The 461,373-nt window shown below is 70.7% G+C and carries 377 protein-coding genes and 5 pseudogenes (2 of these 382 running past the window's edge); 170 read left to right on the top strand and 212 right to left on the bottom strand.

Going from position 1 to position 461,373, the window contains the following annotated elements; all coding sequences use genetic code 11:
* Positions 1-560, top strand: the 3' portion of a protein-coding gene (locus tag ACZ60E_RS11150; RefSeq protein ID WP_469439580.1) for a family 78 glycoside hydrolase catalytic domain. It extends 2,725 nt beyond the left edge of the window; 560 of the gene's 3,285 nt are visible here — the last part of the coding sequence; its start codon lies beyond the left edge, outside the window; the stop codon is at positions 558-560.
* A gap of 49 nt (positions 561-609) precedes the next feature.
* Here the strand turns inward: ACZ60E_RS11150 and ACZ60E_RS11145 are convergent, their stop codons facing one another.
* The 3 genes from ACZ60E_RS11145 to ACZ60E_RS11135 all read right to left on the bottom strand — a co-directional run bounded on the left by ACZ60E_RS11145 (position 610) and on the right by ACZ60E_RS11135 (position 8,231).
* Entirely contained in the window at positions 610-2,055 is a 1,446-nt protein-coding gene (locus ACZ60E_RS11145; protein WP_384808218.1) for a glyceraldehyde-3-phosphate dehydrogenase, read from the bottom strand.
* 133 nt (positions 2,056-2,188) lie between these two features.
* Positions 2,189-4,411 (bottom strand): discoidin domain-containing protein, encoded by a 2,223-nt coding sequence (locus ACZ60E_RS11140; protein ID WP_469439578.1) that lies wholly within the window; start codon positions 4,409-4,411, stop codon positions 2,189-2,191.
* Positions 4,412-5,060: 649 nt separating this feature from the next.
* A complete protein-coding gene (locus ACZ60E_RS11135; protein WP_469439576.1) occupies positions 5,061-8,231 on the bottom strand; it encodes an AfsR/SARP family transcriptional regulator in 3,171 nt (1,056 codons plus the stop codon).
* A 279-nt stretch (positions 8,232-8,510) separates the two neighbouring features.
* Between ACZ60E_RS11135 and ACZ60E_RS11130 the strand changes: the two genes are divergently transcribed.
* Positions 8,511-9,767 (top strand): hypothetical protein, encoded by a 1,257-nt coding sequence (locus ACZ60E_RS11130; RefSeq protein WP_469439575.1) that lies wholly within the window; start codon positions 8,511-8,513, stop codon positions 9,765-9,767.
* Positions 9,764-10,339 (top strand): transcriptional regulator, encoded by a 576-nt coding sequence (locus tag ACZ60E_RS11125; protein WP_469439573.1) that lies wholly within the window; start codon positions 9,764-9,766, stop codon positions 10,337-10,339. The genes ACZ60E_RS11130 and ACZ60E_RS11125 overlap by 4 nt, the downstream gene beginning before the upstream one ends.
* Here ACZ60E_RS11125 and ACZ60E_RS11120 read toward each other — a convergent pair.
* Positions 10,246-12,390: an ATP-binding protein gene (locus ACZ60E_RS11120; protein ID WP_469439571.1), complete on the bottom strand. Its 2,145-nt coding sequence runs from the start codon at positions 12,388-12,390 to the stop codon at positions 10,246-10,248. The genes ACZ60E_RS11125 and ACZ60E_RS11120 overlap by 94 nt on opposite strands.
* 215 nt (positions 12,391-12,605) lie before the next feature.
* Between ACZ60E_RS11120 and ACZ60E_RS11115 the strand changes: the two genes are divergently transcribed.
* Positions 12,606-13,817, top strand: coding sequence for an aminotransferase class V-fold PLP-dependent enzyme (locus tag ACZ60E_RS11115; protein WP_469439569.1), 1,212 nt, complete (start codon positions 12,606-12,608; stop codon positions 13,815-13,817).
* Positions 13,818-13,860: 43 nt separating this feature from the next.
* Here ACZ60E_RS11115 and ACZ60E_RS11110 read toward each other — a convergent pair whose 3' ends face one another.
* The 11 genes from ACZ60E_RS11110 to ACZ60E_RS11060 form a co-directional block, all read right to left on the bottom strand.
* Positions 13,861-14,868: a YihY/virulence factor BrkB family protein gene (locus ACZ60E_RS11110; RefSeq protein ID WP_384808206.1), complete on the bottom strand. Its 1,008-nt coding sequence runs from the start codon at positions 14,866-14,868 to the stop codon at positions 13,861-13,863.
* Between the two features lie 202 nt (positions 14,869-15,070).
* Entirely contained in the window at positions 15,071-15,997 is a 927-nt protein-coding gene (locus ACZ60E_RS11105; protein WP_469439566.1) for an anti-sigma factor RsbA family regulatory protein, read from the bottom strand.
* Positions 15,994-16,368 carry an STAS domain-containing protein gene (locus ACZ60E_RS11100; RefSeq protein ID WP_469439565.1) on the bottom strand — a complete coding sequence of 125 codons (375 nt, stop codon included), beginning with the start codon at positions 16,366-16,368 and terminating at the stop codon, positions 15,994-15,996. Before ACZ60E_RS11100 ends, ACZ60E_RS11105 begins: the two co-directional genes overlap by 4 nt.
* Positions 16,369-16,553: 185 nt before the next feature.
* Complete coding sequence (locus tag ACZ60E_RS11095) at positions 16,554-17,612, bottom strand: glycoside hydrolase family 5 protein (protein WP_469439672.1); 1,059 nt, start codon at positions 17,610-17,612, stop codon at positions 16,554-16,556.
* A 337-nt stretch (positions 17,613-17,949) separates the two neighbouring features.
* Positions 17,950-18,234: a zinc-ribbon domain-containing protein gene (locus ACZ60E_RS11090; RefSeq protein WP_383935676.1), complete on the bottom strand. Its 285-nt coding sequence runs from the start codon at positions 18,232-18,234 to the stop codon at positions 17,950-17,952.
* Positions 18,235-18,388: 154 nt separating this feature from the next.
* The gene (locus ACZ60E_RS11085) at positions 18,389-18,862 is read right to left on the bottom strand and encodes a hypothetical protein (RefSeq protein ID WP_469439562.1); all 474 of its coding nucleotides are present in this window, start codon (positions 18,860-18,862) and stop codon (positions 18,389-18,391) included.
* A 169-nt stretch (positions 18,863-19,031) separates the two neighbouring features.
* Positions 19,032-19,922, bottom strand: a complete 891-nt coding sequence (locus ACZ60E_RS11080; protein ID WP_469439561.1) for an STM4011 family radical SAM protein — start codon at positions 19,920-19,922, stop codon at positions 19,032-19,034.
* Between the two features lie 6 nt (positions 19,923-19,928).
* Positions 19,929-21,299: an STM4012 family radical SAM protein gene (locus ACZ60E_RS11075; RefSeq protein WP_469439559.1), complete on the bottom strand. Its 1,371-nt coding sequence runs from the start codon at positions 21,297-21,299 to the stop codon at positions 19,929-19,931.
* A complete protein-coding gene (locus ACZ60E_RS11070; RefSeq protein WP_385831294.1) occupies positions 21,296-22,102 on the bottom strand; it encodes an STM4013/SEN3800 family hydrolase in 807 nt (268 codons plus the stop codon). Before ACZ60E_RS11070 ends, ACZ60E_RS11075 begins: the two co-directional genes overlap by 4 nt.
* A gap of 67 nt (positions 22,103-22,169) precedes the next feature.
* Positions 22,170-23,363, bottom strand: coding sequence for an STM4014 family protein (locus ACZ60E_RS11065; protein WP_469439557.1), 1,194 nt, complete (start codon positions 23,361-23,363; stop codon positions 22,170-22,172).
* A 36-nt stretch (positions 23,364-23,399) separates the two neighbouring features.
* Positions 23,400-24,368: an STM4015 family protein gene (locus ACZ60E_RS11060; protein ID WP_453790782.1), complete on the bottom strand. Its 969-nt coding sequence runs from the start codon at positions 24,366-24,368 to the stop codon at positions 23,400-23,402.
* Between the two features lie 245 nt (positions 24,369-24,613).
* On the opposite strand from ACZ60E_RS11060, the gene ACZ60E_RS11055 reads away from it, so the two are divergent.
* Positions 24,614-24,940, top strand: coding sequence for a hypothetical protein (locus ACZ60E_RS11055; protein WP_190854525.1), 327 nt, complete (start codon positions 24,614-24,616; stop codon positions 24,938-24,940).
* A 155-nt stretch (positions 24,941-25,095) separates the two neighbouring features.
* The gene (locus ACZ60E_RS11050; protein ID WP_469439554.1) at positions 25,096-26,121 is read left to right on the top strand and encodes a DUF6745 domain-containing protein; all 1,026 of its coding nucleotides are present in this window, start codon (positions 25,096-25,098) and stop codon (positions 26,119-26,121) included.
* Positions 26,122-26,161: 40 nt separating this feature from the next.
* On the opposite strand, the gene ACZ60E_RS11045 is transcribed toward ACZ60E_RS11050, so the two are convergent.
* From ACZ60E_RS11045 to ligA, 5 genes are all read right to left on the bottom strand, one after another.
* Positions 26,162-27,103 (bottom strand): endonuclease/exonuclease/phosphatase family protein, encoded by a 942-nt coding sequence (locus tag ACZ60E_RS11045; RefSeq protein ID WP_469439670.1) that lies wholly within the window; start codon positions 27,101-27,103, stop codon positions 26,162-26,164.
* Between the two features lie 433 nt (positions 27,104-27,536).
* A complete protein-coding gene (locus ACZ60E_RS11040; RefSeq protein WP_384808190.1) occupies positions 27,537-27,977 on the bottom strand; it encodes a hypothetical protein in 441 nt (146 codons plus the stop codon).
* Between the two features lie 294 nt (positions 27,978-28,271).
* Positions 28,272-28,418, bottom strand: a complete 147-nt coding sequence (locus ACZ60E_RS11035) for a hypothetical protein (RefSeq protein ID WP_469439552.1) — start codon at positions 28,416-28,418, stop codon at positions 28,272-28,274.
* A 137-nt stretch (positions 28,419-28,555) separates the two neighbouring features.
* Complete coding sequence (locus ACZ60E_RS11030) at positions 28,556-29,173, bottom strand: hypothetical protein (protein ID WP_469439548.1); 618 nt, start codon at positions 29,171-29,173, stop codon at positions 28,556-28,558.
* Between the two features lie 116 nt (positions 29,174-29,289).
* Positions 29,290-31,446 carry an NAD-dependent DNA ligase LigA gene (gene ligA, locus ACZ60E_RS11025; protein WP_469439546.1) on the bottom strand — a complete coding sequence of 719 codons (2,157 nt, stop codon included), beginning with the start codon at positions 31,444-31,446 and terminating at the stop codon, positions 29,290-29,292.
* Positions 31,447-31,519: 73 nt separating this feature from the next.
* Here ligA and ACZ60E_RS11020 point away from each other — a divergent pair, with 73 nt between their 5' ends.
* Positions 31,520-32,083 (top strand): GNAT family N-acetyltransferase, encoded by a 564-nt coding sequence (locus tag ACZ60E_RS11020; protein WP_469439669.1) that lies wholly within the window; start codon positions 31,520-31,522, stop codon positions 32,081-32,083.
* Between the two features lie 109 nt (positions 32,084-32,192).
* On the opposite strand, the gene ACZ60E_RS11015 is transcribed toward ACZ60E_RS11020, so the two are convergent.
* Positions 32,193-32,825 (bottom strand): hypothetical protein, encoded by a 633-nt coding sequence (locus tag ACZ60E_RS11015; RefSeq protein ID WP_469439543.1) that lies wholly within the window; start codon positions 32,823-32,825, stop codon positions 32,193-32,195.
* 247 nt (positions 32,826-33,072) lie between these two features.
* Positions 33,073-34,275, bottom strand: coding sequence for an FAD-dependent oxidoreductase (locus ACZ60E_RS11010; protein WP_469439541.1), 1,203 nt, complete (start codon positions 34,273-34,275; stop codon positions 33,073-33,075).
* 299 nt (positions 34,276-34,574) lie between these two features.
* Between ACZ60E_RS11010 and ACZ60E_RS11005 the strand changes: the two genes are divergently transcribed.
* Positions 34,575-36,389 (top strand): ABC transporter ATP-binding protein, encoded by a 1,815-nt coding sequence (locus ACZ60E_RS11005; RefSeq protein ID WP_384808179.1) that lies wholly within the window; start codon positions 34,575-34,577, stop codon positions 36,387-36,389.
* Positions 36,390-36,407: 18 nt separating this feature from the next.
* Here the strand turns inward: ACZ60E_RS11005 and ACZ60E_RS11000 are convergent, their stop codons facing one another.
* From ACZ60E_RS11000 to ACZ60E_RS10975, 6 genes are all read right to left on the bottom strand, one after another.
* Positions 36,408-37,496 (bottom strand): glutamate--cysteine ligase 2, encoded by a 1,089-nt coding sequence (locus tag ACZ60E_RS11000; RefSeq protein WP_469439539.1) that lies wholly within the window; start codon positions 37,494-37,496, stop codon positions 36,408-36,410.
* Between the two features lie 253 nt (positions 37,497-37,749).
* Complete coding sequence (locus tag ACZ60E_RS10995; protein ID WP_384802319.1) at positions 37,750-38,781, bottom strand: ABC transporter permease; 1,032 nt, start codon at positions 38,779-38,781, stop codon at positions 37,750-37,752.
* Positions 38,778-39,740, bottom strand: a complete 963-nt coding sequence (locus ACZ60E_RS10990; RefSeq protein ID WP_107017290.1) for an ABC transporter permease — start codon at positions 39,738-39,740, stop codon at positions 38,778-38,780. Before ACZ60E_RS10990 ends, ACZ60E_RS10995 begins: the two co-directional genes overlap by 4 nt.
* Complete coding sequence (locus tag ACZ60E_RS10985) at positions 39,733-41,331, bottom strand: sugar ABC transporter ATP-binding protein (protein ID WP_469439536.1); 1,599 nt, start codon at positions 41,329-41,331, stop codon at positions 39,733-39,735. The genes ACZ60E_RS10990 and ACZ60E_RS10985 overlap by 8 nt, the downstream gene beginning before the upstream one ends.
* 1 nt (position 41,332) lies before the next feature.
* Positions 41,333-42,424, bottom strand: coding sequence for an ABC transporter substrate-binding protein (locus tag ACZ60E_RS10980; protein WP_384802312.1), 1,092 nt, complete (start codon positions 42,422-42,424; stop codon positions 41,333-41,335).
* Positions 42,425-42,589: 165 nt separating this feature from the next.
* Complete coding sequence (locus ACZ60E_RS10975) at positions 42,590-43,603, bottom strand: LacI family DNA-binding transcriptional regulator (protein ID WP_107017287.1); 1,014 nt, start codon at positions 43,601-43,603, stop codon at positions 42,590-42,592.
* Between the two features lie 410 nt (positions 43,604-44,013).
* Here ACZ60E_RS10975 and ACZ60E_RS10970 point away from each other — a divergent pair, with 410 nt between their 5' ends.
* Positions 44,014-46,653, top strand: a complete 2,640-nt coding sequence (locus ACZ60E_RS10970) for a PA14 domain-containing protein (protein ID WP_469439533.1) — start codon at positions 44,014-44,016, stop codon at positions 46,651-46,653.
* A gap of 109 nt (positions 46,654-46,762) precedes the next feature.
* Here ACZ60E_RS10970 and ACZ60E_RS10965 read toward each other — a convergent pair whose 3' ends face one another.
* Both ACZ60E_RS10965 and ACZ60E_RS10960 read right to left on the bottom strand, forming a co-directional pair.
* Complete coding sequence (locus tag ACZ60E_RS10965) at positions 46,763-47,137, bottom strand: toxin Doc (protein ID WP_210894310.1); 375 nt, start codon at positions 47,135-47,137, stop codon at positions 46,763-46,765.
* Complete coding sequence (locus ACZ60E_RS10960; protein ID WP_107017285.1) at positions 47,134-47,373, bottom strand: hypothetical protein; 240 nt, start codon at positions 47,371-47,373, stop codon at positions 47,134-47,136. The genes ACZ60E_RS10965 and ACZ60E_RS10960 overlap by 4 nt, the downstream gene beginning before the upstream one ends.
* 237 nt (positions 47,374-47,610) lie before the next feature.
* Between ACZ60E_RS10960 and uvrA the strand changes: the two genes are divergently transcribed.
* Together uvrA and ACZ60E_RS10950 are read left to right on the top strand one after the other, a co-directional pair.
* Entirely contained in the window at positions 47,611-50,109 is a 2,499-nt protein-coding gene (gene uvrA, locus ACZ60E_RS10955; RefSeq protein ID WP_469439530.1) for an excinuclease ABC subunit UvrA, read from the top strand.
* A gap of 135 nt (positions 50,110-50,244) precedes the next feature.
* Positions 50,245-50,904 carry a hypothetical protein gene (locus ACZ60E_RS10950; RefSeq protein ID WP_469439528.1) on the top strand — a complete coding sequence of 220 codons (660 nt, stop codon included), beginning with the start codon at positions 50,245-50,247 and terminating at the stop codon, positions 50,902-50,904.
* A gap of 7 nt (positions 50,905-50,911) precedes the next feature.
* On the opposite strand, the gene ACZ60E_RS10945 is transcribed toward ACZ60E_RS10950, so the two are convergent.
* Positions 50,912-51,247 (bottom strand): ArsR/SmtB family transcription factor, encoded by a 336-nt coding sequence (locus ACZ60E_RS10945; protein ID WP_469439526.1) that lies wholly within the window; start codon positions 51,245-51,247, stop codon positions 50,912-50,914.
* Positions 51,248-51,318: 71 nt separating this feature from the next.
* Here ACZ60E_RS10945 and ACZ60E_RS10940 point away from each other — a divergent pair, with 71 nt between their 5' ends.
* Positions 51,319-51,672 carry a putative quinol monooxygenase gene (locus tag ACZ60E_RS10940; protein WP_469439524.1) on the top strand — a complete coding sequence of 118 codons (354 nt, stop codon included), beginning with the start codon at positions 51,319-51,321 and terminating at the stop codon, positions 51,670-51,672.
* Between the two features lie 73 nt (positions 51,673-51,745).
* Here the strand turns inward: ACZ60E_RS10940 and ACZ60E_RS10935 are convergent, their stop codons facing one another.
* The 3 genes from ACZ60E_RS10935 to ACZ60E_RS10925 form a co-directional block, all read right to left on the bottom strand.
* Entirely contained in the window at positions 51,746-52,405 is a 660-nt protein-coding gene (locus ACZ60E_RS10935; RefSeq protein WP_469439523.1) for a class I SAM-dependent methyltransferase, read from the bottom strand.
* Between the two features lie 88 nt (positions 52,406-52,493).
* Positions 52,494-53,561: a phospho-N-acetylmuramoyl-pentapeptide-transferase gene (gene mraY, locus ACZ60E_RS10930; RefSeq protein WP_384802288.1), complete on the bottom strand. Its 1,068-nt coding sequence runs from the start codon at positions 53,559-53,561 to the stop codon at positions 52,494-52,496.
* A gap of 143 nt (positions 53,562-53,704) precedes the next feature.
* A complete protein-coding gene (locus ACZ60E_RS10925) occupies positions 53,705-54,742 on the bottom strand; it encodes a saccharopine dehydrogenase family protein (protein ID WP_469439521.1) in 1,038 nt (345 codons plus the stop codon).
* 144 nt (positions 54,743-54,886) lie between these two features.
* Here ACZ60E_RS10925 and ACZ60E_RS10920 point away from each other — a divergent pair, with 144 nt between their 5' ends.
* A complete protein-coding gene (locus ACZ60E_RS10920; protein WP_469439519.1) occupies positions 54,887-55,831 on the top strand; it encodes a helix-turn-helix domain-containing protein in 945 nt (314 codons plus the stop codon).
* A gap of 46 nt (positions 55,832-55,877) precedes the next feature.
* On the opposite strand, the gene ACZ60E_RS10915 is transcribed toward ACZ60E_RS10920, so the two are convergent.
* The 12 genes from ACZ60E_RS10915 to ACZ60E_RS10860 all read right to left on the bottom strand — a co-directional run bounded on the left by ACZ60E_RS10915 (position 55,878) and on the right by ACZ60E_RS10860 (position 77,175).
* Positions 55,878-56,795 (bottom strand): lysophospholipid acyltransferase family protein, encoded by a 918-nt coding sequence (locus ACZ60E_RS10915; RefSeq protein ID WP_469439517.1) that lies wholly within the window; start codon positions 56,793-56,795, stop codon positions 55,878-55,880.
* Positions 56,796-56,867: 72 nt separating this feature from the next.
* Positions 56,868-57,521 (bottom strand): methyltransferase family protein, encoded by a 654-nt coding sequence (locus ACZ60E_RS10910; RefSeq protein WP_469439516.1) that lies wholly within the window; start codon positions 57,519-57,521, stop codon positions 56,868-56,870.
* Positions 57,521-58,777, bottom strand: a complete 1,257-nt coding sequence (locus ACZ60E_RS10905) for a Rieske 2Fe-2S domain-containing protein (RefSeq protein WP_469439514.1) — start codon at positions 58,775-58,777, stop codon at positions 57,521-57,523. The genes ACZ60E_RS10910 and ACZ60E_RS10905 overlap by 1 nt, the downstream gene beginning before the upstream one ends.
* A gap of 52 nt (positions 58,778-58,829) precedes the next feature.
* Positions 58,830-61,580 (bottom strand): undecylprodigiosin ligase RedH, encoded by a 2,751-nt coding sequence (gene redH / locus ACZ60E_RS10900; protein ID WP_469439512.1) that lies wholly within the window; start codon positions 61,578-61,580, stop codon positions 58,830-58,832.
* Between the two features lie 19 nt (positions 61,581-61,599).
* Positions 61,600-62,715, bottom strand: coding sequence for an SAM-dependent methyltransferase (locus ACZ60E_RS10895; protein ID WP_469439510.1), 1,116 nt, complete (start codon positions 62,713-62,715; stop codon positions 61,600-61,602).
* Positions 62,716-62,728: 13 nt separating this feature from the next.
* Entirely contained in the window at positions 62,729-63,613 is an 885-nt protein-coding gene (locus tag ACZ60E_RS10890; RefSeq protein WP_469439508.1) for a thioesterase II family protein, read from the bottom strand.
* Between the two features lie 22 nt (positions 63,614-63,635).
* A complete protein-coding gene (locus ACZ60E_RS10885; RefSeq protein WP_469439506.1) occupies positions 63,636-71,747 on the bottom strand; it encodes an aminotransferase class I/II-fold pyridoxal phosphate-dependent enzyme in 8,112 nt (2,703 codons plus the stop codon).
* Between the two features lie 11 nt (positions 71,748-71,758).
* On the bottom strand, positions 71,759-73,540 hold the full coding sequence (locus ACZ60E_RS10880; protein ID WP_469439504.1) for an amino acid adenylation domain-containing protein: 1,782 nt from the start codon (positions 73,538-73,540) through the stop codon (positions 71,759-71,761).
* A 7-nt stretch (positions 73,541-73,547) separates the two neighbouring features.
* On the bottom strand, positions 73,548-75,491 hold the full coding sequence (locus ACZ60E_RS10875) for an aminotransferase class I/II-fold pyridoxal phosphate-dependent enzyme (RefSeq protein ID WP_469439501.1): 1,944 nt from the start codon (positions 75,489-75,491) through the stop codon (positions 73,548-73,550).
* A complete protein-coding gene (locus tag ACZ60E_RS10870; protein WP_398290875.1) occupies positions 75,488-75,748 on the bottom strand; it encodes an acyl carrier protein in 261 nt (86 codons plus the stop codon). Before ACZ60E_RS10870 ends, ACZ60E_RS10875 begins: the two co-directional genes overlap by 4 nt.
* 75 nt (positions 75,749-75,823) lie before the next feature.
* Entirely contained in the window at positions 75,824-76,078 is a 255-nt protein-coding gene (locus ACZ60E_RS10865; protein ID WP_210893200.1) for an acyl carrier protein, read from the bottom strand.
* Positions 76,079-76,167: 89 nt separating this feature from the next.
* Positions 76,168-77,175 (bottom strand): beta-ketoacyl-ACP synthase III, encoded by a 1,008-nt coding sequence (locus tag ACZ60E_RS10860; protein WP_384802247.1) that lies wholly within the window; start codon positions 77,173-77,175, stop codon positions 76,168-76,170.
* 429 nt (positions 77,176-77,604) lie between these two features.
* On the opposite strand from ACZ60E_RS10860, the gene ACZ60E_RS10855 reads away from it, so the two are divergent.
* The 7 genes from ACZ60E_RS10855 (at position 77,605) to ACZ60E_RS10825 (ending at position 83,736) form a co-directional block, all read left to right on the top strand.
* On the top strand, positions 77,605-77,853 hold the full coding sequence (locus ACZ60E_RS10855; protein WP_469439498.1) for an acyl carrier protein: 249 nt from the start codon (positions 77,605-77,607) through the stop codon (positions 77,851-77,853).
* Entirely contained in the window at positions 77,850-79,088 is a 1,239-nt protein-coding gene (locus ACZ60E_RS10850) for a beta-ketoacyl-[acyl-carrier-protein] synthase family protein (protein ID WP_469439496.1), read from the top strand. Before ACZ60E_RS10855 ends, ACZ60E_RS10850 begins: the two co-directional genes overlap by 4 nt.
* A gap of 94 nt (positions 79,089-79,182) precedes the next feature.
* Positions 79,183-79,626, top strand: coding sequence for a DUF6041 domain-containing protein (locus ACZ60E_RS10845; RefSeq protein ID WP_453790810.1), 444 nt, complete (start codon positions 79,183-79,185; stop codon positions 79,624-79,626).
* 10 nt (positions 79,627-79,636) lie between these two features.
* A complete protein-coding gene (locus ACZ60E_RS10840) occupies positions 79,637-80,527 on the top strand; it encodes a DUF6206 family protein (RefSeq protein ID WP_469439494.1) in 891 nt (296 codons plus the stop codon).
* A gap of 10 nt (positions 80,528-80,537) precedes the next feature.
* The gene (locus tag ACZ60E_RS10835; protein ID WP_469439493.1) at positions 80,538-81,320 is read left to right on the top strand and encodes a 4'-phosphopantetheinyl transferase family protein; all 783 of its coding nucleotides are present in this window, start codon (positions 80,538-80,540) and stop codon (positions 81,318-81,320) included.
* Positions 81,321-81,334: 14 nt separating this feature from the next.
* The gene (locus tag ACZ60E_RS10830; RefSeq protein ID WP_469439492.1) at positions 81,335-82,651 is read left to right on the top strand and encodes a RedV protein; all 1,317 of its coding nucleotides are present in this window, start codon (positions 81,335-81,337) and stop codon (positions 82,649-82,651) included.
* Between the two features lie 353 nt (positions 82,652-83,004).
* Complete coding sequence (locus ACZ60E_RS10825; RefSeq protein WP_469439490.1) at positions 83,005-83,736, top strand: response regulator transcription factor; 732 nt, start codon at positions 83,005-83,007, stop codon at positions 83,734-83,736.
* Positions 83,737-83,783: 47 nt separating this feature from the next.
* On the opposite strand, the gene ACZ60E_RS10820 is transcribed toward ACZ60E_RS10825, so the two are convergent.
* From ACZ60E_RS10820 to ACZ60E_RS10805, 4 genes are all read right to left on the bottom strand, one after another.
* Positions 83,784-84,116 carry a RedY protein gene (locus ACZ60E_RS10820; protein ID WP_469439488.1) on the bottom strand — a complete coding sequence of 111 codons (333 nt, stop codon included), beginning with the start codon at positions 84,114-84,116 and terminating at the stop codon, positions 83,784-83,786.
* Between the two features lie 88 nt (positions 84,117-84,204).
* Entirely contained in the window at positions 84,205-85,401 is a 1,197-nt protein-coding gene (redW, locus tag ACZ60E_RS10815) for an L-prolyl-[peptidyl-carrier protein] dehydrogenase (RefSeq protein ID WP_469439486.1), read from the bottom strand.
* Complete coding sequence (locus ACZ60E_RS10810) at positions 85,398-88,355, bottom strand: beta-ketoacyl [acyl carrier protein] synthase domain-containing protein (protein WP_469439483.1); 2,958 nt, start codon at positions 88,353-88,355, stop codon at positions 85,398-85,400. The genes redW and ACZ60E_RS10810 overlap by 4 nt, the downstream gene beginning before the upstream one ends.
* A gap of 127 nt (positions 88,356-88,482) precedes the next feature.
* Positions 88,483-89,271 carry an AfsR/SARP family transcriptional regulator gene (locus tag ACZ60E_RS10805; protein WP_453790818.1) on the bottom strand — a complete coding sequence of 263 codons (789 nt, stop codon included), beginning with the start codon at positions 89,269-89,271 and terminating at the stop codon, positions 88,483-88,485.
* Positions 89,272-89,281: 10 nt separating this feature from the next.
* Between ACZ60E_RS10805 and ACZ60E_RS10800 the strand changes: the two genes are divergently transcribed.
* Positions 89,282-89,416, top strand: coding sequence for a hypothetical protein (locus ACZ60E_RS10800; protein WP_384802213.1), 135 nt, complete (start codon positions 89,282-89,284; stop codon positions 89,414-89,416).
* 369 nt (positions 89,417-89,785) lie between these two features.
* Positions 89,786-91,423 carry an amidase gene (locus ACZ60E_RS10795; RefSeq protein WP_469439480.1) on the top strand — a complete coding sequence of 546 codons (1,638 nt, stop codon included), beginning with the start codon at positions 89,786-89,788 and terminating at the stop codon, positions 91,421-91,423.
* Positions 91,424-91,467: 44 nt separating this feature from the next.
* On the opposite strand, the gene ACZ60E_RS10790 is transcribed toward ACZ60E_RS10795, so the two are convergent.
* On the bottom strand, positions 91,468-92,328 hold the full coding sequence (locus ACZ60E_RS10790) for an SDR family oxidoreductase (protein WP_469439478.1): 861 nt from the start codon (positions 92,326-92,328) through the stop codon (positions 91,468-91,470).
* 114 nt (positions 92,329-92,442) lie between these two features.
* On the opposite strand from ACZ60E_RS10790, the gene ACZ60E_RS10785 reads away from it, so the two are divergent.
* Positions 92,443-93,156 carry a TetR/AcrR family transcriptional regulator gene (locus tag ACZ60E_RS10785; RefSeq protein ID WP_385831135.1) on the top strand — a complete coding sequence of 238 codons (714 nt, stop codon included), beginning with the start codon at positions 92,443-92,445 and terminating at the stop codon, positions 93,154-93,156.
* Positions 93,157-93,214: 58 nt separating this feature from the next.
* Here ACZ60E_RS10785 and ACZ60E_RS10780 read toward each other — a convergent pair whose 3' ends face one another.
* From ACZ60E_RS10780 to ACZ60E_RS10760, 5 genes are all read right to left on the bottom strand, one after another.
* The gene (locus ACZ60E_RS10780) at positions 93,215-94,642 is read right to left on the bottom strand and encodes a cellulose binding domain-containing protein (protein WP_469439477.1); all 1,428 of its coding nucleotides are present in this window, start codon (positions 94,640-94,642) and stop codon (positions 93,215-93,217) included.
* A 90-nt stretch (positions 94,643-94,732) separates the two neighbouring features.
* Complete coding sequence (locus ACZ60E_RS10775; protein ID WP_469439476.1) at positions 94,733-96,367, bottom strand: beta-N-acetylhexosaminidase; 1,635 nt, start codon at positions 96,365-96,367, stop codon at positions 94,733-94,735.
* Positions 96,368-96,432: 65 nt separating this feature from the next.
* A complete protein-coding gene (locus ACZ60E_RS10770) occupies positions 96,433-97,272 on the bottom strand; it encodes a carbohydrate ABC transporter permease (protein WP_384804401.1) in 840 nt (279 codons plus the stop codon).
* Positions 97,269-98,258, bottom strand: coding sequence for a carbohydrate ABC transporter permease (locus tag ACZ60E_RS10765; RefSeq protein ID WP_469439474.1), 990 nt, complete (start codon positions 98,256-98,258; stop codon positions 97,269-97,271). The genes ACZ60E_RS10770 and ACZ60E_RS10765 overlap by 4 nt, the downstream gene beginning before the upstream one ends.
* Before the next feature lie 69 nt (positions 98,259-98,327).
* A complete protein-coding gene (locus ACZ60E_RS10760) occupies positions 98,328-99,584 on the bottom strand; it encodes an extracellular solute-binding protein (protein WP_469439472.1) in 1,257 nt (418 codons plus the stop codon).
* A gap of 312 nt (positions 99,585-99,896) precedes the next feature.
* Here ACZ60E_RS10760 and ACZ60E_RS10755 point away from each other — a divergent pair, with 312 nt between their 5' ends.
* From ACZ60E_RS10755 to ACZ60E_RS10725, 7 genes are all read left to right on the top strand, one after another.
* Complete coding sequence (locus ACZ60E_RS10755) at positions 99,897-100,736, top strand: GntR family transcriptional regulator (RefSeq protein ID WP_469439470.1); 840 nt, start codon at positions 99,897-99,899, stop codon at positions 100,734-100,736.
* Positions 100,737-100,916: 180 nt separating this feature from the next.
* Positions 100,917-101,501, top strand: coding sequence for a TerD family protein (locus ACZ60E_RS10750; protein ID WP_384804393.1), 585 nt, complete (start codon positions 100,917-100,919; stop codon positions 101,499-101,501).
* Positions 101,502-101,671: 170 nt separating this feature from the next.
* Positions 101,672-102,961 (top strand): MFS transporter, encoded by a 1,290-nt coding sequence (locus ACZ60E_RS10745; protein ID WP_469439468.1) that lies wholly within the window; start codon positions 101,672-101,674, stop codon positions 102,959-102,961.
* Positions 102,962-103,027: 66 nt separating this feature from the next.
* A complete protein-coding gene (locus ACZ60E_RS10740) occupies positions 103,028-103,609 on the top strand; it encodes a sugar O-acetyltransferase (protein WP_384804389.1) in 582 nt (193 codons plus the stop codon).
* Between the two features lie 11 nt (positions 103,610-103,620).
* On the top strand, positions 103,621-104,235 hold the full coding sequence (locus ACZ60E_RS10735; protein WP_469439466.1) for a TetR/AcrR family transcriptional regulator: 615 nt from the start codon (positions 103,621-103,623) through the stop codon (positions 104,233-104,235).
* 10 nt (positions 104,236-104,245) lie between these two features.
* The gene (locus ACZ60E_RS10730; RefSeq protein ID WP_469439465.1) at positions 104,246-104,659 is read left to right on the top strand and encodes a VOC family protein; all 414 of its coding nucleotides are present in this window, start codon (positions 104,246-104,248) and stop codon (positions 104,657-104,659) included.
* Between the two features lie 92 nt (positions 104,660-104,751).
* Complete coding sequence (locus tag ACZ60E_RS10725) at positions 104,752-107,142, top strand: ATP-binding cassette domain-containing protein (RefSeq protein ID WP_384804413.1); 2,391 nt, start codon at positions 104,752-104,754, stop codon at positions 107,140-107,142.
* A gap of 49 nt (positions 107,143-107,191) precedes the next feature.
* Here ACZ60E_RS10725 and ACZ60E_RS10720 read toward each other — a convergent pair whose 3' ends face one another.
* Positions 107,192-108,709: an FAD-dependent monooxygenase gene (locus ACZ60E_RS10720; RefSeq protein ID WP_469439464.1), complete on the bottom strand. Its 1,518-nt coding sequence runs from the start codon at positions 108,707-108,709 to the stop codon at positions 107,192-107,194.
* 50 nt (positions 108,710-108,759) lie between these two features.
* Here ACZ60E_RS10720 and ACZ60E_RS10715 point away from each other — a divergent pair, with 50 nt between their 5' ends.
* Positions 108,760-109,398, top strand: coding sequence for a TetR/AcrR family transcriptional regulator C-terminal domain-containing protein (locus tag ACZ60E_RS10715; RefSeq protein ID WP_469439462.1), 639 nt, complete (start codon positions 108,760-108,762; stop codon positions 109,396-109,398).
* Complete coding sequence (locus tag ACZ60E_RS10710; RefSeq protein ID WP_469439460.1) at positions 109,395-110,024, top strand: DinB family protein; 630 nt, start codon at positions 109,395-109,397, stop codon at positions 110,022-110,024. The genes ACZ60E_RS10715 and ACZ60E_RS10710 overlap by 4 nt, the downstream gene beginning before the upstream one ends.
* Positions 110,025-110,037: 13 nt before the next feature.
* Here ACZ60E_RS10710 and ACZ60E_RS10705 read toward each other — a convergent pair whose 3' ends face one another.
* The 5 genes from ACZ60E_RS10705 to ACZ60E_RS10685 all read right to left on the bottom strand — a co-directional run bounded on the left by ACZ60E_RS10705 (position 110,038) and on the right by ACZ60E_RS10685 (position 115,127).
* Positions 110,038-111,294: a saccharopine dehydrogenase family protein gene (locus tag ACZ60E_RS10705; RefSeq protein ID WP_469439458.1), complete on the bottom strand. Its 1,257-nt coding sequence runs from the start codon at positions 111,292-111,294 to the stop codon at positions 110,038-110,040.
* 76 nt (positions 111,295-111,370) lie between these two features.
* The gene (gene secD / locus ACZ60E_RS10700) at positions 111,371-113,725 is read right to left on the bottom strand and encodes a protein translocase subunit SecD (protein WP_469439456.1); all 2,355 of its coding nucleotides are present in this window, start codon (positions 113,723-113,725) and stop codon (positions 111,371-111,373) included.
* Between the two features lie 70 nt (positions 113,726-113,795).
* Complete coding sequence (locus ACZ60E_RS10695) at positions 113,796-114,251, bottom strand: hypothetical protein (RefSeq protein ID WP_469439454.1); 456 nt, start codon at positions 114,249-114,251, stop codon at positions 113,796-113,798.
* 151 nt (positions 114,252-114,402) lie between these two features.
* The gene (locus tag ACZ60E_RS10690) at positions 114,403-114,630 is read right to left on the bottom strand and encodes a helix-turn-helix domain-containing protein (RefSeq protein WP_384804372.1); all 228 of its coding nucleotides are present in this window, start codon (positions 114,628-114,630) and stop codon (positions 114,403-114,405) included.
* Positions 114,630-115,127, bottom strand: coding sequence for a DUF2975 domain-containing protein (locus ACZ60E_RS10685; protein ID WP_384804370.1), 498 nt, complete (start codon positions 115,125-115,127; stop codon positions 114,630-114,632). The genes ACZ60E_RS10690 and ACZ60E_RS10685 overlap by 1 nt, the downstream gene beginning before the upstream one ends.
* A 219-nt stretch (positions 115,128-115,346) precedes the next feature.
* Between ACZ60E_RS10685 and ACZ60E_RS10680 the strand changes: the two genes are divergently transcribed.
* Positions 115,347-116,552: a cysteine desulfurase-like protein gene (locus ACZ60E_RS10680; RefSeq protein WP_469439453.1), complete on the top strand. Its 1,206-nt coding sequence runs from the start codon at positions 115,347-115,349 to the stop codon at positions 116,550-116,552.
* Between the two features lie 22 nt (positions 116,553-116,574).
* Here ACZ60E_RS10680 and ACZ60E_RS10675 read toward each other — a convergent pair whose 3' ends face one another.
* From ACZ60E_RS10675 to ACZ60E_RS10650, 6 genes are all read right to left on the bottom strand, one after another.
* Positions 116,575-118,377 (bottom strand): hypothetical protein, encoded by a 1,803-nt coding sequence (locus ACZ60E_RS10675; protein ID WP_469439451.1) that lies wholly within the window; start codon positions 118,375-118,377, stop codon positions 116,575-116,577.
* On the bottom strand, positions 118,374-122,021 hold the full coding sequence (locus tag ACZ60E_RS10670; protein ID WP_469439450.1) for a vWA domain-containing protein: 3,648 nt from the start codon (positions 122,019-122,021) through the stop codon (positions 118,374-118,376). The genes ACZ60E_RS10675 and ACZ60E_RS10670 overlap by 4 nt, the downstream gene beginning before the upstream one ends.
* A gap of 5 nt (positions 122,022-122,026) precedes the next feature.
* Positions 122,027-123,196: an ATP-binding protein gene (locus ACZ60E_RS10665; RefSeq protein WP_469439448.1), complete on the bottom strand. Its 1,170-nt coding sequence runs from the start codon at positions 123,194-123,196 to the stop codon at positions 122,027-122,029.
* 61 nt (positions 123,197-123,257) lie between these two features.
* Positions 123,258-128,318 (bottom strand): hypothetical protein, encoded by a 5,061-nt coding sequence (locus ACZ60E_RS10660; RefSeq protein ID WP_469439446.1) that lies wholly within the window; start codon positions 128,316-128,318, stop codon positions 123,258-123,260.
* Positions 128,315-129,172: a DUF4132 domain-containing protein gene (locus ACZ60E_RS10655; protein WP_384804359.1), complete on the bottom strand. Its 858-nt coding sequence runs from the start codon at positions 129,170-129,172 to the stop codon at positions 128,315-128,317. Before ACZ60E_RS10655 ends, ACZ60E_RS10660 begins: the two co-directional genes overlap by 4 nt.
* Positions 129,173-129,340: 168 nt before the next feature.
* A complete protein-coding gene (locus ACZ60E_RS10650; RefSeq protein WP_469439443.1) occupies positions 129,341-129,931 on the bottom strand; it encodes a TetR/AcrR family transcriptional regulator in 591 nt (196 codons plus the stop codon).
* A gap of 325 nt (positions 129,932-130,256) precedes the next feature.
* On the opposite strand from ACZ60E_RS10650, the gene ACZ60E_RS10645 reads away from it, so the two are divergent.
* On the top strand, positions 130,257-131,153 hold the full coding sequence (locus tag ACZ60E_RS10645) for an alpha/beta hydrolase family protein (protein WP_469439441.1): 897 nt from the start codon (positions 130,257-130,259) through the stop codon (positions 131,151-131,153).
* A gap of 87 nt (positions 131,154-131,240) precedes the next feature.
* Here the strand turns inward: ACZ60E_RS10645 and ACZ60E_RS10640 are convergent, their stop codons facing one another.
* Positions 131,241-131,624, bottom strand: a complete 384-nt coding sequence (locus tag ACZ60E_RS10640; protein WP_384804353.1) for a MerR family transcriptional regulator — start codon at positions 131,622-131,624, stop codon at positions 131,241-131,243.
* A 129-nt stretch (positions 131,625-131,753) separates the two neighbouring features.
* Here ACZ60E_RS10640 and ACZ60E_RS10635 point away from each other — a divergent pair, with 129 nt between their 5' ends.
* Positions 131,754-132,827, top strand: a complete 1,074-nt coding sequence (locus tag ACZ60E_RS10635; RefSeq protein WP_469439439.1) for an alkene reductase — start codon at positions 131,754-131,756, stop codon at positions 132,825-132,827.
* Between the two features lie 45 nt (positions 132,828-132,872).
* Here the strand turns inward: ACZ60E_RS10635 and ACZ60E_RS10630 are convergent, their stop codons facing one another.
* Complete coding sequence (locus ACZ60E_RS10630) at positions 132,873-133,298, bottom strand: SRPBCC family protein (protein ID WP_385831180.1); 426 nt, start codon at positions 133,296-133,298, stop codon at positions 132,873-132,875.
* Positions 133,299-133,525: 227 nt separating this feature from the next.
* On the opposite strand from ACZ60E_RS10630, the gene ACZ60E_RS10625 reads away from it, so the two are divergent.
* The gene (locus ACZ60E_RS10625) at positions 133,526-134,062 is read left to right on the top strand and encodes a DUF6328 family protein (RefSeq protein ID WP_469439437.1); all 537 of its coding nucleotides are present in this window, start codon (positions 133,526-133,528) and stop codon (positions 134,060-134,062) included.
* A 6-nt stretch (positions 134,063-134,068) separates the two neighbouring features.
* Here the strand turns inward: ACZ60E_RS10625 and ACZ60E_RS10620 are convergent, their stop codons facing one another.
* The 8 genes from ACZ60E_RS10620 to ACZ60E_RS10585 all read right to left on the bottom strand — a co-directional run bounded on the left by ACZ60E_RS10620 (position 134,069) and on the right by ACZ60E_RS10585 (position 143,009).
* Positions 134,069-134,578 (bottom strand): SRPBCC family protein, encoded by a 510-nt coding sequence (locus ACZ60E_RS10620; RefSeq protein WP_469439435.1) that lies wholly within the window; start codon positions 134,576-134,578, stop codon positions 134,069-134,071.
* A gap of 38 nt (positions 134,579-134,616) precedes the next feature.
* Positions 134,617-135,111 (bottom strand): GNAT family N-acetyltransferase, encoded by a 495-nt coding sequence (locus ACZ60E_RS10615; RefSeq protein WP_469439433.1) that lies wholly within the window; start codon positions 135,109-135,111, stop codon positions 134,617-134,619.
* A gap of 94 nt (positions 135,112-135,205) precedes the next feature.
* On the bottom strand, positions 135,206-136,399 hold the full coding sequence (locus tag ACZ60E_RS10610; protein WP_469439432.1) for an acyl-CoA dehydrogenase family protein: 1,194 nt from the start codon (positions 136,397-136,399) through the stop codon (positions 135,206-135,208).
* A 79-nt stretch (positions 136,400-136,478) separates the two neighbouring features.
* On the bottom strand, positions 136,479-137,456 hold the full coding sequence (locus tag ACZ60E_RS10605) for a ThuA domain-containing protein (protein WP_469439430.1): 978 nt from the start codon (positions 137,454-137,456) through the stop codon (positions 136,479-136,481).
* A 98-nt stretch (positions 137,457-137,554) separates the two neighbouring features.
* Positions 137,555-139,702 carry an outer membrane protein assembly factor BamB family protein gene (locus tag ACZ60E_RS10600; RefSeq protein WP_469439428.1) on the bottom strand — a complete coding sequence of 716 codons (2,148 nt, stop codon included), beginning with the start codon at positions 139,700-139,702 and terminating at the stop codon, positions 137,555-137,557.
* Between the two features lie 347 nt (positions 139,703-140,049).
* Positions 140,050-140,916, bottom strand: a complete 867-nt coding sequence (locus ACZ60E_RS10595) for a citryl-CoA lyase (RefSeq protein ID WP_469439426.1) — start codon at positions 140,914-140,916, stop codon at positions 140,050-140,052.
* Positions 140,913-142,115, bottom strand: a complete 1,203-nt coding sequence (locus ACZ60E_RS10590) for a CaiB/BaiF CoA transferase family protein (protein WP_469439424.1) — start codon at positions 142,113-142,115, stop codon at positions 140,913-140,915. Before ACZ60E_RS10590 ends, ACZ60E_RS10595 begins: the two co-directional genes overlap by 4 nt.
* A gap of 108 nt (positions 142,116-142,223) precedes the next feature.
* A complete protein-coding gene (locus tag ACZ60E_RS10585; protein ID WP_469439422.1) occupies positions 142,224-143,009 on the bottom strand; it encodes an IclR family transcriptional regulator in 786 nt (261 codons plus the stop codon).
* Between the two features lie 129 nt (positions 143,010-143,138).
* Between ACZ60E_RS10585 and ACZ60E_RS10580 the strand changes: the two genes are divergently transcribed.
* From ACZ60E_RS10580 to ACZ60E_RS10555, 6 genes are read left to right on the top strand one after another with little or no spacing between them, the layout of a single operon-like run.
* Complete coding sequence (locus ACZ60E_RS10580) at positions 143,139-144,644, top strand: aldehyde dehydrogenase family protein (RefSeq protein ID WP_469439421.1); 1,506 nt, start codon at positions 143,139-143,141, stop codon at positions 144,642-144,644.
* Positions 144,641-146,437, top strand: coding sequence for a thiamine pyrophosphate-binding protein (locus ACZ60E_RS10575; protein ID WP_469439420.1), 1,797 nt, complete (start codon positions 144,641-144,643; stop codon positions 146,435-146,437). Before ACZ60E_RS10580 ends, ACZ60E_RS10575 begins: the two co-directional genes overlap by 4 nt.
* 55 nt (positions 146,438-146,492) lie before the next feature.
* Positions 146,493-147,674 (top strand): ABC transporter substrate-binding protein, encoded by a 1,182-nt coding sequence (locus ACZ60E_RS10570; protein ID WP_469439418.1) that lies wholly within the window; start codon positions 146,493-146,495, stop codon positions 147,672-147,674.
* Between the two features lie 35 nt (positions 147,675-147,709).
* Positions 147,710-148,579, top strand: a complete 870-nt coding sequence (locus ACZ60E_RS10565) for a branched-chain amino acid ABC transporter permease (protein WP_469439416.1) — start codon at positions 147,710-147,712, stop codon at positions 148,577-148,579.
* On the top strand, positions 148,576-150,444 hold the full coding sequence (locus ACZ60E_RS10560) for a branched-chain amino acid ABC transporter ATP-binding protein/permease (RefSeq protein ID WP_469439414.1): 1,869 nt from the start codon (positions 148,576-148,578) through the stop codon (positions 150,442-150,444). Before ACZ60E_RS10565 ends, ACZ60E_RS10560 begins: the two co-directional genes overlap by 4 nt.
* The gene (locus ACZ60E_RS10555; protein ID WP_469439411.1) at positions 150,441-151,226 is read left to right on the top strand and encodes an ABC transporter ATP-binding protein; all 786 of its coding nucleotides are present in this window, start codon (positions 150,441-150,443) and stop codon (positions 151,224-151,226) included. The genes ACZ60E_RS10560 and ACZ60E_RS10555 overlap by 4 nt, the downstream gene beginning before the upstream one ends.
* A gap of 21 nt (positions 151,227-151,247) precedes the next feature.
* Here ACZ60E_RS10555 and ACZ60E_RS10550 read toward each other — a convergent pair whose 3' ends face one another.
* Positions 151,248-152,111: a helix-turn-helix transcriptional regulator gene (locus ACZ60E_RS10550; RefSeq protein WP_469439409.1), complete on the bottom strand. Its 864-nt coding sequence runs from the start codon at positions 152,109-152,111 to the stop codon at positions 151,248-151,250.
* Positions 152,112-152,293: 182 nt separating this feature from the next.
* Here ACZ60E_RS10550 and ACZ60E_RS10545 point away from each other — a divergent pair, with 182 nt between their 5' ends.
* Both ACZ60E_RS10545 and ACZ60E_RS10540 read left to right on the top strand, forming a co-directional pair.
* Positions 152,294-153,160: an SDR family NAD(P)-dependent oxidoreductase gene (locus ACZ60E_RS10545; RefSeq protein ID WP_469439407.1), complete on the top strand. Its 867-nt coding sequence runs from the start codon at positions 152,294-152,296 to the stop codon at positions 153,158-153,160.
* 44 nt (positions 153,161-153,204) lie between these two features.
* A complete protein-coding gene (locus ACZ60E_RS10540) occupies positions 153,205-154,203 on the top strand; it encodes an aldo/keto reductase (protein ID WP_469439405.1) in 999 nt (332 codons plus the stop codon).
* 58 nt (positions 154,204-154,261) lie between these two features.
* Here ACZ60E_RS10540 and ACZ60E_RS10535 read toward each other — a convergent pair whose 3' ends face one another.
* Genes ACZ60E_RS10535 through ACZ60E_RS10525 form a run of 3 tightly spaced genes read right to left on the bottom strand, consistent with a single transcriptional unit; the run spans position 154,262 to position 156,776 of the window.
* A complete protein-coding gene (locus tag ACZ60E_RS10535) occupies positions 154,262-154,621 on the bottom strand; it encodes an STAS domain-containing protein (protein WP_384804311.1) in 360 nt (119 codons plus the stop codon).
* On the bottom strand, positions 154,618-155,967 hold the full coding sequence (locus ACZ60E_RS10530) for a SpoIIE family protein phosphatase (RefSeq protein WP_469439404.1): 1,350 nt from the start codon (positions 155,965-155,967) through the stop codon (positions 154,618-154,620). Before ACZ60E_RS10530 ends, ACZ60E_RS10535 begins: the two co-directional genes overlap by 4 nt.
* On the bottom strand, positions 155,967-156,776 hold the full coding sequence (locus tag ACZ60E_RS10525; protein WP_469439402.1) for an alpha/beta fold hydrolase: 810 nt from the start codon (positions 156,774-156,776) through the stop codon (positions 155,967-155,969). Before ACZ60E_RS10525 ends, ACZ60E_RS10530 begins: the two co-directional genes overlap by 1 nt.
* A gap of 488 nt (positions 156,777-157,264) precedes the next feature.
* Here ACZ60E_RS10525 and ACZ60E_RS10520 point away from each other — a divergent pair, with 488 nt between their 5' ends.
* Positions 157,265-157,522 (top strand): hypothetical protein, encoded by a 258-nt coding sequence (locus tag ACZ60E_RS10520; RefSeq protein WP_469439400.1) that lies wholly within the window; start codon positions 157,265-157,267, stop codon positions 157,520-157,522.
* A gap of 28 nt (positions 157,523-157,550) precedes the next feature.
* On the opposite strand, the gene ACZ60E_RS10515 is transcribed toward ACZ60E_RS10520, so the two are convergent.
* Together ACZ60E_RS10515 and ACZ60E_RS10510 are read right to left on the bottom strand one after the other, a co-directional pair.
* A complete protein-coding gene (locus ACZ60E_RS10515; RefSeq protein WP_469439399.1) occupies positions 157,551-159,995 on the bottom strand; it encodes an ABC transporter permease in 2,445 nt (814 codons plus the stop codon).
* A gap of 152 nt (positions 159,996-160,147) precedes the next feature.
* Positions 160,148-160,876, bottom strand: a pseudogene (locus tag ACZ60E_RS10510) (ABC transporter ATP-binding protein); the annotation flags it as partial.
* A 211-nt stretch (positions 160,877-161,087) separates the two neighbouring features.
* On the opposite strand from ACZ60E_RS10510, the gene ACZ60E_RS10505 reads away from it, so the two are divergent.
* A complete protein-coding gene (locus ACZ60E_RS10505) occupies positions 161,088-162,473 on the top strand; it encodes a sensor histidine kinase (protein ID WP_469439397.1) in 1,386 nt (461 codons plus the stop codon).
* Positions 162,474-162,478: 5 nt separating this feature from the next.
* Complete coding sequence (locus ACZ60E_RS10500; protein WP_469439668.1) at positions 162,479-163,288, top strand: response regulator; 810 nt, start codon at positions 162,479-162,481, stop codon at positions 163,286-163,288.
* On the opposite strand, the gene rox is transcribed toward ACZ60E_RS10500, so the two are convergent.
* Both rox and ACZ60E_RS10490 read right to left on the bottom strand, forming a co-directional pair.
* A complete protein-coding gene (gene rox, locus ACZ60E_RS10495; RefSeq protein WP_469439395.1) occupies positions 163,252-164,691 on the bottom strand; it encodes a rifampin monooxygenase in 1,440 nt (479 codons plus the stop codon). The two genes, ACZ60E_RS10500 and rox, sit on opposite strands and share 37 nt — an antisense overlap.
* A 213-nt stretch (positions 164,692-164,904) precedes the next feature.
* Positions 164,905-166,980 (bottom strand): MMPL family transporter, encoded by a 2,076-nt coding sequence (locus ACZ60E_RS10490; protein ID WP_384804295.1) that lies wholly within the window; start codon positions 166,978-166,980, stop codon positions 164,905-164,907.
* A 120-nt stretch (positions 166,981-167,100) separates the two neighbouring features.
* Here ACZ60E_RS10490 and ACZ60E_RS10485 point away from each other — a divergent pair, with 120 nt between their 5' ends.
* Complete coding sequence (locus tag ACZ60E_RS10485) at positions 167,101-167,580, top strand: MarR family winged helix-turn-helix transcriptional regulator (RefSeq protein WP_384804293.1); 480 nt, start codon at positions 167,101-167,103, stop codon at positions 167,578-167,580.
* Between the two features lie 16 nt (positions 167,581-167,596).
* On the opposite strand, the gene ACZ60E_RS10480 is transcribed toward ACZ60E_RS10485, so the two are convergent.
* A complete protein-coding gene (locus ACZ60E_RS10480) occupies positions 167,597-169,630 on the bottom strand; it encodes a hypothetical protein (RefSeq protein WP_469439392.1) in 2,034 nt (677 codons plus the stop codon).
* Between the two features lie 135 nt (positions 169,631-169,765).
* A complete protein-coding gene (locus ACZ60E_RS10475; protein WP_469439390.1) occupies positions 169,766-171,010 on the bottom strand; it encodes a DUF418 domain-containing protein in 1,245 nt (414 codons plus the stop codon).
* 176 nt (positions 171,011-171,186) lie between these two features.
* On the opposite strand from ACZ60E_RS10475, the gene ACZ60E_RS10470 reads away from it, so the two are divergent.
* Both ACZ60E_RS10470 and ACZ60E_RS10465 read left to right on the top strand, forming a co-directional pair.
* Positions 171,187-171,852 carry a response regulator gene (locus tag ACZ60E_RS10470; protein WP_384804287.1) on the top strand — a complete coding sequence of 222 codons (666 nt, stop codon included), beginning with the start codon at positions 171,187-171,189 and terminating at the stop codon, positions 171,850-171,852.
* A 116-nt stretch (positions 171,853-171,968) separates the two neighbouring features.
* Entirely contained in the window at positions 171,969-173,051 is a 1,083-nt protein-coding gene (locus ACZ60E_RS10465) for a sensor histidine kinase (protein WP_453790932.1), read from the top strand.
* Positions 173,052-173,070: 19 nt separating this feature from the next.
* On the opposite strand, the gene ACZ60E_RS10460 is transcribed toward ACZ60E_RS10465, so the two are convergent.
* The gene (locus ACZ60E_RS10460; protein WP_384804283.1) at positions 173,071-173,736 is read right to left on the bottom strand and encodes a lytic polysaccharide monooxygenase auxiliary activity family 9 protein; all 666 of its coding nucleotides are present in this window, start codon (positions 173,734-173,736) and stop codon (positions 173,071-173,073) included.
* A gap of 136 nt (positions 173,737-173,872) precedes the next feature.
* The gene (locus ACZ60E_RS10455; RefSeq protein WP_469439386.1) at positions 173,873-174,463 is read right to left on the bottom strand and encodes a TetR family transcriptional regulator; all 591 of its coding nucleotides are present in this window, start codon (positions 174,461-174,463) and stop codon (positions 173,873-173,875) included.
* Positions 174,464-174,601: 138 nt separating this feature from the next.
* On the opposite strand from ACZ60E_RS10455, the gene ACZ60E_RS10450 reads away from it, so the two are divergent.
* Positions 174,602-175,357 carry a dienelactone hydrolase family protein gene (locus ACZ60E_RS10450; RefSeq protein ID WP_469439385.1) on the top strand — a complete coding sequence of 252 codons (756 nt, stop codon included), beginning with the start codon at positions 174,602-174,604 and terminating at the stop codon, positions 175,355-175,357.
* 54 nt (positions 175,358-175,411) lie between these two features.
* On the opposite strand, the gene ACZ60E_RS10445 is transcribed toward ACZ60E_RS10450, so the two are convergent.
* Together ACZ60E_RS10445 and otnK are read right to left on the bottom strand one after the other, a co-directional pair.
* The gene (locus ACZ60E_RS10445) at positions 175,412-176,083 is read right to left on the bottom strand and encodes a class II aldolase/adducin family protein (RefSeq protein ID WP_384804277.1); all 672 of its coding nucleotides are present in this window, start codon (positions 176,081-176,083) and stop codon (positions 175,412-175,414) included.
* Positions 176,080-177,384: a 3-oxo-tetronate kinase gene (gene otnK / locus ACZ60E_RS10440; protein ID WP_469439382.1), complete on the bottom strand. Its 1,305-nt coding sequence runs from the start codon at positions 177,382-177,384 to the stop codon at positions 176,080-176,082. The genes ACZ60E_RS10445 and otnK overlap by 4 nt, the downstream gene beginning before the upstream one ends.
* Positions 177,385-177,539: 155 nt before the next feature.
* On the opposite strand from otnK, the gene ACZ60E_RS10435 reads away from it, so the two are divergent.
* From ACZ60E_RS10435 to ACZ60E_RS10425, 3 genes are read left to right on the top strand one after another with little or no spacing between them, the layout of a single operon-like run.
* Positions 177,540-178,964 (top strand): homoserine dehydrogenase, encoded by a 1,425-nt coding sequence (locus ACZ60E_RS10435; protein WP_469439380.1) that lies wholly within the window; start codon positions 177,540-177,542, stop codon positions 178,962-178,964.
* Positions 178,964-180,322, top strand: coding sequence for a GntT/GntP/DsdX family permease (locus ACZ60E_RS10430; protein ID WP_107017198.1), 1,359 nt, complete (start codon positions 178,964-178,966; stop codon positions 180,320-180,322). Before ACZ60E_RS10435 ends, ACZ60E_RS10430 begins: the two co-directional genes overlap by 1 nt.
* Before the next feature lie 52 nt (positions 180,323-180,374).
* Positions 180,375-181,169, top strand: coding sequence for a DeoR/GlpR family DNA-binding transcription regulator (locus tag ACZ60E_RS10425; RefSeq protein WP_469439379.1), 795 nt, complete (start codon positions 180,375-180,377; stop codon positions 181,167-181,169).
* Between the two features lie 68 nt (positions 181,170-181,237).
* Here ACZ60E_RS10425 and ACZ60E_RS10420 read toward each other — a convergent pair whose 3' ends face one another.
* Positions 181,238-181,981 (bottom strand): class I SAM-dependent DNA methyltransferase, encoded by a 744-nt coding sequence (locus tag ACZ60E_RS10420; RefSeq protein ID WP_469439377.1) that lies wholly within the window; start codon positions 181,979-181,981, stop codon positions 181,238-181,240.
* Between the two features lie 126 nt (positions 181,982-182,107).
* Between ACZ60E_RS10420 and ACZ60E_RS10415 the strand changes: the two genes are divergently transcribed.
* Positions 182,108-183,295: an FAD-dependent monooxygenase gene (locus ACZ60E_RS10415; RefSeq protein WP_469439375.1), complete on the top strand. Its 1,188-nt coding sequence runs from the start codon at positions 182,108-182,110 to the stop codon at positions 183,293-183,295.
* On the opposite strand, the gene ACZ60E_RS10410 is transcribed toward ACZ60E_RS10415, so the two are convergent.
* From ACZ60E_RS10410 to ACZ60E_RS10390, 5 genes are all read right to left on the bottom strand, one after another.
* Positions 183,284-184,186: an alpha/beta hydrolase fold domain-containing protein gene (locus ACZ60E_RS10410; protein ID WP_469439374.1), complete on the bottom strand. Its 903-nt coding sequence runs from the start codon at positions 184,184-184,186 to the stop codon at positions 183,284-183,286. The two genes, ACZ60E_RS10415 and ACZ60E_RS10410, sit on opposite strands and share 12 nt — an antisense overlap.
* 95 nt (positions 184,187-184,281) lie before the next feature.
* The gene (locus ACZ60E_RS10405) at positions 184,282-185,280 is read right to left on the bottom strand and encodes an amidohydrolase family protein (RefSeq protein WP_469439372.1); all 999 of its coding nucleotides are present in this window, start codon (positions 185,278-185,280) and stop codon (positions 184,282-184,284) included.
* On the bottom strand, positions 185,267-185,644 hold the full coding sequence (locus tag ACZ60E_RS10400) for a XapX domain-containing protein (RefSeq protein WP_469439370.1): 378 nt from the start codon (positions 185,642-185,644) through the stop codon (positions 185,267-185,269). Before ACZ60E_RS10400 ends, ACZ60E_RS10405 begins: the two co-directional genes overlap by 14 nt.
* Entirely contained in the window at positions 185,641-185,796 is a 156-nt protein-coding gene (locus ACZ60E_RS10395; RefSeq protein WP_469439368.1) for a DUF1427 family protein, read from the bottom strand. The genes ACZ60E_RS10400 and ACZ60E_RS10395 overlap by 4 nt, the downstream gene beginning before the upstream one ends.
* Positions 185,793-186,353, bottom strand: coding sequence for a quercetin 2,3-dioxygenase (locus ACZ60E_RS10390; RefSeq protein ID WP_384804257.1), 561 nt, complete (start codon positions 186,351-186,353; stop codon positions 185,793-185,795). Before ACZ60E_RS10390 ends, ACZ60E_RS10395 begins: the two co-directional genes overlap by 4 nt.
* A gap of 130 nt (positions 186,354-186,483) precedes the next feature.
* Between ACZ60E_RS10390 and ACZ60E_RS10385 the strand changes: the two genes are divergently transcribed.
* Positions 186,484-186,963, top strand: coding sequence for a MarR family winged helix-turn-helix transcriptional regulator (locus ACZ60E_RS10385; protein ID WP_469439366.1), 480 nt, complete (start codon positions 186,484-186,486; stop codon positions 186,961-186,963).
* A 58-nt stretch (positions 186,964-187,021) separates the two neighbouring features.
* Here ACZ60E_RS10385 and ACZ60E_RS10380 read toward each other — a convergent pair whose 3' ends face one another.
* From ACZ60E_RS10380 to ACZ60E_RS10370, 3 genes are all read right to left on the bottom strand, one after another.
* Positions 187,022-187,780, bottom strand: coding sequence for a hypothetical protein (locus tag ACZ60E_RS10380; RefSeq protein WP_469439666.1), 759 nt, complete (start codon positions 187,778-187,780; stop codon positions 187,022-187,024).
* Between the two features lie 543 nt (positions 187,781-188,323).
* A complete protein-coding gene (locus tag ACZ60E_RS10375) occupies positions 188,324-188,944 on the bottom strand; it encodes a hypothetical protein (RefSeq protein ID WP_469439364.1) in 621 nt (206 codons plus the stop codon).
* A 151-nt stretch (positions 188,945-189,095) separates the two neighbouring features.
* Positions 189,096-191,537, bottom strand: a complete 2,442-nt coding sequence (locus tag ACZ60E_RS10370) for an RICIN domain-containing protein (RefSeq protein WP_469439362.1) — start codon at positions 191,535-191,537, stop codon at positions 189,096-189,098.
* 297 nt (positions 191,538-191,834) lie between these two features.
* Between ACZ60E_RS10370 and ACZ60E_RS10365 the strand changes: the two genes are divergently transcribed.
* Together ACZ60E_RS10365 and ACZ60E_RS10360 are read left to right on the top strand one after the other, a co-directional pair.
* Positions 191,835-192,281 carry an SRPBCC family protein gene (locus ACZ60E_RS10365; protein ID WP_469439361.1) on the top strand — a complete coding sequence of 149 codons (447 nt, stop codon included), beginning with the start codon at positions 191,835-191,837 and terminating at the stop codon, positions 192,279-192,281.
* Between the two features lie 93 nt (positions 192,282-192,374).
* Positions 192,375-192,734 carry a DUF6204 family protein gene (locus ACZ60E_RS10360; RefSeq protein WP_384804247.1) on the top strand — a complete coding sequence of 120 codons (360 nt, stop codon included), beginning with the start codon at positions 192,375-192,377 and terminating at the stop codon, positions 192,732-192,734.
* A 20-nt stretch (positions 192,735-192,754) separates the two neighbouring features.
* On the opposite strand, the gene ACZ60E_RS10355 is transcribed toward ACZ60E_RS10360, so the two are convergent.
* Positions 192,755-193,309: a hypothetical protein gene (locus ACZ60E_RS10355; RefSeq protein ID WP_469439358.1), complete on the bottom strand. Its 555-nt coding sequence runs from the start codon at positions 193,307-193,309 to the stop codon at positions 192,755-192,757.
* 444 nt (positions 193,310-193,753) lie between these two features.
* On the opposite strand from ACZ60E_RS10355, the gene ACZ60E_RS10350 reads away from it, so the two are divergent.
* Together ACZ60E_RS10350 and ACZ60E_RS10345 are read left to right on the top strand one after the other, a co-directional pair.
* Positions 193,754-193,981 carry a DUF397 domain-containing protein gene (locus tag ACZ60E_RS10350; RefSeq protein WP_107017185.1) on the top strand — a complete coding sequence of 76 codons (228 nt, stop codon included), beginning with the start codon at positions 193,754-193,756 and terminating at the stop codon, positions 193,979-193,981.
* A 108-nt stretch (positions 193,982-194,089) separates the two neighbouring features.
* Positions 194,090-195,010 carry a helix-turn-helix domain-containing protein gene (locus ACZ60E_RS10345; protein WP_453790880.1) on the top strand — a complete coding sequence of 307 codons (921 nt, stop codon included), beginning with the start codon at positions 194,090-194,092 and terminating at the stop codon, positions 195,008-195,010.
* A gap of 42 nt (positions 195,011-195,052) precedes the next feature.
* Here the strand turns inward: ACZ60E_RS10345 and ACZ60E_RS10340 are convergent, their stop codons facing one another.
* Positions 195,053-195,871: an SAM-dependent methyltransferase gene (locus tag ACZ60E_RS10340; protein WP_469439356.1), complete on the bottom strand. Its 819-nt coding sequence runs from the start codon at positions 195,869-195,871 to the stop codon at positions 195,053-195,055.
* A 259-nt stretch (positions 195,872-196,130) separates the two neighbouring features.
* On the opposite strand from ACZ60E_RS10340, the gene ACZ60E_RS10335 reads away from it, so the two are divergent.
* Positions 196,131-196,862, top strand: coding sequence for a helix-turn-helix domain-containing protein (locus tag ACZ60E_RS10335; protein ID WP_469439355.1), 732 nt, complete (start codon positions 196,131-196,133; stop codon positions 196,860-196,862).
* On the opposite strand, the gene ACZ60E_RS10330 is transcribed toward ACZ60E_RS10335, so the two are convergent.
* Positions 196,763-197,698, bottom strand: coding sequence for a MerR family transcriptional regulator (locus tag ACZ60E_RS10330; protein ID WP_469439354.1), 936 nt, complete (start codon positions 197,696-197,698; stop codon positions 196,763-196,765). The two genes, ACZ60E_RS10335 and ACZ60E_RS10330, sit on opposite strands and share 100 nt — an antisense overlap.
* A gap of 95 nt (positions 197,699-197,793) precedes the next feature.
* Between ACZ60E_RS10330 and ACZ60E_RS10325 the strand changes: the two genes are divergently transcribed.
* Positions 197,794-199,317: an alpha/beta hydrolase gene (locus ACZ60E_RS10325; protein ID WP_469439352.1), complete on the top strand. Its 1,524-nt coding sequence runs from the start codon at positions 197,794-197,796 to the stop codon at positions 199,315-199,317.
* A gap of 13 nt (positions 199,318-199,330) precedes the next feature.
* Here the strand turns inward: ACZ60E_RS10325 and ACZ60E_RS10320 are convergent, their stop codons facing one another.
* On the bottom strand, positions 199,331-200,101 hold the full coding sequence (locus ACZ60E_RS10320) for a response regulator (protein WP_469439351.1): 771 nt from the start codon (positions 200,099-200,101) through the stop codon (positions 199,331-199,333).
* A gap of 108 nt (positions 200,102-200,209) precedes the next feature.
* Between ACZ60E_RS10320 and ACZ60E_RS10315 the strand changes: the two genes are divergently transcribed.
* From ACZ60E_RS10315 to ACZ60E_RS10305, 3 genes are all read left to right on the top strand, one after another.
* Entirely contained in the window at positions 200,210-201,817 is a 1,608-nt protein-coding gene (locus ACZ60E_RS10315) for a sensor histidine kinase (protein ID WP_469439349.1), read from the top strand.
* Positions 201,814-203,019 (top strand): PP2C family protein-serine/threonine phosphatase, encoded by a 1,206-nt coding sequence (locus tag ACZ60E_RS10310; protein WP_469439348.1) that lies wholly within the window; start codon positions 201,814-201,816, stop codon positions 203,017-203,019. Before ACZ60E_RS10315 ends, ACZ60E_RS10310 begins: the two co-directional genes overlap by 4 nt.
* Before the next feature lie 170 nt (positions 203,020-203,189).
* Positions 203,190-203,888 (top strand): LamG domain-containing protein, encoded by a 699-nt coding sequence (locus tag ACZ60E_RS10305; protein ID WP_384804226.1) that lies wholly within the window; start codon positions 203,190-203,192, stop codon positions 203,886-203,888.
* 61 nt (positions 203,889-203,949) lie between these two features.
* Here ACZ60E_RS10305 and ACZ60E_RS10300 read toward each other — a convergent pair whose 3' ends face one another.
* The 5 genes from ACZ60E_RS10300 to ACZ60E_RS10280 form a co-directional block, all read right to left on the bottom strand.
* Positions 203,950-206,316, bottom strand: coding sequence for an AbfB domain-containing protein (locus ACZ60E_RS10300; protein ID WP_469439346.1), 2,367 nt, complete (start codon positions 206,314-206,316; stop codon positions 203,950-203,952).
* Between the two features lie 259 nt (positions 206,317-206,575).
* Positions 206,576-207,517 carry a TauD/TfdA dioxygenase family protein gene (locus ACZ60E_RS10295; RefSeq protein ID WP_469439345.1) on the bottom strand — a complete coding sequence of 314 codons (942 nt, stop codon included), beginning with the start codon at positions 207,515-207,517 and terminating at the stop codon, positions 206,576-206,578.
* A 292-nt stretch (positions 207,518-207,809) separates the two neighbouring features.
* Positions 207,810-210,911, bottom strand: coding sequence for an AfsR/SARP family transcriptional regulator (locus ACZ60E_RS10290; RefSeq protein ID WP_469439343.1), 3,102 nt, complete (start codon positions 210,909-210,911; stop codon positions 207,810-207,812).
* Between the two features lie 390 nt (positions 210,912-211,301).
* Positions 211,302-212,819: a glycerol kinase GlpK gene (gene glpK, locus ACZ60E_RS10285; protein ID WP_469439342.1), complete on the bottom strand. Its 1,518-nt coding sequence runs from the start codon at positions 212,817-212,819 to the stop codon at positions 211,302-211,304.
* Positions 212,820-212,852: 33 nt separating this feature from the next.
* The gene (locus ACZ60E_RS10280; protein ID WP_469439340.1) at positions 212,853-213,692 is read right to left on the bottom strand and encodes an MIP/aquaporin family protein; all 840 of its coding nucleotides are present in this window, start codon (positions 213,690-213,692) and stop codon (positions 212,853-212,855) included.
* A 242-nt stretch (positions 213,693-213,934) separates the two neighbouring features.
* Here ACZ60E_RS10280 and ACZ60E_RS10275 point away from each other — a divergent pair, with 242 nt between their 5' ends.
* The gene (locus ACZ60E_RS10275) at positions 213,935-214,462 is read left to right on the top strand and encodes a DinB family protein (RefSeq protein ID WP_469439338.1); all 528 of its coding nucleotides are present in this window, start codon (positions 213,935-213,937) and stop codon (positions 214,460-214,462) included.
* 37 nt (positions 214,463-214,499) lie between these two features.
* Here ACZ60E_RS10275 and ACZ60E_RS10270 read toward each other — a convergent pair whose 3' ends face one another.
* Positions 214,500-215,300 carry an SCO4651 family lipoprotein gene (locus ACZ60E_RS10270; protein ID WP_469439337.1) on the bottom strand — a complete coding sequence of 267 codons (801 nt, stop codon included), beginning with the start codon at positions 215,298-215,300 and terminating at the stop codon, positions 214,500-214,502.
* 136 nt (positions 215,301-215,436) lie between these two features.
* Positions 215,437-216,486, bottom strand: a complete 1,050-nt coding sequence (locus tag ACZ60E_RS10265; protein WP_469439336.1) for an alpha/beta hydrolase — start codon at positions 216,484-216,486, stop codon at positions 215,437-215,439.
* A gap of 192 nt (positions 216,487-216,678) precedes the next feature.
* Here ACZ60E_RS10265 and ACZ60E_RS10260 point away from each other — a divergent pair, with 192 nt between their 5' ends.
* Positions 216,679-217,659, top strand: coding sequence for a TIGR01777 family oxidoreductase (locus ACZ60E_RS10260; protein WP_469439335.1), 981 nt, complete (start codon positions 216,679-216,681; stop codon positions 217,657-217,659).
* Between the two features lie 221 nt (positions 217,660-217,880).
* Here ACZ60E_RS10260 and ACZ60E_RS10255 read toward each other — a convergent pair whose 3' ends face one another.
* Positions 217,881-218,897 (bottom strand): LacI family DNA-binding transcriptional regulator, encoded by a 1,017-nt coding sequence (locus ACZ60E_RS10255; protein ID WP_469439334.1) that lies wholly within the window; start codon positions 218,895-218,897, stop codon positions 217,881-217,883.
* Between the two features lie 283 nt (positions 218,898-219,180).
* Here ACZ60E_RS10255 and ACZ60E_RS10250 point away from each other — a divergent pair, with 283 nt between their 5' ends.
* The 5 genes from ACZ60E_RS10250 to ACZ60E_RS10230 all read left to right on the top strand — a co-directional run bounded on the left by ACZ60E_RS10250 (position 219,181) and on the right by ACZ60E_RS10230 (position 224,645).
* Positions 219,181-220,494 carry an extracellular solute-binding protein gene (locus ACZ60E_RS10250; RefSeq protein ID WP_384804204.1) on the top strand — a complete coding sequence of 438 codons (1,314 nt, stop codon included), beginning with the start codon at positions 219,181-219,183 and terminating at the stop codon, positions 220,492-220,494.
* A 202-nt stretch (positions 220,495-220,696) separates the two neighbouring features.
* Positions 220,697-221,686, top strand: a complete 990-nt coding sequence (locus ACZ60E_RS10245) for a carbohydrate ABC transporter permease (protein ID WP_469439333.1) — start codon at positions 220,697-220,699, stop codon at positions 221,684-221,686.
* A 13-nt stretch (positions 221,687-221,699) separates the two neighbouring features.
* On the top strand, positions 221,700-222,644 hold the full coding sequence (locus ACZ60E_RS10240; RefSeq protein ID WP_384804200.1) for a carbohydrate ABC transporter permease: 945 nt from the start codon (positions 221,700-221,702) through the stop codon (positions 222,642-222,644).
* A gap of 90 nt (positions 222,645-222,734) precedes the next feature.
* Positions 222,735-224,189, top strand: coding sequence for a GH1 family beta-glucosidase (locus ACZ60E_RS10235; protein ID WP_469439332.1), 1,455 nt, complete (start codon positions 222,735-222,737; stop codon positions 224,187-224,189).
* Positions 224,190-224,399: 210 nt separating this feature from the next.
* A complete protein-coding gene (locus ACZ60E_RS10230; protein WP_384804196.1) occupies positions 224,400-224,645 on the top strand; it encodes a DUF5133 domain-containing protein in 246 nt (81 codons plus the stop codon).
* 425 nt (positions 224,646-225,070) lie between these two features.
* Here ACZ60E_RS10230 and ACZ60E_RS10225 read toward each other — a convergent pair whose 3' ends face one another.
* Positions 225,071-225,988, bottom strand: coding sequence for a LysR family transcriptional regulator (locus ACZ60E_RS10225; protein ID WP_469439331.1), 918 nt, complete (start codon positions 225,986-225,988; stop codon positions 225,071-225,073).
* A gap of 89 nt (positions 225,989-226,077) precedes the next feature.
* Between ACZ60E_RS10225 and hisD the strand changes: the two genes are divergently transcribed.
* The 9 genes from hisD (at position 226,078) to ACZ60E_RS10180 (ending at position 236,412) form a co-directional block, all read left to right on the top strand.
* Positions 226,078-227,397, top strand: a complete 1,320-nt coding sequence (gene hisD, locus ACZ60E_RS10220; protein ID WP_469439330.1) for a histidinol dehydrogenase — start codon at positions 226,078-226,080, stop codon at positions 227,395-227,397.
* Between the two features lie 68 nt (positions 227,398-227,465).
* Positions 227,466-228,863: an ABC transporter substrate-binding protein gene (locus ACZ60E_RS10215; RefSeq protein ID WP_469439329.1), complete on the top strand. Its 1,398-nt coding sequence runs from the start codon at positions 227,466-227,468 to the stop codon at positions 228,861-228,863.
* Positions 228,860-229,867, top strand: coding sequence for a carbohydrate ABC transporter permease (locus ACZ60E_RS10210; RefSeq protein ID WP_469439328.1), 1,008 nt, complete (start codon positions 228,860-228,862; stop codon positions 229,865-229,867). Before ACZ60E_RS10215 ends, ACZ60E_RS10210 begins: the two co-directional genes overlap by 4 nt.
* Positions 229,864-230,664 (top strand): carbohydrate ABC transporter permease, encoded by an 801-nt coding sequence (locus ACZ60E_RS10205; RefSeq protein ID WP_453790899.1) that lies wholly within the window; start codon positions 229,864-229,866, stop codon positions 230,662-230,664. The genes ACZ60E_RS10210 and ACZ60E_RS10205 overlap by 4 nt, the downstream gene beginning before the upstream one ends.
* Positions 230,661-231,554: a nitrilase-related carbon-nitrogen hydrolase gene (locus ACZ60E_RS10200; protein ID WP_469439327.1), complete on the top strand. Its 894-nt coding sequence runs from the start codon at positions 230,661-230,663 to the stop codon at positions 231,552-231,554. The genes ACZ60E_RS10205 and ACZ60E_RS10200 overlap by 4 nt, the downstream gene beginning before the upstream one ends.
* Complete coding sequence (locus ACZ60E_RS10195) at positions 231,551-233,263, top strand: glycoside hydrolase family 13 protein (RefSeq protein WP_469439326.1); 1,713 nt, start codon at positions 231,551-231,553, stop codon at positions 233,261-233,263. The genes ACZ60E_RS10200 and ACZ60E_RS10195 overlap by 4 nt, the downstream gene beginning before the upstream one ends.
* Positions 233,264-233,285: 22 nt before the next feature.
* Positions 233,286-234,230, top strand: coding sequence for an RNA polymerase sigma factor SigJ (gene sigJ, locus ACZ60E_RS10190; protein WP_469439325.1), 945 nt, complete (start codon positions 233,286-233,288; stop codon positions 234,228-234,230).
* Between the two features lie 115 nt (positions 234,231-234,345).
* The gene (locus ACZ60E_RS10185) at positions 234,346-235,563 is read left to right on the top strand and encodes an NAD(P)/FAD-dependent oxidoreductase (RefSeq protein ID WP_469439324.1); all 1,218 of its coding nucleotides are present in this window, start codon (positions 234,346-234,348) and stop codon (positions 235,561-235,563) included.
* A 69-nt stretch (positions 235,564-235,632) separates the two neighbouring features.
* Entirely contained in the window at positions 235,633-236,412 is a 780-nt protein-coding gene (locus ACZ60E_RS10180; protein WP_469439323.1) for a DUF4097 family beta strand repeat-containing protein, read from the top strand.
* 24 nt (positions 236,413-236,436) lie between these two features.
* On the opposite strand, the gene ACZ60E_RS10175 is transcribed toward ACZ60E_RS10180, so the two are convergent.
* From ACZ60E_RS10175 to ACZ60E_RS10145, 7 genes are all read right to left on the bottom strand, one after another.
* The gene (locus ACZ60E_RS10175; RefSeq protein WP_469439322.1) at positions 236,437-238,710 is read right to left on the bottom strand and encodes a glycoside hydrolase family 3 N-terminal domain-containing protein; all 2,274 of its coding nucleotides are present in this window, start codon (positions 238,708-238,710) and stop codon (positions 236,437-236,439) included.
* The gene (locus ACZ60E_RS10170) at positions 238,707-240,641 is read right to left on the bottom strand and encodes a glycoside hydrolase 5 family protein (protein WP_469439321.1); all 1,935 of its coding nucleotides are present in this window, start codon (positions 240,639-240,641) and stop codon (positions 238,707-238,709) included. Before ACZ60E_RS10170 ends, ACZ60E_RS10175 begins: the two co-directional genes overlap by 4 nt.
* A 71-nt stretch (positions 240,642-240,712) precedes the next feature.
* On the bottom strand, positions 240,713-241,786 hold the full coding sequence (locus ACZ60E_RS10165) for a LacI family DNA-binding transcriptional regulator (protein WP_469439320.1): 1,074 nt from the start codon (positions 241,784-241,786) through the stop codon (positions 240,713-240,715).
* On the bottom strand, positions 241,783-242,610 hold the full coding sequence (locus ACZ60E_RS10160) for a carbohydrate ABC transporter permease (RefSeq protein ID WP_210892972.1): 828 nt from the start codon (positions 242,608-242,610) through the stop codon (positions 241,783-241,785). Before ACZ60E_RS10160 ends, ACZ60E_RS10165 begins: the two co-directional genes overlap by 4 nt.
* Positions 242,611-242,625: 15 nt before the next feature.
* A complete protein-coding gene (locus ACZ60E_RS10155) occupies positions 242,626-243,564 on the bottom strand; it encodes a carbohydrate ABC transporter permease (RefSeq protein WP_384804168.1) in 939 nt (312 codons plus the stop codon).
* 64 nt (positions 243,565-243,628) lie between these two features.
* The gene (locus tag ACZ60E_RS10150; RefSeq protein WP_469439319.1) at positions 243,629-244,921 is read right to left on the bottom strand and encodes an ABC transporter substrate-binding protein; all 1,293 of its coding nucleotides are present in this window, start codon (positions 244,919-244,921) and stop codon (positions 243,629-243,631) included.
* 503 nt (positions 244,922-245,424) lie between these two features.
* On the bottom strand, positions 245,425-249,237 hold the full coding sequence (locus ACZ60E_RS10145; RefSeq protein ID WP_469439664.1) for a S8 family peptidase: 3,813 nt from the start codon (positions 249,235-249,237) through the stop codon (positions 245,425-245,427).
* Between the two features lie 676 nt (positions 249,238-249,913).
* On the opposite strand from ACZ60E_RS10145, the gene ACZ60E_RS10140 reads away from it, so the two are divergent.
* Positions 249,914-251,233, top strand: a complete 1,320-nt coding sequence (locus tag ACZ60E_RS10140; RefSeq protein ID WP_469439318.1) for an NtaA/DmoA family FMN-dependent monooxygenase — start codon at positions 249,914-249,916, stop codon at positions 251,231-251,233.
* Between the two features lie 213 nt (positions 251,234-251,446).
* Here the strand turns inward: ACZ60E_RS10140 and ACZ60E_RS10135 are convergent, their stop codons facing one another.
* The 3 genes from ACZ60E_RS10135 to ACZ60E_RS10125 form a co-directional block, all read right to left on the bottom strand.
* Positions 251,447-251,998, bottom strand: coding sequence for a PepSY domain-containing protein (locus ACZ60E_RS10135; RefSeq protein ID WP_469439317.1), 552 nt, complete (start codon positions 251,996-251,998; stop codon positions 251,447-251,449).
* Positions 251,999-252,091: 93 nt separating this feature from the next.
* Entirely contained in the window at positions 252,092-253,408 is a 1,317-nt protein-coding gene (locus tag ACZ60E_RS10130; protein ID WP_469439316.1) for a sensor histidine kinase, read from the bottom strand.
* On the bottom strand, positions 253,405-254,097 hold the full coding sequence (locus ACZ60E_RS10125) for a response regulator transcription factor (protein WP_384804159.1): 693 nt from the start codon (positions 254,095-254,097) through the stop codon (positions 253,405-253,407). The genes ACZ60E_RS10130 and ACZ60E_RS10125 overlap by 4 nt, the downstream gene beginning before the upstream one ends.
* A gap of 102 nt (positions 254,098-254,199) precedes the next feature.
* On the opposite strand from ACZ60E_RS10125, the gene ACZ60E_RS10120 reads away from it, so the two are divergent.
* The gene (locus ACZ60E_RS10120; RefSeq protein ID WP_385838388.1) at positions 254,200-254,727 is read left to right on the top strand and encodes a hypothetical protein; all 528 of its coding nucleotides are present in this window, start codon (positions 254,200-254,202) and stop codon (positions 254,725-254,727) included.
* Between the two features lie 36 nt (positions 254,728-254,763).
* On the opposite strand, the gene ACZ60E_RS10115 is transcribed toward ACZ60E_RS10120, so the two are convergent.
* Entirely contained in the window at positions 254,764-255,231 is a 468-nt protein-coding gene (locus ACZ60E_RS10115; protein ID WP_469439315.1) for an excalibur calcium-binding protein, read from the bottom strand.
* 214 nt (positions 255,232-255,445) lie between these two features.
* Here ACZ60E_RS10115 and ACZ60E_RS10110 point away from each other — a divergent pair, with 214 nt between their 5' ends.
* Genes ACZ60E_RS10110 through ACZ60E_RS10100 form a run of 3 tightly spaced genes read left to right on the top strand, consistent with a single transcriptional unit; the run spans position 255,446 to position 257,891 of the window.
* Entirely contained in the window at positions 255,446-255,991 is a 546-nt protein-coding gene (locus ACZ60E_RS10110) for a hypothetical protein (protein WP_453790915.1), read from the top strand.
* Between the two features lie 2 nt (positions 255,992-255,993).
* Positions 255,994-257,205, top strand: coding sequence for a sensor histidine kinase (locus ACZ60E_RS10105; protein ID WP_469439314.1), 1,212 nt, complete (start codon positions 255,994-255,996; stop codon positions 257,203-257,205).
* Complete coding sequence (locus tag ACZ60E_RS10100) at positions 257,202-257,891, top strand: response regulator (protein WP_469439313.1); 690 nt, start codon at positions 257,202-257,204, stop codon at positions 257,889-257,891. Before ACZ60E_RS10105 ends, ACZ60E_RS10100 begins: the two co-directional genes overlap by 4 nt.
* A 59-nt stretch (positions 257,892-257,950) precedes the next feature.
* Here ACZ60E_RS10100 and ACZ60E_RS10095 read toward each other — a convergent pair whose 3' ends face one another.
* Positions 257,951-258,565, bottom strand: a complete 615-nt coding sequence (locus tag ACZ60E_RS10095; RefSeq protein ID WP_384804147.1) for a helix-turn-helix domain-containing protein — start codon at positions 258,563-258,565, stop codon at positions 257,951-257,953.
* 151 nt (positions 258,566-258,716) lie between these two features.
* Between ACZ60E_RS10095 and ACZ60E_RS10090 the strand changes: the two genes are divergently transcribed.
* On the top strand, positions 258,717-259,355 hold the full coding sequence (locus ACZ60E_RS10090) for a class I SAM-dependent methyltransferase (RefSeq protein WP_469439312.1): 639 nt from the start codon (positions 258,717-258,719) through the stop codon (positions 259,353-259,355).
* Between the two features lie 176 nt (positions 259,356-259,531).
* Entirely contained in the window at positions 259,532-261,088 is a 1,557-nt protein-coding gene (locus ACZ60E_RS10085) for an MFS transporter (protein ID WP_469439311.1), read from the top strand.
* 116 nt (positions 261,089-261,204) lie between these two features.
* Here ACZ60E_RS10085 and ACZ60E_RS10080 read toward each other — a convergent pair whose 3' ends face one another.
* Positions 261,205-261,603, bottom strand: coding sequence for an STAS domain-containing protein (locus tag ACZ60E_RS10080; protein ID WP_469439310.1), 399 nt, complete (start codon positions 261,601-261,603; stop codon positions 261,205-261,207).
* A 320-nt stretch (positions 261,604-261,923) separates the two neighbouring features.
* Here ACZ60E_RS10080 and ACZ60E_RS10075 point away from each other — a divergent pair.
* From ACZ60E_RS10075 to ACZ60E_RS10055, 5 genes and pseudogenes are all read left to right on the top strand, one after another.
* Positions 261,924-262,476 (top strand): annotated as a pseudogene (locus tag ACZ60E_RS10075) (SigE family RNA polymerase sigma factor).
* Positions 262,473-263,843 (top strand): outer membrane protein assembly factor BamB family protein, encoded by a 1,371-nt coding sequence (locus ACZ60E_RS10070; protein ID WP_469439309.1) that lies wholly within the window; start codon positions 262,473-262,475, stop codon positions 263,841-263,843. Before ACZ60E_RS10075 ends, ACZ60E_RS10070 begins: the two are co-directional and overlap by 4 nt.
* 214 nt (positions 263,844-264,057) lie before the next feature.
* Entirely contained in the window at positions 264,058-264,699 is a 642-nt protein-coding gene (locus ACZ60E_RS10065; RefSeq protein ID WP_469439308.1) for a DUF1707 SHOCT-like domain-containing protein, read from the top strand.
* A 17-nt stretch (positions 264,700-264,716) separates the two neighbouring features.
* A complete protein-coding gene (locus ACZ60E_RS10060; RefSeq protein WP_469439307.1) occupies positions 264,717-265,562 on the top strand; it encodes an SDR family oxidoreductase in 846 nt (281 codons plus the stop codon).
* Positions 265,563-265,839: 277 nt separating this feature from the next.
* Positions 265,840-266,043: a cold-shock protein gene (locus ACZ60E_RS10055; RefSeq protein WP_107014587.1), complete on the top strand. Its 204-nt coding sequence runs from the start codon at positions 265,840-265,842 to the stop codon at positions 266,041-266,043.
* A gap of 128 nt (positions 266,044-266,171) precedes the next feature.
* On the opposite strand, the gene ACZ60E_RS10050 is transcribed toward ACZ60E_RS10055, so the two are convergent.
* Complete coding sequence (locus ACZ60E_RS10050) at positions 266,172-268,244, bottom strand: CASTOR/POLLUX-related putative ion channel (protein WP_469439306.1); 2,073 nt, start codon at positions 268,242-268,244, stop codon at positions 266,172-266,174.
* 279 nt (positions 268,245-268,523) lie between these two features.
* A complete protein-coding gene (locus ACZ60E_RS10045) occupies positions 268,524-268,853 on the bottom strand; it encodes an antibiotic biosynthesis monooxygenase family protein (protein ID WP_384816514.1) in 330 nt (109 codons plus the stop codon).
* Positions 268,854-268,958: 105 nt separating this feature from the next.
* Between ACZ60E_RS10045 and ACZ60E_RS10040 the strand changes: the two genes are divergently transcribed.
* From ACZ60E_RS10040 to ACZ60E_RS10005, 8 genes are all read left to right on the top strand, one after another.
* Positions 268,959-269,357 carry a hypothetical protein gene (locus ACZ60E_RS10040; RefSeq protein WP_469439305.1) on the top strand — a complete coding sequence of 133 codons (399 nt, stop codon included), beginning with the start codon at positions 268,959-268,961 and terminating at the stop codon, positions 269,355-269,357.
* Positions 269,358-269,503: 146 nt separating this feature from the next.
* Complete coding sequence (locus ACZ60E_RS10035; protein WP_453791138.1) at positions 269,504-270,952, top strand: WGR domain-containing protein; 1,449 nt, start codon at positions 269,504-269,506, stop codon at positions 270,950-270,952.
* A gap of 130 nt (positions 270,953-271,082) precedes the next feature.
* Positions 271,083-271,661 (top strand): dihydrofolate reductase family protein, encoded by a 579-nt coding sequence (locus ACZ60E_RS10030; protein ID WP_469439304.1) that lies wholly within the window; start codon positions 271,083-271,085, stop codon positions 271,659-271,661.
* 168 nt (positions 271,662-271,829) lie between these two features.
* On the top strand, positions 271,830-272,528 hold the full coding sequence (locus ACZ60E_RS10025; RefSeq protein ID WP_469439303.1) for an HAD-IA family hydrolase: 699 nt from the start codon (positions 271,830-271,832) through the stop codon (positions 272,526-272,528).
* A 31-nt stretch (positions 272,529-272,559) separates the two neighbouring features.
* The gene (locus ACZ60E_RS10020) at positions 272,560-273,198 is read left to right on the top strand and encodes a dihydrofolate reductase family protein (RefSeq protein WP_469439302.1); all 639 of its coding nucleotides are present in this window, start codon (positions 272,560-272,562) and stop codon (positions 273,196-273,198) included.
* Positions 273,199-273,388: 190 nt separating this feature from the next.
* Positions 273,389-273,955 carry an RNA polymerase sigma factor gene (locus ACZ60E_RS10015; RefSeq protein WP_469439663.1) on the top strand — a complete coding sequence of 189 codons (567 nt, stop codon included), beginning with the start codon at positions 273,389-273,391 and terminating at the stop codon, positions 273,953-273,955.
* Positions 273,952-274,536 carry a hypothetical protein gene (locus ACZ60E_RS10010; RefSeq protein WP_469439301.1) on the top strand — a complete coding sequence of 195 codons (585 nt, stop codon included), beginning with the start codon at positions 273,952-273,954 and terminating at the stop codon, positions 274,534-274,536. The genes ACZ60E_RS10015 and ACZ60E_RS10010 overlap by 4 nt, the downstream gene beginning before the upstream one ends.
* Before the next feature lie 90 nt (positions 274,537-274,626).
* Positions 274,627-275,049, top strand: a complete 423-nt coding sequence (locus ACZ60E_RS10005) for a hypothetical protein (RefSeq protein ID WP_469439300.1) — start codon at positions 274,627-274,629, stop codon at positions 275,047-275,049.
* Between the two features lie 113 nt (positions 275,050-275,162).
* On the opposite strand, the gene ACZ60E_RS10000 is transcribed toward ACZ60E_RS10005, so the two are convergent.
* A complete protein-coding gene (locus ACZ60E_RS10000) occupies positions 275,163-275,660 on the bottom strand; it encodes a peptidylprolyl isomerase (protein WP_384806853.1) in 498 nt (165 codons plus the stop codon).
* Between the two features lie 246 nt (positions 275,661-275,906).
* Between ACZ60E_RS10000 and ACZ60E_RS09995 the strand changes: the two genes are divergently transcribed.
* A complete protein-coding gene (locus ACZ60E_RS09995) occupies positions 275,907-276,968 on the top strand; it encodes a hypothetical protein (protein ID WP_469439299.1) in 1,062 nt (353 codons plus the stop codon).
* A gap of 38 nt (positions 276,969-277,006) precedes the next feature.
* The gene (locus tag ACZ60E_RS09990) at positions 277,007-278,116 is read left to right on the top strand and encodes a beta propeller repeat protein (protein WP_469439298.1); all 1,110 of its coding nucleotides are present in this window, start codon (positions 277,007-277,009) and stop codon (positions 278,114-278,116) included.
* Positions 278,117-278,209: 93 nt separating this feature from the next.
* Here the strand turns inward: ACZ60E_RS09990 and ACZ60E_RS09985 are convergent, their stop codons facing one another.
* The 4 genes from ACZ60E_RS09985 to ACZ60E_RS09970 all read right to left on the bottom strand — a co-directional run bounded on the left by ACZ60E_RS09985 (position 278,210) and on the right by ACZ60E_RS09970 (position 283,551).
* On the bottom strand, positions 278,210-279,118 hold the full coding sequence (locus ACZ60E_RS09985; RefSeq protein WP_469439297.1) for a glycoside hydrolase family 16 protein: 909 nt from the start codon (positions 279,116-279,118) through the stop codon (positions 278,210-278,212).
* Between the two features lie 353 nt (positions 279,119-279,471).
* Positions 279,472-280,512 carry a LacI family DNA-binding transcriptional regulator gene (locus tag ACZ60E_RS09980; protein WP_469439296.1) on the bottom strand — a complete coding sequence of 347 codons (1,041 nt, stop codon included), beginning with the start codon at positions 280,510-280,512 and terminating at the stop codon, positions 279,472-279,474.
* An 87-nt stretch (positions 280,513-280,599) separates the two neighbouring features.
* Positions 280,600-282,348 carry a discoidin domain-containing protein gene (locus ACZ60E_RS09975; protein ID WP_469439295.1) on the bottom strand — a complete coding sequence of 583 codons (1,749 nt, stop codon included), beginning with the start codon at positions 282,346-282,348 and terminating at the stop codon, positions 280,600-280,602.
* Positions 282,349-282,438: 90 nt separating this feature from the next.
* Entirely contained in the window at positions 282,439-283,551 is a 1,113-nt protein-coding gene (locus ACZ60E_RS09970) for a DUF1996 domain-containing protein (RefSeq protein ID WP_469439294.1), read from the bottom strand.
* A gap of 312 nt (positions 283,552-283,863) precedes the next feature.
* Here ACZ60E_RS09970 and ACZ60E_RS09965 point away from each other — a divergent pair, with 312 nt between their 5' ends.
* Entirely contained in the window at positions 283,864-285,186 is a 1,323-nt protein-coding gene (locus ACZ60E_RS09965; protein WP_469439293.1) for an alginate lyase family protein, read from the top strand.
* A gap of 19 nt (positions 285,187-285,205) precedes the next feature.
* Here ACZ60E_RS09965 and ACZ60E_RS09960 read toward each other — a convergent pair whose 3' ends face one another.
* Positions 285,206-286,435, bottom strand: coding sequence for a nuclear transport factor 2 family protein (locus ACZ60E_RS09960; protein ID WP_469439292.1), 1,230 nt, complete (start codon positions 286,433-286,435; stop codon positions 285,206-285,208).
* Between the two features lie 95 nt (positions 286,436-286,530).
* Between ACZ60E_RS09960 and ACZ60E_RS09955 the strand changes: the two genes are divergently transcribed.
* A complete protein-coding gene (locus ACZ60E_RS09955; RefSeq protein WP_469439291.1) occupies positions 286,531-287,451 on the top strand; it encodes a LysR family transcriptional regulator in 921 nt (306 codons plus the stop codon).
* 20 nt (positions 287,452-287,471) lie between these two features.
* Here the strand turns inward: ACZ60E_RS09955 and ACZ60E_RS09950 are convergent, their stop codons facing one another.
* From ACZ60E_RS09950 to ACZ60E_RS09885, 14 genes are all read right to left on the bottom strand, one after another.
* Positions 287,472-290,504 (bottom strand): glycoside hydrolase family 2 TIM barrel-domain containing protein, encoded by a 3,033-nt coding sequence (locus ACZ60E_RS09950; protein ID WP_469439290.1) that lies wholly within the window; start codon positions 290,502-290,504, stop codon positions 287,472-287,474.
* A gap of 49 nt (positions 290,505-290,553) precedes the next feature.
* Positions 290,554-293,298, bottom strand: coding sequence for a glycoside hydrolase family 38 N-terminal domain-containing protein (locus tag ACZ60E_RS09945; protein WP_469439289.1), 2,745 nt, complete (start codon positions 293,296-293,298; stop codon positions 290,554-290,556).
* Between the two features lie 48 nt (positions 293,299-293,346).
* Complete coding sequence (locus tag ACZ60E_RS09940; RefSeq protein ID WP_469439662.1) at positions 293,347-294,153, bottom strand: carbohydrate ABC transporter permease; 807 nt, start codon at positions 294,151-294,153, stop codon at positions 293,347-293,349.
* 47 nt (positions 294,154-294,200) lie between these two features.
* Complete coding sequence (locus tag ACZ60E_RS09935; RefSeq protein WP_469439288.1) at positions 294,201-295,151, bottom strand: carbohydrate ABC transporter permease; 951 nt, start codon at positions 295,149-295,151, stop codon at positions 294,201-294,203.
* A gap of 7 nt (positions 295,152-295,158) precedes the next feature.
* Positions 295,159-296,493 (bottom strand): ABC transporter substrate-binding protein, encoded by a 1,335-nt coding sequence (locus ACZ60E_RS09930; RefSeq protein ID WP_469439287.1) that lies wholly within the window; start codon positions 296,491-296,493, stop codon positions 295,159-295,161.
* A 268-nt stretch (positions 296,494-296,761) separates the two neighbouring features.
* Positions 296,762-297,775 (bottom strand): LacI family DNA-binding transcriptional regulator, encoded by a 1,014-nt coding sequence (locus ACZ60E_RS09925; protein ID WP_469439286.1) that lies wholly within the window; start codon positions 297,773-297,775, stop codon positions 296,762-296,764.
* A gap of 405 nt (positions 297,776-298,180) precedes the next feature.
* A complete protein-coding gene (locus ACZ60E_RS09920; RefSeq protein ID WP_384806811.1) occupies positions 298,181-298,798 on the bottom strand; it encodes a hypothetical protein in 618 nt (205 codons plus the stop codon).
* A gap of 218 nt (positions 298,799-299,016) precedes the next feature.
* A complete protein-coding gene (locus ACZ60E_RS09915) occupies positions 299,017-300,906 on the bottom strand; it encodes a DUF2264 domain-containing protein (protein WP_469439660.1) in 1,890 nt (629 codons plus the stop codon).
* Between the two features lie 2 nt (positions 300,907-300,908).
* Positions 300,909-301,940 (bottom strand): hydroxyacid dehydrogenase, encoded by a 1,032-nt coding sequence (locus ACZ60E_RS09910; protein WP_469439285.1) that lies wholly within the window; start codon positions 301,938-301,940, stop codon positions 300,909-300,911.
* Positions 301,937-302,800 carry a carbohydrate ABC transporter permease gene (locus tag ACZ60E_RS09905; RefSeq protein ID WP_384806805.1) on the bottom strand — a complete coding sequence of 288 codons (864 nt, stop codon included), beginning with the start codon at positions 302,798-302,800 and terminating at the stop codon, positions 301,937-301,939. The genes ACZ60E_RS09910 and ACZ60E_RS09905 overlap by 4 nt, the downstream gene beginning before the upstream one ends.
* A complete protein-coding gene (locus tag ACZ60E_RS09900; protein ID WP_384806802.1) occupies positions 302,797-303,783 on the bottom strand; it encodes a carbohydrate ABC transporter permease in 987 nt (328 codons plus the stop codon). Before ACZ60E_RS09900 ends, ACZ60E_RS09905 begins: the two co-directional genes overlap by 4 nt.
* A 26-nt stretch (positions 303,784-303,809) precedes the next feature.
* Positions 303,810-305,141 carry an ABC transporter substrate-binding protein gene (locus ACZ60E_RS09895; protein WP_384806799.1) on the bottom strand — a complete coding sequence of 444 codons (1,332 nt, stop codon included), beginning with the start codon at positions 305,139-305,141 and terminating at the stop codon, positions 303,810-303,812.
* A gap of 142 nt (positions 305,142-305,283) precedes the next feature.
* On the bottom strand, positions 305,284-306,405 hold the full coding sequence (locus ACZ60E_RS09890) for a substrate-binding domain-containing protein (protein WP_469439284.1): 1,122 nt from the start codon (positions 306,403-306,405) through the stop codon (positions 305,284-305,286).
* 32 nt (positions 306,406-306,437) lie between these two features.
* Positions 306,438-307,415 (bottom strand): NADP-dependent oxidoreductase, encoded by a 978-nt coding sequence (locus tag ACZ60E_RS09885; RefSeq protein ID WP_469439283.1) that lies wholly within the window; start codon positions 307,413-307,415, stop codon positions 306,438-306,440.
* Between the two features lie 104 nt (positions 307,416-307,519).
* On the opposite strand from ACZ60E_RS09885, the gene ACZ60E_RS09880 reads away from it, so the two are divergent.
* Positions 307,520-308,092, top strand: coding sequence for a TetR/AcrR family transcriptional regulator (locus ACZ60E_RS09880; protein ID WP_469439282.1), 573 nt, complete (start codon positions 307,520-307,522; stop codon positions 308,090-308,092).
* Between the two features lie 125 nt (positions 308,093-308,217).
* Here ACZ60E_RS09880 and ACZ60E_RS09875 read toward each other — a convergent pair whose 3' ends face one another.
* Complete coding sequence (locus tag ACZ60E_RS09875) at positions 308,218-308,883, bottom strand: TetR/AcrR family transcriptional regulator (RefSeq protein ID WP_469439281.1); 666 nt, start codon at positions 308,881-308,883, stop codon at positions 308,218-308,220.
* A 58-nt stretch (positions 308,884-308,941) separates the two neighbouring features.
* Between ACZ60E_RS09875 and ACZ60E_RS09870 the strand changes: the two genes are divergently transcribed.
* Complete coding sequence (locus ACZ60E_RS09870; RefSeq protein ID WP_469439280.1) at positions 308,942-309,814, top strand: SDR family NAD(P)-dependent oxidoreductase; 873 nt, start codon at positions 308,942-308,944, stop codon at positions 309,812-309,814.
* Positions 309,815-309,913: 99 nt separating this feature from the next.
* Here the strand turns inward: ACZ60E_RS09870 and ACZ60E_RS09865 are convergent, their stop codons facing one another.
* Together ACZ60E_RS09865 and ACZ60E_RS09860 are read right to left on the bottom strand one after the other, a co-directional pair.
* Positions 309,914-311,494: a DUF4139 domain-containing protein gene (locus ACZ60E_RS09865; protein ID WP_469439279.1), complete on the bottom strand. Its 1,581-nt coding sequence runs from the start codon at positions 311,492-311,494 to the stop codon at positions 309,914-309,916.
* A gap of 8 nt (positions 311,495-311,502) precedes the next feature.
* Positions 311,503-313,638, bottom strand: a complete 2,136-nt coding sequence (locus tag ACZ60E_RS09860) for a DUF4139 domain-containing protein (protein WP_469439278.1) — start codon at positions 313,636-313,638, stop codon at positions 311,503-311,505.
* A 276-nt stretch (positions 313,639-313,914) separates the two neighbouring features.
* Between ACZ60E_RS09860 and ACZ60E_RS09855 the strand changes: the two genes are divergently transcribed.
* Positions 313,915-314,574: a lysophospholipid acyltransferase family protein gene (locus tag ACZ60E_RS09855; RefSeq protein ID WP_469439277.1), complete on the top strand. Its 660-nt coding sequence runs from the start codon at positions 313,915-313,917 to the stop codon at positions 314,572-314,574.
* Here the strand turns inward: ACZ60E_RS09855 and ACZ60E_RS09850 are convergent.
* Positions 314,564-314,908, bottom strand: a complete 345-nt coding sequence (locus ACZ60E_RS09850) for a hypothetical protein (protein WP_469439276.1) — start codon at positions 314,906-314,908, stop codon at positions 314,564-314,566. The two genes, ACZ60E_RS09855 and ACZ60E_RS09850, sit on opposite strands and share 11 nt — an antisense overlap.
* A 282-nt stretch (positions 314,909-315,190) precedes the next feature.
* Between ACZ60E_RS09850 and ACZ60E_RS09845 the strand changes: the two genes are divergently transcribed.
* Positions 315,191-315,730, top strand: a complete 540-nt coding sequence (locus tag ACZ60E_RS09845) for an EF-hand domain-containing protein (RefSeq protein ID WP_453791107.1) — start codon at positions 315,191-315,193, stop codon at positions 315,728-315,730.
* Positions 315,731-315,939: 209 nt separating this feature from the next.
* Here ACZ60E_RS09845 and ACZ60E_RS09840 read toward each other — a convergent pair whose 3' ends face one another.
* The 5 genes from ACZ60E_RS09840 to ACZ60E_RS09820 all read right to left on the bottom strand — a co-directional run bounded on the left by ACZ60E_RS09840 (position 315,940) and on the right by ACZ60E_RS09820 (position 324,758).
* Complete coding sequence (locus ACZ60E_RS09840) at positions 315,940-316,824, bottom strand: C40 family peptidase (RefSeq protein ID WP_469439275.1); 885 nt, start codon at positions 316,822-316,824, stop codon at positions 315,940-315,942.
* Between the two features lie 162 nt (positions 316,825-316,986).
* Positions 316,987-320,904 (bottom strand): nSTAND1 domain-containing NTPase, encoded by a 3,918-nt coding sequence (locus tag ACZ60E_RS09835; protein WP_469439274.1) that lies wholly within the window; start codon positions 320,902-320,904, stop codon positions 316,987-316,989.
* 168 nt (positions 320,905-321,072) lie between these two features.
* Positions 321,073-321,516 carry a hypothetical protein gene (locus tag ACZ60E_RS09830; RefSeq protein WP_469439273.1) on the bottom strand — a complete coding sequence of 148 codons (444 nt, stop codon included), beginning with the start codon at positions 321,514-321,516 and terminating at the stop codon, positions 321,073-321,075.
* 119 nt (positions 321,517-321,635) lie between these two features.
* Positions 321,636-322,541 carry a hypothetical protein gene (locus ACZ60E_RS09825; protein ID WP_469439272.1) on the bottom strand — a complete coding sequence of 302 codons (906 nt, stop codon included), beginning with the start codon at positions 322,539-322,541 and terminating at the stop codon, positions 321,636-321,638.
* A 333-nt stretch (positions 322,542-322,874) separates the two neighbouring features.
* Positions 322,875-324,758 carry an RICIN domain-containing protein gene (locus tag ACZ60E_RS09820; protein WP_469439271.1) on the bottom strand — a complete coding sequence of 628 codons (1,884 nt, stop codon included), beginning with the start codon at positions 324,756-324,758 and terminating at the stop codon, positions 322,875-322,877.
* Between the two features lie 249 nt (positions 324,759-325,007).
* Between ACZ60E_RS09820 and ACZ60E_RS09815 the strand changes: the two genes are divergently transcribed.
* Positions 325,008-325,652, top strand: a complete 645-nt coding sequence (locus ACZ60E_RS09815; RefSeq protein ID WP_469439270.1) for a TetR/AcrR family transcriptional regulator — start codon at positions 325,008-325,010, stop codon at positions 325,650-325,652.
* A gap of 159 nt (positions 325,653-325,811) precedes the next feature.
* On the opposite strand, the gene ACZ60E_RS09810 is transcribed toward ACZ60E_RS09815, so the two are convergent.
* The gene (locus tag ACZ60E_RS09810) at positions 325,812-326,390 is read right to left on the bottom strand and encodes a TetR/AcrR family transcriptional regulator (protein WP_469439269.1); all 579 of its coding nucleotides are present in this window, start codon (positions 326,388-326,390) and stop codon (positions 325,812-325,814) included.
* 84 nt (positions 326,391-326,474) lie between these two features.
* On the opposite strand from ACZ60E_RS09810, the gene ACZ60E_RS09805 reads away from it, so the two are divergent.
* Positions 326,475-327,356 (top strand): SDR family oxidoreductase, encoded by an 882-nt coding sequence (locus tag ACZ60E_RS09805; RefSeq protein ID WP_469439268.1) that lies wholly within the window; start codon positions 326,475-326,477, stop codon positions 327,354-327,356.
* Positions 327,357-327,400: 44 nt separating this feature from the next.
* Here ACZ60E_RS09805 and ACZ60E_RS09800 read toward each other — a convergent pair whose 3' ends face one another.
* The 3 genes from ACZ60E_RS09800 to ACZ60E_RS09790 all read right to left on the bottom strand — a co-directional run bounded on the left by ACZ60E_RS09800 (position 327,401) and on the right by ACZ60E_RS09790 (position 340,640).
* Positions 327,401-327,754, bottom strand: a complete 354-nt coding sequence (locus ACZ60E_RS09800) for a VOC family protein (protein WP_469439267.1) — start codon at positions 327,752-327,754, stop codon at positions 327,401-327,403.
* Positions 327,755-327,838: 84 nt separating this feature from the next.
* Entirely contained in the window at positions 327,839-333,154 is a 5,316-nt protein-coding gene (locus ACZ60E_RS09795; RefSeq protein WP_469439266.1) for a Tc toxin subunit A-related protein, read from the bottom strand.
* Between the two features lie 100 nt (positions 333,155-333,254).
* On the bottom strand, positions 333,255-340,640 hold the full coding sequence (locus tag ACZ60E_RS09790; RefSeq protein ID WP_469439265.1) for a SpvB/TcaC N-terminal domain-containing protein: 7,386 nt from the start codon (positions 340,638-340,640) through the stop codon (positions 333,255-333,257).
* Positions 340,641-340,813: 173 nt separating this feature from the next.
* Between ACZ60E_RS09790 and ACZ60E_RS09785 the strand changes: the two genes are divergently transcribed.
* Positions 340,814-343,801 carry an AfsR/SARP family transcriptional regulator gene (locus ACZ60E_RS09785; RefSeq protein WP_469439264.1) on the top strand — a complete coding sequence of 996 codons (2,988 nt, stop codon included), beginning with the start codon at positions 340,814-340,816 and terminating at the stop codon, positions 343,799-343,801.
* Between the two features lie 99 nt (positions 343,802-343,900).
* On the opposite strand, the gene ACZ60E_RS09780 is transcribed toward ACZ60E_RS09785, so the two are convergent.
* Positions 343,901-344,689, bottom strand: a complete 789-nt coding sequence (locus tag ACZ60E_RS09780) for an IclR family transcriptional regulator domain-containing protein (RefSeq protein ID WP_384806749.1) — start codon at positions 344,687-344,689, stop codon at positions 343,901-343,903.
* Positions 344,690-344,902: 213 nt separating this feature from the next.
* On the opposite strand from ACZ60E_RS09780, the gene ACZ60E_RS09775 reads away from it, so the two are divergent.
* Genes ACZ60E_RS09775 through ACZ60E_RS09730 form a run of 10 tightly spaced genes read left to right on the top strand, consistent with a single transcriptional unit; the run spans position 344,903 to position 354,744 of the window.
* Positions 344,903-345,886, top strand: coding sequence for an ABC transporter substrate-binding protein (locus tag ACZ60E_RS09775; RefSeq protein ID WP_469439263.1), 984 nt, complete (start codon positions 344,903-344,905; stop codon positions 345,884-345,886).
* A gap of 1 nt (position 345,887) precedes the next feature.
* Positions 345,888-347,681 (top strand): dihydroxy-acid dehydratase domain-containing protein, encoded by a 1,794-nt coding sequence (locus tag ACZ60E_RS09770; protein ID WP_469439262.1) that lies wholly within the window; start codon positions 345,888-345,890, stop codon positions 347,679-347,681.
* Positions 347,678-348,514 carry an ABC transporter permease gene (locus tag ACZ60E_RS09765; RefSeq protein WP_469439261.1) on the top strand — a complete coding sequence of 279 codons (837 nt, stop codon included), beginning with the start codon at positions 347,678-347,680 and terminating at the stop codon, positions 348,512-348,514. The genes ACZ60E_RS09770 and ACZ60E_RS09765 overlap by 4 nt, the downstream gene beginning before the upstream one ends.
* Positions 348,511-349,287: an ABC transporter permease gene (locus ACZ60E_RS09760; protein ID WP_384806741.1), complete on the top strand. Its 777-nt coding sequence runs from the start codon at positions 348,511-348,513 to the stop codon at positions 349,285-349,287. The genes ACZ60E_RS09765 and ACZ60E_RS09760 overlap by 4 nt, the downstream gene beginning before the upstream one ends.
* An 8-nt stretch (positions 349,288-349,295) precedes the next feature.
* Entirely contained in the window at positions 349,296-350,084 is a 789-nt protein-coding gene (locus ACZ60E_RS09755; RefSeq protein WP_469439658.1) for an ABC transporter ATP-binding protein, read from the top strand.
* Positions 350,081-350,869 carry an alpha/beta fold hydrolase gene (locus ACZ60E_RS09750; protein ID WP_469439260.1) on the top strand — a complete coding sequence of 263 codons (789 nt, stop codon included), beginning with the start codon at positions 350,081-350,083 and terminating at the stop codon, positions 350,867-350,869. The genes ACZ60E_RS09755 and ACZ60E_RS09750 overlap by 4 nt, the downstream gene beginning before the upstream one ends.
* Positions 350,866-352,209 (top strand): FAD-dependent oxidoreductase, encoded by a 1,344-nt coding sequence (locus tag ACZ60E_RS09745; protein ID WP_469439259.1) that lies wholly within the window; start codon positions 350,866-350,868, stop codon positions 352,207-352,209. The genes ACZ60E_RS09750 and ACZ60E_RS09745 overlap by 4 nt, the downstream gene beginning before the upstream one ends.
* 7 nt (positions 352,210-352,216) lie before the next feature.
* Complete coding sequence (locus ACZ60E_RS09740) at positions 352,217-353,497, top strand: aconitase X (protein ID WP_469439258.1); 1,281 nt, start codon at positions 352,217-352,219, stop codon at positions 353,495-353,497.
* On the top strand, positions 353,490-353,897 hold the full coding sequence (locus tag ACZ60E_RS09735) for an aconitase X swivel domain-containing protein (protein ID WP_384806733.1): 408 nt from the start codon (positions 353,490-353,492) through the stop codon (positions 353,895-353,897). The genes ACZ60E_RS09740 and ACZ60E_RS09735 overlap by 8 nt, the downstream gene beginning before the upstream one ends.
* A 4-nt stretch (positions 353,898-353,901) precedes the next feature.
* On the top strand, positions 353,902-354,744 hold the full coding sequence (locus ACZ60E_RS09730; protein ID WP_469439257.1) for an SDR family NAD(P)-dependent oxidoreductase: 843 nt from the start codon (positions 353,902-353,904) through the stop codon (positions 354,742-354,744).
* Here ACZ60E_RS09730 and ACZ60E_RS09725 read toward each other — a convergent pair.
* The 3 genes from ACZ60E_RS09725 to ACZ60E_RS09715 are packed head-to-tail and all read right to left on the bottom strand — an operon-like array spanning position 354,738 to position 357,245.
* Positions 354,738-355,901 carry an oxygenase MpaB family protein gene (locus tag ACZ60E_RS09725; RefSeq protein ID WP_469439256.1) on the bottom strand — a complete coding sequence of 388 codons (1,164 nt, stop codon included), beginning with the start codon at positions 355,899-355,901 and terminating at the stop codon, positions 354,738-354,740. The two genes, ACZ60E_RS09730 and ACZ60E_RS09725, sit on opposite strands and share 7 nt — an antisense overlap.
* A 20-nt stretch (positions 355,902-355,921) precedes the next feature.
* Positions 355,922-356,977: a polyprenyl synthetase family protein gene (locus tag ACZ60E_RS09720; protein WP_469439255.1), complete on the bottom strand. Its 1,056-nt coding sequence runs from the start codon at positions 356,975-356,977 to the stop codon at positions 355,922-355,924.
* Positions 356,967-357,245, bottom strand: coding sequence for a polyprenyl synthetase (locus tag ACZ60E_RS09715; protein WP_469439254.1), 279 nt, complete (start codon positions 357,243-357,245; stop codon positions 356,967-356,969). Before ACZ60E_RS09715 ends, ACZ60E_RS09720 begins: the two co-directional genes overlap by 11 nt.
* Positions 357,246-357,461: 216 nt before the next feature.
* On the opposite strand from ACZ60E_RS09715, the gene ACZ60E_RS09710 reads away from it, so the two are divergent.
* A complete protein-coding gene (locus ACZ60E_RS09710; RefSeq protein WP_469439253.1) occupies positions 357,462-358,337 on the top strand; it encodes a DUF3592 domain-containing protein in 876 nt (291 codons plus the stop codon).
* A 54-nt stretch (positions 358,338-358,391) separates the two neighbouring features.
* Here the strand turns inward: ACZ60E_RS09710 and ACZ60E_RS09705 are convergent, their stop codons facing one another.
* From ACZ60E_RS09705 to ACZ60E_RS09690, 4 genes are read right to left on the bottom strand one after another with little or no spacing between them, the layout of a single operon-like run.
* The gene (locus ACZ60E_RS09705; RefSeq protein WP_469439252.1) at positions 358,392-359,690 is read right to left on the bottom strand and encodes a CHAT domain-containing protein; all 1,299 of its coding nucleotides are present in this window, start codon (positions 359,688-359,690) and stop codon (positions 358,392-358,394) included.
* 56 nt (positions 359,691-359,746) lie between these two features.
* Positions 359,747-361,432, bottom strand: a complete 1,686-nt coding sequence (locus ACZ60E_RS09700) for a hypothetical protein (RefSeq protein WP_469439251.1) — start codon at positions 361,430-361,432, stop codon at positions 359,747-359,749.
* Positions 361,433-361,435: 3 nt separating this feature from the next.
* Positions 361,436-362,794: a hypothetical protein gene (locus ACZ60E_RS09695; protein ID WP_469439250.1), complete on the bottom strand. Its 1,359-nt coding sequence runs from the start codon at positions 362,792-362,794 to the stop codon at positions 361,436-361,438.
* Positions 362,794-364,287 (bottom strand): hypothetical protein, encoded by a 1,494-nt coding sequence (locus ACZ60E_RS09690; RefSeq protein ID WP_469439249.1) that lies wholly within the window; start codon positions 364,285-364,287, stop codon positions 362,794-362,796. Before ACZ60E_RS09690 ends, ACZ60E_RS09695 begins: the two co-directional genes overlap by 1 nt.
* 108 nt (positions 364,288-364,395) lie before the next feature.
* Here ACZ60E_RS09690 and ACZ60E_RS09685 point away from each other — a divergent pair, with 108 nt between their 5' ends.
* Positions 364,396-364,824 carry a hypothetical protein gene (locus ACZ60E_RS09685; protein WP_384806713.1) on the top strand — a complete coding sequence of 143 codons (429 nt, stop codon included), beginning with the start codon at positions 364,396-364,398 and terminating at the stop codon, positions 364,822-364,824.
* Between the two features lie 154 nt (positions 364,825-364,978).
* Here the strand turns inward: ACZ60E_RS09685 and ACZ60E_RS09680 are convergent, their stop codons facing one another.
* A complete protein-coding gene (locus tag ACZ60E_RS09680; protein WP_469439248.1) occupies positions 364,979-368,272 on the bottom strand; it encodes a LamG-like jellyroll fold domain-containing protein in 3,294 nt (1,097 codons plus the stop codon).
* Between the two features lie 408 nt (positions 368,273-368,680).
* Between ACZ60E_RS09680 and ACZ60E_RS09675 the strand changes: the two genes are divergently transcribed.
* From ACZ60E_RS09675 to ACZ60E_RS09665, 3 genes are all read left to right on the top strand, one after another.
* Positions 368,681-368,962: a hypothetical protein gene (locus tag ACZ60E_RS09675; RefSeq protein WP_469439247.1), complete on the top strand. Its 282-nt coding sequence runs from the start codon at positions 368,681-368,683 to the stop codon at positions 368,960-368,962.
* Between the two features lie 580 nt (positions 368,963-369,542).
* Positions 369,543-370,379: an endonuclease/exonuclease/phosphatase family protein gene (locus ACZ60E_RS09670; protein WP_469439656.1), complete on the top strand. Its 837-nt coding sequence runs from the start codon at positions 369,543-369,545 to the stop codon at positions 370,377-370,379.
* 172 nt (positions 370,380-370,551) lie between these two features.
* The gene (locus ACZ60E_RS09665; protein WP_469439246.1) at positions 370,552-373,335 is read left to right on the top strand and encodes a glycosyl hydrolase; all 2,784 of its coding nucleotides are present in this window, start codon (positions 370,552-370,554) and stop codon (positions 373,333-373,335) included.
* Positions 373,336-373,393: 58 nt separating this feature from the next.
* Here the strand turns inward: ACZ60E_RS09665 and ACZ60E_RS09660 are convergent, their stop codons facing one another.
* Positions 373,394-373,978 (bottom strand): hypothetical protein, encoded by a 585-nt coding sequence (locus ACZ60E_RS09660; RefSeq protein WP_469439245.1) that lies wholly within the window; start codon positions 373,976-373,978, stop codon positions 373,394-373,396.
* 439 nt (positions 373,979-374,417) lie between these two features.
* Here ACZ60E_RS09660 and ACZ60E_RS09655 point away from each other — a divergent pair, with 439 nt between their 5' ends.
* Positions 374,418-375,623 carry a glycosyltransferase gene (locus ACZ60E_RS09655; protein ID WP_469439244.1) on the top strand — a complete coding sequence of 402 codons (1,206 nt, stop codon included), beginning with the start codon at positions 374,418-374,420 and terminating at the stop codon, positions 375,621-375,623.
* Positions 375,624-375,688: 65 nt separating this feature from the next.
* Entirely contained in the window at positions 375,689-376,081 is a 393-nt protein-coding gene (locus ACZ60E_RS09650; protein WP_469439243.1) for a cupin domain-containing protein, read from the top strand.
* Positions 376,082-376,116: 35 nt separating this feature from the next.
* Here the strand turns inward: ACZ60E_RS09650 and ACZ60E_RS09645 are convergent, their stop codons facing one another.
* A complete protein-coding gene (locus ACZ60E_RS09645; protein ID WP_469439655.1) occupies positions 376,117-377,034 on the bottom strand; it encodes an AraC family transcriptional regulator in 918 nt (305 codons plus the stop codon).
* Positions 377,035-377,129: 95 nt separating this feature from the next.
* Here ACZ60E_RS09645 and ACZ60E_RS09640 point away from each other — a divergent pair, with 95 nt between their 5' ends.
* The 3 genes from ACZ60E_RS09640 (at position 377,130) to ACZ60E_RS09630 (ending at position 382,060) form a co-directional block, all read left to right on the top strand.
* On the top strand, positions 377,130-378,062 hold the full coding sequence (locus ACZ60E_RS09640; protein WP_469439242.1) for an NAD(P)/FAD-dependent oxidoreductase: 933 nt from the start codon (positions 377,130-377,132) through the stop codon (positions 378,060-378,062).
* 111 nt (positions 378,063-378,173) lie between these two features.
* Positions 378,174-380,348, top strand: a complete 2,175-nt coding sequence (locus ACZ60E_RS09635) for an eCIS core domain-containing protein (protein WP_469439241.1) — start codon at positions 378,174-378,176, stop codon at positions 380,346-380,348.
* A 236-nt stretch (positions 380,349-380,584) separates the two neighbouring features.
* Positions 380,585-382,060: an FG-GAP and VCBS repeat-containing protein gene (locus ACZ60E_RS09630; RefSeq protein ID WP_384806697.1), complete on the top strand. Its 1,476-nt coding sequence runs from the start codon at positions 380,585-380,587 to the stop codon at positions 382,058-382,060.
* 96 nt (positions 382,061-382,156) lie between these two features.
* On the opposite strand, the gene ACZ60E_RS09625 is transcribed toward ACZ60E_RS09630, so the two are convergent.
* The 5 genes from ACZ60E_RS09625 to ACZ60E_RS09605 all read right to left on the bottom strand — a co-directional run bounded on the left by ACZ60E_RS09625 (position 382,157) and on the right by ACZ60E_RS09605 (position 386,482).
* Positions 382,157-383,167: a GlxA family transcriptional regulator gene (locus ACZ60E_RS09625; protein WP_469439240.1), complete on the bottom strand. Its 1,011-nt coding sequence runs from the start codon at positions 383,165-383,167 to the stop codon at positions 382,157-382,159.
* The gene (locus ACZ60E_RS09620; protein ID WP_469439239.1) at positions 383,155-383,802 is read right to left on the bottom strand and encodes an HD domain-containing protein; all 648 of its coding nucleotides are present in this window, start codon (positions 383,800-383,802) and stop codon (positions 383,155-383,157) included. Before ACZ60E_RS09620 ends, ACZ60E_RS09625 begins: the two co-directional genes overlap by 13 nt.
* A 133-nt stretch (positions 383,803-383,935) precedes the next feature.
* On the bottom strand, positions 383,936-384,451 hold the full coding sequence (locus ACZ60E_RS09615) for a GNAT family N-acetyltransferase (RefSeq protein ID WP_469439238.1): 516 nt from the start codon (positions 384,449-384,451) through the stop codon (positions 383,936-383,938).
* A 94-nt stretch (positions 384,452-384,545) separates the two neighbouring features.
* Positions 384,546-385,706, bottom strand: coding sequence for a hypothetical protein (locus tag ACZ60E_RS09610; RefSeq protein WP_469439237.1), 1,161 nt, complete (start codon positions 385,704-385,706; stop codon positions 384,546-384,548).
* A gap of 92 nt (positions 385,707-385,798) precedes the next feature.
* Positions 385,799-386,482, bottom strand: a complete 684-nt coding sequence (locus tag ACZ60E_RS09605) for a TetR/AcrR family transcriptional regulator (RefSeq protein ID WP_469439236.1) — start codon at positions 386,480-386,482, stop codon at positions 385,799-385,801.
* Between the two features lie 130 nt (positions 386,483-386,612).
* Here ACZ60E_RS09605 and ACZ60E_RS09600 point away from each other — a divergent pair, with 130 nt between their 5' ends.
* Complete coding sequence (locus ACZ60E_RS09600; RefSeq protein WP_469439235.1) at positions 386,613-388,232, top strand: aldehyde dehydrogenase family protein; 1,620 nt, start codon at positions 386,613-386,615, stop codon at positions 388,230-388,232.
* A 125-nt stretch (positions 388,233-388,357) separates the two neighbouring features.
* On the opposite strand, the gene ACZ60E_RS09595 is transcribed toward ACZ60E_RS09600, so the two are convergent.
* Positions 388,358-389,530 carry a serine hydrolase domain-containing protein gene (locus tag ACZ60E_RS09595; protein WP_469439234.1) on the bottom strand — a complete coding sequence of 391 codons (1,173 nt, stop codon included), beginning with the start codon at positions 389,528-389,530 and terminating at the stop codon, positions 388,358-388,360.
* A 382-nt stretch (positions 389,531-389,912) separates the two neighbouring features.
* Between ACZ60E_RS09595 and ACZ60E_RS09590 the strand changes: the two genes are divergently transcribed.
* Positions 389,913-390,212, top strand: a complete 300-nt coding sequence (locus ACZ60E_RS09590; RefSeq protein WP_469439233.1) for a hypothetical protein — start codon at positions 389,913-389,915, stop codon at positions 390,210-390,212.
* Between the two features lie 51 nt (positions 390,213-390,263).
* Here ACZ60E_RS09590 and ACZ60E_RS09585 read toward each other — a convergent pair whose 3' ends face one another.
* Together ACZ60E_RS09585 and ACZ60E_RS09580 are read right to left on the bottom strand one after the other, a co-directional pair.
* Positions 390,264-390,572, bottom strand: coding sequence for an immunity 53 family protein (locus ACZ60E_RS09585; RefSeq protein WP_469439232.1), 309 nt, complete (start codon positions 390,570-390,572; stop codon positions 390,264-390,266).
* A 292-nt stretch (positions 390,573-390,864) separates the two neighbouring features.
* On the bottom strand, positions 390,865-391,497 hold the full coding sequence (locus tag ACZ60E_RS09580; RefSeq protein WP_469439231.1) for a TetR/AcrR family transcriptional regulator: 633 nt from the start codon (positions 391,495-391,497) through the stop codon (positions 390,865-390,867).
* An 80-nt stretch (positions 391,498-391,577) separates the two neighbouring features.
* Between ACZ60E_RS09580 and ACZ60E_RS09575 the strand changes: the two genes are divergently transcribed.
* The gene (locus ACZ60E_RS09575) at positions 391,578-392,282 is read left to right on the top strand and encodes an alpha/beta fold hydrolase (RefSeq protein WP_469439230.1); all 705 of its coding nucleotides are present in this window, start codon (positions 391,578-391,580) and stop codon (positions 392,280-392,282) included.
* Between the two features lie 69 nt (positions 392,283-392,351).
* Positions 392,352-393,386, top strand: coding sequence for a GNAT family N-acetyltransferase (locus ACZ60E_RS09570; protein WP_469439229.1), 1,035 nt, complete (start codon positions 392,352-392,354; stop codon positions 393,384-393,386).
* A 42-nt stretch (positions 393,387-393,428) separates the two neighbouring features.
* Here the strand turns inward: ACZ60E_RS09570 and ACZ60E_RS09565 are convergent, their stop codons facing one another.
* Positions 393,429-394,154, bottom strand: a complete 726-nt coding sequence (locus ACZ60E_RS09565; protein WP_469439228.1) for a DUF3626 domain-containing protein — start codon at positions 394,152-394,154, stop codon at positions 393,429-393,431.
* Between the two features lie 284 nt (positions 394,155-394,438).
* Here ACZ60E_RS09565 and ACZ60E_RS09560 point away from each other — a divergent pair, with 284 nt between their 5' ends.
* Positions 394,439-394,840 (top strand): hypothetical protein, encoded by a 402-nt coding sequence (locus ACZ60E_RS09560; RefSeq protein WP_469439227.1) that lies wholly within the window; start codon positions 394,439-394,441, stop codon positions 394,838-394,840.
* 142 nt (positions 394,841-394,982) lie between these two features.
* On the opposite strand, the gene ACZ60E_RS09555 is transcribed toward ACZ60E_RS09560, so the two are convergent.
* Positions 394,983-395,996: an RNA polymerase subunit sigma-70 gene (locus ACZ60E_RS09555; RefSeq protein WP_469439226.1), complete on the bottom strand. Its 1,014-nt coding sequence runs from the start codon at positions 395,994-395,996 to the stop codon at positions 394,983-394,985.
* 153 nt (positions 395,997-396,149) lie between these two features.
* Between ACZ60E_RS09555 and ACZ60E_RS09550 the strand changes: the two genes are divergently transcribed.
* The 3 genes from ACZ60E_RS09550 to ACZ60E_RS09540 all read left to right on the top strand — a co-directional run bounded on the left by ACZ60E_RS09550 (position 396,150) and on the right by ACZ60E_RS09540 (position 398,431).
* On the top strand, positions 396,150-396,758 hold the full coding sequence (locus tag ACZ60E_RS09550) for an NAD(P)-dependent oxidoreductase (protein WP_469439225.1): 609 nt from the start codon (positions 396,150-396,152) through the stop codon (positions 396,756-396,758).
* Positions 396,759-396,987: 229 nt separating this feature from the next.
* A complete protein-coding gene (locus tag ACZ60E_RS09545) occupies positions 396,988-397,767 on the top strand; it encodes an inositol monophosphatase family protein (protein ID WP_469439224.1) in 780 nt (259 codons plus the stop codon).
* A 136-nt stretch (positions 397,768-397,903) separates the two neighbouring features.
* The gene (locus ACZ60E_RS09540) at positions 397,904-398,431 is read left to right on the top strand and encodes a hypothetical protein (protein ID WP_469439223.1); all 528 of its coding nucleotides are present in this window, start codon (positions 397,904-397,906) and stop codon (positions 398,429-398,431) included.
* 130 nt (positions 398,432-398,561) lie between these two features.
* Here the strand turns inward: ACZ60E_RS09540 and ACZ60E_RS09535 are convergent, their stop codons facing one another.
* Complete coding sequence (locus ACZ60E_RS09535) at positions 398,562-399,836, bottom strand: prolyl oligopeptidase family serine peptidase (protein WP_469439222.1); 1,275 nt, start codon at positions 399,834-399,836, stop codon at positions 398,562-398,564.
* Between the two features lie 752 nt (positions 399,837-400,588).
* On the opposite strand from ACZ60E_RS09535, the gene ACZ60E_RS09530 reads away from it, so the two are divergent.
* The 6 genes from ACZ60E_RS09530 to ACZ60E_RS09505 all read left to right on the top strand — a co-directional run bounded on the left by ACZ60E_RS09530 (position 400,589) and on the right by ACZ60E_RS09505 (position 405,089).
* Positions 400,589-401,062 (top strand): RNA polymerase sigma factor, encoded by a 474-nt coding sequence (locus ACZ60E_RS09530; protein ID WP_469439221.1) that lies wholly within the window; start codon positions 400,589-400,591, stop codon positions 401,060-401,062.
* Positions 401,063-401,779 (top strand): hypothetical protein, encoded by a 717-nt coding sequence (locus tag ACZ60E_RS09525; protein ID WP_469439220.1) that lies wholly within the window; start codon positions 401,063-401,065, stop codon positions 401,777-401,779. It abuts the gene before it with no gap.
* A gap of 96 nt (positions 401,780-401,875) precedes the next feature.
* Positions 401,876-402,037 (top strand): hypothetical protein, encoded by a 162-nt coding sequence (locus ACZ60E_RS09520; RefSeq protein WP_384810331.1) that lies wholly within the window; start codon positions 401,876-401,878, stop codon positions 402,035-402,037.
* A gap of 506 nt (positions 402,038-402,543) precedes the next feature.
* Positions 402,544-403,572, top strand: coding sequence for an ArsR/SmtB family transcription factor (locus tag ACZ60E_RS09515; protein WP_469439219.1), 1,029 nt, complete (start codon positions 402,544-402,546; stop codon positions 403,570-403,572).
* Positions 403,573-403,713: 141 nt separating this feature from the next.
* Positions 403,714-404,145 (top strand): hypothetical protein, encoded by a 432-nt coding sequence (locus ACZ60E_RS09510; protein ID WP_384810337.1) that lies wholly within the window; start codon positions 403,714-403,716, stop codon positions 404,143-404,145.
* Positions 404,146-404,213: 68 nt separating this feature from the next.
* Positions 404,214-405,089 carry a hypothetical protein gene (locus ACZ60E_RS09505; protein WP_469439218.1) on the top strand — a complete coding sequence of 292 codons (876 nt, stop codon included), beginning with the start codon at positions 404,214-404,216 and terminating at the stop codon, positions 405,087-405,089.
* Positions 405,090-405,136: 47 nt separating this feature from the next.
* Here the strand turns inward: ACZ60E_RS09505 and ACZ60E_RS09500 are convergent, their stop codons facing one another.
* The 6 genes from ACZ60E_RS09500 to ACZ60E_RS09475 form a co-directional block, all read right to left on the bottom strand.
* Entirely contained in the window at positions 405,137-405,859 is a 723-nt protein-coding gene (locus tag ACZ60E_RS09500; protein WP_469439217.1) for a GNAT family N-acetyltransferase, read from the bottom strand.
* Between the two features lie 59 nt (positions 405,860-405,918).
* Positions 405,919-406,476 carry a GtrA domain-containing protein gene (locus ACZ60E_RS09495; protein ID WP_469439216.1) on the bottom strand — a complete coding sequence of 186 codons (558 nt, stop codon included), beginning with the start codon at positions 406,474-406,476 and terminating at the stop codon, positions 405,919-405,921.
* 172 nt (positions 406,477-406,648) lie between these two features.
* Positions 406,649-407,491 (bottom strand): DUF6461 domain-containing protein, encoded by an 843-nt coding sequence (locus ACZ60E_RS09490; protein ID WP_469439215.1) that lies wholly within the window; start codon positions 407,489-407,491, stop codon positions 406,649-406,651.
* 52 nt (positions 407,492-407,543) lie between these two features.
* Entirely contained in the window at positions 407,544-407,702 is a 159-nt protein-coding gene (locus ACZ60E_RS09485; protein WP_469439214.1) for a hypothetical protein, read from the bottom strand.
* A 368-nt stretch (positions 407,703-408,070) separates the two neighbouring features.
* Entirely contained in the window at positions 408,071-408,676 is a 606-nt protein-coding gene (locus ACZ60E_RS09480) for an SMI1/KNR4 family protein (protein WP_469439213.1), read from the bottom strand.
* A 69-nt stretch (positions 408,677-408,745) separates the two neighbouring features.
* Positions 408,746-409,513 (bottom strand): class I SAM-dependent methyltransferase, encoded by a 768-nt coding sequence (locus tag ACZ60E_RS09475; RefSeq protein WP_469439212.1) that lies wholly within the window; start codon positions 409,511-409,513, stop codon positions 408,746-408,748.
* A gap of 248 nt (positions 409,514-409,761) precedes the next feature.
* Here ACZ60E_RS09475 and ACZ60E_RS09470 point away from each other — a divergent pair, with 248 nt between their 5' ends.
* Both ACZ60E_RS09470 and ACZ60E_RS09465 read left to right on the top strand, forming a co-directional pair.
* Entirely contained in the window at positions 409,762-410,586 is an 825-nt protein-coding gene (locus ACZ60E_RS09470) for an SDR family oxidoreductase (RefSeq protein ID WP_469439211.1), read from the top strand.
* Between the two features lie 211 nt (positions 410,587-410,797).
* Positions 410,798-411,475 (top strand): hypothetical protein, encoded by a 678-nt coding sequence (locus ACZ60E_RS09465; RefSeq protein ID WP_469439210.1) that lies wholly within the window; start codon positions 410,798-410,800, stop codon positions 411,473-411,475.
* 32 nt (positions 411,476-411,507) lie between these two features.
* Here ACZ60E_RS09465 and denD read toward each other — a convergent pair whose 3' ends face one another.
* Positions 411,508-412,602, bottom strand: coding sequence for a D-erythronate dehydrogenase (gene denD / locus ACZ60E_RS09460; RefSeq protein WP_469439209.1), 1,095 nt, complete (start codon positions 412,600-412,602; stop codon positions 411,508-411,510).
* A gap of 149 nt (positions 412,603-412,751) precedes the next feature.
* Here denD and ACZ60E_RS09455 point away from each other — a divergent pair, with 149 nt between their 5' ends.
* A complete protein-coding gene (locus ACZ60E_RS09455) occupies positions 412,752-413,582 on the top strand; it encodes a siderophore-interacting protein (protein ID WP_384810363.1) in 831 nt (276 codons plus the stop codon).
* Between the two features lie 75 nt (positions 413,583-413,657).
* On the opposite strand, the gene ACZ60E_RS09450 is transcribed toward ACZ60E_RS09455, so the two are convergent.
* The 5 genes from ACZ60E_RS09450 to ACZ60E_RS09430 all read right to left on the bottom strand — a co-directional run bounded on the left by ACZ60E_RS09450 (position 413,658) and on the right by ACZ60E_RS09430 (position 421,361).
* Complete coding sequence (locus ACZ60E_RS09450; protein ID WP_469439208.1) at positions 413,658-416,900, bottom strand: glycoside hydrolase family 38 N-terminal domain-containing protein; 3,243 nt, start codon at positions 416,898-416,900, stop codon at positions 413,658-413,660.
* A 61-nt stretch (positions 416,901-416,961) separates the two neighbouring features.
* The gene (locus ACZ60E_RS09445) at positions 416,962-418,203 is read right to left on the bottom strand and encodes a glycoside hydrolase family 76 protein (protein ID WP_469439207.1); all 1,242 of its coding nucleotides are present in this window, start codon (positions 418,201-418,203) and stop codon (positions 416,962-416,964) included.
* A gap of 73 nt (positions 418,204-418,276) precedes the next feature.
* A complete protein-coding gene (locus ACZ60E_RS09440; protein WP_385834363.1) occupies positions 418,277-419,098 on the bottom strand; it encodes a carbohydrate ABC transporter permease in 822 nt (273 codons plus the stop codon).
* Positions 419,095-420,051, bottom strand: a complete 957-nt coding sequence (locus tag ACZ60E_RS09435) for a carbohydrate ABC transporter permease (protein WP_469439206.1) — start codon at positions 420,049-420,051, stop codon at positions 419,095-419,097. The genes ACZ60E_RS09440 and ACZ60E_RS09435 overlap by 4 nt, the downstream gene beginning before the upstream one ends.
* Positions 420,048-421,361 carry an ABC transporter substrate-binding protein gene (locus ACZ60E_RS09430; protein WP_469439205.1) on the bottom strand — a complete coding sequence of 438 codons (1,314 nt, stop codon included), beginning with the start codon at positions 421,359-421,361 and terminating at the stop codon, positions 420,048-420,050. Before ACZ60E_RS09430 ends, ACZ60E_RS09435 begins: the two co-directional genes overlap by 4 nt.
* A gap of 292 nt (positions 421,362-421,653) precedes the next feature.
* Between ACZ60E_RS09430 and ACZ60E_RS09425 the strand changes: the two genes are divergently transcribed.
* From ACZ60E_RS09425 to ACZ60E_RS09400, 6 genes are all read left to right on the top strand, one after another.
* Entirely contained in the window at positions 421,654-423,375 is a 1,722-nt protein-coding gene (locus tag ACZ60E_RS09425; protein ID WP_469439204.1) for a class I mannose-6-phosphate isomerase, read from the top strand.
* Positions 423,376-423,428: 53 nt separating this feature from the next.
* On the top strand, positions 423,429-424,358 hold the full coding sequence (locus ACZ60E_RS09420) for an ROK family protein (RefSeq protein WP_469439203.1): 930 nt from the start codon (positions 423,429-423,431) through the stop codon (positions 424,356-424,358).
* 55 nt (positions 424,359-424,413) lie between these two features.
* The gene (locus tag ACZ60E_RS09415; RefSeq protein WP_384810384.1) at positions 424,414-425,457 is read left to right on the top strand and encodes a LacI family DNA-binding transcriptional regulator; all 1,044 of its coding nucleotides are present in this window, start codon (positions 424,414-424,416) and stop codon (positions 425,455-425,457) included.
* A 100-nt stretch (positions 425,458-425,557) separates the two neighbouring features.
* A complete protein-coding gene (locus tag ACZ60E_RS09410) occupies positions 425,558-426,886 on the top strand; it encodes a glycoside hydrolase family 125 protein (RefSeq protein ID WP_469439202.1) in 1,329 nt (442 codons plus the stop codon).
* A 144-nt stretch (positions 426,887-427,030) separates the two neighbouring features.
* A complete protein-coding gene (locus tag ACZ60E_RS09405; RefSeq protein WP_469439201.1) occupies positions 427,031-427,792 on the top strand; it encodes an isocitrate lyase/PEP mutase family protein in 762 nt (253 codons plus the stop codon).
* Between the two features lie 183 nt (positions 427,793-427,975).
* A complete protein-coding gene (locus ACZ60E_RS09400) occupies positions 427,976-429,199 on the top strand; it encodes a glycosyltransferase (protein WP_469439653.1) in 1,224 nt (407 codons plus the stop codon).
* A 48-nt stretch (positions 429,200-429,247) separates the two neighbouring features.
* Here ACZ60E_RS09400 and ACZ60E_RS09395 read toward each other — a convergent pair whose 3' ends face one another.
* Positions 429,248-429,691, bottom strand: a complete 444-nt coding sequence (locus tag ACZ60E_RS09395) for a MarR family winged helix-turn-helix transcriptional regulator (protein ID WP_469439200.1) — start codon at positions 429,689-429,691, stop codon at positions 429,248-429,250.
* 110 nt (positions 429,692-429,801) lie between these two features.
* Here ACZ60E_RS09395 and ACZ60E_RS09390 point away from each other — a divergent pair, with 110 nt between their 5' ends.
* Both ACZ60E_RS09390 and ACZ60E_RS09385 read left to right on the top strand, forming a co-directional pair.
* The gene (locus ACZ60E_RS09390) at positions 429,802-430,530 is read left to right on the top strand and encodes a dioxygenase family protein (protein WP_469439199.1); all 729 of its coding nucleotides are present in this window, start codon (positions 429,802-429,804) and stop codon (positions 430,528-430,530) included.
* Between the two features lie 16 nt (positions 430,531-430,546).
* Complete coding sequence (locus ACZ60E_RS09385; protein WP_469439198.1) at positions 430,547-431,425, top strand: SDR family NAD(P)-dependent oxidoreductase; 879 nt, start codon at positions 430,547-430,549, stop codon at positions 431,423-431,425.
* Between the two features lie 62 nt (positions 431,426-431,487).
* On the opposite strand, the gene ACZ60E_RS09380 is transcribed toward ACZ60E_RS09385, so the two are convergent.
* Positions 431,488-431,991 carry a MarR family winged helix-turn-helix transcriptional regulator gene (locus ACZ60E_RS09380; protein ID WP_384810401.1) on the bottom strand — a complete coding sequence of 168 codons (504 nt, stop codon included), beginning with the start codon at positions 431,989-431,991 and terminating at the stop codon, positions 431,488-431,490.
* A gap of 148 nt (positions 431,992-432,139) precedes the next feature.
* Here ACZ60E_RS09380 and ACZ60E_RS09375 point away from each other — a divergent pair, with 148 nt between their 5' ends.
* From ACZ60E_RS09375 to ACZ60E_RS09365, 3 genes and pseudogenes are all read left to right on the top strand, one after another.
* Positions 432,140-432,565, top strand: a complete 426-nt coding sequence (locus ACZ60E_RS09375) for a Rid family hydrolase (RefSeq protein ID WP_469439197.1) — start codon at positions 432,140-432,142, stop codon at positions 432,563-432,565.
* A 542-nt stretch (positions 432,566-433,107) separates the two neighbouring features.
* A pseudogene (locus ACZ60E_RS09370) lies at positions 433,108-433,971 on the top strand (chitinase); the annotation flags it as partial.
* A 33-nt stretch (positions 433,972-434,004) separates the two neighbouring features.
* The gene (locus ACZ60E_RS09365; protein WP_469439196.1) at positions 434,005-434,781 is read left to right on the top strand and encodes a polysaccharide lyase family 7 protein; all 777 of its coding nucleotides are present in this window, start codon (positions 434,005-434,007) and stop codon (positions 434,779-434,781) included.
* Between the two features lie 205 nt (positions 434,782-434,986).
* Here ACZ60E_RS09365 and ACZ60E_RS09360 read toward each other — a convergent pair whose 3' ends face one another.
* The 3 genes and pseudogenes from ACZ60E_RS09360 to ACZ60E_RS09350 form a co-directional block, all read right to left on the bottom strand.
* On the bottom strand, positions 434,987-435,982 hold the full coding sequence (locus ACZ60E_RS09360; RefSeq protein WP_469439195.1) for a pentapeptide repeat-containing protein: 996 nt from the start codon (positions 435,980-435,982) through the stop codon (positions 434,987-434,989).
* Positions 435,983-436,217: 235 nt separating this feature from the next.
* Positions 436,218-437,186: pseudogene (locus ACZ60E_RS09355) on the bottom strand (ADP-ribosylglycohydrolase family protein).
* Between the two features lie 380 nt (positions 437,187-437,566).
* Entirely contained in the window at positions 437,567-438,103 is a 537-nt protein-coding gene (locus ACZ60E_RS09350; protein WP_469439194.1) for a P-loop nucleotide/nucleoside kinase family protein, read from the bottom strand.
* Between the two features lie 365 nt (positions 438,104-438,468).
* Here ACZ60E_RS09350 and ACZ60E_RS09345 point away from each other — a divergent pair, with 365 nt between their 5' ends.
* The 4 genes from ACZ60E_RS09345 (at position 438,469) to ACZ60E_RS09330 (ending at position 442,999) form a co-directional block, all read left to right on the top strand.
* Positions 438,469-439,575 carry a sugar ABC transporter substrate-binding protein gene (locus ACZ60E_RS09345; RefSeq protein ID WP_384810415.1) on the top strand — a complete coding sequence of 369 codons (1,107 nt, stop codon included), beginning with the start codon at positions 438,469-438,471 and terminating at the stop codon, positions 439,573-439,575.
* A gap of 142 nt (positions 439,576-439,717) precedes the next feature.
* The gene (locus ACZ60E_RS09340; RefSeq protein ID WP_384810416.1) at positions 439,718-440,503 is read left to right on the top strand and encodes an ATP-binding cassette domain-containing protein; all 786 of its coding nucleotides are present in this window, start codon (positions 439,718-439,720) and stop codon (positions 440,501-440,503) included.
* Entirely contained in the window at positions 440,500-441,780 is a 1,281-nt protein-coding gene (locus ACZ60E_RS09335; RefSeq protein ID WP_469439193.1) for a sugar ABC transporter permease, read from the top strand. Before ACZ60E_RS09340 ends, ACZ60E_RS09335 begins: the two co-directional genes overlap by 4 nt.
* A 13-nt stretch (positions 441,781-441,793) precedes the next feature.
* Positions 441,794-442,999 (top strand): ROK family protein, encoded by a 1,206-nt coding sequence (locus ACZ60E_RS09330; RefSeq protein ID WP_469439192.1) that lies wholly within the window; start codon positions 441,794-441,796, stop codon positions 442,997-442,999.
* 95 nt (positions 443,000-443,094) lie between these two features.
* Here ACZ60E_RS09330 and ACZ60E_RS09325 read toward each other — a convergent pair whose 3' ends face one another.
* Entirely contained in the window at positions 443,095-443,913 is an 819-nt protein-coding gene (locus ACZ60E_RS09325; RefSeq protein ID WP_469439191.1) for an endo alpha-1,4 polygalactosaminidase, read from the bottom strand.
* Between the two features lie 431 nt (positions 443,914-444,344).
* Between ACZ60E_RS09325 and ACZ60E_RS09320 the strand changes: the two genes are divergently transcribed.
* Positions 444,345-445,736, top strand: a complete 1,392-nt coding sequence (locus ACZ60E_RS09320; RefSeq protein ID WP_469439190.1) for a M1 family metallopeptidase — start codon at positions 444,345-444,347, stop codon at positions 445,734-445,736.
* 255 nt (positions 445,737-445,991) lie between these two features.
* A complete protein-coding gene (locus ACZ60E_RS09315) occupies positions 445,992-446,915 on the top strand; it encodes an alpha/beta fold hydrolase (protein WP_469439189.1) in 924 nt (307 codons plus the stop codon).
* 48 nt (positions 446,916-446,963) lie between these two features.
* On the opposite strand, the gene ACZ60E_RS09310 is transcribed toward ACZ60E_RS09315, so the two are convergent.
* Together ACZ60E_RS09310 and ctaD are read right to left on the bottom strand one after the other, a co-directional pair.
* Positions 446,964-447,428, bottom strand: a complete 465-nt coding sequence (locus ACZ60E_RS09310; RefSeq protein WP_469439188.1) for a hypothetical protein — start codon at positions 447,426-447,428, stop codon at positions 446,964-446,966.
* Positions 447,425-449,260, bottom strand: a complete 1,836-nt coding sequence (ctaD, locus tag ACZ60E_RS09305) for an aa3-type cytochrome oxidase subunit I (RefSeq protein ID WP_469439187.1) — start codon at positions 449,258-449,260, stop codon at positions 447,425-447,427. Before ctaD ends, ACZ60E_RS09310 begins: the two co-directional genes overlap by 4 nt.
* 580 nt (positions 449,261-449,840) lie before the next feature.
* Here ctaD and ACZ60E_RS09300 point away from each other — a divergent pair.
* Positions 449,841-450,641: a DUF4142 domain-containing protein gene (locus ACZ60E_RS09300; protein WP_469439186.1), complete on the top strand. Its 801-nt coding sequence runs from the start codon at positions 449,841-449,843 to the stop codon at positions 450,639-450,641.
* Positions 450,642-450,726: 85 nt separating this feature from the next.
* Here the strand turns inward: ACZ60E_RS09300 and ACZ60E_RS09295 are convergent, their stop codons facing one another.
* From ACZ60E_RS09295 to ACZ60E_RS09285, 3 genes and pseudogenes are all read right to left on the bottom strand, one after another.
* A complete protein-coding gene (locus ACZ60E_RS09295) occupies positions 450,727-451,344 on the bottom strand; it encodes a vitamin K epoxide reductase family protein (protein ID WP_384810436.1) in 618 nt (205 codons plus the stop codon).
* A gap of 92 nt (positions 451,345-451,436) precedes the next feature.
* A pseudogene (locus ACZ60E_RS09290) lies at positions 451,437-451,934 on the bottom strand (hypothetical protein); the annotation flags it as partial.
* A 230-nt stretch (positions 451,935-452,164) separates the two neighbouring features.
* A complete protein-coding gene (locus ACZ60E_RS09285) occupies positions 452,165-452,743 on the bottom strand; it encodes a dihydrofolate reductase family protein (protein WP_469439185.1) in 579 nt (192 codons plus the stop codon).
* A 206-nt stretch (positions 452,744-452,949) separates the two neighbouring features.
* On the opposite strand from ACZ60E_RS09285, the gene ACZ60E_RS09280 reads away from it, so the two are divergent.
* Complete coding sequence (locus ACZ60E_RS09280; RefSeq protein WP_469439184.1) at positions 452,950-453,753, top strand: GAF domain-containing protein; 804 nt, start codon at positions 452,950-452,952, stop codon at positions 453,751-453,753.
* Between the two features lie 10 nt (positions 453,754-453,763).
* On the opposite strand, the gene ACZ60E_RS09275 is transcribed toward ACZ60E_RS09280, so the two are convergent.
* The 5 genes from ACZ60E_RS09275 to ACZ60E_RS09255 all read right to left on the bottom strand — a co-directional run bounded on the left by ACZ60E_RS09275 (position 453,764) and on the right by ACZ60E_RS09255 (position 458,783).
* On the bottom strand, positions 453,764-454,180 hold the full coding sequence (locus ACZ60E_RS09275; RefSeq protein WP_469439183.1) for a hypothetical protein: 417 nt from the start codon (positions 454,178-454,180) through the stop codon (positions 453,764-453,766).
* Positions 454,181-454,461: 281 nt separating this feature from the next.
* The gene (locus ACZ60E_RS09270; protein WP_384810448.1) at positions 454,462-455,544 is read right to left on the bottom strand and encodes a LacI family DNA-binding transcriptional regulator; all 1,083 of its coding nucleotides are present in this window, start codon (positions 455,542-455,544) and stop codon (positions 454,462-454,464) included.
* A gap of 66 nt (positions 455,545-455,610) precedes the next feature.
* Positions 455,611-456,477, bottom strand: a complete 867-nt coding sequence (locus ACZ60E_RS09265; RefSeq protein ID WP_469439182.1) for a carbohydrate ABC transporter permease — start codon at positions 456,475-456,477, stop codon at positions 455,611-455,613.
* Complete coding sequence (locus ACZ60E_RS09260; protein ID WP_469439181.1) at positions 456,474-457,298, bottom strand: carbohydrate ABC transporter permease; 825 nt, start codon at positions 457,296-457,298, stop codon at positions 456,474-456,476. Before ACZ60E_RS09260 ends, ACZ60E_RS09265 begins: the two co-directional genes overlap by 4 nt.
* A 147-nt stretch (positions 457,299-457,445) precedes the next feature.
* Positions 457,446-458,783 (bottom strand): ABC transporter substrate-binding protein, encoded by a 1,338-nt coding sequence (locus tag ACZ60E_RS09255; protein ID WP_469439180.1) that lies wholly within the window; start codon positions 458,781-458,783, stop codon positions 457,446-457,448.
* A gap of 181 nt (positions 458,784-458,964) precedes the next feature.
* Here ACZ60E_RS09255 and ACZ60E_RS09250 point away from each other — a divergent pair, with 181 nt between their 5' ends.
* Both ACZ60E_RS09250 and ACZ60E_RS09245 read left to right on the top strand, forming a co-directional pair.
* Positions 458,965-460,974, top strand: a complete 2,010-nt coding sequence (locus ACZ60E_RS09250) for a glucosidase family protein (protein WP_469439179.1) — start codon at positions 458,965-458,967, stop codon at positions 460,972-460,974.
* On the top strand, positions 460,971-461,373 hold the beginning of the coding sequence (locus tag ACZ60E_RS09245) for an amylo-alpha-1,6-glucosidase (protein ID WP_469439178.1). 1,331 nt of this gene lie beyond the right edge of the window; 403 of the gene's 1,734 nt are visible here — the first part of the coding sequence; its start codon is at positions 460,971-460,973; its stop codon lies off the right edge, out of view. The genes ACZ60E_RS09250 and ACZ60E_RS09245 overlap by 4 nt, the downstream gene beginning before the upstream one ends.

Below are 461,373 nucleotides of genomic sequence, written 5' to 3'. Positions count from 1 at the left end.
AGGACGCCGGCTACCACCTGACGCTCGGCGAGATCTCGCTGCCCGCCGCGTTCCGGGTGCTGTCCACCCACGGCCGCGACGACATCGTGCACGAGATCGCCACGCAGACGACCAGTCCCAGTTACGGCCACCAGGTGCGGGCGGGCAACACCACGCTCGGCGAGTCCTGGGACGGCGGGCCCGGCCAGTCGCAGAACCACTTCATGCTCGGCGCCATCGACTCCTGGTTCACCACCCGGGTCGCGGGCATCGGGCAGACCGCCGACTCGGTCGGCTACTCCGAGCTGCTCATCGACCCGGCCGTCGAGGGTGACCTGACCTCGGCGACCGGCTCGTACCGCACTCCGTACGGGGTCGCGCGGACCGGGTGGAAGCGGGACGGCGGCCGGTTCCGCCTCACCGTGGACGTGCCGGCGGGGAGCACGGCGGAGGTGCATGTGCCGCTGTTCGGCGGCAGGGCCACCCCGCCCGCCGGAGTACGTCCGGTGCGTACGGAGCAGGGCGAGACGGTGTACGAGGTCGGCTCCGGCAGCTGGACCTTCCGCTCGACCGCGGCGTAGTCCGACTGCCGGGTGCCCCGGGATTCCGTCCCGGGGCACCCGGGTGCGGTCAGACCGCGGGCGCCGGGTACGTCGGGTACTCGACCCCCGTCACATGCTGGACGACCCGGACGACCTGGCAGGAGTAGCCGAACTCGTTGTCGTACCAGAGGTAGAGGATCGCGTTGTCGCCGTCGACCTTGGTGGCACCGGCGTCGACGATCGAGGCGTGGCGCGAGCCCATGAAGTCGCTGGAGACCGCGTCGGGGGCGGTGGTGAAGTCGATCTGCCGCTTCAGCGGCGAGGTCAGCGACACGTTCCGCAGGTAGGTGAGGACTTCCTCGCGGGTGGTCTCGCGGCCGAGCCGCAGGCTGAGGATCGCGATCGAGACGTCCGGCACCGGCACCCGGATCGAGCTGCCGGTGATCGGCGCGTCGAGGTCGGGCAGCGCCTTCGCCACGGCGGAGGCCGCGCCCGTCTCCGTGATCACCATGTTGAGCGGCGCCGAGCGGCCACGACGGTCGGCCTTGTGGTAATTGTCCAGCAGGTTCTGGTCGTTGGTGAACGAGTGGACGGTCTCCACGTGCCCGCGCAGCACCCCGTACTCGTCGGCCATCGCCTTCAGCGGCGGGACGATCGCGTTCGTGGTGCAGGACGCGCAGGACAGGATCTGCTCGTCCGGCTTGATCATGTCGTGGTTGACGCCGTGCACGATGTTGGGCACGTCACCCTTGCCCGGCGCGGTCAGCACGACCTTGTCGATGCCGGGTCGCAGATGCTGCGACAGGCCCTCACGGTCACGCCAGATGCCGGTGTTGTCGATGAGGACGGCGTCCTTGATGCCGTACGCCGTGTAGTCGACCTCCGAGGGGTCGTTCGCGTAGATCACCTTGATCGCGTTGCCGTTGGCGAAGATCGTGCTGCTCGCCTCGTCGACGGTGATCGTGCCCTGGAACTGGCCGTGGATCGAGTCGCGGCGCAGCAGCGAGGCGCGCTTCACGATGTCCTGCTCGCCGCCCCGGCGGACGACGACGGCACGCAGACGCAGACCGTTCCCGGAACCCGCCTTCTCGATGAGCAGGCGGGCGACCAGGCGCCCGATGCGGCCGAAGCCGTACAGGACGACATCGCGTCCCTCGCGGCTCTCGATCTTGTTGGCGCCCGTGGCACCGGCGACGGCCTCGGCGGTGAAGGCCTCGACCGTGAGGCCGCGGTCGTCGCCGCGGTGCGTGGCGGCGAGCATCCCGATGTCGATCTGGGAGGGGCCGAGGTCGAGCGTGGTCAGAGCCCGCAGATAGGGCAGGGTCTCGGTGACCGACAGTTCCACTCCGGCGATCTGCCGGGCGAACCGGTGGGTCTTGAGGATGCTGACCACCGACTTGTTCACCAAGGAGCGGCTGTGCAGCAGGACGGTGACGTCCTGCTCGCGGTGCAGCTTCCCGATGATCGGGATCATCGACTCCGCGATCTCCTCGCGGTTCTTCCAATTGGTGAACGAGTCGTCATTGACAGTCACAGGTTTATCTTTCGAGCTAGGCGGTGCTCATATGATAAACGGTCGATGATCTCGCTCCGCACGCGGCCCGCCCTCCCGGTGGGAGGACGGGCCGCGGACGCTGTTCAGCCGGCTGTCACTGTCACCGTCACTGTCACGGGAAGCTGGTGATCTTCGAGGGGATGGTGTCGGAGCCCGAGGTCGGCGCACCCGTGTTGTTCACGACGTGCGCGTACTGGCCCTTCCCTCCCAGCGAGATCACCTGGATGCTGTGCAGCTTGACGCCCGACTTGACCGGCACCTGGAACCCGTGGTGCTGGACGATGGTCGAGTCGGACGTGAAGTTGCAGTAGCTGCCCAGGCCCCACGCCTCATGGGTGTTGACGCTGTCGGCCACCTTGTAGGCGGCGTACCCGACGATGCCGTCATGGGTGATGGCGGCGGAGTTCGGGACGTCGTAGGCCTTCTCGTTCTGGAAGAAGATCGTCCGGCCGCGTTCGCCGCTCCAGACCACGTCGTACTTGTTGAAGTGCTCGACGAACAGGCCCGTCGCGAGGACGTCGTCGCCGTTGACCTCAAGCCCGTAGTCGGCGCGGTTGGTCTCCCAGCCGACGCCCGCGCCGTGGTCCGCCCGCCAGATCCACGTGTGGTCGACGATGGCGTCGTCGCTGTTGATGACCATGGAGTGGGTGGCCAGTCCGGGGCCCGCCCCGCCGATCCGGACGAACACGTCCTGCACGGTGGTCGGGTTGGCGGCGTGGTCGGCCGAGGAGCCGGGCGCGCCGACCTGGAGCAGGGTGTCGGACTTGGCGGCACCGGCGTCGATGAGGAAGCCCGCCAGCCTGACCCCGTCGACGTCGGCGACATGCATGGCGTCCACGCCGTTGTCGGGGACGATCGTGGCGAGGCCGAGTCCGAGGACGACGGTGTTGGCACGGTTCACGTTGATCGTCTGGTCGAGGTGGTAGACGCCGGGCGTGAACAGCAGGTTGAGGCCCTGCGCCAGTGCCGCGTTGATGGTGGCGGCGGTCGCGCCGGGCTTCACGACGTAGAACTGGCTGAGCGGGAGCGACGTGCCGCCCGCGTTCGCCGGCCAGGACACACCACGGGCGTTGGTCCGCTTGGCGGGCACGAACACCTTGTAGTCATTGCCGTCCAGGTACAGGAACGGCTTCTCGCGCGAGACCGGAGTGGTGTCCAGCGTCGTGTACGGACCGGTGTCGAAGTTCGTCGCCGGGGCGCCCTGCACACCGGAGAACGTCATGTTCCAGACGCCGTTGGTCCAGCCGCCGACCGAGCTCTCGCGGGTGTACCACTGCTGCTGCGAGTACGGGCCGACCGTGCCGTCGATCTTCGAGTCGGCGATGTAGCCGCCGGAGGCCCAGCCGTAGCCCGCGGGTGCGAGGTTGAGGCCGCCCTCGACATGGATCCGGCGGAACGGCGCGGCCTGGGCCACCGCCCAGCGGTCCGTGCCGTTGACGGGCCTGATCGACAGGTTCTCCGCCGAACGCCAGAAGTTCTGGGTGGCGTTGCCGTTGAACCAGCCCGCGTCCACGGTGATGTCACCGTTGATCTTCACGTCGTCGGGGTTGAGACCGAGCCCGGAGATCGAGGTGTAGAAGCCCAGTTGCGCGTTGATGCCGTTGTACGTGCCCGGCTTCATCAGGAACTGGTAGCGGCCGGAGCCGAACTGGTTGGACTCCTGCTGGGTGAAGACCTGGTCGAACTTGGCCTGCAGATTGGGGGTGTTCGGGTCCACGACGATGACGTTGGGACCGAGGTCGCCGCCGCCCTCGACGGGCGGGGTGCCGCCGCCGGTGCCGGTGTGCACCGCGACCTCCCACAACGAGTAGCCGTAACCGGTGCCGCGGGCCGTCCCGTTGATCCGGACGTAGCGTCCCGAGCCGCTGACGTCGTAGGAGGCGGTGCCGCCGGTGCCGCCTGTGACGGACTTCAGTGTCGTCCAGTCCTGGCCGTTGGCCGAGGTCTGGATGGTGAAGTCCTTGCCGTAGGCGGCCTCCCAGTTGAGGTCGACCTTGCAGATGTCCTGGACCGAGCCGAGGTCGACCCGTACCCACTGGGGGTCGGACGCCTGGCTGGACCAGCGGGTGCCGTTGTTGCCGTCGAAGGCGGACGCGGCGGGGGTGCCCGCGTTCTCCGTGGAGGACGCGGTGGCCGGCTTGCCCTGGGCGGCGTTGGCGGTCGAACAGGCAGCGGCGGCCCTGGAGTTGCCCTCGGCCGAGGTGGTGGCAGTTCTGTCGGGGGTGAGGGGGGCTTGGGCCGCGGCGGCCGGCAGCTGGGCGGGGAGGGTGATGAGCGCGGCCGTGGTGGCGAGCGCGAACCCCAGGGATCTGAGTCGCAAACGTTGACGTCTCATACGTTGACTCCGTGCGGGTGTGGAGGGCGAGGAGCGGGCGGGGGGAACCCGAACCAGTGCGGTGGGGAACCCGATACCAGTGCGGTGACGCTTAGTTCAGGTGTTGATTTAAGTAATGAATCAACTACTCGGCAACCCGTCGGACACGACTTCTTTCCGACACTGTTCGCGGGCGGGGCGTCCGGGGGGAGGGCTTCGCCCGGGCGGAGCGGCAACGTCAGGACATGAAAACTGTCCGGGAACGACACCGGCCGCCGACGCGGGGCCGACGGCCGGTGAGGGGGTGGTCTCGGGGCGCTGGAGGCCCGTGGCCAGGCGGTTCGAGTGGCTGTCGGGAGGCCCGGGGGTGTGACGGCGAACGATCATTCGCACGTGCAGGCGAGTCTCGAAAAGCGGAACCATCGGGTTCGCCGGGGCGGTAGGTTACGCCTGCCGCGTGATCGTTTCGCGTCGGCCTGGCGTAGTTCGAACTGCAAGGAGAGCCGTGCTTCACAAGGTCTACACCGCTGCCCTGCCGGTCATGCTCGCCGCTCTCACAGCGCCGGTGGTGCTCCGCTGGATGTGGTGATCCCACCGCGGACCGTCGGCGGCGGAGGTCGAGGCTGACCGGGGCCGACGGAGTGGCAAGGACCGGCTCCTGGGCCACCGCTCAGGAGCCGGTCGACCTGTGGTTCTTCAAGAACTGGAGCAGTCTCACGGCCTCCGCCTCCGCGCCCAACTCGCGGTACAGGGCGACAGCCCGTTCGCCGTGGTCGACGGCCCGGTCGGCCGGGCGAGGGGACAGGGACGCGATCCGCGCGAGCCCCGCGAGCGCGTGGGCGGAACCCATGGGGAACTCGATCCGCTCGGCCACCTCAAGGGCCTGCTCGTAGCCCTTGGCCGCGGTGTCGAGCCGGCCCGACTCGCGCTGGACGTCCGCCGCGGCGATCAACGCCCGCATTCGCTCGTACGGGTTGTCGATACGGGTGGCCACCTGCTCCGCCATCGTGAGATGCAGCAGCGCCTCGCCCCGGCGTCCCGACCGGGCATAGGCCGTACCCATGCTGATCAACACGTCGGCCTCGCCCAGCGCGTCCCCGCTGAACCGGTGGGCGGCGAGAGCGCTCTTGAAGCAGCGGAGTGCCTGGTCCGTCTCCCCGACGGCCTGGTGCACCCCGCCGAGGTTGGTGTCGAGAATCGCCAGATCGACACGGCCGCCGTGCTGCCGCATCAGAACGCGCGACCTTTCGTAGCACTCCTGGGCATCGGCGTAACGCCCCTGGAGGAAAGCCAGTTCGCCACGGTTGTTGAGCGCCTGTGCCAGCCCGTAGGGGTCGGGCAGCTCCTCGTAGATGGCTTCCATGGCCTGGACCTTGTGCAGGGCCTCGTCGTAGCGCCCCGCGTAGTACAGGACCACTCCCTGCACGTTGAGGCACTCGGCCTCGCCGGAGCGGTCGCCCACCACGCGGTACAGCTTCAGCGCCTGTTCCAGAACGCGCAACGACGTGTCGCCATGACCCGCTGCGAGGTGCGCACGGCCCGACTGGAAGAGTGCGTCGGCGCGGCCGTGTGCCTGGTCCAGGTCCTCGTGGATCGCCAGCGCCTCGGTCGCGCAGCGCAGGGCCGCGCCATGGTTGCGCTGCGCGAGCAGGTCCGCGTGGTCGGTGAGGGTCCGGGCCAGCGCGGCACGATCGCCGGACGCGCGCAGGACCGGTAGGGCCGCGTCGAAGAGTTCGGTCTCGACGTCCCACGCGCCCCACAGCTTGAGGGATCTGGCCAGCACATGCGGGAACAGGGCCGCGTACTCCGGATGTCCGGCGGCGGCCGTGCGCGCGATCGCCACGAGATTGGCGCGCTCCACGGTCAGCCACACCGAAGCCCCGTCCGCGTCCGCGAACATCGGCGCGGACGGCCGGGCCTGTGCGGGCAGCTTCAGGTCGAGCACCCGGCGATGGGGGTGGCAGAGCCGGTCGGCCTGGTATGCGGTGCTGAGGTGGTGGGCGACGAGACGGCCGACCGCGGCATGCCGGACCGCTTCCGGGTCCGTGTCGAGGCACACCTGCAGGGCGTAGGCCCGGGTGAGGTCGTGCAGCCGGTAGCGTCCGCGGACCGGCTCCTCCAGGAGGCTGGAGTCGATGAGTTCCTCGACGCATCGCTCCAGTGCTTCGGGCTCGCTCCCGAGATCCGGTCCGGCCAGCGCCTCGGCCGCCCGGAGGGTGATGTCGGAGCCGGGGTGCAGGGCGAGGCGCCGGAACAACTCCTGTGCGGGGGCGCCGAGTTCCGTGTACGAGAACCGGAACACCGCGCTGATCACCGTGTCGAACTCCTGGAGCGGGCTCGTCGCCTGTGCCAGCCGGTCGAGCAGATGCTGCAGGTCCCAGGAGTCCCGGTGCCGGAAGCGGCTCGCCAGGACCTGAGTGGCCAGCGGGTGACAGGCGGAGGCTTCCACGATCCTCCGCAGGCACTCCGGATCGCCGGACACCCTCGACGCACCGACGATCCGGGTGAAGAGAGCCACGGCCTCCTCCCGGGACAGGGTGTCCACGAACAGGTGGGCGGCGCCGTCCAGTCCGGCCAGCCGGCCCCGTGTGGTCACGAGGACCCGGCAGGTGGGGGAGCCGGGCAGCAGAGGGCCGACCTGAGCGGCGTCCCGCACGTTGTCCAGGACCACGAGCACCCGGCGCCCGGCGGTCCACTCGCGCCATCTGGTCGCCCGCTCGTCCAGCGCCGCGGGCAGTTCACCGGGCCCGCCGGTGGCGTGCAGCAGATGGGCCAGGGCGTCCGCCGGATCGAGCGGCTGCTGCCCGCTGTGGCCCCGCATGTCCACGTAGAACTGGGAGTCCGGGTAGGCCGCGGACATCAGGTGCGAAGCGTGCACCGCGAGCGCTGTCTTGCCGATGCCGGGCATTCCGTGGATCACGGTGACCGGCAGAGCGGTCGCCGTGCGCTGCCCGGCCGCGGAATCGGCGAGCAGGATGCGCAGTTCACCCGCCCGCCCGGTGAAGTCGGGGATGTCCCGGGGCAGACAGTTGCGGGGCTCCGCACGCGGGGCCGGGTCGCGCGGGCCCGGCTCCGTCCGCAGGAGGTCCCGGTCCTGTTCGAGCATGCGCAGGTGGAGCTGCTGCAGTTCCGCGGTCGGCTCGATGCCCTGGCTCTCGTGTAATCGCGTGCGGGTGTTCCGGTAGACGGTGAGCGCTTCGTCGTGCCGTCCGGAGCGGTACAGGGCCAGCATCAGCGAACCGATCACCTGCTGGGCGAACGGGCTCTGGGAGGCCAGTTCCCGCAGTTCGCCCACGAGGTCCGCGTGACGGCCCAGCTCCAGCTCCAGACCGATCCGTTCCTCCCGGACCCTGCGGTGGTCCTCGATGAGCCGGTCACGTGCCGACTGCGCCCAGGAACTCTCACTGAACTCGGTCAGGGGTTCACTGCGCCACAGTGCCTCGGCGGTCCGCAACAGGCCTATGGCCAGCGGGCGTTCACCTCGCGCAGCCGCGGCGAGCGCGTCCGAGCGCAGCCGCCGGAAGCGCAGCAGGTCGATGTCGTCGGGATCGGCGCGCAGTTGGTACAGCCGCAGGGAGGGCCGTTCCACGCCCACCCTGTCGTCTCCGGCCGCGCGGCGCAGCCGCCCCCTGAGCCGGGAGATGTAACTCTGCAGGGTGTCCAGGGCCGTCAGGGGCGGTTCGCCGTCCCAGACGCGGTCCATCAGCGTGTTCGCCGACACCGGTTCACCACGGGCGTGGAGCAGTACGGCCAGCACGCGGCGCTCTTTCACCGATCCGAGTTCGTGCTGTCGCTGGTCGTGCCAGAGTTCCAGAGGTCCCAGAGCAAGAAGTTCCACCATGCCCCCCGACGGGTGCGCTTCTTCCCACGGCCTTTGCTGATGTCCGTACATCTGTGTGAGCCATACCACTGTTCTACGGCTGTTCCATGGAGTCAGGGGTGGGCGGACAGGCGCACCGAAGCGCGACGGGCGCACACGGACATCGGGCTCCGTCGCCGTGCCACAGGAGTGCAGGATTCCTGCAGGCCCACCGTCCGGCCCCGTGGGCATCCCTCTGCCATCGGCCGCGAAGCATCGCGGTCGCGAAGGCGATGCAGGAAGAACCGGGGGATTTCGACGATGAGCGTGACAGTGCCGGAGCCGTACTGGCGGCATGTGCCGGTGCGTCTGGATGTCGAGCGCTGGGCCACCCGCAGGACCCGCAGGCGGGTCCTGGTCGTGGTGCACACCGTGATCGCGGGTCAGCGACTGCTCGACACGATACGTCTGCTGGAGGGCGAGAGCAGGGTGCAGGTGTTCTTCACCCAGGCACCGGACGTGTTCAGCAACGGGGTCGGTGAGTTCCTTGAACGGCTGGGAGGTCTCGTACTTCCCTGGAGTCAGGCGGTACAGACAGGCTTCGACCTCGCTCTGGCCGCGGGCCACGGCAGCCTGCACGAACTGCACGCGCCCGTGGTCGTCCTTCCCCACGGGGCCGGACACAACAAGGTCATCCAGGTCGGGCAGCGCGGCCGGCCGGTGACCCAGCGGGGTGCCTACGGACTCAGCAGGCAGCGACTCGTACGGGACGGGGCCGTGGTGCCCGAGGCCATCGTGCTGGCCCACCACGAGGAGCTGGCACGGCTCGGCCGCGAGTGCCCGGAGGCGCTGGCGGTCGCGGAAGTGGTGGGCGATCCGAGCTTCGACCGGATCGCCGCGAGTCTCGCCTCACGGGCGCTGTACCGGGAGGCTCTCGGGGTCGGGACACGGCAGCAGCTGGTTCTCGTCTGCTCCACCTGGGGGCCCGACTCCCTGCTGGGGGAGGGGTGGGGCACGCTGGAACGCCTGGTCACCGAACTGCCCAAGGACGAGTACCGGATCGCCGCACTTCTGCATCCGCACGTCTGGAACGCGCACGGCGACTGGCAGGTCCGCACCTGGCTCGCCCAGTTGGTCCGCTCCGGTCTGATCCTGGGCAGCCCGTACGAGGACTGGGCCGGAACGCTCGTCGCCGCCGACCACATCGTGGGCGATCACGGCTCGGTGACGCTCTACGGCGCGATGACCGGTGCGCCGGTGCTGATGGCGGGCCGCTCCGACGCACCCGTCGATCCGGGCTCACCGATGGCCGAGCTGATGTCCTTCGCCCCGCGACTGCGGGGGGACCGACCGGTGCGTCCGCAACTGAAACGGGGTTCCGCGTTCCGCAGCGCGCGCCGGTACGAACGGGTCGCGGCCAGGATCACCTCCGAACCCGGCCGGTTCGCCCGCAGGATGCGCGCGCTGCTCTACCGCAAGCTCCATCTGCGGGCACCGGCGGCCAGCACCACCACGGAACCGGCACGACTTCCGCTGCCGGTGCGCCACGACGGCCCCGGCAGCGCGGTGCCCCGATGACGCTCCTCGCCGCGATGTCCCGGACGGCGGTGCCCATGGCCCCGGACGACCGGACCCCGTACGGACGGGCCCCGTCCGACCGAACCTCGTACGACCGTGATGCGGTGGTGCGGGTCCGGACCGTGCTCGTGAATCCGTGTTCCGGGACGCTCTTCGTGGATGAGCACGTCAGGGTCCGGGCCTGCGCGCGGAACCGGTGGCAGGCGCTGGGCGATGTGCTGGTCGCGCGGGGCGAGGGAGCGTGGCGGGCCGACGGGCTGGCCGCGTCGAGTCCGGGGGCCCTGGTCGTGGCGGTGCATCACGGCTCCCGCTGCTGGATACGGCTGGGCCCGGACGGCAGGATGCTCGTGCTCGAAGCGGGCGGGCCGGGACAGCCGGAGGGATTCTGGGAGACCGTCGCCTCGCTGACGCACGCATGGCTGGTGGCCGGGCTGTCCGCGTCGGCGCACGGGTCCGCGGGCGGTCGCCACCCGCGTGCTCACGTCCCGTCGGGCTCGCTCCGCTCCAACCGCCGGAGCCGGCTCCGGGTCTCCTCGGCCTCGTCGGACCCGGACCGGCCCACGGAGGAATAGAGCTCCAGCGCTTCGCGGTAACGGGTCCGGGCGAGGTCCGTCCGTCCGCGTCGCTCGGAGACCTCCGCCAGGCCTCCGGCGGCGCGGGCCGTCTCGTAGTTCGCCGTCATGCCGCGCAGGATCGCCCATGCCGAGGACAGCAGTTCCTCCGCCCGGTCGAGCCCGTTCACGACGAGATGCGCACGGCCCAGGAGTGTGGTCGCGCGCGCGGCGTTGTAGGTGTCGCCCGCATCCAGAAGCGTGGTGTGGGCGACTCCGGCATGGCGGATCGCCTCCTCGGCCTGCCCGGTCGCGAGGGCGACATCGGCGAGGTTGAGCCTGGCCAGCCCTCCGGCCCGCTCGTCACCGTTCCCCGGTAACTCGGTGGCGGCGCGCGCGAAGAACCCGGCGGCCTCGTCCGGCCGCCCGAGCCGCTGCAGCGCGAGGCCACGGTAGTTGAGCGTACGGGCATGACCGAGCAGGTCACCGCGTGCGAGGAACAGCCGTGCCGCCTGCTCGAACATCGCCAGGGCTCCGTCGGGGTTCCCGGCGCCGAGTTCCCCGACACCGCCCGAGGTCAGCATCCGGCACTCGGCCGCCGCGTCCCCCAGCTCCCGCGCCGCCGCCAGGCCCTCCCGGTGCGCGGCGCACCAGTCGTCGTAGAACTTCCGACGCAGGAAGAGCGGCCACAACGCGTCGGCGAGCTGCCAGCAGACGGTGGGGAATCCGGCGGACCGGGCCTGGTGGATGACCGCCATCAAGTTGGGCAGTTCACGCTCCAGCCAGTCCAGAGCGGCCTCGGAACCGGGTCCCACCTCCGCGACCACCACCGGGACGAAGCCGTAGTCCCGGGCCATGGTCCGGTGCTGGGGGTCGACGATCTCCTCGGCGCGCGTCGCGCTCGCCAGATAGTGGTCGGCGATACGGCGCACGGCCTCCGCACGGTCCTGCGGCGACTCGTCCTCCCTCGCCTTCGCGGCGGCGTGCAGCCGTACGAGATCGTGGAAGCGATGCCGTTCTCCCGAGGCGTCCACGAGGAGGCTCGCCTCGTGGAGCACGTCCAGCGAGCGCGTCGCATCAGCCTCCGCGGGGAGCAGCGCCACGGCCACCGAGGCGTCGAACTCCCGGCCGGGGTGCAGCCCCAGCAAGCGGTAGAGCCGGGCCGCCGCAGGCGGCAGTGCCTGGTACGACAGATCCAGTGCGGCTCGGACGTTGTGGTCGCCGTCGATGGCCAGTGCCTCCAGTCGCTGATGCTCCGCGGCCAGTGAGCGGACCATGGTGGCGATACTCCGCCCGGGGCGCGCCGCGAGCCGGGCGCCGGCGATCCGGACGGCCAACGGCAGCCCGGCGCACAACTCGACCAGTGCCCGGGCGTCCTCGGGCTCCTCGGCCACCCGCCCGTCCGCGAGGGTGTCCGTGAGCAGTTCGACAGCCGCGTCGAGGGCCAGTGCTTCCAGATGGACCGGATAGCAGCCGTCGACGGTCAGTCCCGGCAGCCGTCTGCGGCTGGTCACCGCGGTGACGCTGCTGCCTCCGGGCAGCAACGGCCTGACCTGAGCGGCGGTCGCGGCGTCGTCGAGCAGGACCACCAGGCTCCGGTCGGCGGTCAACGACCGGTACATCACGGTTCGTTCGGCGAGCAGCGCCGGGACCTGCTGGGCGGGCACGCCCAAGGCCCGCAGGAAACGCGCGAGGATCTCTCCCGGCTGCTCCGGCCCGTCCGGCGACTGCGCCCCCAGGTCCGCGTGTAGCTGACCGGCCGGACACTGGCGGCGCAACGAGTGCAGCCATCTCAGGGCGACCGTGGTCTTTCCGACTCCGCCCAGTCCGCTCACCGCGGCCAGCGCCGGCCGCCCGTCCCGCGCGGCGCGGGCACGATGACGCTCAAGCGCCGCCAGCTCCGACGACCGGTCGACCGCCCGGACCAGCGGGGGAAACTGCCAGGGCGTCTGCTGGACGGCAGCGGGCGGCGAACCGATGTGGATACCGCCGTGTACGGAGCCCGCCTGGACGACCGAGCCGTACACGTCGCCGCGCACCTCGTTGTGGGACTTGTGCCCCTCGCTCGGCACTCGCGTCCTCCGCCCCCTGTACGTAAGCACCCATGCCTACGCTGGATCCTTTCCGCTCAGGAGATCGATATCCACCGATCGACGGCTTTCTTCCGGACCCGGGGAGTGCGGGCGGACCCGGCGAGCGCGGGGGAGGCATACGAACGCCGGGCGGATGGAAACACACCGTCATGGAACACACCAGCGTTGGACACGGCACCGTGGAAGACAGCAGAGTGCAAAGCGGCAGTGTGGAACACCCCGGCCTGGACATCGAGGCGCTCCGCGCGGAGACCCCCGGCACCGCACACCGCGTGCACCTCAACAACGCCGGGGCCGGGCTGCTCTCCCGGCGGACCCTCGCGACGATGACCTCCCACCTGGAACTGGAGGCGGACATCGGCGGATACGAGGCCGCCCGCCAGGAGAGGGACCGCATCGACGCCACCCGCACGAACCTCGCCCGACTGGTGGGCGGGCGGCCCGACGAGATCGCGCTCTTCGACAACTCCACGCACGCGTGGAACGCCGCCTTCTACTCGATGACCTTCAAGCCGGGCGACCGCATCCTGACCGGTCGTTCGGAGTACGGCAGCAGCGTACTGGCGTATCTTCAGACCGCCCGGCGGTCCGGCGCCGAGGTCGTGGTGGTCCCCGACGACGAGTTCGGCCGGCTCGACACCGCGGCGCTGACCGCACTGATCGACGAGCGCACCCGGCTCATCGGCGTCACCCACATCCCCACCAGCGGCGGCCTGGTCAATCCGGCGCACGAGATCGGCCGGATCGCGCGAGCCGCAGGCGTGCCGTTCCTGCTCGACGCCACACAGTCCGTGGGGCAGTTCCCCGTCGACGTCACCCACATCGGCTGCGACATGCTCACCGCCACCGGCCGCAAGTTCCTGCGGGGCCCGCGCGGCACCGGCTTCCTGTGGGTCCGCAGCGAGGCCCTGGACTACCTCGACCCGTTCGTCAGCGACATCGAGGCGGCGACCTGGGACGGCGAGCGGAGCTTCACCTGGCACGCCGGCGCACGGCGCTTCGAGAGCTGGGAAGCGAGCTACGCCAACGTCCTGGGCCTGGGAGTGGCAGTCCGCCAGGCCCTCGACCTGGGCCTGGAACCGATCGGGGAGCGGGCCATGGCCCTCGGCGCGTATCTGCGCGAGGCCCTCGACGCCCTGCCCGGTGTCAGCACGTACGACCTCGGCCGGGTCCGGTGCGCCATCGTGACCGCGAAGGTCGACGCCGTGCCCACCGCGGACGTCGCCGGGGCGCTCGCGCGGCAGGGGATCAACGTGAGCACGACCGTGCCCGAACACACCCAGTTCGACACGGAGGCGCGGGACGTTCACCCCCTCGTGCGACTCTCACCGCACTACTACAACACCCATGCCGAACTGGACCGGGCCGTGGAGGCCGTAGCCGAAATCGCGCGCACGGCGGGGTGACGGGCCGACGCCCTCACACCCTCCCGGGGTTCCCGATGGCGCCTCATTCCATACGGGCCTGCTCCTCGTCGCTCCAGGCGCGGGTGTCCCGGGGCGGAACGTAGGGCTCCTCGGTGTCCGGCAGACCGCCCGCGATGGCGCGCTGCCGTGCCATCTCGGAGTCGAACTCCAACCCGAGCAGGATCGCGATATTGCTGATCCACAGCCAGACCAGGAAGACGATGACACCGGCGAGTGTGCCGTAGGTCTTGTTGTACGAGCTGAAGTTCGCCACGTAGAACGCGAACCCGGCCGAGGCGATCATCCAGATCAGCAGGGCCAGCACGCTCCCGGGAGTGATCCACTTGAAGCCGCGGCCCTTCACGTTCGGAGTCGCCCAGTAGAGAAGGGCGATCATGACGGTGACGAGCACGACCAGCACCGGCCACTTCGCGATCGACCACACCGTCAGCGCCGTGTCGCCGATCCCCAGCGCGCTGCCCGCCTCGCGGGCCAGACCACCGGTGAACACCACGATCAGCGCGCTGATCACCGCCAGCACCAGCAAGACGACGGTCACACCCACGCGGATGGGCAGCACCTTCCAGACGGGGCGTCCCTCCGGCATGTCGTAGACGGCGTTGGCGGAGCGGATGAACGCCGCCACGTAGCCGGAGGCCGACCACACGGCGAGCACGACACCGACCACGGCCATGACGGAGCCGATACCGCCCCGGCCCTGCAACTGCGTCACCGCGTCGCTGATGATGTCCCGGGCGGAACCGGGAGCCAGCTTCTTGATGTTGTCCAGGACCTCCTGGGTCGCCGATTTGCCGGCGATGCCCAGGATCGAGACCAGGAGCAGCAGGGCCGGGAACAGCGAGAGCACCCCGTAGTACGTCAGTGCCGCGGCCCTGTCGGCGAGCTCGTCGTCCTGGAACTCCTTGACCGTGCCTTTGAGGACGGCCAGCCAGGACCGCTTCGGCAACTCGTGGAGCCTGTCCGGCGCCCGTTCCTCGATCTGCTCCGCCGGTCCCGGAGCCTGCTGCTCGGATTCAGATGTCCTTGACATACCGCCCGGGTATCCCACCCGCCCCCACCCATGCCCCGACTCCCGGCGACGCGGGGAACCGCGCGACCGGCCACCCCCGATTTCGGGTGACCATCTTCATCAGCCCAGACCCCAACCCCCAGGGGCGCGAGGAACTGCGCGACCAGCCACAACGGGCCCGCACCCGCAAACGCACCCACAAGCCACCCCGAAGGGCAAACCCTCAGACGTCGACGTAACAGCGAATGACCGTACCCTCAGCCCCCGTACGAACACGCACCAGATCCACGAGGTAGTTCACCAACAACAACCCTCGCCCACCCACCTGCGCCGGAGGCGAAGCCCGCCGCCCGGCGAGCGGATCCTTCAGCTCCCCCTCGTCACGCACCTCGCACACCACCTGCCCGCCCTCGCCCCACACATACACCGTGCCCGAACCACCCCCGTGCACGACGCTGTTGGTGGTCAGCTCGGCCACGACCAGCGCCAGGTCGTCCAGCCGGACGCCGGACAGACCGAACCGCGCGGCCCGCTCGGTCACGAAGGACCGGGCCGTCGGCAGCTCGTCCGCCCCGAAGACGTACCCCTCCGCCCCCTCCGCCACCGGCAGGGGTTCGTTGTACCGCTCGACCACCCGCTCGGGCGCGTACGACGGGCTGTTGCGCCACCGGCCGCCGGAGATCACGACCGGATGCGTCGCGTACGCGTCGGTCAGTACCTGCTCACTGAGCCCCGCCTCGTCGTAGGGACACAGGACCGTCGCGTCCCGCCCCTCGAACGCGGAGTTGATCAGCGCTTCGTGCTGGACACAGGCCGGGTACTCCACGCCGGAGCGATCGGGCCAGATCGGCTCCCCGACGATCCGGACCCGAGCCTTCGGGTGGGCGTCGGCGAACACGCTCAGCACCCTGGGGATGATCCGTCCGGGATTGCGCCCCGCCTGCGTCATGTCGATGAAGCGCACATCCGTCGCGTCGTCGCCCAGGGCGGAGCGCAGAACGTCCAGCTTCGGGCCTGGCACGGCGACCGCCACCGGTTCGCCGGCCGCCAGACCCTCCCGGATGAACGGCACGGTGCCGTTCACGTACTCCTCCTCGCCCCGGTAGAACAGGGCGGGATGCACGAACGCGTCGGAGAGCGGGGCCGTCATCGCGCCACCACCTCCACGCCCGGCAGGTCGGGCCAGAACATGTCCAGTACCCGTCCCACGGCGGCAGGTGGCTGTTCGATCATGATGCGACGTCCTTCGGGCAGACCTTGAACCGCCGCCGCGAGGGCGGAGACACCGGCGACGTCGACGAAGGTGACCGCCGAGAGCTCCAAGTGGCACACCTCGACATCCTCCAGAGCCAGCCGGTCCAGCGCCCGTTCCCAGGCCGTGCGGGTCGCCAGACTGACCTCGCCCGCGGCCTGCCAGCCCGACCGGTCCGCCAGCGGGCGCACCTGGAGGGTGCCCGTGGACCGTGCGGACGACACGTCCGGCACGTCGCCGGCGAGGTCCGCCTCCCACGCTCTGTCCACGCTGACCACCCCTGGAGTGTCGTCGTTTCCCGCCCAGTATTCCCTCTCCGCACCTCCCGTGAGGCCACAAGGGCACAAGGGCAAGGAGGATCCGTCCGGGGGCCCGGGGCGGCCCGGGGGCCCGGAGGGCCACGGCCTCGCCGAGGGTGCTGCCAGGACCCGGACAGGAAACGGCCGGTACGCGGTCAGGGCCGGACGGGCTTGCCGCGTCCCCAGGCCCAGGCCAGCCGGTCGGCGCCGGACTGGTTGGTGGTGGCCAGCCCCGGCCGGGCGGGGTCACCGACCAGGGTCTGCAGCGAGTACGTGTCGTCGGTGCGCAGCCCCGGCCAGTACACGGAACCCATCTTGAGCTCGCGGAACGTGTCGGTGACGGCCTGCAGGTAGTTGACGAAGTTGTTGTCGGGCGCCGGCTTGTTGTAGTCGAGCCCGGTGGTCATGGGGGAGCCGAACTCGTCCGCCACGGTCCGGCCGGCGCAGTCACCGATGCGCACCTTGAGGTCGGCGACCCACTCGTCGTAGGTGGCGTACTCCTTCCAGAACCCGTAGTGGTGGAGCGACAGATAGGTGCCCTTCAGGCGCGGGTCGGCGCAGACGGACGTGACGTGGTCGTTGTAGCCGGCGCCGCTGACGAACACGCGATCGCGGGGCACGTTCCGGTACGTGTCCAGCCACTTCGCGGCGATGTCGGCCCACTCGGTGTCCGTGTAACCGTGCGGCTCGTTCATCGGTTCGAAGTAGACGCGCTTGTCGTCCTTGTACGCCTTCACCACGGTGTTCCACATGGGCCAGTACGTGGCGGGGTCGTCGATGAAGCCGTCCTTGCGCGGGCCGGTGCCCTCCCAGTAGGAAAGGATCACCTTGAAGCCCTTGTCCGACGCCGCGTCGATGACCCCGCGGTAGGACTTCCAGTACGAGCCGTCGACGGTGTACGGGTTGATCGGCAACCGGACGGTGTCGGCGCCGAGGTTCGCGCGGAACCCCGAGATCACCCGGGTCGCCTTGGCGTAGGTGCGGGCATAGCCGTCGGAGGTCGACAGACCGGAGAGCACGACGGGATCGTCGGCGAAGTTGTCGCGGGGATCGGCCCAGTTCACGCCCTTGAACTGCGTCGTGTCGACGCTCGGCGCGGCGGTGGCGGCAGGGGCGGCGGCGATGCCCGTACCGCTGCTCGCGGCGATCGCCAGGGCCACCAGAGTGGCGCGCAGCCGGGGAGTGGAGCGGGGGCCGGTGGGGGTTCTGCGCATCATCGTGCCCTTTCTGAGGAGGACGGCGCAGCACAGCGGCGGGGCCTGCGCGCGGGCGGATGTTTGCGTAAACATCGAACGCCCGAAGCTGCCCCGGCCGAACTCTCGGCCAGGGCTGGGTCGGTGGCGATGTTTACGTAAACATGACGGCGCCGGAATCGTGGCACCCACGGGAGTGATCGTCAAGGTTTCTCACACGTAACGTTCGTTGCCGCAAAGCCGGGGCGGACGTTGTCGCAGAGCCGGGCGGAACGGTGGTCCGCGGCGGGCGGGTTCGGGCCTGCCCCGGGCCGTGGCCCGGGGGTGGTGGGCCGGACGTCGGGTGCAGGGGGCCGGATCAGCCCTGGTAAGGCTGCTGCTGCGGCTGTCGGCCGTGGGGCTGGCCGCCCGCGCCCTGCACCTGCAACTGCTCCGCCTGCTCCTTGGTGATCTTCTGCTGTGCGCCGCAGAACGTGCACTGGGTCGCGTACTTCGTCGAGACGGGGAACAGCGGGACGAAGAACAGGGTGAACTTCGTGACGCGCTTGCTGAGCGTGTGCGCGGCGGGATTCCCGCACTGGCCGCACACCAGGGTCAGTATCGCCAGCTGGTAGAGATATCCCTTGGTGCCAAAGATGATCATGCGGTGGTTCCTTTCGGGCGGGCCGTGTCCGGCGGGGCGGGACCGTACCGGTGAGCGAACGTGTGCGCTCACCGGTCACGGTCTCGCCCCCAGTCTCGTGCACGGCGTGCCCGGCCGGCGGCACTCCCGCTGTTGCGGAACCGATCTCCGCGGGTCAGATACCCATCGAGGCCATCTCGATCGCCGACCGGTAGTTCGCCGACGCGGTCACCACGCAGGCGCGGTAGGTGCGGTTGTCCTTCACCGCGAGGAAATAGTCCTTGAGGTTCTTCCAGTAGCTCAGCAGGTAGCCGACGCCCGGGACGAAGCCGGCCGGCCGGGGTACGAGGGCGAAGGCCTCGGAACACCGGAGGATCTCGCCGGTCGCCGTGGAGAGCACGTCGGCGACCTCGGGGTTCATGTTCCAGCCGGCGGCCAGGTCCGCGTTCCAGATGGCGGCGGCCACCTCGCGCAAGTGGGCCTCCTCCTCCGGGGTGAAGCTGCTCTGTCCGAACGCCGCCTCCGCCGCGACCGAGGCGGCCGGAGCCGCGGCCGGTCCGGTGACGGCCGAGGCCGCGGTGCCCGAGATACCGAGGAAGAGTACGGCCGCCGTGACTGCCGCCGCGTACGTGACCTGTCTGCCGCTCATGCTGATCGGTCCCCTCTGTGGATGTGCCCGGAGTCTGCCGCCCGGAGCTGATGCCCGGGGCGGACCGACGCTGTCACGTGCGGCACAAAGGGGTCAACGGCGACATCCTGCCAGCCACGCCGCCCGCGGCCGAAGGGTGATGCTTGACGGTGTGACAGTCAACGGGGCGTCAGGCGCGCCCAGTTGTGGATATGAGGGGCAGGATCGGTCGGTCGGGGAGGGTGGGCGGTACGCGTTCCAGGATTCCGCCCGCGAACACGTCGTACAGCGGCAGTGTCTCCAGGTGGACGTATCCGATGTGGCAGTCGCACAGCTCCTTGGGGCAGGGCCGGGGGCCGAGCGCGGCCCGGTAGGAGCCGTCGTAGAGGTTGCCCAGTTCGGTGCGCACGAAATGGCAGCGGCGGACCGTGCCCTCACCGTCGACCGACAGGACCGACTCACCCGTGCGGCACGGCATGCCCGCGGAGCGGTGCGGGTGGCGGCTGAACGGGAAGAGGGGGTCCAGCTCCGTCCACTCGGCGGCCTGCGCGTCCGTGTAGGTGTGCCCCTCGGCGGCGTTCACCCACAGGTAGACGTGCGATGGCAGCTCCGCGCGCAGCCGTCGTGCGTGCTCCAAGTGGTCGGGCACTCCGACGATCCCGACACTGAAACGGACACCGAGGCCGGCCAGTGCGTGCGTCTTGGCCAGGAAACGTTCGTACGGTGTCTGTCCGGGGTGGTAGGTGCACCACAGGGCGACGGTGTCGGGGTCCGCGTCCCCCAGCCAGTCGGTCCGGCAGCTGAGATTGGTCTGGATGGCGACCCGCTGTATGTGGGGCTGGTGCGACAGTTCCACGAGGGCGCGGCGGTACCAGGAGCGCACCAGCCCCTCGCCCCACGGGGTGAACAGCACCGAGAGACGGTCCTGCCGTTGGTCACGCGCCCACGCGCTGAAGCGCTCAAGTGCCGCGCGGTCGGCACGGAGTTGGGCCGTGGAGTCCCGCCGCTTCGCGAACGGGCAGTACGGGCAGTCGTAGTCGCAGGAGGAAAGAGGGCCGCGGTACAGCAGGGTGAGGTCCATCGGCGCTCACTTCGTCTCGTAGGCGGCCATGGCCTCGCGCACGGCCGGTGAGAACAGCTCGGGGCCGATGGCGTCCGAGTGCGCGAGCCCTTCGGGGGAGAGCCGGAGCAGCCGCGGCCGGGCGTCGTCGAGCCAGCCGCGGCCGCCGAGGGTGTCCAGCTCCGCCGGGAAGTCGTCGTACGGGTCCGTACCGAACCGCAGACGGTAGTCCGCGACGGGCAGGCCCTCCGCCTGGAGCAGCGACTGCAGCAGATGCCGCCGCCTTGCCTCGTCCTCGTCGACCCACCTGCCGTGCAGGGCGCGGGAGAAGTCCTCGGTGGCGGTGTAGTCGTCGATGATGCCGCGGATCTCCCGCATCGACACCGCGTAGTCGAAGGAGTAGTGCAGCCGTGAGGTGTACGAGCGCGCGCCGCAGCCCAGGCCGATCATGCCGTCGGTCTGGCACGCGTAGTCGTCCGGCCCCTGCGGCGGCGCGTCGGTCCGCCGGAACATCCGCATCGACACCTGCTCGTACCCGTGCGCGAGCAGATGGTCGCGGCCCTCCCGGTAGCGGCGCAGCCGTTCCTCGTCCCACTGCAGGTCGGCCGTGCGCAGGTCGGTGTGGCGGCCGAGACCGGTGAGCGGACGTATGTAGAGCGGGTAGAGGTAGATCTCCTCGGGGCGCCAGGACAGGGCCGCGTCGAGGGAGTACCGCCAACTCGCCGCCTTCTGGCCGTCGATGCCGTAGATCAGGTCGATGTTCAGGACCGGGATCGCTGCCTCGCGGATGCGGGTCAGCGCCGCCTCGACGTCGCTCCTGCGCTGCGGGCGTACGGCGGCGCGGGACTCCTCCTCGACGAAGCTCTGCACACCCAGGCTCAGGCGCGTGGTGCCCCGTTCCGCCAGGACGGCCAGCCGGTCGGCGGTGGCGGTGGACGGGGATGCCTCCACGGACAGGGGGACGGCCCGCAGGTCCACGCCCATCTCCCGCTCGGCGATGTCGCACAGCCGCTCCAGCTCGGCGGCCTCCAGATAGGTCGGGGTCCCGCCGCCGAACGCCGCGTTGGCGAACCGCGGCGGCTCCTCGTCACCCAGGGCCTTGCGAACGGCGGCGGCCTGGCGCCGCACGGCGTCCAGATAGCGGCCCGTCAGCCCGTCCGGCGCGCCGATGCGGGTGAAGAGGTTGCAGAAGCCGCAGCGGATCTCGCAGAACGGGATGTGCAGGTACAGCGAGAGCGCCTGCCGGGACTCCCCGGCCCACAGGTCCGCGAGCCGGGGCCGCGGGACGAGCGGCCGGTAGGCGGTTTTGTGCGGATACGCGTACGTATAACTCTGGTAGGGGCGCGGCACGGCGACGGAGGTACCCGCAGCGCTGCCCGCGGAGATGGCGACGGTCATGTGGGCGGCTCCAGGAAGAAGTGGCCGTAGGGCACGGTCCACACGGATTCGTGGCCGAGGCGGTGGCCGGTGTAGCCGTCGTCCCCGTAGGCGGTGCCGTGGTCGGAGCAGACGATCGCGAAGCAGCGGCGGCGCGAGCTCATCGCGCTGAACAGCCGCCCCACATGGCGGTCGATGTACTCCAGCGCCGCGGCGTGCGTGAGACGGCTGTCGCCCGCCTCCCGGGTCGCGCCGGGGAGGTGGAACCAGTTCGGCTGGTGCAGCGCGGAGGCGTTCAGGAAGAGGAACAGCCGTTGTTCCGGCGGCAGTTCGGCGACCGTCTTCTCGGCCTGTGCCACCTGCGCCTCGAAGGAGGTCGGCGAGGCCACGGAGAACTCGGGCTCCCAGTGGCTCTCCTGGAAGTAGCCGGGCAGTACGTCGCCGAGGGCGCCCTGTTTGTTGAAGAAGCCGACGCCGCCGATGCACACCGTGCGGTAGCCGCGCGCGGCCAGGGCGGACACGATGTCCGGGGTCTCGAAGACGAACGTGCCGTCCGCCGTCGTCTCGCTGCCCGCGAACCGGGCCGCGAAGAGGCGCGGATGCGGTCCGGGTCCGGCGGGCGTGGGGAGGAAACCGGCGAACATCGCCTGGTGGGAGGCGTAGGTGAAGTTCCCGGGCGCGTGCCGCTTCTCCCAGACGCCGTCCGGGAGATGTGCGGTGAGGTGGGGCAGCCGGCCGGCCGCCGCGAGCTCGACCGCCACGTCGTGGCGGAGGGTGTCCAGGGTGAGGAGGAGCAGGTCGTCCCGGCCCACGACCTCGTTCATGTCCGGTGGGGTGGTGGACGTACCGGGCGGGGCGTCGGTGCGGTCGCCGCCCGAGGGCGGTAGGGGGTCAGGCTGTGGCATGGGCTGTCCTCGGCAGGTGGTGCGGTGAAGCGGGTGGTCCGGGTTCCCCGGCCGGTGTGGCGGGAGCGGGGCGCGGGCGGCGGCGGAAGGAGCCGGCCGCGGCGATCTGCGCCGCGTACGTGTCCTGGCCCTCCGCCCCGCTGCCCGGCAGTCCGGTGAGGCGGGGGAGCAGGTCGCCGAACGCGTTGACCTCGCCGACGGCGAAGCGGCGCCAGCCGATGGCGGGCAGCAGGTCGACGCCGACGCACAGCGAGCCGGGGAAGCAGGCGGCGGCCCGCTCGCTCACCTCGACGGCCGTGGCCCACCGGTCACCCGCCAGCGCGCGGACGGCCGCCAGATCGCCACGCGTCCCGCCGAGATGGAGATTGGTCAGGGGTGAACGGCTGGTGCGGACCACGGCGTGGGTGGCCCGGCCGGCCACGACCACGATGCGCAGATCGGCCGACCGGCCGCCGAGGGAGGCCTTCGGCAGCCAGCGTTCGACATGCAGCCCGTCGGGGGCCAGGGTGTCGACGATCGCGGCGACCTCCGGCTCCGACGTGTAGCGGCGCACCCGCAGTGAGTTGTACAGCCGGCCGTCCTCGGCGCGCTCCACCGAGGTCGTCGCACGGATCCGGCCCGCGGCGGCCGTCTCGACGGCCAGGACACCGGACGCGGACGAGCCGTGGGCGAGTTTGACGAAGGCACGCCGCATGTCCGCCGCCGCCATCATGTCCCGTACGTCCGACCACCCCCGGACCGGCGGGAGGCCGCCGGAACCGGACGTGGGGGACGGCGGCACCGGCACGTCGGCGCGCGTGAGCCGGTCGTGACACAGCCGTTTGTCGAACATCACGGCCAGCTCCGCCGGGTCGTCGAGCCGTACCCCGCCGCGCAGCGAGGCCACGCAGTCCAGGAACCGCCCGTACCACCGCGCGGAACCCTCCACCCGCGTCGGCTCGTCCACACCTCGCAGCAAGGCGTCCACGTCGGCGTTCTCCCCGGGGGAGTCGAGGCGGACGATCTCGTCGTCGGCGAAGGCGTGCCCGCCGTCGCGCAGGACGTCGAGCCACTCGACCACCCGGGGTGTGCCATGACCCGCGGCCTCGGCGGCCGCCGTGAACAGCCCCACCCTGCGGTTGTCCCCGTTGGCGACGACCACCCACTTCGGCGGTGCGTCCGCCGATCCCGTACGGCCCATGCCGTTCCCCCTCCCTGGTCCGGACTTCGCGGCGCGCTACTCGCCCACCGCGACGAAACGCCAGACCTCGCCGTCGTCGTCCTGGTCGGACTCGGCGTCGTCCTCGTCGACGTCGACCTCCACACCCGCGGGTTCGAGGGTCTCCAGCAGCCGGGTGCGCAGGGCGGGGCTGAGGTAGTTGTGGTGGAGGTCGAGCACCTTGAGGTGCGTCAACGGCTGACCGGTCAGCAGCGCCGTCGCGCCGTCGTCGGTGAGCACGCCCATGGAGACGTCGAGCTCCTCCAGACGCGCCACCACGGGAGCGGACGCGAGGGCGGAGCAGATGGCGTCCTGGATCTCGCTGTTGTGCAGGGCGAGCCGGGTGAGGGCGGGCAGCCTGGTGCCCGCGAAGAAGGGTTCGAGGTCGGCGATGTCGCAGTCCCCGCCGTACTCGGAGGTGCCGAGCCACAGGTCGAGTTCGACGAGGGAGGGCAGGTCGCTGGCGGCGATGGCCCGCACCACCTCGACGGGCAGCCCGCCGCTCTCGACGGTCAGCTTCCGCAGCCGCTCATGACGGGCGGCGGGGAAGACCAGTCCGTTGCCGCCGCGGACCCCGAACTCCTCCAGACCGGGAAAGGCTTCGAGGAGCGGACCCATGTCGCCCTGGGTGATCCAGGAGATCTCGGCCTCCTCCATCACGATGTCGCCGACGAACAGCGCGCGCAGGGCGGGCAGCCGGTCGCGGGCCGCCACCAGCGCCTTGACCACCTCGTCGGGGGCGGAGTCGTACACGTCGCTCCACGCGCCCACGACGATCGCCCGCACCCGCTCGGTGTCGACGGCCGCCAGGAAGCGGCCGAAGGCCTCCTCCCACTGCTCGTCGGAGTCGTAGGAGTTCACCGCGATGTGCCAGGCCACGGACTCGGGCGACGGAAGCGAGGACGGTTCCGGCTTCGGGTCGTCGACGCCCGGGAAGTTGAAGGCCGGCAGCCCGTGGAACTCCTTGAAGTGGTCACCGATGGTCATGCGCGCCTGCTCCTTCGTGCTGAGGTCGGTGGATCGGCAGTCGTGGGTCCTGATCCCGGCGCGCGCCGACCGCATCCAGGTACCGGAGTTCTACCAAGTCCCACTGACATCGCGTGGATCAGGGGTCCTCCTGCGGCGCCCCCCGCCCCGCACAGGCCGTGTGACCTGCGGTCGAGGGCGATTGTCAGTGGTCACCTCTACGGTCCTTCCCATGGCACACGGTGTGCCGCAGCGGGAGGAGACCCATGTACCGGCAAGGAGACGTCCTGATCGTGGCGCTGGCCGAGAGCGCGGTGCCGGAGCACGCGGCCGACGCGGCGTCCGAACCACGTGACGGCCGCGGCAGGCTCGTCCTGGCACTGGGCGAAGTCACCGGCCACGCCCATGCTGTGGTCGGACCCGGACGGCTCGTCCGCGAGGCCGGCCTGTTCGGGCCGATGCTGCTGCACGTGCCCGACGGCGCCCGCGTCGTCCACGAGGAACACGCGGCGATCTCCCTCCCGAAGGGCTGGTACCGGGTGATCCGTCAACGGGAGTACGTGCCGGGCTCGGTGCGCATAGTCGCCGACTGACGACTGACGACTGACGACAGACACACATCGCACACGCGGACAGCACGAGGCAGGACAGCGCGGCGCGGGACAGGGCGGCGCGCGACATCGCGACGCAGGGCCGGGCGGCACGGGGGTGCGGTCCGGAACGGTACTTGGGGAGAGGAACGGCGTTGATGGAGCAGGGCAGTTGGCGGACGACGGCGGCGGCCACGGGGCCGGGGGACCGGGCGGCGGCCGAGGAGGGCGTACGACTCGCCTACCGGCGGGCAGGTCTGGCCGAACCGGAGCGGATCGTATGGACGCGCTCACCTCGCGAGGCGGTACGGACACTCATGGCGGCGGCACGTCCGGACGCCCCGGAGCCGGACACCTTCGGGGCGAGTGTCCGCGACGCCGTGCTGGGCGCCCCCTGGGCCGCCGAGCGGGCACGGCTGCACGCGGAGCTGGGGCCGACGGGATGGAGCGGCCACTGGCGTGCCACGGGAGCGGGCCTGTGGGAGTCGACCCGCACCCTGGTCGACCGGGTGCGGGCGGGCATCGTCGAGGAATTCGCCGACGACCGGACACAGGAGACACAGGTCCGCCTCCTTCTGCTGGACGCGGCCCTGGGACAGCACGACGCGGCCTGGCTGTGCGCGTTCGACTCCGGGAACGAGAGCCCCCTGGACGGCCTGGCCGCGGTGGCGCGCCACGCGGGCTGGTGGTGGCCCTACGAGAAGGCGGCGGTCATCAGCGAACGCCCCCTGACCCTGCACCGCGACGAGGCCGGACGCCTGGACCGCGGCGACGGCCCGGCACTGGGCTACGGGGACGGGTTCGAGCTGTACGCGTGGCGCGGAATGCCCGTCCCGGGAGATTTCCTCGACGAGCTGACCAGACTGACTCCCGAGCGGATCCGCGGCGAGGAGAACGCCGAACTGCGCCGCGTGATGCTGGAGTACTACGGCTACGACCGCTATCTGGACGAGTCCGGCGCGGTCCCCGTCCACCGTGACGAGACCGGCGTGCTGTGGCGGGTCCAACTCGTCGGTGACGAGGACGTGGTGATGGTCGAGGTCGTCAACTCCACCCCGGAACCGGACGGTACGAGCCGCACCTACTGGCTGAGAGTGCCGCCGACCACGCGCACGGCCCGCGAGGGCGTGGCATGGACGTTCGGCGTCGGCGCGGAGGCGTACGAGCCGTTGCAGCAGACGTAGGAACGCGGGTGGGGGAGGAGTGTCGCGCGGGGGAGGAGCGTCAGGGAGTCGGCGCCGGGTCGCCGGAGCCGCGATCGAGCCTGACGTCGACGGCGACGGGGAGGTGGTCGCTGCCGGTGGCGGGCAGGGTCCGCACGTTCGACACGGTGGCCGAGCGCGCCAGGACCTGGTCGATCCGGGACACGGGGAAGGAGGCGGGCCAGCTGAAGGCGAAGGCCTGCCCCGCCGAGTCCGTACGGTCCATCCGCGAGGTCACCGGATCCAGACCCCGGTCGTCCAGGGTGCTGTTGAGGTCACCGAGCAGGATCACCCTGTCCAGCTTCTCGGCGGCGAGCGCCGCTCCCAGCAGTCCGGCGCTCTCGTCCCGTGGACCGGAACCGAGACCGCGAAAGCCGAGGCGGACCGAGGGCAGGTGGGCGACGTACACCGCGATGTCGCCCCACGGAGTGCGAGCCGTGGACCGCATTCCGCGGCTCCAGCCGTCCTCGATCGCCGCCGGTCTGATATCCACCCGGCGCACGTCCGACAGGGGATGCCTCGACCACAGCCCGACCGTTCCCTCGACCGCGTGGTGCGGGTAGTCCGGTGCCAGGGCCTTCTCGTAGGCTGGCAGTGCGGCGGGGGTCAGCTCTTCCAGGGCGACGAGATCCGGTGCGGCCTCGATCAGCGCGGCGGCGGTGCCCGCGGGATCGGTGTTCACGTCACTGACGTTGTGCTGGACGGCCGTGAGGTCGTGTGCGCCGCGGTCCTCCGGCAGGAGGCGCCCGCCGAACGACTGGCCCCACACGGCCGCGGGCAGCAGCAGGGCCACCAGCGCGGTCGCGGAGCGGCGCAGCAGCGCGAGAACGAGCAACAGCGGGACGGCCAGGCCGAGCCAGGGCAGAAACGCCTCCAGCAGGCTGCCGAAGCGGCCCACCGTGTTGGGCACCAGCGAGTGGAAGGCCAGCAGGGCGGCGGTCAGTACGGCGAGCGCCGCGAGCACACGCCCACGCGCCCAGGACGACCGGCCGTCCGCGTCCGGGCCCCAGGGCCGCCGGGAGAGGTGCCGCCAGGAGAGCTTGCGATGCCATCGGCCGGGCGCCGCGGCCTTCGTCCTCGTCGCCGCGCTGCCGTCCGCCGTGCGCTCCACCAAGCCCCACCCGCATCCGTCCCGGGATCCCGCATCCGCTCCGGAACCGTTATTCGCCGCGCGTCATGAACCCCACGTCATGAACTCCGTGTCATGAACCCGCGCCATGCGCGCGATGTGCCTGTAACGACGCTCAGCGCGGTGATCAGGTTCCGGCAGCGAGCCCTTCGCTCCGGGGGGTGGGCGGGTGCACCGAGGAAGGACCGGACGGCCGCACGCCGACAGGCCCGCCGGAGCAGAAGCTCCGACGGGCCTGCGAGCAGGTGCCCTGGCGGCGTCCTGTCGCTCAGAGACGACCGCCGCTGAGACGGGAAAGAGGGCCTCGCTGCCGCAGACCGACACGCCGGCCGACGGCGTAGGAGGAGAGGACCACAGCCGCGGTCCCCGCGCCGACGCCGGCGGCCACGACCTTCCTGGCCTTCAGGAGGGTCCAGACGAGGCCGGCCTTGCCGACCGTCTGCTGAGCGGCCGTTGAAACGCCGCCCTGCACCGTCCTGGCCGTTTCCTTGGCCTTCTGCGACGCGACTCCGCCGAGGTTCACCAGGGCTTCCCTGCTGCCGCGGCCGACGGCCCCGGCAGCGTCCCCGGCGTTCTTCACCGCCTCGGTGGCGGCCTTCTGTGACTCCTTCGCGGGCGCCGTGGCACCTTCGGTCACGGTGGTCTTCGCCGCTCGCGCATGCGCGGTGGGCGACTGTCCGTTCGTGGTTTTGTTGTTCGCTCCAGCCATGAACACCGGGTATCCGGCTCTGCGTTCGGCAAACGGGAATTGTGTTCTACGCCTTCACGGCCTTCACGCTTCCCCGTCGCACGCGTGTGCAGAGCGAGCCGAGAAAGCTGCTAGACTCGATCTTGAGCGAGCCGCCGAGTACGGGCTCGTCTCGCGTCGGTGGTCCAAGGAAAGACGCCCCGCTTCCTGCGGGGAAATGCAGGTGCAAGGCCTGCCCGGCGCTCAACAAGACCCCACCCGAAGTACATCGGGTGGGGTCTTTTCGTTGTCCGGGGGCGGGCCGCTCGATCGGGGTCAGCGGCGCCCGCGCAGTTTGCGCAGCAGCCGCTGCGCCTGGGCACGGCGTCGCGGGTCGGCGGAGGCGCGGCGTGCCTGCTCGATGGTGCGCCGTCCCTGCGGGCTCCGGGCGAACTGCTTGATCTTGTTCATGATGCCTGCCATGGCTGTACTCCTGGGCCGGGGGCGGTGGTGCGGTCCGTGCACAGCTCCGTATACCCCGCCACGGGGAGACCACAACGGCAACCCGCCCCCGGCTCTCGTTCAGAACATGGTGGAGGCGCCGGCGTGGGACACCTGGGTCACAGGGCGAAGGAGTCGGTGAGGTGCACGGCGTAGCCGTCGTCCTCCATGAGGAGAACGGTGACCCCGAAAGGGGAGGGATGGTCGAGGTCGAGGGGAGTGAAGGAGTACGTGAGGGCGGCCTGGATCGGCGGGGCCAGCTCGCCACCGGGCTGCGGGGCCGGGGCGGGGAGCCACCGGGGTTCGACCGCGTCCGGAACCTCGGGAGTGGACTCCTCGGGCGTCGACCCCTTGGGCGTGGATCCCTCGGGCGTGGACGCCATGGGCTGGTGCGTGCAAGGGAGTTGATGCAGTACGTGACCGTCCTTGGTGGCGTGCACCAGGTTCAGACAGGGTGCCGGGCCGACGACCGGAAGCCCGCACTCGGTCGCGACGTTCTCGGTGTCCCAGGCGAGCACCACCTCGTCCGCGCCCGCCGCTGCGGCGACGTTCGAGAGCTCGACGATCGCGCTCATGGCGTCCTCGCCGGTCTCGGCCGGACGGAGCCAGACGAGCCCGACCAGTTCGCCGCGGACGAGCGGCATGATGACCGGACGGGGCGCCCTCCCTTGGGCCAGATCCGCGGTGTACGCGTTCTTCATCGATGCGACCAGTGCGTCCCACGTCTGGGTGTCCACGGAAATCCCCTCACCAACAGCCTGTTCACGAGCGACGCAGAGCCTGTCACGACGGCCCGGTCCTGCGCCAGCGGCCCCGGCAGGGAGCATGCGGAGCACGGTCGGCCGGGGGCGAACTACTGGGCGGGCTGTTCGAGATGGTCGGTGACGAGCTCGGCGAACTCGTCGGGGGTGGCCAGGCGGATGCCGAGGGTCTCGGCCTTGGCGCGCTTGGATCCGGCACCCTCTCCCGCCACCACCAGGGTGGTCTTCTTGGAGACGCTGGAGGAGGAGCGGCCTCCCGCCCGTTCGATGAGTTCGTTCATCTGGTTGCGGCTGAGCTTCTCCAGTACGCCGGTCATCGCGCCGGTCACGACCACCGTCATTCCGGTCAGCGGCCCGCCGGCCGGCGCCGAACCCTCCGTACCCTCCGAGCTCTCAGCACCTCCTGGACCGGCCGAGCCCTCGGACCCTGGGGAGCTGCCCGAGGCGTCCGCGGCCGTCGGCGGGCTCGGGGGAGTGGCGCCCGGCTCGGTCATGTTGACCCCGGCGGCGACGAGCTTGTCGATGAGCGGGGCCAGTTCGGCGAGTTCGGAGACGATGGACGGGGCCTTCTCCGTACCGATGCCCTCGACCTGCTGCATCGACGCGGCGTCGGCCGCGCGGACGTGGTCCATCGTGGCGAAGTGACGGGCGATGCGCCGGGACATCGACCGCCCCGTGCCCCGTACGCCGAGCGCGCACAACACCCGTGACAGCGGACGCCCCTTGGCTGTGGTGAGCGCCGCGAGGAGGTTGTCGGTGCTCGTTTCCCCCATCCGCTCCAGACCCAGGAGCTGGTCGCGGGTGAGGGTGAACAGATCCGCGAGATCGGCCACCAGCTTCGCTTCGACGAGCTGGACGACACGGGTGTGGCCGAGACCCTCGATGTCGAGCTGATCGCGGCCGGCCGCGTACGAGAGGGAGGCGACCAGGTGGCAGTTGCGGCCGTTCTCGCAGCGCCAGCGCTGCTCGCCGGTGTCGATGCCGCTCCCGCACCGCGGGCACACCTCGGGGAAGACGATGGGCTGTTCGTCACCCGTGCGCAGATGGGCGACGGGGGCTTCGATACGGGGGATGACGTCACCGGCGCGGTGGACCATGACATGGTCGCCCAGGCGCAGGTCGCGGCGCGTGATGTCGGCCGGGTTGTGGAGGGTGGCGTAGGTGATGGTGGCGCCGTCGATGACGACCGGTTCGAGGACGGCTCGCGGGGCGATGATGCCGGTACGGCCCACGTTCCACTCGACCTCAAGGAGCCGGGTGATCTTCTCCACCGCGGGCAGCTTGTAGGCGATGGCCCAGCGCGGGGCGCGCGAACCGGATCCGGCGGCCTGCTGGTCGGCGGCCAGGTCGGCCTTGATGACGATCCCGTCGATACCGAACGGCAGCGAGGCGCGCAGTGCGGCGATCTCCTGCACCCGGGCCAGGACCTGCTCGGCCGTCCCGGCGGTGGTGCCGGGCACGGCGGTGCCCGCGGTGGTGTTCACTCCGAGTTCCGCGGCGCGGTCCATCAGTTCGCTGTGGGACAGCTCGTGCAGCCGCCCGGCCGCCTCGGCGTCCGTGTCCGGCAGGGGCAGCAGCCCGTAACCGAAGAACGTCATCGGCACGGTGTAGGCGCGCTCCTTGGCTCTCAGGGTGCCCGCCGAGGCGCCGCGGGGATTCGCGAAGGGCTGTCCGCCGTGCGCGGTGCGCACCTCGTTGGCGTGCTCGAACTGCGCGGTGGTCATCAGGACTTCACCGCGCACCTCCACCGTGACGGGCTCGGCCAGGACCTCGGGCAGGCCCTCGACGGTGCCGATCGCGTGCGAGACGTCCTCCCCGGCCGTCCCGTCCCCGCGGGTGATCAGCCGCTCCAGGCGGCCCGCGGTGTAACGGGCGGCGATCGCCAGGCCGTCGAGCTTCGGTTCGACGCTGAACCGCTCCACGTCATGGCCCACGCGCCGGGCCAGAGACGCCGTCCAGGCGGTGAACTCGTCGGCCGAGAACACGTTGTCCAGACTGAGCATCGCCACCGTGTGCGGCACGTCGCCGTCCACCGCGCCGCCGGCGACCTTCCCGCTGGGTGAGCCGGGCAGCACCTCGTCGGGATGCTCCGACTCCCAGCCGGTGATGGCGCGCACGAGCCGGTCGTAGGTGTCGTCGTCCATCGGCGAGGTGCCGCCCGTGTAGTAGGCGGCCGACGCCTTCACGGCGTCCTCGACGGCCTGTGCGTAGGCGACGGCATCCACGATCACTGCAACTGGTGAGGTCATGAGGGTCATCCTGCCTGCCACCACTGACAACGGCTCCGGCCCGGACTCCGGACACGGCGTGCTCCAATGGGGGATGGCATCGTTCTGGACCGGTGAACGAGTACGGCTGCGTGGTGTCGAGCCCGACGACTGGACGGCGCTCATGGGCTTCGAGGTGGACGAGGAGGGGCTGGGCGACCTGGTGCGGGCGCCCCGCTCCGCCGAGGGCCATCGTGTCCGGGCGAAGGAACTGGCGCTCGCAGGACCCGACGGCGACCGCTTCATCCTGGTGGTCGAAGCCGTCGGCACGGGACAGCCGGTCGGTGTGGTCGGCTCGCAGCACGCCGACGCGCGCGCGGGCTGGTTCGAGTACGGCATCTCCCTGGGCGCGGAGCACCGGCGCAAGGGATACGCGACGGAGGCCGTGACACTGCTGCTGCGTTACATGTTCGCCGAGCGGCGCTTCCACAAGTGCCAGGCGCGGGTCTTCGCACACAACGAGGCGTCGCTGGCACTGCAACGCAGACTCGGTCTCGTCGAGGAGGGGCGTCTGCGTGATCAGGTGTTCTTCGCGGGCCGGCATCACGACGTGGTCATGTTGGGCATCCTCGCCGACGAGTTCGCCGACCTGCACCCGGCCGGTCCGACGGTGGTGTGACGGACCGCGGACACCTCGGACCGTCGGCGGCCCCGGCACGCAATGGCGTACGCGAACGAGCGCCAGTGAGCGTGCCGGCGGCCTCGGGGCGGGGCGCCGACGAGGAAGGTCAGCCGGCGGCCGCGGCGGGCTCGGCCTTGGCGGCGGCCTCGGTGGCGGCGGTGTAGAAGACCGAGGAGCCCTGCTTGTTGCGGTGGGCGCTGCTCCTGGCGACCAGGTTCTCGAGGGTGGTGCGCACGACGGTGGTCTTGATGGTGCGCTCGGGGTGGGCCGCGGTGAGCGCGGTGGTGATCTCGGCGGCGGAGCGCGGTTCGTTCTGCGCTTCGAGGTGGCCGCGGATCAGGTCGACGAGGCTCGGCTGAGCGGTCATTGCCTTGGCGGCGGTCTTGCCGGTCTCGGGCTTCTTGGCCTCGGTCTTCTTCACGCCCGTGGCAGCCGCCTTCTTCGGCTTCGCGGCCTTGACCTCCTTGGCGGCCTTGGGCTGCTTGGTCCGGGCGGAGGACTGACTCGGCACGGAGGCCGCTGCGGGGGTGGCTGCGGCGACGGGGCTCGTGCCGCCGAGTGCCTGGTGCATGTTCACCAGCACCGAGTGGTCGTGCTGCAGAGCCAGCAACTGCTCCTGGAGGGCGGCGATGTCCGTCGCGATGCGCTCCTGCTCCTTGCCGTTGCGCTCCAGGTCGCTGGTCACCTGTGCGATGTACTGCGAGGTGAGTTCCGTGGTGGAGATCTGGTTCTCAGACATGAGTGGAGCCTTTCTCGGTCCGCCGACACATGTGCGAAGTGGGGCTGCACGTCCGTGTGCGGGTGGAGAGCGGGATGGTGTCTGTCAGGGCTGGTCCGTCCGAAGGACTCAACTGCGCGCTTTGCGCCAGTGTAGAGATAGTACGCATGTGTGGAACTGACTGTTCCTGGTGCATGCCTTGGGTCCACCAGGTCCTGTCGTCAAATTCCCGACGTCCGCCCGGCAGGCGGGAATTTGACGACAGGACCTAGTGAGGCAGCGATCCAGGTGCGCCGTCCCCGTACTCGGTCCAGAGGTTGGTGTGCCAGTCCAGGTGGCGGACGAGGTCGTCGTCGCCCGGCCGTGACGCGGGGGCGCCCCCGCCGGGACGGGGTGACGGGGGAGTGCCCCGGGAGATGTTTCCGCTGACGGTGACGTTCTCCTCGACGCGCGGCCGACGCAGTGACTCGTACAGGGAGAGCGCGGCCTCGGTACCGGGGGCGTCGCGCAGGGACTTCGCGAGAACGACCGCGTCCTCCAGGGCCATCGAGGCACCCTGTCCGGTCGCGGGGGAGGCCGCGTGGGCCGCGTCACCGATGGTGAGGACGCGGCCGGAGCGCCAGGGTGTACCGGTGGGGATCTCCGTGGCGTTGGTGACCATGAGGCGGTCGGTGGTGGCCGCGACGACACCCGCGGCAGGGGTGGTGTCCTTGCGCAGCAGTGGCAGAAGCAGTTCGCGCCAGTGGGCGGGTGTGCCGTGGGCGATCTCCTCGGCGGCCAGGGGCTCACCGGCCACGCGCGCGAACCAGTACGTCTCCCCGGCCGGCGACACCGCGTGGCCGAAGGCGGTCCCGCTGCCCCGCACCATGGTGATGCGCTCGCTCTCCCCGGCGTTCTCCTCGGCCAGGAGCGCGTCGTCGGTGTAGCCGTAGAAGACACGCTGTCCCGCGTAACGGGGCCGCACCTCGGGGGCGAACCCCTGCCGTACGACGGAGTTGAGTCCGTCCGCCCCGACGAGCAGGTCGCCGGTCGCGGTGCTGCCGTCGGTGAAGTGCGCGGTGACCCCGTCCCGGGTGTCCTCGACGGACGCGAGACGCGCTCCGTGCCGGATGCCGATGCCCCGGCGAGCGGCCTCCGCCTGCAGCGCGGCGGCGAGTTCACCGCGGTGCAGGCACCGGTACCGCAGGAGCGGGTCACCGGCCTCACCCAGCGGTACGTGGGCCACCGTGGCGCCCGTGTCGTCGAGGACACGCATCGAACGCAGGGGGAAGCCGACCGCGGTGACCGCGGCGGAGGCGTCGATCTGGGCGAGGGCGCGCATGCCGTTGCTCGCCAGGGTGAGGAACGCCCCGATGTCCTCGGCCGAGTCGGGATGAGCCTCGTACACGGTGACGTCCGAGCCTGCCTTGTGCAGCGCCAGCGCGGCAGCCGTGCCGGCGATCCCACCACCGATGACAAGTGTGTGCACCACGTCGTATCCCCCACTCGTACCTGTACGGACCCTGCGTCGCACTGTATGCCCGCACTTCCATGTGTGCCTCCCGCGAGGTGTGAGGGCTGTGGCACGGCGTTGACGGAAGGGGAATCCGGCCACCGACTTCGCACATGCGTATGGGTGTACGGGCCGCAAAACACTTGGACTCAGCGGGTGTTGACGCGGGACAATTCCAGTTCCGGCCCACCCGTACTCACACCTGTTGCCGGCGTGCGGCAACGGCGATTAACCGGAGGAACGGGCGACGGGCCGCCTGACGACCACTCGGGGGTGGGATGGGATCGCCTGAGACACGCACGGTCCAACCGCGCAGGGGCGCGGTGCTGCTGGCACTTCGTCACTACGGCCGGGAACTGGCCCGGTTACGGCTGTTCTCCGTACCGGCCATGCTGCTGCCCGCGATGGGCAACATCGGCATCAACTACATCGCGCCGCTCATCGTCGCCAAACTCGTCGCCAGGATCGCCACCGAAGGCGGCATCACCGTCACCGACGCACTCCCTTACGTCCTCGGCTTCGCCGGCGTCCTGTTGCTCGGGGAGGCGCTGTGGCGCCTGGGCCTGCACTGTCTGAACCGGCTCGCCGCGCGCGGTATCGAGAACCTGTACGTGATCGGCATGGACGAACTGTTCGCCAAGGACGCGGCCTTCTTCCACGACAACTTCGCCGGGTCGCTGACCAAGCGGGTGCTGAGCTTCGCCTCCCGGTTCGAGGAGTTCGTCGACACGCTGACGTTCCAGGTCGTGGGCCGTGTGGTGCCCCTGGTGTTCGGATCGGTGATCCTCTGGCGGTACGAACCACTGCTCGTCGTCGGCCTGTTGACGATGCTCGTGCTGACCGCGCTGTGCGTGGTGCCCCTCATCCGCCGCCGTCAGGCACTCGTCGACCGGCGCGAGGAGGCCATCGCCCGGGTGTCGGGCCATGTCGCCGACAGCCTGATGAACATGGACACGGTCCGCGCGTTCGCGGCCGAGGAACGCGAAGCCGCCGAACACCGGTCCCGGGTCGCCGAGTCACGGCGGCTCACCCTGCGGGCGTGGGACTACGGCAACCTGCGCATCGACACACTGGTCGCACCCATGTCCGTACTCACCAACGCGCTGGGCCTGTTGCTCGCGGTCGCCCTCGCCGGCAGCGGGCACGGGGTGGAGGCGGTCGTGGTGGCCTTCACGTACTACTCGAACGCGACGCGGATCATGTTCGAGTTCAACCAGATCTACCGCCGCCTGGAGAGCTCGATGACGGAGGCGGGGCAGTTCACCGAGCTGCTGCTGTTGCCGCCGACCGTGCTGGACGCGGTGCCGCCGGAGCCGCTGCTGTCCCAGGCCGCCGACGTCCACTTCGAGGAGGTGACCTTCGCCCACGCGGGGGCGGGACCCCTCTTCCAGGGGCTCGAACTGGCGGTGCCCAGCGGGACGAAGATCGGTCTGGTCGGCCGGTCCGGCGGCGGCAAGACCACCCTCAGCAGGCTGCTGCTGAGGATGACGGACCTCGACGCCGGCCGGATCCTGATCGGCGGACAGGACATCAGCAGGCTGCGTCAGGCCGAGCTGCGCAGCCTCATCGCCTATGTGCCGCAGGATCCGGCGATGTTCCACCGCTCGCTGCGGGACAACATCGCGTTCGCCCGCCCGGACGCCACGGACCGGGAGATCCGGCGCGCGGCCGAGATCGCACACGTCACGGAGTTTGCCGACGCCCTGCCGGACGGCTTCGACACCATGGTGGGCGAGCGCGGGGTCAAGCTGTCGGGCGGACAGCGCCAGCGGGTCGCGCTCGCCAGGGCGATCCTTCGTGACGCGCCGATCCTGCTGCTCGACGAGGCCACCAGTGCCCTGGACTCCGAGAGCGAGGTCCTGGTCCAGGAGGCGCTGTGGCGGCTCATGGAGGGGCGGACGGCGCTCGTGGTGGCGCACCGGCTGAGCACGGTCGCCACCATGGACCAGCTCGTCGTCCTCGACCGCGGACGCATCGTGGAACAGGGCACCCACCGGGAACTGCTCGCCTCGGCCGGCGCCTACGCCAAGCTCTGGCAGCACCAGTCGGGCGGCTTCCTCGACGACGGGCCCACCCCGGAGCCCGTGCACTGACCGTGCGGTGCGGCGCGCTCAGGACTGCGTGCGCCGCACGCACTCCTTCACCACGTCACCCAGGCTTCCGGTCCGCTCCAGGGTCTGCCGCTGCACCCGGGCGCCGTTGCCGTCGCGCAGCAGGTGCGAGGCGGCCTGGTGCACCAGGTCGGTGTCACCACTGTCGTCCAGGGCGGGGCCGACATGTTCCAGCAGTGCGCGCACCACGTCCCCGGCCGGTGCCGGCCGCATGGTCGAGGGGTGCAGCAGCTCCTCCTCAAGACCTGACCGTGCGGCCCGCCAGGCGGCCAGGCGCAGCAGCTCCACTGGCTGCGCCGCCGGGGCGGTGCCCGCACGCCACTCGCGTGCCGCCGTCTCGACGAGTCCACGGGTGAGCGTGGCCAGCAGGGTCGCGGTGCTCGCCTCCAGGCAGACGTCCGACACACGGATCTCGACGGTGGGGTACCGCTCGGCGATCCGCGCGTCGTAATAGACCATGCCCCTGTCCTTCAGCACCCCCGTGGCCACCATGTCGTCGATCCGACGGTGGTAGGCGTCGGCCGTACCGAAGAGTTCCGTGGGGCCGGCCATCGGCCAGCGCATCCACACCCGGCTCCGGTAGCTGCTGTAGAGGCTGTCCTTTCCCTGCCAGAAGGGGGAGTTCGTGCTGAGCGCCGTCAGCACGGACAGCCAGGGGCGGATGCGGTCGAGCACCGCGGCGCCCTCGTCGTCGGATTCCACCGACACATGGATGTGGCAGCCGCAGACGAGCTGTTCCTGGGCCGGCAGGCCGAACTCCTCGACCATCCACTGGTACCGGGCGTTCGTACTGACCGACGGACTGACCGGCAGGGGGGACGTGGCGAGCGCGACGACAGTGGCTCCGATGTCCCCCGCGACGCGTGCTGCCTCCTTGCGGCACCGGACGATCTCCGCGCCGAGTTCGGTCATGTCCGCCTGCGGCTGAGTGGCGAATTCGAGCTGCTGGGTGTGCAGCTCCTTCTCGAACGTCTCCTCCGACGGATCGTCCCTGGCGGCGCGAGCGAGTACTGCCGCGGACAGCGCCTGTGGTTCGCCGGTCTCGGGGTCGACCAGGAGAAGTTCTTCTTCCACTCCCACGGTACGCACGTGACAAAGCCTCTCATAAGGGTCGTCGGGGGCGACGACGCAGAATGCCGGGAAGGCGGAGGCCGCCACCTCCTCCCGCGGTTCCGAATGCCCTGGAACAGCGGGTGGACACCCGGCAGCCGAGAGGGCTTGCACGGACGCCCCGCGGCGGCTCTGCGCGCGGGGCGTGGAAAAGGACGACGAGGATGCTCGGCGCACCTGACATGGCTCGGTCCCGTCCGGGCGGCGACGACGCCGCCCGGACGGGACCGGTTCACAGCACCCGGCGCCTGCGTCCCAGCCAGGTCTGGGCCACCACGACCACGGCGAGGAAGGCACCGCTGACCACCTGCTGGTACGCGGAGTCCAGGGAGCCGATCTGGTTGATCACGTTCTGGATCACCTTCAGCAGGAGCACACCGACCAGGGAACCGCTGACGAAACCGAAGCCGCCGGACAGCAGGGTGCCGCCGATGACGACCGCCGAGATGGCCTCCAGCTCCATGCCCGAACCGAGGATCGTCACGCCCGACACCAGCCAGGCCGCATTGAGCGCGCCCGCGAGACCGGCGCACAGTCCCGACACGGCGTACACGGTGATCTTCGTACGGGCCACGGGGGCACCCATCAGGGCCGCCGCGTCCTCGTTGCCGCCGACCGCGTACACGTACTGACCGAATCGGGTGAGGCGCAGGACGACGGCGCCCAGGACGAACAGCGCGACCGTGATCCAGATCGGTACGCCGATGCCGAGCAGCGAGCCCTGTCCGAGGGTCGCGAAGAACGAGTCCTTGTCGACGAGGTAGGTCTTCGAGCCCTCGTCGGTGATAGCCAGCAGGATGCCGCGCGCCCCGAGCATGGCGGCCAGGGTGACGATGAAGGGGGCGAGGCCCGACCGGGCGATGAGCAGGCCGTTGACGACCCCGATCAGTCCGCACACGGCGAGCGGGAGCAGCAGGGCCACCACCGTGCCGTACTGCGAACCCCAGGCCGCCAGCACCCCGCCGAGTGCGAAGAGCGAGCCGACCGACAGGTCGATCCCGCCGGTGACGATGACGAACGTCATGCCCAGCGCGACCACGGCGAGGAAGGCCGAGGACAGCGCCATGTTCTCCAGGTTGTCACCGGTCAGGAAGGTGTCGAAGCTCAGTGACGCCGCGACCATGGCCACCAGCAGGGTGACCAGGGCACCGTGCTGTTGCGCGAGGGCGCTGAAGCGCTCGGCGCGGGTGGGCGCGTCGACCTTCTCGGGCTCCTGGTGGACTGGGGCCGGCCGCCTCTCGGCCTCTGTGGTCCCGATGGTCATCGCTTCCCCCGTTCACGGGCCGCGTAGACGGCGGCGATGATCACCACGGCCTGGGCCATCTGCGTCCACGACGGTTGCAGGTCGTGCTTGATGAGCGTGGTGGTCAGCAGCTGGATCAGTACGGCCCCGGCCACCGTGCCGCCGATGCGTACGCGCCCCCCGGACAGGGGAGTGCCGCCGACGACCACCGCCGTGATCGCCGACAGTTCCATGAGGTTGCCCAGCGAGGTCGGATCGCTGGCCGTCAGCCGGGCGGTGGCCAGGACGCCCGCCACCGCGGCCAGCGCGCCGGAGCACGCGTACACCACGATGAGGACCCGGCGCACCGGCAGCCCCGCGAGGCGTGCCGCGGGCCTGCTGTCGCCGACGGCGAGCAGTTGGCGTCCGAAGGTGGTGCGGCGCACCACGAAGGCCACCAGCAGTGCCAGCCCCGCCGCGATGAGGACGAGGTACGGCACGCCCAGCACGTCACCGGAGCCGAGCGACGCCATGCCCGGATCGCGTACGTCCTCCAGCTGCGGGAGCAGCACCAGGGCGATCCCGCGGCCGGCGACCATGAGGGCCAGGGTGGCGACGATCGGCTGGACGCCCAGGAAGGCGATCAGCGAACCGTTCGCCAGGCCGATCACGATGCCGCCCGCCACCGCCATGAGGACGGCGAGCCAGGGGCCGTAGCCGAGATACAGGGACAGCAACGAGGTGGACAGGGCCATCACCGAGCCCACCGACAGGTCGACGCCCTCGGTGCCGATCGCCAGTGCCATGCCGAGCGCGACGATGAGGACCGGCGCGACCTGGACGGCCTGGGTGCGGAAGTTCTCCGCCGAGACGAAGTTCGAGGTGAAGACGAAGTTGAAGACGAGCAGAGCCACGACGCCCGCGTAGACGCCGTACTCCTGGAGCAGGCGCAGCAGCCGCTCGCGGTCCACCTGACCGCGGATGAGCGTCAGGTCAGTCATGGGCGCTCCCAGCGGATTCCGCGTTCTTCGAGAAGTCGGGCGATGTCGGGGGACCCGGAGATGCGGGGAGGTCCGCCGCTTCGGAGGGGGCCGAGGGCTCGGCGGCGATGGCGCGCATCAGCGCGTCCTCGGTGACGGCGTCGCCGGTCAGCTCGTCGACCACCACACCGTCCTTGAGGACGATGATCCGGTCGCTGCCCTCGATCAGTTCCTCGGTGTCGGAGGAGATCAGCAGCACGGCGAGCCCCTCCTCGGCGAGTTCGTCGATGAGGGACTGGACCTCCGCCTTGGCGCCCACGTCGATGCCCCGGGTGGGCTCGTCGAGGAGCAGCACCTTCGGGTGCATGGCGAGCCAGCGGGCCAGCAGCACCTTCTGCTGGTTGCCGCCGGAGAGCTCACCGACCTTCTGGTGCGGCCCCGCGGACTTGATGCGCAGCCGTTTGACGAACATGTCGACGACCTTGTCGACGCGCGCGTTGTCCACCAGACCGAATCGTGAGAGTCCGGGAAGGGCGGCCAGCGCGATGTTCTCCCGTACCGACAGGCCGGGCGAGATGCCCTCGGCCTTGCGGTCCTCCGGCAGCAGGCTGATGCCGGCGCGGATCGCGGCCGGTGTGGAGCCGGTCCGCACGGGCGTGCCGCCGACCGACACCCGCCCGGAGTCGGTCGGCAGCGCCCCCGCGATCGCCCGCGCGGTCTCGCTGCGGCCGGAGCCGAGGAGTCCGCCCAGGCCCACCACCTCGCCCGGACGGATGGCGAGCGACACGTCCTTCAGCTGGTGACGGATCGTCAGTCCCTCGGCGCGCAGCACCGGTTCGGCGGCTGCCTGGTGCGAGCCGGTGAACTTGGTGAGGCCCTCGCTGCGGACCTCGCCGATCTCCCGGCCCAGCATCAGCGAGACCAGCTTCAGCCGGTCGAGGTCGGCGAGCCGCCCGGTGTGTACCACCCGGCCGTCACGCAGCACGGTGACGGCGTCGCAGATCTCGTACAGCTCGTCCATGCGGTGGCTCACGTAGACCACCGCGATGCCGCGCTCGCGGAGCATGCCGATCACGTCGAACAGGGTGCGCACCTCGCGCGGTTCGAGCGAGGAGGTGGGTTCGTCCATGATCACGACTCGTGCGTCGATGGCGACGGCCCGTGCGAGGGCCACCATCTGCTGGGCGCCGACGCCCAGTTCACGCAGCGGCCGGCTCACGTCGACGCGGATGCCGAGGCCCCGCAGCGCCTCGTCGGCCTCCCGGTGCATACGGCGGAAGTCGATGAGGCCGAGCCGGCCGCGCGGTTCACGGCCGAGCAGGAGGTTGCGCGCCACGCTCATCAGCGGGACGAGGTTGACCTCCTGGTAGATGGTGGAGATGCCTGCCTGCTGGGCCTGCAGGGGGGTCGTGAAGCGGACCGGTGAGCCGTTGTGGACGACCTCACCGGCGTCCGGCTGGTAGACGCCGGTGAGCACTTTGATCAGGGTCGACTTGCCCGCGCCGTTCTCGCCGACGAGGGCGTGCACCTCCCCGGCGCGAGCGGTGAAGTCCACGTCGGACAACGCCTTCACGCCGGGGAAGAGCTTGGACACGCCAGTGACGGAGAGCATCTCAGTAGGCCTTGGCGATGTCCGACTCGGCGTTGGCCTCGGTGTACTCGGTGTCCTTGATGACGATGTCCTGCGCGACCTCGTCGCCCTTGGTGAAGCTGTCAAGGGTCTGGAAGGCGAGCGGACCGAAGCGCGGGTTGGACTCGACGACACCGCTGATCCAGCCGTCCACGATGCCCTGGACGGCGTTGCGCGTGCCGTCGATGGTCACGATCTTCACGTCGCCGGCCTTCTTGCCCGCGCCCTTGAGGGCGTTGACGGCGCCGAGGCCCATCTCGTCGTTCTCGGCGTAGATGCCCTTGATGCCGGGCTTGGACTGGATGAGGTTCTCGGTGACCGACTGGCCCTTCTCGCGGGCGAACTCACCGGTCTGCTGGAACACCACCTTGAGGCCGGGGGCCTCCGCCTTGATCTGGTCCACGAAGCCCTTGGTGCGTTCCGTGGTGACGTTGTTGCCCGCCGCGCCGAGCAGGATGGCGATCTCGCCCTTGCCGCCGGTCGCCTCGATCATCTGGTCGGCGGCCCGCTTGCCCTGCTCCACGAAGTCGGAGCCGATGAAGCTCACGTAGTCCTTGCAGGCCTCGGCGTTGATCTTGCGGTCGACCGTGACGATCGGGATGTGCTTGGCCGCCGCCGTCTTGAGCACCGGCTCCCAGCCGTCGGAGTTGAGCGGGGCGACGACCAGCACGTCGGCGCCCTTGGCGATGAGGTCCTGCACGTCGCTGATCTGCTTGGAGAACTGCGACTGGGCGTTGGCGGTGAGGAGCTTGACGCCGCGCTTCTTCGCCTCGGCCTTGATCGAGGCGGTCTCGGCGATCCGGAAGGGGTTGGCCTCCTTCTCGGACTGCGAGAAACCGACCGTGGCGTTCTTGAGGTCGAGCTTCTCGCCCCCGAACGTGTCGATGGTGCAGGAGGGCCCGGAGCCGGCACTCGGCGAGGCGACCTCCTGACCTGCGTCGGCCTGCTGCTCGGTGGCCTTGTCGTCGGAGGAGTCCTCGGACTTGGTGCATCCGGTGAGTGCCAGGCTCGTGAGGATGCCGGTGGCGAGGAGAGCGCGAGCGGTGGTGCGACGAGAAGATGCGGTCGACTTCATGGAGATCCCCAAACGGCGCGGCCCTGGAGCTGAGAGCGCTCCCGGGTAGTTCGGCACTTGACGGTCGATACGGCGTGCACGGCGTTCAGGGGAGGTTTTTACATCGTTGGAGAGGTCGTGTAAACCCCTCCGTCCGAAATCTCGACCGATTCGTTCGACCCGCCGTCAGCGCCGCCCGAGGGTGCTCTCCCGCTCCACCAGCCGGAACTCCGCCGTGAGTTCGCGTCCGCCGGGGTCTTGGCGCCCGGAAAGACTGCGCAGCAGGGAGGCCACCGCGAGGCGGGCGATCGCCTGTTTGTCCGGCGCGATGGTGGTCAGCGAAACGGCTCCGAACCGGCTCTCGGCGATGTCGTCGAAGCCGACCACGGCGATGTCCCACGGCACCCTGAGCCCGCGCTCGTGCAGCACCCGCATGGCGCCGATCGCGATGAGGTCGTTGAAGGCGAAGACCGCGTCGGGCCGATGACCCGCGTCCAGCAGCTCGGCCATGGCCCGGGCGCCGTCGTCCCGGTCCCAGCCGCCGACGGGCACGATCAGGTCCTCGTCGGGGGTGAGGCCCGCCGCCGCCAGCTCCGCCCGCCAGCCGTCGAGCCGCAGATGGGCGGGCCGGTTCGCGGAGTCCGTGCGGACCCCGAGGTAGGCGATCCGGGTCCGGCCGCGGTCGAGCAGATGACGCACCGCCGCCCGCGCGGCGGCGACGTTGTCGATCGCGATGTGGTCGAAGGGCAGACCGTACTCGCGCTCGCCGAGCAGTACCAAGGGCACGTCGTCGGCCCGGCCCTGCAGATCCTCGGCCTCCAGCTCCAGCGGACTGAGGATCAGCCCGTCGATCACCCGGGCCCGGAAACCCTGGCTGACCAGCAGTTCCTGCTGGCGCTCACCCCGTGTGTGGTCGAGCAGGACCGTGAACTCGTGCTCGGCGGCTGCATCGATCACCGCGCCCGCCAGCTCGGCGAAATAGGGGTTCCCCAGCTCGGGGACGGCCAGCGCGATGATGCCCGTACGGCCTTTGCGCAAATGCCGTGCGGTGAGGTTCGGCCGGTAGCCGAGTTCGTCGATCGCCTCCTGGACCTTGGCGCGCATCGCTGGGGTGATGTGCGGATAGTTGTTCACGACGTTGGAAACGGTCTTGATCGAGACGCCGGCCCGTTCGGCCACGTCCTTCAGGCTGACCCGCAAGGGATCTCCTCGGCATCGACGGGAACTCCGCGACCGGAGCTGTGTCATGAACCTGGACAGCGGGTGGGAGCCCGTGCTCTCATGCCAACTGCCTCTGCTTCCAACGTTGTACAGACTGAAGCTCCGAGCCGCCACCCTTCCTCACCCTAGGACGTGTCCGCAGAGCCCCGTCGTCCGCCCGGACCGCGGGGCAGGCGGAACTCTGCGGACACAGCCCCGGGTGGCTTCCGGTGGGCCTCCGCGGGGGAGTGGCGTTCGGTGCTTCCGCACTGCCTGAAGGGCGTGGGACCCCCGACCGGGCCGGGTGAAGCCGGTCCCCGGACGGGGGGCGCGTGCCGGGCGTCGCGACACCGCCACGACCGGGTGTCCCGGCGCCGCGGAGATTCGTCAGAAGCTCCCTAGGAGGATTCGTGCGCATCACCTCACTCAAGTCACTCGGATCGCTCAGATCACGCATACAGCTCAGACAACGACTCGCCCTGTTCCTCGCGGTGTTACTCGGGGCCGCGGGACTGGCCGCCGCACCGGTCGCGACAGCCGTGGAGGACCCTGTCGAGGTCCACGGCCTCAAGGGGGAGTACTACACCCAGTCCGCCCCCGGCGCCTTCGATTTCCACGAGCTCAAGGCCACCGGGATGGACGCGCAGCTCGACTTCGACAACCTGGAGTCCCGGCTGCGGGCCGCTACCGGGAAGTCGGACGACGTCAGCGTGCGCTGGACCGGCCGGATCGTGCCCGAGAAGACCGGCCCCACCACCTTTTCCATCATCGGGGACAACGGCTTCCGCCTCTGGGTCGACGGGAAACTCACCATCGACCACTGGGTCGACGACTGGGACCGCGAACAGAGTGCGGAACCGGTGCAGCTGACCGCCGGCACGGCCTATGACATCAAGGTCGAGTACTTCGAGCACTACGGAGGCTCCAACCTCCATCTGCGCTGGACCCCGCCCGGCGGCACCAAGACCGCGATCCCGCAGTCGGCGTTCCTGCTGCCCGCGGGCTACGACTACGACGGGGCCATCGCCACCACCGTCCTCCAGGACGGCCGCACCCTGCGGCTCGACTTCGCCCAGGAACTCAAGGCGCCCGAGGCCGGTCTGATCGACCACCTGGACGCGGTCATCGGCGGAGCCACCTGGCCGCTCGGCCGCATCAGGCTCGACCCCGCGGACTCCAGGTCCCTGCTGATCGCGCTCAAGGAGCCCGTGGTCGGCAACAAGGCGGGCACCGCGCGCGGCAGCGCCGATGTGCGCTACGACGGGGCAGGGGGCCTCTCCGCCAAGGACGGCAACGTTGTCAAGTCCTTCTGGAGCAGCGGCACCAACCGCTCGACCCACCAGCTGAGCACCAAGTGGGGCAAGGACGTCACCCCGGCCAACGCCCACCGCGAGTACCCGAGGCCGCAGCTCACCCGTGACAACTGGCAGAACCTCAACGGCAGCTGGCAGTTCGCCGCCGCCGAGGCGGGGGAGCAGCCCCCGGTGGGGAAGAAGCTCGCCGAGAAGATCCTCGTCCCGTACCCCGTCGAGTCCCAGCTGTCGGGCATCGAACGGCACGAGGACCGCATGTGGTACCGCCGCACCTTCACCGTCCCGAAGGACTGGAAGATCGGCTCGAAGCAGCGTCTGCGGCTCAACTTCGGCGCGGTCGACTGGCGTTCCGAGGTCTACGTCAACGGCACGAAGGTCGCCGACCACCAGGGCGGGTACGACAAGTTCAGCGCCGACGTCACCGACGCCCTCAAGCCGGGCCGCACCCAGGAGCTGATCGTCGGCGTCTACGACCCGACGGACGCCGCGAACGGCGAGAACCCGCCCATCGGCAAACAGCGCCTCGACCCGAGCGGCATCTGGTACACCCCGTCCTCCGGTATCTGGCAGACCGTGTGGATGGAGCCCGTCGCCGCCGACCACGCCGACTCGCTCGCCCTCACCCCGGACGTGACCGCCGGCACGCTGACGGTCACGCCGAAGGGGGTACGCGACGGGGTTCCGGTCACCGCGACGGCGTACGAGGGCAAGCGCAAGGTGGCCACCGCCTCCGGACGCACGGGCAGCCCGCTCACCCTGAAGATCCGCGACGCGCGGCTGTGGTCGCCCGACGACCCGTTCCTGTACGACCTGAAGGTCAGTGTCGGCTCCGACCGTGTCGGCAGCTACTTCGGTATGCGGTCCATCGCCGTGGAGAACGTCGAGGGGACCCCTCGTACCGTCCTCAACGGCAAGCCGGTCTTCATGATGGCCACCCTCGACCAGGGTTTCTGGCCGGACGGCCTGCACACCGCCCCGAGCGACAAGGCCCTGGCGTACGACCTGAAGATGCACAAGGCCATGGGCTTCAACTCGGTCCGCAAGCACATCAAGGTCGAACCCGACCGCTGGTTCTACTGGGCCGACAAACTGGGCCTGATGGTGTGGCAGGACATGCCGGCCATGACGGCGGGCGTGAACCCGTCGGCCACCGCGCGCGCCACCTACGAGCGCGAGATGAAGCAGATGATCGACGAGCACATCAGCAGCCCGTCGATCGTCATGTGGGTCACCTTCAACGAAGGATGGGGCCAGTACGACGTGGGCCGCATCGCCGCACAGGCCAAGGCCTGGGACCCGACGCGCCTGGTCAACAACCAGTCGGGCCTCAACCTCGGCGCCGACGGCGGTACGGGCGACATCATGGACGAGCACGGCTATCCGAGCCCCGCCCTGCCACCGCATCCGGACGGCAGACGGGCCCAGGTCATGGGTGAGTACGGCGGCCTCGGACTGGCCGTGCCCGGACACGCCTGGTCGGTGCAGCAGTCCTACGTCGACGTCGACCCGGCCACCTACACCGACGACTACCTCACCAAACTCGCCGAGGTGCACGCCCTGGCCTGCAAGGGCGGCAACGGCGCGGTGTACACCCAGATCGCGGACGTCGAGGGCGAGCTGAACGGGCTGATCACGTACGACCGTGCGGTCGTCAAGCCCGATGTGCAGCGGGTCAAGGCTGCGCATGAAGCCCTGATCGACGACGTGTCCCGGGCGATTCCCGCGGGCTGCGTCTGACGTCGTGCGCCAGGGCCGCCCGGTGAGATGCCTCCCCGCTGCTCACCGGGCGGCCTGCGTGTGCTGCCAGGTTTCAGCCGGCCGGCCGGCCCGCCCGGCGTCGGACGCGTCAGATGCGCCAGGTACGGATCCGGTCGGCGGCCTGGTAGACCGTGGCCTTGCGGGCCTGTATGTCGCGCACCAGCTCCACCAGCGCCCCGTAGGGCGGATCGATGCCCTCGGCGGAGGTGTGCATGTAGGCGACGGCCACCTGGCAGGCGTACAGGGAGTTCCGGTACGGCAGCGGCTCCAGCCGGACGATCGTGTGCAGGAGCGCCGCCGCCCGCCAGGACGCGTCCGGCGTGGCGAGGCCGGGGCGGGGGATGCGGGTCTTGTGGCGGGCGACCGCGGCCACCAGGGCCGAGTAGTCCCCGACCGTCACGTCCTCGGGGACGGCCTGCTCCTGGATGTCGAGCAGCCAGGCGATGTCGACATGGAGCATCAGGCGGCTTCGGCTCCCTGGTGGCGGCCGGCCGGGGGGATCTCGTCCGGGAACGCCTCGTCGAACTCGGCGCGCTGCAGCTCGCCCCAGGAGACGGCGTAGCGCACGAACTGCTGGCGCTGGCGTTCGCGGAGGGAGAGGTCGTGGACGTACTGCTTGAGGGAGGTGCCTGCGGCTGCGGCTGCGGCGCGCAGTTCCTGCATCTCCTCGTCGCTGTAAGTGATGTTCAAGGACGGCATATGCGGATGGTACCTAGTAGGTACCTGAGTGGGCAAGCGGTGTCCCTGCCGGGGGGGGGCGGGGGGTTTCGTCGGGGGGTGGGTGCGGGTTCGGTGGGGGCCGGGCGCGCAGTTCCCCGCGCCCCTGAAAAGCGGGGCTGCGCCCCGGCATTTCATCGGGCGGGCCCCGGGTGCCGAAGTGCGGCGGACGGGTCACGCTGGAGGTGCGGGGGCGGAGGCGTTCGGTGAGGAGGGGTTGTGGAGTGTGGTGCGTCCGACCCGTTCGTGCATGTCAGAGGTGCCGGCGAGCACAATCTCAAGAACGTCGACGTGGACGTTCCCCGCGATGCCATGGTCGCCTTCACCGGGATCTCCGGCTCCGGCAAGTCCTCGCTGGCCTTCGGAACGCTCTACGCCGAGGCCCAGCGGCGGTACTTCGAGTCCGTCGCGCCCTATGCCCGGCGGCTGCTCCAGCAGGTCGGTGCCCCGCATGTCCAGGAGATCTCCGGACTGCCTCCCGCGGTCGCCCTGCAGCAGCGGCACGGTGCCCCCAGCTCGCGGTCCACGGTCGGCACGCTCACCACGCTGAGCAACCTGCTGCGCATCCTGTACTCCCGTGCCGGCACCCACCCGGACGGGGCCCCGCGGCTCCCCGCCGAGGCGTTCTCACCCAATACCGCCGCCGGTGCCTGTACGCGGTGCCACGGGCTGGGGGCCGCCGTCGACGTGGCCGAGGACCTGCTCGTACCGGACCCCTCCCTGAGCATCCGCGAAGGCGCCATCGCGGCCTGGCCCGGTGCCTGGCAGGGCGCCAACCTGCGCAGCGTCGTGAGCGGTCTGGGCATCGACATCGACAAGCCGTGGCGGCGGCTCAGGAAGAAGGACCGGGAATGGCTGCTGTACACCGATGAACAGCCGTCCGTTCTGATCGAGCCCGAGGCCGGCCGGATCGACTACGGCTACCACGGCATGTTCTGGAGCGCCCGCGCCCATGTCATGCATGTCCTCGCCGACTCCAAGAGCGAGCGGATGCGGGAACGGGCGATGCGCTTCGTGCGGAGTGGGCCCTGCCCGGAGTGCGAGGGCAGCGGACTGCGGCGGGAGGCCCTGGCGGTGACCTTCGCGGGACGCTCCATCGCCGAGGTCTACGCGCTGCCCCTCACCGAGGTCGTCGAGCTGCTGCGGCCCGTCGCCGAACTGCCCGGCGCCGAGGCGGCCACCACGACGGACCCGGCCGGGGAGACGAACGAGGTCGCGGTACGCATCTGCGCGGACCTGGTCGCCAGGATCGAGGTGCTGCTCGGGCTCGGCCTCGGCTATCTCGGGCTGGGACGCCGCTCGACGACCCTGTCGCCCGGCGAGGCGCAACGGCTGCGCATCGCCACCCAGCTCCGTTCCGGACTGTTCGGCGTCGTCTACGTACTCGACGAGCCCTCCGCCGGACTGCACCCGGCCGACGCGGAGCCCCTGCTGGACGTGCTGGACCGGCTCAAGGCGGCGGGCAACTCGCTGTTCGTCGTGGAACACGACATGGACGTCGTGCGACGGGCGGACTGGGTGGTGGACATCGGCCCCGAGGCGGGCGAGGGCGGCGGACGGGTCCTGTACAGCGGTCCGGTGCCCGGCCTCGAAGAGGTCGCGGAGTCCGCCACCGGCCGCCATCTGTTCGGACACGCCCCGCCGGTCGGGCACCGCCCGCGGAAACCGCGGGGCCGGCTGCGCCTGAGCGGGGTCTCCCGGCACAACCTGCGGGACGTCTCGGTCGACATCCCTCTGCAGGTGCTGACAGCGGTGACAGGTGTGTCCGGATCCGGGAAGTCGACGCTGGTGACCCAGGTGCTCGCCGAGGTCGTACGCCGCCACCTGGGCCAGGGCCCGGACGAGGGCGGAGGCCCGGAAGGGGACGAGGGCTCGGGCGGGGGCGCGGAGCTGGAGGTCGATCTGCGGGACGCGTCGGGGCTCGACTCCTTCGACCGGCTGGTACGGGTCGACCAGCGGCCCATCGGCCGGACGCCCCGCTCCAACCTGGCCACGTACACCGGCATGTTCGACGCGGTCCGCAAGCTGTACGCGGCGACCGACGAGGCACGGGAGCGCGGGTACTCGGCGGGGCGGTTCTCCTTCAACGTCGCGGACGGCCGCTGCGAGACCTGCCAGGGGGAGGGGTTCGTCGAGGTCGAGCTGCTGTTCCTGCCCGGCACGTACGCCCCGTGCCCGGCCTGCCACGGCGCGCGCTACGACCCCGAGACGCTCGAAGTCACCTACAGGGGTAAGAACATCGCCGACGTGCTGGCCATGCCCGTGGACGAGGCCGCCGGGTTCCTCGCCGACCTCCCGGCCGCCTCACGGAGCCTGGAGACGCTGCGGGAAGTGGGACTGGGGTATCTGAGACTGGGCCAGCCCGCGACGGAACTCAGTGGCGGGGAAGCCCAGCGGATCAAGCTGTCCACGGAGTTGCAGCGGGCCCGTCGCGGCCACGCGCTCTATCTCCTCGACGAGCCGACGGCCGGACTCCACCCGGCCGATGTCGCCCTGCTGCTACGGCAGTTGCACCGGCTCGTCGACGCGGGCAACACGGTCGTCCTGGTCGAACACGACCTGGACACCATCGCCACCGCCGACTGGATCATCGACCTGGGGCCCGGTGGCGGGGACGCGGGCGGCCGGGTGGTCGCCGAAGGCCCTCCGGCAAAGGTGGCGAAAGCACGCCGAAGTGCGACGGCGCCGTACCTGGCACGGCGGTTGGCGGGATCCTGAGCCGCCGTCGACGGCGGCCGGCGCGGGATTCGGACATCGCTCGCGCATCATGAGAACTATTTGGCCACAGAGGGTCCACAAGGCTCGCTCACAACGTCATGATGCATCCCTCAGCAGCACCGCACAGGGGGACACATGAGCCACGAGTCGACGCCGCCGCCCGCGCCGGGCCTCCACCCTCCGCCGCTCCCGCCGCCCCCGAAGAAGAACCACTCGAACGCGGTCGTCATCGGCTCCGCGGCTGCCGTCGTCGTCGCCGTCGTCGCCACGGGCATCGCGGTGAGCGGCAGCCGTGACGGCGCGGCCGAACCGGGCCCAACCGTCACGGTCACCGAGGTCACCACGCCGGACGACGAGCCCGCCGCGGCCGAGGACGACGCCCGGCCGGCCGCCGAGGAGTCCGGCGACGGCGTGTACAGCCTCAGCGAACCGGTCGCCTACGGGAACGACGTGGAAGTCAGCCTGTCGAAGTTCTCGCGGGGTACGTCGAGCGACTACGCGTCCCCGGGGAACACGCCGTACGCCAAGTTCACCATCAAGATCGTGAACGGGTCCGACGAGAGTGTCAACGCCGACGAACTCAGCGTCAACTGTGCCTACGGCGACGAGGGCAAGGAAGGTGACGCCATCTTCGACGAAGGGCTCGACGGCCTTCCCGAGACCCGCATCCTCGCCGGGCGCTCCCTCTCCGTCGTCTGGGCCTGCGAACTCCCCAAGGACCAGCAGTACTTACAGGTGGAAGTCGCACCCGACTACGAGTCGAAGACCGCCGTGTTCACCGGCAATGTGAAGTAGACAGGCCCTAGCCGCCGAGGGGTGACTCCTCGGACGACTCTCCCGGCTCACCCTGACCAGTTGGTTCATCGCGTTCGGCGACGAGGATGCGGAGCAGTCCGGGGCAGTGCTCCTCGATGTCCGTCCTCAGCAGTCGCAGGGTGCTTCCGTTGCCATGGTCGCGCTGCACCACCAGGCCCGCCTCCCGCAGCACCCGGAAGTGATGCGTGCGTGTGGCCTTCTTGACCGGAAGGTCGAACGACCCGCAGGCGTGCTCCTGATCCTCGGAGTCGGCTGCGAGCGAGGCGACCACCTTCCGCCGGGAGTCGTCCGCGAGCGCGGCGAACACTTTCCCCAGGTCCACGATCCTCCTCCGGACTGCCCGCTTCAGGTACGGCTTGCATCATACCTCGATGCATGACTAGCCTCCGAGGTATGGACATCGTCATACCTGAGACACCTGGCCCCATCGGCATCTACGGATTCGCCCGCTCCCGCCCGGAACGCGCCGACGAACTGGAACGGCTGCTGCTTTCGTTCGTCGAGCGGACCCGCGCCGAACCGGGCTCCTGGCAGTACCAGGTGCACCGCGACGCCACCGACCCCACCACGCTGGTCTTCTACGAGCTGTGGCGCTCCGGCGACGACCTACGCAGCCACATGACCCAGCCCGACCTCGCCAGATTCCAGGAAACCCGCATGGACTACTTGCGAGAAGACCTGGAAATCCACTGGCTGACCCCACTCACGACGAACACCTCGCCCGACTCCACACGGCAGGACGCGTAGGGCGTCGGCCGTAAGCCGTAAGCCGTAAGCCGTAAGCCGTCACCGGCGACGGTGGACCCTCCCGGTCGGAGCGTCAGCGGTGTGCCAGTAGTACTCCGCCGAGTGTGCGTGCCGCCGAGGTGATGGTGGGGTGGCTTTCGACCGTGAAGCCTGTTTCGGTGAGCCACGTGGCTACCTGGCTCGGTCGGCGGCGGTGGCCGTAGGACTCCGGCCAGGCTTCGTCGGGATCCTGCGACTTGGGTGGTGAGGTGCCGGCGGCGTGGAAGCCCAGGAGCAGCAGGCCGCCGGGGCGTAGTACCCGGTGGAAGCCGGCCAGGACCTCGCCGATCGCTTCATCGGGGACGTGCATGATCGCGTACCAGGAGAGCAGGGCGGACAAGGAGCCGTCCGCGAGGGCGAGTTGAGTCATCGAGCCCACCTCGAACCGCAGGCCGGGGTGCTCGCTGCGAGCCACCTCGATCATCCGGGGTGACAGGTCGATGCCGAAGGCGTCCACGCCGAGGTCCCTCAGGTGGGCGGTGATCCGCCCGGGCCCGCACCCCACGTCCGCGACGGGCCCGCCGCCCGCCGCCCGCACCGACTCCGCGAACAGCGCCATGACCTCCTGCTCGGGCGGCAGTTCGGCCAGGAGGTTCCGTGTCTCGTCCGCGTAGTCGGTGGCGTCGGCGTCGTAGGACGCCCGGGTGTCCGCCAGCCAGCTCTCGGTCTCCGGGTCTTCCCGTCCGGTGCTCACCCCCGGAGGTTAGCCGAGGGGACGGTCGCGGTACCGAGAATCGCGGGCCGCCGCGTCGACGACGTATGCACGGGCGGGCCGGAAGGGCTCAGCCCGCCACCCAGCCCGCGTAGAACACGCCGATCCCGAGGATCACGCAGATCCCCTGGATGGTCCAGAAGCGCACCACGACCAGGACCTCGGACCAGCCCTTGAGCTCGAAGTGGTGCTGCAGCGGGGCCATCTTGAAGACCCGCTTGCCGGTCAGCTTGAACGAGCCGACCTGGATGACCACGGACAGGGTGATCAGGACGAAGAGCCCGCCGAGGAGGGCGAGCAGCAGCTGGGTGCGGGAGCAGATGGCCAGACCCGCCAGCGCGCCACCCAGGGCGAGCGAACCGGTGTCACCCATGAAGATCTTCGCGGGTGAGGTGTTCCACCAGAGGAACCCGATGCAGGCACCCATCAGCGCGGAGGCGACGACGGCCAGGTCGAGCGGATCGCGTACCTCGATGCAGGAGCCGGGGTCGGTGAGGTTCATCGCGTTGGCGCACGAGTTCTGGAACTGCCACAGGCCGATGAAGGTGTAGCCGGCGAGGACCATCGCCGAGGCGCCGGTGGCGAGCCCGTCCAGGCCGTCGGTCAGGTTCACGCCGTTGGACATGGCCAGGATCATGAACAGGGCCCATACGACGAACAGCACCGGCCCGATGGTCCAGCCGAAGTCCGTCACGAACGACAGCTTCAGGGAGGCGGGAGTCAGCCCGCGGTCGTCGGCGAACCGGATCGCCAGGACGGCGAACAGGATGCCGACGATCAGCTGGCCCGCCATCTTGGCACCGGCCCGCAGCCCCAGCGAACGCCGCTTCACGATCTTGATGTAGTCGTCGAGGAATCCGACGACCCCCATGCCGGCCATCAGGAACAGCACCAGCACACCGGGAAACGTCGGCGGCTCACCCGTGATGACCTTGGTCAGGACGTACGCGGCGAGGGTGGCCAGGATGAAGGCGATGCCACCCATGGTGGGCGTGCCACGCTTGCCGTGGTGGCCGCGGGGCCCGTCGTCACGGATGAACTGGCCGTAGCCCTTGCGGGCCAGCAACTTGATCAGCAGTGGTGTGCCGCCGAGTGTCAGGAACAGGCCTATGGCCCCGGCAAACAGGATCTGGTTCATCGGACGGCGGTTTTCCCCTCGACTGCGTTCTCGTGCGTGACCGCCGCACCGGTGTGGGCGGCTGTCGCAGCCCACACCCTATGCATAGAGCCAATCGCTGTACGCCGGTGGGTAGTTGCCGCCCCACGCCCCGACGCCGCAGGCTACTTTGTCGTCGAGTACGTGATGTGCGGGGCGAGCGCGTCGAGGAAGTCGGGGGCGTCGAAGACAGCACCGGCGAAGGCGACACCCGTCCGGCCGGTCCGGCCGTCGAGGATCCGGTGGACGGCCTCCACGGCGAGGGGCGCGGTGACGGCGTAGATGTCCTGCCCCGAGGCCGTGGCCCGGCGCTCGGCACCACCGGAGCGTACGACGACATCGACGAGGAAGGTCTGCGCGGACCGCCCGCTCCCGTCGACGGCGGTGGGCGCCGGAGTGTCCGGGGCCGCCAGGTCACCGGCCGCCTCGGTGGTCATGTAGGTGCGCACCTCGGGGATGGACAGATGACTGGGCACGGTGACGACGTCGGCCATCGTGAACTCACCGATGACGGTCCGCGTGCCCATCGGGGCGGGAAAGTGCCAGTCGAGGGTGGGCAGGCCGTCCCGGTGGTACTCAAGCCGCCCCTTCCGGAAGCGGACGCGCTGCCCGCCGCGCCGCGCCTGGACGGCCGCGCCCGCGATCCTGGTCCCGGGGGTGGGGTGCCAGCCGCTCAGCCCATAGGCGATGTGCGCCTCGTCGGCCTCGGTCCAGTCACCCATCGCCGCGGTCACCAGCAGATCGCCGAGCCCGCCGTAGAAGGCCATCGCGGGCACCACCACGGTTCCGGCGGCGCGGGCGCGGTCCGCGAAGTGCGCGAGCGTGTCGGCGTTCGCCTCGATCTCGGCCGCCACATCGACGTACGGGATCCCGGCGCGCAGGGCCGCCTCGATCACGGGAGCGGCCGTGACGGTGAAGGGGCCGGCACAGTTGATCACCGCCGCCGCACCGGCCAGGGCGCGGTCGAGCGCGGCCGGATCGTCGACCGGGGCGGGCCGCACGTCGAGCCCGGGACGGGTCGCCGCCAGCGCCCGCAGTTTGTCCGCGTCGCGGCCGGAGAGTACCGGCACGAACCCGCGCGCCAGCAGCTCCGCCACCACGAACCGCCCGGTGTGCCCGTACGCGCCGAACACCGCCACCGTGTGCCCCGGACCGGATGTCATGACTGCTCCCCGTGCTCGAACGTCCGTCAGGACCCGCTGATCGGTCCTGCTGCGAACCCGCTCGGGATCCGCTGAGATCATCCTGCCGAGCGCCGGCACCTCGTCGTGAGTGTCCGGAACGACATGCTGCGTACAATTACGGACATGGGTTCTGTCGCTGTGGTCGCCACGGAGGGAATGCTGCACTTCGAACTGTCGGTGGCCTGCGAGGTGTTCGGCAGCGCCCCGGTGGGCGTGGACGTCCCCTGGTACGACGTCGAGATCTGCGGGTCCGCCGCCGTGCGGGTCGGCCGGTTCCGGCTGGAACCCGACCACGGGCTCGACCGGCTGCCGCACGCCGACACGGTCCTCGTCCCGGCCTGGGCCGACGTCGACGAGGACCCGCCCGGCGAACTTGTTGACGCGGTGCGCGCGGCCCACGAGGCGGGCGCGCGGGTGGCTTCCCTGTGCACCGGCGCCTTCGTGCTCGCCGCCGCCGGACTGCTGGACGGCAGGCGCGCCACCACGCACTGGGCGCACACCGACGTGCTGGCCGCCCGCCACCCCCGTGTACAGGTCGACCCGGACGTCCTCTACGTGGACAACGGCAGCGTGCTCACCTCCGCGGGCAAGGCCGCCGCGATGGACCTGTGCCTCCATCTCGTCCGCCGTGACCACGGTTCGGCGGTCGCCAACGCGGTGGCCCGCCGACTGGTCGTACCGCCGCACCGGGCCGGTGGGCAGGCCCAGTTCGTCGCCACGCCCGTACCCGCCCGGGACGACCACCCGCTCGCCGCCCTGCTGCCCTGGGTGATCGAACGCCTCGACCAGCCGCTGACCGTGGACGACCTGGCACGCCGGGCGGGGATGAGTTCACGCCACCTCGGCCGCCACTTCAGAGCGGCGACCGGCACCACCCCGCTGCAGTGGCTGCTCTCTCAACGCATCCGCCGCGCCCAGGAGTTGCTGGAGACCACCGACAGCGGTGTCGATGCCATCGCGGAGGCCACCGGCATGGGCACCGCCACGACACTGCGCCGCCACTTCAACCACACGCTCGGCGTACCGCCCGACACCTACCGCCGCACCTTCCGCTCACGGCCCACGTGACGGCGCCTGTCCGTGCCCGAACACACCTGGACCCGTCCGAAAAGGCCTACCCGAACAGGGACCGGCGCTCGCCGACCATCTCGGTGAGCATGTCCTGGACGGTGTCCCGGACCTCGTCGGAGATCTTGTGGACGAACATCGGGTCGTCCAGCGAGTCCTGTGCGTAGTGGTCGGTCGGCAGGGGCGTACCGAAACGGATCGTCCACTTCGTCGGCAGGGGAATCGCACCGAGCGGTCCGAGCAGGGGGAACGTGGGGGTGATCGGAAAGTACGGCAGCCCGAGGAGCCTGGCCACGGGGCGGGCGTCGGCGACCATCGGGTAGATCTCCTCGGCGCCCACGACGGCGCACGGCACGATCGGTGTCCCCGTGCGCAGAGCGGCGGCCGCGAAGCCGCCCCGGCCGAAGCGCCGCAGCCGGTACCGCTCGCCGCACGGCTTGCCGAGGCCCTTGTAGCCCTCCGGCATCACGCCGACCAGTTCGCCGCGCTCCAGCAGCCGCAGCGCGTTGTCCATCCGGGCCTGGGTGTGCCCGGCCCGGCGGGCCAGTGTGCGCAGCACGGGCAGGTCGAACACCAGGTCCGCGGCCAGCAGGCGCAGCGCGCGACGGGCGGGATGACGGTCGCGCAGGGCCACCTGGAGCATCAGCGCGTCCAGCGGGAGCGTGCCCGAGTGGTTGGCCACCACCAGGGCACCGCCCTCGCCCGGCACGTTCTCCAGCCCCTCCACCGTCACCCGGAAGTACTTCTCGTACAGGGGCCGGAAGGGGGCGAGGATCAGGTCGTCGGTGAGTTCGGGATCGAAGCCGAAGTCGTCGACGCTCTGGTCCTCCGTGAGGCACCGGTCGAGGAGGTCGCGGCCCCGCGCGAGAGTCAGCAGCCCCTGGGCGATCACTTCCGTGAACAACTCGGCCGGGCTCACCCGCTCCTGCGCGGTCCCGGACCGTTCGTCGCCCGCCTCGGCCATGCGCGTCTCCTCCTACGTCGTGCGGTGTCCCGTTCGATGTGTGGTGCAGTGTGGCGTGCCGTGCCTTGCCGGTCAGTAGACGAAGGGGACCAGCTTCGCCGTCTTCTTCGCGTACTCGTCGAAGGCCGTCCCGTACCGCTCGGCCAGGTACTTGTCGAGCATGGGGATGTTCATGAACGAGAACATGCACGCCATGATCGCCGGGATGACCAGGGCCCAGAGGCTGCCCGTCACCAGGGCGAATCCGGTGAAGAGCACGACGTCACCGAAGTAGTTGATGTGCATGGAGTACTTGAAGAGGCCCTCGGTGTAGAGCTTGCCCTTGTGCTCCGGCGCTCGCTTCCACAGCTTGCGCTGATACTCCGCGCCCGTGTTGAGGTACGAACCAACCAGGTAGAGCAGCACCCCGAGCCAGGTGAGCACGCCCACGGAAGAGCTGTTGGTGCCGCCCACGTACGCCATCGTGCCGTGGATGACGACGACCCAGACGCCCACGGTCGCGGCCTCGGACCACTCCATGCTCCTCTTCAGCATGACGAAGGTCGTGGCGACGAAGCGCAGCAGGTAGATCGCCGAGAGGGCGAACAGCAGCCCCCGGCGCAGCGGTTCGGCGTCGACCGCGTCGGTGCCACCGGACAGGAACCACCCCGAGGCCGCCACAGCCAGCGCGTTGCACGTGGTCACCAGGATCTTGGGTCCTGTCGAGGCGTCGTACCTGCCGTACATCAGGAACGGGCCTTCGTCAGGCCGTCCTCACGGTCCGTCGGCCCGGTCCGCTTCCGGCGGGTGCCGTGGGCACTCTTCGAACCGTTGCCGTTGCTGTTCCCATTTCCCTTCCCATTCACGTTCCCGTTGGCGCTGTCGGTGGTCGCGGGAGGTGTCTTGGCGGTCTGTGCCACAGGGGTCTCCGGGGTGTCCGTGGGTGTCGCCTCGGCCCCGGCATCCGCCCCCGCTCGCGCCTGCGCCTCGGCCTTGAGCCGGTCCCGCAGCTGCAGGAACTTGGCGTTCATCTCGTCCACGGCGATGAACTTGTTCACGCCGCGCTCACTGACCTTGGGCTCCTGCCGGAGCATGATGCCCACGTCCTGGGGATCCTGGACGAGCTTCTCCATCAGAAGCGAAGCGCGCAACACCCAGGGCCTGAGTGGCTTGATGGGCACCATGGTCCGCAACTGCGGGTACTCGTACAGGCGCATGATCGCCAGCGTGTTCTCGTCGTCGATCGGGGTGAGCCAGGTCGTGATCTCCAGCAGGCCGGTCTTGACATGTGTCAGGCCCGGCGCCTGGTAGATGAGGTCGAAGTGCGCGCTGTTGGCGGGATTCGCCTCCTCGCACTGGTCGAAGGTGGAACGGATCGTGGTGCCGTCGACCTCGACCTCATGGTTCACGATCTTGTTCGCGGCGAGGTACCGCTCCCGGCCGTCCATCCACAGATTGCGCGCGGTGCCGTACATGAACGTGTAGTCGATGTTGTTCGTCCAGTGATCCCGGTGCACGAAGGTCACGTGGTAGAACTCAAGCAGGCTCTCGATGTACCGGGTGTAGTGGACCGGCCGCGTCCAGGAGATCGTCTCGTACGGGCGCGGGTTGCCCACGAGTTCGTGGGGCAGCTCGATCTCGGGAAGCTGCTCCCGCGCCTCGCCCCACCACAGCCATACGAGCCCGTGCTGCTCGCGCACCGGGTAGGTCTTCAGCTGGAGCGACTGGGGGATCCGGGCGTTCGCACCGAGCGCGGGGACGACCTTGCAGGTGCCCTCGGCGTCGTAACGGAAGCCGTGGTACGGGCACTCGACCGTGTTGCCCTTGAGCCGGCCCTCGGCGATGTTGGCGCCCTTGTGCGGGCATCGCGCGCTCTGGCAGACGAGGGTGCCGCCGAGGTCGCGCCAGAGCACGAGCTCCTCACCCATGCGTCGTACGCCGGTGGGCCTGTCACGTTTGATGTCACCGGTCTGAAGGATCGGGTACCACTGATTGGGGATCATCCTGCTGCCTTTCTGAGCGGGGAGCGGGGAGCGGGGGGCGGGCAACGAGGGCTCAGCCTTCGACGACCTCCACGACACCCGTGTCGCCGTCGACGACGATCAGGTCGCCCGTGTTGATGCGCTGCGTGGCGTGCTTGGTGTTGACCACGGACGGCACGTTGAACTCCCGCGACACGATCGAGCTGTGGGAGAGCATCGAACCGATGTCGGTGACCACCGCGCCGGCGATGGCGAAGAGCGGTGTCCAGGACGCGTCGGTGTAGCGGGTGACCAGCACCTCGCCGGGCTGGAACTCGTCCGCCTGCCAGACCAGGTCCTCCACGATCCGCGCGCGGCCCATGATCCGCCCCGGGCTGGAGCCCAGACCTTCGAGCCGGGTCCCGTCGGCCGCCGGCCGCACCGCCTGGGTGATGTCGTGCTCGCCGACGAACGTGAGCGGCGGCTCGGGCAGCCGGTTGTGGTACTCGTGCAGGCGCCGCCGCTCGTCCAGCTCGGCCCGGGAGAACGCCTCACGTTCCGTGGCGTCACCGGCCAGGTAGGCCCGTACGTCCTCGAATTCGAGGAAGGCGATCTCGTCCGGCGAGTGCAGGACCCCTTCCGCGACGAGCCGCCCGCCCACCTCGTACACGACGTTCCTGACCAGCCAGATCGAGGTGATCATCGACATACGGGTGGTCTCGCGCAGCTCACTGCACAGGCTGTACATGGAGATGACGGTCTCCAGGACCTTCCGCTTGGCGAGCGGCAGCTTCTCCAGGACCGCCCGGCCGTCGCCCTCCGCGTGGGCACGGCTGCGTCCCATGAGGTCGTCCACGGAGATCCCGTCGGCGGCATAGCGGCGGATCATCTGGAAGATGTACGACGGGTCGTCGATCCAGCGCGGATGGGTGAGCTCCATCTCCTGGCGCCCACGGGTGCCGTTGGCACGCAGGAACGGCTCCACCTGCGCGTCCCAGAACGCCCGGCCCTCGGCGTCGCCGCGCAGCCGTTCCTCGATCTCGTCGAGGGGCGCCCCGTCGATGATCTTCAGTACGCGCGGTCTGGCCTTGGCGGCCTGGGCCACACCCCAGATCTCCTGCGCCGACGCGACGGTCCGCAGGCTCGACATGTCGGTCTTGATGCGGTTCTGCAGATTGTCGCCGTCGGCGCCGAGCCAGCTCGCGCACAGCTCGGTGAGGATGCCGTAGAACCCGAACGCGTTGATGTAGTAGGGCATGTAGCCGACGTGCGCGTCGTGGAAGTAGCCGAGGTAGCGGGTCAGTTCGGCGTCGAGTTCGCGGCGGCTCATCCGGGTCAGGTCGAGCTGCCGGGCGCGGTCGAACTCGTAGAGCCGCGAGCCGGCCATCTCCTCGGCACGCTGCTTCATGCTCAGCATCTCGGTGGCCGTGGCCTGCACCCAGTGCACCGTCGACAGCAGATCCTCCACACCCCCGGGGAAGGTGCCGAAGGGGTTCTTGTACGCGGCGAGGTCGACCTCCTCGCTGACGAAGCGCTTGGTGAAGTGGCGCTGGTCGCGGGTGGGCAGACACTGCCCGAGCAGATAGGCGGTGTAGGAGATGTTCAAGTACACATGCCCCTGGAAGAAGCCCATCTGCAGACCCACGTCACCGGTGTCCCGCACCCCGAGCGCGGCGGCGCAGTCTCCGTGCACATTGCGCTGGTAGTACTGCGCGAAGCTCAGGCCGAGCGGTGACATCAGCCCGACGAAGATCTCGCCGATGTCCATCCGCGACCAGAGCGTGCCCTGCTGCACGGGGTCGCTCTGCCGCGTGAGATACGGGCTGCGCTCCCCGTCCGCGGTCGCCCTGTCCGGCGGGCGCGTGGTGACGGGCCTGGCCTGGAGGAGGTGGAGTTCCCCGTCGCGCATGGCCCACTCGATGTCCTGCTCGGTGCCGTAGTGCGAACGGACCTCGACCGCGAGCCGGGCGAGCACACCCAGCTGCTCCCGGGTCAGACAGGGCGCGTTGCGGTCGGCCGCGTCGACCTTCGTCATACCGATCCGGCCGGGGGCGAGGGGCGCGCACTTGGTCACCTTGTACCGCACATGTTCCTCGATCACCTCCAGCGTGCGGTCGTCGACCACGAAGAAGTCACTGGACACCCGTCCGGAGACCAGCCCCTCACCGAGACCGCAACAGGCCTCCACGACAAGCCGGTTGGGCCGTGCGCCGACGGGGTCGACGGTGAACAGCACCCCGCTGACGTCAGCCTGGACCATCTCCTGCACGACCACGGCGATGGAGCCCGCGGGCCCCGTCCCGTCGCGGTAGGCGGCCGCGCGGTCCGACCACAGGGAGGCCCAGCAGACCTTGACCGCGTCGAGCAGGTCCTGGTCGCCCGACACATCGAGGACGGTGTCGTGCTGGCCCGCGAAGGACTGGGCGGCGGAGTCCTCGCGGCAGGCCGACGAGCGGACCGCGACCCGGGGCCTGCCCAACTCCTCGTAGGCGGCGACGATCGCGCGGGTGAGCGGCTCGGGTATCTCGCGGGCCGTGATCAGCTCACGGACGACCCCGGGGTCCGCGTCGCGTGCCTCGGCGGCCCGGATCTCCGCGCCGAGGCCCGTCTCGCGCAGGAACAGGTCGAACAGGTCGGTGGTGAGGCAGAACGCGGGAGGGACCGGCAGTCCCGCCTCGATCATCTCGCCGAGCCGGGCCGCCTTGCCGCCCAGGGTCTCGCCGCCGATGCCGGTCGTGCGACCGAGCACGACCACGAGTGAGGCGGGAGAGGGGGCGGGGGAGGGAGCAGGGGAGGAGGTGGCGGAGGAAGCGGGGGCCGGAGTGCTTGCCGTGCGTGTGTCCATGATGAGGTCTCCTGGCCCGTCAGGCCTGAACGTGGGTGCGGTGGCTGCCGTTGACGCCGGTGGAGCCGTTCGTCGCGACGAACACGCGGAACGGCTGTGTGGGGACGACCCCGGCGGCCCGGACGTCCGTGAACCCCGCCTTCTCCAACTGGGCGACCAGCTCGTCCTCCCGGGGCAGCGGGCCACCGAAGTCGGCGTACTGGAACCAGAGGTTGAGCACGTCGAGCCCTGCGTTGCCGCCGCCCTGGCACGACGAGGTGAGGAGCAGCCGGCCGCCGGGCGCCAGGAAGGAGCGGGCCCGCTCCAGCACCTCGACGCGCTCGGCCTCGGGGAAGTAGTAGATGTTGTTGTGCAGGGTGACGAGATCGAACTGGGGCTGGAGGTCGAGGGTGCGCAGATCACCCTGGCGGGTCTCCACGCGGTCGGTCAGCCCCCACTCGGCCATGTTGGCGGCGGCCCCCAGGGCGACCTCCGGCTGAAGGTCGACCGCGAGGGCGGTCAGACGGGGATTGAGCCGTGCGGCGTGACGGACGTACGCCCCCGTCCCGCAGCCGATCTCCAGCAGCCGGATCGGGGTGGCGCGTTCCAGATGCCGGTCGATGGCCTCCTGCACCATGCCCTGCAGCGCCAGGGAGGAACGGGCGATGACCGTGCCGTCCTGGTCGCCGAGGGAGAAACGACGGCCCTCCTTGAGCATCCGGGGCGCGTCCAGCAGCGCGGGCACATGGAAACGCATGATCTCTTCGAGGGCTGCGGCCACCGCGTCGTTCCCCGCCCGGGCCAGGATCTTGGCCAGGGTGCTCCGGAGGCGGTAACACCCTTCGCGTACGTCGAGTTCACCGAGACGGACACCGGTGTCGAGCCACGTACGCAGCCGCTCCCGATCCTGGGGCACCTCCAGATACTCGACCAGGCTGTCCAGGTCGCAGGGCCGCACGGCCAGGCACTGGAGCACACCCGAGCCCGAGGCGGACGCCAGGAAGGCCGCCCGGTACAGGGGCGTGACCACCACCGTGGAGAGCGCCAGCAACAGGGGGGTCCGCGGGTCCGTGACGACCTTCGCCACGGCCAGCGCATCCGTGATCGGTGCCTCCACCCGGTCCTTGACGGTCCTGGCCAGGCTCAGTAGATCCATGAGGGTTCCCTCTTCACAGTGGGCAGTCGAGGTGGCGGGCGAGGTGGCGGGCGAGTTCGGCACGGATCTCGCGCAGGAGGTACGGCCTGGACGGGCCGTTGAGGAAGAAGTGGTTGCCCTCCACGTGGTGGCGCAGGAGCGAGCCCCGGGTGTGGACGCGCCAGGCCTCCATCTCGTGCGCGGGCGCGATCGGGTCACGGGTGGCGGAGAACGCGGTCATCGGGCAGCTCAGAGGGCGGCGCGGGGACCAGCGGTAGGTCTCGCAGACGGTGAGGTCGGCGCGCAGCACCGGCAACCGCCGTTCCAGGTACGAGCTGCCGATGGTGTCGTCGGCGCCCAGGCCACCGAGGTCGCGTACCAGCTGCCGCAGATCCGCGTCGGAGCGGGTGTGGTCGCGGCGGTCGCCGTACAGGTGCGGTGCCTTGCTGCCCGACACGAAGAGATGCGCCGGCTCGGGAAACCCCCGATCCCGTAGCTCACAGGCCACCTCATAGGCGAGCAGCGCGCCCATGCTGTGCCCGAACAGGGCGTATTCCCCGACGAGTTCGTGCTGGATCAGGGCGTCCGTGAGGTCCGCGACCAGAGCGCCCAGGCCGGTGTACGGCGTCTCCTTGGCGCGCAGCCCCCGGCCGGGCAGGAGCACGGGAACGACGTGCACGTCGTCGCCGAGGTGCGCCGCCCAGTTCCGGTAGACGGACGGCGTGCCGCCCGCGTACGGGAGACAGACGAGCCGCAGTGGGGCGGTGCGCGCCCCTGCACTCGTAGCCGTAGCCGTAGCCGTAGCCGCAGCCGTTGCGGTTGCGGTGTCCCCGCTCGGGCCGAAGCCGGGGAACCAGCCGGGAGTTGATGGTTGCGTAGCCGAAGGGCCCCTCGCCGCCGGCCGCTCGATCGTGTGCACGTGGAACCTCTCTCGGTCGGGGTCAGCGGCTGACGAGTGCGCGGCCCTCCGGCGAGTCCAGCCAGGCCAGCGTCAGCTCGATGCCCTCCTCGAAGCCCACCTCGCTCTTGAACCCGAAGTCGTCGCGCGCCCGGTCGATGGCATAGGACTGGTCCCGGTCGAAGAGATGGACGGCATGACGGGTCAGCACCGGGCGGGACTTGATCCCCAGGGCGCCGTAGAGCCTCTCGGACACCGTGGCCACGCCCCGCGCCACCGGAGTCGGCAGACTGAACGCGGGAGGCTTCACGCCCAGACCGCGGGCCAGCGCCTCCACGTACTCCCGCCAGGTCGTCGGATCCGGGTCCCGCATGTTGTACGCCTTGCCGACCGCCGTGTCGGACGCGCACGCCGCGATCATTCCGTCGACGAGATTGCCCACATAGACGAGACCCGCCGGTACGGCGCCCCCGCGGACGTAGACCATCTGTCGGCTCAGCAGCAGCGTCGCGATCTCGATCACGAAGTCCTTGCTGCGCGGCCCGTAGACCGACACCGGCCGTACGACGGTGACCGGCAGCCCGGTCCGCTCGGCGGCCTGCCGCACGGCTCGCTCTCCCAGCACCTTGCTGCGGTTGTAGGGCAGTCCGATGTCCCTGGGCTCCGCGCTCTCGTCGCAGGGGGTGACCGGATAGCCGTACACGTCGGTGGTGCTGAGGTGGAGGAGGCGTTCCACGGTTCCCGCGCGGTGGGCGGCCTCGACGAGGTTGCGGCTGCCGTCGACGTTGATCCGCCTGAACTCCTCCCACGGTCCCCAGTCGGCCGACAGGCCCGCACAGTTGTAGACGTGCCGGACGCCCGACGCTGCGTGGTGCAGGCTCTCCGGGTCGCTCAGGTCACCGGTCGCCACCTCGACGTCCAGTCCCGCGAAGGCGGAACGGTCGCTGCCCTCGCGCACCAACACCCGTACGCGGTGGCCGTGTTCGGTCAGTCGACGCGTCAGATGTCCGCCGATGAACCCGCTCGCGCCGGTGACCAGGACGTCCGCGACGGAGTCGCCCGACGGGCCGGGGCCGGGGTGAGCGACGGGAGCGGGAGCGGTCGGGTGCGAGGTTGCGGTCAAGCGCTCCGCGGGGGCGGAGGTGGGGGCGGGGCCGGGGGAGGGGGTTGTGTGGGTGTGTTCCGACATGGCTCGTCCCAGGAGGTCGAGGGAGTGTTCCAGATCTTCTTCGGTGTGGTCCGCGTTGACGAAGAAGCGCAGCCGGCACTCGTCGCGTGCGACGGCCGGATAGCCGATCGGCATCACGTTCACGCCCCGCTCCAGCAGGGAGTTGGAGAGTGCCATCGTCTTCTCCCAGTCGCCGATGACGACCGGGATCACCGCCGAGGCACGGGACACACCGATGTCGAAGCCGCGCGCACGGGCCGAGTCGCGGAAGTGCTCGGCGAGCTGCCGCACCCGGGCCACCCGCTGCGGCTCGTCCCTGACGACCCGGATCGCCTCCAGGGCGGCGGCCGTGTTCGCCGGTGAGATACCGGTGCTGAAGATGTGCAGCGGAGCGGTGAACCTCAGGTATTCGACGATCGGTTCGCGGGCCGCGATGTAGCCGCCGAGGCTGCCGAGTGCCTTGCTGAGCGTGCCCATCCACAGATCGACGTCCCGGCGGTCGACACCGAAGTACTCGCCGATGCCCCGGCCCGTACGCCCGAGGACACCGATCGAGTGGGCTTCGTCGATCATCAGCATCGCGCCGTGGCGCTTCTTCACGTCGATGAACCTGCGCAGGTCGGGAAGGTCGCCGTCCTGGCTGTACGCGCCTTCGATGAGGACCAGGGCCCGCCGGTGCTGCGAGCGCAGTGTGCCCAGGATCGAGTCCAGCGCCCGCCAGTCGTTGTGCGGGAAGGGCCGGCGCCGCGCACCCGAGAGCATGCAGCCGCGCAGCGCGCTGTCGTGGATCCACTCGTCGTGCAGCACCAGGTCCTCGGGCCCGAAGAGGTGCCCGATGCTCGCCACGTTCGTGGCGTGGCCACCGGCGAAGACGATCGCGGCCTCCGTGCCGAGGAACGAGGCGATCTCGGCGTCCAGTTCGTGATGCAGGGGCGTCTCACCGAACAGCAGGGGCGTGGCCGAACTCGACGTGCCGTACCGGTCGATGGCCTCCTGTGCGGCCCTGCGTACCCGCGGGTGGTGCGACAGCGCGAGGTAGTTGAAGGAGGAGAAGTTGACGACCGGGCGACCGCCGACGGAGACACGGCCGGAGTTGTGGCCTTCGTGGATCCGGCCGTACGGGTTCGAGCCGCTCGCCGTGGTCTGACGGAGGCGGCCCTGCAGTTCCGCGTACTCGGCCCACTCCTCGAACTCGCGCTCCTGCCGCACCGGGGGGCCGGCGAGGCCGTCGACGGCAGGCAGGGGAGTGCCGTTCGCGCGGACCGGCGGCGGCCGGTCACCGGTGTCCAGCAGAGCCACGAGCTGGCCGACGGTCGGGTCCTCGGGGACCGACTCGCGGTACCTGTCCAGCTGTTCGGGGAAGCGGCGGGCGAGGGCGCGTTCGAGTTCGGTGCGCATCAGCGAGTCGAAACCGAGGTCCGCGCCCAGGCGTGCGTCCAGGGGGATCTGCTCGGGCGGGAAGGCACAGGCCTTGGCCACCTGGTCGACCACCTCACTCCGGACCACGCCGTCGGCGGCGGCTGGAGGAGCCGGGGCGGCTGGAGCAGGTGCAGCAGGTGCAGCAGGTGCAGCAGGTGCAGCAGGTGCAGCAGGTCGAGCCGGTGGAGCGGTGGTGACCGGGGGCGCGGCGACAGCGGCGGCCGGGGCGGACTGCGGTGCCGCATCGGCATCCGGATGTGTGATGCCGTCCTGGGTGGCACCGCCGGTCGTCGACGATTGCGCCGAGAACCAGTACGGCCGCCCTTCGAACACCGCGTGCGGGACCGGAATCCGGGGCCTGCGCGAACCCTCGTCCAGCGCGGCCCAGTCCACGGCCCCGCCCGCGCAGTGCAGACGTCCGAGCGACTGGAGAAGAGTCTGCCAGTCACCGTCACCCGCGGGACCGCCGCGTGCACGGCGCAGGGAGGGCAGCCACAGCACCGACTCCTCGTCGGACGGGGGCGTCATGGTGCGTGCCATGTTGAGCAGGGTCGGATGCGGGCCGATCTCCACGAAGGCATCGCAGCCGAGGCGACGCAGCGTCGAGAAGCCGTCGGCGAAACGCACCGGGCCCAGCATGTGCCGCGCCCAGTCGTCGGCCCCGACCTGCCCGGTGACCAGGTCGCCCGTCGCGTCGAAGACCCAGGGGATCTCCGGCGGCCGGAACGCGACACCGTCCGCCGCGGCGCGCAGCGGCTCGGCCGCACCGGCCATCAGCGGGGAGTGGAAGGCGTGCGACACCGTGAGAAGCCTGACGACGACCGACCGGCTCTCCAGCCGCGTGCGTACCCGGTCGATCTCCGTACGGGGTCCGGACAGCACCAGATGCCCGGGGGCGTTGACGGCGGCGACCGCGACGGAGTCCTCGGCGGCGGCAGCTGCGCGGATCGTCTCCGCGTCCCCGGCGCAGGCGATCATCATGCCGTCGCCGGGCTGTTCGGCCATGTGCCTGCCCCGTACCGCGGCCAGCGTCAGGGCGTCCTCCAGGGACATCACCCCGGCGACACAGGCGGCGCCGTACGCCCCGATGCTGTGCCCGAGCAGAGCGGTGGGCCGTACACCCAGCGAGATCCACAGCTCGGCGAGCGCGACCTCCAGCGCCACCAGCGCGGCCTGGCAGTAGCGGGTGCTCGCCAGCCGGTCGGCGTACCCCTCACCGAACAGCAGTTCCGTCAGCGGGACGCCGAGGTGCGGGCGCAGGACGCGATCGGCGCGTTCCAGGGTGCGGGCGAACCCGCTGTGGGTGTCGTACAGGCCCTTGGCCATGCCCGTGTACTGGGTGCCCTGGCCGCTGAAGAGGAACGCGACCTTCGGCGCAGCGCCCGGCCGGACCCGGCCGCGCACCACGGCGGTGGACGGTCCGCCGCGGGCCAAGGCGTCGAGCGCGGTGTCGAACGTCTCCTGGGAACCGCCGGTGACGACCGCCCGGAAGGCGAGCTGCGCCCGGCCGGTGTTGGCCGTGTGGCAGAGGTCCGCGAGTTCCGCGTCGGGATGGGCGGCCAGGTGTGTGCGCCAGCGCTGGGCCAGTGCGGTGAGGGCCGTCGGTGTGTGCGCCGACAGGCACAGGGCGTGGGTGGGCCGCTTCGGAGCCACTGCGTCGATCGGGTCGGGATCGGGAGCCGATTCGAGTACGACATGTGCGTTCGCCCCGCCGAATCCGAACGAGCTGACACCTGCCCGTACGGCCCCGGTGTCCGGCAGTCCGGTGAGCCGGGTCGGCACGTCGAGCCCGGCGCCGTCCCAGGCGAGACGGCGGTTCGGGGTACGCAGATGGAGTGTCGGCGGAACCTGGCGGTGCCGTACGACGAGGGCCGCCTTGATGAGTCCGGCGACACCCGCGGCCGACTCCAGGTGGCCGATGTTGGTCTTCACCGACCCCACGAGGCAGCGACTGCCCTCCGGTCGGCCGCTTCCGTAGGCGGCGGCGAGGCCTTCCCATTCGACGGGGTCGCCGAGGGAGGTGCCGGTGCCGTGCGCCTCCACGTAGTCGATGTCCGGACCGCTCAGACCCGCCTGCGCCAGGGCCCGTTCGATCACGGACCGCTGCGCCGAACCCCTGGGCGCCGTCAGGCCGTTGCTCCTGCCGCCGTGGGCGGTGGCCGACCCGCGGACGACGGCGTGGACCGGGTCGCCGTCGGCGAGCGCCGCGGAGAGCGGCTTCAGGAGGACGAGGCCCACGCCCTCGCCGCGTACGTAACCGTTCGCCGAGTCGTCGAACGTACGGCACTGTCCGTCGGGGGACAGCATGTTGCCCTGGGCGAACGCCACCGAGAGGCCCGGCGAGATCAGCAGGTTGACCCCGCCGGCCAGAGCCGTGTCGCACTCGCCGCGCCGCATGCTCTCGCAGGCGAGGTGCACCGCCAGCAACGACGACGAGCACGCGGTGTCCACCGCGAGACTCGGCCCGCGCAGATCGAGTGTGTACGACAGCCGGTTCGCCGCGATGGAGTGCGCGTTGCCGGTCGCCGCGTGGACGTCGATCGTCTCCAGCCGGCTCATCTGCAGCTCGGAGTAGTCATGGCTGCTGATGCCGACGAACACGCCGGTCGCGCTGCCCGCCAGGCCGGTCGGGTCGAGGCCCGCGTCCTCCACGGTCTGCCAGGCCGTCTCCAGGAGCAGCCGCTGCTGGGGGTCCATCCGCGCTGCCTCCCTGGCCGACAGGCCGAAGAAGCGGGCGTCGAACTCGTCCACGCGATCGACGAAGCCGCCGAACGCGGGCGCGTCCACCTGCTCGGTGGCCCAACGGCCGCCCGGGACCCCGGTGATCGCGTCGCGCCCGTCCACCAGGAGCCGCCAGTAGCTGTCGGGGTCCGGGGCTCCCGGGAAACGGCACCCCATGCCGATGATGGCGATGGGCTCGTGCCCGGTGTCCGGCTGCGGTGACGGTTGCCGCGACGGCGACGGCGACGGCGACGGCGACGGCGACGGCTGAGGCTGTGGGTGCGAGTGCGAGTGCGAGTGCGCGTGTGGGTGCGGCTGGGTTGGCGGTGTCGTCGCCGTCGCCGCTGCCGTCGTCATCGCCGCGCCCGCCGAGTGCCCGGCGGCACCGACGTGGGCCGCGACGGCCCGGATGGTCGGGTGCTCGAAGACGGTGCCCGTGCTCATCTCGCGCCCCGTCCGCACGCCGAGTTCCGCGAGGATCGCCACGGCCTGCTTCGAGTCCAGACCCAACGAGGCCATGGGCCAGGTGACGTCGACCGAGGCGGCGGACAGGCCGAGGCGCGTCGCCACCTCCTCGACCAGCCAGGACTCGACGGCGTCCGCGTCCCACAGATCTGCCGCCTGATCCCTGGGGAGCGGCTGCTCCCCGGGTTCCTCACCGAGGAACAGGCCGATCAGGGTGTCGACCCTCGGACGTGCCAGCAGCGCGCCCACGGGGATTCTGGTGCCGAGCCGCTCCTCCAGGACGCGTACGGCGGTGAGGAGCGCCGGGTAGTCCAGGTCGAGTTCCAGGAACGTCCAGCCGGTCACGTCCGGGGCGTCGGCCGTCGCCGGGACACCCGTCAGAACCTCGGTGACCGCGTCGACCACCCGCTGTCGACGCGCGGGGGTGGACAGGTCGGCGAGGCCCCCGGCGGGGAGGGGCGTCACCAGGTCCCTCGTCACGCTGGCCGCCACCACGGTGAGACCGAGTCCGAGGAAGTCCCGCCTGCACGCCTGTCGTTGGATCTTTCCGCTGGTCGTCCTGTGGACCGTCGACCTCTTGAGGAGGACGACGGCGTGGGGTGCCACGTCGTGCTCCTCGGCGATCGCCGTACGCAGCTTCGCCAGGAGCGCCTGCGGCCGGTCGAGGCGCCTGCTCTCGACCTCGTGCACGACGACCAGTTCCTCGGCGCCGTCGACCTCGACGGAGAAGGCCGCGCCCGACCCCGCCCGGACCGCCTCGTCGGCCCGCTCGACGGTGAGTTCGACGTCCTGCGGGTAGTGGTTGCGGCCCTGCACGATGACGACGTCCTTGATACGGCCGACGACGTGGAGGTGGCCGTCCTTCAGGAAGCCGAGATCGCCGGTGCGCAGGAAGGGCGTCGGCCCTTCGCCCTCGATACGGGCCCGGAAGGTGACCTCGCTGGTCTCGGGGCGGCCCCAGTATCCGTGGGCCACGCTTCCGCCCGCGATCCAGATCTCGCCGATGTGCCTCTCGGAGTCGATCCGCCGTCGGGTGTCGGGGTCGACGATCGCGACGTCCACCCCGTCGACGGCGGGACCGCATCCGACCAGCCGGACCGCCCGCCCGTACCGCGACTCGGCTACTGCGGGTCTTTCTGCTGCTTCTACTTCTTCGGGACCTTGGTGTCCTTGGAGTGCGGCTGTGTCGGGTACGGACTCGGCGATCCCCGCGCCCAGTGCGGCGGACGCGAACGCGCCGACCGGCGGTGGCTCGTGCGCGCCGACCCCCGTCACCATCAGCGTCGCCTCCGCGAGGCCGTAGCAGGGCAGCAGCGCACGGCGTTCGAAGCCGGAGGGGGCGAACCGTTCGGCGAACAGGTCGAGGGTGTCGGCGCGTACCGGCTCGGCGCCGTTCAGCGCCAGCCTCCAGTGGCTCAGGTCCAGGCTGTCCCGCTGCTCGTCCGTGATCCGGCGCACGCAGTGCTCGAAACCGAAGTTGGGGGCCACACTGGTGGACGCCCTGGTCCGCGACACCGTCTCCAGCCACAGCAGCGGCTGCCGCACGAACGACATCGCGGACATGAGGTGGGCGGGAAAGCCGCCGTACAGGGGCGTGAGGATGCCGCCGATGAGACCCATGTCGTGGTACGGGGGCAGCCAGGACACCATGCCCGATCCGGCGTCGTGCTCCAGCCTGCGGTGGATCGAGCGGAGGTTGTGCAGCAGGTTGCCGTTGCTGACCATGACGCCTTTGGGGGACGAGGTCGAGCCGGACGTGTACTGGAGAAAGGCCGTCGCATCGCTCCCGACGGAGGGCTCATGCCAGTCGTCGGCGCCTGCCGTGCCCAGTTCGGTCGGTGCCAGCCAGTGCAGACCGGCGAGCCCGAGCGAGTCCATCTCGCGTCGCTTCGTGGCCGCGAAGCGCGACAGGGCTCCGGTCGTGAGGGCGTGGGTGGCGCCGGAGTCCCGGGCGATGGCCGCGAGCCGGGGCATGGTCTGGCCGAAGCGCCGGGTGTCCGGCGGGTAGGCGGGTACGGCGATGGCTCCGGCGTACAGGCAGCCGAGGAAGCCGGCGATGTAGTCGAGCCCCGGGGGATGGAGCAGCAGGACGGGCTTGCCGGTGAGGCCTTCGCGCTGGAGGAGCGCGGCCACGGCCCGGGTACGGAGGTCGAGCTCTCGGTAGTTCCATGACTCGCCCTGTTCCGCCTCTCCTGTCCCCTCCATCCCTCCCGTCTCTCCGGTCTCTCCCGCGCTGCGGGCGTCGGCACGGCTCGCATCGGTTCCGGCGAGGAATCGGTACGCGAGTGCGTCCGGACGGTGTTCGAGATGGCGGCGCAGCAGCCCGGCGACGGTCTTCGGCTCTTTCCCCTGCCAGGGGGTCTTGTCGGGATCCTGGTTCATGAGCGTCTCCGTCATTTGCCGGGCACGGCCTGCGAGTGCCGGACAGGACCGGCCGTCCCGCTGCCCAGGCGGTGGTAGTCGGTCTTGCCGTTGGCGTTGTGGGGCAGTTCATCAAGGCAGTTGGCCAGCTGGGGCAGCATGTAGCGGGGCAGGTGCTGTGCGCAGTGCCGTTTGATCTCGATGAGGTTGGGCCTGCGGGCGCCCGGTACGAGGGTGTAGTGGAGGGCGATCCGTGGCTCCGGGCCCTGTGTGTCGAGCACGACGGCGGCGGACGCGACGGCAGGGTGCTTGAGCGCCGCGGCCTCGATCTCGCCCAACTCCACGCGGTAGCCGTGGAGTTTGACCATCCGGTCCCGGCGACCGCGGTAGACGAGGCCGGCTCCCTCGTAGCTCACCAGGTCGCCGGTGGCATGCCGGCCCTGCCTGTGTCCGGCGGCAGTGTCTCTGACAGCGGCGCCTTCGGCGGGTGCGTTTCCGGTGTCGGCCGGGTGTTCCGCCCCTCGCCAGTAGCCGGGCGTGACGCAGTCACCCTCCACGATCAACTCGCCGAACGCATCGGGCCCGCGCTGCGCGCGTCCGTCCTCGTCCACGACGGACATGCGGGCGCCGGGCACCGGGGTGCCGATCGGTACGGGCTCGTCCCGGGTGAGATCCTCCGCACGGACCCGGTGGTAGGTGCAGACATTGGTCTCGGTCGGCCCGTACAGGTTGTAGAGCGCCGTCTCCTCGGGCAGCCGGGTCGCCAGTGAACGCAACTGCCCGATCGGGTACACCTCGCCCGCGAAGAGGACGTACCGCAGGGTGCGTACCGTGTCCGGGGTGAGCGCTCCCGAGCGGGTCAGGAGGTTCAGCACGGAGGGCACGGAGTACCACACCGTGACACCGTGCTCGCGGATTCCCCTGGCCAGCGCCGCGACATCGCGTGCCTCGTCGTCGGCGACGATCCAGACTCCGGCGCCCACCGACAGCGCGGTGAAGAGGTCGAAGGTCGACAGGTCGAAGTTGAAGGAGGCGTGGTTGGCGAATACGTCGTCCGGTCCCACGGTCAGTTCGGTACGGGCCCAGCGGATGAAGTTCGCCAGGTTCCGGTAGGAGATCCGCACCCCTTTCGGCGTACCGGTCGAGCCGGAGGTGTAGAGGATGGCGGCGAGATCGTCGCGATCCGGGGTGGGCACTGACTCGACATGAGCCGCCTCCCCTGCTGCCGTCGCGGTGAAGTCGGCCCACGGCCGGACAGGTGCCGTCGGCCTCGACGCGGTCCCGTTCACTTCCTCACCGGCGTCGTCGGCCACCACGATCTCTCGTACCGAGGAAGGCAGTTCACGGCCCGCGAGCAAGGCCAGGTGTCGGTGGTCCGTGAAGAGGACCACGGGCTCGCAGTCCGTGAGGATGTGCTCCACCCGCGCCGGTGGCTGGCCCCCGTCGAGGGGGACGTAGGCGTAACCGGCTTGCAGGGTCGCGAGAATCGCCTCGGCGTAGCGCGGCGTCTTGTCCATCCAGATCGCCACCCGGTCGCCGGCCGTCGTGCCGAGTCCGAGCAGGCCGGTCGCGACGGCGGCGACGTCCGCCTCCAACTGCCCGTACGTGACGGTCCGTTCGCCGATGAACGCGGGCCGGGCCGCCTGCTCGGGGGACAGTGCCCGCGACAACCGGATCAGCGAGGTGTCGTCGGACTCGTGGGGTGTGGACCCGGAACCGGGCGTCGAGATGCCGGAGTCCGCCGGCGGGTTGCCGGAGTCCGTCGATGAGGGAGCGCGGTCGTGCGGCACCCGTGTCAGTGCTGTTTCGGTCATCGTCGCCTCACCCCGCCGACGGCAGGACACCGACCTCGCGGCCGGCCTCGACGAAGATGCCCGCGGCGGTCTCCAGGTCCTCGGGGGTGTGCTCCGAGGTGACGCTGACCCGCAGCCGCGCGTCACCGAGCGGCACACCGGGGAACACCACGGTCTGGCAGTAGAGCCCTCTCGCCCGGACCGCGCGGCCCATCTCCATCGCCTTGCGCTCGTCGCCGATGACCAGGGGAAGGATCGCGCTGCGGGTGTTCTCCAGATCGAAGCCCGCGTCCGCCAACTGGCTCTGCAGGAGACGGATGTTGTGCCACAGCTTCGTGATGCGTTCGGGTTCCGACTCGATGACGTCGATGGACGCGATCAGCCCGGCGGCGACACCCGCGGGAATGTTCGCGGCGAAGACGTACGAGTTCGAGTAGAAGCGGAGGTACTCGACGACCTCCTCGTCGCCGACGACGAACCCGCCCATGCCCGCGAGCGTCTTGCTCATCGTGCCCAGTTCCAGGTCCACCTCGCCCTTGAGCCCGAAGTGCTCGGCCGTTCCCGAGCCGCGCCGGCCGAGCACACCGGTGGAGTGTGCGTCGTCGATCATGACCCTCGCGCCGTGCTCCTTGGCCAGGCGGACGATCTCGGGCAGGTCGCAGATGTCGCCGTGCATGCTGAACACCCCGTCGGCCACGATGAGTTTGCCGCCGGGCCCCTCGTCGCAGCGCTTCAGGATGCGCTCCAGGTCAGCCATGTCGTTGTGCTGGTAGATCCTGCGGGTGGCGCCGGAGAGCCGGGCGCCGTCGACGATGCTCATATGGTTGAGCTTGTCGACGACGACGGTGTCGTAGCTCTTGACCAGGGCGGAGATCGCGCCGATGTTGGCCGCGTAGCCACCGGGATAGACGATGCAGGCCGGCCGCTGTTTGAAGGCCGCGAGGCGCCGCTCCAGTTCCTTGTGGAGCATGTTGGTGCCGCCGATGAACCGGGAGCCGGTGTGGGTGGCCCCGTACCGGTGCGTGGCGTCGCAGATCGCCTCGATCACCTTGGGGTGGTTCGCCAGACCCAGGTAGTTGTTCGACGCGAACATCAGGAACTCGCGTTCGCGGCCCTCCAGTTCGTCGAAGATGACGGCCCGGTTCGAGCAGCGGGAGTGCAGCGGCATGCCGTACCAGTACAGCCGCTCGGCCTCGCGCCGCCGCAGGTACCTGCCGAAGCTGCGGGTCTTGGCGAACAGGTCGCTGTCGCGTTCCTCCACGAAGTCCTTCATGGAGCGGCCGTCCCAGGCCGGGCCCAGGCCGTCCGCGGTTCGCTCCTGCGTGACGCGCTCCTGCGCAGCTCGCTCGTCCGGGACCGGCACCGCACCCCGACCGGGCTCGGTGAGCGCCTGATCCGCCCGGTGCCGGCCCTCGTGATACGGACGCAGCGCCTCCACCAGCTCGTCCAGGGACGCCGCGGTGACGGTGCCCGCCAGGCCGGGGGGAAGGCCGAGTTCGCGCGCGGCGTCGGCCACGATCGAGGCCAGGACCACCGAGTCGATGCCCAGTTCGCTCTCGAAGTCGGCGCCGGGTGCCAGCTGACCGCGCTGGTACTGCGTGTGCCGCATGGTGGTGGTGACGACCACCTCCAGGAGCGAGCCGGCCGGTGCGGTGTCCGCCCGTCGGGGAACGTCGGCACCGGGCGCCTGACAGGCCTGCTCGACCGCGCGGACCAGGTCGCCGACCGTCACGAGGCCGGACGGCAGCGGCGCCACCAGCGAGAACTGCTCCTTCACCGAGGCCAGGATCGATTCGAAGATGACCGAGTCGATACCGAGTTCCGCCTCGAAGTGGCTGTCGGGCAGGAGGTAGGACTCGTCGTACAGCGTCCGCGAGGCGATGATGTCGACGACCTGGCGCTGGACGCCCCCGCCGTCCTGCCCGGTCTGCCGGTCGTGTCTGTCCGGCCTGTCCCCAGTCACGTACGTCATCGGACGGTCTCACCCTCTCGCCGCAGCCGCTCGACCAGCGCTGCCATCGTGTCGACCGTCCGGAAGTTCGCCGGGGAGATCTCCTGCAGCGGCACGGTGATACGGAAGTCGTCCTGCATGTAGTGCACGAGGTCGAAGATCCCGGCCGAGTCGATGATGTTCAGCTCGGCGATGGGGACCTGCGCGTCGAGGCCCTCGGCGTCACCGTCGAGCCACACACCGGCGATGTAGTTGATGATTGACTGCTGGGTGCTCATGGTCGTCCTCGACTCGTTTTCCGGCGGACTCCGGCCCGGCTGACGGCTGCTGGTCGCCGGTCGGCTGCGGCCTGGTTACGGCCCGGTGGGGACCTCGGCGGACGCGAGGCGTTCGATCAGGTCGGCGACCTGTGTGACCGTGTCCCCGGGAGAAGCGGCGTCGTCGTCGACGTGCACACCGAAGTCGGACTGGATGACGAGAAGCAGCTCGACGAGGAACAGCGAGTCCATGTCGAGGTCCTCGAACGTGGTGTCAGGGCCGATCTCCGCACGGTCCACCTCGAAACGGTCGACCAGCAGATCGACCAACCTGCCGTACATCACGCTCATGCCGTGTGCTCCTTCGCTAGTACTCGTGCTCGTACTCGCGCTCCTGTTGGTGCCGGCACCGGTACTGGCACCGGTCCTGGTACGTGTGCTCACGCGCGGGCCGGGTCCAGGTCCGGCCAGGTCAGTACCGTGGCCCCCCAGGTGAGCCCTCCGCCGAACGCGGTGAGCAGCATCCGCCCGCCCGGCCGCAGCGCACCCTCGGTGTGTGCCTGGTCGAGGGCGAGCGGGATGGAGGCCGCCGCGGTGTTGCCGACCTCGGCGATGTTGCTGACACAGCGGTTCCGGGGAATCCCGAGGTCGTCGGCGACATGGTTGGTGATCCGGAGGTTCGCCTGATGGCTCACCAGATGGTCGACGTCCTCCGCCCGCCAGCCCGCCCGAGAGAGGACCGTACGGGCCGATCCGGTCATCCGCAGGACCGCGTGCCGGAAGACCTCCTTGCCCGACATGGCGAAGTACTGTTCGCCGGCCGCCGGTGCCAGCCCCGACAGGCGCTGCCGTGAGCCGCCCGCCGGCACGGTGATCAGGTCCTCGCCGTCGCCGTCGCTGCCCAGGTCGAAAGGGCCGAGCGCACCGGGCTCCGCCGGATCGCCCGAGCGCAGGACGACGGCTCCGGCACCGTCCCCGAAGATCACGGCCGTGGACCGGTCCTCGGGATCGAGCAGCGTGGAGAACGTCTCCGCGCCGATGACCAGTACGCGGTCGGCGACGCCCGCGGAGATGAGCCCCGCCGCGGTCGCCAACCCGTACACGAATCCGGTGCAGACGGCGGACACGTCGTAGGCGGCCGTTCCCCTCATCCCGAGCCGGGCGGCCACCACGGGGGCGGTCGCCGGACAGGGGCGGTCCGGGGTGGTCGTCGCGACGAGTACCGCGTCCACGGTGGAGACGCCCGCGCTCTTCAGGGCTCTTTCGCCCGCCCCGACGGCCAGGTCGGAGGTCGCCGTGCCCTGCTCCGCGAAGTACCGCTGCTCGATGCCTGTGCGCGAGCGGATCCATTCCTCGGAACTGTCCAGACCGGCGGCCAGTTCGTCGTTCGGAACGGCCCTGGGCGGCAGGCAGCTGCCGACCCCGGTCAGCACGGCGGCCCGGCTCATCGGACACAGTCCCGGTTCTGCCGGTCCTGCCGGTCTTGTCGGCCGGGGCGGTCACCGGTGACGTATCGAGGTGTCGGTCGGTCGCGAAGACGTGCCACCACGGGAGTGCTCCTCGTCTTCCGGACGGCCGTGTGTTCCGGGCGGTCATGGGCGATGTCCGGGCCGAGTCTGGTCCGAGGGGCTGACCGATGGCTGACGAGGCACTGACCGATGACTGACACAGCGCCCCTCCGCCGACGGGCGCCGGTCCGTCAGTGCGCGGTCAGCCATCGGTCAGTGGGCGGTCAGCCCCGGCACCCACACTCGACGACGAAGTGACCTCGATGACGACGTGACGCAGCGGTGCCTTGGGAGCGCCGGAAGGGCAGGGCACACCGCAGGGGCGAGAGGGACGCATGAGTGTGAGGAACACAGGGGCGTGAGGGACGTATGAGCGTGATGTACGGCAGGTTGGTCGATCTGCTGGTCGACCGTTTCGAGGTGGACCGTGCGGAGATCGGCCCTGACACCACGTTCGAGGACCTCGACATGGACTCGCTGTTCCTCGTCGAGCTGCTTCTCGTCATCCAGTCCGACTTCGGTGTGCACGTCGACGACGACGCCGCTTCTCCCGGGGACACGGTCACACAGGTCGCCGACCTGATCGAACGCCTCGCGTCCGCCGAGGCACCGGCATGACCACCTCCAGGTCACCTGCGCCGCCCATCGCGGTCACGGGCGTCGGACTGGTCACCTCGGCCGGTATCGGCGCCGACGACACCTGGAAGGGCGTGTGCGCGGGCCGGTCCCCGGCGGCCAGGAACCCCGCACTGGCCGGACTCCCCGTGGACATCTCCTGCACCGTGCCCGGCTTCTCCGCCCGCGAACACGTGGGCCGGCGCAGCTCCCTCGCGCACGACCGCTTCAGCCAGCTGTGCATCACCGCGGCACGCGAGGCGGTCGCCGACGCCGGGCTCGACCCCCGTACCTGGGACGGCGTCCGCGTCGGTGTCGTCGTCGGCTGCGGCCTCGGGGGAGTGGCGACCTGGGAGACCCAGCACCGGAGGATGCTGGAGAAGGGCCCGGAAGCGGTCTCCGCCCTGCTGATCCCGATGCTCGTACCGAACATGGCCGCCGGGCACCTGGCGATGGACCTGCACGCCAAGGGCCCGAACCTGGTCACGGCGACGGCCTGCGCCTCCGGTGCCACGGCGATCGGCACAGCCCTGCAACTGCTGCGCGACGGAAGCTGCGACGTGGTCGTCACAGGTGGCGCCGAGGCCGGGGTCAGCCCCCTCATGGTGACGGGTTTCGCGCAGATGGGCGCACTGTCCAGGAGGCTCGACGCACCGTCCGCCGCGTCCCGCCCCTTCGACGCGGACCGTGACGGGTTCGTCATCGGCGAGGGCAGCGGGATGCTCGTCCTCGAACGCGAGGCGGACGCACGGGCGCGCCGGGCGACGGTCCGGGCGAGGATCGCCGGGTACGGGGCCTCCGCCGACGCCTACCACATGACCGCCCCCGACCCCGAGGGCGCGGGGGTTCTGCGGGCGTTGCGCACGGCCCTGTCGGGAGCGGGCGTCACACCCGAGGAGGTCGACCATGTCAACGCCCACGGCACCTCCACACCGCTCAACGACGCGGCGGAGGCCAAGGTGTTGCGGGGGCTCCTCGGTGAAGGCGCCGCGGTCACCTCCACCAAAGGGGTGACCGGCCACACCCTGGGCGCCGCCGGGGCGATCGAGGCCGCGCTGACCGTGCTGACCGTCGAGAACGGCACCATCCCGCCGACCGCCAACCTCGAACGGCAGGACCCCGAGGTCGAGTTGGACATCGTCGCCGGTTCGCCCCGGGAACGGAAGGTGGAGGTCGCGGTCAGCAACTCGTTCGGCTTCGGCGGCCAGAACGCGGTCCTGGTGATCACGGCCGCCTGAACCGGCAGACACACGAACACCGGATCGCACCATCAGTGGATCTCGTCCGAAAAAGCCCCGGCCGCCAGGCCACGACACCGGAAGACTCCAACGGGTGACCAAACGAGACCTGATCCTTCAGCGCACAGTGGGCGTCCTCTACGTCATCGCCGGCATCGGCAAGTTCTTCCCGGAGATCGAGTCGGTCGAAGAGCGTCTCGACGGTGCCGCGGACGGCAACCACGGTGTCGCCGTCCTCGGCCCCTTCACCGACTGGCTCGCCGAACACCCCACCGGCGTCACCGTGTTCGTCGCGGCGGCGATGGTCGTCAGCGGGATCGTCCTGATCCTCGACCGGTACCTGGTCGTCGCCGCGCTCTACGGCCAACTGCTCATGCTGGTCTGCCTGGTCGTCATCCTCGTCAGCAGCGTGCCGCAGATCCTCGTGCTCGACGCCGCGTTCTTCGCCGCGGCCATCTACCTCCTCGTGCGGCACCGGCGCACACCGTCCCCGTCCGCCGCGGCAGTCCCGCGGGCCAGGACGGACAACCAGAGCTAAGGGTCATGCCATGTCCTTCACCGTTCCGCACGTCGAACTCGCACAGCTCGAAGACCGGGTTCAAGCCGCGCTCAGGACCAAGGACGACAAAGCCCTCGACGTGCTCGGCTACGGCGAAGTCAGCCTGGTGCTGGGCCTGGAGAGCGGCGACGGCGCGTTCGCCTGCAAGCGGCTGCCGGTGTTCCCCGACCGCGGACGCTTCGAACGGTACGAGGAGGGCCTTCGCGAGTATCTGAGGAGGCTCGGGGACAACGGCCTCAGTGTCGCCGACACCGAGGTGTGGCACACGCGGCTGCCGTCGGGGCGGATCACGGCCTACTGCGTGCAGCGCGAACTGCCCTCGCACCGGCTGTGCTCCAGGCTTCTGCACACCGAGGACGACACCTGGATCAAGGACTTCTTCTCCCGGTTCCTCGACCGCGTCGAGCATGCCGTGGAGCCCACCCTCGGTCTGGACGCGCAGGCCAACAACTGGATGGATGTCGGCGGTGAGCTGGTGTACCTCGATGTCACGACGCCTCTCATGCGGGACGCCCGCAACCGCGAACGGCTGGACGTCCGGCTCTTCTTCAGCTCGCTGCCCTGGGTCCTGCGCGACGCCGTCCGCGTCTCGATGACCAGGTCGATCTTCGACAAGTTCTACGAGACCCGCGGTGTCCTGCTGGACTTCCTCGGCAACCTGTACAAGGAACGGCTCCACGATCTCGTGCCGGCGTTCCTGGAACAGGCCAACGCCCGCCTCTCCAGGCCGATCACCGTGGAGGAGGTGGCCGCGTACTACCGCGACGACGCCCGGATGTGGGAACTCATCCAACGGCTGCGGCAGGCCGACCGTTTCTGGCACAACCGCATCAGACGGCGTACCTACCCGTTCCTGCTGCCCCCGCGCGTGGAGCGCTGAAGGCCCGGCGATGACGATCACCACGCCGGACCGTGTCGCGGCCCGCAGCCTCGACGACAGCATGACGCTCGACCCCGCGCGTCCCCTGTACGTCACACACGCCCGCGGCCCCCTGACGGTCGCCGTGGTGTCGATCGCCTGGCTGCGCGGACGCGACGAGACGGACCGTGCGACGATCGGCACCCGGCACCTGAGCGACGAAGAGAACCGACAGGCGGCACAACTGCGCCTGATCAAGCGGCGCTTGGAGTGGCTGGCGGGACGTCTGGCCATCAAACACAGCGTGTGCGCCTATCTGCGGCGGCACGCCGGCACCTCGGTGCGCCCTCGCGACATCACGGTCGGTGTCGTCCCGGACGGACTCCGGGCCGGGAAACCCGTCGTCGACGCCCGCGTGGAGGTCGGTCTGTCGCACTCGGTGGACTTCGCCGTCGCCGTCTGCGGGCCGCGGGCCGTCGGGATCGACGTCGAGCACAGCCGCCAGGTGCCACCACCCCTCGCGGAACTGCTCACGCATCCCCCGGAGATCGCGGCCGATCCCCGGCTCGGGGGAGTGGGCGCCATGCCGCTGCCCCTGCGGTGGGCCTGCAAGGAGGCGGTGCTCAAACACTTCGGCTTCGGCCTGCGGGTGGACAGCCGCGAGGTGCGGCTCACCCAGTGGTGGCCCGACGGCCGGTTCGCCTGGCACGCCGGGCCTGAACTGCGGCGTCACGCACCCGCCGCCGACGGTTCCCGCTTCGACAGCTGGGCCCGGGAAGTCGACGGATACGCCCTGGCACTCGTGTGGCAGTGAGGAGAACGGACACCGTGACCAGCTCACCCACCTCGACACCCCGGCCGCCCTCCGCGGAACGCCGAGCGTCCTTCGAGCACGCCCTGCTCGAAGCGGCCGACGTCGCCGCGCTCAGCCCGTCGTCGCACAACTGCCAGCCCTGGGGCGTCGCCTGGCCCACCGGCCGTGGCGCCCGCCGGGCAGTGGAACGGCTCGTCGACGAGACACCCGCAGACGGCCACCAAGCACCCGACGGCAGCTCCGGTGAGAGCGGAACCGCTGGAGGTGACTCGGATGGAAGCGACTCGGACAGAGGTGACTTGGACGACGAGTACGTGATCCTCGCACTTGACCGGGAGCGCGAACTCACCTCGCTCCCCGCGCACGCCGTCGAGATGCTGGTCAGCTGTGGCGCGTACCTGCAGATCCTGCTGCGCTCGCTTGCCCTCCAGGGCTGGTCGACGGACCACATCCGGTTCGTCGAACCGCTCGCCGCCGGACGGACTGGCGGTGCCGACGTCCGGACGGGCGTGGCTTACGACGCCGGTCGCTCTCTCGGTGATACCTGGCCGGTGTCATGGTCACCCCTGTGCGCGGTCCGGCTGCGCCGCACGGACGAGCCGGGCGGTTCTCCCGCCGAACTCCGCCGCACCGCCCTGGCCCGACGGACCAACCGCGCGCCCTACCGCCCGGAAGCGGTCGAACCAGCAGTCCTGGACGCCCTGTCCGTCCCCTCGACCGGCGTCGCAGCGGGCGCGGACGTCACCGTCCGGCATCTCGTGGCAGACGACGATCGCGCGGCCTTCGCCGGCTTCGTGGCCCGCCACGGGGGACGCGACTTCAGCCATCGGCAGGCCTGGCGCGAGACGTACTCGTTCGTGCGCCGGGACGAGGCCGAGGCGCAGGCACGGGGTGACGGCTTCCCTGTCAGCCAGCTCTTCGGGCCGCTGTCGACGCCCCGGCGCCACGCCCTGCGCCTCGCGCTGGCTCCCACCACCATGAGCGTGCTCCGGCACGCGGGCTACCACCGGGTGCTCGCCCGCCAACTCGCCCGCGTCGTACGGCCTACGCCGGCCATCGTCGCCATGGGCCTCGCCGACGCGTCTCCCGGTGTCGAGGCGACCATCCGTGGTGGAGCCCGGCTGGCCGAGTACTGGCTGCGGGCCACGGAGGCGGGCCTCGTGCTGCATCCTGTCAGCGTCGTCCTGCAGCACGACGACGTACGAAAGGAGCTGCAGGACCGGCTCGGGCTACCCGGCCGGACCTTCTTCGTGAGCAGATTGGGGCGCCCTCTCACCGATTTTCCGCGGTCACCACGCCGGATAGGAGCCCGTGCCGTACGCACGATCTGACACGTCGTCCAAAGGTCTCGTGAAATTCTCCTGTGCGTTGTCAGAACCAGCCACCAAATACCGGACAGATAAGGCACGAGGTTACTCGGTGGTAAAACTCCACGAGATCCTCGGAACCCCGTGAACATGTGTCTCTTGTGTTACCCTGCATATGCCATGCGGCCTCGAAGTTGCGAGACCGATAAGCAGCGAGGGTCTCCTGGAACACGCAGGGTCGCGTCAATCTCGGGGGAGGAACGAACCTTGCACTGCTCTCGGCGAACGGGCCTCAATGCCACGCATCGTTTCGCGTGGACGACCTACCTGATCGCCGAGCGATGAGCGTCCACCGGCGGAGGTCGGGACATCGAGCCGTGCGGGACGACTGGTCGGCCTCCCCGGCCCATCACACCGCCCCCGGCGGTGGTGCCGCCCGCGGTATCCGGGTGCTGCTCTGCTGCGAGGGATCGATCGTGGGCGCCGGGATGCGGGCCCTTCTCGATCAGCAGCCCGACATCGCTGTCATCGGATACGCGACGGGGACGGATTCGGAAGCGGCCGCCGCCGACTCGGCACCGGACGTGACCGTGGTGGTGGCTCCCGCCCTGACCATCGAGGACAAGCGGGAGCTGACCGCTCTCGCGGCACTGACCAAGGTCGTCCACATCACGAAGGCCGAGAGCGCCAGCCGTTCGATCGAGATTCTGCGGCTCGGGGTCCGTGCCGTCCTCGCCCCCGACACCTCCGCCGACGAGCTGATCCATGTCCTGCGGACGGTCAGCGCGGGCAGTGCGATGGTCATCCCCGAAGCGGCCCGCAGGAGCCTCGACCATCTGCCGCAGCGACACGCCTCCGCGCTCGCCGCGAGCGTCGTGCCCTCGCTGACGCCACGGGAGACCGAGGTGATCGCCCTGCTCACGCAGGGAAAGTCCAATGCGGAGATAGCGGAGAAATTATCGGTTTCCACAGCGACTGTTCGCTCCCACGTTCACCATTTGCTGAGGAAACTTGAGGTCGGAAGTCGCGCCCAGGCCGTGGCCGTCGCCTACGAGACCGGACTCATGGCGGCCATTGAACAGAATTCAAAGCACTCGGGCCGGAGCTGACGACTGCGAATCAATACGCCTTTCGACGCCGACGGCCCATCCGCTATTCACGCGCGATAGCCGTCTCCGATACGGTTGCCAACCGTCTCGGACACGACCTCGGCCATCTGGTCGAAGTCGGAGACCAGCTTTCGAAAGGGCGGACTCTGCATGTCCTGCTCGAAGTCGGCGAGGCTGGATACCTCGATGATTTCGACGTAGGTGAGGGGCTCGGCGCCGGCCTGTCCGTCCGCCGCCGGCCCGACCACCCGCTGGACACTGAACGACAGGACACTGGGCAGTTCGGGGCACGTGGCGTAGTCGACGTCCTGCACCCATGTCTCGAAGCGGTCCGGTGCCATCCCGTCGAGCAGACGGATGCGGTGAACAATGATCGTCATGGTGTACTCCGTTCCGGGCCGGACGGGATGACCGGGCCGACGAGTGGTTGCCGAAGCAGAACCGGTGGTTGCCGAAGCAATCGGTGGATCAGCGCCGCCCGGCCCGACGGCGGCTGCCGTTCAGGCCCAGCGCCCGGGCGATGTTGTTCTTCTGGATCTCGTTGGTGCCGGAGAAGATCCGTGCGGGGAGCGCGTCACGCAACAGCGTCTCGGCCTCCCCTTCGAGGACGCCCAGCGCACCGCGTACCTGGATCGCGTCGAGACCCAACTGCACGGCGGCCTCGCTGACGGCCAGCTTCGCCAGCGCGGGGCCCACCTCGTCCTCGGAGCCACGCGCCAGTCCCCACGCGGCCTTGTAGAGCAGGAGCCGGGCGGACTCCAGCCGCAGGGTCATGTCGACGAGACGGTGGCTCACCGCCTGGAAACTACCGATGGGCGCACCGAACTGCTCACGCTGTGACGCGTATTCGACCGTCGACTCCAGGACCCGCTGCATGGCACCGAGATAGGCGGCGAAGAGACAGGTGCGCTCCCACTTCATGGACGAGGAGAACACACTCGCCCCCGCGCCCCGGGCCCCGAGCACATCCTCCGCGGGCACCACACACCCGTCGAAGTGCACGTCGGCCGTCGGGGAGCCCCGCAGTCCGACCTTGGTGTAGGGCGGCCCCACGCTGAGACCGGGTGTGCCCGCCTCGACGACGAACGCCGTCAGACCGAAGAAGCCGCGGCCCGGCTCGGTCGCCGCCTGCACGACGAACACATCGGCGACCGGTGCGTTCGTCGTGAAGCACTTACTGCCGTGCAGCACATAGTGGTCGCCCCTGAACTCGGCGCGCGTACGCAGGTTCAGCGCGTCCGAACCCGCCTCGGGCTCGGTGATGGCATGCGCCGCGATGCGCTCTCCGGAGCAGAGCGCCGGCAGCAGACGCCGCTTCTGCTCCTCCGTCCCGAACTCCACGATCGGCATCAGGGACGCGAACAGGTGCGCCGCGACGGAGAAGGCGAAACCCGTGTCGGAGGAGCCGTACCCGAGGGCTTCCATGACCGCTGACGCCGCGACGGCGTCCAGACCGCTGCCCCCGTACGCGACAGGGACGACGCCACCGACCACGCCCTGCTTGCCCGCGAGGAGCCAGCGCCTGCGGAAGTCGTCGGCGTCGAAGGCCCCACCGGTCTCCCCGCGCCGACCGGTCCCCTCGCGCCCACCGTCCAGCTCACGCCGGGCGAACGCCACCATCATGGTGCGCATCTCCTCGACGTCCGGGTCGAACTCGAAGTTCATCGTGATCCGTCCAGGTCTTCCATGGGTCGCGTGCGCTCCATGTGCTCTTCGTGCTCCTCGACGAGTACGTGGTAGTTGATACCGCCCGTGCCGAACGAGCTCACGGCGGCGCGCCTCGGCTGCCCGGGCCGCCTGTTCCACGGAGAGGGCTCGGTCGAGACCACGGCGGGAACGGCGGCCAGGTCGAGCGCCGGATTGAGGGTGTGCAGGTTCGTGTTGGGCGGCAGTGTGCGCGCCCGCATCGCCAGCAGCGTGCGCAGCAGCCCGGCGCTTCCGGCGGCGGCGAAGGTGTGCCCGTAGATCGACTTCGCCGAGCCGATCTCCAGCGGACGGGCACGCCGGGCCCCGCCGTAGACCTTGGCGACCGCGGCGATCTCCACCCGGTCGCCCACCTTCGTACCGGTGCCGTGCGCCTCCAGGTAGTCGACCGCCGAGGGGGCGAAGTCGACCTGGGCGAAGGCCCGTTCCATCGCGCGTGTCTGTCCCGCGACATCGGGCGCGATCAGGGACTTGGCGTCGTTGGACGCCCCGACACCCCGGACGAGACCGACGATCTCGTCGCCGTCGCGTAGCGCGTCACCGTAGCGCTTGAGCAGGAACAGACCGCAGCCGTCGCCCGGCGTGAAGCCGTCGGCGCCCGCGTCGAAGGGCGCGTTCCTGCTGTGCGACAGCAGACCGAGCGCCGAGCACAGGACCATGTCCCGGGCGTTGCACGCCAGTTCCACACCGCCTGCGATCGCGAAGTCGGCGGTTCCCGCGCGGAGCGCGCCGACCGCCACGTCGAGCGCCGCGAGGGAGGAGGCGCACGCCGCCTCCACGGCGAGGGGCACCGCGTCGAGTTCGTACTCGTTGGCGAGGAGAGCGGCGATCCCACTGGCCAGACAGCCGTCGAGCAGATCCGGCAGGACACCCTCGTCCGGCGGGCCCAAGGTCTCGCGCAGGGACGTGAGAAGCGACTTCCTCTGGAGCGCGGACAGACCGCCGAGGGCGTCGAGACCGGCGACCGTGTCCTCCAGATCCTGCAGTGACGACTCGGCGTTCAGCCGGCGCTCACGGGACAGGCCGAGATTGCTGCCGACGGCGATCAGTCCCCTGCCGTCCGATGCGAGCGTGTCGCGTCCGGCGAGGAGTTGTGCGGCGACGTCGAGGGCGAGGCGCTGCGCGCCGTCCATGGCGGCGTGGCGGGAGGGAGAGATCCGCAGACCGGGCGGGGGAGCGGTGGGCAGTGTCGTGTGACCGCCCTGGTCGGTGTAGCTGTGGGTGAGGCTCAGCGCGCCCGGGGCGTAGTACAGGTCCCGGTCGAGGACGCTCTCCGGCACCGGGCCGATCCTGCTGACGCCCGAGCGGACGGCCTGCCAGAAGCTCTCCGCGTCGGGCGAGTCCGCGAACCACCCCGCCAGCCCCACCACCGCGATCGGCTCGGCGTCCGACGCTGTGTCCCCGACCGCGTACCGGGCTGTGGGGCCGTCTCCGGGCAGCCGGGTGAGGGGGGTCGGCCGCGTCAGGCTCGTGGCCTCGGCGCTCTGCGCTCGGCCGGCAGGTGCCGTCCTCTCGTGTCCTTCGTGTACGACTCCCGCGTGCTCTTCGAGTACGAGGTGGCAGAGCGTGCCGGTGAGGGAGGTGCCGTGCACGGTCGCCCGGCGCGGGTGGCCCTCCTCGCCCGGCGGCCACGGCCGGCCCGCGTCGGCGTGCCGGAGCGGTGTGCCGGAGCGCGCGAACTCCGCAGCGTCGGCCGGTTCCAGCTGGGGCGGGATCGTCCGGTGGTGCAACGCGAGCGCGACCTTGCTGAGAGCGGCGATTCCCGCGTTGGCGAAGGTGTGCCCGAGCCGGTCCTTCACACTTCCGACGGCCACGGACCCGGCGGCGGCGCCCTCGTGGAGCGCGGCGAGCGCGTCCAGCTCCGCGCGGACCTCGTGGGCGACACCGGATCCGACGCACTCGACGTACTGGATCGTCTCCGGGCGCACCGCCGCCGCGCGCAGTGAGCCGACGGCCGTCGCGTGGCGGAGCCCGACGGACGGCGAGGCGGTGAAGGGGCCCGGGCGGGCGTCGTGACGCAGCGAGCAGTCGAGGATCGTGGCGTAGATCCGGTCGCCGTCGCGTTCGGCGGTGGACAGGCGCTTGAGCAGGAGCGCCCCGACGCCTTCGCCGAGCACGAAGCCCGAACCAGAACCAGAACCAGAACCAGAACCGGAGCCGGACCCGGACCCTGAGTCGTCCGTCGCGAAGGGCTGGCTCGTGGTGGAGGTCAGCCCCTTTGCGTCGAGCGCCCTGGCGAACAGCGGGCTCTCCCGGCGCTGTCCGGCGACGACGAGCACCGCGTCGGACAGCCCGCCGCGGAGATTGAGTACGGCCTGGGCGACACCCACGTACGAGGTCGCGTCCGCGGACTCCATGGCCAGCGTCCTGCCGTGGAACTTGAAGGCTGTCGCGATGCGCGCCGGGATCGTGCTCGCCATCTCCCCGACCCGGTCGTGCGGGGAACCGTGCAGGCGCCGGGCCAGGAGCAGCCGTAATTCCTCGGCGGCCTGCCTCGCACTGTGGGAGTCGGCGCCCGCGGAGAGAGCAGCGCGTTCGACCTCGCGGACATGACGACTTGCCTCGACGCGCAGCGCGTTGGCGTGCTGGCGGTCCAGGCCGAAGCACGTGCCGGTGATGACATCCGTTCGCTCAACGGGCAGCGCGCGCTCGGGGTGCCCCGCGTCCGCCAGACACTGCCGGGCGGCCTCAAGCATGAGAATCTGCATGCGGGCCATGGAACGCGCCTGGGCCGGCGGAATTCCGAACCGAGCGACATTCACTTCTATGTCATCGAGGCCCGGTGTCGCACGGGAGGTTGCCGTGACGGGATATTCACCGTTCATCAACTGCCAGTATTCTTCGGGGCCCTGCACGCCCGGGTACAGGGCGGCGATACCCACGATCGCCACGGGTTCCGCCGAATCGAACCGCATGATGTCTGAACACTCCCGCTGGTTGGCTCGGCCGACGGTTCAAAAGTTCCATGAGAGCTGAAAGCCGGGGAACAGCGAATCCCGGAGGGCACATACAAGTCGCAGGGAACGCACGGTCCCGTACGCGTCAGTTGGTGGCGGCGGCGGGTTCCCGCCGGCCCGGGATGACCGCGGAGGGGAGCGTCAGTGACGGGTCCTGGGCGAGGATCTCCGTGTGACGGCGCTGGAGCAGGGCGCCCGGCCGGACTCCCAACTCCTCGTCCAGTCGCCTTCTGGCCCACTGGAACAGATCCAGCGCCTCACCCTGCCGACCGGTCCGGTACAGCGCCAGCATGAGCAGCTCGCAGAACCGCTCGCGCAGCGGGTACCGGGCGACGAGCTGACGAAGCTCCGCGATCGCGCCCGCGTCGTCGCCCACAGCCAGATAGGCGCTGACCAGGTTCTCCCAGGCCGTGAGCCTGCGCTCGTCGAAAAGGGCGGCTGCCCCGCGGGCCCGAGGTCCGTCACCGGCGTCGAGCAGCGCCGGTCCCTGCCAGAGCCCGAGCGCCTGCTGCAGCAGTTCCAATGAGCGTTCCGGACGGACCGGCAACTCGGCGGCCCCGCGCGCGGCCAGGCCGAGAAACCTGTTGCTGTCGACGCACTCGGGCGGCACTTCGAGGAGGTAGCCGTTGTGCACGGCCCGCAGGACGGAGGCGCCCTGATGCTGCTGGGCGGAGCCGACGATCACCTTGCGCAGCCGTGTCGCATGCGCCTGCAGGGCATTCCGGGTGTTGCCCACCAGATGCCCGGACCACAGTTCTTCCGCCAGGTCCTCGTTCGATACGGCCCGGCCTGCTTCCAGCGCGAGAAGGGCGAGAAATGCCCGTACTTTATTGGCACGTATGGTGTGATGCTTGCCGTCCACGCTGATGGACACAGGTCCCAGAATGTTGATCCGCAAGCTGTTCTCCCGTTGTGTGCTGCGCGATGTGCTGCTTCATGGAGAGACCGGCGCCAAAGCCGCGCTGTTCCAGAAAACGCGGCTGAATTTTTGCTGGGGCTCAGTATTTCAGCCCTTCTGACGCATGTCATCGATCAGCCGGTCGATATCCCCCGTACACATCCGGTCGAGTCCAGGGGCGTGGTCGGCTCAACCTTTCGTTGAGGAGGGTGGCGACAGGAGTCAACGAACGGTGGACTGCGATGGGAGGACGGGGGAGCGGGACCTCGGCCGTTTGGACGAGTCCCGGTGGGGCGCGGTCCGCAGGGCGGCCGGACGACGCGGAATTCCCGCCAACTCCGCCCGACACCGCGCCGAAGCAGGTCCGGCCGGATCTCACGGCGGAGGGCTGCTCCGGCTGTCCCCCGCTGCCGCAGGGGGCTGCTTGCACCTCGGAGAAGGGGGACAGCCGGAGCGAGAAACGCCGGCCACACCTCTAGCGTGCTGGTGCATGACGTCCCAGGAGTCGCACCGAACGGACCGGACCGACACCCCTCGCCGCACCGTGCTCGCACTGGGCACCGCCGTGGCCGCCACGCCCCTGCTCGGCGGCGGCCCCGCCCAGGCCCGTACCGCGAGCAGCGCGCGCCAGGCGTCGGCCTCGGCACTGCACGAGCTGGGCATCGGCGAACTGCGCCAACGGATGGCTGACGGACGGCTCGACGCCGAACGGCTCACCCGCCACTACCTGGAACGCATCGAACGCCTCGATCCCCTCCTGCACTCCGTGATCGAGGTGAACCCCGACGCGCTGCGGGAGGCCCGGCGCCTGGACGCCGAGGGGGACCCCCGGAAACCGCTGCACGGCATGCCCGTCCTGCTCAAGGACCTGGTGGAGACCGCGGACCGGATGCACACCACGGCCGGATCACTCGCCCTGCGGGGCCTGCGTCCGGCGGCCGACGCCACCGTCGCGGCGCGACTGCGCGCGGCCGGTGCGGTCATCCTCGGCAAGACCAACCTGAGCGAGTGGGCGGGCGGTATGTCGCTCACCCATCACGCAGGCTGGAGCGCCCGCGGAGGGCAGACCCGCAACCCCTACAAGCTGGACCGGTCGCCGAACGAGTCGAGTTCCGGCAGCGCGGTCGCCGCGGCGGCGGGTCTGTGCGTCGCCGCCATCGGCACGGAGACCAACGGCTCGATCATCGACCCTTCCTCGGCCAACTGCGTCGTCGGCGTGAAGCCGACCGTCGGACTGGTCGGTCGCGGCGGTGTCATTCCCGGCGTGCCGAGCCAGGACAGCGTCGGCCCGATCGCCCGCACGGTCCGCGACGCCGCGATCCTCCTCGGCACCCTCGTCGGCGTCGACGACCGTGACCCGGCGACCAGGGCGAGCCGCGGCCGCTTCCACCGCGACTACACCCGGTTCCTCGACGCCGACGGACTGAAAGGAGCGCGCATCGGCGTACCGCGCACGGTGTACTTCGGCTACAGCCACCACGCCGACGACATCGCGGAACGCGCGATCGCCATCCTGCGCGAGGCCGGCGCGACCGTGGTCGACCCCGCCGACATCCCGACCGCCGAGCAACTGGAGGACCTGCCCAGCTCGATGGTCGTCCAGGCGTACGAGTTCAAGCGCGCCCTCAACGGCTACCTGGCCGCTGCCCCCGGCGACCACCCGCGCAGCCTGGCCGAGTTGATCGCGTTCAACCGCGAACACGCCGACCGTGAGCTGCGCTATGTGCGGCAGGACGGCCTGGAGGCCGTGCAGGAGCTGGACTTCGGCGAACGCGAGTACCGCGAGGCGCTGGCCACCAACCACCGCCTCTCGCGCGCCGAGGGCATCGACGCGGTGCTGCGCCGGTATCGCCTCGACGCACTGGTGATGCCCACGACCGGGCCGCCGGCGAAGATCGACCTGATCCGCGGGGACAGCTACGGCGGAGGCGCTTCGACACCCGCAGCCCTCGCGGGCTATCCCGCGGTCAGCGTCCCGGCCGGTTTCGCGTTCGGCCTGCCCGTCGGGCTGACGTTCATGGGTACTGCGTGGAGCGAACCGGTCCTCCTCCGCCTCGCCCACGCCTACGAACAGGCCGGGCAGGTCCGCCGCCCGCCGACCTATCGCCCGGCGGATGTCGGCTTCTGACCACGAGCGCACCGACAGTCACGCAGGCCGGTCACTTCGAGTGGTTACCGGTGCTCGCGCAGGACCGTGCTCAGAGCCATGGGCTCCCGGCCGAGCAGCTTGGCCAGGGTCGGGTCCACCGTGGCGAACTCACCGGCGCGGGCCGCGGTGAAGACACCGAGCAGCTGGTCCGCCGTCCCGGCGGGCACACCGTGGCCGATCAGCTGCTCCCGGAACTGGTCGTCCGGTGCGGTGCTCCTGGTGACGGGACGGCCCGTGACGTCGGTGGCGATGCGCGCGACGTCGTCGAAGGTCAGCGCCTGGCCCGCGGTGAGCGGAGGAGTGGGGCCGTTGAAGCTGCCCTCGTCGGCCAGCACGGCGGCGGCAGCGTCGGCGAGGTCGGCGTGGGCGGTCCAGCTCACGGGCCCGTCCGCGGGGAGAACGACCTGGCCGGTCTGCAGGCCCTGACCCAGGAACTGCAGCGCGCTGGAGGCGTAGAAGCCGTTGCGCAGGGAGGTGAACGGCACGCCGCAGGCCCGCAGTGCCTCCTCGGTGGCGGCATGGTCGCGGCAGGGCTGGAAGTGCGACGAGGCGTCGGCTCCCATGTGGCTGGTGTAGAGGATGCGGCGGGCACCGGCGGCCACGGCGCCGTCGATCGCGGCGCGGTGCTGCCGTACGGCCTCGTCGCCCATCTTGTCGACCGAGACGATGAGCACCTGGGAGGCGCCCTCGAAGGCGTGGGCAAGGCTCGCGGCGTCGGTGAAGCTGCCCTGCCGGACCCGTACCCCCTGCTCGGCGAACGTCTTCGCCTCCGCCTTCTGCGGGTCGCGGACGCTGATGCCGATCCTGTCCGCCGGTACGAGGGTGAGCAGTCGCTCGACGATCTGGCGTCCGAGCAGTCCGGTGGCTCCGGTAACGATGATCATGCGGGGCTCCCATGGCGGAGTGATGGAGTGGTGGAACAGAGGAGTTCCAGTGGAAACGTTTTGAGCGTACCATCGATATTAACGCTGGAAACGTAGATGCGATATCGTTGATATATGCCACCACATACACGCGCCAGGGACGGGGCAGCCGTCGAGACCAGGCAGCGCGTCATCGAGGCCGCCGCCGACCTGCTCGCGCGCGAGGGCCGCGACGCCGTCACCACTCGCGCGGTCGCGGTCGCGGCGGGATTGCAGCCGCCGGCCATCTACCGGCTGTTCGGCGACAAGGACGGGCTGCTGGAAGCGGTCGCCGAACACGGCTTCGCGACCTTCCTCGCGGCCAAACACGTCGATCCCGACCCGCGGGACCTCATCGAGGACCTGCGGGCCGGGTGGGATCTGGCGGTCGAGTTCGGGCTGGCCAATCCGGCGCTGTACACGCTGATGTACAGCGAGCCCACCAGGCCGGCCTCGCCCGCCTTCAAGGCGGGCATGGAGATCCTGATGGGCCGTATCCGCCGCCTCGCCGCGGGCGGTCACCTCCGTGTCGGCGAGGAGCTGGCGGTCTCTCTCATCCACGCCACGGCGCGTGGCGCGGTGCTCACCTGGCTGTCCCTGCCCGAGGAGCGCCGGGACCCCGCCCTGTTGTCCGTGCTTCGGGAGTCCATGGTCACCGCCGTGACCAACGAGGAGCCGGCCGTGCAGGACGCGGGCCCGGCCGGTGCCGCCCGTGCCCTGCGCGCCACGCTGCCCGAGCAGTCGGCCCTCAGCGGCGCGGAGCAGCATCTGCTGAAGGAGTGGCTGGACCGTCTCGCCTCCGACGGCTGATCGGCCGTGGCCCGGCCGCTTGGGCCCGGGTCGCCCGGACCCGGGCCCGCGCGGACGGTCAACTGCCGGGCACGGTGTCCTGGAAGGTGGTGCCCGCGCTGCGGTAGGCGTTCAGCTTCGTGGTGACCTGCGCCGGTGTGAGGACCTGGTCCTTCACATGCAGGACGTAGTCCACCTGCTGGTCGTACGCCCGCGCGGTGGTGCTGGTCTGGCCCGCGAGGTCGATCAGCCACTGGTTGAAGTTGATCGACATGGGCCGCTCCGGCAGGTACGCGGAGCCGTGCGTCCCGAAGAGCTGGCCGTCGATGTAGTACTTGATGGTGCTGTTGTCGATGGTCAGCACCAGGTCGTGCCAGCCGCTGAAGCTCTGCCTCGCCTCGGTGTGCTCGTTGACGGCCACCCACGGCTCGGCCTGGTACGTCTCCCAGGACGTCGTGTAGAGGATGTTGGACGGCTCGCCCCAGCCGCCGTTGGGCAGGTACTCGAAGTCGTACTCGGAGTAGTCGTCCGCCAGTGGTGCCTTGAGGTCGTTGATGGTGAAGAACGTCTGGACGAGACGGTCGCCGTCCGGGCCGTACTTGGGCGCGTCGTTGAACCGGACCCGTGCCGCGTAGGTGCCGTTCTTGAACTTCGTCGCCTTGGTGAGGATCTCGGTCTGCTTGGTGCTCGCCGCGGTGCCGGCGGTCGAGGTCTCCAGGTTCATGATGGAGTTGCCGCCCGTGCTCGCGAAGGTGACCTTGTCGGGTGCCCAGGTCGCGCCGGGCACGCCGGGACCACCGGAGTTGGAGCGTACGGTCCAGCCGTTCGCCGAGATCCGCGGGTCGCTGTAGCCGCTGTAGCTGAAGTCGTCGAACAGCGTGGCGGCGTCGGCCGGGGGATCGGTCGGCGGGTCGGTGGGCGGATCCGTCGGCCCGTTGCCCGCGGGCGCCTGGCCCCACACGGTGGTGCCGCCCAGTTGCGCGGTGACCTTGGACCAGTCGCCGTACGACGTCTGGGAGGCGCCGAAGGAGTAGTCGTCGCTCTGATTCAGTGACGCCCATGTCGACTGGTAGAACCGCAGTTGCAGATCGCCGGTGTCGGCGCCCGGGGCGAGCGACCCGGCCCCGGAGGTGAAGCCGATCTCCAGGTAGCGGTCGGCCGTGGCGGTCGGGTTGGCGAGCGTGCCGAAGGTGCCCGTGACGTTGGCGCAGCCCTTGACCGCCCAGGAACAGGCGAAGCGGTAACTCGCGCTCGCTGAGTCGGCCTTGAAGTAGTACCGGACCTTGACACTGCTCAACTGCACGGTTGCGGTACCGGTGTTCTTCACCTTGAACCACGGTTCGGCCTGGTCGGCACCGGCTCCGGTGGCGCTCGTACGGTACTGGACGCTCAGTCCGTCGGCGGCCGCGTTCGCGGTGGCCGGGAGTGCGGTGAGCGCGGCGGCGCCCATGGCCACCGCGACAGCGGTGTGTGCGGTGGCGCGCAGCCGGTTCTTGGCGAATCTCATGGTGGTTCCTCTCCAGAAAGGTGGGGTGATTCCCGGAAACGGACGGGTCGGGGGACGGGTGGGACAGGGAGGTGGGACCGGGGAGTGAGGTCAGGGGTGGTGGTGGACGCCGAGTGCGTCCAGCCGGGCCATGTGCCCGTCGAGCCGGGAGCGGAAGTCGGGCCAGTCGGTGGCGCCGCTCCAGCCGCGGTCGGCGAGGGCGCACAGCCTCGGATAGGTGAGGTATTCGATGTGCGCGGGCGTCGAGACGAACTCGGTCCACAGCTGGGCCTGCGTGCCGAGCACCCGTGCGGCGACCTGGGCGTCCGCCTCCGCCCCAGCCCCCTCACCCGCACCCGCACCCGCATCCGCATCCGTGTTCTCGGGCACCGGGTCATGGGAGTGGACGGCACGCAGATCGACGACGGCGCCGGGCTGCGCCTGCGGTTCCTTCGGGTCGTCGGACTGGGCGTAGTCGAGATAGGTGGCCCGGTGATGGGCGTTGATCACCGAGTGGCCGCGGCGGGCCGCCGTCAGGGTGTGGGCCGGATCGCGCCAGGTCATCACGGTGAACTCGGGGGGCAGTTCGGCGCCGGTCTCCGCCCAGCCGACCGGCCGGCGCCCGTTCCTGACGACGTGCTCGCCGACCTTCCCCAGGAACCAGCCGTGCAGGGCTTCGGGGCTCGACAGGCCCTCCGCCGCGGCTCGTTCACGTGCGGCGGCGCTGTGCGTCCACTCGGCGGTCGGGCACTCCTCGCCGCCGAGGTGGATGTACGGCGACGGGAAGACGTCCATGACCTCGTCGAGGACACCGCGGCAGAAGTCGAGCACCTCGTCGTGGACACCGAGGACGGTGTTGCACACCCCCCAGTGTGTCCACACGTCGAGGGTCCGCTCGGGGTGGTTGCCCAAGGAGGGATAGGCGGCCAGGGCGGCACGTACATGCCCGGGCATCTCTATCTCCGGCACGACGGTGACGCCGCGGGCGGCGGCGTACCGGACCAGGCCGGTCAGTTCGCCCCGCGTGTACGCCCCGCCGTGCGGGATTCCGTCGTACGTGCCGCTGCCGGCCGGGCCCCGCTGCGACTCGGCGCGATGGCCGCCGATCTCGGTGAGCTTGGGGTGGGCGGCGACCGGCATGCGCCAGCCCTGGTCGTCGGTGAGGTGCAGATGAAAGACGCTGATCTTGTGCAGGGCGAGCAGGTCGACGTACCGGCGCAGATAGGAGACGGGCTGGAAGTGGCGTGCCACGTCCAGCATCGCGCCGCGCCAGGGGTGGCGCGGGACGTCGGTGATGTCGGCGCACGGCAGCAGCCACTGGGTGACGCGCTGCGGGTCCGCCGACAGGGCTGCCGGGGGCAGGAGCTGACGGACCGTCTGGATGCCGCGGAGCAGTCCGGTGGGGTGTGCGGCGCGCAGCAGCACGCTGTGCGGGTCGATGGTGAGTACGTATCCCTCTTCGCCCAGGCCACCGAAGCCGCCCACGCCACCGAAGTCGCCGGGGCCACCGAAGTCGGCGGGCTCACTGGAGGCGGGGTCGAGCGCCAGGGTGAACTGCCCTTCCGGGGAGGGGTGCAGGGGCAGCCCGGTGGCGGGGGCGAGCAGGGTGCGCAGCAGGTCCGCGGCGGTTTCGGCGCCTTCGCCGATCCGCAGCGCCGTGTCGGCGTCGAGCGTGAAGTGTCCTGGTCGGAACGCGGCCTCGGTGGGACGGGGGACGAGGGTGGGCGCGGTTGGCTGTGCGGGCACGGATCGCCTCCGGAGCTGGGTGCAGCCGAGTACACGGGGAGCACATGGGGGGGGAGTGGCAGGGGTCAGCCCTTGACCGCGCCCGCGGCGAAGCCGGACGTGACATGGCGTTGCAGCAGCAGGAACACCACGAGCGCCGGGGCTGCGAAGAGGGTCGAGGCGGCCATGGTGGCGCCCCAGTCGGTGCCGAAGACGTTCTGGAAGGAGGACAGCCACACGGGCAGGGTGCGGTTGTCCTGCTGCTTGATGATGAGGAAGTTGGCGTAGGCGAACTCGTTCCAGGCGGTGATGTAGCCGAAGAGCGAGGTGGCCATGAGTCCCGGTGCCAGCAGCGGGAACGCGATGTGCCGGAACGCGCCGAGCCGGGTGCAGCCGTCGACCTGGGCCGACTCCTCCAGCTCCGGCGGGATCGTGCCGATGAAGCCCCGCAGGACGATGACCGTGAAGGGCAGGGTCATCATGAAGTAGACGAGGGTCAGGGTCGGCAGCCGGTCCAGCATGCCGGTGTCCCGGGAGATGATGTAGACCGGGATGATCAGTGACTCCCAGGGCGCCATCTGGGCGATGAAGACCATGAGCATGAACTGCCGGCGCCCCTTCCACCGCATCCGCGCGACCGCGTAGGCGGAGCCGAGCGCGACGACGAGGGAGAGCAGGACGGCGCTCAGCGTGACGAGGAGGCTGTTGCGCCAGAACAGACCGAAGCCGTCGGCTCCGACAGCGGTGCGGAAGTGGTCGAGCGTCCAGGTCCGCGGGACGAGCCGCGGACTGTCGGACTGGATGTCGCGGGCCGGGGTGAACGCGGTCGCGACCATCCAGTAGACCGGGAACAGGCAGAGCGCGACCGTGACGACGGCGGCGGCGTTGAGGGGGATGCGGCGCATACGGGGGCGGGTCGTGCTCATGCGAGCTCGTCCTCCTGGCGGAACATCTGGCGGAAGTAGAGGACGAGCACGCCCGACATCAGCACGACGGTCACCATGGAGGCCGCCGACCCGAGGTCGTAGCGCTGGCTCGACAGGGCGGTCTGGACCGCGTACACGGGCAGGATCGTGGTCGCGTCGCCGGGGCCGCCGTTGGTCATCACCCAGATCTGGACGAACGCCTTGAACGTCCAGATCACTTCGAGCGAGAACACCAGCAGGAAGATCGGCCGCACGACCGGGAAGGTGATGGACCGGAAGATCCGCGCCCCCGACGCCCCGTCGAGCCGCGCCGACTCGTACAGCTCGACGGGGACGGTGGTGAGGGCCGAGTACAGGGTGATCGCCGCGAACGGCACGGACTGCCACACGATGAGCGCGACCAGGATGGCGAAGGCGGCCGGTCCGTGCGCGAACCAGGCGTAGCGGTCGAAGGATGTGAACCCCAGGTCCGTCAGGACCGCGTTGACGATGCCGAACTCCGAGTGGAACAGCCACTGGAAGACGGTGGTCGCCGCGATGACCGGCATCGCCCAGGTCAGGACGAGTGAGCTGAGGACCGCGGTCCGGCCGAACCGGCCGAGCCGTTCGATCATCAGCGCGACCAGCGTGGACAGCACCATGATCAGGACGACGTTGACGGCCATGAAGAGGAAGGTGCGGCGTACGACCTCCCAGAAGCGGCTGTCGCCCAGCAGCGTCCCGTAGTTGTCGAGTCCGACGAACCGCGCGTCGCCCAGGATGAGTTGGCGCAGTCCGAAGTCCTGCAGCGAGATCACCACCGCGCGGACCAGGGGATAGACGAGCAGGTAGAGCGTGCCGAGGACGGCGGGTGCGATCAGGACGTACGGCCAGACGCCGGTCCCGCCGTCCTTCGACGGGCGGCGCGGTCCTGGGCCGGGCGAGCGCCGGGGGCGCCCGGCGCTCGGTGGGGGATGGGGTGCGGTCTGCTCTCGGACGGCCGTCACGGCACACTTCCTCCAGCGCGGCACCGGCGCGGACGGCCGGTGCGGGGACGGTTGAGGGGCCGGGCCGGCTCAGGTGCCGGAGTTCATCGCCGTGGTGATGGCCTCGGACGCCTTGGCGGCTTCCTTTTGCGCGTCGCCTCCGGTGAGTACGGCGGTCAGGTAGTCCTTGATCGGGTTCTTGGCCTCGACGGCCGCCCAGCCGGGTGTGTTGGGCGTGGCGTGGCCCTCGGCGGCGCCGACCGCCATGGCCGAGGCGCCCGGGTCGGAGGCGACGGCGTCGGACAGGGTGGTCTTGTTCGGTACGTAGCTCATGGCGACGGCGAGCTTCTTCTGCCAGGTGTCGCCGGTGAGTTCCTTGACGAAGGTGTAGGCCGCGTCCTGTTTGGCGGAGGCCGTGGGGATGACGAGGTCGGAGCCGCCGGTGAAGACGGCGCCGGGAGTGTCGGCGGTCTTCCCCGGGATCGGGAAGAAGCCGAGCTTGTCCTTGAGCGCGGGGTTGTTCTCGACGACCGTGTTGGCACCGCCGGGGGACGACACGACCTGGGCGACCTTCCCCTTGGCCATCACGTCCGCCTGCGGGGGATTGGCCTCGTCTGAGTCCTTGGGGCCCCGGCCGAGTGCCTGGAGCTTCTTGTAGAACTCCATGCCGCGGACGGCCTCGGGGGTGTCCAGCGAGCCCTTCCACTTACCGCCGGACTCGATGGCGAGGTCGCCGCCCTCGTCCCAGACGAAGCCCGCGAGGGTGTACCAGTTCTGGCCGGGCAGATAAATGCCTTGTGTGCCACCGGTGTTGAGCTTCTTGGTGGCGGCGGTCCACTGGTCGCGGGTCTTGATCGCGGCCGGGTCGACGCCCGCCTTCTCGAAGAGGTCCTTGCGGTAGATGACGACGCGGTTGGCGGCGTAGTAGGGGATGCCGTACTGCCTGCCCTCGAAGGCGCCGGGCTCGGCGAGGCCCTTGAGCCAGTCCTTCCCGCCGAGTTCGCCGACCTTGTCGCTGAGGTCGAGCAGGCCCCCGCTCTGCGCGAACTGGGCGACCTGGGTGTTGCCGGTCTCGATGACGTCGGGTGCGTCGGTGCTGGCGAGGGCCGCCGTGACCTTCTCGCCGATGCCGTCCCACTCCTGGATCTGCACCTTGACCCGGATGTCGGGGTGAGCGGCCTCGAAGCTCTTGACGAAGTCCTTCTGGAACTGGTCCGAGACGCTGTCGCGCATCAGCCAGACGTCGATGGCGGTGCTCCCGTCGGAGGCGTCGGAGGAACTGCTGCAGGCACTCAGCCCGGCGGTCACGACGAGCGCGGACACACCGGCGAACAAGCGGAACTTCACGGTTCACCTCTGGAGGACATGAGCAGACCACCTGACCAGTGAAGCCCACTGGACAGCTCACCTCTCGATGCGGGGATGAAACTGGCATAGACCAATCGGCGGCGTCAACCCCTTGCGCTGCATGGGTTGTTGGGGCTCGCATGCGTTAGTACTCAGGCGACGAACCATAGACAGCGGTTACACTTCGCCCGACCAGGAGTGACACGGCGCGCGACAACTGGTCAACTGGTAAAGGGGATGTCGCGCACGACAGCCCGAGGGGCACAGCATGGGGGGCGTCATGAGGGTGAGCGGTACGAGGGTGGGAGCGGCATGAGGGAAGACGCATCGGGTGCGGTGCTGAAACGGGAGCGGGTCCGCGACTTCATCCTCGACCTCGTCGAGTCGCGCAGCCCGGGTGACGCGATCCCCTCCGAGCGCTCCCTGTGCGCCCGGCTGGGAGTGTCCCGCCCGACCCTGCGCGCGGCGGTCGACGAACTCGTGGCCGCGGGCCTCCTGGTACGCGAGCACGGCCGGGGCATGTTCGTCGCGCCCGAGAAGATCACCCAGGAACTCGTCTCCGGACAACAGACCATGACGGCGCCTCAGGCCTCCGGAGCCTGGTCGAGCCGCCTGCTGGAGTTCACCACCTTCGCGGCCGGCGCACGCGTGGGCCGCAAACTGCGGATGTCACCCGCCGCCGAGATCGTGTACGTGGCACGGCTGCGCCTCGTCGACGGCGCCCCGATGGCCATAGAGCATCTGCACATCAGAGCCGATCTGGTCCCCTCCCTGTCCGCGCAGGAACTGGAGGCGGGCGACCTGTACGAGCACCTGCGGGAACAGCACGGCGTCCACGTCCAGGAGGCCGTGCAGGCGATCGAGCCCACCGTCGTCACCCGCGCCGAGGCCGAACTGCTCGACGTTCCCGAGCTGTCCCCGGCCCTGCTCTTCGAGCGGCTCACCTCGGACACCACCGGTCGGCCCGTCGAATACGTCCACTCGGTCTACCGCGGCGACCGCTACCGCATCGTCTCCCGCCTCACCCTCGACTCCTCCGGCGCCGAACCTCCGAACCGCCTCGGCCACCACCCCGGCATCCCGCCGGGCGACTTCGCCCATCGCGAGACGATCGCGTCCTCCACGCGGGGGGACATCCAGACGGGGCAGTGAGTCGTCACGGGGCGGTGAGTCGTCCCGTATCGAGGGGACGGATCGCCTGATGGGCGTATCGGGACGCCTGTGACCCGAGCGGGGCGGGGATCTGGTGATTCGTGTGGGTCCCGGGCTATGTGGTGTGACACGGGGCAGGCACACTGCATACAGGCATTCTCACGATCAAGAGGAACAGGCATGATCACGCTTACGAAGGAAGACGGCCCGGCGGATCTCGACGGAGTGACCCACCTGTCGATCGGGGTGTCCTGGGACCCCACCGTCGGCAGCAGCGGCGGACTGATCGGCAAGCTGCGCCAGAAGACCGGCACGGACCTCGACCTGATCGCCATCGCCATGCAGGGCTCGGACCCGGTCCGCCTCGCGGGTCTGGACTCCCTGGACCCGCTGGGCAACGGCTCGTTGGTGCACACCGGCGACAACCAGACCGGCAAGGGCGACGGTGACGACGAGACGGTGACCGTCGAGTTCTCCCGCGTCCCGACGAACATCACCTCGATCGTCTTCGTCGCCGCCGCCTACAAGAAGAGCAGCTCCTTCCAGAAGGCGCGGAACATCAGCTTCAAGGTGTACGACGCCAGCGGGGGCAGCACGCAGCAGGTCGCGGACATCTGGCCCAGCCTCCTCAGCAACGACAACGGCTGCGCCGTCGCCAAGGCGATCCGGGTCGGCGGGTCCTGGAAGCTGCAGGTGATCAACGAGACCGGGAAGATCAAGCAGGGCGACGAGCAGGCCCTGATGCGCTTCGCCGCGAGCAAGTAGGTCACACGCGAGCGATCGCACGGAAGCGGGACGATCGCGCAGAGGCGGGACGGGGCGGGACCGGCGCACATGCCGGTCCCGCCCCGCCGTACGCCGTGGCCCGCGGTGCGTCCTGACCTGCTCGAAATCAAGAGTGTACGTTCGTACGCTCCCGCTATAGGCTCACCCCCATGACTGTTGACGTACTGCGCCGACCCGCGTCGGCCGAACGGCAGGCTCGGGTGGCCGTTGCCGTGCTGTTCTTCACCAACGGAGCCCTGTTCGCCAACCTCCTGCCGAGGTATCCGCAGATCAAGGCGGATCTCGGCATAGGGAACGCGGCCTACGGTCTGGCCGTCGCCGCGTTCCCCGCGGGCGCCATCGCGGCCGGTCTCGCCGCGGGAGTGGTGATCCGCCGCATGGGCTCGGCGCGGGCGGCGGTGGCCGGCACCTTGCTGACCGGAGCGTGGATCCTCCTCGCGGGCCTGGCCGACTCGGTCGTGCTGTTCGCGGCGGCGCTGTTCCTGGCCGGAGCGATGGACGCGGTCACCGACGTGGCGCAGAACGCCCACGGTCTGCGCGTGCAGAGACGCTACGGACGTTCCATCATCAACTCCTTCCACGCGATCTGGTCCATCGGGGCCGTCACCGGCGGAGCCATGGCCGCGGCGGCGATAGCGCTCGGCCTCTCGCGCGGACAGCATCTGACGATCTCGGCGGTGGTGTTCGCGGTGGCCGCGTGCGTCGCGCTCCGGTTCTGCCTGTCCGGGGCCGAGATCGAGTCCGAGGACGTGGGTGGTGCGGGGACCGAATCCGTGGCGGACCTCGGATCGGTGGCGGACCCGGCAGCGGAGTCCGGCCGCGGCGGCCGTGGAGAACAGCCGCAGGGTGGAGAACAGCCGCGGGTGGGACGTGCGACGCCGGGTCGGCGTACCGCGTACGTACTGGCCGCCCTCGTGCTCATCGCCACGGCCGGCACCCTGGTCGAGGACGCGGGCAGTTCCTGGGCCGCGCTCTACCTCTCCGGTTCACTGTCCGCGTCGGTGACGCTGGCCGCTTCCGGCTACATCGCCCTGGTCGGGGCCCAGTTCGTCGGCCGTATCATCGGCGACCGCCTCGTCGACAGGTTCGGGCAGCGCACGGTGGCCCGCGCGGGCGGCCTCATCGTCGTGGCCGGTATGGGCCTGGCGCTGGCCGTGCCCACGGTGCCCGGCACGATTCTGGGATTCGCCGCAGCCGGGTTCGGCGTGGCGACGCTGGTCCCCGCGGCGATGCACGAAGCCGACGAGCTGCCCGGCCTCAAGCCCGGCTCGGGGCTCGCCATCGTCTCCTGGCTGATGCGCCTGGGCTTCCTGCTCTCCCCGCCCGTCGTCGGACTGGTCGCGGACGCGGCGAGCCTGCGGGTGGGGCTGCTCGTGGTGCCGCTCGCAGGCCTGCTCGTGCTCCTGCTCGCCGGAGTGCTGCAACCCAAGCGCCGCTAGGGTCTGCCCCCCTGTACGTGCACGTTTCCCGGGTCGCGGTCCGTCGGCGAGTGTACGATCGTACGCATGTCGACGGACTACTTCGCCCAGGATCCCCGTACGCATCTCGAACGCATGATGGCGGGCGATCACTACATCGCCGACGACCCGGAGATCGTGCGCCGGTACGAGCGGGCCGTCCGGTTGGCCGCCCGCTACCAGGCCGCCTATCTCGAAGACACCGAGGGGGCCCGCCCGATCCTCGCCGAACTGCTCGGCTCCCTCGGCCCCGACGTGCACCTGCGGCCGCCGCTGTTCGTCGACTACGGAAGCAACATCACGATCGGCGCGCGCACCTTCGTCAACTACAACCTGACCGCCCTGGACGTCGCGGCGATCACCATCGGCGAGGACTGCCAGATCGGTCCGAACGTCCAACTGCTCACCCCCACCCACCCCTTGGAGCCGGAGCCCCGGCGCGACAAGCTGGAGGCCGCGCAGCCGATCACCATCGGGAACAACGTGTGGCTGGGGGGAGGCGCGATCGTGCTGCCCGGTGTCAGTATCGGAGACAACTCCGTCATCGGCGCCGGGGCCGTGGTGACGAAGGACGTGCCCGCCAACGTGGTCGCCGTCGGCAATCCCGCCCGCCCGGTCCGTACCCTCTGAAGGCTTCCGTCATGGCCACCGGACACACCGACCCGCAGCGCCGCGAACGCATCATCGGCGCGACCCTCGACCTCATCGCCGAGGAGGGGATCGCCAGCGTCTCCCACCGGAAGATCGCCGCGCGTGCCGGCGTCCCCCTGGGGTCGATGACCTACCACTTCAGCGGGATGGACGAGCTGCTCCGGGAGGCGTTCACCCGGTTCGCCGACCACATCGTGGCCGTCTTCGACGCCCACCTCGCCGCTCCGGCCGACCGTGACCAGGCCCGCCGGGCCGTGGCGGACCTGGTTCATGTCCTGTCGGAGGGGAGCCAGCGCGACCTCGTACTCACCCAGGAGCTGTACACCCTCGCCGCGCGGCGGCCGGTCTACCGGGAACTCACCCACGAGTGGATGGGCCGCAGCCGCACCCATCTGGAGAAGCACTTCGACCCGGACACGGCACGGCAACTCGACGCCCTGATCGAGGGTCTGACCCTCCACCGAGCCCTGGACAACGAGCCGCACGACCGTGCCCTGACCCTTGAGGCGATCACCCGCATCACCACGCAGGTAGGGGCGGCGGCCGGGTGCGGGGCACCGGATCGATCAGGAATCGAGAAGCGCCGACCCGGGTGCCGCGTCTAGCGTGACTGCCATGGACGTCACCCTGTACGCGAGCTTCCTCCCGCACACCGATCCGGACGCGTCCCTGGCCTTCTACCGGGACGCCCTCGGCTTCGAGGTCCGCGACGACGTCGGCCACGGCGCGATGCGCCGGATCACGGTCGGCGCCGCCGGCCGGTCCGGCCCGTCCCTCGTCCTGGAGCCGCCGGTCACCGACCCCGGTGTCACCGAGGAGGAGCGCCGTACCGTCGCGGAGATGATGGCGAAGGGCGCGTACGCGGGCATCCTCCTGGCCACCCCCGACCTCGACGCCACCTTCGAGCGGGTGCGGGCGGCCGGCAGCGGCGAGATCGTCCAGGAGCCGGCCGAGCGGCCGTACGGCGTCCGGGACTGTGCCTTCCTCGATCCCGCGGGCAACATGATCCGCATCCAGGAACGGCGCTGAGCGGTCCGGCGAGCGAGCCGGTGGGCGCAACAGGCGAACAGGTCAACAGGTCGACAGAGCGACTGAGCGACAGATCAACAGATGGAGACATGATGAGCATGGCCCCGAGGAGCGACACCCAGTCGTCCGCGCCGCACGCTGCCGACAGCCATGACCTGATCCGCGTGCACGGAGCGCGCGAGAACAACCTCAAAGACGTCAGCATCGAGATCCCCAAGCGCCGCCTGACCGTGTTCACCGGTGTCTCCGGCTCGGGCAAGAGCTCCCTGGTGTTCAACACGATCGCCGCCGAGTCGCAGCGGATGATCAACGAGACCTACAGCGCGTTCCTCCAGGGCTTCATGCCGACCCTGGCTCGCCCCGAGGTCGACGTCCTCGACGGGCTGACCACCGTGATCACCGTCGACCAGCAGCGGATGGGCTCCGACCCGCGCTCCACCGTGGGCACCGCCACCGATGCCAACGCGATGCTGCGCATCCTCTTCAGCCGTCTCGGCGCGCCGCACATCGGCCCGCCCAGCGCGTACTCCTTCAACACCGCCTCGGTCCGGGCCAGCGGTGCGATCACCGTCGAACGCGGTGCCAGGAAGACGGTGAAGGCGACCTTCAACCGCACCGGCGGCATGTGTACGCGCTGCGAGGGCCGGGGCTCGGTCTCCGACATCGACCTCAGCCAGCTCTACGACGACTCCAAGTCCCTCTCCGAGGGCGCGTTCACCATCCCCGGCTGGAAGTCCGACAGCCAGTGGACCGTGCAGGTCTACGCCCAGTCCGGCTTCGTCGACCCGGACAAGCCGATCCGCGAGTACACCAAGAAGCAGTTGCAGGACTTCCTCTACGGGGAGCCCGTCAAGGTCAAGGTCAACGGCGTCAACCTCACCTACGAGGGCCTGATCCCGAAGATCCAGAAGTCGTTCCTGTCCAAGGACAAGGAGTCGATGCAGCCGCACATCCGGGCGTTCGTGGAGCGGGCGGTCACCTTCGCCACCTGCCCCGAGTGCGACGGCACCCGGCTGAGTGAAGGGGCCCGGTCGTCGAAGATCGGCAAGATCAGCATCGCCGACGCCTGCGCGATGGAGATCCGCGATCTGACCGAGTGGGTCCGCGGTCTCGACGAGCCGTCCGTGGCACCGCTGCTCGCGGCACTTCAGCAGGCCCTCGACTCGTTCGTGGAGATCGGTCTCGGCTATCTCTCGCTCGACCGGCCCGCGGGCACGCTGTCGGGCGGCGAGGCGCAGCGCGTCAAGATGATCCGCCACCTCGGCTCCTCGCTCACCGACATCACCTACGTCTTCGACGAGCCCACCATCGGCCTGCACCCCCATGACATCCAGCGGATGAACGGCCTGCTGCTGCGGCTGCGGGACAAGGGCAACACCGTGCTCGTCGTGGAGCACAAGCCCCAGACGATCGCGATCGCCGACCACGTCGTCGACCTCGGCCCCGGCGCGGGCACGGGAGGCGGCACCGTCTGCTTCGAGGGCACGGTCGAGGGGCTGCGGGCCAGTGACACCGTCACCGGCCGCCACCTCGACGACCGGGCCACCGTCAGGGAGACGCCGCGCGAGCCCACGGGCTCGCTGGAGATCCGCGGCGCGACAGCGCACAACCTGCAAGGAGTCGACGTGGACATCCCTCTCGGGGTGCTCACCGTCGTCACGGGTGTCGCCGGCTCCGGGAAGAGCTCGCTCGTCCATGGATCGATCCACGACGACGAGGGCGTGGTGTCGATCGACCAGGGCGCCATCCGCGGCTCCAGGCGCAGCAACCCGGCGACCTACACCGGAATGCTCGACCCGATCCGCAAGGCGTTCGCCAAGGCCAACGACGTGAAGCCGGCCCTGTTCAGCGCCAACTCCGAGGGCGCCTGCCCCACCTGCAACGGCGTGGGTGTCGTCTACACCGACCTGGCGATGATGGCCGGAGTCGCCACTCCCTGCGAGGAGTGCGAGGGAAGGCGGTTCCAGGCCGCGGTCCTGCAATACCACCTCGGCGGCCGTGACATCAGTGAGGTGCTCGCGATGTCGGTGACCGAGGCCGTGGAGTTCTTCGGCCAGGGCGAGGCGAGCATCCCGGCCGCGCACCGCATCCTCGAACGCCTCGCCGACGTCGGACTCGGCTACCTCAGCCTCGGCCAGCCGCTCACCACCCTCTCCGGCGGCGAACGTCAGCGGCTCAAGCTGGCCACCCACATGGGCGACAAGGGCGGGGTGTACGTCCTCGACGAGCCGACCACCGGCCTGCATCTCGCCGATGTCGAGCAGCTGCTCGGACTGCTCGACCGGCTCGTCGACTCCGGCAAGTCCGTCATCGTCGTCGAGCACCACCAGGCGGTCATGGCGCACGCCGACTGGATCATCGACCTCGGCCCCGGCGCGGGCCACGACGGCGGCCGGATCGTCTTCGAGGGCACCCCGGCCGACCTGGTCGCCGCCCGCTCCACCCTCACGGGCGAACACCTCGCGGCGTACGTGGGCGCCTGACCGTAACGCCCTCGCGGCCCGGTGACTCCGCGTCCTGCGAGGGGCGCGGTCAGCCGGCCGCCGCCGGGCTTGGCGCGGGGCCGTACGCGCTGGTGAGCGCCCGGTCCGCGGCGGCGGCCAGTGCGGTGTCGTCCGGGTCCGTACCGATCCAGGCGAGGTGGCCGTCGGGGCGGATCAGGGCGGCACGCACCGGGGCCCAGGCGGCCGGGGGCCGGTCGAGGGTCGCTGTGTGCACGGTGAGCCCCGGGCGTGCGCGGTCCGCGAGGACGCCTTGACCGGGTGCGGGTGCGGCGTCCGTCAGGTCGAGGAGCAGGTGACTGTCCGCGGGCAACCGCCCGTGCAGGTTGCCCCCGGAGTCGGTGAAGGCCAGGTCGGGGGCGCGGCTGCCGGTGAGCGGATGGGCCGTCGCGTCCGGTGCCGGGTAGGCGACGCCGAGCGCGGTGAGGCGTTCGGCCAGAGCCCGGCCGAAGTCCGGCTGCGTGGCGATCATCCCGCTGAGGAACGACCGCAGATCGAGGCCCTCGGGAGTGAAAGCGGTCATCAGCGCGGTCTGGGCCCGACTGTGCTCCATCAGCTGCGCGCCGACGGGGTGGCGCTCGGAGTGGTAGCTGTCGAGCAGACCGTCCGGGGCCCGGCCGCCGAGGGCCGCGGCGAGCTTCCAGCCGAGGTTGTGCGCGTCCTGGATGCCGACGTTCATGCCGACGCCGCCGGTCGGGAAGTGCTGGTGGGCGGCGTCCCCGGCGAGCAGGACCCGGCCGCGCCGGTACTCCGCGGCCAGCCGGGTGGCGTTGCCGAAACGGGAGAGCCACACCGGGTCGCGCATCCCGTGGTCCTCACCGGTGATGGCGACGACCTTGGCCCGCAGCTCCTCCAGGGTGAGGTCCCCCGGCGACTCGGTGGTGAGGCTGTCGGGGCTGACACCGACGAGGCGGTGCCGCCCACCGGGCAGGGGCGCGACCAGCAGCCCGCCCCGGGGCCCGAAGACGCCGAACCCGGGTCGCGGCGGGTGGTCGAGCACGACATCGCCGAGCCAGCCCAGAACCGTGGAGGGCGTACCGGGAAAGTCGATGCCGGCCGCGGTGCGCACGGTACTGCGGGTGCCGTCGCACCCGACGAGATACGCCGCCCGCAGCTCGTACGGCCCGTTGGGCCCCTGCACCTGTACGGTCACCGACCCCGCGTGCTCGGTGAACCCGCCGACGCGGTGCCCGCGCACGATCGTGGCGCCGAGCGCGAGCGCGTGCTCCTCCAGCAGTTCCTCGGTACGGGCCTGGGGCAGCGCGAGGGTGTACGGGAACGGGGTGTCCAGCACGCTGAAGTCGAGCCGTTCGTCGAGCGTGGCGAAATGCCCGCCAGGTATCCGCAGGCCCTCAGCGAGGAAGGGCTTGTGCACTTCGCGCGAGGCGAGGATCTCGATGGTCCGGGGATGGATGGTCAGCGCCTTGGAGCGCTGATCGACGTCGGTCCGCTCCTCGACGACGGTGACGGAGACCCCGCCCAGCCGCAGTTCGGCGGCCAGCCACAGCCCCACCGGACCTCCGCCCGCGATGACAACCTGCTGTTCCACGCACCCTCCTAGGTCAGTGACCAATAACGTGTCCGTAGTAAACTAGGTCAATGACCAATAGGCAAGCGAGTGAGGGCCGCACCCCCCGGCTGGACCCCGCGACGGTGATCCGGGCCGCGCTGGAACTGCTGGACGAGAAGGGCCTGGACGCGCTGTCCACCCGGGCCGTCGCGGACCGGCTCGGCGTCCGCATGAACACCGTGCTGTGGCATGTGAAGACCAAGGCCCGGATGCTGGAGCTGATGGCGGACGCCGTCGTCGGCGAGGCCCCGCTCGACGGACTGCCGGCCGACCGGGACGAACGCGTCCGCGAACTCGCCCGCCGCTACCGCCGCGCCCTGCTCGCCCACCGCGACGGCGCCGCCCTCGTGGTCGGTACGTACACCGCCGAACCGCACACCCTGGCCTTCGCCGAGGCACTGGTGACCGCGCTGCTGGACGGCGGTCTCGACGACCGGGACGCCGCCTGGACCACGTGGACGATCATCTATCTCGCCCTCGGCCTCACCCAGGAGGAACAGGCGGCGCCCTCCGCCCCCCTGAACGACGGTCTGGCGAACGCCGTTTCCAGGACGGCACACCCCGCCCTCCACCGCGTCCTCCACCACCTCGACGCGCGATCCTTCGACGAGCGCTTCGAGTTCGGCCTGTCCGCGATCATCGTGCGCGCGGGAGACTCGACCCCATGAACACATCGGATCCCGGCGCCGGTCACGAGACCGACCCCGAGGCTGCTCCCAAGGCCGACCTGCGCTTCTACCTGCAGTCCGCCCGCGATGCCCTGCTGTGGAAGCTCGAAGGGCTCTCGGAGTACGACGTCCGCCGCCCGTCGACGCCGACCGGCACCAACCTCCTGGGCCTCGTCAAACACACGGCCGGGGTGGAGCTGGGCTACCTCGGCGACACCTTCGGACGGCCGTCCGGCGAGTCGCAGCCCTGGCTCGAGGACGGCGCCGAGACCAACGCGGACATGTGGGTCACCGCCGACGAGTCACGCGAGCACATCGTGGGCCTCTACCGCCGGGCCTGGGCGCACGCGGACGCGACGATCGACGCGCTCACCCTGGACACGGTCGGCCGGGTGCCGTGGTGGCCGGACGAGCGGAACGAGGTGACCCTGCACCACGCCGTCGTGCGCGTGATCGCCGACACGCACCGGCACGCCGGCCATGCCGACATCGTCCGCGAACTCATGGACGGCTCGGTCGGGATGAACCAGACCAACGGCAGTGTGGCGCCGGGTGATGCGGCGTGGTGGGAGGAGTACCGAGGCCGCCTGGAGAGGGCGGCCCAGGAAGCCGGGAAGGGCGCGTGACGGCCACGCTGCTTCACGGAGCGTCCGGTCCGGGTCCGCTCTCGGGCACGTTCTCCTCCCGCATGCCCCACGGCGACCCGTACTCCGTGAGCAGGTCGAGGAACGGCCGGGGAGGCATCGCCTCGGGGCCGAGCACTCCACTGCCGTGCCAGGCGCCGGACGCGATGAGTTCGAGGGCCGCCACGGGGTTGATCGCGGTCTGCCAGACCACCGCCTGGGAGCCGTACTCGCGCATCGACCACTGGTTGTCGACCACGTGGTAGAGGTAGACCTCCCGTGACCGGCCGTCCTTGGTGCCCCTGACCCACGTACCGGCGCACGTCTTGCCGTGCATGCGGTCGCCGAGGCCGGCCGGATCGGGGAGACAGGCGGCGACGACGTCCCGCGGGGAGACCGCGACCCTGCCCCCGCCGCCGTCCACGGTGACCGGCTCGGTGCGGTCCATGCCCAGCTTGTGCAGGGTCTGCAGGACGCCGATGAACTCGTCGCCGAGACCGTACTTGAAGGTGACCCGACCGGCCTTCAACCACCGGGGGATCAGCAGGACCTCCTCGTGCTCGACGTTGACGCACTCCACCGGCCCGATGCCCGCCGGGAAGTCGAAGACCTCCGGCTCGCTGAAGGGCGGTGTGGTGAACCAGCCCCGGTCCGCCTCGTAGACGACCGGCGGGTTGAGGCATTCCTCGATCGTCGTCCAGATGCTGAAGGACGGGGCGAAGTCGTAGCCGTCCACGACCAGGTTCGCGCCGTCGCGGATGCCGATCTCCTCGATCTCGTCGAAGAGGACGTCGGCGGCGTACCGCGCGAACACGTCCGACAGACCCGGCTCCACCCCCATGCCGACCAGGGCGAGCCGGTCCGCGGCCTCCCACTCGGCGGACCGCTCGAACTGCGCGTCACCCAGCTTGACGCCGCACTCCTCGTAGGGGCGTGTCGGATGCGGCCGGGACAGGGACATCGCCATGTCCAGGTAGTGGGCGCGATGGGCGAGCGCCGCGTCGAAGAGCGGCAGCACGAAACGCGGATCGGTGGCGTTGAGCAGGACGTCGCAGCGGTGCTCGGCGAGGGCGGCCCGTACGCCGTCGGTGTTCGAGGCGTCGAGCCGTACCGCCGAGAAGCGGTGCCCGTCCTCGCCGAGTGCCGCGACGGCCGACTCCGCCCGCGCAAGGTCGTAGTCGGCGACCACCATGTGCTCGAAGAAGGGGCGGCGGGCCGCGATCCTGGTGATCGCGGTGCCGACGCCCCCTGCTCCGACCAAGAGGACTCGCATGGTGCAGCTCTCCTTCGTCCCGCCCGCCCGTTTCGGTGGGGCAGGACGATAGCAGTGGCACCGTGCGGTCCGGTTTCTACCGCGAGCCCTGTTTCCGTGTGCTGGGCGGCGACGGGTGGGTGCGGGCGTGGAGTTCGATGGCCAGGGGCGCGGCCGTGAACATCGAGGAGTACGTGCCGACGACGATGCCGATGAGCAGGGCGAGCGCGAAGTCGGTCAGGGAGTCGCCGCCCAGCAGGGTGAGGGCGGCGAGGATGAACACGGCTCCCATACCGGTGTTGACGGTCCGGGGGAGGGTCTGCAGGATCGCCGTGTTGGCGAGCACGGGGAAGGGGACCTTCTTTCGTTTGCCATGAGAGCCGTCGGGGCCGTCGGGACCGTCGGGACCGGCGGGGCTGTCGGTCCGGTTGGCGGCCGACAGTTCCCTGATCCGGTCGAAGACGACCACGGAGTCGTTGACCGAGTAACCGATCACCGTCAGCAGCGCGGCGAGGAAGACTCCGTCGACCGGCTTGCCGAGCCAGGCGAAGACACCGATGAGGATCAGGGTGTCGTGGACCATCGCCGCGACCGCGGACGCCCCGAAGGCCCACCGGAAGCGGACCGCGAGATACAGCAGTTGCGCGGCCAGTGCGGACGCGAGGGCGATGAGGGCCCCACGGCGCAGTTCGTCCCCGAGGCTGGGTCCGATCAGCTCGTCACGGACCTTCTCGGCACCGCCCGCGAGCTCGCCGACCGCCTTGTCGACCTTCGCCGCCTCGGCGTTGGTCAGCTGATCGGTGCGGACGGTGAGATCGCCGTCGCCGGAGGTCTGCACGACGGCACCGGGCTGGCCCGCGTCGGCCAGGGCCTCACGGGCGCGGTCGGCGTCGACCGGGGCGGAGGCGGTGTACTCCATGAGCCGTCCGCCGGTGAACTCGACGCCGAAGTTCAGCCCTCTGACCGCGATGCCCGAGGTGGCCAGGACGAGGGCGACCGCGGACGCCGCCAGCCAGGTGCGCCCGTGCCGCATCAGGTCCGGATTGCGCCGGGTGAGACAGTCGCGGACCTTCCCGGTGTCCGCGATGCCGGTGAGCTGCGGACGGCGTCGTACGGATCGCCTGGCGACCGCCCAGTCGGCGAGGACGCGGGTGATGACCAGGGCACTCAGCATGGAGGCGAGCACCCCGATGCCCAGGGTGACGCCGAAGCCCCGTACCGGACCGGAAGCGAGGAGGAAGAGCAGTCCGGCGGCGATGAGGGTCGTGATGTTGGAGTCGGCGATGGCACTGAAGGCATTGCGGAATCCCGCGGTGAGAGCCGGGCGCAGGCCCTTGCGGCGGGCCGCGTACTCCTCACGGGCCCGTTCGAAGACGAGCACGTTCGCGTCGACGGCCATGCCGATGGCCAGGACGAATCCAGCGAGCCCCGGGAGGGTGAGCGTGGCGCCGAGTGCGACCAGGGCCGCGTACGAGATGACCCCGTAACAGGCCAGGGCCACGGCGGCGAGGGCGCCGAGGAGCCGGTAGACGGCGATGATGAACAGCGAGGTCAGCGCGGTGCCGATGACGGCCGCCCAGGCGCTGGCCTCGATGGCCGAGGCGCCCAGGGTGGGGCCGACGGTGCGCTGTTCGACGGTCTCGACCGGTACCGGCAGGGCTCCGCCGTTGATGAGCAGGCCCAGTTCGCGGGCCTCCTCCCGGCTGAACGAACCGGTGATCTGGGTGGACCCGCCGGCGATGCCCGTACGGCAGGCCACGGACGAGTTGACCTGCGGGGAGGAGATGACCTTGTCGTCCAGGACGATGGCCACGCGGCGGGCCGGGTCGCCGGCCGGGTGACACGCGGCCTTGCCGGTCAGCTCGGCCCAGGCGTCGCCCTCTCCCTTGAACTCGATGCCGACGAACCAGCCGGTCCCGGTCTGCGGGTCGATACGCGCCTCGGCGCTGTCGACGTCCGCGCCGGTGAGCGCCGACGGGCCGAGCCGTACGGGGTGACCGGATTCGTCGGAGTCGACCGTGGCGGGGGCCGTGCCGGGAGTCGCGCCGGGTTCCGGGCCGGTTTTCGCGCCGGGTTCCGGGCCGGTTCCTGTGTCCGGATCCGCGCCGAGGACGGGGTGGAAGGTCAGTTGGGCGGTGCGGCCGAGGACGTCGGCGGCTTCGCGCGGGTCCTGGACACCGGGCAGCTCGACGATGATCCGGTTGTCCCCGGAACGGGCGATGGTGGGCTCGGAGACGCCGAGCGCGTCGATGCGGTGGCGCAGTACCTCCAAGGTGCGGTCGGTGGCCTCGGAGTCGGCCTCGGCAGTGGGGGAGTCGCGGGTCTCCAGGACGATTTGGGTTCCGCCGCGCAGGTCGAGCCCGAGGCGGACCGGGACGGTCACGGTGATGTAGAGCGACAGGGCCAGAACGGCCAGGGCGAAGAACGCCCGCACGCGGATGGCGCGCGTCAAGGGTGCCTCCAACAGGCATACCGCACCCGGGAAACGGGCGCGGTGGAGATCGACTATCGACTGGGTGACGTCAGATGCCGGTCGGAGGCGGCGGGCCACGCCCGCTGTGCTGCGCGGAATGCTGCGAAGGTGTGAACGCGCCGAGTGCGGTCGGCAGCGGCAGCCCTGGTTTCGGCAGGGGTGCCACGAGGCCGGGCGGGACCGAGACCCCGCCGGGAGGCGGCGCGTGCCAGTCGCCCGCGGTGACCCGGCCCGCGCGCGGCGGCTGACCGCAGGCGGTGGTGCAGGTGTCGTCGACGCCGGCGCGGGTGTCGGGCTGGGCTTTCGCCGGTAGGGGTGCGGGGGTGAGTGCCTGGCCGTGGTGTGCGGTGACCGCGACCGAGGTCAGTGCGTCGGAGGAGGCCGCGGCGGGGTTGCCCTGCAGGCCGAGTACGCCGAGGAGGGTGAACAGCGCCGCCAGCAGTACGCCGGTGACAGGAGCCCGCCGGCTGCCGGTGGACGAGGCCGTGCGGTCTCGCTCTGCCATGACCTGCCCCTCCTCACCCGACTCCGAACCCGACTCGAAACCCGAACCCGACTTTGACTCCGGCCGAACGCGGCCCGGCCGACAGAGAGCGGCCTTCAAGGACAACGCACGGGGAACGCACAAGGTTCGCGTTCGCGCGGACCGGCACGGATCACATCTGATGGTCGGTGTCGTCGTCCGGCACCCACCGGAGCACATCACCGGGCTGGCAGTCGAGCGTGCGGCAGATCGCGTCGAGGGTCGTGAACCGCACCGCCTTCGCGCGGCCGTTCTTGAGCACGGCAATGTTGGCGGGCGTGATCCCGACGGCGGCGGCGAACTCGCCGACCGACAGATTGTGCCTGGCCAGCTGGACGTCGAGGTCGACGATGATCGCCATCAGACGACCGCTGCGATCTCGGTCTCCAGGTCCGTCGCCTTGCGCAGGAGTCCTCGCATGATGACGGTGAGCATCGCGAAAGCCGCTCCCACGGCGACAGCCATGACCGCGGCCCCCAGGACTCCGAGGAGCTCCATGCCGTCGTCCGGAGAGGGGATGTCGGCCAGGAGGATGTGCACGGCGGCCCCGGCGGCCAACAGCGTCGCCACGACCGAGGACCCGATGACGATGTCGACCCAGCGGAAGGCCAGCGCCGTGAAGATCGCGTCACGCTGGACCATGTCGAGCAGCATCCACACCGCGAAGAGGGCGACCTGGACACAGGCGACGCCGATGATCGCCATCGTCACATAGGGCGTGGCGAACGGGGCGTAGGGCGGGAAACGCTCGACCTCGTCGGCCGCCGTCGTCGGAATGACCACGATCTGGCCGAAGAGCCCGACGGCGACCGTGGTGAGTATGCCGACCCGGAGTACGGCAATGAAGAGTTGATGCATCCATCGATTATCGATGGGTATCGATCGAAAATCAATCGATCTCGCGGATTTCCTGGACGGCCTGACGCGCAAGGGCCTCAGGGGGACCCCGGCTGACGCAGAGGGGCCCCTTGTGGCGGGCGGGGAGAACGATCACGATGCAAAGGCGGCCGGACTCGACGGGCAGGGCCGGCCCCCAGCACAGCCGGTTGGCCCGGCATGGCACCGACAGGAGCATTCGTGACGTACGACATCACCGCCCTCCGCGCCCGGTTCCCGGCGCTGAGCGCAGGGATCGCCCACTTCGACGGCCCCGGCGGCACCCAGTCCCCGCAGCCCGTCATCCGGGCGATCGCCGACGCGATGGGGCAGCCGCTGTCGATCCGGGGCCGGATGACGCCGGGGGAGCGCAACGCCGAAGCCATCGTCACCAGGACCCGACGGGCCCTCGCCGACCTGCTGGGAGCGCGGCCGACGGGGATCGTCTTCGGCCGCAGCGCCACCCAGCTCACCTACGAGTTCTCCCGCACCCTCTCCAAGGCGTGGTCGCCCGGCGACGAGGTGGTCGTCACCCGGCTCGACCACGACGCCAACATCCGCCCCTGGGTCCAGGCCGCCGAACAGGCCGGTGCCACCGTGCGCTGGGCCGACTTCGATCCCGCCACCGGGGAACTGACCGCCGACGACATCCGCGCCGTACTGTCCCCGCGGACCCGGCTGGTGGCCGTCACCGCCGCCTCCAACCTGATCGGCACCCGCCCTCCGGTCGCCGAGATCAGCGGCCTGGCACACGACGCCGGAGCGCTCACCTACGTCGACGGCGTCCACCACGCCGCCCACACGCTGGTCGACGTGGAGGAGCTGGGCGCGGACTTTTTCGTCTGTTCCCCGTACAAGTTCTTCGGCCCCCACCACGGAGTGCTCGCGGCCCGGCCCGAACTGCTGGAGACACTGCGGCCGGACAAGCTCCTGCCCTCCACCGACGTGGTCCCCGAACGCTTCGAACTGGGCACCCTGCCCTACGAGTTCCTCGCGGGCACGGAGGCGGCCATCGACTTCCTCGCCGGCCTGGACACGGACGCCACCGGGACGCGGCGGCAGCGCCTCGCCGCGGCCTTCACGGCACTCGAAGCACATGAGCAGAGCCTGCGCACCCAGCTCGACAAGGGGCTGGCCGCCTTCCCGGGAGTCCAGGTCCACTCCAGGGCGGCCGACCGCACCCCCACCGTGCTGCTCACCTTCGAGGGCCGGTCGACGGCGGAGGCGTACAGCTTCCTCGCGGAGCGCGACGTCCACGCTCCGGCGGGGTCCTTCTACGCGATCGAGGCATCCCGCCGCCTCGGCCTGGGCGACACCGGCGGTCTGCGTATCGGGCTCGCTCCCTACAACAGCGCGGAGGACATCGAGCGGTTCCTGACGGGCCTGGCCGAGTTCCTGACACGCTGACGGGACCGTCCGGCCGCCCCTCTCACGAGGCGCCCCACGCCGCGGCGCACAGCGCCCTGTCCACCTCCTCGGTGTAGTGGGCCGCCGCGAGCCAGGCACGGGCGAACCGGTTGAGGTCGGCGGGGACGAGACGGCCGAAGACATCACGGGACCGGTCCGCCGCAGACGCGTGGAGTTCGTCGAGGAGGTCCCCGGCGCAGGCGAAGCCGTAACGGCTCAGACGGCTGCTGTCGGCAGCGCTGTCACCGGGGAAGGCGAGCACGCGACGGCCCGCCGAGGCCGACTGGTGGACACGGCGTCGCAGCAGATGCAGCGGCGCCTCGTCCAGGAGGACGGGCGAGGAACCGGCCGACACCGTGGAGGCCGTCGCGGGAGTGGGCAGGTCCGCGTGCTGAAGGCGGTCCAGGCCCAGGTCGACATGGGCCCCGGCATCACGGGGGTGGGCCGCGGCGACCAGGAGTGCCCGGGGTACGGGAGAGGGGTCGAGGCGGGCGACGACGCGCAAGCGGGCGCCCGGGGCGGTCGCGAGGAGACGGAGGTTGTCCCGGTAGGGCAGCGCGGGGTGGTCGTGCGCGGCGGCCAGACGGAGCGTCAGGCCGCCGCAGTCGGCGAGCAGGCAGTCGCCCGCGGCCTCCCGGACCGTCCCGGTGAGGGTCACGTCGAGGAACAGCAGCCCGTCCCCGCCGGTCAGGGCGCGCGACACCTGTTCGGCGACCGGTATCTGCCACAGGCGGTCGAGAGGAGCCTCGCTCCAGGCGGCGCCCGCCGCCCGCACGGCCCGCACGCCCGCACCCGCGCCCAGTCGGCCCGTCGGGGAGACGGTCGCGCCGGACACGGCGAGCCCGGCCCGCGACAGCTCCCGGTGGGAGAGAGCCGTGTCCCCGACACGCACGGCCCGGTCGGCCGCACCCACGGCCCGGCCGGAACCGCCCGGGGCGACATCGGAGACCGTGTAGAGCCTGCCGTCGGCGCCGGCCGTCCAGGTGACCGCGCCCGCGTAACCGGTCGCCGTCAGGACGGGCTCGGAGAACAGCCCGTACAACCGCAGGGACCCGTCCGGAGCGTAGGGCTGCCGTGCGGTGCCGCGCAGGTCGGCGAGTTCGGCCCCGGTGGCGTCCGGAAGGCGATGGGCTGTCATGAGGACGTCACGCAGAGCCGCGGTGAGCTCGGCGAGGCGGTACGCCGGATCGGCGCTCCGGGCGGCCCGGAGCTGGGTGACCACCGAGACCGCCGAGGCGGCGACCCGGGGCAGCCCACCGACCCGCGCGGTGTGCGCGGCGCGCAGCAACTCCGCCTGCAGCACGGCCCCGGCCCCGTCCGTACCGGCTTCGAGCACGGCGGCCGAGGCGTCGTACACCGCCAGCGCGGCCGTGCGCTGCTCGCTGGTGACGGTCTCGGACTCCGCCGCCGGTACGGGGGCGGTTCCGGGTGCCGACCCGGCGGCGGTGTCCGAGCCGGACCCGGAGGCTGATTCCGGCTTTGGATCCGCCGCCGCTGCCGCCTCCTTCTCCGCTTCCGCTTCCGCCTCCGGTTCGGCCTCGGCGATCGGGGCGGCCGAGGCGGCGGCTGCGCGGTGCAGACAGTCCGGTGCCAGCAGGCAGCCGCAGCGGATCGCGTCCGCGCTGGTCACGCTGCCGCCGGGGGCGTGCAGTTCGAGGTGGGTGTCGTCGTCGACGGCGATGCGTACGGTGTCGCCGTCGCGGACGCACGGGCGGTCCGCGAGCTTGGTGATGCCGGCGTCCAGCCGCTTGCGGAGGCGGGGGGTGAGCCCCTGTACGAGAGCGGCGGTCACGGACGGGGCGACCGGAGGCAGGTCGAGGCTCATGAGACTTTCTCCCCTACCCAGCGGGCGAGTTCGAGCGGGCTGAGGGCTGCGACGGGCATGCCCGCCGCGACGAGCTGTCCGGCGACGCCGGTCGAGTACCGGGGGCGGCCGGTGTCGTCGAGGCTCGCGCAGCCCAGGACATGGCAGCCCGCCCCGACGAGGTTGCGGACCTCGGCGAGCAGCCCCCCGATGGGATAGCCCTCCTCGAAGTCGCTGACCACCACGACGAGGGTGCGGGACGGCACGGTGACGAGCTCGCGGGCATGGCGCAGTCCCGCGGCGATGTGCGTGCCGCCGCCCACACTGACCTCAAGCAGCAGCGACAACGGATCGTCGACATGGCCGGTGAGGTCGATGACCTCCGTGGAGAAGGCCAGGAAGTGCGTGGACAGCGTCGGAACGCCCGCCAGGACCGACGCCGTGAGCGCCGCCCAGACCGTCGACGCCTCCATGGACCCGGAGACGTCGGTGACCAGGATCAGCCGCCAGTCCGCGGCGCGTTTGGCGCGCGAGCGGAAGACGGGGTGCTCCGGAATGACCTGGACGGTCCCGTCCGGGCCGCGGCGTGCCGTCGCGAGGTTGGCGCGCAGTGTGCGGGCCAGATCGAGTCCGCCGCCCGGCCGTCGGCTGGGGCGCGGCAGGGTCGTGCCGTGCAGGGCGGGGCGCAGACGCGTGGCCAGTTCCCGGGTCAGCGCCTCGACCAGACGGCGTACCAGGGGGCGCAGTGCGGCCAGTCGTGCCTCGGGCAGTCCTCCCGCGTGCCGGAGCACGGTACGCAGCAGGTCGACCGAGGGCCGCACGCTCGCCGGATCGAGTTCGGCGAGGACGTCCTTGCGGCCCGACGCGGCGGCAGCCGCCAGCACCTCCTCCCGGATACCCGGGCCGAACAGTGCGGCAAGCTCCTCGGACCACTCGCGCACACCCGGGTACGAGGCCTCACGGCCGCCGCGCGAGCCCGGTCCGTTCAGCCCGCCCCTGCTGCCCTCGCCGCGCCCGCTGCCGTACAGCTCGTCCAGCGCGGTCGCCAACGCCGAAGCGGAGGAGGGCAGTTGATCCGTACGGCGGCCGAGCACGAGCCGCCAGCGATCGGCGGCCCCGAGGACGTGTTCCTCGGGAACTCTCTCATCGGCCTTGTGCGGTGCGGGACTCTCCGCCGACGGTACGAGCTTGTCCACGGGCGGAGGCGGCAGCAGCCCGAACGTCCGCAGGGCGGCGCGGGCCGTGAGGTCCGCGCGGGTCCAGGTGGCGAGCGCGACGGGGTCGACGCCACCTGTGTCGCTCAGCCGCGTGATGGCGAGACGCTCCTCGACGATGTCGAGCAGCCGGTCGCGGGCCGCGGGACTGAGCGCGTCGAAGCCGCCCCGCAGCGCGGGCAGCCGGTCCAGCAGGTCCCGGTCGGGCATCTCGGCCACGCGGTCGAGCAGCGGCTCCAGGGCGGGAGCCGCCGCCTCCAGCAGCGGACCGGCGGCGGTCAGGACGCCGACGAGGCGATCGGTGAGGGCGGCGCGGGCCTCGGGCGTGACGGCGCCGTCGACCCAGGAGGCGATCCGATCCCCGAGAGCGCGCGCGTCCTCGTGTCCGAGGAGCACCCGTACGGCTCCGGCGGCGCCGCGCATCAGCGGGGAGCCGTCGGCGGCCAGCCGGGCGAGCGCGTCGGTGAGCCGTATGCCTCCCAACGGGTCGGCGCGATGGGCGAGTTCGACCAGCGCGTGCGCGTCCGCCGGTTCCTCGGAGCCGGTGAGGCCGTCGACCTGCCGCACCGCCGCGGCGGTCAGCAACTCGGCCACGGCGGCCACCGTGGCGGTACGGTCCTCGTCGGCATCGAGGCCCGCGACATGACCCGTCCGCAGCCGGTCCAACAGGGCCAGGGCGCCGAGGAGTTCCGGCAGCGTGGCGGACCGGGGCAGCACGTCACGCACCTCGGTGAGGCGTTCGTCGGTGAGGGCCGGCAGACCGCACTCCGCCGCCTGCCGAAGCCCCTGCAGGGTCTGTGCGGCGGTGGGCCCGCCGTCGTCCTGCTCGGCCCGCCGTCGTTCCCGCAGCAGACCTTCGGCGGCCTGCGCGGCGGTGACTCCCCGGACACCGGCCGCGGTCAGCATGGCCGCGGTGGCGGGTGTCCAGCGCACCTCCCAGCGCGAGGTCAGCGCCTCCGTGCCACCGGCGCCCACGGATTCCCTGGACTCTCCATAGGGCACACCGCACACGGTCAGGCGGTGCAGCAGCAGTTCGCGGCGGCGGTCCAGGTCGGAGCGCAGCGGGTCCAGCCGCAGTTCCCGCGTGGCGTCGGCGCCACGGCTGTCGGGCCCGGGCAGCCGCAACGCCGCCAACTCGTCCTCCACCGCCGGAGCGAGTCCGCTGCGGGGTGCTCCGGGTGCCGGACGGCCACCGCGCTTCCCGACGAGCACCCGCTCCATCGCCCGCGCCACGGCCCGGCCGCGCCCGTACGGCTCACCCTGTGTGAGAACCGTCTGCACCGCCTCGACCAGTTCTCCCCGGCCTGCCGCGGGCAGGCCGCGCAGCCTGGCGAGGTCTCCGGCGAGCCGGCTGATCTCCCGGGCCTCGGCGGGGCCCGACGGATGGCCCATGGTGCGCAGTTCGGCACAGACCTGTACGGCGGCGCGTGTCAGGGACTCCTCCAGCACGACCGGATCGCCCGCCGCGCGCAGCACCAGGTGCTGCCATTCCGGGTCCCGGATCCCCGCCGGATAGCCGGACCGTTCGTCGAGCAGGGCGTAGGTGTAGGGGATGAGGGAGGTCGTCCAAGCCGCCGGAGCGGCGGTGGTGGCGGTGCCTTTGAGAGAGGGCGCCGGGCTTTCCGTGCCGGTGCTGCCCGCTGACTTCGAGGACGCGAGCGGGCCCGAGGGCGCCGGCGCCGCCGGTGCCGTCAACGCCGGGGCATGGAAGGCGCCGACGACCACGGCGGCACGTTCGCCGTTCGCGGTGGCCGCGGCCAGCCGGGCACGCATCCACTCCTCACGCCGTAGGTCCAGCTCGGGCACGCCTCCCGAGGCCGCCGCCTCCCGCAGCGCCCAGCCCGTCAGAAGCGCGGCGCGCCGCAGAGCTTCGGGAGGTGAGCCCGGGGCGGTGGCCTCGACGAGGCGGTCCCAGAGGTCATCACCGGTACGGCCGGTCAGCCGCGCGCGCAGGGCGGTGGCGAGGCCCGCCCTGGCCTGGGTTGCCGGTGCCGGTGCCGGTGCAGGTGACCGTGTGGGGTCGGGTGCGGGACTGTCGGTCGGCAGCGGGGCCGAGGGCCGGTCCGTACCCGCGCGGTCGGTGCTCCACGCCCGGTCGGCGAGCGGCAGGTCGCAGGCGACGACCGGCACGTCGTGCCGCGCGGCCCAGCGCACGGCGGCCAGTTCGGGCGAGAAGTCGGCGAACGGGTAGAAGGCCGGGCCCCGGCCGCCGCCCCCGTCGCGGGGAGCGGCGGCGAGGGCGACCGGTGCCCGCGTCTCCTCATGGCTGAGCCAGGGCAGCCATTCCTGCATCTCGTCGGGGAGTTCGACGAGGAGCACATCCGGCGCGGCCGCGTCCAGCAGCGCGGGCACGGCAGCGGCCAGGGAGGGCGCGTGATGCCGTACGCCGATGAGATAGGGAGCCGCCGGGTCGGTGAGGGCCGCGACGGCTTCCTCGGGGGAGAGGGGCACGGTGGTCAGTCCTCCAGGACGGTGCGCAGGTCCCACAGGGTGCGCCAGGTGGCGGAACCCTGCTCGGCGCGGCGCCTGACGGGGCCGTCCCAGTACCCGCGGAGCCGGGCCGCGTCGGCGGGGTCGTCCTTGCGGACCACGCCGAGCAGATGGCCCGGCAGCAGGCCGAGGACATCGCGGTCGCCCGGGAAGTAGGCGGCGGCGAGGCCGAGGGCGCCCGCCACGGACACGGCTTCCGCGGTGCTCATCACCGTGGAGGGCCGCTCGACCTCCCAGCCCTCCGCGGACCGGCCCTCCCGCAGATCCCGGAACGCCGTGATGAGCGCTTCCAGCACGGCGTCGTCGACCTTGAAGGGCGCTCCGGCCCGCTCGACCGAGGCCCGGGCCTGACTGCGGACGAGTGCGGTCTCGGCGTCGAGGTCCGCGATGGGGCCGATGGTCTCGAAGTTGAAGCGGCGCTTGAGCGCGGCCGACATCTCGGAGACGCCCTTGTCGCGCAGGTTGGCGGTCGCGATGAGACTGAAGCCGGGCGCCGCGTGGGCCAGGGCGTCCTCGGTGCCCGCCAGTTCGGGCACGGCGATGCGCCGCTCGGAGAGCAACGACACCAGGGCGTCCTGCACCTCGGGCAGACAGCGGGTGACCTCTTCCACCCGGGCGACGGCTCCCCTGGTCATGGCGGTCAGGACGGGCGACGGCACAAGTGCCTCCCGGCTGGGCCCCTGGGCCAGCAACAGGGCGTAGTTCCAGCCGTACTTCAGCTGGTCCTCCGTCGTGCCCGCGGTGCCCTGGACGACCAGGCCGCTGGTGCCGCAGACCGCGGCGGACAGCAGCTCGGACAGCATGGACTTGGCCGTGCCGGGCTCGCCGACGAGGAGCAGCCCGCGCTCACCGGCGAGAGTGACGACGCACCGCTCGACGAGGGCACGTTCGCCGACGAACTTCCCCTCGACGACGAGACGCCGCGGCACCCCCTCGGGCACCTGGGCGCCGTCGGGCAGCTGCAGGGCCCGACCTTCGCTGCCCATGACGAACGTGACGACGGCGCGGGGCGTGAGCCGCCACGCGGGTGGCCGCGGCCCGTCGTCGTACGCGGCCAGGAAGGCCAGCTCGGTGGCGTGCCGGTCCTCGGGCGGGGTGATCTGGCGGCCCGGGGCGGAGGCCAGGGTGGTGGTCATCGGTGGTCCGTCCGGTCGGGTCGGTGGGTCATCGGGAGAAGGGGTGTCGCCTGGTGGGCGGTCATCGGCGGCGGCCCTTCCGGGTGGCGCGGGTGGTGAGCTGCTCGTAGGCGGGCGCGTCGCCGTCCTGCACACGTCGCCAGGCGCGGGCGAACAGTTCGGGCACCGGGAGGAGCGGCACGGCACGCGTGTTCTCGCGTATCGGGTAGAGGCTCTCCTTCCAGGTCTCCACCGGCAGGGCGGGGGACTTGAGGTCGCGCCAGCCGCACGGCAGGAAGAGGGTGCGCCCTGCGCGCGGTCGCTTCGCCTCGACCACCAGGTCGGTGGCGGCCAGTTCGGCGCGGGCCCTCTTCATCCGGGTGGGCTTCCAGCCGGTCCAGCGGGCGCAGTTGCGGTCCGTCGGATCGGGCAGGGCCAGCAACTGGAGGTAGAGCGTCGCCGCGTCCTCGCCCAGACCGTGGGCCGCGGCCACCTCGGCGACCAGCTCGGGAGCGACGACGGCCGGGTCCTGGGCGTACCCGGCGGGGCCCTCGGGGTCCGTGCCGGCCTTCAGCGCGTGGGCCAGTTCGTCGTCGAGGATCGCCCGCAGGGACTGGACACCGGCGTCGCGCTGCGGACCCACCAGGCCCGCGAGGAGCCCGATGACCGCGTCGTCCGGACCGGTCAGGGCGGTGGGGCGCAGCAGGACCGTCTCCCGCTCGGCGTACCAGGGCCGCAGCGCGAGGGCGTCGCCGACGGGTGTCAGGCCGTGCGCGTCGGCGCCCCCGGTGGCGGGGAGCCCGTACGCCTTGCGCAGTTCGACCGCCGTCGAGCCGCCCTTCTCCGTCCACATGACATCGAGTGCGAGCAGCAGCTCGGGGTCGGTGAGGCGGTGCCGCAGGGCGGCGAGGCCCACGGGCAGGGACGCACGCAGCGGGTGCCCGTACGGCAGCGCGTAGGCGAGTGAGGCCAGCGCGGCCACCGCTCGGGTCAGGTCGTGCGCCCCGGGCAGTGCGGCGGGGTCCGCCGCGACGAGGTCGCCGTCCTTGTCCGGGCGCTGCACCGTGGTGCGGCTGATCCAGGGGGTGAGCCCCGGGTTGAGCACCGACTCGGCGAAACCGGCCGGCAGCCCGGCGAGATCGACCGCGAGGTCCTCGGGCAGCCGGACGACGGAGCCGAGCCGCTCGGCCCACACCCGGCCCGCCGCCGCGGTGTCGGGGCCGGTGGTCCACAGGTCCGCGGGGTCCTCGGGCAGCAGGGCGCCCAGCAGCGCGGACCGGTCCTCCCGGCCGAGCGACGACAGGCGGCCGTTGCCCAGGTCCAGCTGCCGGGGCTTGAGTCCCATCGTCGCGAGGGCGTCGGCTCCGGGATTCTGCGGACGCCCGGCGAGCAGCACGGTGGCCTGTACGGGGCCCAGGCCGCCGCGGGTCGCGTCGGCGAACGCGGCGGGCGCCTCGGGCAGCCACGGGGCGGCGCCCTTGTCCCGGATCAGCCGGGTGAGGGCGGCGAGCCCGTTCTCGGGGAACGCCGACACCACCGGGGTCTCCCTCTGCAGGGTGAAGTGGGCGACGGCGCCGAACGCGCCGGAGGGATCGTGGTCGAGGGCGAGCCAATTGACCCGGGCGTGCTGGGTGTCGACGGTGTCGCAGCCGAGGACGACCACGGTCCGGCCCTTGCGGCGGAGCACCTGACCGACGCGCTGCTGCTTGGTGTGCGGTTCGCTCAGCACGATCTCGCGCAACCCGCCTCCGGGTGTCGCGAGCGGCCCTTCGGTGATCGCTTCGAAGAGCAGGAGCAGTGCTTCCCGCTCGGCCTCGGTCGCCACGGGCGTGGCGGCACGGTAGGCCAGGGGCCGGAGCGAGCCGAGCAGGGACGTCCACGCGCTGCCCATGCCGGGGATCGTGTGGTCCTCGCTGCGCCACTTGTCACCGACAGCGCCCGTCCGGGCCAGGTCGGGCAGCGGTTTGCCCTCCGCGGGCTTTCCGGACAGGACGTGGTTCACGGAACGGATCTGGCGCAGGGCGGTCCACTGGGACTCGCCGCCCCAGCCTCCCCACATCTCGGCGAGGCCGTCGACGGCCGTGCGCACCGACCGGTCGTCGCCGTGCACGGGGCTGTAGTCGGGGAACATGCCCTCGGTCCGTCTGCGGTCCGCCTGCGGCCGCTCGACCGGCGGCTCCACGAACGTGCCCACCGACCCTTCGACGCGGAGCGCCGCACGGACCAGGGCGGACACACCGGTGAGCATCCGCTCGTCGGCGAGGCGGGGCAGGGCCTTGGACACGGCACCCCGCACGAAGTCGTCCGCGGACGCGACGACGGGCTTGCCGTCGCCGGTGGTCCTGGTCCCGTCACCGGCACCGTGGACGGCGTCACCGGCCTTGCGGATCTGGGCCTGACGCTTCGCCAGGGCCCGGTCCGCGGCGGCCAGCACCTCGGCCGCTGCTTTGTCGGTGAGCGCCCGCAGCACGGCGGACGCCCGCTCGTCACGGGGGCGCAGCGCGTGCCAGAAGGCGACCGGCGGTACGAGCCGCGTACCGGCCGCGAACTCCCCGCCGCCCTGACCGGGTGTCACGCGGCCGAGTTCACCGGAGTCCGAGGTGTCCTCGGCGGCGAACAGCGCGACCTGCTGGTGGAACTGCGCCGCGACGGGCTCGGCGCCGCCAGGCAGCCGCAGCGCGCCGAGGGCGAAGCCCGTCGACCGGCTGTCGGCCGAGGCCCGGGTGACGGTCCGGCCGTCCGGCGTACCGGTCGTCGTCCGTATGTCGGCCCCGGTGCCCTCCGAGCGCACCCAGCGGCCCAGAACCGTACCGTCGGTGCCGAACGGGCTCTGTTCGAGGCCGGGTTGCAGCGGCAGGACCTGGCAGTGCTGCTGCAGGAGCGTGGCGTCCTCACGGATGCCCGACTGGAGGAAGGCGGGCAGGGAGGCACGCCCGTGCGTCCCGGTGGCCGGGTCGTACTCCAGCCAGACCTGCTGCAGCCCCTGCCTGCCCTGACGCCAGCACGTCGTGCCGTCACCGATGACGGGACGGTCGGCGGGCAGGACGGTGTCGCCGGCGTGCAGGGTGCGTCCGCCGGTGGCACGGCCGCCACCGGTCAGCGGGATCGAGGGATCGGTGGCCTCGCTGCCGTACCAGTACGGCAGTTGCTCGCCGCCGAGGGTGAACACGTCGGACGGCCGGGCCGACCAGTAGCCGAACTGCTTGTTGTCCTGCCGCCACATCACCAGCAGTTCACCGTCGGTGTAGCGGAACCGCGGATACGTCCAGCGGTCGAGTTCGACGGGCAGCCGCAGCGCGTGGTCGAGGAGCACCTCGTCCGGGCCGACGACGACGACCTTGTGGCCGCGGGAGAGGATCAGGGCGGGCCAGGCCTCCGTGAGGCGCAGCTGGTCGTCCTGGTTGCGGCCGGTCTCGCTGTCCATGAGCCGCAGCGCCTCGTCGAGCGCGGGCCAGCCCAGCTCGTCGGGGATGCCGGCCCGCAGCGTGCGGCCGAGCAGCGGCGCGATCTCGTGCTTCGCGACGCGTGCGACCGCTCGCGGGCTCACCCGGGCGGCGACCGGACGGAAGGGGCGCAGCCGCTGGAGGGCCGCGCGGGCGCCGGGCAGGCCCGTCGACGCGCCGAACGTCTCGGCCGCGTCGTCCAGCCATTCGCGCAGCACATCGTTCAGTACGGGGTGGTCGGCCAGGCTCTCCAGCAGCTTCGTGGAGACCGACCGGTCGTTGCCCAGCGTCCCGACGGCCCGGAGCAGCAGCGGCCGGCAGCGCGCATCCGCGGCGGTGGCGGCCAGGTCCCGTCCATCGGGCCGGCTCTCGCGGAGCCAGCGGTCGAGGGCCAGATGCACGTCCTTGTCCGCGGCGGGCATCGCGAGCGGGATGCCCTGCGCCACGCACAGGTCCAGCAGGTCGAGGTCGGCACCGGCGTACCAGCGGCCCGTGAAGAGGTCCACGGCCCGGCCGTCGGCACGCAGCCGCGGCGCCATCCGCTCGACGAGCCGAAGGGTGAGCGGGGAGCGCCCGCTGACCGTGGAGCCGTGCTTGCGGTGGGTGGCCCAGCGGCTGAGCCAGTCCGCCGCGTCGACGCCGTCCGCCGTGACGTCGCCCTCGGCCGCGTCACCGGCGTCACCCGCGCCGTCCTCGCCGGTGAGGAGGCGGTCGGCGCCGCTCTCCGTGAGCAGCGTCAGCCAGAACTCGTCGTTCTTGACGTCGTGTCCCAGGCCGGTCGGCATGATCTCCAGCAGCCGGGCCCGTACGGCCGGTTGCCGCTCGGTGAGGACGGCCAGGGTGGCTCGGTACGCCGTCCAGAAGGAGGCGGGCGCCCGCACCGCGGCGGGTGAGGCGACCAGATCGGCCACGAAGGCGCATTCCTCGGTGACCCGGTCGAGCCCCGCGGCCTTGATGAGACCCCGGGCGTCCTGCGGCAGCGACGCGTACGGCGGCATGCCGGCCGCGCAGCGCTCCACGCACAGCTGCCGGAACTGCGCCCACGCCGTGGCAGGGTCGAGCCGGTGGGCGAGATCCTTCACATGTTCCTTGAGCGCCTTGACCGTCAGCGCCCCGGCGAAGGCGAACTCCAGGAACACGGCACGCTGCCGCTCCTCGTCGACGGTGAGCGCGTGCACCCGCTCGGCCTCGCGGGCCTTGCCGAAGAAGGTGGCCCCGTACGTCGTGTTCTCGTGCTGGAGGAAGACCCGCGCGGCCTGCTCGTAGAAGGTCGGCAGGAAGTGCGGTACGGCCCGGCCGAGCCGCACGCCGAGTGCCTCGAAGCCCTCCTTGGCCGTGCCGGGGCGGGACTTGGCCTGACGCGCGAGCCGTTCGACGTCCTTGACCAGCGCCAGTGCGTGGTGGCCGTTGGCAGGGTCGTTGACCAGTGCCCAGGCGGGGAAGCCGAGGGTCTCGCGGCGGACCTGGCCGACCTCGGGCGTCTCCGGCTCACGGGCCAGACCCAGGAACTCCAGAGCCAGGTCCTCGGCCTCGCCGAGCGTGCCCGGCACGAGACGGACTGCCACCCGGCCGTCCAGCGCGGGATGGCTGTACGTCCGCACGGTGAGGGTGTCGGCGTCGTCGCCGGTGTGGGTGCCCGGGGGCAGCACGGCGCCGGCTTCGAGCAGTGCGGCCGTGTCGATGTGCGCGTACGTGGTCATGCCGCCTGCTCCTCGTCCTCGATGTCACGCCCGGCGAACAGGGTGGCCGCCATGCGCATGCCCTCCGACCAGGCGACGGGCCCCACCTGACCGAGCTTCAGCACCTTGCCCGCGCCGTCCGTCCACATCAGGGGGCCGGTCTCGGTCTGCTCGTAACTGTCGTAGTCGCCGATCCAGACGCGGGCCTCGATGCCGCGCGAGTCCTCCCGCACGGAACAGACCGCGTTGCCGCCGCGCACGCGGTAACCGTGCTGGGTGACCCGGCCCTGCAGGAAACGCAGTTGCTTGAACGCGCCGCCCGCGAACTCCTCCACGGAGGTGGCTTCGGCGTCGACGGCCGCGGGACGGTGCCACACCTCGCGGAAGAGCTGCTGGGCGCGCTGCTCGACACCGATCTCGACCGCGAACTCCCGCAGATCCTCCAGCTCGTCGAGAAGGACGGGATGGGGGAGGCGGACGAGTTCCGGGGTGATACGCACGCTGTCCCCGTCGAGGTCGACCAGACCGAGACCGCGATCGAGGTCGACGTCCCGCAGGAATCCGGCCACTTCGTTGTTGTCAGGACCGGTGACGACGAGATCGCGGAGCGCGCTCTGCCAGGCCGGATCCGGCCACACCCGGGCGATGACCGCGAAGGGCACCGGCAGCGAGCGCACCATCCACTTCTCGACGTCGGTGAGGCACTGGCGCTCGTGCCGCTCCAGCCACTCGGCGAGCTGCCGCAGTCCCATGACCGCGGGATCCTCCGCGAGTTTGGGCGGTACGGACTTCAACTGCCGCCCCGCGGCGTTGCGGCACACCACCTTTCCGCCGTCGAGGCCGACCTCGTAATCGCCGGCCGTGACCCACCCCATATGTGCCTCCCCGCACTTCACTGATCAAGTGCGGAGAACTCTAGGTGAGACCACTGACAATGCCCCTCCGGAGTCCACCGGCAGTGACTGACAACGCTTTCGAGCCAACCGCCGACTGATGGTCGGCGGCCACCGACCGGCAGTCACCCGACGGCAATCGGCCACCTCTCAAGGCCGGCTGCGCAGGCCCGCGACGAGGATCCCCACCAGTCGGCGTGCGTCGTAGCGGGGGTTGTTGCCCGCGCCGGCGCAGAGTCCGCCGACGCCGCGCATGAGTGCGTACGGATCCATGCCGGGATCGATCTGCCTCGACGCGGCTGCCGCGTCGAGCAGTTCGGCGCACACGGGCACGAGGCGCTCAAGGAAGTAGGAGTGCAGGGGGTCGAAGCAGGGGTCGTCGGACTGCAGCACGGAGGCGAGCCCCTGTTTGGTGACCACGAAGTCGACGAACAGGTCGATCCACTGCGCCAGTGCGCCGTACGGATCCGCGCCTGACGCCAGCAGCGTGGGACCGGCCTCGGCCAGGGCCTCCACCTGATGCCGGTAGACGGCGACGATGAGGTCCGCCCGGGTCGGGAAGTGGCGGTAGATCGTGGCTGTCCCGACGCCTGCCTCGGCCGCGATGTCACGAATCGGCGCCTCGACGCCCGAGGCGACGAAGACCGCGGCGGCCGCGTCCAGGAGGACCTCCTTGTTGCGGCGCGCGTCCGCACGTTTGGGGCGGGCCGTACGTCCCGCACCCTGATCGCTTCCGCTCACCACATAGTCCCTGTCGCTGTTGGCATCACTGTCGGCTGTCGCTGCCGACTTTACTAAACGGGACAGTGTCCCGTATGTTCGATCTCAATGCGGGACAGTGTCCCGTTTCCCCATCATGGCAGGTGGGGGAGCCGGTGACCAACCGCGCAGAGTCAGCACCTCGGACGGCCGGAAGAGGAAGATCCCCGTGACCGCATCAACTCCCGCAAGCGCGGCAACCGCAGCCGTATCGGCAGCGGAATCCCCACCGACACACGCACCGGTACATGCACCCGCACCCGCACCGGCATTCGCGCCCCGAACCGCACCCACCCCCGTCGTCTCGGTGAAGCCGGTGGTGCTGGAAGCGCCCGGCCGTGGCCAGGACCTCCAGGTGAGGGTCTCCGCGCCGGTGACCGGGAGCGGGCTGCCGATCGTCGTCCTCTCGCACGGCTTCGGGTCGTCGCTCGACGGCTACGGCCCCCTGGCCGACTTCTGGGCCGCTCATGGCTTCGTCGTCGTCCAGCCCACCCACCTCGACTCCCGCACGGTGGGTCTCGCCCAGGACGATCCGCGTACGCCGCGGATCTGGCGCCACCGCGTCGAGGACGTGAAGCGGGTTCTCGACCGGCTCGATCTGCTGGAAGCGGCCGTTCCCGGTCTCGGCGGCCGTCTCGACCGGACCCGTATCGCCGCCGCCGGACATTCCTTCGGCGGTCAGACCGCGGGCAATCTTCTGGGGCTGCGGGTCCTGGATCCGGTGAGAGGAGAGGAAGCGGACCTCTCCGACGCGCGGATCAAGGCGGGCGTGCTGCTCGCCACGGCGGGGAAGGGCGGAGCCGACCTGACGCCGTTCGCGGCCGAGAACTTCCCCTTCATGAACCCGAGTTTCGCGAACATGACCGTACCGGCCCTCGTGGTCGCAGGGGACCGGGACGACTCCCCGCTGTCCGTCCGGGGGCCGGAGTGGCTCGCCGACCCGTACTTCCTGAGCCCGGGTGACAAGAGTCTGCTCACCCTGTTCGGGGCGGAGCACTCGCTCGGCGGGATCGCCGGTTACGAGGTCCGGGAGACGACGGACGAGAACCCCGAACGCGTCGCCCTGGTGCAGTGGGTCACCTGGGCCTTCCTCCGCCATGCGCTCGGCATCGAGGACGACAGCTGGGCGGCGGCGCGGAAGGCGCTCTCGGAAGGTGCCGACCCCAGCGACTCCGCCGCACTGGGCCGGATCGAATCCAAGTGACGTTCCGCGCGGGCGCGCTTGTACGTGCAGGCGCGCAAGCCTGCCTATGCGTGCAGGCGTGCCCAGCCGTGCAGGCGCGCGCAACCGTCAGACGCAGGCCGCCGCAGCCGCCTGGAGCTGGTCGCGGTGTGCCCGCGCCGACGTCATCAACTGGTCGAGGGCGTCGCGGGTCTGGACGAGTTCCGCGATGTGCGTGGTGAGCCGGTCGCGTTCCTGGCCCATGCGGTCGAGGGCGGCGTCCGAGTTCTCCTCGCTGGGTGAGTCGACGCAGGGCAGCAGCTCGGCGATGGTCCGGCTGGACAGGCCGGCCGCGTAGAGGTTCTGGATGAACCTGACACGTTCGATCTCGTCGTCCGTGTAGTGCCGCTGGCCACTCGCACTGCGGGTGCTGGTCAGCAGCTTCTGTTCCTCGTAGTAGCGCAACGACCGGACACTGACTCCGGCCCGTTCGGCCAGCTCTCCGATACGCATGTGCTTCTCCCCGCTCTCCCCGTGTGCCGCTGTTACCTGGGTCACAGAACTTGCCCCTGACGTCAATGTCAGGTTTTAGCGTAACCGCTGTGCCCGGTACCCGGGCCACGGATCGCGAAGGAGTCACAAGTGACCAGCCTGTTCCAGCGTTACGACCTCGGTGCCCTGACGCTGCCCAACCGTGTGGTGATGGCCCCGATGACCCGGGTGAGGGCCGCGGCCGGCGGTCTGGCCACGCCGTCGATGGCCACCTACTACGCTCAGCGGGCGAGCGCCGGACTGATCGTGACCGAGGGTGTCCAGCCCAGTCTGATCGGGCAGTCCAACCCGGGTACGCCGGGCCTGCACACCGATGAGCAGCAGGCGTCGTGGCGGCCCGTGACGGATGCCGTGCACGCCAACGGCGGACGGATCTTCGCCCAGCTCATGCACGGCGGACGCGTCTCGCACCCCGACACCACGGGTACGCGGCCGGTCGGACCGTCGGCCGTGGCCGCGGTCGGTGACGTGTTCACGCCGACCGGGCCCCAGCCCGCGCCCGTGCCCCGCGCACTGGAGACCTCGGAGATTGCGGAGCACGCCCGCTCCTACGGTGACGCGGCCCGCCGGGCCGTGGACGCGGGATTCGACGGCGTGGAACTGCACGGCGCCAACGGCTACCTGATCTCCCAGTTCCTCTCCGCCAACGCCAACCTGCGGACGGACGGCTACGGCGGTTCCGTGGCCCACCGCATCAGGTTCGCCGTCGAGGCGGTGTCCGAGACCGTCGAGGCCGTCGGGGCGGCGCGCACCGGCATCCGGCTCTCGCCGGGCGGGACCTTCTGGGGAGTGGAGGAGACGGAGGTCATCGACCTCTACACCGCTCTGCTCGGCGAGTTGGCGCGGCTGGACGTGGCGTACGTGCACATCGAGGCGACCGCGGAGGAGGAGGTGCTGGTGGCGCTGCGCCGCGCCTGGCCCGGCACGCTCGTCATGAACCCGGTCCTCCCCATGGGGCCCAAGCAGACCGGCCGGTCGGACGCCGACCACTGGCTCGGCCTGGGCGCGGACCTCATCAGCTTCGGCCGCGCCTTCATCGCCAACCCCGACCTGGTGGAACGCCTGCGCACGGGTGTCCCCATCGCGCCCGTCGACGAGGCGACCTACTACCAGGGCGGCGACGCCGGATACCTGACCTACCCGGCCCACCAGTACAGCGCCTGACCCCGGCCGGCGGAACGCCGGGCCGAGGGGAGGGCGGCGGGGGAGTCAGGCCGACGCGGCGGTCTCGGCGAGTTTCTGGAACTCGCCGAGGTCGTAGTTGGCGAGCGCCGAGTCCAGATTGGTCAGGGCGCCCAGGCGCTCGACGAAACCCTTCGGGTCGTACTCGATCTGCAGGGTGACGCGGCTCGACGTGTCGTCGAGACGGTGAAAAGTCACCACTCCCGCGTGGTGCACGCCCTCGACGGTGTGCCAGGCGATCCGCTCCTCGGGGATCACCTCGGCCAGCTCGGCGACGAAGTTCTTGTCCGCGCCGGGCAGGGACAGCTGCCAGGCGAAACGCCGTTCGTCCAGGGGTTCCACCAGCCGTACGTGACTGAGGAAGGACGGCCACCTCGTCACATCGCTCCACAGGGCCCAGGTGACGGAAACGGGGGCTTGGATGTCGACGGTCTCCACCAGGGATGCGGACACGGGGGCCGCCTTTCGTGGTCGGTCGGGCGCCGAACCGGGTGGATCGGCAGGGCCCGGTTACCCGCACGCACCCCTCCCACACGCGAAGGGTGACCGGGCTTGACGCAGGCCGTACGGGGTATGCGGCATTCTCCGACGTGCCGCACACGGCCCGTAACCCGAACCTGCACTCGCGCCCATCGCCTGTGCCCGTACCCGTATCCGTACCCGTACCCGTGGAGGACATCATGGCCGTGACGGACCCGCCCGCCCCCACGATCGCCTCCGAGGTCCCGGAAGCCGGGGACACGCAGGAGAATTCGGAGGCGCCGAGAGAGCAGGCGAACCGTCGCTGGAACGAGATCCTCCAGGAGACCCGGGTCGCCCAGACCGGCGTACAGATCCTCTTCGGCTTCCTGCTCAGCGTGGCCTTCACCCCCGGGTTCCGGGACCTCGGGACCATCGACCGGACGATCTACGTCGTCACGGTCGTCCTCGGCGCGGCGGCCACCGGTTCCCTCATCGCCCCGGTCTCGATCCACCGCTTCCTGGTCGGCCAGCGGATGAAGGACGAGCTGGTGGAGACCGCCCACCGGCTGATGATGTTCGGAATGGTCCTGCTCGCCCTCACCATCGGCGCGACGCTGCTGCTCATCCTGCGCGTCGTCCTACCGGGTCTCATAGCGGAGTTCCTCGTCGCCGGGGTGATGCTGTACTTCGCCCTGTGCTGGTACGCACTGCCCCTCTGGCTGCGCCACCGCGCCGCACGCGACGAGAACGCCTGAGGCCCCTCAGGGATGGGCCGGCGCTTCCAGCTCCCGCTTGAGGTTGCGCAGGGTTCTGTCGATGTTGCCGACCTGGAAGACCGCGAAGGTCTTGCCGCCGGTGGCCACGCGGTCGAAGGTGTTGGCCACGAGGGTGGGCCACGAGCGCCGGTCGTCGGTCCAGGTCTCCGTCACCCGGGTGCCGCCGCCCTCCGCCTCGAACCGGTACTCCCATGTGGCGATGGGCGCCTTGAGGCGCGGACGCCGGAACCCGATCGCGTGGACGCGGAAGGCGAGGCGGCTGCCTGCATCCGCCGCGGTGACCGTGCAGCGGGTCGTCCAGCGGAAGCCGCGACGTTTGTTGTGCCCCTCGAAGACCATGCCGACCCGGGCCGGCGCGTCCCCGCCCGGGACGGTCGCGCCGAGGTTCTCGGGGCTCCAGCGACCCATCTGTGAAAGTCGGCTGACCTGGTCGTACACCGCCGACGGTGACGTCTCGACCAGGATGCTACGAGTGACGGTGAACGTGCGGGGCATGGGCACTCTCTCCGTGGGCGCAGAAGTTACCGGAGAGTCTACTGGTAAGTAGGAATAAGGAACTCCAGCTCGGGCCGGTCCCACACGACCGCGGGCGGCGTCGCCGACGCGGTCCCGACGTGCACCGCGCCCACGCTGCGGTAGAAACCCTCGGCGGGAGGATGCGACACCACGCGGACCCGGTCGAGCCCGGCCGCCCGTGCCTCGGACTTCATGTGTGCCACGAGCAGCCGTCCCACCCCGCGCCCCTGCGCCTGATCGGCGACGAACATCAGGTCCAGTTCCGGCGGGGCGAGGACGAGCGAGTAGAACCCGAGCACCTGGCCCTCGTGTCCCTCCGCGGCGGTGACGGCCACGAACACGCGGTGGGTCTCGATGTAGTCAGGGCCGACCCGGTAGCCGGCCACCATCGCCGCGTACTGGCCCTCGTAGGCGCGTGAACCGCGCACGAGCCGCGTGAGCCGTTTGGCGTCCCGCGCGGTGGCCCGGCGTACCGAGACCGATCCGCTCCTGCCCGTAATGCTCCGGTTCATCAGGCGAGTATCACAGGCAGGAGATCGTCGTCCTCACACCGGGCCCCGGGACGCCGGGCGGTCCTCAGGGCACCCGGCCCCGGAACGGCACGCCTCAGACGAACGCGCTCTCGCCGGTGACCGCCTTGCCCACGATGAGCGTGTTCATCTCCCTGGTCCCCTCGAAGGAGTAGATGGCTTCCGCGTCCGAGAAGAAGCGGGCCACGTCGTAGTCCAGCACGATCCCGTTGCCGCCGAAGATCTCCCGGGCCCAGCCCACGACCTCGCGCATACGTGCCGTGACATGGGCCTTGGCCAGCGACGAGTGCTGGTCCTTGAACACACCCGAGTCCTGCAGCCGCGCGAGCTGCAGCAGCATGCCCCAGCAGGCGGTGATGTTGCCGAGGCTCTTGACCAGCAGATCCTGCACGAGCTGGAAACCGGCGAGCGGCCGGCCGAACTGCTCGCGCTCGGTGGCATAGGCGAGCGCCAGTTCGTACGCGCCGATCATCACCCCCAGCGCCTGCCAGGCGACCCCGCTGCGGGTGGCACGCAGGACCTCCGCGACGTCGCGGAAGGACTCGACGTTCTGGAGCCGGTCGGCCTCCGGCACCCTGACGTCGGTCAGCGTGATGTCGGCGTTCTCGACAATGCGCAGGGAGATCTTGTTCGCGATCTTCTCCGTGGCGAAGCCCGGCGTGCCTTTGCCGACCATGAATCCCTTGACCTGCTCGTCCGCGAGATCCCTCGCCCAGACCACGACATGGTCGGCGAAGGTGGCGTTGCCGATCCAGCGCTTGGCGCCGTTGAGGACCCAGGTGTCGCCCTGCCGCTCGGCCGTGGTGCCCATACCGGCAGCCACGTCGGATCCGTCGAGCGGTTCCGTCAGGGCGAAGGCCCCGATCGTGTCCATGGCGGCCATGCCGGGCAGCCAGCGGTCCCGTTGCTCCTGGCTGCCACCGGCGTGGACGGAGTACATGGCCAGGCCGGTGTGGACGCCGAAGAACGTGGCGACCGACGCGTCCACCCGGCTCATCTCCAGCGCCATCATCCCGGTCAGCAGATGGCTCACCGCGGGGCGGTGCTCGCCGTAGCCCTCGTACGACAGCCCCACCAGACCGCTCTCCCGGAACTTGGTGATCAGCTCCGGGGGAAAGGTGCCCGCGGCCCAGTTCTCGTTCACCAGCGGCTTGACCTCGTCGTGCATGAACGCGCGTGTCTTCAGCAGGATCTTGCGTTCCTCGTCCGACAGCGCGCCCTCGAAGTCGTAGAAGTCGGCAACGATCCCGTCATCCATGGAAGATCTCATCTTCGCCTTCTTCCACGCTTTCCTTGCAGGATGCACGGGAATTCGGCGAATGGGTCAACCCGTACCGCGCAGGAGTGAGTCAGCCCGTCCGGCAGAACGGCTCCCTGCCCATGGCGGACTCGATGCCCCCGAGGAGGAGGCGCTGGAAGTGATCGGAGCCGGGGAACGAACCGTCCGTCGAGAAGGCCGCGGCGTCATGGCCGAGGGTGGTGAGCCAGGCCCGCCCGCCGTCGTAGTACTGGCACCAGGCGACCGGATGGTCCCTGCCATGGCCGGGGTGCCCCTGATTGCCCGTGACGCCTTCGGCCAGCGTGGACTCGTCGACGGTGGCCAGGACACGGACCTTCGAAGGGGCCGGGACGAGGTTGTACCACTCGTCGGAGAAGTCCCAGCGGGCCGGCAGCCCGGCGGTGGAGGAGTCGCGCCGGTTCTGCACGACGACCTTGCCCGGTTGCGCCGGGCCGTGGTCGTAGAAGTTGGCGCCGCCCAGCAGGCCCTCGTACCAGGGCCAGTTGTACTCCGTGCCGAACGCGTTGTGGATGCCGGCGAAACCACCGCCGCCGCGGATGTACTGGCGCAGGGAGGTCTGCGCGGCGTCGTCGAGGGCGTCGCGGCTGGTGGAGTAGAAGACGACGGCGTTGTACCGGAAGAGCCGGGCGGGCGTGGCGAGTTGGGTGACGTCCTCGGTCCAGTCGACGGTGAAGCCGTGCTCCCTGCCCATCTCGACCAGGGCGTTCTGGACGACATTGGTGTCGGCGAGAGCAGGGTTGAGTCCGGCGCCGAGCGCGGGGCCGAGGTTGGCGTGCCGGGGCCCGGCGGTCCGGGTGTAGAGGAGTACGCGGTAGCCGTCGGCGGCCGGGGAGAAGTTGCCCCAGTCGTGGTAGCACTTGGCGCTCGTGCCACGGCAGACACCGTATTCCGGACTGCCCAACTCCTCGGCGGCCTGTGCATGTTGGCCACCCGTCGATGCGCCCTCGCCCCGCGCGTCCCCCTGCTGCTGAAGGCCGAGGAAGGCGGCCAGCGCGATGAGGAGCGTGGCACTGACGGCGGCGACCACGGACACGGTCGTACGCGCCGCGCGTGCGCCGGATGTCGTGGTGACCGGCCCTCTCCCGGGACGGCGATTCGCTGAACGGCGTTGCGCTGAAAGGCGATTCACTGGACGACGATCTTGCCGGTGGACTGGGGGAAGGCCGGGTCGTTGTAGAAGTACTCGCCGCGCCTGCCGAAGGTGTACGTGTACGACTGGCCCGGCATCAGCAGCCCGGTGTCGAACTCCGCGTCGAAGAACGCGACCGCCCCATGGGCCTGCGCGTTGTCGGCGGGGTTGGTGAAGGTGACGGCGGTGCCGGCCGGGACCGTCAGGTGCTGGGGTGCCATGGCGTTCTGGGCGACCGTGTTCTCGGCTGTTCCGGGCGCGCCCGTGGAGGTGTTCCAGACGCGGCCGAGCGTGACGGTGTCGTGTGCCGTCGCCCCGGTCACGGCGGCGGTACGGATCTGGTTGCGGCGGGACGGGGGAGTGGGCGCGGGGGCCTGGCCCACCTTGCCGCCGAGCTTGAACGCCCAGAGGTGGTCGCCCCGCGGGATGTCGGGGAAGGGGAGGCCGTTGCCTCCGGCCAGCACGGCGACGTACTGCTCGCCGTCGATCTCGTACGAGACGGGGACGGTGTTGACCCCGGCGCCGCACTGCCACGTCCACAGCGTCTTCCCGTCGGTGTCGTCCATCGCTTCGAGGACACCGTCCGGGCGGCCCTGGAAGAGGACGCGGCCGGCGGTGGTGAGGATGCCGTTGCCGTGCGCCAGCGACCAAGGGCCCTCCTTGCGCCAGGCGACCGTGTTGGTGCGCGGGTCCATCGCGACCAGACCGCCGCCGAACAGCTCGCCGAGGGGCCGGGCCGTGTTGACCCGGCCGCCGCGGGTGTTGGAGTAGGAGGAGTTGACGAGCCCGTAGCCGACGTAGACGTATCCGGTCCGGGGGCTGAAGGAGGGGAAGCCCCAGTCGGCGCCGCCGCCCGCTCCCGGGAAGAGGATGGTGGCCCGGTCCCAGAACACCTCGTACAGGCCGCCCGTCGGATAGAAGGGGACGGGCCGGGTCGTCTTGTTCAGCCCCGGGTAGGGGGAGACGAACGGTTCGCCGCCGGGGAAGGGCTGGGTGGGGGACGTCTTCTGCAGGGTGTGCTGGGGGACCGGCCGTTCCTCCATGCCGTGCACGGCCTCACCCGTACGGCGGTCGAGGACGTAGTACCAGCAGGTCTTCGAGCCGTAGACGACGACCTTGCGTTTCCTGCCGTCGACGAGCAGGTCGGCCAGTACCGGTGCCATGACGTTGTCGGCGTCCCAGATGTCGTGGTGGACCGACTGGAAGTGCCAGCGCCGTTCGCCGGTCTTGGCGTCGATGGCGACGATCGAGTTGGCGAAGAGGTTGTCGCCGCCGCGCGAGGACCCGTCCGTGCGGGGGTAGGGATTGCCGAACGTCCAATAGACCAGGCCGAGTTCGGGGTCCACGGCCGGGTGGATCCAGGGGACCGCGCCGCCGGTCTTCCAGGAGTCGCCCTCCCAGGTGTCGTGTCCGTACTCGCCGGGTCCCGGCGGCCCCCAGAACGTCCATACGACAGCGCCGGTCCGGGCGTCCAGCGCGTAGCCGCGTCCGCGGGCGCCGGCGGTCGAGCCCTCCGTGCCGATGTAGACCAGGCCGTCCCAGTGCACGACCGCGCCCGCGAGGCCGCCGCTGTTGCCGCCGCACTGGCCGCTGTCGTTGTCGCAGCCGTCGTCGCCGCCGTTGTCGTCCACGATCAGCGGCTTCTGCCAGACGATCGCGCCGGTCCGCCGGTCCAGGGCGTACACGATGTTCGCGCCGGAGATGGTGAAGACCTTGCCCTCGGCGACGGCGACGCCCCGCATGTTGGTGGTCTCGGTGCCGAGGCCGGTCCTCCAGATCACCTCGCCGGTCCTGCCGTCGATCGCGAAGACGTTCTGCTGGGTGGTCTCGACGTACAGCACACCGTCCCGCACGACGATCGTGCACTGCTGGTACGCGCCGGTGGAGCCGCCCTCCAGGTTGATGTGCCAGGCCCCGCCGAGCCGCTTGACGTTTCCCGGGGTGATGTCCTGGAGCGTGGAGTGGTTCTGGTTGCCGTAGTCGCCGCCCACCTTGGGCCAGTCGGCGCCGGTGGTGCCGAGGGCGGCGGACTGCCGGGGGACCGGGAGCGCGAGGTCCGGGCCCGCGTTCGCGGTGGACGCCGCAGTGGAGGCGCCGACCGCGCTGCCCGCCGCGGCCGTCAGGAGGAAGGTCCGTCTTTCCATCGTTCAGTTCCCTCGATTCTCGGTTCGATCAAGGTCCGCTAGATGGTTCGTGCAAGCCACAGAATGGGTTCGCGTGATGGGAGGTCACGTTAGGGACGGCCATGCGTCCATGACAAGACACGCGACAGGGGATTTTCGAGCCACGAAAGTGAACGTGCGGGTCAACCAGGCGCTAGGGCCTGTCTGACCATTCCCGTCTGCCGGGCGACGCCATGCACGCACTCTCGCCGCACCGGGCACAGAGCCAAGTACGTCCAGTACGAGGCCCTGCGCCCGGCACGGCGAGAGCACGCACCTGACGCCGCCCGGCCGCCCTCCGGGCGACGACGGGAATTGTCAGACAGGCCCTAGGGGCGCGCTGTTGGTGCCGTCAGATGGACCGGCACCATGGAGGGCGGCATGGGACTCTTGTTGCGGCGCCCCTGCCCTGTCTCCTCCCAGGCGTGCGCCAGGATGCCGACACTGCGGCTGAGCACGAACAGACCGCGGGCCAGAGGTGCGGCGAAGCCCAGCTCGGCGTAGATGACGGCCGTGGCGCCGTCGATGTTCATGGGAACGGGCCTCTTGCCCTCGCGCCCGCGGTTGAGCAGTTCCTCCACCGCACGGGCCGCCCGCAGATGGGCGCCCTCCACCAGGCCGTCCGCCACGGCCCGGTCCACCAGCGCGAGCAGCGGGTCGCGGCGCGGATCGCGGGGGTGGAAACGGTGCCCGAAGCCCGGCAGATAGCGCGAGCGGGCCCGCCACTCGCCGACCACCTCCGCGACGGCGAACTCGAACTCCGCGTCCCCGGCGGGCTGCCCGGACCGACGGGCGGGCCGCGCGCCACCCCGGCCGTGCCGTTCGACGATCTCGCTCAGCAACTCCACGCACTGCTGACCGGCCCCGCCGTGGACATCGCCGAGCATGTTCACGCCGGTGGCCACGGCACTGTTGAGCCCCACCCCGCAGGTGGCGGCCATGCGGGCGGCGGCGATCGAGGGCGCCTGCGTGCCGTGGTCGACGCCGGCCACCAGGGCCGCTTCCAGGAGCCCGGCCTGCTCGGCGCGCGGGAGTTCGCCGCGCAGCATCAGCCAGATCGTCTCGACGAAGGTCGCGTGGCCGATCAGGTCCTGGACCGGATGCTCGCGCAGTTCGACGATGCCGGGCTCGACCCGGCTGACGGCGGTGGCCCACCACTGCGCGACCAGACCGTCCTGCGGCCCGGCCGCCGTCATGACGCCCGGGCCTCGGCGGCGTGGCGGTGTGCCCGCCAGCGGGCGATCAGCCGTGCCCGTTCCTCGCCGTGCTGGTCGAGCAGCGGAGGCGGGGTGTCCGGCGACAGCGCCTCGCCGTCCACCTGTACACCGTTGCCGCTGACCCTCAGCGTGCGGCCCGAGCCGTCCGGATAGGGCAGGTCCGTGAAGAAGCCGCGATGCGTCAGCTGTTCCAGCTCGACGGCCTCCGGGACGGTCAGGACGCGGGCCGCCGGGACCCCGGCCGCGGACAGCATGGCCTCCCATTCCAGGGCGGTCTTCCGGCGCAGGGCCGCGTTGAGTTCGGAGTTGAGTTCCGCGCGGTGCCGTTTCCGCGCCTCCCGCTCGGCGAACCTCGGATCGTCGATCAGCTGGGGCAGCCCGGCGAGACGGCAGAGCGTGACGAACTGCTCCTGCCGGTTTGCCGCGATGTTCAGGCCCCCGTCGGCGGTCTCGAAGGTCCCGGAAGGTGCCGCGGTGGCGTTCTGGTCGCCCATCGGCTCCGGATCCACCCCGCTGACCAGGTAGTTGGAGACCGCCCAGCCCATCGCGGAGAGGGAGACCTCCAGCATGGACACGTCCAGCCGGGCCCCCTGTCCGGTCCTCTCCCGTCCGACCAGGGCCGCGCTGATCGCGAGGGCCGCGCCGAGACCGCCGAGCGAGTCGCACACGGGGAAGCCCACCCTGAGCGGGGCGGTGTCGGTCGTGCCGGTGATGCTCATCATCCCCGAAAGCCCTTGGATGATCTGGTCGTAGGCGGGAGCGGCACTCATCGGACCCGACTGTCCGAAGCCGGTGATCGCACAGCTGACCAGCCGTGGGTTCAGCTCCCGCAGCCGGTCGGCCCCGTACCCCATCCGGGCCAGTACTCCGGCCCGGAAGTTCTCCAGGAGGACGTCCGCGCCGCACAGCAGTTCCTCGAAGTCGGCCCGGTCGGCGGGGTCCTTGAGGTCGAGGACGAGGGATTTCTTGCCCGCGTTCTGGGCGAGGAAGGACGCGCCGATACCGGACCGGTTCAGCTCCGGATCGGGGCCGAGACTCCGTGCGAGGTCGCCCCTGCCCGGCTGTTCGACCTTGACGACCTCGGCGCCGAGAAGCATGAGGTGGTAACTGCAGTACGGCCCTGCGAGCACATTGGTGAGATCGAGTACGCGGATTCCTGAGAGCGGTCGTTCGGGCATGCACCGGCTCCTTCTGCGGTCACAGCGGTTCGAGCGGGTCCAGCGGGTCAGGCAGTCAGGCAGGTCCAGCGGTTCGCGCGGGTTCAGCGGGTTCTGTGAGTCGGCGGTTCACTTCGCCGGGCTGAGCGGATGGTCGAAGCCCTGCTCCGACATCCGCCGGGCGACCTCGGTGAGCGCGGTGGCGAACCGCTCGACGACGGACTCGGGGAAGCGGTGGCTGGGCCCGCTGAGCGAGAGCGAGGCGACCAAGGCCCCGCCGCGCCCCACGACGGGTACGGCGACGGCCGTCAGCCCCTCGTCGCGCTCGCCCCGGCTGACCGCGAAGCCCCGCTCCGCCGCCAGATCCGCCCACACCCGCAACTGCCTGGCATGCCCCTCGCCGTGCGGCGAGCCCGCGGCGATCCGGCGCAGCAGGGCATCGGGAGCCGTCCGCAACAGAATCTTCGACGAGGCACCTGCCCACAGCGGGAGTTCGTCGCCGACCCGTACGACATGACGCAACGGCTGCGGGCTCTCCTGCTGGGCCACGCAGACGCGGGACAGGCCGCGCAGCATGAAGAGATTGACCGTCTCCTGCTGCTCCTCGGCCAGTTCGCGCATCAACTTGCGGGTCTCGCGGGGCAGTTCCCAGCTGGTGTGCGCGAGATGGGCCCAGCGCCACAGGCCCGGACCCGCGGTGTAGCCGGCCGGGGTGTCCCAGAGCAGACCGCACTGCTCAAGGGTCTGCACCATGCGGACCACCGTGGTCTTGGCCAGCCCGGTGGCGTCGACGATCTCCCTCAGCGTGACCGTCGGCTGATCCTCGGTCAGCAGTCCCAGGATGTCCAGAGCCCTGCGCACACTGCGCACCCCGGTCGCCTCGGCCGCCGCCCCCTCATGGTCGGTCCCGCTCACGCGCCTTCCCCCTCTGCTTCGAAACTTCCTCGAACGGCCCTCTTGTCACCGCGAGTTGGCGCCCGTACGTTACACGCCGACCCACAGAGCAGTCCACCAGTACCACTGAGCGGTTTCCTGGGAGATCTCATGCTCGATTCCCTTCTCAAAGCCGGCAGGGACGCGGCGGTGGCCGAGGCGCCTCCCTACGTCGCCGGCCAATGGGGTGGCGGCGGACCCGTGTCGACCCGAACAGGCCCGTATCTGCGCCGCGTCGTCAGCCGGACCTCGACGGTGACCGGTGACGAGATCTCCCACGCCCTCGCCTGGGCCCGCTCCTCGGCCCGTACGGTGGCCGGGCTCGCCCCCGCTCTGCGCGCCGATGTCCTGGACCGAGCATCCCGCGCCGCGTCCGCCCACCGCGAGGGGCTGGCCCGCCTTCTCGCCCTGGAACTGGGGAAACCGGTCAAGGACGGGCTCGGTGAGATCGACCGGGTCGCGGACACCTTCGCCGTGTGCGCCTCGGAGGCGCGGCACATCGGCGGTGAGACCCTGCCCGTCGCGGGCTGGGCACGCGGCGTCGGCAACACCGCCTTCACCTACCGTGCCCCGGCCGGGGTCGCCCTCGCCATCACCCCCTTCAACGCTCCCGCGAACCTCCTCGCGCACAAACTCGGCGCGTCCTTCGCCGCGGGCAACACCACCCTCGTCAAGGCCCCGCCCCAGGCACCGGCCTCCACCGCAGCGATCGTGGCACTCCTCCTGGAATCCGGTATGCCCCCGCAGGGCGTGCAGTTGCTGCACGGCGGCGGCGAGGTGGGCGCGATGCTGTGCGCGGCCGACGAGGTGGCCGTCATCAGCTTCACCGGCAGCGCGGAGACCGGCCGGGCCGTCGCCCGCGCTGCCGGCGCCAAACGACTGGTCCTCGAACTCGGCGGGAACGCAGCCACGATCGTCTGCGAGGACGCCGACATCGGGCAGGCCGCGAAGGAGTGCGCCCGCACCGGATACAGCAACTCCGGCCAGAGCTGCATCTCCGTCCAGCGCGTCTACGTCCACCGCTCCCGCTACGCCACGTTCCTCGACGCGTTCACGGCCGCCGTCGACACCCTGAAGGTCGGCGATCCGCTCGACCCGGCCACCGACGTGGGCTCGATGGTCGACGAGGAGGCCGCCGAACGCGTGGTGCGCTGGTCCGCCGAGGCCGTCGCCTCCGGCGCCCGCGTGCTGCGCGGCGGCACCCGGGACGGCGCCACCGCCGCGCCCACCGTCGTGGCGGAGCCCGCGCCGGACTCCTCGGTCGTGGTCCACGAGGTCTTCGGGGCACTGGTCGCCGTGCTCCCGTACGACGACTTCGGTGCGGTCCTCGACAGCTGCAACGCCAGTCGCTACGGCCTGCAGGCGGGGCTGTTCACCCGTGACCTGGGCCGTGTCGTCACCGCCTGGCGCGAACTGGAGACCGGCGCGCTGATCGTCGGCGGGACTTCCAACCACCGCCTCGACCACATCCCCTTCGGCGGGGTCAAGGACTCCGGCTTCGGCCGCGAGACACCCCGCTCGATGATCGACGACTACACGGTCGTCAAGACCCTCATGCTCCGCGGCCTGTCCGTCTGGGGCGACACGACGTCCATCGACGGAGAGAGCACCGCATGACCGTGACCGCCGCCGAATCCCTGGTCGCCCAACTGGAGTCGTACGGAGTCGAGTACGTCTTCGGCACCTGCGGCCACACCAACATCGCCCTGCTGGACGCGCTCGGCCCGAGTCCGATCCACTTCGTGATCGCCCGCCACGAGCAGGCCGCCGCACACGCCGCCGACGGCTACGCCCGTGCCTCCGGGAAACCCGGAGTCCTGCTCACGCACGTCGGCCCCGGCATGATGAACGCCGTCACCGGGGTGGCCACCGCCGCACTCGACTCGATCCCGCTGATCGTCATCTCCGGCGACATCCCCTCCTACTACTCCGGCCGCCACCCGCACCAGGAGGTCAACCTCCACGCGGACGCCGACCAGGCCGCCATCTACCGGCCCCTCACCAAACGCGCCTGGCATGTACGCCGCGTCCAGGACCTGGCCCGTACGACCGAGCGGGCCTTCTGGACCGCGACCTCCGGCCGGCCCGGGGCCGTGCTCGTCAACATCCCCATGGACCTGCTGAGCCGACAGGTCGAGGAGTACGCCGACAGCCACCCGCTGCCCAGGGGCGCCGCGCTCCCCGGGCTCGACCGGGACACCGCCGAGCGCATCGCCCGGACACTGCTGGCCGCCGAACGCCCGCTGATCTACTTCGGTGGCGGGCTGCGCAAACCGGCCGCGCGCCAGGCCCTCTCCACCCTCGCGGAGCACCTCGACATCCCCCTCGCCCACTCCCTGATGGGCAAGGGCGTGCTGCCCGACAGCCACCCCCTGCTGCTCGGCATGCCCGGATTCTGGGGCCTGGAGACCACCCATGAGTACACCAGGGGCGCCGATGTGGTCCTCGCGCTGGCCACCCGGTTCGCGGAGACCGACGCCAGCTCGTGGGACCCGGCGTACACCTGGACCTTCGGCGACCGGCGCGGCTCGTCCGAGGACGGGCACAGTCCGGCCGGCGACAAGAGCGCTCCGCCGAGCAGGCTCATCCAGATCGACATCGACCCCGCCGAGATCGGCCGCAACTATCCCGTCGAGATCGGGGCGGTCGCCGATGTCGGCGACGCGGTACGAGCCATAGGGGCCGCGGTGCGGTCCGCGAGGCCGGAGCCCTTCGTACGGGAAGGACTGCGCGAGACCGTCGCCGCCGCCCGCCGGGCCGTCTTCGACACCGCCCGGGAGGACGGCCGCAGCGACACCTTCCCCCTGCGCCCGCAGCGCATCCTCGCCGACCTGCGCGACGCGCTCCCCGACGACGCGGTGCTCGTCACCGACGTCGGGTGGAACAAGAACGGCGTCGCCCAGTGCTACGAACTCCCCGACGGCGGGCGCTTCATCACCCCCGGCGGAGCCTCCACCATGGGCTTCGGACCGGCTGCGGCGGTCGGCGTGCAACTGGCCCAGCCGGACCGCGTGGTGGTCGCGCTGATCGGCGACGGCGGGATGAGCGCGCAGCTGCCCGCGGTGCCGATGGCCGTCGAACAGGGCCTGCCCGTCGTCTTCGTGGTGATGAACAACCGGGCCCACGGCACCATCGCCGACCTCCAGGCCTCGTCGTTCGGCCGGTCCTACGGCTGCGAGTTCACCGATGCCGAGGGCCGGCCCTACAGCCCGGACTTCGCGGCCTTCGGACGGTCCTGCGGCGCCGACGGACACACGGTCACCGCTCCCGCCGACCTCTCCAAGGCCCTCGCCGACGCGGTCGCCCGGCGCAGGCCCGCCGTCATCGACGTACCGATGGTCAACGAACCGGTGCCGACGCCCGGCCACTGGAACATCAAGGACATCTACCGCGGGTCCTTCGCCGACTGACCGCCCCCCGACCCCGTCCTGTCCGTTCACCGCTCGCTCACAACGAGGTGACCCCATGACCCGCAGCAGCACCCCACGACCACGCACCGGCACGCGCACCACCGTCCGAGCCGCCGTCTGCACCGCCTCCGCGCTGGCCGTCGCCCTCACCGCGTGCAGCGCGCCCGGCGAATCGGACGACGACACCAAGGCGTCCTCCGGTCCCATCAAGGTCGCCGTCGTCAACGCGCAGAGCGGGCAGCTCAGTTCGCTCGGCGACTGGGAGTACAAGGGTGCCAGGCTCGCCGTCGACGAGTGGAACGAGAAGGGCGGTGTCGACGGCCGGAAGATCCAGCTGAAGCTCTTCGACGACCAGGGCGACCCGACCACCGGCACCAACATCGCCCGCAGGCTGGTCAGCGAGAAGTACGTCGCCATGATCGGCACGGCGGAGAGCGCGGTGACCATCGCCATGGGTCCGGTGCTGCAACAGGCGAAGATCCCGAACATCACCTCAGGCCAGTCCGACGGTCTGGTCGCGCTGAAGAGCCCGTACCTCTTCCTCAACGGGCCGACCAGCACCACCTACGACTCGACGCTCGCCCAGCACCTGGTGAAGGACAAGGGCTACAAGAAGATCGCCATGATCACGAACAACGGTTCCTTCGGGAAGGGCGAGCACGACGCGTTCCTGAAGGCGGTGAAGGACCTCGGTGTGACCCCGTCGACCGACCAGGTGGTCACCACCGACCAGAAGGAGTTCAGCGCGGCCCTGACGAAGATCCGGTCCACGAAGCCGGAGGTCGTCTTCATCGGCTCGGAGGAGGTCGAGGCGGGGCTGATCGTCAAGCAGGCCCGGGACCTGGGCATCACCGCCCCCTTCGCGGGCGCGGCCCCCCAGGGCACCCCCGTCTTCATCGACACGGCCGGGAAGACCGCAGTCGAAGGCACCATCGTCAGCTCGCCCTATCTGAGCAACGACACCAGCCCCGCGTCGAAGAAGTTCGCCGCCGCGTACAAGGACGCGTACGGCAAGGAGGCGGAACTCCACGGCGCCAAGGCCTACGACGGAGCGAACATCCTGCTCACCGCGCTGAGGACCAGCAAGGCCGCGAGCGGCCAGGAACTCGCGGACGCCATCCGCGACACCCACTACAAGGGTCTCCTCGGCGACTTCCGGTACGACGCGTCGGGCGTCGGCATCACCAGGACCACCATCGGAGTCATCCGCGACGGCGAACTCGTCCCGCAGCAGTAGGCATCGGGAGCACTGGGACTACTGGGAGCACCGAAGTGCAGGAGACACTGCAGACACTCGTCGGAGGCCTCAGCCTCGGGGCGGTCTACGCCCTGGTCGCCATGGGGTTCTCCCTGGTCTACCGCACCATGGGCCTGGTCAACTTCGCGCACGCCGACATCGCCATGATCGGCGCCTACGCCGCCTCCACCTTCTACCTGACCTACAAACTGCCCTTCGCCGTCGCCATGGTCGTCGCCATCGCGGTCACCGCGGCGATCGGCCTGGTCATCGAGCGGGTGCTACGGCCCCTGGAGAACAAGGACTTCGACCTGATGCTGATCGGCACGATCGGCTTCGGCATCGTCCTCCAGGCCGTCGCCATCCTGATCTGGGGCACCACAGGACGGGCGGTCCGCTCACCCGTACCGGCCGCCCCGCTCGATGTGTTCGGGGTGCGCGTACGCACGTACGACCTGCTGGTGATGGCCGTCGCTGCCCTCGCGGTGCTGGGCCTCGCCTGGTTCCTCGCGCGCACCAAGCGCGGCGCCGCCATGCAGGCCGTCGCCATGGACCACGAGGCGGCCACCGCCGTCGGCATCGACGTGGGCCGCAGCAACGCCCTCGCCTTCTCCATCGGCGCGGGCCTCGCCGCCCTCGCGGGTGGTCTCGTCGGACCGATGCTGTACGTCGACGCCTCACTCGGCGGAGCCCTCGGCATCAAGGGCTTCGCCGCCGCGATGCTCGGCGGCTTCGGCTCCATCCCCGGCGCGGTCGTCGGCGGCCTCGCGATCGGCGTCCTGGACTCCTTCGCGGCCGGCCACTTCCAGGGCTACTCGGTGCTCGTCACCTTCCTGGTCTTCACCGCCTCCATCATGATCCGCCCGATGGGTGTCTTCGGGGAGAGGACGGTGAGCCGCGCGTGAAGTTCCGTGCCGCAACCCTCGGAGCCCTGGCGGTCGCCGCCTGGCTGCTGCCGTACGGCCTCGGCAGCTACTCCATCCATGTCGTCAACATCGCCCTCATCTACGCCCTGTTGGCCATCGGCATGGGACTGGCCATGGGCATCTCCGGGCAGATCAACCTCGCCCAGGTCGCCTTCTTCGGCGTCGGCGCGTACACGCTCGCCATCCTCACCACCGACTCCGGATACGGGTTCTGGGCGGCGGCCGTGGTCGCGGTGCTCGCGACCGTGGCGACGGGCCTGTTCGTCGGCATCCCCGCCCTGCGCATGCAGTCCCACTACCTGGGGATCGTCACCCTCGGCCTGGCACTCGGCTTCATCAACTGGATCACCAACGCCTCCGTCACCGGCGGAGCCGACGGGATCTCCGGCATCCCGCTGCCCACCCTGCCCGGCATCGACCTCTCCAGCGAATACCTCTACTACTACCTGGAGTTGGTGGTCTGCGCGCTCGGCCTCGGTTTCGGACTCTTCGTCGTCCGTACGCACCTGGGGCGACGGCTGCGCGCGATGCGCGACGACTCCCTGGCCGCGGGCGCCATGGGCGCGGAAATCCCCCTGCTGCGCATGACCGCGTTCCTGCTCGCCAGCCTGTACGGGGGTCTGGCCGGAGTGCTGTACGCGGGCCTCATCCGCTATGTCGCCCCGGAGACCTTCTCCATCGGCAACATGTTCATCCTGCTCGCCATGGTCGTCATCGGCGGCCGGCGCTCCCTCGTCGGCTGCGTGGTCGGCGCGATCGGGCTGACCCTGATCCGCGAGTGGCTCTCCGACTTCTCGACCTACGCACAGCTCGGCTACGGCGTGGTGGTCGTCCTCATGGTCGTCTTCGCACCGACCGGCCTCGCCGGAATCCCGTCCCGCGTATGGGAGTTCGTGAACCGGCGGCGCCTGCGGGGGAGTCCGGGCGAGGGCCGTGCCCGGCTGCACCCCTTCCAGCCGTACGAGGCCGTCGAGCCCCCTGCCTCCGCCACCGGGCCCCTCCTCGACATCCGGTCCGTCACCAAGGACTTCCGCGGACTGCGCGCCCTGGACGACGTCTCCCTCACGGTCGCCTCCGGCGAGATCCGCGGCATCGTGGGCCCCAACGGCTCCGGCAAGACCACCCTGTTCAACGTGATCAGCGGCTTCTACCGGGCCACTTCGGGACAGGTGCGGTTCGCCGGCCGCGCCACCACCACCGCCCGCCCCTACACGCTCTCCCTCCTCGGTCTGGCCCGCACCTTCCAGAACCTGCGCCTGTTCGGCCAGTTGACGGTCCGGGAGAACATCCTCGTCGCCCTCGACCGCACGAGGACCCACACCATCTGGCAGTACGCGGTGTGGCAGCCCGGAGTCGTCCGCCGCGAGCGGCGACTGCGCCGCCGGGCCCAGGAACTCCTGGACCGCTTCGGACTCACCGACTTCGCCGAGGCCGCGCCCGGCTCCCTGCCCTACGGCATCCAGCGGCGCATCGAGATCGCCCGCGCCATGGCCGCCCGGCCACGCCTGCTGCTGCTCGACGAACCGGCCGCCGGACTGAACGGGGAGGAGGTGCGGCAACTCGCCGGCATCGTTCGTTCCATCCGGGACAGCGGCACGACCGTCGTCCTCATCGAGCACAACATGGGCCTGGTCATGTCGCTGTGCGAGCGCGTCACCGTCCTCTCCAGCGGCGGGGTCATCGCGGAGGGCACACCGGCCGAGGTGGTGGCCACTCCGGAGGTCATCGAGGCGTATCTCGGGGATTCGGGGCCGGGGCCGGGGATGGAACCGGGGCCGGAACCGGAGCCTTCGCCCGCTCCGCCCGCTTCCCCTCCGCCCGCTTCGAAGGAGGCGACCCGATGAGCCCGCTGAGTCCGCTGAGTCCGCTGAGGACGATCCCCTTCCGGCGAACGACCGCACCCGACACGGGTACCCCGGCCACCCTCACCGTCGACGACCTGTCCGTCCACTACGGCGGGGTCCGCGCGGTCAGTTCCATCAGCTTCAGCGTGGCGCCCGGGGCGTCGGTGGGCATCATCGGTGCCAACGGCGCGGGCAAGACCTCCACGCTCAAGGCCCTGATGGGGCTGGTCCCGCGGGGCGGCGGACGCATCACCCTGGGCGAGCGCGACCTGACCCGGGTGCGGGCCCGCGACATGGTCCGGCACGGCATCGGCTACGTACCCGAAGGCAGGCATGTGTTCCCCGGCCTGACCGTCGAGAAGAACCTGATGCTCGGCGCGTACGCCCGCCGGTGGGACGCCGGGACCCGGGCCACGCTGGCCGAGGTGCACGAACTCTTCCCCGTACTGGGGGAGATGGGCGGGCGGCTGGCCGGGGCGCTCTCCGGCGGACAGCAGCAGATGCTCTCCATCGGCCGTGCCCTGATGGCCGGGCCGCGCATCCTCCTCCTCGACGAACCGTCCATGGGGCTCTCGCCCAAACTCGTCGGAGAGATCCTGAGCGCACTGAAACGGCTGCGCGAGGAAGGGCTGAGCCTGCTTCTCGTCGAGCAGAACGCCAAACTCACCTTCGGCGCGACGAGTCACTGCCTGGTCATGGAGAACGGCGGCGTCGCCATGACGGGAACCTCCGAGGAACTCAGCCAGGACCCGCGGGTGCGGCGGATCTACCTGGGCCTGTGAACCGCCGGCCCCCAGGTGGCATCACTCGGTGGGGCCGGCGGCGAACCGGTCGGTGCCCAGCACGGTGAGCAGGGCGAGCTTCTCCTGGCTCTCCGTGCCCGGTGTGGCGGTGAAGATGAGCAGCGACTGACCCTGGTCGGGCTCCAGCAGGAGCTGGCAGTAGAGGTCCAGCTCCCCGACCTGGGGATGCACGAACCGCTTGGTCTCGCTCCACCGCAGACCCACCTCATGGCGCTCCCACAGCCGGGCGAACTCCTCGCTCGTGCGCAGCAGGACGTCCGCCAGATCCGCCGCGCTGGAACCGGGCCCGTCCCGCGTGACGGCCGCCCGCAGCAGCGCCACATTGGTCCGACTGTTCTTGCCGTACTCGTCGGGGTGGTACCGCTCACGGGCGACCGGATCGGTGAACCACCGGTACGTGGCGCTGCGGTCGTTGCCGGTGTACTGGGTCTGGTGGCCGAGCAGCGCCACCGCGGACGGCGTCTGCAGCAGGGTCTCGCCGAGTGGGCCCATGACCTGCGCGGTCGTGGCCGCCAGGCCGTCCATGACCCGCATCAGCCCGGGGCTCACATGGTGAAGGCGCGCGTCGCGGCGGGCGGTGCGGTAGCCGGCGAGCAGGAACAGGTGATCGCGTTCGTCCGGGGTCAGCCGCAGGCCGCGCGCGATGGCCGCGACCATCTGCTCCGACGGCTGCGGCCCGTCGCCGCGTTCCAGCCGCGCGAAGTAGTCGGCGGACATGGTGCACAGCTCCGCGACCTCCTCGCGGCGCAGCCCCGGAGCGCGCCGACGCTGCCCGCGACGCAAGCCGACATCCTCGGGTTGCAGTGCCGCGCGTCGGGTGCGAAGGAAGGCGCCCAGGGACGATCGGTCGAACGTGTGGTCCATGGTCCCCATCCTTGGACATCCGGCAGGGCTTATCCACGACCTCCCATTCAGTGGTTGAGCGTGTCCTTCCACCGTCCTGGCACGGCGAGTTCACTGATGTCGAGATCACCGATCGCCACGCATCACAGGGCACGCGTCACGCCCTCACCGCAGCACGCCCCCGGATCACGGAGCCAGGAATCATGCACACGAACAGCTGGACAGCCGACGACCTCCCCGACCTGACCGGCCGCACGGTCGTCATCACCGGCGCGAGCCGCGGCCTCGGCCTCATCACGGCACGCGAACTCGCCCGGGCCGGCGCCCGCGTCGTACTGGGAGTACGCGACACCGAGAAGGCCCGCCAGGCGGTCGCCGACCTGCCCGGCACCTTCGACATCCGGCCGCTCGACGTGTCGGACCTGACCTCGGTACGGGCCTTCGCCGACGCCTGGACCGGCGACATCGACATCCTGATCAACAACGCCGGAGTGATGGACATCCCCGCCGCGCGCACCGCCGACGGCCTCGATCTGCAGACCACCACCAACTACACCGGCCCCTTCCTGCTGACCACGCTGCTGCTCCCGCACCTCACCGACCGCGTGGTGCACGTCACCAGCGAACTGCACAAGCAGGGGAGGATCGACCTGGCCGACCTCGACTGGCGGACGCGCAAGCACAACGGCATGCGGGCCTACCAGGCGTCGAAGCTCGCCGTCGTCCTCTTCTCGCTGGAGCTGCAACGCCGGCTGGCGGCCACCGGCAGCCCCGTGCGCTCGGTGCTCGCCAGCCCCGGCATCGCCCGTACCTCGCTGGCGGCCGGTTCCCGGTCGAACGTCGTCAACCGGTTCACGTTCCTCACCAACGCGCCGGAGCGCGGGGCCCTGTCGGTGCTCTACGCCGCGACCCAGGACGTACCCGGCAACGCCTACGTCGGGCCGGACGGCCCCGGCGGCTTCAAGGGCTCCCCGTCCCTCCGCCGACCGGGCAGGGCGGGCCTCGACCCGGCCATGGCCGGCCGGCTCTGGAACGCGACCGCCGACCTCGTCGGGGCGGGCACCCGATGAGCCACCGGAACAGTTACTCGGAAGCAACCGACCAGGGCGAGGACATGACGTTGCGGACTCACAAGATCGGCGCGCACGGCCTGGTCTCCTCCATCGAGGGCCTGGGAACCATGGGCATGACCGCGATGTACGGCACCCCGGACGAGACGGAGGCCGTCAGGACGGTCCACCGCGCGGTCGAGCTGGGCGTCACCATGTTCGACACCGCGGACATGTACGGGCCCTTCAGCGGCGAGGAACTTCTGGGACGGGCGCTGAAGGGCCGCCGCGACGGAGTGGTCGTGGCGACGAAGGGCGGCGGTGTCACGCTCGACGAGAACGGCCGGTTCGGCGGCGGCCCCAACGGCAGTCCCGCCTATCTGCGGGCGTGCGTGGAGGGCTCGCTGCGCCGGCTGGGCACGGACCACATCGACCTGTACTACCTGCACCGGGTCGACCCCGCTGTCCCCGTCGAGGAGACCTTCGGCGCCCTCGCCGATCTGGTGACGGAGGGCAAGCTGCGGTACCTCGGTATCAGCGAGGCGTCCCCGGCGAGCATCCGCGCGGCACACGCGACCGCCCCCCTGTCTGCGGTGCAGACCGAGTACTCGTTGTTCAGCCGCGGCGTCGAGGTCAACGGCGTGCTCGACACGGTTCGTGAGCTGGGCATCGGGTTCGTCGCGTACGCGCCGCTCGGCCGCGGTTTCCTCACCGGGGCCGTGCGATCGGTGCGGGACCTGCCGGCCCATGACTTCCGCCGCACCTCACCGCGTTTCGCCGACACGAACCTGGCGCAGAACCTGTCGCTCCTCGACCGGATCGTCGCGACGGCGGACGAGCTCGGCGTGACGGCCGGCCGGCTCGCCCTGGCCTGGGTCCTCGCCCAGGAGGGAGTCACAGCCGTCCCCGGCACGAAGCGCCGCACCTGGCTCGAAGAGAACGTCGCCGCCGCGGCCGTCCGGCTCGACCCCGCGACCCTCGCCGCGCTGAGCGCCGCGATACCGGTCGGAGCCGCGGCGGGAGACCGCTACGCGCCGATGGGCATGGCGTCCATCCAGGAGTGATCCCGATACCCGGCACTCGGCACTCGGCACCCGGCGGCCGGCGGCCGGTGTCAGCGTGTCAGCTCGCGGTGGGCCGCCAGGCGGCTTCGGCGGCCAGGACGGTCGGGTGGACGGGAAAGACCTGGTCCAGGCCGACGATACGGAAGATCCGGCTGACGGCATCGGGGACGGCGGCCAGGGCGATGCCCGCGCCGGCCGTCAGGGCGTGATTGCGGGCGGCGATGAGCACGGTGATACCGCTGGAGTCGCAGAAGGTGACACCGCCGAGGTCGAGGACGAGTTGCTGGCCCGGACGCAGGTCGAGCCCCGGCAGTGCCGCGCGCACCTCGGGGGCGCTGTGGTGGTCCAGGTCCCCGGCCAGCTCGATGACCGCTCCGGCGGGAGCGGTACGGGTGCGGAGGGTCAGGTGCTGGGTCACGGCAGCTCTTCACTGGGAGGTCGGGGCACGGGGAGGCCGGGCACGTGGATGGCCAGGACGGCGGTGTCGTCGTCCACGCCGCTGCCAAAGGTGTCGAGCAGGTCGCGGATCGCGTCGACGGTGTCGGAGGCGGTGGTGGGCGCCAGCGTGCGCGCGAAATCGAGAAGGGCGTCGTCGCCGTAGCGGTCCTCGCCGTCGACGGCGTTGACGTGGGCCTCGGTGAGCCCGTCGGTGTGCAGCAGCAGGGTGTCGCCGGGGGCCAGCCGGACGGCGGTGGTGCCGATGTGGGCGTCGGCCAGGACACCGATGAGCTGTCCGCCCGGCGTGGGCAGATGGTCGGTGGTGCCGTCGGCGCGCATCAGCAGGGCGGGCGGATGACCGCCACTGGCCAGGGTGACGTGGAAGCCGCCCCGGTCCGGGTCCGGGGTCAGCAGACCGAAGATGACCGTGCAGAAGCGGGGGTCGGCGCCGTTGTACTCGTGGTTGAGGACCGTGTTCAGGTTCCTGAGGACGGCGACCGGGTCGGGGTTGTACACGGCCGCGGCCCGCAGGGTGTAGCGGGTCAGCGAGGTGACGGCCGCGGCGGCGGCGCCCTTGCCGCACACATCGCCCAGGAACAGTCCCCAGGTGCCCTCGGCCAGCGGGAACAGGTCGTAGAAGTCGCCGCCGACCTCGTCGACGGAGGCGATGTGGTAGTACGCGGACACGTCCAGGCCGGGCACGTTGGCCAGGGCCGGCGGCAGGAGCGTCTTCTGCAGGGTGGCGGCCAGGCGCTGGAGGCGTTCGCGTTCCCGCTCGGCCTCCTTGCGGGCGCGCAGCAGCTCGGTCTCGTAGGCGCGGCGGTCGCGCGCGTCGAAGAGGGTGGTACGGATCAGCAGCGGCTGCCCGTCCCTGCCCGTGCGCACGGTCGAGGTGACCAGGACCGGCAGGCGGGAGCCGTCGGCGGTCTTGAGTTCCAGGGCGATGCCGCTGACCTCGCCCTGCATTCTCAGCAGCGGGGCGAAGTGGGTCTCGTGGTAGAGCCGGCCGCCGACGGTCAGCAGGTCGGAGAAGTGTCTGCGGCCCAGCAGGTCGTCCCGCTCGTAGCCCAGCCAGTTCAGCAGCGTGGTGTTGACCTTCGCGATCCTGCCGTCCAGCAGGGTGGACAGATAACCGCAGGGCGCGTGCTCGTACAGATCCTCGACGCTGTCCTCCAGCAGCGCGGAGAACTGCGCCCGATCGTCGGAGGAGCCGAAGTCGCCCTTGCCCCAGCCGCCCGCTGTCCCGCCCCTCTTATCCACTCTGCCTGCCTCACCCACCCCGCCCGCCTCGGCCACCCCGTCCTCCTCGTCGCCGGACGTGCCCATCAGGCGAGTGCTTCGACGAACGAGGTGATCGCCGCCGTGGTCTCCTCCGGAGCGGCGAGCTGCGGGCAGTGTCCGGTGGCGTCGAGCGTCACCAGGCGGCTTCCCGGAATCCGGGCCTGCACGAACTCGCCCACCTCCCGCGGAGCGATCGCGTCACTGGCGCACTGGGCCACCAGCGTGGGCACCTCGACCAGGGCGAGATCCTCGCGGTTGTCGGACAGGAACGTCACCCGGGCGAAGACCCGGGCGATGTCCGGATCGGTGCGGCAGAAACTGTTGGTCAGCTCCTCACCCAGTTCCGGTCGCTCCGGATTGCCCATGATCACCGGGGCCATGGCGCCCGACCAGCCCAGATAGTTCGCGTCCAGCGATCCCAGGAGCTCATCGATGTCCTCGGCGTCGAACCCGCCCCGGTAACCGGTCGCGGGATCGTCGACGAACCGCGGCGAGGGCGCCAGCAGCACGAGCCCGGCGAACGCCTCGGGCTCCCGGCCGGCGGCCACCACACCCATCATCGCGCTCACGGAATGCCCCACGAACGTCACGGGACCGAGCGCGAGCTCCCGGCACAGCTCCAGCACGTCCTCCACGTACCCGTCGAGCGTCGAGTACCGCTCCGGGCTCCATGCCGACAGATCGGAGTTCCCCGCGCCCACGTGATCGAAGAGCACGACGGTGAAATCACGCTCCAGCGCCGGGGCCACCAGACGCCACATGTTCTGGTCGCACCCGAACCCGTGCGCCAGCATCACCACGGGCCCGCCGGGCCGCCCCGACACCGTCACATGGTTCCTATGCCGCACATTCATACGAAGCATCCTCGCAGACCGGAGGCGGTCCCCGCGGTTCGAGGACCTGCCCGGTACGCCTCGGCCCACGGCCGCGCCCGGCTCGCAGGCGTCCCTCCGTACGCCGTTCGGTGTGCCGTCGGGCGGACGCCACCGAAGCGGTGACGCGGGATGGCGGAACATCGGCAGCCCCCACAGGGTGCCCCGGCTGACCGAACTGCGCCGCGCGCTGCCGGAAGCCCGTGCCCTGCCGGGAAGCGCCGAGACGATCCCGCTGCCCGCCGGGTCCGTCGATGCCGTGAGGGCGGGCAACGCCATGCACTGGTTCGACATGGCCGTCGCGGGACCCGAGATCGCCCGGATCGGGGCGAGCGCGGCCGTCGGCCAGCGTGACACCCGCGGGCTGGCGCGCGGAGACGGCGGACATGCATTCTCCGCCTTCGGACACGGACCCTCCGGCGACGGACAGGCAGCCTCCGGCGACGGACAGGCACCCTCCGGTCGCGCGTATGCCCCGTCCGGCGACGGGCGTGACCGCCCGGTTCGGCTCGGCGGAGCTGGTCGCCTTCCCGCATGGGCAGTGCCGTACAGCCGACTCCCTCGTCGCGACCGTCGCGACGCGCGCGGGGCTGCCGGTCATGCCGGGGCAGGAACGCCGGGCCACGCTGGACCGGATCCGCGCGTACGTCGTGAGCCGGCCGGGGACCGCTCGCGCTGAGTTCACGCTCCCGATGATGACCGGCGTACTGCGCGTCCGGCGGCTGTGAAGACCTCTCCTCGCAACGCGCCTCACGCCTATTCGGTGCGCAGAGCCGTGGCCGTTCGGGATCTGGCGGCCCAGCCGGCCGGCAGGAGCGCGCCCAGGGCTGCGATGAGCAGGCCGCCCAGTACGAGGGGGAGCAGTTCGGTCGCGTGGTAGACGGCGATGACGGAACCGGGGAGGCGGAGCCCCACGCTGTCGCCCATCGCGGGGAGGACCCAGCCGTGCAGGGCCACGCCGAGCGGCACGCCCAGGGCGCCCGCGACCAGTCCGGTCAGGACGACCGACGTCAGGACCATCGCGACGGTCTGCCGGGGCGTCATGCCGAGCGCCTTGTGGACCCCGATCTCCCGGACGCGCTCGCGGGTGTCGAGCAGGACGCCGTTGAGCACGCCGAGCGCGGCGACGGCGACCAGCATCAGCGTGAGGATCGCGGACAGCGCGTTGAGCGTGACGACCATGTCACCGCCGGCGCCGAGCCCGCCCGCCTGAGCGGTGACGCCCAGCGGTGCCAGGTCCTTGTTCAGCGCAGCGACATAGCCGGTCACCTCCGTCCCAGACGCGACCGCTATGTGATGGCTCGTCTCCGTCAGGTCGGGATGGGCGCCTGCGAGTGTCGACACGTCGGTGAAGACCTGCATGCCGTCGTTGCGGGGGTCGAGAACCTCACCGACGATCCGGACCGTGACCGGCTCGGCCAGCCCGTCCAGGGTGACGGTGTCGCCGATACGGGCGCCGGTGGCGGCCAGGAAGGGGGTCGGGACCACGGCCTCACCGGGCTTGCCGGTACCGCGCCCGTCGTTATCGAGCTCGTCGGTGCCGGACCTGTTGAACCAGCGGCCCGAGACCATCGTGTAGCCGCCCCAGGAAGCGTCTCCGGTGAAGGCGATCACGTCGACGGTGCCGGTCAGCCCGGACACGGCCGCCCGTACCGTCGCCGCGCTGTAGTACTTCCCGGTTCCGGTGGCGGCCTCGACGGCGGTGGCGACCGCGGCGGGATCGGCCTTGGCCGCGGGCTGCTTCCCGGCGCCGGAGTCCCGGGGGTTCCGGGAGCCTTGCGGATCTGGCGGTCCGTGGGGTCCCTGGGGGCCGATGTCCGGCAGGGGCGCGGGCACGACCACATCGGCGACGTCGTGCGCCTTCGCCTCCATCACCTGGCCGAGCGAGGCGCCCATCCCCACGGTGAACGTGACGGCGACGGTGCCGAACAGGATCGCCGTGCCCATGGCCAGCGCGCGGACGGGCCGTGCGAAGGGCCGGGCCAGGCCCAGGGCGACGGGCCGCGGCAACGGCAGCCGTCCGGCGAGGCGGACCGCCCACCGGCCGCGTCCCGCCGAAGCCGTACGGCCCGTGGCGAGCGCGTCGACCGTACGCAGCCGGCCGGCACGCCAGGCACTCGCCCACGCGGTCGCGGCCACCAGTCCGAGCACCCCGGCGATCACTGTGACGTCGACCCAGGGGGCGACGGCCAGGGACGAGATGCCGTACACCTCCCCGGTCTCAGCCATGACGGGGACGGCGAGCAGATGACCGGCGACGACACCGAGGCCCGTACCGCCGACGGCCGGGATCAGCGCCTGACCCACGTACGCCCGCACGACCTGGGCCGGGGTGAAACCCACGGCCTTGAGGATGCCGATGCGGCGCGTTGCGGTGCCGACGGCCGACGCGACGATGTTGCCGACGATCAGCACCGACATGACCAGCCCCAGGGCTCCGAACGCCATGAGGAACGGCACGTAGACGGCGGTCTCGCGCTCGGCGGACTCCTTGACGGCGAGCCAGGACTGCTTGCCGAGGGTTGCCCCGGACGGCAGGGATCGGGTCACGGCCCTGCCGCCCGCGCTGATCTGCGCGGCGGTGTCCGCGTCGGTGAAGCGGTAGAGCATCTGGTAACCGCCGCTGCCGGATGCCGTGAGTTCCGGCAGCTGGGACGGGACCACCCAGGCGTCGGCGGTCCGTGTGACCGAGCGGGCGACGCCGACCACCCTCAGTTCCGTACCGCCGGGCAGGTCGGGGAAGGCGATCTTCATGCCCAGGGTCGGGAAGAGGGGGGAGTCGGCGGACAGCGCGATCTCACCGGAACGGGCGGGCCACCGCCCGTCGAGCAGCGTCACCTCGTCCACGTCCCGGCCGGGATCGCCCCGGCCTGCCACGGTCAACGGCCCGCCGGGGCCGCCTCCGTCCGACCGCGGGGTGACCGTCGCCGTACGGAACGGCCCGGCCGCGCTGCTCACCCCTTCGGCGCCCTTGGACTTCGACAACTGCCCGGCACTCACCCTGCCCGCGTCGAACCGCACGGACAGATGCGCGCCGTGCTGCTTGGCGAAGGCGTCGTCGAAGGGTGCGCCGGACACCACGAGCAGTGATCCGCCGAGGACGGAGACGGTCACCGCCATCATCGTGGCGAGCCCGATCACCAGCGTCTGCACACGGCGGCGGCGCACGCCCGAGCGCACCACCTTGCCGAGGGCACTCATCGACGGACCTCCGAAGCGACTGCCTGCGAAGCGGCGCTCTCCGAAGCGGCGCTCTCCGAAGCGTCGGCCCGCGAGGCGGCGCTCTGCGAGGCGGCGCTCTGCGAGGCGGCGCTCTGCGAGGCGGCGGCATTCGATGCGATGGCAGCCGACGCGACAGCATCCGGCGCGACGGCGTCCGACCGGACGTCTTCCCGGACGGCTTCGACGATCCGGCCGTCGATGATCCGTCCGTCGGCGATCCGCACCGTGCGGTTCGTGCAGGACCGGGCCAGGGCCAGGTCGTGCGTGACCACGACGAGGGTCTGGCCCTCGGCGTTGACCTCGCGGAGCAGCCTGCTGACGTCCTGTCCGGCTGCCGTGTCCAGCGCGCCGGTCGGCTCGTCGGCCAGGAGCAGCGCCGGCCGGTTCATCAACGCCCGCGCCACCGCGACGCGTTGACGTTCGCCGCCGGACAGCCGCCCCGGATGGGCGCGGGCGTGCTGGTCGATGCCCAGCAGTTCCAGGAGTTCCGCCGCCCGGCGGTCCGTCTCGCCGCGTGCCATCCCCGCGAGGCGTGCGGGCAGGGCGACATTGTCGGTGACGGTCAGATCGTCGAGCAGGTTGAAGAACTGGAAGACCATGCCGACCTTCGACCGCCGGTAGAGCGCCGATCCGGCCTCGCCCAGCCGATCCACCCGCACTCCGTCCACGGTGACGGTTCCCGTGTCGGGCCGGTCCAGGCCCGCGATCAGGTTGAGCAGTGTGGACTTGCCGCTGCCGGAAGGGCCGAGGATCGCGACGGCCTCGCCGGGGCGCACGGTCAGTGACACCTCGTGCAGAGCGGGCGGGCCGTCGTCGTAGCGGCGGCTCACCTCCCGCAGTTCGATCACCGGCATGGTCACGAAATGCTCCTTGCGCTGGGGGAGTTGACTGCGTGAACGCTAGGAGCGGGACCGGCCCGTACACATCGCCCGCCCGAACCCATTGCGGTACCGCGCCGGGACGATTCCCCGGAACGTCATCCCTGCGATGTAGGCGGGCGATGTATCCCGTGCGGTGAGAACGACCATCAGGACGGACTCCGCCGGGCCGCGCGACGGCGACAATGAACCGGTGACGGACGCAGAACCGGTGACGGACGTACGTACGACGCCGACGCGGCTGTGGGAAGCCGCCCGCCGGGCGGTCCGCGACGCCGGGCTGCCGAGCGGTCCACGGCTGCGGCCCACCCGGGGCGCCTGGCAGTTCGATGTGCTGACGGCCCTGGTACTCGGCATCACCACCGTCTACTACGGCATCGACAACGCCGACAACGTCGTGATCCGTGAGATCGCGCCCGGCGTGGAGCGTGTCGTTCCGCGTCCGTCCGGCCCCGCGGGCATGGCCTTCATGGTGACCCTCGCGGCCGTCGCCTCGGGTGCCCTGGCGCTGCGCCGCCGCTATCCGCTCGCCGTGCTGTACGTCGTGACGGCCGCGACCCTGGCGACACCTCAGAGCGTTCTGCGGCTCACCTTCTACGCGTACGTCGTCGCCGTCTACAGCGCCGCCGTGTACAGCCCGTACCGGGTGGCGACGCTGGTGGCACTGCCGGTGTCGGTCGTCCTGGTCGGCACCTCGGGCAACTCGGTGACACCGATCGTCCCGAACGAGTACATCGCGCTGCTGATCCTGGTCCCCATGGCCGTGGCGGCGGTCGGGTTGCGGACCTGGAAACTCCGGACCGACGAGGGCCGCACCAGACTCTCCGCCCTGGAACGCGAACAGACCCGGGCACTGCGCCGGGCCGTCGAGCACGAGCGGGCCAGGATCGCCCGCGAACTCCACGACGTCGTCACGCACAACGTCAGCGTGATGATCATCCAGGCGGGTGCCGCCCGCAAGATCATGAAGACGTCGCCCGAACAGGCGGGTGAGGCGTTGCTCGCCGTCGAGGCGGGCGGACGGGCCGCCATGACCGAACTCCGTCATGTCATGGGACTGCTCACCATGGCCGCCGAAGGCGCAGGCGAGGACGAGGACGGGGGTGGGGGCGGGACCAAGGCGACGGGCGACGGTACGCACCCGGCCGGTACAGCGGTGATGGAGCTGGCCCCGCAACCCGGCCTGGACCAGCTGGACCAGCTCGTCGGACGGGTCCGGGACACCGGGCTGCCCGTCGCCCTGACCGTGACGGGACCACCCCGTCCTCTCCCGCCCGGCCTCGAACTCGCCGCCTACCGCGTGGTCCAGGAAGCCCTGACCAACACCGTGAAGCACGCGTCCGGCGCCACCGCCGCCGTGACCGTCGAATACGCGCCGGAGCGGCTCCGGGTGGAAGTCACCGACACCGGTGGACGGCCGGGCACGGGCGCGGCGGCCGGGAGCGGCCGGGGGCTGATCGGTCTGCGCGAGCGCCTCGCCGTCCACGACGGAACCCTGAAAACCGGCCGGCGCCTGACCGGCGGCTACCGTGTGGAGGCCCATATCCCCCTGGAGACAGTCCCCTTGGAGACACCGTGAACACCGTGACCGAGCCGCTGCGGGTGGTCCTCGCCGACGACCAGACCCTGGTGCGTACGGGGTTCCGGCTGATCCTCGGCGCCGACGGCATCGACGTCGTCGCCGAGGCGGTCAACGGGACCGAGGCGGTCGAAGCGGTCCGCCGTACACGCCCCGACGTGGTGCTGATGGACGTACGGATGCCCGAGATGGACGGCCTGGAGGCCACCCGCCGCATCCTCACCGGCGCTCCCGGTGTTCCTGGCGTTCTCGGAGCTACGGACGCTCCCGGCGCACCGCGCGTCATCATCCTGACCACCTTCGACCTCGACCAGTACGTCTACGCGGCGCTGTCCGCGGGGGCCAGTGGCTTTCTCCTCAAGGACGTCACCCCCGAGCAGCTGACCGCGGCCATCCGCACGGTCCGTACCGGCGACGCCCTCCTGGCCCCCGCCATCACCCGCCGCCTGGTGCGGAGGTTCACCCGGCGCGGCAGTGACGCCGCCGCCCTCCACCGCGACCTCGCCCCGCTCACCCCGCGCGAGCTGGAGGTCCTCGGCCTGCTGGCCCAGGGACTGAGCAACGCCGAACTCGCCGCCCGTCTCCATCTGGCCGAGACGACCGTCAAGACGCATGTCGCCCGCATCCTCGCCAAACTCCGGCTCCGCGACCGGGTCCAGGCCGTCATCGTCGCCTACGAGACGGGACTGGTCAGTGCCGGCACCCACGAGGCAGCCGAGCAGCCCACCGGGCTCACCGGGCCCACACCCCAGGCCTCGTCGGGACTCGGCGCGGACGCTCAACCGGCCGCGTTGCCGAACCACTTGGGCAGGTGAGCGAGCAGGTCCCGCTGGTCGTCGCCCGCCCACGCCACATGGCCGTCCGGGCGCAACAGGACCGCGGGTACGTCCAGTTGCCCGCCGGCGTCGGCGACGGGGTCGATCACGTGGTCGATCCGGTCCGTCCAGCCCGCGACCGAGAGGCCGCCGGTCCGGTCGAGCAGCAGACCGCGTCCTTCGTGCATCAGCGAGTAGAGGCGGCCGTGCTTCAGCTCGATGTCCCGCATACGGCGGCCGAGCAGGTCGTGGCCCTCGCCGAAGTCGTAGCGGACCCCGACCGCGGTGATCATCTCGGTCACGTACCGGTTCACCTCCTCGAAGTCCATCAGCTTCGAGAACAGCTCCCGCAGCGCGACCGCACCCGCGTCCGTCCCCAACAGCGTGATCTGCGCACGGGTGTTGTCGAGCACGCGGGCGCCCACCGGGTGCCGTTCGTCGTGATAGCTGTCCAGGAGCCCGTCCGGTGCCCAGCCGTCGACCGCGGCGGCCAGCTTCCAGCCGAGGTTGAAGGCGTCCTGCACACCGAGGTTGAGCCCCTGCCCGCCGGTCGGCGGATGGATGTGCGCCGCGTCGCCCGCCAGCAGCACCCGCCCGACGCGGTAGCGCTCGGCCTGCCGGGTGGCGTCACCGAACCGGGACAGCCAGCGCGGCGAGTGCACACCGAAGTCGGTGCCCGCGACGTCCCGCAGCCGCTGCTTGAACTCGTCGAGGGTCGGCGCGGTCGCCCGCTCCTCGGCCACCCCGTCGGCGGGCACGATCACGCGGTGCGTTCCGTCGCCGTTGGGGATGGTGCCGAACCGCAGCTGGGTCTTGCGGACCTCCGCGACGACGGCGTCGACCGTCGCCGCGTCCGCGGTCAGTTCCATGTCGCCCAGCAGCGTCTCGACCGTGGCCGGCTCGCCGGGGAAGCCGACGCCGAGCAGCTTGCGCACCACACTGCGCCCGCCGTCACACCCCACGAGATAGCGCGAACGAAGGCGCGTACCGTCCGTCAGCTCGACGGTCACCCCGTCCTCGTCCTGGCTCAGCCCGGCCACTTCACGGCCGCGCCGGATCTCGGCGCCGAGTTCCAGGGCCCGCTCTTCGAGCAGCCGCTCGGTGACCGGCTGCAGAGTGGACAGGCCGTACGGGTGGGCCGTGTCCAGCCGGTCCGGCCACGGCTTCATGATGCCGCCGAAGAAGCCGCCCACCTGGAACTTCTCGCTGACCGCGAGGAAGCGGTCCAGCAGTCCGCGCTGATCCATCACCTCGACGCTGCGCGTGTGCAGGCCGCGGCCCCGGGTCTCCGCGGTCGGCTCGGTCAGCTTCTCCAGCACCACCACGTGCACACCGTGCAGCCGCAACTCGCCGGCCAGCATCAGGCCGGTCGGTCCCGCGCCCACAACGATCACGTCAGTCATCAGAACCCCAACTCAACGACGTAGAAACTCCGAAGCCGGTCCGGTGGTTTTCGGCTTCGGCCGGTGATTCTGCGTCACGACCGGGGTCTTGCGGCAAGCCCCCCGGTGCGCTATAGCTTGAAGAAGGCAAGGAGCACACGACTCCTTGCCTTCTTCATTGCTCCGGACGGCCGAGCCGCGAACGGCCGCGCCCCCGGCAGCCGCCCCCGCCGGTTACGGTCGGCGTGCGAGGCGGCCGGGCCACCAGACGGCCGGACCGATGTCCCGTACCAGGGCCGGGACCAGCAGCGAGCGCACCACGATCGTGTCGAGCAGCACGCCGAAGGCGACGATGAAGGCGATCTGCGCGAGGAACGCGAGCGGGATGACGATCAGGGCGGCGAAGGTCGCGGCCAGCACCACCCCCGCGGAGGTGATCACGCCGCCGGTGGCGATCAGTCCGCGCAACATGCCCTGCCGCGTGCCCAGTTGCAGTGTCTCCTCCCGTACGCGCGACATGAGGAAGATGTTGTAGTCGACGCCGAGCGCGACGAGGAACACGAACCCGTACAGCGGCACCGAGGCGTCCGTCCCGGAGAAGCCGAAGCCGTGCCGGAACACCAGGCCCGCGATCCCGAGCGTGGCGAGGTAGTTCAACGCCACGGTGGCCACCAGGATCACCGGCAGCAGGAGGCACCGCAGCAGGACGACGAGGATCAACAGGATGATCGCCAGGACGACAGGGATGATCAGCGTCCGGTCGTGCTCCGCGGTGCGCTGGGTGTCGTACTGCTGCGCGGTGTAGCCGCCCACCAGGGCGTCGGCGTCGGCCGTGTGCAGCCGGTCGCGCAGCTTCTGCACCGTGCTCTTCGCCGCGTCGCTGTCCGGCGCGGCGTCCAGGACGGCGTCGATGCGTACCCGGCCGTCCACGACCAGCGGCTTCCCGCCCGGCCGACCCGACGAGGTCACCGCCTGTGCCTCGGCGACCCCCTTCGTCGAGGCCGCGGCGCGCGTGACCTCCGTACGCCGGTCCGCGTCCGCGATGATCACGACCGGCTGGCCGGAGCCGCCGGGGAAGTGCCTGCCCAGGGTCTCCTGCGCCGCGACGGACGGTGCGTCGTTGACGAACAGTTCGTCCAGGGGCACCCCCTTCGACTGGAGCGCGGGGAAGAACGCCGCACCCGCCACGAGCAGCGCGGCGGAGGCCATCCAGAGCCGCCGGGGACGCGTGTCCACCCAGTGGGCGACGCGCCGCCAGATCCCGTGTCCGCCCGTCTCCGCGTCGGCCGAGCGGGGCTTGGCGGGCCAGAAGGCCACCTTGCCCATGAGGGCGAGCACCGCGGGCAGGAACGTCAGGGTCGTCAGGACGGCGCACACGATGCCGATCGCCCCGACGGGACCCAGCGCACGGTTGTTGGTCAGGTCGCTGAGCAGCAGGGCGAGCAGCCCCAGGGCGACGGTCGCGGCGCTGGCGGTGATCGCGCCGAAGGAGTCGCGCAGCGCCTTCCACGCGGCGTGGAAACGGTCGTCGCTGCGCGCGAGTTCCTCACGGAAACGCGCCGTCAGCAGGAGGGCGTAGTCGGTGGCGGCGCCGATCACGAGGATCGAGAGGATGCCCTGCACCTGACCGTCCACGCGCACGATGTCGTGGTCGGCCAGCACGTAGACGATGGCGCAGGCGATGCCGAGGGCGAAGACGGCGCTGATGATGATCATGAAGGGCAGCAGAACGCTGCGGTAGACCAGCAGCAGGATGAGCAGAACGGCTGCCAGGGCCACCCCCAGCAGGATGCCGTCGATGCCCGCGAAGGCCTCGCCGAGGTCCCCCTGGGTGGCCGCGGGCCCGGCGATCTGGACACGTGTCCCGGAGACGTCACCCGCGGCCCGCTCCAGTTCGTCCAGCACCTCGCCGAGCCGTTCCCCGAGATCAGGGCGCAGCGGGACCACGCCCTGCAGGGCCGCCCCGTCCTGCGAGCGCAGGGCCGGTGAGGGCCTGCTCTCGACGCCCTCCACATCGGCGAGCGATTCCAGGACCCTGGTCGCGGAGTCCTGCTGGGCCGTGGAGACCTCACCGCCGCCGTCGGCGGTCCAGACGAGGACGGCGGGCAGGGTCTCCCGCTCGGCGAAGGCCTTCTGCTGCTCGATGACCTTGGTGGACTCGGCGTTCTGCGGCAGGAAGGCGGCCTGGTCGTTCGTGGACACGTCCCCGAGCTTGCCCGCGTAGGAGCCGAACGCTCCGCCGAGGCCGAGCCAGACGACGACGAGAACCAGGGGGACCAGCCATCGGGCGGGTCGGCGCACGGAGTTCATTGACTTTCTCAACAGCTTTCCCAACAGGCGTGGCGCAGGACAAGGACCGGACAGCGGTCGAGGGCAAAGATATCTCAAAGAGAAAGTATCTCAACCATTGAGAGATATTATCCTTGTCCCATGCAGCCCAACAGTTCGGACAGCCATGAAGGCCCCGCCAGCGATCTCCAGGCCTACGCCGTCCTGCTGCGCGCGCTGAACAGCGAGTTCAACCGGATCGCCCACTCGTTTGCCCAGGCCAACGAACTGCATGCCACGGACGTCCACGCGCTGGCCGCCATCCTGGACGCCTCGGCGACCGACGGTGAGCCGATGACGCCCTCGCGCCTGCGGGAGCGCCTCGATCTCACCTCCGGAGCCGTCACGGCCTGCCTGGACAGGCTCGAACGCGCGGGCCACATCAGCCGCACGCGCGAGAGCACCGACCGCCGGGTGGTCCACCTCACCTACAACGCGGGCGCCCGTGCGCTCGCCCGGGAGTACTTCAGCCCGCTGGCGCGCAGTACGGAGGCCGCGCGCCAGAAGTTCACCCCCGAGCAGTTGGAGACGATCGCCGACTTCCTCCACGCCCTCAACAGCGAACTGAGCAACGAGCGCTGACCGGGGGCCCATTCCGTCAGGGAGCCCGGACCGCGTCGCTCTCGGGGAGTCGTCCGACGACCTTCGCGTCGCTGTTGCGGGGAGCACGGACGGCGAGGAAGCGTCCGTCGGCCTTGGCACGCAGCGGTCCCGACGCCTCGATGCGGCCGACGGACCTGCTCCCGGCGGCCAGCAGGTACGAGGATCCGGAAGGGGCCCGCCAGCCGACGTCGGCCAGCACGTTCTGGCCGAACCGGCTGCACTCGGCGGTGTTCGCGCGGACACCTGCGGAGCGGGCGGGTCCGGTCCCCGGGCCGAGGAACAGGTACTCCACGCGACCGGGGCCGCGCCAGGTGTCGGCGCGGGCACAGACCCAGGTGGCCCGTCCGGCGCTCTCGGGGAGATCCTGCTGGGCGAAGACCCAGTGGTTCACCGCGCGCACCCCCTGGCCGCGCAGTCCGTCCAGCCGGCAGGCGGTGCGTGCCCAGCCCCGCAGCGCGTCCGGGCCGGTGGCCTCCCGGGGCGGGCGCGGACGCTCCCCCGGCTCCGGCGGCGGCATGTAGGTCAGATGGACGGGCGAGACACCGCCGAGGTCGGTGAGCAGGAACGCGTGCTTCTCGACGATGCGGGTCGAGGACCGCAACTGCACGACGGGCCAGGTGTGGCAACCGCCGTCCGTCGACGGCACCGGCAGGGGCTCGGTGAGGCCGGTGCGGGAACGGGACACGTCCCGGGCCGGCGTGTCGGGTGCCAGCAGATCGCGGGTCCCCGCCTCGGCGATCCACGGCGCCAGCAGCATCCGTACGGACTTGGGAGTACGGGAGACGACGACCGCGGCGGCGGTCGTCACGCCGGCGCCGTCGGTGAGGGCGGACACCAGCTCGGGCGGGCCGTCGCCGTCCAGCGGTTCGCTGTAGCGCACGGTGGTCAGGTCGTCGTGCAGGACGACGACCGCGCGTCCGTCGACGTCGTCGGCGAACAGCAGATGCGGCGCCCGGCCCGTACCGGTGGACGCCGCTCCCGCCTCCTGCGACCGCAGTCCCCGCCAGGACGGGTCCGACCAGGCCCGCAGGGCGCGCTCCAGCAGCGCCCGGTCGCCGGTCCGTGCGCCGCGGGCGGGCCAGGCCGTGAAGTCGACCCGGGAGGTGTCCGCCCAGACGTCGGCGGGCGTGTGGCGCAGCAGAGCGACGTCCGTCGCCTTCGACGCCGTGCGCTGACGTCCGCTCTCGGTGGGGACACCGCTGTCGCCCGCGAGGGAGAGGGAGACGGCTCCGACGCACGCGGCCAGCAGAGCGCCGGTCACCGCCGTGCGCACCCGGTGTCTGCGGCGGAGCAGATCGGTCGGCCGTGCGTGCAGCAGACAGGGGTCGAACTCCGGGGCGAGCAGGGCGGACACGGGTGTCCCGGAGCCGCCGGCCGCCGACATCGGCCGGGGCCCGGTGGCCGTGTCCGCCGCACCCGTGCCGCCGTCGGTGCCCGAGGGGTGCGGGCTGCTCTCGTCGATCAGTCGCCGGGCGGCCAGCAGGGCTTCCGCGGGCTCGGCCACGCCGGTGTCCCGCAGGACGGCAGCCGCCTCGTCGGCGGACAGCTTCTCCAGGACGAGCAGCGCGACGGCCGCCCGTACCGGCCAGCGGGCCTGCGCGAGGGCGCGGTCCAGCAGCAGTTCCTCGGCGCCGCCCGCCTGGGGGAAGACACGCAGCCCCCACACCGCCGGCAGCGCGGGGCGTCCCGCCCACCGCCCCCACGACCGGGGGAGCGGACCGGGCCGCGCGTCCTGGGCCAGGGCCGCCCGCAGGACGGACGTCCGCAGCGTCCCGTACTCGTCCGGAGCCGCGTCCCGGGCGTCGCCCGCGCGCCGCCGGCCCGGTATGGCGGGCCCGCGGTGGGGCAGCGCCCGCTGTACGAGGCCGTGGGCGGCGAGGACCCGCCGGTGGCGGCCGGGCGAGCGGGGGAGGGTTACGTAGACCAGCCGGACCAACTGCGGGTAGTGCTCCATGAGCGCGGCTTCCGCGCGCCGCACATCGAGCACACGCAGGTCGCCGTCCGAGGGGTGGTGCCAGCGCACAAACATGATCGCTTAGCTCTTTCGGGGGACGAGGAAGAACTGTCAGTACGGTCAAACGAGTGATCTTCGATGCCGTCACCTTGGCCGCCGCAAACCGGTCACGCCCCCGGCCCGTCCGAACCCCGCCGACTGCGACGGCTGTTACCTGATGTGACGCGTGATGCGGGTAGTGCGGTACAGCACGTACTCAAGCGGACCGCGGCGGAAATACCGCGTCCAGACGGTCGCCAGCAGCATGGCCGCCGTGACGAAGGCGAACAGCGCGACCAGGGCGGGGCCAGGCTTCTCTTCCATGCCGACCACGTCGATGGCGAGGATGTGCGCCACGTAGGCGGTCAACGCGATCATGCCGACGGCGGCGACCGGCCGGGCCAGCCGGGTCAGACGAGGCATCCGGGCGGCGACGGTGACACAGGCCGCCACCACGAGCAGGGCGACACCGGTGTTGCCCAGGACGGAGAACGTGGTCTGGCTGTGGGGCGCGCCCACCAGCAGCCACACGGCCGGGGTGTCGTCGCTGGGATAGCCGACGATGTCCGACCACCACGCCGACGACGCCCCGCCGCCGTCCGTGGCCGCGGCGATCGTGGCGAAGGCGCCCGGCACGAGGTGCAGGGCCAGCCAGGAACCGCCGTAGCCGAGCACGGCCAGCCCGCCCCCGGTCAGGGCGATCCGGGTACGGGTCCGGGCCTGGGTGAGATCGAGGCGGGCGACCGCCATGCCCGCGATCATGAACGACATCCAGGTGAGCGCCGGGTACGAGCCGGTGAACAGAAGTTCGAGCAGGCCGTCGGTGCCGCTGACACGCGCCAGCGGATCCGCCGCGATGACCGTGTCGGCCCAGTCGCCGCCGTGGATCGCCTGCTGGATCACGTACAGCAGCCCGGGCAGGATCAGGGCGCTCGCCGCGGCGAGCAGCGCCAGCGTGCGGGCGCGCAGCCGGTACAGCGGCAGGACGAGCAGGAAGATCAGCCCGTAGAACGAGAGGATGACCTCGACGTCGGTGTCCAGGGCGGTGAGCGCGTAGCCCGCGGCGATCAGGATCAGCGCGCGCAGCACGATCCGGCCCACCGCCTGCCGCCCGGCCCGGCCGGTGTGCGGCTGCGGGCGGCCGGTGATGAGGACGAGGGAGAACCCGGCGAGCAGCGCGAACAGGGCGGACGACCGGCCGCGGGCCAGCTCGGCGAGGAAACCCACCGGCCCGCCCACGGCCGGCTCGGGGCCCACATGGGCGGCGTACATGCCGAAGACCGCCAGGCCGCGGGCGATGTCCAGACCGATGAGCCGGCCGGCTGATGGCGTGAGGGGGACGCCGGCCGGCCGGCTCGGCCGCGGGACCGGCGAGGGAAGGGCCGGTGCGGGGGCTGAAGACGGGGTGTGTGTCATGGGTTTCAGGCTGACGCGGCGCACCGGTCCTGGCCCATCCGGCAAGTGGCCGCCATCGTCCAGTCGACCGGCTGGACGCCCGCCGTCGCCCAGCCGGAAACGTCGCCGAGGGAACCCCCGGGAGCTCTCCCGCGTGGTACGAAACCCTCAAGCGGTCCACGTCGATAGGGGCGCACGTGATACGCGTACTGGTGGTCGACGACGAAGCGTTGATCCGCACCGGCTTCGAGCACATCCTTTCCGCGGCCGACGACATCGAGGTGGTCGGCGCCGTCGTCGGCGGTCAAGCGGTCGCGGCGGCAGGGCGGTTGACACCCGATGTGGTGCTGCTGGACATCCGGATGCCGGACGTGGACGGGCTGAGTGTGCTGGCGCAGCTGCGGCTTCTGCCGGCGCCGCCGGTGGTGGCGATGCTCACCACGTTCGACATGGACGAGTACGTGGCCGCCGCCCTGCGCTCGGGGGCGTCCGGGTTCCTGCTCAAGGACACCGACCCCGTGCAACTGCCCGTGCTGGTACGCACGCTGGCACAGGGCGGAGTCGTGCTGTCCTCCTCCATCACCCGCACCGTCGTGAACGGCTACCTCGCCAGTGGTCCCCAGCAGGCCGCCCTGCGCCGCGTCACCCGGCTCACCGGCCGCGAGAAGGCCGTGCTGATCCTCATCGCGGAAGGGCTGCCCAACGCCGCCATCGCCTCACAACTGCACCTGAGCACCGGCACGGTCAAGGACCACGTGAGTGCCCTGCTGTCCAAGCTGCGGGTGGGCAGCCGCGTCCAGGCCGCCCTGCTGGCCGAACGCGCGGGGCTGCTCAAACCGCCGAGCGCCCAGGGGGAAGGGTGAGGTCCCGCGCGCACGACGGCGGTCGGACGCACTCCGCCGCGCACCCGGAGGACCGGGCGAAGTGTGCCGCGCGCCCACGGCAGTGGGTCGCGGCCCGGCGCATTCCGGCCCCCCTGATGGACGTGCTGCTCATCGGCATCTCCCTGCTGGACATCTGGGTGCACGTCGAGGCCGACGACCCGCAGCGCAGAGCCGTCGCGGTACTGGCCGCCGCCGCGCTCTCCCTGCGCCGCCACCTTCCGCTGGTGGCCTTCCTGTGCGCCCTTCCCGCGACCCTGGTCAGCGACGCGGTGTTCGCCACCCTGGCCGCGCTGTACGCCCTCGCCTCGCTGAGCCGGAGCCGGGTGCTCCTGGCGGTCTGCGCACTGCTGTTCGCCGCCTGCGACATCACCTGGTGGATGTGGCCCTCGCCGACGTTCGCCGACTTCTCCGACCCGTCCGACCTGATCACCGTCACCTACAGCCTGGCCACCGCGGCGGCGCCGGTCTTCCTCGGCCAACTCGTACAGGCCCGCCGCGAACTGTCGCTGAGGCTGGCCGAGATCTCCCGGGCGCGAGAGCACGGACGCGAACTGCTGGCCCAGAGCGTGCTGGCCAAGGAACGCGCGCAACTGGCCCGGGAGATGCACGACGTGGTCTCCCACCAGGTCAGCCTCATCGCGGTCCGCGCGGGAGCGCTGCAGGTGGGCAGCCAGGAGCCGATGGCGCAGGAGGCCGCGGCCACCATCAGACGGCTGAGCGTGCAGACCCTGGAGGAACTGCGGCACATGGTGAGCGTGCTGCGCGCCGCGGGCAGCCGCCCCACGGAACTGACCCCGCAGCCGTCCCTGGCCGATCTGCAGCGGCTCGTCGACACCAGCGGCATCGAGACCGAGCTGCACACCGACCTGCCGGACGCCCTGCCCGCGACCATTCAGCGCGCCGTCTACCGCACCGTGCAGGAGGCCCTCACCAATGTCCGCAAGCACGCCCCCGGCGCCAGGGCCACGATCCGTATTCGGCTCGTCGAGGGAACGGTACGGGCCGCCGTCACCAACACCGCGCCCACCCGGCCCGCCCTGCTGCTGCCCGGCGCCCACCACGGCCTGGCCGGCCTGCGCCAGAGAGCCGAGCTGCTGGGCGGGACCGTCATCGCGGGCCCCGCCGCCGACGGCGGGTACGAACTCCATCTGTGCCTGCCGCTCCAGCAGACGCGGTGAGGGTGCGACGGTCGTCCTCTCAGCGGAAGTTCACATCGCTGCACATGAAGAACGTCTGGTCCATGTGCGACGCCTGCCAGATCGTGTAGACGACGTGGCGGCCACTGAGGCCCGAAGTGCTCACGTCGATGGCGTAGTTCTGGCCGGGGGCGTACTTGCCCGTCCGGACGACCAGTTGCAGATCGTCCCAGGTCAGGGGTTGGGTCGCGGGGTCGAAGCCCTGGCGGGTGACATAGACGAGTATGTAGTCGGCGCCGTGGTTGGCCTGGTCGTACAGCTTCACGGTGAAGTTGGCGCCGAGGTCCGTCGTCTTCCAGGCGCCCACGGCGTCGAGGGAGTTGTAACGGCCGCTCTCGGTGTGGCCGGCGCTGCACAGCTGCCCGTCGGGGACGACCGCCTCGAAGTCACCGGCGGAGCCGTTGCGGTAGAGGCCGTTCCAGTTCCACATGGCGTTCGGGTTGTCCTGCCACGCCTGCCAGCACATGGGGTCCTCCTGTGCCATGGCGGGGTTCTGGAAGTCGCTTCCCCAGCGGAGCCAGCAGCCGTAGTTGCGGGACGCCGGGTCGACCACCGAGCCGTGGGCGTGTGCCGGTGCGCTCCAGGGGATCAGACAGAGCAGCACGGCGGCGAGCAGGCTCAGGGTGAGGGTCGCGCGAGAAGGGATGACGCGTGCATGACAAGTCAAGATGTGCTCCTTTCACGTAGGTGCTCTTCGGGTGTGCACTGGATGCGTGGGAGCGCTCCCGCGTCACCCAGGCTCGGTGCGGCGAAACGGAATGGCAACACTCGATTGCGCCAGATTCACACCCGGGGCCGACGGGCTACGTCGCCAGCGCGGCGAAAGTCTCGTCGAGGAGTTCGACGAGGTTCAGGTGTCCGTCCGAGCCGATCCAGTGGTCCTGGGCGACGTTGAGGCAGTCGAGTGCGGCCGCGGCCCGGACCGACTGGGTGAGCGTCGGAGGGCCGGAGGTGCCGGCGCGGTCTGCCAGGGCCCGGGCGAGCGCGGGTCGCCAGCGGTGCTGCTTCTCCAACTGGCGGGCGCGCAGACCGGGATGGTCGGCGACCAGCCGGGCCGTGGCCAGCGCGCCGACCGGATCACGGCGGTGGCGCTCCAGGAGGACGTCAAGCGCGTGCCGCAGCGCCGACCAGTCGTCCTCGTCGGCGGGCCGCTCCCGGAGGGTCGCGGCGACCTTCAGGTCCAGGCCGTCGTAGGCCGCGAGAACCGCGTCCTCCTTGGTGCCGAAATAACGCAGCAAGGTGCTGCGCGAGACGTCGGCCGCTCGCGCGAGGTCGTCCAGGGTGACCTGGTCGAAGCCCTCTCGCCGGAACAACTCGAAGGCCACCTGCGCCAGTTCGGCTCGTACGGCCGCCCGTGCGATGTCCCTGGTCCTGCCGCGTCCGCCCGTGTTCACGTCGGGATCCTATCCGCGAGAACGGCTTGCCCAGAAGGAGACTCAGTAACTAATCTGACACTCAGTTCCACATGCGGCGCCTCGGTGCACTGGGTGCGCCGAGGTCGTACCCCCACCAGGAAATGAGCCCCGTCACCCATGACCGCGACACTGGGATCCGCCGTCCACGTCCCGACTCCGGACGGAACGGCCGACGCCTATCTGGCCCACCCCGACGACGGCGCACCGCACCCGCCCGTCCTGCTGTACATGGACGCCTTCGGTCTGCGGCCGCACCTCGAAACCATGGCGGACCGGCTGGCCGGGGCCGGATACACCGTGCTGGTCCCCAACGTCTTCTACCGCTTCGGCCCGGCGCCGGTCGTGCCGCTGCCCGAGTTCATCAACCCCGCCGACCGGCCGGAGATCTTCCGCAGCATCGGTACCGCCGCCCGGACACTCACCCCCGAGGGAGCCATGCGCGACGCGGCCGCCTACCTGGACTGGCTCGCCGCGTCGCCCCTGACCACGGACGGCCCCGCGGGCCTCACCGGCTACTGCATGGGGGCGGGTCTGGCGCTGCGTACGGCAGGCACGTACCCGGACCGGGTCGCCGCCGCGGCCGGTTTCCATGGCGCCCACCTCGCCACCGAAGCGCCGGACAGCCCGCACCTCGTGGCCGACCGCATCACGGCCGAGGTGTACTTCGGCCACGCCGACCAGGACTCCACCAACCCGGCCGAGCAGATCGAGCGCCTGGAGAAGGCGCTCACCGAGGCCGGGGTGCGCAACCGCACCGAGGTGTACGCCGGCGCCCAGCACGGATTCACCCAGGCCGATACGGCCATGTACAGCGCCGAGGCGTCCGACCGGCACTGGACGGCACTCCTCGACCTCCTGGCGCGCCGCCTCTGACGTCGGCCGGGAGGTCCGCTCAGGGTGTGAGCGCGGTGCGACGGGCCGGCGAGGTCAGTCGGCCACGGTCCACGGCGAGCCGTACTTCTGCGTCAGCGGTGCGATCTCCTCGGCCGAGAGAAGCCGTGGGGCGCGTTCGCCGAGTGCGAGGAGGAGCGCGGAGACCTCTTCCAGCTCCACCGCCGACTCCACCGCCAGGGACATCGAGGGGCCCGCGACGACCGGGCCGTGGTTCTGCAGCAGGGCCGCCCGGAAAGGGAACGGCAGGGACTCCATCAGATCGGCCTGTCCGCTGTCGCCGGGCGCGGCATAGGGGAGCAGGGGGGTCTGGCCGACGCGCATGACGAAGTACGGCGTCAGCGGGGGTATGGCGCTGCGCTCGTGCCAGGCGGGCAGGCACGACACGGCCGCCGCGTGGCGCGAGTGCAGATGGACGACGGCCCGGGCGGACGCGTCGCGGCGGTAGAACGCGGTGTGCAGCGGGAACTCCTTGGACGGCTTCGGCCCGTCGAGGTGTGCTCCCGACAGATCGAGAACGCTGAGTGCCTCGGGATCGACGCGGGACAGATCCGTACCGGTGGGAGTCAGATAGATCCGGGAGTCCTCGCGGACGCTCAGGTTGCCCGAGGAGCCGGGGCTGAGGCCGAGCGCGGCGAGGTGGGCGCCCGCAGCCGCGAGTTCGGTCCGCGGGTCGTTCCGTCGCGGGACGTTCAGCGGGGCGTTCATACGAGCGTGCTCCAAGCCTCGGTGAAGATGTCCGGGGCACCGAAGTTGCCCGACTTGAGGGCCACGTCGACGAGGTGGCCGTCCTCGGTGTGTCCGTCGCCGCCGGGTCCGTCGTCGCCGTTCCGGGCGGTGACCTGGGCGCGGGCCCAGGTGACGCCCGGGGCGATGGGGGACCCGATGGTGAGCGTGCGCACGCCGAGCGCGGTGATCACCGAGCCGGACGTCTCCCCGCCCGCGACGAGCAGCCGTCGTGCGCCGGCCGCGACCAGACGCGTGGCGCAGGCGGCCAGCGCCCTCTCCACCAGCTCCGACGCGGCGGGGGAGTCGTCCAGGTCGCTCAGGTCGCCGACGGCGTAGAGGAGGGGTGGCCGCCGCAGGTCGTGCTCCCAGCACGCGCGGGCGAACGCGACCAGCCCGTCGACCGTGGCCTCGAAGCCGTCTCGCAGCGCGGCGAGGTCGAGCTTGCGGTGCGGCAGGTGCGCGCGGCCGTGCGCCACCTGGGCGCGGGTGGCCGAGGACGCGCTGCCGGAGAGCACGACGGCCGGATCGCCGGGACGCGACGCGGCTGCCACGCGTGCGGCCCCCGGCCGCGGACCGGTCAGGCCGAGCGCGAGTCCCGCGGCGCCGGTGACGAGCGGGTGGTGCGCGGTGGCCGCCGAGATGGTCCGCAGATCCTCGTCCTCGGTGGCGTCCACCACGACGAGCGCGTCGGCGAGAGCGGGATCGTCCAGCGCCGACGCGAGAGCCGCGGCCCCGGCCCGTACGGTGTCCAGGCCCACGAGCCGTACCGGATGCGTGGTCTGCGGTGTCAGCAGCCGCCCCACGTGAGAGTCGCGCATCGGGGTGAGCGGATGGTGGCGCATCGGGCTCTCGTCGAGCAGCTCGTCGTGGACGAAGAGCCTGCCGCGGTAGACGGTGCGGCCGGTGGCCGGGAACGACGGTACGACGACGGCGCGCCGTTCCCCGATCGCGTCCAGCAGTGCGTCGGCCACGGGGCCGATGTTGCCCTCCGCCGTCGAGTCGAAGGTCGAGCAGTACTTGAAGTAGAAGCGCCGGCAGCCGGCCGCCCGCAGGGCGCGCAGCGCGGCGAGCGAGGAGTCCACGGCCTCGGTGACCGGCGCTGTACGCGATTTGAGCGCAATGACGACCGCGTCCGCGTCGTCCACCGCGGTGCGCCCGGGTTCGTCGGCGATGCTGTCGGAGCCGACGGCCACCACGGTGCGGTAGCCGCGGGCGACCAGCATCGTGGCGAGATCCGTCGCTCCGGTGAAGTCGTCGGCGATGGCCCCGAGGGTCGGCATCAGGCCTCCGTGGGATGCGTGGGCGGATTCCCCTGACCGTGACCGGGGTCGTGACCAGGGCTTGTGAAAAAATGTTAACAGACTTTACGTGGATGGGATCTGCTGATACATCTTGTTAACGAGCAGCGCATCGCGCTCGTCATCCAGGAGGGTCCATGAACTTGCACCATCTGTTCGCCGACACCGGCAACCGGACCGTGCGCTACGCACTGTCCGGAGCCGGCGGCGGCTTCGCCCGGACCCTGCTGGCGCAGACGCCCCGCATCCCCGGGCTGGCCCCCGCCGTCCTGTGCGACCGCGACGTACCCCGGCTGCACGCGATGCTCCTGGAGCTCGGATACAGCGCCTCGGACCTCGACGTCTGCACCACGGCGGACGAGGTGGCCGCCGCCGCGCAGGCCGGACACATCGCCCTCGTCCAGGGCGGCTCACTGCTGTCCGCCGCGCCCTGGGACATCCTCGTCGAAGCCACCGGCAGCCCCGCCGACGGCTACGCGATGGCACGCGAGGCGCTCACCGACGGCCGGCACGTCGCCATGGTCAGCAAGGAGGTCGACTCCGTCGCGGGCCTCCACCTCGCCGACCTCGCGAAGGACAACGGCGTCGTCTACACGACCGCGGACGGCGACCAGCCCGCCAACCTCATCGGCCTCGTGACCTGGGCCGAACTGCTCGGCCTCGACATCGTGGCCATCGGCAAGTCCAGCGAGTACGACCTCGTCCTCGACCCCGGCCGGGGCACGGTCACCCAACTCGACACCACCGTCCCCGCACCGGAACTCGCCGCGCTCCTCGCCCTCGGCGACGACGTACGAGCCACCCTCGCAGCCCGCGCGGCGGCCGTGTCCGCGCTGCCGGTCGGCGCCACCGCCGACTACTGCGAAATGGCCGTCGTCGCCACGAACACCGGCTTCCGCCCCGACGTCGAGCGCCTGCACTACCCGGTCGCCCGCATCGCGGAACTCGCCGACGTCTACGCCCTGCGCGAGGACGGCGGACTGCTCCACCGCGCCGGAGCCGTCGACGTGTTCAGCGCGCTGCGGCTGCCGGACGAGGCGTCCTTCGCCGGCGGTGTGTTCGTCGTGGTCCGCACCGGCGACCAGGTCACCTGGGAGACCCTGCGGGGCAAGGGGCATGTCGTCAGCCGCGACGGCCGCTACGCCGCGATCTATCTGCCGTACCACCTCATGGGCGTCGAGACCCCGGTCTCCCTGCTCTCCGCGGTCCTGCACCACCGCCCCTCCGGAGGCACCGACCCGCGCGCCCACGCCGCGCTCGCCGGCCGCGCCCAGCAGGACCTGCCCGCCGGGACCGTCCTGGACATGGGTGGCCATCACCACGACGTGACCGACGTCCAGGCCGTCCTGCTGCGCGACGAGGACACCCCCGCCGACGTCGCCCCGCTCTACGTCGCCGCCCACAGCACGCTCGCCCGCCCGGTCGCCGCCGGTGACCTCATCCGGCTCGCCGACCTCGCCGACGCCGACGAGAACCTGCTGGAGGCCTGGACCCTGGGCCGCGCCTCCCGCGCCACCGGCACCGCCGACCACAGCGACTCCGCGGCCGGGAGGGTCGGCTGATGGACACGGACATCCAGCATCTGCTCCTCGGCGTGGCGGCCGTCGCCGTCCTGATCGTGCTGATCACCAAGGCCAAGCTGCACCCCTTCCTGGCGCTGAGCATCTCCGCGCTGGGCCTGGGACTCGCCGCCGGGATCGGCCCGGGCAAGACCGTCGAGTTCTTCCAGACCGGCTTCGGCGACGCGCTCAAGAGCACCGGCCCCACCATCGGCCTCGGCACCATCCTCGGCGGCATCCTGCTGGGCTCCGGCGGCGCCGACCGCATCGCGACCGTGTTCATCGGAGCGCGGCCGGTCAAGTGGATCCCCACCGCGATCACCGCGGCGGCCCTCCTCATCGGCATGCCGCACCTGTTCGACGTCAGCTTCGTGATGCTCGTACCCCTCGTGTACGCGGTCGCCAAGCGCACCGGCACCCACCTGCTGTACGTCGGACTGCCGATGGCCGCCGGCCTCTACATCTCGCACGGCCTGCTGCCCCCGCACCCCTCACCGACCCTCGCCGTCTCCGCCTACGGCGCCAACACCGGCCTGACCATCATGTACGGCCTGATCATCGGCATCCCGATCGCCGTCATCAGCGGGCCGCTGCTCACCAAGGTCGCCAGCCGCTGGTTCGGACCCGCCCCCGACCTCGACAAGGGCCCCGTACCCGAGCCCGAGCCGCTGCCCGAGAACCAGCGCCGGCCCGCGTCCTTCACCCTGGCGCTGATCACGGTCCTCCTGCCCCCGGTCCTCATGCTGATCGGCACGGTCGGTACGTCCCACACGGCCGAGGGCACCCTGCCGTACGCGTTCTTCGAGGCCTGCGACTCCTCCGTGCTGTCCCTGCTGGCAGCCGTCGTGTTCGCCTTCTTCGCCCTGGGCGTCCGCTCCGGCTTCGGCCTCGGACAGCTCCAGAAGATGGCGGGCAAGGGCCTCGGCCCGGTCGGGGGCATCGTCCTGATCCTCGGCGCGGGCGGCGGCCTCAAGGCCATGCTGACCGCCACCGGCATCGACAAGCTCATCTCGGACTACGCCGTGGACTGGTCGATACCCCCGCTGCTGCTCGCCTGGCTCGTCGCCGCGCTGCTGCGGATCTGCCTGGGCTCGGCGACGGTCGCGACCGCCGCGGCCACCGGTATCGTCGCGCCGCTGCTCGGCGCGTACCCGGGGCTCTCTCCCGAACTGATGGTGCTGGCCAGCGCTTCCGGCGCCGTGATGCTGTCCCATGTGAACGACTCGGGCTTCTGGCTCTTCAAGGAGTACTTCCAGCTCTCGGTGTCCCAGACCTTCCGGACCTGGACACTGATGCTGTCCCTGCAGTCACTGCTCAGCCTGGGTGGAGTATTGCTCCTGAGCACGTTCGTCGGCAGCTGACGCGCGAGCCGGTGAGACCAGTCTTGGTGGACAACAGGAAGGACCATCGACGATGGCCGAGGACCGCTCCCTCCCGCTGATTCCCGACCAGCGGCGTGAGCAGTTGCTGAAGCACCTGCGCCGCGACGGAGTGCTCAGCGTCCAGCAGATCACCCAGCTCCTCGGTGTCTCGCACATGACCGTCCGCCGTGACATCGCCGAACTGGAGCGCCAGGGGCAGGTCTTCTCCGTGCCGGGCGGCGCCCGGATCGCCAGTCACCTGCAGAGCGAACCCAGCCATCAGGCCAAGACGCTCATCGAGCAGCCCGAGAAGCAGGCCATGGCCGCCAGGGCCGCGCACCTGGTCGAGGACGGCATGACCGTCTACCTCGACGCGGGTACGACCCTGTCGGCCATGGTCCCCTTCCTCGTGGACCACACCGCACTGACCGTCGTCACCAACGACTTCACCACCGTGGACCAGCTGATGGCCGCCGCTCCCCACCTCGACCTCATCCACGTCGGCGGGAAGGTGGAGTCCGCCAACCGCTCCAGCGTCGGCCGTCTCGCCGCGACCGTCCTGCGGCAACTCGCCCTCGACATGGCTTTCATCAGCACCAGTTCATGGGACCTCCTGCGCGGGGTGACCACTCCCTCCGACCTCAAGGTGGAGGTCAAGCAGACGGCCATGGAGTGCACGGGCACCTCCGTGCTCGTCGCGGGCTCCTCGAAGTTCGGCACCTTCGGCAAGTACCGGGTCGCCGCCCTCAGCGCGTTCGACACGATCATCACCGACAGCGCGCTGGCCGACGCGGCGGCCGAGGGCGTACGAGCCTCCGGAACCGAACTGCATCTGGTCAAGCCGTAGCGGTGACCGGCCCGGCGGGGACGACACGCTCGCGCGGGCCGACGGGCCGGGCCGACGGGCGTGGACGGCTACCGGGACGGCGGGACCCGGTAGACGGAGACGTGGGAGCGCGAGTCGGCGGTGAACTCGGTGCCGTCCCAGTCCGCGTGCCTGGACTCCAGTTCCAGACCGGCCAGTTGGGCCATGAGGTCTAGTTCCGCCGGCCAGATGTACCGGTGCGGGCTGCGGAACAGCTGTGCCTGCTCGCTCTCGTCGAACCGGAAGTGGTGCGAGACGACGTGCTGACGCAGGACGTCGTACGTGTCCAGGCCGATGTAGTCGGAGTCCGACTGCCAGACGGTGGCCGCCTGCCCCGGCGGCAGCTTGCGCAGTTCTGGCACCCACAGCTCGATCACGAACCGCCCACCCGGCGTGAGATGGCGGGCGGCGTTGCGGAAGCACTCGACCTGCTCCGCCTGGCTGAGGAGGTTCGAGATCGTGTTGAACACGAGATAGACCAGGCTGTACTCGCCCGGCACCACAGTCGTCGCCATGTCCCCGATGACCACGGGGATCGTCACCTCGTCGGCCTTGGCGCGCAGTTGCTCCACCATCGGCGGTGACAGCTCGATGCCGGTGACGGGGACACCTCGCCCGGCGAGCGGGACGGCCACCCTGCCCGTGCCGATGGCGAACTCAAGAGCGGCCCCGTCCCCCGCGAGGTGGGCGAGACGGTCCACGGTGGGCCCCAGCGTCTCCGGCGCGAACATGCCGGTGCCGGGCGTGTCGTAGCGCCGCGCGGTGGCGGCGTCCCAGATCTTTGCCTGCTGCATTCCGTCAACGGTCGCCGCCGGCCGATGCGTTGTCCAACGAATTTTCTCTATGACGGGCCGTCAACTGACGCTTGAATGGGGTCACTTCGAACATCGTGTACGAGTGGACCGAGGCGGGGGTCTGGCGTGAAGGCGATCGTCGTGGGAGCGGGTATCGGCGGACTGGCGGCGACGCTGAGCCTGCGCCGGGCCGGTCATGAGGTGACGCTGGTCGAGCAGACACCGCGGTTCACCGAGATCGGCGCCGGAATCCAGCTCGCGCCCAACGCCACACACGTACTGCGGCGGCTGGGCCTGCTGGACGACGTCGCCGCGCGGGCGTACCGCCCCTCCGAGGTGTGCTTCCGCACCTGGTCCGACGGGACCGACGTCTGCCGCTACCGACTGGGACACGAGGTCGAGGACGAGTTCGGGGCGCCCTACCTCCTCCTCCACCGCGCCGATCTGCACGAGGCACTGGCCGCCGGGGTGCCGTCCGCGTCGGTGCGCCTGGACACCGCGGTCGTCGGGATCGACCAGGACGACAGGGCCGCCCATGTCACCACGGCGAGCGGCGAACGCCTGAGCACCGACCTGGTCGTGGCGGCCGACGGGATACGGTCCGCGGCCCGCCAGTGGCTCTTCGGCGCGGACAAGGCACTCTTCTCGCGGACCGCCGCCTACCGGGCACTGCTCCCGGCCGCCGAGGTGGCCGATCTGGACCTGCCGGAGCTCGCCGTCTGGATGGGACCGAGCCGCCACTTCGTCCACTACTGGGTACGTCGCGGGGAACTGCTCAACGTGGTGGCCGTGTACACGGCGGACGAGGCGGACCGGACGCAGGAGTCGTGGACCGCACGGGCCGAACCCGGCGAGCAGCTGGGCGAGTTCGGGGGATGGGACTCCCGGGTGCTCGGCGTCCTGGAACGCGCCGGGCAGATGCTCCGCTACGGCATCTACACAAGGGCCCCGCTGGAGCGGTGGAACGTCGGACGCGTGACCCTGCTGGGCGACAGCGCCCATGCGATGGTGCCGTTCCTGGCCCAGGGCGCGGCCCAGGCCGTCGTGGACGCGGCCGTGCTCGGCGACGTACTCAGGGACGCGACGCCGACCGAGGTGCCCGACGCCCTCGACCGGTACGTACGCCGACGGCTGGCGACCGCCACGAGCGTGCAGGCCGGGGCCGCGCGGGCGGGCGACGAGTTCCATCTGCCGGACGGCCCCGAGGCCCGGGCCCGCAACGCCCGGATGGCGGCCCACGCGGCCGGAAACAGGTTCATGCCGCAGTCGGCCGGGTGGACTGACACCTCCCGTTCCTCCCGGTCAGAGGGGTGACGGAGTGGTGTGCTCCCGGCTGAAGGCCAGCGACAGGGCGAAACACCGCTCGACCTCGGCTTCGGGCAGGCCGTACCAGAGGTGATCGGCCCCGTCGATCAGCCGCAGGTCGGCGGGCACCCCGGCCTCCCGCAACGCGGCGGCCAGCCGTACGCCCTGGTCGCTGGGGACGATGTGGTCCTCGGTCCCGTGCAGGACGAGGAAGGGCGGGGCGTCGGCGGTGACGTGGTGGACGGGACTGGCGTCGCGGGTGCGGTCGGGCATGTCGGCCGGGGCACCTCCGACGAGCATCGCCTCGAAGGTGTGCCCGTCCGCCGGGTCCTTGGCGAGGGCGAGGAGATCGGTGGGGGCGTACCAGGTGACACAGCCGGTCACGGGCGGGACCGAGGGGGTGCGGCGCCGGGAGGTGAGCGCGAGCAGGGCGGCGAGGTGTCCGCCCGCCGACTCGCCCCAGAGGACGGTTCGGGCGGTGTCGAGGCCGAGTTCACCGGACCGTCCGTGCAGCCAGGCCAGCGCGGCGGCCAGGTCGTCGACCTGGGCCGGATGCACGGCCTCACCGCTGAGCCGGTAGCCGGGGCAGGCGACGGCGAATCCGGCCCGGGCGAGGCGGGCGAAGGGGCCGGGCCGCCAGGAGCGGAACGCCGGGCCCGGATCACCGCGCAGCCCGGTGCGCCAGGCGCCGCCGTGGACGAAGACGATGACGGGGAGCGGCCCTGCCGGCTTCTCGGGGAGCCACAGGTCCAGTTCCAGGGGACGCCGCCCCTCGGGCACCAGGTAGGGGATGCCGCGCAGCAGCCGTACGCCCGGAGCGGGCAGGGCGGCGGGCGGCAGGGGCAGCAGGGCCGGGTCCGGCGGGGCGAGAAGCGCGGCGAGGCCGGGTGGCAGAGACATGGGTTCCTTCGGGATCCGGAGCGGGGAGCGGCGTTTCGATGAGCGAGGCCTCGGCGAACGGGGCTTCGACGCAAGGGACTTCGGTGAGAAGGGCTTCAGCGGGCGAGGCGGGGCAGCAGACGCTGTGCGTTGGCCGTGGTCAGGGACCGCCAGGTGACGCCTTCGCCCGAAGCCGAAGCCGAAGCCGAAACCGAGGCCGGGACCGGAGCCGCGTCGACCGATGCGGCATGGGCTTCGGCGGCGGCCGGTGGAGTCCAGCAGTAGTCGCTTCCGTACAGCAGCCGGTCGGGGTCGACCAGGCTCAGGAGCGCGGGGACCTGGCGGGGGAACGGGGTCCCGGCGAGGTCGTAGTGCAGGCGGCGCAGCTGCGCGAGGGCGTCGGGGGCGCCCTGGTCGTCGGGCATGAACAGCTTCATGAAGCCGTTGACGCGGTCGGCGAGCACGGGCAGGGCTCCGCCGCAGTGCGGGACGACGACCTTCAGGGCGGGGTGGCGTTCGAGGGTGCCCGCGAACAGCAGGTCCGTGACGGCCCGAGCGGTGTCGAAGATGAACTCCACCATGGGGCGCGGCCGTCCGAGCGATGACTGTTCCCAGCACACGGGGGAGGTGGGGTGGAGGAAGACCACGGCGTCGCGCCGGGCCAGCTCCGCGAAGACCGGCTCCAGTCCCGCGTCACCGAGGTAGACACCGTGGGTGTTGGTCTCCAGGACCACCCCGTCGGCTCCGAGGGTGTCGAAGGCGTACGCGATCTCGGCGAGGGCGCCGTCGACGTCGGGCAGGGGCAGCGAGGCGAACAGGCCGAAGCGGCCCGGGTGTTCGCGTACCACCTGGGCGCTCTCCTCGTTCACCTCGCGAGCCAGGCGGCCGGCCGCGGCGTCGTCACCGAAGTGCACGCCGGGGGAGGAGAGCGACAGCATCGCCGTGCCGATACCGCAGCGGTCCATCAGCTCCAGGTGGGCGGAGGGTGACCAGGCGGGCCAGCCGGGCATGCCGTCGGGCCGTTCGTGCCCGGCGGCCCTGGCCTGCCGGATGTAGGACTCGGTGACGAAGTGGGCGTGCACGTCGATGAGTCGCGGAGCGTCAGGGGCTGTCATGAGGGGGCTCCTGGGGGGTGGGGGTCGAGGCGGCGGGGCTCTCGGCGGCGGAGGGCACCGGACGGCGGCGGGAGGGCCGGTTGCGGACCGCGGTGACGATCCGCTCACCCGCGACGATGCCCGCGAGCCCGGTCAGACCGAGCAGCGGAGGCGCGGGGGAGGGCACGGACAGTGCCCAGTAGACGCCGCCCATCAGCGTTCCCGCGAGGAAGGCGAGGGCGGCGTGTCGGGTGAAGGCCCCGGCGCGGCCGACTCTCGGAGCAGCCCCCGGAGACACCCTCGGAGCGGTCTCCGGAGCGGTCTCCGGAGCGGTCTCCGGGGTGGCATCCGGTGGGGTCCCCGGGACGGCCTTCGGGGTGTTCACAGCGCCGCCAGGAGGGCCTGGCCGAGGAGCATGCCCAGCAGACCGAACAGCGCGACCGGCGGTGGCGCGGGGGACCTGACCCGCAGCATCGCGTAGAGAGCGCCGACGGCCAGCCCGGCCGCGAGCGCCTTGAGGTAGGGCAGGCCGCTCATCCCTGCGTACGCCACTGGTGATCGGGCAGGAAGCGTACGTCGTACTGCTGGGGAACCGAGCCGAACTTGTGCGGCTCGGGCACGAACGGCCGCTGCGGCAGGCCGAGTTCGTCCGTGGGAGTGCCGAGGTTCTCGAAGAACCGCTCGAAGGTGCCACCGGGACCGGCCGCCACTCCCACGATGCGGCTGTGGTGCCGCTCGATGCGGTAGGCGTGCGGACAGTTCTTCGGTACGAAGCCGAAGTCGCCGGAGGTCAGCAGCTTCTCGTACTGCTCGCCGGCGGTGTCCTCGACGAACAGGCGCACCGCGCCGTCGGCGATGTAGAAGACCTCGTAGGTGTCCGGGTGCGAGTGGGCCGGGATGAGGTCGCCCTCGGGGCCCTCGGCGGTGAAGAAGTTGAACGTGTTCTCTGTCTGCTCACCGCCCGCGTAGACGGTGAACAGGTCGCCGAACAGATGGGCACGGTCCCCCATGCCCTTCTCGATGAAGTACGGCTTGCCCGGATCCGAGGGGATGTGCGAGACGGAACGGTGGCGGGTGGCGAATTCAGCGGTCATGTTCTCTCCCGGGGTGGCTCGCGGAGGACACGGCGAAATCCCTATGTCAGGTAGCCTGACATAGGGATTGGTCGCGTGACAATGCCCCGACCTAAGCTCGGATCCCCTGTGCGTCTTTCTTGAGGAACCCATGAAGTCCGACGGCACCCCCCTCCCGCAGTTGCTCCTCGACGCCCGCCGCTGGTTCGACGAGGCGCTGGTGGCGACGTTGGAGCAGGCGGGGATGGCGCCCATCTCTCCGACACAGGCGCACCTGTTCGCCGCGCTGGACGAGAAGGGCACCACGGTCTCCGAGCTGGCCCGGCGCATGGGGGTCACCCGCCAGACCGCGCATCAGGCCGTGCACAGCCTCATCGGCATGGGGCTTCTCGAACAGGTCCCTGATCCGTCGTCCGCCCGCCGACGGCTGATCCGCCGGACAGCCGAGGGCGCGGCGGCGCACCTCGAAGCCGTCTCCGTCCTGGCGGCGCTCGAAGGGGAACTCGCGCTGCGCATCGGCCGCGGCCCCGTCGACTCCCTGCGCGCCGCGCTGGAGGCGCCTCGGGGGGACCCGCCCACGCTGCGGATCCCGTCCGCGGGCGTACCGGATCCGGGAGGCGCGGCTCAGTAGTCGGTCACCGGGCCCCGCGAGCTGTGGTCCAGTGCGTGGACGGCCGCACGCCGTGCCGTCAGCCGGACCGCAGGTTCTCCAGGGTCGACCGGGTGTCGGACTTCACCCACCGCGAGACCTCGCCTATCTCGGGCGGTGTGGTCGTCTCGTAGGAGGTCGTGTAGACGTTCCAGCTCATCTGGTACGTCATCCAGCCGTCGCGCACCGCGAGAATCACCGCCCGGCTGCCGCCGACCCCCGAGCTGGTCGTGGTGTCCTCGGTCACCAGATAGGCCTCGTCACCGAAGCCGGACACCTTCGCCACCTCGTAGTCGTCGTACCGCTGGCCGTACTCGGACCACAGAGCGGTGAACTCGGCGGAAGGATCGGTCTTCTTGTGGAGATCCATCTGTACGGAGAGGTAGGCGTCCGAGTACGAGGAGGTCGAGGATTTCTTCAGGGAGATGCTGCAGTAGCTCTGGTCGATGGCCTTGTGCTTCAGCGCGTTGTGCGTGGGCGCGTTGTCCTCCTCGGTGTACTCGGTTCTGAGCGAGTCGTAGTCGACCGAGGAACAGAGATTGGCCCTGGCCCGGTATCCCGCCAGATCCGGGTCGCCGTCGAGCGGGCCGAGAAGGAAGAGCCCACCGGCCCACAGAGCCGAGGCGACGACCGCACCCACCGCCGCCCACAGCACCCCACGCCCCGCGGTGCCCCTGCCGCCGGGCGGCGGGGGAGACCCGGGCGGTGGCCCGTACGGATACGGCTGGGCCGGGGGAAAGGAGGGAGGCGGCCCGTAGCCGTAGCTGTTCGCCGGCTGGGTGCTCTGGTACGGCACCATCACGGGCTCGGGTCTGGGTGGCGACGGTGGAGACGGTGGCGAGAACGGCGGGTGTTGCGCCTGCGTCTGAGCTGCCTGTGCCTGTGCCTGCTCCGGTGTCTGGGCCGGCGGTTGTGTCTGCGTCTCCGTCTGTGCCTGGGCCGCGGGTGCTGGTGCCGCTGCTGGTGCGAGCTGATCCGCCGGCGTGGCAGGGGAGCCGGACGGAGCGGTGGAGCCGGGCACCGTACTGGAGTCGGTCGCAGCCGTGGAGCCGGGTGGAGGCGACGCCTGCGGTTCGGGTTGCGCCGGGATGTCTTCGGGGCGGTTGTGCATCCTGTGCTCCTTCTCCGAAGGGCAGTTGTCCAGAAGCGACCTTCCCGCATCGGCCATCGCGTAGTCGTGGACCGGCCCGCACGGAATCCGCCGCACGGCTCGACGGCGCGCCCGCGGTCGCAGGGCCGTCCATCCGTCGGACATGCGCGCCTCACGCCTACCGCGTACCCGCCTCACGCCTGCCACGAGAGGCACGGGCATGAGGCGGGCACGAGGCAGGCCCGGCGGGTCCTAGCCGATGTCGAGGTCGAGATTCGTCACGTACCAGGAGTCTTCGATCCTGCCGGACTGAACCTTGATGTCCAGCTGGTCCGCCGTCACTCCGGTGGAGTGGGACAGGACGATCTTTTCGAGGGTCTGTCCGTCGACGGTGATCTTGTCGGCGGGGTACTCGACGGTGTCGCCAGTGGCCTCGGCCTTGGCGACCTCCACCTTCGGGTCCGCGGGGGGCGGCTCGGGTGTGAACGACTCACCGAGCTGCTCGACGGTCGCGTCGATCTGCTTCCGGTCGGGTGCGTCGTCGCCGCAGGTCTCCTCACTGCCGACCTTGGCGGGCGTCGAGCCCTTGGCCGGTTCCGCCATCACCAGGCAGGCCTCCTTGGGCTGCTGCTTGATGACCGCGGTGACCCACGCGGCGACAGCTCCCTCGGGGGTGGACTGGTCGGCGGCCGAGGCCGGTGACGATGCCGAGGCGTCCGAGTCCGGCTTCTTCTCGTCGGCCGCGGGCGAGGCGCTCGCGGTCGACTTCTTCTTCGAGTCGGAGTCCGAGTCGCTCGAACATCCGCCGAGAGCCACGACCACCGCCAGCGTCGCTCCCGCGATGGAGCCGATCCGTCTCGTCCTCTGATCCACTAACACCACTTCAACAGCCTTTCCTGTGAACGCACATGTGCCTCAGCGGCCCCACGAGTCATCTCTCGTCGCAGGACCGCCTCGACCATCAAGACGGCGCGCGGAGCCGAGCGGTTCTCTTTTGAACCGCTCGGTATCGGCGGGGCGCCGCTCAGGCGAACTGCCACAGGTGGTCGTCGGTGCCGTTGTCCTCGAATTGGACGACATGGGCGCTGTTCTGGGTGGACATGCCGTCCACGCCCAGAACCTTCCCGCTGTGCTTGTTGCGGATCAGGAACCAGCCGCTGCCCGCGTCGACGAACTGCCACAGGTGGTCGTCGGTGCCGTTGTCCTCGAACTGGACGACGTGCGCGCTGTTCTGCGTCGACATGAGGTCGACGCCCAGGACCTTCCCGCTGTGGCCGTTGCGGATCAGGGACCACCCGTCGCCCCGGCCCACGACCTGCCAGGCATGGTCCCCGGTGCCCGAGTTGTCGAACTGCACCACGTGGGCACTGTTCCCGGTGGACATGCCGTCCACGGCGAGCACCTTCCCGCTGTGCTTGTTACGGATCCGCCGGTACGGGGGCTCGGGCTGCCAGGGTGTGCCGTCGGGGGAGGCGGTCGGGAAGGACGCGATGCGGAGCCGGGCCGCGCCCATGGGGATCAGCGTGACCTGTTCCACCGCACCCGCGGACCGGGCCGGGCTCTGCTGCAGCGGAGCCACCACATGCTCGTCGTCGGCGATCCACTCGGGGACACGGCGTGCGTCGGCGGTGATCGAGACGGGAGTGGCCGACTGTGTGAACGGGTTGGCGGCGACCGGCCCCGAAGCGCGTTTCACCACCAGGCCCCCGCCGGGCACCAGTCCGTAGTTCCAGGGGGTCGTGGCATGGACCTCGTACTCGGGGAAGGTCGTGTCGCCGCCGTAGCGGACGTACCGTTCGCCGATGCGCAGGGCGTAGGTGAGCGGACCGTGGCTCACGCTCACCGAGTTCCGGTTTCCGGGCCAGGTGTGCACGGTCGTGCTCTGCGGCAGCCGCAGGGAGACCCGGTCGCCGTCGGCCCAGGTGCGGTCCACCCGTACGAAGGCCGGCCCGCTCTGTGCCGGCACGCTCTGCCCGTTGACCTGGAGCCGGGGCGCCGCGCACCAGCCGGGTATCCGCAGCAGCAGCGGGAAGCGGACGGAACGCGGTGTGGAGACGACGAAGTCGACCGTCTCGCCGAACGGGTAGTCGGTGGTCTCGGTGACGGTGACGGAGGTGCCCCCGGCCACCTCCGTCGTGACCTGGCAGGCCGCGTACATGGCCGCGGCGAGGCCGCCGTCCGGTGTGCCGAGCCAGAGCTCCTCGGCGAAGTAGGGCCATCCCATGCCGTAGTTGTGCGGGCAGCAGCGGTACTGGTCGATGCCGGGCTGGAAGGACTGCATGGCGAAGCCGTTCTGGAACTGGCCCTGCGTCTTGCGGGAGTTGTCCAGGTCGACGCTGTTGGCGCTGGTCACGTAGTGCACGCCCTTGCCGTCCGGGTCCAGGGACGCGGGCAGCAGGTTGAAGGCCAGTTCCTCGCACCGGTCGGCCCAGAGGGGATCGCCGGTGACGCGCGTGAGCAGTTCGTGGCTGGCCATGAACTCGACGACACCGCAGGTCTCGAAGCCCTGCCGCGGATCCCCGAAACCGGGCCGGATGTTCTCGTCACCCGCGAAGCCCCCACCGGCGAACTGGCCGTGCGCCGCGAGGAGTTCCGTGTACGTGCGATAGCTGGCGCGGGTGTGCTCCGCCGAGCCGGAGCGCTGTGCGTACTGGGCCGGTTCGCGGAAGCCCTGCGCGATGTTGACGTTGTGGGCGTTCGGCAGCGCACCGGTCCAGTCGGCACCCCACGTGTGCATCTTGTCGACCAGGTCGAGGAGGAAGGGCTCGGGCGTCCGCCGGTACAGCCACAGGGCGATGTCCATGCAGTCGCCCCACCGCTGCGACACCCAGCTGGTGTCGAAGGCGCCCTTGCCCTGCGTGTTCATGTACCGCAGGAACCGGCTGAGGAAGGGGACGACACGGGTGTCGCCGGTGAACTCCTCGAAGCTGCGCAGTGCTTGCAGGAGCGGGAGGAAGGGCCAGAAGTCGGGGCCGCCGTTGAGCGCGGTCCGCAGGGCGCGCGGCCCGAAGAAGCCGTCGCTCTGCTGGGTGGTGAGAATGGCGTCGATCCAGCGCCGCGCCCGGTCCAGCGCGGCGGTGTCACGGGTGGCGACGGCCAGCGGTACGTAACCGCGCAGCCAGTACGGCAGTTCCTCCCAGGCGCTGTTCTCGGGGTGGACCCAGCCGCTCGTGGCGAAGTCCAGGAAGTGGGACTTCTCGGTGAGACGGCCGCAGAGTCCGTCCAGCTGGAGCCGCAGCTGGCCGGCCAGCCAGCCGCGCGGGACGATGCTGCCGGGCTTGAGCCGGCGGAAGGTGTCGGCGGCCACCTCGGCGTCCACCTCGGCGGCCACCTCGGCGGAGGCGGCGGCCGAGGCCGCGGTCGCCCGGGGTGCGGCGGCTGCGACGGGTCCGGTGTTCATGAGGGGTGTGGCCGCACCGAGCGCGAGGGTGCCGGTGCGCAGCAGATGGCGTCTGTCGATCGGCATGTCACTGCTTCCTGTTGGGGGAGAGGAAGTGGCCGCCGACGGCTGCCGTGGAGGACGGTCGGGTGTCGGCCGTGAGCGGCGGAACAGAGGCTGTACAACGTTGGAAAGTAGGCTTGCGGCATCACAGCACGGCGTACGGCGGCTGTCCAGAGAAATGACAAGGACATGCCTGTCCTGTTGTGCCTGCAGGGCCGGGCGCGGCGGCGTATGGTTGATTCGCCTGTTCTGACGTGTGGACCCGCGGCCTCGGCAGCGTCCTGAATCTGCCGCCGGCCACCGCCATCCCCGGGAGAGCCCATGGGTACCCAGTTCGAGGCCACTGTCGACATCGACCGCCCGATCGACGAGGTCTTCGCCTTCCTCGCCGACGGCACCAACGATCCGAAGTTCAGCCCCCGAGTGCAGAAGATCGAGAAGCAGCCGGAAGGTCCGACGGCGGTCGGCACGTTCTTCCGCAGCACCGTGAAGGACGCCGGGATGACGACGGGCCGGGAGTTCGAGATCACCGAACTCGTCTCCCCGAGCAGGATCCGCTGGAGCGAGCGGTCCCGGAACCTGGTCACCGCGGCCGACGGCGGCTACGACCTGGAATCGACGCCGAGCGGCGGAACCCGCGTCCGTATCCTCAACGTGCTGGAGGGCCACGGCATCGGCAAGCTGCTGCTGCCTCTCGCGGGCGGCGCGGCGCGCAAGGACGCCCCTGCTTTCGGACAGCGCATCAAGGCGGCCGTGGAGTCCTCCTGAGACCCCGGGCCTCGTGCTGAGACCCCGGGCCTCGTGGGCACGCGCTCATAAATGCGGTGGAGCGCCGCCCACCCGGCTCGTTAAGGTCGCCCGATGAGCACTCGCACCTTCCGTATCACCGTTCGAGGCGTCTTCGACGGGCTCGGCGCCGATCAGCGGGCCGCCCTGCTGGCCGACGCCGCCGAGCACGACGTGCTGCGCGCGGCCTTCACCCCGGAAGGGCATCTGAGCTACGACATCACCGCACGGTCCGCCTTCACCTTCCGCTTCGTGGACACGGGCGAAGAGGAGGAGGACATCCTCGACGCGACCGAACGGGCCGAGACGGCGGCCGAGGCCTGGCTGACGGCGCGCGGATACGGCTTCAAGAACCTGCGGTCCACCGCCGAGGACCTCTCACAGGCCCCGCTGGGCAAGCGGCAGCGGCGCGAGGCGGCCCGGAAGTACACCTGAGCGCACCGCGGGTCGCGCGTTCAGCAGGGCTGTCTGCCCAGCGTGCGCGCGAGTTCCGTCGTGGCGTGCGCGATCTCCGTGTCGTCCTCGGACTCCAGCACGTCGAGCGCGTCCTGGTGGGCATGGACGGCTTCCCTCGCCGCACGCTCCCACGCGGCGGGGTTCTCGCGGTGGTTGAGCAGCTTCGGATAGGCGTCCGCGATGCTCTCCCACTGCCGGGTGTCGGCGATGTTCTTGAGCAGTTGCAGGATCCGTGCCCGGCACGTCACCTGGGGCAGCTGCGCGAGCTCCCAGAGGAAGGGGACCGTCGCGGCGGTCGCCTGCTCCACGACGAAGCCGTACTGGCAGACGCGTTCCCGCAGTTGCTTGAGCGCCGACGCCGCGGTTTCCTCGTCACCCCAGGCGACACTGCTGAGGAGCAGCGGGATGGCGGTCGCGCAGCCCGTGGAGTCCCGCATCTCGCTCCAGGAGATGTGGCCCATGGCGGTCAGTGGTGTGGTCGACGCCTTTCCTGTCCGGGCCAGTTCGTGCCCTCGCTGCCCGGTCATCTGCTGCTGCGGCGGAACGCTATGCATGGCGTAAGGCCTTTCCGGCGTGTCGAATCGATGGGAGGGCGAGGGCGGCGCATCCGTCCGGAGCGGGGGTCCGAAGGGACGTACCGCGCCCCGGTCGTTCACGGTTGTGTGCGACTCCCGATACGACTGCCCCGCCGGCCATCAGAGGCGGTCGCGCCGGAAGCCCGGTGAACCTGCCCAGGTCTTTCGCCGGCGCTGCGGTCGGCCGCAGCGGCGAGGACTCCGGACGCGCAGGTGACAACACGTCATCTCCCTGAAGTGACGTCAGAACGCAATGTCCTGGCTGGGGTTGTCGGCGCTGCAGTTATTATCCACACTGAACACGGTCGCGTGCAATTGCACGCGAAATTGCGTGAAGTTTGGCCGAAGACGCTTGGTCGAGGGCCACCGGGCCGACGGCTCGATTCGGTGCAGGGCGAACAACGGTGACAGCAAGGAGATGCGGTGCCACAGGTGGAGAACGGGATACGGGCCAGCTCGCTGGACGTCAGCTGGACCAAGAGCCGCCACAGCAATGCCGAGGGGAACTGCGTCGAGGTCGCCCGGATCGACGGGGGCATCGCCGTGCGCAACTCGCGTGATCCAGAAGGGCCCGCGCTCGTCTACACGTCCGCGGAGCTGGCGGCTTTCCTGGCGGGAGCCAAGGACGGCGAGTTCGACCATCTGCTGTGAGCCGCCGGACACCGGCCCAACTCCCCGCCCGATGAAGGGGGATGGGATGCCGGGCGGTCCGGTGCGATACTGTTGCCGTCCTTGTGCCGGATTGCGGGGGAGTCGAAGATGGTCGCCGAGTCGCCGCGCGTCGCACGGCTCGAATCCTATCTGGAGCGTTCCGAGCCGGCTCCGACCCTGCTGAAGATGCTGGTCGGCGTCCAGCTCTCGGGATTCCGGGAGGACGCCGGCCTCGCTCAGGACCAGGCCGCGCGCTCCCTGGGCTTCAGCGGGGCCAAGCTCTCACGCATCGAGTCGGGCAAGGGCCGCAAGCCACCGACCGAGACCGATGTACGCGCTCTGCTACGGCTGTACGGCACCGACGAGTACGAAGCCTCGGTGCTCCTCAAACTGTTGCACCGGGCCGGCGAACCGGGCTGGTGGCAGCGGTACGACAAGCGCCTCATGCCCGAGTGGTTCGAGCGGCTGGTCGGCCTCCAGGAAGCGGCCGCCGCCATCCGGACCTTCGAGATCCAGTACGTGCCCGGCCTGCTGCAGATGCCGGCGTACACCCGGGCCGTGGTGGAACGGGGCCTGCCGAACGCGCCGGCCGCCGAGGTGCACCGCAGGGTCGAACTGCGCATGCGCCGAGCCCAGTTGCTGCACCGCGAGGACGCCCCGCAGCTGTGGGCCATCATCGACGAGTCCGTGCTGCTGCGTGTCCTGGGCAGCCGGGAGGCCATGCGTGAGCAGCTCTCCCATCTCATCGACATGTCCCAACGGCCCCATGTGGTCCTGCAGATCGTGCCCCTGGACGTCACGAACGCCTCGGCGCCCGCCATACCGATCACCTATCTGCGGTTCGGCGGACTCGACCTGCCGGACGTCGTCTACCTGGAACACATCAGAAGCGCACACTTCCTTGAGGACCGCGACGAGACCGAGGAATACCGGCTCACGCTCGACCGGCTGGCCGACGAGGCCCTGACGCCACGCGCCTCCCTGGACATGCTGCGGACCACGATGGAGCAGCGCTACGGGCCGCAGTGACCCGCGCGCGGCGGACGGGAAGGGCCGAAAGTCGGACAGGCCCTAGGGAAGCCGGGCCAGACCGCCGAACTCGATCCATTCCTGGGAGAGTTGCCGGGTCTGCACCTCGCTGTCGGGGCGCCACGTGGAGACCTCCACCAGCCCCGGATCCAGGATCTCCATGCCGTCGAACAGCGCCGCCACGTCCTTCTCCTGGCGTACGCGCCCCCAGTGCCCCTGCGTCGCCTGGTCCATGAAGCCGGTGACGAAGTCCCGGACCTCGGCGTCCTCGCTGACCAGCTGGCAGATCACCATGAAACTGCCGGGCGCGAGTTGCTCGGTGACGCGCCCCACCACGGCCTGCGGGCCGTCGGTGTCACTGTCGGGGATGCAGTGGAACACCGAGTTGAACAGCGCGGCGACCGGCTGGGAGAAGTCGATCAGACGCCGGGTGTCGGGATGGGCGAATATCTCGTCGGTGTTCCGCATGTCCGCGTGGATGACCGCGGTGCGGTCGTTCTGCTCCAGCAGCGCCCGGCCGTGGACGAGCACCATGGGGTCGTTGTCGACATAGACCACGCGTGAGTCGGGGTCGATGCTCTGGGCGACCTGATGCACGTTGTCCTGGGTGGGGAGGCCGGATCCGTGGTCCAGGAACTGCCGGATTCCGTAGTCCGTCGCCAGTGTCCTGACCACCCGCTGCAGGAAACGCCGGTTGTTCAGGGCCAGTCGACGCGTGCTGGGCACGACCTTGTCGAGCTCCTCGCAGGCCGAGCGGTCCGCGGAGTAGTTGTCCTTGCCGCCCAGATAGTGGTCGTACATGCGAGCAGCCGTCGGAACAGTGGCGTCGATCTTCTTGGACAGCGGCCTGTCGGTGTTCATGGTTCCCCCGGCTCGATCGGCACCAGCTGTATCCGTAACAGGAACTACATCTTAGGGAGTTGACGTTTGCCGCGGCCAGCCTGTCGCCGGATCAGGCCTTCGGATGAACGAGTCGGTCATGTGTCCGACGGCCACGGCTCCGGACCTCCGCGCGCCCTCGCCGCATGACAGATGTCACCGGTCCGAGGGCCGTTCCCACTGTCGGCGATGGGCATTCGGCACTGCTGCCCACCCCCTCGTCCGCTCCAGGGTGGAGCCCATGGACACGGTCGGCACGGCCAGGACCGCCGAGTTGTCGGCGCGGGGGCGGCTCGCCCTCCGACGCGGCGCCGGTGCGGCGATCCGGCCGCCCCACGGCCTCCTCGACGACACCGCGCGACCGTACTCGCCGGCTGCCGCGGCCACGCAGTTCCTGCTCCTGCTGGCCCGGCAGCTGCACGGACTCGGCCCGCTCGACACCGCCCGGCTGGCCGGCCGCACGCTGGAGGTGCTGACCGCGGCGCTGGCCGACGCGCTGGACGACCGGAACACCGTGCCGCCCACCGGCGGACCGCCGGCGCTGTCGGCCCGGATCCACGCCTTCGTCCAAGAGAACCTGGGTGATCCGGGACTGACCCCTGACACGATCGCCGCGGCGCACCACATCTCGCTGCGCTACCTGCACAAGCTGTTCCACGCCGAGGGGCACACCGTCGCCGCCTGGATCCGCGAACGCCGCCTGGAACAGTGCCGGCGCGATCTCGCCGACCCCGCCCTGTCCGATCGCCCGATCCGCGCGATCGCGGCCCGATGGGGTTTCACCAGCCCGGCACATTTCAGCCAGGCCTTCCGCAGCGCACACGGCCTCTCGCCACGCCAGTTCCGCCACCGGAGCACCATGGCATTCGGGGATCAGGCCGCCGCCACGCTCGTGGTCAACGCCTCACGCAGCCAGGAGTCCGCCCCGCCGAGGGTCGGATCGGGCGTCAACTCCGCCGCCAGCTGCCAGTAGCGGGCCATCACCGGGTGATCCGCCGCGGCGAGACGGACCGTGAGGGCGCGACGGAAGGCGGGGCTGTCCCCGGTTCCGGCGTCGCGGGCGTGGGCGGCGACGTAACAGTCCAGTGCCTCACCCGGGCCCGGGGCGCGGTCGGCCCGCAGGGCGGCTACCACCAGCAGGTACGCCTCGTGCAGACCGTCGTAGAGCAGGTCCGGGTGGGCGGCGGTGGCGGGCCGGTGGGACACGAGGCAGTGGTCGGTGGCGGCCGTCGCCAGGGCGTGGAGGCGGGCGAAGGCGAGGACCTCGTCCGGAGTCGGGTCGGCCGAGGGCTGGGGGACGGCCGCGTCGGTGACGGCGCCGCGCAGCCGGGCGGAGAGGCGGACGGGCAGCACCCGGCGCCAGTAGTGCGCGAGGGCGGAGGTGCTGGGCGGGACACTGACCGCCCCGATCAGCTCAAGGCGCTCCGCGAGCCGCTCCGGGTCGCCGTCGTGCACCGCGCGCAGCGCTGCCTCGCGCCAGCGCAGGGCGGCGAGTTCACTGCCGAGGTCGGCCAACCGGCGTGCGACCACGGCCTCCAGGGTGTCGCCGCGGTCGAGGACCCGCCCGATCTCCGGGACGGGCACGCCGAGCGAGCGCAGCGCGCGGATCATGCGCAGTCGCTCCGGCGCCCCGGGACCGTAACGCCGGTGGCCGCCGCTGCTGCGCGCGGCTTCGGGCAGCAGGCCCCGGTCGGAGTAGAAGCGGACGGTCTTGACGGTGGTCCGCGCCTGCGCGGCGAGCTCGCCGATGCTCAGGGTGGCGTTGCTGCCGCTCATGCCGTCCATGGCGCTCGTGACGTCGGGTGGCACGGGTTGAACCTCCCTCAGGGGGAGTTCCTAGGTTAGCCAGGGCGGTGGCCGGCCAGGACGGTCGGCCGTCACGAACCCACCCCCTGGAGGTATCGATGTCCGTGTTCATCCTGGTCTCGGGGCCGTTCACCGACGGACGGATCTGGAGCGAAGTCGTCGGGCGGCTGCGGGAGTCGGGCGCACAGGCGCACCCGGTGACGCTGAGCAGGCAGCCCGAGGCCGATCTGGAGACGCATGTCGACGACGTGGTCCGGCTGATCGATTCCCTCGATCTGCCCGATCCCCTCGACGAGGCGGGGGAGGTGGTGCTGGTCGGCCACGACTACGCCGTCCACCCCGTCCTGGGCGCGGCGGACCGCCGCCCGGAGCGCGTCGCGCGGGTCGTGCACCTGGACGCCGGGATGCCGCAGGACGGCGACACGGCACTGGCCCTGGTGCCCGATCCGTCGGTGCACGAACTGCTGCGCGCGAAGGGCGGCCCCGGGCCCGTACCGCCTCCGGAGCCGACGCAATGGCAGCGCTGGGGCAGCACGGAGGGCCTGTCGGCGCGGCACCTGGAGCTGCTGAGCCGGCTGGCCGCCCCGCAGCCACCGCGCACGCTGACCCAGCCGCTGCGGCTGACCGGCGCCGCCGCGGCCCTGCCCACCACCGGCATCCTGTGCACGGCGGGCGGCACGACCGTGGAACTCGTCGAGGCGCTGGTACGCACCGGCCCGCCGCATCTTCGGAAGCTCGCCGATCCGCGGGTGGGCTTCTTCGAACTGGCCACCGGGCACTGGCCGATGCTCTCCTGCCCGGACGAACTGGCGGGAGTGCTGCTCCGCGCGGCGGCCGACGAAGGGCGCCGGCTGACCGTACCCGAGGAGGAGTCCTCGTACGCCCGGCCCTTTCCGCTCGACGCTCCGGAGTGCCCGCGGGTGCGCAAGGGGCGGGTGGATCTGCACCTGCCGGAGACGGACGTGGAAACGGGAGAAGCGCGAGGTCCCTGGCCGGCGGTGCTGTTCGTGCACGGCGGGCCCGTGCCCGCGGACCTCGTCCCGGCGCCGCGCGACTCGCCGTTCTACCTCGGCTACGCCCGCTACACGGCGAGCCTCGGCGCGGTGGGTGCCGTCGTGGAGCACCGGCTGCACGGCATCACCGACTACGCGCGCGCGGCGGACGACGTGGCGGCGGCCGTCGACCTGCTGCGGGCCGACCCCCGGGTCGACGGTCGGCGCATCGCCCTGTGGATCTTCTCCGGTGCCGGGCTGCTCGCCGCGGACTGGATCACCGCGCCGCCGCCGTGGCTGCGCTGCCTCGCCCTCACCTACCCGATCCTGGCCCCGCTGCCTGGCTGGGGCGCGGTCGGCCCGCGCTTCGACCCGGTCGGCGCGCTCCGCACCGCCAACGGGACGCCGCCGCCCGTCGTCCTCACCCGGGCGGGCCTGGAGACGCCGCAGATCGCCGCCACGGTGCGGGAGTTCATGACAGCGGCGAAGGAGACGAAGGCCCCGGTCGAGATCATCGACGTCCCGCACGGCCGCCACGGCTTCGAGACCGACGAACCGACGGACGCAACACGCGAGGCCGTGGCCGCGGCGGTGCGCACGGTGCTCGCGCGGCTGGCCCGGCCGTCGTGACGCGTCCCACGGTTCAGGGGCGGGGCCGGGTGGCGGTGTCGAGGTAGAAGGCGTCGATGCTCTGGACGGCCCGCTCGAACTCGTCGAGGTTGACGGGCTTCGTCACATAGGCGTTGGCGTGACTGCTGTACGCGCCCGTGACGTCGTCCGGAGCGGTGGACGTCGTCAGGACGACCACCGGGATCGACTGCAGGTCGTCATCGGTCTTGAGGACCTTCAGCAGGTCGCGGCCGTTCATCCGCGGCATGTTCAGGTCGAGCACGATGAGGTCGGGGCGCGGGGTGCCCGGCGTCCGCAGGTGCTCCAGCGCGGCGACCCCGTCGGTGACCTGGACCAGATTGCGGGCCCCGCGCTCGGAGAGGGCTTCTTCGATGAGCATGGCGTCGGCCATGTCGTCCTCGACGAGCAGGACGTCGAAGGGGCGGGCGGGGGTGGTCATTTTCGGATGCTCCGTGGGTTTCTCGTGGGAGTGGTGGAAGAGCCCCGGCCAGCGGCGCCGGGCGCCTTGACGGGTCATGCCGCAGGCCGCGCCGATCTGCGGGTATCCGGCACCCGCGCGTGCGGCGGCCACCGCCGCCTCCTGCTGGAGCCGTTCGGCGGCCTGCTTGAGGTGGTCCAGCACGTGGAGCAGGGTCAGAGCCTGTGCCGGATCGTCCGATGCCTGATGCGGCGGGGCTTCCACCAGCCGACGGGCGAGGCGCTGCGCGAGATCGCCGACCGTCGCGTCCGCGATGGTGGCTGTCTCCTGCGGAGTGATCCGCAGTGCGAAGTCCTTGCCTGGCATACCCGGCACTCTAGGTCCATGAGGAGCCCCGCGACAACAAGGGTTGTCGCCCTCTAAAGTGTGCTGGCCAAACAAGCAAGGCGACAGTCACAGCGAGGAGCCCACAGAATGACCGGCGATGAGAGGCAATCGCGTACGCGAGGGCTTTCCGCGTGGACGACCAGGCGGTGGCTTCGTGTAGGGGTGGCCGCGTCCCTGGTGGTTCTGGCCGTGCTCGGGGCGGCGGGCGCCTACGTCCTGGGGCGGACCGAGACGCTCAGCCGTGACCTCGTGGACGTGCGCTCTCCCGCGCTGACCGTCGCGATACGCCTGGAAGCGGCCGTGCTCAATCAGGAGACCGGAATCCGCGGCTACGGACTCACCGGCACGAAGGCCTTCATCACCCCCTACGAGCGGGGACTGACCGATCAGGCAGCGAGGGACAAGCAGCTCACCGACCTGCTTCAGGGCAGCCCCGCACGTCAGAAGGACCTGAGGACCGTGCAGGACGCCGTGACGAAGTGGCAGGAGGACGTGGCCCGTCCCATCGCCGCCGAGCCGCCCGGCTCGCCCTCGCCGCTGGCCACCGAACGGGCCGCTCAGGGCAAGGTCCTGTTCGACGACGTGCGTACCGCCCTCACCGACCAGCAGGAACGGCTGCGCGCGGACCGGGTGAAGGCCAGGGACGACCTGATGTCCACGATGGCCCTGCGGAACTGGGTGTTCAGCGCCATCGGGGTGCTCATCATCCTCCTCACGACATTGATCTTCGAGGGGCTGCGGCGCGGTATCACCAGGCCCCTGGAACAGCTCGGCGCGGACGCCCGTACCATCTCCGGCGGTGATTTCGACCACCCCATCACTCCCACCGGCCCCGCGGACCTTCGGCGCCTGAGCAGTGAGATCGACTTCATGCGCCGGCGGCTCGTCCGGGAACTGGCCGTCAGCGAGGAGACGCGGCTGCGGCTGGACGCGCAGACCGCGGACCTCCAGCGCTCCAACGCCGAGCTGGAACAGTTCGCGTACGTGGCCTCCCACGATCTGCAGGAACCGCTGCGCAAGGTCTCCAGCTTCACCCAGCTCCTCCAGCGGCGCTACGGAGGGCAGCTCGACAGCCGGGCCGACCAGTACATCGACTTCGCGGTCGACGGGGCGAACCGTATGCAGATCCTCATCAACGACCTGCTCGACTTCTCCCGGGTCGGGCGGCTGCACAACGCCCACCAGGGCGTCGACCTGGACGAGGTACTGGAACGAACCCTGTCCACGATGAGCGTCGGCATCGAGGAGGCCGGAGCGGTGATCACCCACGACCCGCTGCCGACCCTGGTCGCGGACCCCACCCAGCTCGGGATGCTCTGGCAGAACCTGATCGGCAACGCCGTCAAGTTCCGGCGCCCGGGCGAGACGCCGAAGATCCACGTCACGGCGGAGCGGGAAGGCGAGCTGTGGCGGTTCACCGTCACCGACAACGGCATCGGCATCGCACCGGAGTACGCCGACAAGATCTTCGTGATCTTCCAGCGGCTGCACACCAAGGACACCTACTCGGGCAGCGGGATCGGCCTCGCGATGTGCAAGAAGATCGTCGAGTTCCACGGCGGTACCATCTCCGTCGACCCGGCCCACCACGACGGCGCCCGCATCATCTTCACCCTCGCGCCCCGGCCGCCGGAGAGCCCCGGCGCGACTACCACGCCCGAGGCCGTCCGCGCGGAGGCGGAGCAGGCACGATGACCGGACCCACGACGGCCGCCCCGGGCGCGGCCTCCGACAAGCCGATGTACCGCATTCTCCTGATCGAGGACGACCCGGGCGACGCGCTGCTCGTCGAGGAACTCCTGTACGACACCGGGCTGGGGTTCGAGCTGACCATCCGGACCACGCTGGCCGAGGCCCGCGCCGAGCTGGCCGGCCGCCCGATCGACTGCATCTTCCTCGATCTGCACCTGCCCGACGTGTCGGGCATCGACGCGGTGACAGCCGTCCGCGGGTTCGCCCCGCACACCGCGGTGATCGTCCTGACCGGGCTGTCCGAGGACCGGGCGGGCACCGACGCCATGGCGGCCGGAGCACAGGACTATCTCGTCAAGGGAAAGGTCGAGGCCGACCTCCTGCAGAGGACGCTGCGCTACGCCGTCTACCGGAGCCAGACCGAACGCGCGAGCGCCGCGGCCCAGGCCGCACAGCTGCGGGCGGAGGAGAACGCCCGTCTGGAGCGCGGTCTGCTGCCGCAGCCGATCCTCGACACCTCCACGGTCAGGGTGACGTCCCGCTACTTGCCCGGCGCCACGATGGCCCTGCTCGGCGGGGACTTCCTCGATGTGGTCGAGGGGGACGACGGGCTGCTGCACGCCGTGGTCGGAGACGTCAGCGGGCACGGCCCCGACGCCGCCGCCCTCGGTGTCTGTCTGCGGATCGCCTGGCGTTCCCTCGTACTCGGCGGGCACCGAGGGGACGACCTGCTGCATCTGATGGAACGCATACTCATGGCCGAACGCGGCAGCCAGCAGCTGTTCGCGACCTGCACCCTGCTCACCCTCGACCAGGAGGCCGCCACCGCGACCCTCCACCTCGCGGGCCATCACGAACCCCTTCTCACCGCACCCGAGGGGACCTGGGAGGTGACCGCCGCGCACGGCATCGCGCTCGGCATCGTCCCCGGGGTCAACAGCTGGCCCTCCACGGTCGTGCCGCTTCCGGCCTCCGGCGCGCTGACCCTCTACACCGACGGCCTCACAGAAGGGCACAACGGGACGAAGGAGGAGCGGCTCGGCGTCGAAGGGCTGCTCGCGCTGATAGGAAAACTGCCGTCGGCGGACCCGGCCGCCCATGTCGACCTCCTCATCAAGGAGACCCATGCGCTGAACGCCGGCCGGCACTCCGACGACCTGGCCGTGCTCCGCCTCGACTGGGGTGGCCGGCCCACTCGTCCCTGAGACCCGACGGGGGCTCTTTTCCGCCCCGGGCACCCCGGTCCGGTGCGCGATTCACCCGGGCGGGTTGTTTGCACGGCGGGTGGGACCGGCCGGCGCATGAGCGCCGGCCGGCTGGGGAGAAACGGACTGCGCGCATTTGTCCCTGTTCCTCCATTGCAAGGAGCCGGACTGTGTCCGACGTCGTCTTCACCGCCGATTTCAGTTCGCGAAGGCAGTGGGTGGCCGGCCGCTCCTGGGCCTATCCCGAGGGCGGTCCCGTCAATCCGACCGACAACAAGCTGGACTACCTGGTCTCCGACCCGGCCTACTCCCGTACCGGCACGTTCCGTGCCACACGCCGCAAGGACGGCCTGTGGAGTGCGGGCCTGCTCACCACCGAGGGGAGCGAGGACGACTTCGAGGTGCGCGCCGGGGACGTGCTGGAGGCACGGGTGCGCCTGCCCGTCGAGGTGGGGGCCTGGCCGGCCATCTGGACCTGGCGGGACGGGGGCCAGGAGATCGACGTGTTCGAGTACCACCCCGACAACCCCGACCTGCTGGAGCTCTCCAACCACGTGCGCGGCGGCCAGCTCTATCACCACGACGAGGCCGTGCGCCCCGGCGGCCATGTCGACCTGCGGGTGGAGTTCGGCGCCCGCTCGGTGATCTGGTGGCTCAACGGCACACAGATCTTCGCCGACCGGCGCGGCGTGGGCAGGAACTGGCACGCCTACCTCATCGTCAACCTCTCCGTGTGCGCCGGGCGTTACCACCCGCGTCCCGCAGCCGGGACCAAGGAGATGTCGTACGCGGTGGAGCGTCTGATCGTGCGCCGCCCGACCGTGGTGCAGCCCCGGGCGGCCGAGGCGGAGGAGCGGGCGGACATGTGAGCGCGGGAGAGGGCGAGGGGCGGCGGCCCGGCGGCTGCCGTCCCTCGCGCGCGGTCGGCGGTCAGGGGGCCCAGGGTGCTTCGACGGCCCAGGTGGTGTCCTCGGTGAAGGAGCCGGGGTTGTCCCAGGTGTGGGAGCCGCCCGGGGTGGCCAGCCACAGCTCGGCGTTGTAGTGCCGCAGATACTGCTCGGGGAAGTTGGACGCGGACAGCCGCACGCCGCCGTTCGCGCCGTGCACGGCACAGAAGGTCGCGTCGGCGTTGAACAGGTCTCCGCTGCCCGACTCCTTGTAGACGCGGTACTCACGGTGACGCAGGTACTGGCCGGGGTAGTTGCGCGACTCGAAGGAGTAGCAGGCGCTGTTGGCGAGGCCCGGCACGACCTTCCAGGTGGCGTCGCTCTTGAGCAGGGCGGCGCTGTTCGCGTCGACCACGTCGGTGTAGGCGGCCCCGTCCCGGTGCCGCAGATAGCGGTTCGTGTAGCCGGACGTGGTCACCCGCAGGGACTTGTACTGGTTCGTGGGCAGGGTGACGGGCGAGGTCGTGGCCCGGGAGGCGTCGATGAGCGCGCGGTTGGCGGCCTGCACACGGGCCGCGTCCACCTTGACGACCTGCCGGTCGTAGGTGAGGAGGCCGTTCGCCTCGTTCTCCACGTCGGTGATCTCCGTGTAGACGGAGGCCGAGAGCCCGGCGGGCATCCGCACCTCGCGCAGCGCGTCGAGGAGCCCCACGAAACGGTTGTCGAGATGGGCCTGGTCCGCCTGGTCCTCGTAGCTGAAGCCGCCGCCCGGATACCACTCGTGACCGGCGACCTTGAACCCCAGGCCGCCGTACTCGCCGAGGACGGCGGCGCGGGTGGCACTGGGCACGGTCGTGCCGGGCCCGACGTAGACGTGATGGTCCAGGACGTCGCCGTTGCCGCCGTCGACCGCGCCGCAGCAGTTGATGCCGCTCATGTTGTTCACCAGCCGCGAGGGGTCGTACGCCTTCACATGGTCGGCGATACGGGCCTGGTCGTACTGCCCCCAGCCCTCGTTCTGGTCGACCCACATCACCAGCGACGGTGAGCTGCGGTGCTGGTCGATGATCCGGTCGTACTCGGCCTCCCACTGGGTGCGGGCGGCGCTGTCGGGGGTGCGGGTGTCCATCGCGGGCATGTCCTGCCAGACCAGCAGCCCCAGTTTGTCCGCCCAGTAGAACCAGCGCTGCGGCTCGACCTTGATGTGCTTGCGCACCATGTTGAAGCCGAGGTCCTTGTGCTTCTGCAGGTCGTACTTGAGGGCGTCGTCGGTCGGCGCGGTGTAGATGCCGTCCGGCCAGTAGCCCTGGTCGAGCGTGCCGGTCTGGAAGACGAACTTGCCGTTGAGGACGGGGCGCAGGACGCCGTCGACCCGTGCGACCCCCACGGAACGCATTCCGCTGTAGCCGCCCACGGAGTCGACGACGGTCGATCCGGAGAGCAGATCGGCCTTCACGTCGTACAGGAACGGGTCCTCGGGGGTCCACAGATGCGGATTCGGGATCGCCACGGTGATCGTGCTGCCGACCGCGCCGGTCGCGGTGCCCACCGTGGTCGAGCCGGAGGACACGGTCACCCGGGCGCTCTGCCCGGAGACACCGTCACCCCTGACGGTGACCTTGAGGGTGTTGTTCGTGAGGTCGGGCACCATGTCGAGGCGCGTGACGTGCGCCGCCGCCGTCGGCTCCAGCCACACCGTCTGCCAGATGCCGGAGGCCGCGGTGTAGAAGATGCCGCCCCCGGGGTGCGGCGCCACGTCGCTGATGCGCTGCTTGCCGACCGCCCCGATACCCGTCTGGCTGGGGTCCCAGACGGACACGACGATCGTGTTGGTGCCGCCGTTGAGCAGACCCGTGATGTCGTACGAGAAGGAGTCGTAGCCCCCGCTGTGCGTCCCGCCGGCCTGGCTGCCGTTGACCCAGACCGTCGTACGCCAGTCGCTGGCACCGAAGTTGAGCTGGACGCGGCGGCCGTTCCAGCCCGCCGGGACCGTGAAGGTGCGCTTGTACCAGAGCTTGTCGTTCTGGGTGATCCTGCGCTGGATCCCGGACAGCGCCGACTCGGCGACGAACGGCACCCGGATCTGCTCGGAGAACGACGCGGGCTGGCCCGCGTCCGCCGAGGTGACCGCGAAGTCCCAGATGCCGTTGAGATTGGCCCAGTCGGGACGGGTGAGCTGCGGGCGCGGGTACTCCGGCAGCGGATTGTCGACCGATACCCGGTTGGTCCACGGGGTGGTCATGGGGGAGGGCTTGGGTGTCCACGCGGCCGGTGCGGCCTGCACGGTGCCCGTGGCGGTCAGGGCGGCCGTGCAGACCAGCGCGAGGGTGGCGAGCACGGTGGTGATCCGCCTCGCCCGCTGTCTCAGCCGGACTGCCCAGGGGCGCGGGGCCGGGGTGGTGCTGCGCATCGTGACTCCTTGGGTGTCGGGGGGCAAGGACGTACACGTACGGAGAGAAGGCTGGCGGCTCGCCGTCCCAGCCTGTACAACGTTGGAAAGGGCGGTAGTTGGCATGACAGCACGACACCGAGGGTCTGTACAGGTACATGACAAGAACAGTTGAGGAGGGACGCGGCGACGGCCCCCGGACAGTCCTCGTCCAGGGGCCGGGTGACCCGCTCGGTACGAGCGGTCTTCTGCCTCAGCCCGGTACGGGCGGCCTGCTGCCTCAGTACGGCCGGTCGCCCGCGATGGCGACGCGTTCCGCCACGCGGCGGTGCGAGCCGTAGTCGTTCACCGCGTAGTGCTGGGTGGCGCGGTTGTCCCAGAAGGCGACGTCCCCGGCCTGCCAGCGGAAGCGCACCTGGTACTCCGGAACATGCGCCTGCTGTACGAGGTGGCGCAGCAGCCGGTCGCTCTCCTCGCGGGACAGGCCGGTGATACGGGTGGTGAAGGAGGTGTTGACGAACAGCAGCTTCCTGCCCGTCTCCGGATGCGTGCGGACCACCGGGTGCTCCACCGGCGGGAAGTCGTCCTGGAACGGGGCGAGCCGCTCGGGGCCGTAGAAGCGGGCGAAACCGGGGATGAAGTCGTGCACGGCGGTGGCACCGTCGATACGGTTCTTCACCTCCGGCGAGAGGTTGTCGTACGCGGCGGCCATGTCCGCCCACATGGTGTCTCCGCCGAAGGGCGGCACCTCGCGCAGCTGCAGCACGGCACCGAGCGCGGGCCGCTCCCGGAAGGTGACGTCCGCGTGCCACACGTTCTCGAAGGTCGGTGTGGCGCCGGCCCCCTTGTCGAAGCGCACCACGTCGGCGCTTGAGCCGCGGGCGAGCAGGGGATTGGTCTCCAGCTCACCCCAGTTGCGGGCGAAGCCGCTCTGCTGCTCGGACGTGAGGTGCTGGGCGCGGAAGAAGAGCACCTTCCACTCCAGCAGCGCCCGGTTCAGCTCCTCGCGCAGGGCGGGGTCCAACGGACGGGACAGGTCCAGGCCCCGGATCTCGGCCCCGATCGTGCTGCCCTGCGGTATCAGCTCGAACAGGTCGTAGGGGCGGTCGGGCACGCCCTCGGGCAGGCGCCGCAGGACACGGACGCCCTCGTAGACACCGCCCGTCGGCACGTGGGCTTCGCGCAGGGCCGGCGTGTCCGTCTGCGGAATGGTCACCGTCATGAAGATGCTCCTCGTTGCATGGCTCGATGGCCGTCGGCCGACAGCACGGGACGCGAGGAGGCGACCAGCACGACCTGACTGTGGCGCGGCGAGAGTGGTACGGCTCGGTTCGGCGGTGAAGCAGATAACCGGTTATCGACCGGAGCGTTCGCACCCGGTCCGATTCGGGGCGCGCAGAGGCCCCGTCATCGCGTCGCAACAGTGCCAGGTCATGCTGATCATTGTGGGAGGAGCCCTCCACGCTGTCAACGGACACCTGTACGGTCCGTGGGCCACGGGCCCACGGACCGGGTCAGGCGCAGTCGGGACTGTGCGTGTCCTGCTGCTGTCGTGTCTCCAGTGCGGCCAGTGACTCGCTCACGCCCGCGGCGCGCGGTGAACCGATGGCGCTGTACAGGGCGAGCGCGTCCTGCCAGTGCCCTCGGGCCGTCGGCAGGTCGTCGCGGTCCTGGTGGATACGGGCCAGGCCGATGTGGGCGCGGGCCTGCTCCTCCTTCTCCTCGATCTCCATGGCCAGCGTGAGGGCGGCACGGTGTGCGGTCGCGGCCTCGTCCGGTTGGCCCGAGCCGTGCAGGGCCTCGCCGAGACCGTTGAGGCTGCCCGCTTCGCCGTACCGCTCCCCGGTCCGCTGGAACAGGGCGAGCGCCTCCCTCTGGTGGGTGGCCGCCTCCCGGTGGTGGCCGAGGCGGCTGTGGGTGTCACCGAGATTGCTGAGGGCGTGCGCCTCGCCCCCGCGGTGGCCGAGCCGCCGGAACAGGGTGAGGGCCTGCTCGAAGTGCTCGGCCGCCGTCGCGTGCTGGTCGAGCCGGGACAGCACGATGCCGAGATTGCCCAGCGCGCTGGCCTCACCGAAGGCATGGCCGAGGGAACGGAACAGGGCGAGTGCCTGCCGGTGCTGTTCCGCCGAGGTCTCGTAGTCGTCGAGCAGCTCGTGCACGATGCCGAGGTTGTTGAGCGTGTCGGCCTCGCCGCCGACGTCCCCGACCTTCCGGAAGAGGACGACCGCCTCACCGTGCCGCTGGGCGGCCTCGCGGTACTGTCCGCGCAGTTCGTGCAGGACACCCAGGTTGGTGAGATTGCGGGCCTCGGCCACCGGCAGCCCGATCCGCCGGCACAGCGCCAGCGACTCCGTGTGGTGCCGGACCGCCTCGTCGTACTGCGCCAGCCGTCGGTGGGTGGTGCCGAGACAGGTGCGTACCTCGGCCTCGCCCCGCCGGTCGCCCGCCGCGCGCGCGGCACGCAGGGCGTTGCCGTGGATGACGAGCGCGTCGGTGAAGAGCCCACGGCTGTCGAAGTGGCGGTGCAGGGTGGTGGACAGGCCGACGGCGTGCTCGGCCCTGCCACGTCCGGCCTCGGCCGCGGTGACCGCCGTGAGCACGGCGTGCTCGGCCGCCAGCCACTCCTTGGCGTGGGCCTCGTCGGGAAACGGTGGCAGTTCGGTCCGGGGGGCCGGGATCCGGGGCCGCAGATGCTTCTCGGCCGGGAACAGCACGTCCATGGCGGCGCAGGACGCCGCGAGGTAGTGGGTCAGGAGACGGTCGAGCGCCGTCTCGCGGTCGGCCGGCCCGTCGTGCCGTTCGGCCTGCCAGGCGGCGTACACCCGCAGCAGGTCGTGCATGCCGTAACGGCCGGCGCGGGTGGGCTGGATCAGATGGCTGCGGGCCAGCAGGTCCAGTGTCTGCCGGGTGTCGTCGACGGGGCGTCCGCACAGGGCGGCCGCCGCGTACGCGTCCACATCGGGACCCGGGTGCAGGCCGAGCAGCCGGAAGGCGGCGGCGGCTTCGGCGGGCAGGCGGTCGTAGGACCAGGAGAAGACGGCACGGACGGCCGCCCGGGGATCGTCGTCCGAGTCCAGCAGCTCCAGCCGGCTCCGCCGGTCGTCCAGTTCGGCGGTGAGGGCGCTCAGGGGCGACGCGGGACGGGACAGCGCCAGCTCGGCGGCGATGCGCAGGGCGAGGGGCAGCCGTCCGCACTGCTCGGCGAGAACGGCCGCGGCCTCCGGCTCGGCCGTGGCCCGCGGGCCGATGAGCCTGCTCAGCAGGCGTACGGCGTCCTCCACGGGGAGCACGTCGAGGACGAGCCGGTGGGCGCCGTGCAGGGACACCAGGGAGCTGAGGACGTCCCTGCTCGTCACCACGGTCCGGCACCGGGACGCGCCGGGCAGGAGCGGGCGTATCTGCTCGCTGGACGAGGCGTTGTCGAGCACGACGAGCATGCGGCGTCCGCTCAGCTCGGTGCGGTAGCGGGCGGAGCGGTCGTCGAGGCGCAGCGGGATCTCGGCGCCCGGGACTCCGAGGGCCACGAGGAATCCGGTGAGGATGTCGGCCGCGGGCACCGGTTCGTCCGTGTCGTAGCCGCGCAGGTCCGCGTAGAGCTGGCCGTCGGGGAATCGCTCGCGCACCCGGTGGGACCAGTGGACGGCGAGGGCGGTCTTGCCGACTCCGGCGGTGCCGGACACGGCGGACACCACGACCGTGTTGATGGCGTCGGCCCCCTCCTCGGTGGAGAGCAAGTGCCCGGAGAGTTCGTCCAGTTGTTCCTTGCGGCCGGTGAACGCCCGTACATCGAAGGGCAGTTGCGCGGGCCGGGAGGATGATGTCCGCGTGCCGCCCGACTCGGTGCCGCTGTCGGGCAGGGGGCGGTCGCGCAGGGCCTCCTTGTAGGCGGTGCGCAGTTCCACCCCGGGCACCGAACCCAGCTCGTCGGCCAGCCTGCGGCGGACCTCGGAGTAGTGGTCCAGTGCCTCGGCGGTCCGGCCGGCCTGTGCCAGGGATCTGACCAGGAGCGCGGCGAGGGGTTCCGCCAGGGGGAACTCGTCGGACAGGGCCCGTATCCGCCCGATCGCCTGCGAGGCATGTCCCGTCGCGGTCTCGGCCCGGGCCCACTGGAGCGCGGCTTCGAGCCGTTCGTTCAGCCAGGCCGTCCGGGTCCGCTCGGCCCAGGCGCCCGGCAGGTCGGCCAGCGGCGAACCCCGCCACAGGTCGAGGGCTTCACACAGGAGCCGGCCGCACTCGGTGTCGTCCGGACGCAGCCCACGGGCCCTGGCCACCAGCGCCCTGAAACGCAGGAGGTCGATGCTGTCGTCCGCCGCGCGCAGCAGGTAGCCCCCGGACACACGGGCCAGTTGGAGCGGCGGATGGTCCGCCGTCCCGTCCTCGCCGCGCGCCGCCTCGTCCAGCACGCGCCGGACCCGGCTTACATGGGAGTACAGCGTCGAACGGGCCGCGTCGGGAGGGGTGTCGTCCCAGACCCGGTCCACCAGCGCGTCCACGGTCATCAACCGGCCAGCGTTGGCCGCCAGTGCCGCAAGGACCATGCGCTGCCTGGGCTGTCCCAGCTCGATATGTCGGTCACCGGCCCACAGTTCCAACGAGCCCAGTAATCGAAGATCCACGTCCCCACCCACGATCGGCCGCTCTGTATTTCACGAACTCCCCCGATCTTGCCCAGGATTCCACATATGCGGGGCCGGTGGTGCCGTCATGGTGATGGTTCCGGTACACCCTGTCATCCCGGCTCCGACCGGGCCCGGCAAGGTTTTCACAAGGTCCCTCTTGCAGTCTTCGAACAGCCGGTTGGCCGGCCCGGCGAACGGACCCCCCTTCGCGCCGGGACGGTCAACCGGATCAACCGCAGGTTCGGCACGGAACCTGTTGTGGGGCTTCGCCCGTCGCCGCTGTCAACGGGGGTCAGCGGCGGCGGAGCGGGGCACCGGACACAGCACGGAACGCGGCACCGGACACAGCCGATGCCGCGCTCCGCGCACGCGCCGTCACACGCGCCGTCAGGGGACGCGTACCCAGTCGAGGGTGCGTTCCACGGCCCTCTTCCACCCTTCGTAGCCCTCCGCGCGCTGCTCGTCGGACCACTGCGGCTCCCAGCGTTTCGACTCGTTCCAGTGGGTGCGCAGTTCGTCGGTGTCCCGCCAGAACCCGGTGGCGAGTCCCGCCGCGTAGGCGGCGCCCAGCGCGGTCGTCTCGGCGACGACGGGACGGCTCACGGGGACGCCGAGGATGTCGGCCTGGATCTGCATGCAGAGGTCGTTGGCGGTGACCCCGCCGTCGACCTTGAGCACGTCGAGGTGGACGCCGGAGTCCTGTTCCATGGCATCCACGACGTCGCGGCTCTGGTAGCAGATGGCTTCCAGGGTCGCCCGTGCCAGGTGCGCGTTGTCGTTGTACCGGGCGAGACCGACGATCGCTCCGCGCGCGTCGGAGCGCCAGTAGGGCGCGAACAGCCCGGAGAAGGCCGGCACGAAGTACATGCCGCCGTTGTCCTCGACGCTGCGGGCCAGCTCCTCGCTGTCGGCGGCGGTCTTGATGATCTTCATCTGGTCGCGCAGCCACTGCACCGCGGAGCCGGTCACCGCGATGGAGCCTTCGAGCGCGTAGACCACCGGCTCGTCACCGAACCGGTACGCCACGGTGGTGAGCAGCCCGTGCTCGGAGCGGACCAGCTCCGTACCGGTGTTGAGCACCAGGAAGTTGCCCGTGCCGTACGTGTTCTTCGCCTCGCCCGGCGCGAAGCAGACCTGCCCGACGGTCGCCGCCTGCTGGTCGCCGAGCACGCCGCCGATGGGAACGGCCGCGCGCAGCGGCCGGGAGGCGCGGGTGACGCCGTACGCCTCCGGGTGCGACGAGGGCTTGATGGTCGGCAGCATGGCCCGCGGGACGCCGAAGAAGCCCAGCAGTTCGTCGTCCCAGTCGAGGGTCTCCAGGTTCATCAGCATGGTGCGGCTGGCATTGGTCACGTCGGTGGCGTGGATACCGCCGTCGGGCCCGCCGGTGAGGTTCCACAGGACCCACGCGTCCGTGTTGCCGAACAGGGCATGGCCCTGCTCCGCCGCCTCGCGCACGCCGTCGACGTTCTCCAGGATCCACTGGATCTTGCCCCCGGAGAAGTACGTGGCCGGCGGCAGCCCGGCCTTGCGGCGGATGACGTCGCCCTGCCCCGAGCGTTCCAGGGCCGCGGCTATCCCGTCGGTGCGGGTGTCCTGCCACACGATGGCGTTGTAGTACGGGCGGCCGTTGCGCGGATCCCAGACCACCGTGGTCTCGCGCTGGTTGGTGATACCGATCGCGGCCAGGTCGGTCGCCGTCAGCCCGCCGTACCGCAGGGCGTTCTGGATCACCGAGTTGGTGCGCTCCCAGATCTCCACCGGGTCGTGCTCCACCCAGCCCGACCGCGGCAGGATCTGCTCGTGCTCCAGCTGGTGCTTCGCCACCTCGTTGCCGCTGTGGTCGAAGATCATGAATCGGGTGCTGGTGGTTCCCTGGTCCACCGCGCCGATGAAATCCGCCATGGGTTTCCGCCTCTCCGGCCGGTCGGGTCAGTCCTAGGATGCCGGGACGCGTCCCGGCGGCTCGGGTTCCGCGGACGGCAGGAAGCGGGCGATGAAGACCTTGTACAGGCCCGCGCCGAGCAGGCCGCCGACCAGCGGGCCGATGATCGGAACCCAGAAGTAGAGGTTCCCGTACTGATCTCGCCACGCTCCGCCGTAGCCGGTGAAGAAGCTGGCCAGCCGCGGTCCGAAGTCACGGGCCGGGTTGATGGCGTACCCCGCGTTCGTTCCCCAGGCCATGCCGATCGCGACCACGACCAGGCCGATGATGAACGGGCCCAGATTCGCGCCCGGCGGCGTGTTCAGCATGTCCGTGATGGCCATGATCAGCAGCAGCAGGATGGCGGTGCCGATGACCTGGTCGCGGAACGCGCCCCACTCGTGGACCGGAAGGGCGGTGTTGCCGTTGCCGGGAAGGGTCGAGAACACGCCCTGCGTCTTGATCGTGTGTCCGGGGTCGGCCTTCGCCAGTGCTTCGCTGTAGTTCCAGCGGACGAGGAGTGCGGCCACGAAGGCACCGGCCGTCTGGGCCAGTGCGTAGGGGGCCACTTTGCGCCACGGGAATCCCTTGAACGCCGCGAGTGCGACGGTCACCGCGGGATTGAGGTGAGCACCGCTCAGCCTCGCCGCCACGTAGACGCCCAGGGTGACACCGAGGCCCCACGCCCAGGCGATGCTGTCGTGGTCACCCAGGCCACCCGCCGGATCCGTGAGAGCGCCTCCCGCGGACACCTGGGCCACCACACCGCATCCGAAGAGGATGAGGATCAGTGTGCCCGCGAACTCGGCCGACAATTCGCCGACCAGCCCGGACCGTATGCGTCGCTCAGCCATGGAAGCTCACCCTCCGCCGGCTGTACCGGCCGTCGACCGCCCCGAGCGATATCCGCCAGGCTAGGACGGTTTACAGGAAAGTGCATATCAAGGCATTTCGGGCGATAGGGCAGGCGGCATCAACGGCAGCCATGGCCTGCCACGCGCCCGCCCGGCCTGGCCGAGGCGGTCGTCGCCCTCGCACCCGTTTCCTGTCCGGCACAGGGCTGTGGGACCCCAGCCGCCCCTGCGAGGGTGTGGCCATGAATACGACACCGGACGGACGACGCATCCCGCCCACCCACGCCGACGAACGGGCCATGCTGGAGGCGTGGTTGGACTTCCACCGCGCGACTCTCACCCTGAAATGCGCGGACCTGAAGGACGATCAGTTACGACTGGCCGCGGCGGCACCGTCGTCGATGACGCTGCTCGGCCTCCTCCAGCACCTGGCCGAGGTGGAACGCAACTGGTTCCAGCGCATCTTCGCAGGACAGGACGTGCCACCTGTCTTCGGGCAGGCCAATCACGACGGCTTCGCCCTCGAACCGGACCGGGGACCGGTCGAAGTGATGGCCGTCTGGCAGGCGGAGATCGCCCGGGGCCGTGAGCTGATCGCCGACGCGACCCTGGACGACTCCGGCCGCCTGTCCGCAAAGGACGCGGGGCACATCGGTCATCAGGGAGTCTCGCTGCGCTGGATCCTGGTGCACCTGATCGAGGAGTACGCGCGTCACAACGGCCATGCCGACCTCATCCGGGAGGCGATCGACGGAGCCACCGGCACGTGACGGGTGCCGGCCTCGTACCCCGCGTCCGAGCCGCCGCTCAGGCCAGCAGGACGTCCTCGCCCGCCGTCACGGGGACGACCTCGTCGTCCGGCGGGGCCTCGGCCTTCACCGGCGTCCCGAAGTCCGAGAGCGTCATCGTCGTCACGGCCTTCATACCGCCGAAGTAGGACAGCCTGACCTGGACGGCGCGCCCCTTCCCGTCGACCCACACGTCCGCGTAGACGGGCACGTCGTCGCCCAGTTTCTCGCGCACCTCGTCCAGCCCCTGTCTGGTCTTCGTCGTCATCCGGAGCGTCGCCGTGGCGTGGTCGATCGTGCCCCGGTAGTGCACCGCCGGAGCGCCCTCAACCTGCTCCTGGCCCTCCTTCGACACCTGCCGCATCGCCTTCATCTGGCGGAGCAGATGTTCGGGGTCGTTCAGCGGCGACCGCAGGAAGTAGCTGGTCAGGGCCTCGCTCCGGTCGGCCGCGGCCCACTTGTCCTCGTCCACCGTCCGCGAGCCCCGTACATAGACCGTGTCACCGACGAAGACCTCCTCGACGGTGTCCATGCCGCTGTCCTCGAGGTCCACCGTGAGCCGGCCCCTGTCACCCGCCAGGTCGAAGGCGCCGCCGATCGCGAACACGTACGTCGTGGGGCTGTCCGTGGACCGCATCTCGATCGTCTCGTCCACGCGCACGCTGTCCGCGCTCGTCCTCGCGATCGCCGCGCGTACGGCCGCCGCATGGGCCGCGGCCTGCTTCGTACGCTCTCCCGCGTCACTGTCGCTGTCCGCGCCGCCGGAACAGGCGGTGCAGAGCAGGAGGGCGGCGGCGGAGAGGAGGTGGGCGCGGCGCATCGGCTCTCCGGGGAATCGTCACTGCGGTGGGGTGGGGCCCGCTGGGGCCTGGAGATCTTCGCATGCGACCGGCGTCGGGGCCTGCGATTTTCGGCTGCGGCCCACGTCTCGGAGAGGGGGCCGCGCCTCCTCCGCCTCATTGCGGGCGGGCCCGTCCGAGTATGCGGCCGAGCCACCGGGTTCGGGCGTCGCGGGCCTCGCGGGAGAGGGCCGCGGCCGGGGCGACCGAGTCGAAGCCGTGGAACGCGCCGGGCCAGACGTGGAGCTCGGCGTCGCCGCCGGCCCGCCAGATGCCGTGGGCGTAGTCGACGTTCTCGTCGCGGAAGGTCTCCACCGAGCCGACGTCGATGTAGGCGGGCGGCAGTCCGCCGAGGTCGGTGGCGCGGGCCGGAGCGGCATAGGGCGGCAGGTCCGAGGTGCCGTACCTGTCTCCGAGGTAGGCCTGCCAGGCGACGGCGGTCGAGGCCCTGTCCCACAGGCCGGCGCCGGCCGGCTGGTGGGCGGAGGGGCTGTCGAGGCGGTCGTCGAGCATCGGGCACAGCAGGAGCTGCCCGAGAGGTGTCGGCCCGTCGCCCCGGTCCCGGTTGAGCAGCGTCAGGGCCGCGGCGAGCCCGCCCCCCGCGCTCTTGCCCCCGACGACCACACGCCCGGCGTCGATACCGAGCGCGTCCGCCCGGCCGGCGGTCCACAGGAGGCCTGCGTGGCAGTCCTCCAACGGGCCCGGGTAGGGCGTCTCCGGGGCGAGCCGGTACTCCACGGACACGACCGCCAGGCCGAGAGGGCCGGACCAGTCGCGGAGAATCCTCGGCAGGACGGACCAGGCGTTACCCATGATCATCCCGCCGCCGTGCAGGTAGTACAGGACCGGCAGCGGGCCGGTGGCATCGGCGGGCCGCGCGTACACCAGCGTCACGTCCGGCCGTCCCTCCGCACCGGGCACGCACAGCTCCTCGACGGCGAACCGGCCGTCGGCCCGCAGCTCGGCCGCGGTGGGCCGGGGCCTGCTCGCCGCGTCCCGGGCCCGCTGGTCGGCGAGGTTCTCCGCCGTGAGCCGGGCTCTGGACAGGTCGCCCAAGTCGGCCAGAGCGGCGGCCAGTTCGGCATCGAGCGGCGGGGCCGTGCGCACGGAGTCGGCGGCGCCCGCGGCGACCTGGTCGGAGGCCACAGAGTCCTGACGCCCAGTCATGACGCACGCCCCTGGCAGGCGAAGGGACGTATCCGAGCCGCGTCGAGCGCCGATGTCACAGAGATCATGAGTCCAGGAAACCAGCAACCGAGCGGGTCGCGGCCCGTAAAGCCCGCAGTCGACCTAGACCCCTAGTTGAACATGTTCAAAAATGGGGGATACGCTGTCGTCGAACGAAGCCGAGGAGGTTCGATGAAGGTAGTGCTGCCCGGGGGAACCGGACAGGTGGGCGCGATTCTCGACCGTGCGCTGACAGCGGCCGGCCACGAGGTCACGGTGGTGACCCGGAGCCCGACGAGGGCGCACGACCTCCGCTGGGACGGGACCACACCCGGACCCTGGGCCGAGGCGATCGACGGCAGCGACGTCGTCATCAACCTGGCCGGACGCAGCGTCTCCTGCCGCTACACCGAGAAGAACCTGCGGGCCATGATGGACTCCCGGGTGGACTCGGCACGCGTGGTCGGCGAGGCCGTCGCCGCCGCCGCACGACCACCGCGTGTCTGGCTGCAGATGAGTACGGCGACGGTCTACGCCCACAGTTTCGACGCGGCGAACGACGAGGCGACCGGGGTGATCGGCGGTTCGGAGACCGGGGTGCCGGACTATTGGGCGTACAGCGTCGAGATCGCCGAGAACTGGGAGCGGGCGCAGACCGAGGCGCCGACTCCCGCGACCCGCAAGGTGGCCCTGCGCTCGGCGATGGTCATGAGCCCGGACCGGGGCGGTGTGTTCGACGTGCTGTCGCGGCTCGTGCGACTCGGACTGGGCGGGCCGGTGGCGGGCGGCGCGCAGTACGTCTCCTGGATCCACGACGAGGATTTCGTGCGCGCGGTGGAGTTCCTGATCGACGGGGACGACATCGAGGGACCGGTGAACCTGGCCTCGCCCGAGCCTCTTCCGCACCGCGACTTCATGCGGGCGCTGCGCACCGCGTGGCGTGTCCCGGTGGGGCTGCCGGCGACACGCTGGATGGCCGAACTGGGGGCGTTCGCGCTGCGCTCGGACACGGAACTGCTGCTGAAGAGCCGCCGGGTGGTGCCGGGCCGGCTGAGCGCGGCCGGGTTCACGTTCGCACATCCCGAGTGGGGGAGCGCGGCCACGTCCCTCGTCGGACGACGCACCGGCCGTACACGTCAGAACCGCGACACCGACCGGCTGCCGCAGCGATAGCGATCTTCCCCGGCCTGGAACACGAGGCCCGCACGGAGCACACGGCCCGCATGGAACGTACGAAGTGCGCGGAACATGCGACCCGTACGAAACCCGCGGACCGTACGAAGCCACGGCCGGCCCGTACGGAGCACGCGGCCCCATGAAGCACTCGGCCCGTACGAAGCAAGCGGCCCGTGCCAAGCACACAGCCCGCACGGCCCCCCCCCCGAACCCCCGCCTCAGGACGATTCGCGTACGACAAGTTCCGTGGGAAGCACGACCTGCCTGCGCGGTTCCTCGGGGTTGCCGATCTCCTCCAGGAGCAGGCGGGCGATCGTCTCGCCGATCTCCTCGACGGGCTGACGCACGCTGGTGAGGGGCGGATTGGTGTGCCGGGCGATGATGGAGTCGTCGAAACCGACCACCGCCACGTCGTCCGGCACCCTGCGCCGTTGCCTGCGCAACTCCACCAGCGCCCCCGCGGCCATCACGTCCGAGGCGACGAACACGGCGTCGAGCGCCGGGACTTGTTCAAGGAGTGAACGCATCGCGGCCTCGCCGCCCTCCTCGGTGAAGTCCCCGGAGGCCACCAGCCGATCCGCGGCCTCGTGTCCGTCCTTCTCAAGGGCCTCACGCCACCCCTGGAGCCGGCTGCGTGCCACGTCCATGTCGAGGGGGCCGCTGATCGTCGCGATGGTCCGCCGCCCCTGGGCGAGCAGATGGCCGACGGCCGTCGCGGCTCCGCCCGCGTTGTCGGAGTGCACATGGCTGAGCGACTCGTCGGGGGAGCGGCGCCCGGCGAGCACCGTGGGCAGCCCCATGTCCTCCAGCAGGCCGGGCAGCGGGTCGTGCTCGTGCACCGAGACCAGCAGGACCCCGTCGACACGGCGTTCCGCCACCGACTCGGTGAGCTGGTCACGTTCGGCCTGGTCACGGACGAGGACGAGCTGGAGCTGCGTGCGGGTCCTCGCGAGAGCGGTGCTCACCCCGCGGATGACCGCCGAGAAGTACGGCTCGGAGCCCAGTCTGCTCTCGGACTCGGGAATCACCAGCGCCACGGAGTTCGTCCGGCTCGTCACCAGGCCCCTGGCGACCGAGTTCGGCACGTAGTTCAGCTCGGCGATGGCGGCGAGCACGGCGGCCCTGGCCTTCTCGCTGACGAGCTCCGAGCCGTTGATGACTCGTGAAACCGTGGTGCGTCCGACACCGGCGCGCGCGGCCACGGTCTTGATGGTCGGACGCTGCCTGCCCCGCATGTCGCCTCCTCGCCCACACGCCGCCCGAACGGCTGCCACCTGCGCATTGTGCCAGACGCGTGAGGGACGCCCGAAGGGTCCGGGCGAGGCTCCGCGACATCTTCCGGCAACGAAGTGGTTTCAACTTCTTGACAGGACCCTGTGACGGCGGCCACGCTCTGGGCCACCGAGTGGGCACGTTCCCATCGTCGTTTGGGAACGTACCCACTGGACAAATCGGGCCTGCGGAGCGGACCGCGGGGCTCGAACTCCGGTGCGTCAGCGCCGCCGCTAGGAGGACGAAATGGGCAAGGCCCGAAAGAAGTTGCGTACACGAGCCGTGGCCGCCGTATCGGTTGTGTCGGCTCTCGGCCTGGTCGTGGGCTGCGGAGGAAGCGACAGCGGGGGGACGGGCGGTGGGAAGAAGGACGGCAAGACCACCATCACCATGGGCCTGTTCGGCGTCATGGGCTTCAAGGAGACCGGCCTGCTCGACAAGTACATGAAGGAGCACCCGGATGTCGTCATCAAGGCGGATGTCGCGGGCGACGAGCAGACGTACTACACCGCGCTGCAGACCCACTTGGCGGCCGGCAGCGGGCTGAAGGACATCCAGGGCATAGAGATTGGTAGGGCCAAGGAACTGTCCGACACGCAGCAGGACAAGTTCGTCGACCTGGCCGGCGCGGCCGGGACCGACCACTTCCTGCCGTGGAAGCAGAGCCAGGTGACCACCTCGGACAAGAAGGTCATCGGCCTGGGGACGGACATCGGCCCGATGGCGGTCTGTTACCGCAAGGACCTGTTCGAGCAGGCCGGCCTGCCCACCGACCGCGAGGAGGTCGCCAAGCTGTGGGAGGGGGACTGGTCGAAGTACGTCGCGGCGGGCAAGAAGTTCAAGGCCGAGTCCAAGGACGACAAGGTCGCCTTCATGGACAGCTCCAGCGGACTGTTCAACGCCATGATCTACGGCAACTCCCAGCAGTTCTACGACAAGCAGGGCAAGCTCATCTACGAGACGAACCCCGTCGTCAAGGACGCGTGGAAGCTGGCCTCCGAGGCGGCCACGTCCGATCTGACCGCCAAGCTCCGCCAGTTCCAGCCCGGCTGGGACCCGGGCCTGGCCAACAGCACCTTCGCCTCCACCGTCTGCCCGGCGTGGATGCTCGCGCACATCAGCGAGAAGGCCGGACCGAAGAACAAGGGCAAGTGGGACGTGGCCAAGGCACCCCAGGGCGCCAACTGGGGCGGTTCCTTCCTCGGGGTGATGGACAAGAGCCCGGTCAAGAAGGAGGCGCAGGACCTCGTGGCCTGGCTGACCGCCCCCGAGCAGCAGGCCTACCTGTTCAAGGAGATCGGCAACTTCCCGTCGTCGCAGACGGCGCTGGAGATGCCCGAAGTGGTCGACGCCAAGTCCGACTATTTCGCCGGTGCGCCCATCGGGCAGATCTTCGGTGACGCGGCCAAGGAGATCCCCGACGAGCAGGTGCTCGGCCGCAAGGACGGCACGATCAAGGACATCTTCTCGCAGGGTCTGACCCTGATCGAGGCCCAGAACAAGAGCCCGAACGAGGCGTGGAAGACCACGGAGAAGCGCATCGAGAAGGCCGCCGGCTGACCTGGGCTCCTCTCGCCCACGGCCCGGGCCCCGACGGCCCGCGGTCCGTGGCGGACGGCCCGCAGCTCAGGATCCACCGCCCGTCGACGCTTCCGTAGCAGCCGCCCGGCGTCCCACGCACAGCCCGTGCGGGGCGCCGGGCCCCTGCCCCTCGTCACCCCCGAGCTCCCCAGCTTCCACCCTCCAGGAAGGACGCCTTCCGGTGGCCATCTCCACCTCGACACCCCCAGACGGTGCGCCCGGCACCGCCGCGCCGGACGGGACCGGTTCCGGCGCCGAACGCCGCAGTACACTGCTCCACCGCCTCGACGTGCGCGGCGCCCCGTACGCCTTCGTCGCGCCGTTCTTCATCGTCTTCGCGGCCTTCAGCTTCTACCCGCTCGTCTACACCTCGTGGATCTCGCTGCACCACGTCGAACTGTCGACCCTGAACGTCATGGACTGGGTCGGCTTCGACAACTACACGGCCCTGTGGGAAGACGACCGCTTCTGGAACGCGCTGCTCAACACGTTCACCATCGGCGTCCTGTCGACCGTGCCGCAGCTGATGATGGCGCTCGGTCTCGCGCACCTGCTCAACTACCAGTTGCGGGGATCGACGTTCTTCCGCGTCGCCGCCCTCACCCCGTACGCCACCTCGGTGGGCGCCGCGGCCCTCGTGTTCACGATGCTCTTCGAACGCGACTTCGGCATGATCAACTGGATGCTGAGCCTGGTCGGCATCGACAACATCGACTTCGAGAACAACAAGTGGGCCGCGCAGACGGCCATTTCCACGATCGTCATCTGGCGCTGGACCGGCTACAACGCCCTGCTCTACCTCGCGGCGATGCAGGCGATCCCACGCGACCGCTACGAGGCCGCGGCCATCGACGGCGCCTCGCGCTGGCAGCAGTTCCTCAAGGTCACCGTCCCCGGCATCCGTTCCACCATCGTGTTCACCATCGTCCTGTCCACGATCGGCGCCACCCAGCTCTTCGGCGAGCCCCTGATCTTCGGCCAGGGCCCGAACGGCATCACCGGGGGAGCGGACAACCAGTACCAGACGCTGGGACTGCTCCTGTACGAGGAGGGCTGGAAGAACTACCAGATGGGCCGGGCCGCCACCGTCGCCTGGGCGATGTTCCTGCTGCTCATCGTCCTCTTCGCCGTCCAACGAGTCGTCAAGCGCGTCCTGGCGCGCAGGGCCTGACCGGGAGATCCCCATGACCACAGACAGCATCCCGGTCGAGACGGCGGACGCACGCCCCGGGACCGTACAGAAGAAGACACGGAAGAACGCCCCGCCCGGCGGCCGGAGCCGGCAGCTGTTCCGGCACCCGGGTGCCGGACGCCAGCACCACGCGGGCCCCCTCGCCTACATCCTGCTGGGGATCGCGGCGCTCTTCTCCCTCTTCCCGCTCTACTGGACGATGGTGGCGGCCTCCACCGACAACACGCGCGTCACCCAGACGCCCCCGCCGTTCCTGCCCGGACCCCATCTGCTGGACAACCTCGGGAAGGCCTGGCAGGACGCCGCGCTGGGCAAGGCCATGATGAACAGCCTGATCGTGGCCGGGGTGATCGCCCTGTCCACGGTGCTGTTCGCCACGCTCGCCGGTTTCGCGTTCGCGAAACTCCGCTTCAAGGGTCGCAACATCCTGCTGATGCTCGTGATCGGCACGATGATGGTGCCGCCCCAACTCGGCGTCGTACCGCTGTTCATGATGATGACCGAGCTGGGCTGGGGCCAGCAGCTGCCCGCCGTCATCTTCCCCACGCTCGTCAGCGCCGTCGGGGTGTTCTTCATGCGGCAGTACCTCAGCGAGGCGCTGCCCGACGAACTCGTCGAGGCAGGACGGGTGGACGGCGCGCACTCCCTGCGCATCTTCTGGAGCATCGTGCTGCCGATCGCCCGGGCTCCCATGGCCGTCCTGTTCATGATCACGTTCGTGCACGCCTGGAACGACTTCTTCTGGCCGTTCATCGTGCTCGACATGTCCAATCCGACGGTGCCCGTCGCCCTCACCCAGCTCAGCGCGGGATACGTGCGCGACCAGTCGCTGATCATGGCGGGTGCCCTCCTCGGCACGCTGCCCCTGCTCGCCATGTTCGTCGTCTTCGGCCGTCAGATCGTCGGCGGCATCATGCAGGGAGCCGTCAAGGGATGACCGACCCGCCGTCCCCCCGGTGCCGGGGCCCGCCGGCGCCCGAGCCCCCGCTCCACCCCTCCCGTCCCGCAGCACTCTGGAAGGACTCACGTGACCACCGTTACCCGACGTGTCGCGCCCACCCCGGAACACTCCACCGCCGTCCGGTTCCCGCAGAACTTCACCTGGGGCACGGCGACCGCCGCCTACCAGATCGAGGGCGCCGCCACCGCGGACGGCCGCACCCCCTCGATCTGGGACACCTACTCGCACACGCCCGGCAGGGTGCGCAACGGCGACACCGGTGACGTGGCCACCGACCACTACCACCGCTGGCGCGAGGACGTCGAGATCATGGCCGACCTCGGGGTGAGCGCCTACCGGTTCTCCCTGTCGTGGTCACGGGTCCAGCCGACCGGCCGCGGTCCGGCCGTGCAGAAGGGGCTCGACTTCTACCGCGCCCTGACCGACGCCCTGCTGGAGAAGGGCATCGAACCGGTCGTCACCCTCTACCACTGGGACCTGCCGCAGCACCTGGAGGACGCGGGCGGCTGGCCCGAGCGCGTCACCGCCGACCGGTTCGCCGACTACGCGACGCTCGCGGCCCGCGCGCTGGGGGACCGGGTGAAGACCTGGACCACCCTCAACGAGCCCTGGTGCAGCGCCTTCCTCGGCTACGGCTCCGGCGTCCACGCCCCCGGCCGCACCGACCCGGTGGCCGCCCTGCGCGCGGCGCACCACCTCAACCTCGCCCACGGCAAGGCCGTACAGGCGCTGCGCGCCGAACTGCCGTCCTCCGCGCGGGCCTCCATCACGCTCAACATCCACCATGTCCGCGCGCTCACCGAGTCCGCCGAGGACGTGGACGCGGCCCGCCGGATCGACGCGCTGGCCAACCGGGTCTTCACGGGACCGCAGTTGGAGGGCCGGTACCCGCAGGACCTCCTCCAGGACACGGCCGGTCTCACCGACTGGTCCTTCGTGCAGGACGGCGACCTCGCCGCGATCCACCAGCCGCTGGACTTCCTGGGCGTCAACTACTACACGCCCACCGTCGTCTCCGCCGCCACCGGTGAGTCCAGCCACGGCTCCGACGGGCACGGGCAGAGCGAGCACAGCCCCTGGCCGGGGGCCGAGGTCGCCTTCCACCGTCCGGAGGGCAGCACCACCGCGATGGGCTGGGCGGTCGACCCCAGCGGTCTGTACGACCTGCTGCTGCGGCTCAAGGCGGACTTCCCCGCAATGCCCCTGATGATCACCGAGAACGGGGCGGCGTTCGACGACTACGTGAACCCGGAGGGCGAGGTGGTCGACCCCGAACGCATCGCCTACCTGCGCGGCCATCTGTCCGCGGTGCACCGTGCGATCAAGGACGGCGTCGACGTACGGGGCTACTTCCTGTGGTCCCTGCTGGACAACTTCGAGTGGGGCTACGGCTACAGCAAGCGCTTCGGTGCCGTCTACGTCGACTATCCGACCGGTAGGCGCACCCCCAAGGCCAGCGCGCGGTGGTACGCCGACGTGGCCCGCACGGGCATCCTGCCGGACGGAGGGGGCGAGCACTGAGACGGTTCGCCGCCGTACGGGAGCCGAACCGCGAACCCGTGCGGCGGAAGTGGGAACTGAGCAGGTATAGACCCACCGCGACGGGGCACCAGGGGGTGTACGCGACACCGCTCGGTGTCGCCCAGTGACAAAGACGCCACTGATGAAGCCCGGATTCTCGCGGTGGCGTCTGCCCACATGCGAGCTGTGCTGTGTGGGAGAGGAATCACCATGATGGTGCCGGCGGAGAAGGAACTGCGTACGGTCCTGGCCCAGTTCGCCGAGGTGCGGATCGAGCACGACGTGCGCCCCACCGGCCGCACCAGCCGCGCCCTGGAGGACGTCACCTACACGCTGTGCGTCATGACCGCCTCGCGCACCACCGAAGCGGCCCTGCGTACGGCCGACCTGCTGATCGAGCAGTACCGCGCCACCCGCGAGGGCGCGGCCCAGGAGGACGAGACGCTGGCGGCTTAGGGCTTAGGGCTGAGGCGCCGACAGCGCGGGACCGGTCTTCTGGTGACGGGCCGTGCCGACGCGGGGGCACAGCGGCTCCCCATCCGTAGGTGTCCCCGCGCCGGTTCGTCCTCCCTTGCCGGAGCGAGCGGGAATCGCTCCCAGGACGGAGAGAGGACGCTGTGCCGGGGCCCCGGCGTCCGCTGCGAGGATCTGAGGGCCCCGGCCGTCTCGCGGCCGTGCTGCCTGTTCCGACGAGCGGCCCGGGGTCCGGGAGCCGGGCGGCGGGGTGACCCTGCGGGCTGTCAGCACGGGTACCTGCCACCGTTCACAGCGTAGAGGGGCGCGGGTGCCCGGCGCGGCGGCGCACACCGGGCGGACCGGGGCAGGGGACAGCGCACCGACGCACACACCGGTACGGGACACCTCCTGCCCCATGGGTACGGTCAGTGCTCCAGCAGCATGCGGCGGGCCAGGCGGGCGATCTCCCGGGTGGCGGGTGACAGCACGGCTCCCTGACGCCGGACCACGGCGATGGTGTCGTACAGCGGGTCGGCGAAACCGACGGTGTGCAGGTTCTCCGGGAACGTACGGCTGCCCGCGACCGCCCGGGACACGATGGTGTCGCCCGCGCCCCGGGCGACCAGGTGCAGCGCCGAGTCGACCTGCTCCACCTCGACCACCGGCGACAGCGTGATGCCCTCCACCTGGGCGCGTTCGGCCAGCTGGCGCCGTGTGGGATCCCGCCAGCCGTAGTGGGCGTCGTACAGGATCAGTGGCGCCTCGGCGAGGTCGGTCATGGTCACGGGCCGGGCGGTGCGCGCCGGGTCCGCCGAGGCGTAGACGACCTCGTCCCGCATGAGAGGCGTGATGTCGAGGCCCTCGGCGTCGATGGGGAGGACGACCAGACCGGCCTCCAGGTCACCCGCGTTGACGGCCTCCGCGACCTCCACCGAGTTCAGGCCCACGATCCGCAGCCGCACCCGGGGATGCCGGGCGTGGAACGTTTCGAGCAGGTCGGACAGCAGGTAGTAGTCGGCGTTGCGCAGCAGGCCGAAGGTGGCCACTCCGCCGTCGAGGGAGGTCAGGGAGCGCAGTGCCCGGTCGGCGCCCTCGGCCGCCTCCGCCGCCTGCTCGGCATAGGGCAGCAGCTCCTCGCCGGCCGCGGTCAGAACGAGCCGACGCGCCCCCCGGGTGAACAGCGGCACCCTGTAGTGGTCCTCCATGCGTTTGATCAGTTCCGAGACCGAGGGCTGGGTCGTGCGCAATTCCGCCGCGGCGGCGGAGAACGTACCCAGCCGGGTGGCGGCCAGGAAGGCGCGCAGCTGGTTGAGGGTGATCGCCGGAGCGGACGAAGGAGGCATGCCGCCCACTCTGCCATAGGGCCGCCCTATGGGGTGGCGAGGACAATTCGAGGTTGTCCCGGGGCAAACCGTCCTTCAGGCTCAGCAGTATGAAATTGAGCTCCCGCTTCACCGCTGCCTTCTCCGACCGCTACACCCTGCTGAAGGCTCCCGCGGTCGACGCTCCGCCCGCCCAGCGCGACCCCGAGGTGATCGAGACGGTCAGCCGCATGCTGTCCGACATCGAGCGCGACGGCCTCGACGCCGTCCGCCGTTACGCACGCACCCTCGACGGCCAGCCCGACGGCGCGATCGAGCTGGACGCGACGGAGATAGCCCGCAGCGGCGACCGGCTGCCGAAGGACCTGCGTGCGGCGATCGAGCTCGGCGCGGAGCGCACCCGGCGCTTCGCCACCCTGCAGCGCGACCACCTGGCGGACTTCGAGGAGGAGATCGCCCCCGGTCTGGTGGTCGGCCAGCGTTATGTCCCGGTCTCCGCCGTCGGGGCCTACCTTCCCGCGGGCCGCTTCCCGCTCACCGCCAGCGCCTTCATGACCGTGGGCGTGGCCAAGGTCGCGGGCGTACCCACGGTGATCGGCTGCACCCCGCCCCAGCCGGACGGGCGCGCCAACGACGCCGTCACCTACGCCGCCCACCTCTCCGGCATCGACCACCTCTTCGTCGTCGGCGGGGTGCAGGCCCTCGCGGCCATGGCCTTCGGGCTGCTGGGGCAGGCACCCGTCGACATGCTGGTCGGCGCCGGGAACGCCTATGTGGCCGAGGCCAAGCGCCAGTTGTTCGGCACGGTCGCCATCGACCTCCTCGCGGGGCCCTCCGAAGTGGCGGTCATCGCCGACGGGACGGCCGACGCGGAAGCCGTCGCGGCGGACCTGCTCGGCCAGGCCGAGCACGGCCCCAACTCACCGGCCGCCCTGGTCACCACCTCCGAGCGGCTCGGCCGTGACGTGATCGCCGCCGTCGAGCGCCAGCTGCCGACCCTGTCCACACAGGACATCTGCGGGCCCGCCTGGCACGACTTCGGCTCCGTGATCCTCGTGGACAACAAGGAGGACGCGGTCGCGGTCATGGACGAACTCGCCCCGGAGCACCTGGAGGTGCACACGGCCGAGGACGACTGGTACCACGACACCCTGCGCAACTACGGCTCCCTGTTCCTCGGGCACTGGAGCACGGTCGCGTACTCGGACAAGGGCATGGCCGGTACGAACCACACCCTGCCGACCGCCGGCGGCGCCAAGCACAGTGCCGGTCTCTCCGTCTCCCGCTACCTCAAGCCGCTCACGTACCAGCGCATCAGCCGTGAGGCCACGCCGTCGCTCGCCGAGGCAGTGGAGGTCATCTCCGCCAGCGAGGGCATGACCGCCCACCAGGCCACGGCCACCCTCCGCCTGCGTTCCTACGCCGGCTGACCCCTCCCGCACAGGTCCTTACAGACCGACAGAGACCCATACAGGCCCACACAGGAACGGTGCACCGGATGAAATCCGTACGTCGTGAGGTACGCCGTCGCGTACTCCGTGAGAGAGCGGGCGGGAGAGCGGGCGCGCCCCGGCGTGCCTGGGGCGCCGCCGCGGCCGTCGCGGTGGCCGCCGTCCTCGCCTGCGCCGGGTGCAGCGCGCCCGGCGCGGGCAAGTCCGCCACCGCGGGGACGCAGTCCTTCATCACCGAGCCGGTGACCACCGAGCAGGTCGCCGCCCTCGGTGACGTCACCCTGCGGATGTGGGCGGACCAGGCGGAGAAGCCGCTGATGAAGTCGGTCGTCCCGGCCTTCGAGAAGAAGTACCCGAACGTCACCGTCGACATCACCTACAAGAGCTTCGACGACCTCATCGCCACCGTCGTCAACGCCGCCTCCGGCAGCACCCCGCCCGACCTGTTCCAGGGCAACATCGGCTACGCGGTCGACGGCGCCCTGGTCAAGGCCAAGCTCGTACGCCCCCTCGACGACGTGGCCGCCACCTACGGCTGGCTCACCGGCACCGGCGCGAGCACCCTTGCACCGGCCCGCTGGAACAGCGCGGGCACCGCCTTCGGCGACGGGAACCTCTACGGGATGTCCCCGATCAGCGAGGTGCAGGGCATCTACTACAACAAGGCCCTGCTGAAATCCCTGGACCTGGAACCGCCGCAGTCCCTGAGCGACCTGGAGAAGGACCTGCCGGTCGTGAAGGAGGCCGGCAAGCAGCCGATCATGCTGGGCAACAGCGACCAGTACGCGGCCACCCACATCTTCTCCGACCTCGCCGTCACCGAGCAGAGCCACACCTCCATCAGCGACTGGATCGGCGGCAAGGCCGGCACCACCTTCGCCACCGCCGGCAACGAGAAAGCGGCCGACACCATGGCCGACTGGGCGAAGAAGGGCTACTTCGGCTCCGGCTACGACGGCCTCAGCAACGAGGACGCCATCGCCCGGTTCGCCAAGGGCTCGGGCGCCTTCTTCGTCGGCGGCTCCTGGAACGGCGCGAAGCTCGACCCCGAGAAGTTCGGCTTCGGCGCGCTCACCACCGGCGGCGCCGGAGCCACCGCCTCGCCGTGGCACATCGCCGCCTCCTCCAAGGCCACCCCCGCCGCCGTCGCCTTCCTCGCGGCCCTGCACACCCCCGAAGCCGGCCAGGAGATCCTCGACACCGGCCGCCTGCCCGTCGTCACCGACGGCGTGAAGGGCGCCAACAGCCTGCAGGGCCAGACCCTCGACGTGCTGAAACGCACCATCGCCGCGGGCACCCAGGTCGGCTACTACGACTGGAGCGCCACCGACATGCTCTCCGTCATGGGAGGCAGGCTCCAGGAGGTCATGGCGGGCCGCACGAGCAGTACCGCCTTCACCGAGGCGGTCCAGGACTCCTGGCAGAAGGCGAGGAAGTCCGAGTGAGCACCGCCGCCCCCGCGCGGGAACGCGACACCGCGCCCACACCGGTCGGCATACGCCGCGGCAGCCGGCCACGCCGCCACCTGACCTCCCTCTCCTGGTCCTCGCTGCTGTACGTGGCACCGGCCCTGGCGTTCTTCGCCGTCTTCGTGCTGTACCCCATCGGCATCTCGGTCTGGTACTCGTTCTACGCGTACGACGGCCTCACCGAGGGCACACCGGTCGGCCTCGACAACTACACGGCCGTCTTCACCGACCCCGACCTGCGCGCGGCGCTGCTGCACTCACTGGTCCTGCTGTTCTTCTACGCCGCCCTTCCGGTGGCCGTGGGCCTGCTGCTCGCCGGAGCCATGTCCCGTATCCGGGTGTACGGCCTGACGCTGTTCCGGGCGGTGCTGTTCGTGCCGCAGATCCTCTCCAGCGTCGTCGTCGCCGTGGCCTGGCGGAACCTCCTCGCCGAGGACGGACCGGTCAACGCGCTGCTGCGGGCCGTGGGCCTGGGCCGCTTCACGACGAGCTGGCTCGGGAACTTCGACACCGCCCTGCCGTCGATCGGCGTGGTCGGCACCTGGGTCGAGTACGGCCTGTGCATGGTGCTCTTCCTCAGCGGCATCGTGGCCATCGACCGCTCGACCTACGAGGCTGCCCGGCTCGACGGCGCCGGAGCGGTAAGGGAGTTCTTCTCCATCACCCTGCCCGCCCTGCGCCCCCAGATCTCGATCGCGCTGATCCTCACGGTCACCTTCGCCCTGCGTAACTTCGACCTCATCTGGAACACCACCCGCGGCGGCCCCGGAACCTCCACCACCGTCCCGAGCCTGTACGTCTACCAGGACGCGTTCCAGAACCGCATGCTCGGCCGGGCCTCCGCCCTCGCCATCGTCCTCACCGTGGTCATCCTCGCCGTCGTGGTCGCCGTACAACTCCTCCTGCGGGAACGCGACGGCACGGGCCGCGGTCCCCTACGACGCGGTACCGCCCGGCCGGCCAGGAAGGTGCAGCCATGAGGATCGCCCGTACCGAGAGCGTCACCACGCACGCGCTGCTCGTCCTCGCGTCCGTCGTCGCCGTCTTCCCGCTGGTGTCGATCGTCGTCTCGTCGTTCGACGGCTCCTCCGGCGGACTGTCCCTGGACAGCTACTCGACGGCCTGGACCCAGGGCCGCTTCGGCTCCGCACTGCTGTCGAGCGCGCTGGTGTCCGTCACCGTCGTCGTGGTCACCGTGATCCTCGCGAGCCTGGCCGGTTACGCGCTGGCCACCATGCGCGTCCCCGGCGGCAAGGTCGTCCTGGGCCTGCTCCTGCTCGGCCTCGTCCTCCCGTACGAGGTCACCGTGCTGCCGCTCTACGAACTGCTCGCGGGCTGGAACCTCATCGACACCTACTGGGCGCTGATCCTTCCGCAGATCGCCCTGTCGGTGCCGCTCGGGGTGCTCTGGATGCGTACGTTCTTCGCCTCGGTCCCGCAGGAACTGCTCGAAGCGGCGCGCATCGACGGCACCAGCCGGTTCCAGACCCTGCGGCTGGTCGTGCTGCCGATCGCCGGGCCCGCCCTCACGACCCTGGGCACGGTGCTCTTCCTCTTCACCTGGAACGAGTTCCTGCTGGCCCTCATCCTGGTCCCCGACAACGCGGCGGTGCAGACCGTTCCGCTGGCGCTGTCCTTCTTCTCCGGGGCCGCCCGCTCCAGCGACCCCGCGGTCACCGCCGCGGCGGCCGTCCTCGTGGCCCTTCCGGTGCTGCTGGCGTACACGGTCCTGCAACGGCGCCTGATCACCGGCCTCACGGAAGGAGCGGTGAAATGACCGCCGGCCGTTCGGCCGCCGCGAAGACGGGTGTGACCCGTGTCGTGTGCGAGCAACTGGCGCCACGTGTCGGAGATCTGACCCACAACAAGGGACTGGCCCTGGACGCCGTCCGGCGTGCGTTCGCGGACGGGGCCGACATCGTCGTCCTGCCCGAACTGGTCACCTCCGGCTATGTCTTCGAGACCGCAGAGGAGGCCCGGACCACGGCGATCACCGTCGAGGACTCCTTCTTCTCGGACCTGAGCGCGGTGCTCGCCGGTACGCAGGGCGTCGTCGTCCTCGGCTTCTGCCAGGACGGGGGAGACACGCTGTACAACAGCGCAGCGGTGGTCGACGCGAGTGGTGTGCGGGCCGTCTACCGCAAGACACACCTGTGGGACCGGGAGACCTTGTTCTTCACCCCCGGCGACCGGACCCCTCCGGTGGTCGACACGGCACACGGCCGCATCGGCGTACTGATCTGCTACGACCTCGAATTCGCGGAGATGCCCCGCCGGCTCGCCCTCGCCGGCGCGGACCTGATAGCCGTTCCGACCAACTGGCCGCTGGTCGAGCACCCGGCCGGCCAGTATCCGGCGGAGATCATCCAGGCCCAGTCCGCCGCACGCGCCAACGGTGTCTTCATCGCCTGCGCCGACCGCAGCGGCGTCGAGCGCGGACAGCAGTGGACGCAGGGGACGGCGGTCATCGACCAGTTCGGCTGGCTCGCGTCCGCCGTCACCGGTCCCACGGGTCCCACCGTTTCGGGTGTTGCGAGCGCTTCGGAACAGCGGGCCGCGGCCGACCTCTTCCTCCACCTGTCCCGCGACAAGGCCATCTCCCCGCACAACGACCTGCTCGGCGACCGCCGGCCCGACATCTACACACAGGAGACCCCGCTGCTATGACCACAGCAGACTCCACCCCCGCAGCCGCTGTCGCTCAGGTCGGCCCGCCGTCCGGGGCGGCCGACGACGACTGGTGGCGGACCGCCGTCATCTACCAGATCTACCCGCGCTCGTTCGCCGACGGGGACGGTGACGGCACCGGCGACCTGCCCGGTATCACCGGACGGCTCGACCACCTGGCGGACCTCGGCGTCGACGCCCTGTGGCTCTCCCCCTTCTACCCCTCGCCGCAGCGCGACGGCGGCTACGACGTGGCCGACTACCGCGCGGTGGACCCGCGGTACGGCACGCTCGCCGACTTCGACGAACTCCTGGCACGCGCACACGCGTTGGGCATCCGCGTCATCGTCGACCTCGTGCCCAACCACTGCTCCTCGGAGCACATCGCGTTCCGTGCCGCGCTGGCCGCCGCCCCCGGCAGCGACGAGCGGGCCCTGTTCCACTTCCGCGACGGCCGCGGACCGGACGGCTCCCTGCCGCCCAACGACTGGACGTCGATGTTCGAAGGACCCGCCTGGACCAGGGCCACCGAGGCCGACGGCCGCCCCGGGCAGTGGTACCTGCACCTGTTCGACGCCTCCCAGCCCGACTGGAACTGGGACAACCCCGCCGTCCGCGAGGACTTCGAGCGCACGCTCCGCTTCTGGCTCGACCGTGACGTCGACGGCTTCCGCGTCGACGTCTGCGACGCCCTCGTCAAGGCTTCCGGTCTGCCCGACTGGCCCCGGCCGACCCACGGAGTGATCGAGCCCGTCGACGGCGTGATGCCTCCCATGTGGGACCAGGAGGGCATCCACGAGATCTTCCGGAGCTGGCGCCGGCTGCTGGACACCTACGACGGCCGGCGCATCCTGTGCGCCGAGGCATGGCTGCCGCCGGAGCGCGCCGCGCGGATCATCCGTGCCGACGAGATGCACCAGGCCTTCAACTTCCGCTTCCTGGAGACGCCCTGGCAGGCGGCCCCGCTGCGGAACGTCATCGCCGAGTCGCTGGCGGCCAACGACGGCGTCGGCGCGCCGACCACCTGGGTGCTGTCCAACCACGACGTGATGCGGCACGCGAGCCGCTTCGGGTACGACGGACAGGTCGAGCTGGAACACGGCGTGGGAGCCGACGACCCGCAGCCCGACCGGCCGCTGGGGCTGCGCCGGGCGCGCGCGGCCACCGCGCTCATGCTGGCCCTGCCCGGCTCCGCCTATCTGTACCAGGGCGAGGAACTGGGCCTGCCCGAGGCGACCGCCCTGCCGGACACGGCCCGCCAGGACCCCGTGTGGGAACGCTCCGGACACCGCATCCGAGGACGCGACGGCTGCCGTGTGCCCCTGCCGTGGACCGAGGCGGACCCCTCCTTCGGGTTCGGCACCGCCACCGAAGCCGACACCTGGCTGCCCCAGCCGCCCGACTACGGCTCGTACGCCGTGGCCGCACAGCGGGGCCGTCCGGGGTCGACGCTGGAGCTGTACCGCACCCTGCTGGACCTGCGCCGCCGGTACCGGCTGGGGGAGGGGACCCTCAAATGGGTGACCTCTCCGGACGACGTCCTGCATCTCGCCAACGGCTCCGTCGAAGTCGTCGCGAACCTCGGCACGCAGCCCGTCCCGCTGCCTCCCGGGGCACATGTCCTGGCCGCGTCCGAGCCGGTGACGACCGACGTGCATCCGGACGCCACGGTCTGGTTCACCACGGGGGAGGCCAACACCGGTCGGTAGCAAGCCGGTTAGGATCCGGGTCATGCCGCTGACCGTGGAAGACGTGGACCGGTTCGAGACGCTGAGGCCTCGTCTGGAGGCCATCGCCTACCGCCTCCTGGGGTCGGCGGGCGAGGCCGAGGACGTCGTACAGGAGACGTTCCTGCGGTGGCAGGCCGCCGACACCGAACGCATCGAGGTCCTGGAGGCCTGGCTGACGAAGGCGCTCACGAACCTGTGCCTCAACCAGCTCACCTCGGCCCGCGCACGGCGTGAGCGGTACGTCGGGCAGTGGCTTCCCGAGCCGCTGCTCGACGGGGACCCGATGCTCGGCCCCGCGGGCACCGCCGAGCAGCGCGAGTCGCTCTCGTACGCGGTCCTGACCCTCATGGAGCGGTTGTCTCCCAACGAACGGGCCGTGTACGTGCTGCGGGAGGCCTTCGACTACCCGCACCGGGAGATCGCCGAGATCCTCGGCATCAGCGAGGCGGCCAGTCAGCAGGTCTTCCACCGCGCCAAACGGCACATCACCGACGGCAGGGCCCGCGCCGAGATCGACGGGGCCGCCGCCCGGCGGATCGTCGAGGAGTTCCTGTCGGCCGCCACCACGGGGAGGACCGAGCCTCTGGTACGGCTGCTCATCGGTGACGTCATCTCGATCGGTGACGGCGGCGGGAAGATCCCGGCCCGGACCACACCGGTCGCGGGCGCCCTCGCGGTCGCGAGGTTCATGCGGGGCCTGTTCAAGCCGGCACCGGCCAAGCGTGCCCTGATCGGCGGGTCGGCCGAGATCCACCTGACGACCGTCAACGGCGGCCTCGCCATCGTCGCCGTCGTCGAGGGCAGGGTCGTCGGCATCACGTGCGTGGAGGTCACCGCCGAGGGAATCGCCGCGTTCCGCAGCCAGGCCAACCCCGACAAGCTGGAACGTGCGACCGGGCTGTGGGCGGCGGCCGACCACGGGGAACCGCTGCTCCACGCCTTCTGACGGCGGTGTGAGCTGCTTCACAAGGCGTACCTGTCAGGGATCGGCGTGCTGTCCGGTTCAAGGGCCGTAACCGCGCTCGACACGGGCCGGACCCGCCCAGACAGGAGTCACCGCCATGCAGCACCGCATCATCGTTCTCGGCGCCGGATACACCGGAGCCATCGCGGCCGGCCGTCTCGCCAGGCGGCTGCACCGCGACGAGGTCGCCATCACCCTCGTCAACGCCGAGCCCGACTTCGTCGAACGCGTCCGGATGCATCAGCTCGCGGCCGGCCAGGACCTCGTGCCGCGCCCCTTGAGCGAGATGTTCGAGGGAACCGGCGTCGAACTGCGGATCGCGAAGGTCACGGGCGTCGACGTCGATCGAAAGACGGTCGCGGTCGTCCCGGCGAACGACGGCCCCGGTGAGCCCGCCGGCACCGAACAACTGCCGTACGACACCCTCGTGTACGCCCTCGGCAGCGGCTGGAACGACCAGGACGTCGCCGGTACCGCCGAGCACGCCCACGAGATCGCGAGCAGGCCCGGAGCACTCCGGCTGCGCGAGCGGCTGGCCGCTCTGCAGGCCGGACAGTCCGTGGCCGTCGTCGGCGCCGGTCTCACCGGCGTGGAGGCCGCGACGGAGCTGGCCGAGAGCCGCCCGGACCTCGCGGTCACCCTCGTCGCCCGCGGCGGCCTCGGCGACTGGCTCTCGGACAAGGGCCGCGAGCATCTGCGCAAGGTCGTCGGCAACCTCGGCATCACCGTGCACGAGAACGCCGCGGTGACCGGAGTCGAGGCCGACCGGATCACCACCGCCGACGGCGGGGCGATCCCCGCCGCGGTCACCGTGTGGACGACCGGCTTCGCGGTCCACCCGATCGCGCGGGCCACCACCCTGGAGACCACCGAAACCGGCCAGATCGTGGTCGACGGGACGATGCGCTCGCACTCCCACCCGGAGGTGTACGTCGTCGGTGACGCGGCCATGGCGATGGGCCCCGGCGACAAGCCCCTGCGGATGTCGTGCGCCTCGGGCACCCCCGCAGCGTGGCTGGCCGCCGACACCATCGCGGCACGCCTGACCGGCGGAAAACTCCCGAAGTCAGCGGTCCGCTACTACAACCAGTGCGTCTCGCTGGGCCGAAAGGAGGGCCTGATCCAGTACGTCACCGCCGACGACCGGGCCGTCGACACGGCCCTGACCGGCCGACTGGCCGCCGTCTACAAGGAGTTGGTCTGCAAGGGCGCGGTCTGGGGTGTCGCCAACCCGACCCTCGGACTGCCCGGCCGACGCCGCCACGTCGTGGAAGGGGCGGACCGGACGGAGGCGGCCGTCAAGGCGGTGGCCTGACGCGAAGGCACCGCTTCTCGCGAGGCGCGAGGAGTCATGGATACGCGGGCAGGGGGAAACCGACCGGGCATGGACGCAACGACAACGACGCGCGCACGGAACCTGGTCGCCCTGATGGCGGTCGTCCCCCTCGTCGCGGCGTGCGGCGGAGGCCACGACGGAAACGACGACGAGGGCGCATGGGGGGCCGCGGCGCAGCCCACCGTGGCCCGGGGCGCCGACCTGGTGATCACCACCGACAACGGGGTGCGGCTGCGCCCCGCCGACGGTGACCGGGTCGGCGTCGGCGGGCACATCCGGCACGAGTGGTCCCACCGGGACGACACCTGGGTGCTCGATCTGTCGTGCCCGAAGCAGGACACCGACGGTCAGGAGTCCGGCCAGGAGTGCGCCCGGATGCCCGAGGTCGACGTCCCGAAGGGCACGTCCGTCACGGTCTCCGCCCGCAACGCCGGTATCGACGTGGCCGGTGTCTCCGCCGCGCTGGACCTCACGACCGTCAACGGCGACGTCACCGTGACCAGGTCCGGCCAGCAGGACGCCGTCGTCCGGCTGGCGACCCGCAACGGATCCGTCCGCGCGGGCACCCTGCGCGCCGACGACGTGCACGCCGAAACGGTGAACGGCGACGTGACACTCGACTGCGCCACCTCGCCCGACGGTGTCGGGGCCCTCACCACCAACGGCTCGGTCCGGGTGATGCTGCCGCACGGCGCGCCCGCCTACCGGATCGCGGCGACCACCGACAACGGCCGCCCCTCGGTCACCGTCCCCACCGGTGACGAGGACGACGACCACAGCATGACGCTCACCACCGTCAACGGTGACGTCACGGCCGGCGTGGAGTAGGCGCGTACCGCGTACGCCGGCAGCTCATGGCCCCACCGTGAGGGGTGTCCCACTGGTCCTGCCTGACGACGGGCCGGTCTCCAGGAGGAGTTCGCCCGCCTCGACCCCCACGGTGAGGTCACGCATCACCGAACCGAGTGTGTCCGCGTCGATGTCGAACACGGCTTCCGCGCTCTCGCCCGGGGCGAGCGGAACCCGGGTGAACCCGCGCAGCTCTCTCGTCCTGGGCCACGAGGAGCCGCCGGAGATCCGCCGCACATACAACTGCACGGTCTCGCGCACCGGCCGGTCGCCCGTGTTCGTGACGGTGACCGTGCAGGTCAGCGTGGGTGCGTCCAGGGACACGGACGTCCGCGACAGCTTCGGCTCGCCGTAGGACACCGTCGAGTACGAGAGTCCGTGGCCGAACGGGTGGCGGGCGGAAGCCGGTTGGTCGACGTATCCCCGGTAGCGGTGGTCCTTGCCGTTGTAGAAGACGGGCAACTGGGCGGCCGAGCGCGGTACCGACACGGGGAGCCGCCCTTCCGGTTCCGCCCGGCCGAAGAGGACATCGGCGACGGCTCGGCCGCCCCACGGCCCCGGATACCACGCGCTCAGGACGGCGCCCGCGGTCCCGGAAAGATCCGGCAGCGCGTGCGGGCGCCCCTGGACCAGGACCACGACCACCGGGGTGCCCATCGCGGCCACGGCGTCGATGAGCCGCAACTGCGCGACGGGCAGCGAGAGTTCGGCCAGATCGACGCCCTCGCCGCAGGTCATGCCGCTCGGTGTGGCCGAACCGACCTGCGCGGCCCCGTTGTCGTCGAAGGTCGTCCCACCGTCGCGGGCGCTGGAACCGCCGAGCACCAGCACGGCAACATCGGCCGCGGCGGCCAGGGCGACCGCTTCGGGGAGCGCGGACAGGTCGGCGCCGGTCAACGCGCACCCGACGGCATGGGTGACCTCGACGCCGCCGGGGGCGGCTTCGCGGATGCCCTGCAGCACGGTGCTGCCGGTGCCGGGCCGCTGGGGCGCGGTGTAGTCCCCGATCTGCTGCGGTACGGAGTCGGCGTTGGGCCCGAGGACGGCGATCCGTCGACCGGCCGGACCCAACGGCAGCGTCTCACCGTCGTGTTCGAGCAGGACGACGGAGGCTCTGGCGATCCGCTCGCTCAACTCCCTTACAGAGTGGGGCGTTTCATGAGCGGGTCGCCCGGACGTGTAAGGCTGCTCGAAGAGGCCGAGCCGGAACTTGAGCGTGAGGACGCGGGCCACGGCGGTGTCGAGCGTGGCCTCGGGAACGAGCCCACGGGTGACGGCCTCGGCCAGCCGCGGGAAGCAGGCGTCCCACAGGCTGAGGTCGCAGCCTGCTGACAGCGCCATGGCTCCCGCGGCCACCGGGTCACCGGTGAGACGCACCAGCCGGTCGATGGCACCGCCGTCCGCCATGACGATCCCGTCGTAGCCCCACCGCTCACGCAGCAGCCCGGTCAGCAGAGGCTGGTTCGCGACACAGGGCAGGCCGTCGAGTTCGTTGTACGCGGCCATCACCCCGGCCGCACCGGCCCGGACGCCCGCGCGCGCCGCCGCGAGGTGGATCTCGTGGAGTTCCCTGGGCCCGAGTTCGGTGGCCGCGTTGTTGCGCCCGCCGACCGTGGCCCCCTGCCCGGCGAAATGCTTGAGGACGACCGCGGTGTCCGCCCTGCGCATACCGCGTACCAGCGCCTCCGTGAACCGGGCCGCCAGACAGGGGTCCTCGCCGAAGCACTCCTCGGCCCGGCCCCAGCGCGGGTCGCGCACCAGGTCGAGGGCCGACACGAGCGCCACATGGCCCCCGCGGGAACGCAGTTCGGCACCCGCGGCCTCGGCGGCGGCCTCGTACAGGTCGGGGTCCCAGGTGGCGCCCACGCCGAGGTTCACCGGCAGGAGGGTGCCGTCGAGGGCCTGGTGGCCGTGCGGTACCTCCTCCACGAACAGCACCGGGACACCCAGGCGGGTGTTCTCCACGACGTGCCGCTGCACGTCGTCCGAGACACGGGCGCCGTCGGCCGCCGTGATGCCGTCTGCGAACCCGACCCCCGACCAGGGATCGGCGCGCTGGAGCCCGTAGAGGGCGCCCATGCCGTCACCGTCGGCTACCTCGGTCCGGAAGGCGTCGGTGAGCCGGTATTCGCCGGACGACGTCCGCTCGTAGGCGTCCCAGCCGTAGAGACGCTGGTTGACCTGGCCCACCTTCTCCTGGAGGGTCATGCGGCCCAGCAGGTCCCGTACGCGGGCCTCGACCGGCGCGTCCGGGTCCCGGTAGAGGGGGCCGGTCATGTCAGCTCCAGGACGACGACCCCGTACGGGGCGAGCCGCACGTCCGTCACCTGCTCGCCGGACGTCACGTCGTGCAGGGTGCCGACCGCCTCGGGGCGTACGGTCAGCTCCTCGGCGGACTGGCTGACCAGCCAGACGAAGCGCCGTCCGTCCTCGTGCACGAGCAGGTCGGCGCCCACGTACGGGCTGTCGACGGTCACCGGGCGCCCGGCGCCCGCGAGGTCGGCGAGCGCCGCGTACAGACGGTGGGTCTGCTCGGGGTTGACCCGGGCGGTGCGGGCGGCCATGTGCTCCAGCGGGTACGTCGCGAGGACCGTGCGTCCGCTTCCCGTCTCGCGCACGAGGAGGGCGGGGCGGCCGTGCCCGTCGACGGCGACCACCCGGGCGTCGCGCGGGACCACCGGCAGATAGGCCCGGCTGTCCTCGTTGCCCGCCACCGGGAACGTGAGCGTCTCACCGGCCGCGAGCGGGCCGAAGTCCTCGGTGAAGGTCATCTCCAGTACGTCGTCGGTGATGGGCTCGGCGACCCCGTAGGACAGTTGCAGCTCGACCCCGAACAGGCCGTCGAGGTCGTCGAACCACGGGCCGCGCGTGCCGGGGTGTTCCCCGGAGCAGAACGACAGGTAGACCGTCGCCCCCTCCTCCGCCCGGCGGGCCAGTTCGCGCCGGGTGCGGGCGGTCAACTGCCGTGTGGCGGGCAGCAGATAGAGCTTGGCGTGGCCGGGGAGGTGGTCGGCCTCGCGGACCAGTCCGGCCGGCAGGTCGGCGGCGCGTGCGGCGACGTACGCCTGGTGCAGCGAGGTGAAGATCAGCGGCCGGTCGGCGGGCCTGCTGTAGGGGTAGCCGCGCTCCAGGAACGCGGGCACGACGAGGGCGGCGTCGGTGTCGGCCCGGCGGCAGCGGGCGAAGTCCACCGCCTCCAGCACGTCGGCGAACGCGGCGAGTTCGAGCAGCGGAGCCTTCGGCGCGCCCTCGCTGTCCGTGATGCCGAAGTGCATCTCGAAGGGGTGGTGGTCGTAGGGCGAGCGGTCCCACAGGTCGTCGTAGTCGGTGTTGTTCCAGGCGATCCAGCCCGTGGCGCCGCCGAGGAGGCTGTTGTGCAGGGTCTGCCGGTAGTAGATCCCGGCGTTCTCGGCGGACACGGTGTCGGTGGAGAGGCCGAACTCCTCCAGGACGACGGGCTGTTCCGTCACCGAGGCCAGCTCGCACTCGAAGGCGGCCCGGTAGTGCTGGCGGGGCCGGTCCGTGTCCGAGCGGTAGACGTGCGGGCCCACGAAGTCGACGTACTCGGCGGTGTCGCGGAGCGAGAAGCCGTTGTCGCGGCCGGTCACCTCGATGCCCCAGGCGCCGTCCCCGAGGGAGACGGGCTGGGTGCCGCCGGCGGCCCGTACGGCGTTGCACATGGCCTGCGCCCAGGCGGTGACGACGTCGGAGGAGGGCGGGTTCTCCTGGTAGACGCGGCCGTAGCCCGGCATCTCGTTGGTGATGAGCCAGCCGGTGACCGCGGGGTGGTCCTTGAAGCGGCGGGTCATCTGGGAGGCGAACCACGCCTGGCGGCCGACCATCCACACGTCCTCGTACAGGTCACGTCCGCCGCGCCAGACGGGGTCCCAGTTCTCGCCGGACATGTGGCCGACGATGAAGGTGGGGACCGTGCCCATGCCCGCCTCGCTATGGGCGTCGAGGAAGTCCGCGAAACGCTCGCACAGCGTCTCGTCGACACGGTGCGGCTCGGGGTGGAAGTCGGGCCAGTAGAAGAAGGAGCGCGTCATGGTCAGACCGTGCTCGCGCAGCACTTCCAGTTCCTCGCGGACCGTCTTGGGGTCGTAGTCGCGCCACATCAGAGGACCGCCGGTGCGGGACCAGAAGTTGGCGCCGAGCCAGGGCAGTACGGCGGAGTCGTGGGTCAGGTGGGCGCTGTGGCGTCGCATGGTCCTTCTCGGATCGATCGGTGGTGCGGTGGCAGGTGCGGGCGTGCGGCACACCGGGGCCCGGGGCCGGGTCAGGGGGCGGGTCTTCGGGGAGCCGGGCCCGTCGACTCGCGCACGACCAGCCGGGGCCGGTCGTCGAGCCGCTCGGCCTCGACGTCCTCGCCGCACCGGGCGAGCAGGACCCGCGCGGCAGCCGCGCCGACCCGCTGCACCTGCTGGTCGACGGTGGTCAGCCGCGGATGGAGCCAACGGCCGAGCGGCAGGTTGTCGTAGCCGACGACCGAGAGGTCCTTGGGGACGCGCAGCCCCGCGCGCTGTGCGGCGCCCATGCCGCACACGGCCATCGAGTCGTTGGCGTAGACGATGGCCGTGGGCCGGTCGGCGGTGTCGAGCAGCGCGACCGTCGCGGCGACGGCCGACACCTCCGAGAAGTCGGTGTGCAGCACGGCGACCGGCCGTACCCCCGCCTCCCGCAGGGCCGTGTCGAAGGCGCCGTGCCGCAGCCTGGTGTGCTGCAACTCCTCGGGACCCGCCACATAGGCGATCCGCCGGTGACCGAGTTTCAGCAGGTGGGCGACGACTTCCTCGACACCGGCCCCCTGCTGTCCGAGGCCGACGCTCGGCACGGCCGCCGCGCGGTCGGGAGCGCCGAGCAGCACCGCGGGCAGGCCGAGGCGGGCCAGCAGCGCGGGACGGGGGTCGACGGCCCGCGCGTCGGTGAGCACCGCGCCGTCCACCCGGCCCTCGGCGGCCAGCCGCTCGTAGAGGACGTTCTCCTCCTGCGCGCCGGCGACCAGGTGCAGCAGCAACCCGTAACCGCGCGGGGCGAGTTCACCCTCTATACCGGTGATCAGCTCGCTGAAATGGGGGTCAGCGCCGAGGACGTCGGTGGGGCGCCGGACGACCAGAGCCAACGTGCGCGTGCGAGCACTGCGCAGGGCGGCGGCGGGCGCGCTCGGCGACCAGCCCAGCTCCAGCGCGGTGTCCAGGATGCGGCGGCGGGTCGTCGAGGACAGCCGCCCCTTGTCGTTGAAGGCCTGGGACACGGCCGCGGTGGACACACCGGCCGCCGCCGCGACGGCCTTGATGGTGGGCCGCCGCGCCGCCCTGTCGGGCGTGCCGGACTCTTCGGTGGGCGTGCTCACATCTTCACCGCCCCGCTGACGAGCGCCTGCTGCATGCGCTTCTGCAGCACGGTGTACACGACCCACACCGGTACGAGGGTCAGGACCGTGCCCGCGGTGAGGACGCCGTAGTCGGTTCCGGTGATCGACTTCAGGGTGGGCAGCGCGACCTGGACCGTGCGCTGCGCGGGATCGGGCCCGATGATCACGAGCGAGTACAGGTACTCGTTCCAGAAGGTCAGGAAGTTCAGCAGCAGGACCGTCGCGATGCCGGGCATGCACATCGGGACGTAGACGTGCCGCAGGACCGCGAACGTCGACGCGCCGTCCATCCGCGCGGCCTCCTCCATCTCCTTCGGGATGGTCCGCATGAACTGCACCAGGATCACCACGGACAGCGGCATCGCGGTCGCGGGCAGGAACAGCACCATGAACGTACGGGTGTGGAACAGACCCGTCGCCGCGGCCAGCAGGAACGTCGGGAAGAGCGCCGCGAAGGTGGGGATGAGGAAGCCGAGCGAGAAGACCTTCTCCATGACCGACGCGAGCCGGCCGGTGGACCGGGCCAGGGCGAACGCGGCGGGCAGCGCCAGCCCGAGGGTCAGTACGAGCGCGAGGACCGTCACCAGCGTCGAGTTGACGACGGCGAGCCCCAGGTCGGCGCTGTCGAAGGCGGTACGGAAGTTGCCGAACCCGAACGAGGTGGGCAGGGCGAAGGGGTGCGCGAAGATCTCGTCGTTCGTCTTGAAGGCGGAGGCGAGGAAATAGTAGAGCGGCACGATCAGCAGGACCGCATAGGACCACACCAGGATGTGCGCGGGCAGCCAGCGCTTGCCGAGCTTCATGGTGAGCGGCTCCGATCAGTAGTTCTGGCGGAATGCGCGGCGGATGGTGAGCAGTCCGACGAGCCCGGCGAGGAAGAGGATGACGCCGACGGTCTGGCTGTAGCCCAGGTCGGCCGCGATGAACGCCTTCTGGTAGACGAGGAACGACAGGGTGGTGGACGAGCTGCCCGGTCCGCCCTGGGTGAGCAGCAGGACGTGCTGGGCGGACCCGAAGAGCGTCCACAGGAACTGGAGCATCGTCACGACACCGACGTAGTCGCGGATGACGGGGAAGTGGATGAGCCACATCGTGCGCCAGTGCCCGGCGCCGTCGAGCTGCGCGGCCTCGCCGAGTTCGTCGGGCACACTGCCGAGCCGGGCCGCGAACAGGACGGCGGTGAAGCCGATCCCCGCCCACACGTCCAGCGCGATCAGGCAGGCCAGCGCGGTGGACGGCGAGGCGAGCCAGGCGTCGGTCAGCGAGCCCAGTCCGACGGACTCCAGAGCGCCGTTGGCCAGCCCGTCGGGGGAGAGGGCGGCGTAGAAGACCATGGCCTTCGCCGGGGTCGAGATGAGCCCCGGGATGAAGAGCAGATAGCGGATGACCCGGTGCCCGGGCGGCTTCTGCGCCACGTAGTAGCCCAGCATGTACGCGCACACGATCATGATCGGCAGGGCGACGGCGAGCTGGACGGCGGTGTTGCGCACCGCGTCCCAGAAGACCGGGTCGTCCATGACCGTACGCACGTTGCCGAGGCCGGCGAACGACACCGGCTGCAGCATGCCCGGCCAGTGCAGGGCGGCGACCACGAAGATCGCGATCATCGGCCCGACCATGAAGACCAGGTACCAGATCAGGGCCGGCACGGCGAGGCCGGTGCCGCCCTGCCGGGGCGGGCGCCGCTCCGCGGTGGCGGACGGCGGTCCGGGGCGGCGGACCGTGGTGTCGCCCGGTGTGGGCGTCAACGTCGTCATGCGGTGACTCCGATGGACTGGGGCGAGGGACGCGGGGGACACGGGGGAGGGGCCGGGGCGAGGCTCATGCGGAGCGGTACGCGGCTTCGAGCGAGGCGCGGACCCTGGCGGCGCCGATGCCCCGGGTGAAGGACGTACTGGTCGCGGTGATCAGCGGCTGGGTCGCCGCGGGCGGCACGTACACATCGGGCAGCAGGACCTGGCTGACGTCGTCCCCCAGCCGCTGGGCCGCCGCGACCAGCGGGAAGTCCGTACTGACCGTGCCGGAGCGCAGCGCCATGTCGCGGCCGCTCTCCTTGATGAACCGGGACACGGTGTCGGGGCGGTACATGAACCGCAGGAACTTCTCGACGGCGTCGATCTTCTTCGTACCGTTCGGACTGATCCAGAACCCGATGAGGGTGTACGTCCGCAGGATCGTCGGCAGTTTGTGCGCGGCGCCCTCGGCGAGCGGCCAGCCGCCCACGTCCGTGTGACGGGCGACGGCCTCGGGCACCTTCGCGAGCGCCGACGACATCGCCGACTGGATGGCGGCGGACTGCGTGTTGTACTGCGTGGTCATGAGGTCGGAGGTCAGACCCTGCGCCTTGTCGACGAACACCCCGGCGTCCCGGAGCGCCACGAAGTACTCGATGCCCTCCTTCGCGCCCCTGCTGCCGCTGAAGTCGCCGGTGGAGTAGACGTGCCGGGCCTCGTCCTCGCTGAGGAAGGTCTGGACGATCTGGGCGAGGAGCTTCTGCCCGGTCCAGTCGTTGCCGCCGGTGGTGACGGGTCCGATGCCCTTGGCCCGCAGTTTGCGGGCCGCGGCGATCAATTGGTCGCCGGTCACCGGGATCTCGTCCACGCCCGCCTTGTCGAGGAGCGAGCGGTTGTAGGCGACCGGCCAGTTGGTGGCGAAGTAGGGGAAGGCCCGCAGCCTGCCCTTGCCGTCGGTCCAGGCGTCCAGGGCCACGGGCAGCACCCGCTCGCGCAGCCCCCAGTCGTCCAGATAGTCCTTCACGTCGACCGTGGCACCGACATCCGTCCAGGCCAGGGTCTTGTCGTACAGGTTGACCATCACGACGTCCGGCTCTTTACGTGCCAGTCGGGAGGTCTCGTAGACCTGGGCTAGGTCGTCGCCGTTGACGAGGTTCTTGACCTTGAGCCCCGGGTTCTCCTTGCGGAAGCGGTCCAGGGAGTCCAGATAGGTGGGCGATCCCGGCGCGGTGGTGCCCAGCTGGCTGTGCACGACGAGCGTGTCGGGATCGGAGTCCGCCGCGGCCAGCGCGGAACAGCCGGACAGAGCGGGCAGGGCGGTCGCGGCGGTGAGGCCGGAACCGGCGGCGAGGAAGCCGCGCCGAGTCAGCGGTGAGCGCACAGCGGGGTGTCTCCAACCAAGGCGGTTAACGAGTGGTTAATCGATGTACCTGCGGAAGTGCGAGGACTTTAGGAGGGGTTCCGCGTGCGGTCAAGACCCAGGGAGGGAGGAGTGCCCCGAAGGGGCGCGGGGAACGGCGCTCTCAGCCACGGCCGGCCGGCAGCCGCCGCAGGTCGGATGCCCGTGTCCCGGGGGGCTCTTCCGGGCGGCAGGGGGCGAGTGCCCGGAAGGGGCGGGGGGAACGGCGCTCTCAGCCACGGCCGGTCGGCAGCCGCCGCAGGTCGGATGCCCGTGTCCCGGGGGGCTCTTCCGGGCGGCAGGGGGCGAGTGCCCGGAAGGGGCGGGGGGAACGGCGCGCTCAGCCACGGCCGGCCGGCAGCCGCCACACGTCGGATCCCCGCGCCCCGGAGGGCGGCCTACGCCGGAGGCCCCGGCGACCCGGGGGGCTACCGCGGCGCCCAGGAATCAGGCGCCGCAGTAGCCCCGCACTCGGCCGGCTCCGGTCAGCCGACCCCCACCGCCCGCACGATCGTCTGCACGACGGAGTTCCCCCGCGCATCGGACGCATGGACCCGCACCGAGAGGAAATCGGCCGTCCGCGGAGCGGCGAGATGGGTGAGCGCGCCCTTGGACGACGTGGACAGCGAGGCCCGACGCCAGCTCCGCCCGTCGTCGTACGACACCTCGACCTTGTCGACCCGGGTCGCGGCGACGGAGACTCCCGGCACATGCGAGGCCGTGACCAGCACGGACGCGGTCCGCCCGGCCGTGCCGTCGGCCGCCGTCGGGATCAGGTAGTCGAGCTGCACCAGCGGCAGCAGACCGCTCTCGCCCTTCCTGGGGGTCGCCGACGCGAAGCCCCACTCGGTACGGGTGGAGGTCGAGTACGGGAAGCCCTCGGTGCGCTCCGTCGTGGTCACCAGGCGGTAGTCGGCCCTGGCCGCCGGTACCTCGCCCGCCACGGAATAGCCGTCGGAACCCGCCACCAGGGTGTTGCCCCGGTACAGCTCCGTCCGCTGAGAGGTCGTACCGGTCCCATAGGTGCTCACATGACCGTTCGTACCGTCACCCCAGCCCGGCACGTACGCCTCGACGGTGTCGCCGGTGCGCCGCGGCAGCGTCTCGCTGACGTTGACCCGGGGCCGCTGCACGGGCCCGAACCACTGCACGTACGTGCTCCGCCCGGCCGGGTAGGTGACCACGCCGGACTTCTGTGTCGCGAAAGCCGTCGTCGCCTCCTCCATCCACCGGACCTCGCGGTCCGAGGTCACCCAGTCGGTGCGCCGCGCCCCGGAGTGGGACAGCCGCTGCATACCGATCTTCACGCCGAGGTAGGGCTGGATGTCGTAGCGGAACTCGTCGACCTCCTTCGCCGGGTCGTTCCGGAAGTCGACGTCGACGCGGGCGAGCTGCCGTTCGGTCGGCGCGTACGTCGGCTTCTCGGGGATCTTGTCGTGCCAGGAGCGCACGAGGTCGTACAGGTAGCCCGTCCTCGCGTGGGTGACCGTGCGCATCGCGACGGAACCGTCCGGGCTCGCCTTGATGCGGTCGATCAGTGCCGTGCCCTCGGTGCGGGACAGGCCCACGACGGTCAGCGGGGTCTTGCGGACGGGCTCGCGGAGCCTGCCGTCGACGTCGTTGACGATCACCAGCAGAGCGACGCCGGCCTTCTCCGCGGACTGCACCTGGTCGGCGGCAGCGGCGGCGGCCTTTCCGGCCGTGAGGTCCTCGTCGCCCTCCCCGTCCCCGTCGTCCTCCTCGTCCTCCGGGAGGTAGTTCACCACGGCGATCCTGCCCCGGGCGTCCAGCCCTTCGTAGTCCTCCGTCAGACCGGCACCGGCGTGGACGGCCCGCAGCGTGCGGTCGCCCTCGGCCGGGTCGGCGGATCCGGGCTGGACCCACAGGTCGTCGAAGTCCTGCTTCCCGGAGGTCAGGCTGACGAGGGGCTGCTGCATGCGCCAGCGGGCCGTGTAGGTCAGCTCGCCCGAGGCGGGCTTCGCGGTCGGCAGGGCCCACAGGCTGTCGTACCCGCTGCCGACCGTCCAGGAGTCGACGACCGGAGGCGAGTCGTCCCCGAACGTGCGGCTGAAGTCGACCCGGACATCGCTGTCCGTGCTGGCCTTCGGCGTCACCACGCGGGTCCGCACCAGACGCGTCCCGTCGAGGGTGACGTCCGTGTCGCCGCGCACCTCCACGGTGGGCGCGCTCAGCAGCGCCAGGCCCCGCGAGGACTCGCCGTGCGTTCCCTCGACCGGCGCCCAGACCCAGACCGTGTAGGTACCGGGCCGTACGAGAGCGTCGAGCGCGCCGCCGGCCGCGTTCGCGGACTGGGCGTACTCGTCGCCCTGCCGCTGCCAGTTGACGAAGACGAGTGACGGGCTCGGGTCGCCGGCGCGGTCGGTCACCTGGACGCGCAGATGGAAGGGCTCCTCGTACGTGCTGACCCCGAGGAGCGACCTGGTCAGCGTCCGGCCCGAGGCCTCGGCGGTGAGCTGGGCCGTGTAGCGCTGCTCGGTGGCGGCCCGGTCGAGATGGGTGGTCACGGTCGTCGACGCGGAACCGCCCGCGGGGACGACGAGCTGCTTGTCGGCGACGGTGAACAGGCCCGCGGGCGCCGTCTCCGTGGCGGCCACGGACAGGTCGACCGTGACCGGCGCGGCGCCGTCGTTGCGCCACCTGACCGTCTTCTCGACGGTCTCGCCCGGCTTGCTGTTGGTGTGGATACCGGCGTCCACCGTGCCCGTGGCGAACAGCGTGCCCTCGGTGGCGGCGACCGTGTCGACCCGGCCGTTGCCGCCCGCGTCGGCCGGGTTGTCCGGTGTGGCCTTCGACCTGCTGACCAGCGCGTCCTTGATCTCGGAGCCGGTCCAGCCGGGATGCGCCGCGGCGACCAGCGCGGCGGCACCGGCCACATGCGGGGTCGCCATGGACGTACCGCTCTTCGCCGTGTACGAGCCGGAGCCCGACGTGTACTGCGAGCGCGCCGCCAGGATGCCCACCCCCGGCGCGGTGATCTCGGGCTTCAGGGCGTCGTCCCGCAGCCGGGGACCGCGGCTGGAGAACTCCGCCACGGCGTCGTCGGCGTCGACGGCGCCCACGGTGAGCGCGGCGTCCGCGGCGCCGGGAGCGGCCACCGTGTGGTCGTACGGTCCCGCGTTGCCCGCCGCGACGGCGAACAGGGTGCCGGTCTCGGCGCTGAGACGGTTCACGGCCTGACTCATCGGGTCACTGCCGTCGGAGGGGCCGTTGGAGCCGAGACTCATGCTCACGACCTTCGCCTTGGCGTCACGGGCCGCCCACTCCATGCCGCTGATGATCCAGGAGTCGTAACCGCTGCCCGCGTCGCTCAGGACCTTGCCCACGTGCAGCCTCGCGCCCGGCGCGACCCCCTTCTCGACGCCGCCCTCCGAGGCGGCGCCGGTGCCGGCGATGGTCGACGCCACGTGGGTGCCGTGCCCGTTGCGGTCCGTGACGTCCTCGCCGGGTACGAAGCTCTCCGAGGAGTCGACGACGTCCTTCAGGTCCGGATGCCCGGTGTCGTAGCCGGTGTCCAGGACGGCGACGTCGACCCCCGCACCGGTGTTGCCCTTCGCCCAGGCCTCGGGTGCGCCGATCTGCGCGGTGCTGTCCGCGAGTTCGGCCTCGACCTTGCCGTCGAGCCACACCTTCTGGATGCCGCCGGCCAGCTTCGGGACGCTTTTGGCGGCGCTCGCGGTCGTGGTCGCCGTCTTCGCCTCGGGCGCGGTCAGGTCGCTCCAGAAGGCTTCGGCCCGGGTACGGTCCTGGATGAGCGCGGTGCTGTTGATACTGCTCAACGCCCGTGCCCCGGTGGCCCCTTCGGGCAACGACGTGGCGTCCGACCTGCGCCGGGCGGCGGAGGCGTAACTGACGATGAGGGGCAGGCCGTCGGCGTGGGTGTCCCCGTACCCCTCGGCCAACAGGCGGGTGACGTTGAAGAGTTCGGGATCGAGCAGGCCGGAGCCGACATAGGTGTCGGCGGACGACGGGTACACATACGTGTCGTCGCCCTGCCGGGTGATCCGCGCGTCGGCACGCAGACCGTCCGGCCCCTGTACGGAGACGGTGTCGGGACCGGCGCCACCCGGAGTGACGGTGACCTGATCACCTGTCAGCAGCGTGACGGTGTGGCTCTTGCCGTGGGTGTCGGCCTTTGAATCGGTGGCCGCGCTGCCGGAACTGGCAACGTTGTCGGTGAGGGTGGACAGGTCCAGGTCGGCCGCGACGGCGGACGGGGTTGCCGTCAGCGCCACGAGGGCCGTTCCGATGGCCAGCAGTCTGTGTCTGCCGGGATGCATCAGTCGCACGGGCGTCCTTGATCGAGTCGATTGCGAGCGGACGGCTGGACACTAGCCATCCGACCACTGTTGCGGGAGAGGGTTCCCGGAAAGATCGTTACGCGAAATGTGCCGGCAACGTGGGGAGTTGGGCGGCGGAGGGTGCCGGGGCGGGGGTGCGGGGTGCCGGGGTGCGCTCTTGACAAGGGCGCACCCCCGCAACGTACGTTCATTGCGCAATCACCTAGCGCGGGAGTCACCTTGAGCGCGTCACACGGCAGGCCGGTCCGCAGCGCGGTGACGCTGCCGGTCTGGACGAAGCGTCGGCACGTGGACCTGTGCCGGACGCACGGCGCGCTCTGTAGCTGACCCCTTCTTCCGGAACTGACCTCGGTCGACCGACCTCGGTTCCGGCTCTCCCCGGCAAACCCGTGTGTGCCCCGCACATCTCGCGCGCCCCGCATGTCCCGCGCGTTCCGCGCGTCCACGTGTCCGTGCGCATCGCGTGGTGCCGCAGCCTCGCCCGGTCGCGTCCGGTCCGGTGTGTCCGGCAGGTCCGGACGACCCCCACGCGCGCCGCCGGAATTCCTCCTCCCTCAGACGTCACCGGTGCTGGCCTCGGTGTCGCCGTCGGGGTCGACCTGGACGTCGACACCGGCCTCGGCATCGCTCACGGACCGGTGGGAATGGACGATTCGTGAGTGCAGAACGCCCCAGGACGCTGAAGACCGTGACCGGAGCAGGCGGCACGTCCGAGACCTACGACCTGGCGATCGACCCGACCCGCTCGACGCTGGACACCGCCGTGCGGGTGGCGAGACTCGCCGAGGCCGCGAGGATCGACGCCCTGTTCACCGCCGATCTGCTCAGCTTCGGCGCCCAGGGCCCGATCGGCTCGCAGGAACCGCTGGTCTTCGTCTCGGCGCTGAGCCAGGTGACCTCGCGGATCGGCCTGATCGCCACGGTCTCGACGACGTTCCACCATCCGTACAACCTGGCCCGGCTGTTCGGCACCCTCGATCACGTCAGCAACGGACGGGCCGCCTGGAACCTGGTCACCTCCTCCATCGGCGAGGAGAACTTCGGCCCGGGTGACCTGCCCGGCCCCGAGGAGCGTTACGCGCGCGCCGCGGAGACCCTGGAGGTGGTCAACGCCCTGTGGGACAGCTGGGAACCCGGGGCGCTGACCGTCGGCGCGGACGGCAAGGCGGTGCTGCACCGCGACCGGGTGCATCCGATCGACCACTCGGGTCCGTTCTTCACCGTGGCGGGCCCGCTGAACATCCCGCCGCTGCCGCAGCGCCGCCCCGTACAGATGCAGGCCGGGCAGTCGGAGGCCGGGCAGGCACTGGGTGCCCGGTACGCCGAGATCGTGTTCACCTCGCTGCCGGCCCTGGACATCGCGGTGGACTTCACCCGGAAGATCCGGAGCCGGGCCGAACGCTTCGGACGGGCCGGCGGACTGCCGCTCATCTTCAGCTCGTTGCACGCCACCTACGGCTCGACCGAGGAGGAGGCACAGCGGCTCGTACGCGAGAGGCGGGAGTCGATCGACTTCGAGCGCGGCCGTACCCAGGTGGCCGACATGCTCGGCGGGGGAGTCGACCTGTCGGAGATCCCGCTGGACGCGAAGCTGCCGGAGAGCCTGCTGCCCGACCTCACCTCGGTGAACCGCCGCCGTGGCCGCGTCGACATCTTCGCGGGCTACGCGCGCCAGGGCTACACCTTGCGGGAGCTCGTCGTCGCGGCCCAGGACACCGGGCACTGGGCCGCCGCGGGGACGCCCGAGCAGCTCGCCGACGCGGTCGAGGAACGGTTCCGGGCAGGTGTCCTCGACGTCATCTCGCTGAGCGGCCTCGCGGACCCGAACCAGCACGACTTCGCCGTCAACGGCCTCCTCCACGAGCTGCGCAAGCGGAAGATCGTCGCTCCCGACTACACCGGCACGACCCTGCGCGAGAACCTCGGCCTCGAACTGCCGGCCCGAGCCCCCGCGACCGCGACAGCCCGGGCCTGAACCGGCCCGGCGACCGCGCCGCAACGGATACGGCGACCGGACTGCGCGGGGCCCGTCGACGTCCGCCACGCTGTCACCCCGGGTGGCCGGCAGCAGTGGTCCGCGGCGACGTCGACCGCCGCGGGCCGGGTGCCGGCCACGACCATCGCCACCGGCGTCACCCGCACGCTCTCACGCGGGTAGCGCCGCGGCCGGCACCCAGCAGTCGCAGGATCAGCCGTGGTGACGGCCGTGGCGCCCGTGACTGCCGTCGTCCTCGGAGCCACCGTGGTCGTCGTCGGACTTGGTGCGTGACCGCGTGATCTCGCCGCTGCCCCGGTCGACGTGGACCTCGTACCGGCTGCCGTTCTTGAGGATCTTCACGCTCCACACCGCGCGGCCGTGTTCCGTCTCGGCCTCGACCTCGCTGATGGTTCCGCCGCCCACGTGGGCGAGCGCGATCTCCCCGGCGCGTCGGCTGCCCACCGACGAGTTCGGGTGCGTGGGGGTGGCCGTGGCTGTGGCCGGTCCTGTCGTGTCGTCGTCCGTTGTCGGGGCCGTGGTCGGCGCCCCGGACTTCGACCCGGACTCGGATTCGGATTCCGACTGGGACGGGGACGCGCTAGGTGCGTCGGAGGCCGGTCCGGGTGAGGCCGATGCCGATGCCGAGGCCGACGACGTGCTGCGGGACTGCGACGCGTCGTCGCTTCCGCCCGCCAACGCGGTACCGGTGATCGCGGCGACCAGTGCTCCCGACGTGAGCAGGACGAGTGATGCGCGCTTCATGGCGAACCTCCTGTGATTGCTGGTGTTGAGGAGAGGTTCGCGCGGGCCGGGATAGGGCCGCGCTGCGGCAATGCTAAGAGCGCGCTAAGGCGATCACGAGGGAGGGGGAGAAGGAGGGAGAGGGGAGAGCCGGGGCGTGGGGGATCCCAGTTCCAGGGTCACGCGGGCGCCGCCCGACCGGCCGGTCGTCAGGGTCATGCGGCCGCCGCTGGACTGGGCGGCCCGGCGGGCGATGTCCAGGCCCAGGCCGGTGGATCCGCCGAGGCTGGTGCCTCGCTGGGCCAGGTCCGCGGACAGCCCGGGGCCGTCGTCGGCCACCGTGAGGACGGCTCCACCGCCGGGGCGGGGTGACAGGGTGACGGAGAAGGCGGTCCCGTCGGGGGTGTGGGCGAACACGTTCCCCAGCAACGCGTCCACGGCGGCGGCGAGTTCGTCCGCGGGGACACCGACGGGCAGGGGGCCCTCCGCTGCCACGTCCAGGGTGACGGCCCGCCCGGTGTCCTCGGCCAGTACGGTCCAGAACGCCACCCGGTCGCGGAGCGCCGAGGCCGCGTCGCTCTGCGCGTGCGCGTCCGTCTCCGGGCGGTGCCGTGCCTGGCTGATGAGACCGGTGACCGCCCGTTCCATGGCGTCCACGCGGGCGGTGATCCGGGCGGCGTCGGTTCCGGTCAGTGATTCCGCCTCCAGCCGCAGGGAGGTGAGGGGTGCTCGGAGCCGGTGGGAGAGGTCCGCGACCTGTTCGCGTTCCTCGCGCAGCAACTCCTGGATCCGGTCGGCGAGATGGTTGAGGGCGCCGGCGACCTCGCGCAGTTCCGGCGGCCCGTCGGGGCGGGCGCGGGCCGTGAGGTCGGCCCGCGCGAGCCGGTGGGACACGGCGGACAGATCCGAGATGGGGCTCACCAGGGCGCGGCTGAGGCGGTCGGCCACGAGCAGGCCCAGCAGCAGGAGTGCGACGCCCAGACCGGCGAGTACCAGCCAGGCCTGTGTGACCCCGCGGGTCAGTTCGGCGGCGGGCACGAAGGCGCGGATGACAGCGGTGCCGTCCGGGCGGCCGAGCACAGCCACGACGATCTCGCGTCCGTCGGCGCGTTCCACGGTCCGGCTGACCCCGGCCAGGCCCGCGAGCCGTACGGCACTGGTCCTGGCCACCGGGGTGCCCAGGACCGACCCGTCGGCGAGGAAGACGGTGAGCGGCCCCCGGGCCCCGGCGGCCACGTGCTCGACGCTGGTCCGCAGGGTCGCCGGGTCCGCGGTCCCCACCAGCGAGACGAGGCTCTGCGCATCCGCGTTGGCGGCGACGGTGGCACGGTCCTGCGCGACCGTACGCAGCAGCAGTGCCAGCGGTACGACGAACGCGAGGAGCGCCAGGCACATGGTCGCCGCGACGAGCAGGGTCAGCCGGCGTCTCATGCAGGGTCCGCGGGCGCGCTCAGCCTGACACCGACACCTCGTACGGTGTGCAGATAGCGGGGTTCCTGCGCACTCTCGCCGAGTTTGCGGCGCAGCCAGGACAGGTGTACGTCCACGGTTTTGTCGGCGCTTCCGTACGGCACCCGCCACACCTCGGTGAGCAGTTCCCGCTTGCTGACGACCTGTCCCGCCCGGCCGGCGAGATGGTGGAGGAGGTCGAACTCGCGGGGTGTGAGGTCGAGAACGGTTCCGGCGAGGCTCGCCTCGCGCGTGCCCGGGTCGATGCGCAGTTCACCGACGACGGTCGCGGCAGCGGGTTCCCGGGAGTTGGTGCCGCGCCGCAGCACCGCCCTGATCCGTGCCTCCAGTTGGGCGGCGGTGAACGGCTTGACCACGTAGTCGTCGGCGCCGGCGTCCAGCCCCCGGACGATCTCCGCCTCGTCGTCCCGGGCCGTCGCGATGATCACCGGGACGGGACTGACCGCCCGCAGCATGCGCAGCAGTTCGATGCCGTCGAGGTCGGGCAGGCCGAGGTCGAGGACCACGAGATCGGGACGCTCGTCCAGCGCTGTCTGCAGCCCGCCCATCGCGGTGTGCGCGGCGGCGACGGCGTGACCGCGCTCGCGCAGGGCGCGGAGCAACGGCGTCCGTATCGTCGGGTCGTCTTCGACTATCAGGAGGTGAACCACAGCAGGCACGCTATCCGAGCGGTCGGGCAGGTCCGCGCTGTTAACCATCCCTTAGGCTTCCCCGGTGCCCGCCTTATCGACGGCCGGGGCATAGTCGTACGCATGCCATCCCGTACTTTCCTCGCCCTGGCCGGCTGGACGGCCGCCGCCGTGGCCGCCACGCTCACCGGCCTGGCCGCCGTCGAGATCATCGGGGACGGGATCACCGGCTCCTCCGACGGCAGGACGCTCAGCGCGGAACAGGTCGAGCAGCAACTCGACGCGGCGCAGTCCTCGTCGTCGACCGGCCCCGGTGGGGGATCGGACACGGCGACACCGAGCGCGACTCCTGACACCGGGGAGCACACGTCCACGCCCACGTCCTCTGCCACGCCCGTTCCCACCGCCACCGGGGACGGGGTCCAGAAGACATTCTCCGCGCCGGGCGGCACGGCCATCGCAACCTGCCAGGGAGGGACCGTACGGCTGCTGTCGTGGGCCCCCGCTCAGGGATACGGAGTGAAGAGCGCCGACCCGGGCCCCGACGACGAACACGCCGACGTGAAGTTCGAGGGCGCCGCGGGCAAGGCCGAACTCCGAGTGCGCTGCGTGGACGGCCGCCCCATCGGCTCGTGGAAGCAGGACGACTGACGCGGCTCGACGCACCGGACGCCGACGGACACGGGGTCACTGCTTGTCGCGGCTGCCTCTGGAAACGAGACGGTGGAGTCGCCCGCGCCGGTGCAGCGCGACATGGCCGACCGCGAGGACCGCGCCCGTGGTGAGGCTCGCACCGATGCCGATGTCCCAGCCCGAAGGATGCGACGCGGAGGCGCCGCCGACGCCGGCACGCGCTCCGAGTGTGGGCAGCGCGGAGGAGGGGACGGAGGAGGGAGCAGAGGAGGGGGCACGTGAGGCCGGGGTGGTGAGGGCGACGCTACGGCGGGGCAGAACTTCGCAGGCGATGCCGTCGTCCGGGCCCTGGTCCTCGTCGAGCCGGTTCGGGTCACTGGGGTCCTGGTCGTACACGGCCTGCGCGTCTTCCTGGTAGGTGAAGTTGCGGCAGTCGAGGTCCTGGGCGTGGGCGGTCCCGGTGAATGAGGCGACGGACACGATGGCACCGGCTATGCATGCGAGGGTGACACGGCGTGGCATGAGTTCCTCCTACTGGCCCGAATGGCCATCGTGTCGACGCTAGGAAGAGACCGGCCCGGCGGCGCGCGATGGTGGGCCGGACGGGTGGCCGGGATACCGGCCCGACGACCCCGCCGGATCGGCCGCGGGTGGAGGCGACCCGAGGCCGAACTCCACCCGTACTTCCACCCGTGGGTCCAGGCGTTCCAGGCCCGGGAACGCCAGTCTTGAGGGCATGACCACCACCGACTGGATCACCGATATCGCCCTCGTGCTCGTTGTCTTCCGGCAGCTGCGGGAAGGCCGTCTGGGCCTCAAGTCCTATGTGATCCCGCTGGGGATCGTGGCCTTCGTGGCCTCCCAGTACCTGCACACCATCCCCTCCGCGGGCAACGACCTCGTGCTGATCGGAGCGCTGGTCGGTGCAGGCGCCGCGCTCGGCGTCGCAGGCGGCGTCTACACCCGGATCCGCAGCGCCGACGGACACCTCTTCATCAAGGCGGGCGCCATATCGGCGGTCCTGTGGGTCCTCGGCATGGGCGCGCGCATGGGATTCCAGGTGTGGGTCGACCACGGCGGCGCCGACGACGTGGGCCGGTTCAGCCTCGCCCACGACATCACCACCAGCCAGGCCTGGGTCGCCGCGTTCGTGCTGATGGCACTCACCGAGGTGATCACCCGGCTGGCGACGATCTTCGTCAGGAGCCGTCTGGCGATGCGCGAGCCGCAGCTCTCCGTGGGCCCGCGCCCCGCCGCCACAGCCCTCGACCACACGGTCTGACCGTGGGCTATGGTCGCGGCGTGTCCGCATCAGTGAGCGCCCCGCACCCCGGGCCGGCCCCCGACAGGGAGCCCGGCCCTCGGGTCGTGCCCCGCCAGGACCCCCGGCTGCAGTGGGCCATCACCCTGTCGGTCGTCGTCGCCTCGTTCGTGACCGTCCGCCCGCTGGACACCAGCGGGCGCGGTCTGGCGGTGGCCGCCCTGCTCGTGGTCAACTCCGTGGCCCTGATGGCGAGGCACCTTCCCGACGCCAAGGTTCCGCCCCGTGTCGCGCTCGTCTGGCTGACCACGGGTGTCGTGACGGCCGCCGCACTGATCGGAGTCAGCCGCACCGGCTCCGGCTACCTGTTCGCCTACTTCCTCGTCGGCCACATCGGCTACCGGCTCCCTCTGAAGCAGGCCCTCTCGCTCGCGGCTCTGACCAGCCTCCTCTGCAGCGGCGTCCTGTACTTCCGCCTGGGCCCCGGCCACGAGGTGCTGCCCTGGACCGTCGGCCTCACCATCGGCGTTCCGGTGGTGGCAGGAATCCTCAGCCGCAGCAGACAGCGCGCCATGGAGGCGATGCTCTCGTCCGCCGAGTCCGCCGAGCGGGCCGCCCGCGCCGAGGCCAGGACCGCCGTACTCACCGAACGCGGCCGCATCGCCCGGGACGTCCACGACGTACTGGCCCACTCGCTGGCCGGGATCAACATGCAGTTGGAACTGGCGGACGCCCTGATCGACACCGGCGACCTGGAAAAGGTCCGCGAGGCGAACAACAAGGCACACAGCATGGTCAAGGAGAGCCTGAAGCAGGCCCAGTGGACCGTGCACGCGCTGCGGGAGGACTCTCTTCCGCTGCTCGACAGCCTCAGCGCGATGGTCGAGTCCTCCGGCCACCGTGATGCCCTCACCGTCACCGGAGCCGCCCGCGAACTGCCGGCCCAGGTCACCCAGAACCTGCTGCGCATCGCGCAGGAGGCGCTGACCAACGCCGCCCGGCACGCACCGGGCGGCGACGCCGGGGTGGAGCTGACGTTCGACGCCGCATCGACGACACTGAGAATCCGCAACGGGCCCGCGACCCGCGAGGTGACCGCGGGTGTCGGCAGCGGAATGGGGCTGATCGGGATGCGTGAGCGCGTCGCCCTGCTGGGTGGCACCATTACCGCGGGCCCGGTCACCGAGGGCCCCGACCAAGGCGGCTGGCAGGTGGAGGCAGTGATCCCGGGATGAGTGAACCGACCGATGGCACGCAGCGGTTGAAGGCGGATGACACACAGCGGTTGAAGGTGATCGTCGCCGACGACCAGGCCGCCGTCCGCGAGCCCCTTGCCGCGGTGCTCGGCATGTCCGAGGACATCGAGGTCGTCGCCGCCGCGGCGGACGGCACCGAGGTCCTCGCCGCCGTGGCCGCCGCATCGGTGGACGTCGTCCTGATGGACCTGCGCATGCCCGTGATGGACGGCATCGAGACGACCCGCCGCCTGAGCGAGGAACACCCCCAGGTCGCCGTGGTCGTGCTCACCACCTTCGCCGACGACGAATCGATCCTGGCCGCACTGGGCGCCGGAGCCCGCGGCTATCTGACGAAGAACGCGGGGCGCCAGGACATCATCCGAGCGATCCGCGCCGCCGCCGCGGGACAGTCCGTGCTCGACCGAGAGGTCCAGGACCGTCTCCTCGCCACCGCCCGCGCCCGTCCGTCGGCCCCGGACCAGGCACTTCCACCGGACCTGACTCCACGCGAGCGCGAGGTGTTCACCCTCATCGGCCAGGGCCTGCCGAACCGGGCCATCGCCGAGAAGCTCTTCATCAGCGAGGCCACGGTCAAGACCCACATCAACAACCTGTTCGCCAAGGCCGGCATCCGGGACCGCCCCGACGCCGTACGCCGGGCCATCGCGGCGGGCCTGGCCTGACCCTCGGTCTCCGAGCCCTCGCACTGACCTCTGACTGACCTCTCACTCGGCTCATCGACCTACTCGACTGGCTCGGCTCGCTCGACCAGGACCTGCTTGGGCGCGGCCCGGACGTGTGCGCGTTCGCCCTGTCTTCCGATGAGGCTCAGGAACTCGACGGGGCCCGCGCCGGTGGCCCCGAACCAGTGCGGGGTGCGCGTGTCGAACTCCGCGGCCTCCCCGGCCCGGAGGATCAGGTCGTGCTCCCCGAGGACGAGGCGGAGCGTTCCGTTGAGGACGTAGACCCAGTCATAGCCCTCGTGGGTACGCAGGTCGGGTTCGGCGTCGTCGTTTCCGGTCGGCAGGACGAACTTGTAGGCCTGGATGCCCCCGGGCCTGCGGGTCAGCGGCAGGACGACCGAGCCGTCACCGCAGGGGATGGGACGCAGATTGATACGGGGATCGCCCGTCGGCGGTGCGTCGACCAGCTCGTCGATCGTGACCCCGTAGGCGCGAGCAAGCGGAAGCAGCTGCTCCAGCGTGGGGCGGCGCAGGCCGGCCTCCAGCCGGGACAGGGTGCTGGTGGAGATGCCGGTCTCCGTCGCGAGGTCGGTGAGCGTGACGCCCCTGTTCAGCCGAAGACGCTTCAGCCTCGGTCCGACGGCGTCCAGAGTGCGGTCGATCGCTTCGTCCATGCCGCCATTTTGCCATTCGGCAACGACGTTTGCCGAATGGCCCCACCCCTCTGCACTGTGAAGCACGAGCCGAGGCACGAGCCGAGGAACGAACCGAGGTTCGGACCGAGAAACGCACCCGCAGAGGGGTGTCACGAACATGGAGGGCGTAGTGGCGACGCACGGATTCGACAAGGAATATTGGGAACGGCACTGGCAACAGGGGTCGGCCGACCGACCCGGATCCATGGCCGGCAACCCGCCGAACCCGTACCTCACCCGTGAGACCGACGGCCTGACACCGGGCACGGCCCTGGACGCGGGGTGCGGCAGCGGTGCCGAGGCGATCCGGCTCGCCTCCCATGGCTGGCAGGTCACCGCGGCCGACATCTCGTCCGAGGCGCTCGCCCTGGCCGCCGAGCGCGCGGCGGCGAGCGGTGCCGCCGAGCGCGTGCGGTGGGTCGAGGCGGATCTGGGCAGCTGGCGCCCGGACACGCGGTTCGACCTGGTCATGACCCACTACGCCCACCCGGCGATGCCCCAGCTGGAGTTCTACGACCGTATCGCCGGATGGGTGGCCCCCGGCGGCACGCTGCTCATCGTGGGACACCTGCACACCTCGGGCCCCACCGGGCACGGACACCACCCTCCTGCCGAGGCGTCGGCCACCGCCGAGGCCATCACCGCGCGCCTGGACGGCGGGGAGTGGGAGATCGTCACCGCCGAAGAGGGGCCTCGTACGCTCACCGGCCGCGGGGGCCGAGCGGTCCCCCTCCACGACGTCGTCGTACGCGCCACCCGACGCCCCTGATCACTCACGCGTGATCGCACACTCCTGGTCGCACGCCCCAGATCGCACGCGCGCGATCACACCTCCCTGATCACACGCCCCACGCCCCACGCCCCTCGCCCCACGTCGCCGGGAACCGCTGCCGCGGCGCCGCGTCCCGCTGCACTCGTCAGAGAAGTCCCGTGAGAAGGAATCCCATGAGTACGAACCTGTCCCCGGGCGCGCAGGCTCCCGACCCGACCATCCAGGACCCACGACAACGGCGGACCATCCTCGTCGGCGTCTGCGTCGCGCTCATGGCCGTCATCGCCTCGGTGTCCGGACTGAACGTCGCCCAGCCGGAGTTGACCGTCGCGTTCGACGCGTCGCAGGCCGAGGTCCTGTGGTTCATCAACCTCTACACCATCACTCTGGCCGCGCTGCTCCTGCCGCTCGGCGCGCTGGGCGACCGGTGGGGGCGCAGACCGATGCTGGTCGCGGGCCTGCTCCTCTTCGGTGTGGCGAGTGCGGCGGCCGGCCTCGCCACGTCGGCCGAGATCATGCTCGCCGCGCGCTTCCTGAGCGGCGTGGGCGCAGCCATGATCATGCCGGTCACCCTGTCCGTCATCACCTCGACCTTCCCGGACGAGGAGCGCTCCAAGGCGATCGGCGTGTGGACGGGCGTCGCCGGCGGTGGAGGCATCCTGGGGATGTACCTGTCGGCCGTCCTGGTCGACCTGGCCAGCTGGCGGTGGCTCTTCGTCCTGCCGGTCGTGCTCGTCGTCGTCGCCGTCGTCATGGCACTGCGATCCATCCCGGACTCGCGCGAGGAGTCGCCGCACGCGTTCGACGGCATCGGTTCGCTGACGTCCGTGGTCGCGGTGGTCGGGCTCGTCCTCTTTCTCCACGAGGGCCCCCAACAAGGCTGGACCGCGCCGGCGACGCTCCTGAGCCTCCTCGTCGGCGCCGTCGCAGCGGCCGGATTCGTGGCGTGGGAGCTGAAGCGACAGGCTCCACTCCTCGACGTACGCCTGTTCCGGGAGCGAGGTCTCGCGAGTGGGTCCTTGTCGCTCCTGACGGTCTTCGGAGTGCAGGCAGGGATCTTCGTGGTCCTCTTCCCGTACTTCCAGGCGGTGCTCGGCTGGTCCGGTCTTCGCTCCACCCTGGCGCTCATGCCGATGGCGCTGCTGATGATGGTCGCCTCCGGCCTCGCGCCAAGGGCAGCCGCGCGCATCGGCAGCCGTTCGACGATGGCCGCGGGGATCTTCCTGGGCGGAGCGGGACTGGTCCTCATGGCCGCCTTCGTCTCCGTCGACGGCGGCTACCTCTCGATCCTCCCCGGCATGCTCGCCATGGGAGTCGGTATGGGCCTGACGATGACACCCTCCACAGAGGCCATCACGGCCGCCCTGCCCCGCGAGCGTCAAGGTGTCGCGTCCGCACTCAACGACGTCACGCGGGAGTTCGGCACCGCGCTCGGTGTCACGCTGCTCGGAACGGTCCTGACCGCCGGCTACCGCAGCGCCGTCGACTCCCGGCTCGACGGAGTACCGGAGGCCGCCGCCGACAGAGCCCGTGAGGGCGTCACCAACGCGCTCACGGCCGCCGACGGCACCGACCCGCACGCGCAGGGGCTGGTCCGGGCTGCCCAGGAGTCCTTCGTCGACGGCTGGCAGCAGGCGATGTGGGCAGGCGCGGCGGTCATGGCGATCCTGTTCGTCCATGTTCTCGCGCGCGGCCCGAAGGAACGGGGGCCTGGCGCGTCAGCGGGATGACGGTCATGCCGTTGCGGGCGAATGGCGGCAGGTGCATCCGGGGGTCCGATCCCCGGGGCGCCGGCGAGTTCGTCGACCGGCACCGGGTAGGGCCCTGGCCGCCATCGCGGGCCGGGCTACCGATGGGCCGTGACGGCGGGCGTGGGGGCGGGCATGTCGTCGAGGGTGGCCGAGAGCGGGATGTGGTCCAGCGCGGTGAGCCGCAGCAGGTGCCGGATGCGCGGCTGGTCGCTGACCAGCCGAATACCGCCGCTGCGGGCGCGGGCACGATGATGGGCGCGGTTCAGCAGGTGCAGGCCGCTGGAGTCCATGAAGGACACCGGCCGCAGATCGACGATGACGTGCGGCACGGGCTGCCCGGTCACGGTGTCGAGGTCGATGGCGATCTTGTCCACGGTGAAGACGTCTATCTCCCCGTGGAGTTCGACCACCGTGGCCCCGCCGCGCGTAAAGCAACGGGCATGGGCGCCGGGCAGATCTGTAGGGGGCAGCGGGCGGGAATCGTGCAGCGGCATGAGGGCCTCACCATGAACGTCGTCCGGGTCTCCGTACACTGCGGCACGGCAATGCGGAGTCTGTGCCGATCTGTTCCTGCAGGCTCACGGGGTCCAGGTCGCCTCACTCGCACGGTAGGGCGCTGTGGGCACGCAGAAACGATATGCCTGTCCGCCGGATCACCCGATCGAATGAATGATGGCCAAGTGGCTTGCGGTGGGCCCGTGAAGGTGCTGTCACGCCCTTGAAGCCCTGGCCTCGGAGAAGAAACTCCGAACCGGGAGGCATAGATCGTCAGGGGTCGGCGCGTCCTTGGGTGCGTTAGGGAAGGGGAGGGCCCATGGATCCGCAGGACCACGAAAGATTCCGGGACTACGTCGAAAGCCGGTGGAGCACTCTGCTGCGCCTGGCGAACCTGCTGACCGGCGGCGACCGGCACGAGGCCGAGGACCTGGTGCAGACCGCTCTGATGAAGGCGCTGAGCCGCTGGCGGCACATCGAGGACCCGGAGGGCTACGTACGCAAGGTGATGTACCGGCAGCAGATCAGCCGGTGGCGCCTGCGCCGCCCGCATCGCGAGCCGACGTTCGCGACGCCACCGGCCGATCTCGGCGTCGCCGACGGGACGTCCGCCGCCGACCTGCGGATCACCGTTGGCCAGGCGCTCGCCCGGCTGACCCCGCGGCAGCGCACGATGCTGGTGCTGCGTTACTTCGAGGACCTGCCCGAGACGGAGGTGGCAGCCGCCCCGGGGTTGCTCCGTGGGCACGGTGCGCAGCACCACCCACCGGTCCTTGGCCCGGCTGTGCCGTCTCGCGCCGGAACTGGACACGCCGGAGCGGGCTGCGGCCATCGTCCCCAGCAGCAACCTGCCGAAGGGAGCCCACACATGAACGGCGACCAGCTCGACCGCGTGATCCGGGACGTCCTGCACGAGTGGACCCCCGACGATCCGAGCGCCCCCGCGGGCGTCGCCGACCGCCTCGTGCGCCGCCATCGGCGACGCACCTTCGTGCGGACCGCCGGCGCGGTCCTCGGCGTCGCCGGCATCACCTTCGGCGCGGTCCTCGCCACCGGCGCGGGCGGCGACGACGGGCCGCAGCCACCCTCCACACGGGTCAGCAAGGAAAGCAGGCTTTTGTGGCAGACCACGCTGCCCAGTACGTCCTGGGACGCCTGCACCACGGGTACGGGGGCCGTCTACTGCCGTGGGGTGGAGTTCGACGGAATCGGCGTGGACGCCCGTACCGGAAAGGTCGATTGGCGGCAGAAGGCCCAGGACGTCAACGGTGGCCGCTCCCCGGCGGGCTCGCTCCCCGGAGCCAGGGACGGCGTGCTCTACACGTATGCCAATCACTCGCCGGGGGCTTCCCGGGCCGGTACCGATCTCGTCGCCCTCGACATCAAGACACAACAGGTGCTGTGGAAGCATGAGTTGGCGGACGACAGCCGCAACCGGTCGTCCGCCGTGCTGTTCGACGGCGGGGTCCTCGCCAACTCCCCGACCTTCAAGAGCGTCGTCGCGCTAGACGACAGGACGGGCCACTCGCTGTGGACGTACTCATGGAAGAAGGCCGACTGCGACCGGACAGCCATCGGTGGCGTCCCCTACCTGATGTGCTCGCCGGACAGCGACAAGGCCCCGCAGCTCAGCACCGTCGTCCGGCTGGACCCGGAGACCGGCACGCCGAAGACGGTCGCGACCGTCGAGGGCCCGACCGCCTACATCGGCACGGACGGGGACACCGTACTGCTGGGCGGTATGGCCGGTGGGCAGAAGTTCTTCGGTGACGCGGGTCCGGCCACCCTCACCCGCGTCGACCTCGGCTCGGGCGAGGTGTCTCAACACCGCGTCGACGGCCTGCCGATGGGCCCGGTCGCGGACGGAATCGTCCTGGTGACCGGCAGGAACGGCAACGTCATCGCGTACTCCGCCGCCGACGGCCGCCGGCTCTGGTCCCACGCACTGGGGCTGAAACTGCGCAAGGAGTCGGGCGATCCGACCATGCGGGAACTGCCCTCGGCCGCCGTGGTGGACCTCGACAGCCGGGTGGCGTACTACCTCGATCCGTCCGGGCACCTGGTGGGTCTCGACCTGGACAGCGGCGCGGTGCGCTGGCGCGGCGCGGTGGACGTGCCGAAGAGCCCGGTGGAGGCCGGGATCGCTCCCGAGCTGATGCTCTACGACCGGGGGCTCGTCGGCCAGATCGGCGGCGAGCTGTTCCGGATCGAGCCGAAACCGGCCGGGACGGGCTCGTAGCCGGATCGCGAGGAGGCCGCGTGGGACCCGGCGGGGGAACCCGGGCCCCACGCGGTGCGTCGTACGAACCGGCGCCGACCACTGGTCCTCCGTTGGTCCTTCGTCGGTCCTCCGTGAGGTCCGGTCGGAATGCGTGTCGCGATACAGCGCTAGTCTTTCTCTCGCGCCGCTCACCGCGTCGCGCGGAGACGTTCGACCGGACCAGGACGGAAGCATGTCGGAAGAGATCTCGCCCACCGGGAAGCCTTCCGGCCCCGGTTCGTCGCCCGAACTGCGTGCCTCGCACGCGGACCGGGACCGGGTGGTGGACGTGCTGCGCATCGCGGCGGGAGACGGCCTGCTGACCGCGGACGAGTTGGACGAGCGCCTCGAAGTCGCCCTGTCCGCAAGGACCTTGGGCGAACTGGCCACGCTCACCACCGATCTGCCGCCGACCGTGGCCACGGTCGGCGGGACCGGGGTGGAAGCCAAGGACGTCGTGCGGATCGAACAGGTCTTCAGCGGCGCGATCGAGCGTGTGGGGCACTGGGTGGTGCCGCGGAGGCTGGAACTCGTGGTCACCTTCTGCGAGGTGACACTCGACTTCACCGAGGCAGTGATCACGCACGACACCCTGCGGATCGATGTGGCCATGACGGGGAAGACCCTGACACTGGTCACGAAGCCGGGCGTCGTGGTCGACATGGACGGTCTGCAGCTGGTGCACAGCAGGGTCAAGTACCGTCAGGCGCCCGCGAATCCTGAAACGCCGGTTGTTCTGCGGGTGGAACTGGTCGGCCAGAAGGCGCACGGCCGCGTGGTGGTGCGGCCCGCGCGCCGGACGTTCGGACAGTGGCTGCTGCGCAGGTCCGCGTAGGTCTGCGGTGTCACCTCGTGACGATCTTGATCATCGGCGGCAGCGGCTTTCTGGGCACTGAGCTGATCCGGCAGGCGGCGGCAGCCGGGCCACCCACGGTCGCGACCTACGCGACCGAACCCGGCAGCGCCGCCCAAGTCCACTGGCGGCACCTCGATGTGCGGGACCCTGAACAGGTGGACGCGGTCGTGGCCGAGGTCGGCCCCCAGGTGGTCGTCAACGCGTCGAGCGGCCAGGCGGACTGGGCGGTCACCGCCCAGGGCCCGGTCCGCATTGCGATGGCAACGGCAAGACATGGCTGCCGTCTCGTTCATGTCTCCAGCGACGCGGTCTTCTCCGGATCCCGGGTCCACTACGACGAGTTGAGCTTCCCCGACCCCGTCACCCCGTACGGAGCGGCGAAGGCGGCGGCGGAGACCTGGGTCCTGCTCGTGCACCCGCGAGCCGTCGTGGCCCGTACCTCGCTGATCATCGGCGACGGCCGGTCCGGTCGTCCCGGCCATTCCGGTCACGAACGCACTGTGCATGAACTCGCCGCAGGCGTCCGCGACGGCTGCCTGTTCACCGACGACATCCGCTGTCCGGTCCATGTCGCCGACCTGGCCGCGGCCATCCTGGAACTGGCTTCGATGGACGCCCAAGGTGTTCACCACCTTGCAGGTGCAGACGCTCTGAGCCGTCATGAACTCGGCACTCTCATCGCCGAACGCGACGGCATCGACGCCTCCCGGTTGCCCACCGGTCTGCGCGTCGGCAGTGCGTTTCCCGGCCCTCTCGATGTCCGGCTCGACAGCCGCGCGACCCAGCGGAAACTGCGCACCACACTGCGAGGCGCCCGCAGGTTTCTCGCCGCCCAGGTGTGACCCTCGGCCCCGGTGGACGCGTGCGGCACCACCCGGGTTGCCCCGGTGGGCACAGCAACCCGGCCTTCCACCGGGCGGCCCGCGCGACATGTTCGGGATCATGTCCTGTTGCTCTCTGGTGGTAGCCGGTTTCGCCGTGTAGCGTCATCCCCAGATGTCGTGGTTCGCAGTACCTGCCCGCGCTCCGGTGCGGGCATTTTGCTGTGCAGTGCAGGACCAGGGCGATCACCTCCGGGCTCACGCGGTGTGGGTCCGATATCGACTGGAAGGCACCAGCATGGCCAAGGGAACTGTCAAGTGGTTCAACGCCGAGAAGGGCTTCGGCTTCATCGAGCAGGAGGGTGGCGGCCCCGACGTCTTCGCCCACTACTCGAACATCAACGCCTCCGGCTTCCGTGAGCTCCAGGAAGGCCAGGTCGTGAACTTCGACGTCACGCAGGGCCAGAAGGGCCCGCAGGCGGAGAACATCACCCCCGCCTGATCTCACAGCCAGACGCTGGTGGCCCCCGGAACAGCTGTTCCGGGGGCCACCGACGCGTCCCGCCCGGCAACACCCCTGCGTAAGCGCGTAGTCGGGTGCGCCGAACCGCGTTCAGGGGTGCGGGTGTGTCACCCCGTCGTGCCGTTCTCTCCGCGCGCCCGGTCCTGTTCCGGGGAGCCGTGGGGTGACTGCCGTCCGGGTGAACCGCCGGACAACGCGGTGTCGTCTCCGTGGTCGTGGCGCATGCCGGGTACCGCGTTGAGAGTGCCGTGCGGCTGGTCGGGCCCGGCGGAGTCGTTCGCCACGACGACCACCTCGTCCCGCGCGTTCCACACCCGTCGTTCGGTCTTGGCCGGACTGAGCCGCAGTTCGTGCAGGTTGCCGGTGCCTGCCTCCGGGTCGGTACGGCGGTAGCCGACGGCACATTCGCCCCGCCCCCGGGCGGCCGCCACGACCGTCGCGAACGAGGTCTCGCGCCCAGGTGTCGTGTAGTGGTGGGCCGGCCGCAGATGCACCGACGCGCCGTGCGCCGCGAACAGTTCCCCGAACACGGCGGCCAGATGCGGGTTGTGCGCGATCTGGGCCATCAGCAGGCCGGTCAGCTCACCCCGGACGACGACATCGGATGCCGGGCCCAGCGGCGCGAGGGCCCGGTTGCGGTGGTCGCCGAGTTCCGCGACCACCGGCAGGGTCCGGCCCGCCTGAATCTCCAGCTCCCGGAGCATCAGCAGGGTGACCAGGACCCTGTCGTCGGGATGCCCCGGGCCGTCCACGGTGTCCGCCCCAAGCACGATCACCGTGTCGTAGACGAAGAGATCCAGGTCCGCGAGGCTCTCCGGGTGCAGCACCTCACCGCTTCGCCAGGAGACGGTCAGCCGTGCCGCGCCTTGCAGGGAACAGGCCTGGTCCTGGACGGGAGCCGTCTGCGACTCGTCGACGACGACATCGAGTACCGACCCCGGCGCGACGCTGTGGCGCAGTGCCTCCATCAGCAGGGGCGCGCGACGGTTCCAGCCGAGCAGCAGCACCCGCACCGGCCCGCCCCGGTCGGGCTGCGGCGCCGCGAACGCCGTCGGGTCGACGTACGCACGACAGTCGACCGGCGCCTCCGGCACACCGTCGTGCGCGATCACGATGAGCCGGTCCTCCGGGCCGACGACGGAGTCCGGAGCGGGACTGAGCCGCGGCTGTCCGCCCGGACTCAACAGGCCCACCACACTGGACCGTTCGAAGCGCAGCAGCAGATCCCCGAAGCGAGCGCCCGCGGGCCCCTGTCCGACGGCCGGTGGCACATCCACGAGATGGAATTCCGCGCCGGAGAAATCGAGCAGGTCGCGCAGAACCTCGCCCACCCCGGTGCGCCGCGCCGACTGCACCAGCAGTCTCGCCGTCGTCGCGTCCGTCTCCACGATCGTGCCGCGCCGGCCTGCGGCGAGCCGGGCGGCGGGCAGCTGACGGCGGTCGCGCACGGCCGCGACGACCGGCGGACCGGCCTCGTCACCGAGGACCGCCCGCAGGGCCAGCAGGACACGTACGACTTCGCTGTCCGCCTCCGGAGCCTCCGAGGGCAGTACGAGTACGGAACTGGCGGCCCGGGGAGTGACCAGGGCCAGGGTGTCGACCGTGGTCAGCGAGCCGCTGCGGCAGACCAGCCGGACAGCGGAGCCCCGCCCCAGGGACGCTGTGAGCGCCTCCTCCATCTCGGCGACGTCCCGGTCGGCCAGGACGGCGATCACGCACCGGGAGCCGGCCCGGGCCGCGGCCAGCTCACCCACCACCGTGAACACCTGGTCCGACCAGCCCAGGACAACCGCGTGCTCCTGCTCAAGCACCATCGAGCGGCCCCGCCGCAACTCGGTCAGCCGTTCACCCAGTCCGGTGGTGATCACCCCCACCAGGGTCGACACACACAGCAGCGCGACGATCCCCAGCAGCACCGACAGCGCCATCCGCATCGGCGCACCCGTCGGCGCGCCGAGCCGCAGTGTCTCCGCGCTGGTCCGCCACACCGCCGACAGGCGGCCCGACAGCGAACGCGGAGAGCCGGGGTCCGTCCACACCACCAGCGCACTGACGGGCACCACCACCGCCAGGCAGGACACCACCAGCCAGCTCACCAGCATCCCCGTGCTGCGGGCCAGCGTCGTGTCGAACCGGTAGCGGGCCCGGTCCCGTAAAGAGGTCGGCCGTTGCCGCTCCACTGCGCACCCCTGCTTCCCCCGCCCGCCCCGGACGGCACCGCCGACACACCAGGGGCACCACCGTCCGCACGCGTAACGGCAGTGCCCTGGTCTGCAAGAGTGCTGGTCCGATGCCGGAGACACGCCCGGACACGATGACGTTCATCCTTTCGGGACACGTCACGTTCGCGCGGCGGCCTTCAGCGGCTGACAGGGGTCGTCAGCGGATGCCAGTGGCCAATGGGCCAGTCACCCAATGACCCAATGACCCACTGGCCCCATGGCACGCGGGGCGCGGAACTACGCGCCGCGCGGCGGGGTCTGCTGCACGACCTCGAAGGACCACAGCGTGGAACCGCTCGCCGCCGGCTTGGGCCGCTCGCCGCCCTCCGCGCCGCCGCCCTGGTGGGCCGCCTTCATGCTGCCTTCCATCCACGCGGTGAAGGACTCCTCGTCACGCCACCGCGTGTAGACGAGGTAGCTGTCGGTGCCCTCGATCGGGCGGAGGAGTTCGAACCACTCGAAGCCGTCGGAGTTCTCGACGGTGCCCGCGCGGGACGCGAACCGCTTCTCCAGGATTTCCCGCTGCTCGGCAGGGACGGTCAGGACGTTGATCTTGACTACGCTCATGCGCCCATCCTGCCGTGACCGCGCCCGGCGTCGGACGACGGGGTGCGCGTGGCGGCTGACGGCCTTGCCGCGCCGCCCGGCCGACGTACGGACAGAATTGCGTGTGTGAACGCGCATGACGGACCGCAGAAGACTCCCGACGGACACCACGTCGTCATCGACGGGCGGAAATGGCGGGCCACGGACCCCTCCCTGCCCGAGGACGTCGCAGCCCGTCTGCGACGTCACCTCATGGCGGCCCGCCGCGCTGTGCGTGCGGCGACCACCGTCGACGACGCGTCGGCCGAGCGGTCGGCGCGGTCGCGCGTGCAGCATGCGAAGGTCGCGCTGGGGGAACGTGGCACGCCCTGGTGGGAACAGTCCCAGGACGAGCGCCGCCGACGCTGGGAGGACCACCTCGCGAAACTCGACGCGGACGCGCCGGACCAGACGGACCATCCGGATGAGGCGGACCATCAGGACGAGGCGGGCCAGGCGGGCCAGGCGGGCCAGAAGGACGGCTGATTCCTGACCCTCGTCCCGGGGGTGGGCGTGCTCGGGCCCGGCGGACGTACGGGGCTGATCGGCCGAGTGTCAGTGGCAGCCTCTACGGTGTGAGCAGTGGGACCCGCTGGAGAGACCGCGGGGCCTGTTCCGGGGAGGGTTCTGTCATGTCTAGTGGGTCCGCGTCGACGACGTATCTGGAGCTGTCGCAGGAGGACGGTGCTGCGCACAAGTTCTACGAAGTGGCCGTGGACGGGCTGGTGGTGACAGTGCGGTACGGACGGATCGGTGCCGCCGGACAGATACAGACGACGACGTTCCCCACGGTGGACAAGGCGCGCGCCGCCGCCGCGAAGAAGGTGGGGGAGAAGGTCCGCAAGGGATACGCCCCCGCGGTCGCCGGACAGCGTGCGCCCCGTGCGGTGACCCGGCGTCAGGTGGCCTCGGCTCCCTCCACCGCGCGGTCCGTGGCCCCGGTGCTGTGGCGTTTCCGTACCGGGTCGTCCGCGTTCGGCATCCATGTCGACGACGACCGCTGCTGGGTGGGCAACCAGGCGGGTGACGTCTTCACCCTGGACCACGACGGTGGTGTCCTGGCCCGCTTCAGCCTGCCGGACGGTGTGAAGTGCCTGGTCGCCGACGACTTCTGGATATACGCGGGCTGCGATGACGGCCGGGTCTACGACCTGTCCTCGAAGCTGCCGTTCGCGGCGTACGACGTGGCGGCGGACGTCGACATCTTCTGGCTGGACATCCATGAGGGCGTCCTGAACGTGTCGGACCGCGAGGGCCGGCTGACCGTCATCGACCACGAGGACGAGCACCAGTGGGCGCGCCGCAGTCAGGGCGAGCACGGCTGGATGGTCCGCGCCGACGACCGGGCCGTCTACCACGGCCACCAGAGCGGGGTGAGCGCGTACGCGCCGGACGGGACCGGCGAGTTGTGGCACACGCCGACCCGCGGCGGGGTCCTGTTCGGCTGGCAGGAGCAGGACGCCGTGTTCGCGGGCACCGCGCACCGGGTGGTCCAGCGGCTGTCGAAGGCGACCGGCACGGTCGAGGCCACCTATTCCTGCGACAGCGCGGTCTACTCATGTGCCACCTCGCCCGGCGGCCGGTTCGTCTTCGCCGGGGACGCGTCCTCGTCGGTGTACTGCTTCGACCGGGACGGCACGCGCCTGTGGAAGCTGGGCACCGGCGGTGGCTCGGCGCTGTCGATGCAGTACCGCGACGAGCGGCTGTACCTGGTGACCACGGACGGCTCGCTGGTGTGCGTGGACGCGAGCGAGGCGGCCATCGCGGCGGCCCAGCAGGGCACCGTGCCGGTCGCCCGGGACGTCAAGCTCGCCGCGGCTCTGCCGACGTACGAACCGGCCACAGCCGTGACCGCACTGGCGAGTGTCTCGCAGGCCCCCGCCGGAGCGATCGTCGTCGAGTGCGTCCAGACGACCGGCCGCCTGCGCGTCCACGTGGTGTCCGAGGGCTACGACCAGTCCTGGAACGTCCAGTTCCCGCGCACGATACGAGAGCCCGGAGCCCGCTACGTCGTGGACGCGCTGCACCCGGCGGCGGGCGGCTTCTACCGGGTCCGCGGCGACATCCGGCGCCTGCTGTAGACGGTCGGCCCCGTATCCGGGGCGGCCGGGGACGGATTCCAGAGGCCGGGACCGATGAGTTGTGCCGTGTTTGCCGGTCTGCATCCACGACAGGACTCACCGGTCCCGGCTCCGTCCCGAGGAGAGCATCATGACCGTTCCCTACACGTTCGACGTCTTCTCCAGCCTCGACGGCTTCGGTGCCGCCGGCGGGGACTGGACCGGCTACTGGGGCAAGCAGGGTCCCGAGCTGCTCGACCACCGCCTCGCCCTGTACGGCGAGGAGCAGCGGATGGTCTTCGGGGCCAACACCTATCGGGCGTTCGCCCGCATCCTGGCCTCAAGCGCCGTGGCGTCCGAGGTGCACGACCCGTGGGTCACCCGTATGACGAACCTGCCGGCGACGGTGGTGTCGACCACGCTGAAGGGCCCCCTCGACTGGCAGGACGCGGACCTCGTGAACGGCGACGCGGTCGAGGTCGTCGCCCGGCTCAAGGAGGAGTCCAAGGTACCGCTGCGCTCGCACGGCAGCCCGTCGATGAACCGGGCGCTGATGGCCGCCGGTCTGGTCGACCGCGTCCAGGTGACGCTCTTTCCCGTGATCACCGGTAGGACGGGCCTCGACCCGATCTTCCAGGGCGCGGCCGACTTCGACCTCGAACTGATCGAGAGCCGAACACTCGACGGCCGCACGCAGGTACTCATCTACCGCCCGACCCTGCATGCCTGAACCCAGCCATGCCCCTCGAACCCCCTCTCCGAAGGGCGCCGCTTCCGGCCCACACACTTGGTGGTCTTGACCTTGCCCAAGGGCGAGGGCCCACGGTGTGCCCACCGACAAAGCCGACGCTCTCCGTGTCCTTTGCCGGGACCGGAGACCTGGAGGAGGGGACCTTGGATGGAAACGCGCTGCGTCATTCTCGACATCGGCGGGGTCTTGGAGATCACACCGCCGACAGGATGGCTTCACCAGTGGGACGAGCGGCTCGGACTGCCCCACGGGACCGTGGACCGGCGGCTGGACGATGTCTGGCAGGCCGGCGCGGTCGGGACGATCACCGAGCCTGAGGTGCGGGCACAGGTCGGTGTCCGGCTCGGCCTCGACGCCCCGCGGATCGAGTCGTTCATGTCAGATCTGTGGGAGGAGTACCTGGGGACCCCGAACGTGGAGCTGATCGAGTACGTCCGGGGGCTGCGGTCCCGCTGTCGGCTGGGCATCCTCAGCAACAGTTTTGTGGGCGTCCGGGAGCTGGAGACAGCGAGGTACGGGTTCGGCGAGCTGGTGGAGGAGATCCTCTACTCCCACGAGATCGGTGTCTGCAAGCCCGATCCACGGGCTTTCGACATCACGTGCGCTCGTCTGCAGGTCCGCCCGGCGGACTGCCTCTTCATCGACGACTACGACGTCAACATCGCGGCGGCCCGAGCGGCAGGACTGCGGGCTCACCTCTTCGAGGACAACGAGCGGACCATCACCAGGATCGCAGAGCACCTGAGCGGTGCCGCGTCACCCGACACCGCTCGCGGGAATCAGCTCCGCCGGAAAAACATGCGTGGGGATGTCGATCCGAGCACGCTCCGTACGACGCAAGGGTGAGAGACCGACATCAACACGAGAGGTGAATGCCGTGCCCAAGGTCCGCGTGCACAATGTGACGATCTCCCTGGACGGTTTCGTGGCCGGTGAGAACCAGCGCCTGGACGCCCCGTTCGGCGACGGCGTCGGCTGGGGCGACGAACTGCACAGCTGGTTCGTCGCCGCGACGGAGGATTCCGCCGCCGGGAAGACCGGAATCGACGCCGACCGCCTCGCCCGCGGCGAGCGGAACATCGGGGCCACGATCATGGGACGCAACATGTTCGGGCCCCAGCGCGGGCCGTGGGCGGACGAGTCCTGGAAGGGCTGGTGGGGCGACAACCCGCCCTACCATCACGACGTCTTCGTACACACCCACCATCCGCGCCCGGCACTGGAGATGGCCGGCGGAACGACCTTCCACTTCACGGACGACCCGCTGGAGACGGTGCTCCGGCGCGCCTTCGACGCCGCGGGCGGCAAGGACGTCCGGATCGGCGGCGGTGCGGCGGTCATCCAGCAGTACCTGCGCGCCGGACTCATCGACGAACTCCACCTGGTGATCGCGCCGATGCTCATCGGGCGCGGTGAACGGCTGCTAGAAAATCTGGGCGACGGCATCGACGGCTACCGCGTGTCCGAGCTGATCACCTCGCCGGCCGTCACCCACGCGGTGCTGGTCCGCCGCTGACGCGTGCGGGTTGAGGGCTGTAACGCTTTTCCCGCTTCGGGCCAAGTAGAAGTGACAGCACGCCCGACGACGAGAGGCCAGCATCTTGGGACCGGACAAGCTACGCCGGGGCGGTCCGCCGGGAGAGAAGTACGATCCCGAGGCGTTCGAGATCTTCTACCGCCGACATGTCGACGCCGTCACCCGTTTCATGGCCCGACGCGTCACCGATCCGCACACCGTCGCCGATCTGACCGCCGAGACCTTTCTCTCCGTGATCGACTCCGCGCGTGCCTACCGCCCCGACCTCGGGACCGAGGCGGCATGGCTGTTCGGCATCGCCCGCAATGTGGTGGCCGCGGAGGCCCGGCGCAGCGCTCGACAGAACGCGCTCGGGGGTCGCATCGCCGGCCGTCGGCTGCTGGACGGCGACGACATCGACCGGCTGGAGGAGAAGCTCGACGCGGAGGAGGCAGGGCGCAGAGCCCTGGCCGCCCTGGACGGCCTGCCTGCCGGTGAGCGCGCGGTGATCGAACTCGTCGCCGTGGACCAGCTCACCGTCACCGAGGCCGCCGAGGCGCTCGGCATACGCCGGGTCACCGCCCGGGTGCGGCTGCACCGGGCCCGCAGGGCGCTGCGCTCCGCGGCCACCGGAACGGAGACCGTCGCCCAGGGATCAGCCGGGTCGCCGCCGCAGGGCACGCCCGGCACCCGCAGGGCATCGGAAGTGTCGGCAGCGGATCAGACAGGCCTCACCTACGCAGGGGGAGAAGCATGAGCACGAAGACCTTCGAGGACCGTCTCCTCGACGAACTCAAGCGGGAGATCGCACTCCGGGCCGACGAACTGCCGGAACCCGCGCCCCGTCGCAGGATCACCCCCCGGCGGGCCGTGATCGCCCTCGCGGCCTCCACCGCCGTGGCGGGCGCGCTGATAGCCCTCCCCTCCGCGACGGGCGGATCCTCCGCGTACGCCATCGAGCGGCAGCCGGACGGCAGCATCGTCCTCACCTTGCTGGATCAGTTCGGGCTGTTCGAGGAGGACCAGCAGAACGAACTGGCCGAGCGCCTGCGTGCGGAGGGCATCCACGTGAGTATCGACGCCCCCAGGGCCGGTTACGTCTGCGCGGAGCCGCGCGGCGAGAACCTGCGCCCGGAGATGATGAAGGGTTCCGTCGACGGCAGCGACTGGGAGGAGGCTTTCAAGGTCACGTTGCACACCGGGGACTCCGTGGCGGTGGAGGACCCGCAGCCGCCGGTGAAGCCGGGGGTGTACGCGGCCGGTCGGGTCCTGATCTTCAAGGGGCCGATGAAGCCCTGCCAGGAGGTGCCCTTCGAAGGGGCCGCGCTGATGCCCTGAGGCGAGTGGGCCGAAACGGCGCCTGTGGCGCTTGCAGTCGGCGAGGCTGCAGGGAGCGAACGGAACAGGCGGCCCCGGCGTCTGAGGTGCGTGAAATCATCGCGCCAAGTCGCCATCCTGCTTCTGAGCGCCGGGCTGTTGCTCTCCGGCTGCTCGCCCTCGGACGACCGTCCGCGCGAGGAGGGGTACACCGGTCCGACCTTGCCCGCCCGCACCGTGGAGAGGGGCAAGGGGCAAGAAGGGCCGGCGGATCCCGAGCAGCACAAGCCGTACCCGTACGACCTCTATACGCACTGCGGGATCAAGTGGCTGCACTTCGGCGGCCGTTGGTGGGTTCTCGACTCCGTGCTGCCCGGGGTCGAGCAGGTCCAGGGGGAGCCGCCCTCGCGGGACAGTCAGATACTGCCCGGGTACGTGACGCTGATCGGGCCGGACACCGCCGACTTCGACGCCGCCGGGATGCCGACGCTGCAGTTCGTAACGTCCGAGAAGGAACCACCGGGTTGCGCCTAGGGCGCCGTCGTGCGGCGCCCGGGGCGAGCGGGGCTGGCCCCCGGGCGACGGGGTGAGCGCGCGACCCGGACGGCTTGCGTCGAGTCGGTGCCCCGCCGCCCGGGGTGCGGACCCTACTTCTCGACGATGCCCGAGGCAGCGATCACGATCTTCGCGCGGGTGGTACCGGAGCCCGAGCCCAGGGACTCGATCTTCCGCACGAGGTCCTGGCCCTCGATCACTTCGCCGAAGACCACGTGCTTGCCGTCCAGCCACGAGGTGATGATCGTGGTGATGAAGAACTGCGAGCCGTTGCTGTTCGGGCCGGAGTTCGCCATGGACAGCAGGAACGGCTTGTCGTGCTTGAGCTTGAAGTTCTCGTCATCGAACTTGGCGCCGTAGATGCTCTTGCCGCCCGTGCCGTCGCCACGGGTGAAGTCACCACCCTGGAGCATGAACTCCGGGATGACACGGTGGAAGCCCGAGCCCTCATATCCGTAGCCGTGCTGGCCGGTGGCCAGCTCACGGAAGTTCTGCGCCGTCTTGGGGACGACGTCGTCGTACAGGTCGAAGACGATGCGGCCGGCGGCGTCGCCGTCAATGGTGATGTCGAAGAAGACGTTGGTAGACATAGGGCAATCCTTTCACGTCCCCGCGCACTGCCAGGGTGCCACCCTGCTTCGCCGCCCGAGAAGCCCAGTTTCCGGCGGTTCCCCCGGCAGGTCCCTCCGTGATCGGCCGGCTCGGCAGGGTCAGCCGGATCAGCCGGATCAGCCGGGTCGACCGGATCGGCCGGTTGCCGCCTGTTCACGGGTGCGGCAGCGCCCCTAGGCTGTCCGATCTTCACGTTCTGGGGCACTTGTGACTCTGGGGGGCTCGTGAACAGTCTTCGTGCGGCCGTTGTCTGCCTTCTGCTCGCGTGCGCCGCCCTGTCGTCACCGACGGTGACGGTGGCGGTGACACCGAGCTGGTCGGTGCTGCCGGTACCGGCGGCGGCCCCGCCGGTGACCGTGACCGATCTCGCCGCCCGGGGGCCGGGCGAGGCGTGGGCGACCGGGTACGAGCAGGCCGCCGACGGGCTGCGGCCGATGCTGTACCGGTGGGACGGCACGGCGTGGAGCCGGGACACGACCTTCCCCGGCTCCGGTGAACCGGGCTGGCTGGGCAAGGTGCAGTTCGTCGGCAGGGAAGTGCGGATCTTCCACAATCACGACGGAGCCGGAGAGATCCTGCGCCGGTCGGCGGGAGCGTGGAGTACCGTCGCGCTGCCGCAGACCCTGTGGACGTACCAGGACTTCACCGCGGTACCGGGTGCCGCCTGGGTGGTCGGCGAGGACGACACCGGCCTGAAGGTGCTGCACCACGACGGTTCGGGCTGGACCACGCAGGCCACCCCGGACGGTGTGCGCTACCTGATGGGTATCACCGCCCGCACCGCCGACGACGCCTGGGCCTGGGCGGACACGGACACCGGCACCACCGTCCTGCGCTGGGACGGCACGGCGTGGCGGGACGCTCAGGTACCGCTGCCGCCGGACAGCAACGTGCACATGATCCTGCTCGAACCCTCCGGCCGGGTCACGATCGGCGGCAGCCAGTACACCGACGGCGTGGCCGGCACCTACCTGATGACGTGGGACGGCGAAGGGAACGCCTGGCGCACCACCCACCCACCGCTGGGCGACACCTACACCGAGGCCATGGTGCGCGGCCCGGACGGCGCCCTGTGGCTGCCGGTGCGCAGCGACCGCGCGTTCCAGTCGAAGTACGCACGCGTGGACGGCCGCCGCACCACCTTCTCCTACGGACCGGAACGTACGAACGCGATCGACGTCAAACCGCGTGCGCTGGCGAGGAGCGGATCCGCACTGCTGTCCTTCGGGACCGCCGAGATCTACGGCTCGAAACCGAACCTGATGAGCGAGCGGCTGGGAGGCTGACCATGTCCCACGGACTGCCCATCACCCGCGGAAGACCCATGGCTCACCGGCTTCTCGTCGCGGTCCTCGCCGTCGCCATGACCATCATGGCCGGCATGGCATCGGCCGCGGCGGACACGCGGTCCTGGCTGCACGTTCCGGTCCCGGCACAGGTCCGCCCGCAGGCCGCACTGAACGAGGCCGTGGCGTTCGGGCCGGACCGGGCGTGGGCCGTGGGCGCCGACGCCGTCGGCCGTGAGGCACCGGGCTTCCCGCTCGTACTGCGCTGGAACGGAACCGCCTGGCAGCGCCAGAACCTCCCCGGAATCCGCTGGCAGGGGGAACTGCTGTCCGTCGCCGCGACCTCACCGACCGCGGTATGGGCGGTCGGCCGAGACTCGGCGGGCGGCGCCCGTCTGCTCCGGTGCGAGGGCCAGGCCTGGAGCGAGAGCAGGCCGCCGAGCGGGGTTGTGCCTACCAAAGCCGTCGCCGGCGGCGGCGAGATCTGGCTCATCGGTTCGCGGGACGGCGCGCAGGCCCTGTTGCGCTGGGACGGGAGTGACTGGCAGGACGTGCCGGCACCGCCCGGAGCCGTGTACGGCCTGCACATCCTGGCGGCGGACGACGTCTGGGCCGCGGGCGCGAACGTCTCGGGTGCCGCCGTGTCGCACTGGGACGGGCAGGCGTGGCAGCAGACCGTCGTGGACGGATTCCCGCGGTCCGCCGTCGGCAGTGTGCTCGCGGTGTCCCCGACAGAGGTGTGGGCGGGCGGCACGGCCGGATTCGTCGGCGGTCCACCGGGCCGGCCGATTCCGCCCCTGCTCGTCCGCTTCGACGGACAGGCGTGGAACAAGGTGACCGTGCCCACCGACTTCGGCTCCGTCGACTCACTGGCGCCCACCACGTCCGGCACGCTCGGCTGGGTCTCGGTGGCCCGCTCGCAGAAGTGGGGCCCGGCGGGCAGCAGCCCGCCGCTCGTCCCCGGGCCGGACTTCCTCGCCTGGAACGGCCAGTCGTTCACCGAGTACGGCGAACCGGCGGTGGCCGGTGAGGGTGAGTCCTGGACGCTCCGGCTGGCGACCGTGCCCGGCACGGAGTCGGTGTGGTCGGTCGGCCGCGCCGACGGCCCCGAGGGCACCTTCGCCCCGCGCATCCTGCGGTTCGACTGACCGCGGAACACACTGCGCAGGCCGCGGCCCACGGCGCGGACCGGCGCAACCGACGACGTGGACCCCGCGGCACCCCATGATGTGGCCTCGCGGTCATTTCCACCCGTACGCGTACGCCGCCACCCACGTGATGTCGATCTGCGCGCTGCTGCCGGGCGCCGCCCCGGGCCCTTCCAGGGCGCTCTCGTTCTGCATCACCCAGGACAGCGGGCTGTCCGGCACGCCCCGGGTGTCGTGGCCCGTCTCGCGGCCGTCGACGAAGAAGCGGACGTTGCCGGGCGTCCATTCCGTGGACACGGTGTGCCAGTCGGTCCAGTCGTCACTGCCAGGGAAGTAGCCCTGTTCACCGCCCCCGCAGGGATGGTGGAAGGACGAAAGGGGACCGGTCCACTCGCCCTCGGGATGGTCCATCTCGCAGCCGCCGCCGTAGTGCAGCCACGCGGACTTGTAGCCGGGCGCCGCCTTCGTCACCTTGATGCGCGCCGAGTACTTGCCGTAGGCCATGTCCATGACCGCGCGAGGCAGCACCGCCGCGGAGTGCACGGGACCGCCGTCGGCCGGACGCCACATCCGGATGAACATCCGTCCGTCGCCGTTCGGCGCGGGACCCACGCTCACGGTGTCCTCCGGGTGGTACACGCCCACCACCTCCCGGCCCCGGCTCACGGCGGTGTCGGGCCAACCGGTGGGATACGCCCACCAGTTGTCGCGGTACGTGCCGCGCAACCCTCCGCAGTGGGCGCCGGAGGTGTCGACGTGGTGATCGCAGTCGCTGAACGAACCGAGCGGCACGCGGTCGCCGTTGAAGTCCTCCGCGAGGACCTGCCAGAAGGGACCGCAGTCACCGCGGGGCAGCCGCACGGCCGTGGCACCGCAGACGTCGGTCCTCGCGGGCGCGCCGTCGGCGCGGGGGAGCCACAGGAGCGCGGCCACGAGCGCGACCGCCACGGACACCAGTAGGAAGGGGGGCCTCAGGTGGTGCGGGGCCGCGTGTGAACCCATCACGGACTCCTCGGGTCGCAACTGCCGACGCCAACAGCCAACTGCCGTCCGCCGTCTGCCAAAGGCTGGCTACCGAAGGCCGACTGCCAAAGGCCGGCTACCGGAAAACATCCTCGCCGCTGCCCCCGCCCGGCGCCACAGCCCGACAGGCCTGGGGCCTGTCTGACAATTCCCGTCTGCCGGGCGACGCCATGCACGCTCCCCCAGCCTCCGGCCGGGGGGACCCCCACTCGCCGCACCGTGCACAGAGCCAAGTACGTTCAGTACGAGGCTCTGCGCCCGGCACGGCGAGAGCACGCGCCTGACGCCGCCCGGCCGCCCTGCGGGCGACGACGGGAATTGTCAGACAGGCCCTACGCGGATTCCCGGACCACCAGCTCGGGATCGAAGATGATCGACGTCGGCTCGGTGCGTACGCCCGCGATGTGTTCGGCGAGCAGGCGGGCCATCGCCGCCGCCATGTCCTCGACGGGCTGGCGGACGGTGGTGAGCGGTGGCCGGCAGGTGACCGCCACGCTCGAATCGTCGAACCCGACGACCGCGACGTCGTGCGGCACCCGCCGCCCCCGCTCCCGCAGCACCTGGCAGATGCCCTGGGCCATCAGGTCGTTGGCCGCGAACACCCCGTCCGTGTCCGGGTGTTCGGCGAGCAGCTCCGTCATCGCCGCCATGCCGCTGTCGACGGTGAAACCGCCCTGGACGAGCGGGACGTACGCGTGGCCGTGGCGGGCCATCGTGTCGCGGAACCCGGCAAGGCGCTCCTGGCTCGCGGACACGGCCAGCGGTCCGGACACGGTGGCGATGCGTCGGCAGCCGCGGCCCAGCAGATGCTCGGCGGCCAGCCGTCCGCCGTCCCGGTGGGCGAGGTCGACATAGCTGAGCGCGACCGGCCGGGAGGGCCGGGCGAACAGCACGGCGGGCAGCCCCGCCCCGGCCAGCAGCGCGGGCAGCGGATCGTCCGCGTGCGTCGAGACCACGAGGGCCCCGTCCGCGCTGCCCTGCCGCAGATACGTCACGACCTCCTGCCGTGCCTCGGCTGTCTCGGCGAACATGAGCACCGGATGCATCGAGCGCGGACGCAGCTGGCCCACGACCCCGCTCACCACCCGGCCGAAGAACGGGTCCGCCAACACCCGTGCGGCGAAGGCGTTCTGCTCCTCCTCCGAGACGTCACCGGCGCCGGACACCACGAGCACCACGGTCTCGGTACGCCGGGTCACCAGCGATCTGGCCGCCTGGTTGGGCGCGTAACCCGTTCTGCTGATGGCCTCGCGGACCGACTCCTGGATGGCGGGGTCGACGTTGCGGACACCGTTGACGACGCGGGAGACGGTGGCGCGGGAGACGCCCGCCTCCCGCGCCACATCCTCCAGGGTCGGGGCCTGTCTGCTCATGCCCGCACCCTAACGGCACCGGTCACGGACGGCATAGAGCGCTCTCCCGGAGTACGGGCCGACCCTCGGCGCCGGTCGTCCCACAGGTCACTTGTAGACGCCGAACTCATAGAGGGAATAGCCCCAACCGGTGCCGCGTGCGGTGCCGTTGACCCGCACATAGCGGCCGGTGCCCGACACGTCGAAGTCGTCGACCCCGCCGTTGCCGTCGGTCACCTCGCGCACGGTCCGCCAGCTCTGACCGTCGTCGGACGTCTGGATCGTGTACGCCTTGGCGTACGAGGTCTCCCAGACCAGCTGCACATGCCTGAACGTGCTGCGCGTGCCGAGATCGACCCGCAGCCACTGCGGATCGCTCCAGTCACTGGCCCAGCGCGTGTCGTTCTTCCCGTCCACGGCACCCGCGGCGGTGCAGGGGCAGTCGCCGCCGCCCGTCTGGTACGAGGAGGCGGTCGCCGGCTTGTTCAGCGCGAGGTTCGTGCCGTCGACCACCGGCGGCACCACACGGATCGAGCGGGTCTCGACGCCGACGTTGCCCCTGCCGTCCGTGGCCTTGACGTAGATCTTCCAGACTCCGGGCCGGTCGGGCGCGGTGACCCTGAGCCGGCCCCCGCCGAGATCGGTGTGCGGCCGCGGGGTGAGCTGCCCGCTCCGGTCGACGTACATGCTGTTGTCCAGCACCTCGTACGAGATCGCGTCCCCGTCGGGGTCGCTCGCGCCGACCGCCAGGGTCAGGTCGCGCCCGGCCTGCACCTTGCCCGCGTCGCCCTCCACGGACAGGCCGGAGACGACCGGGGGAGTGTTGTCGCGCGAGGTGTCCGCGCCGTACGCGCGCTTCACCGCGTAGTACGACAGCCGTTTCTGTCCGGCGGGCAGCAGGTTGAACCAGATCCCGCCGAAGTCGTACTCGGTGCCGTAGTGGAACATCGTGGCGCCGAGCGCGACCCCCCGGTGCCCGGTGACACAGCCCCACGCCCGGGTGTATCCGGCTGCCTTGGCCTGGTCGGTGGGCTCCTGGGGAACCCCGTTGGCGTCGTCGGGCACCTCCCACTCGCCCGGCGGGCCGCTCTCCGTGACGATGTACGGCTTCGTGTAACCGCCCTGCTCCCAGGCGGACTTGATGTCACACACGGCGTTGTAGGCGTTGACCGCGTACAGGTCGAGGTCGGGTGCGTTGCGCTTGTAGTAGGGCCAGGCGCCGACCCATGCGTCGGTGGAGGTGACCGGGTGGTTCGGGTCGATCCCGTGGATCTTCCTGGTGATGTCGTTGACGAAGGTGGTGTAGGCGTTGCGCTGCCGTTCCAGCTCGTCACCGCTGAAGCAGTTCTGCAGGCCGAGCACCGACTCGTTGCCGACGTTCCACATCAGCACACCGGGATGGTCCTTGTACTCCTGGACCCACTTGGGGAACTCGTCGAGCATCTGGTTCTTGTACGCGCTGTCCGTCAGGTAGTTCACACAGCCGCCGCTGCCCGGACCGCCGCCGGGCTGCAGCCAGAACCCGGCGACGACCTTGATGCCGTTCGCCGCCGCGGAGTCGAACAGGGCCTTGCTGGAGGCGTCGGTGCCCCAGGTGCGGACGGTGTTGACACCCATGGATCTGACGTCGGGCATGTACCGGCCGGCGTCGGCCACGGCCGGACCCCAGGTCAGGCCTTTGACCTGGTACGGGCTGCCGTCCACGGTCAGCTGCCAGTTGCCCTGGGAGCCGGTCACCCTGACGACGCTGCCGGCGGCGTGCGCCTGCTGCGCGGGCAGGGAGAGGGCGCCGGCGGCCAGCAGCCCTGCGGTGAGGGGCGCCGCGATACGGCGCGTGCGGGAAGGAGTGGGGCTCATAGGGGATCTCCGGTGTGGGGGTGGAGGGCGGCCGGACCGTGGCGGGGTGGTCCGGCCCGGCCGCCCGGTACGAGACAGGGGCAGGCTCGCTCAGGGAAGTTCGTAGTTCTCGTCGAGCGCCGCCCCGGCTTCGGGGTGGGTCTGGTCGTAGCCGCGCGCGTCGCACTGCAGGCCGCCGACGAGGCAGTGGCCGACCAGCGCGTTCAGGGTCGGCGCGTCCCAGGCGTTGAAGAAGTCGTAGTGGAACGACCAGCTCGGTCCGCTGGCCAACTTCACCTGGGAGAGGTCGCCGTTGACGGGCCAGGCCATCTTGAACTCGATCATCGGCAGGGCGACCGGATGGCTCGTCGGGCAGATGTTGTTGTTCGTGCCGGGGTTGACCACGGGATAGGCCATGTGACTCTTGTGGTCCGGTGTGTCCAGATACCGGCCGTCCCAGCAACTGGGCGCCTGGAAGCGGATGTTGAGCTTGACGTCCGGACGGCTCGGGCAGTTCGTCGGGAAGTCGACGTTGAAGAAGCTGTCGCCGCACTCCCAGCCCTCGACGAAGCCGCGGTGCCCGCGGAACTCCTCCCGGCTCTGGGTCGGGCTGCCCACGAGGAACCGCAGGCCCTTGGGGAAGGGGCGCACGCTCGTGTAGTCGGTGACACCCGCCTTGTAGTAGATGACCTGCTGGCCGACCGGCAGCACCGGCTGGTCGCCCTTGAAGAGGGTGGGCATCCAGTAGCCCGACCGGTCGCCGGGCGCGTTGCAGGTGGTGGTGGCGCCGTCGAGCGAGGACGTCGTGCTGTTCGCGTTCGTCGAGCGGTTGCCCATGAAGGTGTGGTCGTGGGACTTGCCCGGCTGCTGCGGGTAGACGATCGGGTCGTCCGGCTTGGTGTGGCTCACCGAGCAGTTGGCCTGGAACTCGTGGAAGTAGCGGTGGGGCGGCTCCTTCGTGGACGGCGAGACGCCGGTCACCGGCGGGTTCGCGGGAATGTAGCCGTCGCCGTCGGGGTCCTCCGGGGAGGCGGCGGTCGACGCCGCCATGGTGTGGCCCATGGTGCCCATGTGGCCCGTGCGGTGCGTGGTGGACGCCGCTGTCGCGTCGCCCGGCGGTGGGGGAGTGCCGGCGGTGGCGGCGACACCGCCCAGACCGAGCGAGGTCAGCAGTAGGGCGCCGGCGATCAGGCTTCCTGAGACGAACTGCGATCTCCGTGGCATGGAGACCTCCTGAGGACGTCGATGGGGGAACTGTGCGGGGGCGGCCCCTTGGGCGGGTCGCGCGACCGGGGGATCGTCGGGAGAGCGCTCTCCCACTCTCCCGTGACGGAGTGTTGAGGCGGGAGCGCGGGGTGTCAAGGCATCCGACGGAAGGGGCAGTTGGCGGTGGTCTGCCGCGAGGGGCGCGCACTCGCGTGGCCCTCGGCTCCGCAACTGCCGCATCGCGCAGCCCCATTGCCAACTCCGGGCATCGCCCCTAACCTCACATCGTCTCCATCCATGAACTTCATTCGCCTACACGAACGAGGATCGATGGGTAAACGAGTGTGCCGTATCGCGGTTCTGACGTCCGCGGCCCTGTTCGTCGGCCTGTTGGGCCCAGCCGCCTCCGCTCATCCAGAGGCCGCTCACGCACGGTCCGCCGACGCACGGGCCGACCACTCAAGTACCGCGCGGCCCGACACCGTCGTCCTCGACGGCGGACGGCTCCAGCAGACCAAGGTCCGCCTCCAGCACGGTGACCCCCAACTCCGCGCAGCCGTCGCTGATCTGACGGGCCGGGCCGACAAGTGGCTGGACCAGGGCCCCTGGACCGTGGTCGACAAGCCGAGGCCCGCACCCGGCGGCGACGTCCACGACTATCTGAGCCAGGCCCCCTACTGGTGGCCGAGCCGACCGCCGACCGCCGACAACCCGTGGGGCTGCCCGTACGTCCAGCGGGACGGCGAGCGCAATCCCGAGGTCGACTCGGGCACCGACCGGCTGGACCTGGAGAAGGTCTTCGACTCGTCGTACGACCTCGCGCTCGCCTGGCACTACACGGGGAAGCGGCAGTACGCCGAGAAGGCCGCGCAGGTCCTGCGGACATGGTTCCTGGCGTCCGCGACACGGATGAACCCGCACCTCGACCATGCCCAGTTCATCCCCTGCAAGTACGACGGCCGGGCCATCGGCATCATCGACTTCTCGCAGTCCTACACGGCGGTCCTCGACGCCGTCGCGATCCTCGAGTCCGGCGCCCGGTCCGGCGCGCCCGCCTGGAGCAGGGCGGACCGGGCCGGCATGCGGCAGTGGAACAGCGACTTCCTCGACTGGCTGACGACCAGCGAGTTCGGCCGCCAGGAAGCGGCGGCGGCGAACAACCACGGCACGTTCTACGACCTGCTGGTGGCGGGTCTTGCGTCCGCCACCGGCGAGAAGGACCTGGCCCGCCGGACCGTACGCGCCGCGGCCGTCACCCGCGTCGATCCCCAGATCGCGGCGGACGGAAGCCAGCCGCAGGAGCTCGCCCGGACCAGGAGCTGGCACTACTCGACCTTCGACCTCGTCGCGTACACCAGACTCGCCGCGATCGGGCAGCACATCGGCGTGGACCTGTGGCGCCACCGGGGACCGGACGGCCAGAGCCTGTTCAAGGCCGTGCGCTACCTGCTTCCGGCGGCCACGGGACGCGTCGCCTGGCCGCACCCCGAACTCGAATTCCGTCGCTTCGCGGCGAGCGACGTCGTCCACGCGGCCGCGGACGCCGGCGACCGCGCCGCGCGGCAGGCCGTGCCCCTGCTGGATGAGCCGCCGGGCGGAGACCTGTGGGCGCTACGGCCCGCGGCCGAGCAACTGGACTCGATAACGGGCTGAGGCACCGGGGCCCGGGTGCTCAAGAGTGCCGGTGGTACGCCTTGTTGGCGATGCGCCACCGGTCGTCGACGCGGACCAGCAGGAACACGTCGGTGAAGGTGTCCGGGCCGTGCCGGAGCGTCATCGTCGCGGTCGCGACGGTGCCGTGGACGTCGACGGTGTCGATGCGACGGGAGCGGGCCGGTTCGTCGGGCGCCGGCCGGCCGTCGAAGAGCGCGCAGTACTCGTCCAGCGGCCATGAGACGAACACACCGTCCCGTACTCCCTCGACGTGGGCGCTGGGGAGGAACGCGGCGCGGAAGTGGCCGGGGTCGCCGGTGGCGTGTCCACATAGGTAGGCGCGGAGCGGGGCGAGCACGGCGTCCGCCACCGCCGGGGCCGTGGCGGCGACGGCGATGTCGGCTTCCGGGCCGCCGGGGGTGTCGGACAGTCCGGAAATACAGCGCAGGGGGGTGTCCGAGGCGTCGGCCAGCAGATCCATGTCCTTGGCCAGCGCCTCGATCGTGAAGTCGGCCCTGCCGACGGCTGGGACCGCGGCCGTACCAGAAGCCGTGGCGGGTTCGGAAGCCGCGGCCGTGCCCGAGGCCGTGTCGGCTGACGGCTCGCTCCCGAGGAAGGAGCGTTTGCGGGCCACGAGCCCGCCGAGATGGCCGAGTTCGAGGACGTCCAGGGCCTGGGTACGGGAGAGGCCGAGGGCGTCCGCCTGTTGCAGTGCGTCGCGCAGTGCGAGGACGGCCCCGGCCAGGCTGCTGTTGGCGATCAACTTCAGTGCGGCGGCGGTGGAAGCGTCGCCGACACGTCGTACGGTGCCCAGCGCCTCCAGAACCGGCCGGGCCCGATCGAGCGTGTCCGGGTCGGCGGCGGTGAGGAGCTGCAGGGCACCCGCGGCGACCGCGGGCACGGAGCCGAGTACGGGCGCGTGGATGTAGGAGGCGCCGAGACGGCGGGCCAGCTCGGAGGCCTCCGCCGGAGCGATGGTGCCGAGGTTCACCACCACCGTGTCGGCCCGCAAGGAGTCCTGGACCGTGTCGAGGACCTGTCGGCAGGCCGGGCCGTCGAACAGTACGAGGAGTACGAGATCGGCCTTCGCCACGGCCTCGTGCGGATCGCCCGTCGTGTCGAAGGAGCCTGACGTGCGCCCCGAGCGTGTCCAGCCGAGGACCTGCCGGCCCTGTGCGGCGAGTCGTGTCGCGACGGCTTCGCCCATGCGTCCCAGGCCGAGAACGGCGATCGTGTGCTGTGCGGTCATGCCTGTCACCGTGCTGCACCTCGTGGCCTGCGACAAGCGCAGATCCAGCAGGTCCACCCTGCGGCAGCCGCATACCGCCTGGTCATACTGGTCCCATGGATCTGACGGTGTGGCGGACCTTTGTGACGGTGTGTCGGCTCGGGTCGCTGTCGGCGGCCGCCGGCGAGCTTCACCACACGCAGTCGGCCGTCTCCCGGCAGATCGCCGGCCTTGAGCGGCAGCTCGGCGTGTCTCTGATCGAGCGTCATGCGCGGGGCGTGCGTCCGACGCCCGCCGGTGAGGTGTTCCGGGGCCACGCCCTGGCCACCCTCAACGAGGCGGACCGTGCCGTTCGCGCCGTACGGGACGTGCGTGACGGGGTCGCAGACCGGCTGCTGGCGATCGGCGCGCCGCCGTCCCTGGCCGCGGGGCTCGTCCCCGAGGCGATCCGGAGCCTGCTGGAAGTGGCCGGACCCGCACGGTGGAGCCTGCGGCCCGGCCTGAGCGCGCAACTGCACCACCGCGTGATCACCGGCGACCTCGACGTCGCTGTCGTCACCGACGCCCCGCCCGGACTGCCCCATGACCCGCGCGTCGACCGTCGCTTCCTCGGTCTCGACGACATGGTCGTCGTCCTGCCTGTCGGCCACGCGCAGGCCGGAGCCGGTCCGGTGCGCATACAGGCACTCGCCGATGAGACCTGGGCCGAGGACAACGACGGCTCGGCGGCGCTGCTGCGCCAGCACGCCGCCCGCGCCGGGGTCGCCGCCCGCATCGACCTCAACGCGGCCGATCTGCCCGGGAAACTGGCCCTGGTCGCGACCGGCCACGCCATCGCGCTGATCCCCGGGGTACTGACGGGTGCGCTGCGGACCGACGTCACCACCGTGTCCCTCGTCGACCCGCCGACCCGCGGCCTCTACACGGTCATGCCACGACGTGACCCCCACCCTTCCGCGGCGCTTCTCCACGACCGGGTCGCTGCCGCCTTCGGCGAACTCCGCACGAGCCGAACCGCGCAGCAGCCCACCGTGTGAGGGTGGGCTGCTGCGGAGTCTCAGTCCGTCGCCGACAGACGCAACCTGATCGTGCGCGCTTCGGGGCGGAGCGAGAACTCGGGCCACACGTCCGGTCCGCACGAGCGCGAGCCGAGCCCGTGCTGGGCCGCGTCGATGATCAGGTGACTCGTCGCGGAGTCGCCGAGCTCGAAGGGATGACGTGCGGAGGCGATGTCCTGAGGGGTGTGGCGGCTGAGCGTGAATCCGGGCCGACGCCCGCGCGTGTCGGGAAGAGCCTCGACACGCAGCACCTCGCTGTCGCCGCTCACCAGTGTGAGCCGGCGCAGTCCGGAACGGTGACCGGTCTCCTGCGGGCGCGCGTACTCGACCGAGAGGTCGTCGATCGTGGCGGAGAACCTGCCCGTGCGGGTCGCGCGGAGACTGTCGGGATACGACTCCAGCGGCCCCAGACCGAACCAGTCCGCCCCGTCCACGGCAGCCGTGCCGTCGGGCAGATCGAAGCGGAGCCCGATCCGCGGCCACACCGTCCGCCAGCCACGCGACGGCTCGATCTCCACGCGCAGTTCCAGGTCACCGTCCTCGACCGACCACACGGACTCCACCGTCACCCAGGACGCGGAGTTCGCCGAGGAGACCTTGTCGACGGTGCGCAGGGCGTCCGAGGTCTGCTCAACGGAGACACGCCGTGTCGTGAGCCGGTCGAGACCGTCACGACGCCACAGCTCGGCGTTGGACACCCCGGCAATGCCGGCGTCGCTCTCCTCGACCCCGTCGGACGGGCTCTCGTCGTTGTCTGTCGGCGCGCGGAACAGTTCCAGTCGCGGCCCGCCGACCTCGCGCCCGGCAAGGCGCGTAAGGGAGCCACCGGTGAAGTCGGCGATGCCGAGCGAGAGGTCTCCGTCGCCCGGCCGCCACGCGGCCCGCGACCGGACAGCGGGCACGCGACGGGGTGCCGAGCAGTCCAGTTGGGCCGTGGCGAGCACATGATCGGCGGGTGCCCAGGCGGTCGGCGCCGCCAGGACCGCGTCGATCGTCAGCCATGTCTCGGCGTCGTGGGCGACGGCGACCGCGGGAAGCGGCACCCGCCCCGACCCGCCCGCGGTGACGGCGGGGACTTTCAACTCGCCGGAGGCCACCGGGGTGCCGTCGTGCTCGACACGCCAGCGGAAGCGCAGGTCGGACGTGTCGGCGGTGTGCCGCAGGTTCGTGACTCCGACCTCCCCGTGACCGTCGCCGTCGGCGCTGTCACCTGCGCTCTCGAAGGTGAACTCGACCGGCGCAACGACCGCCTTGAACTCATGGAGGCTGGGTGTGGGGACGTCGTCGGTCAACAGCATGCCGTCCATCACGAAGTTGCCGTCGTGCACGACCTCTCCGAAGTCACCGCCGTACGCGTGGTACGGCGTCCCGTCCGGGGTCGTGGTGAGGATGCCGTGGTCGCGCCACTCCCACACGAAGCCGCCGTGCAGCCGCGGATACCGCCGTACGAGTGCTTCGTACTGGTCGAACGCGCCCGGCCCGTTGCCCATCGCGTGCGCGTACTCGCACAGCAGGAACGGCTTCGTACGCTGCCGGGCGCTCTGCGCGGGCGTGCAGTTCAGCAGCGTGGAGCGTGTGTCGTCGCTGCCGATCTGCTCGGTCTCCGGCACCGACGCGTACATGCGCGAGTAGAGGTCCGTGTACTCGCCGGTGTGGTCGCCCTCGTAATGCACCGGGCGTTCCGGGTCGCGGGCGTGGACCCATGACGACATGGCGGCCAGGTTGCCGCCGGTGCCCGCCTCGTTGCCGAGCGACCAGATCACTATGCTCGGGTGGTTCTTGTCCCGTTCGACGGTGCGCCGGATGCGGTCCAGGTAGGCCTCGCGCCACGCCGGGTCGTCGCTCGGGTTGCCCACCCAGGCGAGCTTCTCGAAGCCGTGCGTCTCCAGATCGCATTCCAGGACCACCCAGAAGCCGAGCTCGTCGGCGAGGTCGAGGAGCCGGGGATGCGGCGGGTAGTGGCTGGTGCGGATGGCGTTGACGTTGAACCGCTTCATGCGGGCCAGGTCCTCGCGGGCGTGCTCCTCGTCGAAGACACGGCCACGCTCGGGATGCGCCTCGTGCCGGTTCACTCCGTGGAAGACGACCCGGCTGCCGTTGACCAGGAACTGGTCGCCGCGTATCTCGACCGTACGGAAACCCACCCGCAGCGCGACGCTCTCCGCGGCCGAGGACACGGTGGTGTCGTACAGGCGGGGCATCTCGGCCGACCAGGGCTCCACGCCCGGGACGTCGAACGGCGCCACGTCGCCCGGCGAGGCCCAGACACGCTCGACGCCGAGTTCGGGGATGCGCAGGGTGACCGGGAACGCGGCCGCGTCGGCGGTGATCTCCGCCTCGACCAGCCCCGCGCCCTGCCGGCAGCCTGGCTCCGAGCCCTGCTCGAAGCCGGTCCGCAGCCAGACGTCCTCGATGCCTCCGACCGGCCGGGCGGTGAGCGTGACATCGCGGAAGATGCCTGGCAGCCACCACTGGTCCTGGTCCTCGACGTAACTGGCCGCCGACCACTGATGCACCCGTACGGCGATGACGTTGTCGCCCGTGCGCACCGCGGAGGTGACGTCGAACTCGTGGGCCAGGCGGCTGCCGCTCGCGCTGCCGACCTCGGCGCCGTTGACCCACACCCGGAACAGCGACTCGACGCCGTCGAAGCGCAGCACCACCCGCTCGGCGTCCGACCAGTCGCCGGGGACCTCGAAGTGCCGCCGGTAATCACCGGTCGGGTTCTCGTCCGGCACGTGGGGCGGGTCGATCGGGAAGGGGAACTGGATGTTCGTGTAGATCGGCCGGCCGTGGGCCCCGTCACCCTCCAGCACCCAGTGGGAGGGCACGGGGATGCTGTCCCAGCCGTGGTCGTCGAAGCCGTCGGCCGCGAAGTCCTCCGGCCCGGACGCCGTCGGCGACAGCCGGAAACGCCAGGGCCCGTTCAGCGACAGCGAGGGCGCGTCGGAGTGCAGCCAGGAGCGCGCCGGGCGCAGCGCGCCACGCCCTGGTGCGAGGTCCGAAACATGGGGGGAGAGCTCGGTGGACAAGAGGTCACAACTCTTTCTGTGGATCGACGGTCCTCTGGCAGAGAGGGTCCTACCGGAGTACGACCGTGCGGATCTCCCATGGCCCGAGGACGAGGTCGAGTTCGTTCGCTGCCTCGGTACGGGAGAGGGGGCGGCCGAGCAGATCCACGGTGGTGGCCTCGGTGAACGCACCCGTCACACGCACGGTGGACGCGCTGTCGCGCAGGGCGGTCAGCCGTACTTCGGTGCCGCTCCCGGACTCGTCGTCGGTGACACGGCGAATGCTCGACACGAGGACGTCCTGCCCGTCGACACGCAACCCGACGGTCTCCGGCGGCAGTTGGCCACCAGCGGTCCCGGTCCCACGGGCGACGAGCACATCGCCCCGGAACTCCTCGGCGAGAGCCACCGCGTCCGCCCCGCGCCAGCCGGTGGCGGACGGGAGGACGGCGAAGCGGTTCTCGACGCGCATGCCGAGGTCCTGCGCACCCGGCACGGGGATCTCGCTCGCCGCGGGCTCGTCGCGCAGAGGATGGATGTTGACGCTGATCGAGCCGATCGCCCGCAGCAGTGTGATGGCCAGTTCGGTGCCTTCGCCGACGAGTTCGTACTCACTGGAGTGGTCGAGCAGGACCGTGGCGGGGCCCGCCGACACGAACGCACTGGCGGGGAAGGTCGGCAGCGGGTACTCGCCCCAGCCGCCCTCAGCGGTCAGTCCGCGCTCGGTGACGGCGAACTGTCCGGCGGACGAGGACGTGGTCACCGGCTCGGGCAGCGGCACGTGGAAGCGCAGCCGGTGGTCGGCCGACTGGTTGAGGAGCGAGGTGGAGACACGCACGAACGGTTCACCGGCCCGTACCTCCACCAGCGTCTCCACCGGGGTCGGCGCGGTCCGTCCGTCACGCAGGTCGCGGTCCTCGGAGAGGGCGACGGGCCACGCGTAGACGCGGGTGACCCGCAGCCGAGAGCGCAGCGGGCCGTCTTCGAGGACGTCGACGGTGATCTGCACCGGGTCCTGGACGAGGACGTCGTGCGCCGGGGGAGCGTAGTTGTAGCTGTCACCGCGGTCACCGCCGTCGACGAGACGACCGACACCGCGCAGCACGGTCCCGTCGGCGCCGACGATGTCCAGCGTGCCGTCCGCGGCGACCACGACCTCGACCAGACCGTTGGAGAGCGTACGATCCGTCGCCGTCGCGTACGAGGTCCGCGTGGGCGCGTACGGGGCCGATGCGCCGACGGTGTCCTCGTGCGGCTCCACCCGGAACGCGGTCAGTCCGGACGCGGGGACCTCGACGGGGACGAGCGCGGTGGCCCGCGGCTCCTCCAGCGTCAGTACCCGCCACTCGCCCGGATGCGCGGCGGCAGCGGCGGCGACCTCCTTGCGCAGGATCAGCAGGTCGAACGGCCCCCCGGCGGGGACCTCCGCGAGGTGGAAGACGAGTGAACCGGGGCTGAGGTCGTAGTGGTCGATGAGGCGGCCGAACAGTTCACGGCGGTGGATACGGCGCAGCACGCGTTCGAGCTGCGAGGCGTCCATGCGCTCGTCGCTGAGGACCGTCGGTGCCTCGGAGACCAGCTGCACGGGGTGCGCCGAGCCGTCGGCGGTGGTCGCGACCAGACGCGTACCGGCGGGCGGGGCGACGACGTCGACCTCGACCAGCGTCGTGCGCGCGAACGGCAGCGGGTTGGCGATCAGATGGCCGTCGCTCGGTACCCGGGCGGCGGGTTCGGCGAGCGCCGCGTCCCGGACGGCGCGCGCGGTCTGCGCGGCCTCCGCGAGACGTGCGGCGACCTGGTCGCAGGTCTCGTCGGTGCCGGAGCCGACGACCGAGTCGTGCGCGGTCGACTCGATGATCTTGTGCCAGGCGAGGGCGAGGAACCGCGAGTCGTCGCGCCGGGACCACAGGGCGTTCATGCGCTCGGCGTGGTCGATCGTGCGCTCGGCGACCGCCATCCGCTGCTTGAGGCCGAGCCGTACGGAGAGCACGCCCGGGAGGATGTTGCCGCGTGAGTGGCTGCGCAACTCCCCGGTGACGACGGCCGGCACCTCGTCGCGCACATGGTCGCGAAGGTACTCGACGAGGGTCGCCATGGTGATGGGGCGGCCCTCGCCCGAAGCCTGCCGCAGCCAGGCCGCGAGGTGCGGGTCGGGCGCGTTGTGGTCGGTTCCCGCCATCGCCAGGACCGGGTCCGTGCCCCACCGGGCGGCCGTCATCTCCGCGTAGTCGCCGAGTGCGCGGCCGATACTGTCGGGCACCAGCAGCACGTCGAGGCCGTTGTCGTAGCCGTCGAAGAGGAACTCGGTGCGCACCTCGGAGCCGTCGGGCGCGCGCCAGCGGAACGCGTGACCGTCGACGGAACCGGGCACACCGCGCCACAGTGCCGCGTGCTCGATCCCGGCGCGCGCGAGGATCTGCGGCATCTGCGCGACATGGCCGAACATGTCCGGCAGATAGCCGATCGGCATCGCGCCACCGAGGTCCGCCGCGGCGGCCCAGCCCATCTGCAGGTTGCGCACGATGGTCTCACCGGAGCAGAGGAATTCGTCGAGCAGGATGAGCCACGGACCGACGGCGATGCGGCCCTCGCCGACCAGGGCGGCGACCCGGTCGCGGTTCTCCGGCCGCATCTCCAGATAGTCCTCGATCGCGGCCATCTGCCCGTCGACGGTGAACCGGAAGTCAGGATTCGACTCGGCCGTCTCCAGCACGGTGTCGAGGGCGGTGACCAGTCGGTGCCGGAACACCTGGAACGGCTCGTACCACTCCCGGTCCCAGTGGAAGTGGGGCACGAAGACGGCGGAGTTGCTCATGGCGGCAGAAACCTTCTGTACGGGCGGGAGGGGATGAAGCGCGGGCGGTCACTTCAGTGAACCGGCCGCGAGACCGGTGCGCCAGAACCGCTGAAGGAGGATGAACACGATGATCACCGGCACGATCGACACCAGCGAGCCGGTGATGACGGACTGCTGGAGGAGCGGGGCCCGGGCGGTCTGGCCGTTCCACTGGTACAGGCCGAGGGTGATCGGGAACAGGGACTCCTTCTGCAGCATGACCATCGGCAGGAAGAAGTTGTTCCAGATGGCGACGAACTGGAACAGGAAGATGGTCACCAGGGCCGGTGTCATCAGCTTGAACGACACCGAGAAGAACGTGCGGAACTCGCCCGCGCCGTCCAGCCGTGCCGACTCGATCAGCTCCTGCGGGACGGCCGCGTTGGCGAAGATACGTGCCAGGTAGACGCCGAACGGGCTGACGATGCTGGGCAGGAACACCGCGAGATAGGTGTTGACGATGCCGGTCGCCGAGAACAGCAGGAACAGCGGCAGCGCGAGCGCGGTGGTGGGTACGAGGACGCCGCCGAGGACGACCGAGAAGAGGAACTCCCGCCCGCGGAAACGGAACTTGGCGAGCGCGTACCCGCACAGCGCGGAGATCAGCGTGCCCACGGCGGCGCCCAGCACCGCGTAGATCACGGTGTTGACGGCCCACCGCCCGAAGATGCCGTCGCTGCGGGTGAACAGGACGCGCAGGTTGTCGAACAGGTTGAAGTGCGAGAACGCCAGCCCGTTGGTGGTGGCCAGGTCACCCTGCGGCTTGGTGGCCGCGACGATGAGGAAGTAGATCGGCAGCAGGAAGTAGACGGCCAGCAGGAGCATCAGGGCCATGGCCGCCGTGCGGCCGGCGCGACTCTCGCGGTTCACACGTGCGTTGCTCACAGGCCGGCCCTCTTCGACGTCAGTCGCATGAATCCGAAGCTCAGGACGAAGGTGATGACGGCGATGACCACCGAGATCGCCGCGGCCTGCTGGTAGTTGTTCCCGGACGCCACCGCGTAGGCGAGCATGTTCGGCGTGAACGTGCTGGAGATGTTGGAGGAGATCTGCCGCAGCACGGCCGGCTCCGCGTAGAGCTGCAGCGTGCCGATGATGGAGAACACCGTGGTGAGGACGATCGACGGGGCGATGATCGGCACCTTGATGCGCCACGCGACGGCCCAGTTGCTCGCACCGTCCAGCTTGGCCGCCTCGTACAGCTCCTGCGGGATCGACTGCAGGGCCGAGTACATGATGAGCATGTTGTAGCCGGTCCACAGCCAGGTGGAGATGTTCGCCGCCGACCAGAGAACGGCTCCGGGGCCGAGGAAGTCGGGGTCGAGACCGATGCCGTTCAGCAGGTCCACGACGGGGCTGAGCTGCGGTGAGTACAGGTACGACCACATGATCGCGGCGATGACACCCGGTACGGCGTACGGCATGAACGCGGTCATGCGGAAGACCGACTTGAGCTTCAGCAGGGGCGTGTCGAGGAGCAGCGCCATGATCAGGGCGACGAACAGCATGACCGGCACCTGCACGATGCCGAACAGTCCGATGCGCCCGATGCTGGACCAGAACTCGGCGTTCTCGAAGACCTTCTGGTACTGCTCGAAGCCGCCGAAGCTCGTGTACGAGGTGCCGTACTGGCCTCCGGTGCGGTGCACGGCTCGGAAGCTCTGCCAGAGCGCGTAGCCGACCGGTACCAGGTAGAACAGCACGAACGGGAGGAAGAAGGGGAGCAGGAACGCGGTGATGGTGCCGGCCCGGGGGCCGCCGCCGTCGGGAAGACGGCGGCGGCCCTTCGGTGGTGTCACCACTCGCGTCGTGCGGGTAGCGAGGTCGGTCATGTCGTGCTCACTTGCCTGCCGTGACCGGGATCGCCTGGTCCTTCATCGACTTCACCGCGGCGTTCTGGGCCGCCGACAGCGCGTCGCTGAGGGTGCCGTCACCGGCCGCGGCCTTCGCCATCGCGTCCTGGAGCGCGAGGTTCACCGTCTTCTGGGTGGGGCCCCAGGTGAAACTGGTGTCGATGTTCTTGGACGAGTCCGCGAAGACGTCGAAGATCTTCTCGTTGTTGTAGTACGGCACGCCCTTGGACAGCGCCGGCAGTTGCAGCCCGGCGTTGGCGGCCGGGTAGAGACCGCCCAGCTTGTTCTCCAGCGCGAGCGCCTCGGGGTCGGTGTTCAGCCAGGTGTTGAACTCGACCGACTCGTAGAGGTGCTTGCCGCCCTTCATGAACGCGACGGTCGAGCCGCCCCAGTCACCGGACGCGCCGTTCGTGCCCCACGTCGGCATGGGGACGATGCTCCACTTGCCGGCCTGCTTGGGCAGGTTGTCGCGGAACATGCTGTAGCCCCAGGCCGCGCCGACATAGCTGGCGATCTGGTCCTTCTGGTACGCGGCGTACATCTGCGTGGAACCGTTGGCCAGGTCCGTGCGCACGAGCTTGTCGGAGATCAGCTTCTGCCAGTACTCGGCGACCTGCTTGCTCTGCTCGGACTCGACGGTCACATGCCACTTGTCGCCGGAGTAGCCGTACATCTTGGCCCGGTTCTGCCAGATGAGTCCGTTGAACCACTCGGCGTTGTTGGGGTCGAAGAACGTGATGTCCAGGTCCGGATCGGCCTTGTGCAGCTTCTGGGCTGCTGCCGCGTACTCGTCCCACGTCCTGGGGACGGCGACACCGTGCTTCTTGAAGATGTCACTGCGTACGTAGAGGGCCATCGGCCCGGTGTCCTGCGGCAGGGCGAACACGCCGGTGTTCCCGAAGCTGGTCTGCGACCAGGTCCAGGGCACGAACTTCGACTTGGCCTTGGCGGCGGCCGAGCAGTCGGAGGCGTCCACGAAGGCGTTCTGCGTGCGCAGGTTGGGCAGCTGGTCGTAACCGACCTGGGCGAGGTCCGGCGCCTTGTCGGCCTTGAGGGCGTTGCCGAGGGTGCCGTACTGGTCGTTCGAGATGTTTTTCGTCTCGACGTGGATGTCCGGGTTCTTCTTGTTCCACAGGGCGACGACGTCGTCCATGCCCGGAACCGTGTTCCAGTACTGGAGAGTCACCTTGCCCTTCGCGGGCTCGCAGGACGCCGCGGAGGAACTGCCCGACGAGTCGGACGACGAGCATCCGGCGAGTACGAGGACACCGGCGGCCGCGGCGACGACGGTGAGGCGGATGCGCGTGACTGTGCTGCTCATATTTTCCGTTCCAGACAACGGCTAGCGACGGTGCTAGGCGGCTCGATGCTGATCCCTCGGGCGGACTGCCCTCCGGGTGGAAAGGACGGGACGCAACGCTTTCCAGGTGCTTGTGAGCGGTCCCGTGAACGCTCACGGGAGCGCTCACGGGGAAGCTCGGAGTAACGTCGCGAGGTGCAATGCTGAAGTGGTCGGAAGTCTGCGCTTCGGCGCGGTTCAATGTCAAGACATTCGGGTCTCGCGCGTCACCGGCGTGTTAAGCGGACGGTCACGCGGACCCGCTGAGCCGCAGCTCGGCGTGTACGACCAGATCGGTGATCGCGAGCGGGGGCGGCTCGGACAGCAGCCGTGCGACCTGCTCGATGGCGAGCGCGCCCAGCCGTCGCGTGTCGAGGGCGACGCTGCTGAGCGGCGGTTCCACGAGTGCGCCGAGCTGCAGCCCGTCGAAGCCGATGACCGCCAGATCCTGCGGGACGCTCCTGCCGATCCTGCGGGCCTCCCGGAGGGCACCGATCGCGATGATGTCGTTGAACGTGAAGACCCCGGTGACATCGGGATGCGCGGAGAGCAGCTCCTTGAGCGCCGAGCCGCCGCCGTCCGCCGTCTGGTCCGCGCCCACCACCGCGCCCGGGTCGATCCCGTGGGCCGCTGCGGCCGTCGTGAACCACGTGTGCCGGATGCTCGGCTCGGCCCGCGTGTGATGGTCCAGCATGCCGATCCGGGTGTGCCCCTTCGCGACGAGGTGCGCGACGGCTGCGTGGACGCCCTCCTGGCCGTCGATCCGGATCGAGCTGAACCGGGTGGACCTGCCCTCGCGGCCGATGAGCACCACCGGCATGCCGCGCGTGAAGGCCTCCAGTTCGCTCTCGGGACAGCTGAAGTAGCCGATCACCGCGTCCACCTGCGAACTGATCACCTGGAGTGTGCCGCGCTCCTCCTCCGCGCGGTCGGCGGTGTCGTACACGACGACATGCCAGCCGCGGGTTCGGGCGGCCTCCAGGGCGGCGGCTGCGACCTCGGTGAAGAACGGGTTGAGCAGATCGGGGATGACCAGGCCGATGGTCATGGTGTCCTGGCGGACGAGGCCCCGGGCGAACCGGCTGGGCCGGTAGCCGAGGACGCGGGCGGCGTCCAGGACGCGTTGTTTGGTGTCGCCGTCGATCTCGTCCTTGTCGTTGAGTGCGCGTGACACGGTCTGCCGGGACACTCCGGCGGACCTGGCGACGTCGTTGATCGTGACTTTCCGGGGCTCTGCCCGCTCTGCCCCCGGTGTCGACACCATCGCCTACCTCCTGCTTCTCGCGTCCGCGGGTGCGTGCGCGCGTCCTGAGTATGCCGGTTGCTTGCGCGGGCGTGCAGACGGGTCGGGGGGTGGTTGCGCCGTTCCCCGCGCCCCTGAGGGTGTCTGCGGGCCGGTGGGGGTTGGCCGCGCAGTTCCCCTCCCCCCCCCCTTCAGGGCGAACGGCAGGGGGTGGGGGTGGCTCCTTGGTTTTCGGGTGCTGGCCGGTGGGGGTGGGCCGCGCAGTTCCCCGCGCCCCTTAGGGGCGGGAGGCGGGGCGGCGTTTCTTTGGTCGGCGGCCTCGGGGATGAAAGACCGGGGCGCAGTCCCGGCTTTCAGGGGCGCGGGGAACTGCGCGGCCAGCCCCCACCGGGGCGCGGGCGGGTGGACAGCGGTCGCGGTTGGGGGTCAGTTCCACAGGGGCGGGGTGAACAGCTCGTTGAAGTGTGTGCCCTCCGCCCAGCGGGTGAGCGCGGAGCCGTCCAGGAGCCGGGTGTCCCCCTGGCGCTGGGCCCACCGGATGTCCCGCTCCCTGAAAACCCCCCGGTGCACGACCAGTTGAAGGAGCGGCCCGTCCGCGTGACGGCGGGTGCGCGGGTCGGGCAGCGCCTCGTCCGGCAGCGGCTCCGCCACCGGCCGGAACGCCACGTCGAGCTGCCGACCCGCCGAGTCCCGCGCGTACAGCCGCGGCCGGTCCGGCGCAGGCAGCAGCCGCACCCGCCAGCCGTCCCGCCGCAGCATCCGCGCGACGGCCAACGCGAGCCCCTGCACGTCCAGTTCGCGTAACTCGTCCGCGGAGTAGCGCCCGCGCAGACGGCGTGCGCCGGGCCGTCGGCGCCGGATCTCCACCGCCACGACGAGGGCCGGCACGGAGACGCCGACGACCGGCACGACCGGCCCGCCCACGCGATACCCCATCGCCAGCCCGGCGACCACCGCGCACACGACCACGACCGCACCGGCGAGGCCGGGCAGGACGTCACGGAACCTGGGCCCGTAGAGTCCCTGGTCCCGCAGCCGTCGCACGGTGTGCCGCCTGCGGGCGAAGGATGATCGGGGCGGACCGGACATCCACGACAGGCGTGCCACAGTGCCAGTCCCCCCAACGCCGCAAGAGCCATCCTTGGGGAGAGGAATACCCAGCGTGCGGCCTCATGCCCCCGAAGGCGGAGGGAATCCGGCCACGCACCCCGGCGCACGGGAGCACCGGCCGGTGCACACGGCGACCCAGCTCCTCCCGGACGTCACCCGTGCGTCACCCGGACCGGCTCGAACGACACCCGCGTACGTACGCCTCCGTCCGCCCAGACCACCTCGACCCCTGCGTCGTCGGCCACCACCTGTGTGACGGCCTCCGCGAGCGGGCCCGGTCCCGGTTCGCCGGTGAGGGCGGCCAGGGACACGTGCAGGGACGTGCCGTCCGTCTCGCCGGCCAGGCGGGGCAGTTGCGCCCACGGCACGTACGCGGTGCCCTGCGGCGCCCGTACCGTCTCCGGCTCGGGACTCCAGCCGTGCAGACCGTGCAGCGCCGAGACCAGCGGCTCCTGCGGACCGGTCGCCCACCCGGTGTGGGTGAGGCGGGCCCCCGGAGGCGCTCCCACCACGCGGTGCACCCGCAGTTCGTACGGCCCCCGCACCACCGTCACGCTCTCCACCCGCAGCCCCGGAACCATCGGCGGGCCGTCCGTGAAGACGGGCCGGTGCCACGACGCCGCCCAGCCCCAGCCGTCGCCGTGTCCCGCGCCGAGCGGGTGGATCCCGCGGCGCACACTGCGCCGGCCGCCGACCTCCACCGACAGATGGTTGTCGGCGATGTTCCCGGACGCGGTCGGGCCGGTCCGGGTCGAGTAGGCCTGCCGGCCGTAGTGCGGGTCGTCCCCGTCGGCCGACTCCGCCTCGTGCGGCCGCACATGGTCACTGCCGTGATTGTGCAGCCGTACGATCCCGTCCCCGCGTGTCGCCTGTACGAGCAGTCCGGGCGCGGCCAGGGCCAGTACCCGGTCGGCCTTTTCCACCGGCGCGGCCCCCTCCGTGGCGGTCCACAGCGGGTGGTCGGCGGGTGCGAGGAGGGAGACGAACGCCTTCGACGCCCAGTAGGGCGAGGCCGGTCCGGAGTACGTCTGGAGGGTGGCGTCGTGCGGCCCGTACCAGCCGAGGCTCAGCAGACCGTCGTCGGTCAGTGCCCCGCGGTCGAGGAAGTGCCGCAGGCTTCCGCTGACCAGGCGGCGCGAGGCGCCGGGCGTCAGCGGTGTGTGGCCGGTCAGGGAACCCAGGCCGACGGCGGCGGACGCGGCGAAGCGGTAGGCGAGCGACCGGCCGAAGTGCATCGGCGCCCCGTCCGCGCCGAACATCAGCCCGAAGCCGTCCAGGTGCTCGCGCAGCCGTTCGCCGTACCGCGCGAGGAGCGCCGCGTCGCCGCCTAGATGGGCGTCGAGGACCGGGTACAGGTGCAGCGCCCAGCCGTTGTAGTGGTCGAAGGCGCGCCCGTCCCCGTCGGCGTACCAGCCCTCGCCCCGGTACCAGCCCTCCATCAGCTCCAGCGCCCGCAGGCGCACCGCGGAGGTTTCGGCGTCGCCGCGTCCCACCGACTCCAGGAACCCGGCGACCGTGTACGGGAAGAGGTACCAGTTGTTCGGCGCGGGCACGTGCCGCAGCGATCCGCGCAGCCACTCCTCGACCCGGTCCTGGACACCTGCGTCGAGATGCTTCCAGAGCCAGGGAGCCGTCAGCCGCAGACCGAGGGCGACCGACGCCGACTCGACCATGGGCTGGCCCTGGACGTCGTGGTCGAGGATCAGCGGCCAGGACTCGGTGTCGTCGCGCCCCGGGGAGAGGGTGCCCGAGGCCAGGCCCTCGGCGTAGCGTTCCAGCCAGCCGTGCGGGTCCTCGCCACCGGCGCCCGCGACCCGGAAACCGGCCGCGAGGAACGTCCGGGCGAAGCCCTCCAGACCGTCGGAGCGCACCCCCGAGCGCGAGGGCCGTCCCGGCAGGTCGAGCAGGGCCCGGCCCGGTGTGCTCCAGCGCCACGCGGCTGCCAGCAGACCGTCCGCGACGGCCTCCCAGTGGGCACGGGTGTAACCGGTGTACGGGCTCGACGCACGGTCCTCAGGGGGGAGTTCGAAGGGGATGCGGATGCTCATGCCAGGAACGCCAGCCTTTCGCGTCGTACGGGATGGAGGAAGCCGGTGCCGGACGCCCAGCGGGCGGTCTCGGCGAGCGCGAGGTCGGCCAGGCGCCGCCACTCGTTGCCCTGGGAACCCGCCAGATGAGGGGTGATCAGCACGTTCTCGCAGTCCCACAGGGGGTGGTCCGGTGGCAGCACCTCGGGGTCGGTGACGTCGAGCACGGCCCGGATCCGGCCCGCCAGGACGGCGTCGGTGAGCGCCTCCTGGTCGATGACGGCCCCGCGGGAGGTGTTGATGAGCATGGCCCCGGCCGGCATCGAGTCGATCAGGGCGCGGCCGACCAGGCCCCGGGTGGTGGGCAGCAGCGGGGTGTGCACGCTGACGGTGTCGCAGCGGGCGAACAGTTCCGCCAACTCGACCCGCTCCACGCCGAGTTCGGCGGCGTCCGCGTCACTCACGTACGGGTCGTGAAGCAGTACCCCGATGTCGTGCGGGCGCAGCAGCTCGACGACCCGGCGGCCGATCAGCGACGCGGAGAGGATGCCGACGGTGCTGCGGTAGTTGCCGATGGTGTGCGGGGTGCGCAGCCAGTCGTCCCTTCTCCGCGACGCCGTGAAGTCGCGGGCGCGCTCCAGGATCTGTTTGCCGGCGAGGAGGATCATGGCGAGGGTGTACTCGGCGACCGGCAGGGCGTTGGCCGCGGCGGCGGAGGACACCTCGATGCCGCGCTCCCAGCAGGCGTCCGTGACATGCGCGCGCACGCTGCCCGCCGTGTGCACCACGGCCCGCAGCCGGGGCGCCGCACGCAGCACCTCCTCGTCCAGGGCCGGGCAGCCCCAGCCGGTGATCAGCAGGTCGACGTCGGCCAGCAGCGACTTCGCCCGTGGCGTCGACAGATCGTCCAGCACCGGGGGAGCGGCGAGGTCGCAGACGCGACGGAAGGCGTCGAGCGACGCGCTGTCGAGGACGGCCGCGGCGGCGTCCTGGGACATGGCCAGGGCGGCACGGGGCCGGAAACCCGGTCCGGGGAGGTGCGAGGTCACTTGACGGCTCCGGCGGTCAGCCCGCTGCGCCAGAACCGCTGGAGCAGGACGAAGGCGAGGATGAGGGGCAGCACGGCGAGCAACGATCCCATGATCACCACCGGGTAGTACTCGGGCGACACGGACGCCGAGCTGTTCCACTGGTACAGGCCGAGGCTGACCGGATACAGGTCCTGGTCGGACAGCATCACCATGGGCAGGAAGAAGTTGTTCCAGATCGCCGTCAGCTGGAAGAGGAAGACGGTGATGAGGCCGGGCCCGAGCATCCGCAGACTCACCCGTACGTAGGTGGTCAGTTCGCCGGCCCCGTCCACCCGCGCGGCCTCCAGCACCTCGTCGGGCACGTAACCCCGGCTGAAGATACGGCCGAGATAGACACCGAACGGATTGAACAGCACCGGGATGAACACGGCCCAGAAGGTGTTGACCAACCCGGCCTCGGAGGCCATCAGGTACAGCGGCAGCGCGAGGACCGTCTGCGGCACCATGACCGCCGCGAGGACCAGGCCGAACAGCTTCTCCTTGTGCTGGAAGCGGTATTTGTCGAAGGCGTACCCGCAGGCCACACTCAGCAGCGCGCCGATCGCGGCCCCGAGGACCGCGTACAGCAGGCTGTTGAGGTACCAGCGGCCGTACAGCCCGCCGTCCATCGCGAACAGGTCCTGCAGATTGCGTACGGGGGAGAAGCCGCTCACGGACAGCAGGTCGCTGCTGAACAGGGCGTCCCGGTCCTTGGTCGCGGCCAGCACCAGCCACAGCACGGGCAGCAGGGTGTAGAGGACGGAGACCGCCACGACCACGTTGACCGTGGCCCGCCCCAGCAGACGAGGGCGCAGGAAGGAACTGTCGGTGGTGCTCATCGGGCCTCCTCGGCGTCGGCACGGCTGGTGAAGCGGGTGACGCCGTAGGACAGCGCGATCGTGCACACCAGCAGGACCACCGAGGCGGCTGCCGCCAGGCTGTAGTTGTTGCGGGTGAAGGCCGCGTCGTAGATGTACATGCTCGGCGAGAAGCGGGAGCTGATCATCGGGGATGACTGGCTGAGCAGCATCGGCTCGGTGAAGAGCTGGAGCGCCCAGATCAGGGTGAAGATCGCCACCATGACGATCGAGGCCCGTACGAGCGGTGTCTTGACCTGGAGCGCCGTGCGTACGGGTCCCGCGCCGTCGACCACGGAGGCCTCGATCACCTCACGGGGCACGGCCTGCAGGGCCGCGTAGAAGACCACCATGTTGTAGCCGAGGTTGCTCCACAGGGCGATGTTCACGATGGACGGGATGACGGCGTGGATGCCGAGGAAGTCGATCGTGATGTCCGCGCGGGCGAAGAGGTCGATGATCGGGCTGATGCCCGGGGTGTACAGGTAGAGCCAGATCAGTGCGGCGATGATGCCGGGCACGGCGTGCGGGAGGAACAGGCCCAGTTGCGCGAAGGCGCGCAGCCGCACCACCCCGGAGTCCAGCAGCAGGGCCAGGACCAGCGCGCCGACGACCATGAGCGGGATGTAGATCAGGCAGTAGAGCGCGACCGTGCCGAGCCCGCCGAGGAAGGTGGGGTCGGTCAGGACGGCCGCGTAACTGCGCAGTCCGACGAAGACGGTGTTCTCGGGGCCGAAGCCGAGCCCCGGCTGGTCGTCGCTGTAGAAGCTGAGGTAGACGGCCGTGCCGACGGGGATCAGGAAGACGGTCGTCAGCAGGACGAAGAACGGCCCCATGAGGACGGCGACCGCACCGAACCGGCGGCGGCCGGCGGTCCGGCGGGCGCGCCGGCCGGAGTCGGAGAGGGCCGGACCGCCGACGCGGGACGCGTCGGTAGGCACCCGGGGCTGAGCGGTGGTGGTCATACGGTGTCACCTGCCTTCTCGTCGGCTCAGGTGGAGCGCTGGGTGGTGGACAGGCCCAGGGCCTTGAGGTCGGGCATGGTGCCCTCCTGCGCACTGCGCAGGGACTCGGTCAGCGAGCCCTGGCCGCCGCCGACGCGGGCGAAGGAGTCCTGCATGACCCGCTGGGTGGCGCTCATCCGCGGCCCCCACAGCCAGCCGTCGCCGATCTTCGCCGCCTCCTGCTCGTACAGGCGGTAGATGTCCTGCCCGCCGTAGTACGACCGGTCGAAGGCCTTGCGGCCCACGGAGACCAGGCCGGGGGCGGCCGGGTACTGACTGCTGTTCCCGCTGGAGAGACGGGCGCGCAGGGCGTCGGGGTGGGAGACCTGCCACTCGATGAACTCCATCGCCGCCTCGGGTCTGCGGCTGTCCTTGGTGATGGCGAACGTCGATCCGCCGTGGGTGCCGACGGAGGGGCTGCCGGTGTCCCACTGGGGGAGCGGGGCGATCCGCCACTGGCCCTTCTGCCCGGGCCGCGCGTTCATCTGCGCGCCCGCGTCCCAGGCGCCGCTGAGCCGGGTGAGGACCAGCCCGTTGCCGATCTGCGCGTCGGACTGGCGGCTCTCGACGGCGTTCACGAACACGTCGTCCCGGTCGATGAGCCGCTGCCAGTACTCCGCGACGCGCCGGGAGGGAGCGTCGGCCAGGGAGACGTTCCAGGCGCCCTTCGAGGTGTCGAACCACTGGGCGCCGGCCTGCCAGGCGTAGGCCGCGAACTGCGTCATCCCGTCCGTGGGGAACAGCGCGAGCCGCCGGTCGGGCGCCTTGCGGCGCACGGTGCGGGCCTGCTCCGCGAACTCGTCCCAGGTGCGCGCCACTTGGAGGCCGTACCGGTCGAACAGGTCGGTGCGGTAGTGCATCACCATGGGCTCGACGTCCAGCGGAACGCTGAACACCCGCTTCTCGAAGGTGGTCTGCGCGAGCGCCTGCGGCAGCAGCTTTCGGCGCAGGGAGTCACTGACGAGATCGGTGATGTCCCGGGCGACCCCGTCGATGGCGAACCCCGGCACCTGCGGGTACTCGATGGTCGCGATGTCGGGCGCGTTGCCCGCCCGGGCGGCGTTGCTCAGCTTGGCGTAGCCGCCCTGCCCGCCGGAGGGGATCTGCTGGAAGTCGACCTGCACGCTCGTGTGCGTGCGGTTGAAGGCGTCGACCACTTCCTGGCTGCCGCGCAGGGCGGACCAGAAGGTGATGCGTGTGGTGCGGCCCGTGCCGGCCGACGAGGCTCCGTTCCCTCCGCTGCAGGCGCCCAGGGCTCCTGTCAGCGGTACGGCGGCCATCGCGGCGAGCACGGAACGACGATCGGGTCGTCCGGGCATGGCGCCTCCCGCGGCTCCTGCGTGTCCGCGTCCCTGCGGACACGACTGTTCGGGACACGGGAATACTCATCGCTCTCGACCCAAACGGTCAATAGAGCGATCAGAAGAAAAACAAACGCTCAAACGCTCACTCGTCCGAGGTTCACTGATCCGAGGCGGCGGCCTCGTCCGTACGGTCCGTGCCGTCCGCCCGCCGTGTCGAGCCGCGCACCATCAGCCGCGGCAGCAACTCGACGCGGCGCGCGGGTTGTCGCCCGCCTTCCCGGAGGCGTTGCGTCAACAGTTCGGCGGCGGCCCGGCCCACCTGCGCCTTGGGCGGGGACACCGCGGTCAGGGGGGACGTGCCCAGCGCGGCCACCACGTCGTCGTACGCCACGACCGAACAGTCCTCGGGCACCCGCACCCCGTCGTCCGCCAGCCGCTGCACGACCATCAGCGCGTCCACGTCACTGTGCAGCACCACCGCGGTGGCCCGCACCCGGCGCAGCAGCCGCGGCAGATCCGCCGTCTCGTCCGCGGTGTACGGGCCCTCGCGCCCCGCCTGCTCGGAGATGAGCGCCCACGCCCACTCCTCCAGCAGCGGATGGGTACCGGCGATGCTCGTGAAGGCGGCCCGCAGCGTACGTGCCGTCGGACTGTCCTCGCGGGTCGCGAACACCATCCGCCGATGGCCGAGTCCCACCAGGTGTTCCACGGCGAGGTGCGCGCCGTACCAGTGGTCCGAGCAGACCGAGTCCAGGGTGTGCGCCACGCTGCCCTGTCGCGGCCGGCGCTCCATCAGCACCGTGGGCACCTCCAGCGCGGCCAGCCAGCCGTGGTCGGCCAGCTCCGTCGCCAGGGTGTGCCAGCGGGGCGCGAGCAGCAGACCGCGGGCCCCGTCGGCCAGCGCCCGCTCCACCAACGGCCTTTCGGCACCCGCGACTTGAGGGGCGATGTGCAGGGCCATGCGCATCCCCGCCTCCTCCAGCGCGGTGCGGGCGCCGTGCAGGGTCTCGGTCAGGTACGAGTGCCGCTCCGGCACCACGACGGCCACCCGGTCGCCGTGGGCCAGGTCGTTCGCGGGGATCTCCTGCGCGGGCAGTGTCGAACGGACGACGCCGTGTCCGCGGCGCAGCCTGCCCTCGCGCGTCAGCTCCTCCACGTCACGGCGCACCGTCACCACCGACACCTGCAACTCGTCGGCGAGGTCCCGGACCCGCGCGGCCCCGCGGGCCTGGACCGCCGCGAGAATGCGCTGACGCCTGCGATCGACCGGCTCCCGCACTGTGCTCCACCCCGAATGTTCGTTTGAGCGATTCAGGTCATCATAACGATCGGCTCGGGATGCCGTTGCGCAAGCCCCGCGAGATCGAGGACGGTCTTCCCGCGGTGAGGTCCAGCCGCCACCGCCGCGTGCGCCTCCGCCGCCCGGTCGGCCGGGAACACCGCCTGGACCGGTACGCGGAACCGCCCCCGCGCCGCCCGCTCCGCGGCGAACGCCAGCCCGTGACACCCGTCCGGCTGGCCTCCGTAGCGGCCGAGCGAGAGCCGTACCCCGCGTTCGGGACCCGTGAAGTCCGCGAGCGTGACCACGGAGCCCGGGCTGCCGGTGAGCGCGACGAGTTCCTCCAGGGAGCCTTTCCCGGCCACGTCGAGGGCGTGGTCGACCTGCGGGATGCCGAGGGCGCGGACCCGTTCGGCCAGGCCGGGGCCGTAGGTGACCGGTGTCGCGCCGAGCGAGGTCAGAAAGGCGTGGTTGTCGGGACGGCCCGTCCCGAGCACGCGCGCCCCTCGTGCCACTGCCAGCTGCACGGCGATGCTGCCGACGCCGCCGGACGCCCCGTCGATCAGGAGTGTCGTGTCCTGCTCTTCGGTGAGGCCGAGCAGGTCCAGGGCCCGGGTCGCCGTCTCGACACCCGTCGCCGCGGCGCCCGCCTCGTCCCAGGACCAGGCGTCCGGCTTCGCCGCCCAGAACGCGAGCACCGCGAACCGCGCGCTTGCTCCGCCGAGCCGGGCGACGTCCACCGCTCCGAACACCTCGTCGCCGACCGCGTGGCCCGTGACGCCCGGACCGACCTCGTCGATCACCCCGGCGGCGTCCACCCCGGGGACGTGCGGCAGAGTGAGACCCGCACGCGAGGGCGAGTCACCGGCCCGCAGCGCGAGGTCGACCGGTGACACTCCCGCCGTGCGGACGGCGATCCGTATCTCGCCGGGACCCGCGTGCGGCTCGGGCACGGATCCGACGCCGAGCACCTCCGGGGGACCGAACCGCTCGAACCGTACCGCTCGCATGACGCACCTTCCCCGCCCGGACCGTCCGGACGTCGGCACACGGTAGACATGCAGGTGGAACGGGTGTTCCGGATCAGGTCGAAGTGAGAGGCGCGGCAAGCACAGTGACTCGGAAAACACGCGCGGACGCGGAACTCAACCGCCTCCGCATCCTCTCGGTCGCCCGCGCCTCCTTCGCCTCCGAAGGACTCGACCTGCCGATGCGGGAGATCGCCCGCCGGGTCGGCCTGGGCGTCGCCACGGTGCACCGGCACTTCCCCTCACGCGCCGATCTGGTCACCGCGGCGCTCACCGAGCACGTCGCGGCCTGCCGCGCGGACATGCGGGCCGCCCTCGACGATCCCGACCCGTGGCGTGCGCTCAGCGGTGTCGTCCGCCGCTTCGCCGAGCACCGGCTGCGGGACCGGGGGCTGAACGAGGCCCTGTTCGGCTCCCATCCGGCGGCGGCGGCCTTCGCCGCCGACCGCCGCGAGCAGGCACGCGCGCTGGGCCGCCTCGTCGACCGGGCCCGCGCCGCCGGCGTCGTCCGGGACGACGTCGGCGTGGACGACGTGCGTATCTGTCTGGCGGCGATCGCCTCCTTCCGCCTCACCCGACCCGCCGTCGGCCTCCACCGCCTCGTCGACCTCCTCCTGACCGGTCTGACCGCGGACCGTCTCCCCGCGGGCAGCGAGTAGGCCCCGCCCATGCGGCCCCCCTCGCGGCGCCGCCGGGCGCCGGCGGTTGATCCGGGCGGTGCGAGGGGAGTTGGCGCGGCAGGTCGAGGTATTGGCCGAGCAGGCTCATGACCCGGTCGGGACCTCTACGCGGCGGGTGTCGGCGTCATGCCGTCGATGGTCGCGGTGAGGATGCGGGCGAGGCGCGGCTCGACCTCCAGGACGGCGTGGGCGAGGCGGGGATCGCTGCGGTAGAGCTCGGCGATCTCCGGGCCCGGTGTCGCGATCTGCCAGAACGCGCCGGCGAGCGCGACGGCCGTGGCGATCACGTCGAGGGCGCTCTCGCGGTCCAGCAGGGGGAGCTGCTCGTCCAGGGCGGCGAAGATGTCCTCGCGGGCGGCGAGTGTGGCGAGCTTGAAGTCGCGTACCGCGTCGACCGAGACGTTGCGTTCCAGGTTGAGGGGTGCCTGGGCGAGCAGGTCGCAGAACATCCCGCGCTCCGCCAGGGTTGCCGCGAACGCCTGCGCCACGGCTGCCGGACCGGGTTCCCCGATCTCCCGGAGCCTCGCGGCCAGGACCGGCGACCACTCCTGCCAGCCTGCCGCGGTGAGCCGCAGGAAGATCTCCTCGCGCGTCTCGAAGTACCGGAGCAGCGCCGACTTGTGCATTCCGGCCCTGGCGGCGATGTCCGTGAGGGTGACCTGCCTGATGCCGCGCTCGGCCCCGAGGGCCCGGGCCGCGTCGAGGATGGCGGCCTCGCGCAGCCGCTTGGCTTCGGGTGACCGTGCGCGCTGGAACTCCGAGGGCGTCATCGCACGATCCTAGCGGAACGCGGTTGCGTTATTAGCGCAACAGTGTTTTGCTAAGTGCATGCAACAGACCTGGTTCATCACTGGTTCCTCACGCGGCCTGGGCCGCGCCCTCGTCCGTGCCGCACTCGAAGCCGGCGACCTGGTCGCCGCGACCGCCCGCGACCCCGAGCAACTCGCCGACCTCGTCACGGAGTTCGGCGACCGGGTACGGCCGATCCGGCTGGACGTGACCGACCCCGAAGCCGCGCGCTCGGCGCTCGGCGAGGCCATACAGCACTTCGGCCGCATCGACGTACTCGTGAACAACGCCGGGTACGCCAACGTGTCGCCCATCGAGACCACGGAGGACGCCGACTTCCGTACCCAGTTCGAGACGAACTTCTGGGGCGTGTACAACGTCACCAAGGCCGCCCTGCCGATCCTGCGCGAGCAGAAGGCGGGCCTGGTCGTCCAGATCTCCTCCATGGGCGGCCGGGTGGGAGGCAGCCCGGGAATCGCCTCCTACCAGGCGGCGAAGTTCGCGATCGACGGCTTCAGCCGCGTGCTGCGCACCGAGACCGCCCCGCTCGGGGTCAAGGTGCTCGTCGTCGAGCCGAGTGGCTTCCGAACCGACTGGGCGGGTTCCTCGATGGCCGTCCACGCGATCCCGGAGGCGTACGCGCAGACGGTCGGAGCCATGAACACCCGCGTCCGCCAGAGCGCCGAAGGACCGGCGGGTGACCCGGTCCGCGCTGCCGAGATCCTGGTCCGGGTGGCCAAACGCCACGACATCCCGGACCACCTGCCACTCGGTGTGAACGCGGCCGAAGGGTCCATCCGGCTCGACAGGCAACTCCTTGAGGAGGACCAGAAGTGGCGCGAGGTCAGCCGTTCCGCGGACTTTGCCGAGCCCTACCCCGCCCCCTTCCCGCCCGACCGGGCGACGGCCTGACCGCGGATCGGCACAGGAGGACCGCTCGGGAGAGGGAGGACGACGTCCCACTCGCTCCCGGGGGCCCGGCCACCGCGAGAAGCCCGGTCGCCGGTCCGCTCAGATGCCCGTCACCTTGCTGCTCGCCGAGATCTCGTACACCAGAGTCACCGTGCGACGGCCGCCGGGAGGGACCGTGACGTTCCACCGGGCGATGCCCTCGGCGTCGAGCACGTCGGGCGCGGGGGAGCAGACTTCCGTACGTACGCGGATCTCGACTCCCGAGACCTCGGAGACGGGCACGCGCTCCCGGAGGACGACGACTCGCTCGTCGTGGTCTCCCGGGGCGGCGAAGTGGGACAGGTGCAGGCGCACCGTCCGGGTGACCACCGTGCGCTGGGACATTCCGGCCGAGGTACGGGACTCCTCGGTGTGCCGGACCACCCGGAAGTCGTCGGAACTGCCGAAGGCCAGCTCGACGGGTGCCCCGGGGGCCGCGAACTCCAGCGTCCCGCGGCCGATGAAGCCGTTGTCGCGGACCAGGTCGACGGGGCCCGCGAGCAGCGCGTGCCCGGACCGGTTGTCGAACCGCACCACCTCGTCGACCAGCGGGGAGAGTTCGGGCGAGCAGGCGTACTCGGAGCCGGCCGCCGTGGTGAAGGAGGAGAGCGGTACCCGGTGGGCGCGGCCGTCGCCGGGGACCGACACCGGCGCGGGGGCGCCGAACACCCGTGTCTCACCGTCGTCGTCGACGCCGGGGAGGCCGAGCGCCAGGGCCTGGCCGGGCACCGGGGCCTGGCCGAGGTCCCCGATCTCCTCCTCCCTCAACTCGACGTCGACCGTGCGGCGTTCGGCCGAGGAGCGGTCCCGGAGGGTCAACCTGTCCTGACCCAGGTGCGGCGGCTCGGTGGCCGCCGCGGAGCGGGCCGTCGACAGCGTCAGGCGTACGTTCGACCAGTCCTCGCCGGTCCGCTGCCAGACCATCGCATCCGTTTCGAGCGTCAGGGAGTCGCCGTCGAGTACGGCCCGGTAGGCGGGTCGCCACAGCGCACACGGCAGGAGGTGGCTCAGGCGCAACCCGACCGGCCCGGCGGTCTCGGCCTCCACGGTCAGCTCGACATGGCCGACCAGTTCGGTGGGCCTGTCCTCCGCGAGGTGCAGGGCATGCCGCGCCTCGCGGAGTTCGACGCCGACCGCCGCCAACCTGCTCTCCGTGGAACGGAGTTGCTCGCCGTACGTGTCGCGCCCGGTGTCCGCGCGGTCCAGTTCGCCGGTCCACCGGGGCCTGTCGACGGCACCGGAGCCCGCGCTCCGGCCGATCTCCCGCAACAGGTCGGCGGCCAGCCGCTCCAGCAGATCGAGACGGACGAGGAGGCGATCGCGTACCCGGCCCAGGTCGCGCTGTTCCTCCTCCAGGAGGTGCACGCGTCGGCGCAGCGCCGAGTCGTGGGCGGGGGACGGCCCGGGTCCGCGCGGCTCCCAGGTGCGTACGATCCGCGCGTCGACGACCGTGGCGGGGTGCTCGGTGGTCAGCTCGGCGTGGAGCGAGCGGTCGACGGCCAGCGCGCTGACCGGGCCGAGCCGCAGCCGCTGGACGCCGGGCCCGAGATCGAGGACGGCACCGCGTTCGACGAGGGAACGGTCCTCCAGACAGGTGACGGCGGTGACGGGCAGAGCGATCGGCTGCGCATCCGTGGACATGGGGTGTGTCAGCTCCTGCGGTTGCCGTCGACCAGGGCCTTGCCGGCCGGGATACGTATCTCGTAGCCGCCGTCGAGCGTGGCGGAGCCTCCGGCGGGAAGCTCCACCCGCCGGACACGGGTGCCGGGGGCGAGGGTGTCGGGCCCCGCACCCTCCTCCGGGATCGTCCAGTCCGCCCGTTCGTCGATGCGGATGTCAGGGTCGGAGGTGACCGGTACCCGCTCGCGGACCTCGACGGCGACGGGCCGCGCCAGCCGGTTGACCAGCTCCACGTGGACGCGGTGGTCGAGCACGGTGGTGGTGTTGCGCAGCCCCGAGGTCGACTCGCGCAGTTCCGTACGCCGAGTGACACGGATCGCCTCGGCCGGTCCGAGCCCCACCCGGCGCGTCCCGCCGGGAGCGAGCGTCGGGAGCGCCGTGGTCAGGAGGAATTCGTCGTCGGCGGTGACCTCCACCGGTCCGGCCAGCAGCGCCTGATCGGTGGCGTTGGAGAGCACCAGTGTCGTGTAGACGGTCTCTTCCACGGACGGCACGCACAGGTACTCGGTTCGCAGACCGACCGGGATCTCGGTGATGGTCACCGTGTGCCAGGTGCCGTCCGACGGGATGTCGGTGCGCGCGTGCGCGTCGAAGCGGTGGTCGAAGGAGCCCGCGGACTCACGGGGCCGCACGGCGTGGCCGGGCAGCGGCAGCGATGCCACGGACTCGGCGTCGCGGCGCCTCTCGGTGGCCACCGGGTCGAAGGACGAGTCCGGGAAGATCAGTCCTCTGCGACCGGCCTGTTCCTCGGGACCCGCCAGGACGAGGGCGGCGTAGTCGAGTTCGGCGCCGCTGGGGTGCGGTGGGCCGACGGGTGGGGCGGGCGGTGAGGCGGGCGGCATCGCAGAGCGCGGCATCGCACTGCTGGGTGCTGCGGGTGCTAGGGGTGCCGCGAGGGCCGGCGGGCCGCCGGGGGCCGGGGGAGGCGGGGCGCCGTAGGCCGCCTGAGGCATGGGCGGCACGGGGAGGTAGGGCGCCGGCGCCGCAGAACCGTATCCCTGCGGTGGCGGTCCCGGTGCCGGCGGTGGTGCGGTGAAGGCTGTGGCGTGGGCCCCGGTGTCGTACTCCGGAACGGCCCCGGCGGCCAGGGGCGGCATCACGGCGGCCTTCCGCGCGGCGGCCGGACGGGTGCCACGGGCCGAGGTGCGCGGGGCCGCGGTGCGGGGCGCCGCGACGTCGTACCCGGTGAACAGGTCGGACAGCCCCGCGGGCGGCTCCCGCCAGCCGGACGGCGTGGGAGCGGGCTGACGACGGCCGATCCGGATCGAACGGAGCCTGGGCAGATCGGTGCGGCGGCGAAGGTCCGCGGTGGCCAGGGAGAGGCGTACGGCGTTCCAGACCTCGCCGGTTCGCTGGGCCACCGAAGCGCACAGCACCAGCCGGCCGCTGCCGTCGCCCCGGCGGTGGTCCAGCCGGTAGGCCGGGATCCAGACGGCTCCGGGCACCTCGTACTCCAGCTCAAGTTCCACTTCGGGGTCCCGCTCCGCGGCCTGTCCGTCAGGTGTGCGGGCGAGGGTCACCAGGGCCGAGACCGTGGTCGACACACGCGCCGGGGGAGCGTCGGTGGAGGAGCGGGCGAGGGCGTCCACCGCGACGCTCAGGTCGTGCTCGGCATGGAGCAGCGCTTCCTCCGACTCGTCGAGCCGGGCGTGCAGATCGGCCAGCCGCGCGTCCACGAAGTCGGACAGTTCCAGCCACGCGTCGACCGGAGTGCGACGGGGCGGGTCGTCGCGCTTGCGGGCGGGCGGGAACGGACGGAGTCCTCGGACCTCCTCGACGAGACCCAGTTGCCGGTCCCGGCGCGCCCGTACTGCCGCACACTCCTCGTGCAGCCGCTCCACCTCACGCTCCAACTCATCAGGCGCAGGACCGTCGTTGGGTACGGAGTCGACCTCGACCCGCGCCTCGACCACCCGCATCCCGGAGGCACCGACGACGCGGGCCGCCAGGGAGCCGGGGCCCAACGTCCGCGGCAGCCCGGTGATCCGCACCCTGCCGTCCGCCTGCACACCACCCCGCGCGACGCGCCGACAGACCGCGCCCTGCGCGTAGACCACGACCGAGTCGAGTGCCGAGTCCCAGATCTGCGTCGCCTCAGCCTTCAAGTGCTCCCCCTGGCGGTGTTCCTGGCCCTGTTCCCGGCTGTGTTCGTACGGCCGGCCGTGCCCGTAGGGCTGACAGCGTACGCCTGACGAGGTACGCGTCTTGAGACGGCCGGTGAGCAGGTCGGCGCGTCAGCATGTGCGCAGGTGAGTACGGCGACGACGGACCGGATGAGTACGTCGACTCAGGGCTTCGGACGGTCCCGGGACGATGATGAATTCCGTCGCTTCACCATCGATCGCTTCACCATCGATCCGCCGCCCGAACGCAGGAGTTGCGTGTTCAGTCGCCTAGCCGCCGCCGTCGTCCCCGCCTTCGGGCGACTGACGACCTCTACCGACGTCACCACCCTCCAGACGCCGGCCGTCCTCGTCGCCAACCACACCTCGCCGGCGGACCCCGCCATCGTGCTGGCCGCCCTGCGCTCCATGGACATCGAACCGGTCGTCCTCGCCACCGCCGGACTGTGGCGCGTACCCGTCCTGCGGTACCTCCTGGACCGCGACGGCCATGTCCCCGTACACCGCCGTACCTCGCGGGCGGCGGACTCCCTGGACGCCGCCGCGGCAGCGCTGGCTGCGGGCCGCCACGTCCTCATCTACGGCGAGGGGCGGCTTCCGCGCCGGACGGACGCCGCCGAAGCCGCGCCCGAATCGTTCCGCAGCGGCCCCGCGCGACTCTCCCTGGCCTCCGGCGCCCCCGTCGTTCCGATCGGTCAGGCCGGAGCGCGCCGGGTCGCGTCCGGCAGCCGTGCCAAGCACATCGCGGGCGTCCTGACGGCACCGGCCCGCCGCCCGCGCCTCCACGTCCACGTGGGCGCGCCGCTGCACCTGCCCGCCGGGATCGAGGCGGCGAACGCGGTCACACACCAGGCCGTCGTGTCGGCCTGGCGCGTCGCGGCCGGTCAGCTGCTCGAACCGGCGGCTGTTACTTCCTGACCGATCCGTCCGTCTCGGCGAGAGTGCTTCGGAGCGGCCGGAGGGGTCGGCGCGGCTTTCGAACGGTCAACCGAGGCGACCGGTCCCATGCGTTCCGCGCTGTCGAGAGCGCCCGGCCGCGGTAGGTGCGGAGCTGACTGCGGGAGAGCCGGGCGCGTTCTCCCCCGCCCGTCATCATGGCGTTGACCGAAGCCATCGGGTCACCTCCGATCGCCCGTGAGGCGAGGGCTCCGACCACCAGGGGGAGGATCACGACCGCGAGCGCCGAACCGGTGGTGGCGGCGGTGCGGGTGGCGGAGCGCAGGGGGCGGGCAGGCGGCATGTCCTTGGTCATGACGACAGTTCAGCAGCCGCCGCACGGCAGGGCATCGGACGACCTACTCAGTCGACTCGGGCCGGAGTACTCAGTCGAAGACGCTGGGGGAGCGGGCGAAGCCGACGGGCGGCGAACGGGTGAGCGTTCGGGCGCATGTGCCCGTGGGGCTGGTGGCACGTTCCGCCCTACAGTTACCGGTGTAAGCCGTTTTGTAGGACTTTCAACGCTGCTTCAGTGATCGGGCGTTGCGAGGTTCGGCTTTCTGGTTCGGTTTCGGGTTCGTGGCTGGGGAGGCTGCTCATGGCCAGTGCGTTTCAGGAGCGCAAGCTCACGGAGATGTTCGCCGCATTCGACGCGGACGGCGACGGCCGCCTGCGCGAGGAGGACTTCAGGGCGCTCGTCGCACGCTGGAGCGAGCTGCCGGGCGTGGGCGCCGGGACGGAACTGCGCGCGCGGGTCGAGGCACTGCTGATGGGCTGGTGGGCCGCGTTGCTGGAAGTCGGGGACACCGACGGCGACGGGGCGGTCGACCTGGGCGAACTGCTGCTGCTCGTCGACAGGTTGCCCGCCATGGTCGCCGATGTCACCGCGACCGCCGAGACCGTCTTCGACGCGGTGGACGCCGACGGCGACGGCCGTATCTCGCCGGAGGAGCACCGCCACCTCGTCGAGACCTGGAACGGACGGTCCGTGAACATGACGGGCGTCTTCGAACTGCTCGACCTGAACGGTGACGGCTACCTCAGCCGCGAGGAGTTCGCGCTGCTGTGGCGCCAGTTCTGGATCAGCGACGATCCCGCCGAACCGGGCAACCTGCTCTGCGGCCGATTCGCCGCCTGACGTCCTTGCCGGGTGGGCTTCAACACCCGTTCCGGCTCCATGTACTACCGGCCCGCGGGCGAGTGCCGGTACCCCAGGCGGCACGGCGTACCCGCCGACGCGCGCGCCCAGGCGAACCGCACCAGACCGAGGGTTCCTCACGGCGACGAGGACCGGCTGACTCTTGTCACCACCCGTCGCCGTCGCCGCGGTTCACGAGGCGCAGCGGCTCACGCCCCGGGCGTCGGGGTCGGGCACTCGGGCACCCCATCGAGCCACGCGGGCCCCTTGATGTAGATGTTGGTCACCCAGGCCTTGTAGTCCGGCAGATAGGACCACGCGTCGTTGGTGTAGCCCTCGGCGGTGACCCGTTCGGCGTGCTTCTGGCACTGGACACGGATCGTGGTGGAGTGGGGGAAGGCGTACACCCTGGCTGCCGCGATGGCGGGTTCGGCCTTGGTCCAGACGCCGGTTCCCCAGGTCTGGTGGACATGACCGGTGACCGTCCCGGTTTCGACGCGGACCGCGCCGAAGTAGTCGCCGTTCAGGCGGACATCGCTCACCATGAGCTTCGTACCGGACTCCTTGGCCTCCACCATCTTGCCCGCGCCCAGGTAGATGGCGATGTGGTGGAGGTCCTTCGAGGTGCCCCAGGCGAGCAGGTCGCCCGGAAGCAGCGGGGCGAGTCCCTGGGCGGCGGTGAAGCGGTCGGCGGCGCGGTGCGTGTAGTACTGCGAGCTGGCGACGCCGTTGAGGATGTCCGAGCCGGCGGCCCTGGCGTAGGCGTGACGGACGAGGCCCGAGCAGTCGAAGCCGAGCCGCTCGGGGTCGTGCGCACTGTCCGGGTCGGTCGGGTCGATCTGGCCGTAGGTGGCACCGGGTTGGGCGCCGTGGCCGCCTCCCCACGTGTACCAGGTGCCTGCCGCGACCTCGGCGCACGCGGCGGCGATCGCGCGTTCGGCGGCCGCGGAGGCACCGGGAGCCAGCGGGCCGCACGCGGCGGCCTCCCGCTCGGCGGAGGCGGGAGGGCTCGCGGCGGCGACGGCCGCCGGCGTCCAGAGGAACAAGGCCAGCAACAGGATGAGTGTGCGGATGAGACCGGTTCGGCGGACCATGCCGAAACCCCCGTATTCTGTCGGCGTCGACGACGTGGCGAGGAAGCAGCCGCTCAACAGCGTGTGCACCGCACCGCCCGCCCGTCGAGGTCCGGGCGTCTCCCCGTTCCCATGGGCAACGGGAAACACCGGGAAACCCCGTCCGAACAGGGCAGTCGTCCGTCACCCGGGAGGGGCCGAGCAGGCCGGGCCGTCCGAGAGAGGGACACCGGGCAGGAGCGTTCGCCGCGCGTCGTCCCCGATGTCAGCACGCAGTCGGCAGATCTCCGCCAGCCGCGCCGCGGGGTCGAGGTCCCACAGGCGTACGGTGCCGTCGGTGCTGCTGCTGGCCACGGTGCGCCCGCCCGGGGCGTAGGTCACGCTCCACACCGAGTTGGTGTGCCCCGTCAGCGTCGCCCACTGCCGTCGCCCGGCGACGTTCCACAGCCGAACCGTGCGGTCGGTGCCGCTGCTGGCGAACGTACGGCCGTCGGGGGAGAAGGCGATCCCGCGGACGGAGCCGGTGTGCCCGGTCAGGGTCGCGTCCGAGCGGCGTTCACGAACGTTCCAGAGACGGATCGTGCCGTCGTTCCCGCTGCTGGCCAGGGTCCGGCCCCCAGGGGCGAAGGTCACGCTGCGCACCGCCCCCGTGTGGCCGTGGAGCGTGCCGATCCGGCGGTGTGCGGAGACGTCCCACAGCCGTACCGTCAGGTCGTCGCCGGCGCTGGCCAGGGTCCGGCCGTCGGGGCTGAAGGCGACATCGTTGGCGAAGTCCTCGTGGCCGGTCAGTGTCGCGACGGACGAGCGCCGGGTCACGTCCCACAGACGTACGGTGCGGTCGGCACCGGCCGACGCCAGGGTGCGTCCGTCCGGTGCGAAGGCCACGGAGAAGACCTGCCCGGTGTGGCCGGTCAGAGTCGCCAGGTGTTTGCGCCGGGCCACGTCCCACAGCCGGATCGCGCCGTCGGAGCCCGCCGATGCGAGGGTGCGTCCGTCGGGTGCGAAGGCCACCGAGAAGACCGTCTCGGTGTGTCCCCTCAGGGTCGCCACGAGTGTGCGTCTGCGCGCGTCCCACAGCCGCACCGTGTGGTCGGCGTCGGCGGTGGCCAGCAGTTTCCCGTCGGGGCTGTACTGGGCCTGCCACACCTCGGTGAACGGACGGGCCGTCAGCACCGGGCCTTCGAGGTCCCACAGGACGGCGGACTGATCGAAGCCCGCCGTGGCGAGCAGAGCGCCGTCGGACGTCATGGCCACCCCCATGACGTAGTCGGTGTGGCCGACCAGCACGGCGGTCTGTCGGCTGCTGCGCACGTCCCACAGCCTGGTCGTCCCGTCACCGACCGCGCCCACGACGGTCGTACCGTCGGGCGTGTAGGCGACGGCGTTGATGTCGTCGCTGCTCCCTGACAACGTCGCGCGGAGCCGCCCACTGCGTACGTCCCACAGCCGCACGGTCCGGTCGGTGCCTCCCGACACGACCCTGCGGCCGTCGGGGGAGAACGCCGCGCCCAGTACTTCGTCGGTGTGCCCCCTCAGCACGGCGCGTGCCCGGCCGCGGTCGGTGTCCCACAGCCGTACGGTGCGGTCGGCGCCGGCGGAGACCAGGCTCCGGCCGTCGGGAGCATAGGCCAGGGTGTGGACCGGCCCCTCGTGCCCTGCGAGTGTGACGATCCTCCGGTGCGGCTGCCCGGTGTCCCACAGGGAGATCGTGCCGTTCGGGGCCGCGACGGCGAGTACGTGCCCGCGCGGATCGAAGGCCACGGACCGGGCGGCTTCGGTGCTGTCGGGCAGGACCGCCCTTTGGCGCCGGCCGGCGGTGTCCCACAGGCTCACCGGCCCGTCCGTCGACGTGGCTGCCAGCGTGCGGCCGTCGGGGCTGAAGGCGATCGCGCGGACGGGCCCGGAGGCGGAGAACGAGGCGATCGGGTGGCGGTCGCGCACTCGCCACAGCATGACCTTGCCGTCGGAACTGCCCGTCGCCAGCACCCGGTTGTCCGGTGCGAAGACCACCGAGTTGACCGGCCCCCGGTGGCCGTTGAGCCGCGCCGAGAAGGGCTGGGACTGGGTGCTCAGCAATGCGCCCCGTGCCTCGGCGGTGGCGCTGGTCCGGTAGGCCTGCTCGGCGAGCAGGATCGATGCCTCCGGCTGGCCCCCGGCCAGGGAGGCGGACCGGACGGCCAATGCCTGGGACCGGGCGACGCGTTCCTGGTCCAGGGCACCCGTACGCTGCTGGTAGGCGACGCCTCCGGCGGTCAGGGCCAGTCCCAGCAGGACGACGAGGGTGGCCAGCAGGGACTGGCGCAGCCGGACCTGGCGCCTGGCCTGCTTCCGGCGGGTGTCCTGCTCGGCCCGGCTCATCCGGAGGAAGGCCGTCTCGCCCGGGCCGAGCCGGCTCCAGCCGTCCGTCTCGTCCGCCCAGGAACGCGCGGTGTCCAGCCGGGTGCCGCGGTACAGGGCGGACGGGTCGTGGTTCTCGCGTTCCCATTCGGCTGCGGCATGGGCCAGTTGCTGGTGCAGCAGCAGTCCGGCCCGGTCCGCGTGGATCCACTCGCGCAGCCGCGGCCAGGCGTGCAGCAGAGCCTCGTGGGCGATCTCGACGGTGTCGCTGTCGAGAGTGATGAGCCGTGCCCTCACGAAGGCGTCGAGAGCCCCTTCCGCGCCGTCCGCGTCGGCGAACTGCTCCATCAAGGCATCCCTGCTCATCCGGCGGCGGGTCGCCCCGGCCTCGTCCGCGACGAACACCAGTCGGGACAGGATGCGGCGGATCGTCTTCTGCTCGGCGGGGTACAGCCGGGTGAACACGTTCTCGGCCGTCCGCGCGATGGCCCCCTGGATCCCGCCGGCCCGCTGGTATCCGGCGACGGTCAGCACGTCGCCCTCGCGCCGTTCCCAGGTGGCCAGCAGGGTGTGGGAGACGAGCGGCAACGCTCCGGAAGGTGTCTCGTCGGCTCCCGCACCGCCGTCGTGCGGCGTTCCGCGCGGGTCCGTACCCGCTTCCTCGCGCAGCCCGGCGTCGCGCAACAGGAGGGGGAGCAGGCCCGGTTGCAGGGTCAGACCGGCGAGCTCCGCCGGGCGTGTGATCGACTCGCGAAGCTCCGCCACGGACATCGGGGGCAGGACGAACAGCCCGTCGGCGAACACCGGGACCAGGTCGGGGAGCCCCAAGCAGTCGCCGGTGAAGTCGGCGCGCACGCCCAGCACCACGACGGCGGGGACATATGTGCCGTCCGCGGGCCGGGAGGTCGACAGGGCGCTGAGCACGCGGACGAAGGAGTGGCGCTCGTTCTCGTCGGAGCAGAGGGTGAAGAGCTCCTCGAACTGATCGACGATCACCACCGGCCGCCAGGTCGCGGGCGGCCGGTCCCCGGAAGCCGTAGTCGGCGCCTCCGACCTCGCGCGTAAGGAGTGCCGCACCGCGTCGGGGTCGCGACGGGCTTCCTCCGCGGTGACGCCGAGGTCCTCACCCACCGCTTTCGCGATGCGTTCCAGCAGCTCGTCCAGCGGCCGGGAGGTGGGAGTGAGTGTCACCAGCGGCCACCGGTCGGCGCCCAGCATCGGGAAGTCGCCGCGCCGCAGAGCGGGCACAAGACCGGCGTTGAGTACGGACGACTTGCCCGCGCCCGAGGGGGCGAGCAGCGTCAGGGGGCCGTTTCCGACCCGTTCGAAGAGGCGTTCCACCAGAGCGGCCGTCGCACGTTCCCGGCCGAAGAACCAGTCCGCGTCCTGTCGTGTGAACGCCGACAGGCCGCGGTAGGGACACGCTCCACCGGACTGGCGTTCGGCCGCGCCGGTCCGGTCACCGGTGCGGCCGTCCGGGGACGGTTCACCCTGCGCGCGCTGTACCAGTTTGAGCAACTCGCCGTCTGCGCGCAGCGCTTGGTCGCAGAGGCGGGCGACATCGACGGTCACGCGTTTCGTGCCGGTCTCGATCTTGCTCAGATAGCCTTTGCTGTAGTGCGTGCGGCGTGCCAGATCGGTGAGTGACAGGCCGCGTTCCTGTCTCAGGCGTCTGAGGTGTGCGGAGAAGGAGGGCGTGGTCGGCGCGCTCCGGCTCCGGTCGTCCTGTTGATCGGATTCATGTCCGTGCTGCGGTTCTCCCACGGTGTCCCCCATGGCAGTACGGCCGTGAGACGGCGATAGCCAAGGTTACTTCCGTGGTGACCGGGACAGCCAAGTCTTTCCCCGGTGTGGCGTGAACACCCCCGTCCGAAACCATCCGTCGGCGGTCCGGGACCGTCGGTCCCGGACCGCCCGTGCACGTCGGCCGGATCAGGTGAGGGTGGCCCCGCAGCCGCCGTTCACCCATTGGTGCGACCTGATGTTGTCGTTCACCGTCGGTCCGGTGGTGAAGAAGTTGTCGGACAGGTTGTCGGCGTACAACTCGCCCGGGTAGAGGCAGGTGTGGCCTTCGGTGTAGTTCTCCAGGAAGTAGAACTTGACGATCGACAGGTTGCCGGTGAAGCCGCGGTTCATGACGGACGAGGCCCTGTCGTTGGCGCCACCCCAGTTGGTGCTGTTCCCCGAGGCGACGATCAGGGGGGAGCCCGCACAGTCGAAGGCGTCCCAGGCGTACATGTTGCCGTTGCGCGCACCCCACTTGCTGTCGCACACAGGACCGGCGGCGCCGCTCTCGGCGGCCTGCGAGGTGGTGGGGGCGGCGAGGCCCAGAGCGGTGAGCCCCAGGAGCGCCGCCGTGACGGTGAACTTGCGCATGATGTTCTCCCTCGTTGTGGTGTAGGTGGTGCAGGGTGGAGGTGCGCCGATGCCGGTACGCCGGACTTCTCCCGGTCATCCGGCAGCGGTGCGTGGTGGATGGGGCCGGGGCACGAACGTCAGTCCCGTTCCGGGACGATGTGCACCGCTCGTTCGTAGGCCCGTCGGCCGAAGTGCCGGTAGGCGTCGATGTCTTCGCCGTACCGGTCGCGCAGCCGGTCCAGGTAATGGGCCTCGCGTTCGGTGGCCACGGCCCGCAGCGAGACCCGGCGGGCGCAGGTCGCGTCCGCGACCGCGGTCGCGCGCTCGCCGGTGAACGCGTCGTCGGTGTGGGCCGGACCGAGCCGGCCGGTTTCCGCCCGGACGGCGTCACGGGCCGCCTGGGGGTCCTCGTAGGGCTGTCCCGCCTTCTTCATGCAGTGGGACCAGGCCTGTACCGCAGCGCTGAGCCGGCGGTCCTCCATGAGCTGTTTCCCGTAGAGGGAGCTGAGGCCCAGAGCGGTCTTGCTGGTGCGGAACCATTCGGCCGGGTCCCCGTAGAGCGTGCGCTCGGCCTCCTGTGTGCAGCCGCCGATACGTTTGCGGATCTCCCCGCGGCCCGGCAGCGACGCGGTCAGCATCCGGGCGCTGTCGCCACCGTCCAGCGCGACGTCGAAGGCGGCGCGCCGGGAGTCGGAAAGGCCCTGCCGGTAGGCGCCGTTGGGGTTGCTCTCCCGCACCCGCGCACTCTTCGCTTCGATCCTGCTGCCGTACCCGTACGTACGAGCCCATGCCACGTCGTCCTGGACGAAGCGCACCGGACGGCTCTCCCGCAGCGTCAGCCCGAGGTCCTCCCAGTAGGTGAAACCGTGGCGGCCCATGCACTGCTTGGTCAGACGCTGCAGCGCGTCGGCGACGCGGACCTCCTGCTGCCAGGTCAACGCCGCGGGGTGGGCCCGCGTGGTCCGCTGCGTCCGATCGCGCCCCTCGTCGTTCCCGTCGCCGCCGGTACCGTCCGTACAACCGGTCGCGGTTGTCGCTGCCATCGCCACCACCGCGCACCAAGACATGAGCGCACGTCTCATGGCCCAGATCTCCCCTCAGCAGGACATGCCCTGTGCTGATGCACACAGAGTTGCCTCTCTGCTCGACCGGGGTCGACGGGTTTCCTGTTGCCCGCGGTGCGCGCTGCCGGGAAACAGGGGATGAGCAGGCGGTTTGCGGATCGGAGGCAACGCGGAGGGAGCCGTGGACGTGCGGCGAGGCCCGTACCGTGAGATCGGTACGGGCCTCGCCGCGACGGTGCGCTCGTGCCGTCGGCACGCAGGAACGCTCAGCTCGGCCGTACGTGGCCGTCGCCCGCTGTGCCGGGCGGTGGATCAGGAGGTCAGGCGGAAGGACTGGGCCGCCGCGCCCGAGCAGGTCTGCTGGGAGAGCTTCGCGCCGTTGGCGGTGGACGACCCGTCGACGGCGAGGCACTTGTTGCTGTGCCGGGCCACGAAGCGGTACTGCCCGGAGGCCACCGACTCGGCACGCCACTGCTGGTTGGTGCCGCCCGTGTAGTCCCACAGATGGACTTTGACGCCGTCCGCGGTCGCGCCGGAGCCGCCGTCCACGTCCCAGGCCTTGTTGTTGTGCTGGTTGACGACCTGGTAATAGCCGTCGCCGGTGGAGCGGAACTGCCACTTCTCGTTGGCGCCGTCACCGCAGGACCACTGCTGGAGCAAGGTGCCGTTGGCGGTGCCCCAGTCGGTGGCGTCCAGGCAGGCCCCGCTGTTGGTGTTCGCCACCCGGTACCAGGCACTGGTGTCGATCGGACCGGTCGGTTCGCTCCCGGACGGGTTCCACACGAAGGTCGCGACCGCGCCGCCCGGCAGGGTGTAGGCCAGCGAGCGGCCGTTGTCGGTGAGGGAGAAGCGCTGCGTGCCGCCGGTGTTCACGACGTACGCGACGCGGGTGCCGTCCGGATTCTGGAAGGCGACGTTCTGGATGCCGCCTCCCGGGCTGGTGGAGCCGATCCGGGTGGCGCCGACCTTGACGAACTTGCTGATGTGGCCGAGCGAGTAGTACTCCGCGCCCCGGGTGACGTTGCCGTTCGCGATCTCCACCACGCCGTTGCACCGGGTGCCGCACAGGCCCTGGTGCGGGCCGCCGCTCTGGTTGAGGGCGAGGTTCCAGGTCACCACGGTCTCGCCGCCGTTGCGCATGTTCTGCACGACGAGGTTCTCGGCCTGCCAGCGCAGGCTGTCGGCGAAGGTGTTGGCCGTGTTGTCGCTGTCGGTGCCGGAGCACTCGGTGAAGAAGACGCGCTTGCCGGTGCTCTGGACCTGCTGCTGGGCGGTGGGATTGCCGGCGTAGCAGTGGAAGGCGGCGCCGATGACCCGGTTGATCCCGCTCGTGCGGGAGAACACGTCGAGGGGATAGTTGGGGCGGTCCCAGTTGTGGTCGAAGGCGAGGAGGTTCGTCGGCAGCCCGGCCGCGGTCAGCCGCTGGTCCAGGACCCGGATGAAGTCGGCCTGCTGTGCCGAGCTCATCGACATCGAGGGGTAACTCGTCGGGTTCTCCGGCTCGTTCTGCACCGTGAGATCGGTGAGGGTGATGCCCTCCTGGCCGTACGCCCTGATCGCCTTGACCAGATAGTCGGCGAAGTCGCCGTAGTTCTCGGTCCGCAGGCTGCCACCGTTGAGCGAGTTGTTCGTCTTCATCCAGGCGGGCGGCGACCAGGGCGTCCCCATGAACCGGATGGACGGGTTGACGCCGAGGGCCTGCTTGACGACGGGGATGATCTCGGCTTTGTCGCGGTCGATGGAGAACTGCCCGCGGGTGTCCTCGTAGGAGTACGGGCTGTTGGAGGCGTCGAAGTCGGTGCTGGCGAGCGGCTGGCGCAGGTACGACAGGCCGATTCCGTCGCCCGAGGTGGAGAACAGCGAGCGCATCAACTCGTTGCGCCGGTCCGCCGGGAGCCCCTGTACGAGGCGCGCGGATGCCCCGGTGACCGAGGCGCCGGCGCCGGTGTAGCGCTGGCTGCGCTGGTTGCCGTCGATGCGTACGTCGGTGCCCTGCGGCGAGCTGTTGAAGGTGAGGGTGCCGTCGGAGCTGAGCTTGCGGGCCCCGTCCCCGGTGGTCACCCAGACCTGGGCGACCGGGTCGGCGGCGTGTGCGGTGCCGCCGCCCGTGAGCCCGAGCCCGGCGGCGGCGAGGGCCAGGGTCAGGGCGGCGGCGACCCCTGCCCGTGGCGAGCGGATTCTTCGGAGATGTGACACGGGTGCGGCTCTCCTTCGGTCGGTGACACGTGGGGGACCCCGGCCGTCCCGCCGCGTGGTCAGGGAGACGGCGAGCCGGCCGGGGTTCGAAGGGGTAGTGCACGCGTGCCGCCGGGCCGGCGTGGCGAGGCGGAACGACGGCGCCATGAAAACACACTTACTAAACACTTAGTAAGTGGTCTGCATCACCCTGTACGGAGCCTGGGCGAGATCATTCCTGGGCCCGGCGGCGGAGCGTATGGTGAGCGCGTGACTGACCAGTCGGTAGGCCGAGCCGCCCGGGGAGCCCGTGACAGGCCCCGCGTCCCCCGCAGCCCCGAAGCCCGACAGCGCCAGCAGGACATCCTGCACATCGCGATGGACACGTTCGCGGCGCGCGGCTACCACAACGCCTCCCTGGCGGAGATCGCGGAGCGGGCGGGCCTCACCCAGGCCGGCGTCCTGCACTACTTCCGCTCCAAGTCGCTGCTGCTGACCAGCGTGCTCGAACTGCGCGACGACACGGACATCGAGCAACTCGGCACCGAGCGTCCGCAAGGACTGCGCTTCCTGCACCACCTCGTCGAGACCGCCCGGCGCAACGCCGAACGCGAGGGCATCGTCCGGCTCTACGCCGTGCTCTCCGCGGAGTCCGTCACCGACGACCACCCGGTCCAGGGCTACTTCCGCAGCCGCTACGCCGGTCTGCGCGGCTTCGTCGCCGACGCCCTCACCGAGACGTGCCGGCTGGGCGACGGCGAGGCGGACGCGGAGCGCGCGATGATCGCGTCCAACGCGATCATCGCCGTCATGGACGGCCTCCAGATCCAATGGCTCCTCGACCCGGCGGCGGTCGACATGGCGGCTTCGACGGAACTGGTCATCGACGGGGTCCTCGCCCGGCTGACGCCGTAACCGTTCACGGCGCCGGGCCGAGGGGTCCCGCGGCCGTCGAGATCACGGCCGGGGCGGCAGACGCGTACCGGGTGAGGGAACCTGAGTGCCGGAACCCGGGCGTCGGAAGCCGGGCGTGGGAACCCATGTGTCGGAACCCGTGTGTCGGGCCCACCCGGTTCAGCCCAGCGTCGCGCTCGCCGCACGCAGTTCGTCGAGCGCTTTGAGGGTGTATCCCGCCAGTTCGTCCTCGACGTCTCGGTCGCCCTCGGACCATTCGGCGAACCCCCGCTTGAAGGCCAGCATGCCCAGCTCGCCCGCGAGGGCCGCTGTCGGGCCCGGGACGCCGCGGGCGGTCAGGGCCGTCGCCATCGCGGCCGCGAGGCTGACACTCTTGAGGACGTCGCGTTCCTGCAGTTCGGTGCTGGCGGCGACGGCCGCCTTCAGCCGTGGGGCCAGCTCGCGGTTCATGGGCCCCATCGCGCCCGAGGCCCGCTCAAGTCCGGCGGCGACCGCCTCCAGCGGGCTGGCCGTACCGGGTGCCTCGGCGATGCCCTCGGTCAGCAGTCGGCTCAGCGTCTCCTGCCCGGCGACCAGCAGCTCGCGCTTGTCGGGGAAGTGCCGGAAGAACGTGCTCTTGGTGACTCCGGCGCGCTCGGCGATCTGCGCGACCGTCGTGGCGTCGTATCCCTGCTCGATGAACAGATCGACGGCCGCCATGACGAGGCGTTCGCGTGCGCCCGGTTCCCATCGACCCATGTGCCGATCATACGTGACGGGACTCTTGTCCCATCACCCTGTACAGTGACGGGACAAGAGTCCCATCACTTCCGGGAGAGTTCCATGCGCGTTTTCGTCACCGGCGGCACCGGCCTGATCGGTACCGCGGTCGTCGCCGAACTGCTCGACAACGGCCACACCGTCCTTGCGCTCACCCGTTCCGACGCGTCGGCGCGGGCCGCCGAGGCAGCCGGCGCCGAGCCGCTTCGGGGAGGTCTCGCCGACCTGGACGTCCTGCGGACCGGCGTCGCCCGGACCGACGGAGTGATCCACCTGGCGTTCCGCAACGACTTCAGCAGTCCCGAAGCCCTCGCCGCCGCGGTCGCCGAGGAGACCACCGCTCTGACCACCCTCGGCGAGGAACTCACGGGCAGCGACCGCCCCCTCGTCACCGTCTCCGGTACGCCGTGGGTGCCGGGCCGTGCCTCCACCGAGGCCGACCCGCTGCCGACCGACGGCCCGGTGGGTGGCCGCGGTCGCACGGTCATGGCGATCCTGGACCTGGCCGCACGAGGGGTACGCAGCACGGCCGTACGCCTGCCTCGCACGGTGCACCACCAGGGCGCGGGCGGGTTCGCCGGACTGCTGACCCAGACCGCGCGCCGGACCGGGGTGTCCGGCTACCCGGGCGACGGCACCCAGCGGTGGCCGGCGGTGCACGCACTCGACGCGGCCACCCTCTTCCGGCTCGCTCTGGAGCGGGGGCCGGCCGGATCCGCGTGGCACGCCGTGGCCGACGAAGGCGACCGGGTGCGCGACATCGCCGCGGTCATCGGCAGGCGGCTCGGCCTGCCGGTGGAGCCGGTACCGCAGGAGACGTACGGTCCGCTCGGCCCGATCTTCGCCACCGACCAGCCCTCCTCCAGCGCCCGGACCCGGCAGGCACTCGACTGGGAACCGAAGCACCCGGCCCTTCTCCAGGACCTGGAGAACATCCAGCCCTGAGCAGGGGCGGCAAGGGGGGCGCCGTGGTCACCGGGAAGGCGCCGTCAAGCGGGCTGCCACAGTTCGAGCCGGTTGCCCTCCGGGTCGGTCACCCAGCCGAACCGGCCGACGCCCTCCATGTCCTGTGTCTCCTGGGCCACGTCCGCGCCCTTGGCGTGCAGCTGCGCGAGCATCGCGTCCAGATCGCGGACCCGGAAGTTGAGCATGCTCTGCTGGGTGCGGGACCCGAAGTGGTCGGTGTCCGCCTCGAACGCCGCGAACACCGTCGGCCCGGCCTCCTGATGCCACAGGCCGTTGTCGTCGGCGTCCAGGCCCAGGCAGTCGCGGTACCAGGCGCTCAGGGCCGCCGGGTCGGCGGCCCGCAGGAAATGTCCACCGATTCCAAGCACACGTTCCATGCCGCCATCCTGCCAGGAGGTCTGCGCAGGGCGGCGGCACGGACTGTGACTGTGTTCGACGGGGTCGATGCGGAGACGGGCCGGTCAGAGCGCCCAGGCGGGTGCCTCCCCCGTCCAGCTCACGACGAGCAGGATGTCGTCGAGCGCGCCCGACTCGAACAACGCCCTGGCGCCCGCGCCGAAGCTCAGCCGCCAGTCACCCGCCGGGCCGGTCCCCAGGCATCCGTTCCAGGCCGCGGCATTGCCCCGCCGGGTGCCGGCGACGCCGTTGGTCGCCGTCGCCGTGCCGTCACTTGCTCCGTGGGACAGGGAGATCGCCGTGTCGGGAACCGGTGCGTCGCTCGACAGCCGAACGGCGATCGCCGCCGTGGTGAGCCCTTCGATCCCGGCCGGGAAGTCGACGTCGCGCAGTGGGAGCGTGACCGATCGCGCGGCGGGGTCGGCCGGGTTGTTGAGGTCGTACCACTGGTCGGGGAAGTCCCTCGCCAGGCTGAACACACAGTCGGCGCCACGGTCCCGGTCGGCGTTGAGCCGGGTGACCACCTGCTCGCGGTAGGTGTCGTCGTACGCCGCCGTGTAGTCCACCGTGACCAGCAGGTCGACGATGGTGGAGTAGTCGAGCGGGTTGGCGGCGGGCGGCAGCCGGAACTCCCAGCTGGTGTCCACACCGCTGCCCTCGAACGGCAGCAGCATGTCCGACTGGGCGTCGAGCTCGAACACCCCGCTGGCGTTGACCGGGGACGTCAGGGCGACGACCCCCGGATCACTGCGCACCACGACCTCCTGGAACGTGCCGTCCCGGCCGGTGGTGACCCTGGAGATGCCGTTGGAGTGGAGCGTGGCGCGGATTCCCCGGTCCGGCGGCACCAGCGCGACGAGGCTGGTGCGCACCTGACGGACCAGCCGGAGGTAGTGGCCGGGGAAGTCGCTGTCGAACAGGGCCGTGGGAGTGGTGAAGGCGAGCGTGCCCGTACGGCGGAACTCCAGGAACTCCACCGGCATCAGACGGGCCAGCGAGAACGTCTGCGAGAGGTTCAGGCGCCGGCGCGCGGAGCTGAAGGCGTACTCGTCGAGCCGGGCCAGGTCCTGGGCGAGCTGTTCCGCACCGGTGAGGCCCCGCCGGTCGGGACCGGCGTTCGAGGTCATCTCGGCCGGCGACTGGCCGTAGTCCTGGCGGATCAGCACCCGGGCGGGTTCCGCCCGCTCGAAGGCGAGCTGGGCCTGCGCCTGCCGGGCCGTCGCGGTGGCCTGCTGCAGGAAGTACCGGTACACCCCGCCGAGGGTGTTGCTCATCCAGAGGTACAGGTCGGCGTTGGTGAACTGGCCGTTGAGGAAGGTCAGGGTGGCCGTCGCCTGGGCGTGCTGGAGCGTCGCGACAGCCTGTTCCCGCTCGGCGATCGTGACCTGGTCGTCGGCCACGGTGATCTGCGCGGCGGCGATCTGCATGTCCTGCTGGGCGGCCACCTGCTGTCGCCGCCACTCGTCCTTGCGCTGCTCGATGCCGGCCCGCAGCTGATCGGCCTGTATCTGCGCCTCCAGATTGTTCTGCTGGAGCTGGAAGGCACCCTTGACGGCCGCGGTCGCGCTCATCGAGATGGCGAGGGCCTGCCGGGCGCCACCGCTGAAGATCGCGTCCATCAGGCTGGCCCCGGACGACGCCGCCTGCGCGATGGCGAGGGCCGTGTCCGCCACGGTGATCGCATCCCTGATGTCACGCATCTCGCCGTAGTTGTCCAGCAGGTCCTGCTCGTACTTGTTCGTGGGTGAGTCGAGAGCGGCGCCGAAGGAGTCGGCCATGGTCTCGGCCTTCGTGAACTGCGCCGTGGCGGCGGTGACGGCGTCGTTGGCCTCGTCGACCCGGCTCAGCGCCACCCGGGCCTGCGCCGCACTCAGATCGACCGCCTTGAGGGCGTCGTAGACGCGCAGATTGCGGTCGTCGTACTTCTCCAGCGCGGAGAGGTAGCCGGCCTCCATCTGGGCGGCCTGGGCGGCGAGTTGCCCGGCCCGCTCCAGCAGCACCTTGAAGCGGTACGGCGTCGGCCGGCCCACCGTCGCGGCCGCGAGGCCCTGGGTGCGTGGCATGCCCGCGATGTTGCGGCCCTGGCGGAGCTTGGCCAGCTGCATGTCCACCCTGGTGCGCAGGGTGCGGACCTCCGGGATCGGCAGCGCCGGCTCACCGAGGTTCGTCGGCGTCTGCGGCACCAGGGCCGCGGAGCCGAGCAGCCGGCGGGCGGCGACGTAGAGGGTACGGGCGTGCGCGACCGATTCGTCGGTCTCCCGGGTGAACTCCGCGTCGGCGTAGTCGAGATGACATCTGATGATCGACAGCAGGGTGTACCGGGTGTGGGGCTTGGGACGCTTCGCGGACGCCGAGTCCGCCAGCGCGAACGGGTCGAGATTCGCCGTCCATGTGGCCGGGAACGTCAGATCGGGGCTGGACAGCGTCTCGCTGTTGATACGGCTGTAGACGGAGGTCGGCGAGGTGAGGTCGTACGGCAGGACGATCCAGTACCAGTCGAGCGCCGCCCGGTAGTCCCCGGCCGCCTGAAGGCGCTGCGCGAGGAGCATCGGCACGGCCCAGAAGATCTCCCGGTTGTCGGCGTGCCCGGTGTTCGGCACGGTCTCGATCCCGCTCGACACGGCCGCGAGAGCGGTCTGGTGGGCGGCCCTGCGCTGCGGATCGAGATAGGTGTACGGGGCGGGGAGGGTGATCCTCTTCGCCGTCAGGTACTCGGCCGCCAGCTTGACGGCCGTGCCGGCGGTGAACGTGGCTCCCGGCCCGCTGACCTGCGCGAAAAGGATGTCCAGCGGCAGCGTCGGCGTGCCCGGTGTCATCGTCCGGGTGCTCGGCACGAGCAGGGTGGGGTCGAGATGCCGCTCGGGGAACAGGAAGGCCGTGGTGGCCGCCTGCCAGGTGCCCTGCTCACCCAGCCAGGCCCAGGCGGCGGCGAACGTCTCGGGTCCGTTCTTGAACGTCCAGCCGGCCGCGGGGTGGTCCTGGGTCAGCTCGCCCGACCGCTTCGCCGAGAGCAGTGACTGCACGCTCTCGACCGCCTGCCCGATACGGGTCGTGCGCAGGGTCCCGCCGGCGAGCATGTCGACGAAGAACCGCGCCGACATCGACTCACCCACCTCGTCCGCCGCCGTGGTCGTGGCGGCGAGGTCGGCGAGCAGCGCGTCGCGCAGGATCGGCAGCGCGGCCTGCTCGGCGTCGGCCACGGCCTGCGCGTCGGCCTCACCGAGGGCCTCCCGCTGGGCGATCCTGGCGCGCAGCACGGACTGCCAGGCGGCACGGGCCCCGCCCTCGGAGCGGTACGGGCCGGGCGTGGGCCCCGTGCCGCCGGTGACGAAGAAGTCAGGCGAGAGCACGAAACCCGACTCCGCCGCCAGCCAGTCCGGGTACAGCTGCCGGCGCTTGTACGCACCGGTGAGGACGGCCAGGCCGTCGTCCCACTCGGCCGAGGTGACCGTGCCGGAGCCGGCCAGCGCGCTCAGCCGCCTCAGATACAGGAAGCCGTCCCGGGTCAGACCCCGGGCGGCGAGGGCGCCGCCGATGTCGGCACCCTGCGCGTCCTGGGCGGCCAGGGCGGCCAGATCGAGGCCGGGCTGCGCCAGCGTGAGCATCGCGGTGAGGGCCGCCGCCGGTGTCCTGCCCGTCCTGAGCGCGGACAGCGTCGCGCGGTACGCGGAGAGGGCCTGCGCCCGGTCGGTCAGCAGCTTGCGGACGGGGTCGCCCGCAGGCCCGCCGATGACGTCGCCCGCGTCGATCACATCGGGATCGGCGAGCACTTCGAAAGCCCTGGGCGCATCGGGGTGCTGGTCCTGTCCGGCCCAGGCGAGCGACTGGGCGGACAGCCGCCAGCCGAGCAGCAGCGGCACACCGGGGACACGCAGCGGATCGGACGTGGTCGTCGAGGGCAGGCCGAACAGTGTCTCCAGCCCGGCCTCGGTGAGGGCGGGGCCGTCGATGAGCAGTTGGTCCAGTTCGTCGGGTGCCGTCGCCCTGAGCCGGATGCCGAGCCGGTCGGCGAGCGCCCGGCGGATCGTGGCGTCGGCGCCCCGGACCAGCCGCAGTTCCGCGTACGAGGTCCCGGCGGCGGCGAGCAGGGACGCGTAGGCCGTGCCGCGGTACTCCTGTTCCAGGGCGGAACCGGGTGTGGTGGGCGTGTTCGTGGCCGCGATGCGGGCCCGCAGGAGCTCGACGGGTATCCGCAGCTGGTTGACCTCGTGGCCGCCCAGGTCGGCCTCGGCCGACAGAGGCTGGCTGAGCCGGTCGAGCGGCTGCCCGAGCGCCGCCACCAGGGTGGCGGTGTCCAGCGGCGCGGCGGGCGGACCGGGCACATTGACCTGCTCGTGCGCGAAGGACAGCAGCGCGGCGAGATACTCGCGCTCGTCCAGCCGCTGCTCCAGGGTCTCGGGCACGTACGAGCTGATCACCGTGGCCTGTACGTCCTTGGCGGAGACGTTGCCCGCGGTGTCGGTCGCCCACAGATAGACCGTGTGCGCGCCGAACCCGGTCAGCGGGACGTCCGCGCTCCAGTTCCTGAAGTCGTTGCCCGGGCCCGGCTTCGCCAGGGTCCTGGTGCCGGTGGGGGACAGCGCCCACTCCACCTTGGCGCTGCCGCCCGTCATACCGCTCTGCGCGTCGGGAGCCGTCCCCTGCAGAGGCGCCGTGGCGGCGCCCCTGCCGTCACCGAACACGGTGACGGGGGAGACCTGGAGGTTCGGCGGCGAGGCGTCACGCCCGGTGAACGTGCGGGTCTGTGTCGTGGTGAGGCCGTCGGGATCGGTACAGGTGATGGTCACGGACCGCGCCCCGAGCGGCATGGGCAGCAGACTGACCGGTATCTGGTAGGAGGCGACGCCGGCCGATGCCACGGGCAGGGGCGTGTCGTCCCGCGTGATGGTGATGGTGAGCGGCGCGATCTGGGCGCGGGTCACATCGAACCGGGCGGTGATCTGCCCGCTTCCCTCGAACAGGTCGACCGTGCTCCCGGCGGCGGGCGACGACCAGGTGAAGGCCGGTGGGGAGGCCGCCTGCACCTGGACGGTCTGGGAGCTGCTGAACGGCACCGAGTTGATCATCCACAGACCCGGGTAGCGCTCGGGCCACGGCTCCTCCCAGTAGACGGAATGGCAGTGGGCGGTCACGGTGACGACGACCTGGGAGCCGGGCGAGGTGAAGCCGGGCAGCGGAACCTGTGCGGTCCAGACCCCGCCCACGTTGGTCGCGCTCACCGCGACCAGCCCCGGGACGGACATCAGGACACTGTCGAGCGTGTGGTAGGCGTCGTGCTCGCCGCTCGGCGCGATGATCCCGTTCACCTGGGCGGTCACGGTGATCGTGCGCCGCACCACCGCGTTCGCGGCCGGCCCGGTGATCTGTACGGTGACGCTCACGTCTGTCTCCCCGTCTTCTTGTTCACGTTGTTCACGCGTCGGATCGCGCACCGGGCGGCGGTGCGCGCGGGTCTGTCGGAGGCGCCCTGGTGCCGCGGCACTAGCGACGCCCCCTGAGATTGGGCGGGCTGGACGGCGGTGCCGTCGGCGGGACGGTGGCGTAGCTGGGGAAACCCACGAACCTGACGGTGAAGCTGTCGCCGGGCCGCACACCGAGCCGGTTCAGTTCGTTGCCCAGCTGCGAGCCGAAGGAGGCGTTGACCCGCGCGTCGCCGAAGTAGTAGGTGGTCCCCACCGGTCCGCCCGGAGTCAGGTACTTGTTGGCCACGGAGTCGAGCGGGTGCATGGCCTGCAGCCCGGTCCTGTCGAAGCCGCTCCTGTCCATGTGGTTCCGGGCGGTCCTGCGCAGCGCGCCGTCGTTCGGCAGTCGCTGACCGCGGATCAGCGGCCCGTCGGTCTGCGCCCATTCGATGTTGAACCGCCCGAACTGGGCGTCGCTCGGGGCGCTCGCCATCGCGGACGTGTAGGTGATGGTCGCCACGGGCGGCTGCGCGGCGGCGGGCGCGGCAGTCGTGGGCGCCGCGGTGGAGGTGCTGGCCGGCCGTGGCGACCGCATCCCGGAGAAACCGTCCACCAGGGTCCTGGCACCCAGTGCGGACTCCACGACGGCTCGCGAGTACATGCTCATGCGGGCGAAGCGTTCGAAACCACCGGTGTTGATCGTCCAGTCGAGAGGGAGGCCGTTCCCCGGATCGACGCCGCTCGCCCCCCAGGTGTTCCACACCTGAGTGGTGACGTGGCAGAGCGTGCAACCCCACTGTTTGTCCATCAGCTCGCGCGCGAAGGTCTGATCCGGACCGAGGCTGTCGTAGCGCCGGTTGCCCGCAGGCCCCCGCCCCCCGACGGCGATCGAGGCGAAGAATCCGCCGACCCCCTTCTGGTAGGGGATGTCCTCCTCCCGCATCGACCCCGCGGGGCCGTCCGCCGCTTTCGCCGACGTGGCCGGTGCCCCGCCCTGACCGGGCGGTTTCCTGTCGTCGGAGCCGTCGGGGTCGACCAGTCCCATCGGGTTGTTCGACACGTACCCGTAGCTCGACGCGCCGTGCGGCGAGGTGAGCGGATCGCAGGACGTCCACCGGGCCAGCCACGGTGCGTAGAAGCGGGCCCGATGGTGGCCCAGCCCGCTCTCCTCGTCGCGTTCCCGGCCGGTGAAGCGGTACCGCTTGCGGGCGTAGCTGCCGAAACCGGTTTCGCCGTACGGCGTGTACTCCTCGCGGTTGACGAGTGCGCCGGTGCCGTCCACGACGGTGGTGCTGCTGCCGAGATGGTCGGCGAGGTGCAGGGCGACGGCCGGGCCGCGGTCGTCGGGGTGGGCCGCGCCGATCCGGACGAGGGCGACCCGCTGGTGCTCGTCCATGACATGGACGTGGTTGTTCGTGCCGGACTGCGTCCCGGTCCAGCGACGGTGCTCGAAGGCGTCGTCCACGTAGTGGGTCACCTCGACGGCACCGCCCTGCCGGCGGACCAGCTTCTTCACCCGCTGCCCGGTGGCGTCGTACAGATAGTGGGCGTGCACCGAGGGCTCGGCGCCCGGTGTCTGCGTGGCGAAGGCGGCGAGCCGGTCGGCGTGGTTCCAGGCGAAGCGCCGACTGGTCGTCTCGGCGGTCAGGTTGCCGTTGAGGTCGTAGGCGTAGTCGTACGGCAGCGACCCGACGGTCATCCGGCGCAGTTTGTTGCTGTCGGCCGTGGCGGTGAACTCCCGGGTGAAACCGCCGGTTCCGGTGTGGACGAGTCGGACGATGCCGCCGACGGGGTCGTAGCGGTAGCTCTCGGCACAGGCCTGGGCCCTGGTGGCATCGGTGCCGCGCGGCAGATCGATCCACGGGTCCCCGGCCTGCGGTGCCTGCTGTTCACGGCCGGTGGCGGTCAGCAGCCGGTAGACGGGGTCGTAGGTGAAGCGCCGGTCCAGGGCGTCGCCGCTGCCGAGCAGGGCGCGCAGCTGGGGTGAGGCTGCGGTCAGTGCTTCGGGGTTTCCGGGGACACCACTGCCGGGAGTGCGGTCGCGCAGGGTGGTGAGGTTGCCGGCCAGGTCGTAGTCGTAGCCGATGTCCTGAAGGGCGGGCCCCGTCGGCCGGTAGGTCGTCGCGTCGACGACGACGTAGTGCTCGCTGCGCAGCCGCACCAGCCGGAGCGTGTACGGGTCGTAGGCGTAACGGGTCATCACACCGTTGCCGTAGGCGATCAGCGAACGCTGGCCCTTGGCGTCGTAGGCGATGCGTCTGACGTGCACGGTGCCGTCGAGCTGCACCTGCTCCAGCGCTCCCGCACGGTCGTAGGTGTGGTAGAGCACATGCCGGTTGCCCTCCGCGTCGGTGGGCAGGAAGCACCTCTTGACCCGGTTCAGGGCGTCGTACTGGGCGGACGTGACGTAGGAGGCCGGCTCCAGCAGTTGCGCGTCGCGCTGAGCCTGGGTCTGGCCGGCCGCGGGTGTCCAGTCGACCCGGAACGGCTGCACCTGCCAGCCCGTCGCCGCCGCCCGCTCGTAGGTGGCCAGGAGGGGCGCGTCGGCGATCACCGTGCGGGTGCTCTGCACCACGTTGCCCTTGAAGTCGACGGAGCCGGTGGCGACCTGACCGGCCTCGTCCCGGTGGAGGACCGCCCGGCCGAGCAGGTTGCGACCGCGGGCGCCGTCCCGTTCGGCGGGGCGCTGGGCGGGCGAGCCGCCGTCGCCGTAGTCGACGCGCTGCCGCAGGGTGACCGCGTCGACGGCATCGTCCCTGGCCCAGACCCGGGTCGGCCGCCGCAGCAGGTCGAACGCGCCCAGGGTGACGGCGCCCTTGCTGTCGCGGCTCTCGACCACGTTCCCCAGGGCGTCGGGGACGGTGTCGCGGCGGCCCGCGTCGAGACTGTCCGTCCGCCAGCGCCGCTTGGCCAGGTCGAAGGAGTACCGGAACGCCACTCTGCCCAGTGCGTCGGTGACCGCCACCAGGTTGCCCTGGATGTCGTACGCGGAGCGGGTGGTCAACCGGTCGGCCGCCCCCCGGCCGTTGCGGGCGACCGCGGTGACCGTGCGGCCGAGCGCGTCGGTCTCGGCGCCGGCCGGAGTGTTCCAGTGCCCCTCGTAGGACCGTGCCTGCGCCGGATGGGTGCGCCCGGCGTTGTCGTTCGCGTCGTAGGTGTGGGTCTCCCACGGCGTCGGCAGGCTGCGGTCCGGATCCGCGAGGTCGGCCGGGATGCCGAAGACGATCCGCTGCTCGCTGCCGTCCGGGTGCACCGTGCGCTCGACCCGTCCGCACGGGTCGTAGAAGATGCTCGCCCGCTGACCGAGCTGAGCGTCGGAAGGCGGCGCGTAGTCGTACCCCGTGGAGAAGAACGGCTCGTACTTCCGCACCGCGCGGCCCTTGTTGTCGTACACCTGCCAGCCGGACACGACGACGTTGTCCGGGCTCTCCGGCGCCCTGGTCCGGCCCGTCGAGTCGCCCACGGGCGTGAGGTCGCCTGCCGGGACGGTGCTGCCGCCGTGGGCCGGGTCGCCGAAGAGGGTGTCCTCGGCCTGGGACCGGGTCTGCAGCACCCGGCCGAAACCGTCGGAGTACACCACCGACACGATCACCTCGTCACGCCGGTCGGCGGCGACGTCGGGTTCGGTGTCGTGGTGCGTCCGGCGGACGCTGCGCACGGAGGCCGGCCGGCCGCGCCCGGCGAACGCGTGCAGGTCGTAGACCGTGCGCACCCCCGGCGCGTCGCGGTCGCCCTCACCGTTCTTGCCCCGCACGTACTGGGCGGTCACCAGCCCGGACGGGGAGAACTCCACCGAGGTGGAGTTGCCGTTGACGTCGGTCACCTCGCGCGGTCGCAGCACCCGGTAGTCGATGACCGCCGAGACCGCGAGGCCCGCGGCGTCGACCGTGCGGACCGCCAGCAGGTCGTGCGCGTCGTGGTCGATCGTGCTCTGCGCGCCGAGCGGATCGAGGGTGGCGACGGGCATGCCGCGCGGCACACGGCCCGGCACGTGGACGTCGTAGCGGTGGCGGCCGGACACGACGTAGAAGCCGCCCGGCGATCCGGGCACGTCGCCGTCGGCGTACCGCCGGTACCCGGCCAGGTCCGGCAGTGCGGTACGGAACTCGGCCGGATACTCCGCCGGCCACCCGGTCACCGGTCCGGGGCCCAGAAAGGCCGGCCGCGGCCCGGCCGCGAGGGGGTCGCCGGCCTGGTACAGGTCGTCGAGGAAGGCGTCGGTGAACGCGAGGGACTCGGTGCGCGTCGGCAGGCCGTACTCGCCCAGCACGCCGAGGGCCAGCCCGACGAACGCCTCACCGTCGAAGTGCGTACGGGTGTGGCCGATCACGCGCAGCGAGGTCCCGGTTCCTTGCGCCGGGCCGGCCAGGACCGCGTCCCGCAGGGCGGGCACCGGCAGACGGCCGTCGTTGACGACCTCGTGGCTCGTCGTCCTCGCGACCCGGTCGACGAGGTAGTGGCCGGTGTCGTCCCGGCGGGCGTACTCCGTGGTGGCGTACGTGGCCAGGTAGGGCTCGGGCATCGGCGTCGCCGCGGCGACCGCCAGCGGGTCGCGGCCGCGCGGCACGGCCACGGAGATCTCCCCGGTCGCGAACCCGTACGCGTCGTACCCGGTGGGGTAGGCGAACTGCGTCATCGGCTCGGGGCCGCGCTCCCACCGCGTGGTGCGCGTGCCGAGCGAGAACGGGAAGAAGATCCGCTGCCGGTCCGAGGTCCCGTCCGTCTCCTCGCCCCGTACGCCCGGCTCCCCGGCGCCTGCCCCGGCCACCGACCCCGCTGCGCCCGACTCCTCCCGTACACCCGACAGGTTCTCCGTCACCGTGTAGGGCCGGTCGGACAGCGGGCCGTGGTCCAGCGCGAAGACCTCGGTGCGCATCAGCTGCCCCCGCAGGGCGCGCAACGCCGAACGGCGTGCCGCCCGTGGCAGTCCCGCCAGGAACGCGAGCTGTTCCGGCGGTCTGGACAGCATGGGTGTGTCGCCCTGCCAGTACTCGTGGCTCAGGTCGAGTTCGGTCCAGTCGCCCGCCTCGTCGGTGGCGACGGGCCCGCAGTGGAACCAGCTTCTGGTGAGCACGGGCGGCGCGTGGTGGCCCTCCGGCACACCGGCGCCCGTCGCCCCGCCGAACGTCTCCGTGTCCACATGCTCGACCTGCGCGAACCCGCGGAACTCCCGCTCGACGCCGTCCCAGTAGCCGTGGCGGTAGCGGTACTCGGTGGCCAGTGTGCCGCCCGAGATCCGGTCGGCGACCTCGGTCCTCGTCACCACGTGCACCGGGAAGGGCAGAGGCGTGCGCCAGCGGGTGGCCGGATCGGCGAAGTCGCGCAGGTACTCCTGGGTCGACGGCGCGTACGTGACCCGGGTGACCGCGCCGAGGCTGTTGTCCATCGAGGTGAGCAGATGCGGCTTCACCCCGCCGGTGAAGTCCAGGAAACGCGCCTGCGGCCCGCCGGAGACACCCGTCGACCGGCTCAGCAGCAGCCCGGCCATCCCGGTGCCGAACAGGTCGGACAGTTCGAGCACGTCCGTGTCCGACACCCGCGGGGTGCCGCGCACGACCACCGGGGTCTCGGTCCAGCCGTTGCCCGACCGGTTGCCCCACAGCAGCACCCGCCCGCTGTCGACGTACAGCAGGTCGGCCGCGCCGTCCCCGTCGACGTCGCCGAGGAGCACCCGGCGCGGATCGTAACCGTCGGGCAGGCGGGGCGCGTTGCGCATCCGGATCCGCGCGCCCCATCTGTTGTGCCCGAGGTTCGGCCAGTACGCCACGTTCCCGTTGCGCAGCAGCACGAGGTCCTGAAGCCCGTCGCCGGTCATGTCGGCCAGCCGTACCCGCGGATCGGCGAGGTCGACGGGCGGGCCGCCGGTGCCGACCGCGGTGCGCTGCCAGGCCCTGCGGGGATCACGGTCGTTGAACCACGCCTGGAGGCGGGTGCCCGACCGCACCAGGTCGGTCAGCCCGTCGCCGTCGAGGTCGACCATCCTCACCTGCGGGTCGGCGGTGCCCACACCGGGGGACTGCCGGTAACGGGTGAAGCCGCGGCGGCTCCAGCCGCCTTCGAAGGTCATCGGGAAGTAGCCCGCGGCGGGGCCGCCGCCCGGGCCCGGTGCGCCGGCCGAGGGTGCGAACAGGTCGGGCCTGCCGTCGCCGTCGGCGTCCACGAACCGCACCCCGGGCTGCCCGAGCGAGAGCGGGGGTGCCTCGGCCATCGAGCGGGGCGCCTCGAACCGGCCGCCGCCCGCGTTGCGCCACACCCGCGCCGCCGCGCCGAGTTCCACGACGTCGGGCAGGCCCGCGCCGTGCAGGTCCACCAGGGCGAGGGTGGGACTGTTCAGTGCGGCGGCCGGGAAACCGGGGCCGGTCACCGGGGAGAACCTGCGCCCGCCCGGGTCGAAGCCCGAGTACCCGAAGACCAGGGGAGGCATCAGTTCCTCCGGCACCACCGCGGAGGCCGAGGCCGGGTCCGATGCGGAGGCCGGGTCCGGTGCGGGTGCCGGTGCCCCCGACGCGTCGATCCCCACCTCGGTCACGCTCGCGAGGAGTGACACCCCGTTGAACTCCGCCTGCCGGTAGGCGAGCCGGTACTCGCGGGCCACCCGTGCCACCCCGTCCACGGCACGGGTCGTCACCCGGATCACCTCGCAGCGCACGGACGTCCGCACCTCGAACCCCGCCCGGTGGTCGGAGAACGGGTCGGGGCGCGACGCGTACACGAAGTCGACGGAGACCAGGAACGACGGGTCGGCCCGGTCGCCGTAGTCGGCGTAGGAGATGCCCGCAAGCAGCGGCCGGGACCACGACCTGCCCTGTTCGGTTCCCGCGTCGGCGAGGTGGACGTAGCGGACCAGGTTGCCGAGCGGGTCCACGGTCTCGGTCAGCTGCCAGCCGAAGACGCGGCCCGCGTCGCGAGGATCCGCGGTCACCGCCGGATCCCGCCAGGTGTCCGTGGCTCCCGCGGGACGCCGTGTTCCGTATCTGCTGAGCGAACCGTCCTTGCCGCGGACCTCCCAGTAGTCACCCGTCGCGTCCCTGACGTGCTCGATCCGGGCGAACAGCCCCTCCGTACGCGGCCGGTAGCGCACCCGGCCGGGATACGTGCCGAGGACCGGCACCAGATCCTCGGCACCCGACAGCACGAACACATCGGCCGGGTCGTCGCCTCCCGGCCCGGCGGCATCGACATACCTCGGAACGCCGTGCGACGTCTTCCGCGAGATGGCCGGCAGCCCCAACTGCCAGCCGAGCCCGAACGGCCCGTTCCCGTTGCCGGTGCTGTAACCGAGGGCCAGTGACGGCGTCGCCCCCTGACGCCCCGCGGGCACCGCCAGCGGCACGGACATGTTGCCCGTCCCCGTGAACAGGTCGGGCGCGAACTTCTCGCCCAACCCGCCGACGGCGCCGCCCCCTTGTGGCAAGGAGATCGCCGAACCCGCCGCCGTCGAGTCCGCGGTGTCCGCAGAAGTCATGGTGCCTCCCCCTGGATCGAGCCTCGGCAGCCGCCGCCGTCCATCGACGGGACACCGAACTGATTCGTCAGCGTGGGCTGCGTGTGTGGGTGGAAACGTTGTCGATAGGTTGTCGCCCAGCGCGAACCATGCGTGGGGTGTGTGGGGCAGAACTGGTGCGGGGGTGCGGACTCATGATTCAACTGAGACTGCTGGGTCCGGTCGAGCTTGTGGCGGGGGAGCGGGCGGTGGAGATCGGACCGCCACAGCGCAGGGCCGTGCTGGCCGCGCTGGCGGTGGACGCCGGCCGTCCCGTGCCGGCCGACGTGCTGATCCAGCGGGTCTGGGGCGTGAGCCCTCCGGACGGGGCCCGGCGGGCGCTGCACGCGCACATCGCCCGGCTCCGCCGCCTGTGCGAGCAGACCACGAACGACGGCGGGGACGTCCAGTTATGCCTGTTACGCAGGTCGGGCGGCTACCTGCTGGAGGCGTCCCCGGACCAGGTGGACGTGCTCCGCTTCCGCCGGCTGGCCGACCGGGCCCGGGAGACGGGACGCACGGACGACGACCGCGCGGCACTGCTGCGCGAGGCGCTCCGCCTGTGGCACGGCGAACCACTCGCCGACGTCGGCGGACAGTGGGCGGAGCGGGTACGGGAGGCATGGCGGCGCCAGTACGTGGACCTCACCGTCGGATGGGCAGCCGTCGAGTCACGTGTCGGCGATCCCGTCACCGTGATCGGCCCGCTCACCGATCTGCTCGACGAGTTCCCGCTGGTGGAGCCCCTGGCCGAGACCCTGATCCGCGCTCTGCACGCGGCCGGCCGCGGCGCGGAGGCGCTGGAGCGCTTCGCCACCGTCAGACGCCGGCTGGCCGAGGAACTGGGCGCCGACCCCGGTCCGGGACTGCGCGACGCACACCGGACCATCCTGCGAAGAACCCCGCCCGCACCCGCCCGGCGGACGGCACACCGGCAGACCTCCGAACCCGCCCCCCACGCGTCCCTCCCGCCACGCCCCTCGCCCGAGACCCCGTCGGAACCCTCGCCGGCGACAGCACGGTGGCCGGGCGCGATCCCCGCCCAACTGCCCATGGGCGTACGGAGTTTCACCGGCCGCGGCGACGAACTGGCGCAACTCGACATGATCCTCACGTCGGCGGAGGTCCAGCCGTCGGCCGTGGTGATCTCGGCGCTGTCGGGCACCGCGGGCGTGGGCAAGACCGCGCTGGCCGTGCACTGGGCGCGACGGGCCCAACCAGCCTTTCCCGACGGGCAGTTGTATGTGAATCTCCGCGGCTTCGGCTCCGACGGATCGGTCATGAGCCCCGCGGAGGCGGTACGGGGATTCCTCGACGCGTTCGGGGTGCCGCCGGCACGCGTCCCGGTGGGCCTTGAGGCACAGGCCGGCCTGTACCGCAGCCTGCTGGCCGGACGGCGGGTACTGGTGGTGCTGGACAACGCCCGCGACGCCGAACAGGTCCGTCCGCTGCTGCCCGGAGCACCCGGCTGCCTCGCGCTGGTGACCAGCCGGCGCCTGCTGACCGGCCTCGCCGTGGCCGAGGGCGCCCATCTGCTGACCGTCGACCTGCTGACGTCCGGCCAGGCCCGCGAGTTACTGACCGGCCGACTGGGCGTGAGCCGGATGAACGCGGAACACGCCGCCGTCGGGGAGATCGTCGGCCGGTGCGCGGGACTGCCTCTGGCCCTCGCGATCGTGGGAGCCCGCGCCGCGGCGCGACCCCGGTTCCCGCTCGCCGCGCTCGCCGACGAACTCCGCAGGGCCGACCACCGGCTCGACGCCCTGGACGGCGGAGAGGCGACCAGCCGGGTGCGCGCCGTGTTCTCCTGGTCCTACGAGGCGCTGAGCCCCGGGGCGGCCGGACTGTTCCGCCTGCTGGGCCTGCATCCGGGACCCGACGCGGCCCTGCCGGCCATCGCGGCGCTGGGCGGCATACCGGTGAGCCGTGCCGCCGCCCTGCTGGCCGAACTCGTCGGCGGACACCTCCTCACCGAACACGCGCCGGGCCGGTACACCTTCCACGACCTGCTGCGCGTGTACGCAGCCGAACTGGTCGACACCATCGACAGTGACCAGGACCGGCGCACCGCGGTGCACCGGCTGCTCGACCACTATCTGCACACCGCCCACACCGCCGACGTCCTGCTGACTCCGCAGCCCAACCCGGTCCCGTTGTCACCCGCCCTGCCGGGCGCCGCCCCCGAGGCCCTCGCGGACCACGAGCAGGCACAGGCCTGGTTCGCCGCGGAACACACCGTGCTCGTGGCCGCGGTGGAGCAGGCCGGCGCGAGCGGCTTCGACCGCCACAGCTGGCAGCTCGCGGCGGCCCTCACCACCTTCCTCGACCGGCACGGGTACTGGCGGGTGCTCGCCGCCCTCCAGACGAGCGCCCTGGAAGCGGCACGACGGCAGGGCGACCACGCGGGCCGGGCCGGTGCCCACCGGGGACTCGGGCTCGCCCAGGACCGGCTGGACCGCGGCGAGGACGCCCGCGGCCACTACCTGCGCGCCCTCGACCTGTTCGCCGAACTCGGCAGCGACGCGGGACAGGCCCGTACCCACCAGCACCTGGCACGGATGTCCGCCACGCGGGGCAGCCCCCAGCAGGCGCTCGACCACGCGGGCCACAGCCTCAAGCACTACCGGGCCGCCGCCGACCGGGCCGGGCAGTCCGCCGCCCTCAACCACATCGGCTGGCTCAACGCCCAGCTCGGCGACCACCACGAGGCCCTCGTCCACTGCCGGCAGGCCCTCGAACTGGCCCAGGAGACCGGAGACCTCAACGGGCAGGCCCACACCTGGGACAGCCTCGGCTACATCCAGCATCACCTGGGCAGACATGCCCAGGCCGTCGACTGCTACCGGCAGGCCGTCGACCTCTTCCACCGGACCGGCGACCGGCAGAGCGAGGCTGCCGGTCTGCTGTGTCTGGGCGACATCCACCGCGTCACGGCCCGCCCCGACGCCGCACGCACCGCCTGGACACGGGCCCTGACCATCACCGACGAACTGGCGCTCCCGGACACGGACCCGCTCCGCACCGAACTCCGCACCCGACTCGGCGGACGGGCCGAACCGGTCTTCGAACCGCCGGAACAGCCACCGCAGCCGGCGGTTGGGGCCGTGCCCGTGAGGGGGTTGCCGGAGACCTCCGCCTCGTAGCCGTGCGAGACCGCGACCTCGCGACCCCGCGTGGCGGCGACGCCCCGGCCCCCGGCGGATTCCGTCCTGTTCTGTTCTGCGGATCCGCTCCGGGGACGGTCAGGGACCGGCGACCCGGTGCAGGTCCGTCTCGATGGCGGTGGCGCACTCCCGCAACCGCGGCACCATGGCGCGGAGTTCGTCGAGGCTGCGCATGCCCGCGCTCGCGGCGATGTTGGCCGCCGCGATGACGGCACCCGACCGGTCGTGCACGGGGACGGCCACGGCGCGCAGCCCCTGGTTGAGTTCCTGGTCGGCGAGGCAGAACCCGTCGGCCCGAGCCGTCTCTATGACCGCCCGCAACTCGTCGGCGCTGCGGACCGTGCGATCGGTCAGCGGCTGCAGGTCGATCCGGTCCAGGTAGGCCTGGAAGGCGTCCTCGGCCAGACCGACGAGCAGCACCCGGCCCATGGCCGTGGCGTAGGCGGGGAACCGGGACCCCACGTTGATGGACACGCTGATCACCCCGCCGGCCGGGACGCGCGCCACGTGCACCACATGATCGCCGTCGAGCACGGACAGCGCGGTCGTCTCGCGCACGTCGCGCATCAGGCTCGTCAGGTGCGGTTCGGCGATCTGGGGCGTGGACAGGGCCCGCAGATACGCGTGCCCCAGCTCCAGGGTCTTGGGCGTGAGCCCGAAGAGCGTGCCCTCGCTGCGTACGTAGCCGAGTTTGTGCAGGGTCAGCAGGGAGCGCCGTGCCGAGGCGCGGGAGAGACCGGTCGCCTTGGCGACGTCGCTGAGCGAGCGGAACGGATGCTCCGCGTCGAAGGCCCTGATCACTTCGAGTCCGCGCGCCAGTGACTGGACGAAGTCCGCGTCCCCAGGCCCGTCTTCGAGCAGTTCCATGTGGTGTCTCCCAGTCCCGGCGGTGGCGGCGACCACCTTCCCACATCCGGCGGACGGGTTCTGCCGACGGACACGACCAGCAGTGTACGCACAGCGAACGGATGTGCGTGCGTCTAGCGCACACGTGTTCAGAAATGTATGGTCCCTTCCACGCACCCTCTGGTCCGGTCCTCCGGGCCCTTGTCTCGTGGAGGAACGATGGAGTTCCCGATCATGCGCAGAAGAACGGCGCTGGCGGCCGCGGCCGGACTGGCTCTGTCGCTCACCGCCTGCGGCGGCGGCGAGTCGTCGGGAGGGCAGGACCCCTCCTCGAAGACGCCGGTCACCGTGCAGGCCGGATTCATCCCGGTCATCGACGTGGCCGCGCTCTACCTGGGGGAGAAGCAGGGCTTCTTCTCCGAGCGCGGCATCAAGCTCGACATCAAGACCGCCCAGGGCGGCGCGGCGCTGGTCCCGCCGGTGGTCAGCGGCCAGTACCAGTTCGCGTTCAGCAACATCGTCTCGGTGCTCTCCGCCCGCGGCCAGGGCCTGCCCCTCAAGGTCATCGCCTCCGGATCCAATTCCACGGGCACCGAGGGCAAGGACGTGACGATGATCCGCGTCCCGAAGGACAGCCCGATCAGGTCGGCGGCCGATCTCGAAGGCAAGAAGGTCAGCGTCAACACGCTCAACAACCTGCTCCAGATGCTGGGCGAGGTCGCGGTCGACGCGGACAAGGGGGACCCGGACAAGGTCGAGTTCGTCGAACTGCCCTTCCCCGACGCGGTCACCGCGCTCGGCAAGGGCGACATCGACGCCATGGTCACCGCCGAGCCGTTCGACACCATCGCCGCGGGCAAGGACACCCGGGTCGTCGCCTCGCCCTACCTCGACATGGCGAAGACCAGCCTGACGACATCGGTGTACTTCACCTCCGAGGCACAGCTGAAGAAGAACCCCAAGCTGTTCACCGCGCTGAAGGCCGCCATCGACGAGTCACTGGCCTACGCCGAGGCACACCCCAGGGAGACCCGGGCGCAGCTGTCCTCGTTCATGAAGATCGACGCGGCGGTGGCCCAGAAGGTGACACTGCCGACCTTCGCGCCCGCGATCGAGCAGTCCTCCGTGGAGACGTTCGTCAGGACCGCCCGCGCACACGGCCTGATCGACAAGGACATCTCCTACGACGACCTGGTGTGGTCGGGAACGGCCGGCTGACATGACCACCCCTCTCCACAGCGACAGCGACAGCGAAAGCGACGCCCCCGGCCACGGCGCGACCCCCCTCGGCGCCGCCGCCCCCCTCCGCAGCGACCTGCCCGCCGGCAGCTCCCGCTGGGCGGTCCGGCGGGCCCAGTGGCGCTCGCTCGGCATCACCGACGAGGAGATGGCCCGGCCCAAGATCGCCATCGTCAACTCCTCGTCCGACCTGGCCGCCTGTTTCGCGCACCTCGACGACATCGTCCCGGTGCTGAAGGAGGCGATACGCGAGGCGGGCGGCCTGCCCTTCGAGATCCGTACCGCGGCCCCCGCCGACTTCATCACCAGTGCCGGAGCCGGCGGCCGGTACGTACTGCCCACCCGTGACCTCATCGTCAACGACATCGAGGTCGTGGTGGAGGGCGCCCTGCTCGACGGCATGGTGTGCCTCAGCTCGTGCGACAAGACCGCGCCCGCCCACATGATGGCGGGCGGCAGGCTCGACGTGCCCACCCTGCTCGTCGCCTGCGGCTACCAGCGCAGCGCCCTGCACGAGGACGGCGGCGCCGACATCGAGGACGTCTTCCTGCACGCGGGCCACACCGCCCTGGGCCGCACCTCCGCCGAGGACCTCCTGGCGATGTCCGAGGACGCCATCCGCGGGCCCGGCGTGTGCGCGGGCATGGGCACCGCCAACACCATGCACATGGCCGCCGAGGCGCTCGGCATGGCCCTGCCCGGCACCACCCCGACCCGCGCCGAAGGTCCGGTCATGTGGGACGCGGTCCGCGCGGCCGGCCGGCACATCGTGGAGATGGTCCACGCGGGGCGCACGGCACGGTCGGTGCTCACCCCGGCCGCGATCCGCAACGCGGTCACCGTGATGCTCGCGGTCGGCGGCTCCATCAACTCCGTCAAGCACCTCCAGGCCGTCGCCGTCGAGGCCGGACTGGACGTCGACGTGTGGCGGACCTACGAGGAACTGGCCGACCGGGTCCCCGTCATCACCGCGGTACGGCCCAACGGCCCCCACCTCATCGAGCAGCTCGACGACGCCGGTGGCACCCGGGGCGTCCTCGCCGCGCTGGCCCCCCTGCTGGACCTCACCACGGTCGGGGCCACCGGCCGCCCGCTCGGCGAACTCCTCGCCGAGACAGCGCCGTCCGACCCGGAGTTCATCCGGCCGCTGGACGACCCCTTCTCCCGTACGCCGTCCATCGTCGTCCTGCGCGGGTCCCTGGCGGCCGAGGGCGCGATCGTCAAGCTGCCCGCCGACGAGGAACGGCCCACCTCCTTCCGCGGCCCCGCCCGCTGCTACCCCTCCCGCGAGACCGCCATCGCGGGGCTCGCGGCGGGCGAGGTGCAGGCCGGAGACGTGGTCGTGCTGCGCGGCATGGGGCTGCACGGCGGCCCCGGCATGGCGATGGCCTCGGCGTTCGTGTTCGCCCTCGACGGCGCCGGACTCGGCGAGAAGGTCGCCGTGGTCACCGACGGCCAGCTCTCCGGACTGGTCAACAAGGGCATCGTCGTCGGCGAGGTCTCCCCGGAGGCCGCGACCGGCGGCCCCCTCGGCCGCATCCACGACGGCGACGTCATCAGCATCGACCTCACCACCCGCACGGTCGACCTGGAGGTCGACCCGGACACCCTGGCCGAACGCGAGGCCGCCCCCGCCGAGACCGTCCGTACGCCCGGCTGGCTGTCCGTGTACGACCGCACCGTCACCAGCCCCGCCTGCGGCTCCGTGCTGGCCCGCACGGACTGCGCGAGCACGTGCGGCAAACCCCTGGGAGAAGCGGGAGCCGCCCGATGAAAGTGCTCGACGCCACCCGGCCCACCAAGACGCCGCCCGCCCCGCCTCCACGAACCCGCAGGCCCCGGCCCCGTATCGCCCCGCTCGTCGGCATCGCGGTCGCCGCGCTCATCGCCGAACTCGTCCCGCGCACCGGCCTGATCGCGGACGGCGCGCTGCCCCCGCTCAGCTCCGTCCTGGCCCAACTCGGCCGCGAAGCGGGCGACGGCGCGCTGTGGGAGGCACTCGGCAACACGGTCCGCACCTGGGCCGTCGGACTGGTCGCCGCCGTCGCCGCGGGAGTGATCGCCGGCGTGGCCATCGGACTCGTACCGGTGCTGCGCGCGATCACCGCCTCCACGGTCGAGTTCCTGCGCCCGATCCCCTCGGTGGCCCTCATCCCGGCGGTCATCCTCGTCTTCGGCACCGGCTACGAGTCCGGGGTGGTCCTCATCGTCTACGCCGGTTTCTGGCAGGTGCTGGTGCAGGTCCTCTACGGCGTCCAGGACATCGACCCGGTCGCCCACGACACCGCCCGCTCCTACCGCTTCGGCCTGTGGGCCCGCATCCGGCACGTCATCTGGCCCACCGCCCTGCCGTTCGTGTTCACCGGCATCCGGCTCGCCGCCTCCGTCGCCCTGGTCCTCGCCATCACCGGCGAACTGGTCATCGGCACCCCCGGCATCGGCCAGCTCATCTCGGTCGCGCAGAGCAGCGGGGCGACGACCGAGATGTTCGCGCTCGTCCTGCTCACCGGCGTCCTGGGCGTCCTGGTCAACGTCGGCTTCCGGTACGCGGAACGCGCCGCACTCGGCTGGCACCCCTCCGTCCGGCGATCGGGGGGCGCCCGATGAACCTCCTGCGCCGCACCCTGTACGCCCTCGGGCTGCCCGCCGCCCTCGTCGCACTGTGGTGGATCACCAGCGTCGACAGCACCAGCTACTACTACCCGCCGCTGCCCGACATCCTCGACCGGTTCGGCGAACTGTGGCTCTCGTCCCGCTTCGCCGACGACGTCGTCCCCAGCATGCTCCGGCTGCTCACCGGATTCGCCCTCTCCGCCGTCCTCGGGGTGGCCCTGGGCGTCGCCCTCGGCCTGACCGACACACTGCGCCGCGGCGCCGAACCGGTCCTGGAGTTCCTGCGCGCCCTCCCGCCGACCGTGCTCGTACCGGTCATCGCGATCGTCGCCGGCATCGGGGACGGCTCGAAGGTCCTGGTCATCGTCTCCGGCTGCGTCTGGCCGGTCCTGCTGAACACCGTCGAGGGCGTCCGCGCCGCCGACGAGGTCATGGTCGACACCTGCCGCACCTACGGCATCACCCGCGGCGCGCGGCTGCGCCACATGGTGCTGCCCGCGGCGAGTCCGCAGATCATGGCCGGACTCCGCCAGTCCCTGTCCATCGGGCTGATCCTCATGGTCATCGGCGAGATGTTCGCCGCCACCAACGGACTCGGCTTCAGCATCGTGCAGTTCCAGCGCACCTTCGCGATCCCCCAGATGTGGAGCGGCATCATCCTGCTCGGCCTCATCGGGTTCGCGCTGTCCGCGCTGTTCACCGTCGTCGAGAAGCGGGTCCTGGGCTGGTACCTGGGCCTGCGCGAGTCGCAGAGGAAGAACGGCTGATGACAGACATGGTCACCGTCAAGGGCCTCAACAAGGTGTACGAGTCGTCCGGCCACCGGGTGGAGGCGATCGGCGACATCACCTTCTCCGTCGCCCGGGGCGAGTTCGCCTGCATCGTCGGCCCCTCCGGCGCGGGCAAGACGACCCTCCTGAAGTGCCTGGCCGGACTGCTCACCCCCACCGCGGGGGAGGTCCTGCTCGACGGCGCCCCCGTGACCGGGCCGCCGCCCGGCATGGCCGTGGTGTTCCAGGAGTACGGCCGCAGCCTCTTCCCCTGGAAGACCGTGCGGCAGAACATCGACCTGCCGCTGCGGCAGAAGGGCCTGCCCCGCGCCGAGCGCGACCGCCTCGTCGCCGACTCGCTCACCGCCGTCGGGCTCGCCGACTCCGGTGACGCGTACCCGTGGCAGCTCTCCGGCGGTATGCAGCAGCGTGTCGCCATCGCCCGGGCCGTCGCGTACGAGCCGCAGGTGCTCCTGATGGACGAGCCGTTCGCCGCCGTCGACGCGCAGACCCGCGCGGACCTCGAAGACCTCGTCCGCTCACTGTGGCGGTCCCTGGGCATCACCACACTGTTCGTCACCCACGACATCGACGAGGCCGTCTACCTCGGCGAACGCGTCCTGGTCCTGTCCGCCTCACCCACCCACGTCCTCGACGACGTGCCCATCTCACTGCCCGCCGAACGCGACCAGGTCACCAGCCGTTCGACGCCGGAGTTCGCCGAGCTCCGCACCCGGGTGCACCGCGGCATCCAGGAGGCCAAGGCCGGCCGCCGAGCGGCAGCCGCCGCATGACCGCGTACACGGACGAGGGCTCCGGCGCCCCGGTCCTGCTCTCCGCCTCCCTCGGCACCACCGCCGCGATGTGGGCACCGCAGCGGGTACGCCTGCGTACCGATCGCCGAGTGATCGCCTACGACCACCGCGGACACGGCGCCTCCCCGGCGCCCCCGGGACCGTACGACCTCGCCGACCTGGTCCACGACGCCGTCACCCTGCTCGACTCGCTGGAGATCGAGTCCGTCGACGTTGTGGGGATCAGCCTCGGCGGGACCGTCGGACTCGCCCTGGCCGCGGACCACCCCGACCGGGTGCGCAGTCTCGTCACCGTCAACGCGCCCGCCTTCGCCGACGATCCTGCCTTCTGGCGGCGACGCGCCGCCTCCATCCGGGAACAGGGCATGACGGCGGCCACCACGGGCCTGCTCGACCGCTGGTACGCACCCACCGTGGCCCAGGCCCCGACTGCGCTGGTCCAGGACACCGCCGACGGCGTCGGACAACTCGACCCCGAGGGGTACGCGGCCTGCTGCGAGGCCATCGCGGGCACCGACCTGCGTGACCGGCTGGCCGGTATCCGCTGCCCCGTGCTCGCGGTGCACGGGCTCGCCGACGCCGTCGTCCCGGCCCACCACGCGCGGACGATCGCGACCGGCGTGCCCGGCGCCCGGCAGCTCGCGCTCCCCGACGCGGGACACCTGCTCAGCCAGGAGATCCCCGACCGACTCCACACCCTGCTGACGGACCACTGGACCGCCGCCACCGTCACCCCCGCCGCCGACAGGAAGGCCACCCCGTGAACAGCCAGGTCACCGAACCCACCCGTGAGACACCGGTGTTCGGCGAGTGGGAGGTCGTCGTCCTCGGCGGCGGCCCCTCCGGACTCGCCGCGGCGACCGCCGCCGCCCGGGCCGGACGCAGCACGCTGCTGGTGGAGAAGAGCGGATACCTGGGCGGCGCCGGCACCGGCGGCGGCCTGTCCACCTTCTGCGGCATGTACTCCAACGTCCACGGCGAACACGTCCTCACCGTCAGGGGACACGCCACCGAACTCCTGGAACGCATCGACCGGCTCGGCGGCCTGCGCGCTCCCCATCTGTCCTTCGCCGACCGTATCCAGGCGCAGGCCTACGACATCCCCGCCTACCGCAGCGCCGCCGACGACCACGTGCTGTCCGCCGGAGCCCAACTCCTGTACCACGCCTTCGCGGTGGGCGCGATCGCCGGCCCGTCGGGCGTCGAGGCGGTCATCGTGGAGTCGAAGTCCGGCCGCGGCATTCTGCGCGGCCAGGTGTTCATCGACTGCTCCGGCGACGGCGACCTGCTGGCCTGGACCGGCACGAGCCACGAGAAGGCCGACCCGTACGGCGACATGCTCTACCCGTCCACGATGTTCCGCATCAACGCCGTGGACGACGAGCGCGCCGGACCCGCCTGGAAGATCCTGCCCCGCCTGATGGACGAGGCCGTGGCCGCCGGCCGCCCCCGCTTCCCGCGGCGCGGCGCGATCGTACGGCCCCAGCGCGACGCCGTGGAGTGGCGGGCCAACGCCACCCAACTGCGCAACCCCGACGGCAGCGCGGTCGACGGCACCGACGTCTGGCAGCTCACCCACGGCGAGGTGCAGGGCCGGGCGCAGGCCCAGGAGGTGTTCGGCTTCATCCGCGAGAACCTGCCGGGCTTCGAGAAGTCGTACATCGTCGACATCGGCCCCGAGATCGGCATCCGCGAGACCCGCCGCCTGCTCGGCCGCTACCTCCTGACCGAGGACGACGTCCGCTCCTGCGCCCGCTTCGAGGACTCCATCGGCCTCAACGGCTGGCCCGTGGAGGCCCATGTCGACGGGGACCTCGACATCCGCTGGCCCTACGGCGACGACCCCGTGGGCTACAACCAGCTGCCGTACCGCATGCTCGTCCCCGCCGAGGGCCCCGGCAACCTGCTCGTCGCCGGACGCTGCGCGTCGATGACCCACGGCGGCCAGTCCGCCGCACGCGTCGCGGGACCCTGCTTCGCCATGGGCCAGGCCGCCGGTACGGCCGCCCACCTGGCGCTCAAGGACCAGGTCACGGCCGCCGAGGTCGACGTCACACGGCTGCGCACCGAACTGGAAGGAGAGGGCGCGTGCCTCTCACTGTGAGGACATCATGCTGCTGAGCCCCGCCGACGAACGCATGCTGGCAGGCGAGGAGGGCCCCGCGGTCCGCTCCGCCCTCGAACTCCTCGTCCGCTACGGCGAGTTGATGGGCGCCGAACGCCTCATCGACACCGACAACGTGTGCGGCGCCAACCTCTTCGGACCGCGGCACGCCCGGGTCCTGGGCACCACCGACCCGGCCGCCCTGTTCTCGCGGTTCTCCCTGGACCTCGACGAGACGGTCGACGTCCCGCCGTTCCGCGCCCACAGCTGCCAGCTCATCGGCCCCCGCGACCGCGACCAGTGGGATCTGCAGGGCATCGCGCCCACCGACGCCGCAGCCATGGACGACAGCGAGCGCTACCTCGCCGACAAGGGCGTCGACCTGCTCTCGACCTGCACCCCCTACCAGGTCGGAAACGTGCCCCGGTTCGGCGAGCACTGCGCGTGGATGGAGTCCTCCGCGGTCGTCTACATCAACTCCGTGCTCGGCGCCCGCACCAACACCGAGGGCCGCGAGTCCTCCGCCGCGTCCATGCTCACCGGCCGCACCCCCTACTGCGGCTACCACCTGGACGCGCACCGCCGCGCCACCCACCTGGTCGAGGTACGGCACCCGGTGGTGACCACCGAGGACTGGAACGTCCTCGGCTACTGGGTGGGGGAGCGGGTCCAAGACGCCGTCCCGGTCCTCACCGGGCCCGGGCTCGCGGGGAACGCGCCGACGCCGGTACAGCTCAAGCAGTTCGGCGCGGCGGCAGCCTCCTCCGGTGACGTCGAGATGTACCACCTGCCCGGTGTCACCCCGGAGGCCCGGACGGTGGAACAGGCCCTGGCCGGACGGGAACCCGCGACGGTCTCGGTCTTCGACGCGGACGCCCGCGCCGAGACCGTGGCATCGCTGTGCCGGACCGCCACCGACCGCGAGGTGGACTTCGTGATGATCGGCTGCCCGCACGCCTCACTGGAACAGGTCCGCGAGGTCGCCGGGCTCCTTGAGGGCCGGCGTCTCGCGGACTCCACTGCCCTGTGGGTGTTCACTCCGCGCGCCCTGCGCGAGGTGGCCGAACGCCACGGCTACGTCGCCGCCATCGAGGAGGCAGGCGGGCGCGTACTGTCCGACACCTGCCCGGCGATCGGACAGTTCCTCCCGCCGGGCACGCGTGTGTTCGCCACCGACTCCGCGAAGCAGGCGCACTATCTGCCGGCCATCACCGGCGTACAGGGCTGGTTCGGCGGCGTACGCACCTGTGTCACCGCCGCCCTGACGGGACGGTGGCCCGATGCCTGAGCTGCTGTACGGCACAGGGGTCGTCGCCGGACGGGCGAGCGGACCGGCGCTGGTGTGCACGGCCCCGGTGTCGGGCTGGGGCGGCATCGACCCGCGGACCGGCACCATCGTGGAGAGCCGTCACCCCCAGCACGGGAGCAGCGTCGCCGGCACCGTACTGGTGCTGCCCGGGGCCAAGGGGTCCTCCGGCTGGTCCGGGCAGTTCCACCTCGCCAAGCTGCAGGGCACGGCGCCGTGCGCCATCGTGTTCACGCGGATGAACAGCAAACTCGCACTCGGCCTCGTCGTCCTCCACGTCCCGGCGGTGACGGGCCTGGACACCACCGGGACGATCCGCACCGGGGACCTCGTGGAGGTCGACGGAACAGCGGGCACGCTCCTCGTACGAAGGAAAGGCTGACCTGATGGACACCCTGCGCATCGACCGACGAGTGGTGCTGGTCACCGGCGCGGCGAGCGGAATCGGTCACGCGATCGCCCGCGCCTGCGCGGACGAGGGCGCCACGGTGCACCTCGCGGACGTGGCGGACACGGTCCACGAAGCGGCCGGGAAACTGACCGCCGCAGGCAGCGGGTCCGTCACGTCACACGTGTGCGACGTGACGGACCCGGACGCGGTCCGCACCCTCGTGGACGACGTGGTCGCCGCGTCGGGCCGCCTCGACGTCGCCTTCCTGAACGCGGGCATCAACGGCGTGCCCTCCCTGCTCCAGCCCGGCGGCGCGATCGACGAGCTGCCCTTCGAGGCGTGGCGGCGGGTCATGGACGTCAACCTGGACGGCCTGTTCCACTGCCTCCAGCACTGCGCCCGGGTCATGAAGCGGCAGCGGTCCGGGAGCATCGTCGTCACCGCCTCCACGGCGGGCCTGCGCGCGGAACCACGCGTCAGCTACCCGTACGTCGCGTCCAAGGCCGCCGTGGTCGGCCTGGTCCGCCAGGCCTCACTGGAGCTCGCCCGCTTCGGCGTCCGCGTGAACGCCCTCGCCCCCGGGCCGGTGGTCACCAACATCGGCGGCCCCGGCCCCCGGCCCGAAGCCGCCGTCGCCGCGTGGGAGGACTCGATCCCGATGCGGCGCTGGGGCAGGCCCGACGACATCACGGGGCCGGCCCTCCTCCTGGCCTCCGACGACTCGTCCTGGATGACCGGCGGCGTCCACGTCGTGGACGGCGGAGCGTCGGCCCTGACCCAGATCCCGAGCGCCGTGCTGCCGAACCCTGAGGCGGACAGCACGGCGGCAGATCAGTAGGGGACCGTCGCGGCGGGCGGGGTCCACCGCCGGGTGCGGCGCACCGCGTCGGAGACTCCGTAGTCCCTTTTCAGCTGTTCGGGGATGGCGTAGTGCATGACGCGTCCGCGAGTGAGGGAGGACAGTTCGAGGACCGTGGTGAGGTGGCCGAGACGGTCCAGCGCCCAGGCGCCGAGCGGTGAACGGTCCTCGATGGTCTCCAGGACACCCAGGAGATGGGGCACGGCCTTGACGACCGTGTCCCAGGGGGTGCGGGGCACCTGGAGCCAGTCGCCGCAGGTGTCGCCGACGAGATGCCGGATCAGCGCGGAGACGATCGGGTCGAAGAAGGTGCCCGGCACGACCTCCTCGTAGAGGTCGATGAGCTGCCGGGTCAGGTGCGCGCCCTCCTCGGAAGGACCCATGTGCCGGACCATGTACAGGTCGAGGAACCGGCGGGCCTCCTCAAGGGACTTGGGGACGGCGTCCTGGTCGACACCGAGCATCGCCCCGACGACCCGCCAGGCGTAGTAGTACGCCTCGGCCCCCTCCGTGGACATGTGGATGCCGAGGCGGTGCAGGGAGTCCAGCACCAGCATGGAGAAGAACATCTGCCCGCCGATCATGTCCTCCTGACAGATCGGCGTCCCCAGCGCCTCGGTGTCCCAGCGGTCCTCGCGTTTCAGATGGTGGCGGATGGAGGCGTGCAGCAGACGGACCTTCTGGGCGGCCGGAATGAAGCGGCTGCCGGCCTCGAAGGCGTCGGGCTGCATGAGGTGGACGGTGAACTGGCCGGTCTCCGCCATCCGTTTGGACGGGTACTTCAACCCATGGGCGGCCGACAACAGCTTCGCCACGTGCGGGACGACGTAACAGGCGGGCATGGAGGCGAAGGAGAGGGCCGTGGAGATGTGCACGTTGTTGTCGATGAAGAACAGCCGGGCCTTCTCCATCTCCCCCCAGTCGACCCAGGCCGGCGGAGCGCTCGTCGCCCGGAGGTACTCCCGGGCGACCTCGGGCAGCCCGTCCGGCAGAGGCGCGCCGGCGGTGGAGACGTACCGCATGAGGGTGTTGAACTTGCCCACCTCGCCGCGTTCGAAGAGTGTGGCGACGGTGGCGTCGGCGAGTTCGTCGCCGGACTGTCGCAGGGCGTCCATCGATGGCTCGGTGTGGTTCATGGCAAGGCTCCTTACGAGGGTCAGGACAGGCGGGCGGCGGCCGAGTGGGCCAGCGAGGTCAGGGCCGTGGCGGCCTGCACGGGTACGTCCAGCTCGTCCAGCGCGCCGAGGGCCTCCTCGACCCGGGCGGTGATCATGTCCTCCACGCGGTCGGGCGCCTTCAGCCGGCGCATCACCTCGCGCACCGCGTGCAGGCCGTCGCCGTCCGGGTCGCGCCGACCCAGCAGGGCGCGCAGCTGCTCCCGGTCGTCGGCACCGGCGAGGCGCCAGGTCTCCGCCAGCAGGGCCGTGGGCCGCCTGCCGCGTACGTCGTCGGCGTTGGCCTTGCCGGTCCGGTGCGGGTCCCCGAACAGGCCCAGCAGGTCGTCCCGCAGCTGGAAGGCCTCGCCCAGCGGAAGCCCGTACGCGGAGTAGCCCTCGCGCAGCCGCTCGCCCGCCCCGGCCAGGGCGCCGCCGATCAACAGGGGATGCTCGACGGTGTACTTGGCGGTCTTGTACCGGATCACCTTCAGCGAAGCGGTGACGTCAGGCTCGTCGCCGGTCCGCAGGATCTCCAGGCACTCGCCCGCGATCAGCTCACGGGCCAGCACCGACCACAACGGGCGGGCCCGCGCCAGATAGGCCGCGGGCAGCCCACTGGTGGCGAACAGCTGCCCGGCCAGCCCCATCAGCAGGTCCCCCACCAGCAGCGCCAGCGACCTGGCGGCGGCGACGGCCCGCGGGCGACGGCGTACGGCAGCGCGCAGAGCGACGTGGGCAGTGGGCCGCCCGTGCCGTAACGCGCTCTCGTCGATGAGGTCGTCGTGCACGACCGCGGCGGCGTGCACCAGCTCCATGGAGGCCGCCGCCCGTACCAGCGCGTCGCTGTCCGGTTGTCCCACCGCGCGCCAGCCCCAGTAACAGAACGCCGCTCGCAGCCGTTTGCCGTCCGCGACCGCGGCCTCCACCTGCGTGGCCACCGGCCCCAGCGCCGGATCGATCGCCGCCAACTGCCCGGCCTCATGGGCGACGAACGCGTGCAGCACCGCGTCGACACGGGACTTGAACGCGGACGCATCCGATCGGTCAGGCGTCATCGGCGGCCCGTCGGGCCAGCGCGCGCCGGGCGAGGATCTCCAGGTGGGCCGGGGGCACGGCCGCGTACCGGTCCAGCACCAGACGTCCGCGCGCCAGCAGATCGTGCTCGGCCTCCGCCGCCAGCTCCGCGGCGTCCGAGCGCCGCAGCAGCCCCCGCACGGTCCCCAGGGCCGAACCCACCGTGCTCACCGTCAGCTCGGCCAGGCCCGCCACCAGCAGGACGGCCCGCTCGTCCAGGCCCCCACGTCGTTCCGTCGCTTCCGTCACGCCACTCCCCACCCACAGCACATCCGGACGGCGCCGGTCGCACGCCGTTCCGCCCAGCATCACGACATACCGAGCACGGGAGGGCAGGAACTCACGATCGAGTGATCACCTCGCTTGACCGTACGGATCACGGTCGCCGCCCGCCCACCGCGGAGCGCGTCGCGCCCCGGCCCGACCTGGGATCGGTAGGAGCCGCCGCACTGGGAGCGTCGCCGGATGGATGCGCAGGGGATGCTCGAACTGTGGTGGACGGTGCCCGCGGGCGCGGCACTGATCGGCTACGCGGGCTCGCTCGCCGGGCTGACGCGGCCCCAGCGTGCGGTGTGGGTGACGGCGCGGGTCGTGGAGGTGCACCGGCCGGACCACGGTGACTCCAAGAGGCCCGGGATCCCGGTGACCGTCGCCTTCCAGGACCCGTCCACCGGGCGGGAGTTGAGGCTGCGGCACGCGGGGCGGAACGGCCATGTCGTGGCCGCGGCCTGGGTGGGCCAGGAGTTCCCGGTGCGCTATCCGCGGCGGCGTCCGGAGCGGTTCCACCTCGTGCTGGACAAGAAGGGGGAGGAACGGGGGCTGGGCGGCCCGAACTGCATGCTCCTCCTGCTGCTCGTGGGGCTGGTCGTCCAGACGTTCGTCGTGCGGGGCCGGCCGGACGGGCTCATCTCCCTCGGAGGACTCCTCCTCGTCGTCGGCGCGCTCAGCCGGGACCGGCAGCACGCGCGCGCCCGCGCCGCTCTGCTGGACGGGGCGGTCGCCGTGCCGGGCCGCGTGGTCGCCGTGACCAAGGACGTCTACACCGACGGAGAGGGCGACGAGATCGTCAACCACGCTCCCGTCGTCGCCTTCACCACCCGCGAGGGCGTCCACGTCACCGCACTGTGCCGCGAGGGCATCGCACGGCCCGGTCCGTCCCTCGACCGCGACCTCACGATCCACTACGCGCCCGCCGACCCGGCCGTCTTCACCCCCGACCTCGACCACGACCGCCGCGAGCGGGCGTCGGCGGTCAGGTTCGTCGCGTATCTGCTGCTCGCCGGGGTGGCGGCGATCGCGCTGGGAGCGGCCCTCCTCAACGGCCTCCTGCCCGTCACCTGACGATGGGCGACCTCCCGTCTGTCACTCACGTGACGATGTACGAACTCCCGGCCGTCACCTGACGATGCAGGTGACGGCCGCCCACAGCAGAGGCGCGTGCTCGATGCGGCCGTCGGTGCGCCAGCGGTCCAGTTGCTCTCGCTGCCAGGCACCGAGCCGCCGCACGGGATCGGGGTGTTCATGGGCGTCGTCGACGGCGACGACGAGGTCCGTGAGCGGACGAACCGACTCCGGCAGACCGGCCAGCCGGTGGAAGGCGAAGCTGGTCGGCAGCACCCAGCGGGTGGCGGTGACCAGCCGGGCCCCGTTGTGGATCATCGCGGACGCCAGGCCGAACGACTCGGCGAAGCGGAGATCGCCACCGCTCTCGCAGGCGATCAGCGCGACGCGCTCCGGCGCGGGCCACAGCTCCGCTCCCGGTACGCCGTCCGCCCGCAGCGGGAGCGTACCCAGCAGGAGGTCCTTGGCCGACAACGGCCGGTGGGCGCGGACCGGTTCGGTCAGTCCGGTGGTCCGCGGGCCGCAGCACAGGTGGAGGGCGACGTCCTCGCTCCGGCCGCCCTCGACCGGCGCGCCGCTCACGTGCCCGACGTACATCAGACGTCGTGCGCCCTTGCGGAGCACCTCGCTCAGCCAGTCGCGGTCCAGGTCCGTGCGGCGCAGTGCCTCGGCGGGCGCGGCGACCGACGGCACGACGGCTCCCGTGTCGAGACGGCGCTGTACGAGCGACAGCAGCGCGGGGTCCGAACCGGGGCGTCCCAGGACCGAACCGAGCGGGGAGTCGGCACGGTGACCGGGCACGCGGGGGTCCAGGACGAGGACGACGGCGTCCGAGGCCGTGTCGGCGTCCGAGTCCGGAGCCGGGGTGTTTCGACTCACGGCGCCGGGCCGCCGCAGCGAGGCCGGCACCGAGGTGGCGATGTCCGCGAGATCGATGAGCCGGACGTCGTCATCGAGCCGGGGATCGTCATCGGGCCCGCCGCCCACGGCCAGCAGTTCCCACGGCACCTGGGCGACCCTGGGCGACGGCTGGAGCCGTATCAGCGGACGGCCCAGACGCGCCGACACCTGGCGGATCTGGTCGGTCAGGCCCGGCGGCCACAACGCCTCGGCCAGCAGGCGCGCGAGGCGGCGCTCCTCCTCGTACGAGGCCAGCGCCCCGGACTCGAACGCGCGCCGCATACCCTCCGCGCCACCGCCACCGCCACCGCCACCGCCATTGCCATCGTCGTTGTCGTCCACGCCCGCGCCGGGCAGTGCGGCGGCCAGCGCGCGGATCGCCTCGTCCACGTCGGCCGCGGGACCGTACCCCGTGCCGAACCCCTGGACCCCGCTGACCCACGTCCAAGTCATATGGAGGTCTCCGGCGTCGGCCAGTCGGACCTGGACCACCGGCCGGTTCGCGTGCGTCAGCTCGTCGGCGACCAGAACGGCACCTCTTCCTCACTCACGATCCGCCGGTGATAGCGGAACTCGGCCGCTTGGATGTACTCCTGCAACGCCGTACGACCCGTATCCGCCGCCATCCGCACCCTAGGCGGCGGTGCGACCCGCAGACCGACGGAGGCGGCTGCCTCGGCCGCCACACCGCCCAGCGCCATCGGCGCCCCGTCGTCGCCCGGGGCGGACGCGTACGTCTTCATCGCGGCGTCCGGGAAGACGGACTGCGGCGTACGGTCCGCAGGGCTCAGGACCAGCGACGCGCCCGCACAGCGGTGTTCCACCAGTTCGAAGATCAGGCCCTGGTCCTGGCGGCGCAGGGCGAGCCGGAAGGCCAACCGCATGGCGTCGTCGGCCAGTTGCAGCCACTGGCTCCGCGCGTGCGCACTGGCGAAGTCGTAGCGCGCGGCCTCCAGCGCCAGCGCGGCGGGCAGGGCGAGCGAGAGCGCGGTGTCGACGGACCTCCGCTCGTGGTCGCCGTGGTCCGTCCGGTTCAGGTTGTCCTCAAGGGTCTTCGCGAGCATGAGGTCCACCTGGGCGCAGCGCTCGTACAGTGCGCGCTCCTGATACACCTCGCGGGCACCCTGGGCGAGGCGCTTCAGCTCGTCGATGTCACCGCGCTCGTAGGCCTGCCGGGCACCGAGCAGCATGGTGTCCGCGGCGGCGATCATGGCACCGAGTCGTTCGAAACGGGCCAGGCTCGACTCCGTCAGGGCCTTGCCCGCGTCGGGGTCGCCACGGTGCTCGGCGAGAAAGGCCCGGGCCTGTTCGCAGACCGCCAGGTCCTCGAACTGGCCCTGCCGCTCGAAGACCGCGGAAGCCTCGGCGTACAACTGCTCCGCCCGGTCGAGGTCGCCGGCCCGCATCGCCGCGTACGCCCGATGCGAGATCACCTGCTGACGGCCTGAGGTGTCACCCAGCGCCAGATACCCCTCGTCCGCGCGGGCGAAGTAGTCCTCGGCGGGTTCGGTCCGTCCGGTCGAGGCGCAGATGATCCCCAGACAGTCCAGCAGTTGCGGCTCGATCGCGGGCGTGGTGGGCAGCAGCGCCGAGGCCAGCTCCTCGGCGGCGCCCCACGCACTGCGGTCCAGCAGCAGATGCACCCGGGCCAGGCTGAACTCGGCGGTGCGCAGCCCTTCGGGGTCGTCGAACTCGGTCAGCAGGGCAGCCGCTTCGTCCACCGTCGCCAGCGCCGCGTCCAGGTTGCCCGTCCTGCGGGACAGCTCGACGTCGGCCTTGAGCGTCTTGAGCAGGACCTCCAGCCACAACTGGCGGCCTCGCGGCCCCATCGGAACGTCCGCCACCCCGCGCACCAGACCGAGTGCCCGCTCGACGGAGAGGCCTGCCCCGGGCAGATCCGTGGCCGTCAACTGCACCGCCGCGATGTTCGACAGCAGATGTCCGCGCAGCAACCGCACATCGGAGGAGTCCTCGATCGACTCGGCGACGGTGAGCAGTTCCGCGTAGACGGCCTGTGCGGCAGGGAGATCCGGGGTCAGCTGGTGGCGTTCGGCGCGTTCGAAGCCGCTGTCGAAGGGCTCTCCGTACAGCGTCGGGGGTGGCTCCGGCTGAGGCTCTGGCCGTGGCTCTGAAGCGTCATGCGGTGCGCCGCCCGGTTCGTCGTGCGGTTCAGTGTCCGGTTCGTCGTTCTGCATGGGTCAGAAGTCCTCCCCTGCGTCAGTTGCGGCGGCAACGATCTCGGCCAGGAAGGGCGCGTGAAGCGACTGCGTGTGCGTGCCCTGCGGCTCCTGCGACCCGGGCTGGGCCGCGGTTGTCAGCCGGTGTCGCGCGAGGGCGCGGACGGCGTCACGGTCGGCGCGGCCGTCGGTACCGTCGGCGCCGTCGCCCGGTTCGGGATCAGGGTCGAAGCCGGGCAGCAGGACGCCGACCTCGATACGGGTACGCGGCGGCAGCGAAGCCGGGACATCGAGGTCCGCCCGGCCCGCCCACACATCACCGCGGCGGGCGAGCGACACCCGGGTCGGCGGTCCGCCTTCCACATGGACCTCCGCCGCGAGGCGCACGCCGCCGACGGGTGCCGCGACGTCCGCGACGACCTCGACCTCGATCCGTCGTCCGGCGCCGACCGCGGAGACGGTCCAGGACACCGCGCTCTCGGCCGAGTCGACGAAACCGGGCGGGTAGCGGCGCCAGTCGTTGGTCCCCGAACCCCGCGCGATCACCCGGCCGCCCACGCCGAGCCGTTCACCCGCCGCGAGGGCGTAGTCGCCGGAGCGCGTGAACGGGCTGCCGAGGTCGAGCGGGGTCCGGAGCCCGTGTGCCCCGCCCGGGTCATGGGGCACACCCGCGTCCAGGGCCGACCGGAGCCGGCGCAACGCGTCCCCCTCCAGCCCGGCGCAGTCCGCCGCGTCGTCGATCAGCCTCACAACACCGTCCAGTTGCCGCACCGGGCCGGACGCCGTCTCCCGCGCTGCCTGCCACCACCGGATCAACGGGTCCAACGCGGCCAGATGCGTCTCCACCAGTTCGGCCGGATCGCTGTCGGGCTGGTCCTCGGGATCGTCGAAGAGCTGCTGGCAGCGATGGGTGAGCGCGGCCAACTCCAGCCCGAGCAGGTCCGGTTCGAGCGCCGGAATGCCGTCCGTGTACGACGTGGGCCACCACCGGGCCGCCCAGTGGCCGAGGGCGAGTCGAGCGGCGTACCCCGCGAGCGCGGTCTCCGACTCCGGCTGCTCCGGTGGCCCCGGCGACTCCGGTGACATGACATCGGTCGAGGCCCCCGGCGGCTCCACCGCGAGAGCGTGCACGGCGGCAGCGGTGCGTTCGCCGTAGACCGCCCACAGCCATTGCTGCGCGCGGTCGGGGTCGTGAATCTCCGCTGCGGGAAGGGCGATTGGACCGAGGACCGGCCAGGTCAGGACAGCGCCCGCGACATCCAGCACGGCTCGGGTGAAGGCAGTTCCCGCCGCTCGGGGAACGGCGATCCGTACGATGCCGTCCTCGGCCCGCGTGACACGGATGCCGGTGCGGTCGGTGCCGCCGCCCGTCCCCGGCATCACGCGCTCCTCGACTCGGCCGCCGCCGCCCGCGCGGTACTCGTCGACAGGGTGCGCAGTGCCGTCCGGACCTTCGCGCGGTGGTCCATCATCACCGAGCGGGCGACCCCGTCGAGCACGGTCCAGGCCGACGCGGCGTCGGACAGCGGCGCGTCACGAACGTCGCGCCCGTGCAGCCGTACCCACAGCCGTCGCATGTACGCGACCCATGGGGTGCGCAAGTCCTGGGCGAGGACGCTCAGTTGCCCGCCCTCCGGATCGGGCCGCGAGGAGACGGTCATCCTGCGGGCCCGCAGGACCGAAGCCTCGCGCTGCCAGCGGCTGTTGACGATGCGATGCGCTGCCGTCCGGCCGGGTTCGCCCTCCCCGTGGCCCAGCGGATCGTGGCCCGGACGGTCGAGCCCCAGGGGATCGAGGCCCACCGCGAGCCGGCCCCCGAGGACGACGGCGACGCGCAGGCTCTCGTCGTACAGGCCGAGCGGCGCGCAGCTGCGGCCGACCTCGCGTCGCACGAGTTCCGGCACCGTCGGCAGTTCCTCGCGGTGCGCCGATGCCTGGAGCACGGTGAAGAGCCGCTCGAAGAGCGTGCGGTCGAACGGCGCCGGAAGCGTGGAGGTCGACGCGCCGCGACCGACCTCGGGCCGGTTCGGCACGGGACGCGCGCTCAGTCCCAGGTGTGCGGGCAGGTCGGTACGGCGGCCCCAGACCCCGTCGGTGCGTGCCCACACGGCCTGCCCGAGCCGGCTCCCGTGCCCGGCTTCCCGCAGGACGGCGAAGGCCGACGAACCCGCATCCGTGCCAGCATCTGTGCCCGCATTCGTACCCGCATCAGTCTCCGACCCGGGCGCGGCGCAGGCATCAAGAACCACGGCCGCCAGGTGAAACGTATCCTCGCCCGCGACAGCGGCCGGGGCGCATCGCCGGGCGTCCCACGCCTCGGCGAGTTGCGCGTCGAGGCGAGTACGCCGGGCGACGTCGTCCAGGTGCTCCTTCAACGCCTCCACCGTGCGCCCGCCGCCCGTGTCGGCGATGTCCTCGACCACGTTCCGGGCCAACGCGTCCGCACCGGCAGGGGCGGAGGCGGAGGGCGTGCCGTGTTCGGTCGCCAGCTCGAAGCAGCGCTGGAAATAGAGGTCCTGGGGGTTGCCCGCCTTGATGCCCAGGGCTCGCCGCGTCTTCTTGAGTACCGTGAACCACTGCGCGGTCGCGTGCAGAAGGTCGCCCGACTCCCGTATCAGGGCGGCGAGTTGCGCGGTCTCCCGTGCGCCGAGGAAGTCGGCGGCCAGCTCGGGACGCAGTGCGGGCCTGATGATCAGCGGCAGCACGATCAGCTTGACCGTCCGGGTCAGCGGCGCGCCGCCGGGGCCGCTGAGCGGTTCCAGTCCGGGCCGTGCTCCGAGACCGCGCCACGCACTGTCGATGACCATGGCACGCGGACGGCGCTCGCCGGTCGACGGCGACCGGGTCGGCGGCGACTGGCTCGGGGACGGCATGGCCCGAGATTACGTGGTGGTGGAACAGGCGGTCGAACCTGGGATCGGTAGGAGATCCCTCCTCCCTACCGTCCTGGTCAGGGCCAGGACGAGAAGGGGAGAGACAGCATGGGAATCTTCGGGAAGCGCCGCAGGAGCCGCGAGGAGCGAGCCGCCGAGATCGCGGGACAGGTCGCCGAGGGCAAGGGTTTCTACGGGCGGGCGACACGGGCGTTCCTCGGCAGCGAGGACTTCGCCAGGGTGCAGCAGTCGATCGGGGCGTACAACTCCGGTGTGAACGTGCAGCAGCTGCTGGCGATGGGAGTGCCGACGATCCCCGCGGTCGTCGTGTCGATCGGTGACACCGGCAGGCTGGTCAACTTCGACCCGGTCGTGGACCTGGTCGTCCAGCCGTCGGGCGCGGCCACCGACCCGGTCGCGCTCCAGACCGTCGTCTCCAAACTGCGTATCCCTCGCACCGGCGACCAGGTGCTGCTGATCGCCGACCCCGCCCGGCCGGGCGGCTACCTCTACGCAGGGGACGGCGTGACGCCGTGAGACGGAGGCCTCGCCCCCGTGTCCCCGGTGTGGTCGCACACAGCGATGGTCCCGGTGACAGGAGGAAACCTCCCACCACCGGGACCACTACCGGAACCACCACCGGGGCCATCACCGGGACAGTCGCCGGGGCAACCGCTGTGCGCGCTGTCGGCTACGGCTTCTCGTCGCCGTAGATGGCGCTCACCTCCTCGGCGGTGAGTGCCCGGTCGACGGCGTGGACCTCGTCGACCGCGCCGTTCCAGAAGTCGACGTTCGTGCCGTCCCAGTGGGCCCGGCCGACCGTGAGCGGGCCGGTGCTCCCGAGGGCGGCGCCGCCCGTGGTCGTCGCCGCGAGCTTCCCGTCGAGGTACAGCTTGATCTCGTTGGTGGCCGCGTTCCGGACGCCCACGAGGTGGTACCAGCGCCCGGTCTCCGCGGCGACGGCCACCTGGGCACGGCGTTCACCCGGGGTGCTGAAGGCGAAGTTGCCGTGTCCGTACTGCAGGTAGAACGAGTTGGCCAGAGCGCGGGTGTCCTGGCTGACGGCCGTGCCGTAGTTGCCGGGGATCCCGTCGAGCCGGACCCAGGCGGACACCGAGTAGCTGCCACTGGTGTCGAGCACCGGACCCGAGGTCTCCGCGTACTGCTTCTGGCCGTCGAACTTCAGAGCGCTGCCGTTGACACCGTCGGTCCAGGAAGCACCCTCGCGCAAGGTGAGGGGGCTCTTGCCGGGCCCGGTGTCCTTGGCGGTGGTGCCGGTGCCCTCGTCGAGGGTCCAGTGCCCGCCCTTCAGCTTCTGCTTCGTACCGGCCGCGGCACCCGCCGCGATCACCTTGAGGTTGACCTTCCGTACCTCGGCGGCATCCATCTTGATGTCACGCCGGTCGTACGTGTAGAGACCGTTGAGCTCGTTCTCCAGGTCGGTGATCTGTGTGTAGACCGAACCGGACAGTTCGGCGCCCGCCTGCTCGACGTAGAACTTCTCGGTGTTCTCGACGTACTTGCGGGTCAGCTCCGCCTTGGTGGTGACACCGCTGTAGATCACGGTCGGGGCGCCGGGCCACATGTGGCCGGGGGAGCGGAGGGTGAAGCCGCCGTGCTCGCCGTCCATGGCGGCCCGCTTGTCGTCGGGGAAGGGCGGGTCGTCGTTGTTGTAGTCGTGGTGGTCGATGATGTCGCCCTTGCCCGAATCACCCTTCGAGTTGCAGCAGTTGACACCGCTGTGGGCGTTGACGACACGGGACGGGTCGGCGGCCTGGACCGCCTCGGTGATCCGGCCCGTCTCCTCGCGGTTCCACTCGCCCCAGCCCTCGTTGAAGACGATCCAGCCGATCACGGCGGGCGAGTTGTGGTGCTGCTTCATCACCTCGCGGCCCTGGTCGACGAACGCCTTCTGGCCCGTCTCGTTGGTGAGGTTCCCGGAGACGAAGTCCTGCCAGACGAGCAGGCCGAGCTTGTCGGCGTGGTAGAACCACCGCGCCGGCTCCACCTTGATGTGCTTGCGCACCGCGTTGAAGCCGAGCTTCTTGTGCGCCTCCAGGTCGAAGGCGAGGGCGTCGTCGCTGGGCGCGGTGTAGAGACCGTCGGGCCAGAAGCCCTGGTCGAGGGTGGCGAGGGAGAAGATCGGCTTGCCGTTGAGAACCAGCTTGTTGAAGCCGCCCACCTTCTCCACGGCGATCTTCCGCATCCCGAAGTAGCTGCGCACCTTGTCGCTCGACCTGCCGTCGGTCAACGTCACGTCGAGGTCGTAGAGGTACGGGTCGTCGGGGCTCCACAGGTGCTGCTTCGCCACGGGCAGGGTGAGCTTCTTGTCGGCCGCGCCGCTGACCCTTCCGACGACCTTGCCGTGGACGTCACGGGCGACGGCCTCGACGCGGGCGGAGGAGGAGACGCCCTCGGAGTCGACGGTCACCGCGAGGGTGCCGGTGTCGATGTCGGGCGTGGTCACGATGTTCTCGATCGCCGCGGGAGCGACCGGCTCCATCCACACGGTCTGCCAGATGCCGGAGGTCTGCGTGTAGAAGATGCCGCCCGGGTTCGTGGACTGCTTGCCCATGGGCTGGTCCGCGCCACCGGTGTCGGTGACGGCGACCACGATCTCCTGCTTGCCGGTCCCCTTCAGGGCATCCGTGATGTCGACGCTGAAGGCGTTGTAACCACCGGTGTGCTCGGTGACCTTCTTGCCGTTGACGTAGACGCGGGACTGGTAGTCGACGGCGCCGAAGTTGAGCTTGAGCCGGTTCGACCGGTTGTCCTTGCCGACCTTCCAGCTCTTGGGCACGTCGATGACCCGCCGGTAGAACATGTGGTCCTCGTGCCGTTCGAGGCCCGACAGCTGCGACTCGACCGGGAACGGCACGGTGATCTTCTCACCGAGGTTCTTGCCGAAGACCGGCTCCTCACCCGCCTTGGCGGCACTGAACTGCCAAGGCCCGTTGAGGTTCTCCCACTTGGACCGCTTCTGCTGCGGACGCGGGTACTCGGGCAGCGGGTGCTTCTTGTCGACCTTGTCGCCCCACTTGGTGGTGAGACGGTGGGTGGAGGCGTTCTCCGCGTACCGGATGACCTTCGGCACGGCCTTGCCGCCGACCGTCAGACCGCCCGCACCGTCGTACGAGACCCGCACCAGCTGGGCCTTCTGGATCGGCTCCGACAGGTTGACGTGGACGGAGGAGGAGTCCCCGGGGACGGACGTGACCGACTTGATCGGCATGGCGGTCGTGTCGGCCTCGACCTTCAGATGGTCCTTGACCGTCTGGAGGCTGCCCACCTTGCCCTCGAACCGGGCGCGCAGCCGCGTCCCGTTCTCGGCGACGGTGTACTCCACCGGGAAGACCTCGAAGTCGGCCGGCGGGGTGAACGCGGACATCGGCACGACCTGCTTGGCCAGTGTCGGCGTCGACCAGCGCAGATACATGTTGGCGCCGCCGGTGTCCTGGAACAGCTCCAGCCGGAACGAGTGCTTCTCACCGGCGGTCAGTTTGACGGCCTGGCTGGTCTGTTCCTTGTCCCAGTCGCCCACCCAGTGGTCGATGACGGGCTGGTCGTCGATGAAGAGGCGGAAGCCGTTGTCGCCGATGGCGTAGAAGGTGTAGTCACCCGTGGCCGGCGCCTCGATCTGGCCCGTCCAACGGGCGGTGGTGTGCTCGGTCTTGCCGGTCAACTCCTTGAACGTGTCGGTGAGACCGGAGAAGTTGATCTGCGGGTCGAGCGTCGAACCACCGAGTTCGGCGAAGTCCCGGGCACCGGGCGCCGACATGCTGAAGTACTCGCCCTTGAGGCCGTGCGTCACCACGGCGGCCTGGTCGGCGGCGGGTGCGGACGAGACTCCGCTGGTCAACTCCGAAGCCGCCGCGACGGGCAGCATTCCGCTCGGTGGCAGCACGAGGGCCGCCATGGCGAACAGCGCCAGCACTCGGACTCTGGCTCTGTTCCTGGTTCTGGGGCGGGTGCCGTGTCGTGTCATCGAACCTTTCCTCGCATTGAGACCGCGACCGCGTCCGACTGCCGGGGCAGGGTTACGGGGTGCTCGGGTGCGGCCTTTCCAACGTTGGAAACCCTCTGCCTGCGGTATGACAACACGCTCACAGGAACCTGTCCAGACCTCGTGCAGCACTCTGTTGCCTGGCGTCACGATGAGGAGGTACGAGGACGTCACGACGTCACCGACCACGGCGAAGCGAGTTACGGAGGGCGCGAGCGGGCGTGTCGAAGTGGTAGGTGGGGTGCAGGTGTTGGGGCATCGTGCCCGGTGATTCGGGCCGTGTGAATCCACGCGGCGGGTCCGCCGGTGGGAAGATCCGGCGGTGGCGAGAACCGTGCGGCTCGATCCAAGTGATCGCCGCCCGGGTCCTGTTGGCGTCAGCCGGGGCGCATGCCTGAACCGCGCACCGAGCGTCTCCTGCTCCTCCGCTGGCGGGAGTCCGGCCTTGAGCCATGGACGGCGATGAACGCCGACCCCGTGATCACGTCGACAACCGTCGACAACTCCCTTTCCCAGGCGGTGATGCGCCACCTCTCCAGGACCCGGAACCCGGCCGACGACTTCGAGGACCCGAGCGTGCCGGAGGGGCCGCTGCGCCGGCGTGTGCTGTACCGCAAGGCGAGGGCCGAGCCCGTGGGGCGCGGCGGTCGAGGTGTCGAGACGGGCTCCTGAGCTGACGAAGCTCATCACGGATAGGTGAGGCAGCGAGCGCACTCAGGACCGTCGCTGAAGCAAATAGCTGTGCAGGAGCGATGATGACGGCGGTCACGGCGGTGATGGGGTTGACGGCGGTGACGGACGCAACCGGAACAGCCGACCCGCAACAGCCGACCTGCGCGCAACGGCCCCGCCCTGTCACCGCGCAGGCCGCAACCGGTCCAGCTCCTCGCCGATCACCGCCCGCGGCACATCGTGCGGCGGACCGAGCACGAACCGCTCGTCGCCCCACGCCCCACCTCTCCCGCGGACACAGCCGGATCGGTCGGCCGACGCCCTCCGCCGACTCCCAAGCGCTGGACGGCCCGGCAGGAACCGAGCGTCCCCGATCATCGGGAAGTCCCGCTTCGAGACGCCGCGGAACGGTCGGATTCGCGCCTCGCAGTGCAGTTCCGAGCCCATGGGCCCAGGGAAGCCCGCAAAATTCTCGAATACCCTCGTCCTGGAAGACGTCGAATGTCGTGGACGTACCCGTTCATGGACGTGCACGTTCATAAACGTACGCATTGAGGAGGCGATCGTGTTCACGAGGCGCATGCGTCTGCTCGTGGGCGTCCTGATCCTGGCCTGTCTGGTCCTCCTCGGCCGCAGCGGGCCGATCGACGGCCCCTTCGCCAAGTCGCTGAAGGACGAGGCCGACGCCGTACCGAACCGGGTCATGACGTGGAACATCTGCAACCCCTGCGACGAGAGCAGCGCCGAGCGGGCGGCGGAGATCGCCAGGTTCGCCCCGCAGGTCATCGGCATGCAGGAAGCGTGCGTGCGTGACGTCGAGCGGACCCGGGACTATCTGCAGAGCCGGCACGGTCTGGTCTACCACGTCGAATACGGGTCGGTGCTGCAGGACTGGGGCCGCTGCGGGGGACTGCCGTGGAGCCCGGGAGCCTTCGGGCAGGCCATTCTCTCGGCGGCGCCCATGACCGACGTCGTCCACAAGGAGTATCCGGACGGCGGATCCGAGGACCGTGGGTACTTGGCAGTGACCACGACCGTGGGCGGTCAGTCCGTCCGTCTCTTCAACACCCACCTCGCGCAACGACGTCAAGAGGCGGTCAGGGCGGGCCAGACCCGCGTACTCGCCGCGGAACTGGCGCACTACGACCGCGCGATCGTCATCGGTGACTTCAACGCCGTGTCCAACGCCCCCGAACTCGCACCCGTGTGGAAACTGGCCACGGACGTCGACCCCGGGTGCCGGCCTACCTCGTACTCCGGGGAGTGCAAGCCGACCACCGACTGGCAGAGCAAGTTCGACTACATCTTCCTGCGGGGCATCAGCCCGCTCGATCACCGCGTTCATCCGACCCGGTACTCGGACCACCACATGCTGTACAGCGACCTGGACCTGAGCGCGGCGCGGAAGAGCAGTTGAGGCCGTCTCCGGACAGGCGCCACCCCGTCAAGACGCGAACGCATAACCCGTTCGCCATTGCCATGACCCACGCGTTGTGTTCAAGGTATTGACACGTCCATTACAAAGGCTTTACGTTGCGCTCACCTGAGAGCGCTCTCAGGCACCCGTCGCGTGAGACTTGAGGTGCCGCATGCCATCCCCCCGCATCAGGCCGGCAGCCGGGTTGTTCCTGGCCTCAGCCCTCGTCGCCGTGGGCCTGGGCCCGGCCGCCGTACCAGCGGCAGCCGCCACCGTGCCCGTAGGCTCCGGCAGCTACTCCGACACCCGGCCCGCCGGGACGTCGGGGCCCACCACCAACACCGGAGCGCCGGTCACCCCCAAGCTGACCGCCGCCGCCAAGGACAGACCCGTCCCCACCAACGACTGGTGGTCCTCCCTCGCCTTCCAGCGCTACGGCGACAACCCGTACTCGACCCCCATGTACGGCCACCCCCTCACCTACCAGGCCGCGTCCGGCGGGCTCGACGTCGGCTACCCGACGTCCCCCGCGATCGTCGGCGACGGCCGCCAGTACGAGTACGCCCACAAGCGCGACCTCACCATCGGGCTCACCGGCCTCAACTCGCCCGACACCAAGGCCGACGACTGGTCCGACTGGACGGTCACCCCCCAGTGGTCCGACGGCACCCGCACCCTGCGCACCACGATCGGCCACGGCTCCCCGTTCGTATACGCCAAGGGCACGGGCGGCAACGCCCAGATCACCACCGCCGCCACGCCCACCGTCTTCGCCGACCAGGGAAACGTCCTCGGCATCACCGTCGCCGGACACCACTACGCCCTCTTCGCGCCGACCGGCAGCGACTGGAACGTCGCCGGCTCGACCGTCACCGCGGGCCTCGGCTCCAAGGACTACTTCTCCGTCGCCGTGCTGCCGTCCACCGACGCCCTGGCGACCTTCAAGAAGTACGCCTACAGCTTTGTCACCGACTCCAAGGCGACCTGGAGCTACACCGGCGGCACCGTGAAAGCCACGTACACGCTCACCACCGAGGCGAAGGAGGGCACCGAGCGCGGCACGCTCCAGGCCCTCTACCGCCACCAGTGGCTGAACACTACGGACGCCCTGACCTCGTACACCTACGTCTCGCCGCGCGGGACCATGAAGGTCCGTGAGTCGGCCTCCTTCACCACGAGCCAGAAGTCGTCGGCCGTGCTGCCCGGGCTGCCCAGGTCGAGCGGTGTGGACACGGCCCGGCTGCGCGGCTATCTGGACGAGGTCGTGAACGCCGCCGACCCGTTCTCCGGCGCCTCCGACACCTACTGGACCGGCAAGGCCCTCGGCCGGCTCGCCCAACTCGTGCCGCTGGCCGACCAGATCGGCGAGACCGGCACCCGCGACAAGCTCCTCGGACTGATGAAGGGGAAGCTGCAGGACTGGTTCACGGCGGGCGGCGCGAACGAGTTCAGCTACGACAAGGACTGGAAGACGCTCACCGGCTACCCCGCCTCCTACGGCAGCGACACCGAGTTGAACGACCACCACTTCCACTACAGCTACTACGTGTACGCGGCGGCGATCGTCGCCCAGTACGACCAGGGATGGGCCGCCGACTCCGCCTGGGGCGGCATGGTCAAGGCCCTCGTACGGGACGCCGCCAACCCCAGCCGCACCGACACCGCCTACCCCTTCCTGCGTGGCTTCGACGTCTACGCGGGCCACAGCTGGGCCTCCGGACACCAGGGCTTCGCCGCAGGCAACAACCAGGAGTCGTCCTCCGAGTCCACCAACCTCAGCGCGGCCCTCGTCCTGTGGGGCTCCGCCACCGGCGACACCTCGCTGCGGGACCTCGGCACCTATTTGCTGACCACCGAGTCCGAGTCGATCGCCCAGTACTGGTTCGACGCCGACGAGCAGGTCTTCCCGTCCTCGTTCACCAAGGACACGGCCGGCATGGTCTGGGGGAGCGGCGCCGCCTACGCGACCTGGTGGACCGCCAACCCCGAGGAGATCCACGGCATCAACGTTCTTCCCGTGACCGGCGGTTCGCTCCACCTCGGCGGTGAGAAGGCCGCGATCCGGCGCAACATCGCCGAGATGGAACGGGAGAACGGCGGCCCGGCCGTCGAATGGCGGGACATCCTCTGGGAGTTCCAGTCCCTCGCCGACCCGGGCGCGGCCAAGACCAAGTGGGACGCGGGCAACGCCGGGTACACCCCGGAACAGGGGGAGTCGAAGGCGCACACGTACCACTGGATCAACACCCTCGACACCATCGGCGCCCCGGACGCCACCGTGACCGGCGACATCCCCACCTCGGCCGTCTTCACCAAGGGAACGGCCCGGACGTACGCCGCCCACAACTACGGATCGACGGCCCGTACCGTCACCTTCTCCGACGGCAAGACCCTTGCCGTACCGGCCCGTTCCACCGCGACCGGCACCGGCACCGGATCCGGGGATCCCGACCCCGACCCCGATCCGCCGACCGGGACCGGCAACACCTTCCAGCTGCGTACCGGCGGCGCGCTGACCACGGCGACCGGCGGCACGGCCGGCAGCGACACCATCGCCTCCGCCGGCGGCACCAACCACGACGGCACCCCGTACCAGCCGCTCGTCTACGAGGTCCGTGGTGTCGACGGCACCCTCACGCCCGGCGCCCAGAGCGCGTTCCGGCTCCAGGTGGACGCGGAGAGCGCCGTCGGACTCGGCCAACAGGCCCGGATCAGCTACGACTTGACCGGAGACGGAAGCTTCGAGCGCACCGAGACGTACAACTACTTCGCGACCGACCCGGTCTCCGGCTGGGAGGAGTACACGCAGGCCCGCGGCCTGAAGGCGTCCACGGGCACGGCGGGCGACCTGGACGGCGGCACCGTACGCCTCGAAGTGTGGAACGCCATCGGCAACGGCCCGTCGAAACTGCAGACGGGTACGGACAAGTCGGTGCTGGTCATCCCATACAGCTGAACCGGCGGAACGTCTGCGGCGGGCACCGGCGTGAGCCCTTGCCCGCCGCACCCGCTGGTCAGCCCTCGACGGTGTTGTAGTTGACGATCCCCTCCACGAGGAGAGCTACGGCACCGACGAGTGGACTGTCCGCCCCTTTTCGCACCACGTCGGGTAACCGGTGCGCCTCTTCCTCGGTGGCCGCCACCATGCCCCAGAACGCGTTGAAGGCGGCGGGGTCCGCTGGTTTGTCGGTGGCCGCCCCGACCGTCACGACGCCGTCCCCCTCGACCAGGGCCAGCGCGCCCATCTGCCGCAGCGTGTCGGGATCCCGTTCCTCGGTGGCCACCACACTCCAGCCCGCCACTTCGACCTGCTGAACTGCGGCGAAAAGACTGCCGGCGCTTCCCGGCCCGGAGACAACGATGTCAGGCAGTACAAGGGCCACCGGCCCCCGCGTCATGGGGAGGGCGGACCGGATCGCGCCGTCGAGGTCGGGCTCGAACGACTGGTCCTGGTGGACGAAGACGAGTTGGAGGGTGTCGGCGTAGCGCGTCAGATAGCTCACCGTGTCCAGCTTGTGCGTCCCGAACACGACGACCAGGCGCACATTGAGTCCGCTCTTCGCCAGTTCGACGACGGCCTCCAGGCTGCGGTCCAGCACGGTGACCCCGGGAGCCAGGCAGTGCAGTTCCTTCGAGTAGGGCGCTCTGAAACGGGTTCCGAATCCGGCGCAGGGCAAGATGATCGAGACATCGGGGACAGGCGCGGACGGTCTGGGCATTGAGCCGCTCTCAGGTTGTGTTGACGACAGGGAACCTTGCACGCGTCGGCGGGTACGGGCGGCGCAGGACCGACATCGGGCCGTCGGCCTGAAAAGCACGCCGGCGATCACGGTAGCCATCGGGCGGGTCCTGCGCGAGAGGGCGTGGAGCGACGGGATCGTCCGCGGCGCGCGGCGCGCGTCGTACCCGGCTGCCGGACACCCGCCCATCGGTCGTGTCGTCGTCGACCGGTGCCGCTCGAAACCCGTGTGGCCACGAGCCCGCATGGGCAGGCATGGGCCGAAACGTGTGGCAGGCCGGAACGAAAGAAGGCGCATGATGCGGGTGTTGTTGTCCACATACGGGACGCGCGGCGATGTCGAACCGCTGGTGGCCCTCGCGGTGCGGTTACAGGCACTCGGCGTGGAGGTACGGATGTGCGCCCCGCCGGACGAGGAGTTCGCGCAGCGGCTCGCAGGCATCGGTGTGCGGCTGATTCCGGTCGGACCGCCCGTACGGGCCATGATGGGCGGGACGGCTCTGCCCTCGGCGGCCGAACTGTCCCGACACCGGAACGAGTTGGTCGACGCACAGTTCGCCATCCTGCCCGCGGCGGTCGAAGGATGCGACGCGCTGGTGGTGGCCGGCCTGGCGCAGATCGGCGCGCGATCCGTGGCCGAGGCCGCGGGCATCCGCTATGTGTACACGAGCTATTCGGCCGTCAACCTGCCGTCGCCGCACCATGCGCCGCCGCCCCGGCCTGGCTGGCCCGAGCCGGAGACCGACGACAACCTGACCCGGTGGGAGGTGGACGCCCAACTTGTGAACACGCAGTTCGCCGAGACGCTCAACGGTCACCGGGCGGCGCTCGGGCTGCCGCCCGTGGACAACGTCCGCGACCACGTCTACTCCGACCGGCCGTGGCTGGCGGCGGACCCGGTCCTGGGACGGTGGCCGCAGACCCCCGGCCTCGACGTCGTACAGACGGGCGCGTGGGGCCTTCCCGACGAACGCACGCTCCCCGCCGACCTGTTGACGTTCCTCGACGCCGGCGCACCGCCCGTCTACGTGGGCTTCGGCAGCCTGCGCCCGGCACCGGACATCGCCCGCAGGACCGTCGAGGAACTCCGCGCACAGGGTCAGCGCGTACTCGTCTCCCGCGGCTGGGCGGACCTGGACGTGGCCGACGACCGGGACGACTGCTTCACCATCGGCGAGGTCAGCCACCAGACTCTCTTCGGCAGGGTGGCCGCGGTGGTGCATCACGGCGGCGCGGGTACGACGCTGACGGCGGCCCGGGCGGGCGTGCCGCAGGTGGTGGTACCTCTTCAACTGGCGGACAACCCGTACTGGGCGAGCCGGGTGGCAGCCCTGGACATCGGCGCGGCCCTCGACGGTCCGACGCTCACCGCCGACTCACTCACCCTCGCCGTCAAGACGGCCCTGGCACCCGGGACCCGGGCGCGGGCAGCGGACCTGGGCAGCCGGATCCGCACCGACGGCGCGGAGGTGGCCGCGAGACTGCTGGTCGACGCCCTCGGGTGACCGAGGCCGACCGGCCGAGCCCGCACCACGTGCTGCCCGGACGTCGGCTGCTAGCGTTCGGGCGCATGGAAGAGAGCGTGTACGTGGGCAACGCCGGCAAGGACGCGGCCCTGGACCGGGGTTGGCTGCTGGGACACTTCAAGGAGCACGGCGATCCCCGCCACAGCGAGGCCCTTGAGGTCAAGTGGGGCGTCCACCCACGTGGCGAGGAGCGGGCGCAGTGGGTGAAGGGCGAGGTACGGACAGCTCTCCTGGTCCTGATCACGGGCCGCTTCCGTATGGAGTTCCCCGGCCGTAGCGTGCTGCTGGAGGAACAGGGCGACTATGTCGTGTGGGGCCAGGGAGTGGACCACTCCTGGGTCGCGGAGGACGAGTCCGTGGTCCTGACCGTGCGATGGCCTTCCGTACCCGGATACGCCGTACCGCACGAGGAGGAGCGGACGGGATCGCCGCGCTGACCACGGGCCGGCCCGGTCGCGCCGACCGGCACTGACTAGCGGGGGTGCGCCTCGGCATGTCGGAACCGCCCCGGCGAGACCCCGTACTCGCGCCGGAACGCGCCCGCGAAAGCGAACTCCGTCGAATAGCCGACCTGCCGGGCTATCGCCGCCAGCGGTGCGTCCGTCTCCCGCAGCAGCCGTGCGGCGCAACTGAGCCGCCAGTTCCTGAGGTAGGTCATGGGCGGCTTGCCGACCACCGACGTGAAGCGCCTCGTGAACGCCACCCGGGACATGCCCACGGTCTCGCTGAGCCGGGCGGCCGTCCACTGCGTCTGCGGCTCGCCGTGGATCGTGCGCAGTGCGGAGGCGATCGCCGGGTCGGACAGTACGGGGCGGCCCCGCGAGCCTTCGTCCTCCATCCACTGACGCAGGACGTGGACGAGCATCAGGTCCAGCAGCGCCGACCGCGTCACGCTCTTACCTGCCTGTGCCTGTGCCTGTGCCTGCTCCTGTGACTGGGCTTGGGCCGCGTCGTCGTCGAGCAGTTCGATGACCGACCGCAGTGCCGGGAACCGCTCATGGTCGGGGGACACCACGAGCAGGTCCGGCATGACCGTGAGGTACGGGTGCACCTGGCCGTGGTCCAGGCGATACGCGCCGCAGAGGAACTCGAAGTCGGCGGGCCCGGCGGCCGGCTGGTTCAGGCTCAGCGCCACCTGCGGCAGCCCGTCGAGCCGGCACGGAGCGTGGCTGAGGCCGTGGTCTGCTCCGGAGGTGATCAGCACGACATCGCCCGGATGCAGGGCGACGGGCGGCGCGTCGAGGGGGACGAGCCAGCCGGAGCCCCGAAGGACCACGTGGAAACCGCTCCCGGTCAGGCCGGCGTACCGCATGCCCCACGGACCCGACTGACGGAATCGGCGGACGGTCTCACGTCCGACGCGGAGACCGGAGACGGCTTGGCTGATCATGTCCACCCACTGGATTCTATCGGCCGTTCAAACTCGTATGCGGTGGTGACAAGCGCGTATGTCCGTGCACGTCAGCGGCTGGTTCAGTGAGTGTCATGAAGGAAAACGACATCGGCATGAAGGACTGCGTCGTGGTCGGCGCGGGGGCTGCCGGAATGAGTGCCGCGCTCACCCTCGGCCGGGCCCGGCACAGCACCCTGGTCATCGACGCCGGCCGGCAGAGCAACCTCGTCGCGGCGGGCGTCGGAGGCCTGCTCGGACACGATCGGCGGTCGCCCGCCGCGTTCCATGCCGAGGGCCGCGAGGAACTGCTCGCCTATCCGTCCGTCGAGCTGCACCGGGGCGAGGTCACCCACGGTGTGCGGGAGGACGACGGAAGCTTCGCGGTCACCTTCGCCGACGGCCGTCGCGAGCGGGCGCGGAGCATGGTCCTGGCACCCGGAATGGAGTACCGCCACCCACAGCTGCCCGGCCTGTCCGAACGATGGGGGAACGCGGTCTTCCACTGCCCGTTCTGTCACGGCTGGGAGGTGAGCGATCGCCCATTGGGTGTTCTCGCGACGGGCGCGGTCGGTGTGCACGGCGCCCTGAACCTCCGTGCCTGGAGCGACCGGATCACACTGCTGACCAACGGCGGCGAACTCACCGACCAGCAGCGCGAACAGCTGGACGCCGGCGGAGTGGGCTGGGACGAACGGCCGATCGATGTCCTCGACGGGCCGGGAACCGACCTGCGGGCGGCGGTCTTCGCCGACGGCGGCGAACTGGCCCTCGGGGCACTGCTGGTCAAGTCGACCCTGTACCAGCGTTCCTCGCTGGCCCGGGACCTCGGAGCGGCACTGAGCGAACCGGACGAGATGCTCAGCGTCGAGGCGATCAAGGTCGACGCGATGGGCCGGACCGGCGTTCCCGGGCTGTACGCGGCGGGTGACGCCGCCACCTCGGTGCCGCCGTCCATGGCGGCGGCTGTGGCATCCGGCTATCTGGCGGGCGCAGCCGCCGCCGTGCAACTGGCCGCGGGTTACTGAAACGGGCCCCTCGCGACCCCAGAGCTGCCCCTGGTTCTGCCCCCGCGGACATACCGACCCCAACATTGGCCGGATAGGAGGGAATGACCCACATCAAACAAAGAGGAAAATATGCGTATCCAGAAGGACAACGACAAGGGCTCGGACAGTGCCGGCAGACGTCGTCCCGCGTCCCGGCCGCCCACAGCCCTCCATCCGCTGATCGCTCTCCAGCAGGCCGCGGGGAACGCCGCGGTGACCCGCGCGATCCAGCGGGCACGGAACGAACAGAGCCCCGAAGGGCAACAGGCCGACCCCAAGGAGCAAGACGCCGAAAACCGGCAGAACGGGACCACGGAGCGCGAGGCCGAAGGACCCACACCGGTCCAGCGCCGGCCATCGGTCCGCGACGCCGTCGATTCTCCCGGCCGCCCCCTGGAGCCCCGCGTCCTGCAGCGCGCCGAGCAGGCCTACAACATGGACTTCGGCCACGTACGCGTACACAACGATCCGGTGGCCCAGCGCTCGGCCGAGGACCTCGGAGCCCTCGCCTACACCACCGGCGCGCATATCGTGCTCGGCGGGAACCGCGTCAACGACGAGGTGATGTACGAAGAGGTCGACCACGTGCGCCAGCAGGCTCTCGGGCCCGTCCCCGGCACCCCCAACGGCAAGGGCGAGAAGGTCTCCCGCCCGGACGACGCGTTCGAGCAGAGCGCCGGCGCCAACGGCCGTAAGCTCGCCCGGGGTTCGGCCCCCGACCTCTCGCTGCCGGGAGCCGCCTTACCCGTCTTACCGGCCTTACCCGCCTTACCCGCCTTACCCGGCGGGGCGTTGCAGCGCAGCGTGGACGCGGACGTCCCCGTCCAGCGGGCGGACCGCCCCGGCCCCGCGCCCACGGCGGAGCCCCCGACCGTGGCCGAGCCCTCGACCGCCGCCGAGCCGCCGAGCATGGCGACGCTCCCGGCCATCGTCCGGCTGGCGCGGCTGCTCGTCGGCGGCAATCAGGAGATCAGGAACAAGGAAGTACGGGCCGTCATTCACAAGCGGGTGCGAAGCGGCCCTAGCTTCACGGACGAAGAACTGCAGACGATCAAGGCAGTGGAGTCCGAGGACCCCAAGTGGCTGAAGACCGTGGGTCTCTGCACCCGCTCCGAGGCCGAGGCGTACATGAAGGCGGGCAAGTTCCACGACTGGCTGGAGCAGCCGGAGGGCAAACGCCTGCTCGTGGCCAGTCTGCGGTGGCGGCAGGAGTCCGAGAACCGCGGTGCGGGGATTCCGCCGGTCGAACCCAGCCGATCGGACTACCAGCTGGGCCGTCACATGGCCATGCACGGCGAGGAAACCCCGCAGCCCGAGAAGGACCGGCTCACGGCGGAGCGGAACGAACAGATCTTCCAGACCTTCGTCGACACGATGCTCCCTCCCGGCATCAGCGACAAGGTCCCGGACGCCGCCAAGCACGAGGCGCGGGTCGCGCGCGGCACCGAGCTGCTGACCAAGATCTTCCTGATCCTGAAGCAGGGGCTGAAGGTCTACAACCCGGAGGCGGGCGTCCACGAGGACTTCAAGGACGACGTCGCCCACGCCCTGGCCTACGGCGGACGCGTCAACATCCGCATCCCGCAACTGGCCGACGGCCAGCACGGTTACGAGCTGCCCCAGTGGCTCCACATCACCAAGGAGGACCGGAAGTTCTGGGAGCCCAAGTCGACGCCCGAGAAGCCGGTGTACCGGCGCGGGTTCGGCACGCACCACATGGAGATCGGCGACAACCAGAAGGACGGAAAGCAGGGCACATTCGTGGAGAAGGGCGAGGTCGGGGCCACCGTGCAGAACTGGCTGGATCCGCACAGCCACCTCTACGGTCTGCCCCTGGCCCTCCGGGGCATGGGAAACAAGGACTTCCACGGCGACACCATTCTTCCGAACGAGTCGTACGGACACGCCTTCATGGGTTACAAGCCGCCCACCGACAAGCGCGACGGGGCACTGCAGGTCGGTATCGAGACCGCCGGGCCGGGAGGCAGGACCCCGGACGGCTACAAGCACGGTCTGACCAGCAGTGAGAAGAACAGCAACCCGGTGAGCCAGGTGGGTGGCCACAAGGACGACAAGCCCGGTGGCAACGCACCCCTCGAAGCGAGCCAGCGCCATGTCGACCTGAAGGGATTCGGCGACTGGGTGCAGACGCTGAAGGACCTGGAGAAGGACTGGAAGGCCGGTCTGGCGGCAGCCGAGACGCACGAGGAGCGCGCGGCCCTGTACCGGGACCTGATCGGTAAACGCGGCGATTCCGCTTCCTGACCAGCGGAGGGCCGCTCGTACGGCGGGCGATGCCGAAGGCCTGCCGTACGAGCGGCCCAGTCACCTGAGCCCACTCACCTGTGCCCTCCGGCCCGGCGTGCCCGGTGTCAGTGGTTCATGTGCGTTCACGTCCGTTCACGTCGTGTTCGCCGCGCAACCATCGGCCGTTCCCGCGTGTCTCACAGGCGAATGTCACCCGTGAGCGGCCTTGAAGCCGCGCGCTTCCAGGAGGACTTGTGGGCATCCGTCGACTGGCCGTATCGACCGCAGTGGTCGCCGCAATGATCGGCACCTTCAGCGTGCAGACAGTGGCGGGCACCGCGTCCGCCGCGGGCCGTGCCACCACCGTGCGTGAGGACTTCAACGGCGACGGCTACCAGGACATCGCCGTGGCCGCTCCCGGCGCCACGGTGGGCGGCCACGCCTGGGCCGGCTACCTCACCATCACCTACGGCTCGGCGAACGGCCTCGACACGGCCCACACCACCGTCATCACCCAGGACACCCCGGGAGTGCCCGGCGTCTCCGCCGACAACGGCGTCTTCGGCTACGCGCTCGTTCCCCGTGACCTGGACGGCGACGGCCTGACCGACCTGGCCGTGACGAGCCGCGAGTACCAGGCGGAAGGCAACATCAGCGGATCGGTGATCGTCCTCTGGGGCCGCAGAACGGGCATCTCCGGCCAGGATTCCGTCCGCGTCGCCGGCGCGCCGACGAACGCCGAGGTCGGCGAGGACATCACCGCGGGCGACTTCGACGGGGACGGTCACACGGACCTGTTCATGCGCAACGGCGACGACTACGACTACCGTGACGTGCTCCACGGCCCGTTCGACCGCTCCGGCGCCCCCGCCCGCAAGCAGTCGCTCCTGGCGTTCAGCACGGACAACACGATCTCCTCCACCGCGGCCGGCGACTTCAACGGCGACGGCATCGAGGACCTCGCCACCTTCTACGTCTACGAGAACCACGCCGAGGGCGGCAAGCTGTGGCTCGGCACGAAGGACGGCCTGTCCACCGTCCCGCAACGGCTGTCCTCCGCGTCCGCCACCGCCGTCGCCGACTTCGACCAGGACGGTTACGCCGACCTCGCCACCCGCGAATTCCCGGGCGGCGACACGGAGATGGTCGACGACCCGGGGACCGTCAAGATCTATTACGGCTCGGCCGCGGGCCCCAGCCAGACCCGTACGCAGACCATCACGCAGCAGACCGCGGGCGTGCCCGGAGTGAGCGAGAAGAACGACGCCTTCGGCGCGCGCCTGAGCGCGGGCGACGCGAACGGCGACGGCTACCCCGACCTGGCCGTGGGCGTCCCCGGTGAGGCGATCGGCTCGGTGGCCAAGGCCGGTTCCGTGGTCCTCCTCAAGGGCGGCAGGGGCGGGCTCACCGGTGCGGGCGCGCAGGCGTTCCACCAGGACACCGCGAACGTGCCGGGGGTCGCGGAGAAGAACGACGTGTTCGGCGGGTCGGTACGGCTGCTCGACGTGACCGGGGACGGGAAGGCGGACCTGACGGCGGGCGCGCCGGGGGAGGACCTCGGCACGGTCAGGAACGGCGGCGCGGTGTGGCTGCTGCGCGGTACGGCGTCCGGCTTGACGGCGACGAAGTCGTCCGCGCACAACCCCGTGGACCTCGGTACGCCGTCAGCACAGGCCGAGTACGGCTACAACCTCAGCGGCGACAACGGCCCGAGCATACAGATCCCCTGATCCCTGATTCCTGATCCCTCGTGCTGGTACCGGCGTCCCGGGCGGTCCCGTACCGGCCGGTCGGACCGGTCGGACCGCCCGGCCTCGGACTCGGTGTCAGGGGGCGGCCGTGCTGTGGAACCGGGCGCGGTACTGCGTCGGAGCGATCCCCAGGACGCGCTGGAAGACGCGTCGCAAGGATTCCGACGAGCCGAATCCCGCCTGCTGGGCCACTTCCTCGACGGTGCCGGTACCGGCTTCGAGGAGTGTCTGGGCGGCTTCGACCCGGACGGATTCCACGTACCGTCCGGGCGTCGTCCCGACCTCGATGCGAAAGAGCCGTTCGAGGTGGCGGCCGCTCAGCCCGGCCGCGGAGGCCAGAGCGGTGAGGGTATGAGAGGCCGCCGGGTCCTCGGTGACGTGGTCCATCACCCGGCGGACCGCCGGATGCTGCGGCTGCCGGGGAGCCAGCCGGGCGCTGAACTGGGCCTGTCCACCGGGCCTGGCCATGAACACGACCAGTTGCCTGGCCACACTGCGGGCGGTCTCGGCGCCCCAGTCCTCTTCGACCAGGGCCAGGGAGAGATCGATGCCCGCGGTGACACCGGCCGACGTGAACACATGCCCGTCCCGCGCGAAGACGGGGTCGTCTTCCACCTGGACCCGGGGATAGGCGGCGGCCAGCTGGGCCGTGAGCTCCCAGTGCGTGGCCGCGCGGCGGCCGTCCAGGATCCCGGCCTCGGCCAGCAGGAAGGCCCCCGCACACACCGACGCCACGCGCTCCGCCTGTCCGGCCATCCGCGTCACCAGGGTGACCAGACCGGTGTCGGCCACGGCAGCCCGCCAGTCCTGTCGTCCCGCGACCAGCAGTGTGCTGCGGCGCCGTGAAAGCCTGGCAGGCGGTCCGCCGGCACCGATGACCAGCCCCGACGAGGTGGTGACCGGCTCGCCTGTGGGCGAGACGACCCGCACGTCGTAGTCGCCCCCGTAGCGGTTGGCTGTCGTGAAGACCTCCACGGGGCCGGTGACGTCGAGGAGCTGCACCCCGTCGAACGCCACGACGACGACCGTGCGCCGAGCGTGGGGCGTGTGCCCGGCGTGGGGTGTGTCCCGTGTTACTCCTTCCACGCGGAGTCCTGAATCGTCCGGACGAAGTCTCCCCGCTCGAAACCGGGAACGAAGTGCTCCAGCACGTCCGCCTTCACATTGCCGAAGGTCGTCTCGGGCTTGGAGCGGATGCCGTCGGTGAAGGCGTCCAGGATGCGGCGCTTGAAGTCGGGGCGCGGGTGGAGTGCCACGACGGCATCGCGGTCCTCGGCGGAGAGGCTGTCGTAGCCGAGGCCCAGGACGTCGTACTCGACCCCTGCGATGACCAGCGCCACCTCCGGTTCCATGAACTGGGGGATGCCGGGTGTGGTGTGCAGGGCGATCGACGTCCAGACGCGGCGGACGCTGTCCTCGGGGACGCCGTGGGCCTGCAGGAACCGCCTGGCCTCGTCCGCGCTGTCCACCTCGAACCGACGGCCGCTGTCATGGAACTCCTGGTTCAGGCCGACGTCGTGGAACATCGCCCCGATATAGAGCAGTTCCGCGTCGAAGCTGAGGTCGCGCTCGCGGCCCTGGAGGCTTCCGAAGAAGTACACCCGGCGCGAGTGGTGGTAGATGAGCTCGTCGGTGGTGTCCCGGATGAGTTCCGTCGCCTCACGCACCAGCCGAGTGCCAGGCACCGTCACACCCGCGGCCGTCACAAGATCGATCGACATGCTGCTGCTCCCTGCTTCCTGTCGGCGCACCCGGTCGGACCGCCACCTACAGCTTGGTCCGACGGCAGGCCGTCCGCCATGGCGATATCGTCCCCTATCCCACAGATGACGACATGCGGGCGCAGCACGACCTCTACCCGTCGAAGGGGCTCAGCCGGGGCCGCAGATGGTGCTGATACCAGGTGCCAGCCTTACCGCCGAGGTGGGCAGGATCGGCCGGACCGACGGCGACGAACCCGACACGGGTCAGCACCGCCCGGGACGCGGCATTCTCATGTGAGGTGGCCGCCCGCAGGGTACGCAGTCCGTGCCGGACCACCGCCAGCCGGCACAGCTCCCGAACGCTTGCGGTCGCCACGCCACGACCGGCAACGTGCTGCGCAACGCGGTAGCCGAGTGTCGCGGTGCCGTCCTCCAGGTCGTACAGATTGAACCTGCCGAGCACCGAGCCGTCCTCGGCGACGAGCACATAGAAGGCGCAGACACCGGCCTCCTGCTCGGCCAGCGCGGCGTCGTACCGCTCGGCGAACTCCTCGAAGAAGGCGTCACCACGGTCGGACACCGAGGCCGCGAAGTAGTCACGGTTGGCCAACTCGAAGGCCAGAACCGCCCCAGCGTGGCTGGCATGCAGTGGCTCCAGTTCAGACACGGCCCGACTGTATCCAGACCGGCGCAGCAATGGTCACCGAGGCACGGGCTGCATCCCCCGGTGACCACTCGGCGCACTCGACGGCCAACGGCCGTCACACGTCCTGTTTGTTCGGGTCTCGTAGGCGGTCGAAACCCTTTCTGATGGCGTTCAGCGGTGAGGCGATCGCCTTGGGTGTTTCCGGGGCCGCTGATCGGGGAGTGCCGCCGCCGCGCGTGAACTCGGTCAGTGCGGCCTGTGCCGCGTCGGCCGCCTCGCGATAGAGGTCACAGGACTTCGTCATGGCGTCGAGCGCTTCGGCGTACCTGACGGCCATGCTCTGGGCATGGGCCAGTTCCTCGTCCGGGGTCAGCAGGTGCCAGCCCTGGCGCAGTTGGGTCAGGGCCTGCTCGGCGCCCTCGGGGAGGGGGCGCGGCAGGTTGGCGAACTCCTCGATGAGGGCGAGGAGTTCCGTGGGCTCGGAGCCGTCCAGGAAGACCGTGTGCACACTGAAGTGCTCCGCGTCGTGGTCCCGGCTCCGCGGGTGGACGGGCAGGATGACGGCGCCGCCGCGCGGCATCCGTACGCTCAGTTCCCGCTTCATCGCGAAGTCGGCGGTCTCCGCCTGTGCCGGCGTGGCCCGGTGCTCGACGACCCGGTGGCGCAGGCTCGGCGGCAGGAACGCGGAGACCGGCCGCTGTCCGCTCGCGTCGGGCGTCATGGCCTCGTGCACCACGACATGGATGTACCAGGTGTTGCGCGTGCAGTCCCGCAGGTGGCGGCGCAGCTCGCTGTCGTCGGCCGGCAGGTGGTTCGCCGTCCGCAGACGCACCCCGGGCACCGCGTCGTGGTCCCAGGCGACCCGGTCGCTGTCGGGCCAGAACATCGTGGCGGGCGAGGGCCACCGGAAGTCCCACGGCAGCTCCGCCTCGGCGGCCAGGACCCAGCTGACCGCCTCGTCGTCCGCGCGACGGCCCCGATGCTCGTACGTGGTCAGCTGCGCGCGCACCATGACGCCGTCCGCCACGCGCCAGCGGGCCTCGAAGAGCCGGCGGGCCGACGGGCCGGGCGCGGCGGACGCCTCGCGCGGGTGGAGGACGGTGGAGCGGGACGCCTCCACGGGGTCGAGGTCCACGAAGTCGTCAAGGACCCCGGCTGCCTTGAGGGCGATCAGATTGCGCCGGACGTCCTGTTCGGGATCGGCCCCGAGATGACGCCCGCGTGCCAGCCATACGGTGTCGGGGACGGTCGTCGCGGAGCTGCTGTTCTTAAACATGGAACCGTTCTGTGGAAGATCAATGCCTTTACCAGTATGGCCCCTCCGGCCTTGTACGCCGCCGCACACGCCGCCTCGCACGCGGTGCCGCGTCAGGCCGCGTCCGTGGTCTCCGCGACGAGGCCAAGGAAGAAGGTGCCGATCGCGGCCTCGAAGGCCTCGGTGAAGGCCGGGTGCATGAACGCCAGACTTGAGTCGGCCTGGAAGGCGGCCAGCTGCGCGGGGGCGGGGCGGCTGCGGGTCCACAGGGCGCCGACGAGGATGATGACCATATGTGCGGCGCGCAGCGCCCGCTCGTCGTCGAGCTCGGGGAGCAGGTCGCGCAGCCGCTCGGCCAGCCAGTGGATGGCGTCACGCGAGGACCTCTTGTACCGGGCGGCGACCTCGACGGAGACGTTGTGCTCAAGGATCGCGTGCTGCGCGCTCAGCAGTTCACACAGCATCGGGTGCGCGGCGAACGTCGTGGCCAGCCGCGCCGCGACCTGGCGCGTCCGCACCGGAGCAGGAGCGGACGGGTCGGCCCACCCGGGGAGTGTCCCGGCGACATCGGACCGGTAGCGGGCGGCCGCCTCGGAGAGCAGATCGAGCAGAACCGCCTCGCGCGACTCGAAATAGCGCATCATCGCGGACTTCGCCAGCCCGACGCGGCGGCTGAGTTCGTTGAGGCTCACGGCTGCCACCGGCATCTCGTCGAGCATGCCGGCCGCGGTTTCCAGGATGCTCCGCCGACGCACGGCACGCTGTTCGTCGCTCCGTGCACGCTGGAAGGTCGCCATCCCCCGAGATTAGTCGACCGCCGGTCCATTGACTGTGGACCGGCGGTACATTAATTTCAATGTACCGCTGGTCCACTATTTTCGTGGCCGGGTGGATCACGCTGCCGCCGGCCGAGGGAAGGGGCACGTCATGGACGTCATGAAGGTCACCGAGGCTGTCGGCTGGGTCGACCCGGACCGGTGGCGGGCCACCCCGCCGGTGGAGCGACTGAGGCTGCTCCGCCTGGTCCGCGCGAACATCGACCGGCACTTCGACGAGCTGATGTCGGCGGACTGCCACGCGAAGGGCATCGACCCGGCGGACCCGGCCGACGCCCACCAGGTGGGCACGAGCATCCAACGGGTCCTGGTGCCGATGGCCGCGAACGTCTCGGCCGCCATCGACCTGTACGAGGGACTGGTCCGCGACCGCCCGCTCCAGCCGCTGGCGGTCACCCCTGCCGGGGACGGCCGTTTCGACGTCAGGGTCTCCCCGCGCGGGAAGGACCGCCTGCTCAACGGCGACCGGACCGACGTGCTGCGCGTCGTCGGGGAGCCTCGCAGGGTGGACCCGTACGCGAAGCCCGGTGGCATCGTCGCCGTACTGGGGGCGGGGAACGTCGCGTCGTCCTTCGAGATGATCCGGGCCCTCTTCGTCGACAGTTGTGTGGTCGTCCACAAGCCCCACCACCTCAACGAGGACGCCGACCGGGTGTGGGAGAAGGTCCTGCAACCGCTCGTCGACGTCCGCGCGGCCGCCTTCTGTCCCGCCGCCGAGGGGCCCGCCCTGACCCGCGACCACCGCCTCTCGAAGATCTACTTCACCGGCGGGACCGCCTCCGCCAAAGCCATCATGGAGGCCACGGACACCGAGTTGGTGTCCGAGTGCGGTGGCAACAACCCGTGCATCGTCGTCCCCGGCGACCGCCCGTGGACCGAGCGGGAGATCCGCCACCAGGCGCTTCAGATCGCCACCATCGTCACGATCAGCGGCGGCTCGATCTGCGGACGTACGCAGACCCTGGTGACGAGTCGGCACTGGCCGCAGCGGCGGCAGTTACTGGACGCGATCACCGTCGCCCTGCGCGACCTCACGCCCGGCTCCAGCACCAGCTATCCCGGGGTCGACAAGACCTTCGACGCCTTCCGTGACGCCTATCCCGGCGGGCGGCTCATCCAGCCCGTGGACGGCCGCCCCGCTTCGCTGGTCATGGTCATCGAGGACGTCGGCACCGAGGGCTTCGCGCTCGACCACGAGGCGTTCTGCCAGGTCATGGGCGAGGTCGCGCTCGACGTCGCACCCGACGCCGGGACGTTCCTTCCGGCAGCCGCGGAGTTCGTCAACGAGAACCTCCTCGGAACCCTCGCCGCGACGATCCTCATCGACGAGGACACCAAGAAGACTCACGCGGCCACCGTCGATCGCGCGGTCACGGACCTCCGCTACGGCGCCGTCGGCGTCAACACGATGCCGCCGATGATCTGGACGAACCCCTACCTCATCTGGGGCGGCAACGAGGAGGGCCGCGCGTTCGTCTCCGGCCGCGGCAACTTCGGCAACCTCCTGGGATACGAGAACGCCGAGAAGTCGATCGTGGTCAGCGGCTTCACCTCGCCGGGCCACCTCCTCATGACGAGCAAGCGGGGCTGGCTGGACCTGTCGACGCGCTTCGCCCGGTACGCCGTCCAACCCACGTGGCCACGCCTGCTCGCCCTCGCCTTCACCGCGACACGCGGGCTCTTCCGCCGTACGGGCTCGCCTGAGCTCTGACGCCGCACGCCTGGGGTGGCGCGCGACGACTCGACCCCCGTACGCCTTCTGGCCCGGCAGTTCAGCCTGCGCGCGGCGTCCGGCGTCCTGCATCCTGCGTCCTGAGCCCACGAACCTGCCTCTGCTTACGGCTTGCGCAGCAGCGCGCAGACGAAGTTCTCCTCGACGGTGCGCAGGCGCTCCAGAAGCTCCGGCTTGCTGGACTTGTTGACCTGGGTGGTGAGGGAGACGGTCAGTGACCGCTCGCCGTCCGGGGTGGCCGCGATCAGTTGTGTGTAGCCGGGGAAGTTGCCCGTGTGGCCGTACACCACGCCGCAACGGGTGGTGTACCGGAAGAGGGCGAGACCGGCCTTGTTCTTGCCGGGACCGGCCGGTTCGGACGCGCCGTCCACCCAGTTCAGCTGCTGACGGCGGGTCCGGTCGGAGATCAGCTTCCCACCGGCGTAACCGCGGATGAAGGCCGTCATGTCCTTCGGCGTCGAGATGATCCCGCCAGAGGCCCACACACCCGACGTGCCCAGCACCTCGCTGACGTCCCCGGGCGGATTCTGCGCGGTGACGTCGTAGCCGTGCATGTACGGCTCGGGCATCCGGTAACCCTGCGGCAGGCTGGTGCTACGCAGCTCCAGCGGGCGGTACACGAGTTCGTCGAGCAGGTCTTCGTAGCGCACGCCTGTCACCGCCTCCGCCATCAGCGCCACGGCGATGTTGTCGGAGTTGGAGTAGACGTACCGGGTCCCCGGACGGAACGCCAACGGTTCGTCGGCCACGAAGTCCAGCAGGCGGCGGGAGTCGAAGTGGCGGCGCGGGTTCTCGGTCACCAGAGCCAGGAACTCCGGGGCCGCGCTGAAGTCCGGCAGTCCGCTGGTGTGGTTGAGCAGCTGCCGGAGCGTAACCCGATGCCATGCGTGCGGCAGCCGGGGGAGCACCTTGCCGACGGTGTCGTTCAGACGCAGGTCCCCGCCGTCGACGAGGCGGAGGGCGACGGCGCCGCTGTACGCCTTGGCCGTACTGGCGATACGCATGTGGTCGGTGACCTTGATCGGACGGTCGGTGCCGGTTTCGGCGACGCCTGCCCGGTAGACCTCGGTGTGGGTTCCGCGCTTGAGGACGGCGATCGCTCCGGGTGGTCCGCCGGGCGCGGTGGTCAGATCCTGCAACTGCTGCCGCAGCGCGCGGTCATGACCCGCGGGACCGTCCGCGGCTCGGGCCGGGTCCTGCACCGGAGCCGCCAAACAGGCGGCGGCCAGCAGAGCGGCAAGGGGGAGGCGGACCTGCGGAAAGCTGGGAACTCGCACGGAGGAACTCCTGAAACGTGAGCGCGGTGGGATGTCAGAACGACCAGCTGCCGTCAGAACCGCTGACCGAGCTTCCGGACCCACCGGCTTTCCAGCACCAGCGTGCTGGTCACCAGGGCTCCTTCCGATTCATCCCATAACATGATGTACAGAAACAAACCGGTGGCCAGAGATCCACGTGACGCGGCCGTACTGCACCTCAACGAGTGACACGCGCGCGAGGCCGGCGCCGTGTGTGACAGGTCGGAATCGCTCGCATAGCGAACTCCTGCCGCACCACAGGACTGCCTATGCTTCGGACATGCCATCAACCAGCGCGGTTCCGGCCCGGCGTCCGGGTGATGCTCCGCCCGAATGCCGGATTCCGTCCACGCTGGATCGAGTGATTACGGGCCTGTCGTGGTGGTGGTCGGCCACGCCGTTCATCCTGTTCGCGCCGGCCCTCGCCCGTGCCATGGGGTTCCCCCAGGTGATGGCGGAGTCCGTCGACATCACCTTGTGGGCTGCCGCCCTTGGCGCGGTGGTCGCACCGGCCGCGGGGCTCGTGGCGGCGTACAGCGGGCGTCGGCAGCGCGCTCTCCGTCGCTTCATCATCATGGCGACGCTCTCCAGCGCGCTGCTCCTCACGGTCTGGCTCTTCATCGGCCCACTCGCGGAGTGCCCTGACGGCTACCACTGCTAGCGCTCCGACTACATGGTTCACGGGGTCGGCGTCTGCCGGTCCCGAGCCGCTTCAGGAAGCATCCGTGGTCGCCCAGGTACGGAACAGGGTGAGGGCCTCCGTGAGGTTTCCGGGACCGCACGCGGCATGGAAAGTCTTCTCGGCGACCCAGACGGAGACCCAGTCCTGCGGGGCGCGGTCGATGTCCTGACGAGGGTGGTCGCGTGCTTCCAGGTCGGTCCCCTCCAGATCGATGCTGACGGTCCAGCCCGGGTTGTCGAGAGTGCCGATCTTCACGCCCCACTCGTGTTCCCAGTCGCCGTCGCACTGCTGGGCGTACCAGTTCTGCAGCCAGTCGAGAAGCGGCTCCGCATCGCTCATGGCAGGAGATGCTAAGCGATACAGAGTGCGACCTCCGCGATGTCGAACCCTCTTACCTGCCCTCGTGGATCAGTCGGCCGCGGTCGATCACGATCACGTCGTCGTCGACGGTCTGGGTCGCCTCGCTCGACATGTGGCTCGACAGCAGCGGGCCGAAGAACCCCGTCGCTCTTCCGGCCCCGATCGTGAGCGACAGGCCGTCGACTGCAGGAGAGGACCGTCGGACGCCGCCCTCCCGGCGGCCGGTCCTCGCACACGATGAACCCTGGCTGATGTCTCCCCGGGAGCGGGACTACGTTCCCGATGTCGTACCGGTGCCGGTCGTGCTGCTGTCGGCGTGCTCCTGCGAGTGGCTGGCGGTTGAGTAACTGGCGCCGGACAGCTGGTCGACCGTGCCGAGGAAGTCGTGGAAGGCCTGACCGGTGCGGGCGGTGTCCCCGGTGGCGTCGAGGTCCATGAGGAGACCGCGGATGACGGCGAGGACGAGCGTCGCGAGGTCCGGTCGGCCGATGCTCAGCAGGCCGTCCTCCAGCGGCCCGAGCCAGTCGGTCGTCGCGGTGCGCCGGAAGTTGGGCCACAGCTGTTGCTCGGCACTCTCGCGCAGCTGACCGAACATCCGCAGGTACGGCTGCCCGTCCGGGCCGGTGATGGAGGTCCAGGCACGGTCCAGAGTGATGGTGTAGGGCTCGTCGGGCCGCGCCCGCAAGAGGTCGCCGAAAGCGTCGAGTTGACGTTGCCGTGCGCGCCCGAGAACGGCCCGCAGTAGGTCGTCGCGGGTGCCGAAGTGGTAGATGAGCATGCGGGCCGAGGTACCGGTGGCGGTGGCCAGCGGTCCGAGCCGGTCGGGGAGGCCGTGCGCGAGGGCATGATCGGCACATGCTTCGAGCAGCCGGTCCTTGATCTGCGGCTGCGGTCGTCTGCCCATGACCCAACTTTTTCACGTAACAGCCACTACGTCTAACGTCGACAGGGAGACAGCGGACGAGGCTTACGTGGAGGCCGGCGATGAGAGTGGTGTTCGTGCACGGGGCGTGCGTGCGGGACGGGGCATGGTGGTGGCACCGTACCGCCGAGTTGTTGCAAGAGCGGGGGGTGGCAAGTGTGGCCCCAGGACTGCCGAGTTGCGGTGAGGCGGGCCTGCCCGGCGGGTTCAGTGGCCCGGGGCTGACCGAGGATGTCGCCGCCGTACGGCAGGTGTTGCGGACCGGCGACGAACCGACCGTCGTGGTCGCCCACAGCTATGGCGGCATCGTCACCGCGGAGGCCGCCGCGGGCATCGGGTCGGTGCGCCACCTGCTGCTGATCTCCAGTTATTTGCCCGAGGTCGGACAGAGCCTGTCGGATTTCGGCGACGGCGACGGCGACGGCCCCGCCCCGTTCCTTGATGTCGACTTCGAGGCCGGTACGTTCGGGGTCCGCCCCGAGCTGCTCGTGGACACCTTCTTGCAGGACTGCGACCCCGAGGTCCAGGCGCAGGCGGCGGACCACCTCGCCCGGCAGAGCGTGCAGGTGACCGGGCAGCCGGTCGGGGCGGCGGCATGGCAGCAGCTGCCCTCGACGTACCTCGTCTGCGCGCAGGACCGAGGGACTCCGGCCCCGCTGCAGCGAGAGTTCGCCCGCCGGGCCAACAACGTGGTCGAAGTCGACGCGGGCCACCATCCGTTCCTGTCCCGGCCTACGGTGATCCGGGACCTGCTGTTGGATCTGTGACGCGTATCGATTGAGAGGAGTTGCTGAGTGGCCCGTACAAGTGGACCCGTTCTGCGCACCCAGAGGCTTGTGTTGGAACCGATCCGCCGCGGCGACAGCGACGATCTCTTCGAGGCCGTGGTCAGCCAGGACAGTGTCATGCGATGGCTGGCGACCGGCCGGGCGGACAGCCGGTCCGCGGCCAGGGCCATGTGCGACGAGCACGTCGCCCACTGGGGCAGGCACGGTTACGGTGACTTCGCGGTCAGGGATGCCACGACGCGCGCGTTTCTCGGCCGGGTGGGACTGCGCAATCGGGCCCGGCACGGAGTCGACATCGGTTTCGCCGTGCACCCGCGGGCGCAGGGCCGTGGGATCGCGGCCAAGGCGGGCGCCGCGTGCCTGGACCTGGCGTTTCGCCGCCTCGCGCTCCCTGCCGTCTTCGCGTTCGTCCTGCCCGGCAACACGGCCTCGACCGCGGTACTGCGCCGGCTGGGCGCCCAGCCGGACGGCACTGTCGAGTCCAGCGGCCTGCCGTGCCTGCGCTACCGGTTCGACGCCGCTACCGCCGCCGCTGCGCAACACGTGGTGCACGTGGTGGATGACGGTTGTACGGACCTTCAGCTGATCCATACGCCGGGTCCGGCTTCTCCAGATGCCGGAGCCTTACTCCACGACGGCGTGTCCCACCCGTTCGAGATGAACGGTCTCGGCCTGGTGCGGGCCGACAAGGAGCACACCCTCACGGCTGTCTCCGGCGGTCGGCCGATCGCTTCCGTGGGATGGCTGCTGCGGGACATGGCGTTCGACGGAGCACCGCGCCGCACGGCCGGGCTGGGAGGTGTGCTGGTGCACCCCGCCCATCGGGGCCAGGGCATCGCTCGTACGCTCATCAGCGTGGCGGTAGAACACGCACGGGCGGCCGACGCCGAAACGATGATCCTCCTCTGCCGCCCGGACCTGGTCCCGTTCTACACGGAACTGGGATGGAGCCGGGGCGCCGTGCCCGCCACGGTCCAACAGCCCGACGGCGCGAGGACGTTGCCACTGACCATGATGGCCTTAGACCTGGCAGGCCTGCCTCTCCCCACCAAGGGTATGGACCTACAGGGCCTCCCTTTCTGATGGGCTGAGCGGGCGGGTTCGTCCCCAAGGTCGAGTTGTCGATCAGCAGGTAATGGCGGGGCTCCCAAAGCGGGCCAGGCAGTGCCAGACCTTCTTCAGATCCTGAAGGTCATATAGCCCCGTGCGGGCAGCATCTCCGATGACCTTGGGACTGAGTCGACCGCCGACGGCGATGGCAGCCCCCAGGTCGACGTACTCCGGTCCGCGATAGCTCGGATCCAGCACCAGCGCCTCGACGTCACGGCCGAAGCTGACCGGTCCATGGATTTGCGCCTCGATGTGGCCATCCAGGGCGTCCACCTTCGCAGCGACGGCCAGCTCGATGAGCGAGCAGCGGTCGAACACGCCGAAGTCGGAGGGCTCGGCGGAACTGTCGGGGTAACAGAACGTCGTGCGCGCGAGCGTCTGGGCGTTGAGCCTGAGGTAGGAAGAACCGAACCGCGGTGCGCCGCCGATCGGACTACGACGATAGTTCAACGCGCCGTACACGGGGCGCTGGTCAGCTGGTGCGTGGTCATACGCGCCACCGAAGATATGGCTCTCCCAACGCCAACGATCCCCGCCGGCATGAGCAGTTAAACCACCATTGCTCGTGCCGGTCACGAACTGCGACCGATAGACCCCGTCCTCCGCCATCCGAGACAGAATCGGACGGCCCTCCGCGGCGCGATCGGGGTGAAAGTGCATCGTCACCCGCAAGTCACCGGACAACGGCTTCCCTCCGCAGGAGGCGGCGACATGCCGCAGAGCCTTCTCCTGCAGGGGCATGGAGATCTCAGAACTCGTGCGTGGAGTGTGCACGGATCCCTCCGGAGCGGTCGACAGCTTTGCGTCCAACCGCGAGGGCTACGCGAACTCACCCTCAATACACTCCTGTCACAGTCGGGCACCGTCGGCCACCCTCTCCGCGGTGATGGCCTCATCGGTGCGGACGAAGCACACAGTGCCGTCGATGGTCGATGAGGGTGGCCGCGATTCATTCAGACGATGGCCGTACTCTTCCGACCACCGGCCACACGTAAGTAGTGACCACTGGGAGGAAGAGGGGCTGTATGAGCGTGGCGTGGGCGGCGACATCACCGGAATCGGGACTGTTCCATCCGGCTGAGAGGCATTCAGAGGTGACGGAGTTGTCGGACCGTTTTACCGACCTGCGTTTCCGTGGGCAGGGGTATGTCGAGGTTCGGCCGCCGCACAGCGAGTTCCCGGTGCTGCTCCTCGCTTTCCGGGGCGGTCACGCGGTCATCCACCTCATGGATGACACCGAGCGGATGTCTTTGCTGGTAGGAGACGGCACCGTGCCTTCGGACGCTGAGGTCGAAGTCCCCGTGATGTATGAACTGGCCGCGTTCACGGGCGAATGTGTCCTGGACGTCGATCGGGCGTGGGGCTTGGTGACCGACTTCATCCAGACGTGGGCGGCCGGCTCTATGGGGGAGTGGCGCGAGGCATAGCCAAGGGTTGATGCCTTTCGGGCAGGGGCGTGGGGCGAGCATCGCGCCTTTCTCGGCGACCTTGTTCCCTATTCCATCGGCTGTTTGATGGGGGACGTGTTCTGAAGTGCCTGCCAGCTGGTATCCAGCGTCCGCACCACGCCTACTCCACGCCATCCGCAGGCAGCCGCTGCGGCAGCCCGAGGCGTGGGAACTGGTCGTTGTGGAACGTGGTGATCTCCGTGATCGTTCCGCCGGTGATGCGTAGGACGTCGATCGTCAGGGGCAGGTACGCGCCCTGCTGTTTCTGCCAGAGGTAGAAGGCTACGGCGGGCTGTCGGTTCACGGCGGTGGGGACGGCGCGCAGGCCCTTCATGGTCTCGAAGCCGTTTTCGACCCAGTCGTTCACCACCGCGTCGCGGCCGATGTACAGGCCCGGCGTGGGCGGCATCGAGCAGCGGACGTCGTCCCGCAGCAGTGCGGCGAGGCCCTTGACGTCCGTGGCCACGCTGGCTTCGGTATAGCGGCGCACCAACTCGCGCGTATCCGCGTCCTGTTCGCCGCCGGTCCAGTCCTGCCGCTCGGCGGGCAGATGCTCCCGCAGGCCGGCGCGGGCCCGTTGCAGCGCGCTGTTCACGGAGTTGACGGAGTCCCCGAGGTGCTCCGCGACATCCTTCGCCGGCCAGCCGAGCACGTCCCGCAGGATCAGTACGGCCCGCGGGCGCGGCGCGAGGTGCTGGACCGCCACCAGGTACGCCAGCTCGATCGTCTCCCGCGCGACGGCGACGGCCTCCGGCTCGCCCGCGTCGGCCGCGGGCAGTTCGTCGAGCAGCCGGTCCGGATAGGGCTGCAGCCACAGCACCTCGCCGCCGGTCGCAGGCTCCGGGCGGCACTTGGCGAGCTGGTCCAGGCAGGCGTTGGTGGCGATCCGGTACAGCCAGGCCCGGAACGTCGACCGCCCCTCGAAGGTCTCCCGCCGCCGCCAGGCACGGAGGAATGTCTCCTGAACGGTGTCCTCGGCGTCCTCGAACGACCCGAGCATCCGGTAGCAGTGCACGTGCAGCTCCCGCCGGTGCCGCTCCGCCAGCCCCGAGAACGCCGGCTCGTCGACCTCACCCAGCCCACCCACGCCCAGCCCGCTCACGTCCAGATCCTCCAGCCGCATGTCCGCGCTCATCACGTCATCCTTCCGCCTCGTCGTGCCCTGTCATAGGTGTGACGGGTGCGGACGCGAAAACTCATCACCTCTCCGTACGATTGCGTCTGGATTAATCGTCGATTCAAATGTATGCACTTGATGTTAAGTGAGGACCTCCCTAACGTTCTCGGCATGAACCTCACCGTCCTCGCGGCTTCCGGCCAGACCGGAATCGCCCTCACCCGACAGGCCCTGCGACGTGGTCACACCGTGACCGCCATCGCGCGTGATCCCGAGAAGATCGACCTGCCCGACTCCCCGAACCTGCGCAAAGTGGCGGCCGACGTGCACGACGCGGCCAGCATCGCCGCCGTCGTGGACGGGGATTCCGTGGTCCTTTCCGCCCTCGGTACGAACCGGGCCGGGACCCTCCTGGCCGGTGCCCGAGCCGTCGTCGCCGCCGGTCCGCGGCGCGTGATCTGGCTCGGTGCCTACGGCACGGGCGCGTCGGCCGAAGTGGCGGGAGAAGGGGCGGGCATGCTCGCCAAGGTGCTGGGCGACCGCCTCCCGGACAAGGTCGAAGCCGACAACACCGTTCTCGCGGCCGGAGGCACCGTCTTTCACGCGGGCATGCTCGCCGACGGACCGGAAAGCCCCCATCGGCGCACCGTCGGTCTGGAGGCCGGGCCCCTCCTCGACCTCGGTGCGAAGGTGAGCCGGGAGACCGTGGCCGCGGCGATGCTCGACGAAGCCGAGGCGCCTGCCCATCCGGGCGCCGTGGCCCTTCCGCTGGCGGAGTAACCAGCCGGCGGTGACCTCCTCGACCGACGCCCGGACCTGCTCGCGGAGCCAGGCGTGGTCGAGGCGTACTTTGGCTGGTCAGCCCACGCGGCTGGCGCGACGCGGCTGGGCCCAACTCGCTTATCGGCGAAAGCGCTTCGCCCGCCGCCTGACCGGCCAGCCGACTGGCCGGGGCGCATCTCCCGTACCGACAGACACAGATCCTTTTCGTTCGACTTCAGGAGCCTTCATGAGCCAGGAACTGCTTGCCGCCACCGTCGCCGCCGTCCGCGCCGCCGGCGCCCGGATGATGACGCGCTACTCCACCGAGTCCCGTCCGCCCGGTCTCTCCGAGCTCCTCGCGAACCTCCAGGCCAATGACGCGGCTGTGGTCGACGTGCTGCGCCCGGTGCTGACCGAAGCTCTGCCCAGCGGGGGCTGGCTCAACGACGAGCACGGCTCGGGGCCGCTGGCCACGGGGGAGTGGTGGCTCATCGACCCGGTCGGTGGCAACGTCAACGCCGTGCACGGCATGCCCGACTGGAACATCGGCGTGAGCCTCGTCCGTGACGGCCGCCCGGTGCTGTCGGTGGTCTACTTCCCGGTCCTCGACGAGATGTTCACCGCGACCGAGGGCGGCGGGGCGTTCCTCAACGGCGTACGGCTGCAGGTCTCGGCGAAGACGTCGCTGGACGGCGCACTCGCCGGGACCGGGCAGGCGCAGCCGGGTCACGACCCCGAACTCGCGCAGCGGATGGGCTCCGCCTTCGCCGCGATGACGAACTCCGCGCTGTATGTGCGGGTTTCCGTGCCGGTGACCCACCAGCTCGCCCAGGTCGCCGCGGGCCGCATGGATCTGCACTGGCAGTTCGACAACGTCCGGTCCCACGCGGCAGGTGTGCTGCTGGTCCAGGAGGCCGGAGGCGTCGTGACCGACTTCGAGGGCAAGCCGTGGGAACTGGCAGGCAAGAGCTACCTCGCCGCCGCGCCGGGTGTGCACGCCGCCGCGCTGAAAGTCCTGACCGACTGAGGGTCCCGGATCACCGAGATCACGGCGTACGCCGACTTCGCTCCCGGAAGTGCGCGGACGAGGCGCCCAGTTGGCCAGGGTCGAGGGCTTCCTACCTCTTACCCATCACCCCCGCACTGCGCAGACAAGGACGGCCATGAGTACCCTCACCACGCCCCGAACCACTCCGCCGGCACGGGGAAACCGAGTTCGCTGGAGCATCCCGGCCCGGTGGCGCAAGAGCATCCTGGTCACGCATGTCGTGTCGGCGGGAGCCTGGATCGGCATCGATGTCGTCTCGACCGTTCTGGTGGCGATCGGCTGGTTACGCGCGGGCGACGACCGCACCGCCGTGTACCAGGCCCTCGCGGACTTCTTCGTCGTCCCCCTGCTGCTGTCGGCTCTCGCAGCAGGGGTGGTCTGCCTCGTCACCGGCGTCCTGCTGGGGCTGGCGACCAAATGGGGACTCGTCCGCTACTGGTGGGTGTCGGTGAAGCTGGCCCTCAACGGCATCGCCTGCGTGATGCTGCTGCTCTTTCTGGGCCCGATCACCGAACTCTCCACAGGTGAACAGCCTTTGCAGGACATCTGGTTCGTCGCGTTCCTCGCCACCACCGCCATGGTGCTGCTGAGTTTCGCGATGGTGCTCTCGGTCTTCAAGCCGTGGGGCCGGGTCCGCAAGTAGTTCCCGCCCGCGCCCCACGCATCGAGGGCGCGGCGCGGGACAGCCGAGACCTACTCGCCGAGCACCCCCGAACACAGCCGTCCCGAACACAGCCGTCCTGACGGCAGCGCCCCCGAACACGGCACTTCTGTCAGTGCCGTTGCTGCGCGGCCATCCACTGCCAGATGTGGGTTCCGTTCAGGCTGGGGTCGTTGCGGGCGACGTAGATCCACGACCAGTGGCCGGAGAACTGGTAGCCGTTCCGGACGACATGGTCGTAGAGCGTCACGAGTGAGCCGGGGATCAGCTCGTGCGCGTGGACGGTGTTGGCCTGCGGATCCACGGTGAGGTCGTCGCGGGAGGCGACGAGCCAGCTGGGGGTGCTGATCTTCACCAGTTCACTGTCGGGGATCAGCGGCGGGCCGCCGGGGGGGAAGGATCCGACGACGCCGCAGATCGGCACGGAGGCGGCGAACAGCGTGGGATAGACGGTGGTCATCTTCATGCTCATGTAGCCGCCGTTGCTGCAGCCGACGACGTAGATCCGGTCGTGGTCGATGCGGTTGCCGCGTGTCACGTCGCCGATGATCTCGCGGATGAGGGGGGCGAAGCGGGGGCCGTCCTGCATCCACGCGGAAGTGCTTTGCGGCGCCAGGACGTAGGCGCCGTCGAAGATGCGTTGCGCTTCGGGGGTGGCGAAGCCCAGCGCGCCGCGGTTGGCTCGGAGCGTGGTCTCGTTGTCGTAGTAGTCGGGCAGCGAGGCGCCCTCGCCTCCGCCGTGCAGCCAGACGATCAGCGGTCGCTTGCTCCGTCGGGAGGAGTGGGCGCCGGTGGGGGAGTACAGCCGGTACTTCATTCCCGAGCCGGAGACGTGGGAGCTGAACGCGTCGACCTCGGGGTCCGACAGCCGGCGGTTCTGCACGAAGCTCTTGACGGTGATCGATCGGTGATCGCGTAGGGCGAACGGGGCCTGCTGGGTGATGGTGTACACGAGGTCGAGCACGACGTTGCGGCCCCTGCCGGCGATGTACCCGAGGGTGCCACCGCCGATCTGACCCTCGGCATGACTCAGGTCGAGCACGATGTTGCCGCGGCGGTCGAGCCGAACTGCTGTCACCGTGCGATCGAGGTCGTACTCGCTGAAAATGACGTCCCCGTCGGCGATGGGGATCGGGCTGGTGGCCTTGGCGTGCACGGTGAAGGTGCCGGTGGTCAGGCTGGCGGGGTCGATCGGGCCGAGGCGGGCGGCGTCGAGGGTGACCGAGGTGACCTGTTCACCACCGTCCAGCACCTGGGCGTTGAGGGTGAATCTCAGGCTGCTGACTCCACGGTCGCCGGCGTACGCGGAGGCGCCGGGGAGGGACAGACCGGCGGCGGCGCCCGTGCCGGCGGCCAGAAGGGTGCGACGGCTGAGCGGTGTTGCCATGCGGACTCCTTGAGTGGGGGGCTTCATCGCGGCCTGTTCGCCGCATGCGGCGTGGGGGTCGCTGAGGAGTTGACGGCGGCCCGCCCGTACCGGATCAGGACGGGCAGTGTCATGAGCAGCACAGAAGCGAGCACCGTCGGCACGTTACCGGCGCCACCGCGCAGCGGACAGGTGCCGCTTCGGCTTTTCTCCGGACGGCGAGAGGGCTCACAGCACGCAGGCTCACAACGCGGACGTCTACAGCACGGACCGTCACAACGAGGGCAGCGGAGGCGGGGTCGAGGCGGCGGCGCGGAGGAGATGCGTGACGCGCGCACGCGACGACGCCGACCGTTCGCGAACGGGGAGTGTTGGCAGGCGTCGTGACGGATCAGATGCAGGCTGTTCCATGTGCGAACACTGCATAAATTCATCCGTTCGAGTTGAGTCGCGTGAGCGGATTCGCTGGTTCCGCGAGTGAACTGCAACACAGTTGAGTCGGGAGAGGCGTAGACCACCTCGTGGCGCTCGCGGGGAAGTCGCTGGCCACTCTGCGTTACCAATGGGTAGGCGGCGACTTTGTGCACTGTTCAAGTACCGCTCTGTCATGTTCGCCCTGCCACGCATGCGTGTTCGCCCGTTCGGACGAGTTTCATAGGCGACGTCAGAAGGCACCGCAGATGCGCATCTCGTAGCGCGGAGCCGTTCGCATCTTGCCTCAACGAAGAGGATCCATGACTGACGATGCCCGTGCGGGGGCCGGTGGAAGCCCCGTGACAGCCACCGGCGTGCTGCCCTTCCCGCTGGATTTCGAGGCGCTCTATCTGAAGAACCACGAGGACTACCACCGGTTCGCGCTAGCCATTCTCAACGATCAGCAGGACGCCGAAGACGCCGTCCACCGCGCCTACTTCGAGATCCTCGCACACTGGCCGGACCTCCTGGCCGACGGCAACGTCCACCAGCAGACGTGGGCGATCCTGCGGCGCACCGTCATCTCCGAGAAGCTGACGAACTACCGGGGCAACTTAGCCGAACTGATCGAGGACAACGACGTGGCGCGTGCCCTGTGCACCCTGCCGTCGCGGCAGTTCGACGTCATGGCCCTGCGGTACCTGTGCGGCTGTGCCACCGCCGACATCGCCTGGTATCTGGGCGTGTCGGCCAGCACCGTCGACTACCACGGCCGTAAGGCCAAGCAGCGACTTGAGCAGGCCATGCCCGCCCGTATCCGAAGGAGCAACTGAATGAGCGCCCAGAAGGGATCCGTCTCGCACACCGAACAGGTGCTGGCCGCGGCCGGCAGGCGCCTGCGCGCCCGACAGCCCGCATTCGATGTCGGCGCCGGACTGCTCCGCCTGGCCCGCGACGCCGGCTACAGCCCCGTGCCGGACACCGCCCCGTCCGTCTCCCGTGCCCTGCGCCATCTGAAGGAGTTCGTCAGCTGGAGCCTGGACCAGCCAGGCGCCACCACGCACGTCGAGCGGTACGCCGCGACGCTCGGCGAGAGTGACGCCTACCGGCTGCTGACGCGTGACCGGGACACCGAGGAAGTCGACCTGGACGGCGCGCACGTCTTCGCCTGCATGCTGTACCTGGCCGGGCACCCCGAGAGCGCCCAGTTCTGGTGGCGCTTCACCGCCGGGGCGGGCTTCGGCGCCAGCGCCCTGTGCCTGCAACTGCTGCACAGGTCCCGGGGTGAGACCGCGGAGGCCGAGCACTGGCGCGAGATGCTGCTCCTCGTCGTCGACCTGGATGACGACGTCGCCGTGAAGACGACGTTCGTCAGCACGGTCGGCACGTTCGCGGCCTACACCCGGCGCCACCGGCCCCCGGCCCCCGTCACCCCGGCCCTGGACGCCGAGGTGCGCCGCCTGGCGACGCAGGACGACGCGGACCGTCTGGTGTGCCGCCCCGACGCCGGTCTCGCCCGGCGCCTGCAGGACTGCACAGGCTCCCTCTGATTCCGTATGGACGAGAAGCCCGTTCGCGGTCCCGGTTCCTGGGCCACTGACCGCCGACAGGCTCCTCCTCACGCCCCCAGAAGGACGTACAACACCATGAAGCGCAAGCCCCGAACTGTCGTTTCCAGCACGGGATCACGCCGCAAACGCCGCCGTCTGCGCGACGCCGCCACCTTCGCCCTGCTGCGCGGCCTGGCTTACGGCCTGGGCACCGGGGCGGCTGGCCTGCTGCTGTACTGGCTCCAGTCGTACGTCTGATCCTTCCGTACGTCTGATCCTTCGCTTGTGCGCGTCCGCCGGGTGTGGGTTCGTTCGTGCGGGGATTGCTTCGGCTGCGGGTCGGTGGGGGCGGGCCGCGCAGTTCCCCGCGCCCCTGAAGGGGCCCGCTGCCAGGCACGCCCTTACCCCTGCTCGTAAGGGGCGCGAGGAACTGCGCGATCGGCCCCCACCGACCCGCAGAAGAAACTCAGCCCCAGCCACGGTGTCTTGCGGGAGCGGACGCCGCGGTGACGGACCCACCGCGGGGATCACCCCGGCGGACGTCGGACCCCGGCACCCTCCGGACCCGGGCGCCCCCCGGACCCGACGGCGTGGCCGAGACCCGTGGGTCAGAGGTGACGGTACGGAACGGCCGGATCCGTACGTTGTCCCCGGTGCGCGAGAAGGCACAGGCTGCTGCCTGCCGGGCGGGACGACTAGTCGAACCGGGGGACCCTGCCATGCTGCGCATCCATTTCACGCCCGATGACCTGAGCCTCATCCGAGTGGCGAACACACCCGACCCGCTCTGGGAGATCACCTCCAGCCTGCACCGTCTTCAGACCTCTCAAGGCCGATGGGCCTACGCCCACTGGCATCGCGCGACCAGAGAAGCCCTCACCGGCACGCGGCTCGGCGCCGCCGTCCGGCGGCTGCTCGTCCCCGTGCTGCCCCGGGCCCGCTACTGGCCCGACTTCCTCTCCCCGCAGGAGTCCGAGGACGGACTCGAACCGGGACTCGCCGCCATCCTCGACACCCCGCCCCGCCGCGTCGCCGAAGAGGTGGCCCTCCTCGCTCGGTTCGGCCGGGCTCCCACCTGGGCGTACCGGCTCACCGAACGCCACTTCCGCGGAGAACTCGTACGGGTACTGCGCGACTACCACGACACCGTCGTCGCCCCGCACCAGGAATTCATCGGCGCCTCGCTCGCCGGCGAACGCGTCCTGCTCTCCCGCGCCCTCCTCGACGGCGGCGTCGGCGGCCTGCTCAGCGGCCTCTCGCCCGCCATGCGCTGGCGTCCGCCGGTCCTGCACGTCGACTACGTACAGGACCGCGACCTCTACCTCGGCGGACGCGGACTGCGCCTCGTACCCTCCTACTTCTGCTGGCAGTCACCCGTCTCGCTGGCCGACGACACCCTCCGGCCGGTGCTCGTCTACCCGCTGCACGACAGCCGGCCGGCCGCGCCGCCCGAGCGTTCGGAAGCCTCCCTGTCCGCGCTGCTCGGCCGCACCCGCGCCGCCGCCCTGCACACCCTGGCCTGCGGCGCGACCACCTCCGAACTCGCCCGCCACCTAGGCGTCTCACCCGCGACGGCCACCCACCACACGACCGTCCTGCGGGACGCCGGTCTGGTAGGCAGCCGACGGGTGCGGAACACCGTCCTGCACACCCTCACCCCGCTCGGGGCGGCCATGCTGCGGAGGCCTGACACGACACATTCGAGTCAAGGTCGCTCAGGCGCCCGAGCTCCCGCCGAGGCCCCTGACACCTCAGCGGGCCCACCTGCCCCGCCCGACCCGCCGGAGCGCTGAACTCCGGCGCTCGGCCTGGGACTTTCGAGCCGTTTCGAAGGTCGTGGTGGCGCCGGGGCGGGCGCTGCGAGTGTTTCCCGCGGCACCGCACGGGCCGGTCCGACCACGGTCCGTGCCCCGAACGGAGAGGGGACTCGAAACATGTCGAAGAGGAGAACCATCAACCGGAGCCTGATGGCCGGGGCGCTGGCGTTCGTCTGCGCCGGCACCGGCGTGGCGCTGGCCCCCGTGGCGTCCGCCGCCCCGGCGGCCTGTACTGCTTCGGCCATCACCACCGGGGAGTACGAGAGCCAGGGCACCGTCCGGAACAAGTCCGCCACCAGCACCTGCGGCGACCTCAACCTGACGTACTCCCTGAACAGCAGCTCGCGGCTGTACGACTACTACGCGGGCCGCCTGCGCCGTTCCGACGGCACCTGGTTCACCTGCGCCAAGCGCTACGTCCAGGCCTATGACGGCAACCACAGCATCAACGACTCCACGTACTGGCTGTGCACCGACGTCAACGACAACGTGCCGTTCAGCGTGTCCAGCCTTCTCGAAGGCGGCGACAGCGTCACGATCACCCACTGACCTCGGCCCAGACCCACGGGGTGCCGCCTGCCCGGCGGCGCCCCGTACCGGCGGAAGGACGGATGGACGTGACCCGTACGACTCTGGCGCGCGCGGCCCTCGCGACGACGGCCGCGCTGCTGCTCGGCGCGTGTTCCGCCACGACGGAGCCGACCGCCGCGACCGGGCCCGTACCGGGGCCGCCCGCCACCGTGGCACCCGCAAAGGTGACCCGCACTCTGCCCGACGACCCGGCGCTCATGGTGCTCCCCGCGACCGGGGCCGAGTCCCGCTGGACCCAGGGCCTGGACGTCCTGAGGCAGCAGGTGGCACGCTCCGTCGCCGCCGACTGCGCCCGCGAGGCCGGAACCGGGCTGTCGCCTGAGCCTCCGCTCGCCTTCATCTCGTACGCCGAGCTGCCCGACCTCGCTTACCTCGGCCGTCACGGCTTCGGCCACGGCACCGAGGTGCCCGTACCCGCGTCGAGCGCCACTCCGGTGCGGACGGGCAGTGACGCCGAGATCCGTGCCTGCCGCACGCGCGGCGAGGCCGCGGGCGAGAAGGTACGGGAGGTCTATCTCCCTTTGCAGCGGCTGTGGTTCGGCGAACTCTCGGCCTCGCGGCGCGACCCCGCCGCCGTACGGGCCCTGCGTACCCTGCCCGGCTGCCTCGCGGGCAAGGGCTACCGGGTCCGCGACGAGGAGGCGTTCTTCGCCCTCGTCGACAAGACCATGATGAACGCCAGCACGGCGGACTACGCCCGTCAGGACCGCGCCCTCGGCAGCGCGTACGCCACCTGCATGCGTCCCGTCGAGGCCACCCGCGAACCGCTCCGGCGGACCCTGCGCCGACAGTTCCTCGACACGCACGCGCAGGAAGTCCGCGAACTGCGCGCCGCGCTGGTCCCGGCCCTGCGCGACGCGGAACGGACGTACGACGTACGGCTGATCTTCCCGACGCCTTGACCGGGGTAGACCGTGCTGAGGCGGCCGGCGCAGGCCAGGAGCACGTCTCAAGCGATCTCCATGCTGAGTTGGGAGTCCAGTTCCGCGAAACCCAATGCGGTCGCGACGCGCCGGGAGGAGGGCGGTCGCGCACGCCACTGCGGCAGAAGCCCGCCTGTGAGGGCCCGAGTGACAGCCGCCGACCCTGTCACCCGTGCCAGTCCTCGCCCACGCGCTTCCGGCGCGGTCAGTACGCTGACATGGGCCGTACGCCTCGGCCAGTCCCGATATCCCGCGGCGGCAAGCACGCGGCCGTACTCACGGACCACGAACGCGGGCGACGTGATCTCGTCCAGAGAAGCCTCACCGGCGTCGTCATCGCCGGCCACGTGCTCCAAACGACGCAAGTCCGGATGAGCGGAAGGCAGTTGCTCCACCGCCAACGCACCAGCTTTCACCGGCCGAAAGCCCGCTGGAGACACATAGGCGAGCGCCGCCGGCCCGAGCACCCGCCGTACCGGAGGGGCCTCCCGAACCAGTACGCCATCCACGACGGCCTCAGGCGGCAGGCTCCCCAGCGAGTCACGAACGAACTGGGCGGCACTGTCGTTCGGCGCGGTCACGATCGCTGAGCCGCCCAGGGCGACCACTCCGACCCAGCCGTCCGGACAGAGCCTGGACCGCGGGGAGACCACCACGTTCACACTGCTAGGCGGGTCGAACGACACCGGCACCTGGGCCAGGTCTTCCCAGAGCCCACGAGCCCGGAGTATCAACGGATCCACCGACATGCCCCCGATCCTGCCAGCCCGTGCAGGGCACTCACCTGATTCCGCAGTCGGTGGGCCGATCAGGCCCCGGCCGCGAGTACGAGCTGAGAACGGGACACCTGGGTGAGTGATACGCGCGCGACGGCCACCGGGGTCGCGGTGCGTGCAGAGCGCGGTCGGGAGACCTCGCCGAGCCCCGTCCGCTCGCGGTCACCCGCGAAGACGAACAGTCGCAGCACCAGGAAGCGCCCCACCCCCGCGAGCCCGGAAGCCCCGAGGTAGACGGCCTGCTCGGTGAGGACCCCGGGCGACGACTGCACCAGGTGCAGGACGAGAACGGCCAGCGAGGTCACCGCGTACGCGGCCGTCGCCGACCCCGCCGACTGCCAGTGCCGCCGCCACCCGGCCCGCTTCCCGGTCCCGAAGGTGAACAGCGCGTGCAACTCGGTGCACAGAACGGTCGACGCGACCGTGATCACCGCGTTCGCCAGAGCCCACGGCATCGCACCCGCCAGCAGCGCCACCGCACCACTGGAGAGCACCCCGACACCCCCACCGCACACCACGAACCGCACGAAGGAGACGAACGCCCCGGGAGCGGCCACGCCCATTGCTTCGGTGCTCGTGATGCTGCTCATGCTGCTTCCGATCTGCTCGCCCCGAATAGGTAACGCACGTAAGGCTACGAGTGTTAAGTTGGCAATTCAAGGGGCGGTGGGTATTAGTTTTCATCTGTAAGGTGACGAGTGAGAGGCGAGGCGAGTGGCCCGGCATGGTCCATCCCGCAGCGGTAGTTTCCGCGCGCGCTAGCTACTCACCTGTCACGTGATCCGAAGCTTCCGTGACTGGCGGTTTGTTGTAGGTGATCACGACTGGCGCGTTTGCCTTGGCCCGTGCGCGGTCCGACGACGCCGCGATCTCCTCGTAGGTCCATTCCTTGTACAGGCGCTTCCCGTGGGCATCCGTGATGTCGATGACCAGGCCGGTCCACTCCTCGGCGGGCTGTTCGGGGACGAGACCCAGCTCGTATGTGGCGTCTTGGAGGAGGGATTCGGTGACGCGTATGCCGGTCAGTCTCTCGGCCAGAGCGAAGGCCGCCGCCTTGCGGTCGACGTCCGGGGCGCTCTCGTCGTGCTCTCCCTCGGAGGTCAGAGGGAAGCCGACTTCCCGCAGCAGGGGGACCAGTTCGTCTGGAGTGCTGCCGTCGCGCGACGAAGGGCCCTCGAACGTCGTACGGAGCTCACCGGCCTCGTACCAGTGGAAGAGGTGGATGGGCTTGCCGCCGTTGGTCGAGTGCGCCACGATCCGGGAGCCCTTCGACAGCGCCTCCACGTGCGACGCCGCGAACCCCAGCCCACCGTCGAAGCCGAGGGTGAGTGTCCAGTCACCGTTCTCGCCCGGAACGCTGAAGGCGCCCGCGACGTAGGACTCGTCCCAGTAGTCGTAGCCCGTTTCGGCGCGGTGGGCGTCGTCCGCCTCGATCAGCCCGGCCGTGCCCGCCCCGGTGCCGCACGGTTCCGCCTCCATCGCGCGCAGCACCTCGCGCGGGGCCCGCCCCTGAATCAGGGTCAGGGTGTATCCGCTCTGCATCATGTGGCGGAAGATCGGCGAGGTGTGGATCCAGGCGTAGTCGTGCGCGGTCACCAAGTTCATACGGCTCAGTGTGTCCGATGCCTCTGACAACGGGACCAGTCCTGGCCCGGCATCAGAACCTGTGGTTGATCACCTGTTCCCGCATCAGGTTACCCAGTCCCGTGTCCGACAGCGGGTGCAGCGTGTTCAGGAGGCTGTGCAGGGCGGGTTCGTCCAGCATCTGGCTTGAGACCTCGACCTCCGCATCCGTCAACTCACCCCGACCCGTCACAAGATGAATTGTCAGGCGAGTCCATGTCCGTCCCGATCGGGCACGATGTTCCGCACGAAGAGGGTCAGCCGGTACGTAGTCGGCTGCGTCAGGCGCCCGCAGAACGTGTCCATCCGTGCTGAAGCCCCCCAGGGCTCGTTCAGGGCGACCGCGTACGCGATCCGGTCGAGGAGGATGCCGAGGCAGCGGGCGCCGATGAACGTGTCATCCGTCCGAACGCGGCAACCGCCGGCTGAACGGCGTACCTGGTGGGCCGGCGTCACTCGCCACGACCGCACCCTTCCCGCGAACGCTCCGGTTCCTGCCCGCCAGCCGTCACCCTTGCCCCGCTACCGACGAGAGCGGGGCCTGTCGGGTGGTTGGTCCGGCTACTCCATGGCCTCGTACCCGTGATGGAACAGCGTGGAGAAGCTTGTGAACTTTCGCAGGTCACCGTACTTCGGGGTGAACACGTACGCGGTCCACTCGCCGTCCGGTCCGAGGTCCGTCGGGTCGAGCAGCCAGACGTCCTCGCCTCCGGCGATCTCTATGGACCGGCGGAACAGGTCCACGTATTCGGCGTTGTCGAACTCCTCGCTGTAGAGCCGAATGAGGCTCGCACCGGCCCCGGTGTCCCGCATCCACGCGATGCGCCCGCAGGGATACACGAGGTCCACCCACCCGCTCACCCGCATCCAACCGTCGCTGGTCAGCAGGAAGCCGCGGAGACTCGGCGGGAACCGCACCCCGAGCCGTTCCTCGGCCGCTGCCAGGGTCTCTTCCCGGGCCGATTCCTCCCCCAGCCACCGTTCAAGCCGCCCCCCTTCGTCCAGAACATCCACCTCGTCCTCATCCAACAGATCGAAAATCTCTTGGTCGGAGGCACGGTTCCGCAGATACAGCTCGTCGTACCGCCCCAGGTAGTCGCGCCATGCCTCCGGCGTGGTCAACACAGCAATGGCGGCAGGCTCGTTGGGCTCATGCATCTCACTCATGCAGCCGATCCTGCCAGTCGCCTGTGACAACGGCTCCGAGCGAAGCTCCACCTTGCCTCGGAGGTCAACCTAGCCCCGGCAGGTGAGCACCGGCTGGTAGTACCCGCCGGCAGCCGGGCTGTGCCAGGTGATGTCGGTGAAGCCGGCTTCAGTCACGAAATCCGTCAGTTGCACGGACGTCAGCGCCCAGTACGTGCTCCGGCGGACTCGGACCTGCCAGGTGTTCTCGGCGGGGGTGAGCTGGAAGTGCTCCAGATCGTAGCGCTCGCCGTCCTCATGCCAGTGCCACAGCTGGAAGGTGATCACTTGGCCGTCCGGTGTCTCGGAGACCTGGGGAGGTGTCGCCGTGAGCCTGGTCCGGCGTGTCTCGTCGTAGGCGCGGACAGTGGTCAGCAACAGTCCGTCGTCTCGGAGCACCCGTCTCATGTCGAGGAGTGCCGCCCGGATGTCTTTCGCGGAGAGCAGGTGCGGCAGCGAGTTGTCCGCGCAGACGACGACGTCGAATGACGCCTCTCTGAAGGGGAGTTGGCGCATGTCGGCCGCAACGGTAGGAAGCCGGCGGCCCCGGACCGACGCTTCGGCGGCGGCGCGCGCGGCGGCGACCGGGCTCAGGTCACTGCCGACGACCTGGTGCCCGGCCAGGGCCAGTCCGATGGCCTGGGTTCCGATCCCGCACGAGCAGTCCAGGACGGTGTGGGGTCCCGCGCCGAGAGATGTTCGGATGAGCCCGCCCAGTACCTCGGCCTGGTAGGCCATGCTCGCGTCCCAGTCCTGGAACATCAGGTGGTAGTCGTCGGCCAACTCGTCGTAGAACTTCCGAACGGAGAACTCGGACACGTATCCCACCGTAGTGCGTGCCCGCCAGGGGTGACGAGCCGCTCACGCCGCAGCCGCAGCCGCACCAGCCGTTGTCGTCGGACTTCGCGTGTCCCACCGGACCGCGACAGCCGAAGGCCCTCGTCGGTGGGTGTCGATTTGCCCTGGAGTGCACTCGAAGGTGTTCGCTGGAGTCAGAGGGCCCGCTCTGTCATGCGCAACGGCATGGCGGCGCGGGCTCGGGCGACGAGTTTCCTGAGGAGCATGCCATGACGCAGAAGATCTGGTTCATCACCGGTGCCTCACGCGGATTCGGGCGCGAGTGGGCGATCGCCGCGCTGGAACGCGGGGACTCCGTGGCCGCGACGGCACGCGACCTGTCCACGTTGGACGAACTCGTCGAGACGTACGGGGAGCGATTCCTGCCCCTGCAGCTCGACGTCACGGACCGCGAGGCCGACTTCGCCGCCGTACGGCAGGCGCACGAGCGGTTCGGCAGGCTCGACGTGGTGGTCAACAACGCCGGCTACGGCCACTTCGGCATGGTGGAGGAGATCTCCGAGTCGGAGGCCCGCGCACAGCTGGAGACCAACCTCTTCGGGGCCCTGTGGGTCACCCAGGCGGCCCTGCCGTTCCTACGTGAGCAGGGCAGCGGTCACATCCTGCAGGTCTCCTCCATCGGCGGGATCAGCGCGTTTCCTTTGGTCGGCATCTACCACGCGTCGAAGTGGGCGCTTGAGGGGATCAGCCAGGCGCTCGCCCAGGAGGTCGCGCCGTTCGGGATCAAGGTCACCCTGATCGAGCCCGGCGGGTTCGCCACCGACTGGGCCGGATCCTCGTCGAGCACGTCCGAACCGCTGCCGGCGTACGCGGAGTTCCACAAGCAGGTGCAGGAGCAGCGCCGCAAGCGCGTCGGCACCCCCGGCGACCCGAATGCGTCCGCTGCCGCCGTGCTGGAGATCGTGGACGCCGACGAGCCGCCGCTGCGCTGCTTCTTCGGCACAGCACCGCTTGACATCGCCAAGGCCGACTACGAGGGACGGCTGGCGACGTGGGAGAAGTGGCAGCCGGTGGCGGAGCGGGCCCAGGGCTGAGGGGTCGTTCTGAGCCCCGGTCGCCACGGCGCAGGGGCTCTGGCCTTCCGCAAGTGGCACGTGCGACGGAGGCTGAGTTCTCTCCGGCTCCGTCGCACAGCGTGCACGCCCGCTGACGGAGATCATCAATCTACTGGTGGGCCTGTTCATCCGTCTCGTACTGTGAGGTCGCTCGGTCAGGGGAACGATCTCGAAGCAGACGGGGTAACTCATGCGCAGCGCCAGCAAGTTGTTGATACCGGTTGCCGCCGTAGCAGTGCTGCTCGCAGTCTCGGGGTGTTCGGAGGACGAGAAACCGACCGCCGCCAAGGCTTCCCCGTCCGAGCTCGCTCGCTATACGGCCGCTCCCGGGTCCGCCACTCCGACGGACAGTCCGACGACGGCCGCGTCCACGAAGTGCGTGAAGACGGCGGGCATGAGTGTGAAGCAGTTGACCGGCTATCTGGGGGAATTGCGCAGCAGCAGTGGCGCGTACCGGTCCCGAGGTTTGACCCTGGACTCCTCCGGCCTGAACTTCACTCCGGAAGCGGTCCAGCGGCCGTGCGAGGCAGTCAAGGTGAAGCTCGCCCACTACTGGGTCGACGTCGAGAAGACGAGGGACGAGACCGCCGTCACCCCTGCTCGCTATGAGTACGGGTACACGCTGATCGATACCGCCTCCTACAAGGCCGGACCGAAGGACGGCAGAGTTCCCGATACCGCGCCGCCGGGAGGAAACGGCTGCCAGGGCACGGTCTCGGTGACCTATCTCGGAGAAGACATTCCACCGGAATCCCTCCCGAACGACTTGGAGTTGACGGGTACGACGGCCCCCGTCCCGGTCGAGGTGAACGGCGACGGGGTGCTGTCCGCGATCTACATCTCGCCCGTTGACGTGGAGTCCTGCTGAGCCCTCTGAGCCCTCCGAGCCTGACTTCTCGGTCAGCGACCGCGTTTCCTGACGCCACCGCCACCGCCACCGCCACCGCCACCGCCACCGCCACCGCCACCGCCACCGTCACCGTCGACGTCAATGGTGACGGCGTCGGGGTGGTCCTGGATGTACGCCCTGACGACCGACTCGAAGTCGTCGTCGGGGCGCAGGCCGAGTGCCGACGCGCGTGCGTTGTCGAAGGATGCGGGCCACGAGCCGACGATCGCCTCGATCGCGGAGTCGGGCGTGACGGTCACCAGGTCGGCCACGGCGTCGCCGGCCACCCGGCGCAGCGCGTCGAGCATGTCGGCGACCGTGACCGTGAGCGCCGGCAGATTGACCGGAAGCCTGCCTTCGAGGGACCCGGGGCCGCTGTCGCGTCCAGCCTCGGTGATGCGGAGAATGCCCTCGACGGTGCGCCGCGGTGAGGCCAGGGCGACGCGTAGGCCGGGGTCGACCGGGCAGGTGGCCGGGAGCCCGGCGAGGGGTTCGCGGATGATGCCGGACAGAAAGCCGGAGGCGGCCGCGTTCGGTGCGCCCGCCCGTACCGCGACGGTCATGAGGCGTGCCACACGCCCGTCGATGAAGCCCCGGCGCGTGTACTCGGCGATCAACTGCTCACAGACGCGCTTCTGGGTTCCGTAACTCGACTGCGGCGTCGGCAGCGTCCACTCGTCGACCACGGGCGGCAGGGGTGCCGCGGGGTCGGAGCCGTACACGGCGATGCTGCTGGAGAAGACCACCCGGGGTGTCGGCCCGCCGCTGGCCGACTGGGCGCGGGCGGCGTCGAGCAGCGCGCGCGTCGTGTCCAGGTTGGCGGTCATGCCCAGGTCGAAGTCGCTCTCGCACTCGGCCGACACGGCGGACGCCAGGTGGATGACCACGTCCACGGGCTCCCTGAAGACGTCGTCGAGGCGCTCGCGCAGGTCGCCCTGGACGACGTCGACCAGCGGGTGGTCCGCCAACGGCGTCGCGGCCGGCACGTACCGGTCGGCGAGCAGCAGGCGGTCGACGGGCACACCGCACAGGGTCCGCCGTGCGAGCAGAACGTCGGCGACCTGCTGTCCCAGGAAGCCGAAGCCGCCGGTGATCACGATCCTCATACGGTCCTCCATGTCCGCCCTGCTCGCCCCACCGGCCCCGCTCGTCCCGTTCCTGCTGGTCGTGCTGCCCGGTCGGCCAGGCTGCGCGCTCACCGCCGCCGTACGAGATCGGGGTTGGCGTCGAAGTAAGCTAAGGCTAGCCTTACTGCGTGTCGAAGAACCCGAAGTTGATGCCCCGGCAGCCGCAGCTGTTCCATTGCCATGTCGTACGGAGCGAGCGGTACACGTCCTCCATGCAACGGGTCACGGTCACCGGCCCCGACCTCTCCTCGTTCCCGTGGCAAGGCTACGACCAGTGGTTCCGGTTGTTCCTGCGGAAACCGCACCAGGAGCAGTTCGTGCTGCCGGAAATCGCCGGACCGGTCTGGTGGAAGCCGTTCCTCGCCACACCCGAGGACGAGCGCGCGCACTGCGCGAACTACACCGTGGCCGAATTCCGTCCCGACGCGGCGGAGCTCGACATCGACTTCGTCGTGCACTGCGGTCCTGGCGGCGAACCGGAGGGCGCCGCGGCGATCTGGGCCTGCGGAGTGGCCCCCGGCGAGGAACTCGCCCTCCTCGACCAGGGGTTGCTGTTCGACTGCCCCGACGACGCCTCCGAGGTACTGCTCGTCGCCGACGAGAGCGGTCTGCCCGCGACGGCCGGGATCCTGCGCTCCCTCCCGCGTGAAGCGGTCGGCCGTGTCATCCAGGAGATCCCGACCGCGGGTGACCGCCGTGACCTGGACGCCCCGGCCGGGATGAGCGTCACCTGGGTGGTGCGCGACGACCCGTCCGCCGTACCCGGCGCGGCCGCACTCGACGAGTTGCGCCGGCACGTGCCCGCCGGCCCGACGGGTTATGCCTTCGTGGTGGGGGAGTCGACCCTCGCCACCGAGGGCCGACGGCACCTGCACCGCTCGGGACTGCCGAAGTCGCGCATCACCTTCTCCGGCTTCTGGAAGCGCGAGACGCACGAGAAGGCCGCTGCCGCCGCCTGACCGGCAGCGCGTGCGCCTGGCCTGCCCCTGCGGTCCTGGCTCCCGGCGGGCTGCGGTCCCGGCTTCCGGCGGGCGTCACTCGTCCGACGACCGGTGCAGGTGGAGCACGACCGCCGCTGTTCCGAGCGCCGGCACGGTGACCGGGACGGTTCCGCCCGGCTCCACGTCGAGGGCGTACGGGTCCAGGCCCAGGTAGTTGGTGCGGAACGCCCGCTCGACGGCGAGCGGGGTGCCGACGCGGCAGGTGACCGGAGCGTCCGCCAGGGACTGCAGGCGGACCATGAGCCGTCCCTCACCGGGGACGGTCAGCCCGACGAGCCGCACCCGGGCGTCGTCCAGGGTCAGCAACCGTGTCTCCGTCTCCGCAGGTAGGTCCGCGTCGGCTCCGACGTGCGCCCCGGCACGGGCACGGACCGCTACCAGCGGGTGGCTGGTGACGGCCGCGGTTCGTACGGCCAGTCGCTCGCCGAGCCCTACGGCGTGCTCGGCGTGCTCTGCGTTCTCATCGGCCCCGGCGAAGGCGACGCTGTAGCGGAACGTGTGGTGGAACGCCTGCTGGGAGGGGAAGTTCGTGTCCCAGATGTTGTTGTGCACCCAGGAGAAGACAGTGCCCGGCTCCTCCTGCGGCAGCGACTGGGGATAGGGCGCGTACGGGATCGCGATCCCGCCGAGCTGTACGAGCGGGGCGTCGGCCGTCGCCAGGACCGCGTGCTGGCCGGCGTCGCTCAGGCTGATCCAGCGGCGGATCGCCCGCATGTGGGTGGCGGACCCGGGCACGGTCTCCCGGTCGGTGCCGAGGACGCCCCCGGTGGCCTCCGTGCGCACGGTGGGGTCGTCCAGGGCGAACGGGAAGGCGAAGAAGGCGCTCTCCTTGGTGAGCGTCGCCGTCTTGTCGATGCGGTTCTCCACGTCGATGCGGGCCGCGCCGTGCGGGAGATGCACCCTCACCCGGAGCCGGCGGGTCCCGGCCGGGGCGCACTCGTAGACGAGGGTCTGGCCGGTGGCGTCCGTCGTGCGGTCGACGAGTGCGGCGGGTGGCGCCGTGCTGCGCGAGGCGAGCAGGTGCATCGAGTCGTCGGCGACGGTCTTGCTGGACTGGTGGTTGAACGCGCCGGCCGTGGCGTACTCGTCGTACACGTAAGCGTTGAAGCCGATGACGGCGTCCTGCCGGACCAGCTCGCGTCCGGTGCGCTTGTCGACGACGGAGCCGATGCACGCCTCACGCAGGTCGACGGTGACCCGCAGACGGTCGTTCTCCAGCACGGTCGGGTCGTCCGCGGACGAGCCCGCCGCCGACGAGCCCGCCCGGTCCTCCTCCCGCGAGGCAGAAGCAGGGGAAGCGGCAGCGGCACCGCCGGGCACGATGTCCAGGCGCAGCGACCCGCAAGCCGGTACGTCGGCGACCGGTACGTGCAGGAACCGCCCGGCCGCCCGGTGACGGTCGTTGCTCTGCGCCTCCTCCACGAACGGCAGGGACGTGCCGGTGCGGGCGTCCAGGACCTGGACCGGGTCGGCCGGCGCGACCGTGCTCTCCGGCAGGAAGAGCCGTGCCGTCTCCGTACGCGGCCAGCTGCAGGTGTTGACGACATGGAAGGCGGCCAACGCGTCGGCGGGCGCGGTAAAAGCCTCCCCGAGCAGCGCGGACGCGGCGTCCAGAAGCGTCTCCGCGCCGTCGTGGGCGCGCATGGCCTGTGAGTACTTCCAGTGCCACTGCTGCTCCCCGGACCCGTGGCCGTGATCCCCGTGGGTCCATGGATCGCCGGCACCCCAGGTGTGCTCGTTGAAGAGCGAGGCCGCCCGGTAGACGGCCGGCGCCTTCGCCGTGACCGCCGTGCTGCCGGGTACGCCCAGCAGGTGCGCGTACCCGGCCACGGTCTGGGCCTCGGTGAGAGCCGCCTGGCCGCGGCGCGTGGCGGCGAGCGGGACGGCTCCGGCGCCGACCCCGTCCACCCACCAGTCGCTCCAGTCGCCCCGGTAGGTCTCCAGGCGGTCCCCGACGCGCTGCTCGGCGTCCGCGAAGAAGTCCTCGTTGCGGGAGGCCCGCAGTTGCGGGTAGGCCCACTGCTCGTTCCAGCGGCGTACCGTGTCGGCGATGATCCGGCGCGGCGGGCCGTTGTCCGCGAACTTGCCCAGCACGCGCAAGTGCAGGACGTCCCACGGATAGGGCTCTACGTCGGCGGTGGCGGCCGAGGTCCCGTCGAGGATGGGGAAGCCGGGAATCCCGCGGCCCTCGTGCGGATAGGGGAACCGGGCCAGGGCGGACAGGTAGGCGGGCAGGAGGTCGTCGACGCTGTCGTAGGACTCGTCGAAACCGAGGATCGAGCCCTCCATGTACGCCAGACCGTGCGGTGTGTCCGTACGCCACACCAGGACGCTGTTGCCGCTCGGCGCCTGCCAGCGGAAGAGCCGTGGCAGGTGTTCCCCGCCGACGAGGTGCGGGACGGCCCGCCCGGCCCAGTTGTGCGCCACGGACAGGTAACGGATGCCGTTGTCCGCCAGGACGTCGGGCAGGCCGACCACCTGACCGGGCACATCGGTCTGCATGGCCGTGGTGATGTCGATGCCGTGGCGGTCACGCAACTCGGTTACCGGGCGCAGCAGTTCGTGGAGTTCGTCGGTGGAACAGGTCTCCGTGTGGAGGTTGAACGGCATCGCCGTCAGCTCGACGCGCCCCTCGCGGACCCGCTCCAGGAAGGTCTCCACCTGGCGTGCGGGCCTGTTGGCGCTCCAGTCCTGGAAGGAGTGGAACCCTTCGACGGCCCAGCGGAACCGGGCGGGCTCCGGCCAGTCGTCGGTGTCCCGGCACAGTTCGAGCAGCGAGTCGAGGTAGGCGCGGGACTCGGCCATGACCCGGCCCTGCGGATCGGTGTAGCCGATGTCCAGGTGGGAGTGCTGCACCAGGTGCAGTGTCCAGTGGCGTTGCGGGCGCGCCTCGAAGTCGAGCCAGGTGCCTTCCGCCAGGTCGGGGAGTTCGATCCGCAGGGGAGTGGGCGCGTCCACCTCCGGCACCAGGACGCGGAGGTCCGTCCCGGGGCCGGAGAGGAGTTCGCTGCGGACGGCCGTACCACCGCCGGTGGTGACCCGGACCCTCGTGACGCGCGGCGCCCCGGCGCCGGCCGCCGCACCGTCACGATGCAGTCGCACCCGGATGGACTGCAGCAGTCCGCCGGAGCCGTCGTGGCGCAACAGGGGTTCGCCCGACAGGCGCACCTCCAGGTCACCCAGGCCGACGGTGGCGGTGACCACGCGGTCGCGCAGGATGTCGCGCGCGATGTCGGAGTCCCACCAGGACGGCCGGGTCAGCGGTGGCTTGGGCATGGTGCGTGATCATCCTTCGTTTTGGGATGGTGGGAGCGCGGTCAGGATCGCAGGCCGGTGGTTACGGGGCCTGCTTCGGCCCGCCCCCGTGGCCACGCCGGTCGCCCTGGGCCAGGGTGGCGAAGATCTGCACCATGGCCGACTGGTTGAGGGTCGCGGCCGGTGCCTGCGGGTCGTAGTCACCGCCGTTCGACGGCTGGAAGCGGAACAGCCCGGTGGCGGTGTCCCTGTTGGTCCTGTACGTGCTGTCCGCGTAACCGCTCATGGCCTGCCGGTAGGCGGAGTTGGGGCGGACGGCGTCCAGATCGAGCAGGTCCTTGAAGTAGAAGGCGTTGAACACGGCCGGCTGGTCGTGCAGACGGGTGCCCTGCGTCCAGTACGCGAGAGAGGCGTCGGCGTCGGTGACGGCCTTGGTCAGCCAGCCGGTTCTGCCGGTCCCGCGGTAGAGCGCGGTGGCCGTGCCGATCATGGCGCCCGAGTTGTACGTCCACAGCGTCTCGTTGGTGCTGCCGTCGTCGTTGCGGTCGTTGACGAACAGGCCCGGTGCCTTGCGCATGCACGAGGACACCCAGCCGTACCACTGCTCGGCCTTTTCGAGGTAGGCGCGCTGGTGGGTGTGCTCGTAGAGGCGGGCGGCGAGCTGGGCCGAGAGCGCGGTGACGTTGGTGGCCCGGATGTTGTTGTTGGGGGAGTCGACCCAGTCCATGCCGCCCGGACATGCCTTGCCGGTGTCGCCGTCCCAGGCGCGGGTGACGACGGGCACGACGCTCTCGGCCCGCTCCAGGAACGTGCGGTCGCCGGTGGACTCGTACTGGTCGAGCTGGCTCAGCGCGACCACGGCGTTGTCGTCGTAGTAGACGTCGCCGCCCGAACCGAGCGGCGCGGGCAGATACGACTGGTAGCCGGGCCGGTCGCCGCCGGCGAAGTACAGCTCGACCGTGTCGAAGCGCTCCGCCGCGTCCGGGCGGAAGTCCCCTCCGGTGCGCGGGAGTTCCTGCATGTCGACGGCCGCCGCCGCGGCCTCGCGGAACGGCCACAGGTAGGAGTGCGCCGGGTCGGCCGCCTGTCGCGGAGTGTGCTCCAGGTACAGGCCGTGGTTGTCCCTGCCCTCGTACAGATGGGTCTGCAGGGCCTGGTACGCGGTGGTGGCTCGGTCGGCCCACAGGGCTTGCGGCACGGGCCGGGGCCGGACGGGAGGGGCGGATCCGGCGTGTGCGGACCCGGCGTGTGCGGGGACGGCGGTCCAGAGCAGGCCCGCGCAGACGGCGGTCACGGTGGCACGGCGGAGCAGCGGTCGCGGCATGGTTCACCCTTCACGAGGAGGAGGTGGACGAAGAGAGGCGTACGAACGAGGCGTACGGACGAGACGAACGGGATCAGCGGTGGATCTTGAGGCTGCTGATGAAGAAGCGCTGGGCGGAGAAGAACAGCACCAGCGTCGGCAGGGAGACGAGGAGGGCGCCGGCCAGCACGACCGGGGGGCCGACATTGGAGTAGTTGCCCTGGAGGTCGGCGAGCGCGGCCATGACCGGCCGGATGTTGCGGCTCGTGGTCAGCGTGATGCCGAACATCAGGTCGTTCCACACGGCCACGAACTGGAACACGAAGACGGCGACCATGGCGGACCTGGTGAGCGGCACGTGGATCTGCCAGAACAGCCGCCACCAGGACGCGCCGTCGAGGCGTGCGGCCTCCACGACCTCCTTGGGCAGGGTGAGGGCGTAGTTGCGCATGACGAAGAAGGCGAAGGGGATCGCGATCGCCGTGTAGATCAGGACGAGCCCGAACTGGGTGTCGTACAGCGACGATTCCGCGTACGACAGGAACAGCGGGCGGATGAAGACCTGAAGGGGCAGCAGCGTGCCGGAGTAGATCACCCAGAACCACAGGGCCCGGTGCTTCACGGGCATGATGATCGTGGCGAAGGCGGCGCCCGCGGCCAGTACGGCGGCGGCCAGCGCGCTGACGACGGAGTACAGCAGACTGTTGCCGAACGCCGGGCCCAGGTTGGCCTTGTCCCAGGCCTGGGACATGTTGTCGAACAGTCCGAACTCCGTCGGGAGCCAGTGCGGGCTGCCCGAGTAGCTTTCCGCCGGCACCAGGGCGTTGACCACCAGGAGCCAGGTCGGGACCAGCCAGAGCAGGGCGAGCACCGCGACGGTGCCGGTGCGCAGGACGCGGCCGAGGGACATGGTCATTCGCCTTTCACGTCGAGCTGACGGCGCAGATAGAGCCAGGAGGCCGCCAGGACGATGACGGTCAGGACGACGGCGATCGCCGCTCCCGCGCCGGGCCTCAGCTCCAGGAAGGTCTCGTTGTACATGGACACCGCGAGGGTCTCCGTGGCCCGTCCCGGGCCGCCCTGGGTGAGCACCCAGATCAGGTCGAACGACTTGAGGCCGTTCACCAGACTCATGCCGATCACGATGATCGACACGGGCCGCAGCTGCGGCAGGACGATGTGGCGGAACTGCTGCCAGCTGCCCGCGCCGTCAAGGGAGCCGGCCTCCAGGGTCTCCGGTGGGATGGACTGCAGCCCGACCAGGAAGAGGATGACGGCCACACCGGTCGCCTGCCAGGCGTTGGCGAGGATCATCACGAGCGTGTTGCCCGGCCAGGTCAGCAGCCACCCCTGGGCGAACGAGTCGAGGCCCACCGAGGTCAGTACCTGGTTGACGGCGCCGTCGGTGGTCAGCATGAAGTTCCAGACCACCGCCACCGCGGAGCCCGACAGCGCGTAGGGAAGGACGACACACAGCCGTGCGAGGCGCGAGAAGCGGGTGGCGTCGGTCATGCAGGCGATGGCCAGCCCGAGCACGAAGGGGAGCACGACCGTGCCCACCACCCACAGCAGGGTGTTCTGGATCGAGCGGGTCAGGGCCGGGTCGGAGGCGAACCGGGTGTAGTTGTCGAACCAGCTGAAGGGGGAGGTCCGGGTGTCGGCGAAGAAGCTGCGGTGGATGGTCCACACGAACGGGGCGAGCAGGAACACCGCGACCAGGAGCACGGACGGCGCCATGAACCCGCCGGCCGTCAGGCCTTCGCGCCTGCTGATCCAGGTGTGCCGCTCCGTGGGACGCGGCTCCCCGCCGACGGGCGGTGTCCGTCTGCTCCCGCCGGTGGCGGGTCGGTCGGTCGTAGAAGTGCTCATGCCTCGTCGCGCCTCCAGGCTGCCCATTCGTCTTGTGCACGTTCCTGCATCCGGCGCAGCGTGGTCTCCGGCGAGGTCTGCCCGGCCATGAACCCGCCCAGGTCGTTGGTGTTGCCCTGGATGAGGCTCGGCGGGCTGGCCTCCCAGTAGCGGATCAGCGGGATCCGGCGCTCCTTGGCGACGTCACGCTGCAACTCGGCCACGACGGGGTTGTCGGACCTGACCGTCGGGTTGGCGGAGCTGTCCTGGAGGAAGTCGCTCCACACCCGCTGGACGGGCGGTGCGAGCCACGACCCGACGTTCGCCAGGGCGGCGTCGTGCGAGGAGGCGCGGGCGGGCACCGTGAAGACGCCCGACTCGGCGATCACACTCTTCGGCGTCGCGGACCGCACGGTGGGCAGGATGAACGCCCCGTAGTCGGCGCCCGGCTTCATGCCCGCCGCGGTCATCCCCTGGGCCTGCCAGGTGCCGTGCAGGAACATGCCGACCGTCCCGGCCTTCAGAGCACCCGGGCCCCGCGCCTGGTCGAAGTCGGGTGACGTCATCCAGCCCTTGCGCATGAAGTCGTGCCAGATGTCCATCGCCTCGCGGACCGGCCCGTCGGTGTACGAGGCCTCGCCGGTGACCAGTTTCTGGTAGAAGCGCGGGTCGACCTTGGTGACCAGTTCCTGGAACCACTCGATCGCGGGCCAGCCGCCGACCTGACTGGCCAGGAACGGCGTGATCCTGTTGCGCTTGAGGACCTCGGCGCAGTGCAGCAGCTCGTCCCAGCTCCGCGGCTCGGACAGCCCGAGTTTCCTGAACACCGGCTTGCTGTAGAACAGCACGTAGTACGACTCGTACAGCGGGATGCCGTACACCTTCCCCCGGTACGACACCGCGTCCCGTGAGGCGCCGCGCACCCATCCCTTCGCCTGGTACTTCCCCCAGACACCCGACAGGTCCGTGAGGCCGCCGGCACGGGCGAGGCGCTTGAGCTGATAGCCCGAGGCCCACTTGACCAGGTCGGTGGCCTTCGACGTCTGCAGTGTCATCTGCACGACCTGCTGGTACGACGTCACTGAGGGGTTCGACAGCGGCCGGAGCGCATAGCCGGTGATCTTCTCCAGCTCGCGTCCGGCCGCCCGGTAGCCGTCGTCCCAGGTCGCGTTGTCGTTGGAGATGCTCGTGGTCCCCGGCTGCGCCGACGTGCTGTCTCCGCGGGCGCAGCCCCCTGCGGCGAGTGTGGCCGCGCCCGCGGCCATCCCGGCAAGAAGGCGACGCCGGGCGAGCGGCGCGGCCGCACTTCGGGTCCTGCCCGATGCTGACATTGATCACCTTCACGGGAGCGAGCCATGTGCATGGCCGAATGTGAACCACAGGGCACAGAGGTCTCCCGGAACGCCCGGGGTTGCCCAGTGGGTGTTGCGTGGAAGTTAACGACAACATCTCCGCAGTGGCAAGGGTCTGGCAGACGGAAGAAGCGGGAGTGGGCTCTCGCCTGGTGAAAAGGCCAGCTTGTGAAGCTGAGTGTCCGTTCAATTGACCCCGGATCGAGGATGGACTCTCTCGGACAGGCGTTGTTATCGTTAACGTACCGACAGAGCCTACTGAGGAGCAGATGTGCAGTCCGCGTCTCGTTCGTACGACCCCCACCCCAGTTACGAACCGGTCGACGGGCAGGTCACCGCGGGGTGGCCGGCCGCGGTCGCCGCGCTGCCGCCCGGCCCGCTCGTCCTGGCCGTGGACGGTCCCGCCGCGCTGGACTGGGAGACCCTGGCCGACGGCCTCACGGCGGCGCTGCGTACGGCGGGTCGGGAGGCACAGCCTTTGGACGTACGGGATCACTACGCACCCTCCGCCGCCGAACGGATCGCAGCCACTCCCCACCCCGCCGACGACCCGTTCTTCACCCCGCTGTCGCAGGCGCGGGCCGCGGACCTCTTCTACTCCGTACCCCGGCCGGAAAAACCCGCGGGCGACGGAGTACTGCTGGTCTTCGGACCGGGCGCGGCGCTCTGCGAACCCGACCTGCTCTGGTACGCCGACCTGCCGAAGCGGTACGCCGAAGCCGCTGTCGCCAAGGGCGAGCTGCCGGTCGGCGCCAACCTGGGGCGCCCCGGCGAGCCGGGCGACCTGGTGCGGCTGTTCTACACCGACTGGCCCGTGGCGGACCGCCACCGCGACGCGATCGCCGGCCGGGTCGACCGGTGGATCGACACGCAGGACCCGGCGGCACCCGCGTCCCTGGACGGCACCGCGCTGCGCGGCACGCTGCGGCACCTGGCCCACGGGCCCGTCCGCACCCGCCCGTACTTCAACTCCACGCCCTGGGGCGGCCAGTGGGCGGCGAGCGAACTGGGCTTCACCCCGCAGGCAGGCAACACCGCCCTCGGCTACGAACTGATCGCTCCCGAGGCGGGCGTGCTCGTCGGCGAGAAGGGCGCGGCGCAGGTCGAGATCCCGTTCCAGCTGCTGTGCGTCGAGCACCCCGAAGCCATGCTCGGCCAGGACGTGCACCGCCGGTTCGGCGCCTCCTTCCCGATCCGCTTCGACTACCTCGACACGATGGGCGGCGGCAACCTCTCCCTGCACCTCCACCCGCGGGAGCAGTACATGCGGGAGGTGTTCGGCTGGCCGTACACCCAGCACGAGACGTACTACGTCACGGCGAGCGAGGACGGCGCCCGCGTGCTGCTCGGACTCACCGAGGGCGCGGACCCCGACGTCATGCGCCACCAGGTGGAGGAGGCCATCGCCGACGGCACCCCGCTGCCCGTCCAGGACCACATCCAGACGCACCCGTCGGTCCAGGGCCAGCTGTTCCTGATCCCCGCGGGCACCCCGCACGCCTCCGGTGCCGGCAACCTGGTACTTGAGGTGAGCGCGACCCCGTACCTGTACTCGCTGCGCCTGTACGACTGGCTGCGAAAGGACGCCACCGGCGCGTCCCGGCCGTTGCCCTACGAGCACGGCTTCGCCAACCTGGACACGGCCCGGCGAGGGGAGGACGTGGTGAAGGACCTGATACAGCAGCCGCGTACGCTGCGCTCCGGCGAGGGCTGGCGCGAGGAGGTCATCGGCGCGCTGCCCGAGATGTTCTACGCGGTCCACCGGCTGGTCGTCGCCCCGGAGGCCGACATCACCGACGACACCGCGGGCCGCTTCCACATCCTCAACGTCGCCGCGGGCCAGGGCGCCGTCGTCGAGACCCAGGACGGACGCAGCCACTTCCTGGCCTTCGCGGAGACCCTCACGGTCCCCGCCGCGGTGGGCCCCTACCGGGTGCGCTCGGTGGGCGGCGACGAGGTGCAGATCGTGAAGGCGCTGGTGGTGGAGCCGTGACCGCGGCCCCCGCAGCATCTGCGGCCTCCGCGGCTTTCGCGGGACGATCGGTCGTGCCGGTCCCCGTCCCCGTGCTCGACGTCGGCGGTACGCATGTCACCGCGGCGCTCGTCGACCCCGCGACCGGCCACCTCGTCCCGTCCTCGGTGATCCGCAGACCCCTCGGTTCGCACGCCGACGCCGACGGCATCCTCGACGACATCGCCCTGACCGCGCTGCAACTGCCGCTCGGACACGGCCCGTTCTGGGGCGTGGCGATGCCCGGACCCTTCGACTACGACACCGGGATCGGCCGTTTCACCGGGATCGGCAAGTTCGAGTCCCTGTCCGGCGTGGACGTGGGCGCCGGACTGCGCCGACGGCTTCTCGACCGGGCCGAGCGGCTGTGCTTCCTCAACGACGCCGACGCCTTCGCCCTCGGCGAGCACCGGGCCGGGGCAGCCCAAGGACACGACCGCGTGGTGTGCCTGACGCTGGGCACGGGCATCGGCTCCTCCTTCCTGCGCACCGGCCTGCCTGTGCACGAGGGCCCCGATGTGCCGCCCGCCGGTCATGTGCACCGGCTGGACATCGACGGCCGTCCGCTGGAGGAGACGGTCTCGCGCCGTGCCATCCGCCTCCACCACGCGCGGCACGCGGCTCCGCACCGGGAACCGGACCCGCGCCAGGAGTCCGACCTGCCGGACGTCCACGAGATCGCCGCGGCGGCCGAGCAGGGCGACACCGCCGCGGCGGAGGCCTTCCGCTACGCTTTCGACGCCCTCGGCAGGGCCCTGGCCCCGTGGATCGACCGCTTCGGGGCCACCGCGGTCGTCGTGGGCGGTTCCATGGCGCAGTCGTGGGATCTGATCCATCCGGCGTTCGCCGGGGGACTGACTCAGGCCGACAGAGCGCCCGTACGCGTCCTGCCGGCCCGTCAGCCCGCGTCGGCACCGTTGATCGGGGCCGCGCACTGGGTCCGGAGCGCGGCGGGCACTTCATGAGAACCGGTCAGGGGCGAGGTCGCCGCCGCAGGCCGACGGAGAAGGGGGAACGGGCATGACCGCTCGTCGAGGCGGCGGGCCGACCATGCACGACGTTGGGAAGCTCGCGCAGGTCAGCGCCATGACTGTCTCCCGCGTACTGAAGAACGACCCCGGCGTGTCCGAGGCGACCAGGGAACGCGTCTTCGCCGCGGTGGACCGGCTGGGCTATCGCCGCAACGAGACCGCGCGCAGCCTGCGGCTCGGCGGCAGCGGAATGATCGGCCTCGTCGTCACCAACCTCGCCAACCCCTTCTACTCGCGGCTCGCGCTCGGCGTCCAGGAAGTCGCCACCGAGTACGGCTTCCGGATGGTGCTCAGCAACTCCGCCGAGCAGGCCGACCGGGAGCCCGGCCTCGTCGACGGACTCATCGACCACCAGGTCGAAGGGCTCATCGTCGTCCCCGCAGGCAGCCGGCAACAGCACCTGGCCGCCGCGATGCGCCACGTGCCCGTCGTGCTCGCCGCACGGCCGCCCGCGGGACTCGACACCGACTGCGTGCTGGTCGAGGACTTCCACGGGGCCCGCGAGGCCACCGGCTGCCTGCTGGCCGAGGGGCACACCCGCATCGCCTTCCTGGGCAACCCGCCCTCGCTCTACACCGGGGCGGAACGGCTGCGCGGGTTCTGGGCGGCACACGACGAGGCCGGCGTCGAGCCCGACAGCGCCCTCATCCGGCAGGGTCTCGTCGACGCGGCGACAGCCGAGGCGGCGACCCTCGAACTGCTGGGACGGTCCGACGCCCCCGCGGCGTTGTTCTGCACCAACAACCGCATCAGCCAGGGAGCCATCCGGGCCCTGCACAAGTCGGGAGTCACCCTGCCTTTGGCGGGCTTCGACGACTTCGACCTGTCGGACGTCCTCGGCCTGCCGCTGACCCTTGTCTCCTACGACGCCGACGAGATCGGCCGGGAAGCCGCACGCCTGCTCATCGACCGCCTGGGCCACAAGGACGCGGAGCAGCCCCCTTCGCGCAGGGTCACGATCCCCACGCGCGTCGTCCGCCACGGCATCCACGCCGACGGCCGCGCCCTCGGCACACCGCGGACGGACACGTAAGCAAGTCGCGCAACGAGCCACGTACCAAGGCATGCAACGAGGCGCGGAGCAAGTCGCGCAACGAGCCACGTAACAAGGCACATGAAGAGAAGGGCCGACCATGCAGTTCCCCACGAGTGTCGAGGACCATCCGCTGGTTCGGCGCGCGGTGCGGCACCTCGACGCCCTCGGCGACCCGCGCCACGGACAGCTGCTGGTGCGCTGCCTGGACGACACCCTCGCGCGCACCATCCGGGCCATGCCCGACGGCAGCGCGTTCGTGGTCACCGGCGACATCCCCGCCATGTGGCTGCGCGATTCTTCGACCCAGTTGATGCCCTACCTCGCGCTCCTCCAGGACGACAAGGGCCTGCAGGATCTGGTGGCGGCCGTGCTGGAGCGCCAGTTCGACCAGATCCGGCGCGACCCGTACGCGAACGCCTTCAACCCCGAACCCTCGGGGCGCGCCCACGACGGCGACGACCTGTGCGAGGACCCCTGGGTGTGGGAGGAGAAGTACGAGGTCGACTCCCTGGCCTTCCCGCTCCTGCTCGCCCACCGCTTCTGGCGGGCCACCGGCCGCACCGACCACCTCGACGGGGCCGTGCGCACCGCCCACGCCGTGCTCACCGTGTGGCGCACCGAGCAGGACCACGAACGCCGGTCCTCCTATCGCTTCCTTCGGTCCTCCGGCCCGGCGAGCGACACACTGCCCGGCGAAGGCCGGGGAACCCCCGTGGCCCCGACCGGAATGACGTGGAGCGGATTCCGACCGAGCGACGACGCCTGTACGTACGGGTACAACGTGCCCGCGAACCTGTGCGCGGCAGCCGCCCTCGACGGGACGGCCGAGATGGCACACCAGGTCGGGGACACGGCACTGGCCGAGGACGCCACCGCCCTGGCGGCCGAGCTGCGCGAAGGGGTCGCACGCCACGGAACCGTCGACCACCCCGACCACGGCACGATCTACGCCTACGAAGTGGACGGCCTCGGCAACGCCCTCCTGATGGACGACGCCAACATGCCGAGCCTCCTCTCCCTGCCCCTGGTCGCGAACATGTCCACCGCCGGCCCGCTGTACCGCGCCACGCGCGAGTTCGTCCTCTCCCCGGCCAACCCGACCTGGTACCGGGGGACCGCGGCGGAAGGGGTGGGCAGCCCGCACACCCCCGAGGACCACATCTGGCCCATCGCCATCGCGGTGGAGGGCCTGACCAGCGACGACGACGCGGCGCGGCTCGCGGCGCTGCGCACGCTGGCGGACACCGACGCGGGCACCGGCGCCATGCACGAGTCCTTCCACAAGGACGATCCGGGCCGCTTCACCCGGCACTGGTTCTCCTGGGCCAACGCGATGTACGCGGAGCTGGCCCTGGACGTGGCGGGCCTCGGGACGCGCTCCCTGTGGTCGGGCGCCGCACCACACCGGCCGGCGTCGCCGGCGTGAACCGCGCCATGCCCTGGAAGCCGTAGCCGAGAAGCGTTCACCGAGGTGGGCCGGTTCGGCAGGGAACCGGGCTGCACCTCTCCCCATCGAGACTACGTGCCGCCGGCACGATGTTCGTGGCGATCCGGGGGTAGCGTTCTCGACATGGACTTTCGCACCACAGTTGAGCGCGCTCAGCGCCTGAAGCAGCTGCATGCCGATCACAAGCCGCTCGTGCTTCCGACCGTCTGGGACGTCTGGTCGGCGCGGACGGCAGCCGGCGCCGGATTTCCCGCGCTGACGATCGGCAGCCATCCACTTGCCGACTCCCGGGGGGCCGAGGACCACGAAGGGCAGACCTTCGAGGAAGTGCTGGCCGCCGTCAGGCCGATCATCGCCGCCGTCGACATCCCCGTGTCCGTGGACCTGGAAGCCGGGTACGGACAGAAGCCCGCAGACCTTGTCGCCGGACTCATCGAGGTCGGCGGCGTCGGTCTCAACGTCGAGGACACCGTCCACTCGGACGGCGGACGCGTGCGCGACACGCAGGAGCACGCGAACTACATCGCAGGCCTGCGCGCGGCGGCCGACGACGCCGGCGTCCCGGTATGGGTCAACGGACGCACCGACCTCTTCATGCACGCGAAGGACGCCGCCGGTGTCCTCGACGAGGCGATCGAGCGCCTGCGGGCCTTGGAGCAGGCCGGTGCCGACAGCGTCTACCCGGTGGGCATCCAGGACAACGACGACCTGCTCACGGCGGTGATCGCCGCCGTCGCCATCCCGGTGAACTCCACGGCCCACCCCGTCAAGCACGACCTTGAGCGCTTCCGCCGTCTCGGCGTCGGCCGGATCACCTACGGTCCGCTGCTGCAGATCGCGTTGACCGATGCGATGAAGGACATGCTCGGGCCTTGGGCGCCCTGATCTCCCTGACGAGTTGATGGAGTGTCGGGCGCCCTTGTTCTCCCTTGGAGAAGGGCGCCCGACATTTTTGTGGCGGTTGCTCGGTGGCTTGCCTGTGCGGACGGTCAGCCGGGGGCGGGTCGGCGGGGCGAGGGCCGTCTGCCTGTTGTCGACGTCATACTGGCCCGCGTGCGAGTAGCCATCATGACGGCGGGTTCGTGGGGTGATGCCGCGCCCTACACGGGACTTGGGCGCGGGCTGGCCGAAGGCGGGCACGAGGTCACGGTGGTGACGCATGCCTGCTTCGAAGGCCTGGTCGCGGCCGCGGGGCTGGGGTTCCGTCCTTTGCCGCTGGATCCGCGGGCCGAGTTGGAGTCCCCACGAGGGCGCGCACTGCACCGCAGTGCCACCGGGATCGGCAAACTGGCCCGGATGGTCGCGATGACACGGTCGCTCGTGGAGCAGATCACGGACGACCTGGTGGCCGCCGCCGGATCGGCCGACGTGCTGCTGGTGTCGAGTTCGCTGGGACCTTTCGGTCACGCCGTCGCAGAGGGGCACGGTCTGCCGAGCATGGGCGTCTACCTTCAACCGATGGCACCGACAAGGGAGTTCGCGCCGCCGGTGACCGGCACACGGTCACTTGGAGCGGCGGGCAACCGGCTCGCGGGGCTGGCCGTCAACGTGGCCGTGGAGCAGATCTTCGCCGACGCGACCCGGGCGTTGCGGGCCCGGCTCGGTCTGCCGCCGCTCGGCTCGCGTGCCGCCCGCCGGGCCCGCGAGCGGCACGACTGGCAGGTGCACCACGGATTCAGCCCGCTGGTGGTGCCCAGGCCCCGCGACTGGCGACCCGGTCTGGGCGTCGCCGGGTACTGGTGGCCGTACGACCGGGACCGCCAACTCCCGCACGCGCTGCGGGACTTCCTCGATGCCGGGCCCCCGCCGGTGTTCTTCGGGCTGGGGAGTGCCACCGTGCCGGATGCGGAGCGGCTGGGGGAGGAGGTCGTGCGGGCCCTGCGTGCGGCCGGGGTCCGGGGTGTCGTGCAGCGGGGCTGGGCCGGGCTGTCGGCCACCGGCGACGACATGTTCACCGTCGACGAGGTTCCGCACGCGGCGCTCTTCCCCCGGATGGCCGCGGTGGTCCATCACGCGGGTGCCGGGACGACCGGGGCGACGCTGCATGCCGGTGTTCCCGCCGTGCCGGTGCCGATCCAGTTCGACGAGGCGTTCTGGGCCGCGCGGCTCGTCTCCCTCGGGGTGGCTCCGGCGGCGGTTCCGCTGCGCGGGCTCACCGCGGACGCTCTCGGTGCGGCCGTGGCACGAGCCGTGACCGAACCCGCCTACAGGCAGCGAGCGAAGGAACTGGCGGACCGGCTCGACGGTGAGGACGGGGTACGGCCCGTCCTCACCGCCGTGGACCAGCTGTGACGTAGGGCAGATTCACGCTGACCTTCGTCGGTCAGCGATCAGCGATCATCAGGCATCGTCGTTCTGTGCGTTCTCGTCGGACATCGCCTTGGTCATGAGCCGGTGCAGTTGACGCTGCTCGGCATCGGTCAAGTGGGTGATCGGCGTGCGTGTGGAGGCCGCGTGGACGAGCCGTCGCCTCGCGGTGCGCCCCTCCTCGGTGAGGTGGAGAACCTTGGTCCTCCGGTCGTTGAGCGCCGGGGCGCGGCTGACATAGGACAGCTGCTCCAGCCGGTCGGCGAGGAACGTCACGGTCGACGGATCGCAGTGCAACCGGGCGGCCATCTGGCGCATGGACGGGGCAGGTGCGTCCGGATCCAGCTGCCACAGTGCGTCGGCCAAGGGGTGGGTCAGTCCGAGTTCGGCGATCACGTCGCGGATCGCGTTGTTCGTCGCACCGTCCATGGCGTGCACGAGCCGCAGCAACTGATACGTCAAAGCCTCACCGTCCATTCGAGCACAGTACTTGGACTCTCCAATGCTTGACAACTCCAAGCCTCTCTCGGCAAGGTGGCGGAGCAATGCTTGGAGAGTCCAAGTAATAGATGTGTGGAGGGGCGGTCATGAACGTGACCGGGGAACGGCCGCGGACGATGCGCGACCGAGTGCGCCGACGGCTCCTGACGGCCGTACTGAGCCGGATAGACAACCAGGCGTACATGCAGCACGCGACGACCATCGACGCCGACCGGACCACCGCGAACTCGGGGAACGGGCCGTACTACGTAAGCGGCTCACCGCACCGGCATGACATCCGGGAAGGCCGTGACGGGGCTCCGCTGCTGCTGCGCATCCGTACAGTCGAGGTGGGCACGCTGGCACCCGTGCCGGACGCGACCGTCGAGGTCTGGCACTGCGACGCGCACGGGGTCTACTCGGGATACCAGCGGTACGGCGCGGACAAGTTCCCCGCCCTCGTGTCGTTGACGCTGCGCCGGTTCCGGCCGACGGACAGCGCGACCTTCCTGCGGGGTGAGCAGACCACCGACGGCGACGGCCGGACCGAGTTCCAGACCATCGTGCCCGGCTGGTACACCCCGCGCACCGTCCACATCCATGTCCGGGTCAGCCGTGCGGACAAGCCCCTGCTGACGACCGAGCTGTACTTCTCCGACGACTTCGCCGCGCACATACAGTCGCTGCCGCCGTACGCCGACCGCGGGCGCAGCCCGTTCGTCAACACCAACGATGTCGAGATCCGGCTGGCCAAGGGCTCGCCCGGAAGCTGGCCGACCGTACGGCCGATCACGGACGGCCACCAGGCCGACGTCACCCTGCAAGTCCGTCCCTGAACGAGGAGCACCACCCGTGAACACCCCAACTGCCGTCGTCACAGGCGCGGCCGGCGGCCTCGGACAGGCCACGGCCCGACAACTGCTGGCCGCCGGATTCCATGTCGTCGCCGTGACCCGCGACGAGCCCAGCGCGCGGACAACCCTGCGCACCCTGGCGGCACCTGCGCAGGTGCCTGTGCAGGCGGGCGCGGTCCACGCCCTGCATGCGGACCTCATGGACCGCGCCGCGATCCGAGCACTCGCAGCAGGGCTGCGCGACACCGTGGCGCAGGTCGACGTACTCGTCAACAACGCGGGTGCGGCCTTTTCGCACTACGCGGAGACCGCCGACGGCATGGAGCGCACCCATGCGCTGAACCACCTGGCGCCGTTCCACCTGACCCATCTGCTGCTCGCCGACGGGCTGCTGGCTCCCGACGCCCGCATCATCAACATCTCCAGTGACCTCGTGACGCGCGGACGCGTCGAGGTAGACGCCCCGGACGTCACCGGCGTCTCCTGGCGCGACCGTTTCTCGCAGATCGCCGTGTACGGCACGGCCAAGCTCACCGGCGTACTGGCGACCACCGCGCTCGCGACCAGGCTGCCGACTGGAATGCACGTCTACAGTGCCAACCCGGGTGTCGTCAGAACGGCGTTCAACAGCAAGTCCGGCGGATTGCTGAAGGCGTCGTCACTGGCCAGTGGACTGTTCGCCCAGACGCCGGAGAAGGCGGCCGGTCTCCCGGTCCGCCTTGCCGCGGCCCCGACACCCCTGACTCCGAACGGCGGCTTCTTCACCAGGAAAGCAGCCGCGACCCCACCTGAACCGGCTCGGGACGCGGAGCTTGCGGCGAGAGTGTACGAGGACACGGCGCGCGTACTGGGTCTCGTCCCGCTGCCGACGAGTTGAACCAGCCGTACCTGTAACTGTTTCGGTGCCCGCTCGGCTCGGATTGTCGTGCGGGACGGCTGTCACCCGAAGTCGTCGGGGACGATGCGGAGTTTTTGAGCGATGCGGGCGAGCGCCTTCTGGTCGGCGCTGTTGAGCGAGTCGAGGACGATACGGCGTACGGAGCGCAGGTGCGTGGGCGCTGCCAGGCGCACGATGTCGAAGCCGGCGTCGGTGAGTTCGGCGAGGGTGTAACGACCGTCGGCCGGGTCCGGTGTCCGTACGACCCAGCCGCGCTGTTCACAGCGTTTGGTGACGTTGGACAGGCGGGAGAGCGACCCGCTGGCGAGAAAGGCGAGTTCTCCCATCCGCAGCTTGCGCTGCGGGGCCTCGGAGAGATGGCTGAGCACGAGGTACTCGAACAGGGTGAGGCCGTGTTCCTGCCGCAGTGGTGACTCCAGTTTGCTGGGCAGCAGCAGAACGAGGGAGATCATCCCCGTCCACGCGGCCTTCTCCTGCTCGTCGAGCCATCGCAGCTCCTCGTCGTCCTCGTGTTCGGCCGCGCCGGTTTCGCCTGCGCCGTTCATGGGTCCTCCTGTGCTGGTCACGAAGCTCCCCGCTCTTCGGTGAAGCCCGCCATCACTTTACGCATGAATTCATCGAGTGTTAGTCTCACTTTACGCGTGAACTCATGGATGAGGAAACGCGCCCCCATGAACAGGAAGAGGAAGCATCATGAGCACTGTCACTTTCGGCGTGGTTCCGGGCTACGGCGAGAAGCTGCACGCGGCCCTCGGCTACAGCGGGGCCGTCCGCGTCGACGACCGGGTCGAGATCTCCGGTCAGGCCGGAGTGGATGACGACCTGGTCATCCCCGACTCGCTGGAGGACGAGATCATCCAGGCCTTCGACAACGTGGAGCGCACGCTCGCCACGGTCGGCGCGACATGGAAGGACGTCATCCATGTCAACTCGTACCACAAGGTCGCGCCGGGAGACGACGTCATCGGCGACGACCACAACGGCGTCATGGCCGAGCAGTTCCGCCGCCGCCTCGACGGCCGCGCGCCGATCTGGACGGAGGCCGGCGTCACGGTCCTCGGGCTCGCCGCCATGCGGGTGGAGATACGAGTCACGGCCATCGTCGGCTCCGGGAGCTGAACCACGCCGTTTGCTGCGGGGGTTGACCGGTGCGGTCGTCCATCAGCTCGTGCGCGCGGGCGCCGATGTTTTCGGCGAGGAGGTGGGTGGTCCTTGTCGACGGTGTTCGCCAGGATGTGCGCCGTCATCGGCCTGCGCCAACTCCTGGCCCGCAACCCCCTTTACGGCGCCGCACCTCTCGCTGCGTGCCCGAATCGCGGTGAGCGGTAGAGCAGTTGTCCGGCGCGGCCGATCGGAAGCTCTGAATCGGCGGGGCCCGACTGTGGGCCGCTGACGGCCTGCTCCGTACCTCTTGACGCCTTTGGTTCAGACCTTTAGGTTCTTCCGCACACCGCGTGTTCATAGGTGAACTCATCGTTCATCACCATGAACCAGCCTCCCCCACCGTCTGCTCCTGACGAAAGGCTGCGATCACCCCCATGACCGTGCGAACCCGTACCCATTCCCACGCCCTGCGCGGCGGACTCGCCCTGGCGGCCCTGCCCCTCGCGGCGGGTCTCCTCGCCGCCCCGCACGCCGACGCCGCCCCGGCGGCCCCCTCGACCGCCGTCGCCCCGTACCTCTACAACGGCTGGGGCAACCCGCCCAGCCCGACGACGATCACCCAGGCCACCGGCGTGAAGTCGTTCACGCTCGCCTTCATCCTCAGCAACGGCTACTGCAACCCGCAGTGGGACGGCAGCCGTCCGCTCACCGGCGGCGTCGACCAGCGCACCATCACCACGATCCGCAACGGCGGCGGCGACGCCATCCCGTCGTTCGGCGGATACAGCGGCAACAAGCTGGAGAGTTCCTGCTCCAGCGCGAGCGAACTCGCCGCGGCCTACCAGAAGGTCATCGACGCCTACACGCTCAAGGTCATCGACATAGACATCGAGGCCGCCGCGTACGACAGCCCCACCGTGCAGCAGCGCACCGTCGACGCCCTGAAGACCGTCAAGTCCCGCAACCCGGGCCTGAAGGTCCACATCACCATCGGTACAGGGCAGAGCGGGCCCGACACCAGCCTGATCAAACGCGCCGCCGCGTCGGGCCTGTCGACCGACAGCTGGACCATCATGCCCTTCGACTTCGACGGCGGAAGCCAGAACATGGGCACCCTGACGCTGCGTGCCGCCGAAGGCCTGAAGACCGCGCTGAAGCAGGCGTACGGTTACAGCGACGACCAGGCCTACCGGACCATGGGCATCTCCTCCATGAACGGTGTCACCGACCAGAACGAGAAGGTCACCGTCGCCGACTTCCGCACCATCCTCGGCTACGCCCAGCAGCACCATCTGGCCCGGCTCACCTTCTGGTCCGCGAACCGCGACCGGCCCTGCACCGGCGGCGACTCCGAGAGCTGCTCCGGCGTCTCCCAGGCCGCCTGGGACTACACGCGTGTCTTCGCCCAGTACACCGGCTGACCCCCACCGCTCCTCGTCGCCGAAGGACCACACATGATGCGCTTCAAAGTCCTGGCCACCGCCACCGTCGCGGGCCTCGTCGGTACGATCGCCGTCCTGAGCACCGGCAGCGCCGCCGCGGCCGACCCGAACAAGGCTCCGGGCGGCAACTTCGACCTCTCCGTATGGCAGTTGCAGGAGCCCGTCGGCTCTCCCGGCTCACCGACCACCATCTCCTCGTCCCGGCTCCAGGGCGCCAACGGCTTCCAGGACTCGTACTTCTACACCGACACCCGGGACGGGGCGATGACCTTCTGGGCCCCTGAGAAGGGCGTCACCACACCCAACTCCAACTACGCCCGCTCCGAACTGCGGGAGATGAACCGCAACGGCAGCGCCGCCGACTGGTCGCTCAGCGGCAACCACCGTATGAACGCGACCCTGCGTGTGGTGTCGGTGACCTCCAACGTGTGCGTGGGCCAGATCCACCTCGGCTCCGGAGGGTCCTCCACGAAACCGCTCGTCGAGCTGTACTACCGCGCGAACGGCGACATCGTGGCGGGCATCGAGAACTCACCCGCCGGCGGCCAGACCCCGCACACCGTCGGCCACGTCTCGCTCGGCAAGACCTGGACGTACTCCATAGCCGTCTCGGGCGGCCGCACCATCGACCTGACCGTCAACGGCAGCACCACGCACTACACGATCCCGACGTCGTTCGACCCGTACAAGCAGTACTTCAAGGCCGGTTCGTACAACCAGTCCTCCTCGGACAGCACGACGAAGGGGGCGCGAGTCGCGTTCTACGGCTTGACGGTTGCCCACAACTGACGCCGACTGGGGGTGCGCGCCATGGGTGCGCACCCCCAGGAAGCGGCGGTAGCCGGGGGGAGGCCGACTCCGTTCAGCGCGTCGTCGGCGCAACCTCGCGGTTCTGGTCGTTTGTGCGCACTCTGTTGCCGTCCGCATGTACTTGGGCCGGAGACATGGCCGGTCAGCCTGCTGGAGGTGTCACCGAAGCAGGCCGCTGAGGAACCTAGAGAACGGGCGGTTGCCAGGAAGCCGGCAGGAAGAGGCCGTCTGGCAGGGGGAGGCCTGCTGTCGGAATCAAACCGGTCGGAGCGGTTCCTACCGCTTCGCTGAAGTCGACCGTGCCGCCTGAGAAGGTCGCCTGGCTGAAGTCGACTGTGGCGCCTGAGAACACTGCCCTGCTGAAGTTGACGGAGCCGCCGGAGAACGTCGCCTCATGGAAGTTGACCGTGCCGCCCGAAAACAGGGCCTCGCTGAAGTTGGCCGTGCCGCTGGCGAAGTCCGCTCCGCCCAGGTGATCTGCGCCGCCGAAGTTGACGGTGGCGCCGGAGAACACGGTCTTTCTGAAGTTGATTGCGGTGCCGGTGAACACCGCCCCGTGGAAGTGGACCGCGCCGCTGGAGAACGCCGCCCCGCCGAGGTCTCCGCCGTCGAACGTGACGCCGGTGAAGTCGAAGTTGTGGCCCTGCCAGGAGTGTTGATGATCGAGAGGGAGCCGGAGGTGATCGCGGATGAGCCGAATGGTGGTGCGCCGGATCTCCCGCAGGGCCAAGTAGGTGTGCCGGGCTTCCCTATTGTCGGCCGTGAGGTCGGGTTCGTGAGTGTAGGGCAGCCGAAGGTAGGCGCACACAACATCGATGCATGTCTGGCGTAGTCCTCGTGTGGGTGCGTCGTCGGCGAGGCCTACCAGCGCGTGGATGCCGCCGAGGCGAACGGCTACGGATTCGTCGCCGAGCTGCGAGACGGCGGTGGTGAAGCGTTCGGTGTGCAGGCGCGTGGCGTCGCGCAGGGCGCCGTCCTCGTCGACGCGCTGACGCCGGTAGGCCACCACCAGGGCGACCAGAGCTCCAGCGCCCGCTACGACGCCGAAGGCGAGCTTGATCAAGTCGAACAGCGTTGTCGAGTCGACGCGACGTTCGGGCTTCAACTCGCGCGCGCCGAGCAGGTCCCAACCGGCATAGAAGACCGTGGCCCCTACCAGAACCGCGGTGGTGAAAGCCAAGGCCAGGACGATACCGACGGGCCACAGGCGCAAACCGTGCCGTTCGGTCCGGCGTCGGGGGAGACGTGGGTTCATGGCCATCAGGACTGCCCAGGCGCACGGCCGGTCGCAGCCTGCCGCATTGGCCCCGGCGCCATGTAGAGGGGCGCAACATGACTCCGCGGCCTCGGTGTTCCGTGGGGCGGCGTCGACGCCGAGAATCGGCCCGATCGTTGTGCGGGCTCCCACACCTGTCTCAGCAACAACGTCCGTCCTCCAGCAGATCACCGGCGTGAGTGGTTTCGAGGCGGTGTGCAAGATGGAGCAGGTCTGACAGATGAAGGACCCGTCCGCCGAATCCTGGGAGGGGGACATGGAGGGGTTGGGTCCAGTGGGCGGGGATCGCGTCCAGTCCGTAGTACGCCCCCGCGAGGCCTCCTGTCACCGCGGCGACGGTGTCCGTGTCGCCGCCGAGGTCGATCGCCGCGCGTACCGCCCCTTCGAAACTGGTGGTGGTGCGCAGGGCCCAGACGGCGGAGCCCAGGCAGGGCCAGACGGCGCCGTTGAACTCGGTCGCCTGATCAGGATGCCAGTCGGGGGCGAGGACGGTGGCGTAGCGGTCCCGGTGCTCGGGATGGACGACGGCCAGGATGTCCGGGAGCGCGGTGAGGGGGTCGGCGTCCTCGAATATCAGGCGGATGAGTTCGTGGAAGATCGCGGTGCCTTCCCAGGCCGCGCGGTCGCCGTGGGTGAGAGCGGCGATGCTGCGGGCCGCGTCCATCGTGACCTGCTGGCCGCCGGCCGCAAAGTAGACGGCGGACGTCGATGCCCGCATCAAGGAACCGTTACCCGCGGCCCGTTGGTTGACCTGGAAATGGATCGCGGCGGCCAGATCCCAGGGCATGCCGTTGGTCAGGACGTCTTCGGTCTGGAGGCCGATGTCCTTCGGCTCCGACGCTGCCCACCGCTGGAAGCGGGCGAAGACGTCCGGCAGATCCAGTCCGCCCTGCTCCAGGAGCGACTGCGCTACCAGGACGGCCATCTGAGTGTCGTCAGTGGCCTAGCCGGGATCCCAGCCACCACCTCCGCACATCTCGCCACCCGCACCAGGCACGGGAAACCGCGCGGAGAAAGCTCCCGGGGGCCCGAACTCGAAGGGGCCGCCCAGCGCGTCGCCCACCGCTGAGCCGACGACCGCGCCAACAGCCCGCTGCATCCGCTTCACTCACGCAGGCTATCCACGTCGCGCCGACGGGTGCGCGGCATTTGTTCCTTCCTCCGTTCACCTGCCATCGGCGGCAAGCGTGCCCCGCTCCACGGAGCGCACCGCCTGAGGGGCCTCGGTTGGGAGATCGCCGATGCCGTGCGGCGATCTCCCTGTGCAGCGCGTCATGCCGTTTCGACGCCGTCGTTGTCACCGGGCTGGGGGTTTGGACGACTTTCCTGTTCGGCCCGTGGATCAGGGCGGGCGCGGCGCCAGTTGACGGGGTGGTGTCAGCGGCCAGAAGCGCCGCGGAGGGGCATCGACGCCGATGCTGTGACCCTCTCGGGTGAGGCCGGCGTGACGCACCCAAGGGCCGCACGATCCCAAAGCCCCAACACCCCTCACCCAAAAGACGGCCACCGATCGGCGGCCCACTCGGCCCACCCCCGCCACTCAGCAGGCGCCCCGCCAATCCCCTCCCCGTCCCCGTCCCCGTCGAGTTCCACAGCGTCCGGCTCCTCGAACAGAGCCCTCCAGCGCAAGAGATCCCCCTCGCTCATCGGGAAAGTCTGCTCCGGAGTGGTCGACTGACGGTGGGCGATCCTGGCCCGCTGGGTCTCGACGTCCACCGGCACGTACACAAGGCGGCAGGACGCCCCCACGGACTCCGTCAGCCAGCGGATCGCTGATCTCTCGTCACGAGACCAGCATCCGAAGTCCAGGATCACGTTCGTTCCGAGTCGCAGCGCCTCCAGGCCGAGCGAGAGGAGCCGTCCCTCCAGGACGTCCCGCTTGCCGTTCGCCTCCGACTCGCCGAACAGCGGAATCATCCATTCATCGGGCGTCAGCCGAAGCGCGTCGTGCTCCTCGGCCAACTGCCGGGCCCTTGTGGTCTTTCCGGCCCCCGGCAGGCCGACGGTCAGGAACAACGTGGTCACACCCGGATGGTTCATGGAATCCACCTGAAGGACAACCGCTTTCCCGCCGTCGTCGTCGGCGCGGCATCGAGCCGACGCCCTACGACACGCCTCACCACGTCAAGAACAGCGCCCACCCCACCACCATCGGATCGCCGCGTTGAGGCAGCGTCACCTAATTGTTATGGCGGATGACAAATAGCGCTTCCCGCGCTCTGGGCACGGACCCCGGAGCGTCGTAAGTTCCCGCTCACAACATTCAGTCCGGGCGGATCATCCGACACCCGGCAATTCCCCCGAGAGCGCGTTTCTCGGCTTCCTCCTCACCGCCCTCGTGCGTCCGGTCGTGCGGTTGTCCGGTCGTGACACCAGAAAGGACCCTGCCCATGCGCAAGGGATTCCTCCTCCTCACCGCCGCCTCGGTGGTGCTGGCCAGTTCACTCACCGCCTGCGGCGACTCCTCGTCGGACGACGGTGACTCCGGGTCCGGCTCGGGATCCGGCTCCAAGCCGAAGATCGGTGTGATCCTCCCGGACAGCAAGTCCTCGCCCCGTTGGGAGACCGCGGACCGCAAGTACCTTTCCGAGGCGTTCAAGGCGGCGGGCGTCGAGTACGACATCCAGAACGCGCAGAACGACAAGCAGGAGTTCCAGACCATCGCGGACCAGATGATCACCAGCGGTGTGAACGTCCTGGTGATCGTGAACCTGGACAGCGGCACGGGCAAGGCGGTTCTGGACAAGGCCAAGGGGCAGGGCGTCGCCACGATCGACTACGACCGGCTCACCCTCGGCGGCTCCGCCCAGTACTACGTGAGTTTCGACAACGTCGCGGTCGGCAAGCTGCAGGGCGAGGGTCTCAGCAAGTGCCTGACGGACATGAAGGCCAAGAAGCCCATCATCGCCACCCTCAACGGCTCACCGACCGACAACAACGCCACTCTCTTCGCCCAGGGCTACAACAGCGTCCTCGATCCGAAGTACAAGTCGGGCGAGTACGTGAAGGGCCCGGACCAGTCCGTCCCGGACTGGGACAGCGGCCAGGCCAGCACCATCTTCGAGCAGATGCTCACCAGCCAGCCCAGGATCGGCGGCGTGCTCGCCGCCAACGACACTCTCGGCAACGCGGCCATCGCCGTCCTGCGCAAGCAGAACCGCAACGGTGAGGTGCCGGTCACCGGCCAGGACGCCGGCGTGCAGGGCCTGCAGAACGTCCTCGCGGGCGACCAGTGCATGACCGTCTACAAGGCGGTCAAGAAGGAGGCCGACGCCACGGCCGCTCTCGCCGTCTCCCTCGCCAAGGGCAAGAAGGGCGAGACGAACGCGACCGTCAAGGACCCCGAGGGCAAGCGCGAGGTCCCCTCCGTGCTGGAGACGCCGGTGGCCATCTACAAGGACAACGTCAAGGACGTCGTGGACGACGGCTTCGTCACCAAGGAGGAGCTGTGCAAGGGCAAGTACGCCGCCCTGTGCACCCAGGCCGGCATCAAGTAGCCCTGCGCGGCCGACCGGACCGTAACCACCCGTGGTCCGTCCGAGCGGGCGGGCCCGACCCGTCCGACCGGCCCCACCGCGGGTCCCGGGACTCCCGTTCCCCCGGGACCCGCGGCCTCACGACCCCAAGGAGCCGTCTTCCATGACAGCGACCCCGACGACCCCGATCCTTCGACTGCGCGGGATCGACAAGAGCTTCGGCGCCGTGCAGGTACTGCACGACGTGTCCTTCGACGTTCGTCCGGGAGAGGTGACCGCCCTCGTCGGAGACAACGGCGCGGGCAAGTCCACCCTGGTCAAGTGCGTCGGCGGGATCCATCCGACGGACGGCGGTGAGTACTGGTTCGAAGGCGAGCAGGTCCAGGTGCACAGCCCGCGCGAGGCGGCGGCCCTGGGCGTCGAGATCGTCTACCAGGACCTGGCACTCTGCGACAACCTCGACATCGTGCAGAACATGTTCCTCGGCCGCGAGAAGCGCCGGGGGCTCGTCCTGGACGACGCGACGATGGAGGAGATGGCCACCCAGACCCTCGAAGGTCTTTCGGTCCGCACCGTCAAGTCCATCCGCCAGCAGGTCTCCAGTCTCTCCGGCGGCCAGCGGCAGACCGTGGCCATCGCCAAGGCCGTGCTGTGGAACAGCAAGGTCGTCATCCTGGACGAGCCGACCGCCTCGCTCGGTGTCGCCCAGACGGCACAGGTCCTCGAACTGGTCCGGCGCATGGCCGACAACGGTCTCGCCGTGGTCCTGATCTCGCACAACATGAACGACGTCTTCGCGGTGTCCGACCGGATCGCCGCCCTCTACCTGGGCCGGATGGCCGCCCAGGTCAGCACGTCGGACGTGACGCACTCCCAGGTCGTCGAACTCATCACCTCGGGCCGCAGCGGAGACCTCGGCCTCGCCCAGAGCAACGGAGTCACCGCATGACCGCCGCAGTCGTCCCCGAGAAGCCGGAACTGCCGCGCGGTCCCGGTACGCCGAAGAAGAACGGAGCGGCCGGAGCCGCGAGCCTGCGCTCGGTCGCATGGAACTACGTCGACCGGGTAAAGGGCGGCGAGTTGGGCGCCCTGCCCGCCGTACTCGGCCTGATCGTCCTGTGCGTGTTCTTCGCCGCCCTGCGCCCGGTCTTCCTGTCCGAGCTGAACTTCGCCAACCTGCTCACCCAGGGCGCGGGCAGCATCGCCATCGCCATGGGTCTTGTCTTCGTCCTCCTCCTCGGCGAGATCGACCTGTCCGCGGGGTACGCCAGCGGGGTCTGCGCCGCCGTCCTCGCCATCCTGCTCACCGACCACGGATGGCCCTGGTACGGCGCGGCCGGCGCGGCGATCCTCACCGGCACGGTCATCGGCCTGCTGCTCGGCCTGCTGGTGGCGAAGGTCGGCATCCCCTCGTTCGTGGTCACGCTGGCCGCCTTCCTGGGCTTCCAGGGCATCGTGCTGATGCTGCTGAAGGAAGGCACCAACATCTCGATCCGGGACGAGACGATCCTGGCCGTCGCCAACAACAACCTCTCCCCGGCGCTGGGTTGGGTGCTGCTCGCCGTCGGTGTCGGGGCGTACGCGGCGATCCAGTTCCGGCAGAGCCGCAACCGCCGGCGGCGCGGGCTCGCCCCCGCTCCGGCCGCCCTGCTCGCCGTCCGGATCGGCGGCCTGGCGGCGCTCGGTGCGATCGCCGTCCACCTGCTCAACCAGGAGCGCAGCCGCAACGTCATCGTCGACTCGCTCAAAGGTGTGCCGATCGTGGTGCCGGTCATCGCCGTCCTGCTCGTCGCCGGTACGTTCCTGCTGCAGCGCACCTCGTTCGGCCTGCACATCTACGCGGTGGGCGGTAACGCCGAGGCGGCCCGCCGGGCCGGCATCAACGTGGCCGCCGTCCGGATCTCCGCGTTCGTCATCTGCTCCTCCCTGGCCGCGGTCGGCGGCATCATCGCCGCGTCCCGGGGCAACTCGGTGGATCCCAACACCGGCGGCAGCAACGTGCTGCTGCTGGCCGTCGGGGCCGCCGTGATCGGCGGGACGAGCCTGTTCGGCGGGCGGGGCAGGGTCGTCGACGCCGTGCTCGGCGGCATGGTCGTCGCGGTCATCCAGAACGGCATGGGTCTGATGGGGTACAGCTCAGGGGTCAAGTACGCTGTCACGGGTTCCGTTCTGCTGGTGGCCGCAGGCGTGGATGCGCTGTCCCGTCGCCGGGCCGTACGACGATGATGTCTGGGGTGCCATGAAAGCCGGTCCCTCGCAGGAGGAGATCCGCCGGCACAACCTCGGCACCCTGCTCCGTCATGTGCACATCGGCGGATCCATGTCGCGCGCCGTCCTGGCCGAGCGCATGGGGCTCAACCGCAGCACCATCCTGGGCCTGGTGAGCGAGCTGGGCTCGGCCGGCCTGGTCCGCGAGGAACTGCCCCGGGACACCGGCAGGGCCGGCCGGCCGTCCCTGGTCGTACGGCCCGAGTCCGACCGCGTGTACGTTCTCGCCCTCGACGTGGGAGTGGACCGGCTGGCCGCCGCCCGCATCGGCCTGGGAGGGGTCTTCCTCGACCGCAGGGAGATCCCGGTGCTTCCCGGCCGCCGACACGCGGGCAAGGTGGCCGAGGTTCTCGCCGGCTCCGCGCTGGACATGGTGGACGCGGCAGGGCACGGCACCTACTGCGTCGGTGTGGCCGCGGCCGTCCGCGGGATGGTGCGCCGACCCGACGGATACGTCCGTTCCGCACCCCATCTCGGCTGGGAGGACGAGGAGTTCGGCGAGGACCTCATGCGCCTGCTGGGCCTCGGCCTGCCGGTCTCGGTGGGCAACGAGGCCAGCCTCGGCGCGCTCGCGGAGCATCTGCGCGGGGCCGGGGCGGGCTGCCAGGACCTCGTGTACCTGCACGGCGACATCGGCATCGGCGGCGGTGTCATCACCGGCGGCCAGTTGCTGGCCGGCGACCAGGGCTACGGCGGCGAGATCGGCCACATGGTCGTCAACCCGAGGAACGGCAGGCCCTGCGGCTGCGGGGCGCACGGCTGCCTCGAAGCCGAGGCGGGGGAGCGCGCCCTGCTGGAGGCCGCGCGGCGCGACCCGTCGGCCACCGGCCGGGAAGCCGTGCACGCCGTAGTGGAAGCGGCGGACCGGGGTGACATCACCGCCCGCGCCGCCCTGCACGACATCGGTGACTGGCTCGGTATCGGCGTCGCCAACCTGGTCAATGTGTTCAACCCGCGCACGGTCGTCTTCGGCGGGACGCTCCGAGAGGTGTACCTCGGCTCAGCGGCCCAGATCCGCAGCCGTATCAACCGCATCGCCCTCAGACCCTCCCGCGAGAACCTGCGGCTGCGGGTGGGGGAGCTCGGTGACGACGCGGTCCTCATCGGCGCCGCCGAACTCGCCTTCTCCGAGATCCTGGTCGGCCCCCTGGAGACGCTGGCCCGCGCCGGAGCGTAAGGGCGAATCGGGGCGTAGTACCGAATCCGACAGGGGACGGGCCGGCTCACGGATGGAGCCGGCCCGCCCGGTCGTGTCAGCGGCTCAAGCGGGCCTCAGCAGGCCTTGCGAACGTATCCGCTGCCGCCGGGGGCGGTGACCAGCACGTCACGCAGGACGACGCTGAGGCGACCGCCCCACTGGGCGCACGTCTCGTCGAAGTACTTCTGCTTGTACTCGATCACGATGACGTTGTCGTTGAAGCCCTCGGTGTAGTCGCCGCACTCCTTCCACTCGCCGCACTCCTCGGCGACGGCGAAGTCCAGGCCGGTCGCGGAGCGCTCGGTGGAGAGTTCGGGCGTGTTCTTCTGCCCGATGGCCAGGCCCTTGTCGTGGGCGTGGTCCGCGAGCAGCCTGACGAACGCCTTGGCGTTGGCCTTGCTGATCAGGTCGGTCCGGGTGAAGGAGTCGAGGTTGTCGGGCTCGACGGCGTCGAAACCCTTGTCGGCGCAGCTGTCGATCCAGGCGTTGACCTTCGCGGCGACCTGCTGGCGCTTGGCGGCGGTGCGGATGTCGAGGAAGGCCTCGTCCCAGTCCGGGTCGTAGACGACCTCTCCGTCGGCGTCCGTCAGCAGCAGGCCCTCCCACTCGTCCTCGGCTCCCGGCTGAGCCTGGAAGGCGTTGACGTAACAGATGTTGTACAGGCCGGCGGCCGGGGAGGCGGTGTGGTCACGCGAGACGACCTTGACATCGGCGGCCGGGGTGTAGGCCTGGCCGATCTGGTAGTCGAAGGGCGCGTTGACCGGGGGCAGTTCGACCGCCGGAGCGGCGGCGTTCGCGTTCGACGAGACGAGCAGGGCGCCGACGACGGCACACGTCAGGGACGCTGCCACGACGGCGGGCTTGCGGGATCGCACGCGATGGGCGTGGGGCATGTGGAGCTCCAGAAGGTGGGGGTACGTCCCCGCCTCGGACTGCGCTTGAATGCGTCCGTCCTGGCGACTGTGTCCGGACTTGCGGTCGCGAGAACCGCACTACCGGCTGGGCGTACCTCTGGCGCCAGAAAGCTGATGTTGGCGTTGCAGGGAGTAAACCGAGCGGCCCAGGCCATGTCAACCGGCCGGTTCCGGTTGCGGAACGTTCACCACCAAACTCGTCTTTGGCACCGAGCGGTCCGCTTTCTCGACCAGTTGAGGCACTTTGACGACGTGTTGGCGAACTGCCGCGATCCAAGGCGCGGGCGTCAACTGCCCGGTGAAACCTGATGACTTGGTAAAAATCCGGACCCAAGTCATGTACACGCCCATTCGGGAGAGTGCAGAGTCTGCGTGTCCGTTTCATCGGAACACGCGCGAAGGGATGACCCATGGCACTCTCCCGTTCGGCACGTCTGGGGGCGTTGGCCACAGCTGCCGCCTCCTTCTGCCTGATCGCCGCCGCACCCGCGCCCCACCCGGGCGCCGACGGCGTGGGCGACCCGTACTTTCCCCAGCTCGGCAACGGCGGCTTCGACGTCCGCCACTACGGCCTCGACGTGGCGTACAACCCCGACACCGACCGGCTCGACGGCCGCACCACGATCACCGCGCGCGCCACCCAGAACCTCTCGTCCTTCGACCTCGACCTCCAGAAACTGGAGGTGACGAAGATCGAGGTGAACGGCAGACGGGCGCAGTTCACGCGCGAGGGCGACGAGATCCGTATCAGCCCGCGCGACAGCCTGCGCAAGGACAGGACGTTCACCGTGACCGTCACCTACGGAGGCGTGCCCGAGCCGCTGAGCGGCCCCATCGTCTTCGGCTCCGACTACGGCTGGATGAAGACCACCGACGGCGTCTTCGTCGCGTGCGAGCCCAACGCCGCGTCGACCTGGTTCCCCTCCAGCGACCACCCGGACGACAAGGCCACCTTCGACATCCGCATCAAGGCTCCCAAGGGCCTGACAGGGGTCTCCAGCGGTCGTCTGGTCGGCACGTACGACAAGGGTGACCAGACCGTCGCCCACTGGCGCGAGACCGAGCCCATGGCCACGTACCTCGCGACCGCCACCATCGGCAAGTTCAACGTGAAGCAGGGCACGACCCCGGCGGGCACCCCGATCTACGTCGCCATCGACCCCGTGCTGGAGAACAGCAACAACGTCGACGTGTACGGACTCACGGCCGAGGCCACCGACTACTGGTCGAAGATCTTCGGTCCCTACCCCTTCGAGGAGACCGGCGCGATCGTCGACGACATGCCGCAGGCCGGCTTCTCCCTGGAGACCCAGACCAAGCCGGTCTACTCCGCCGTCCGCAGCGAGGGAACCATCGTCCACGAACTCGCCCACCAGTGGTTCGGCGACTCCGTCTCGGTCGAGAAGTGGCAGCACATCTGGCTCAACGAAGGCTTCGCGACCTACTCCCAGTGGCTGTGGAGCGAGCACAGGGGCACCCAGAGCGCCCATGACGCCTTCCTCGCGGGTTACAACGCACGGCCCGCCGAGGCGGCCTTCTGGCAGACGGTCGTCGGCGACCCGCAGCGCGACACGATGTTCGCCTCCGCCGTCTACCAGCGCGGCGCGATGACGCTCCAGGTCCTGCGCGAGCGCATCGGTGACAAGGCGTTCTTCAAGCTGCTCCCGACGTGGACCAAGCAGAACCGGTACGGCAACGTGAACACCGACGATTTCATCCGGCTCGCCGAGAAGATCTCGGGCCAACAGCTCGACGACCTCTTCCAGACATGGCTGTTCACGAAGGGCAAGCCCGCGCTGTAGCGGACGACGGCCCGTGCCGGGAGCCCGTCCAGCGGTCACCGGTGCCGCCGGCGCATGTGGACGTGCTGGATGTCCGCGTCCAGCACGTCGCGCAGAGCGTCGTTGTCCCCCGTGCGAGCTACGCGCAAGAGGCCTCTGACAGGTGACGATCCGAGCGCGCCGGAACCGTAGCGTCTCCGTTGTCGCCGCGATTCGGAATGAGCGGCTTCCTCAACAGCCCTACTTCTGAGTCCCCTTGTCGCTTTGGAGATCCACGTGAACCGCAGCCTCAAGACGACCGCACTGGCGACGACGTTCTGCGCGGTGGCAGGCGTCGCCGTCGTCGGCTACGGCCAGGTCGCCGCGCAGGCCCAGCAGAATGTGGCCGCGACGTCCGTGCGGCACGGCCACGGTCACGGTCACGGTCACGAGGATGGCTTCACGGGGACCAAGAAGATCCGCGTCGACGGGCACGCGGTCAACGTCTCGTGCTCCGGCCGGACCGTGGCCCGTAAGCCCGTCGTCGTCCTGATGGCCGGAGGCGGCGACGGACTGGAGACGATGGCCGCGCTGCAGCAGACCCTGAGCGACAAGGGCAGGGTCTGCTCCTACGACCGGCTCGGGGAGGGCGCGAGCGATCAGCCGAACGGGATGCAGACCGTCGACGACAGCGGCAGGATCCTGACCGGCGTGCTCGACCGGATCGTCGGTGACCGCCCGGTCGTCCTGGCCGGCCACTCGCTGGGCGGCTACATCGCCGCCCGGTACGCCCCCGACCACCGGGACAGGATCGCGGGCCTGGTCCTGATGGACGCCACGATCCCGGCCCTCACCGCAGGCATCCGGAAGGCGATCCCCGAGTCCGCGACCGGCATGCCGGCCGAACTGTGCGACCGGACCATCGCCGTGAACGAGGGCCAGAACCCGGAGCAGTTCCTCATCGCCGACGCGCCGGTCCGTTCGGCGGGGCGCATCCCGGTACGGATCATCAAGCACGAGTCCCAGTTCTCCGAGGTCCCCGACTACGGGCCCGCCCTGGAGCGGATGTGGGCCGAGGGCCAGCAGGAGTGGCGCGCCCTTTCCGCCCGCAGCCGCGTCAGCACCGCCGCCGGCAGCGGGCACTACATCCACGTCGACCGCCCCGACGTCGCCCTCAAGGCCATCCGGCAGGTGACCGCACGGGCCACGATCACCAGGTGAGCCACCACGGGTGCCGGGAGGCATCCGAGGCCCCGGCGGCGATGAGCGTCAGTCAGGGGTGAAGGCGGACGCGACGCCCGTCACCAGCAGGAGCGTCGCCGTGGTCAGGGCCGTGGCCAGCCCGGACGCGACCAGTACGGCGAGGGTTCTGCGCGAGCGGTCGGGGCCGGCCGGGGGCCGGTGCCCGTACCGGGCCAACTGCGCCCAGTGCCGATCCGTCTCCCGCGTCTCCCGGCGGTGCTGTACGGCGGCACGCAGGCGGAGGCCGGCCGTGACGGCCGTGCCCGCCACCGCGACGGCACAGGGGATTCGCCAGGTCCCGCTCACCAGGAGCACGGCCGCGACGGCCCCGGTCGTGCCCCAGCCGCTCAGGCAGGCCGCGGCGGCGGTACGGCGGGACAACGGGCGGTCGGTGCCCGCGCGCAGCTCGGCGAGGGCCGGGACGTACCAGACGTGACCGGCCGCTGTCAGCAGCGCGGCGCCCAGCGCCAGGACGGGGTGCGACACGGTCACTTCACCGTCCTGGGGGCCGGGGCCGGGGCCGGGGCCGGGTACGAGGTGCTGCCCAAGGTCGCGGCGCCGTTCGTGGCCGTCGCGATCCCGGCGCTCTCGCCGATCCCCGCGATCTCCGGATGATGCAGGTCGAACGCCGGGGACTCCGACCGGATGCGCGGCAGCGCGGAGAAGTTGTGCCGCGGCGGCGGGCAGGACGTGGCCCACTCCAGCGAACGTCCGTATCCCCAGGGGTCGTCCACCTCCACCGGCTTCGTGTACTTGGCCGTCCGCGACACGTTGTAGAGGAACGGCAGGATCGCCAGGCCCAGCACGAACGACCCGATCGTGGACAGGGTGTTGAGTGCCGTGAAGCCGTCCGCCGCCAGGTAGTCGGCGTACCGGCGGGGCATGCCCTCCGCGCCGAGCCAGTGCTGGACCAGGAACGTCAGGTGGAAGCCGACCGTGAGCGTCCAGAAGGTGACCTTCCCGAGGCGCTCGTCGAGCATCTTGCCCGTGAACTTCGGCCACCAGAAGTGGAATCCGGCGAACATCGCGTACACGACCGTACCGAAGACCGTGTAGTGGAAGTGCGCCACGACGAAGTACGAGTCGGAGACGTGGAAGTCCATCGGCGGCGACGCCAGGATGACTCCGGTCAGACCGCCGAAGACGAAGGTGACCAGGAAGCCCACGGTCCAGAGCATCGGGGTCTCGAAGGACAGGGAGCCCTTCCACATGGTGCCGATCCAGTTGAAGAACTTCACGTCGGTCGGCACCGCGATGAGGAAGGTCATGAAGGAGAAGAACGGCAGCAGGACTCCGCCGGTGACGTACATGTGGTGCGCCCAGACGGTCACCGACAGGCCGGCGATCGCGATGGTGGCTCCGACCAGGCCCATGTAACCGAACATCGGCTTGCGCGAGAACACCGGGATCACCTCGGATACGATGCCGAAGAACGGCAGCGCCAGGATGTACACCTCGGGATGCCCGAAGAACCAGAACAGGTGCTGCCACAGCAGCGCGCCACCGTTCGCAGGGTCGAAGACATGGCTGCCGAACCGGCGGTCGCACTCCAGCGCGAACAGCGCCGCCGCCAGCACCGGGAAGACGATCAGGATCAGCACGGCGGTCAGCAGCACGTTCCAGGTGAAGACCGGCATGCGGAAGACGGTCAGGCCGGGGGCGCGCATACAGATGATGGTCGTGATGAAGTTGACCGCGCCGAGGATGCTGCCGAACCCGGACAGGGCCACGCCCATGATCCACATGTCCGCGCCGAGGCCGGGGGAGTGCACGGCGTCGGACAGCGGGGCGTACAGGAACCACCCGAAGTCCGCGGCGCCGCCCGGTGTGAGGAAGCCGAACGCGGCGATCGACGAGCCGAACAGGAACAGCCAGTAGGCGAGCATGTTCAGCCGGGGGAACGCCACGTCGGGCGCGCCTATCTGCAACGGCATGATCCAGTTCGCGAATCCGGTGAACAGTGGCATCGCGAACATCAGCAGCATGATCGAGCCGTGCATCGTGAACGCCTGGTTGTACTGCTCGTTCGACAGCAACTGCGTTCCGGGGCGCGCCAGTTCGGCGCGCATCAGCAGGGCCATGACGCCGCCGACGATGAAGAACACGAACGCGGATACCAGGTAAAGGGTACCGATCCTCTTGTGGTCGGTGGTCGTCAGCCACTCGACCCAGGTCGGACGGACGGGTGTCCGGCGGCTCCCGCCCGGCTGCGATGGGCCGCTGCTCCCGTCGACCCGTACGGGTGCTTCGCCCGCCGTGGGGGTCGCGGGGGCCGCGTCACGCGTGCGTGCGGCCTCCGGCTGCTGTCTCTGTGCCTCGTCCACCGGACGGTTCCCTTTCCTTCGCCCTTGCGCTGAGCGCTGTGCCTGCGGCGCCTCCCGGCTGCCGCTCCATGATCGGCTCGGCGGTACGAGGGTCGGGTAGGGCCGAACAGTCCCCGCGGCGGGCCGGTGGGGTGGGCCCAAGGACCCCTCTTCGCCGCGACCCGGGGGAACGGTTGAGCACGTCCAGCCATGTGCGAGCACCCACGCGGTGGCGGTCGGCGGCGGACGACGTGCGTCCCGTACGGGTCGTCCAGGGCTGAACAGCCCCGGCGTCAAGGGCCGTTCGGCCCCTGGTGCGCGGGACCGTCCGGCCCTGTCGGCGCCACTCGGCGGAATGATCTCCTGACGCCGCGGCCGGGTGCCCCGACTTTGGGCCTCGTCCCGATGCCCCGGCCGGGGAGACGGAGCCGGAGTACCCGGTACGCGCCAGGCAGAAAACCGGCTCGCGTGCACCCCGTGCACACGCACGCCGGATCCGGGCCCGGTGCGGGTTCGGGTGCGGGTTCGGATACGGCTCGCAGCCGCGCTCGGCTGCGGGTGTCCGCTGACTGTCCTTGTCGTCCACTCACCGGAGGCTCATGTGCGGCGCATCAACGGTTCGTTCCTCATCGCGTTGGGGATCGCCGGTTCGATCGGCTCGGTCGCGTACCCGGTCTTCTACTCCTATCCCCACCGTTTCGACGCGGTGAAGGCGACCCGGCCCGCTCCCACCGAGACGGTGAACACCCGATGGGGTCCGTTGACCGCCGCCGACCGGGACCTGGTGGTACGGGTACGGCTCGCCGGGCTGTGGGAGATACCGGCGGGGCAGCAGGCGATCGAACGCGCGCCCACGAAGGCCGTCAAGGAGACGGGCGACCACCTGGTGGTCGGCCACAACGACCTCGACAAGCGTGTCCGGATCATCGCCGCCGACCTCGGCATCGAGGTGCCGAACCAGCCGAACGCCCAACAACAGGGCTGGCTGGCCGAGCTGACGGCCTCTCAGGGCAAGGACTACGAGCAGAAGTTCGCGAACCTGCTGCGGTCCGCGCACGGCAAGGTCTTCGCGGCGGTCGCGGAGGTCCGCGCCACCACCCGCAACTCGCTCATCCGGCAACTGGCCTCGGACGCCAACCAGACCGTGCTCGACCACATCACGATGCTGGAGAGGACCGGGGACGTCGACTTCGACGCGCTCGCCGTCGATGCCGCGAAGGGGCTGACCGCCAGCCCGACCGGGCCCCCGCCGCCGAAGCCGGGTGCGTCGGCGGCCTCGGCGCCGCCCGCGCGCCCGACCGGTGACCCCACCCTGACGTCGAGCCCTTCGGCGCTGCCGACGGACGGCACGGTCAGCACGGAGCGCCCTGAACCGTCGGACTCGGAGAGCGTGTTGCGGTAGCGGGGTCGTCCCATGTGGGCGCCGTAAGCCGGGTGCCGGGTGCTACGTGCTCAGTGCGCGCGGCGCCCGGCCTACTGCACCCGTCTCATGGCCGCAGCAACGTCTGCCAGTAGCTCCACCAGCGGGTGGCGATCAGCATGACGACGGTCAGGTACCAGGTGACCGGCACCGCCCAGTGGAACTCCGTGACACCGGCGACGACGCGGCGCGGGGCGCGGACGATCCCGTGCCGCAGGTTGTGCACGGTGGTGTACCAGAACAGGGCGATGGTCGCCGCCCACGCCAGGCAGCACCACAGGCACAGCGCGCCGATCTCGTACAGTGCCTGGCTCATCAGCCACATGCAGAAGGCCGCGCCGAGCATGGCGCCGGCGTTCAGCGCGAGCCAGAACCAGCGGCGGAAGCGGGCCCCGGCCAGCAGCGCCGCACCGATCGCGACGACGACCGGGTAGGTGAGCAGGCCGAGCAGGGGATTGGGGAACCCGAACACGCCCGCCTGGTCGCTGCGCATCACGCTCGAACACGACAGGACCGGGCTGAGGTTGCACGAGGGTGCGAAGCCCGGGTCCTGCAGCAGCTGGAACTTGTCGAGGGTGATCACGAAGGAGGCGAGGGCGCCGAGGCCGCCGGTGATGATCAGCAGCCAGGCGAGCGCGCGGCCGGCGCCACCGGTGCTGCTCGTCTTGTCCGCGATGCCGGTCATCGGGGCTGTTCCGGCTCGTCGCGGTGCCGGACGGGTGCCGGTTCGGCGGCGGGCGACGGGTGGTCGCCGCCGCGCGGACGGCATCCGCCGGACGGCTGCCGCGGTGTGCCGGGTACGTGCTCGCGGGCGGCCTCCTCCGGCCACAGGACCTCCACGGGGACACCGCGGGCGCGGGCGTAGGCCACCAGGTGAGCCGTGGCGTCGCGGCCGTCGGACGGCGAACCGTCCCACACTGCCAGCACCTTCCGGCATCCCGCGATCAGCCGCTCGTCCGCGCCGACGCAGGCGTCCCGGTCCGCCGGGTCGTACGTCAGCAGCCGCACCTGCCGGGCCAGGGACAGCAACTCGCCGGCCGCCAGGCGGTCACGCTCGGGCGGCATCGCGGGAACGGCCGCCTGCGCGGGCAGCACCACGACGAGGTGCCGCCCGGCCGTCCGCACCGCCCGTCCGAAGGCCAGCGGCACACCGGCACCGGCGCGCACCACCCCCTGGGCCCGCCCCAGGAACCGCTCCAGCCTCGCCCGCAACTCGGCTTCCACCAGTTCGAGCGTGCCCCGGGTCAGATCGGCATGCCCCACCGCCAGAATCATTCCCAACTTCCCTTTCGCCGTACGGCTTTCCACTCCTCCTCGTACCGCGAACCCGGTCCTCTCCGCCCTCGGGCGACACCACGGACCGCCCCGGGACGGGACTGCGGAATCAGTGAAGTCACCGCGCCCCGGACCCAACTAGGGCCGAACGGCCCCGCCGGGAGGAGTTCGGCACTTTTCGGCGCAGGCGGCCGTGCACGAGGCTCCACCCGATGTCACATACCAGCTCGTCAGCTGTCCGTGGTGGGCGGTCCGTCGAGGACGGTGGGTGTGTACTCCAGCAGTTGGAGCCGGCCGTCGAAGGTGCGGCTCTCGATGAGGTCGAGGCGGACGTCCGGGTATTCGTCGAAGATTCGTTCCTGGCCGGTGGCGCCGGTGATCACCGGGAAGACGACGACGCGGAAGCGGTCCACGAGACCGGCCGTGAGCAGCGATCGGCACAGGGTGAGGCTGCCGAGGGTGCGCAGGGGCTGGGTCGTGTTCTTCTTCAGGTCCCGCACGGCCTCGACGGCGTCACCTGTGATCAGCTCGGTGTTCTGCCAGGTCAGGGGCGCTTCAAGGGTCGATGAGAAGACGGTCTTGGGCATGGTGTTGAGCTGGGCGAAGCCGGGGTCGTCGGGCGCCTGCGCGGCGAATCCTGACATCAGCCGATAGGTTGTGGCGCCCATCAGGCCGGCGTGCTGCTTCTCGCTGTCGCTGTCGAGCCAGGCGAGGTATTCGGGCCCTTCCATGCCCCAGAACCCCGGCCAGCCGTCGGCGGACGCGTAGCCGTCGAGCGAGATGATGAAGTCCACCATGAGACGTGCCATCGGACTCCTCCGAAAAGTAGGTGTGCGTTGTAGGGGTTGACCGGGGCCGCCCCGAAAACTCATCGCTCCGCCTCGGACCCGAGCGATCATCGACGCCGGCGAACTTACCGCCAGAAGTGCTATTCATGTCCAAAACACCCTGTTGAGGCTGCTCGGGCTTCTACGCTGAATATCTGTGTTCAAGAGGGTTGGGGCAGGTGGAATCCGTGGTGCAGTCGTTGTCGGCATCGCCCATCGAGACGTCGGTCGTCGCACGGCCTGAGCGGACGGTCGTCCATGTCGCGGGACAGCTCGATCATGGCGGGACCATGATGTTGATGAAGGAGCTCTCGGACCTGTCCGCCCACTGCCGTCGGCTCGTTCTCGACTTCAGCCGCGTCTCGTTCCTGGGCTTCGCCGCAGTCGAACTGGTGGAGGTCGTGGCGGAGCAGGTACGGGCGGCGGGCGGACAGCTGGAGGTGCGGGGAGTCGACGACCCCCGGCTGAGGGCCCTTCATCTGAGCGGCGGCCTGCGGGCGTTGCGGATCGCGGAGACACCTGGTGCGTCGCCCCGTCGCGCCGACGGAAGGCGCAACGAGGTGGTGCTGCGTCAGGCGTTGGCCACGGCATTGCGGGTGACGGGGGCTCCGATGGGCAATGTCCAGTTCCTGGACCCCGCGTCGGACACGCTGCGCATCAGCGCACAGCGCGGGTTCCATCATCCGTTCCTGTCCTTTTTCCGCAGCGTGGAGGTCGAGGGGCACGGGAGTGTGTGCGGCGCGGCAGCCCGGCAGCGGCGGCCCGTCTTCGTGGAGGACGTCCGTGCGTCGCCGCTGTTCGTGGGCACCGCCGCCGGGGACGTCCTCCACGACGCGGGCGTGCGGGCCGTGGCGTCGCTGCCGGTCATGACGCCGGGGGGTGAGCTGGCGGGCATGCTCTCCGTGCATCGCGCCGAGCCCACCGTGTGGGCGGCCGAGGCGCGCAGCGAACTGGGCTATGTGATCCAGGCGGCCGACCGGCTGGCCAGGTAGCGGCGCCCGTTCACGCCGCCGAACCCTTCTCCCCGGAGTCGGCCGCGTCGGCCGACGCGACGGCCGCTCGCAGGCACTGGAGCGGCAGGTCCGGCGCCTTGAACGGCCACTCCTTGGCCTCGACGGTCGGCTGCAGACTGGCCGACCACACGGTCACCAGCAGTCGCGCCGCTGTTCCCTGTTGGCCGTGGGTGGCAGAGAGGTCCGTCCGCCCGATGGCGCGCTCGGCCAGTTGCCAGAGAATCGGGTCCGCGGCGCCCCCGTCGACGACTCCGTACATCACCACCGCGTACAGCGGCATGAAAACCTGCGCGTCCTCGGCGTCGAGCTGCATCGTGTCTTGCGCATAGCGCACGAGTTCCGACAGTTGTGCGAGCAGAGCGGGCAGCGCCTCGCAGGAACCGTGCCGGTTCGAGGAATGGTCCATGGCACCCCCGCCCGCCGGATCCCAAGCGGGCACGCCTTCCCGGGCCAGTGCCGCGAGCGACCCCTCACGACATGCCCACGAGAATTATTCTCCTGCCGGGCGCCTCATTCACGAACAAACCGCCATAAGGGTTTCACGGACGGACTCCACAGCGCCGGGCGCACGGCGCGCTCCTTGCGCCGCGTAGGCGTCAGACACGTGCTGGCCTGCACCGATACGGCCGCGGACGGAACGAACCCGGCCCAAGGGGAGCGGAATCGGTAAACCGTCATACACCGACTTCATCCGTACAGGCGATGCTGCTCCGGACGCATGGTCGGCGCGGGAGCGGTGGATCCCCGGAGGCGGAGTTCGGGCTCGACGAGGATCTCCTGCGTGCTGACCGTCCGGTTCGAGATCAGCGAGGTGACCAGGCGCGCGACGTTCTCCGCGATGCGTTCGATCGGCTGGCGGACCGTGGTGAGCGGGGGTCCGATGAAGTCGAGTACGGGCGAGTCGTCGTATCCGACGACCGAGACGTCCTTCGGGACGCGCAGCCCGGCACGCTCCGCGGCCCGGTACGCGCCGAAGGCCATCTCGTCACTGGACGCCACGATGCCCGTCGTCCCCTGCGCGAGGAGCGCGCTCGCGGCCTGCTGGCCGCCCTCGACGTTGAAGTGCTGGCGGACGACGAACTGTTCGGGGTGCTCGATGCCGCGCTGTTCGAGCGCGCGGAGGAATCCCTCGACGCGCCGGTCCGCGGGCAGGTTGTCGGTCGGTCCCGCGAGGAGGCCGATCTTGCGGTGCCCGAGGTCGTGCAGATGACCCACCGCCAGCTCGGCGGCACGCCAGTCGTCGGTCGAGACGACCGGGGTGTCGGAGTCGGGGAAGCCGCCGTTGATGCTCACGTAGGGGATGCCCCGTGACTCGACGAACTGCACGACGCGATGGTCCTCGTCGCGGAGGGTGTTGCTCGACGACAGGAAGACGATCGCCGCCACGCCCGCGTCCACGAGCGATTCCACGTAGTCCCGCTCACGCGGCGTCCCTGGGTACACGGGGCAGATGATCGAGGTCAGACCGTACGGGTTGAGCTCGTTCTCGACGCGTTCCGCCTGCAGGGCGAAGATCGGGTTCTTCAGGTTGGGGGTGAGCATGACGACGAGCCGGTTGTCGAGGGGACGCTCGTAGCCGATCTGCTTCAGCGCCTCCTCCACCGCCTGCCGAGTGGCGGGCGCGACACCGTACTTGCGGTTGATGACCCGGCTGACGGTCGCTTCGCTGACCTCGGCGGCCTGTGCGACCTGGGCCAGTGTGGTGGTGCCGGCGGCCGCTCGGGATCCCTTGCGCCGCTTGGGCGGTTCGGTGGCATTCCCTGTCGTCATCTCAAACCTTCCGGTCGCAAGCCATGCGTGTTCGTCCGTCGTGCGGAGTGCTGTGCTGTGGCATGTTCACTGTTTCACGGAGCCGGCGAGGAGGCCCGCGACGAAGTACCGCTGCAGGAAGAGGAACAGCACCAGGACCGGCAGGACCGAGATCAGGGTGCCGGTCAGCAACTGCCCGTAGTCCGTGGACTGTACGCCGTGCAGGGTCGCCAGGGAGACCGGCAGTGTGTAGGCCGCCGGGTCGCGTTGGACGATGAGCGGGTAGACGAAGTCGTTCCACTGGCCGAGGAACAGGAAGATGGCGAGGGCGGCCAGGGCCGGCCGCATGGTGGGAACGACGATCTGGAAGAACGTACGGAACTCGCCGGCGCCGTCGACGCGTGCCGCCTGGAGGAGTTCGTCGGGCACGGACTGCATTGCCTGGCGCATGAGGAAGATCCCGAACGGCAGCGCGAGGTTGGGCAGGATGAGTCCCTGGTAGGAGTTTAGCCAGCCCAGCGCGACCATCATCTTGAACAGGGGTACGAGCGTCACCTGGCCCGGCAGGGCGAGGGAGGCGATGATCAGGGTGAACATCGCGTTGCGGCCCCGGAACCGGAACTTGGCGAAGGCGTATCCCGCCGTGCTGCACACCAGCATGCCGAGCGCGGTGTAGACCGTCGAGACGACCAGGGAGTTGCGGAACGCGGTGCCGAACTCCAGTGAGCCGAAGAGCCCGGTCAGGTTGGTCCAGAAGCGGTCGCCGGGCAGCAGCGCCGGCGGGGACGAGAAGATCTCGTTCGTCGAGTGCGTCGACGCCACGACGAGCCAGGCGAACGGGACGAGCATGAGGACTGCGCCGAGCGCGACGAACGTGGTGAGGACGGCGCTGAGCGATCTGGTCGAGCCGGGCTCGCGGCGTCGGCGCGGTGCCGGATGCTGCAGGGCGGTCACTGGGCACGCCTCCTGAGGACGAGCGTCTGGATGACGGAGACGGCGGTCACGATGAAGGCGAGGACGTAGCCGATCGCGGAGGCGTATCCGAAGTCGAAGTTCTTGAAGGCGCTGTTGTAGAGGTACATGCCGATGGTGAGGGTGGCGTTGTCGGGGCCGCCTCCGGTGAGCACGTACGGCTCGTCGAAGAGCTGCAGGGTCCCGATCGTCGACAGCACCACGGTGAGCAGGAGCGCCGGCCGCAGTCCCGGGAGGGTGATGTGCCAGAACTGCCGGCGCCTGTTCGCCCCGTCCATCTGCGCGGCTTCGTACAACTCGCCGGGGATGGACTGCAGTTGGGCGAGGTACATGACCGCGTTCTGGCCGATGTAGTGCCAGGTCATGGCCATGATGATCGATGCCTTGGCCCAGAACGGGTCGGTGAGCCAGGGGATCCGGGGCAGCCCCACCGAGGTGAGCAGGTAGTTGATGAAGCCGTTCTGGTAGTTGAGCAGCGCGGAGAAGAGGATCCCGTACGCGACGAGGCCCATGACGATCGGGACGAAGTAGGCGACCCGGAAGAAGGAACGCCACTTGAGCAGCTTGGAGTTGAGGGCGACGGCCAGCACGATCGCCAGACCGAGCATCAACGGCACCTGGATGACCAGGATCTCGACGGTGTTGCGCAGGGCGGTCCAGAAGAGCGGGTCGTCGAGGAGCCGTCCGTAGTTCGCGCCGCCGACGAACTCGGTGACACCGCCGACGTTCTGCGTGAAGCTGAGTGCCAGGGCGTAGAAGACCGGATAGACCTTGAAGCCGACGAACAGCACGATCACGGGCATCAGGAACACGAACGGTGTGGCACGGGTACGCCAGGTCCTGCGCGATGACCGCCGGCGAGGCGGTTTGACGGCGGACCGCGAGGCCGCGGCGGGCGTCCCGGCCGGCCGGGGACTGGAATTCGTGGTGAGGGACATGGTGCTCTCCGGTCAGTCCTTCGCGGTCTTCCGGCCGGTCTGCTGTGCCAGCAGCTTCGCGGCCTGCTGGAGCGCCTTCTCGGGATCCGCGTCCTTGACCAGGACCTGGGTCTGCGCGTCGTCGTAGACCTTGAGCGCCTTGGGGTAGTCCTTGGTGTAGTGGTCAGGGGGTGTGTCCTGACTCAGCGCCTCGATGACGAGCTCGTTGGTGTTGAACCCGAAATAGGGGTTCGGCTCCTTGAAGGCGGCGGTCTTCCACATGGGTTCGTAGCTCGGGAAGAGTCCGTCGGCCTTGGTGATGACCTTCTGGCCGGCGAGCGTCGCCATGCTGTACTCGACGTATTCGTAGGCGAGTTTCTGCTGCTTGCTCGCCTTCGAGACGGTGAGGTAGGTGCCGCCCGCGGACGACGCCGTGTACCCGCCCTCCTTCATCGCGGGGGGCATCCGGACGCCCCACTTGCCCTTCATCTCGGGTGCCGTGTCCTGGAAGCTGCCGACCATCCATGAGGCGCCGGGCATGATCGCGACGGGCGCCTGACCCTTCATCTGGGATGTGGTGCCCTGGCTCTGCGGGATGTCCGTGACGAGGTGCTTGTCGTTCGCCGCCTTGAGGAAGGCGAGCGCGTCGACGTTCTCCCTGCCGGAGAGTGCGATCTCGCCCTTGCCGTTGAAGAAGAACGTGCCCTGCAGACGGGCGAGCATCATGAAGAAGTTCGCCGAGTCGGCCTGCGAGGCCGCCTTGTCGACGGCGAAGAGGTCGGCTCCGGTCGCCTTCTTGATCTTCACTCCGGCGGCCAGCATCTGGTCCCAGGTGCGGATCGAGTCGATGTCGACGCCGGCCTTCCGGAACAGGTCCTTTCGGTAGAACACCAGGTTGGTGTTCACCTCGAAGGGCATGCCGTACTGCTGTCCCTTCGCGTCCTGTCCGCCCTTCCACAGGCCGCTCGGGAAGTCCTTCTCCAGCGAGCCCGCACCCATGTCGCCGAGGTTCGCGAAGCCGTCGGGGAACGTCTCCAGGTAGTTGCCCATGTAGTCGCCGCCGATGTCCATGACATCGGGGAGACCCTGGCCCCCGGCTGCCATGCCAGTGGTGATCTTGTCCCAGATCGCCGGGTTGCCGACGTCCTGGACCTTGACGGTCACTCCGGGATGCGACTTCTCGAACTCCTTGGCGGTGGCCTTCATGCCGGCCGCGGGGGCTCCCCAGGCCCAGGCGGTGAGCGTGTCCTTCCCGGCGGAGCCGTCCGAGGACGACATGGAACAGCCGGTCAGAAGTCCGGCGGACAGGGCGGTGACTGCGGTGAACGCGCTGACCTGGGTGCGCCAGGGGCGACACGGCGAAGCGGTCATGGCTATCGATCCTCCTTGATCGAGATGCAGCACTCGGCTTGGTGGGCGTCATCATGACCCGGCTTACGCATGTCTTGCAAGATTGTCTTGCAAACTTCCAACCTCAATTTGCATACTGGCTGACGCCAGCACCGTCGCATGCGGCGGGGACGCCATCGTCATGAAGGAAGTCACGACACCGATGCCCCTGAGCACCCCAGAGCGCGCGCTGCCCACTGACGGGACACCGACACGCGTCGACGAACGCACGTGGTCGGTGACGGCGGCCGGGGGGTCCGAGCCCCGGATCCGCTTCGACGCATCCGCCGGCCCCAGCGTGCTGCTCGCCGTCGAGACCGCCGGGACCAGCCGGACTGCCGGGACTGCCGACGCCGCCGGGACCGCCGACACCGTGGGGTCCACCGACACCACCGACACAGCGGAGCCCACCGACACCGTCGGGCAGCGGCACCTTCTGCCGGACGACGGCTCGTCCCCCGTCCACCTGACGGGCTCCGGTGCGGCCTGGCTGCTTCCCCCACGCCCCGGCGCGTCCGAGCCCGCCTGGCACGTCGTCGCCGACGGCGTGATCGAACTGCACACCGACGGCGACCGCCGCACCCTCACCGTCCACGCCGGCACAGCCACCCTCGTCGCCCACCGGGCCCGCCCCCACGCCGACGTCGACGGAGCACGCTTCGCCCTCGACCTCCCCGGCGGCGACGCCCTCGCCGACGCCCTCGCGGGCTTCTACTGGGGCACCGTCCTGCCCTGCGTCGTCGAGCGCACCACCGCCACCGAGTACCCGGACCGCGACGGCTACGTGATCAGCACCCTCGCCGACAAGTACGTCGGCACCTATCCGGACGTCGACCACGAGTTCCAGATCAAGGGGCGGATGGCCTGGGGGAGCCGCACCGACCAGGACGTCGTACGGCGCATGCTCGACCTGCAGCTGCGCATGATGCGCGAGGACCCCCAGCAGCTGTGGCGCGACCCCTGTGCCATCCAGCCGGACGGCGACCGCGAGTACCACGTGCGCAGGAACAGCCTCGACGGCTCCCAGAACGCCGTCATGTTCCTCGTCACCGGCAACGTCGAGGTGCTGGAGTCCGCGTGGCTGTACTTCGCCCGCACGAAGGACACCGGCTGGCTGCGGGAGCGCATCGAGGACCTGGAGGGCGCGGCGTCCTGCGTCGTCGACTGCATGGACCGGCAGGGACGACTGTGGTCCGACGTGTACTACGAGGACCAGGTCATCAAGGACGGGCGGGAGACCATGGCCGCCTCCCTCGCCGCGAACTCCTTCGAACTCCTCGCCGCGCTGGAGGACGTCCTCGGACGCGACGGGCAGGCCCGCTCCTACCGGGAGTCGGCCGCGCGCCTCGCCGCCGCCGTCCGCGCTCCGCTCCCGGCCGGGCACTGGGACGGCGCCACCAGCCGCTTCGTCGACTGGATCGACCGCTCAGGACGCGTCCACGACCACGTGCACCTCCTCGCCAACGTCCTTCCGGCGATGTTCGGGCACGCCGACGACGCGCAGACCGGGCACGTCCTCGCGCTGATCGACCGCGAACTCGACGAGTTCCAGCGCTTCCCGACCTTCCTCGCCGCCCGCGTACAGGACTACACCGACGACGAGATCGGGGACGGCGGCCCCTACGACCTGTGTGCCGCGGGCAGGTACTGGTGCTGGGACGCCGCGTTCTGGTCGTGGCGCCGCAACGGGGGGATGCTCCGCCGGCAGCTGGAGACCGTCGCCGCACAGGGTGCCTCGGACGACTACGTCATGGGCGAGCGCTACGACATGAACCACGTCCATTACGTGGACGGGTCCGACTGGCACGGCGCCGCGCACTATTACGAGTACCCGTGCGTGTACGCCTGGGTGCTCTTCACCGAGTACCTCGGGGTCCGTTCGACGCTCACCGCGGACCTGCTCATCGCCCCCCAGGTCGTCGGCTCGGGCACCGTGACACTCGGCCAGCGAGCGTACGAGCTCACCTACCGGATCGATCAGGACGGCTTCGAGCTCGTCAACGACGCCGGGCGAACACGTTCGTTCGAGCTGGACCTCTCGGCACTCGGCGGCACCGGCGCCGGGACGAGGGGCCCTGCCGTACCGCGTACGGTCTCGCTCGGACCCGGCGAGTCGGTCCGCGTCGCGCTGCCGGACACCGCGGCCACCACCGGAGCGGAGGGCCAGGCATGAGCGCCCCGCGCCTGCTCGACATCGACCTCGGCACCACCCCGTTCAGCCGCCGAGGGTCCTACTTCGCCGTCTCACGCGTCACCGACCAGCAGGACGGCGGCGTCTATCTGCGGACCGTGCGCGGTGACGCCCGCCACCGCGAGATCGTCCGCCTCCTCCTGGACGGCGGCACCGAGGCCCAGTCCCGCACCACCGCGGGGAAGTTGACCCTCCGGCACGGCACCACCCGGGTCGAAGCGGTCCTGGACGGACCGGGCCGGGCCTGCCTCCGTGTCCGGGAGGGCTCCCTCACCCTCGACTTCCGCGCCACCTCGCAGTACGACGCCGTCTTCCAGGAGAACGAGAACACCTGGCGGTTCATCGACAGCGGCGCCAACCGCAACTACCGCATCCGTGTCA

It is taken from the genome of Streptomyces sp. NPDC102514 (assembly GCF_055584525.1).
This window is presented reverse-complemented; position numbering and strand designations above follow the sequence as displayed.

Bases quoted from the DNA above. Each gene is read 5' to 3' on its own strand.
- ACZ60E_RS10685 (WP_384804370.1), bottom strand. From the start codon at position 115,127: ATGCATCAACTCTTCATTGCCGTACTCCGGGTCGGCATACTCACCACG.
- ACZ60E_RS09940 (WP_469439662.1), bottom strand. From the start codon at position 294,153: ATGGCCCTGATGCTCCTGCTGGCCGTCTACTTCCTGCTGCCGATCTAC.
- glpK (WP_469439342.1), bottom strand. From the start codon at position 212,819: ATGGCGGATTTCATCGGCGCGGTGGACCAGGGAACCACCAGCACCCGA.
- ACZ60E_RS09750 (WP_469439260.1), top strand. From the start codon at position 350,081: ATGACCGCGTACACGGACGAGGGCTCCGGCGCCCCGGTCCTGCTCTCC.
- ACZ60E_RS09365 (WP_469439196.1), top strand. From the start codon at position 434,005: ATGATGCGCTTCAAAGTCCTGGCCACCGCCACCGTCGCGGGCCTCGTC.
- ACZ60E_RS11075 (WP_469439559.1), bottom strand. From the start codon at position 21,299: ATGACCGTCGCCATCTCCGCGGGCAGCGCTGCGGGTACCTCCGTCGCC.
- ACZ60E_RS09740 (WP_469439258.1), top strand. From the start codon at position 352,217: ATGCTGCTGAGCCCCGCCGACGAACGCATGCTGGCAGGCGAGGAGGGC.
- ACZ60E_RS09770 (WP_469439262.1), top strand. From the start codon at position 345,888: ATGACCACCCCTCTCCACAGCGACAGCGACAGCGAAAGCGACGCCCCC.
- ACZ60E_RS09400 (WP_469439653.1), top strand. From the start codon at position 427,976: ATGACGGCGGGTTCGTGGGGTGATGCCGCGCCCTACACGGGACTTGGG.
- ACZ60E_RS10860 (WP_384802247.1), bottom strand. From the start codon at position 77,175: ATGAGCCGGGCCGCCGTGCTGACCGGGGTCGGCAGCTGCCTGCCGCCC.
- ACZ60E_RS10770 (WP_384804401.1), bottom strand. From the start codon at position 97,272: ATGAGCACGACCCGCCCCCGTATGCGCCGCATCCCCCTCAACGCCGCC.
- ACZ60E_RS09975 (WP_469439295.1), bottom strand. From the start codon at position 282,348: ATGAGCCCCACTCCTTCCCGCACGCGCCGTATCGCGGCGCCCCTCACC.
- ACZ60E_RS10255 (WP_469439334.1), bottom strand. From the start codon at position 218,897: ATGCGGGGCAGGCAGCGTCCGACCATCAAGACCGTGGCCGCGCGCGCC.
- ACZ60E_RS10360 (WP_384804247.1), top strand. From the start codon at position 192,375: ATGAGCACTCGCACCTTCCGTATCACCGTTCGAGGCGTCTTCGACGGG.
- ACZ60E_RS10205 (WP_453790899.1), top strand. From the start codon at position 229,864: ATGAGGATCGCCCGTACCGAGAGCGTCACCACGCACGCGCTGCTCGTC.
- ACZ60E_RS09445 (WP_469439207.1), bottom strand. From the start codon at position 418,203: ATGCCGCGACCGCTGCTCCGCCGTGCCACCGTGACCGCCGTCTGCGCG.
- ACZ60E_RS10195 (WP_469439326.1), top strand. From the start codon at position 231,551: ATGACCACAGCAGACTCCACCCCCGCAGCCGCTGTCGCTCAGGTCGGC.
- ACZ60E_RS10660 (WP_469439446.1), bottom strand. From the start codon at position 128,318: ATGACCACGTACGCGCACATCGACACGGCCGCACTGCTCGAAGCCGGC.
- ACZ60E_RS10520 (WP_469439400.1), top strand. From the start codon at position 157,265: ATGCCCCGTCCGGCGACGGGCGTGACCGCCCGGTTCGGCTCGGCGGAG.
- ACZ60E_RS09805 (WP_469439268.1), top strand. From the start codon at position 326,475: ATGCGCGTTTTCGTCACCGGCGGCACCGGCCTGATCGGTACCGCGGTC.
- ACZ60E_RS10145 (WP_469439664.1), bottom strand. From the start codon at position 249,237: ATGCATCCCGGCAGACACAGACTGCTGGCCATCGGAACGGCCCTCGTG.
- ACZ60E_RS09865 (WP_469439279.1), bottom strand. From the start codon at position 311,494: ATGTCCACGGATGCGCAGCCGATCGCTCTGCCCGTCACCGCCGTCACC.
- ACZ60E_RS10530 (WP_469439404.1), bottom strand. From the start codon at position 155,967: ATGGGCACGTCCGGCGACGAGGAGGACGGGGTGGCCGAGGCGGGCGGG.
- ACZ60E_RS10225 (WP_469439331.1), bottom strand. From the start codon at position 225,988: ATGCCTCCTTCGTCCGCTCCGGCGATCACCCTCAACCAGCTGCGCGCC.
- ACZ60E_RS09755 (WP_469439658.1), top strand. From the start codon at position 349,296: ATGGTCACCGTCAAGGGCCTCAACAAGGTGTACGAGTCGTCCGGCCAC.
- ACZ60E_RS09885 (WP_469439283.1), bottom strand. From the start codon at position 307,415: ATGCGAGCGGTACGGTTCGAGCGGTTCGGTCCCCCGGAGGTGCTCGGC.
- ACZ60E_RS10250 (WP_384804204.1), top strand. From the start codon at position 219,181: ATGGGCAAGGCCCGAAAGAAGTTGCGTACACGAGCCGTGGCCGCCGTA.
- denD (WP_469439209.1), bottom strand. From the start codon at position 412,602: ATGAGGATCGTGATCACCGGCGGCTTCGGCTTCCTGGGACAGCAGGTC.
- ACZ60E_RS11035 (WP_469439552.1), bottom strand. From the start codon at position 28,418: ATGGCAGGCATCATGAACAAGATCAAGCAGTTCGCCCGGAGCCCGCAG.
- ACZ60E_RS09260 (WP_469439181.1), bottom strand. From the start codon at position 457,298: ATGCCCGTGATCGTGCTGTTCGTCGGCTTCAAGGTCTATCCGGTCTTC.
- ACZ60E_RS10405 (WP_469439372.1), bottom strand. From the start codon at position 185,280: ATGACAGCCCCTGACGCTCCGCGACTCATCGACGTGCACGCCCACTTC.
- ACZ60E_RS09415 (WP_384810384.1), top strand. From the start codon at position 424,414: ATGACCGCTCGTCGAGGCGGCGGGCCGACCATGCACGACGTTGGGAAG.
- ACZ60E_RS10865 (WP_210893200.1), bottom strand. From the start codon at position 76,078: ATGAGCGTGATGTACGGCAGGTTGGTCGATCTGCTGGTCGACCGTTTC.
- ACZ60E_RS10590 (WP_469439424.1), bottom strand. From the start codon at position 142,115: ATGCCCGAACGACCGCTCTCAGGAATCCGCGTACTCGATCTCACCAAT.
- ACZ60E_RS09730 (WP_469439257.1), top strand. From the start codon at position 353,902: ATGGACACCCTGCGCATCGACCGACGAGTGGTGCTGGTCACCGGCGCG.
- ACZ60E_RS09390 (WP_469439199.1), top strand. From the start codon at position 429,802: ATGAACGTGACCGGGGAACGGCCGCGGACGATGCGCGACCGAGTGCGC.
- ACZ60E_RS11105 (WP_469439566.1), bottom strand. From the start codon at position 15,997: ATGACGGCCCCGCTCTCCGACGCGTTCGTGCATCCCGCCCTGTTCTAC.
- ACZ60E_RS09980 (WP_469439296.1), bottom strand. From the start codon at position 280,512: ATGAGCAGACAGGCCCCGACCCTGGAGGATGTGGCGCGGGAGGCGGGC.
- ACZ60E_RS10675 (WP_469439451.1), bottom strand. From the start codon at position 118,377: ATGAGCCTCGACCTGCCTCCGGTCGCCCCGTCCGTGACCGCCGCTCTC.
- ACZ60E_RS09610 (WP_469439237.1), bottom strand. From the start codon at position 385,706: ATGTTTAAGAACAGCAGCTCCGCGACGACCGTCCCCGACACCGTATGG.
- ACZ60E_RS09720 (WP_469439255.1), bottom strand. From the start codon at position 356,977: ATGACGCCTGACCGATCGGATGCGTCCGCGTTCAAGTCCCGTGTCGAC.
- ACZ60E_RS10295 (WP_469439345.1), bottom strand. From the start codon at position 207,517: ATGACGGTGACCATTCCGCAGACGGACACGCCGGCCCTGCGCGAAGCC.
- ACZ60E_RS09800 (WP_469439267.1), bottom strand. From the start codon at position 327,754: ATGGAACGTGTGCTTGGAATCGGTGGACATTTCCTGCGGGCCGCCGAC.
- ACZ60E_RS09870 (WP_469439280.1), top strand. From the start codon at position 308,942: ATGCAACAGACCTGGTTCATCACTGGTTCCTCACGCGGCCTGGGCCGC.
- ACZ60E_RS10175 (WP_469439322.1), bottom strand. From the start codon at position 238,710: ATGACCGGCCCCCTCTACCGGGACCCGGACGCGCCGGTCGAGGCCCGC.
- ACZ60E_RS10855 (WP_469439498.1), top strand. From the start codon at position 77,605: ATGAGCGTGATGTACGGCAGGTTGGTCGATCTGCTGGTCGACCGTTTC.
- redW (WP_469439486.1), bottom strand. From the start codon at position 85,401: ATGAACTTCGAGTTCGACCCGGACGTCGAGGAGATGCGCACCATGATG.
- ACZ60E_RS09985 (WP_469439297.1), bottom strand. From the start codon at position 279,118: ATGGGTTCACACGCGGCCCCGCACCACCTGAGGCCCCCCTTCCTACTG.
- ACZ60E_RS10070 (WP_469439309.1), top strand. From the start codon at position 262,473: ATGAACGGCGACCAGCTCGACCGCGTGATCCGGGACGTCCTGCACGAG.
- sigJ (WP_469439325.1), top strand. From the start codon at position 233,286: ATGCCGCTGACCGTGGAAGACGTGGACCGGTTCGAGACGCTGAGGCCT.
- ACZ60E_RS10730 (WP_469439465.1), top strand. From the start codon at position 104,246: ATGGACGTCACCCTGTACGCGAGCTTCCTCCCGCACACCGATCCGGAC.
- ACZ60E_RS11140 (WP_469439578.1), bottom strand. From the start codon at position 4,411: ATGAGACGTCAACGTTTGCGACTCAGATCCCTGGGGTTCGCGCTCGCC.
- ACZ60E_RS10445 (WP_384804277.1), bottom strand. From the start codon at position 176,083: ATGAACGCCCCGCTGAACGTCCCGCGACGGAACGACCCGCGGACCGAA.
- ACZ60E_RS10170 (WP_469439321.1), bottom strand. From the start codon at position 240,641: ATGCGACGCCACAGCGCCCACCTGACCCACGACTCCGCCGTACTGCCC.
- ACZ60E_RS11095 (WP_469439672.1), bottom strand. From the start codon at position 17,612: ATGCGCAGAACCCCCACCGGCCCCCGCTCCACTCCCCGGCTGCGCGCC.
- ACZ60E_RS10410 (WP_469439374.1), bottom strand. From the start codon at position 184,186: ATGTCTCTGCCACCCGGCCTCGCCGCGCTTCTCGCCCCGCCGGACCCG.
- ACZ60E_RS09700 (WP_469439251.1), bottom strand. From the start codon at position 361,432: ATGCAGAACGACGAACCGGACACTGAACCGCACGACGAACCGGGCGGC.
- ACZ60E_RS10575 (WP_469439420.1), top strand. From the start codon at position 144,641: ATGACCGTGACCGCCGCCGAATCCCTGGTCGCCCAACTGGAGTCGTAC.
- ACZ60E_RS10280 (WP_469439340.1), bottom strand. From the start codon at position 213,692: ATGGCTGAGCGACGCATACGGTCCGGGCTGGTCGGCGAATTGTCGGCC.
- ACZ60E_RS09970 (WP_469439294.1), bottom strand. From the start codon at position 283,551: ATGCCACGGAGATCGCAGTTCGTCTCAGGAAGCCTGATCGCCGGCGCC.
- ACZ60E_RS09395 (WP_469439200.1), bottom strand. From the start codon at position 429,691: ATGGACGGTGAGGCTTTGACGTATCAGTTGCTGCGGCTCGTGCACGCC.
- ACZ60E_RS11130 (WP_469439575.1), top strand. From the start codon at position 8,511: ATGAGCGTGACAGTGCCGGAGCCGTACTGGCGGCATGTGCCGGTGCGT.
- ACZ60E_RS09725 (WP_469439256.1), bottom strand. From the start codon at position 355,901: ATGAACCACACCGAGCCATCGATGGACGCCCTGCGACAGTCCGGCGAC.
- ACZ60E_RS10695 (WP_469439454.1), bottom strand. From the start codon at position 114,251: ATGGCAGAGCGAGACCGCACGGCCTCGTCCACCGGCAGCCGGCGGGCT.
- ACZ60E_RS11015 (WP_469439543.1), bottom strand. From the start codon at position 32,825: ATGTCTGAGAACCAGATCTCCACCACGGAACTCACCTCGCAGTACATC.
- ACZ60E_RS09565 (WP_469439228.1), bottom strand. From the start codon at position 394,154: ATGCCCCTGCAGGAGAAGGCTCTGCGGCATGTCGCCGCCTCCTGCGGA.
- ACZ60E_RS09495 (WP_469439216.1), bottom strand. From the start codon at position 406,476: ATGAGCAGCATCACGAGCACCGAAGCAATGGGCGTGGCCGCTCCCGGG.
- ACZ60E_RS10265 (WP_469439336.1), bottom strand. From the start codon at position 216,486: ATGACTGGGCGTCAGGACTCTGTGGCCTCCGACCAGGTCGCCGCGGGC.
- ACZ60E_RS10365 (WP_469439361.1), top strand. From the start codon at position 191,835: ATGGGTACCCAGTTCGAGGCCACTGTCGACATCGACCGCCCGATCGAC.
- rox (WP_469439395.1), bottom strand. From the start codon at position 164,691: ATGACTGACGTGATCGTTGTGGGCGCGGGACCGACCGGCCTGATGCTG.
- ACZ60E_RS10045 (WP_384816514.1), bottom strand. From the start codon at position 268,853: ATGAGCGTAGTCAAGATCAACGTCCTGACCGTCCCTGCCGAGCAGCGG.
- ACZ60E_RS09375 (WP_469439197.1), top strand. From the start codon at position 432,140: ATGAGCACTGTCACTTTCGGCGTGGTTCCGGGCTACGGCGAGAAGCTG.
- ACZ60E_RS10640 (WP_384804353.1), bottom strand. From the start codon at position 131,624: ATGCGTATCGGAGAGCTGGCCGAACGGGCCGGAGTCAGTGTCCGGTCG.
- ACZ60E_RS09335 (WP_469439193.1), top strand. From the start codon at position 440,500: ATGACCGCCGCAGTCGTCCCCGAGAAGCCGGAACTGCCGCGCGGTCCC.
- ACZ60E_RS10480 (WP_469439392.1), bottom strand. From the start codon at position 169,630: ATGTTTGTGCGCTGGCACCACCCCTCGGACGGCGACCTGCGTGTGCTC.
- ACZ60E_RS09825 (WP_469439272.1), bottom strand. From the start codon at position 322,541: ATGGCAGCGACAACCGCGACCGGTTGTACGGACGGTACCGGCGGCGAC.
- ACZ60E_RS10740 (WP_384804389.1), top strand. From the start codon at position 103,028: ATGTCGACGGACTACTTCGCCCAGGATCCCCGTACGCATCTCGAACGC.
- ACZ60E_RS09705 (WP_469439252.1), bottom strand. From the start codon at position 359,690: ATGACTTGGACGTGGGTCAGCGGGGTCCAGGGGTTCGGCACGGGGTAC.
- ACZ60E_RS10370 (WP_469439362.1), bottom strand. From the start codon at position 191,537: ATGCCGATCGACAGACGCCATCTGCTGCGCACCGGCACCCTCGCGCTC.
- ACZ60E_RS11020 (WP_469439669.1), top strand. From the start codon at position 31,520: ATGGCATCGTTCTGGACCGGTGAACGAGTACGGCTGCGTGGTGTCGAG.
- ACZ60E_RS09470 (WP_469439211.1), top strand. From the start codon at position 409,762: ATGACGCAGAAGATCTGGTTCATCACCGGTGCCTCACGCGGATTCGGG.
- ACZ60E_RS10385 (WP_469439366.1), top strand. From the start codon at position 186,484: ATGAAGTCCGACGGCACCCCCCTCCCGCAGTTGCTCCTCGACGCCCGC.
- ACZ60E_RS10200 (WP_469439327.1), top strand. From the start codon at position 230,661: ATGACCGCCGGCCGTTCGGCCGCCGCGAAGACGGGTGTGACCCGTGTC.
- ACZ60E_RS09690 (WP_469439249.1), bottom strand. From the start codon at position 364,287: ATGCCGTCCCCGAGCCAGTCGCCGCCGACCCGGTCGCCGTCGACCGGC.
- ACZ60E_RS09895 (WP_384806799.1), bottom strand. From the start codon at position 305,141: ATGCCCGGACGACCCGATCGTCGTTCCGTGCTCGCCGCGATGGCCGCC.
- ACZ60E_RS10920 (WP_469439519.1), top strand. From the start codon at position 54,887: ATGGGTTCTGTCGCTGTGGTCGCCACGGAGGGAATGCTGCACTTCGAA.
- ACZ60E_RS09410 (WP_469439202.1), top strand. From the start codon at position 425,558: ATGCAGTTCCCCACGAGTGTCGAGGACCATCCGCTGGTTCGGCGCGCG.
- ACZ60E_RS09340 (WP_384810416.1), top strand. From the start codon at position 439,718: ATGACAGCGACCCCGACGACCCCGATCCTTCGACTGCGCGGGATCGAC.
- ACZ60E_RS09380 (WP_384810401.1), bottom strand. From the start codon at position 431,991: ATGAACGGCGCAGGCGAAACCGGCGCGGCCGAACACGAGGACGACGAG.
- ACZ60E_RS09780 (WP_384806749.1), bottom strand. From the start codon at position 344,689: ATGGAACTGCTCGAAGACGGGCCTGGGGACGCGGACTTCGTCCAGTCA.
- ACZ60E_RS09695 (WP_469439250.1), bottom strand. From the start codon at position 362,794: ATGCCGGGGACGGGCGGCGGCACCGACCGCACCGGCATCCGTGTCACG.
- ACZ60E_RS10485 (WP_384804293.1), top strand. From the start codon at position 167,101: ATGCAGCCCAACAGTTCGGACAGCCATGAAGGCCCCGCCAGCGATCTC.
- ACZ60E_RS10240 (WP_384804200.1), top strand. From the start codon at position 221,700: ATGACCACAGACAGCATCCCGGTCGAGACGGCGGACGCACGCCCCGGG.
- ACZ60E_RS10745 (WP_469439468.1), top strand. From the start codon at position 101,672: ATGACTGTTGACGTACTGCGCCGACCCGCGTCGGCCGAACGGCAGGCT.
- ACZ60E_RS09560 (WP_469439227.1), top strand. From the start codon at position 394,439: ATGAGCGTGGCGTGGGCGGCGACATCACCGGAATCGGGACTGTTCCAT.
- ACZ60E_RS10985 (WP_469439536.1), bottom strand. From the start codon at position 41,331: ATGCTCTCCGTCACTGGCGTGTCCAAGCTCTTCCCCGGCGTGAAGGCG.
- ACZ60E_RS09405 (WP_469439201.1), top strand. From the start codon at position 427,031: ATGGACTTTCGCACCACAGTTGAGCGCGCTCAGCGCCTGAAGCAGCTG.
- ACZ60E_RS10185 (WP_469439324.1), top strand. From the start codon at position 234,346: ATGCAGCACCGCATCATCGTTCTCGGCGCCGGATACACCGGAGCCATC.
- ACZ60E_RS11005 (WP_384808179.1), top strand. From the start codon at position 34,575: ATGGGATCGCCTGAGACACGCACGGTCCAACCGCGCAGGGGCGCGGTG.
- ACZ60E_RS09850 (WP_469439276.1), bottom strand. From the start codon at position 314,908: ATGACCAAGGACATGCCGCCTGCCCGCCCCCTGCGCTCCGCCACCCGC.
- ACZ60E_RS09255 (WP_469439180.1), bottom strand. From the start codon at position 458,783: ATGACCGCTTCGCCGTGTCGCCCCTGGCGCACCCAGGTCAGCGCGTTC.
- ACZ60E_RS09675 (WP_469439247.1), top strand. From the start codon at position 368,681: ATGCCTGAACCGCGCACCGAGCGTCTCCTGCTCCTCCGCTGGCGGGAG.
- ACZ60E_RS10915 (WP_469439517.1), bottom strand. From the start codon at position 56,795: ATGGCCGAGGCGGGCGACGAACGGTCCGGGACCGCGCAGGAGCGGGTG.
- ACZ60E_RS10110 (WP_453790915.1), top strand. From the start codon at position 255,446: ATGACCACCACCGACTGGATCACCGATATCGCCCTCGTGCTCGTTGTC.
- ACZ60E_RS10875 (WP_469439501.1), bottom strand. From the start codon at position 75,491: ATGACGTACGTGACTGGGGACAGGCCGGACAGACACGACCGGCAGACC.
- ACZ60E_RS10450 (WP_469439385.1), top strand. From the start codon at position 174,602: ATGACCGCGACACTGGGATCCGCCGTCCACGTCCCGACTCCGGACGGA.
- ACZ60E_RS09645 (WP_469439655.1), bottom strand. From the start codon at position 377,034: ATGATCAGCCAAGCCGTCTCCGGTCTCCGCGTCGGACGTGAGACCGTC.
- ACZ60E_RS10030 (WP_469439304.1), top strand. From the start codon at position 271,083: ATGACCGTTCCCTACACGTTCGACGTCTTCTCCAGCCTCGACGGCTTC.
- ACZ60E_RS10035 (WP_453791138.1), top strand. From the start codon at position 269,504: ATGTCTAGTGGGTCCGCGTCGACGACGTATCTGGAGCTGTCGCAGGAG.
- ACZ60E_RS10665 (WP_469439448.1), bottom strand. From the start codon at position 123,196: ATGACCACCACCCTGGCCTCCGCCCCGGGCCGCCAGATCACCCCGCCC.
- ACZ60E_RS11125 (WP_469439573.1), top strand. From the start codon at position 9,764: ATGACGCTCCTCGCCGCGATGTCCCGGACGGCGGTGCCCATGGCCCCG.
- ACZ60E_RS09965 (WP_469439293.1), top strand. From the start codon at position 283,864: ATGGGTAAACGAGTGTGCCGTATCGCGGTTCTGACGTCCGCGGCCCTG.
- ACZ60E_RS10390 (WP_384804257.1), bottom strand. From the start codon at position 186,353: ATGACCGCTGAATTCGCCACCCGCCACCGTTCCGTCTCGCACATCCCC.
- ACZ60E_RS10355 (WP_469439358.1), bottom strand. From the start codon at position 193,309: ATGCATAGCGTTCCGCCGCAGCAGCAGATGACCGGGCAGCGAGGGCAC.
- ACZ60E_RS09320 (WP_469439190.1), top strand. From the start codon at position 444,345: ATGGCACTCTCCCGTTCGGCACGTCTGGGGGCGTTGGCCACAGCTGCC.
- ACZ60E_RS10790 (WP_469439478.1), bottom strand. From the start codon at position 92,328: ATGATCATCGTTACCGGAGCCACCGGACTGCTCGGACGCCAGATCGTC.
- ACZ60E_RS10315 (WP_469439349.1), top strand. From the start codon at position 200,210: ATGACCGGCGATGAGAGGCAATCGCGTACGCGAGGGCTTTCCGCGTGG.
- ACZ60E_RS10100 (WP_469439313.1), top strand. From the start codon at position 257,202: ATGAGTGAACCGACCGATGGCACGCAGCGGTTGAAGGCGGATGACACA.
- ACZ60E_RS10595 (WP_469439426.1), bottom strand. From the start codon at position 140,916: ATGACGGCGGCCGGGCCGCAGGACGGTCTGGTCGCGCAGTGGTGGGCC.
- ACZ60E_RS10085 (WP_469439311.1), top strand. From the start codon at position 259,532: ATGAGTACGAACCTGTCCCCGGGCGCGCAGGCTCCCGACCCGACCATC.
- ACZ60E_RS10135 (WP_469439317.1), bottom strand. From the start codon at position 251,998: ATGAAGCGCGCATCACTCGTCCTGCTCACGTCGGGAGCACTGGTCGCC.
- ACZ60E_RS09935 (WP_469439288.1), bottom strand. From the start codon at position 295,151: ATGACCGACCTCGCTACCCGCACGACGCGAGTGGTGACACCACCGAAG.
- ACZ60E_RS09580 (WP_469439231.1), bottom strand. From the start codon at position 391,497: ATGGGCAGACGACCGCAGCCGCAGATCAAGGACCGGCTGCTCGAAGCA.
- ACZ60E_RS10340 (WP_469439356.1), bottom strand. From the start codon at position 195,871: ATGAACACCGACAGGCCGCTGTCCAAGAAGATCGACGCCACTGTTCCG.
- ACZ60E_RS09510 (WP_384810337.1), top strand. From the start codon at position 403,714: ATGTCGAAGAGGAGAACCATCAACCGGAGCCTGATGGCCGGGGCGCTG.
- ACZ60E_RS11040 (WP_384808190.1), bottom strand. From the start codon at position 27,977: ATGGCTGGAGCGAACAACAAAACCACGAACGGACAGTCGCCCACCGCG.
- ACZ60E_RS09875 (WP_469439281.1), bottom strand. From the start codon at position 308,883: ATGACGCCCTCGGAGTTCCAGCGCGCACGGTCACCCGAAGCCAAGCGG.
- ACZ60E_RS10475 (WP_469439390.1), bottom strand. From the start codon at position 171,010: ATGACACACACCCCGTCTTCAGCCCCCGCACCGGCCCTTCCCTCGCCG.
- ACZ60E_RS09520 (WP_384810331.1), top strand. From the start codon at position 401,876: ATGAAGCGCAAGCCCCGAACTGTCGTTTCCAGCACGGGATCACGCCGC.
- ACZ60E_RS10525 (WP_469439402.1), bottom strand. From the start codon at position 156,776: ATGAATGTGCGGCATAGGAACCATGTGACGGTGTCGGGGCGGCCCGGC.
- ACZ60E_RS10715 (WP_469439462.1), top strand. From the start codon at position 108,760: ATGACCAATAGGCAAGCGAGTGAGGGCCGCACCCCCCGGCTGGACCCC.
- ACZ60E_RS09665 (WP_469439246.1), top strand. From the start codon at position 370,552: ATGCCATCCCCCCGCATCAGGCCGGCAGCCGGGTTGTTCCTGGCCTCA.
- ACZ60E_RS10795 (WP_469439480.1), top strand. From the start codon at position 89,786: ATGACGTCCCAGGAGTCGCACCGAACGGACCGGACCGACACCCCTCGC.
- ACZ60E_RS10980 (WP_384802312.1), bottom strand. From the start codon at position 42,424: ATGAAGTCGACCGCATCTTCTCGTCGCACCACCGCTCGCGCTCTCCTC.
- ACZ60E_RS09680 (WP_469439248.1), bottom strand. From the start codon at position 368,272: ATGACACGACACGGCACCCGCCCCAGAACCAGGAACAGAGCCAGAGTC.
- ACZ60E_RS09955 (WP_469439291.1), top strand. From the start codon at position 286,531: ATGGATCTGACGGTGTGGCGGACCTTTGTGACGGTGTGTCGGCTCGGG.
- ACZ60E_RS10725 (WP_384804413.1), top strand. From the start codon at position 104,752: ATGAGCATGGCCCCGAGGAGCGACACCCAGTCGTCCGCGCCGCACGCT.
- ACZ60E_RS11065 (WP_469439557.1), bottom strand. From the start codon at position 23,363: ATGGGCCGTACGGGATCGGCGGACGCACCGCCGAAGTGGGTGGTCGTC.
- ACZ60E_RS09650 (WP_469439243.1), top strand. From the start codon at position 375,689: ATGGAAGAGAGCGTGTACGTGGGCAACGCCGGCAAGGACGCGGCCCTG.
- ACZ60E_RS10570 (WP_469439418.1), top strand. From the start codon at position 146,493: ATGACCCGCAGCAGCACCCCACGACCACGCACCGGCACGCGCACCACC.
- ACZ60E_RS10380 (WP_469439666.1), bottom strand. From the start codon at position 187,780: ATGGTGCCGTACCAGAGCACCCAGCCGGCGAACAGCTACGGCTACGGG.
- ACZ60E_RS11090 (WP_383935676.1), bottom strand. From the start codon at position 18,234: ATGATCATCTTTGGCACCAAGGGATATCTCTACCAGCTGGCGATACTG.
- ACZ60E_RS09285 (WP_469439185.1), bottom strand. From the start codon at position 452,743: ATGGCACGTCTCATGGTGGACTTCATCATCTCGCTCGACGGCTACGCG.
- ACZ60E_RS09620 (WP_469439239.1), bottom strand. From the start codon at position 383,802: ATGTCGATCGATCTTGTGACGGCCGCGGGTGTGACGGTGCCTGGCACT.
- ACZ60E_RS09990 (WP_469439298.1), top strand. From the start codon at position 277,007: ATGGCTCACCGGCTTCTCGTCGCGGTCCTCGCCGTCGCCATGACCATC.
- otnK (WP_469439382.1), bottom strand. From the start codon at position 177,384: ATGCCGACCCTCGGGGCCATCGCCGACGACTTCACCGGAGCGACGGAT.
- ACZ60E_RS10025 (WP_469439303.1), top strand. From the start codon at position 271,830: ATGGAAACGCGCTGCGTCATTCTCGACATCGGCGGGGTCTTGGAGATC.
- ACZ60E_RS09655 (WP_469439244.1), top strand. From the start codon at position 374,418: ATGCGGGTGTTGTTGTCCACATACGGGACGCGCGGCGATGTCGAACCG.
- ACZ60E_RS09440 (WP_385834363.1), bottom strand. From the start codon at position 419,098: ATGACCATGTCCCTCGGCCGCGTCCTGCGCACCGGCACCGTCGCGGTG.
- ACZ60E_RS09945 (WP_469439289.1), bottom strand. From the start codon at position 293,298: ATGAGCAACTCCGCCGTCTTCGTGCCCCACTTCCACTGGGACCGGGAG.
- ACZ60E_RS10490 (WP_384804295.1), bottom strand. From the start codon at position 166,980: ATGAACTCCGTGCGCCGACCCGCCCGATGGCTGGTCCCCCTGGTTCTC.
- ACZ60E_RS10435 (WP_469439380.1), top strand. From the start codon at position 177,540: ATGAACTTGCACCATCTGTTCGCCGACACCGGCAACCGGACCGTGCGC.
- ACZ60E_RS09330 (WP_469439192.1), top strand. From the start codon at position 441,794: ATGAAAGCCGGTCCCTCGCAGGAGGAGATCCGCCGGCACAACCTCGGC.
- ACZ60E_RS09325 (WP_469439191.1), bottom strand. From the start codon at position 443,913: ATGCCCCACGCCCATCGCGTGCGATCCCGCAAGCCCGCCGTCGTGGCA.
- ACZ60E_RS10705 (WP_469439458.1), bottom strand. From the start codon at position 111,294: ATGCGAGTCCTCTTGGTCGGAGCAGGGGGCGTCGGCACCGCGATCACC.
- ACZ60E_RS09840 (WP_469439275.1), bottom strand. From the start codon at position 316,824: ATGGTCCGCCGAACCGGTCTCATCCGCACACTCATCCTGTTGCTGGCC.
- ACZ60E_RS09465 (WP_469439210.1), top strand. From the start codon at position 410,798: ATGCGCAGCGCCAGCAAGTTGTTGATACCGGTTGCCGCCGTAGCAGTG.
- ACZ60E_RS10420 (WP_469439377.1), bottom strand. From the start codon at position 181,981: ATGCAGCAGGCAAAGATCTGGGACGCCGCCACCGCGCGGCGCTACGAC.
- ACZ60E_RS09295 (WP_384810436.1), bottom strand. From the start codon at position 451,344: ATGACCGGCATCGCGGACAAGACGAGCAGCACCGGTGGCGCCGGCCGC.
- ACZ60E_RS10015 (WP_469439663.1), top strand. From the start codon at position 273,389: ATGGCCCGACGCGTCACCGATCCGCACACCGTCGCCGATCTGACCGCC.
- ACZ60E_RS10870 (WP_398290875.1), bottom strand. From the start codon at position 75,748: ATGAGCACCCAGCAGTCAATCATCAACTACATCGCCGGTGTGTGGCTC.
- ACZ60E_RS10010 (WP_469439301.1), top strand. From the start codon at position 273,952: ATGAGCACGAAGACCTTCGAGGACCGTCTCCTCGACGAACTCAAGCGG.
- ACZ60E_RS09775 (WP_469439263.1), top strand. From the start codon at position 344,903: ATGCGCAGAAGAACGGCGCTGGCGGCCGCGGCCGGACTGGCTCTGTCG.
- ACZ60E_RS10800 (WP_384802213.1), top strand. From the start codon at position 89,282: ATGTTGATCCGCAAGCTGTTCTCCCGTTGTGTGCTGCGCGATGTGCTG.
- ACZ60E_RS09905 (WP_384806805.1), bottom strand. From the start codon at position 302,800: ATGAGCACCACCGACAGTTCCTTCCTGCGCCCTCGTCTGCTGGGGCGG.
- ACZ60E_RS09540 (WP_469439223.1), top strand. From the start codon at position 397,904: ATGAGTACCCTCACCACGCCCCGAACCACTCCGCCGGCACGGGGAAAC.
- ACZ60E_RS10820 (WP_469439488.1), bottom strand. From the start codon at position 84,116: ATGACGATCATTGTTCACCGCATCCGTCTGCTCGACGGGATGGCACCG.
- ACZ60E_RS10555 (WP_469439411.1), top strand. From the start codon at position 150,441: ATGAGCCCGCTGAGTCCGCTGAGTCCGCTGAGGACGATCCCCTTCCGG.
- ACZ60E_RS10880 (WP_469439504.1), bottom strand. From the start codon at position 73,540: ATGACCGAAACAGCACTGACACGGGTGCCGCACGACCGCGCTCCCTCA.
- ACZ60E_RS10335 (WP_469439355.1), top strand. From the start codon at position 196,131: ATGGACACGGTCGGCACGGCCAGGACCGCCGAGTTGTCGGCGCGGGGG.
- ACZ60E_RS10320 (WP_469439351.1), bottom strand. From the start codon at position 200,101: ATGCCAGGCAAGGACTTCGCACTGCGGATCACTCCGCAGGAGACAGCC.
- ACZ60E_RS09490 (WP_469439215.1), bottom strand. From the start codon at position 407,491: ATGAACTTGGTGACCGCGCACGACTACGCCTGGATCCACACCTCGCCG.
- ACZ60E_RS10690 (WP_384804372.1), bottom strand. From the start codon at position 114,630: ATGGCGATCATCGTCGACCTCGACGTCCAGCTGGCCAGGCACAATCTG.
- ligA (WP_469439546.1), bottom strand. From the start codon at position 31,446: ATGACCTCACCAGTTGCAGTGATCGTGGATGCCGTCGCCTACGCACAG.
- ACZ60E_RS09900 (WP_384806802.1), bottom strand. From the start codon at position 303,783: ATGACCACCACCGCTCAGCCCCGGGTGCCTACCGACGCGTCCCGCGTC.
- ACZ60E_RS10600 (WP_469439428.1), bottom strand. From the start codon at position 139,702: ATGGAAAGACGGACCTTCCTCCTGACGGCCGCGGCGGGCAGCGCGGTC.
- ACZ60E_RS09785 (WP_469439264.1), top strand. From the start codon at position 340,814: ATGATTCAACTGAGACTGCTGGGTCCGGTCGAGCTTGTGGCGGGGGAG.
- ACZ60E_RS09845 (WP_453791107.1), top strand. From the start codon at position 315,191: ATGGCCAGTGCGTTTCAGGAGCGCAAGCTCACGGAGATGTTCGCCGCA.
- ACZ60E_RS09270 (WP_384810448.1), bottom strand. From the start codon at position 455,544: ATGACGACAGGGAATGCCACCGAACCGCCCAAGCGGCGCAAGGGATCC.
- ACZ60E_RS10545 (WP_469439407.1), top strand. From the start codon at position 152,294: ATGCACACGAACAGCTGGACAGCCGACGACCTCCCCGACCTGACCGGC.
- ACZ60E_RS09790 (WP_469439265.1), bottom strand. From the start codon at position 340,640: ATGACTTCTGCGGACACCGCGGACTCGACGGCGGCGGGTTCGGCGATC.
- ACZ60E_RS10395 (WP_469439368.1), bottom strand. From the start codon at position 185,796: ATGAGCGGCCTGCCCTACCTCAAGGCGCTCGCGGCCGGGCTGGCCGTC.
- ACZ60E_RS09635 (WP_469439241.1), top strand. From the start codon at position 378,174: ATGCGTATCCAGAAGGACAACGACAAGGGCTCGGACAGTGCCGGCAGA.
- ACZ60E_RS11055 (WP_190854525.1), top strand. From the start codon at position 24,614: ATGTACCGGCAAGGAGACGTCCTGATCGTGGCGCTGGCCGAGAGCGCG.
- ACZ60E_RS09760 (WP_384806741.1), top strand. From the start codon at position 348,511: ATGAACCTCCTGCGCCGCACCCTGTACGCCCTCGGGCTGCCCGCCGCC.
- ACZ60E_RS10995 (WP_384802319.1), bottom strand. From the start codon at position 38,781: ATGACCATCGGGACCACAGAGGCCGAGAGGCGGCCGGCCCCAGTCCAC.
- ACZ60E_RS10215 (WP_469439329.1), top strand. From the start codon at position 227,466: ATGAAATCCGTACGTCGTGAGGTACGCCGTCGCGTACTCCGTGAGAGA.
- ACZ60E_RS11060 (WP_453790782.1), bottom strand. From the start codon at position 24,368: ATGACCATCGGTGACCACTTCAAGGAGTTCCACGGGCTGCCGGCCTTC.
- ACZ60E_RS10260 (WP_469439335.1), top strand. From the start codon at position 216,679: ATGAAGGTAGTGCTGCCCGGGGGAACCGGACAGGTGGGCGCGATTCTC.
- ACZ60E_RS09640 (WP_469439242.1), top strand. From the start codon at position 377,130: ATGAAGGAAAACGACATCGGCATGAAGGACTGCGTCGTGGTCGGCGCG.
- ACZ60E_RS10345 (WP_453790880.1), top strand. From the start codon at position 194,090: ATGGTCGCCGAGTCGCCGCGCGTCGCACGGCTCGAATCCTATCTGGAG.
- ACZ60E_RS10850 (WP_469439496.1), top strand. From the start codon at position 77,850: ATGACCACCTCCAGGTCACCTGCGCCGCCCATCGCGGTCACGGGCGTC.
- ACZ60E_RS10910 (WP_469439516.1), bottom strand. From the start codon at position 57,521: ATGTACGGCAGGTACGACGCCTCGACAGGACCCAAGATCCTGGTGACC.
- ACZ60E_RS09575 (WP_469439230.1), top strand. From the start codon at position 391,578: ATGAGAGTGGTGTTCGTGCACGGGGCGTGCGTGCGGGACGGGGCATGG.
- ACZ60E_RS09525 (WP_469439220.1), top strand. From the start codon at position 401,063: ATGAGCGCCCAGAAGGGATCCGTCTCGCACACCGAACAGGTGCTGGCC.
- ACZ60E_RS09435 (WP_469439206.1), bottom strand. From the start codon at position 420,051: ATGAGCACTTCTACGACCGACCGACCCGCCACCGGCGGGAGCAGACGG.
- ACZ60E_RS10780 (WP_469439477.1), bottom strand. From the start codon at position 94,642: ATGAGATTCGCCAAGAACCGGCTGCGCGCCACCGCACACACCGCTGTC.
- ACZ60E_RS09685 (WP_384806713.1), top strand. From the start codon at position 364,396: ATGGGAATCTTCGGGAAGCGCCGCAGGAGCCGCGAGGAGCGAGCCGCC.
- ACZ60E_RS11080 (WP_469439561.1), bottom strand. From the start codon at position 19,922: ATGGACCTCACCCTGCTGTACCGCGGCCCTCTTTCCTCCTGCGACTAC.
- ACZ60E_RS10990 (WP_107017290.1), bottom strand. From the start codon at position 39,740: ATGACTGACCTGACGCTCATCCGCGGTCAGGTGGACCGCGAGCGGCTG.
- ACZ60E_RS10905 (WP_469439514.1), bottom strand. From the start codon at position 58,777: ATGATCCCCAATCAGTGGTACCCGATCCTTCAGACCGGTGACATCAAA.
- ACZ60E_RS09830 (WP_469439273.1), bottom strand. From the start codon at position 321,516: ATGCGCAAGTTCACCGTCACGGCGGCGCTCCTGGGGCTCACCGCTCTG.
- ACZ60E_RS10180 (WP_469439323.1), top strand. From the start codon at position 235,633: ATGGACGCAACGACAACGACGCGCGCACGGAACCTGGTCGCCCTGATG.
- ACZ60E_RS09605 (WP_469439236.1), bottom strand. From the start codon at position 386,482: ATGGCGACCTTCCAGCGTGCACGGAGCGACGAACAGCGTGCCGTGCGT.
- ACZ60E_RS10610 (WP_469439432.1), bottom strand. From the start codon at position 136,399: ATGAGATCTTCCATGGATGACGGGATCGTTGCCGACTTCTACGACTTC.
- ACZ60E_RS10120 (WP_385838388.1), top strand. From the start codon at position 254,200: ATGCCATCCCGTACTTTCCTCGCCCTGGCCGGCTGGACGGCCGCCGCC.
- ACZ60E_RS09600 (WP_469439235.1), top strand. From the start codon at position 386,613: ATGGACGTCATGAAGGTCACCGAGGCTGTCGGCTGGGTCGACCCGGAC.
- ACZ60E_RS10615 (WP_469439433.1), bottom strand. From the start codon at position 135,111: ATGAACCGGAGCATTACGGGCAGGAGCGGATCGGTCTCGGTACGCCGG.
- ACZ60E_RS11110 (WP_384808206.1), bottom strand. From the start codon at position 14,868: ATGTCAAGGACATCTGAATCCGAGCAGCAGGCTCCGGGACCGGCGGAG.
- ACZ60E_RS09765 (WP_469439261.1), top strand. From the start codon at position 347,678: ATGAAAGTGCTCGACGCCACCCGGCCCACCAAGACGCCGCCCGCCCCG.
- ACZ60E_RS09450 (WP_469439208.1), bottom strand. From the start codon at position 416,900: ATGCCCAAGCCACCGCTGACCCGGCCGTCCTGGTGGGACTCCGACATC.
- ACZ60E_RS09345 (WP_384810415.1), top strand. From the start codon at position 438,469: ATGCGCAAGGGATTCCTCCTCCTCACCGCCGCCTCGGTGGTGCTGGCC.
- ACZ60E_RS09670 (WP_469439656.1), top strand. From the start codon at position 369,543: ATGCGTCTGCTCGTGGGCGTCCTGATCCTGGCCTGTCTGGTCCTCCTC.
- hisD (WP_469439330.1), top strand. From the start codon at position 226,078: ATGAAATTGAGCTCCCGCTTCACCGCTGCCTTCTCCGACCGCTACACC.
- ACZ60E_RS09810 (WP_469439269.1), bottom strand. From the start codon at position 326,390: ATGGGTCGATGGGAACCGGGCGCACGCGAACGCCTCGTCATGGCGGCC.
- ACZ60E_RS11085 (WP_469439562.1), bottom strand. From the start codon at position 18,862: ATGAGCGGCAGACAGGTCACGTACGCGGCGGCAGTCACGGCGGCCGTA.
- ACZ60E_RS10275 (WP_469439338.1), top strand. From the start codon at position 213,935: ATGAATACGACACCGGACGGACGACGCATCCCGCCCACCCACGCCGAC.
- ACZ60E_RS10465 (WP_453790932.1), top strand. From the start codon at position 171,969: ATGGACGTGCTGCTCATCGGCATCTCCCTGCTGGACATCTGGGTGCAC.
- ACZ60E_RS10925 (WP_469439521.1), bottom strand. From the start codon at position 54,742: ATGACATCCGGTCCGGGGCACACGGTGGCGGTGTTCGGCGCGTACGGG.
- ACZ60E_RS09535 (WP_469439222.1), bottom strand. From the start codon at position 399,836: ATGGCAACACCGCTCAGCCGTCGCACCCTTCTGGCCGCCGGCACGGGC.
- ACZ60E_RS10065 (WP_469439308.1), top strand. From the start codon at position 264,058: ATGTCGGAAGAGATCTCGCCCACCGGGAAGCCTTCCGGCCCCGGTTCG.
- ACZ60E_RS10960 (WP_107017285.1), bottom strand. From the start codon at position 47,373: ATGCCGTCCTTGAACATCACTTACAGCGACGAGGAGATGCAGGAACTG.
- ACZ60E_RS10325 (WP_469439352.1), top strand. From the start codon at position 197,794: ATGTCCGTGTTCATCCTGGTCTCGGGGCCGTTCACCGACGGACGGATC.
- ACZ60E_RS10620 (WP_469439435.1), bottom strand. From the start codon at position 134,578: ATGCCCCGCACGTTCACCGTCACTCGTAGCATCCTGGTCGAGACGTCA.
- ACZ60E_RS09930 (WP_469439287.1), bottom strand. From the start codon at position 296,493: ATGAGCAGCACAGTCACGCGCATCCGCCTCACCGTCGTCGCCGCGGCC.
- ACZ60E_RS10310 (WP_469439348.1), top strand. From the start codon at position 201,814: ATGACCGGACCCACGACGGCCGCCCCGGGCGCGGCCTCCGACAAGCCG.
- ACZ60E_RS10735 (WP_469439466.1), top strand. From the start codon at position 103,621: ATGGCCACCGGACACACCGACCCGCAGCGCCGCGAACGCATCATCGGC.
- ACZ60E_RS10130 (WP_469439316.1), bottom strand. From the start codon at position 253,408: ATGAGACGCCGGCTGACCCTGCTCGTCGCGGCGACCATGTGCCTGGCG.
- redH (WP_469439512.1), bottom strand. From the start codon at position 61,580: ATGGACACACGCACGGCAAGCACTCCGGCCCCCGCTTCCTCCGCCACC.
- ACZ60E_RS10835 (WP_469439493.1), top strand. From the start codon at position 80,538: ATGACGATCACCACGCCGGACCGTGTCGCGGCCCGCAGCCTCGACGAC.
- ACZ60E_RS10950 (WP_469439528.1), top strand. From the start codon at position 50,245: ATGAGCCACGAGTCGACGCCGCCGCCCGCGCCGGGCCTCCACCCTCCG.
- ACZ60E_RS09550 (WP_469439225.1), top strand. From the start codon at position 396,150: ATGAACCTCACCGTCCTCGCGGCTTCCGGCCAGACCGGAATCGCCCTC.
- ACZ60E_RS11070 (WP_385831294.1), bottom strand. From the start codon at position 22,102: ATGAACGAGGTCGTGGGCCGGGACGACCTGCTCCTCCTCACCCTGGAC.
- ACZ60E_RS10810 (WP_469439483.1), bottom strand. From the start codon at position 88,355: ATGCGGTTCGATTCGGCGGAACCCGTGGCGATCGTGGGTATCGCCGCC.
- ACZ60E_RS09545 (WP_469439224.1), top strand. From the start codon at position 396,988: ATGAGCCAGGAACTGCTTGCCGCCACCGTCGCCGCCGTCCGCGCCGCC.
- ACZ60E_RS09585 (WP_469439232.1), bottom strand. From the start codon at position 390,572: ATGAGCGATGCGGAGCCGCTTCTCGACTGGCTGCAGAACTGGTACGCC.
- ACZ60E_RS09960 (WP_469439292.1), bottom strand. From the start codon at position 286,435: ATGACCGCACAGCACACGATCGCCGTTCTCGGCCTGGGACGCATGGGC.
- ACZ60E_RS10940 (WP_469439524.1), top strand. From the start codon at position 51,319: ATGGACATCGTCATACCTGAGACACCTGGCCCCATCGGCATCTACGGA.
- ACZ60E_RS10160 (WP_210892972.1), bottom strand. From the start codon at position 242,610: ATGAAGCTCGGCAAGCGCTGGCTGCCCGCGCACATCCTGGTGTGGTCC.
- ACZ60E_RS10300 (WP_469439346.1), bottom strand. From the start codon at position 206,316: ATGCGCAGCACCACCCCGGCCCCGCGCCCCTGGGCAGTCCGGCTGAGA.
- ACZ60E_RS11050 (WP_469439554.1), top strand. From the start codon at position 25,096: ATGGAGCAGGGCAGTTGGCGGACGACGGCGGCGGCCACGGGGCCGGGG.
- ACZ60E_RS10155 (WP_384804168.1), bottom strand. From the start codon at position 243,564: ATGACGACGTTGACGCCCACACCGGGCGACACCACGGTCCGCCGCCCC.
- ACZ60E_RS10430 (WP_107017198.1), top strand. From the start codon at position 178,964: ATGGACACGGACATCCAGCATCTGCTCCTCGGCGTGGCGGCCGTCGCC.
- ACZ60E_RS10540 (WP_469439405.1), top strand. From the start codon at position 153,205: ATGACGTTGCGGACTCACAAGATCGGCGCGCACGGCCTGGTCTCCTCC.
- ACZ60E_RS09925 (WP_469439286.1), bottom strand. From the start codon at position 297,775: ATGGTGTCGACACCGGGGGCAGAGCGGGCAGAGCCCCGGAAAGTCACG.
- ACZ60E_RS09500 (WP_469439217.1), bottom strand. From the start codon at position 405,859: ATGTCGGTGGATCCGTTGATACTCCGGGCTCGTGGGCTCTGGGAAGAC.
- ACZ60E_RS10095 (WP_384804147.1), bottom strand. From the start codon at position 258,565: ATGGACGAAGCGATCGACCGCACTCTGGACGCCGTCGGACCGAGGCTG.
- ACZ60E_RS09250 (WP_469439179.1), top strand. From the start codon at position 458,965: ATGCCCCTGAGCACCCCAGAGCGCGCGCTGCCCACTGACGGGACACCG.
- ACZ60E_RS10230 (WP_384804196.1), top strand. From the start codon at position 224,400: ATGATGGTGCCGGCGGAGAAGGAACTGCGTACGGTCCTGGCCCAGTTC.
- ACZ60E_RS10710 (WP_469439460.1), top strand. From the start codon at position 109,395: ATGAACACATCGGATCCCGGCGCCGGTCACGAGACCGACCCCGAGGCT.
- ACZ60E_RS10550 (WP_469439409.1), bottom strand. From the start codon at position 152,111: ATGGACCACACGTTCGACCGATCGTCCCTGGGCGCCTTCCTTCGCACC.
- ACZ60E_RS10755 (WP_469439470.1), top strand. From the start codon at position 99,897: ATGAGGGAAGACGCATCGGGTGCGGTGCTGAAACGGGAGCGGGTCCGC.
- ACZ60E_RS10515 (WP_469439399.1), bottom strand. From the start codon at position 159,995: ATGAGTGCCCTCGGCAAGGTGGTGCGCTCGGGCGTGCGCCGCCGCCGT.
- mraY (WP_384802288.1), bottom strand. From the start codon at position 53,561: ATGAACCAGATCCTGTTTGCCGGGGCCATAGGCCTGTTCCTGACACTC.
- ACZ60E_RS10425 (WP_469439379.1), top strand. From the start codon at position 180,375: ATGGCCGAGGACCGCTCCCTCCCGCTGATTCCCGACCAGCGGCGTGAG.
- ACZ60E_RS10000 (WP_384806853.1), bottom strand. From the start codon at position 275,660: ATGTCTACCAACGTCTTCTTCGACATCACCATTGACGGCGACGCCGCC.
- ACZ60E_RS09555 (WP_469439226.1), bottom strand. From the start codon at position 395,996: ATGAGCGCGGACATGCGGCTGGAGGATCTGGACGTGAGCGGGCTGGGC.
- ACZ60E_RS09735 (WP_384806733.1), top strand. From the start codon at position 353,490: ATGCCTGAGCTGCTGTACGGCACAGGGGTCGTCGCCGGACGGGCGAGC.
- ACZ60E_RS09480 (WP_469439213.1), bottom strand. From the start codon at position 408,676: ATGAGTGAGATGCATGAGCCCAACGAGCCTGCCGCCATTGCTGTGTTG.
- ACZ60E_RS11135 (WP_469439576.1), bottom strand. From the start codon at position 8,231: ATGGTGGAACTTCTTGCTCTGGGACCTCTGGAACTCTGGCACGACCAG.
- ACZ60E_RS10580 (WP_469439421.1), top strand. From the start codon at position 143,139: ATGCTCGATTCCCTTCTCAAAGCCGGCAGGGACGCGGCGGTGGCCGAG.
- ACZ60E_RS10080 (WP_469439310.1), bottom strand. From the start codon at position 261,603: ATGCCGCTGCACGATTCCCGCCCGCTGCCCCCTACAGATCTGCCCGGC.
- ACZ60E_RS10895 (WP_469439510.1), bottom strand. From the start codon at position 62,715: ATGGATCTACTGAGCCTGGCCAGGACCGTCAAGGACCGGGTGGAGGCA.
- ACZ60E_RS10270 (WP_469439337.1), bottom strand. From the start codon at position 215,300: ATGCGCCGCGCCCACCTCCTCTCCGCCGCCGCCCTCCTGCTCTGCACC.
- ACZ60E_RS10625 (WP_469439437.1), top strand. From the start codon at position 133,526: ATGGCCGTGACGGACCCGCCCGCCCCCACGATCGCCTCCGAGGTCCCG.
- ACZ60E_RS09710 (WP_469439253.1), top strand. From the start codon at position 357,462: ATGGATGCGCAGGGGATGCTCGAACTGTGGTGGACGGTGCCCGCGGGC.
- ACZ60E_RS10115 (WP_469439315.1), bottom strand. From the start codon at position 255,231: ATGCCACGCCGTGTCACCCTCGCATGCATAGCCGGTGCCATCGTGTCC.
- ACZ60E_RS10840 (WP_469439494.1), top strand. From the start codon at position 79,637: ATGTCCTTCACCGTTCCGCACGTCGAACTCGCACAGCTCGAAGACCGG.
- ACZ60E_RS10750 (WP_384804393.1), top strand. From the start codon at position 100,917: ATGATCACGCTTACGAAGGAAGACGGCCCGGCGGATCTCGACGGAGTG.
- ACZ60E_RS10785 (WP_385831135.1), top strand. From the start codon at position 92,443: ATGCCACCACATACACGCGCCAGGGACGGGGCAGCCGTCGAGACCAGG.
- ACZ60E_RS09275 (WP_469439183.1), bottom strand. From the start codon at position 454,180: ATGGACCATTCCTCGAACCGGCACGGTTCCTGCGAGGCGCTGCCCGCT.
- ACZ60E_RS09430 (WP_469439205.1), bottom strand. From the start codon at position 421,361: ATGTCAGCATCGGGCAGGACCCGAAGTGCGGCCGCGCCGCTCGCCCGG.
- ACZ60E_RS10885 (WP_469439506.1), bottom strand. From the start codon at position 71,747: ATGAACCAGGATCCCGACAAGACCCCCTGGCAGGGGAAAGAGCCGAAG.
- ACZ60E_RS10055 (WP_107014587.1), top strand. From the start codon at position 265,840: ATGGCCAAGGGAACTGTCAAGTGGTTCAACGCCGAGAAGGGCTTCGGC.
- ACZ60E_RS10655 (WP_384804359.1), bottom strand. From the start codon at position 129,172: ATGGGGTGGGTCACGGCCGGCGATTACGAGGTCGGCCTCGACGGCGGA.